399 protein-coding genes, 8 tRNA genes and 1 pseudogene (2 of these 408 cut by a window edge) are annotated in these 461,373 nt (G+C 41.8%); 148 read left to right on the forward strand and 260 right to left on the reverse strand.

The features are described 5' to 3' along the window. Positions 1-2,361 carry the 5' portion of a carboxypeptidase-like regulatory domain-containing protein gene (locus PHEP_RS15085; protein WP_015808848.1) on the reverse strand. Its footprint begins 108 nt before the window's first position, so the window shows 2,361 of its 2,469 coding nt (coding positions 1-2,361); the start codon lies at positions 2,359-2,361; the stop codon falls past the left edge of the window. Positions 2,362-2,495: 134 nt separating this feature from the next. Here PHEP_RS15085 and PHEP_RS15090 point away from each other — a divergent pair, with 134 nt between their 5' ends. Continuing rightward, positions 2,496-4,022: a glutamate racemase gene (locus tag PHEP_RS15090; RefSeq protein WP_015808849.1), complete on the forward strand. Its 1,527-nt coding sequence runs from the start codon at positions 2,496-2,498 to the stop codon at positions 4,020-4,022. 1 nt (position 4,023) lies between these two features. Here the strand turns inward: PHEP_RS15090 and PHEP_RS15095 are convergent, their stop codons facing one another. Further along, positions 4,024-5,496, reverse strand: a complete 1,473-nt coding sequence (locus PHEP_RS15095) for a M14 family zinc carboxypeptidase (protein WP_015808850.1) — start codon at positions 5,494-5,496, stop codon at positions 4,024-4,026. 98 nt (positions 5,497-5,594) lie between these two features. On the opposite strand from PHEP_RS15095, the gene PHEP_RS15100 reads away from it, so the two are divergent. Next, positions 5,595-6,929, forward strand: a complete 1,335-nt coding sequence (locus tag PHEP_RS15100) for a GntP family permease (protein ID WP_015808851.1) — start codon at positions 5,595-5,597, stop codon at positions 6,927-6,929. Then, positions 6,929-8,062 (forward strand): glycerate kinase, encoded by a 1,134-nt coding sequence (locus PHEP_RS15105; RefSeq protein WP_015808852.1) that lies wholly within the window; start codon positions 6,929-6,931, stop codon positions 8,060-8,062. The genes PHEP_RS15100 and PHEP_RS15105 overlap by 1 nt, the downstream gene beginning before the upstream one ends. 31 nt (positions 8,063-8,093) lie before the next feature. Here the strand turns inward: PHEP_RS15105 and PHEP_RS15110 are convergent. The 4 genes from PHEP_RS15110 to PHEP_RS15125 all read right to left on the reverse strand — a co-directional run bounded on the left by PHEP_RS15110 (position 8,094) and on the right by PHEP_RS15125 (position 9,052). Beyond that, positions 8,094-8,166 (reverse strand) — tRNA-Gly (locus tag PHEP_RS15110). 37 nt (positions 8,167-8,203) lie between these two features. After that, positions 8,204-8,288 (reverse strand) — tRNA-Leu (locus PHEP_RS15115). A 68-nt stretch (positions 8,289-8,356) separates the two neighbouring features. Further along, positions 8,357-8,429 (reverse strand) — tRNA-Gly (locus PHEP_RS15120). A gap of 131 nt (positions 8,430-8,560) precedes the next feature. After that, entirely contained in the window at positions 8,561-9,052 is a 492-nt protein-coding gene (locus PHEP_RS15125; RefSeq protein ID WP_015808853.1) for a regulatory protein RecX, read from the reverse strand. A gap of 403 nt (positions 9,053-9,455) precedes the next feature. Here PHEP_RS15125 and PHEP_RS15130 point away from each other — a divergent pair. Both PHEP_RS15130 and PHEP_RS15135 read left to right on the forward strand, forming a co-directional pair. Beyond that, positions 9,456-9,529, forward strand: a tRNA-Cys gene (locus PHEP_RS15130). A 191-nt stretch (positions 9,530-9,720) separates the two neighbouring features. Next, positions 9,721-11,232 carry a sulfatase family protein gene (locus PHEP_RS15135; protein ID WP_015808854.1) on the forward strand — a complete coding sequence of 504 codons (1,512 nt, stop codon included), beginning with the start codon at positions 9,721-9,723 and terminating at the stop codon, positions 11,230-11,232. A 157-nt stretch (positions 11,233-11,389) separates the two neighbouring features. Here the strand turns inward: PHEP_RS15135 and PHEP_RS15140 are convergent, their stop codons facing one another. From PHEP_RS15140 to PHEP_RS15190, 11 genes are all read right to left on the reverse strand, one after another. Next, a complete protein-coding gene (locus tag PHEP_RS15140; protein ID WP_015808855.1) occupies positions 11,390-11,821 on the reverse strand; it encodes a DUF2147 domain-containing protein in 432 nt (143 codons plus the stop codon). 53 nt (positions 11,822-11,874) lie between these two features. After that, complete coding sequence (locus PHEP_RS15145; RefSeq protein ID WP_015808856.1) at positions 11,875-12,438, reverse strand: DUF3347 domain-containing protein; 564 nt, start codon at positions 12,436-12,438, stop codon at positions 11,875-11,877. 29 nt (positions 12,439-12,467) lie between these two features. Continuing rightward, positions 12,468-13,688, reverse strand: a complete 1,221-nt coding sequence (locus PHEP_RS15150; protein WP_015808857.1) for an efflux RND transporter periplasmic adaptor subunit — start codon at positions 13,686-13,688, stop codon at positions 12,468-12,470. A gap of 2 nt (positions 13,689-13,690) precedes the next feature. Further along, on the reverse strand, positions 13,691-14,911 hold the full coding sequence (locus PHEP_RS15155) for an efflux RND transporter periplasmic adaptor subunit (protein ID WP_015808858.1): 1,221 nt from the start codon (positions 14,909-14,911) through the stop codon (positions 13,691-13,693). Then, positions 14,889-16,142, reverse strand: coding sequence for a TolC family protein (locus tag PHEP_RS15160; RefSeq protein WP_015808859.1), 1,254 nt, complete (start codon positions 16,140-16,142; stop codon positions 14,889-14,891). Before PHEP_RS15160 ends, PHEP_RS15155 begins: the two co-directional genes overlap by 23 nt. Further along, positions 16,129-18,066, reverse strand: coding sequence for an efflux RND transporter permease subunit (locus PHEP_RS15165; protein ID WP_015808860.1), 1,938 nt, complete (start codon positions 18,064-18,066; stop codon positions 16,129-16,131). The genes PHEP_RS15160 and PHEP_RS15165 overlap by 14 nt, the downstream gene beginning before the upstream one ends. Beyond that, positions 18,063-19,361: an efflux RND transporter permease subunit gene (locus PHEP_RS15170; protein WP_015808861.1), complete on the reverse strand. Its 1,299-nt coding sequence runs from the start codon at positions 19,359-19,361 to the stop codon at positions 18,063-18,065. Before PHEP_RS15170 ends, PHEP_RS15165 begins: the two co-directional genes overlap by 4 nt. A 37-nt stretch (positions 19,362-19,398) precedes the next feature. Then, positions 19,399-19,749, reverse strand: coding sequence for a heavy-metal-associated domain-containing protein (locus PHEP_RS15175; RefSeq protein WP_015808862.1), 351 nt, complete (start codon positions 19,747-19,749; stop codon positions 19,399-19,401). 98 nt (positions 19,750-19,847) lie between these two features. Next, complete coding sequence (locus tag PHEP_RS15180; protein ID WP_015808863.1) at positions 19,848-20,246, reverse strand: HYC_CC_PP family protein; 399 nt, start codon at positions 20,244-20,246, stop codon at positions 19,848-19,850. 98 nt (positions 20,247-20,344) lie between these two features. Beyond that, complete coding sequence (locus tag PHEP_RS15185; RefSeq protein WP_015808864.1) at positions 20,345-20,557, reverse strand: heavy-metal-associated domain-containing protein; 213 nt, start codon at positions 20,555-20,557, stop codon at positions 20,345-20,347. A 103-nt stretch (positions 20,558-20,660) separates the two neighbouring features. Beyond that, positions 20,661-22,883, reverse strand: coding sequence for a heavy metal translocating P-type ATPase (locus PHEP_RS15190; protein WP_015808865.1), 2,223 nt, complete (start codon positions 22,881-22,883; stop codon positions 20,661-20,663). A 152-nt stretch (positions 22,884-23,035) separates the two neighbouring features. On the opposite strand from PHEP_RS15190, the gene PHEP_RS15195 reads away from it, so the two are divergent. After that, the gene (locus PHEP_RS15195; RefSeq protein WP_015808866.1) at positions 23,036-23,803 is read left to right on the forward strand and encodes a methyltransferase domain-containing protein; all 768 of its coding nucleotides are present in this window, start codon (positions 23,036-23,038) and stop codon (positions 23,801-23,803) included. A gap of 138 nt (positions 23,804-23,941) precedes the next feature. On the opposite strand, the gene PHEP_RS22295 is transcribed toward PHEP_RS15195, so the two are convergent. Genes PHEP_RS22295 through PHEP_RS15205 form a run of 3 tightly spaced genes read right to left on the reverse strand, consistent with a single transcriptional unit; the run spans position 23,942 to position 25,381 of the window. Further along, positions 23,942-24,268 (reverse strand): LytR/AlgR family response regulator transcription factor, encoded by a 327-nt coding sequence (locus PHEP_RS22295; protein ID WP_202901250.1) that lies wholly within the window; start codon positions 24,266-24,268, stop codon positions 23,942-23,944. A gap of 17 nt (positions 24,269-24,285) precedes the next feature. Beyond that, a complete protein-coding gene (locus PHEP_RS22300; RefSeq protein ID WP_049772270.1) occupies positions 24,286-24,642 on the reverse strand; it encodes a LytR/AlgR family response regulator transcription factor in 357 nt (118 codons plus the stop codon). After that, entirely contained in the window at positions 24,629-25,381 is a 753-nt protein-coding gene (locus tag PHEP_RS15205) for a sensor histidine kinase (RefSeq protein ID WP_162141660.1), read from the reverse strand. Before PHEP_RS15205 ends, PHEP_RS22300 begins: the two co-directional genes overlap by 14 nt. A 479-nt stretch (positions 25,382-25,860) precedes the next feature. Between PHEP_RS15205 and PHEP_RS15215 the strand changes: the two genes are divergently transcribed. Further along, on the forward strand, positions 25,861-27,705 hold the full coding sequence (locus PHEP_RS15215) for a serine hydrolase domain-containing protein (RefSeq protein ID WP_015808868.1): 1,845 nt from the start codon (positions 25,861-25,863) through the stop codon (positions 27,703-27,705). 108 nt (positions 27,706-27,813) lie between these two features. Here the strand turns inward: PHEP_RS15215 and PHEP_RS15220 are convergent. The 4 genes from PHEP_RS15220 to PHEP_RS15235 form a co-directional block, all read right to left on the reverse strand. Next, positions 27,814-27,897, reverse strand: a tRNA-Leu gene (locus PHEP_RS15220). A gap of 21 nt (positions 27,898-27,918) precedes the next feature. Next, positions 27,919-28,683 carry an MBL fold metallo-hydrolase gene (locus PHEP_RS15225; RefSeq protein WP_015808869.1) on the reverse strand — a complete coding sequence of 255 codons (765 nt, stop codon included), beginning with the start codon at positions 28,681-28,683 and terminating at the stop codon, positions 27,919-27,921. 39 nt (positions 28,684-28,722) lie between these two features. After that, positions 28,723-29,373 (reverse strand): outer membrane lipoprotein periplasmic chaperone LolA1, encoded by a 651-nt coding sequence (gene lolA1, locus PHEP_RS15230; protein WP_036674697.1) that lies wholly within the window; start codon positions 29,371-29,373, stop codon positions 28,723-28,725. A 40-nt stretch (positions 29,374-29,413) separates the two neighbouring features. Next, a complete protein-coding gene (locus PHEP_RS15235) occupies positions 29,414-31,960 on the reverse strand; it encodes an FtsK/SpoIIIE family DNA translocase (RefSeq protein ID WP_015808871.1) in 2,547 nt (848 codons plus the stop codon). A gap of 204 nt (positions 31,961-32,164) precedes the next feature. Here PHEP_RS15235 and PHEP_RS15240 point away from each other — a divergent pair, with 204 nt between their 5' ends. After that, positions 32,165-32,809 (forward strand): ankyrin repeat domain-containing protein, encoded by a 645-nt coding sequence (locus PHEP_RS15240; RefSeq protein WP_015808872.1) that lies wholly within the window; start codon positions 32,165-32,167, stop codon positions 32,807-32,809. Here the strand turns inward: PHEP_RS15240 and PHEP_RS15245 are convergent, their stop codons facing one another. The 3 genes from PHEP_RS15245 to pyrF are packed head-to-tail and all read right to left on the reverse strand — an operon-like array spanning position 32,810 to position 35,197. Then, on the reverse strand, positions 32,810-33,031 hold the full coding sequence (locus PHEP_RS15245) for a PspC domain-containing protein (protein ID WP_015808873.1): 222 nt from the start codon (positions 33,029-33,031) through the stop codon (positions 32,810-32,812). A gap of 1 nt (position 33,032) precedes the next feature. Beyond that, the gene (locus PHEP_RS15250; protein ID WP_015808874.1) at positions 33,033-34,313 is read right to left on the reverse strand and encodes a DUF2851 family protein; all 1,281 of its coding nucleotides are present in this window, start codon (positions 34,311-34,313) and stop codon (positions 33,033-33,035) included. A 53-nt stretch (positions 34,314-34,366) separates the two neighbouring features. After that, entirely contained in the window at positions 34,367-35,197 is an 831-nt protein-coding gene (gene pyrF / locus PHEP_RS15255) for an orotidine-5'-phosphate decarboxylase (protein WP_015808875.1), read from the reverse strand. 303 nt (positions 35,198-35,500) lie between these two features. Between pyrF and rho the strand changes: the two genes are divergently transcribed. Beyond that, positions 35,501-37,348: a transcription termination factor Rho gene (gene rho / locus PHEP_RS15260; RefSeq protein ID WP_015808876.1), complete on the forward strand. Its 1,848-nt coding sequence runs from the start codon at positions 35,501-35,503 to the stop codon at positions 37,346-37,348. A 19-nt stretch (positions 37,349-37,367) separates the two neighbouring features. Next, entirely contained in the window at positions 37,368-38,051 is a 684-nt protein-coding gene (gene pssA, locus PHEP_RS15265) for a CDP-diacylglycerol--serine O-phosphatidyltransferase (protein ID WP_015808877.1), read from the forward strand. A 26-nt stretch (positions 38,052-38,077) separates the two neighbouring features. On the opposite strand, the gene PHEP_RS15270 is transcribed toward pssA, so the two are convergent. Beyond that, positions 38,078-38,458 (reverse strand): Hpt domain-containing protein, encoded by a 381-nt coding sequence (locus PHEP_RS15270; RefSeq protein WP_015808878.1) that lies wholly within the window; start codon positions 38,456-38,458, stop codon positions 38,078-38,080. 17 nt (positions 38,459-38,475) lie between these two features. Next, positions 38,476-38,970, reverse strand: coding sequence for a 2-amino-4-hydroxy-6-hydroxymethyldihydropteridine diphosphokinase (gene folK, locus PHEP_RS15275; RefSeq protein WP_015808879.1), 495 nt, complete (start codon positions 38,968-38,970; stop codon positions 38,476-38,478). A 57-nt stretch (positions 38,971-39,027) separates the two neighbouring features. On the opposite strand from folK, the gene sppA reads away from it, so the two are divergent. The 5 genes from sppA to PHEP_RS15300 are packed head-to-tail and all read left to right on the forward strand — an operon-like array spanning position 39,028 to position 44,653. Next, positions 39,028-40,800 (forward strand): signal peptide peptidase SppA, encoded by a 1,773-nt coding sequence (sppA, locus tag PHEP_RS15280; RefSeq protein WP_015808880.1) that lies wholly within the window; start codon positions 39,028-39,030, stop codon positions 40,798-40,800. A gap of 15 nt (positions 40,801-40,815) precedes the next feature. After that, positions 40,816-42,492, forward strand: a complete 1,677-nt coding sequence (locus PHEP_RS15285; RefSeq protein ID WP_015808881.1) for a DNA polymerase/3'-5' exonuclease PolX — start codon at positions 40,816-40,818, stop codon at positions 42,490-42,492. 19 nt (positions 42,493-42,511) lie between these two features. Beyond that, complete coding sequence (locus tag PHEP_RS15290) at positions 42,512-43,120, forward strand: DUF4254 domain-containing protein (RefSeq protein WP_015808882.1); 609 nt, start codon at positions 42,512-42,514, stop codon at positions 43,118-43,120. Then, positions 43,117-44,184 (forward strand): glycosyltransferase family 9 protein, encoded by a 1,068-nt coding sequence (locus tag PHEP_RS15295; RefSeq protein WP_015808883.1) that lies wholly within the window; start codon positions 43,117-43,119, stop codon positions 44,182-44,184. The genes PHEP_RS15290 and PHEP_RS15295 overlap by 4 nt, the downstream gene beginning before the upstream one ends. Then, positions 44,150-44,653, forward strand: a complete 504-nt coding sequence (locus PHEP_RS15300) for a SixA phosphatase family protein (protein ID WP_015808884.1) — start codon at positions 44,150-44,152, stop codon at positions 44,651-44,653. Before PHEP_RS15295 ends, PHEP_RS15300 begins: the two co-directional genes overlap by 35 nt. Here the strand turns inward: PHEP_RS15300 and PHEP_RS15305 are convergent. The 5 genes from PHEP_RS15305 to PHEP_RS15325 form a co-directional block, all read right to left on the reverse strand. Further along, positions 44,650-45,513, reverse strand: coding sequence for an AMP nucleosidase (locus tag PHEP_RS15305; protein ID WP_015808885.1), 864 nt, complete (start codon positions 45,511-45,513; stop codon positions 44,650-44,652). The genes PHEP_RS15300 and PHEP_RS15305 overlap by 4 nt on opposite strands. A 92-nt stretch (positions 45,514-45,605) precedes the next feature. After that, positions 45,606-46,847, reverse strand: coding sequence for an ATP-dependent Clp protease ATP-binding subunit ClpX (gene clpX / locus PHEP_RS15310; RefSeq protein WP_015808886.1), 1,242 nt, complete (start codon positions 46,845-46,847; stop codon positions 45,606-45,608). Between the two features lie 3 nt (positions 46,848-46,850). Continuing rightward, a complete protein-coding gene (gene clpP, locus PHEP_RS15315) occupies positions 46,851-47,543 on the reverse strand; it encodes an ATP-dependent Clp endopeptidase proteolytic subunit ClpP (RefSeq protein WP_015808887.1) in 693 nt (230 codons plus the stop codon). Positions 47,544-47,725: 182 nt separating this feature from the next. Then, positions 47,726-49,072, reverse strand: a complete 1,347-nt coding sequence (tig, locus tag PHEP_RS15320; RefSeq protein WP_015808888.1) for a trigger factor — start codon at positions 49,070-49,072, stop codon at positions 47,726-47,728. Between the two features lie 70 nt (positions 49,073-49,142). Continuing rightward, positions 49,143-49,224 (reverse strand) — tRNA-Leu (locus PHEP_RS15325). A gap of 394 nt (positions 49,225-49,618) precedes the next feature. On the opposite strand from PHEP_RS15325, the gene PHEP_RS15330 reads away from it, so the two are divergent. Then, positions 49,619-49,828, forward strand: coding sequence for a hypothetical protein (locus PHEP_RS15330; RefSeq protein WP_143715760.1), 210 nt, complete (start codon positions 49,619-49,621; stop codon positions 49,826-49,828). 11 nt (positions 49,829-49,839) lie between these two features. Here the strand turns inward: PHEP_RS15330 and PHEP_RS15335 are convergent, their stop codons facing one another. From PHEP_RS15335 to PHEP_RS15375, 9 genes are all read right to left on the reverse strand, one after another. Further along, complete coding sequence (locus tag PHEP_RS15335; protein ID WP_015808890.1) at positions 49,840-50,670, reverse strand: ABC transporter substrate-binding protein; 831 nt, start codon at positions 50,668-50,670, stop codon at positions 49,840-49,842. Between the two features lie 12 nt (positions 50,671-50,682). Then, positions 50,683-51,954 carry a glucose-1-phosphate adenylyltransferase gene (locus tag PHEP_RS15340; protein ID WP_143715761.1) on the reverse strand — a complete coding sequence of 424 codons (1,272 nt, stop codon included), beginning with the start codon at positions 51,952-51,954 and terminating at the stop codon, positions 50,683-50,685. A gap of 12 nt (positions 51,955-51,966) precedes the next feature. Then, positions 51,967-53,373, reverse strand: coding sequence for a glycogen synthase (locus tag PHEP_RS15345; RefSeq protein WP_015808892.1), 1,407 nt, complete (start codon positions 53,371-53,373; stop codon positions 51,967-51,969). A 95-nt stretch (positions 53,374-53,468) separates the two neighbouring features. Then, the gene (locus PHEP_RS15350; RefSeq protein ID WP_015808893.1) at positions 53,469-54,719 is read right to left on the reverse strand and encodes a sulfate adenylyltransferase subunit 1; all 1,251 of its coding nucleotides are present in this window, start codon (positions 54,717-54,719) and stop codon (positions 53,469-53,471) included. Continuing rightward, positions 54,719-55,624, reverse strand: a complete 906-nt coding sequence (cysD, locus tag PHEP_RS15355) for a sulfate adenylyltransferase subunit CysD (protein ID WP_015808894.1) — start codon at positions 55,622-55,624, stop codon at positions 54,719-54,721. The genes PHEP_RS15350 and cysD overlap by 1 nt, the downstream gene beginning before the upstream one ends. Positions 55,625-55,636: 12 nt before the next feature. Then, complete coding sequence (locus PHEP_RS15360) at positions 55,637-56,341, reverse strand: phosphoadenylyl-sulfate reductase (protein ID WP_015808895.1); 705 nt, start codon at positions 56,339-56,341, stop codon at positions 55,637-55,639. A gap of 2 nt (positions 56,342-56,343) precedes the next feature. Then, a complete protein-coding gene (locus tag PHEP_RS15365; protein ID WP_015808896.1) occupies positions 56,344-57,840 on the reverse strand; it encodes a TSUP family transporter in 1,497 nt (498 codons plus the stop codon). 5 nt (positions 57,841-57,845) lie between these two features. Beyond that, positions 57,846-58,637 (reverse strand): uroporphyrinogen-III C-methyltransferase, encoded by a 792-nt coding sequence (gene cobA / locus PHEP_RS15370; RefSeq protein ID WP_015808897.1) that lies wholly within the window; start codon positions 58,635-58,637, stop codon positions 57,846-57,848. Then, the gene (locus PHEP_RS15375; protein ID WP_015808898.1) at positions 58,634-60,727 is read right to left on the reverse strand and encodes a HEPN domain-containing protein; all 2,094 of its coding nucleotides are present in this window, start codon (positions 60,725-60,727) and stop codon (positions 58,634-58,636) included. The genes cobA and PHEP_RS15375 overlap by 4 nt, the downstream gene beginning before the upstream one ends. Before the next feature lie 697 nt (positions 60,728-61,424). Here PHEP_RS15375 and PHEP_RS15380 point away from each other — a divergent pair. The 3 genes from PHEP_RS15380 to PHEP_RS15390 all read left to right on the forward strand — a co-directional run bounded on the left by PHEP_RS15380 (position 61,425) and on the right by PHEP_RS15390 (position 63,902). Further along, a complete protein-coding gene (locus PHEP_RS15380) occupies positions 61,425-62,615 on the forward strand; it encodes a metallophosphoesterase (protein WP_015808899.1) in 1,191 nt (396 codons plus the stop codon). A 115-nt stretch (positions 62,616-62,730) separates the two neighbouring features. Continuing rightward, the gene (locus PHEP_RS15385; RefSeq protein ID WP_244862619.1) at positions 62,731-63,441 is read left to right on the forward strand and encodes a CDP-alcohol phosphatidyltransferase family protein; all 711 of its coding nucleotides are present in this window, start codon (positions 62,731-62,733) and stop codon (positions 63,439-63,441) included. Next, complete coding sequence (locus PHEP_RS15390; protein WP_015808901.1) at positions 63,441-63,902, forward strand: GtrA family protein; 462 nt, start codon at positions 63,441-63,443, stop codon at positions 63,900-63,902. Before PHEP_RS15385 ends, PHEP_RS15390 begins: the two co-directional genes overlap by 1 nt. On the opposite strand, the gene PHEP_RS15395 is transcribed toward PHEP_RS15390, so the two are convergent. The 6 genes from PHEP_RS15395 to PHEP_RS15420 all read right to left on the reverse strand — a co-directional run bounded on the left by PHEP_RS15395 (position 63,899) and on the right by PHEP_RS15420 (position 71,021). Then, positions 63,899-66,550: a TonB-dependent receptor gene (locus PHEP_RS15395; protein ID WP_015808902.1), complete on the reverse strand. Its 2,652-nt coding sequence runs from the start codon at positions 66,548-66,550 to the stop codon at positions 63,899-63,901. The genes PHEP_RS15390 and PHEP_RS15395 overlap by 4 nt on opposite strands. Before the next feature lie 6 nt (positions 66,551-66,556). Then, the gene (locus PHEP_RS15400; RefSeq protein ID WP_015808903.1) at positions 66,557-67,591 is read right to left on the reverse strand and encodes a FecR family protein; all 1,035 of its coding nucleotides are present in this window, start codon (positions 67,589-67,591) and stop codon (positions 66,557-66,559) included. Between the two features lie 55 nt (positions 67,592-67,646). Further along, positions 67,647-68,273 (reverse strand): RNA polymerase sigma-70 factor, encoded by a 627-nt coding sequence (locus PHEP_RS15405; protein WP_143715762.1) that lies wholly within the window; start codon positions 68,271-68,273, stop codon positions 67,647-67,649. A 102-nt stretch (positions 68,274-68,375) separates the two neighbouring features. Next, positions 68,376-68,885, reverse strand: coding sequence for an ExbD/TolR family protein (locus PHEP_RS15410; RefSeq protein ID WP_015808905.1), 510 nt, complete (start codon positions 68,883-68,885; stop codon positions 68,376-68,378). 87 nt (positions 68,886-68,972) lie between these two features. After that, complete coding sequence (locus PHEP_RS15415) at positions 68,973-69,845, reverse strand: hypothetical protein (protein ID WP_015808906.1); 873 nt, start codon at positions 69,843-69,845, stop codon at positions 68,973-68,975. A 6-nt stretch (positions 69,846-69,851) separates the two neighbouring features. Then, complete coding sequence (locus PHEP_RS15420) at positions 69,852-71,021, reverse strand: helix-turn-helix domain-containing protein (RefSeq protein ID WP_015808907.1); 1,170 nt, start codon at positions 71,019-71,021, stop codon at positions 69,852-69,854. Between the two features lie 97 nt (positions 71,022-71,118). Here PHEP_RS15420 and PHEP_RS15425 point away from each other — a divergent pair, with 97 nt between their 5' ends. Together PHEP_RS15425 and PHEP_RS15430 are read left to right on the forward strand one after the other, a co-directional pair. After that, complete coding sequence (locus PHEP_RS15425; RefSeq protein WP_015808908.1) at positions 71,119-71,871, forward strand: hypothetical protein; 753 nt, start codon at positions 71,119-71,121, stop codon at positions 71,869-71,871. Between the two features lie 21 nt (positions 71,872-71,892). Next, positions 71,893-72,426, forward strand: a complete 534-nt coding sequence (locus PHEP_RS15430) for an outer membrane beta-barrel protein (RefSeq protein ID WP_015808909.1) — start codon at positions 71,893-71,895, stop codon at positions 72,424-72,426. A gap of 57 nt (positions 72,427-72,483) precedes the next feature. On the opposite strand, the gene PHEP_RS15435 is transcribed toward PHEP_RS15430, so the two are convergent. Further along, on the reverse strand, positions 72,484-73,362 hold the full coding sequence (locus PHEP_RS15435; protein ID WP_015808910.1) for a serine hydrolase: 879 nt from the start codon (positions 73,360-73,362) through the stop codon (positions 72,484-72,486). Between the two features lie 131 nt (positions 73,363-73,493). Here PHEP_RS15435 and PHEP_RS15440 point away from each other — a divergent pair, with 131 nt between their 5' ends. Next, the gene (locus PHEP_RS15440) at positions 73,494-74,141 is read left to right on the forward strand and encodes an NAD-dependent epimerase/dehydratase family protein (protein ID WP_015808911.1); all 648 of its coding nucleotides are present in this window, start codon (positions 73,494-73,496) and stop codon (positions 74,139-74,141) included. Between the two features lie 16 nt (positions 74,142-74,157). Here PHEP_RS15440 and PHEP_RS15445 read toward each other — a convergent pair whose 3' ends face one another. The 13 genes and pseudogenes from PHEP_RS15445 to PHEP_RS15505 all read right to left on the reverse strand — a co-directional run bounded on the left by PHEP_RS15445 (position 74,158) and on the right by PHEP_RS15505 (position 94,657). Continuing rightward, positions 74,158-76,044 carry an ulvan lysase-like protein gene (locus tag PHEP_RS15445; protein WP_015808912.1) on the reverse strand — a complete coding sequence of 629 codons (1,887 nt, stop codon included), beginning with the start codon at positions 76,042-76,044 and terminating at the stop codon, positions 74,158-74,160. Positions 76,045-76,047: 3 nt separating this feature from the next. Then, positions 76,048-78,816 carry a tetratricopeptide repeat protein gene (locus tag PHEP_RS15450; RefSeq protein ID WP_036674180.1) on the reverse strand — a complete coding sequence of 923 codons (2,769 nt, stop codon included), beginning with the start codon at positions 78,814-78,816 and terminating at the stop codon, positions 76,048-76,050. A 2-nt stretch (positions 78,817-78,818) separates the two neighbouring features. Beyond that, positions 78,819-80,543 carry a glycoside hydrolase family 88/105 protein gene (locus tag PHEP_RS15455; RefSeq protein ID WP_015808914.1) on the reverse strand — a complete coding sequence of 575 codons (1,725 nt, stop codon included), beginning with the start codon at positions 80,541-80,543 and terminating at the stop codon, positions 78,819-78,821. Between the two features lie 15 nt (positions 80,544-80,558). After that, on the reverse strand, positions 80,559-81,323 hold the full coding sequence (locus PHEP_RS15460; protein WP_015808915.1) for a 6-phosphogluconolactonase: 765 nt from the start codon (positions 81,321-81,323) through the stop codon (positions 80,559-80,561). A 7-nt stretch (positions 81,324-81,330) separates the two neighbouring features. Next, a complete protein-coding gene (locus tag PHEP_RS15465) occupies positions 81,331-84,162 on the reverse strand; it encodes a TonB-dependent receptor (protein ID WP_015808916.1) in 2,832 nt (943 codons plus the stop codon). A 48-nt stretch (positions 84,163-84,210) separates the two neighbouring features. Beyond that, positions 84,211-85,458, reverse strand: coding sequence for a hypothetical protein (locus tag PHEP_RS15470; RefSeq protein ID WP_015808917.1), 1,248 nt, complete (start codon positions 85,456-85,458; stop codon positions 84,211-84,213). Further along, a complete protein-coding gene (locus tag PHEP_RS15475; RefSeq protein ID WP_015808918.1) occupies positions 85,445-87,976 on the reverse strand; it encodes a beta-N-acetylhexosaminidase in 2,532 nt (843 codons plus the stop codon). The genes PHEP_RS15470 and PHEP_RS15475 overlap by 14 nt, the downstream gene beginning before the upstream one ends. Then, a complete protein-coding gene (locus tag PHEP_RS15480) occupies positions 87,973-89,547 on the reverse strand; it encodes a glycoside hydrolase family 28 protein (protein ID WP_015808919.1) in 1,575 nt (524 codons plus the stop codon). Before PHEP_RS15480 ends, PHEP_RS15475 begins: the two co-directional genes overlap by 4 nt. After that, positions 89,540-90,832, reverse strand: coding sequence for a sugar MFS transporter (locus PHEP_RS15485; RefSeq protein WP_015808920.1), 1,293 nt, complete (start codon positions 90,830-90,832; stop codon positions 89,540-89,542). The genes PHEP_RS15480 and PHEP_RS15485 overlap by 8 nt, the downstream gene beginning before the upstream one ends. A 2-nt stretch (positions 90,833-90,834) precedes the next feature. Beyond that, a pseudogene (murQ, locus tag PHEP_RS15490) lies at positions 90,835-91,651 on the reverse strand (N-acetylmuramic acid 6-phosphate etherase). 37 nt (positions 91,652-91,688) lie between these two features. Beyond that, on the reverse strand, positions 91,689-92,981 hold the full coding sequence (locus tag PHEP_RS15495) for an MFS transporter (protein WP_015808921.1): 1,293 nt from the start codon (positions 92,979-92,981) through the stop codon (positions 91,689-91,691). Next, positions 92,978-93,778 (reverse strand): sugar phosphate isomerase/epimerase family protein, encoded by an 801-nt coding sequence (locus PHEP_RS15500; protein WP_036674184.1) that lies wholly within the window; start codon positions 93,776-93,778, stop codon positions 92,978-92,980. The genes PHEP_RS15495 and PHEP_RS15500 overlap by 4 nt, the downstream gene beginning before the upstream one ends. Positions 93,779-93,883: 105 nt before the next feature. After that, positions 93,884-94,657, reverse strand: coding sequence for a phytanoyl-CoA dioxygenase family protein (locus PHEP_RS15505; RefSeq protein WP_015808923.1), 774 nt, complete (start codon positions 94,655-94,657; stop codon positions 93,884-93,886). A gap of 178 nt (positions 94,658-94,835) precedes the next feature. Between PHEP_RS15505 and PHEP_RS15510 the strand changes: the two genes are divergently transcribed. Then, positions 94,836-95,717: an AraC family transcriptional regulator gene (locus PHEP_RS15510; protein ID WP_015808924.1), complete on the forward strand. Its 882-nt coding sequence runs from the start codon at positions 94,836-94,838 to the stop codon at positions 95,715-95,717. Positions 95,718-95,781: 64 nt separating this feature from the next. Continuing rightward, positions 95,782-96,795, forward strand: coding sequence for a GntR family transcriptional regulator (locus tag PHEP_RS15515; RefSeq protein ID WP_015808925.1), 1,014 nt, complete (start codon positions 95,782-95,784; stop codon positions 96,793-96,795). Positions 96,796-96,804: 9 nt separating this feature from the next. Here the strand turns inward: PHEP_RS15515 and PHEP_RS15520 are convergent, their stop codons facing one another. Beyond that, positions 96,805-97,122 (reverse strand): helix-turn-helix domain-containing protein, encoded by a 318-nt coding sequence (locus PHEP_RS15520; protein WP_015808926.1) that lies wholly within the window; start codon positions 97,120-97,122, stop codon positions 96,805-96,807. A gap of 245 nt (positions 97,123-97,367) precedes the next feature. Between PHEP_RS15520 and PHEP_RS15525 the strand changes: the two genes are divergently transcribed. Both PHEP_RS15525 and PHEP_RS15530 read left to right on the forward strand, forming a co-directional pair. After that, positions 97,368-97,709 carry an ArsR/SmtB family transcription factor gene (locus tag PHEP_RS15525; RefSeq protein WP_015808927.1) on the forward strand — a complete coding sequence of 114 codons (342 nt, stop codon included), beginning with the start codon at positions 97,368-97,370 and terminating at the stop codon, positions 97,707-97,709. Beyond that, a complete protein-coding gene (locus PHEP_RS15530) occupies positions 97,693-98,184 on the forward strand; it encodes an SRPBCC family protein (protein ID WP_202901251.1) in 492 nt (163 codons plus the stop codon). Before PHEP_RS15525 ends, PHEP_RS15530 begins: the two co-directional genes overlap by 17 nt. A 114-nt stretch (positions 98,185-98,298) precedes the next feature. Here the strand turns inward: PHEP_RS15530 and PHEP_RS15535 are convergent, their stop codons facing one another. Both PHEP_RS15535 and PHEP_RS15540 read right to left on the reverse strand, forming a co-directional pair. Then, positions 98,299-99,033 (reverse strand): LytR/AlgR family response regulator transcription factor, encoded by a 735-nt coding sequence (locus PHEP_RS15535; protein ID WP_015808929.1) that lies wholly within the window; start codon positions 99,031-99,033, stop codon positions 98,299-98,301. Next, positions 99,005-100,099, reverse strand: a complete 1,095-nt coding sequence (locus PHEP_RS15540; RefSeq protein ID WP_015808930.1) for a sensor histidine kinase — start codon at positions 100,097-100,099, stop codon at positions 99,005-99,007. The genes PHEP_RS15535 and PHEP_RS15540 overlap by 29 nt, the downstream gene beginning before the upstream one ends. Before the next feature lie 184 nt (positions 100,100-100,283). Here PHEP_RS15540 and PHEP_RS15545 point away from each other — a divergent pair, with 184 nt between their 5' ends. The 4 genes from PHEP_RS15545 to PHEP_RS15560 are packed head-to-tail and all read left to right on the forward strand — an operon-like array spanning position 100,284 to position 104,844. After that, positions 100,284-101,618, forward strand: a complete 1,335-nt coding sequence (locus PHEP_RS15545) for a TolC family protein (RefSeq protein ID WP_015808931.1) — start codon at positions 100,284-100,286, stop codon at positions 101,616-101,618. Between the two features lie 2 nt (positions 101,619-101,620). Beyond that, positions 101,621-102,871 (forward strand): efflux RND transporter periplasmic adaptor subunit, encoded by a 1,251-nt coding sequence (locus PHEP_RS15550; RefSeq protein WP_015808932.1) that lies wholly within the window; start codon positions 101,621-101,623, stop codon positions 102,869-102,871. Next, positions 102,868-103,614: an ABC transporter ATP-binding protein gene (locus PHEP_RS15555; protein ID WP_015808933.1), complete on the forward strand. Its 747-nt coding sequence runs from the start codon at positions 102,868-102,870 to the stop codon at positions 103,612-103,614. The genes PHEP_RS15550 and PHEP_RS15555 overlap by 4 nt, the downstream gene beginning before the upstream one ends. A gap of 9 nt (positions 103,615-103,623) precedes the next feature. After that, positions 103,624-104,844 (forward strand): ABC transporter permease, encoded by a 1,221-nt coding sequence (locus PHEP_RS15560; protein ID WP_015808934.1) that lies wholly within the window; start codon positions 103,624-103,626, stop codon positions 104,842-104,844. A gap of 5 nt (positions 104,845-104,849) precedes the next feature. Here the strand turns inward: PHEP_RS15560 and PHEP_RS15565 are convergent, their stop codons facing one another. Beyond that, positions 104,850-105,629, reverse strand: coding sequence for a DUF6515 family protein (locus PHEP_RS15565; protein ID WP_036674186.1), 780 nt, complete (start codon positions 105,627-105,629; stop codon positions 104,850-104,852). 138 nt (positions 105,630-105,767) lie between these two features. On the opposite strand from PHEP_RS15565, the gene PHEP_RS15570 reads away from it, so the two are divergent. The 6 genes from PHEP_RS15570 to PHEP_RS15595 all read left to right on the forward strand — a co-directional run bounded on the left by PHEP_RS15570 (position 105,768) and on the right by PHEP_RS15595 (position 111,202). After that, positions 105,768-106,544, forward strand: a complete 777-nt coding sequence (locus PHEP_RS15570; RefSeq protein ID WP_015808936.1) for an SDR family NAD(P)-dependent oxidoreductase — start codon at positions 105,768-105,770, stop codon at positions 106,542-106,544. A 258-nt stretch (positions 106,545-106,802) separates the two neighbouring features. Continuing rightward, positions 106,803-107,609: a phytanoyl-CoA dioxygenase family protein gene (locus PHEP_RS15575; protein ID WP_015808937.1), complete on the forward strand. Its 807-nt coding sequence runs from the start codon at positions 106,803-106,805 to the stop codon at positions 107,607-107,609. Between the two features lie 328 nt (positions 107,610-107,937). Continuing rightward, entirely contained in the window at positions 107,938-109,161 is a 1,224-nt protein-coding gene (locus tag PHEP_RS15580; RefSeq protein ID WP_015808938.1) for a sterol desaturase family protein, read from the forward strand. Between the two features lie 20 nt (positions 109,162-109,181). Next, on the forward strand, positions 109,182-109,841 hold the full coding sequence (locus PHEP_RS15585) for an HAD family hydrolase (RefSeq protein ID WP_015808939.1): 660 nt from the start codon (positions 109,182-109,184) through the stop codon (positions 109,839-109,841). A gap of 15 nt (positions 109,842-109,856) precedes the next feature. Further along, positions 109,857-110,120, forward strand: coding sequence for a hypothetical protein (locus PHEP_RS15590; protein WP_015808940.1), 264 nt, complete (start codon positions 109,857-109,859; stop codon positions 110,118-110,120). Further along, complete coding sequence (locus PHEP_RS15595; protein ID WP_015808941.1) at positions 110,117-111,202, forward strand: acyltransferase family protein; 1,086 nt, start codon at positions 110,117-110,119, stop codon at positions 111,200-111,202. Before PHEP_RS15590 ends, PHEP_RS15595 begins: the two co-directional genes overlap by 4 nt. Here PHEP_RS15595 and PHEP_RS15600 read toward each other — a convergent pair. Both PHEP_RS15600 and metE read right to left on the reverse strand, forming a co-directional pair. Then, positions 111,199-112,131: an NADP-dependent oxidoreductase gene (locus PHEP_RS15600; protein ID WP_015808942.1), complete on the reverse strand. Its 933-nt coding sequence runs from the start codon at positions 112,129-112,131 to the stop codon at positions 111,199-111,201. The two genes, PHEP_RS15595 and PHEP_RS15600, sit on opposite strands and share 4 nt — an antisense overlap. A gap of 74 nt (positions 112,132-112,205) precedes the next feature. Continuing rightward, complete coding sequence (gene metE / locus PHEP_RS15605) at positions 112,206-114,512, reverse strand: 5-methyltetrahydropteroyltriglutamate--homocysteine S-methyltransferase (protein ID WP_015808943.1); 2,307 nt, start codon at positions 114,510-114,512, stop codon at positions 112,206-112,208. Between the two features lie 221 nt (positions 114,513-114,733). On the opposite strand from metE, the gene PHEP_RS15610 reads away from it, so the two are divergent. Then, the gene (locus PHEP_RS15610) at positions 114,734-115,195 is read left to right on the forward strand and encodes an Lrp/AsnC family transcriptional regulator (protein WP_015808944.1); all 462 of its coding nucleotides are present in this window, start codon (positions 114,734-114,736) and stop codon (positions 115,193-115,195) included. Positions 115,196-115,302: 107 nt separating this feature from the next. Here the strand turns inward: PHEP_RS15610 and PHEP_RS15615 are convergent, their stop codons facing one another. After that, positions 115,303-116,172: a sugar phosphate isomerase/epimerase family protein gene (locus PHEP_RS15615; RefSeq protein ID WP_143715763.1), complete on the reverse strand. Its 870-nt coding sequence runs from the start codon at positions 116,170-116,172 to the stop codon at positions 115,303-115,305. A 78-nt stretch (positions 116,173-116,250) separates the two neighbouring features. Further along, a complete protein-coding gene (locus PHEP_RS15620) occupies positions 116,251-117,078 on the reverse strand; it encodes an RpnC/YadD family protein (RefSeq protein ID WP_015808946.1) in 828 nt (275 codons plus the stop codon). A gap of 336 nt (positions 117,079-117,414) precedes the next feature. Here PHEP_RS15620 and PHEP_RS15625 point away from each other — a divergent pair, with 336 nt between their 5' ends. From PHEP_RS15625 to PHEP_RS15635, 3 genes are all read left to right on the forward strand, one after another. Then, positions 117,415-117,741 carry a DUF1016 N-terminal domain-containing protein gene (locus PHEP_RS15625; RefSeq protein ID WP_049772272.1) on the forward strand — a complete coding sequence of 109 codons (327 nt, stop codon included), beginning with the start codon at positions 117,415-117,417 and terminating at the stop codon, positions 117,739-117,741. A 59-nt stretch (positions 117,742-117,800) separates the two neighbouring features. Continuing rightward, the gene (locus PHEP_RS15630) at positions 117,801-118,475 is read left to right on the forward strand and encodes a peptidylprolyl isomerase (RefSeq protein WP_015808947.1); all 675 of its coding nucleotides are present in this window, start codon (positions 117,801-117,803) and stop codon (positions 118,473-118,475) included. A 175-nt stretch (positions 118,476-118,650) separates the two neighbouring features. Continuing rightward, on the forward strand, positions 118,651-119,217 hold the full coding sequence (locus PHEP_RS15635) for an RNA polymerase sigma factor (protein ID WP_015808948.1): 567 nt from the start codon (positions 118,651-118,653) through the stop codon (positions 119,215-119,217). A gap of 13 nt (positions 119,218-119,230) precedes the next feature. On the opposite strand, the gene PHEP_RS15640 is transcribed toward PHEP_RS15635, so the two are convergent. From PHEP_RS15640 to PHEP_RS15660, 5 genes are read right to left on the reverse strand one after another with little or no spacing between them, the layout of a single operon-like run. Continuing rightward, complete coding sequence (locus PHEP_RS15640) at positions 119,231-119,542, reverse strand: UPF0175 family protein (protein WP_244862621.1); 312 nt, start codon at positions 119,540-119,542, stop codon at positions 119,231-119,233. Between the two features lie 37 nt (positions 119,543-119,579). Next, complete coding sequence (gene arsB / locus PHEP_RS15645) at positions 119,580-120,644, reverse strand: ACR3 family arsenite efflux transporter (RefSeq protein ID WP_015808950.1); 1,065 nt, start codon at positions 120,642-120,644, stop codon at positions 119,580-119,582. 1 nt (position 120,645) lies between these two features. Continuing rightward, on the reverse strand, positions 120,646-121,065 hold the full coding sequence (locus PHEP_RS15650; RefSeq protein WP_015808951.1) for an arsenate reductase ArsC: 420 nt from the start codon (positions 121,063-121,065) through the stop codon (positions 120,646-120,648). A gap of 28 nt (positions 121,066-121,093) precedes the next feature. Next, positions 121,094-121,663 (reverse strand): DUF6428 family protein, encoded by a 570-nt coding sequence (locus PHEP_RS15655; RefSeq protein ID WP_015808952.1) that lies wholly within the window; start codon positions 121,661-121,663, stop codon positions 121,094-121,096. A gap of 39 nt (positions 121,664-121,702) precedes the next feature. Continuing rightward, the gene (locus PHEP_RS15660) at positions 121,703-122,032 is read right to left on the reverse strand and encodes an ArsR/SmtB family transcription factor (RefSeq protein WP_015808953.1); all 330 of its coding nucleotides are present in this window, start codon (positions 122,030-122,032) and stop codon (positions 121,703-121,705) included. Positions 122,033-122,216: 184 nt separating this feature from the next. Here PHEP_RS15660 and PHEP_RS15665 point away from each other — a divergent pair, with 184 nt between their 5' ends. The 4 genes from PHEP_RS15665 (at position 122,217) to PHEP_RS15680 (ending at position 125,663) form a co-directional block, all read left to right on the forward strand. Next, a complete protein-coding gene (locus PHEP_RS15665; protein ID WP_015808954.1) occupies positions 122,217-123,386 on the forward strand; it encodes a FecR family protein in 1,170 nt (389 codons plus the stop codon). 290 nt (positions 123,387-123,676) lie between these two features. Beyond that, positions 123,677-124,342, forward strand: coding sequence for a DUF6266 family protein (locus PHEP_RS15670; RefSeq protein ID WP_015808955.1), 666 nt, complete (start codon positions 123,677-123,679; stop codon positions 124,340-124,342). Positions 124,343-124,384: 42 nt separating this feature from the next. Continuing rightward, positions 124,385-125,014 (forward strand): DUF6266 family protein, encoded by a 630-nt coding sequence (locus PHEP_RS21725; RefSeq protein WP_015808956.1) that lies wholly within the window; start codon positions 124,385-124,387, stop codon positions 125,012-125,014. Positions 125,015-125,024: 10 nt separating this feature from the next. Further along, positions 125,025-125,663 (forward strand): DUF6266 family protein, encoded by a 639-nt coding sequence (locus tag PHEP_RS15680; RefSeq protein WP_015808957.1) that lies wholly within the window; start codon positions 125,025-125,027, stop codon positions 125,661-125,663. Positions 125,664-125,708: 45 nt separating this feature from the next. Here the strand turns inward: PHEP_RS15680 and PHEP_RS15685 are convergent, their stop codons facing one another. Next, on the reverse strand, positions 125,709-126,611 hold the full coding sequence (locus PHEP_RS15685) for an NAD(P)/FAD-dependent oxidoreductase (protein ID WP_015808958.1): 903 nt from the start codon (positions 126,609-126,611) through the stop codon (positions 125,709-125,711). 50 nt (positions 126,612-126,661) lie between these two features. Further along, a complete protein-coding gene (locus tag PHEP_RS15690; RefSeq protein ID WP_036674188.1) occupies positions 126,662-127,243 on the reverse strand; it encodes a TetR/AcrR family transcriptional regulator in 582 nt (193 codons plus the stop codon). Between the two features lie 162 nt (positions 127,244-127,405). Here PHEP_RS15690 and PHEP_RS15695 point away from each other — a divergent pair, with 162 nt between their 5' ends. Then, on the forward strand, positions 127,406-127,966 hold the full coding sequence (locus PHEP_RS15695) for a Panacea domain-containing protein (RefSeq protein WP_015808960.1): 561 nt from the start codon (positions 127,406-127,408) through the stop codon (positions 127,964-127,966). 687 nt (positions 127,967-128,653) lie between these two features. Continuing rightward, positions 128,654-129,136 carry a lipocalin family protein gene (locus PHEP_RS15705; protein ID WP_015808962.1) on the forward strand — a complete coding sequence of 161 codons (483 nt, stop codon included), beginning with the start codon at positions 128,654-128,656 and terminating at the stop codon, positions 129,134-129,136. Here the strand turns inward: PHEP_RS15705 and PHEP_RS15710 are convergent. After that, positions 129,133-129,861 (reverse strand): LytR/AlgR family response regulator transcription factor, encoded by a 729-nt coding sequence (locus PHEP_RS15710; protein WP_015808963.1) that lies wholly within the window; start codon positions 129,859-129,861, stop codon positions 129,133-129,135. The genes PHEP_RS15705 and PHEP_RS15710 overlap by 4 nt on opposite strands. Positions 129,862-129,943: 82 nt before the next feature. Between PHEP_RS15710 and PHEP_RS15715 the strand changes: the two genes are divergently transcribed. The 3 genes from PHEP_RS15715 to metA all read left to right on the forward strand — a co-directional run bounded on the left by PHEP_RS15715 (position 129,944) and on the right by metA (position 133,033). Further along, the gene (locus tag PHEP_RS15715) at positions 129,944-130,996 is read left to right on the forward strand and encodes a sensor histidine kinase (RefSeq protein ID WP_015808964.1); all 1,053 of its coding nucleotides are present in this window, start codon (positions 129,944-129,946) and stop codon (positions 130,994-130,996) included. A 121-nt stretch (positions 130,997-131,117) separates the two neighbouring features. Beyond that, positions 131,118-131,930 carry a hypothetical protein gene (locus tag PHEP_RS15720; protein ID WP_015808965.1) on the forward strand — a complete coding sequence of 271 codons (813 nt, stop codon included), beginning with the start codon at positions 131,118-131,120 and terminating at the stop codon, positions 131,928-131,930. A 164-nt stretch (positions 131,931-132,094) separates the two neighbouring features. Beyond that, positions 132,095-133,033 carry a homoserine O-acetyltransferase MetA gene (gene metA, locus PHEP_RS15725; protein ID WP_015808966.1) on the forward strand — a complete coding sequence of 313 codons (939 nt, stop codon included), beginning with the start codon at positions 132,095-132,097 and terminating at the stop codon, positions 133,031-133,033. Positions 133,034-133,207: 174 nt separating this feature from the next. On the opposite strand, the gene PHEP_RS15730 is transcribed toward metA, so the two are convergent. The 6 genes from PHEP_RS15730 to PHEP_RS15755 form a co-directional block, all read right to left on the reverse strand. Further along, the gene (locus tag PHEP_RS15730; RefSeq protein ID WP_015808967.1) at positions 133,208-133,741 is read right to left on the reverse strand and encodes a hypothetical protein; all 534 of its coding nucleotides are present in this window, start codon (positions 133,739-133,741) and stop codon (positions 133,208-133,210) included. Positions 133,742-133,766: 25 nt separating this feature from the next. After that, positions 133,767-134,168 (reverse strand): DUF4345 domain-containing protein, encoded by a 402-nt coding sequence (locus PHEP_RS15735; protein WP_015808968.1) that lies wholly within the window; start codon positions 134,166-134,168, stop codon positions 133,767-133,769. 261 nt (positions 134,169-134,429) lie between these two features. Then, positions 134,430-135,599 (reverse strand): helix-turn-helix domain-containing protein, encoded by a 1,170-nt coding sequence (locus PHEP_RS15740; RefSeq protein WP_015808969.1) that lies wholly within the window; start codon positions 135,597-135,599, stop codon positions 134,430-134,432. A 437-nt stretch (positions 135,600-136,036) separates the two neighbouring features. Next, a complete protein-coding gene (locus PHEP_RS15745; protein WP_015808970.1) occupies positions 136,037-137,083 on the reverse strand; it encodes an alpha/beta hydrolase in 1,047 nt (348 codons plus the stop codon). A gap of 28 nt (positions 137,084-137,111) precedes the next feature. Then, positions 137,112-137,576, reverse strand: coding sequence for a cyclophilin-like fold protein (locus tag PHEP_RS15750; RefSeq protein ID WP_015808971.1), 465 nt, complete (start codon positions 137,574-137,576; stop codon positions 137,112-137,114). Then, positions 137,573-138,154: a DapH/DapD/GlmU-related protein gene (locus PHEP_RS15755; protein ID WP_015808972.1), complete on the reverse strand. Its 582-nt coding sequence runs from the start codon at positions 138,152-138,154 to the stop codon at positions 137,573-137,575. Before PHEP_RS15755 ends, PHEP_RS15750 begins: the two co-directional genes overlap by 4 nt. A 117-nt stretch (positions 138,155-138,271) precedes the next feature. Here PHEP_RS15755 and PHEP_RS15760 point away from each other — a divergent pair, with 117 nt between their 5' ends. After that, positions 138,272-139,087: a helix-turn-helix domain-containing protein gene (locus PHEP_RS15760; RefSeq protein ID WP_202901252.1), complete on the forward strand. Its 816-nt coding sequence runs from the start codon at positions 138,272-138,274 to the stop codon at positions 139,085-139,087. Positions 139,088-139,254: 167 nt separating this feature from the next. Here the strand turns inward: PHEP_RS15760 and PHEP_RS15765 are convergent. The 13 genes from PHEP_RS15765 to PHEP_RS15825 form a co-directional block, all read right to left on the reverse strand. Then, positions 139,255-139,334, reverse strand: a tRNA-Leu gene (locus PHEP_RS15765). Between the two features lie 45 nt (positions 139,335-139,379). Beyond that, positions 139,380-139,679, reverse strand: coding sequence for a DUF3817 domain-containing protein (locus tag PHEP_RS15770; RefSeq protein ID WP_015808974.1), 300 nt, complete (start codon positions 139,677-139,679; stop codon positions 139,380-139,382). A gap of 118 nt (positions 139,680-139,797) precedes the next feature. Further along, complete coding sequence (locus PHEP_RS15775) at positions 139,798-141,537, reverse strand: RagB/SusD family nutrient uptake outer membrane protein (RefSeq protein WP_015808975.1); 1,740 nt, start codon at positions 141,535-141,537, stop codon at positions 139,798-139,800. A gap of 11 nt (positions 141,538-141,548) precedes the next feature. After that, entirely contained in the window at positions 141,549-144,881 is a 3,333-nt protein-coding gene (locus PHEP_RS15780; RefSeq protein ID WP_162141661.1) for a TonB-dependent receptor, read from the reverse strand. 202 nt (positions 144,882-145,083) lie between these two features. After that, on the reverse strand, positions 145,084-146,223 hold the full coding sequence (locus tag PHEP_RS15785) for a FecR family protein (protein ID WP_015808977.1): 1,140 nt from the start codon (positions 146,221-146,223) through the stop codon (positions 145,084-145,086). A 112-nt stretch (positions 146,224-146,335) separates the two neighbouring features. Beyond that, on the reverse strand, positions 146,336-146,911 hold the full coding sequence (locus PHEP_RS15790; protein ID WP_015808978.1) for an RNA polymerase sigma factor: 576 nt from the start codon (positions 146,909-146,911) through the stop codon (positions 146,336-146,338). Positions 146,912-147,020: 109 nt separating this feature from the next. Next, positions 147,021-147,557 (reverse strand): Fe-S protein assembly co-chaperone HscB, encoded by a 537-nt coding sequence (gene hscB, locus PHEP_RS15795; protein WP_015808979.1) that lies wholly within the window; start codon positions 147,555-147,557, stop codon positions 147,021-147,023. Between the two features lie 3 nt (positions 147,558-147,560). Next, positions 147,561-148,895 carry an RIP metalloprotease RseP gene (rseP, locus tag PHEP_RS15800; RefSeq protein ID WP_015808980.1) on the reverse strand — a complete coding sequence of 445 codons (1,335 nt, stop codon included), beginning with the start codon at positions 148,893-148,895 and terminating at the stop codon, positions 147,561-147,563. Between the two features lie 36 nt (positions 148,896-148,931). After that, positions 148,932-150,083, reverse strand: coding sequence for a 1-deoxy-D-xylulose-5-phosphate reductoisomerase (locus PHEP_RS15805; RefSeq protein WP_015808981.1), 1,152 nt, complete (start codon positions 150,081-150,083; stop codon positions 148,932-148,934). Beyond that, positions 150,080-151,612 (reverse strand): GH3 auxin-responsive promoter family protein, encoded by a 1,533-nt coding sequence (locus tag PHEP_RS15810; protein ID WP_015808982.1) that lies wholly within the window; start codon positions 151,610-151,612, stop codon positions 150,080-150,082. Before PHEP_RS15810 ends, PHEP_RS15805 begins: the two co-directional genes overlap by 4 nt. Positions 151,613-151,618: 6 nt before the next feature. After that, a complete protein-coding gene (locus PHEP_RS15815; RefSeq protein ID WP_015808983.1) occupies positions 151,619-152,404 on the reverse strand; it encodes a hypothetical protein in 786 nt (261 codons plus the stop codon). Beyond that, positions 152,401-153,369, reverse strand: coding sequence for a glycosyltransferase family 2 protein (locus tag PHEP_RS15820; RefSeq protein ID WP_015808984.1), 969 nt, complete (start codon positions 153,367-153,369; stop codon positions 152,401-152,403). The genes PHEP_RS15815 and PHEP_RS15820 overlap by 4 nt, the downstream gene beginning before the upstream one ends. Positions 153,370-153,372: 3 nt before the next feature. Further along, positions 153,373-154,329, reverse strand: a complete 957-nt coding sequence (locus tag PHEP_RS15825; RefSeq protein WP_015808985.1) for a glycosyltransferase family 2 protein — start codon at positions 154,327-154,329, stop codon at positions 153,373-153,375. Between the two features lie 228 nt (positions 154,330-154,557). Here PHEP_RS15825 and PHEP_RS15830 point away from each other — a divergent pair, with 228 nt between their 5' ends. Next, on the forward strand, positions 154,558-156,675 hold the full coding sequence (locus PHEP_RS15830; RefSeq protein WP_015808986.1) for a hybrid sensor histidine kinase/response regulator: 2,118 nt from the start codon (positions 154,558-154,560) through the stop codon (positions 156,673-156,675). A gap of 51 nt (positions 156,676-156,726) precedes the next feature. Here the strand turns inward: PHEP_RS15830 and PHEP_RS15835 are convergent, their stop codons facing one another. The 5 genes from PHEP_RS15835 to PHEP_RS15855 are packed head-to-tail and all read right to left on the reverse strand — an operon-like array spanning position 156,727 to position 162,845. Next, positions 156,727-157,266, reverse strand: a complete 540-nt coding sequence (locus PHEP_RS15835; RefSeq protein WP_015808987.1) for a DUF4199 domain-containing protein — start codon at positions 157,264-157,266, stop codon at positions 156,727-156,729. A 12-nt stretch (positions 157,267-157,278) separates the two neighbouring features. Then, the gene (locus tag PHEP_RS15840; RefSeq protein ID WP_015808988.1) at positions 157,279-157,950 is read right to left on the reverse strand and encodes a hypothetical protein; all 672 of its coding nucleotides are present in this window, start codon (positions 157,948-157,950) and stop codon (positions 157,279-157,281) included. Further along, on the reverse strand, positions 157,943-159,202 hold the full coding sequence (locus tag PHEP_RS15845) for a dihydroorotase (protein WP_015808989.1): 1,260 nt from the start codon (positions 159,200-159,202) through the stop codon (positions 157,943-157,945). The genes PHEP_RS15840 and PHEP_RS15845 overlap by 8 nt, the downstream gene beginning before the upstream one ends. After that, positions 159,199-161,247, reverse strand: a complete 2,049-nt coding sequence (locus PHEP_RS15850) for a BatA domain-containing protein (RefSeq protein ID WP_015808990.1) — start codon at positions 161,245-161,247, stop codon at positions 159,199-159,201. The genes PHEP_RS15845 and PHEP_RS15850 overlap by 4 nt, the downstream gene beginning before the upstream one ends. A gap of 20 nt (positions 161,248-161,267) precedes the next feature. Continuing rightward, entirely contained in the window at positions 161,268-162,845 is a 1,578-nt protein-coding gene (locus tag PHEP_RS15855) for a L,D-transpeptidase family protein (RefSeq protein ID WP_238326485.1), read from the reverse strand. Positions 162,846-163,009: 164 nt separating this feature from the next. On the opposite strand from PHEP_RS15855, the gene PHEP_RS15860 reads away from it, so the two are divergent. The 12 genes from PHEP_RS15860 to PHEP_RS15915 all read left to right on the forward strand — a co-directional run bounded on the left by PHEP_RS15860 (position 163,010) and on the right by PHEP_RS15915 (position 172,245). Then, positions 163,010-163,195, forward strand: a complete 186-nt coding sequence (locus PHEP_RS15860) for a hypothetical protein (protein ID WP_015808992.1) — start codon at positions 163,010-163,012, stop codon at positions 163,193-163,195. Between the two features lie 68 nt (positions 163,196-163,263). Then, on the forward strand, positions 163,264-163,695 hold the full coding sequence (locus tag PHEP_RS15865) for a GNAT family N-acetyltransferase (protein ID WP_036674722.1): 432 nt from the start codon (positions 163,264-163,266) through the stop codon (positions 163,693-163,695). 5 nt (positions 163,696-163,700) lie between these two features. Beyond that, positions 163,701-163,925 (forward strand): hypothetical protein, encoded by a 225-nt coding sequence (locus PHEP_RS15870; RefSeq protein WP_015808994.1) that lies wholly within the window; start codon positions 163,701-163,703, stop codon positions 163,923-163,925. A gap of 228 nt (positions 163,926-164,153) precedes the next feature. Beyond that, positions 164,154-165,005, forward strand: a complete 852-nt coding sequence (hisG, locus tag PHEP_RS15875) for an ATP phosphoribosyltransferase (protein ID WP_015808995.1) — start codon at positions 164,154-164,156, stop codon at positions 165,003-165,005. Positions 165,006-165,124: 119 nt separating this feature from the next. Continuing rightward, positions 165,125-166,417, forward strand: a complete 1,293-nt coding sequence (gene hisD, locus PHEP_RS15880; RefSeq protein WP_015808996.1) for a histidinol dehydrogenase — start codon at positions 165,125-165,127, stop codon at positions 166,415-166,417. Between the two features lie 11 nt (positions 166,418-166,428). Next, entirely contained in the window at positions 166,429-167,496 is a 1,068-nt protein-coding gene (gene hisC / locus PHEP_RS15885; RefSeq protein ID WP_015808997.1) for a histidinol-phosphate transaminase, read from the forward strand. Between the two features lie 16 nt (positions 167,497-167,512). After that, the gene (gene hisB / locus PHEP_RS15890) at positions 167,513-168,646 is read left to right on the forward strand and encodes a bifunctional histidinol-phosphatase/imidazoleglycerol-phosphate dehydratase HisB (RefSeq protein ID WP_015808998.1); all 1,134 of its coding nucleotides are present in this window, start codon (positions 167,513-167,515) and stop codon (positions 168,644-168,646) included. Further along, a complete protein-coding gene (gene hisH, locus PHEP_RS15895; protein ID WP_015808999.1) occupies positions 168,646-169,239 on the forward strand; it encodes an imidazole glycerol phosphate synthase subunit HisH in 594 nt (197 codons plus the stop codon). The genes hisB and hisH overlap by 1 nt, the downstream gene beginning before the upstream one ends. Position 169,240: 1 nt before the next feature. Then, positions 169,241-169,990: a 1-(5-phosphoribosyl)-5-[(5-phosphoribosylamino)methylideneamino]imidazole-4-carboxamide isomerase gene (gene hisA / locus PHEP_RS15900; RefSeq protein WP_015809000.1), complete on the forward strand. Its 750-nt coding sequence runs from the start codon at positions 169,241-169,243 to the stop codon at positions 169,988-169,990. A gap of 4 nt (positions 169,991-169,994) precedes the next feature. Further along, positions 169,995-170,750, forward strand: coding sequence for an imidazole glycerol phosphate synthase subunit HisF (hisF, locus tag PHEP_RS15905; protein ID WP_015809001.1), 756 nt, complete (start codon positions 169,995-169,997; stop codon positions 170,748-170,750). Beyond that, the gene (gene hisIE, locus PHEP_RS15910; RefSeq protein WP_015809002.1) at positions 170,747-171,337 is read left to right on the forward strand and encodes a bifunctional phosphoribosyl-AMP cyclohydrolase/phosphoribosyl-ATP diphosphatase HisIE; all 591 of its coding nucleotides are present in this window, start codon (positions 170,747-170,749) and stop codon (positions 171,335-171,337) included. Before hisF ends, hisIE begins: the two co-directional genes overlap by 4 nt. A gap of 8 nt (positions 171,338-171,345) precedes the next feature. Then, positions 171,346-172,245: a WD40 repeat domain-containing protein gene (locus PHEP_RS15915; RefSeq protein ID WP_015809003.1), complete on the forward strand. Its 900-nt coding sequence runs from the start codon at positions 171,346-171,348 to the stop codon at positions 172,243-172,245. 3 nt (positions 172,246-172,248) lie between these two features. Here the strand turns inward: PHEP_RS15915 and PHEP_RS15920 are convergent, their stop codons facing one another. Further along, positions 172,249-178,188 carry an alpha-2-macroglobulin family protein gene (locus PHEP_RS15920; RefSeq protein WP_015809004.1) on the reverse strand — a complete coding sequence of 1,980 codons (5,940 nt, stop codon included), beginning with the start codon at positions 178,186-178,188 and terminating at the stop codon, positions 172,249-172,251. Positions 178,189-178,292: 104 nt separating this feature from the next. Further along, positions 178,293-179,075 (reverse strand): C40 family peptidase, encoded by a 783-nt coding sequence (locus tag PHEP_RS15925; protein WP_015809005.1) that lies wholly within the window; start codon positions 179,073-179,075, stop codon positions 178,293-178,295. A gap of 106 nt (positions 179,076-179,181) precedes the next feature. Between PHEP_RS15925 and PHEP_RS15930 the strand changes: the two genes are divergently transcribed. Continuing rightward, positions 179,182-179,637, forward strand: a complete 456-nt coding sequence (locus tag PHEP_RS15930; protein WP_015809006.1) for a universal stress protein — start codon at positions 179,182-179,184, stop codon at positions 179,635-179,637. 72 nt (positions 179,638-179,709) lie between these two features. On the opposite strand, the gene PHEP_RS15935 is transcribed toward PHEP_RS15930, so the two are convergent. Then, the gene (locus PHEP_RS15935; RefSeq protein ID WP_015809007.1) at positions 179,710-180,060 is read right to left on the reverse strand and encodes a 4Fe-4S dicluster domain-containing protein; all 351 of its coding nucleotides are present in this window, start codon (positions 180,058-180,060) and stop codon (positions 179,710-179,712) included. Positions 180,061-180,136: 76 nt separating this feature from the next. On the opposite strand from PHEP_RS15935, the gene PHEP_RS15940 reads away from it, so the two are divergent. The 7 genes from PHEP_RS15940 to PHEP_RS15970 all read left to right on the forward strand — a co-directional run bounded on the left by PHEP_RS15940 (position 180,137) and on the right by PHEP_RS15970 (position 186,876). Next, positions 180,137-181,156, forward strand: coding sequence for an acyl-CoA reductase (locus tag PHEP_RS15940; protein WP_015809008.1), 1,020 nt, complete (start codon positions 180,137-180,139; stop codon positions 181,154-181,156). A gap of 74 nt (positions 181,157-181,230) precedes the next feature. Next, a complete protein-coding gene (locus PHEP_RS15945; protein WP_015809009.1) occupies positions 181,231-183,114 on the forward strand; it encodes a T9SS type B sorting domain-containing protein in 1,884 nt (627 codons plus the stop codon). 47 nt (positions 183,115-183,161) lie between these two features. After that, entirely contained in the window at positions 183,162-183,365 is a 204-nt protein-coding gene (locus tag PHEP_RS15950; protein WP_015809010.1) for a hypothetical protein, read from the forward strand. 2 nt (positions 183,366-183,367) lie between these two features. Continuing rightward, the gene (locus PHEP_RS15955; RefSeq protein WP_015809011.1) at positions 183,368-184,051 is read left to right on the forward strand and encodes a cell division ATP-binding protein FtsE; all 684 of its coding nucleotides are present in this window, start codon (positions 183,368-183,370) and stop codon (positions 184,049-184,051) included. A 170-nt stretch (positions 184,052-184,221) separates the two neighbouring features. After that, positions 184,222-184,794 (forward strand): nucleotide exchange factor GrpE, encoded by a 573-nt coding sequence (locus PHEP_RS15960; protein ID WP_238326486.1) that lies wholly within the window; start codon positions 184,222-184,224, stop codon positions 184,792-184,794. 7 nt (positions 184,795-184,801) lie between these two features. Then, positions 184,802-185,959 carry a molecular chaperone DnaJ gene (dnaJ, locus tag PHEP_RS15965; protein ID WP_015809013.1) on the forward strand — a complete coding sequence of 386 codons (1,158 nt, stop codon included), beginning with the start codon at positions 184,802-184,804 and terminating at the stop codon, positions 185,957-185,959. Beyond that, entirely contained in the window at positions 185,959-186,876 is a 918-nt protein-coding gene (locus PHEP_RS15970; RefSeq protein ID WP_015809014.1) for a Ppx/GppA phosphatase family protein, read from the forward strand. The genes dnaJ and PHEP_RS15970 overlap by 1 nt, the downstream gene beginning before the upstream one ends. Here PHEP_RS15970 and PHEP_RS15975 read toward each other — a convergent pair. From PHEP_RS15975 to PHEP_RS16035, 13 genes are all read right to left on the reverse strand, one after another. After that, positions 186,862-187,431, reverse strand: a complete 570-nt coding sequence (locus tag PHEP_RS15975) for a Maf family nucleotide pyrophosphatase (RefSeq protein WP_015809015.1) — start codon at positions 187,429-187,431, stop codon at positions 186,862-186,864. The genes PHEP_RS15970 and PHEP_RS15975 overlap by 15 nt on opposite strands. Positions 187,432-187,522: 91 nt before the next feature. After that, complete coding sequence (locus tag PHEP_RS15980; RefSeq protein ID WP_015809016.1) at positions 187,523-187,930, reverse strand: hypothetical protein; 408 nt, start codon at positions 187,928-187,930, stop codon at positions 187,523-187,525. A 112-nt stretch (positions 187,931-188,042) separates the two neighbouring features. Further along, positions 188,043-188,597 (reverse strand): KdsC family phosphatase, encoded by a 555-nt coding sequence (locus PHEP_RS15985; protein WP_015809017.1) that lies wholly within the window; start codon positions 188,595-188,597, stop codon positions 188,043-188,045. Beyond that, on the reverse strand, positions 188,576-188,818 hold the full coding sequence (iscX, locus tag PHEP_RS15990; RefSeq protein ID WP_015809018.1) for a Fe-S cluster assembly protein IscX: 243 nt from the start codon (positions 188,816-188,818) through the stop codon (positions 188,576-188,578). The genes PHEP_RS15985 and iscX overlap by 22 nt, the downstream gene beginning before the upstream one ends. Before the next feature lie 26 nt (positions 188,819-188,844). Next, positions 188,845-189,177 (reverse strand): 2Fe-2S iron-sulfur cluster-binding protein, encoded by a 333-nt coding sequence (locus PHEP_RS15995; RefSeq protein WP_015809019.1) that lies wholly within the window; start codon positions 189,175-189,177, stop codon positions 188,845-188,847. Positions 189,178-189,219: 42 nt separating this feature from the next. Next, entirely contained in the window at positions 189,220-189,978 is a 759-nt protein-coding gene (locus tag PHEP_RS16000) for a Rossmann-like and DUF2520 domain-containing protein (RefSeq protein WP_015809020.1), read from the reverse strand. 38 nt (positions 189,979-190,016) lie between these two features. Further along, entirely contained in the window at positions 190,017-192,482 is a 2,466-nt protein-coding gene (locus PHEP_RS16005; RefSeq protein WP_015809021.1) for a heme lyase CcmF/NrfE family subunit, read from the reverse strand. 5 nt (positions 192,483-192,487) lie between these two features. Continuing rightward, positions 192,488-192,898, reverse strand: a complete 411-nt coding sequence (locus tag PHEP_RS16010; RefSeq protein ID WP_015809022.1) for a cytochrome c maturation protein CcmE domain-containing protein — start codon at positions 192,896-192,898, stop codon at positions 192,488-192,490. A 234-nt stretch (positions 192,899-193,132) separates the two neighbouring features. Next, positions 193,133-194,554, reverse strand: a complete 1,422-nt coding sequence (locus PHEP_RS16015; RefSeq protein ID WP_015809023.1) for a Glu/Leu/Phe/Val family dehydrogenase — start codon at positions 194,552-194,554, stop codon at positions 193,133-193,135. Between the two features lie 150 nt (positions 194,555-194,704). Then, positions 194,705-194,923: a CcmD family protein gene (locus tag PHEP_RS16020; RefSeq protein ID WP_015809024.1), complete on the reverse strand. Its 219-nt coding sequence runs from the start codon at positions 194,921-194,923 to the stop codon at positions 194,705-194,707. Between the two features lies 1 nt (position 194,924). Then, complete coding sequence (gene ccsA / locus PHEP_RS16025; RefSeq protein WP_015809025.1) at positions 194,925-195,584, reverse strand: cytochrome c biogenesis protein CcsA; 660 nt, start codon at positions 195,582-195,584, stop codon at positions 194,925-194,927. Positions 195,585-195,672: 88 nt separating this feature from the next. Further along, the gene (locus PHEP_RS16030) at positions 195,673-196,335 is read right to left on the reverse strand and encodes a heme exporter protein CcmB (protein ID WP_015809026.1); all 663 of its coding nucleotides are present in this window, start codon (positions 196,333-196,335) and stop codon (positions 195,673-195,675) included. 80 nt (positions 196,336-196,415) lie between these two features. Beyond that, positions 196,416-197,804, reverse strand: coding sequence for a polysaccharide lyase 6 family protein (locus PHEP_RS16035; protein ID WP_015809027.1), 1,389 nt, complete (start codon positions 197,802-197,804; stop codon positions 196,416-196,418). A gap of 83 nt (positions 197,805-197,887) precedes the next feature. Here PHEP_RS16035 and PHEP_RS16040 point away from each other — a divergent pair, with 83 nt between their 5' ends. Further along, entirely contained in the window at positions 197,888-198,403 is a 516-nt protein-coding gene (locus tag PHEP_RS16040) for a DUF421 domain-containing protein (protein WP_036674726.1), read from the forward strand. 8 nt (positions 198,404-198,411) lie between these two features. On the opposite strand, the gene PHEP_RS16045 is transcribed toward PHEP_RS16040, so the two are convergent. From PHEP_RS16045 to PHEP_RS16060, 4 genes are read right to left on the reverse strand one after another with little or no spacing between them, the layout of a single operon-like run. Continuing rightward, complete coding sequence (locus tag PHEP_RS16045) at positions 198,412-198,825, reverse strand: hypothetical protein (RefSeq protein WP_015809029.1); 414 nt, start codon at positions 198,823-198,825, stop codon at positions 198,412-198,414. Positions 198,826-198,827: 2 nt separating this feature from the next. Beyond that, on the reverse strand, positions 198,828-199,163 hold the full coding sequence (gene gldC, locus PHEP_RS16050; protein ID WP_015809030.1) for a gliding motility protein GldC: 336 nt from the start codon (positions 199,161-199,163) through the stop codon (positions 198,828-198,830). A gap of 5 nt (positions 199,164-199,168) precedes the next feature. After that, entirely contained in the window at positions 199,169-199,483 is a 315-nt protein-coding gene (locus tag PHEP_RS16055; RefSeq protein WP_015809031.1) for a hypothetical protein, read from the reverse strand. Next, a complete protein-coding gene (locus PHEP_RS16060; RefSeq protein WP_015809032.1) occupies positions 199,447-200,781 on the reverse strand; it encodes a DEAD/DEAH box helicase in 1,335 nt (444 codons plus the stop codon). The genes PHEP_RS16055 and PHEP_RS16060 overlap by 37 nt, the downstream gene beginning before the upstream one ends. Positions 200,782-200,883: 102 nt before the next feature. Between PHEP_RS16060 and PHEP_RS16065 the strand changes: the two genes are divergently transcribed. Genes PHEP_RS16065 through PHEP_RS16080 form a run of 4 tightly spaced genes read left to right on the forward strand, consistent with a single transcriptional unit; the run spans position 200,884 to position 206,143 of the window. Next, complete coding sequence (locus PHEP_RS16065; protein ID WP_015809033.1) at positions 200,884-202,218, forward strand: dihydroorotase; 1,335 nt, start codon at positions 200,884-200,886, stop codon at positions 202,216-202,218. After that, a complete protein-coding gene (locus PHEP_RS16070; RefSeq protein WP_015809034.1) occupies positions 202,218-203,303 on the forward strand; it encodes a DUF3810 domain-containing protein in 1,086 nt (361 codons plus the stop codon). The genes PHEP_RS16065 and PHEP_RS16070 overlap by 1 nt, the downstream gene beginning before the upstream one ends. Before the next feature lie 56 nt (positions 203,304-203,359). Further along, positions 203,360-205,246, forward strand: coding sequence for a Fe-S protein assembly chaperone HscA (gene hscA / locus PHEP_RS16075; RefSeq protein WP_015809035.1), 1,887 nt, complete (start codon positions 203,360-203,362; stop codon positions 205,244-205,246). A gap of 39 nt (positions 205,247-205,285) precedes the next feature. Then, positions 205,286-206,143 (forward strand): zinc dependent phospholipase C family protein, encoded by an 858-nt coding sequence (locus PHEP_RS16080; RefSeq protein ID WP_015809036.1) that lies wholly within the window; start codon positions 205,286-205,288, stop codon positions 206,141-206,143. Positions 206,144-206,151: 8 nt separating this feature from the next. Here the strand turns inward: PHEP_RS16080 and PHEP_RS16085 are convergent, their stop codons facing one another. The 6 genes from PHEP_RS16085 to PHEP_RS16110 form a co-directional block, all read right to left on the reverse strand. Further along, positions 206,152-206,844: a DedA family protein gene (locus PHEP_RS16085; RefSeq protein WP_015809037.1), complete on the reverse strand. Its 693-nt coding sequence runs from the start codon at positions 206,842-206,844 to the stop codon at positions 206,152-206,154. A 97-nt stretch (positions 206,845-206,941) separates the two neighbouring features. Beyond that, a complete protein-coding gene (locus PHEP_RS16090; RefSeq protein ID WP_015809038.1) occupies positions 206,942-207,631 on the reverse strand; it encodes a DUF4397 domain-containing protein in 690 nt (229 codons plus the stop codon). Between the two features lie 80 nt (positions 207,632-207,711). Then, a complete protein-coding gene (dnaN, locus tag PHEP_RS16095; RefSeq protein ID WP_015809039.1) occupies positions 207,712-208,836 on the reverse strand; it encodes a DNA polymerase III subunit beta in 1,125 nt (374 codons plus the stop codon). Between the two features lie 35 nt (positions 208,837-208,871). Next, a complete protein-coding gene (gene gldG, locus PHEP_RS16100) occupies positions 208,872-210,551 on the reverse strand; it encodes a gliding motility-associated ABC transporter substrate-binding protein GldG (protein ID WP_015809040.1) in 1,680 nt (559 codons plus the stop codon). After that, complete coding sequence (gldF, locus tag PHEP_RS16105; RefSeq protein WP_015809041.1) at positions 210,545-211,273, reverse strand: gliding motility-associated ABC transporter permease subunit GldF; 729 nt, start codon at positions 211,271-211,273, stop codon at positions 210,545-210,547. Before gldF ends, gldG begins: the two co-directional genes overlap by 7 nt. Positions 211,274-211,284: 11 nt before the next feature. After that, positions 211,285-211,803: a hypothetical protein gene (locus PHEP_RS16110; RefSeq protein WP_015809042.1), complete on the reverse strand. Its 519-nt coding sequence runs from the start codon at positions 211,801-211,803 to the stop codon at positions 211,285-211,287. Between the two features lie 240 nt (positions 211,804-212,043). Here PHEP_RS16110 and PHEP_RS16115 point away from each other — a divergent pair, with 240 nt between their 5' ends. Continuing rightward, positions 212,044-212,499, forward strand: a complete 456-nt coding sequence (locus PHEP_RS16115; protein WP_015809043.1) for a hypothetical protein — start codon at positions 212,044-212,046, stop codon at positions 212,497-212,499. Positions 212,500-212,618: 119 nt separating this feature from the next. Continuing rightward, positions 212,619-213,443 carry an alpha/beta fold hydrolase gene (locus PHEP_RS16120; RefSeq protein ID WP_015809044.1) on the forward strand — a complete coding sequence of 275 codons (825 nt, stop codon included), beginning with the start codon at positions 212,619-212,621 and terminating at the stop codon, positions 213,441-213,443. A 22-nt stretch (positions 213,444-213,465) separates the two neighbouring features. Here the strand turns inward: PHEP_RS16120 and PHEP_RS22445 are convergent, their stop codons facing one another. The 3 genes from PHEP_RS22445 to PHEP_RS16135 all read right to left on the reverse strand — a co-directional run bounded on the left by PHEP_RS22445 (position 213,466) and on the right by PHEP_RS16135 (position 216,134). Next, entirely contained in the window at positions 213,466-214,257 is a 792-nt protein-coding gene (locus PHEP_RS22445; protein WP_015809045.1) for a response regulator transcription factor, read from the reverse strand. Between the two features lie 9 nt (positions 214,258-214,266). After that, a complete protein-coding gene (locus tag PHEP_RS16130; RefSeq protein ID WP_015809046.1) occupies positions 214,267-215,223 on the reverse strand; it encodes a hypothetical protein in 957 nt (318 codons plus the stop codon). A gap of 119 nt (positions 215,224-215,342) precedes the next feature. Then, entirely contained in the window at positions 215,343-216,134 is a 792-nt protein-coding gene (locus PHEP_RS16135; RefSeq protein WP_015809047.1) for a response regulator transcription factor, read from the reverse strand. A gap of 270 nt (positions 216,135-216,404) precedes the next feature. On the opposite strand from PHEP_RS16135, the gene PHEP_RS16140 reads away from it, so the two are divergent. The 3 genes from PHEP_RS16140 to PHEP_RS16150 are packed head-to-tail and all read left to right on the forward strand — an operon-like array spanning position 216,405 to position 217,947. Next, on the forward strand, positions 216,405-216,677 hold the full coding sequence (locus PHEP_RS16140; RefSeq protein WP_015809048.1) for a hypothetical protein: 273 nt from the start codon (positions 216,405-216,407) through the stop codon (positions 216,675-216,677). A 32-nt stretch (positions 216,678-216,709) separates the two neighbouring features. Further along, positions 216,710-217,513 carry a DUF3575 domain-containing protein gene (locus PHEP_RS16145; protein WP_015809049.1) on the forward strand — a complete coding sequence of 268 codons (804 nt, stop codon included), beginning with the start codon at positions 216,710-216,712 and terminating at the stop codon, positions 217,511-217,513. Between the two features lie 17 nt (positions 217,514-217,530). Beyond that, on the forward strand, positions 217,531-217,947 hold the full coding sequence (locus PHEP_RS16150) for a hypothetical protein (protein WP_015809050.1): 417 nt from the start codon (positions 217,531-217,533) through the stop codon (positions 217,945-217,947). Positions 217,948-218,021: 74 nt separating this feature from the next. On the opposite strand, the gene PHEP_RS16155 is transcribed toward PHEP_RS16150, so the two are convergent. Continuing rightward, positions 218,022-218,537 (reverse strand): hypothetical protein, encoded by a 516-nt coding sequence (locus tag PHEP_RS16155; RefSeq protein WP_015809051.1) that lies wholly within the window; start codon positions 218,535-218,537, stop codon positions 218,022-218,024. Between the two features lie 152 nt (positions 218,538-218,689). After that, positions 218,690-219,397, reverse strand: a complete 708-nt coding sequence (locus tag PHEP_RS16160) for an ATP-binding cassette domain-containing protein (RefSeq protein WP_015809052.1) — start codon at positions 219,395-219,397, stop codon at positions 218,690-218,692. 104 nt (positions 219,398-219,501) lie between these two features. On the opposite strand from PHEP_RS16160, the gene PHEP_RS16165 reads away from it, so the two are divergent. Next, the gene (locus tag PHEP_RS16165; protein WP_015809053.1) at positions 219,502-220,989 is read left to right on the forward strand and encodes a glycine--tRNA ligase; all 1,488 of its coding nucleotides are present in this window, start codon (positions 219,502-219,504) and stop codon (positions 220,987-220,989) included. Between the two features lie 31 nt (positions 220,990-221,020). Here the strand turns inward: PHEP_RS16165 and PHEP_RS16170 are convergent, their stop codons facing one another. The 9 genes from PHEP_RS16170 to PHEP_RS16210 form a co-directional block, all read right to left on the reverse strand. After that, a complete protein-coding gene (locus PHEP_RS16170) occupies positions 221,021-222,976 on the reverse strand; it encodes a beta-N-acetylhexosaminidase (protein WP_015809054.1) in 1,956 nt (651 codons plus the stop codon). A gap of 6 nt (positions 222,977-222,982) precedes the next feature. Next, positions 222,983-224,194: an AGE family epimerase/isomerase gene (locus PHEP_RS16175; RefSeq protein WP_015809055.1), complete on the reverse strand. Its 1,212-nt coding sequence runs from the start codon at positions 224,192-224,194 to the stop codon at positions 222,983-222,985. Positions 224,195-224,197: 3 nt separating this feature from the next. Next, positions 224,198-226,267: a GDSL-type esterase/lipase family protein gene (locus PHEP_RS16180; RefSeq protein WP_015809056.1), complete on the reverse strand. Its 2,070-nt coding sequence runs from the start codon at positions 226,265-226,267 to the stop codon at positions 224,198-224,200. Positions 226,268-226,273: 6 nt separating this feature from the next. Further along, complete coding sequence (locus tag PHEP_RS16185) at positions 226,274-227,845, reverse strand: sialidase family protein (RefSeq protein ID WP_015809057.1); 1,572 nt, start codon at positions 227,843-227,845, stop codon at positions 226,274-226,276. A gap of 10 nt (positions 227,846-227,855) precedes the next feature. Then, a complete protein-coding gene (locus PHEP_RS16190; protein WP_015809058.1) occupies positions 227,856-229,106 on the reverse strand; it encodes an MFS transporter in 1,251 nt (416 codons plus the stop codon). Positions 229,107-229,127: 21 nt separating this feature from the next. Then, positions 229,128-230,249: a kelch repeat-containing protein gene (locus PHEP_RS16195; protein ID WP_162141662.1), complete on the reverse strand. Its 1,122-nt coding sequence runs from the start codon at positions 230,247-230,249 to the stop codon at positions 229,128-229,130. Between the two features lie 35 nt (positions 230,250-230,284). Further along, positions 230,285-231,223 (reverse strand): dihydrodipicolinate synthase family protein, encoded by a 939-nt coding sequence (locus PHEP_RS16200; protein ID WP_238326487.1) that lies wholly within the window; start codon positions 231,221-231,223, stop codon positions 230,285-230,287. 86 nt (positions 231,224-231,309) lie between these two features. Then, a complete protein-coding gene (nanU, locus tag PHEP_RS16205) occupies positions 231,310-232,878 on the reverse strand; it encodes a SusD family outer membrane lipoprotein NanU (protein ID WP_015809061.1) in 1,569 nt (522 codons plus the stop codon). 21 nt (positions 232,879-232,899) lie between these two features. Further along, entirely contained in the window at positions 232,900-236,199 is a 3,300-nt protein-coding gene (locus tag PHEP_RS16210; RefSeq protein WP_015809062.1) for a SusC/RagA family TonB-linked outer membrane protein, read from the reverse strand. 174 nt (positions 236,200-236,373) lie between these two features. Between PHEP_RS16210 and PHEP_RS16215 the strand changes: the two genes are divergently transcribed. After that, the gene (locus PHEP_RS16215) at positions 236,374-237,075 is read left to right on the forward strand and encodes a FadR/GntR family transcriptional regulator (RefSeq protein WP_015809063.1); all 702 of its coding nucleotides are present in this window, start codon (positions 236,374-236,376) and stop codon (positions 237,073-237,075) included. A 3-nt stretch (positions 237,076-237,078) separates the two neighbouring features. Here the strand turns inward: PHEP_RS16215 and PHEP_RS16220 are convergent, their stop codons facing one another. The 8 genes from PHEP_RS16220 to PHEP_RS16255 form a co-directional block, all read right to left on the reverse strand. After that, entirely contained in the window at positions 237,079-238,428 is a 1,350-nt protein-coding gene (locus PHEP_RS16220; protein ID WP_015809064.1) for a Gfo/Idh/MocA family protein, read from the reverse strand. A 291-nt stretch (positions 238,429-238,719) separates the two neighbouring features. After that, a complete protein-coding gene (locus PHEP_RS16225) occupies positions 238,720-240,876 on the reverse strand; it encodes a catalase (protein ID WP_015809065.1) in 2,157 nt (718 codons plus the stop codon). Positions 240,877-240,880: 4 nt separating this feature from the next. Beyond that, positions 240,881-241,372 (reverse strand): ankyrin repeat domain-containing protein, encoded by a 492-nt coding sequence (locus tag PHEP_RS16230; protein WP_015809066.1) that lies wholly within the window; start codon positions 241,370-241,372, stop codon positions 240,881-240,883. A 54-nt stretch (positions 241,373-241,426) separates the two neighbouring features. Further along, the gene (locus tag PHEP_RS16235; protein WP_015809067.1) at positions 241,427-242,173 is read right to left on the reverse strand and encodes a succinate dehydrogenase/fumarate reductase iron-sulfur subunit; all 747 of its coding nucleotides are present in this window, start codon (positions 242,171-242,173) and stop codon (positions 241,427-241,429) included. 11 nt (positions 242,174-242,184) lie between these two features. Beyond that, positions 242,185-244,101, reverse strand: a complete 1,917-nt coding sequence (locus tag PHEP_RS16240; protein WP_015809068.1) for a fumarate reductase/succinate dehydrogenase flavoprotein subunit — start codon at positions 244,099-244,101, stop codon at positions 242,185-242,187. A 1-nt stretch (position 244,102) separates the two neighbouring features. Beyond that, positions 244,103-244,777, reverse strand: a complete 675-nt coding sequence (locus PHEP_RS16245; protein ID WP_015809069.1) for a succinate dehydrogenase cytochrome b subunit — start codon at positions 244,775-244,777, stop codon at positions 244,103-244,105. A gap of 9 nt (positions 244,778-244,786) precedes the next feature. After that, entirely contained in the window at positions 244,787-246,217 is a 1,431-nt protein-coding gene (locus PHEP_RS16250) for an anion permease (RefSeq protein ID WP_036674200.1), read from the reverse strand. A 29-nt stretch (positions 246,218-246,246) separates the two neighbouring features. Beyond that, positions 246,247-247,356, reverse strand: coding sequence for a porin (locus PHEP_RS16255; RefSeq protein WP_015809071.1), 1,110 nt, complete (start codon positions 247,354-247,356; stop codon positions 246,247-246,249). A 413-nt stretch (positions 247,357-247,769) separates the two neighbouring features. Between PHEP_RS16255 and PHEP_RS16260 the strand changes: the two genes are divergently transcribed. The 8 genes from PHEP_RS16260 to PHEP_RS16295 all read left to right on the forward strand — a co-directional run bounded on the left by PHEP_RS16260 (position 247,770) and on the right by PHEP_RS16295 (position 255,104). Further along, positions 247,770-248,249, forward strand: coding sequence for an anthrone oxygenase family protein (locus tag PHEP_RS16260; RefSeq protein WP_015809072.1), 480 nt, complete (start codon positions 247,770-247,772; stop codon positions 248,247-248,249). A 73-nt stretch (positions 248,250-248,322) separates the two neighbouring features. Then, positions 248,323-248,664 (forward strand): hypothetical protein, encoded by a 342-nt coding sequence (locus tag PHEP_RS16265; protein WP_015809073.1) that lies wholly within the window; start codon positions 248,323-248,325, stop codon positions 248,662-248,664. Between the two features lie 60 nt (positions 248,665-248,724). Then, positions 248,725-249,411, forward strand: a complete 687-nt coding sequence (locus PHEP_RS16270; RefSeq protein ID WP_015809074.1) for a CAP domain-containing protein — start codon at positions 248,725-248,727, stop codon at positions 249,409-249,411. Between the two features lie 89 nt (positions 249,412-249,500). Then, on the forward strand, positions 249,501-251,429 hold the full coding sequence (locus tag PHEP_RS16275) for an LTA synthase family protein (protein ID WP_015809075.1): 1,929 nt from the start codon (positions 249,501-249,503) through the stop codon (positions 251,427-251,429). A 4-nt stretch (positions 251,430-251,433) separates the two neighbouring features. Beyond that, complete coding sequence (locus PHEP_RS16280; protein ID WP_015809076.1) at positions 251,434-251,925, forward strand: GtrA family protein; 492 nt, start codon at positions 251,434-251,436, stop codon at positions 251,923-251,925. Positions 251,926-252,002: 77 nt separating this feature from the next. After that, the gene (locus PHEP_RS16285) at positions 252,003-253,793 is read left to right on the forward strand and encodes an aromatic amino acid hydroxylase (RefSeq protein WP_036674730.1); all 1,791 of its coding nucleotides are present in this window, start codon (positions 252,003-252,005) and stop codon (positions 253,791-253,793) included. Next, entirely contained in the window at positions 253,794-254,495 is a 702-nt protein-coding gene (locus PHEP_RS16290) for an SDR family NAD(P)-dependent oxidoreductase (RefSeq protein WP_015809078.1), read from the forward strand. Between the two features lie 63 nt (positions 254,496-254,558). Next, complete coding sequence (locus PHEP_RS16295) at positions 254,559-255,104, forward strand: C40 family peptidase (protein WP_015809079.1); 546 nt, start codon at positions 254,559-254,561, stop codon at positions 255,102-255,104. 20 nt (positions 255,105-255,124) lie between these two features. On the opposite strand, the gene PHEP_RS16300 is transcribed toward PHEP_RS16295, so the two are convergent. From PHEP_RS16300 to PHEP_RS16310, 3 genes are all read right to left on the reverse strand, one after another. Next, positions 255,125-256,012 (reverse strand): flavin reductase family protein, encoded by an 888-nt coding sequence (locus PHEP_RS16300; protein WP_015809080.1) that lies wholly within the window; start codon positions 256,010-256,012, stop codon positions 255,125-255,127. Positions 256,013-256,015: 3 nt separating this feature from the next. Continuing rightward, entirely contained in the window at positions 256,016-257,014 is a 999-nt protein-coding gene (locus tag PHEP_RS16305; RefSeq protein WP_015809081.1) for a fumarylacetoacetate hydrolase family protein, read from the reverse strand. Positions 257,015-257,084: 70 nt separating this feature from the next. After that, positions 257,085-258,416, reverse strand: coding sequence for an anaerobic C4-dicarboxylate transporter family protein (locus PHEP_RS16310; RefSeq protein WP_015809082.1), 1,332 nt, complete (start codon positions 258,414-258,416; stop codon positions 257,085-257,087). 406 nt (positions 258,417-258,822) lie between these two features. On the opposite strand from PHEP_RS16310, the gene PHEP_RS16315 reads away from it, so the two are divergent. The 3 genes from PHEP_RS16315 (at position 258,823) to PHEP_RS16325 (ending at position 262,228) form a co-directional block, all read left to right on the forward strand. Continuing rightward, complete coding sequence (locus tag PHEP_RS16315; protein WP_015809083.1) at positions 258,823-259,980, forward strand: homogentisate 1,2-dioxygenase; 1,158 nt, start codon at positions 258,823-258,825, stop codon at positions 259,978-259,980. 71 nt (positions 259,981-260,051) lie between these two features. Beyond that, positions 260,052-261,182 (forward strand): 4-hydroxyphenylpyruvate dioxygenase, encoded by a 1,131-nt coding sequence (gene hppD, locus PHEP_RS16320; RefSeq protein WP_015809084.1) that lies wholly within the window; start codon positions 260,052-260,054, stop codon positions 261,180-261,182. A gap of 125 nt (positions 261,183-261,307) precedes the next feature. Then, on the forward strand, positions 261,308-262,228 hold the full coding sequence (locus PHEP_RS16325; RefSeq protein ID WP_015809085.1) for a YihY/virulence factor BrkB family protein: 921 nt from the start codon (positions 261,308-261,310) through the stop codon (positions 262,226-262,228). On the opposite strand, the gene PHEP_RS16330 is transcribed toward PHEP_RS16325, so the two are convergent. Together PHEP_RS16330 and PHEP_RS16335 are read right to left on the reverse strand one after the other, a co-directional pair. After that, positions 262,225-262,500, reverse strand: coding sequence for a hypothetical protein (locus tag PHEP_RS16330; protein WP_015809086.1), 276 nt, complete (start codon positions 262,498-262,500; stop codon positions 262,225-262,227). The two genes, PHEP_RS16325 and PHEP_RS16330, sit on opposite strands and share 4 nt — an antisense overlap. A gap of 111 nt (positions 262,501-262,611) precedes the next feature. Beyond that, on the reverse strand, positions 262,612-263,199 hold the full coding sequence (locus tag PHEP_RS16335) for a porin family protein (protein WP_015809087.1): 588 nt from the start codon (positions 263,197-263,199) through the stop codon (positions 262,612-262,614). Between the two features lie 228 nt (positions 263,200-263,427). Between PHEP_RS16335 and PHEP_RS16340 the strand changes: the two genes are divergently transcribed. After that, the gene (locus PHEP_RS16340; protein WP_015809088.1) at positions 263,428-265,194 is read left to right on the forward strand and encodes a sensor histidine kinase; all 1,767 of its coding nucleotides are present in this window, start codon (positions 263,428-263,430) and stop codon (positions 265,192-265,194) included. 30 nt (positions 265,195-265,224) lie between these two features. On the opposite strand, the gene PHEP_RS16345 is transcribed toward PHEP_RS16340, so the two are convergent. Further along, entirely contained in the window at positions 265,225-265,521 is a 297-nt protein-coding gene (locus PHEP_RS16345) for a hypothetical protein (RefSeq protein ID WP_015809089.1), read from the reverse strand. Positions 265,522-265,631: 110 nt separating this feature from the next. Here PHEP_RS16345 and PHEP_RS16350 point away from each other — a divergent pair, with 110 nt between their 5' ends. After that, positions 265,632-266,678 carry a tetratricopeptide repeat protein gene (locus PHEP_RS16350; protein WP_015809090.1) on the forward strand — a complete coding sequence of 349 codons (1,047 nt, stop codon included), beginning with the start codon at positions 265,632-265,634 and terminating at the stop codon, positions 266,676-266,678. On the opposite strand, the gene PHEP_RS16355 is transcribed toward PHEP_RS16350, so the two are convergent. The 3 genes from PHEP_RS16355 to PHEP_RS16365 are packed head-to-tail and all read right to left on the reverse strand — an operon-like array spanning position 266,679 to position 269,813. Beyond that, a complete protein-coding gene (locus PHEP_RS16355; RefSeq protein ID WP_015809091.1) occupies positions 266,679-267,263 on the reverse strand; it encodes a riboflavin synthase in 585 nt (194 codons plus the stop codon). Between the two features lie 11 nt (positions 267,264-267,274). Next, positions 267,275-268,765 carry an acetyl-CoA carboxylase biotin carboxylase subunit gene (accC, locus tag PHEP_RS16360; protein ID WP_015809092.1) on the reverse strand — a complete coding sequence of 497 codons (1,491 nt, stop codon included), beginning with the start codon at positions 268,763-268,765 and terminating at the stop codon, positions 267,275-267,277. A 13-nt stretch (positions 268,766-268,778) separates the two neighbouring features. Further along, the gene (locus PHEP_RS16365; RefSeq protein WP_015809093.1) at positions 268,779-269,813 is read right to left on the reverse strand and encodes a threonine aldolase family protein; all 1,035 of its coding nucleotides are present in this window, start codon (positions 269,811-269,813) and stop codon (positions 268,779-268,781) included. A 322-nt stretch (positions 269,814-270,135) separates the two neighbouring features. On the opposite strand from PHEP_RS16365, the gene PHEP_RS16370 reads away from it, so the two are divergent. Then, positions 270,136-270,996, forward strand: a complete 861-nt coding sequence (locus PHEP_RS16370) for an N-acetylglucosamine kinase (RefSeq protein WP_015809094.1) — start codon at positions 270,136-270,138, stop codon at positions 270,994-270,996. 89 nt (positions 270,997-271,085) lie between these two features. Here the strand turns inward: PHEP_RS16370 and PHEP_RS16375 are convergent, their stop codons facing one another. Next, positions 271,086-271,775, reverse strand: coding sequence for an NUDIX hydrolase (locus tag PHEP_RS16375; protein ID WP_015809095.1), 690 nt, complete (start codon positions 271,773-271,775; stop codon positions 271,086-271,088). Between the two features lie 117 nt (positions 271,776-271,892). On the opposite strand from PHEP_RS16375, the gene pfkA reads away from it, so the two are divergent. The 4 genes from pfkA to PHEP_RS16395 all read left to right on the forward strand — a co-directional run bounded on the left by pfkA (position 271,893) and on the right by PHEP_RS16395 (position 275,704). After that, positions 271,893-272,879 carry a 6-phosphofructokinase gene (gene pfkA, locus PHEP_RS16380; protein ID WP_015809096.1) on the forward strand — a complete coding sequence of 329 codons (987 nt, stop codon included), beginning with the start codon at positions 271,893-271,895 and terminating at the stop codon, positions 272,877-272,879. 1 nt (position 272,880) lies between these two features. Beyond that, a complete protein-coding gene (locus tag PHEP_RS16385; protein WP_015809097.1) occupies positions 272,881-273,723 on the forward strand; it encodes a hypothetical protein in 843 nt (280 codons plus the stop codon). Positions 273,724-273,732: 9 nt separating this feature from the next. Beyond that, entirely contained in the window at positions 273,733-274,734 is a 1,002-nt protein-coding gene (gene gap, locus PHEP_RS16390) for a type I glyceraldehyde-3-phosphate dehydrogenase (RefSeq protein WP_015809098.1), read from the forward strand. 166 nt (positions 274,735-274,900) lie between these two features. After that, entirely contained in the window at positions 274,901-275,704 is an 804-nt protein-coding gene (locus PHEP_RS16395) for a hypothetical protein (RefSeq protein ID WP_015809099.1), read from the forward strand. An 11-nt stretch (positions 275,705-275,715) separates the two neighbouring features. Here the strand turns inward: PHEP_RS16395 and PHEP_RS16400 are convergent, their stop codons facing one another. The 8 genes from PHEP_RS16400 to PHEP_RS16435 all read right to left on the reverse strand — a co-directional run bounded on the left by PHEP_RS16400 (position 275,716) and on the right by PHEP_RS16435 (position 281,641). Next, positions 275,716-276,378 carry a Pr6Pr family membrane protein gene (locus tag PHEP_RS16400; RefSeq protein ID WP_015809100.1) on the reverse strand — a complete coding sequence of 221 codons (663 nt, stop codon included), beginning with the start codon at positions 276,376-276,378 and terminating at the stop codon, positions 275,716-275,718. A gap of 116 nt (positions 276,379-276,494) precedes the next feature. Further along, positions 276,495-276,959 carry a QcrA and Rieske domain-containing protein gene (locus PHEP_RS16405; RefSeq protein ID WP_015809101.1) on the reverse strand — a complete coding sequence of 155 codons (465 nt, stop codon included), beginning with the start codon at positions 276,957-276,959 and terminating at the stop codon, positions 276,495-276,497. Between the two features lie 17 nt (positions 276,960-276,976). After that, the gene (locus PHEP_RS16410; protein WP_015809102.1) at positions 276,977-277,915 is read right to left on the reverse strand and encodes a DUF5777 family beta-barrel protein; all 939 of its coding nucleotides are present in this window, start codon (positions 277,913-277,915) and stop codon (positions 276,977-276,979) included. Positions 277,916-277,927: 12 nt separating this feature from the next. Continuing rightward, complete coding sequence (locus PHEP_RS16415; protein ID WP_015809103.1) at positions 277,928-278,488, reverse strand: YceI family protein; 561 nt, start codon at positions 278,486-278,488, stop codon at positions 277,928-277,930. Continuing rightward, positions 278,463-279,623 carry an outer membrane beta-barrel protein gene (locus PHEP_RS16420; protein WP_015809104.1) on the reverse strand — a complete coding sequence of 387 codons (1,161 nt, stop codon included), beginning with the start codon at positions 279,621-279,623 and terminating at the stop codon, positions 278,463-278,465. The genes PHEP_RS16415 and PHEP_RS16420 overlap by 26 nt, the downstream gene beginning before the upstream one ends. Positions 279,624-279,646: 23 nt before the next feature. Continuing rightward, positions 279,647-280,183, reverse strand: a complete 537-nt coding sequence (locus PHEP_RS16425) for an RNA polymerase sigma factor (protein WP_015809105.1) — start codon at positions 280,181-280,183, stop codon at positions 279,647-279,649. A gap of 136 nt (positions 280,184-280,319) precedes the next feature. Then, on the reverse strand, positions 280,320-281,075 hold the full coding sequence (locus PHEP_RS16430) for a tetratricopeptide repeat protein (RefSeq protein ID WP_015809106.1): 756 nt from the start codon (positions 281,073-281,075) through the stop codon (positions 280,320-280,322). Next, positions 281,072-281,641: an RNA polymerase sigma factor gene (locus tag PHEP_RS16435; protein ID WP_015809107.1), complete on the reverse strand. Its 570-nt coding sequence runs from the start codon at positions 281,639-281,641 to the stop codon at positions 281,072-281,074. The genes PHEP_RS16430 and PHEP_RS16435 overlap by 4 nt, the downstream gene beginning before the upstream one ends. A 177-nt stretch (positions 281,642-281,818) precedes the next feature. On the opposite strand from PHEP_RS16435, the gene PHEP_RS16440 reads away from it, so the two are divergent. The 3 genes from PHEP_RS16440 (at position 281,819) to PHEP_RS16450 (ending at position 287,821) form a co-directional block, all read left to right on the forward strand. Then, positions 281,819-282,808, forward strand: coding sequence for a hypothetical protein (locus PHEP_RS16440; protein WP_015809108.1), 990 nt, complete (start codon positions 281,819-281,821; stop codon positions 282,806-282,808). Between the two features lie 165 nt (positions 282,809-282,973). After that, positions 282,974-285,058 (forward strand): PKD domain-containing protein, encoded by a 2,085-nt coding sequence (locus PHEP_RS16445; RefSeq protein WP_015809109.1) that lies wholly within the window; start codon positions 282,974-282,976, stop codon positions 285,056-285,058. A 33-nt stretch (positions 285,059-285,091) separates the two neighbouring features. Next, positions 285,092-287,821 carry a CHAT domain-containing protein gene (locus PHEP_RS16450; protein WP_015809110.1) on the forward strand — a complete coding sequence of 910 codons (2,730 nt, stop codon included), beginning with the start codon at positions 285,092-285,094 and terminating at the stop codon, positions 287,819-287,821. Here PHEP_RS16450 and glgB read toward each other — a convergent pair. The 3 genes from glgB to PHEP_RS16465 all read right to left on the reverse strand — a co-directional run bounded on the left by glgB (position 287,805) and on the right by PHEP_RS16465 (position 295,269). Further along, positions 287,805-289,715, reverse strand: a complete 1,911-nt coding sequence (glgB, locus tag PHEP_RS16455) for a 1,4-alpha-glucan branching protein GlgB (protein ID WP_015809111.1) — start codon at positions 289,713-289,715, stop codon at positions 287,805-287,807. The two genes, PHEP_RS16450 and glgB, sit on opposite strands and share 17 nt — an antisense overlap. Further along, the gene (locus tag PHEP_RS16460; RefSeq protein ID WP_015809112.1) at positions 289,715-292,180 is read right to left on the reverse strand and encodes a glycoside hydrolase family 31 protein; all 2,466 of its coding nucleotides are present in this window, start codon (positions 292,178-292,180) and stop codon (positions 289,715-289,717) included. The genes glgB and PHEP_RS16460 overlap by 1 nt, the downstream gene beginning before the upstream one ends. 164 nt (positions 292,181-292,344) lie before the next feature. Then, a complete protein-coding gene (locus PHEP_RS16465) occupies positions 292,345-295,269 on the reverse strand; it encodes a TonB-dependent receptor (protein WP_036674205.1) in 2,925 nt (974 codons plus the stop codon). Between the two features lie 188 nt (positions 295,270-295,457). Between PHEP_RS16465 and PHEP_RS16470 the strand changes: the two genes are divergently transcribed. The 3 genes from PHEP_RS16470 to PHEP_RS16480 are packed head-to-tail and all read left to right on the forward strand — an operon-like array spanning position 295,458 to position 299,259. Then, positions 295,458-297,893 (forward strand): penicillin acylase family protein, encoded by a 2,436-nt coding sequence (locus tag PHEP_RS16470; protein ID WP_015809114.1) that lies wholly within the window; start codon positions 295,458-295,460, stop codon positions 297,891-297,893. 4 nt (positions 297,894-297,897) lie between these two features. Then, on the forward strand, positions 297,898-298,248 hold the full coding sequence (locus tag PHEP_RS16475) for a hypothetical protein (RefSeq protein WP_015809115.1): 351 nt from the start codon (positions 297,898-297,900) through the stop codon (positions 298,246-298,248). A 27-nt stretch (positions 298,249-298,275) separates the two neighbouring features. Beyond that, positions 298,276-299,259 carry a LuxE/PaaK family acyltransferase gene (locus PHEP_RS16480; RefSeq protein WP_015809116.1) on the forward strand — a complete coding sequence of 328 codons (984 nt, stop codon included), beginning with the start codon at positions 298,276-298,278 and terminating at the stop codon, positions 299,257-299,259. Between the two features lie 19 nt (positions 299,260-299,278). Here the strand turns inward: PHEP_RS16480 and PHEP_RS16485 are convergent, their stop codons facing one another. The 3 genes from PHEP_RS16485 to tyrS all read right to left on the reverse strand — a co-directional run bounded on the left by PHEP_RS16485 (position 299,279) and on the right by tyrS (position 301,596). Then, the gene (locus PHEP_RS16485) at positions 299,279-299,731 is read right to left on the reverse strand and encodes an RES family NAD+ phosphorylase (protein ID WP_015809117.1); all 453 of its coding nucleotides are present in this window, start codon (positions 299,729-299,731) and stop codon (positions 299,279-299,281) included. Next, positions 299,731-300,210, reverse strand: coding sequence for a type II RES/Xre toxin-antitoxin system antitoxin (gene parS, locus PHEP_RS16490; protein WP_143715766.1), 480 nt, complete (start codon positions 300,208-300,210; stop codon positions 299,731-299,733). The genes PHEP_RS16485 and parS overlap by 1 nt, the downstream gene beginning before the upstream one ends. Positions 300,211-300,309: 99 nt before the next feature. Further along, entirely contained in the window at positions 300,310-301,596 is a 1,287-nt protein-coding gene (gene tyrS, locus PHEP_RS16495; RefSeq protein WP_015809119.1) for a tyrosine--tRNA ligase, read from the reverse strand. A 103-nt stretch (positions 301,597-301,699) separates the two neighbouring features. Between tyrS and PHEP_RS16500 the strand changes: the two genes are divergently transcribed. Genes PHEP_RS16500 through dapA form a run of 3 tightly spaced genes read left to right on the forward strand, consistent with a single transcriptional unit; the run spans position 301,700 to position 305,331 of the window. Further along, positions 301,700-302,374, forward strand: coding sequence for an ACP phosphodiesterase (locus PHEP_RS16500; protein WP_015809120.1), 675 nt, complete (start codon positions 301,700-301,702; stop codon positions 302,372-302,374). Between the two features lie 52 nt (positions 302,375-302,426). Further along, entirely contained in the window at positions 302,427-304,439 is a 2,013-nt protein-coding gene (gene ligA / locus PHEP_RS16505) for an NAD-dependent DNA ligase LigA (RefSeq protein WP_015809121.1), read from the forward strand. Positions 304,440-304,449: 10 nt separating this feature from the next. After that, positions 304,450-305,331 carry a 4-hydroxy-tetrahydrodipicolinate synthase gene (gene dapA, locus PHEP_RS16510; protein WP_015809122.1) on the forward strand — a complete coding sequence of 294 codons (882 nt, stop codon included), beginning with the start codon at positions 304,450-304,452 and terminating at the stop codon, positions 305,329-305,331. A 52-nt stretch (positions 305,332-305,383) separates the two neighbouring features. Here dapA and PHEP_RS16515 read toward each other — a convergent pair whose 3' ends face one another. The 18 genes from PHEP_RS16515 to gap (PHEP_RS16600) form a co-directional block, all read right to left on the reverse strand. Beyond that, positions 305,384-305,560, reverse strand: coding sequence for a hypothetical protein (locus PHEP_RS16515; RefSeq protein WP_015809123.1), 177 nt, complete (start codon positions 305,558-305,560; stop codon positions 305,384-305,386). A gap of 259 nt (positions 305,561-305,819) precedes the next feature. Beyond that, positions 305,820-307,061, reverse strand: coding sequence for an aminotransferase class I/II-fold pyridoxal phosphate-dependent enzyme (locus PHEP_RS16520; RefSeq protein WP_015809124.1), 1,242 nt, complete (start codon positions 307,059-307,061; stop codon positions 305,820-305,822). Between the two features lie 164 nt (positions 307,062-307,225). Beyond that, positions 307,226-308,860, reverse strand: a complete 1,635-nt coding sequence (gene ftsZ / locus PHEP_RS16525; RefSeq protein ID WP_015809125.1) for a cell division protein FtsZ — start codon at positions 308,858-308,860, stop codon at positions 307,226-307,228. A gap of 129 nt (positions 308,861-308,989) precedes the next feature. After that, a complete protein-coding gene (gene ftsA / locus PHEP_RS16530) occupies positions 308,990-310,351 on the reverse strand; it encodes a cell division protein FtsA (protein WP_015809126.1) in 1,362 nt (453 codons plus the stop codon). A 27-nt stretch (positions 310,352-310,378) separates the two neighbouring features. Then, positions 310,379-311,323, reverse strand: coding sequence for a cell division protein FtsQ/DivIB (locus PHEP_RS16535; RefSeq protein ID WP_015809127.1), 945 nt, complete (start codon positions 311,321-311,323; stop codon positions 310,379-310,381). Further along, positions 311,316-312,671 carry a UDP-N-acetylmuramate--L-alanine ligase gene (murC, locus tag PHEP_RS16540; protein WP_015809128.1) on the reverse strand — a complete coding sequence of 452 codons (1,356 nt, stop codon included), beginning with the start codon at positions 312,669-312,671 and terminating at the stop codon, positions 311,316-311,318. Before murC ends, PHEP_RS16535 begins: the two co-directional genes overlap by 8 nt. Continuing rightward, positions 312,671-313,786 carry an undecaprenyldiphospho-muramoylpentapeptide beta-N-acetylglucosaminyltransferase gene (gene murG / locus PHEP_RS16545; protein WP_015809129.1) on the reverse strand — a complete coding sequence of 372 codons (1,116 nt, stop codon included), beginning with the start codon at positions 313,784-313,786 and terminating at the stop codon, positions 312,671-312,673. Before murG ends, murC begins: the two co-directional genes overlap by 1 nt. Positions 313,787-313,796: 10 nt before the next feature. Next, the gene (locus tag PHEP_RS16550; RefSeq protein WP_015809130.1) at positions 313,797-314,963 is read right to left on the reverse strand and encodes an FtsW/RodA/SpoVE family cell cycle protein; all 1,167 of its coding nucleotides are present in this window, start codon (positions 314,961-314,963) and stop codon (positions 313,797-313,799) included. 3 nt (positions 314,964-314,966) lie between these two features. Then, positions 314,967-316,310 (reverse strand): UDP-N-acetylmuramoyl-L-alanine--D-glutamate ligase, encoded by a 1,344-nt coding sequence (murD, locus tag PHEP_RS16555; protein WP_015809131.1) that lies wholly within the window; start codon positions 316,308-316,310, stop codon positions 314,967-314,969. Next, the gene (mraY, locus tag PHEP_RS16560; protein WP_015809132.1) at positions 316,310-317,557 is read right to left on the reverse strand and encodes a phospho-N-acetylmuramoyl-pentapeptide-transferase; all 1,248 of its coding nucleotides are present in this window, start codon (positions 317,555-317,557) and stop codon (positions 316,310-316,312) included. Before mraY ends, murD begins: the two co-directional genes overlap by 1 nt. Beyond that, positions 317,557-319,014 carry a UDP-N-acetylmuramoyl-L-alanyl-D-glutamate--2,6-diaminopimelate ligase gene (locus tag PHEP_RS16565; RefSeq protein ID WP_015809133.1) on the reverse strand — a complete coding sequence of 486 codons (1,458 nt, stop codon included), beginning with the start codon at positions 319,012-319,014 and terminating at the stop codon, positions 317,557-317,559. Before PHEP_RS16565 ends, mraY begins: the two co-directional genes overlap by 1 nt. Before the next feature lies 1 nt (position 319,015). Next, complete coding sequence (locus PHEP_RS16570; RefSeq protein ID WP_015809134.1) at positions 319,016-321,109, reverse strand: penicillin-binding protein; 2,094 nt, start codon at positions 321,107-321,109, stop codon at positions 319,016-319,018. Next, positions 321,099-321,518, reverse strand: coding sequence for an FtsL-like putative cell division protein (locus tag PHEP_RS16575; RefSeq protein WP_015809135.1), 420 nt, complete (start codon positions 321,516-321,518; stop codon positions 321,099-321,101). The genes PHEP_RS16570 and PHEP_RS16575 overlap by 11 nt, the downstream gene beginning before the upstream one ends. Next, positions 321,515-322,420, reverse strand: coding sequence for a 16S rRNA (cytosine(1402)-N(4))-methyltransferase RsmH (gene rsmH, locus PHEP_RS16580; protein WP_015809136.1), 906 nt, complete (start codon positions 322,418-322,420; stop codon positions 321,515-321,517). Before rsmH ends, PHEP_RS16575 begins: the two co-directional genes overlap by 4 nt. Next, positions 322,410-322,883 (reverse strand): division/cell wall cluster transcriptional repressor MraZ, encoded by a 474-nt coding sequence (gene mraZ, locus PHEP_RS16585; protein ID WP_015809137.1) that lies wholly within the window; start codon positions 322,881-322,883, stop codon positions 322,410-322,412. The genes rsmH and mraZ overlap by 11 nt, the downstream gene beginning before the upstream one ends. Positions 322,884-323,084: 201 nt before the next feature. Further along, the gene (locus PHEP_RS16590) at positions 323,085-324,278 is read right to left on the reverse strand and encodes a phosphoglycerate kinase (RefSeq protein ID WP_015809138.1); all 1,194 of its coding nucleotides are present in this window, start codon (positions 324,276-324,278) and stop codon (positions 323,085-323,087) included. A 45-nt stretch (positions 324,279-324,323) separates the two neighbouring features. After that, complete coding sequence (locus PHEP_RS16595; RefSeq protein WP_015809139.1) at positions 324,324-324,755, reverse strand: GNAT family N-acetyltransferase; 432 nt, start codon at positions 324,753-324,755, stop codon at positions 324,324-324,326. Further along, positions 324,748-325,743, reverse strand: a complete 996-nt coding sequence (gap, locus tag PHEP_RS16600; protein ID WP_015809140.1) for a type I glyceraldehyde-3-phosphate dehydrogenase — start codon at positions 325,741-325,743, stop codon at positions 324,748-324,750. The genes PHEP_RS16595 and gap (PHEP_RS16600) overlap by 8 nt, the downstream gene beginning before the upstream one ends. 122 nt (positions 325,744-325,865) lie before the next feature. Between gap (PHEP_RS16600) and xrtY the strand changes: the two genes are divergently transcribed. Continuing rightward, positions 325,866-326,429 (forward strand): exosortase Y, encoded by a 564-nt coding sequence (xrtY, locus tag PHEP_RS22495; RefSeq protein ID WP_015809141.1) that lies wholly within the window; start codon positions 325,866-325,868, stop codon positions 326,427-326,429. A 1-nt stretch (position 326,430) separates the two neighbouring features. On the opposite strand, the gene PHEP_RS16610 is transcribed toward xrtY, so the two are convergent. Continuing rightward, positions 326,431-328,011: a M1 family metallopeptidase gene (locus PHEP_RS16610; RefSeq protein ID WP_015809142.1), complete on the reverse strand. Its 1,581-nt coding sequence runs from the start codon at positions 328,009-328,011 to the stop codon at positions 326,431-326,433. A gap of 104 nt (positions 328,012-328,115) precedes the next feature. Continuing rightward, entirely contained in the window at positions 328,116-328,511 is a 396-nt protein-coding gene (locus PHEP_RS16615) for a response regulator (RefSeq protein ID WP_015809143.1), read from the reverse strand. Between the two features lie 220 nt (positions 328,512-328,731). On the opposite strand from PHEP_RS16615, the gene PHEP_RS16620 reads away from it, so the two are divergent. Beyond that, positions 328,732-328,935 (forward strand): hypothetical protein, encoded by a 204-nt coding sequence (locus PHEP_RS16620; protein ID WP_015809144.1) that lies wholly within the window; start codon positions 328,732-328,734, stop codon positions 328,933-328,935. Here the strand turns inward: PHEP_RS16620 and PHEP_RS16625 are convergent. The 3 genes from PHEP_RS16625 to PHEP_RS16635 all read right to left on the reverse strand — a co-directional run bounded on the left by PHEP_RS16625 (position 328,932) and on the right by PHEP_RS16635 (position 334,789). Beyond that, positions 328,932-330,842, reverse strand: coding sequence for an AAA domain-containing protein (locus tag PHEP_RS16625; RefSeq protein WP_015809145.1), 1,911 nt, complete (start codon positions 330,840-330,842; stop codon positions 328,932-328,934). The two genes, PHEP_RS16620 and PHEP_RS16625, sit on opposite strands and share 4 nt — an antisense overlap. 20 nt (positions 330,843-330,862) lie before the next feature. Continuing rightward, positions 330,863-333,667, reverse strand: coding sequence for an FAD-binding and (Fe-S)-binding domain-containing protein (locus tag PHEP_RS16630; RefSeq protein ID WP_015809146.1), 2,805 nt, complete (start codon positions 333,665-333,667; stop codon positions 330,863-330,865). A gap of 138 nt (positions 333,668-333,805) precedes the next feature. Continuing rightward, positions 333,806-334,789, reverse strand: coding sequence for a GlxA family transcriptional regulator (locus tag PHEP_RS16635; RefSeq protein WP_015809147.1), 984 nt, complete (start codon positions 334,787-334,789; stop codon positions 333,806-333,808). A gap of 304 nt (positions 334,790-335,093) precedes the next feature. Here PHEP_RS16635 and PHEP_RS16640 point away from each other — a divergent pair, with 304 nt between their 5' ends. Genes PHEP_RS16640 through PHEP_RS16650 form a run of 3 tightly spaced genes read left to right on the forward strand, consistent with a single transcriptional unit; the run spans position 335,094 to position 338,743 of the window. After that, positions 335,094-335,330, forward strand: coding sequence for a hypothetical protein (locus PHEP_RS16640; protein WP_015809148.1), 237 nt, complete (start codon positions 335,094-335,096; stop codon positions 335,328-335,330). Between the two features lie 59 nt (positions 335,331-335,389). Beyond that, positions 335,390-336,562 (forward strand): HlyD family secretion protein, encoded by a 1,173-nt coding sequence (locus tag PHEP_RS16645; RefSeq protein WP_015809149.1) that lies wholly within the window; start codon positions 335,390-335,392, stop codon positions 336,560-336,562. 15 nt (positions 336,563-336,577) lie between these two features. Continuing rightward, positions 336,578-338,743, forward strand: a complete 2,166-nt coding sequence (locus tag PHEP_RS16650; RefSeq protein ID WP_015809150.1) for a peptidase domain-containing ABC transporter — start codon at positions 336,578-336,580, stop codon at positions 338,741-338,743. A gap of 268 nt (positions 338,744-339,011) precedes the next feature. Here the strand turns inward: PHEP_RS16650 and PHEP_RS16655 are convergent, their stop codons facing one another. Continuing rightward, a complete protein-coding gene (locus PHEP_RS16655) occupies positions 339,012-339,575 on the reverse strand; it encodes a thioredoxin family protein (protein ID WP_015809151.1) in 564 nt (187 codons plus the stop codon). A gap of 80 nt (positions 339,576-339,655) precedes the next feature. Further along, on the reverse strand, positions 339,656-340,981 hold the full coding sequence (gene chrA, locus PHEP_RS16660; RefSeq protein WP_015809152.1) for a chromate efflux transporter: 1,326 nt from the start codon (positions 340,979-340,981) through the stop codon (positions 339,656-339,658). Positions 340,982-341,255: 274 nt separating this feature from the next. On the opposite strand from chrA, the gene PHEP_RS16665 reads away from it, so the two are divergent. Then, entirely contained in the window at positions 341,256-341,681 is a 426-nt protein-coding gene (locus tag PHEP_RS16665) for an SRPBCC family protein (protein ID WP_015809153.1), read from the forward strand. A gap of 3 nt (positions 341,682-341,684) precedes the next feature. On the opposite strand, the gene PHEP_RS16670 is transcribed toward PHEP_RS16665, so the two are convergent. The 20 genes from PHEP_RS16670 to PHEP_RS21730 all read right to left on the reverse strand — a co-directional run bounded on the left by PHEP_RS16670 (position 341,685) and on the right by PHEP_RS21730 (position 372,663). Continuing rightward, a complete protein-coding gene (locus tag PHEP_RS16670) occupies positions 341,685-342,530 on the reverse strand; it encodes a hypothetical protein (protein ID WP_015809154.1) in 846 nt (281 codons plus the stop codon). 3 nt (positions 342,531-342,533) lie between these two features. After that, positions 342,534-342,908 (reverse strand): GntR family transcriptional regulator, encoded by a 375-nt coding sequence (locus tag PHEP_RS16675; RefSeq protein ID WP_015809155.1) that lies wholly within the window; start codon positions 342,906-342,908, stop codon positions 342,534-342,536. Between the two features lie 17 nt (positions 342,909-342,925). Further along, complete coding sequence (locus tag PHEP_RS16680) at positions 342,926-343,750, reverse strand: hypothetical protein (RefSeq protein WP_015809156.1); 825 nt, start codon at positions 343,748-343,750, stop codon at positions 342,926-342,928. 11 nt (positions 343,751-343,761) lie between these two features. After that, positions 343,762-344,589 carry an ABC transporter ATP-binding protein gene (locus PHEP_RS16685; RefSeq protein ID WP_015809157.1) on the reverse strand — a complete coding sequence of 276 codons (828 nt, stop codon included), beginning with the start codon at positions 344,587-344,589 and terminating at the stop codon, positions 343,762-343,764. A gap of 114 nt (positions 344,590-344,703) precedes the next feature. Then, positions 344,704-345,747 (reverse strand): NAD(P)-dependent alcohol dehydrogenase, encoded by a 1,044-nt coding sequence (locus tag PHEP_RS16690; protein ID WP_015809158.1) that lies wholly within the window; start codon positions 345,745-345,747, stop codon positions 344,704-344,706. Positions 345,748-345,814: 67 nt separating this feature from the next. Then, entirely contained in the window at positions 345,815-346,432 is a 618-nt protein-coding gene (locus PHEP_RS16695; protein ID WP_015809159.1) for a GNAT family N-acetyltransferase, read from the reverse strand. A 27-nt stretch (positions 346,433-346,459) separates the two neighbouring features. Further along, the gene (locus tag PHEP_RS16700; protein ID WP_015809160.1) at positions 346,460-347,731 is read right to left on the reverse strand and encodes a glycoside hydrolase family 99 protein; all 1,272 of its coding nucleotides are present in this window, start codon (positions 347,729-347,731) and stop codon (positions 346,460-346,462) included. A 23-nt stretch (positions 347,732-347,754) separates the two neighbouring features. Further along, positions 347,755-349,011 carry a purple acid phosphatase family protein gene (locus PHEP_RS16705; RefSeq protein WP_015809161.1) on the reverse strand — a complete coding sequence of 419 codons (1,257 nt, stop codon included), beginning with the start codon at positions 349,009-349,011 and terminating at the stop codon, positions 347,755-347,757. 17 nt (positions 349,012-349,028) lie between these two features. Beyond that, a complete protein-coding gene (locus PHEP_RS16710; RefSeq protein WP_015809162.1) occupies positions 349,029-351,215 on the reverse strand; it encodes a GH92 family glycosyl hydrolase in 2,187 nt (728 codons plus the stop codon). Between the two features lie 57 nt (positions 351,216-351,272). Then, positions 351,273-352,919, reverse strand: coding sequence for an alkaline phosphatase PafA (pafA, locus tag PHEP_RS16715; RefSeq protein ID WP_015809163.1), 1,647 nt, complete (start codon positions 352,917-352,919; stop codon positions 351,273-351,275). A gap of 53 nt (positions 352,920-352,972) precedes the next feature. Continuing rightward, the gene (locus PHEP_RS16720; protein ID WP_015809164.1) at positions 352,973-354,040 is read right to left on the reverse strand and encodes a glycoside hydrolase family 99-like domain-containing protein; all 1,068 of its coding nucleotides are present in this window, start codon (positions 354,038-354,040) and stop codon (positions 352,973-352,975) included. Between the two features lie 14 nt (positions 354,041-354,054). After that, positions 354,055-355,665: a SusD/RagB family nutrient-binding outer membrane lipoprotein gene (locus PHEP_RS16725; RefSeq protein WP_015809165.1), complete on the reverse strand. Its 1,611-nt coding sequence runs from the start codon at positions 355,663-355,665 to the stop codon at positions 354,055-354,057. A 9-nt stretch (positions 355,666-355,674) separates the two neighbouring features. Further along, the gene (locus PHEP_RS16730; protein ID WP_015809166.1) at positions 355,675-358,806 is read right to left on the reverse strand and encodes a SusC/RagA family TonB-linked outer membrane protein; all 3,132 of its coding nucleotides are present in this window, start codon (positions 358,804-358,806) and stop codon (positions 355,675-355,677) included. A gap of 127 nt (positions 358,807-358,933) precedes the next feature. Continuing rightward, positions 358,934-360,073 carry a metallophosphoesterase family protein gene (locus tag PHEP_RS16735; protein WP_015809167.1) on the reverse strand — a complete coding sequence of 380 codons (1,140 nt, stop codon included), beginning with the start codon at positions 360,071-360,073 and terminating at the stop codon, positions 358,934-358,936. A 20-nt stretch (positions 360,074-360,093) separates the two neighbouring features. Further along, complete coding sequence (locus tag PHEP_RS16740) at positions 360,094-361,140, reverse strand: glycoside hydrolase family 99-like domain-containing protein (protein WP_015809168.1); 1,047 nt, start codon at positions 361,138-361,140, stop codon at positions 360,094-360,096. A gap of 11 nt (positions 361,141-361,151) precedes the next feature. Then, the gene (locus tag PHEP_RS16745) at positions 361,152-362,753 is read right to left on the reverse strand and encodes a SusD/RagB family nutrient-binding outer membrane lipoprotein (RefSeq protein ID WP_015809169.1); all 1,602 of its coding nucleotides are present in this window, start codon (positions 362,751-362,753) and stop codon (positions 361,152-361,154) included. 9 nt (positions 362,754-362,762) lie between these two features. After that, positions 362,763-365,864, reverse strand: a complete 3,102-nt coding sequence (locus PHEP_RS16750; RefSeq protein ID WP_015809170.1) for a SusC/RagA family TonB-linked outer membrane protein — start codon at positions 365,862-365,864, stop codon at positions 362,763-362,765. A 113-nt stretch (positions 365,865-365,977) separates the two neighbouring features. Then, positions 365,978-367,219, reverse strand: coding sequence for an L-fucose:H+ symporter permease (gene fucP, locus PHEP_RS16755; protein ID WP_015809171.1), 1,242 nt, complete (start codon positions 367,217-367,219; stop codon positions 365,978-365,980). A 99-nt stretch (positions 367,220-367,318) separates the two neighbouring features. Beyond that, positions 367,319-369,838: a Kelch repeat-containing protein gene (locus PHEP_RS16760; RefSeq protein WP_143715767.1), complete on the reverse strand. Its 2,520-nt coding sequence runs from the start codon at positions 369,836-369,838 to the stop codon at positions 367,319-367,321. 743 nt (positions 369,839-370,581) lie between these two features. After that, on the reverse strand, positions 370,582-372,663 hold the full coding sequence (locus PHEP_RS21730) for a PAS domain S-box protein (RefSeq protein WP_162141663.1): 2,082 nt from the start codon (positions 372,661-372,663) through the stop codon (positions 370,582-370,584). A gap of 725 nt (positions 372,664-373,388) precedes the next feature. Between PHEP_RS21730 and PHEP_RS16770 the strand changes: the two genes are divergently transcribed. From PHEP_RS16770 to PHEP_RS16785, 4 genes are read left to right on the forward strand one after another with little or no spacing between them, the layout of a single operon-like run. Next, on the forward strand, positions 373,389-376,499 hold the full coding sequence (locus PHEP_RS16770) for a SusC/RagA family TonB-linked outer membrane protein (protein ID WP_015809174.1): 3,111 nt from the start codon (positions 373,389-373,391) through the stop codon (positions 376,497-376,499). Positions 376,500-376,508: 9 nt separating this feature from the next. Continuing rightward, entirely contained in the window at positions 376,509-378,158 is a 1,650-nt protein-coding gene (locus PHEP_RS16775; RefSeq protein ID WP_015809175.1) for a RagB/SusD family nutrient uptake outer membrane protein, read from the forward strand. 11 nt (positions 378,159-378,169) lie between these two features. Then, the gene (locus tag PHEP_RS16780; RefSeq protein ID WP_015809176.1) at positions 378,170-379,615 is read left to right on the forward strand and encodes a sulfatase-like hydrolase/transferase; all 1,446 of its coding nucleotides are present in this window, start codon (positions 378,170-378,172) and stop codon (positions 379,613-379,615) included. A 10-nt stretch (positions 379,616-379,625) separates the two neighbouring features. After that, positions 379,626-381,149 (forward strand): sulfatase family protein, encoded by a 1,524-nt coding sequence (locus tag PHEP_RS16785; protein WP_015809177.1) that lies wholly within the window; start codon positions 379,626-379,628, stop codon positions 381,147-381,149. 103 nt (positions 381,150-381,252) lie between these two features. Here the strand turns inward: PHEP_RS16785 and PHEP_RS16790 are convergent, their stop codons facing one another. From PHEP_RS16790 to PHEP_RS16820, 6 genes are all read right to left on the reverse strand, one after another. Continuing rightward, positions 381,253-381,612, reverse strand: a complete 360-nt coding sequence (locus PHEP_RS16790; protein WP_015809178.1) for a DUF1801 domain-containing protein — start codon at positions 381,610-381,612, stop codon at positions 381,253-381,255. 506 nt (positions 381,613-382,118) lie between these two features. Then, on the reverse strand, positions 382,119-382,898 hold the full coding sequence (locus tag PHEP_RS16800) for a phytanoyl-CoA dioxygenase family protein (protein ID WP_015809180.1): 780 nt from the start codon (positions 382,896-382,898) through the stop codon (positions 382,119-382,121). A gap of 181 nt (positions 382,899-383,079) precedes the next feature. Continuing rightward, the gene (locus tag PHEP_RS16805; protein WP_015809181.1) at positions 383,080-384,258 is read right to left on the reverse strand and encodes a chromate transporter; all 1,179 of its coding nucleotides are present in this window, start codon (positions 384,256-384,258) and stop codon (positions 383,080-383,082) included. 81 nt (positions 384,259-384,339) lie between these two features. Further along, positions 384,340-385,197 (reverse strand): chromate resistance protein ChrB domain-containing protein, encoded by an 858-nt coding sequence (locus tag PHEP_RS16810; protein ID WP_015809182.1) that lies wholly within the window; start codon positions 385,195-385,197, stop codon positions 384,340-384,342. 110 nt (positions 385,198-385,307) lie between these two features. Then, entirely contained in the window at positions 385,308-386,321 is a 1,014-nt protein-coding gene (obgE, locus tag PHEP_RS16815; RefSeq protein WP_015809183.1) for a GTPase ObgE, read from the reverse strand. Positions 386,322-386,399: 78 nt separating this feature from the next. Further along, complete coding sequence (locus tag PHEP_RS16820) at positions 386,400-386,969, reverse strand: adenylate kinase (protein WP_015809184.1); 570 nt, start codon at positions 386,967-386,969, stop codon at positions 386,400-386,402. A 211-nt stretch (positions 386,970-387,180) separates the two neighbouring features. Here PHEP_RS16820 and PHEP_RS16825 point away from each other — a divergent pair, with 211 nt between their 5' ends. From PHEP_RS16825 to PHEP_RS16845, 5 genes are all read left to right on the forward strand, one after another. Continuing rightward, positions 387,181-387,759, forward strand: coding sequence for an RNA polymerase sigma factor (locus PHEP_RS16825; protein WP_015809185.1), 579 nt, complete (start codon positions 387,181-387,183; stop codon positions 387,757-387,759). A 77-nt stretch (positions 387,760-387,836) separates the two neighbouring features. After that, positions 387,837-388,964, forward strand: coding sequence for a FecR family protein (locus tag PHEP_RS16830; protein WP_015809186.1), 1,128 nt, complete (start codon positions 387,837-387,839; stop codon positions 388,962-388,964). Positions 388,965-389,103: 139 nt separating this feature from the next. Beyond that, complete coding sequence (locus tag PHEP_RS16835; protein ID WP_015809187.1) at positions 389,104-392,604, forward strand: SusC/RagA family TonB-linked outer membrane protein; 3,501 nt, start codon at positions 389,104-389,106, stop codon at positions 392,602-392,604. 17 nt (positions 392,605-392,621) lie between these two features. Next, positions 392,622-394,169 carry a SusD/RagB family nutrient-binding outer membrane lipoprotein gene (locus PHEP_RS16840; protein ID WP_015809188.1) on the forward strand — a complete coding sequence of 516 codons (1,548 nt, stop codon included), beginning with the start codon at positions 392,622-392,624 and terminating at the stop codon, positions 394,167-394,169. Positions 394,170-394,177: 8 nt separating this feature from the next. After that, a complete protein-coding gene (locus PHEP_RS16845) occupies positions 394,178-394,702 on the forward strand; it encodes a TlpA disulfide reductase family protein (RefSeq protein WP_015809189.1) in 525 nt (174 codons plus the stop codon). A 59-nt stretch (positions 394,703-394,761) separates the two neighbouring features. Here PHEP_RS16845 and PHEP_RS16850 read toward each other — a convergent pair whose 3' ends face one another. Continuing rightward, on the reverse strand, positions 394,762-395,844 hold the full coding sequence (locus tag PHEP_RS16850) for a calcium:cation antiporter (RefSeq protein ID WP_015809190.1): 1,083 nt from the start codon (positions 395,842-395,844) through the stop codon (positions 394,762-394,764). A gap of 122 nt (positions 395,845-395,966) precedes the next feature. Between PHEP_RS16850 and PHEP_RS16860 the strand changes: the two genes are divergently transcribed. Together PHEP_RS16860 and PHEP_RS16865 are read left to right on the forward strand one after the other, a co-directional pair. Further along, complete coding sequence (locus tag PHEP_RS16860) at positions 395,967-396,383, forward strand: hypothetical protein (RefSeq protein ID WP_015809191.1); 417 nt, start codon at positions 395,967-395,969, stop codon at positions 396,381-396,383. A 78-nt stretch (positions 396,384-396,461) separates the two neighbouring features. Beyond that, entirely contained in the window at positions 396,462-397,043 is a 582-nt protein-coding gene (locus PHEP_RS16865) for a YceI family protein (RefSeq protein WP_015809192.1), read from the forward strand. A 14-nt stretch (positions 397,044-397,057) separates the two neighbouring features. Here the strand turns inward: PHEP_RS16865 and PHEP_RS16870 are convergent, their stop codons facing one another. Then, entirely contained in the window at positions 397,058-398,599 is a 1,542-nt protein-coding gene (locus PHEP_RS16870) for a sulfatase (protein WP_015809193.1), read from the reverse strand. 252 nt (positions 398,600-398,851) lie between these two features. Between PHEP_RS16870 and PHEP_RS21735 the strand changes: the two genes are divergently transcribed. Beyond that, positions 398,852-400,126, forward strand: a complete 1,275-nt coding sequence (locus PHEP_RS21735) for a FecR family protein (protein WP_015809194.1) — start codon at positions 398,852-398,854, stop codon at positions 400,124-400,126. Positions 400,127-400,139: 13 nt separating this feature from the next. On the opposite strand, the gene PHEP_RS16880 is transcribed toward PHEP_RS21735, so the two are convergent. Further along, positions 400,140-402,611 carry a mechanosensitive ion channel domain-containing protein gene (locus tag PHEP_RS16880; protein ID WP_238326490.1) on the reverse strand — a complete coding sequence of 824 codons (2,472 nt, stop codon included), beginning with the start codon at positions 402,609-402,611 and terminating at the stop codon, positions 400,140-400,142. Positions 402,612-402,705: 94 nt separating this feature from the next. Here PHEP_RS16880 and PHEP_RS16885 point away from each other — a divergent pair, with 94 nt between their 5' ends. Beyond that, positions 402,706-403,998 carry an MFS transporter gene (locus PHEP_RS16885; RefSeq protein ID WP_015809196.1) on the forward strand — a complete coding sequence of 431 codons (1,293 nt, stop codon included), beginning with the start codon at positions 402,706-402,708 and terminating at the stop codon, positions 403,996-403,998. A 54-nt stretch (positions 403,999-404,052) separates the two neighbouring features. Continuing rightward, positions 404,053-405,279, forward strand: a complete 1,227-nt coding sequence (locus PHEP_RS16890; RefSeq protein WP_015809197.1) for a TCR/Tet family MFS transporter — start codon at positions 404,053-404,055, stop codon at positions 405,277-405,279. 34 nt (positions 405,280-405,313) lie between these two features. On the opposite strand, the gene PHEP_RS16895 is transcribed toward PHEP_RS16890, so the two are convergent. Genes PHEP_RS16895 through PHEP_RS16950 form a run of 12 tightly spaced genes read right to left on the reverse strand, consistent with a single transcriptional unit; the run spans position 405,314 to position 424,555 of the window. After that, positions 405,314-406,381, reverse strand: a complete 1,068-nt coding sequence (locus PHEP_RS16895) for a glycoside hydrolase family 43 protein (RefSeq protein ID WP_015809198.1) — start codon at positions 406,379-406,381, stop codon at positions 405,314-405,316. After that, entirely contained in the window at positions 406,378-407,217 is an 840-nt protein-coding gene (locus tag PHEP_RS16900) for an N-acetylglucosamine kinase (protein WP_015809199.1), read from the reverse strand. The genes PHEP_RS16895 and PHEP_RS16900 overlap by 4 nt, the downstream gene beginning before the upstream one ends. Before the next feature lie 11 nt (positions 407,218-407,228). Continuing rightward, positions 407,229-408,488 carry a sugar MFS transporter gene (locus PHEP_RS16905; protein ID WP_015809200.1) on the reverse strand — a complete coding sequence of 420 codons (1,260 nt, stop codon included), beginning with the start codon at positions 408,486-408,488 and terminating at the stop codon, positions 407,229-407,231. 1 nt (position 408,489) lies between these two features. Continuing rightward, positions 408,490-410,142, reverse strand: coding sequence for a hypothetical protein (locus PHEP_RS16910; protein WP_015809201.1), 1,653 nt, complete (start codon positions 410,140-410,142; stop codon positions 408,490-408,492). A gap of 10 nt (positions 410,143-410,152) precedes the next feature. Beyond that, the gene (locus PHEP_RS16915; RefSeq protein WP_015809202.1) at positions 410,153-411,994 is read right to left on the reverse strand and encodes a beta-N-acetylhexosaminidase; all 1,842 of its coding nucleotides are present in this window, start codon (positions 411,992-411,994) and stop codon (positions 410,153-410,155) included. 14 nt (positions 411,995-412,008) lie between these two features. Next, positions 412,009-412,827, reverse strand: coding sequence for an N-acetylmuramic acid 6-phosphate etherase (locus PHEP_RS16920; protein WP_036674213.1), 819 nt, complete (start codon positions 412,825-412,827; stop codon positions 412,009-412,011). A 19-nt stretch (positions 412,828-412,846) separates the two neighbouring features. Continuing rightward, on the reverse strand, positions 412,847-415,096 hold the full coding sequence (locus PHEP_RS16925) for an alpha-N-acetylglucosaminidase (RefSeq protein WP_015809204.1): 2,250 nt from the start codon (positions 415,094-415,096) through the stop codon (positions 412,847-412,849). Positions 415,097-415,102: 6 nt separating this feature from the next. Then, positions 415,103-417,340, reverse strand: a complete 2,238-nt coding sequence (locus tag PHEP_RS16930) for an alpha-N-acetylglucosaminidase (RefSeq protein WP_143715768.1) — start codon at positions 417,338-417,340, stop codon at positions 415,103-415,105. 23 nt (positions 417,341-417,363) lie between these two features. Beyond that, complete coding sequence (locus PHEP_RS16935; protein ID WP_015809206.1) at positions 417,364-418,437, reverse strand: family 43 glycosylhydrolase; 1,074 nt, start codon at positions 418,435-418,437, stop codon at positions 417,364-417,366. A 5-nt stretch (positions 418,438-418,442) separates the two neighbouring features. Beyond that, the gene (locus tag PHEP_RS16940) at positions 418,443-419,651 is read right to left on the reverse strand and encodes a BT_3987 domain-containing protein (protein WP_162141664.1); all 1,209 of its coding nucleotides are present in this window, start codon (positions 419,649-419,651) and stop codon (positions 418,443-418,445) included. A gap of 20 nt (positions 419,652-419,671) precedes the next feature. Next, a complete protein-coding gene (locus tag PHEP_RS16945; protein WP_015809208.1) occupies positions 419,672-421,474 on the reverse strand; it encodes a RagB/SusD family nutrient uptake outer membrane protein in 1,803 nt (600 codons plus the stop codon). Between the two features lie 24 nt (positions 421,475-421,498). Continuing rightward, positions 421,499-424,555, reverse strand: coding sequence for a SusC/RagA family TonB-linked outer membrane protein (locus PHEP_RS16950; protein ID WP_036674214.1), 3,057 nt, complete (start codon positions 424,553-424,555; stop codon positions 421,499-421,501). A 346-nt stretch (positions 424,556-424,901) separates the two neighbouring features. Between PHEP_RS16950 and PHEP_RS16955 the strand changes: the two genes are divergently transcribed. Next, complete coding sequence (locus tag PHEP_RS16955) at positions 424,902-425,651, forward strand: DeoR/GlpR family DNA-binding transcription regulator (RefSeq protein ID WP_015809210.1); 750 nt, start codon at positions 424,902-424,904, stop codon at positions 425,649-425,651. Positions 425,652-426,034: 383 nt separating this feature from the next. Here the strand turns inward: PHEP_RS16955 and PHEP_RS16960 are convergent, their stop codons facing one another. The 6 genes from PHEP_RS16960 to PHEP_RS16980 all read right to left on the reverse strand — a co-directional run bounded on the left by PHEP_RS16960 (position 426,035) and on the right by PHEP_RS16980 (position 430,294). Continuing rightward, positions 426,035-426,757: a LytR/AlgR family response regulator transcription factor gene (locus PHEP_RS16960; RefSeq protein WP_015809211.1), complete on the reverse strand. Its 723-nt coding sequence runs from the start codon at positions 426,755-426,757 to the stop codon at positions 426,035-426,037. 84 nt (positions 426,758-426,841) lie between these two features. Continuing rightward, the gene (locus tag PHEP_RS16965; RefSeq protein WP_015809212.1) at positions 426,842-427,873 is read right to left on the reverse strand and encodes an OmpA family protein; all 1,032 of its coding nucleotides are present in this window, start codon (positions 427,871-427,873) and stop codon (positions 426,842-426,844) included. A 205-nt stretch (positions 427,874-428,078) separates the two neighbouring features. Next, the gene (locus PHEP_RS16970; protein ID WP_015809213.1) at positions 428,079-428,762 is read right to left on the reverse strand and encodes a hypothetical protein; all 684 of its coding nucleotides are present in this window, start codon (positions 428,760-428,762) and stop codon (positions 428,079-428,081) included. Between the two features lie 31 nt (positions 428,763-428,793). Further along, on the reverse strand, positions 428,794-428,931 hold the full coding sequence (locus tag PHEP_RS22265) for a hypothetical protein (RefSeq protein ID WP_155975991.1): 138 nt from the start codon (positions 428,929-428,931) through the stop codon (positions 428,794-428,796). A 13-nt stretch (positions 428,932-428,944) separates the two neighbouring features. Next, positions 428,945-429,499: a hypothetical protein gene (locus PHEP_RS16975; RefSeq protein ID WP_015809214.1), complete on the reverse strand. Its 555-nt coding sequence runs from the start codon at positions 429,497-429,499 to the stop codon at positions 428,945-428,947. A gap of 45 nt (positions 429,500-429,544) precedes the next feature. After that, positions 429,545-430,294 carry a hypothetical protein gene (locus PHEP_RS16980; RefSeq protein ID WP_015809215.1) on the reverse strand — a complete coding sequence of 250 codons (750 nt, stop codon included), beginning with the start codon at positions 430,292-430,294 and terminating at the stop codon, positions 429,545-429,547. Positions 430,295-430,487: 193 nt separating this feature from the next. Here PHEP_RS16980 and PHEP_RS16985 point away from each other — a divergent pair, with 193 nt between their 5' ends. Continuing rightward, entirely contained in the window at positions 430,488-432,503 is a 2,016-nt protein-coding gene (locus PHEP_RS16985) for a tetratricopeptide repeat-containing sensor histidine kinase (protein ID WP_015809216.1), read from the forward strand. Between the two features lie 176 nt (positions 432,504-432,679). Here PHEP_RS16985 and PHEP_RS16990 read toward each other — a convergent pair. Together PHEP_RS16990 and PHEP_RS16995 are read right to left on the reverse strand one after the other, a co-directional pair. Beyond that, positions 432,680-432,753 (reverse strand) — tRNA-Arg (locus PHEP_RS16990). A gap of 307 nt (positions 432,754-433,060) precedes the next feature. Beyond that, entirely contained in the window at positions 433,061-433,972 is a 912-nt protein-coding gene (locus PHEP_RS16995; RefSeq protein WP_015809217.1) for an SDR family oxidoreductase, read from the reverse strand. 218 nt (positions 433,973-434,190) lie between these two features. Between PHEP_RS16995 and atpD the strand changes: the two genes are divergently transcribed. From atpD to PHEP_RS17075, 16 genes are all read left to right on the forward strand, one after another. Then, complete coding sequence (gene atpD, locus PHEP_RS17000; RefSeq protein ID WP_015809218.1) at positions 434,191-435,693, forward strand: F0F1 ATP synthase subunit beta; 1,503 nt, start codon at positions 434,191-434,193, stop codon at positions 435,691-435,693. 10 nt (positions 435,694-435,703) lie between these two features. Next, entirely contained in the window at positions 435,704-435,946 is a 243-nt protein-coding gene (gene atpC, locus PHEP_RS17005) for an ATP synthase F1 subunit epsilon (protein ID WP_015809219.1), read from the forward strand. Between the two features lie 522 nt (positions 435,947-436,468). Next, a complete protein-coding gene (locus PHEP_RS17010; protein ID WP_015809220.1) occupies positions 436,469-437,359 on the forward strand; it encodes a branched-chain amino acid transaminase in 891 nt (296 codons plus the stop codon). A gap of 17 nt (positions 437,360-437,376) precedes the next feature. After that, a complete protein-coding gene (gene ilvD / locus PHEP_RS17015; RefSeq protein ID WP_015809221.1) occupies positions 437,377-439,074 on the forward strand; it encodes a dihydroxy-acid dehydratase in 1,698 nt (565 codons plus the stop codon). A gap of 33 nt (positions 439,075-439,107) precedes the next feature. Then, complete coding sequence (gene ilvB, locus PHEP_RS17020; RefSeq protein WP_015809222.1) at positions 439,108-440,847, forward strand: biosynthetic-type acetolactate synthase large subunit; 1,740 nt, start codon at positions 439,108-439,110, stop codon at positions 440,845-440,847. Positions 440,848-440,854: 7 nt separating this feature from the next. After that, positions 440,855-441,472 carry an acetolactate synthase small subunit gene (ilvN, locus tag PHEP_RS17025; protein ID WP_015809223.1) on the forward strand — a complete coding sequence of 206 codons (618 nt, stop codon included), beginning with the start codon at positions 440,855-440,857 and terminating at the stop codon, positions 441,470-441,472. A 9-nt stretch (positions 441,473-441,481) separates the two neighbouring features. Continuing rightward, positions 441,482-441,949 carry a DinB family protein gene (locus PHEP_RS17030; RefSeq protein WP_015809224.1) on the forward strand — a complete coding sequence of 156 codons (468 nt, stop codon included), beginning with the start codon at positions 441,482-441,484 and terminating at the stop codon, positions 441,947-441,949. 30 nt (positions 441,950-441,979) lie between these two features. After that, positions 441,980-443,461 (forward strand): ketol-acid reductoisomerase, encoded by a 1,482-nt coding sequence (gene ilvC / locus PHEP_RS17035; protein WP_015809225.1) that lies wholly within the window; start codon positions 441,980-441,982, stop codon positions 443,459-443,461. A 7-nt stretch (positions 443,462-443,468) separates the two neighbouring features. After that, positions 443,469-444,962, forward strand: coding sequence for an ATP-binding cassette domain-containing protein (locus PHEP_RS17040; RefSeq protein ID WP_015809226.1), 1,494 nt, complete (start codon positions 443,469-443,471; stop codon positions 444,960-444,962). After that, positions 444,943-446,106, forward strand: coding sequence for a 2-isopropylmalate synthase (locus tag PHEP_RS17045; protein ID WP_015809227.1), 1,164 nt, complete (start codon positions 444,943-444,945; stop codon positions 446,104-446,106). The genes PHEP_RS17040 and PHEP_RS17045 overlap by 20 nt, the downstream gene beginning before the upstream one ends. Before the next feature lie 41 nt (positions 446,107-446,147). Next, positions 446,148-447,560: a 3-isopropylmalate dehydratase large subunit gene (gene leuC / locus PHEP_RS17050; protein ID WP_015809228.1), complete on the forward strand. Its 1,413-nt coding sequence runs from the start codon at positions 446,148-446,150 to the stop codon at positions 447,558-447,560. An 18-nt stretch (positions 447,561-447,578) separates the two neighbouring features. After that, positions 447,579-448,175, forward strand: coding sequence for a 3-isopropylmalate dehydratase small subunit (leuD, locus tag PHEP_RS17055; protein ID WP_015809229.1), 597 nt, complete (start codon positions 447,579-447,581; stop codon positions 448,173-448,175). A 17-nt stretch (positions 448,176-448,192) separates the two neighbouring features. Then, positions 448,193-449,710, forward strand: a complete 1,518-nt coding sequence (locus tag PHEP_RS17060; RefSeq protein WP_015809230.1) for an alpha-isopropylmalate synthase regulatory domain-containing protein — start codon at positions 448,193-448,195, stop codon at positions 449,708-449,710. A gap of 59 nt (positions 449,711-449,769) precedes the next feature. Continuing rightward, positions 449,770-450,828 (forward strand): 3-isopropylmalate dehydrogenase, encoded by a 1,059-nt coding sequence (gene leuB, locus PHEP_RS17065; protein ID WP_015809231.1) that lies wholly within the window; start codon positions 449,770-449,772, stop codon positions 450,826-450,828. A gap of 103 nt (positions 450,829-450,931) precedes the next feature. Next, positions 450,932-452,176, forward strand: a complete 1,245-nt coding sequence (gene ilvA / locus PHEP_RS17070; RefSeq protein ID WP_015809232.1) for a threonine ammonia-lyase IlvA — start codon at positions 450,932-450,934, stop codon at positions 452,174-452,176. A 115-nt stretch (positions 452,177-452,291) separates the two neighbouring features. Then, the gene (locus PHEP_RS17075) at positions 452,292-452,711 is read left to right on the forward strand and encodes a hypothetical protein (protein ID WP_036674759.1); all 420 of its coding nucleotides are present in this window, start codon (positions 452,292-452,294) and stop codon (positions 452,709-452,711) included. A gap of 121 nt (positions 452,712-452,832) precedes the next feature. Here the strand turns inward: PHEP_RS17075 and PHEP_RS17080 are convergent, their stop codons facing one another. The 11 genes from PHEP_RS17080 to PHEP_RS17125 all read right to left on the reverse strand — a co-directional run. Beyond that, a complete protein-coding gene (locus PHEP_RS17080) occupies positions 452,833-453,105 on the reverse strand; it encodes a hypothetical protein (RefSeq protein WP_015809234.1) in 273 nt (90 codons plus the stop codon). A gap of 129 nt (positions 453,106-453,234) precedes the next feature. Next, positions 453,235-454,014 (reverse strand): MerR family transcriptional regulator, encoded by a 780-nt coding sequence (locus PHEP_RS17085; protein ID WP_162141665.1) that lies wholly within the window; start codon positions 454,012-454,014, stop codon positions 453,235-453,237. Positions 454,015-454,062: 48 nt separating this feature from the next. Continuing rightward, a complete protein-coding gene (locus tag PHEP_RS17090) occupies positions 454,063-454,245 on the reverse strand; it encodes a VOC family protein (RefSeq protein WP_081436877.1) in 183 nt (60 codons plus the stop codon). A gap of 30 nt (positions 454,246-454,275) precedes the next feature. Continuing rightward, entirely contained in the window at positions 454,276-454,479 is a 204-nt protein-coding gene (locus PHEP_RS22100) for a hypothetical protein (protein WP_015809236.1), read from the reverse strand. Continuing rightward, complete coding sequence (locus PHEP_RS22270) at positions 454,476-454,640, reverse strand: hypothetical protein (RefSeq protein ID WP_162141666.1); 165 nt, start codon at positions 454,638-454,640, stop codon at positions 454,476-454,478. Before PHEP_RS22270 ends, PHEP_RS22100 begins: the two co-directional genes overlap by 4 nt. 104 nt (positions 454,641-454,744) lie before the next feature. Further along, positions 454,745-455,380 carry a PAS domain-containing protein gene (locus tag PHEP_RS17100; protein ID WP_015809238.1) on the reverse strand — a complete coding sequence of 212 codons (636 nt, stop codon included), beginning with the start codon at positions 455,378-455,380 and terminating at the stop codon, positions 454,745-454,747. A 147-nt stretch (positions 455,381-455,527) separates the two neighbouring features. Further along, positions 455,528-456,766 carry an L-fucose:H+ symporter permease gene (gene fucP / locus PHEP_RS17105; RefSeq protein WP_015809239.1) on the reverse strand — a complete coding sequence of 413 codons (1,239 nt, stop codon included), beginning with the start codon at positions 456,764-456,766 and terminating at the stop codon, positions 455,528-455,530. A gap of 45 nt (positions 456,767-456,811) precedes the next feature. Next, the gene (gene yiaK, locus PHEP_RS17110) at positions 456,812-457,795 is read right to left on the reverse strand and encodes a 3-dehydro-L-gulonate 2-dehydrogenase (RefSeq protein WP_015809240.1); all 984 of its coding nucleotides are present in this window, start codon (positions 457,793-457,795) and stop codon (positions 456,812-456,814) included. 22 nt (positions 457,796-457,817) lie between these two features. Beyond that, positions 457,818-458,126, reverse strand: coding sequence for a GNAT family N-acetyltransferase (locus tag PHEP_RS17115; RefSeq protein ID WP_015809241.1), 309 nt, complete (start codon positions 458,124-458,126; stop codon positions 457,818-457,820). A 63-nt stretch (positions 458,127-458,189) separates the two neighbouring features. Next, entirely contained in the window at positions 458,190-460,706 is a 2,517-nt protein-coding gene (locus PHEP_RS17120) for a DUF5686 and carboxypeptidase-like regulatory domain-containing protein (protein ID WP_238326491.1), read from the reverse strand. Between the two features lie 205 nt (positions 460,707-460,911). Next, on the reverse strand, positions 460,912-461,373 hold the 3' end of the coding sequence (locus PHEP_RS17125) for an ABC transporter ATP-binding protein (RefSeq protein WP_015809243.1). 531 nt of this gene lie beyond the right edge of the window; only the last 462 of its 993 coding nucleotides appear in the window; the start codon falls outside the window, past its right edge; it ends in the stop codon at positions 460,912-460,914.

Consider the following 461,373-nt stretch of genomic DNA (forward strand, 5'->3'; position numbering starts at 1 on the left):
GCTTGCATTCCCATCTTTATCAGTGATTACGTTGGGTTTCCAAAAAATAGTAGTGCGGTAATCTGCAGGATTTGATGTTTTACCCGGTTCGTATTTAGGCATATAAAATTGTCTTGCGGTATAATACCCTGTTGGACTATAAGGAAGTATGCCGGGAGCAGCACTTATATTCTGACTGTCCCGTCTGCCTTTTTTAGAAGTAAGTATTAACACACCACCATTAGTGCCGTATACAAATGACAATCCTATACTTGACAATACTTCGATACTCTCCAGATCATTCATCACAATATCACCAATCATATCAGTGCTGATCTCCATGCCATCTAAGATTATTTTCATAGGAGAAAGATTGTCAGAAGACTGGGCCTTATTCAAGTAAGGAATTTGTTGTCCCTCATCGTTTAATCTAAAATTCAGACCAGCCACTCTTCCTACCAATGCCTGACGCAAATCTTGTTTCGTTTCAAGCTGTTCTGCAGTAAAAACATAATCGGCATTTCCTGGTCCGTTAAAATTTGCCGATTCTGTTACCTTCTTTTTCTCAGCAACAATATTAACTGTCTCCAGGTTGATAGAATTGCCCAGCAATCCTAAACGTCTCAATTCACTAAAATAATTATCACTTTTGCTTAAATACCTTGATAGGGCTTCATTTTTATTAACCTGAATATCTCCTGTATTTCTATTTTTAGAAACCAACTGCAACGCTCTCTCATCCATTTTAATATCAACATTGTCTTTGCCTTTCTCCGTCTGTGCTTTTACAGCAAACTTAGTATTATCGCCAAAAAACATCTCCCTGAAAGCAAACCGACCATTTTCATCTGTAAGTGTATCAATCATAAAAAACTTACTGGAAGAAGAAAGCAGAGTAACTTTTCCACGGGCAACGGGCTTACCGCTATTTGTAGTGACCCGGCCACTAATTACCAAAAGTTTCTCCGGCTGATATTTAACAGGATTGATTTTATCCGCTAAAAAATCTTTCCAGACAAAACGCCGCCAACCTTGTGTCATCATTAGAAGATCTAAGTTATTTCTGGTTTCTTCATCATTGCTAAGAAAGTAGTAATTGGGTTTCTCTATATATCCGGCAAGATCAGCACTAAGTAACAGATCTGTAAAAATATTACTTTCGTTAAATTCATCGATACCAACCTTTGATATATTATTTACAGCCACTGAAAAACTACCAGGAGTAGGCTTACTCGCATATGAAACTTTAAAATTAGCCGCTATTTTGGCTGTACGCTTACTAGCACCCGGCAACTTTTCAAATTGAAGACCCAGCTCATCCGAAACATTATTAATAAAAATCAGTCTTTCAGCTGCAGGCCTGTTATCCGGCGTAAATAAAGTCAGCCTTAAAATCCCCGATCTGATCTTTTCCTTAGGGAAGCTGGTACTTATTACCTGTCGCTCTGAACTTGCTTTTGTAGAATAGATTACATTATTATTTTGTTGTGCAATAAGCTTAACATCACCTTTCCCCAGTAAAGAGCCACTAATCATTATTTTAACCGAAACTTTTGTACTATCTGAATTATTGACTGCTAGTACATAACCATCAGGTAATGCTGTTGGTAAAGGGATTTCTTTTTTGGAGCCATCAGCAAAAGTAGCTACAGCCACATAACCTTGTCCCGGAAGTGGATTTAGAATAAAACTTCCCATTCCCCTGTGCTTAGTTTTAATACTGCTCAGTTCAACCCCATTCTGATCTTTTATTGATAAAGATATATCTTTGCCCAGACCATCACTTCCCACTACTTTTACGCCTATTCTGGAAGGTATATTTTCAACAAGACTGCCTCCTTCAGGAAAAAACTGTACATCAACCTGGCCTGAAGCCGACTTAAGCGGAATTACTTTAATATTGTCTTTTTTATTGGCTATTTTTGCACTTGCTGACCTACCGATCTTAATGGTTTTATCATAAAAAAATTCCGACCCCACATTTTCCATCCAGCGGGTATATGCCCTGATTCTATAATTACCCTCTGAAAGCGAGTCTTTCAAATTAAAATCCCCCCAACCCATGCCAAAAGAAAGGGGTATAATCAACTGCTTTTTTACGGAATTTAACTCATCAATCAGATCAACATACAATGTATTGCTAATCTGAGACGGTTCTGAAGTCACCGTATTCAATACATAAGCTTTAAACCAAATATCTTCTCCTATAGCATAATAAGGTTTATCAAGGTGCAGGTATACTTTTTCCTGTTGGTTATTTTTATTATAATCTTCCAGTTTGGAAAGCAAGTCTGAAAAAGGATCCACATTTCTGATGAAGGCAGATGCAGCCAAAAAAATTAACAATCCAGCAATAACGACCAATACCTTCTTCTTTTTCATATATTAAGAGATTAACTAGATTTTTTTAAATTAATATTGTTCAAAATACAAATTCTAATTCATTTTATATAATAAAAACCACCGTCAATTATAAAACCTTCACAGGTATTAAAATTCTTTAATATATTTATATCATGAAGTTTAACAGAAATTTTCTATGCTGTATATCCGCAGTACTTGTGTTCAGTACAACCGAATCGCGTGCTCAAAATACAAAACCTGAAGCCATTGAAAATGCGATATTAAAAGACAAAAAGAATTTCTATTATATTGATTTTAAAAAATATAATGCGGCAGACCCAAGCCTTCCTATCGGAGTTTTTGATTCTGGCACAGGTGGTTTAACTATATTAAACACATTGGTTCAGTTTGACCAACACAACAACGCAACAAAATTTGCGGGGAAGGACAATATCCCCGATTTTGCAAAAGAAAAGTTTATTTATCTTGCTGACCAGGCCAATATGCCTTATGGCAATTACTATAGTGAAAAGAAAAATGATCTTTTAGTTGAACATATCATCAAAGATGCACAGTTTCTTTTATCTGATAAATACTATTTAAATAACACTACTAAAAACTACAGTTCAGACAAACAAAAAGTAAAAGCCATCGTTATTGCCTGTAACACTGCTACTGCTTATGGAAAGGAATATATTGAAGATTTCATAAAAACTACTGGCATTAATTTAAAGGTGATCGGTGTAATTGATGCCGGTGCACAAGGAACGCTTGATGTTTTCAAAAAGGATGAAAACGGTTCAATTGGTGTTTTTGCTACAGTTGGCACCATTGCCTCAAAAGGTTACGAAAATACAATTCTTGCCCTCAAAGATAAACTTGGGTATAAAGGAAATCTACAGGTATACAATCAGGGTGGTTACGGTCTTGCAGAGGCTGTAGATGAGGAACCTGACTTTATTAACCGCAAGGCCATCGCGCCAACCGCAAATTACCGCGGCCCAAAACTTGATAGTGGAGCTTATAAAATAGAAAGAACCTTACTCGATGTTTACAATTTTGATTTTAGTAACCATAAAATGTTATGCGATAGCAAAAGTGATGAATGCGGAAACATGCAGTTAAATGCTGCCGACAATTATGCCCGGTACCACCTGGTTTCTCTGATGGAGAAAATAAGGAACACTAAAGGTGCACAACCACTTAAAGCCCTTGTACTTGGCTGTACCCATTATCCTTTTTTAATCAGCGACATCCGAAAAATCCTTTCTGATCTTTACAACTTCCAGAAGAATGGTAATTTTATCTATCGCACGTTCATGAATAAGGACATACAGATCATTGATCCAGCGATAAATGTAGCCACGGAACTTTATACTTACTTAAACAAACAGCATCTTTTTAATCCTGCAGGAAATATGAATGCCAGTGAGTTCTTTATCAGTATACCCAATGCTGACAATAAAACCGTAATTACAGACAAAGAGGGCAGATTTACGTATAACTACAAATATGGAAGAAATGCAGGTGAAATACAGGAATATGTAAAAGTAGTGCCCTTCAGCAGAAATAATATTCCTGCCGAAACACTCGACCGCATCAAAACGGTGATCCCTTCAACTTATGAGTTGATAAAAAAGTTTCATACTGATAATTCGAAACTGCTTACTTTACCTGAAGCAGAAAAAATAAAACCGTAACTCAATATCCAAAGGTATTGTGTAATACTTTTGCCGGCTGGTCCAACTTCAGTAAAAAACCATTAATAATTGCAAAAACCGGCTTATCCTGTTTGGTAAGCAGAAAGTTAGCTGCTTGATTTAAACCAACCTGTCCAGACACGCTAGTACTATTCGTCAGATTCAGCAACCTGTTTTTTACCGGACCTGCGGGCGACTTTGCATCCGACCATTTTATAAACAAATAACCTTCCCTTATCAGTTGAACTTCAGATTCAGCGTTTAAATTCTCCCACTCTTTTTTTGTCAGTATTTTCAATTTACCAGGCGTATAATTCAAATCTCCGGCATCTGCCTCATCATAACCATATACCCTTTCTACATCGCCCAGTTCATCAATACTTCCCTGGTAACTAACTCCCCTGTAATCACTGTCCTTAACCTGCGTATGGTTTATACCCAAATTGGTTAAAAAGACACTACCCTGTTTGGTTATTTTTACATTTCGGATCAGCACGTTGTATAAAGACCTGTTGTTTTCCGGAATCTTTTCATATTGTACAACATCTTCTTTCAGATAAGACTGATCAGCTATGGAGTTCAGCGCACTTAAAAGAGCATAAAAATTCAGTTTACGGATGTATTCTTTTTCAGGGTCTCCAGGATAACCACCCGATTCGATCAGGATAGTTGCAATACCCATCCCTTGAAAAGTATCACCAAAACATCTTGGATCATAATCATCATTGTACTTTGCAACTTTATCAGGCATAAGCTTTTGCAGCACGTTATTCATCAGTAAAATTACCTGCCTGGCTTTTTTACGTACGTCATCCATATCTTTTGCATAATTAAAGGCAGGATCCAGAAAAGAAATTGTTGCCGTATTTTTACTACGTCCAGCCGAATACAGTGTACTCTGATCATGCAGGTTAAACCCAAAATCAGGTTTAATTTTTTTGGCTATGTCCATTAATATCCTTGCCTCCGGACTAACCAACATTCTTGCATCCCTGTTGATATCAATATCCAACGCATTCCTTCTTTTAAACATTTCAGCTCCATCCGGGTTCAGCATAGGCACAAAATGAAGTTCAAGCTGATCAAGCAGTTTATTTCTCAGCTCATCATTCTTATCATTGGCCTTTAAAAAATTAAAAAAGTCAAATAATGCTCTTGTGGCTGTGGTTTCATCACCATGCATTTGCGACCACAGCAATACCTTTATCTTTCCCCTTCCAGCTGTTAGGTGATAGACACTGCGTCCCTGTGCAGAACCGCCTGCAATTTCGATTTTAAAAAGACCCGATTTTTCCAGTTTTTGAAACAAAGGAACAAGATCACTATGTTTAAAAAAACGGTCTTTCAAGGCTGGCTCCCTGTAAATACCATATTGGTCCCACAAAAAAGACAGATCCTGACTAAAACCAGTTTGTATTAAACACAGCAGCAACAGGGTTAAAAATATCTTAGACCAAAAAAAATGCTTCATCATAACTATTTTAATAAAAATTGCCTGTACATGTCTGCTATAAATATAAAAGATTATAACAAAACATTACATTAGTAACAAGACAAAAACCAAATGATCTTATGCCACCAGAAACTTCTTTTATATATCTGCTGATCTGCCTGCTTGCCGGCATATCCATCATTGTATTGCTGACTACAAAATTTAAAGTACCGGCAGCATTTGCGTTAATAATAGGCTGCTTTCTTGTTGGCTTAGGCGCACACTTATCCTTAACAGATGTGGTAAATATCATGAAGGAAGGTTTTGGCAACATTATCAAATCACTCGGACTGATTATATTGTTGGGGACAACTTTAGGGATATTACTGGAATATACAGGCAGCACATCAGTTATGGCCAACTACATCTTAAAAAAACTTGGCGAAAAACGAACAGTATGGGGCATCAGCATTACAGGGTTTATTGTAGGCTTACCTATTTTTTGCGACTCTGGTTATATCGTATTGAGTGGTTTAAATAAGACATTGGCAAAACGCGCCGGCATATCCATTGTAATTATGTCAGTATCCCTGGCAACAGGCCTGTATTCTGTTCATTGTATGGTTCCACCCCATCCCGGAAGTGCCGCCGCCGCAGGTATAATTGGAGCAGATATTGGCAAATTGATATTGATTGGCAGCCTTGTAGCCATACCGGCTATGATGGTCGGAAATATATGGGCCCGGTATGCAGGTAAAAATCTCCCTCTACCTGTAGTTGAAGAAGAAACTCCAACGGATGTACGGTTGCATCAGCCATCTGTTATCCAGTCGTTCCTGCCTATTGTAGTTCCTATAGTCCTTATTGCCCTAAAATCTTTCGTTACTATAGAAGCCACCCCGGATAAAGCTTGGATGACCGCGATCCTTTCTTTTGGCGATCCTGTAATTGCCTTAATCATTGGCATTTTACTTACTTTCTTCTGCAAAAAATCGTGGAAAAGAGCAGAACTTGGCCACCTTTTACAGGATTCGGCCGAAAAAGCAGGTGGAATCCTGGTTATTATTGGTGCCGGCGGTGCATTTGGAGCCATACTTGCCGCCATCAAGATCGGCACCCACTTAAGCGAATCGCTAGCGTTGGATAGCATGGGGCTGTTCTTCCCATTTCTGCTCACTTTCGTCTTAAAAACAGCCCAGGGCTCATCAACAGTAGCCATTATCACTGCCGCTTCTATTGTCCTTCCCCTGCTGCAGGTATTAGGGTTGGATACTGAAACCGGCAAACTGCTCTGCGTACTGGCCATGGGTGCCGGATCTATGATGATCTCTCATGCCAATGATGCCTATTTCTGGGTTATTGCAAAGTTCTCCGGCTTAGACATGAAAACAATGCTCAGGGTTTATTCAGTGGCTACCGTCCTGATGGGGCTTACTTCATTTGCCATGGTTTATATTTTATCGAAGTTCTTATAATGATGCATATCCTGATTGCCCCAAATGCCTTCAAGAATAGTCTTACTGCCACAGATGCAGCAATAACTATCCAGAATGGATTACATTTAAGTAACCTTAACTGCACTACTTCCTGCTTTCCCATTGCAGATGGTGGGGATGGCACCGCCAGCCTGATCATTGAAAAGTGCGGAGGAAAGCGTATTGAAGTTACCGTACATGATGCGCTGGGAAGAGAAATCACTTCTTCATTTGGCTTAATAGATGATGAGCAGACGGCAGTGATCGAAATGGCAGAAGCCTCAGGTCTCAAACAGTTAAAAACAGCAGAATTAAATCCAATGAGGGCATCTTCCTCCGGCACTGGCGAATTGATTAAAGCTGCATTGGACAAAGGCGCAAATAAAATCATTATCGCCATGGGTGGCTCTGCAACTGTTGATGGCGGCTGTGGTATTTTGAATGCATTGGGGTTTACTTTTTTAGATCAGAATGGGAATCGCTTAAATCCTGTTCCTGAAGAGCTGATAAATATTAAACGTATAGATGTTTCCAGGGCCGATCCCAGGGCCATTGCTTGTGAAATTGTTATTCTTTGCGATGTTGACAATCCATTGTTGGGCAGCAATGGTGCCGCCGCCGTATTTGGTCCACAAAAGGGCGCCAATGAAGCAACAATAGCCCAGCTTGATCAGTTTCTGTCCAGCTTGGCCAAAATAGCAGATGAACAATTTAAAAGGCCTATAGCCAGCCTCACCTATAGCGGTACTGCCGGAGGCGCAGCAGCGGGGCTGTATGCCTTTTTAAAAGCGAAACTGGTAAATGGCATTGAATATTTCTTAACCTTAACCAATTTTGACAAGGAATTAAAAAAGGCCGACCTGCTGATTACCGGCGAGGGGAGCATAGACCTACAAACCCTTCAGGGAAAAGGCCCATTTGGTGTAGCAAAAAAAGCTTTTGAAAGTCATATTCCCGTTATTGGCCTTGCAGGAAAAGTCCCCCTTGAACCTGGAGCAGAATTGCTAAAGTATTTTAATGTATTAATGGCAATAGGAAATGAACCTGCTGACCTGACTGAAGCTATGAAGAACACCAGTAAAAACCTGGAACGGACGGCAACCAATATTGGTACATTACTGACATCAAAATAAAAAGCCTTCGATAATTATCGAAGGCTTTTTGAGCGAAAGACGAGATTCGAACTCGCGACCCCGACCTTGGCAAGGTCGTGCTCTACCAACTGAGCTACTTTCGCATTACCAGAGGCCACAATGTCCGCTGTGGCTTTTTTGTACTCAGAGCGGGAATCGAACCCGCACGACTTTTAAGGTCACAGGATTTTAAGTCCTGCGTGTCTACCAGTTCCACCATCTGAGCATAATCATTATCAAAACATTGATAGGATTAATTTTTATAAATGTCTTCCTGGTATTGAAAACATTTAGAGCGAAAGACGAGATTCGAACTCGCGACCCCGACCTTGGCAAGGTCGTGCTCTACCAACTGAGCTACTTTCGCATTACTTAACACCATCCGATGTTATCCCTTTTTAGGTCAGGGTTAAAATTATTCACCTTGTTTCCGTTTGGGATTGCAAATATAAATACTTTTAGTTTAACGTCAAGTTATTTTTCATAAAAATGAAGCCCTTAAGCTAAGTCATTGGCCTTCAACACCTCAAAAATCAAATCATTCTCAAAACCTCTGGCCAGCAGATAAGACACCAGCTTATATTTTCTTTTATAAGGGTCCTTTTCACTTATTGAAGGAAGCTTTTTTTCTGCCAGCATCAATATAGTCTTTAAATATTCATCATAATCTATAGCCTTAAGTGCATTCGAAATCATCTTATCGGGCACACGTTTCAATTTAAGTCCCTGCTTTATTTTCATCTTGCCCCAGTGCTTTATGTTAAACTTACCCGAAACGTAAGCCTTTGTAAAACGCTCTTCATTTAAAAAGTTGGTTTGTATCAGCTCCGATATCACTTCTTCCACCTCATTGCTCCAAAGCCCCCACTCATACAATTTATCTCGCAGTTCTTGCTGAGAGCGTTCTTGGTAAGCACAATAATGTTCAGCCTTAGCTAAAGCACTTTTCTTATCCGGTTTAACTGGTTTCTTTTCGGGCCTGTCCATCATAAGACGAAACTACTTAAAATCCAGATAGGATTTATCTGTAAATTTCTTAGCATGGTATCCTTTAGCCCCTACTTCTCATGCAAGCTCACTTTTAAAGTGCCCTGCAAAGGGGGGCCGACAACAATTGTATGCCATATCCGAGCTCTTACCGCAGTTACAAGTAACCCTTAATGCTCAAAACCTTGCATTTACCAATCAAAACCTTTCTGAATATCTGGGTATCACATTAAGAAATTTAAACAGGGCCTTAAAAGAAACTGAAAAATAAAGTCTGCTCATACAATCCTTTAGCGTCTTTTTAAACCTCTTTTACAATAAATAAAAAAATAATTAAAAAAAGTCTAGTAATTTAATAGACTTTATATATATTTGTATCATCAATCGGTGAAAAGATTGAAAATATAGTCATGTGGCCGAGTGGTTAGGTAAGGGTCTGCAAAACCTTTGACGGCGGTTCGAATCCGCCCTTGACGTCCACAGTACAATTTCTATATTGACTGCAATTAGATGTTTGGTTAGATCTAAGTTTTGTTTGAAAGCCAGGTTGGATGACCTGGCTTTTTATTTACAACACAACGCAAACGTTTGTGCAAAAATGGAGCAATTATAAAGCGCTTATATGATGTTCAATTGGTAATTTACAACATTATTTAACCATTCAATTCTATATGAAAAGAACAACAATTCTGATTTTAGCATTCCTTCTTTTTGGCACAACGATTCATCTATCAGCCCAAACGGCAAAACCAAATGTTATTTTTATTTATGCAGATGATTTGGGTTATGGCGACCTGAGCTGCTATGGTGCTACTAAAATAAATACTCCAAACCTTGACAAACTTGCAAAAAATGGCATCCGCTTTACCAACGGGCATTCTACTTCAGCCACCTGTACCCCATCCCGCTTCGCGGTTATGACAGGGCAATACCCATGGCGCCAAAAAGGAACAGAAATTTTACCTGGCGACGCGGCACTGATTGTTCCAACAAATACGACTACCCTGCCTAAAGTATTTAAAAAAGCTGGTTATCAAACCGCAGTTGTAGGTAAATGGCACCTCGGGTTGGGTAAACAAGTAGAAAAAAACTGGAATACTGAAGTAACACCCGGGCCAAATGAAGTGGGCTTCGATTATTCATTTATTTTTCCGGCAACAGCCGATAGGGTCCCAACTGTTTTTATGGAAAATCATAAAATACTGGCTTTGGATCAGACAGACCCCATCAGAGTAGATTATAAAAATCCGGTCGGCAACGATCCGACAGGAAAAGAGCATCCGGAATTGCTAAAACTCAAATCTTCAGCAGGACAGGGACACAACAATACCATTGTAAACAGTATTGGCAGGATTGGGTACATGGAGGGCGGTCACAAAGCCAGGTGGACAGATGAAGAGGTATCCACAACATTTCTGACCAAGGCCCGGGATTTTATAGAAAAGAATAAAAATCAACCGTTTTTCCTTTATTTTACACTAACCGAACCGCATGTGCCCCGTATGCCTGCCACCATGTTTAAAGGGAAAAGTGAACTTGGATTAAGGGGTGATGCGATATTGCAGCTGGACTGGACAGTAGGCCAGATCATGAAACAACTGGAATATCTGAAACTGGATAAAAATACCCTCATTATTTTTTCGAGTGATAACGGCCCGGTACTGGACGATGGCTATGAAGATGAGGCTGTAAAAAAAAGTGTCGGACATCAACCTTCCGGAATTTTCAGGGGCGGCAAATACAGTTCATTCGAAGCCGGAACAAGGGTTCCATGGATCATGAGTTGGCCAGGCACCATATTGCCAAAGGTATCTGAAGCTATGGTTTGCCAAATGGACTTACTCGCCTCTTTTTCCTACCTTTTAAACGTCCCACTGCCTGCTGATGAAACTACCGACAGCGAAAATGTCTTACCTGCGTTGCTAGGCAAATCCACAAAAGGCCGTACCACATTAATTACACAGGGAGGCCCACTGGCCATCATCAAAAACAACTGGAAATACATTGAACCAGGTAAGGGCATTGCTTACGATAAATTAACAGGTATAGAGATGGGTGTATCGGCAAGTGGTCAATTGTATAACCTGAACACCGATCCTGGAGAAACTGAAAATGTTCTCTACAAATACGCGAGCAAAGCAAAAGAGCTGGCTACACTGCTCAATGCTATAAAAGCTAAATAAGAAACGGGGATACAGCAATCCACCGTATCCCCGCTATCTAAATTAACGCTCTCAGTTATATAGACGATAAAATATTTAATTTATTGTACCCGATATCAAAAAATTATTTTTTGTAGTTCCTTATTTCCCATGAATTAACAACAAAACAAACAGTAAATTATTTTACACGTTTCCAGGTTTCCGACCTGCCGATCAGCGAGAAGCCAATATAGCCCCTCATGTTCAATATGTCATTCCCCTTCATAGTCATGTTACAACTATAGGTTTTACCTGATTTTGGATCGTAGATCTTGCCGTCAGTCCATTTCCCTTCATCAAAAACAAAGTTTTTCAAGATCTCAAGGCCAAGAATAGGTTGTTTCCTCTGGTTTTCATCCGGGTTCTTTACATCTGTTTTTACATTTCCCTTTTCATCCTTAGGTTCTTTTAACCATACAATTTTACCGAAGTATTTTTCACCTTTTTTGGTAATATCAACATGTGCTTCACCTGAAGAATTAATCCATTTGCCAATAATGGCATCTTTGTTCTGGGCAAAGCCTGTAAAGGAAATTGCCGTAAGCAGCAATAAAAAAATTAAGTGTTTCATAAGTATAAGTTAGTGTTTTCTAAAGATACTAAACGACACCTGTAATCAGAAAATTATTTTATGATCTCTTTTACTTCGCCGCAGGTCATCATGCTTTCGCCAAAATAGGGGTTTCTGATTTCTTTTTTATTACTTAACCAGCTAGCTCCTTTATCGTGCAGTGCCATAGGGCAGTACTCAACATATACTTCACCAGAATTTAAACCTGAAGCTTTAACACGTGCAATAAAATCATTGCTCAGATCCGAAAACACAGTCCTTTGTGCTTCAATATCTGCCCCAGTAGTTATTTTTGAGGCTAAGGTTACCAGCGCAGTTCCGCCAGTCAGTTCTTTTGCACCCAATTCAATGGCGCTAGCCGCCACCTTTGCTTCTGCCACATCCTCATTTACCAATGCGGTGCTCAGGTGTATATAATGCTGGTATACTGCATTCAGTTTATCATCTTTAATGCTGACACCTGCAGTAGCTTGTTCCGTAGGCGCTGTATGACCTTCACCCTGGGCATGGTTATGTCCGGCATGAGGATCTGCTTCAGCGGGTTTTTGAGTATTTCCACAGGCTGCAAATAAAGTTACTGCGGCCAAAATAATTGCGAAATTGATTACTGGTTTCATTTTCTTGTTTTTATAATTAATAATTAAGATTACATTTTTAACCCTTCAATGGGATTTTTTCCTTTTTTAAGGATATATTCACTATACAACAGGTAAGCACCCGTTACCACTACCTGGTCGCCATTTTTCAGGCCAGCAGAAATTTCTACCTGGTTATCGTTCTCCTGCCCGGTTTTCACCAACCTTGGCTCAAAGCTATCTTTCCCCTTTTTAATCCATACGTGCATCCCCTTCCCATCTCGTATTACTGCATCAACAGGTAAGGTGAGTGCCTTACTTTTATTTCCGGAAGGCAAAAAAACATTGGCCTGTAAGCCTGGTTGCCACTGGTTTCCAGGATTAGGGATGGAACCCCGGATTTGCATCAGCTGGGTACCCGAAGCCAGTGCAGGATTAATAAAACTAATGGTCATTTCCTGGGGCTGATCTTCCCAGCCAGTGATTACCACTTTAACTTTCTGGCCATCTTTCACATTTTTCGCCTCATCAGGATACACATCGGCTTCCACCCATAACTGTGCATAGCCTTCCAGTCGCAAAACCGGACTACCTTCGGTTACATATTGTCCCTCTGTTACCGACACTTCTGCTACTATCCCTCCTTCTGGCGCATAAAAAACCACAAATGGATCTTTTTTCCGGGTTTTAACCAGTTGCTTTACCTCTTGTTCCGATTGTCCGTACAGCAACAGTTTTTGTTTAGCCGAAGCCACAATCTGCCTTTCTATTTGATCACCCTGAAATTGCTTTTCCTGGGCAATAGCCATCAGATATTCTTGCTGAAGCGTAGCCAGTTGTTCAGAATAGAGCTTATACAAGGGTTGTCCCTTCTTTACCTTAACCCCTGTTTCCTGAACATAAAGCCGCTCTATCCGCCCTGCAATCCTACTGGAAATGTAACTGCTCTGTTCCGGGTTAACCACCAGACGGCCGTTTAACTGTTTAACCCCCGAAAGGCTATTTTCGCCAATCATAAGGATGCCAATATTGGCCAGGGCCTGGCGCTTTTCATCTACTTTTAAAGCCTTATCGTTGCTGTTCTTTTCAAACGGCACCAGGTCCATGCCACAGATCGGACAGGTCCCCATTTCATTTTTTACGACCTGTGGGTGCATGGGGCAGGTAAAAGTCTGTAACTTTTGGCCTCCTACCCCTGCTGCCGACTTTTTCCCCTCACTGCAGGCTGCAATGAATACCGATGGAAACAGCGCCATCAGGGCCATGTTTTTTAAGAATATTTTCCGTTCCATAGCTATTGTGATATTTTTATAAAGCTTTCACTGTCTACCAGATAAGCTGCATTTTTACTGATAGGCCAGTTACTGATATCGGTTTTAACCTGTACCATCCCTCCAATGGTGATCCCGGCATCAACCTGTTTAGGGATAAAAACATTGCCTTCTTTTTTAAATACGATTCTTTTATTTCCTAAAGATACCAGGGCTGATTCCGGCAGCCACCATGATTTTGGTAGCAATACAGGGATTCTTGCAGTCAGCAATTCGCCTACCCTGAAACTGGGCTTATGCAGGTACACCCGGGCAATGGTAAAATTATCTCCGTCTTTAAATACAGGTTGGATTAAGCCAATGGCTCCCGTCTCCATATTATTTTTTTCGTTGTTTTTATAAAATACAAACCGGTGCCCCTTTTTTAGCAATGCAGCCAATGCAGGCTTCAACGAAAATTCGGCCACCAGGCGATCAGCATTGTAAATAGTAAATAGTGATTGTCCCGCACTTACATATTGTCCTTCACGCAATAGCAGAGGGGTACTGGCCGGGGTTGATGGTCTACTAATGGTAGCACCAGTTGTTGAAGCGGCGCTACCCATTCCAGCCATCCTATCTGAAGATCCGTTACTTCCCCCAGTCGGGGATGGGGCAGCAACAACCGGAGCAGCATTTTTTTCCAGTATATAACCATTTGCATGGCTGTATACCGGAATGCGGTAATTTATCTTTCCTGTTTTCAGTAGCTGATTGACCGCAGCAGCATTCATTCCCAAAAGCATTAAGCGTTGTATAGCGCTATTTAACAGGGCCGGATCTTTTTCTGAGTTTTTCAAAAACAACAGTTCCTGCTGTGCTGCAGCGAGATCAGGCGAATAAACTTCCATAATCAACTGTCCCTTTTTAACCGGCTGATAATTGTATTTGATCAGTAAACGTTCTATCCTGCCACTTACCCTGCTGGCAATGCTTTTTTCATTACGGGTATCGTAATTTACCAGGCCCTGTACTTCCTCAGTAAATATCTTTGTACCATAATCGGCCTTAATTACAGGTAATTTGGCTACCACCTGCTCATTTGAAGGTTTTAACAAATGAGACAGGTTACTGTCTATTTTTACAATGGCAGGATCGTCAGCTGCATCATGCTTTACTTTTTTGCGGTTACAGGCACTTACCAGCAGAACAGCAACCAGTACCAAACACATCAGCAGGGGCTTAGCGATAAAGTTCTTTCTCATAATCTGCAATCATTAAATAAAGTTTCAGTTTCTCGTCAAGTACATTGGTCTGCATCATGGTCAGCGCTTCCCACGCGCCAATTACTTCCGGCAGCTCCATCTTATTTTCGCGATAGCTTAAAAAGCTAACATCCAGTGTTTTTTGCAAGGTCGGGATGATCTTGTTTTCCGTTGCTGCAATACGCTGTTCCATTGATTGGATCTCGAACTGCATACCATACAGCATGCCCTGGGTTTCCTGCAGCATCGCAGCTTTTTCCTTACCCATAGCCTGTATCTCATATTCCATGCCTTTCACTTCTGATTTATACATTTTGGATGACCAAGGCACTATCGGAATGCTCACCATGCCCATTACACTAAAGGCTTTAGGCATCATATTGGTTAAAGGCGACATGTGGTCGAACCTCAATTTAAAATCAGGTCTGCTCTGTTTTTTCATGGCCTCAATATTGAGCTGCATAGACTGTATACGGTAATCCATTTTTTTGATGTCGTTACGGGTCATTGCCAGGCTTGCCGTATCAATGGCCGCAGCTGGCACAAAGCTGGGCTGGTAAGCAGTATCAATAGTAAAACGGGTATTCCCCTGCACATTCATCAGGCTGTTTAACCAGGCACTTGCCCTTGCAATATCACCTTCCTGCATCCGGATCATATTCTGGTTCTCTTCCAGCTTTGCAGCAGTTTTGTACACACTGCCTAATTTCGACTGGTTATAGGGATACCTGATCTCCTCGATCTTCTTCATCATCTCCATAATCTTCTGGTTCTCTTGTAAAATCCTGATTTTCTGCAGCGCCACCAGCCAGCCAAAATACAGACGTTTGGCCTGGGTTTTATATTCGTTTAATGTTACGCCACGGGTTTCATTTTCCACCTTGCCCTTCGACTCAATATAACGCTTATTGGCATTCAGCTTAACCTGATTCGGTATGTCTTGTTCCAGCTGTACCATTACCGAACCTTTATCCCTGTCGTCCATCAACATCTGTCCCGGATATGGCGTCATAAACGTCCCCACACCCACCATGGGTGCCATCCAGGCTGTTGCAGCTTTTGCCGTATGCTTATAGCTTTCCGCTTTTAAGCCGTACGATTGCAGCAGCAGGTTATTTCTATCTATCCGCTGCAAAATGGTATCCAGCGAAAGTACAGGCTGTCGTTGCTGCGCTATTGTATAAAACGGCAGCAGCAATAAAATCCATAGTATTTTTTTAATGATGTACATCGTGCACCTCCAGTTTTCCATATTTCCTCAATTCATACTCTTTTGACATTAAAAAGATGAGCGGGGTAACCAGTAAAATGTGTGTTGAAGAAGTAAGCACCCCACCTATCATTGGCAAAACAATAGGCTGCATGACATCTACCCCTACACCGGTTGCCCAAAGCACAGGCACCAGGCCAAATAGTGATACACAAACCGTCATCAGCTTTGGCCTTAACCTTTTTGCAGCACCATGGATCACATATTCCCTCAGATCTTCTTTAGTAATCGTTTCACCCGAGTTACCTTTGAGTTTGATCAGCTGCTGCATGGCATCATTCAGATAAATTACCATCACAATCCCGGTTTCCACAGCAATCCCAAACAGGGCAATAAAACCAACCGCCACACCAACGGATAAGTTTACACCCCAGAAATAGATCATATATGCCCCGCCTATCAGGGCAAAAGGAACAGTGATCAGACTTAAAAAAGCTTCTCTCACAGAGTGGAAAGCAAAATACAGTGAGAAAAAGATGATCACCAGCACTACAGGTGCAATCCACATCAGCGTTTGTTTCCCTCTGATCAGATTTTCATACTGCCCACTCCACTCCAGAAAATAACCTTCAGGCAGTACCCCTTTTTCTTTATTCAGCTTTTCCATGGCATCCTGAACGGTACTACCCAAATCCCTGTCACGCACATTAAACATCACTGCACCACGCAAAATTGCATTATCAGAGCTGATCATCGGTGGGCCATCCTCAAATTTCACCTCTGCTACGGCAGACAAAGGAACTTCGCCAAAACTGGGCGAAGTTATAGGGATACGCTGAATGCGTTCTACGCTGTTTCGGTATTCCTGTGCCAGGCGCACACTGATAGAAAAACGCTGCCTGCCCTCAATGGTATTGCCAACGGTCGCACCACCCAAAGCACTCTCTACCACCTGGTTTACATCATCTGCATTTAAGCCATAACGCGCCAGCTCATCTCTTTTAATATTGATAGACAAGTATTTACCTCCGGTGATTGGCTCTACAAAAAGATCGCTTACCCCGGGTGTACCTTCCAGTGCAGTCTTTACCTTTTCAGATACTGCAGCTATGGTATCCAGGTTCTGGCCAAACACTTTGATCCCCACATCTGTACGGATACCTGTAGCCAGCATATTGATACGGTTAATGATGGGCTGTGTCCAGCCATTTACCACGCCGGGTATCTGCAATTTGGCATCCAGTTCTGTAACGATGTCTTTTTTGGTAATACCTTTGCGCCATTCACTTTTTGGTTTCAGTGTAATAATGGTTTCAATCATGCTGATAGGCGAGTTATCCGTAGCAGTATTTGCCCGGCCGGCCTTTCCCAATACCTTATCTACCTCGGGTACCGATTTAATGATCTTATCCTGCACCTGCAAAATCCGCTTTGCTTCAGCATTGGATACATCCGGCAAGGTTACCGGCATAAACAGGATACTCTGCTCATCCAGTGGCGGAATAAACTCTGTACCCAGGTTTTTAAGTAGTGGGATGGTAATCAATAAAGCAATGACATTTACAGCTATGGTTGTTTTTCTCCATTTCAATACTGTTCTGATGATGGGTTCGTAGATCTTTTCCAGAAACCGGTTTACCGGATTAGCACTGTCTGGTTTAAATTTCCCCTTCATAAAGAAAGAAATGAGTACCGGTGCCAGGGTAATCACCAGCAGGGCATCCACAATCATGACAAATGTTTTGGTATAAGCCAGCGGATGAAACAGTTTACCTTCCTGCCCGGTTAACATAAAAACCGGTAAAAAAGAGGTAATGATGATGACGGTTGCAAAGAACACGCCCCTTGAAACCTGCTTGCTGGATTTCGTGATCACCGCAAGACGGTCTTCTTCAGTAATCCAGTCGGGCGATTTCTTAAATATATTTTTAAACCAGGTTATCATAATGTTGTCGTTTTATTTTGGTCCTTTTCCCACAATTCATATCGCTCTGCCAGATGTTTATACGCATTTTCACTCATGATAATGCCATTGTCAACAATTACCCCGATGGCCAGCGCAATACCTGTGAGTGACATGATGTTCGACGAAATACCGAAAGCATTGAGCAGAATAAAACTGGCTGCTATAGTAATCGGGATCTGTATAATGATACTCAAAGCACTGCGCCAGTGGAACAAAAAGATAAATACAATGAGTGATACAACGATCATCTCCTCTATCAGCGTATTTTTAATAGAGGCTACCGATTCCTTAATCAGCTCACCTCTGTCGTACACAATATCAAACTTTACCCCTTTAGGCAGCCCTTTTGCCACCTCATTCATTTTTGCCTTTACACGGTCTATCACCTCGGCAGCATTTTCGCCATAGCGCATCACCACAATACCACCGGCCCGCTCCCCTTCCCCATCCTGGTCAAATATGCCCAGCCGGGTTTCACCGGTCATCTGTACCGTAGCCAGATCAGCGATCTTTATGGGTGTACCATTCTGGTTCTTAACCGGAATATTGGCTATTTCATCCAATGATTTAAGATAGCCAGAGGTTTTGATGATATAGCCCATATCGCTCATCTCAAACTTCCGTCCTCCCGATTCATTGTTATTACTCCTTACAGCAGCAATTACCTGAGGTACAGAAAGTTTATAATACAAAAGCTTATTGGGATCTATGCTGATCTGGTACTGTTTCTGAAAACCACCAAATGAAGCAATTTCACTTACACCAGGCACATTTTGCAGGGCAAATTTTACGTACCAGTCCTGTATGGCACGTTGTTCGCCCAAGTCCGTACCCGGAGCATCGAGGGTGTACCACAATACATGTCCTACACCTGTTCCATCAGGACCCAGCTGTGGAGCAACCCCTTCCGGCAATGTTTTTGAGATTGTACTGATCCGCTCCATCACCCGCTCACGGGCCCAGTATACATCTACATCATCTTCAAAGATGACATAGATAAAGCTCATCCCAAACATGGAAGATCCTCTGACATATTTGATTTTAGGGATACCCTGCAGGTTGGTAACCAGCGGATAAGTAACCTGGTCTTCTATCAGCTGTGGCGACCGCCCCATCCATTCGGTAAACACAATGACCTGGTTTTCCGAAAGATCGGGAATGGCATCTATCGGGTTCTTTTGTACAGAGAATAGCCCCCATATAAACAGGCCTGCCGACAGCACCAACACAATAAAGCGATTACGCATCGACCATTCTATAATTTTATGTACCATTTATAATAATGTTATATAAATAACCCTCTTTCTTTTGTTAATGTGTTTCTCCTGCTTTACCTGTACGGTCGTACTGGCAGCAGTCGTCAAGCTTTTCGTAAGCTTCTTTTGGCGCTTTAAACTTAGGGGTATCGTAACCTGCTGCTGCAACTTTCTGCTGGATCTGATCGTTACTGATTTTTGTAGAGTCGTAACTTACTGTCAGCACTTTTGTAGTTTTGTTCCAGTCTGCCGTACTTATACCATTTACTTTAAGTGCAGTTTCGATCTTTTTTTTGCACATACCACAGTTACCTGCTACTTTGATTTTTTCTGTTTTAGATTGTGCAAATACAGCACTGCCAAGGAAAGTCAACACGACTACCGAAAGAATTCTAAATAAGTTCATAAAGATTGTTTTTAAGAAAAATTGTAAATAAATTTTGAGATTATGGCAAACCATAATCAGGACACGAACGTGTCATGCATTAACAAAGAAAGAGGGTATTATATTCTGTAGGTACAGTTTTTTAGGTAAACAGGGATACGCTCTCCCTCAGGCGGAGCATTGCTTAATGCTTCCCTGGTAATTTTTACAGGTACGGGCGCCTGTTGAACAGCAAACAATTCAGGCAGGGTGACTGCTGTTGAAAGCTGATCAAATTTATAAACGGTCTGGCTTACTTTTTGGGATTTTTCAACCTTAACCTGTTGTTCAACATCTTTGCAGCAGGATTTCTTTTTAGCTGCCGATTTTGGCATTCCACAAAAATCGCAAACCTTGCGGGATTGTTTTTCCAGTCCCCAGCTTACCAGTTCTCCCATACAATAATGAAAGTGCACACTTGCTCCGCTGGATACACCCAGGTAAAAAATGGCAAGTATGGTAAGCAGTGTCCTTTTCATTATTCATCAAAGATTGAAAAAAGTACGGATATATTTTTATATAATTCCGTACTTTTTTTATATCGTATTATAAGTTCTATTTTCGTTATAAGCGCAACTTACGCTTCTTTTGCTACATAGCCTGCCTTTTTCAATGTATTTACCACGGTTTCGGCATCCAGGTTGTCACTTGCTTCAACAGTAAGGATCTTCTCCGGATTATCGGTATCAACTTCCCATTTGGCAATCTCCGGAATGTCGTTTAAAAAAGGGGTCACGGTTGCAATACATCCGCTGCATTTGATATTTGTTTTAAATTTTAGTGTTTCCATGATGTTTATTATTCTTAATTTATGTTATTGTTGTTGTTTGATATTCTTGTTAAGCACCATTTTTTTATCATTCCAGTAAGGTGCTCATCATCCTGAGTATAAATTATATCAGTTTTGCCAGCTTCAGCCGCAGGCTGTTTCCTACCACCGATACTGAACTAAGTGCCATTGCCGCACCGGCTATCATGGGGTTCAATAAGAACCCATTGATCGGATACAACAGTCCCGCAGCAATCGGAATGCCGATCAGGTTGTAAATAAATGCCCAGAATAAGTTCTGACGGATGGTTTTAACGGTAAGCTTTGATAAGCGTAAAGCTTTAGGTACCTGCTGCAGATCGGAAGATACCAATGTCATCTTAGCCACATCAATGGCAATATCCGAGCCTCTACCCATCGCAATCGAAACATCGGCCTGGGCCAATGCCTGGCTGTCGTTGATCCCATCCCCTATCATTGCGACTACTTTTCCTTTCGCCTGCAGCTCCTTTACGAAATCAGCTTTGTCCGATGGCAATACTTCGGCCTTAAAATGATCAATTCCCGACTGCCCGGCGACCGATGCCGCAGTTTGCTGGTTATCACCGGTAAGCATATATATTTCAATACCTGCGCCCTTTAAAGCTTTCACTGCTTTGGCTGAACCTGATTTGATCTGATCGGCAATAGCTACCATGGCCAGTACTTGTGTTGTATTGGTAAAATAAATGACCGTTTGTGCCAGCTGCTGCAGCTCATCAACTTTTGTCTGCAATGCTTCCGGCACCTGTATCTGCTGATCTTTTAAAATCTTATGGCTTCCTGCCCAGTATTTTTCTCCTTCAAATACTGCGCTAACACCTTTACCTGTCAGGCTTTCAAAATCAGTTACCGCAGACCCTTTTACACCATCTGTTTTCAGCTTACGCACAATGGCTTCGGCCAATGGATGTTCTGAAGCCTGTTCTAAAGCAATCAATACACTTTGCAACAGTTCTTTATCCTTTCCGTCTGCCCATTCCAAATGCGTTACTTCCGGCTTGCCTTCAGTAATGGTCCCTGTTTTATCTAAAATAATGGCATTTACTTTATGGCCCAGTTCCAGTGCTTCAGCATCTTTAATTAATATCCCGTGCTCTGCACCCTTGCCAATACCCACCATAATTGCCGTAGGTGTTGCCAGGCCCAACGCACAAGGGCAGGCAATAACCAATACGGTAACCATGGCAAGTAAGCCCTGTGTAAAAGCATGTTCGCCACCAAACAACAGCCATGCACCTAAGCTAATAATGGCAATTAAAATAACTATAGGTACAAATATGCCTGCAATTTTATCTACCAGCTTCTGTACGGGTGCTTTAGAACCCTGTGCATCCTGTACCAGTTTTATGATCTGGGCCAGCATGGTTTCACCACCTACTTTTTCTGCCTTAAATTTAAAACTACCTTTCTGATTAATGGTTCCGGAAAACACCTTATCGCCCACTTTTTTAGCTACTGCAACAGGTTCACCGGTAATCATGCTTTCATCAACATAAGAGCCTCCTTCATATACCTCGCCGTCTACAGGGATCTTTTCTCCCGCACGTACCAGTATCTGATCAGTAACATGTACATCGGCAACAGCAATTTCCTTTTCCCCGTCTTTTGTAATTACAATAACTGTTTTAGGCTGCAGGCCTATCAGCTTTTTAATCGCCGAAGAGGTATTTGATTTTGCCTTTTCTTCCAGCAGTTTTCCCAGCATGATGAATACAATTACCACTGCCGCAGCCTCAAAATATACATGTGGGTGTAAGCCCCTGCTGTGCCAGAATTCGGGATAGAAAGTGTTAAAAACGCTGAAAAGATAGGCAATACCGGTACTTAGGGCCACCAGGGTATCCATATTCGCTTTTCCGTATTTTGCCTGTTTCCAGGCATTAATAAAGAAATTTCTGCCAAAAATGAACAGCACCGGTGTGGTTAAGGCCAGCATATAATAATTACCATTAGGCATATCCATAAAGAACATACCGATGATCACCACAGGAATGGTAAGGATAAGCGACCAGACCATTCTTTTTTTAAGTGTGGTGTAATTGTTCTTTTGTGCCTCTTCCTGTAATGCTGCAGCACCTTCCTGCGCTACAATTAAATCGTAACCAATAGACTGAACTGCTTTTTGCATAGCATCCGGCTGTATCACATCAGGATGATAGCTCACCTGTACCGTTTGTGTAGCGTAATTAACAGCAGCTTTGTCTACCCCTTCCTGGGCGGCTATCATAGATTCAATACTAACGGCACAGGCTGCACAGGTCATTCCAAGCACCGGCATCGAAATTGTTTCTACATTCTTGTTCATGTCGTATTTATTTAACTATACAAAGATAGTTCACATGGCGTGCGATATTTTTACAGGATTATGCGAATAGTTTACATAATTCTGCCTGGCATCATTAAATTACCATAGATTCTTTTTACTTTGTATTTCATACTGCCTTTAAAAGCAAGATTATGCCCTGGAACCCGGAAGTATACAACAAGTTTAAGCAGGAACGTTTTGCGCCATTTTACGACTTGCTGGCATTGATAAATGTAAGGCCAGGTCTAAATGTAATTGACTTGGGTTGTGGAACAGGTGAACTGACCCGTCAGCTTACAGATCACTTGCCAACTGCACAAGTACTGGGCATTGATGCTTCTTCAGAAATGCTGAAAGAAGCCAAAACCTTTAAAACTAACCAATTGAATTTTGAGCAGCGCAGTATTGAACAGCAGATTAAAGAGGGTCTAAAATACGATCTTGTTTTCTCCAATGCAGCTTTACAATGGCTGGAAAATCATGAGACCCTGATACCAACCATTATAACTATGCTGCAGCCAGGTGGACAGCTGGTGGTTCAGGTTCCTTCCAATCAGGATCATTTTACACATCGGTTTATACGTACACTGGCCCAACAGGAACCATACTGCTCTGCATTGAACGGCTGGATAAGAAGTGTTCCTGTCCTAAACATCGAATCCTACGCAAACCTACTCTTTGATCATGGCGGTTCAGAAATTATTGTTTTTGAAAAAGTATACCCCCATATTTTGAAGGATACTGCGGCATTGTTCGACTGGGTTTCGGGCACCGCACTCATTCCATACCTGGAAAAGTTACCTGAAAAGTTAAAAACAGATTTTATAGCAACATACAAAACAGGATTAGCCCATAATTTCCAGGAAGCACCAGTATTTTATCCATTTAAACGCATTTTAATGGTGGCTACTTTTAATTAACTATTATGTCCAATCCGGAGGTTGAGTTATGCAAACCATGCAAAATCTGACGGGCATAACCGTACAGGATGTTAAAGTGTAGCTTTTAACGCAACGAAATAGACGGAGATACAGTATTTTATGACTTTTTCAATGAAATTAATCTATTGCCCCAATTTTTTTTAAAAAACCTTCCCTAAAACTCCCACCCAGCGGGATTACATGTTTATCAACATAAATGCTATTACCATCGATATGTTTAATTTTCTCTTTATTAATAATGAAAGAGCGGTGCACACGAATAAATTGTGCCGGCGGAAGTAACTTTTCAACTTCCGACAGGGCAAGCTTTGGTTTAAGTACCCTGGAATCTCCGAATAGATGGGTATAGTTCTTCTTAGCTTCAGCAAAAATTATTTCTTCCAATTTCACTTGATAGGTTATGCCTTCTGCTCTAACCAAAATATACCCAATATCGTTAGACATTTCTTGCTTTTCGGGCGTCAATCCATTTTTACTCTATCAACCGCCTGAATAAACCGGTCTAACGAAAATGGTTTAACAAGATAGTCGCAGGCCGCGAGATCGAAAGCTGCTACGGCAAACTTCCGGTATGCTGTAGTAAAAATAACCCGTGGCACATTTTTAATGGTTTTTAAGAAACCGATCCCATCTAGCAAAGGCATATTGATGTCAAGGAAAATAAGGTCAATTTTTCGGTTCATTAAACATTCACGTGCCTCGAAAGCATTTTCACATACCTCAACAACCTCAAGCACACTTAAATAGCTACAATAATCTATCAGCAGATTCCTGGCAATGGGCTCATCATCAACAATTAAACATTTAATAGGCTGCATTTACAGGAGTCTTTAATTTCACAAAATAACGGCTATCCTTCCCACCATGTTCCAGATGATAAGCTTTGCCGTACAACAAATCTAATCTTTTTATCGTTGTAGCCAGCCCAATACCGGAAGGTTTATCTTCTGAAATTTCTGACTGGGCTGTCATTGTATTCTCAATCTCAAAATGAAGAAAGTCCACATCGGTCCATAGTTTCAAAAATATATTTATTGGACCATAGACCGCGCTTTTGGCATGTTTAAACGCATTTTCAACAAAAACAATCAACACCATGGGTGCAATGTTGATGGTTGGATCATACGTTCCAATATTGACCTCCAGAACCAATCTACTCCCTATTCTTATCTTTTCCAGTGCAATAAAATTCTGGATACAATCTACTTCCTCCTTCAATTTAACAAATGGCTCATCCGAACTATATAAGGTGTAACTGAGTAAGTTAGAAAGCTTAAGCAGTAATTCCGGTACCTTCGTATGCTCTTCCCGCGACAAACCATACAGGTTATTTAACGTATTGAATAGGAAATGAGGACTAAGTTTACTGGTCAGTAAATTCAATTCTGTTTCTGCCTGATACTGAAGTATTCTGCTCTCATTAATTTGCTGTCGTGTCAGCATCCTGATGATCGCAATGATCGCACCTGCAAATAGATGAAGAATGACCAATAAGGTCGTAATGACCACGTATCCTGATACATCTGCCCCATCTTTATACCCAAGGAGATAAGCCATCCCAAATATACCTATCAAAGAAAAAAAGCTTGTTAGGAGACAAAAAAGTAGTACCAAAAACACCCATCTTATTTTCTTCGGAGACTGCTTTCCAAGCCACCTACCCGAATACAAACAAGCCACCATGAGCAGGTACACCAGAATTGCCTTTGGAGCCACCTGTTTATAATCCGGACTTTGTATTGTGATGACAGCTAGTATCAAAAACAAACCTGATAAAAACATCACATGTATCTTTATTCCCCGTTTAAAGATATTTGAGAATGTGTGTTTTCCTATTTCCATAGATCAAATATCCAACATTTAAATTAACTATTAGATCAACGAAGTTCAATGACCTTTAAAAAGTGATCAAAATAGTTATTCTGTGGACAAACGTTTCGTCCCATTTTTTTTATCGTCTGCATCCCCTTTGGTCATATCCGTCCCCGTCTTCTCTTGATATAAGCCAATTAATTGATATTCGGATAAAAACAGCAATGAAAACTTTCTTCACCCTATTGATCTGCGTACTGAGCTGTATAAGCTCAAGCAGCCAGCCCAGACTCAGGCCCAATTCCATAGCCCAACTAACAGATTCCATTCGGAACATTGTTCGTAAACGGAACATCCCCGGTCTTATGCTGGGTATCGTTACCAAAGATAGTGTACTGTTCTCAGGTGGTTTTGGCTATGCAGACCTGAAAAACAAGAGGGCTGTAAACAGCAAAACCTTGTTTCGTATGGGTTCCATTACCAAGTCGTTCGTAGCCATAGCGATACTAAAGTTAGTAGAGCAAGGCAAGCTAAATCTAACCGACCGGCTAAGATATCTTGCCCCAGAGGTCCCATTTACAAACAACTGGGAAAACACATACCCCGTAAGGTTGGTGAATCTACTCGAACATACCACAGGCTTTGATGATTTCAAATTCAATAAAATGTATACCCTTGAACGCCGGCAGTATAGCTCTGAAGAAATGATGTTAGAACAAAAGGCATCAATGGTCTGCCGCTGGAGACCTTCAGAGCGCTATACTTACAGCAATGTAAATTATGCTATCCTTGGCTATATCATTAGCAAGTTCAGTGGGACGGAATACGATCAATACCTAAAAGAAAGCATTCTACTCCCTCTAGGTATGACTGTATCCAATTTTAACACCTGGAGCAGGATGCCCTTTCTCGACACTAGGGAATATTCAAGTGCTTCAGGTCAGCTCAAAGAAGTGCCCTCAGTAACGTTATTGCCCGGTGCCGCAGCCTCCTTATGGTCTTCGGCAGATGAAATGAATATATTCCTGCAATCCCTGATCAACCTTGACAGTCGCTTACTATCAAAAAAAAACTTTGAACTTATGGAAAGTCCAACCAGTTCTATAGGAGCGACTGCCGGGTTAATGACGGGATATGCGTTGGGAAATGAAGATTTTGGGACAAACAGGGGGCATGATGGCACCATAGGCACCTGCAAATCCAGCTACAGATACAATAGGAAGTTGGGATATGGTTTCGTACTTTCATCGAATGCCAACGGTCTGGGAAGTATCGAAACCCTAATCAACCAGTACCTAATTGACAAATATTCCAACACTAAAAAATCAGAACCATTAACTAGCATCCCCTTAAATAAAAAAGAGCTTAGACCATACCTAGGTTATTACCAAAAAGAGGATCCTAGGTATAATTTACTGGCTTTTGCAGATCGACTGTTGCTGCTTAAGGTTGAGATCAAGAACGATACCTTACAATACAATATTTTAGGGCGAACGCACCAACTGATACAAACTGCTCCTTTGGTTTTCCGAGAAAGATGGGGGACACAGGCCGAGATCGCTTTTGCCATTAATGCCGAAGGTAAAAAAGTCATGATCGTCAATAAACATTACACCGAAAAAGTACCTCTATCAAAAGCATTCAGCTGGCTTATTATGATCATCCTGGCTCTGGTTTTTGGGTTATACGCTGTTTTTTCTGGGATAATTGCTATAGGTTATATCCTCATTAAAAGGCAAAAGCCGAAGTCACTACATTTTTTCATTCTACCCATGCTCAGCTTGGTTTTATTAAGTTGGGGCATTTATGCATTTATGCATATCTATAACAACAGTTACCTACTTTTTAAGCTTGGTGTACCCTCTGCAACATCAATTTCAATTTTTATGGGGTTAACCTTGTTTGGCATCTCTACCTTAATAAATGCCTTGGTACTTATTAAAAAATTAAAAACTATAACGAGCCGGTATAAACAAAGTATTCTTATCCTGACTGCCTTATCTTTACTGCTGATAGCTGGCATTTTGCTAGCAAATGGTTGGATAGGGCTTAGATTCTGGAAGTTATAATAAGGTTAATACCTATCTACTTCATAAATTCATGAAAAATTTTGAGAAAATGAAAAATAATTCAGCCTTTAACAATCAATATGTTAAAGGCTGAATTGTATCAAAGTGTACCCGAGAGCAGATTCGAACTGCCACGCCGTTGCCAGCGCCAGCCCCTCAAGCTGGTGCGTCTACCAATTTCGCCACCCGGGTATTGGTTCTGCAAATATATACTTATTCAGATAATATAGTCAAACCATCGTAAGCTAATTTTATATTAGCGGGTAAATCTTTTTCCACATGCTCATGAAGCCCTAAATTATGACTGATATGTGTAAAATAAGTAGTTTCAGCGTCTATCTTTTTTGCAAATGCAATAGCCTCGTCTAAGGTAAAATGAGAAATATGTGGTTCTTTCTGTAATGCGTTTACCACCAGGACACGCGTTCCTTTGATCTTTTCAACGGTAGCATCTGGTATGGTCTTGGCGTCGGTAATATAAGTGAAACCGCCTATCCTGAAGCCCAGGATAGGTAGCTTATAATGCATAATATCCAGAGTTATGATCTCATTTTCACCCACTTGAAAAGCTTCATCACCAATTGTATGCAAATCTATTTGCGGCAAGCCCGGGTAGTGGATTTCGGAAAATATATAAGAAAACTCTCTCCTCAACGCATGTTGCACCCTTTCAGTTGCGTAAATATCAATGTTCTTTTTTAGCAGATAATTGAATGGCCGGATATCATCTAAGCCAGCAATATGGTCTTTATGCTCATGGGTAAACAAAATGGCGTCCAGGTCTTTTACCCCTGCACGTAGCATCTGGTACCTGAAATCAGGTCCGCTATCAATTACAATAGTTTTATCTGCAGTCTCCAACAGTACAGATACCCTTAAGCGCTTATCCTTATGGTCTGCCGACTGACAAACTGCGCAGCTGCAGGTGATTACAGGAATGCCCTGAGATGTGCCCGTACCTAAAAATGTAATCTTCAAAATATATTTGTTGCAAGCATATAGATCAAAAATAACAAATTACCTCAAATCCACTACTTCAACGCCAGGATATTTCTTGCTGTCGAAAGTAAAAGTAGACTCAGGTACCTTTACATTAGGCACAAAAGTTCTTACGTTATAGGTATACCTGTTGCCATTTTTTTCCAGAATAAGAGCAGAAGCTATTTGCTTGGCTACCTTATCTATACTTAAACGGATCTTAAAATAGGGTTTATTGATATCTGTAGGTGTCAGGTCAATCATCTGATAAATCTTAGTACCTACCTTTTTATCTCCTGTATATATATACTTGAAGCCGCTCTCATAAATGGTGAAGATCTTTGCAGGGTTCAGGGCGTTGTTGCTGTTATCTGCATCCGTAACCTGAACTTCCTTTTCTTCTTTTAAATAAGTCCATAAAGTTTTACCATCACTGATCATTTCCTGCCCGCCAGTGCTTACCTTATATTTACTGGCGTTTGCTTTTACATACAAAGTACCTTGTTGGGTTTCTTTGGCATTGGCCTGCTGGCTCTCGATGATCAGCGTAAAATCAGTTTTGACAATATCATAAGAACGGTATTTTTTACTTACTGCATTCAGTATAGTCCGGGCCTGTGCATCAGTTTGTGCATGAGCAGCATAAGCTGTCCCCAATGTAAACAGCAGTAATGTAAATTTCTTGATCATTTTCATCGGCATATATATCTATATCATAAGATTACGAACGCTATTGCCCGTTATTCAGATCGTTCAAGAACTGTTCCAAAGCATAATCATCAGGAATCAGCACCTCTCTGGCCTTACTGCCTTCAAACGGTCCCACCACACCAGCAGCTTCCAGCTGATCGATGATACGGCCCGCCCTGTTATACCCCAGCTTCAGTTTTCTTTGAATCAGGGATGTTGAACCCTGCTGGTGCATAACAATCAGTCTTGCCGCATCCTCAAACATAGAATCACGGTCACTCAGGTCAAAATCAGCTTTAGCATTCTCTGCCGCCTCATCAATATATTCAGGCAGCTGATAAGCTTCAGGGTAGCCTCGCTGTGCACCGATAAACTCCGAAATCCGGTCTACCTCCGGTGTATCCACAAAAGCACACTGTAACCTGATCAGGTCATTTCCGGTAGACAAAAGCATATCACCACGACCAATCAGCTGGTCGGCACCACCACTATCCAGAATGGTACGGGAGTCGATTTTAGACAATACCCTGAAGGCCAGCCTGGCCGGGAAATTGGCCTTAATGGTACCGGTAATGATATTTACTGAAGGACGCTGGGTAGCAAGCACCAGATGGATTCCCACCGCACGGGCAAGCTGTGCCAAACGCGCAATTGGTGTTTCTACTTCTTTACCCGCCGTCATCATCAAATCGGCAAACTCATCCACTATCAGTACAATATAAGGTAAAAAGCGGTGCGAATTGTTCGGGTTTAGCTTGCGCTTAATAAATTTATCGTTATATTCTTTTAAATTCCTTACCTGCGCATCTTTTAACAGATCGTAACGCTGGTCCATTTCTATGCACAACGAGTTTAAGGTATTGATTACTTTTTTGGTATCGGTAATGATCGCATCAGCTTCCCCGGGCAATTTAGCAAGGAAATGACGCTCTATTTTATTGAATAAGGTAAGCTCTACCTTTTTTGGGTCTACCAAAACAAATTTAAGCTGCGAAGGGTGCTTTTTATACAAAAGGGAAACCAGGATAGAGTTGATACCTACAGATTTACCCTGACCAGTAGCTCCGGCAACTAGAAGGTGGGGCATTTTAGATAAATCACCGATATATACCTCGTTCGATATGGTTTTACCCATAGCAATAGGCAAATCCATGGTCGTTTGCTGGAACTTCTCTGTAGCCAGGATACTTCTCATAGAAACCATTTCAGGATGCATATTGGGCACCTCGATGCCAATGGTTCCCTTACCCGGCATCGGCGCAATGATCCTGATACCGAGGGCAGCCAGACTCAAAGCAATGTCATCTTCCAGGTTTTTGATCTTTGATATCCGCACTCCGGGAGCAGGAATAATCTCGTACAAAGTAACAGTTGGCCCAATCGTTGCCTTGATCTTGTCTATTTCAATATTATAGTGGTTCAGCGTTTCAACAATTTTGTTCTTGTTGGCTTCCAGTTCTTCAGCATTTACAGATATTTTATTAGAGCCGTAGTTCTCCAGCAGGTCCAGGTGCGGATATTTATAACTCGACAGATCAAGTGTAGGATCATAATTACCAAATTGTTCTACCAATTCTTCTGATTTTTTATCTTCTTCTGTCTTTTCAATAGTCAGCTCCGGTTCCGGCTTGGGAACAGTAGTTTCCAGTGCTGGCGAGAGCACTACCGGTAGGGGTGTCATTACATTTACTGCGGGGGTAAGCACAGGAATATCTTCTTCCTCAATTTCATTCTCTTCAAACCGGGATGGTGTAATTACGATATTCTGTTCTTGTTTACGCTGTTTCCCAAGCTTATCATTTAAGGTAAATTCAACAGGTTCCGATCGCAACTCACTTTCCATCTCAATATTTTCAGGTACATCAGGTACAGCTGCTACCTCTTTCTTTTTCCTTTCGGGAATTTTAAAATCTATGTTATAAGCAATGATCAGTACGGTTAAACCCAGAAAGGCAATCAGCCCACCTACCCCGGCAATACCTATTTGCGCCACCAGTAGTTTATTCGTCCAGTACCCAAATTCACCTTCTATGTAATGAGGCGTTTTAGAGAAAAATGCATGCGCAAAACCCAGTGTTAATGAAGTGAACAGTAAAAAGAAAAGACTGTAGCCCAATGTTTTTTCGATGGCAAATATTTTAACCTTAAACAGTAGGCGGTAACCAATTACAAAAAATACAAAAACAAACAGGAATGAAGCCAGGCCGAACCATTCGTAAATGAACTGGTGCGACAATAATGCACCTACCTTACCCAGCCAGTTTTGTACAACAGGAGGAATATTTACCTGCTGAAGTTCTTCATAAGTTTTAAACAGATTTTTCCAGCCTCCATTGGCATCTATAACATAACTGTAATCTTCCTGCCAGGTAAATAAATAGGACGTAAAGGCAATCAGAAAGTATAAGGACAGGACGATAAACAACAGCCCTATAATCTTAAATAACCTCCCATCCTGAAAATTAAGCCGGGGCAGGATTTCTGTTCTTTCCTTAAAGGGCCTCGTAGCAGATGATCTTGAGTTTTGCTTATCCCCTGATTCATTTTTAAATGAATTGGACTTAAATTGGTTTCCCCTTACCGACATCTTTCGTTACTAATATTAATAATTAACAAACTTAGATAAATTTGTTTTATATACAATTTGCATACCGCATATAAAACAAATTAATCGATCTAAGTTATCATAAATTCAGTCCTGAAAAAACTTTTATAACGATTAACTTTCATTGCACTCATTTGCCATTATTAAATAATTTACCCAATTTTAACCGAAATTTAACAATAAAAAATGGCTGATCTTGAGACATTAATCGAAACAGGCAACAAACCGGGGATCTTTGATCTGTTAACCCAAAACCCGGCCCTGGCCAGCAAAGATACCAGTCATGGCATCTCCCCTATTTTACTGGCCTGTTATTATAAAAAGCCGGAAATAGCTGCGCTGATAGCTAACTTCTCTACAAACATTAACATTTTTGAAGCCAGTGCACTGGGAAAAACACAGGAGGCCAGCTTGTTGACAGAAAAAGATCCCGACCTGGTAAACTCTTTTTCTAAGGATGGCTTTACGGCATTGGGTCTGGCTGCTTATTTTGGCAATGAAGAAATAGCCAGACTTTTAATAGCTAAAGGTGCCGATGTCAATATACCTGCAAACAATGGCTATAATGTTTTCCCCATCCATTCGGCTGTTGCTGCAAAAAATCAGAACCTTACAAAAATGCTGATCAATGCCGGTGCCCATGTAAATGTAACACAGCAGGCCGGTTTTACACCATTACATGCTGCTGCACAACTAGGTCATGTTGAACTCATTATAATATTACTGGAACATGGGGCAGAGGTAGACATACGCATGGAAGGTGGTAAACTGCCTGCAGATTTGGCCCGGGAAAAAGGTTTTGTGGAAATAGCTGAGATCCTCAGTATTTAATTAAACATCCCAGATCCGCATCCTTATCTTCTTAATATAATGACGCACATCCAGCACCAATGCTGCAAGCACATAAAATACAATGGGGAAGCCTACAGCCAAAAATGATGAATAAATAAAAAAAAGTCTTATTTTACTGATGGATATATTTAGTCGCTCTGCAAGATAAGTACATACACCAAAACTCTGTTTTTCAAAAAAGGTAATGATCCGCTGGAACATGTTATTTTTTTAAGATTTTAATTCCTATACCACAATTTAAACATTTTTTTTGAGTGCAGTAGCATTTATTTAATTGAAGTAATGCCTGCGACATCAAAGCATCTCCTACTTTCAGGCCGCTGCTTACATACTGGCCAACAATAGCATTACTTTCTGCCGGGAGGTTTTCGAGAAAATTCAGTGCCCTGTCTATGTATTCAGGCTGATCGGTATACTTGCCATATGAGAATAAGAACAAACAAACAGTATTGATAATGATGCTGTGAACAGATTTTACACCGGGCTGGACAACCACCTTTGTTGCCACTTTATTAAAGTGATAATGTGTTTGCCAGTAAACATCAACCGGTAGCTCAATAAAAAGCTTACACAGGTCCTTTAAATTTTCTGTTTCCAGTATCCTCGAAAAAAGGTGGCTGCTCTTAAGCATCAATGCAGCAAATTGTGCCAGTCTGATGGTTGGAAAATTCTGTGGCCGCATTCTTAAAAACTTCCATAGTTCAATATTTAATGGCATAAGCCGATATTTTTGCTGCAAAAAAGAATATTCTTTCTGCAGTTGCCTGGGATAGGTTTCCGTAAAGCCTGAGGTTAAAAATCCGGCCTGGCCAAACAACAATGCAGCAATCTGCAGGGCATTGTCCTTGTGCTTTAATAAAATAGGATAAGGCAGGGCATCAGCTAGTAACTCAAAAGGAACAGCATTTACCTTAAAACCAAAACTCTTGGCCATAAAATGGTAAAAAGTCAGCTCCCAATCGCCTCTGTTGTGCGCCAGTTTATGAAAAATTTCTTCCGATTTATGTTCAAATCGTTCAATAATTATCCTGGCTAAAAAACTATGGATAACTATCGGATCTATATTTTTAATGTGCTTTTCACAGGGGAACCTGTTCATACCAGCCATTAGTTCACGATAAATATTAAGCAGGTGCCTGGGGAAAAGGTCCTTTAAAACAAGAACAGGTATTAAACTGCCATTTGTCCGGTAAACAGGTTGATCATGCTGATAAACCACATGTAAAATAACTGCATTATATGCAGGATCTTTATCATGTCCATGCACAAACCAGTCAGACGATTTAAGGTGCAGTTCTACCTGACCGGCCCATCTCGTATTACCGATCATCAGTTTGGCCATACTAAAATCAGGCCCTGCATCTTTGTTTATAAGACCGGGCGTCAAAATCTCCAGTCTTTCCCCATCAGTGCAAAAAAGTCCGAAAGTGTTAAATAGCCTGAAACGCCATATAAAATGTAAAAAATGTTCAGAAAAATCCATTAGGTGAACTTAATCGGAAAATGACCAGTTCACCACAAAATAGATGAAGTATTTTAAATTAAACCGGCAGCTAATAATATTTGTTCCATCTCCTGCTGCAGTTTCAATGCTTCTGCTCTTGCCTTTTCAGCAAAATCCTCCCCATTCCCTGCATAGATAATCGACCTGGCCGAATTTACCAGTAAACCACAGCTGTCATTTAACCCGTAGGTACAAACATCGGCAAGGCTTCCTCCCTGTGCACCAACACCAGGTACCAGTAAAAAATTATCTGGCGCAAGCCTCCTGATATTTTTAAACTCTGCCCCACGGGTAGCACCTACTACATACATCAGCTGCTCACTGTCTGCCCATGCTGAAGAAATGCGGATCACCTCTTCATACAGCTTTCCTTCAGGCGTTTGGTGCAACTGAAAATCACTATGCCCAATATTTGAGGTTAAAGCCAGGAGGATCACCCATTTATCCTTATGGTTTAAAAATGGTCCAACAGAATCTTTGCCCATATAGGGCGCCACAGTAATGGCATCAAAACCCATCCCCGATTTCTCCTTGTTAAAAAATGCATCGGCATACATGGCCGACGTATTGCCAATATCACCTCTTTTTGCATCTGCAATAGTAAAGATATCTTTAGGAATATATTCCCAGGTCCTGATCAGCGTTTCCCAACCCTTCAGCCCCATCGATTCAAAAAAAGCAGTATTGGGCTTATAGGCAACACACAGATCTTTTGTCGCATCGATGAGCTGTTTATTAAATTCCAGTACCGGATTGTCATATTTTAGCAGGTGTCTTGGAATTTGTTCCATTACAGGATCAAGGCCAACACACAAAAAAGATTTCTTGGTTTTAATTTGCTCAAATAGTTGCTTCTTATTCATCTGGGGGTAAATTTTGGACACAAAGATGTTAATTTTCAAACTGATTTAAACCCCTTCACCGTACTTTTAATGTAAATTATTATAAACAATTTTAACTTTTTCTTGGAGATTAGATTTCAAATACATACAATTGCACCATAATTCTCTAAAGTTTATCTGACCATTCCAGAAAATCTCATAAAATTTTGTTTTATAACGCCTTTTATAATTGCATTTTTTGCGCTGTTCAGTTGATATCATACTTTGCTATCAATCATAAAAATTTAGAAAACAACACATTTAAAATTTCTCTACATCCATATAATGTTTAATAAAACAGAATTAAATGAAAAACTCACTGCTGAATTGCGTGAGATAGCAAAAAATCAGGGCATCCTAAATGCCGATGAATTGCGCAAGGCTGAACTGGTCGAAATCATTGCTCAAATAACCGAGCAGCAAGCCGAAGCAGAAGCTACTCCCAAAGAAGCTCCGGTAAAAGCTGTAAAAACAAAAGCTGTAAAGGAAAATGCAGCAAAAAACAGCCCTGTTAAGAACAGTGGGAACAAAGCGCCCGTCCAAAAAGAATTGCCTAATGATGAAAATACTTTAACAGCAGATTCTGCTAAAGCAACTCCGTTAAAAGAGCGCCCTGTAAAGGAACATTTAGCAAAAACTAGCGCAGCCAATAACCCGTCAAAAGATGCCCAGGGTGATAAACCGGCTAGAAAGAGAATCCGCATTGCACCAAAGGAGGCAGCTGAAGAAAATGTACAAAGGCCATTTAACCGGGCTTCTTTGTTTGAGCCCCATCCTGTAGCTGAAGCTTACAAACAGGAGACACTTTTTGAAGCACCTGTTGAAGTTGTAACTGAAGAAGCTCCGGCAGTAACACCAGCGGAAACAACAGTACCTTCTTTTCCAAACGAAACTAAAAACCCTGCACATCCGGCAAACCAGGACAATAAAAAACAGCGGCCACTGGAAAACAAACCTAAAAATCAAAACAGCAACGGCAACCATAAGCAAAACGAAAACAGCTACTCCAATCTTGATTTCGACAATACCATTACCAACGAAGGTGTTTTGGAAATTATGCCTGATGGATATGGCTTTTTAAGATCTGCCGACTACAATTACCTTTCTTCGCCGGATGATATTTATGTATCACAATCGCAGATCAAATTATTCGGTCTGAAAACAGGTGATACCGTAAAAGGAAGCATCCGGCCACCAAAAGAAGGTGAAAAATACTTTCCGCTGGTAAGGGTTGAAACCATCAATGGCCGTTTGCCCGCTGATGTGCGTGACCGTGTTCCTTTCGATTACCTTACCCCATTGTTCCCTACAGAAAGGTTAAATCTTTTTACAGAAACAAATAACTATTCCACCCGTATTATAGACCTGTTTACACCTATAGGTAAAGGACAACGTGGCTTAATTGTAGCCCAGCCTAAAACTGGTAAAACAAACCTGCTGAAAGAGGTAGCCAATGCCATTGCTAAAAACCATCCTGAAGTTTATCTGATCATTTTATTAATCGATGAGCGCCCGGAAGAGGTAACAGACATGGCCAGAAGTGTAAGGGCTGAAGTAATTGCCTCTACTTTTGATGAACCGGCAGAACGCCACGTTAAAATCGCCAATATTGTACTCGAAAAAGCCAAACGTCTGGTAGAATGTGGCCATGATGTAGTGATCCTGCTCGATTCCATTACCAGATTGGCCAGAGCTTACAATACAACGGCCCCTGCCTCAGGAAAAATCTTGTCAGGTGGTGTTGATGCAAATGCCCTTCACAAACCTAAGCGTTTCTTTGGTGCAGCACGTAACATCGAAAAAGGTGGCTCATTAACCATACTTGCTACTGCTTTAACAGATACAGGATCGAAAATGGATGAAGTGATCTTTGAAGAATTTAAAGGTACTGGTAATATGGAACTTCAGTTAGATCGTAAATTATCTAACAAACGTATTTTCCCTGCTATCGACATTACAGCTTCAAGTACACGCCGCGACGATCTGTTGCACGACAGAGATACTTTGCAGCGGGTATGGATCCTGCGCAACCACCTGGCAGACATGAACGCCCAGGAAGCTATGGAGTTTGTTCAGGCTCAAATAAAAGGCACCAAATCCAATGAAGAATTCTTAATTTCAATGAATAGCTAATTGAAAAGGATTCTTTTTCATGATCAAAAAACATATCCCAAATGCCATTACCTGTGCCAACCTGTTTTCAGGTTGCATAGGTATTGTCTACGCTTTTAACGGGGCTCTTGAAATAGCAGCCTATTTTGTCCTCCTTTCAGGAATATTTGATTTTTTTGATGGTTTTGCAGCAAGGTTGCTGCATGTAAAATCCAACATTGGAAAAGAGCTGGACTCTCTGGCCGATATGGTCAGTTTCGGCTTCCTTCCTGGGGTAGTAATGTTTCAATTGCTAAAAACAAGTGATTGTACTTTCCCATATTTGCCTTATCTTGGTTTTATCATCACCGTATTTTCTGCCCTCAGACTTGCTAAATTTAATATTGACAGCCGCCAGACCGAAGATTTCATTGGCCTGAATACACCAATGAATACCATCTTTATCGTGTCCTTACCCTTTATTCGTAAAGATTATCCTTTAATTGTTGGGTCTGCCCCTTTATTGTTCGGGCTTACCTTAATACTCAGCTGGTTGCTGGTTAGTGAAATAAAAATCTTCTCCCTCAAATTCAGTTCGGCCACCTGGGCAAAGAACAAAATAAAATACATTTTCCTGCTGCTCTCAGCAATACTGGTCATATTTCTTAATTTTTCTGCCGTACCGTTTATACTGCTGCTTTATATCGGACTGTCTTTTCTCCATTTCAGGAATACACCTATATAAAAATACTAAAAATCGGGTATAATGATTTAAAGCTGTTTTTCCAGCTCTGCTTTAGCCTCATCCAGTTGCGTATACAGATGTGCTACAAAAGCACTGATTTCCTCAAATGCCTGTGGCAGCTCCTCTATATTTTTAAGGTCTCTTGCATTGTTTTCCATCATTTGCATGTGTTCTTTGGCGTCTTCACGACCTACATAAGCAAAAGTGGGTTTTATTTTATGGGCACAGTTAGATGCTCTTGGCCAATCTTTATCTGCAATAGCCTGCCCAAGATCAGAGATATACAAAGGTGTTTGAAGCTTAAACATATCTATCATCTCTATGATAAATTCCGCGCTGTCCCCAGACATATCTCTTAAATAAGACAGATCCAGAGGATCATTATTTTTCTGTAAGTTTACCATCATAGACAAAAATAATGAATTTATACTTTTGATACTGACAAATTATCACTTAATCTTTCTAATATTTCCGATACAGTAAGCTTAAACACCGGATGAATGCTGTCAGGCGCGATTTCGGCCAGGGGCACCAAAACAAATTTTCTATGCTGCATCTGCGGATGCGGAATCTGCAATTGACTTCCATTATCCACAATTTTGTTGCCAAAAAGCACAATATCGATGTCTATCAACCTGGAACCCCACTTTTCATGTCTCACCCTACCCAGATCAAGTTCAATCTGCAAAACCATCTCAAGTACCTGAATTGGACTAAGCGCGGTATTAACGCCAACGGCAACATTCAAAAAAGCCGGCTGGTCTTCTTTCCCCCAGGCCGATGTTTCATAAAAGGCAGATGTTAAAAATACTTGCCCAATACGTTTGTCAATTTGCTCAATAGCCTCTTTTATCAATTCACTCCTATCTCCCAGGTTACTTCCAAGTAACAAATAAACATTTTCACTATCCAATTGCATATAAAGATCCGAGGCTTTTTTTTATTTACCTTTACAAATTAAATATTTACCTGGCAGATGAGAGAATTTTTTAAATATGTTTTTGCTACAGTGGTAGGCGTAGTCATTTCACTGGCCTTATTTTTAGTATTTTTTGTACTATTGATCATCGGAATTGTTAAAACATCCCTAAAGGAACAGAAAGTAAGTGTAAACAGCAATTCTGTACTTTTGCTTAACCTGGACCAAAGCATAACTGAACGCACCGCTGACGATCCTTTGTCAAGATTGCCCCTGGTTGGCTCAGATGAGGATAAAAGCATTGGTTTTAACGATGTGATCCGTGCGTTGCAAAAAGCCAAAACAGACGACAACATTAAATGTGTTTACATCAATGTAACCTCACCTCAGGCGGGTTTTGCTACCATGCGTGAAATCAGGGATGCACTGATTGATTTTAAAACAAGTAAAAAGAAAATCATAGCCTATAGTGAGGTTTACACACAGGGAGCCTATTACCTGGCTTCTGCAGCCGATAAGATTTATTTAAATCCCGAAGGTGCACTGGAGTTTAAAGGCCTGAAATCTGAGACCATGTTTTTTAAAGGTGCACTGGATAAACTTGGCATCGAAGCCCAGATTGTGAGGGTCGGTAATTATAAAAGTGCTGTAGAGCCTTTCTTTGCAGAAAAAATGAGCGACAAAAACCGCGAACAGGTTACGGCCTACCTGCATGGCCTATATGATACTTTTCTGGAAGGGATAGCCAAAAGCCGTAACATCAGCACCGAAACGCTTTACCAGATTGCAGATGATTATAAGATCAGGCAGCCTCAAGACGCTGTTGCCTATAAAATGGTGGATGAGCTGAAATATAAAGACCAGATTATTGATGAACTCAAAACATTAAGTGGAAAAGAGAAAAAAAATGATCTCACAACCATTTCTATTAATGACTATGCCAGAAATGTTGTTAAAGACCAGCCTACTTCCGCAAGCCAGAAAGTAGCCATAATTTACGCCAATGGCGACATCATGGGTGGCGATGGCTCCGATCACCAGATTGGTTCGGAACGGATCTCCAAAGCCATTCGGAAAGCCCGTCTTGATACCGATATCAAAGCTGTTGTTTTAAGGGTAAATTCACCAGGTGGCAGCGCTTTGGCCTCAGATGTGATCTGGAGAGAAATTGTACTCACCAAAAAGATAAAACCTGTTATCGCTTCATTTGGAGATGTAGCAGCCTCTGGAGGCTATTACATTGCATGCGCGGCCGACTCCATATTTGTACAACCCAACACCATAACCGGATCTATTGGCGTATTTGGTATTATTCCTAATTTCCAGAAATTATTTAATGATAAACTTGGAATCACCTTTGATGGTGTTAAAACCGGAAAATATGCAGATATCATGAGTGTGGACAGACCCATGACTGCAGGTGAAAGGCTGATTGTACAAAATGATGTAAACCGGGTATACGATAGTTTTATTACCCGTGTGGCAGATGGGCGTAAAAGAACAAAAGCTTACATAGACAGCATAGGTGGTGGCCGTGTTTGGGTTGGGACTGATGCAGTCAGAATTGGACTGGCCGACAGAACAGGTAACTTTAATGATGCCATAATTGCCGCAGCTAAAAAAGCTAAAATAAAAGATTACAGTATTGTGGAATATCCTGAAATGCGGGATCCCTTTAAATCACTGATGGACAACACAACAGATAAGATAAGAACTTATTATGCCAAACAAGAGCTTGGTGCGAGCTATCCTATCTATCAGCAAATAAAATCAGCTGTATCCAGATCAGGAATCCAGACCAGGATGCCTTTTGAAATTAAAATACAATAAAACTTCCTGATTAAAATGGAAAATAAAACCATTGCACGCACACTTCGGCTACTTTCTCAATTGATGGAACTACACAATGAGAACCCTTTTAAAATTAAATCTATTGCTAATGCTGCATTTAAAGTAGATAAATTACCGTACCCCGTTAAAGGGAAAACAATTGAAGAAATCTCCCAGATTGATGGTCTTGGAAAAAGTATCTCGGCAAAAGTCTGGGAATTGCTGGAAACAGGTTCAATGACCGAACTGGAGCAAATATTGGCCCAAACACCTACAGGAATTGTCGAAATGCTGGGCATTAAAGGCATAGGACCAAAAAAGATTGCTGTCATCTGGAAAGACCTGGCCATAGAGAATATTGGCGAGTTATATTATGCCTGTAATGAAAACAGGCTGATCGAAGCCAAAGGCTTCGGATTGAAAACACAGGAAGAGATCAAAAAGATCATAGAATTTAAAATGGCTGCCTCGGGCAAATTTCTATACGCCCAGACTGAAATCCTGGTAAACAAGCTATACGCCGACCTGGCTATATGGTTAAATACCATTAGCGGTGATCCCTTACTTGGTATAGCCGGAGCCTATCGCCGCTGCCTGGAAATCATAGAAGAAATTGAATTGCTCATCGGTGCCGAAACCCTGGAAGAAATACATACTAAAATAACCACCTTTGAGCCCCTGGTATTTGAACAGCAAACAGATGGAAATTATTTGGCAAACAGTCCTTTTGGCTTAAAAATAAAACTATATATAGTCCAAAAATCAGATTTTTACCTGAACTGGTTTAAGCTTACCGGTAATGAGCAACACGTAAATGAAGTACTGGCGCTGGCAGGATCAGATGCTTTTACATCGGAACAGGAAATCTACCAAAAAGCTGGTCTTGCTTACGTTGAACCTGAGCTGAGGGAAGGACTGAATGAAATCCAGCTGGCCAAAGAAAATAAACTCCCTATACTCCTTACTGATGCCGATCTGAAAGGCAGCCTGCACAACCACTCTACCTGGAGCGATGGCGTACATACCCTGGAGGAAATGGCTGTTTTTTGTAAGGACAACCTGAGACTGGAATACCTGGGCATCTGTGATCATTCCAGATCCGCCTTTTATGCAAACGGACTAAACGAGCAACGGGTATATGCTCAGCACCAGGAAATCGAAGCTTTAAATGCAAAACTTGCGCCCTTCCGTATTTTTAAGGGTATAGAAAGTGATATCCTGAACGATGGCTCTCTGGATTACAGTGATGAGATCCTCAAAACATTTGATTTTGTAGTAGCCTCTGTACACAGCAATCTCCGCATGGATGAACAGAAAGCCACAGCACGGTTAATTAAAGCCGTAGAAAACCCTTATACTACCATTTTAGGACACCCTACGGGCCGGCTATTGCTTAGCAGAAAGGGTTATCCTATTGATTATGCAAAAGTTATAGACGCCTGCGTGGCCAACAATGTAGTGATTGAGATTAATGCCAATCCATTACGTCTTGACCTCGATTGGCGTTGGCACCGTTATGCCCTGGAGAAAGGTGTATTGCTTTCCGTAAACCCGGATGCACATAGAAAAGAAGGGTTTCATGATATGCACTATGGGGTCTTGATCGGCAGAAAAGGTGGCTTAACTGCAAAACAGTGTTTAAATGCTTTATCCTTGCAAGATATTGCTCAATACTTCGGTAATAAAAAATAGTTATCCTTACCTTTGAGTTATGATTAGTAAGCTTTGCAACAGAATATTCGGAGAGGCAATCCATGATTATCACATCCATAACCATATAGATCAGCCTATAGAAAATCCATATCGCATCAGCTCTATTGAACACCTGCTTTATTTAAAATGTTGGATAGATACCGCTCAATGGCACATGGAAGACGTGGTCCGTAATCCGGAGATCGATCCGGTTGAAGGACTGCAATGGAAAAGACGCATTGATGCTTCTAATCAGGAAAGGACGGATGTAGTAGAATACATAGACAGCTACTTTTTGGAAGAATACAAAAATATAAAGCCAAATGCAGATGCAAAGATCAATTCTGAAAGTCCGGCATGGGTAATAGACCGCTTATCGATCCTTGCTTTAAAAGTATACCACATGACTGAAGAAACCGTCAGACCTGATGCTACCCAGGAACACCGGGACCTTTGTACGCAAAAGCTTAACATTCTGTTAAACCAAAGAGCCGATCTTTCCAATAGCTTAGATGAATTGATACAGGATATTGAAAACGGTACAAAGTATATGAAAGTATACAAACAAATGAAAATGTATAATGACCCCAATCTTAATCCTGTTCTTTACAACACTAACCATGAATGAGGGGCAAAAATAAAATACTGGTCATCCGTTTCTCGGCCATGGGAGATGTAGCCATGACCGCCCCTGTTTTAAAGGAATTTATGCGGGAATATCCGGATACGGAATTGCTGATGCTGAGCCGCAGCTTATTCCAGCCTTTCTTTAATGATATCCCCAATTTAAATTTTTATCCTTTCGAACCCAAACAACAGCACAAAGGCTTTTTGGGGCTCATTAAACTCTTTATAGCACTCCGAAAACAAAAAATAACTGCTGTTGCCGATCTGCACAATAACCTCAGAAGCAGAATAGTAAGCCTGCTCTTTTTTATTACAGGAGTAAAAACAGCCAGGATAGACAAGGGCAGAAAAGAGAAAGCAGAACTTACCCGCAGGGAACAAAAAATACTCAGACCCCTTAAGCTTACAATAATCCGTTATGCAGAAGTATTCAAAACTTTAGGTTTCCCTTTTGGACTGCAAAACAAATTAACTGAAAAAAGGCCTCAAACCTTAACCCCAGCTGACTTTCCCTTTATCTCTTTCCCAAAAACACAAAAATGGATCGGTGTAAGTCCCTTTGCCCAGCACCTGCAAAAAGTGTATCCTCTGCAAAAAACAGAGACCGTACTATTGGCACTGGCCAACTCAGGACACCAGCTTTTCATATTTGGTGGTTCTTCAGAAGAAGAACAGATAGCCATGGAATGGGAATGTAAACATAAAAACGTTACTTCAGTAGTCAGAAAAATCAAACTCGACGATGAGCTAAAGCTCATTTCAAACCTGGATGTGATGTTGAGTATGGACTCTTCCGGCATGCACCTTGCTGCTTTAAAAAATATCCCGGTTGTATCTGTATGGGGTGCCACCCATCCTTACATAGGTTTTTTAGGCTATGGCCAATCCATAAAGGATGCGGTACAAGCAGATCTCTATTGCAGGCCGTGCTCTGTTTATGGAAATGTTCCATGTTACCGCGGCGACTTTGCCTGTATGAACAATTTATCAGAATCGGTTGTTATAAATACTGTACTCAATAAACTCAGCAATGGCGAAAAAACTACTATTGGTCAGACACGGTAAATCAGAATGGGGGAATGCACATCTTGCAGACTTTGACAGACCACTAAACCCCAGGGGGCACAGAAATGCACCGGAAATGGCCGCAAGATTACTCCAAAAAGACCTGGTTCCGCACCTCATCGTAAGCAGTCCGGCTTTAAGGGCCATTACCACTGCCAAACATTTTGCACAAGCCTGGAAAAAATCAGCAGAACAAATAAAAGAAGAGGCTTCAATTTATGAAGCAAATGTCAAAACGCTCTTGAAAGTAATCAATAGGTTTAATAACAGGTATGACTATATTGCTATTTTCGGGCATAATCCAGGATTTACAGACCTCGCCAATTACCTCAGTGATACCGATATTTACAACATCCCTACCTGCGGTACTGTATTGATAGAATTCCCTTTCGACGAATGGGAACTGGTAAGCCACCATACCGGCAGGCTGCTCCAGTTCGATTATCCTAAAAGTCTTAACGAAGATTAAAAATGCAGGTGCTTAACTGTAAGCCCGTTATTGATCAGCTGCTTCAGGGAATCAATGCCTATCCTTAAATGTGTTTCCACATAAGTGGAAGTTACATTACTGTCGCTTTCCGTTGTTTTAACTCCTTCAGGGATCATCGGCTGATCTGAGACCAGTAATAACGCTCCTGTGGGTATCTTATTGGCAAAACCAGTGGTAAATATGGTAGCAGTTTCCATGTCCACAGCCATCGCCCTTAAAGTTTTCAGGTATTTTTTAAAAGCCTTATCGTGCTCCCAAACCCTGCGGTTAGTGGTATAACAGGTTCCAGTCCAGTAATCCCTCGAATGGTCACGTATTGTGGTTGATATTGCCTTTTGTAAAGCAAACGCAGGTAATGCAGGTACTTCAGCAGGTAAATAATCATTGGACGTCCCCTCACCTCTTATCGCCGCAATAGGCAGGATCAGGTCGCCTAGCTGGTTCTTCTTTTTCAATCCGCCACATTTACCCAAAAACAATACTGCCTTCGGGCTGATTGCCGTCAGCAAGTCCATCATGGTTGCAGCCATCGGGCTTCCCATACCAAAATTTATAATGGTAATCCCGTCAGCTGTTACACTTTGCATAGGTTTATCCAGCCCCATAACCGGTGCATTATCGTGCCATTCAGAAAACATCTGTACATACTTACTAAAATTAGTGAGCAGTATGTACTGGCCAAAATCTGCTAATGGCCTTCCTGTATATCTGGGCAGCCAGTTTTGTACAATATCAGCCTTTGATTTCAGGCCAGCCTTTACCGGCGATTCCACTTCTTTTATCTTCTTTACTTTTCCTCTCTTTTGTTCTTCTTTTTTTACATCTTTTTCTTCATTCATATCTATTCTCCTTTTATTATGCTTTGCAGCGAACCAGCTGATCGCCTAAAACAAGTTAAAAAAAAATCCCCGGTAAACCGGGGATTAAATTTCTAAGCAGCTTTTAACTTTTTAAAGTCGGCCTTCTCAAACTTTTCAACCGCATAATCGAGTGTAATGCTCAACTCCTTGACACTGGTATCAGAAGGGATCTCGAACATCGCATCCAGCATAATGGCCTCACAAATAGAGCGCAGGCCCCTTGCACCAAGCTTATATTCCATCGCTTTATCTACTATAAAGTCCAAAACTTCGTTATCAAATGTAAGTTTCACATTTTCCAGTTCAAACAATTTTACATACTGACGGAACAGCGAGTTTTTAGGCTCGGTCAGGATGTTGCGTAATGCCTGCTTATCCAATGGGTTCAGGTGGGTCAAAACCGGCACACGTCCAATCAGTTCCGGAATTAAACCAAACGATTTTAAATCCTGAGGCGTAATATATTTATAAAGGTTTTTAAGATCCAGTTCAGCGTCGTCCTTTTTAACCTTATAACCTACTGCCTGTGTACGCAGCCTGTTGGCAATTTTACGTTCTATGCCATCAAAAGCCCCGCCGCATATAAACAGAATGTTATTTGTATTTACCGGGATCATCTTCTGATCAGGATGTTTACGTCCGCCCTGTGGTGGAACGTTTACTACCGTACCTTCTAATATCTTCAGTAAAGCCTGCTGTACGCCTTCACCAGATACATCCCGGGTAATAGAAGGATTATCACTTTTACGTGCCACCTTATCTACCTCATCAATATATACAATGCCACGTTCTGCCGAAGCCACGTCATAATCAGCAGCCTGTAATAATCGGGTAAGAATGCTCTCCACATCTTCACCAACATACCCAGCCTCTGTAAGTACCGTTGCATCACATATACAGAAAGGTACATGTAATATCTTGGCAATAGTTTTAGCCAGTAAGGTTTTACCTGTACCCGTTTCACCTACCAACATGATATTGGATTTTTCAATCTCAACCTCATCACCCTTGTCTACTTTCTGACTTAACCTTTTATAGTGGTTATATACCGCCACTGCAAGCACCTTTTTAGCATCATCCTGACCAATTACATACTGGTCAATATGAGCTTTAATTTCCAGGGGCTTTAACAGCGTGATCGAAGTATCTAAAGCTTTCGATTTTTTACTCCCCAGCTCCTGTACCAGCAGCTGATTGGCCTGGGTTACACACTTATCGCAGATAAATGCATCCAGTCCTTCAATAAGCATTAGTGTATCCTGCTTACCTGAGCCGCAAAAAGAGCAACGGGATTCTTTGTTTTGTTTAGCCATTTTTTAGTCTTTGTTGCTAGCACCTAGCACTTCATCAATCATTCCGAAGCCTTTTGCTTCCTCAGCCTTCATCCAGTAATCACGGTCTGAAGCCTTTTCTACCCACTCATAGCTCTGTCCCGAATGGTTTGAAATAATATCGTATAATTCTTTTTTCAATTTAAGCATTTCCCTCAGGTTGATCTCCATATCAGAAGCTACCCCTTGTGCCCCGCCCGAAGGCTGGTGGATCATCACTCTTGAATGAGGCAATGCCGCACGTTTACCTTTAGCACCGGCAACCAGTAAAACGGCCCCCATTGATGCGGCCATACCTGTACAGATGGTAGCCACATCAGGTGCAATATACTGCATGGTATCATAAATACCCAGGCCTGCATATACTGATCCACCTGGTGAGTTGATGTAGATCTGGATGTCCCTGTTGTTGTCTGTCGACTGTAAAAATAGCAATTGGGCCTGGATGATATTCGCATTTCCATCATAAATGGCATCTCCTAAAAAGATGATACGGTCCATCATCAAACGGGAAAACACATCCATCTGAGCAACATTAAGCTGACGCTCCTCAATAATATAAGGTGTCATGGCTTTTGGTGAATTATTGGTAGCACCAATATAACGGTCTACATTTAAACCATTTATACGGTGATGTTTAACTGCGTATTTTCTAAATTCGTCTTTATCTATCTTCATGATCTCTAATTGTTATTTTAATCACTATCTATTTTCTTCACCAATAGTAATAAAACTAAATTGGTAATTTATTGTGGTATTGTAAAATTTGAATTCGTTTTTATATAAATAAGGCGGCCTTTTAAAAGGCCGCCTTATTCATTCATGTTATCCTGTTAAAACTCTGCAGTATTAAACTGCGCTTATTTCAATTCTGTAAATTTATTATAAGCTATTTCTTTTTGGTCCAAAGTAGCAACCGATTGAATGTAATCAAAAACTTTGATGGCTTTAACCTCATCAAAAATGCGGTTAGCATTGTCTTTTTCTTTCAGAAAAGTAGCCGTATACTGTGCCAGTTGGTCTTCAGGCATCGGACTTGGGCTATACATTCTGAATTGCGCATCCAACCGTTGTTTAGCCGTTTGAAACACATCTTCATACTTGATCTCGATGTTGTTGTCTTTGATCAGTTTATTCTCAATCAAAGTCCATTTCAGGTTCTTGGCAAAATCGTCATAACCTTCAGTCAGTTCCTCATCCGTTAATTTTTCGTTGGTTGCTTTTAGCCACTTACGTAAAAACTCATCCGGCAATTCCATTTTTACACTTTCAATCAGTTTGGTATAAATGTCGTTCTGCAATTTGCGGTCTGCATCCTGCTTAAACATACTTTCAATTTCCTCAGTGATCTTAGTTTTAAAACCAGCCTCATCTGTTACTACACCTGCACCAAACAATTTATCAAAGAACTCCTGGTTTAAATCAGCTTCCTCTAAACGGTTTACATTTTTAACCGTTACACGGAATTTAGACTGTAAATCTTTCGCATCCTCTTCGCTGATGTTTAACAATTTGGCAATTACCACCTCGTTTTTATCAAAAGCTTTTTGAACATCAAGTTCTACAACATCATCTTTCTTTAAACCAATCAAAGATTTTAATATCTTTTTATCAGTAACCTGATCCAAACGAATAGATCCGGTTGCAGTAATGCCACCTTCAAAAACTGAACCATCTGCCGAAAGTTGTGTTAATTCGGCATAAAGTACATCATCGTCTGCCGAAACTTCCGGATTTGTCATTTTGCCATAGCTTTTGCGGATATTTTTGATCCTTGCAGCCAGGGTTTCTTCATCGGCCTTAACTACATATTGTGTAAACTTATCCTTTGAAGTAATGGCAACTTCAATAGCCGGGGCAAGCCCCAGTTCGTAATCAAATTCAAATTCGTCTGTATAGTCCCATTTAAACTCTTTGGTATCGTCCATTACAGGTAAAGGCTGACCCAGAATTTCAACTTTATTATCAGTAAGGTGTTTATTTAAAGTCTCGCTTAACAAATTATTGATCTCTTCAACAAGAATACTTCTGCCATACATCTTTTTGATATGGGCGGCAGGAACCATTCCTTTACGGAAACCTGGAAGGTTTGCTTTCTTAGCCTGTTCTTTAATAGATTTATCAACCTTTTCAGTGTAATCCTCAGGCGCAATCTTAATTTTTACAACTGCATTTAAGTCGTTAATTTTTTCCTGTGTAATGTTCATCTTTCTGAATCAATATTTGTATTAATGTCTTTATATAAAAATTCCCCCGTGTTGCGGGGGAATTTTGCTGTGCGGAAGAAGGGACTCGAACCCCCACGCCGTGAAGCGCCAGATCCTAAGTCTGGTGCGGCTACCAATTACGCCACTTCCGCAGTTAGGATTTATTAAGGACTGCAAAGATAGAGATTCTTATCAAAAGTCAAAAGGGTTTTTAATTTATTTTTAGGCACTTTTGTTAATGCGCTGGTTTACAGCAAAAACTTTTTCAATCCTATTATATTGAGTTACAATTCCGTCTGACCGGCGTTTAACACGCCTCTAACAACCCCGGAATTGTCAGCAGATAACCAGATCACACAGTTGTTACCATGCAGAAAATCAAAAAAACCCCGTATATATAGCTAAAAACAGGAAATCAGGTTACATAATTTAATTATAACAATATTATACATATATTTTTGTTAATTATTTATATTTGACGTCATGGATGATGGCAAGTATTTAATAAGTACCAAGGGTATATTTGAAAATTATAACAATGAGGAAATGCGAACCCTGCTATGGGAGATGTATAAAGGCTGGTTTTTACATAATGCAACGGAGGTTGACAGTGACAGGATGATAGACATGCTTTTATTTTATGATGAATTAAGGGACTTAATTGCCCAGATCACCAAAAATGAGACTATCTCGGGTTTGAATCAACTTCAGCAGACTTCAGTTCCCGACCCAGCAAATACTTCTTCGCTGGGCTAAGTAAAACACACTTATAATTCGCTTCCCCTTCCGGGCCTGGCCGGCCCTGTAATTTCGGCCTGAAGCTGGAACAGGTATTGTACCGCTTTCACTAAACGGCTTCCGTACCAGGAAAACATCTCACCATCTACCAGCATTACCCTGGCTGCGGGCATTGCTTTCTTAATCTCTTCGAGATGTGTTTCCTTAAAAGGATAAGGTTCAGAAGAAAGAAACACCAGATCTGGCTTTAACAGCCCCAGGTTTTCCAGGTCAGTTTCAGGATACCTGTTTTGCTTAATCACATTCCGCAAACCATTCAGGGTTAGCAGATGATCTATAAAAGTATCCGGACCAGCCAGCATATAAGGTTCCCTCCAGATCAGGTAAGCTACAGATTTATCAATGCCGTGCTGTAATGCCAGGGTCTGCAGGTCATTGAATCCTGCACTGATCAGATGTACAAGATAAGCAGCTTCCGGCTCCCTGTTTACCAATGCTCCAATATGTGCAATGGCTGCTTTGGCATCTTCCAGCGTATATATATCACTCATCCAAACCGGAAACTCTTCCATTAAAGCCTCAATCTGCAACTGTTCATTTTCCTCTTTATTGCCGATGATAAGGTCTGGCTTCAGGTCCCGGATCAGATCCAGATTTAATTTTTTGGTTCCCCCAACCTTTATCTTTGATGCAAATTGTGCTATCGGATGGATACAAAATTTGGTAATGCCCACAACCTCAGTATCCAGTCCCAGATCAAACAGCAGTTCTGTCTGGGAAGGCACCAGCGAAATGATCCGTTTTGGCGGATAATCTACCTGTATTGTCCGACCTAATTGATCGGTGAAACTACGTTGCATAAAGCAATTACTTTAAATCACCGTTCCATTGGGTATCACTGCGCCTTTTTTTACCACCACAATTCCATCTTTAACTGTATATAAAGGATGGTCACCATCAGGTAAATGATCACCACCAATGATCTGTACATCATTACCTATCCTGCAGTTCTTATCTACCAGTGCATTAACAATTTTACACCTGTCGCCAATACCGATCAATGGCTTCTGTTTTGCGGTCTCCTCCTCAATCTCTGTAAGGGTCTGGTACCTGTCGCTACCCATTACATAAACATTTTCAATAACCGTACCTATCCCTATTCTGGAACGGATACCAATTACTGCATGTGAAATTTCTGCGGCCTGCAAAATACAACCCTCAGCAATTACAGCCTTATTTAAAGTAGTTCCCAATATTTTAGAGGGGGGCAGCATCCTGGCCCTGGTAAATATACTTTGGTGACTGTCGAACAGATTAAATTTAGGGATATCATCTGTAAGCCCAAGATTGGCTTCAAAAAATGAAGAAATGTTACCGATATCTGTCCAGTAACCTTCATACTGAAAACTCAATACCTTATTGTGTGCCATAGCCCTCGGAATAATCTCCTTACCAAAATCCTTTTCATCAGGATTATCGATCAGTATTTTTACCAGCAAATCCCTGTTAAAGATATAAATACCCATTGAAGCCAGGTAATCCCTACCCTCAGCATGCATCTCTTCACCTGTATCAGACGACCAGTCGGGCAATAAAGCAGCAGCAGGTTTCTCTATAAAAGAAGTAATAAAACTATCTTCGTTCACCTTTAATATACCAAAATCAGTGGCATCCTTGGCTGTTACCGGAATAGTAGCAATACTCACTTCAGCCCCTTTTTCAACATGGGCCTGAACCATTTTATTAAAGTCCATCTGGTACAGCTGGTCTCCTGACAAGATCAGCGCATATTCAAACTCATGATTTAACAAATGGTGCATGGTTTGCCTTACCGCATCAGCCGTTCCCTGAAACCAGGTTGGGTTCTCAGGCGTTTGTTCTGCGGCAAGAATATCTACAAATGCAGCACTGAAATGACTAAAATGGTAAGTATTTTTAATGTGTTTATTTAATGATGCCGAATTGAATTGTGTTAAAACGAACATCCTGTGTATCCCCGAATTCAGGCAGTTAGAAATTGGAATATCTACCAAACGGTATTTCCCTCCTATCGGTACCGCTGGTTTAGAGCGTGTTTGTGTTAATGGCGCCAGCCTTGAGCCCTGGCCACCGCCAAGGATCACTCCCAATACTTTGTCAGTCATGTTCATCCTAGTTTAAATTTGGTATAGATCAATATATTGCTGCGCTGCCCTATCCCATGAGTGGTCCAGCTGCATCATAAACTTACGTATTTCTTTTACTTTTTTTTCATCTGAGTACAACTCATAAGCCCGGCCAATGGCATGCCCTACATCCCAAACACTGGTCTGGTCATGACAGATACCAAAACCACCATCGCCAATATCAATCACGGTATCTTTCAATCCCCCTATTCTTCTTACAATTGGAATGGTGCCGTACCTTAAGGCATACATCTGGTTTAAACCGCACGGTTCTACCCTGCTAGGCATCAGCAAAAAGTCTGCCGCAGCATAGATCTGATGCGACAATTGCTCATTATACCCGATATAAACATTATAATTTCCCGGAAAAGCTTCCTTTAAATGTGATAAACGCCCTTCAACCTGTGGATCGCCCGAGCCCAGTACCAATACATTAATTTCTTTGTTATAGGTAAGCAGTGCATTGTAAAATATATCGGGCAACAGATCAGCTCCTTTTTCTCCTACTAACCTGCCGATAAAAGTAAACAGCGGCTTTTCCGGATCAAGGTTAAAAACAGCACAAAGTGCAGCTTTATTAATCTTTTTACCTGCATCAACAGTACGCAAAGTAAATTTCTTTTCCAACATCGGATCCGTCTGTGGATTCCAGACTTCATTGTCAATGCCATTTAAGATCCCGGCAGATTTACCCCTTTCCTGGGCCAGCAGATCTTCCAGCCCATTGGCTTTAAAACTGATCTCATCCAGATAGCTTGGTGAAACAGTAGTTACCCGCCAGGCACATTTTATCGCTGATGCCAAAGGGTTAATACTTCCTTTCCAGTCCAGCTGTCCCGATTTCCACAAATCAAAAGCAGGAATGTAATGTAGTTTATCCCAACCAAATTGTCCCTGGTACTGTGCATTGTGTATGGTTAGAACGGTAGGAATCTGGCTCAGGCTTCTGAACTGCAGACAGTAAGCCATCATAAAAGGTACCAGGCCGGTATGATGGTCATGACAATGCACTACATCAGGGCGATGTTCCCATTGTGCAATCCAGTCCAGCACTGCAATCTGGTAAGCCAGGAAACGTTCCGTATCGTCATGATAACCATATACCTGTGGCCTGTCCAGTAAACCAGCTATATGTACCAGGAACAGATCAAAACCCAGTTTATTTGTCTTCTCCCTAAAAATCCTTACTGTAAAATCACGAAAGCCAAGTTTACCCCAGCCATCATAAACCACCTCAAATTCATTCTCCTGCATAAATTTAGTCTGGTACGCAGGCATTACCACCTTAGCTACATGTCCAAGTTTATTCTGATACTTTGGCAGGGCGCCTACTACGTCGCCCAAACCACCAACTTTAGCAATTGGATAACATTCTGCACTAAGGTGTATGATCTCCATAATCTGAGGGTTTAAAATTACCTCAAAATAGGGATTAAGAAACGTAAAGCAAATATTTGACAGAAAATATTTTGCAAGACGCCCAGTAATAAAACCTAATCTGCTATAGCCCTGAACATCAACGCTGCAACCGTCAAATTGGTCCTGCTGTCTATCAATATAGCCGCACCATTGGCTTTGTTGTCACCATAAAAATCAAATGCAAGTTCATCAGCAGTCTTCAAAATCACCCTGCCTATGTCATTTAACCGAAATTCATAAGCCTGCTGTTTTTCCAGTGTATTGATGTCAACTTTGTACACAATTTCGCTGATCTTACACTTGGTAACCTTGCTGTTGTGCTGCAATAAATAGGTGATGTTCTCATCAAGCGGACGTGCATCCATCCAGCAAACATCTGCTTCTATCAGTCTGGAATTTTGCGGCAAATGGTCAGAATTCACCAAAACATCACCCCTGCTAATGTCAATATTGTCTTTCAGGTGAAGCGTTACCGACTGCCCGGCAAAAGCTACCACAGGTTGCTGGTCAAACAGCTCTATTCTTTCGATCACAGAACTGCTACCAGATGGCAATACCGTAACCTTATCATCCACCTTAAATTCGCCACTTAAAATCCTGCCTGCATACCCCCTGTAATCGTGCAGTTCCTCCGTTTGCGGCCTTACTACCCATTGTACCGGCATACGGGCCAGATCAGATTCAGCACCCGTTTCCACATCTACCGTTTCCAGGAAGTGCAATAAGCTACGGCCTTTGTACCAGGCCATGTTTTCAGACTCATTTACTACATTATCGCCTTTCAACGCACTTACAGGAATAAAATTCACATCCTTCAGGTTCAGTTCAGCAGCAAGGGCCTTGTATTTATCTGTAATGGCAGTAAATACAGTTTCGCTATAGCCTACCATATCCATCTTGTTTAAACAAACTACCACATGCTCAATACCTAATAACGAAACCAGGTAGGAATGACGGATCGTTTGTTCTACCACACCGTTTCTGGCATCAATTAAAATGATAGCCAGTTTAGCGGTAGAAGCACCGGTAACCATGTTACGGGTATATTGTATATGTCCTGGAGTATCTGCAATAATAAACTTACGCTTATCCGTCTGGAAATATTTATAAGCCACGTCAATGGTAATTCCCTGTTCACGTTCTGCCCTTAAGCCATCCGTTAAAATGGCCAGGTCAATTGTTCCGTCATCATTTTTGCGGTTACTTTGCTGTAAAGCTTCCAGCTGATCGGCAAGAATGGAGTCCGTATCGTATAACAACCGTCCAATAAGTGTGCTCTTACCATCATCAACACTACCCGCTGTAAAAAATTTAAGTATATTCATTAAAAGTATCCTCCCTTTTTGCGGTCTTCCATAGCAGCTTCCGAAACTTTATCGTCCATGCGGGCTCCGCGTTCACTAATTTTTGATGCACTGATCTCCATGATGATGTTGTCTATCTCATCTGCATCCGATTCCACTGCAGCAGTACAACTCATATCACCTACAGTACGGAACCTTACTTTTTTATGTTCCACAATATCCTCTTCATCCATATTTAAAAATGGCGAAGCAGCCATCAGCTGTCCGTTACGGGTAATCACATCCCTGTAATGTGCAAAATAGATAGAAGGCAGACCAATATTTTCCCTTTTGATATAGTTCCATACATCCAGTTCCGTCCAGTTACTGATCGGGAATACCCTTACATTTTCCCCTTTATGGATCTTACCGTTATAGATATTCCACAATTCCGGGCGCTGGCGCTTAGGGTCCCACTGTCCAAATTCATCCCTTACAGAGAAAATACGTTCCTTGGCCCTTGCCTTTTCCTCATCCCTTCTTGCCCCGCCAATACAGGCATCAAAACCATGCAAAGCAATAGTATCCAGCAAAGTAACTGTTTGCAAAGCATTCCTGCTTGCATTTTTGCCAGTCTGTTCCACTACCTTACCCTGGTCAATCGATTCCTGAACACTACCTACAATCAGTTTTTCACCTAAGCGGGCCACCATATTGTCACGGTAAATTATCGTTTCCTCAAAATTATGGCCGGTATCAATATGTACCAGTGGAAAAGGAAATTTACCAGGTCTGAAGGCTTTTTCTGCCAGTCTAACCAACGTAATAGAATCCTTACCACCAGAAAACAACAAGGCAGGCTTCTCAAATTGCCCTGCCACTTCACGTAAGATGTGAATGGCCTCGGCCTCTAATTCATCTAAATAATCTAAATTATATTTACTCATATGCTGTTGCAATTATTGAGTGGCATGCAAACCACATTCCTTTTTCGATTGATCTTCCCACCACCATCTTCCGGCCCTGAAATCCTCACCTTCGCGCACAGCCCTGGTACAAGGCGCACAACCTATGCTTGGAAAACCTTTATCGTGTAAAGTATTATAAACGATATTATTTTTTTTGATATATTCCTTCACTTCCGCTAAAGACCAGAAAAAGATAGGGTGAAATTTGATCAGCTGGTTTTGCTCATCCCATTCCAGGTTGGCCATATCGTGTCTGTTTAGCGATTGTTCGGACCTGATCCCGGTAACCCATAGATCGTTCCCTTTTAAAGCTCTCCTTAAAGGCTCCAATTTACGAATACCGCAGCATTCTTTTCTGTTTTCAACAGATTCGTAGAAACTGCTTGGTCCCTTTTTATCCACCATTTCCTGTAAAGCTTCTGCCTGTGGAAAATAAGCATGAATAGGCTTTTTGTAAATTTCTAAAGTACGGTTCCATACATAATAAGTTTCTGGAAACAGTCGGCCTGTTTCCAGTGTAAAAACCTCAATAGGAAGATCATTGGCAAAGATCATATGTGTAATCACCTGGTCCTCCCATCCAAAACTTGTAGAAAACACAATTTTACCAGGATACTCGGCAGTAAAGAACCTCAAGGCCTCAACCGGATCAAGATCCTTTATTTTTTCTGCTATTTCTATTAATTTTTCCTTCATGACTATACTAATTCGAGAATAAATTTGACGATGCTGCGCAGACTCACCAGAACCACCAGGATACCTACCGATACCATAATTGTTTTAGCAGAGATCCTGTTGGAAACCTTTGCCGCTATGGGCGAGGCCAGGGCACTTCCAATCACCAAACCTGCAACAGCCTCCCAATGTGCACCATTCAGCATGGTGATAAAAGTAAGTGAGCTCATCAGTGCTATAAAAAAGCGGGTGATTTTTACGGTACCTAAAGAGAAACGTGCATTTCTTCCACCCGCGATTAAGCTTGACAATACAATTGAACCCCAGCCACCACCACCAACAGCATCAATAAAACCACCAAAAAGCCCCAGCAAACCAATCTTTTTAATCTTATTTTTTCTGACTGCACTTTTACGGTTAGCCTGATAGGCTTTAGACAAAATTACAAAACCCAATATTAAAGTATACAAAGAAACTATTGGTTTGGTATAATGGCTGTAATGTTCCAGTGAGGACAACAGGTAAGCACCCGTTACTGCACCAATAATACCTGGTATCAGCAAGAGCTTAAACAGTTTCCAGTTCACATTTCCAAAACGGTAATGCATCCAGCCGGCAATGCCATTGCTTAAAATTTCTGACAAATGTACTCCCATACTTGCTGATGCAGGTGGCACACCCATCGCCAGCGAAAAGGAAGTAGAGGTTACACCATACGACATCCCTATGGCGCCATCTATCATCGCAAAGATGAAACCACCCAGCAAAAACCAGTAAAACATCGGGTTAATATTGGCTACAAAAGCCTGAAATTCGGGTTCCTTATGCCAAAAAGCTGCCACCACTATAGCAAAAGCAAATACGATGGCCAGCCATATCAGCCATTTCATTTTACCCAATTTAGGCTTTCCATCACTTACAACCACTCCTTCAACCGAAGCTTTTCCTTCAACCAGGGCCGATGTCACTTCATTTAGTTTTTTTACTTTTGCAGCAAAATCGCCATTCAATGTATTTCTAAGTGCCTGCATGTTTTGCAGGGTATCGTTCAATTCGCCTGGCAAGCCATTGTTTAGTACTTCTTTTAAACGTTTGGCCATAGTGGGCGATTTACCGTTTGTAGAAATGGCTATTTTTAAATCCCCTTTTTTAACAACCGAGCCAAGATAAAAATCGCAGAGTTCCGGCTTATCGGCAAAGTTGACCAGCAAATTGCGCTCACTGGCCTGTATCCTGATCTCCTGGTTCAGCAGTTCATTATTCGTAGCTGCAATTACCAGGTCTGCCCCGTTTAAATCTGCAGGTTCAAATGGTTTTTGCAATACATTTACTCCTTCATAACCATCAGCAAGTGTTTGCAATTGCGGTAAAACATCAATTCCAATAACAGTAACCTTTGCCTCCGGACTGTTATCCAGCAATGCAGAAAGTTTTTCTAAACCGATAGGACCAGCGCCTACCAATACGGTATGAATGGTATTCAGTTTGATGAAGACAGGAAATAACTGGTTGCCTTCCATCTGACTTATATCTCTTCTTTTAATGCCTGATAAAAATCCCTGATGGGCTGAAATGAAGGATGTAAAGAAACCACCTCACCAAAAACAAGTAAAGCTGGTGCTTTAATCCCCTTTTCTTCAACCAGTTCAACAATGGTATCCACTATGCCAACTGCAAGTTTTTCATTTTCAGTAGAACCACTTTGGATAGCAGCCACCGGCAGTTTATTTTTACCTTCATTCTGAAACAGTTTAACAATCTCTTTCAGTTTACCAAGTCCCATCAATACCACCACCGTAGCTTTAGACCTTGCGGCCTCATACAAGTCGTTAGAAATATGTCCGGAAGCCGTAGTACCTGTAACCACCCAAAAGCTTTCGCTCAGGCCTCTATGTGTAACAGGAATCTGCTGCAATCCAGGCACAGAAATAGAACTGGATAAACCAGGGATCACCGAAACCGGGATACTATAGCCGGCAGCATAATCCAATTCTTCATAGCCTCTGCCAAAAACAAAAGGGTCACCACCTTTAAGCCTGACAACATGGCCATAGTTCAGTGCATAATCTATCATCAATTTATTGATCGCATCCTGACCATACGAATGTTCACCAGATCTTTTGCCCACATATACCTTAATGGCATCTGCATTGGCATAATCCAGCACCCCCTCATTCACCAGTGCATCATACAATACCACATCAGCAGATTTAAGTGCATTGGCACCCTTTATAGTCAACAGTTCCGGATCACCGGGACCAGCGCCAACAAGGGTTATCCGCGGTTCTCTTTTATTTATCTTTTTTTCGATGATCATGACACTTTTTCCTCTCTTTGCGATTTAATACCTGTATAAAAATCTTCCAGCGACTTCAAATAGGCAGTTGCAAAAGCTTCCGTAGGTTCATTTTTGTTAATTTGTAATACCAGGTCATTAAATGATCCTTCCAGTTTTACTTCTCCTGTTTGTACGTAATGGTTATCAAACTCCCTGATCACGCCAATTTGGGTACTGCTGTTTACACCCTTATCCAGCAATAAAGCTTTAGCTGCACTTACATAAACCGCATAAGTATGGTAAATGGCATCAGCCCAGGCACCAGCCGAATAAGAAGCCTTTGCCCATTCCAGTTTCTCATCCGATTCCAGCAGCAAAGTGGCTACCAGGTCAATTACCACACCAGCACATTCACCCACACCAATGGCGGTTACAAAAGTTTCTTCGTGCCCCCAGTCTACAAATTCCTCATCTTTCAAATTGCTCAGGTCGGCCAGCGGTTTCAGCAGCTGGTAAAAATAATCTTTAGTCTGCCTGTCATAATAAGCGTGGAAACTTTCATTGTCCAGGCTATTGGCAGCAAAATCGTTCAATAAGTACCTCAATACATCGGTAGCGCGTTTAGAAGGGGCCTTAATTACCCTTTCAGCTACACGTCCTTCACCATCACCTACTGTACCACCACCCAGCATTACCTGCACTGCAGGCACCACTTTACCATTGGCTTTTACAGAACTTCCGTGGAAACCAATGTGCGCCAGTCCGTGCTGCCCGCATGAATTCATGCAACCACTTATTTTAATTTTAAGGTCTTTATCATAGATCAGTTCCGGATATTCTTCATAGATCACCTCCTCCAGGGCTACCGACAGCGACATGGAATTGGAAATACCCAGGTTACAGGTATCCGTTCCTGGGCAGGTGGTTACATCAGCAACACTATCAAAACCCGGCTTTGCAAAACCAAGTTCTTTTAACGCAACGTATAAACCTGGTAAAGCGGCTTCGCGGGCAAACTTTAACATTAGTCCCTGATTTTGTGTAACCCTGATCTCATCAGCCACATAAGGGCGGATAGCCTCAATTAATTTACGGGCATCTTCGGTAGGGATATCACCCTTGGTCACTTTAATATATACAGCGTAAAAACCTTCCTGTTTTTGTGGGGTTACGTTGGTGGCCCGCCAGTGCTTATAGTCGAGGCTCTCTTTTACCTCATCCAGAACCGGATAATCGATCAGTTCCGGCACAGCGGGCTGTGGCACCGCATCGCGGTCTATTTTGAAAGACTTAACTTTATTCGCAGTACGTTCTTCTTCAATTAACCTTAATACTTCTTCCAGTCCCAGTTTTTGCACCAGATATTTTAAACGGGCCTTATTGCGGTTGGTACGTTCTCCATAACGGTCAAACACCCTTAGCATCGCTTCAGCATAAGGAATAATCTGGTCTTCATGTAAAAAATCGTGTACCAGCTCGGCCAGAAAGGGCTGCGCTCCTAAACCACCACCTAACAATACCTTAAAGCCACGCTCACCTTTTTCGTTTATTTTAGGAATGAATCCAAGATCGTGGATATAACTAAAAGCAGTATCACGCTCATCAGATGAAAAAGAAAATTTAATTTTCCTGCCCATTTCCTGACAAATCGGGTTGCGCAAAAAGTAGCTGAAAAATGCATGCGCATAAGGCGAGACATCAAAAGGTTCATTCAAACTGATTCCGGCATCCGGCGAAGACGTTACGTTCCGTACCGTATTGCCACAGGCTTCACGGATCGTTACATCATCCTGTTCCAGTTCTTCCCAAAGCTCAGGTGTTCTGTCCAGGCTCACATAGTGGATCTGGATATCCTGACGGGTGGTCAGGTGCAGGTTCCTGCTCGCATATTTATCAGACACATCAGATATCCGCAGGATCTGTTTAAAAGTTACCTTACCAAAAGGCAACTTAATGCGGATCATTTGAACCCCCGGCTGTCTTTGCCCGTAAATTCCACGTGCCAGACGCAGACTTCTGAATTTTTCATCATGGATTTTACCTTCGCGAAATGCCCTGATCTTTTTTTCCAGATCAATGATGTCTTTTTCGACAATAGGATTCTCTAACTCTGTCCTAAAACTTTGCATACTAATTGGTCTTATTTAAAAAAAGCCTCTCTGTCCGGTTAAGACTGGAGAAGCTTCAATATCTTATCTCAACAGTCCATATTCTTACCTCAACATGCAGGGCACATTCAGGCAAATCGGGCTGTTGTTAGTCTTGTTCATAAAGCAAATATATAAAGTATACAGGAATAGTAGTACATACTTTTGTAAAAAACCTGTAATAAACTAATTTACAGCTATTTATTTTATCCTGCAAATATAGTACTTCTTAATTCTATATAAACTTATTCAGTACTGTTAAACTTTCCAGGTTCAATTTTAACCAAGTGTAGAAAAGGTATGTGTTCGGTATGCCTTTTGGATTGGCTAAGGGTTGGTAAACATCCCCTAAAGGGTTGGTTAAGGGTTGGCAGACGCTAAACTGAAGCAATGGTTAAGCATGTGTTTAGCAAATGTTAAGCAAGCCAGAACACAGCCCGAAGGGAGGGTATTAGTACATCAGGCTGTCTGGAATAAGTAAAAGGCACGCCATGCTTAGCCTTCTTAATTTGGAAAAAATATGCCTTCTGCAAGGAGACGTAGGAATTTTTGTCTCCTTCAAGACAAAAGGTTCCAGTCTCAGAGCAGAATGGCTTATTTTTATTTTCTTAATGTCATTTAATGTAACAAGCCAAACCCTTTGCCATCCAAGCTGTAATTTTATATTTAACATTGACAAATGAAACGAAAAATCAATCTGTTACCCATAGCCATTGTAGCCATATTATTTTTCATTTTAAACTGGTATGTATTATCAGGGTTGCTTATATATAGCCTTAACCCCCTTTTAAGCCTTGTTTTCTGGCTAACGGTATCCCTTATTACCCTATCTTTAATTGCGGCCATAAACAGGATCAATACCATGGGCATGGGTTTATTTTTCAAAATTGCCACGCATGCTTTCGTGATCTGGCTTACTGCAGCCCTGCTTTTTGCTATTGTACTTTTAACAGGCGATGTATACCGCCTGTTTTCGGGAACACCTAGAAATTTATACTGGGTTGAATTTGCGACAGCCATTTTTGCACTCACCGTATTGGTATTTTTGTATGGAATGATCAGGGGGAAATATGCTTACCGGGTAATCAAACATACTTTATTTTTTGACGATCTGCCACAAAGCTTTGACGGCTTTACCATCACCCAAATCTCTGATATACATGCAGGCAGTTTTCAAAACCCTAAAGCGGTACAAAAGGGCATCGATTTAATTAAGGCCCAGAAATCAGATCTTTTTGTTTTTACGGGCGACCTTGTGAATAATAAAGCAGAAGAAATTAAACCATGGATAGGCCATTTTTCGCAGATCAAAGCACCTTATGGCCAGTTTTCTGTATTAGGCAACCACGATTATGGCGATTACATTAAATGGGAAAATGAGCAGACAAAACGTGCCAATTTACAACAATTAAAAGCATACCATGCCGAACTGGGTTTCAGACTGCTACTGGATGAACATGTAGAATTGTATAAGCATGGCGAAAAGATCATTCTGGCCGGTGTAGAAAACTGGGGACTTGGCTTTGGCGAACGTGGTGATCTTAAAAAGGCCCTCACAAATGTTGACCCCTATGATTTTAAGGTGCTGCTTTCCCATGATCCTACCCATTGGGACTCGGAAGTAAAAAAATCACCTTCAAAGGTCCACCTAACTTTATCCGGCCATACCCATGGTATGCAGTTTGGCATTGAGGCCTTTGGCATAAAATGGAGTCCTGTCAAATATAGATATGCCCATTGGGCCGGTATTGCCAGTTACCAGGGCCGGTTCCTGAATATCAACAGGGGTTTCGGTTTTCTTGGTTTTTCGGGGCGCGTGGGCATCTGGCCAGAGATTACGGTCATAGAATTAAAAAAAAGCAGGACATAATTTTATCATAGAAAGGTTGTTTTCCAACAAAAAGGAATTTGAATTGTTTAAATTCTATACTTTTGCAAGGTATACTTAAAAGTATATTGATAAGCCATTAATGGAACAAAACAAATTGAGACAAGAAACTTTGATCGCATCTGCTGATACTGATGATTTAAAAAGAGTATTTCAGGATAGAAAAAGAACCAACATTTTAAATTCAGCAGAACAAAAGACGATCTCTTTTCTCGTTACCAGAGTTCCCAGCTACATTTCTTCAAATATGCTCACTTTTACAGGCACCTTTGGCTCTGTATTGGTTTTAATGGGTTTTATCCTGAGTACTTATCTGACACGGAATTATCTTTTACTGGGTGTAGCAGGTCTGGCCATCAATTGGTTTGGAGATTCATTGGATGGACGCATAGCTTATTACCGCAATATCCCCCGTAAATGGTATGGCTTTTCGCTGGATATCATTATGGACTGGGTAAGTACCGTGCTGATCGGTTTAGGCTATATGGTATATGCCCGCAACGAATATGAACTGATTGCCTTTATTTTTGTGGTTTTGTATGGCTGGGCAATGATCATTTCTCAGCTAAGGTATAAAATAACAGATATTTACAGTATAGATTCCGGACTGGTTGGCCCAACGGAAATCAGGGTAATTTTAGCTTTAATACTTATCCTGGAAGTGACATTTGGTCATTTGATAGAATATTTTGCAGGTGGGATCTGCATTGTCCTTTTCATCATCAACATTGTAGATACCAGAAAACTTTTAAAACTTGGAGACATCAGGGATAACCTGGAACGAAAGGCTAAAAAGAATGCAGCTTAATGAGTAAAAAGAAATCCGTTTTTGTATTTGCCAAGGCACAGGTTTCAGCATTTACAGGCGGGCTGATTGATTACGCTGTAATGATATTTTGTACAGAGCTGCTGCACATTCATTACACCATTTCTATTGTCATTGGCGGTATCATCGGTGCAGTATGGAACTTTAGCCTGAACAGGTACTGGACCTTTAAGGACAACCAGGCCAGCAACTCCCCGGTTGGTATGCAACTGGTCAAATTCATCTTTGTTGTGGCCGGCAGTATTGCCTTAAAATCATCAGGTACTTATTTATTTACCAGCTGGCTCCATATTGATTATAAGATCAGCCGGATCATGACAGATATCATCGTTTCACTCGGCTTCAATTATGTACTGCAAACCTATTGGGTGTTTAGAAAACATCCTGAGAAAGAACTGAAGGAGCTGGATGGCACAATCGCAGACAAAACCAATGCAGGTTAATTGCCAATCCTGTTTTTCTCCTCCTCGTTACTTTGTTCTATCTTCTTATTTTTGAATTTTTTACCGGAACTAAAACTATAGCTTAAAGACAAGCCGATAGTCCTTGTAGGCCTTTTTTGATAGGAACTGATCCTCGTATCCTTATAATTCGTATACTCCTGCTCTTTAAATGTATCAAAAATATCAGTTAGGGATAAGCGCATCCTCAGCTGGTTATCCAGCAGCTTTTTGGTAAAGCCCAGATCCAAGTAAAAAATATAGCCCATTTTTGAATTGGAAGTTACGTAAGGAGAAGAATAGTTGGCAAACATATCAAAATCAAAAAGATGCTTTAAGGTAATCGTATGCATAGACTTTGCATAAACGCTGTACTGGTCTACTTTAAAATTACTGATCTCGGTGGCCAGGTGAAACAGAACCACTGAATTATTGGTAGTCCACCATTTAAAAAGCTTAACGGGTGCATCCAGGGTGATGCCATAATCAGAACTGTTGTTAAAGTTTCTTGGCTGGTACTCTATCACGTTGTCGGCTATCGGATTTACAAACTGGGCAATGGTATTTTCGGTACGGCTGTAATAAACATCGGCCGAAAAGCCATTCCAGAAATTATAGCCTAACTCTATCTTATGGGTATATTCAGGCAGCAGATCGGGGTTTCCGGTCATCACTTCATAATCGTTAAGTTGCAAACGGTAAGGGTTCAGATAATTAAATTGCGGCCGTCTTAACCTTCTCGAATAGTTCAGATAAATTGCACTTCCGGTCTTTTCATTTAGCTTTTGCACCAGGAAGGCAGTTGGAAACCAGCCCAGGTATTTCCTCGAAAAAGTTTGGCCGGAAGTTATAGAATTTCCTTTCATATCAGTTTCTTCAGCCCTTAAACCCAGCTTAATACTTGTTTTATGAATGTTTTTTTCCAATGTAACATAAGCCATCAACAGGTGCTCATCGTAGATAAACTGATTGCTTGTACCTGTATTTTTTACCCATTCATCTGCAATAAAATCTTCGCTCAATATGGTATTGTCCCTTTTTGCTGATACATATTTAAGGCCTGTTTTTAACTCCAGCTTACTATTCAAAACCTTGGTATAATCTGCCTGCAGCGAATAAATATTGGTCAGGTTTGGCGTATTGTTCCTGTACCTCGAATTTCTTGAAGGATCGGTATACTGCGAAGTAAAATCGTTCAGCTCCGTTTTGCTGCTCTGCACATAATCGCCAATTACTTTAAACGTAGAGCCGGTACTGTCCAGCCGCAGCAGGTAGTTTAGTGTTGCCCCGGTATTTTTAGGCCTGCGCACCCAATCGGACAGCGCATTGCCGCTAATCAGTTCGGCAGGTTTGTTGAGCAGGATGCTTGTTTTAAAAGTCTGCAGCATTTCGCTCCCTGCACCCATTACCTGCAAACCGATCAACTGGTTTTTAGACAAGTCGTAAGCCAGCCCAAAACGGTACTGGTCCCTGCTGTTATCGTTATACCTGTCGGTTCTTCCGGCGTAAGTACTTTGATCCGGATAAACAATATCGGCCCTTCCACCAATGTAATTACTTTTATCTTTCACCAATGACACATTACCCTGTGCATATAGATTTTTTACTTTATAATCTGCCGAGACGCCACCTGCATAAAAAGGTCTGTTCCCATATTTATAAGCCGCGCCGATCTGACCTGCAAAGCCGTCCATTCTGGCCTTTTTTAAAACGATATGAACAATTCCCCCCGCCCCCGCCGCCTCAAACTCTGAAGGCGGATTTGAAATGATCTCTATTTTTTTAATGTCTTCAGACCTTAATGTCCGCAGGTATTGGGCCAGGTCCTCTTCAGACATGCGTTGCACTACGTCGTTGATCATTACCATTACCGACTGATTGCCCTTGATCTTTATGGCCCCTTCACTGTTTACCCATATACCTGGCGATTTCTGTAAGACCTCTAAACCGGTATTCCCATCTGCCAGTGCACTCCCCTCTACATTTACAATATAGCGGTCGGTTTTTCTTTCAATCAGCGGCCGGGCGGCTGTAATACTTACGGTATTCAGTGTATGCTGTTCTTCTTTTAACAAGAGATTTTTAAGCGCAACAGTATCAGGGTAAACAAAATCCACCGATAGTGGCTGATAACCTATAGAAGATATCTTAATTGTATATTTTACCTGTGTCTTAAAAGGATAACTTAGCTGAAAAACCCCATTATCATTGCTGATGCTGCCCCCAACATAGCTAAGCCCCTGCAACAATCCAACGGATGCAAAAGCCAGGACATTTTTTTTCTGATCGTTAATCCTTCCGGATAAGGTTATTTTATTTTCTGCCTCTTCAACTGGCAATCTCACTGTACGGTTACTGCCAATCACCAGCATACGTTCAGACATCATTTTATAAAAAAGCTGTTTTTCAGGTAAAATCTTATCTAACAGTTCTGCAACAGAAATTCTTTTTACATTCACTGTAACCAGCACGGTATCCGGTATCACCTCATTGCTGTACACAATGCTGTAAGTACATTCTTTTTCTATCTGCTCCAAAATTCTGGTCAGTGGCAGCTTATTTGCTGATATAGATATTTTACGGCTCTGTGCCTGCCCGCTAAAGTAACTGAACACCATCAGCATCATCGTCATTTGAATAAATCTCTTCATCTTCACTTATTTGAGAATGACCAGTTTATCACTGATGATGTAGGTAAAGGGATAGGAAAGTTTCAGGGCTTCAAGTGCTTCTTTCAGGCCTTCGGCAGCAAAAGCACCACTAAACCTTTTGTCCTTTAATTCTTCTTTCCTGATTTCTATTTTAACATCATATTTCTTTTCAAGACGAAGCACCAGGTCTTTTAATTTTTCCTTTTTAAACATCAGCGAGTCCTGTGTCCATTTAATTTCCTGCAGCTGTTTCTCTGCAGCCATGCTGATGACCTTAAATCCTGTACCAGCAGGGCTAAGCTGTGCTGCCGCTATCAGTTTTTCATTTGGCTTCAGCAAAACCCTGCTGTCTTTATCCAGGCTACTGGTAATTTCTATAAGTCCCCTAAGCAGGGAAATCTCTACATTATGTTTTTTCTGATCAGCATTTACATTAAAAGCAGTCCCTTTTACTTCAATATTGAGGTTACGGACATGTATAAAAAGAGGTATGGCCTTATTTTTAGCGACGTCAAAAAAAGCCTCCCCATCCAAAAATATTTCCCTTTTTTCCTTTCCAAAACCCTGGTTGTACCTGATGGATGAGCCCCGGTTTAAATATACTTTGGTACCATCGTCGAGTGTTTTAAATACCTTATCAGCCGTAGTATTTAAAGTATCGAACTTTAAAGGCTGTGTCCTGTTTAAAAAATGATAAGTTATAAAAGTACTACCCAGCAATACCAGAAAGATGGCAGCAATTTTTAGCAGGGATAAACCTGAAAAACCTCTCTTTATCACTTCCGAATGATTGTACTTTGGCACAAAACCCTGATTTTCTGCAAGGACAATCCTATCCCGGGTCTTTATTAATTTATCTACTGTATACACACTGTTTCTAGCGCTGACATTTTTGTTTTCAAAATATCGGGTCAATGCTGTAGCGGTCTGCTTAAAATCGGGTTCCTGTTCAATTGCCTCCTGTAATTTTACATCTTCTTCAGGAGATATTTCTCCGCTTAGTCTTTTGCTTAACAGCTTCAGAAAGTATTGTTTCATCATGATTCAATGGTCTTATGCCTTAAAGACACACTGGTTAAACAAACTACTTACTGCTTTATAAAAAAAATAAAAGTGGCAGGTTGGAGAATGCTTGTTTTTTGCTGATCTTTTTTTGAGGATGATAGCCCAGGTAAGGGCTTATCGCATCTGCCAGGTTTTTTACGGCCTTGTACATTTGGTTTTCAACCGTCCGTACAGAAATATTTAATATCCGGGCCACCTCCCTGCACTTCAGTCCATCTTCTTTGATCAGCCGGAAAATCATCCTGCGCTGCTCAGGTAAAGCAGCGATGGCCTCATCCAGTTTTCGGGTCAGCTCTTTTGTTTCCAGTTCCGGACTATGGTAATCACCAAACGGCAATATATCCGCTTTTTCTATCCCGTCAAACAAAGCCCTATTATTCTTTTTATCTCCACGAAGGTAGTTTAGTGAAGCATTTTTGACAGCGACATACAGGTAAACTTCCGGGTTTAAAATATCGTACAGGGCGTTTCGTCTGAGCCAGAGCTTCACAAATAGTTCTGAAGTGATTTCTTCCGCACATTCCTGCTGCTTTACGTATTGAACAGAAAAAGCAACCAGCCGATCATAATAAGCTAAAAAAAGTTCGTTAAAGGCTGTTTCCATTCCTTCGTGGATTTCTTTAAACAGCATCAATATTGATCGCTCCGGCTTCTGCATCGGTAATTTTGTCTCCTTTATAAAAACTTTGGTATCCTTGTTAAGGACACCAAAGTTTGAAGATATACTTATTCGGAGATAAATTTATACAGAATAAATATTTTAAAGGATCCGGTGTTCTTTCATAAACCTTTGCTCCTCGTCGGTAATATGATCATCATCTATGGCAGGGGCCGCTGTGATCTTTGCAATCTTCAGCTCATCCATTATATCTACAAAATTTTTATAATTGGCTCCTGCAGTTGGCTTTACAATAATAAAAAGCGTTTTTTTTGCATCGTTATTGTTGTTTAAAGCAACCAGGTCCCTGTTCCTAACAATCGATTTTCTGATTTGTGCAATGTCTTCAATATTGGGCCTGCTTTTACCAGCCTCACCCATATACCAGGCCACTTTATTGTCTTTTCCGAGCAAAATGGTCATAGTCCTGGAGGCCGGTACAGGCTGCTGGTAACCATCTTCTGGCTCATCTGGCTTGGCAATGTCCATCGCTATAGGCTTAGAAAGCGAGGTGGTCAGCATAAAAAAAGTAATGAGCAGGAAAGCAAGATCTACCATTGCGGTCAGATCTACTTTAGGAGCTGCTTTTCTGGAGGTGGTCAATTCTGCCATAATCTGTTTTTTAACATCGCCAAAGGCGAATAGGATTTAATAATTGATGATTTAAACAGATGATGCGGCTTGCATTAAATTTCCATATCATTTTAAAAGCTTATTTTTACTATTCAATAGAATCCGTAAAAAGCTCTGGTCAATGACACCCTCGTCAGACAACAATCCATGAAATTTGTCTGACTTCAATATTTTTTTAAGAGTAGTTTGGCTACCATTCAGGTATACCTTATTTTGTATCAGCCTGATACCATGACTATAATCAACCCAATCGTATTTATGCCCATTGTAGAGGGGCTGAATTGCTTTCCCATCTGGTTTATGCCAGCCGTAAATCACTACTCTTGGCGTTCCGTCACGGGATATGATCTGATTGGACAGCACTACATCCTTTTTGTTTCCTGCAATAAGTTTACCTGGCTTTGCTCCCATCCTTTCCAGTTGCTGATGCAGCAGCCTGTTGTGCTCTTCAAATACCGGAACAGTGATCATCTGCATAGAAGGCGGGATGGGTTCCGGACTTAGTTTAACATCAGCCGATTGATAAATGCGGTCAGACATTTTGCGGGTAGGAAGTGAACATTTAAGTTTATCTGCTATCCTTTGTGCTGCCGATACCGTTAAAGGGCAATAGAAATAATCGCTGTCCGAACCCACAACCAGGTAGTCTGGGGCTACAAAATATTTGATCAGGAATAATTTATCTTCAATGACAAGGCTGTCCGTAACTTGTAAAAAATTACGGTAAAATACTGGCACATTACCGCTTTCTACTTCTGCTAATATCCGCTGTTCACGGGCGGCAGGAGAAAGTGAAGCGTCGCGGATAGCAGTGGCAAATGCAGATCCGGATAAGGCATTTACAGGACGTTTTGGCAGTTTTAAATACTGGGCGTTGCCCGAAAAACCACTCAGCATCAGGAAAAAGAAAAGTACAGGGATCAGTTGTTTTATATTCATTTGTGATCAGGTTATGCTATTTTGGGTCACATAGCCTGTAGGTGTATGTCCGGTATGCTTTTTAAAAGCCCTGTAAAATGTAGTTTTTGACCCGAAACCACAGTTATAACCAATGCCTTCAATGGTGATGTTCAGTTCGTTGATATTCCTTAACTGCTTTTTGGCTTCTTCAATCCTGAATGAATTGATCAGATCAAAAAAGCTTTTATTGTAATAACGGTTAATGACTTCCGACAATACATGTGGCGATAGTTTTAATACATCGGCCATCTGTCTGAGCGACAGGTCTTCATCAAAAAGCAGCTTATTAGATACCAGGAATATCTCTATCGTATGCCCATACTCTTCTACCTGTGCAGGAGATAAGGCCGATTTCTGGTAGCGCTCTGTAACCGGCAGTGGCAGCTCCGGTTCGGAGGCTAGAGGCAGGTCTTCCGGCAGGGCCAACGGGGCAAATACCACAGAATAATTTAATGACTTGTATACAATGATAAAGTAAATGAAGGTACTGAAATAGGCTATGCTCAACTGGCTCACCTTGGTATCTGCAATGAGGATAGTTACCGGTGCAATGATACAGCTAAACACCATTAATATGACAATCAAATCTTTAAGCCAGCCCAGCTGCAGGCGTTTTACATTGGAATAAGAAGCTTTAATGCCAGCGGTATGCCGGTTTAGTACACGTATGGATGCAATAAGGTAAAAGAGCAGGTAAGCCGTCATCCCCATTAGCAGCAAAAGGTTAACGAGTGTATATTTTGTTTCGCCCCTGGTATCTGCATAATAATAATTATGCAATTCCCCTGCTTTTTTAGTAAGCATCAGAAAAATCAGGTTTATCACAGAAGGAATTAAAATAAGCCAGTGTGGTCTTGATTTTTTTAACAGTTCCCGTTCCCCCGTCATGGCCCTCACATAAAAATAAAATAAAGGGCCCAGTGCCGACAGGACAATCCCCATAACCGGATCCAGGTATGGAATTTCATTTAAGTACCCTTTTTGAAGCACAAGGTGCTGCACATGGATAAAAGAAAAACCCAGCAGGAACAAGGCAAGGATCTGGTCGGCAATGCTTCGGTTCTTTTTAAAGAACAGAAATAAACACAGCAACCAAAGGTGCAGGCAGCAAAATAATGACAGATAATAGGAATAGTCAAGGTTCTGGATTGCCATACTACAATACTATAGATAAAAAATAGGTTTCACCTTATAAAGTGGAACTTTTTGTCAACGGATTATCCGGTTGTTTGCTCAAACAAATAAAAAAAAAATGAAACACTATTACAAAAAACTACCGGCAATTTTATTCCTGTTCGTACTGTCGACGAACTTTTACGGATGTAAAAAAAGTAAAAAAGAAACACCTGGCTTTACCTGTACCAGCTGTAAAACAATACCTGATGCTAAGGTCGAGAACAACAGCCTCAGCAAAGGGGTGTACAAAGGGGTTGTTATGGGGTCGACAGGTGTAATCAGTATCGACATCATGAACAACGGGACTGGTATGCAGGCCACCATGGTGCTTGACGGGCTGACCATTAATTTTACCTCGACTGCGGTGTGGACTAACGGACAACCTTTGGTAGCTGATTTTACTGCTGTCAGCAACAGTAAGACCTACAGTTTCAGGTTCACAGTAGCGGCCAATGGCGGCTCACCTGCAGCAGGCTCCTTTAACATTCCCGACCATCCGTCCATCTTTTTCCAGTTGGTCAAAGAAACTTCAGACAATCTGATCAAATGTTACGAAGGCAGTACCGAAGGCGTTAAAAACTCAGGGGCAAAACAATCCGGCAGCTTAAATGTGATCGTTTCCAGCAAAACCAATACCTGGATTGGCCTGTCGAGAGATGCGGCTTCCAACAGCTCGACAGTTGTTTCCGGAACCATAACCGGCACAGTGATCAACTGCGATTGCGGTCCGGAAACTACCGTTAAGGGCACTTTTAGCAACGATGAGATCAAAGGAACCTATAAAGGATCGGACAATAGCGGCACCTGGAGTGCAAAAAGAACATTATAAACAATTAACCAAACAACCAAGATGATGAAACGACTTACATTAATGATCGTACTGGCCTTTACAGGCATTTTAAGTAGTAACGCACAAAACACCAGCACCGGAAGCTTCAGAAAATTCAGGATAGGCCTTGGCCTGGAAGGTGCTTTACCAGGTAAGGGCTTAAAAGATGGCTATAGCATTGGTGCCGGCTTAACCTTAAGGGCCCAATACAATGTTACACCAGAAATTGGCATCACCCTGGCTTCGGGTGCCATTGCCTTTATTCCTAAAGACATCAAAAATTCTGATGCCAAAGCTGCGCTGGACATTCCTGTAAAACTGGGTGGAAAATACATGATAACCCCTGTTTTTTATGCCATGGGCGAAATTGGCTTAAGCTCCCTCCGTGTGTTTTATACGGATGCTGAAGACAAGATACAAAGCACCAAAGGTTCCAGTTCTTTTACTTATGCACCTGGGGTTGGGTTGCAGCTGGGTGGTTTCGACATCGGCATCAGGTATGAAGCTTTTGAGAACGCCGGTTTTTTCGGAACCAGGATAGGATTTAATTTTTAAAGCTGAACTGATTTACTCCTTTTTAACACTTAAGTGTTAAAAAGGAGTATCAAAGGCTTATCGAAGCCCCGCAGGCTCATAATATTTCCATAATAGTGCCGATACCTTACGGATCAGCTGTTCGGCTTCATTATCGGGTGTCCAGCTCTGGTCTTTTATGTTTTTTGTACCTACATAAAACACATAATCACCATGCGGTGCATTTACCAGTACCACTTCAGAGCGGGATTCATTTACCGCACCACTTTTAGCCGCGGCCTGTACATAAGGCGGTATTTGTGCCAGGGCGTTTTCATCGTAATAGCCCTTGGTCATCAACCTGTACATTCTCTCACTGGCAGCTTTACTGATGATTTCACCTTTGCGGATCTTTACCAGCAAAGTAGCCATCTCACGTGGTGTGGTTTGCCCCCATCCGTATATTTTCCAGATCGCTTCCCGGCCCTTTGTACGGGAGTTTACACGTGTATCTTTAAAACCATATTGTTCCAGGACTTCGTTAATGCGCGCGCCCCCGCCAGCCAAACGCTGGTTCCATAAAGAGGTGGTATTGTCGCTGTAGGTCATCATTAAATTGGCCAGCACACTCAGTTCAGTTGCCGAGCTGTCCTTAAAGAACTGCATAATCCCTGAACCCCCATACTTGATAGAATCCCGGTACATTAAAGGCTGATGGTAACTGAGCTCCCCTTTTTCGATTTTATCGAACAATCCAATCAGGATGGGCACTTTAACAATACTGGCTGTAGGAAAAATACTGTCAGTATAGATACCGGCCTGTTTACCTGTTTTAAGGTTCATGGTATAAATACCTACCGTACCCTTAAAACCACTGATCAGGGTATTGAGTTCTTTTTCTAGTTTATGGTCTGTTTTGATTTGCTGGGCGAAAGCAAGCACCGGGAATAACAGTAAAGCAATAAGTATTTGTTTCATTTGGGCTAAAGCAGGGTTTAGGTTTTAAAATATTGATGGAAATATACGGTTAATAATAATTTTGTATCATCATTTATCGTATAAATAATGATACTTTAGTATACGGAATAACACATTTAAATCAATAGAAAATGAAAGTAATCTTAACCGGTGCAACAGGTATGGTAGGTGAAGGTGTTTTACTTGAATGCCTGGAAAACCCTGCAGTCAGCAAAGTCCTGATGGTAAACCGGAAGGCATCACCGGTAGCACACCCTAAGCTGGAAGAATTGATTGTGCCCGATTTTACGAAACCGGAACCATATGCCAGCAGCCTTAGCGGTTATGACGCCTGCTTTTACTGTGCAGGGATCAGTTCAATCGGGATGAACGAGGAACAGTATACCCATATCACTTACGATACTACACTGGCTTTTGCAAATAAACTGGCAGCCCTGAACCCTGGCATGGTATTCACTTTTGTTTCAGGAAGCAGTACCGACAGTTCTGAAAACGGTAAAGTTATGTGGGCCCGGGTAAAAGGAAAAACAGAAAATGCATTAATGAAACTCCCTTTTAAAGGAGCATATAATTTCAGACCCGGGTTCATGAAACCTTTTAAGGGCCAGAAAAACGTAAAGGCCATTTTAAAACCCATCATTTTAATATTCCCCCTTCTGTTTCCTAAGCAATGCTTAACCCTTAAACAGGTTGGCCAGGCGATGATCAATGCAGTACTGAAAGGGTATCCCAAACAGATACTGGAAATAGCAGACATCAGGGAATTGGCGGGAAACTAAGCGCTGAGATCATTTTTTACTTCACTATTGAAATCTCATACCTGATCTCCTGTTTAAAACTACCTGCAACAGGCTTCAGTTCCAGTTCCAAAGGATAAGCCTTTAAAGCCGGATAGGGTGCCCAGTAGTGTGCCGCGTCCCCTCCCATCTGGAGCACCGCATGCTCAGAAAGTAGCTTAAACCTGAACTTTCTGCTCCCTGCGTCAATTAAAACCGTACGGTCATCAACTTTTGTAAATACTGTGCCCTTATAATTGACAATCGGCTCAATGATCTTTATAACCGGCCGGGCATCATGATAAACCAGGTTTATGGTTTTTACCAGGGCCGTATCTGAAAACAGATAATTGATGGTATATCCAACCCCGGCAGCCAGCCAGTTTTTATCCTTTAGCTCACCTGCAACAGTAACTTCAAATTCATTGCTGCCAACCTGCCCCGCTTCCATCCTGCAGTCAAACTCAAAGAGGTTGGTAAAATACCCCAGGCTATCTGTAAATTCTATTCTTGGCGTTAAGGATTTGACACCTGGCGCTTCAGGAAAACTCATGGGCTCTGGCCTGGAATATGCTGTCACACTGGAAGCCGTTAAATAGCCATGGTCCTTTACCCATAAATTAGAAATGGTTCCGCCTGCCGGACGGTACATATATTTACTTTTTGCCCCGGCTTTATAATCCTTATAGCCGTAAGCTGTAATGGTTGCCATAAAATTTGCAGTGCGGACCTGGGTTATATTTACGGTTTTAAACTGTTTTAACCAGCCGGTCGCCTCGGTCGGCAAGCTTGCCAGCACCCGGTTCTGTTGTGTTTCCAGCTCGTAAGCCATGGCCAGGTTTTTGGCCTTTGTAAAGCTCGGATAAATGCATGGAGGATGGGCCATTACTTCCTCGTGTTGCGGGCCATAAGCAATAAGGCCATTGGGAAGGATATTTTTGCGCAGATATTGCAGGTTCTTTAAAGAAGCCATGCCATACCTGGGATCTTCATCGGCATACAAAGAGAACAAAACCTGACAGCCATCAGAAGTAGCACCACCATAAGTAGTCCACTTATTGGAACGGATACCCCAGGAATTGTCAAGCGAGCCATCCGGATAAATAAAATAAAGATGACTTTTGAGGGCATGTTTAACCGTATTATTTACTAAAGTATCACCGGTCAGCTTTGCATAAAAGCCCAGGCCCCATAAAGACATTTCCATGCTGTAACCCAGGTCGGCCCCCAGTTTACTGGTATAGTTACGCCCCCCCTCCCCATTTAAAAAGCCATCTTCATCCATTTTTGAAATGGTACGGTGTGCAAGTTCAGTTGCCTTTTTTATATACTTTTCATCCTTTAAAAAAAGACCTGCTTTGGCCAGTGTGGAACAGGTAGTGGCTACGTAATTGATGCTGGCAAACTCAGGTGTCATTACCCTGTATAAATAACCGGCAGCTTTTTGTATGGCCAGATGCCAGCTGGCCTTTTCCGTGGTGCTCAATTTTGCAGCGATATGATCATAAGCCAGCATCAGCATTAAAACCTGATCGGTAGTGGTGCCCGTCCATTCCTCGGGTGTTTCTTTCCAGCTGCCGTTTTGCTCCTGCTGTCTGATCAGCCAGTTTCCGGTACGTATTGCAGCTTCCAGATACTTAGTTTCGCCCGTAATTTTATAGCTAAGGGCAAAGGGATATACCGCTTCCGAAGCACGGGTATGCAATACCCCATCATAATCACATTTCAGTGCCCCAAAACCAGGATCCTTTTTATCTTTCAACTGATGGTCCAGCAACACATCAGCCAGCTTAATCAATGTAGAGGCATATTCCTGCTTAAGATTTACAGTCTGCGCATGGCTTACTGATGAAGTAAAACCTGCCAGCAGTAACACTAGAAATGCCCGTAGCTTATACACTTTCATGTTTTACCTGTTTAAATGATAAGACGCCGTATTGTTTAAGGTAGTGATTTCGGGCTGGTCTGTAAATATTTTAACAGAGAGTTCCGACACTGTTTTACCCGCAGGAAGCTTAAAGCTGACGGTTTTAAAGCGTGGGTTAAGATCGTTCGGTGCTTCAATATCAGCTATGGTATGCATGCCGATCTTCTCTCTTGCGTTCCAGAGCTCAACCCTGATGTTTCTGGCCTTCACATTTCCTACGTTATGGACTTTAACGGTAATTGTATCCTGGCTAACCAAAATATCGCGACTGGAAAGTGCGGGATCCGCAGCCTGATCTGTTTTCGGGCCTGCTTTTAGCTGCTCAATAAACACTGCCTGAAGTTTTTTAGAAGGCACCTGTAATTGTACCTGGTTTACCCTTTCTTTTAGGACAAGCATACGCTCGGTTCTATCCGCATCTATTTCTCCGTCGTCATTGCTATCAGTACCTGTTGTCAATCTGTATACACCGGGTTCCAGCAGCCAGGTTTGCATGGTTACAGTACGGGCAACCCCAAAGTTGTACAGAGAAATCCTGGCCGATACAGCATTACCGCCACGCACAAATATCCCCATATCCGGTCCGGTATTCTTCCAGGTAGCCACTGTTGAAGGGTACTCATAGCCCGAACCGAAATGTCCTGTATACATACCAAACAGCAGGTCGCTACCCGGCACATAGACCCGGTCAGTATATTTAACCTCGTTGGTTAAAAGGGGAAAGTTGTACCTCAACGAACCCAATACTTCCTCAAATCCACGATGGATATTTTTCATATCTTTACTGATGAGGTATTTGTTGTAAGGATTTCCATGCTCGGCAATAAGCTGGTCATATTTATTGCTGTGTCTTACCTGGCCGGCCATAGCAAATACATCGGCCATGGGGTTATCGGAGTCGCCTTTATCTACCCCTCCTTTCAGCAATACCTGTTTTACCCAGTCCAGCGAACCCTGTTCAGGTTTTTTTGGCAGCTTTTCTTGTTTTGCTGCCAGCATCAGGTCATAACAGAAATCAACAGGTTTCAGAAAAGCTGTATTTTTGGTGAGCCCATACATACCGATCAGTTGGGCATGCATTTCATTAATGTGGCCCAGGCTTTCCCATTTATAGTAATCGTAGGCCAGCCCTGGATCGTACCATTTGCCGGTATATGTCCCTATTCCATCACTAGCAAAAGCAATTGCTGCAGGCATAATTCCTGCAGGCTTGCCATTTGTGGCCCTTGCGGCATCCGCTACCCAGGCATTCCCCCATTCGCTGAACAATTTGATCAGGGTAGGGTTCCGGTTATACCAGGCTGCCCATAAACCCGGCAAAACTGCCCTGGCATTTAAAGGCACGTCTACGTTCATGGGGGCCTGTTCCAATACTGCTGTTGCAGAAAGGTAGCATGACTTAAAATGACGGTGACCGGATGGTGTAAGGCCTGTCCACACCTTTCCAAAATTCTGCATACTGATCAGGCAGCGCTCTATGTATTCCGGATCGCCATAACGGATCATAAACATGGAAGGATGAGTATCCCTGAACAGTTCCGCCGAATGTTCAACATCGTCTATCTTTTTGGCAAAGCCCCGTTCCAGGATACCGCTGTTCCAAACCCCATCTGCCAGGCGCATATAACCTTTTTTTGCAATGGCATCATCGGCGCCCAAAATTGCGGGCAGCCACCAGCGCAAAATTTCTACATCGTCCCCATATTTTCCGCCCAGTTCCCCATTGGCTTCCTGTTTTTCATTTACCCACCAGTAAATCACTTTTAGCATCCGCTGCATGGCCTCGTGCTGGTTAACAGCCCATTGCGGTGCAGCTTTCAGGTCCACGTTATTTGCAACTTCAAAAGGGATCTTTTCACCCAGGTACATTTTGATCAGGTCTGCATCCGGATATTTCGTTTTAAGTATGGTAAAATATTTTTTAGCCTCGGCGTCGTGGTAAGGGTCATAATCTTCCCGGTTCAGCCAGTAATGGATTTTTGCCAGCAGGTAAATGGCTTTATCGTAAAGGGGATCATTTTCTGAGGCTGCAATCTGTTCCAGCATATCTGCAGCAAGGTACATGCGAAAAGTAAAATTGATACCGGAAGTTTTAGCAGACCTTGACCATGCACCCAGGTCGTAATAATAAGCAGCCTTTAAGTATTTGGCTGCAAAATCCCCCCCTGTTTGCTTCGCTGCTGTAGTATCTTGCTCAAAGCCGGTAGCTGTGCTGATATTTTGCCGGCCTATAGGCCTGAATTCAATATTCTGCACCGCAATTAAAGTATTTGAACTGATTTTAACCACAGCTTTTCCGTTGCTGATGGTGATTTGCCTGTTTACACTTTTAATGGGGATGCGGTACCAGGGTGTAATCACACTATCAGCAATCAAACCTCCGTTAAAATAAACCGACTGATTTAAAGGATTTTCTTTATTGTTGCCCAGGGTAAGTGTTAAAAGATAAGTTCCATTGGGAACGTCTGCCCTGAAAATCAGACTGTCCTTACCCAAAACCCCATCCCGGTTAAGGTCGTTGTTCCATTTACCGGCAAGGGTATCAAAAGCACCGGTTGGCTTGTTTACCCAGCCATAACCGGCTTTTTCAGTGTACATGGCACCCGGATGAACGGCAGTATAGCCCGGGGCTACGGCAGAGCTGTCGGTTCCCATATCGTACAGATAACTGGCGTTACCGGAGTCTGCAGTACAGGCAGCAAAAGCAAGTGCAATTCCCGAAAAAAACACTATTATTCTTTTTAACTTCATCGTCATTGCAGCTTTGAAATTTCTATTCCCGCAGTGATGACAGCACCCATACCGCGCGGATCATTGTCTATCGTTTTTCTTTTCATATAAAACTCCTGATCGTAACCAATGTCGGTTCCCTGGCAAATGCCCTGCACCACACCGTTTTCATCAATCTTGGTTTTAACGGCTTGCCAACCTGCAATCGCATTCTTTTTATAGGCAGGGCTTAACCAGCCTTGTCTTACCCCCCTGGCCAATGCCAGGGTAAATAAGGCCGTACAGGAGGTTTCCTCATACGAATCGGCCCTGTCAAGTACCTGGTGCCAGAAACCGTTTTTATTCTGGTAACTTATCAGCACTTTCATCTGCTGTCTGAAATTCTGAAGTACCTGTTGATAAGCAGGATGGTTTTTGGGTAATTTTTCAAGCAGTTCAGCTGTTGCCCATACCACCCAGCCATTGGCCCGTCCCCAGTAAGCGGCCGAGCGTTGCTGGCTATGGTTAAACCAGGCATGTTTATACAGACCCGTTGCAGGGTCGAGCAGGTATTTCCTGAAGTTCAATACCTGTTTGGCAGCATCGTCGTAGTATTTAGCATCAGCTGTAATCTTTGCCATCTGCAGCAGGAAAGGTACGCTCATAAACAAATCGTCGGCCCAGACTGTTGATTCAACAGGTTCAGGGCGACAAAAAGTACCATCCTTTAACCTGAGCTGTTCTTTAGCTACATAAGCTCCTATGGGCATTACCAATTCTCTTACCTTGTCATCCTTTTCCCTTAAATATTGTTCTGCAAACGGCAAAACGGGTGCCCCGGTATCGTCCAGCATGGTGCGCCTGAATATGCGGTGGTAACTGCCGCGCCAGGCAAACAGATTGTTGTACTGATAATCGGAATAAGGCAGTTGCCGTAGGGTAAAATTAATATACTGCCTGGCAAAGGCACTGTATTTACCATTGTTGTCAAGCGCCATGATACTCCATACCATTGTACCATGCGAATAATGCCAGTCGGTATAAGGGTCGCGCTGGTAGGCCGCCGTGGCCGGCGTTTCCAGTTCAGGAATAAAGCGCTGCGAACTTTTAGCCCAGGTCAGCACCCTCCCCTTTTCCATTGTATAATCCGGCATGCCCTTTTCGGGCAGCCGGGTATTGCTAACTGGACCTAAAAGCATCCAGGCTGTATTTTGATTGTCCTCTTTAATTCCTGAGCTGAATTTTGCAGCAGCATCCAGGTCGCCCTCTTTTGTAGCCGGCATCAGAAATACGACAGGCAATGCATTTGCCCCGGGTGTATAACAGATCACTACTTCGTTATCACCCTTTTTTAAGCGTGCAGAAAAACTTTTATTGAAGGTAAAACGATTATAAGAAATCTCCTTGGGGATTTGAATAACCGGGTTCTCTTCATGGTATACCTGTTTTCTGTTTAACCAGATGCTGAGCTTGCCGGCATAACTTAAGCCAAAACTTACAGTGGTATCGCTGATGGCTGTAAGCTGGCTTTTCGCATATACCTGTTGTGCTGATGCAGGCTGTAAATTTCTGAAATCAATCACCTGCAGGCCCAGTACATCTTTCTGGGGAACCAGTGTAAAAGCAAAACGTGTATCAGCAATAACCTTATCTGCTACTTTTTTAGCTACAGACAGTGCATCATTGGACTGGGCGGATACAGCTAAAGAGGCGCCCGTTAAAATTAAAGTACCTGCTATGACAAAAAATAACCTGCTAAATAAGTTCATTGCTTTATTTAAATTTTAAAGGATTAATGATGCACTGTCCTGATCTAAAAATAGCGTTGCGTCGGAATGGGTCCTTAAGGATGTAGAAGGATATTTTGCAGTAATGGACTCATTGAGTGTATATTTTACCGCCTGTGCTTTATTTTTACCTGGCACCATACAAAAGATGTACTTCGACTGCAGCAAGGCCGGAATGGTCAAGGTATAAGCCAGGGAAGGCACCTCAGCTACCGTAGGGAAACAACCGTCATGTACCTGCTGTACTTTGCAGGGTTCGTCCAGATCGATGATCTTGACCAGTACCGGATCGTTAAAATCGGCCACATGCGGATCATTAAATGCCAGGTGTGTGTTTTCGCCTATGCCCATAAAGGTAATATCCGGGGGCATCTTTTCCAGTAAAGCTGCATAACGCCTGCTTTCTGCTTCAGTATCGTTACCATCTTCATTCAGGTAATACACCTTTTTAAGGGGCAGTTTTGAAAAGATCTTCTTGTTCAGAAAATTGCCGAAGCGCTGGGGATGTGTTACAGGCAAACCGGTATATTCATCCATATGAAAAGCATTTACGCGGTTCCAGGCAATGTCCTTTTCAACTGCAATGGCCTCAAGAAACTCATTCTGAGAAGCTGCAGCAGCAAAGATGATGTTTACCTCATCTTTGTGCTGCAACAATTCCCTGAGGCATTGCGCTGCCAAATCAGCAGCGCTTGTCCCCATTTCTCCCCTCGTATTGTAAACCTTAACTTTTAACTTGTCTTTTAAAAATTCTTTAATCATATCTTAATTAATAACGGTATTTTAATCCGGCACGGGCCGAAAAATCATAAAATGTATTGGTAAAAATTCTTGAACGCTCGCCAAAGTATTCTACCTGAGGCTGGTTGGTTAAGTTCACCCCCTCAGCATAAATGGTCAGCTTTTTGGTGATGCGGTAAGAAGCATTCACATCTAACTGGTAACGCGCAGCCCTGATTACATCAGTAGCATCATCTGTACCTAATGTTGAAGTATAAGCACCATTATAGTTCAGATTTCCCTGCAGTGTAAAACCTTTTAAAGTGTAAGAAACCGAACCATTGGCGGTATGATCTGCTTGTCCTGGTAAGCGAAGCTTAGTTCTGCCCAAAGCATCAGCTCTGGAATGGGTATAGGTATAGTTTGCATACAGGGAAATACCTTTCAGAATGCCAGGAAGAAAGGTAAGATTGGTTTGTGCGTTAACTTCTACACCAAATACTTTAGCCAGATCTCCATTGTAAGCTTTGAAATATTGGTAACCTTTATATGCAGCTGCATCAGGAAACTCAGTACCGGTTAAATTAATCACGCTATTGTACTGAAACTTATCAATGTGTTTATAAAATGCACCAACAGAAAGGATGCCCAGGTTACTTAAATATTGCTCAATAGACAGATCGTAATTGGTAGCAAATGCAGGTTTCAGATCCGGGTTACCATCAGTTAATGTTTGGGCCAGGATACTTACTACACGACTGGGTACCAGATCATTAAAATTAGGCCTGGAATAACCAAAAGATACAGCGCCACGTGCTACTGTATTTTTAGCCAGGTCATATTTACCCTGCAGGTTTGGTAAATATTTGGTATAGTTGTATTTAGAATTAACAGGCACAGAAGAAGTGAGAAACCCATCTTTATCCTGATTAACCAGTTTGGCGTCATAATCTACATCTGTTCTTTCTACCCTCAAACCACCTAACAGCATTAACCGCTTAAATTGAATACGATTCATCAGGTATCCGGCTACTACATTCTCCTGTGCATCATAGAAGTAAGCATCAATTGATATTTTCTTCTGGTCTGCATTCTGTGTAAAATAAGAAGGATTGTTGTAAAAAAAGTCTATAGTAGCATCCTTATCCACGTTCAAACCGAAATTGATGTTGTTATCCAGAAAATCTGCATCGAGTTCTGAATTTCCTTTAAAATTATTGAGGCTACCTACGCCAGCAGGCCCGCTATAGTTGGCAACAAATGTACTTGAGGGTCTGAAACGCTTGTTGCTCATCCTTTTTACTTTTGCACCCATTTTAAAATAAGCATCATTATCTCCTATTTTGTAGGGATAAGTAAGGTTTAAGCGTGCGACAACATTGCGGCCTTGTGTTTTAAAATCGTTCGCTTCAATGGTATTATAATTATATAAAGCTGCGTTATTTTTGGCATCAGTGGAACCTGTTGCCTGGATATAATCACCAGATATATCGGTAATCGTTAAAGGAACATTACCGGTAATATAATTAAAAGCCGCAGCACGCTGATCAAAATTAGAAGCCGTTAAAAATATTCCTCCATCTAGTTTAACCTTACTTAACATGGTTTCACCTTCCAAACTGAAATTGATATTGCTGTTTCGCATTTGTCTGTCCAGCACCTCATTGTAGCCCCTGCCTCTTGTGGTGGTATAAACACCATTGGCAAAAGTGGTATTGGCGGTTTGCATACGTGTACGTTTGCGGTAGCGGGTAGCATCGTTGTCCAGACTGTTAAAGGTTAAATTCGCCACAATGGAAGTAGTTGGGCTAAAGCTATAATCGATGGTGGTGGTTGCCCCCATACGGGTACGTTCATTTTCCAGATAAACGAGACGGATATCTGTAGGGAAATAGATGGAGTCCTTGTTACCAATAAAATCTTTTTTCTGCCAGGCCTGTGCATTGATCTCATCATAGCCATTGTTTGTTTTGTAATAACTACCAGATACCGTAACCCCCAGTTTACCGTTGGGCATATCATCCGTTGCACCATAACGACGGCCAAAGCTGATGTTGCCAATGCCGTTTGAATTGTTGCGCAGCTTGTTATAACCACCACCTAAGTCGACCGACAACTGTGGTTTTAAACTGATGGCAGTAGGTGTTTTTAAGTTAATTGCACCCGCAATGGCATCCCCATCCAGGTCAGGGGTCAGGGTTTTGATAACCTCCATAGAGGCCAGCACATTTGCCGGGATCAGGTCCAGCTGTGCATTACGCTGGCCAAGCTCCTGCGTACCCATAATCTGTTCGCCATTGATATTGATATTGGTATAGCCACCGGGTGTACCACGCAGCTGTACCGTTGAGCCTTCACCCTGCTCACGGCCGATTGTTACACCCGGAAGCCTTTGCAGCGATTCAGCTACGTTGAGATCAGGGAAACGTCCCATCAGATCGGCCGAGATCACCTGCTTGATGTTGTCGGCATTTCTTTGCTGGTTCAGGGCTTTCTGCTGTCCTTCTATTACCCCGGATACTGTAACACCCTTTAAAGCAACACTGCTGGCTACCAGCCGGATGTTTTGTACCAGTGTTTGTCCGGCTTTCAGTTCAACATTGGTTTCAACAGGGCTATATCCCATATAAAATACGGTAACTACATAATTGCCTGGCTGCAGATCGTTCAGTTGAAAATCACCAGTGGTACTACTGGAAACACCTTTATTTGTACCCTTGATCTTTACAGATGCTCCGGGCAATGCGCCTCCTTGCTCATCGATCACTTTACCCCTGATGTTGCCCACGGTTTGGGCATGTGCAGGAACACTTATCCCTGCGACGGAAATGATAACCGCTAATATCCACATGAGATATGATTTAAGAATAGATTTTTTCATGACAAGTTTTGTTTTGGGTTTGGTTATTGGTTGATATATTGGTTAGTTCTAGAATGATTTGAATTTATAGTAATCGCTCAAAAAGCGAAGTGCGAAACTGGTACCGATATCCCGGTTGACCAGCCATACCTTGCCCTTGGACCTGGTACGGGTCTCTATTACCTGGCCCCTCAGGTTTTTATCGGGGTGGTCTTCAGCAAAACGGTTGTGTACCAGCCAATAGGCGGATTTTTCGATATTGGCATCAAACTCCTTATAACCCTGCTTAGCAAGTTCCATCCATACAATACCGGAAAGGGCGACTTCAGAACCAGTTACTGAGCCCTTATCCGGTGCTTTACCATCTGTATAATTGTCGTAATACATGGTGCCATCCTTTTGCTGCGCTTTAGCATGTGTACGGGCAGTTTTGGCCGCAGCTTCCAGGTATTTTTTATCCTTGGTCAGCTTAAAAGCCTCGATGAGTGATTCGGCATACCAAAGGTTAAAGCGGGGATGAAAGGAATGTACATCTTTAAAATTGGGCATAAAGTCGGACCAGATCCCGTTTTCGTCCTGCAATTTCAGCAGACTGTTGCAAAGGTTGATAAAGGCCTCTTTAAAGGCTTTGTTCCCGGAAAATTCGTATGCATCTTTAAATAAAGAGCCCTCTGTGTTAGGACGGGAAACATCAAACAAAGTTTGTTCACCCACCTTTTTATCTTTCCAGAAGGGACTGTATTCCTTCTGTACTTCACCTGTTTTCAGGTCTACATTGTCATAACATATCCCCTTCTCCGCATCGTACATATGCTTTAACATCCATCCCGCAGCTTCTGTAGCCACTTTTGCATACTGTTTATCTTTGGTTACCCGGCTCAGTTCATAAATCCCCGGGGTACCGTCAGATATGGTAGCAAACACAATCACATCATCGCCGATAAAATCGCCATGGGTAGCACCAAGCATGCCCTTTAACTTAGGGTGGTCTTTAATCTGCAGGCTTATCCAGTAATTACCTGCTTTTTTAGCAGCATTTAACCAGGCTTCATTGCCCCTGATCTTGTAGCCCGCCAGCAAGGCATTGATGGCCTGACCAGTATGCCATGGCACTTCATAGGGGTACCATTTGCCTTCTGTGAGGTTATAGTCGCAACGTGATTTACCCTGCTCATCCAGGATCACGTTTACAATGCAACTGGCCGTTTGATCGATTGCAGTTACAATTTCTTCCTTTTTAACCTGGGAAAAGGAAAGGTTGGGAGCGCTAACACAAGTGACCAGGATTATACTGGCCAGGATCCTAATCTGCTTCATGACTGTTCTGGTTAGCATTGATGGTATATTTATGTTTATGATTGGTTACCGGTTCTGTAGTGTCTAATCTGAAAGTAAATGCTGCATTGGCATTGCTGCTTTTTACTTTTAACAGGATATAATTACTGCCCGCTTTTAAAGGCAGGCTGTAAGCTTTTTCTTTAGGCAGGGCCGGGTTGTTTTTTGCTGCCGCATTGCCTTCAGCAATCGGACTATTGTTACAAAAAAGTTCTACAGCTGAATCATTTCCGATCCATGCCTGTACCTGTCCGGCTGTTTCCGTGCTAATGGTACAAAAGGCGTAGACATAGGCATTGCTGCCCAGGTCTTTAAATTTATTGATGATACCGCCATTGTCGGTATTGTATTTCATCCAGCGAAACTGTTTACTGTTGTACTGTGCAAAATCACCAGGTTTGGGTGGATGGTTTGCTGATTGTTCTTCCGAATATAAAAATGGCGGGAATCCGCCCGACTTGCTTTTAAAAGGTCCGCTTAACAACCAGAAATTAAAATAATACTGATCACTTTCTACCACATTTAGTCCGACAGCAGCAGCCGCTGGCAAGGAATTAACTTTGCCAGGTCTTTCCAGGGAGAGCAGTTTATTTTCAAGGTCTGTTAATGCAGCAATACGTGTTTTATAGGGTTTTAAAGCATAATCAAGTGTATAAGGCTGATTTTCAGCGTTCCATTTATTACGGAAATCTATTTCCATAGCCTCGTACCTGTTTTTCAGCACTTTTAAGGAAACAATACGTTCGTTCATACCGTCAACCTGTTTTCCCTGCTGCTGCTGGTACCATTTTGCAAGTTCCGCAATCTGTATCCTGGTATCAAAAAGCAGTTTGTACCGGTCAACAATATATTTCAGCGTGGCCAGATCGGAAAGGTGGCGCTTAGGTTTTGCGTTCTGCAGCAGCTGTGCTGCTTCATTTACCAGTCTTAAACCTTCGGCTACGTCTTTGTTGTTCAGGATAAGTGTTTCGCCGTTTTGCGGTAAAATGTGCTGCCACCAGATTTCATGGGTCATGTTATAGGTAAGCGGCAGGTCCCTCAGCTCCATAAGTTTGCCAATGGCTTTTACATAAGCCCCGTTTGCAGTTCCATAGGCTGTCTTCTCATAACGCAGATCGAAGCCATCATTTAAAACTGATTTTACGTTCCAGCTCTTCTCTGCCGCCATATAAACGCCATACCAGTCTTCCGAAAACAGCTGGTCGCCACCCTCATCCCAAATGGTAGTATAAGCACCAATGGTTCCTTTTTCATAACCTTCTTTAATAAACCCATTGATATTGGCTTTGGCAATGGCCAGATCTGGGAACAGCCTGTTGGTATTTAAAATACCCGGACAAACCATAAAACTGAGGTTACGTTTTACAAAAGGATCTATCCATTTGCTGTAAGATTGTGGATCGCCATATTCCCAGGTCATGTAAACAATGTCTTTGGGCAGCATATCCAGGATTTCCTCATGCTGAAGGGCAATATCACCCCACATCATTAGTTTTTTCCCATTCTTTTTTACCACATCATACAAAAACTTAAGATGATCTGCATAAAATTTGGCTACCCCAACACTATCTGTATATTTTTTAGATTTGCCCTTGCCCAGGTCGAAAGTCTCGTCGCAGTTCACATTGAAATAAGGAGAGCTGAAGGCGCCGCACATCTCGGTGATCACACTTTCCAGGAATTGTCTGGCTTTGGGATCGAGGGGCGAGATCATGGTAGACGTTTCGCCCATCGACTGGTACTGTGGCAGGGATAAAATATTGTTAAAATGCCCGAAGGACTGGAAACTGCCAATCAGCTGCATGTGGTATTTTGCAGCGTAGGCATCCAGCTCTTTCACATCGGCAATGGTCAGCTTACCATCTGCCGGTGCAAAATCGGGATATGATTTTGTCTGGATAACATGCTCGATATAAAACGACAGACCATTTACTTTTAAAGCCGCCATCCTTTCAATCTGCTCTTTGATATAAGTAACTTTTGAAATAGGGCCGCGGCTGATGTCGTCAAACATCACCCTTTGCGGTAAAGATGGCCAGTCGGTAATCACCAGCTCTTTATTCCAGTCTGCATCCAGCAATTGTTTTAACGTTTGCAATCCGTAAAACAATCCTGTTTCGGTATTGGCCACCAGCAACTGGTCCTTATTGTTCAGGATCAGCACATACCCCTCTTTCCCAATCTGTTTTTTCCAGTCGGTCTTTAATTTAGTGGCATAGGGCCTAATCCTTGCATCCGTCTCTTTGTCGCGTCCGGTTAAACTTAAAGTTACAGCAGCTGCAGTTTTTTTACCTGTCAGCATATATTTTGTCACATCCGCCAAACGTTTCAGCATGGCCTGATCAATACCCCCTGCTTTAAGGGGTATATTTTTGATCGCTTTTATCGGAGCAGTTCCCTGCAGCACCTGTTGCGGATAGGGCACAACAGGGATATCGGCTGCAAACAGTTTAGTGTTCAGCAATAAGAGCAAGATCAATATATGAGTTCCCCTTATCATTTTTTTGTAGTTTGGTTGCTTACTGATTTAATTTTCGGGTGCTGGTTATTGCTTACCGAGACATTGCCTACAGCGCCTTCTTTCCAGATAAAATACTTTGCAGGTGTATATACAGTATTTGCGGTAACAAAGCCGTTCGCTACATTTTTCAGATAAACTGCAGTATTTGTATTGGCGGTACTGGCCATATTGAGCCCCCTAAGCTCAAAATCGCTTGTATTTTCAAGGGCTATGGCCGGACGTTCGTCATCACCGGTAAAAGAAAGCCTGATGTCATTTAAGCGGATTCCTTTTACATGTTTTACGTACAATCCGTAAGCCGGCAGTGGACCAAACATAGTGGCTTCTGGATAATGATCGGCCAGGGTTTCCAGTTTACGGAACATGGCATCGGCCTTTGCCCCGCCAGAGCTGGAAATAGAGATGTTGCTTAAAGAAACATTTTCTATGATGGCATTTTCAAGTCCGATGACTGAGCTGCCGGTAATATCGGCCCCTGTAGCCGTTACATTGGAGATATGGATGTTCCTGGCTACCCCAATTCCCGGATCAGCGGCATTATCGGTATGTTTTCTTGCCCTGTTGCCCAGGCGGATAAACAGCGGTACCTGCGGCCCGTCTATGACTACGTTACTGATACTGATATTTTCCATAATGCCCCCATCAACCATTTCCAGTGAAATGCCACTGTTGCCGGCCGGTTTACCATAAATGGTGGTCAGCTGTGCCGAAGGCTTGATGACGATATTGCTGATGGTAACGTTTCTGAAACCACCGGTAGATTCGGTACCGAACTTGAGTCCGTTACAGTGACTGCTAAACACGCAGTTGCTGATCACTATATTCTCTGAAATGAGTTTGGAAGTACTTTTTAAAGTCAGGCCATCATCGTCCGAATCGCCGTTTACATTGGTGATCCTTACATTTTTACAGCCATCAATATCGATCATATCGTTGTTTTTATTGGAATGGTTCCAAATAGAAATACCATCGATCACTACATCTTCACAACCCAGGTAATGTTGCATCCAGAAAGCAGAATTGCGCAGGTGTACCTGTTTAACGCTAACTTTCTTACAGGCTACAAACCAGATCAGGTAAGGTCTGTTCATATAGCGGTCTGGCTTTTTAATGGTATTGATCTCAAAACTTGCCCCCTGTCCGTCTATTGTTCCGGGACCTTCAATACCTATATTTTCGGCTTTATGCGCAAAGATCAGTGCCTGCTTTGCCCAGTTTTCGCCATAAAATGGAATGCTGACCTGCTGGTAAGGGTAATTGGCAGCACCTTTAACACCGGTTAAAGTACATCCGTCGGAAAGGTAAAGGGTTACATTACTTTTTAGCACTACAGTTGCACTCATGAAATGACCAGCAGGGAAGATTACCTTACCCCCACCCGATGCTGCACAGGCATCGATGCTTTTCTGAATGGCAGTGGTATTTACAGTAAGTCCATCGCCTTTGGCTCCATAAGTAGTGACCTCTACATCGGCCGCCCGGGTAAGGATTGAAATGCTGGTCAGTAGGATGAATAAATAATTCCGCATAATTAAGAATAGTTTAAGCATGATATACTTGTTTTTTAGTCCTGGAAATTTGGTAATACACATTAAAAAGATAGCAGGGGATGAGCAGCAGGTAGGCCAGCTGGTTATTGGAAATATGTGATAGCCAGCTGTAAACCAGCGGCAAAATAGCCCCTCCGGCAATACCCATAATGAGAATGGCCGAGCCCCGGTTCAGTAAGGCACCGCTAAGCCCCCTTAAGGCAAGTGGCCAGATGGCAGGCCATAACATGGCATTGGCAAAACCCAGCAGGGCAATGAAAGCGATTGAGGCCTGGCCAGGTACAAATACTGCGAGCAGTGTCAACAATACGCCCAGCAGGGAAGAATATAGAAAGGCCTTTTCCTGACTAATCAGTCTTGGAATAAATAGGGCCCCTAAAACATAGCCCGTAAGCATAGATGCGAGGGTATAGGAAGTCAGGCTTTTGGCCACGTCTAAACGTACGCCATGATAAATACCATAATTGCTGATGGTATCGCCGGCAATAACCTCTACCCCTACCGTTACAAATATAGCTGTGAAGCCCAGCATAAAAATGCCGTTATAGCTTTTGCCCCCATTGGCCAGTTCTTCTTGCTGATTTATGGCCAGATCGTCTTCCGAAGGGGCGATTTCGGGCAGATGGGCATATTTAATGCCAAAGGCTATTACACAAAGTACGATGGTTAAAACGATATAAGGCATGATCACATCCTGGGCCAGTTCGTCCAAACGCATAGTTTTTGCTGCCGGGGCCAGACTTTCCAGTTCCGCCAGCAGGCCATCCGAATTTTTCAGGATAATAGCGCCCAGGATCATCGGGGCCAGTATACCTGCAAATTTATTGCAGATACCCATAATGCTGATGCGCTGTGCTGCCCTCGCAGGATCGCCCAGTTTGGTAATGTATGGATTTACAGCAGTTTGCAGCAAAGTTGTTCCAGCTCCGACAACAAACAGGCCCAACAGGAAAAGCGGATAATAACGCATCATGGCTGCCGGCACAAACAAGAGACAACCCGCAGCCATAATGAGCAGTCCTACCTGCATCCCTTTGATGATGCCCGTAGCCTGCAATATTTTACTGGACGGCAGGGCCATAAACGTATAAGAAATATAAAAGGCAAAAGTAACCAGGTAGGCCTGCCACTCTTCCAGTTCACAGGCAATGCGCAGGTAAGGGATCAATGTTCCGTTTACCCAGGTTACAAAACCAAAAATGAAAAAGAAAAAACCAATGGTCATTACCTGTTTGATATAGGTACCACCTGTTGCCGGCTTGGCTATATTTACTGTTGCCTCCATAATTATATCCTTAATTTTTCTATTGCGTTTTTAACGTTCCCGTATTTCAAAAGACTGGCCTTTGCCTGTTCATAGTCTGTGATCCCCGTTTTCTCCATCAGCATTTTTACACCCCGGTCTACCAGTTTTTCATTGCTGATCTGCATGTTTACCATGCGGTTATCCAACACTTTTCCCAAACGGATCATTACACTGGTAGAGATCATGTTCAGAATAAGTTTCTGTGCAGTACCGCTTTTCATGCGGGTACTACCCGGTTACAAACTCCGGCCCCACTACAGCCTCTATGGGAAAGTCGGCATATCCCGCAATTGGTGAACCGGCATTGCACACCACACAGGCGGTAAGGATACCTTTCTGCCGGGCTGTTTTTAAAGCCCCCAGTACATAAGGTGTAGTGCCGCTTGCAGCTATCCCGATAAGGGTATCCTTATCGTTGATGTTATATTTTTCAAGGTCCAGCCAGCCTTGTTCCGGGCTGTCTTCTGCATCTTCAATTCCGAAACGTAAAGCTTCATCGCCCCCGGCCATTACGCCGATCACCACATCATCAGATACGCCGTAGGTAGGCGGACATTCGCTGGCATCGAGCACCCCAAGCCGGCCACTGGTACCGGCACCGATATAAAATAACCTGCCCCCCTGCTCCATCCTTTCTGCCATCGCATCAACCAGGCCCGCAATTGTTGGGATCAACCTGCGTACCGTAACTGCCACAGTAGCATCTTCATCATTGATGTGGTTCAATAGCTGTGGGGTCGACATCTTTTCCAGATGACGGTAAACAGATGGCATTTCAGTTGTTTTGATAAAACTCATTTTTTATATATCAACTATGTTAATTTTCTATTTCTGATTAAAGTTCAACCTTGTCCATTTTTGGTACCAGCAGGTGTATGACCAGCCATGCGACCAGGAAGGAACAACCGCAGACCAGGAAAATGATGTTATAACCAGCTACTATATTTCCGGCACCTTTATAAAAATCGAGGATAAAACCGATGAACATCGGAAACAATACCCCACCTATTGCACCTGCCATCCCCCCCAGGCCAACTACAGAGCTGACTGCTTTTTTAGGGAACATATCAGAAACAATGGTAAAGATATTGGCACTCCAGGCCTGGTTTGCAGCTACTGAAAGACTAATTAATGCTATTACAAACCACATATTGGTAGTATACCGGGTTGCTATGATCGGAATAACACATACCGCTGCCACCATTAATGCAACCTTGCGGGCCTTATATACCGGCCAGCCCTTTTTGATAAGCCAGGATGAAAGATATCCACCACCAATACTGCCAATCATGGTGCCGGTATAAACGATTACCAGCGGCAAACTTGGCTTTTTAAGGTCCAGATGAAAATGTGTAGCAAAATAAGATGGCAGCCAGAACAGGAAGAAATACCAGATCGGATCGGTAAAAAACTTACCGGCAATAAATGCCCAGGTTTGTTTAAGCCCCAACAATTTTTTCCAGGTTACGGTGCTGGTATCGTTATTTTCTGTAAGCGCATCCTCATCACTGTTGATGTAATCCAGTTCAGCAGCGCTCAGTTTTTTTTGTTTAACCGGTATTTCGTAAAAGGACATCCAGGCAGCCAGCCATATAAAACCTAAAGCCCCTGTAATGATAAAAGCCATTTGCCAGCCATAAACTGCCAGTATCCAGGGCACCAGTAGTGGCCCCACACAGGCTCCGATATTGGAACCCGAGTCAAAAATACCAACGGCAAGGGCTCTTTCTTTTTTAGGAAACCATTCGGCAACCGTTTTAACTCCTCCAGGATAATTACCGGATTCGCCCAAGCCTAATAAGCCCCGCATTACAACGAAACCAAAAGTTGACCGCACTGCTGCATGTAACATGGCAGCAATACTCCATACCGTTACAGATATGGTATAACCCAGCTTGGTGCCAATTTTATCAATTACCTTTCCATATAACAATTGCCCTATGGCATAAGTGGCTGTAAATGCCATCACAATATGGCTGTAATCTGTTTCCGTCCAGCTAAAAGTTTTCTCCAGCGTAGGCTTCAGTAAACCCAGAATTTGCCTGTCCAAATAGTTTATGGTTGTGGCTGCAAAGAGCATGAAGCAAATGAACCACCTGTAATTTCCAACTTTAGTTTCTTTTATCATGATTGGTTTAGCTGATATCTGGTTTTTAATAAGTTCATTATATACAGGTTGTTTTTCCATTGCTGATCAGGCGGCTGGCCAATGGGCATATATGGTAAAGGACCAAACTCCGGGGTGATGCAAAGGAATTCATCTTTACAGTTACGGATCACCTTATCCCAGCAGTTCAAATGAAAATCAAGTGCTTCTTTATATTCCGGCAATGAGGGATCAGCTACCTGCGGGCCTTGAGCAAAGCCTACCCTTGCATGAATATGTGCGGTATGCGCTATGGCCATATCAATTGCCTCGGGCTGATCCTGAAGCAAACTTTCAGCAACGGCGCACCAATGGGATACATCTAAGGTAAGCCGCAATGCAGGGTTTTCCTGCAGGTAAGGCATGGTAACATGTGCAGCATAGGCAAAACGACTGCGGTGCGTTTCGTGAAGCACCTGTACGCCGGTTTCCCGGGTAACCTTTTCTGCAATACCGAGCAGACTGCAGTTTTGTTCATGGCTAAAAAAATCTTTACCTGTATGCGAATTGATGAACAGCGGTTTTAAAGCGGCCAGCTTACGCAGCCTTTCTTCATACTGCTGCCTATGCAGTTCCATGTCTGCTGTTGTCGTTTCCCAATGCTGGGCAATAAACTTTAATCCATATTTATCCAGGCCATCCATAAATACATCCCTTTCCCCCTCTGCTGGCAGATCAGTTTCCACACCCTGATAACCGTGTGCAACGATCTTTGTAAAAAAATCATCCCATCCCCTCATTTTTTGTCCCCATGTTGTACAAAAGTAAAGTATCCTCATAAGCGCTGGTTCACATTCCTACAATAAACTGGTATATACTGGTACATAAATATAAACAACATATATATCAGTTCCAAACCCAAATTGCAATTCACATTTTTAACATTAATTTTTAAAGTCATCATTTTTTAATTTCCGCTCGCCTGCATTGTTCCTCCCATGGTCAAAACCTCGTTCACGCTCATATCTAATCATTTCAGCAGGCCTGAAATTCAGGATAAAAGCCCTGCGGCTCGTATTGGTTGAATTGCCCCTGCTGTAATGCAGTGTCCGGCCCTGATGAAAAGTACAGGAACCAGGTTTAAGCTCAACGTATATTCCTTCATCTTCGCTGGCATTACAGGTAAGCGCGCCTCCTTCTTTCCCTGCAAAACGGTGTGGCCGCACCTCTTTTAAATTGGAGCCAGGTACAAACCACATGCAACCATTGTCGACAGTAGCTTCATCTAATGCCAGCCAGCAGCTTACAGCACGCTTATCAGGTACATTTAACCAATAAGCTTCGTCCTGGTGCCATGGTGTATTGGTATTGGTATGCGGGGCCTTATTGATCAGCATATCAAAATCCATTTCAGCGTCTTCACCGATCAGTTCCTTACTAATCGCCAGTGCCCGCTGATGAAAGGGCATATCAACCAGTTCCTTCACAAAATCGCTTGGCCACATGATCTGTGTAATGTTCTCTTTGGTTTTATTTTTACCCAGGCCGTCACCAAGGTCTGAACGGTTTGCCCCCACATCTATTTTTTTTGTAAGGAAATCGTTATAAATGGTTTTATAACGTTCCACTTCATCCTGTGTAATGATATCTTCAACGGTCAGGTATCCATTATCCTTAAAAAAAGCTATCTGTTCTGCAGATAAATACGTTTTTCCCATAATTATATATTTTAAAATGTAGTGAAGCCCGCACATGAATTTGTACAGGGGGTCCATACGTATATATTTGGTTTTACAATTCAGCGCCTCGTGTTTGATTTGCTGGATTATTTTAATCAAATTTAACCCTTGAGCCCAAGCATAACTTTCAATTTAGTAGGAACATACAATTTTATACATGTCGGACTTTGATACCCGCTCCACCACAGAAAGGAGCATCATAACTTTCAATAAGTTTAACCTTGACGGAAAAGTCAGACTGGGCCGGTATTCCTATAAACATGTACATGGCGAGCTGGAAACCCATTCACATGATGGCATGATGGAAATCTGCTACTGCGATAAAGGCATGCAGGTATATGAGGTAAACGGGAAAGAATACCAGATCAGGGGGGGCGATGTTTTCATTACCTTCCCCAACGAACCGCATGGAACCGCCAAACACCCGGAAGAAAAAGGCACTTTATACTGGCTTATTGTCCAGATCCCGGAAAAAGAAAAATTTCTCCACTATGATAATGAAGAATCGGCTGTTTTTATAAAAGAGCTGCTGGGCATAAAAGAACGCCATTTTAAAGGAAGCGATGCTATGAAAAAAATGCTGGACCAGCTGTTTGCCCTGCATGAAGAGCCTGTACAGCAACCTTTATATAAACTTCATACCTTAAACCTGATCAGCAACTTTCTTTTAACAGTAATTGAATATTCACAAAAAAATCCAGTAAGGGCACAATCAGACCGGATCTCGGAAATTAAAAACTATATCCACAACAACATTTATGAAAGCCTGCCCATAGAACTGCTGGCGAAAGCGCTGTTTATGTCTGATTCCCATTTTAAAAGCTGGTTTAAAAAAGAATTTGGCATGCCGCCTGTAGATTATATTTTACGGACGAAGATTGAAGAAGCAAAAAAGCTGCTTTTATTAAAAGACAGCGAATCGGTGACAGCAATTGCCTTTAAACTCAACTTTTCTTCTTCCCAGTATTTTGCTACAGTCTTTAAAAAATATACAGGTGTAAGTCCGGCCGAATTTAAACAGCGCAACCTAAAAACTTAAACGTTATAATTTAATATAATTATGGTCTATTTTTGCGGATACCAAACCATGAAATAAGAGGAAGATGGACGACAATGACGCGATCATAAAAATTGACAATACCTTATCATTGCCATTGTACAAACAGATTGTGGCATCTGTTCACGATGCCATAACCAGCGGGGTATTGAAAAACGGGGATATGTTACCCTCTGTAAATTCCACAGCGGCGGCGCATTCTTTGGCAAGGGGCTCCATATTTAAGGCCTATAATGAATTGAAAACAGCCGGGATTATCGATTCTACTCCCGGAAAAGGATATTTTGTGACCAGTACAAATGTACAGGCAAAGAAAAATATTTTTTTGCTGCTCAGTACATTCAACCCTTACCGGGAAGTGTTGTACAATGCCTTTATCGGGCAGATCAAAAACCAGGCTACAGTAGATCTTTATTTTCACCATCACAACATCAGCGTTTTTGAAACACTGGTCCAAAACCATGCAGCCTACTACAATACTTTTGTGATCATGCCCGAGATCAACAAGAAAACGGAAGGCATTTTAAAACAACTTGACCCTAAAAAACTCTATATTCTTGATTCAGGACTGGATGAGTTTGGCAACATCTATCCCTCTGTATGCCAGAACTATGAAAAAGACATTTCGGATATCCTGAAATTACATTTTGAACAGCTCAAAAAATATAAACGGATGATCTTATTGTTTCCCGACAACATTAAAACTGAGGGTGTGGTAAATGGCTTTACTGCTGTATTTAAAAAAACAAATTTTCCGGCCATGGTAATCAGGGATACGCCTAATTATGAACCGCAGCAGTTTGACTGTTGCATTGTTATGGACGATATTGACCTGGTCAGACTGATGAGGACAGCCAGGAAGAACAAATGGAAACTGGGTAGCGATATCGGTATCCTTTCCTATAACGAAACTCCGCTCAAAAGCATCATTGCTGATGGGATTACGACCATTACCACAGATTTTGAACAGATGGGAAGATCGATGGCAGACATGATCATCAAAAACAAACCAAAGCGGATCGAAAATCCTTTTCTAATGATCGACAGAAAATCTTTTTAACAGTGCGGTTTATCGGGCTTCATACATTCCGATGAGCTTTGCCTGTAAGTTCATCATCTCTTTTTCAACATACTGTAGTTTTTCCTTTAACTTTTTATTTTCCTCTTTCAGCAGGTCGTCCCCATTATGGCCCGGCAAAAGTGTGCAGGGCTCTACCCCCAATACATCAGCTACCTGTATTAATCTGGTAATGTTGATGTCGGTAATTTCACATTCAATTTTACTATACGCAGGAACAGAAATATCTAACATACCTGCCATGTCTTTTTGTGCCCACTTTTTCTGGCGCCTGAGCATTTTTATCTTTTTACCAGTGCTATCATTCATTTCTTGGCGTATTATCTTTAGAGTTGGTTCGGTTTTCCCCGAAGATAATTATGTGAACTCAAGAAGCCGCTGTTCAATTTATTCATTTATACCCAATTTACCTCATCCATTTAATCCCATTTGATAGGGTATTGTTATCCTTTCAGCAGAAGATCGTAAAAATTCCAGCCAGTATATTTTATTTTCAAAAAAATTTGCGCAACCAAATAATTGCATTTATATTTGCAACCAAATAGTTGCATATAATGATTACAAGAAGAGACGTATTTCAGGCCATAGCCGATCCCATACGCAGGGATATCATCCTGAAAATTGCTGCAGAACCCTTAAACCTCAATGCCGTTGCCGAGAGCTTCGATATCAGCAGGCAGGCCATATCGAAGCATATACAAATCCTGACCGAATGCGGCCTGATAGAGATTACCCAAAAAGGAAGGGAGCGCTACTGCCAGGTAAAAATGGACAAACTGGATGAGGTGAGCGACTGGGTAGTAAAATCCAAAAAACTATGGGTAAACCGTTTCGAAAAACTGGACAATTACCTCAAAGAAATTCAAACCAAAGACAAAAATGATGGAACAATCTAAAAAAGAACTTTTCATTACGCATCTTTTTGATGCGCCCAGGGAAGTTGTATTCAGGGCCTGGACCGATCCTGAACAGCTAAAGCACTGGTATGCCCCGGACGGCTGTACCATAGAGTTTAAAACCATTGATGTACGGGAAACAGGTAGTTTCCATTCCTGCATCCACGATCCGGTTCATGGCCCCTGCTGGATTAAAGGTATTTACAAGGAGGTCATATTTCCTGAAAAACTGGTTTTTTCGATGATCCTCAGCAATGAAAAAGCTGAAGATGTACGCGCTATAGCAGCAGGAAAACCGGAAGAATGGCCTGAAGAAATATTAACTACCGTAACTTTTACCAGTATTGGCCAGCAGACCAAGCTTGCCATACACCAGACTGTAGATGAAGCGGAAGCTAAAAAGACCGGTGCTTACCAAAGCTGGATCAAAATGTTCAATAAACTGGCCGCACTTATTGATGTAAAAACTGATTAAAAAACAAAAACCGGGGCATCCATTAGGAACACCCCGGTTTTTGCTAAGCGTTGGCCTCTGAATATTTCTTAAAATTATCAAGGATAGCCTGCCATCCCCCCTACTGCATTATTTTTACAACCACTTACTCAAATACCCATTAAAAGCTTCCTTATACTGATCGCCAATACTGATGCTCAGCTCCCCAATGCTTACTGCATTTTTAGTTACCGATGTTATTTTTTCCAGTTGTACAATGTACGAGCGGTGCACACGCATAAATGTTTTCGGAGAAAGCTTTTGTTCCAGCGCCTTTAAACTGGTTAATGTTAAAACAGGTTTATCGGTATGCTCCAGGTATACTTTTACATAGTCTTTTAAGCCCTCAATATAAATAATGTCTTTTATGGCAACCCTTACCAGCTGATATTCAACTTTTAAAAATAAATATCCTTCCTGTTCTGCAGTACTTCCTGTCAGGGCAGCAGCCTGCTGCATTTCGGCATATGCCCTTGCCTTATCAGCTGCCTTTAAAAATTCTTCATAATCAAAGGGTTTCAACAGGTAATCCAATGCATCCACTTTATAGCCCTCAAGCGCATAATTGTTAAATGCAGTGGTAAATATTAACCTGGGCCTCCTGTTTCCAGATCTGCCATCAAGCATTCTGGCCAGCTGCAGACCAGTCAGATCAGGCATCTGGATATCCAGAAAGATGAGGTCTATGTCTTGTTCATTTAATGTTTCCAGTGCTTTTATACCACTCGAAAAACTTCCCTTTAATTTCAGGAAAGGTGTTTGTTCTATAAAACTACAGATCAAACCCAGCGCCAGTGGCTCATCATCTACTGCTATGCAATTCAGTATCATCAAGAACAAGGTTTAAGTGAACAATAAATTCAGCTGGTCCAGCGGTTTCATAAGCCGAAAAATTATGTCTGCCCGGGTATAACAATTCAAGTCTTCTTTTGGTGTTGCTCAGCCCTATTCCGCCATAGCCATCAGCAGTTTCTGCATAATTGTTAAATACGCGGTTCTTTATGGTCATGCTCAGCTCATTCCCCTTTAATTCAATAACAATAGCTATCACCGATGGTTCTGTAGTACTAACCCCATATTTAAACGCATTTTCTATATAGGGCAAAAACAGCATTGGGGCAATCGGGGGATCATACTTTAATACGGGCTCTTCAAAAACCACAGTAGTCAGCCCATTTAAGCGCAGTTTCATCAGTTCTATATAATCTACAATAAAAGAAATTTCCTTACTGATTGGGGTACTCCCCGTTTGGGTCTCATAAAGCAGGTAACGCATCATTCTTGAAAGTTTATGCAGTGCCTTACGCGACTTTTCAATATCAACATGGGTCAGGGCATAAATATTGTTCAGCGTATTGAAAAAGAAATGGGGATTGATCTGCGCCTTTAAAAAGGAAAGTTCGGAGGCTATCTTTTCCTTTTCCAATGCTTCCCGGCCCTGTTGATCGGCCTGCCATTTCCTGATCAGGGTTACACTGGTACTGATCCCGACCATAAACAAGGTCATCATCAGCAGGAAAACATCAATCCTGCCCGAGCGTTTCGGAGGCCTTTGAATACCAATTTCACTAAAAGCCCGATCCATCAGCCCGGGTAAATTCAAGGCATTGTCGACCATTTTTATCAGCGGCCCGGCCAGCACTGCGATAACAAGAATAACAAGGACATAAATAAGGATCTTGTTTTTCAGGAGCAACCGGGGCACAAACAACTGGCTGTTCATATAAAATACGATGATCAGCATGAGCAATACGCAGCTTTGTTTGACCCAGAACTCAAAGGGGACATGGATGTTCCAGGATAAAGGCTGATGAAAAAGGAGCACAAAAGCAAATAAAAGCCATGAAAACAGATGGAGTAAGACGGCTATATAGGAACGGTTTGTTACTGCAAACATTTACTTAAAATTAATGTTTTGTTAGATGTGTACAAGGTAACTAACCTTATGAGACAACTGCAAATCTTTCCGTCGATACTTAAGCGCTCCCGGTCGGTATATTTCCAATACTGGTCTATCTCATTTTTTTTAGCCGCCAAATTGCTGTTGATTTGATCAGTCAATCTAGATTTTATATACAGATATGTCAAGAATAGCCATGAAAATTCTGCTGCTTTTATGCTTTAGCGGATTTAGTCTGCCAGGCTTCAGCCAGGATACTGCATCAAAAGTTTTGCCGCCGGTCTGGGACCTTGCAGCATGTTTGCAATATGCTAAAGAGAACAACATTCAGATCAGGAGCCTGCAGCTGGACAAACAAAGTGCAGAACAGGATCAGCTGCTGGCCAAATCGGCCTTACTGCCGGACCTGTATGGCTCGGCTTCGCAGAACTTTAACCATTATAACCAGGCTACAGCTACCAATGGAAATGCGCTCAATTACTCCGGATCAGTAGGTTTAAATTCTTCATGGACACTCTATAGAGGTGGCTACCTTAAAACTGACATCAAACAAAAGGACTTATCTGTCCAGGCTGCCAATTTTAACATACTGCAGCAGGAAAACGACATTACTTTACAGATTACCCAGGCTTACCTGAACATTCTGGTAGATAAGGAAAGTATTATCTATAACCAGGACCTTGTAAAAACTTCCGAAGCCCAGCTTGACCAGGCCCAGCGCCAGTTTAAAGCAGGTTCGGTAGCACGTAAAGTTGTTGCACAGTTTGAGGCCCAGCTGGCGGGCGACAGGTATAACCTGAATGCAGCTGAAAATGCTGAGCGAAAAGATAAAATAACACTTAAACAATTGCTGCAACTTCCTGATTCAAAACGTTTCGACATTGTGAAACCCGATACCATACTTTCTGTAGAAAATATAACAGATCTAAACACAGTTCAGCAATATGCCCTTCAAAACCGCCCGGAAGTAAAAAATGCCGAATTGGGTGTACAGATCTCCGACCTGGGGCTCAGCAAGGCCAGAGCAGGTTATCTGCCTTCATTAACACTCGGTGCGGGTATCGGCAGCAGTTATGCCAGAGATCCGAATTACAATGTATTCAGGCAATTTGACAATAATTTTAACCAGCAGGTCGGCTTCACTTTATCGGTCCCGATTTTTACCAACCGGCAGAACAAGACCAATGTGGCCAAAGCGAAAATTGACATTGCCCAGGCAAAGCTGACTTTGGAAAACACAAAAACTACGCTGGCATTAAATACTGAAAGCGCCTATATCAATGCGCAGAATTCACAAAGCCAATACTTATCTGCTGCCGAACAGCTAAAATATAATCAGGAAGTATTCCGCATTGCCAATCAGGAATTAAAAATTGGTGCTGCAAATATTGTTGAGTTCTATCAGCAAAGAAACCTGTATGTACAGGCTATGCAATCTTATATACAGGCCAAATACAATGCGGCACTGGCTGCAAAAATCTATGAATTTTACCTCGGAACACCTATAAAATTGTAACCATGAAGTCTAGAAAAACCATTTTAATTATCGCATCAGTTATCGTTGTACTCGGACTGATATGGTATTTCTTTTTAAGGACAAAAGAACAACCGGTTGTACTTAGTCAGGAAAAGCCGACTATAGGGCCAATTTCTTCGAGTGTAACGGCTACCGGAACCGTGCAGCCCGTGGACACGGTTATTGTAGGTACCCAGGTTTCCGGAACCATTTCGGCACTGTATGCCGACTTCAATTCTACAGTTAAAAAAGGACAGTTGCTGGCCCAGCTTGACAAAACATTGATCCAGACAACGGTTGACCAGGCCAGGGCCAGTGTGGCACAGGCACAAAGTAACCAGGCTTACCAGCAGGCAAATTTTAACAGGCAAAAACAACTGTTTGAAACGGGTTCGATCAGCCGGGCAGACTACGACCAGGCATTAAATAACCTTCAGGTAGCTACTGCAAGCGTAAACAATGCCAGGGCCCAGTTAAGATCTGCCGAAAGGAACCTTTCTTTTACACAAATCTACTCGCCTATAGATGGCGTGGTACTGGGCAGGAGTGTAAGTATTGGTCAAACTGTGGCAGCAAGTTTTAATACGCCAACCATTTTCTCCATTGCTAAAGACATCACTAAAATGCAGGTACAGGCAAAAGTAGATGAGGCCGATATAGGGAACGTAGCCAAAGGACAACGTGCTACCTTTACCGTTGATGCTTTTATTGATGATACCTTTAACGGGACAGTGAAAGACATCCGTTTACAACCTTCTATATCCTCAAACGTAGTGACCTATGCTACCTTAATTGATGCACCAAATGACAACAAGAAATTAAAACCAGGGATGACGGCAAACATCATCATTTATACAAAAGAAGTGAATGATGCCTTACTGATCTCGGCCCAGGCCCTAAAGTTCAGGCCGGATTCGGCTTCATTGAAAAATTATGAGATTATTCCGCTCCCCCACAAAAAAAGAGGCGATAAAACGGGAAGCAACAAGCCCAGGAGAGATAAAACGGCAGGAAAAGCAAATGGAGAAACAGTCATGACCGAACCTTCATATGTATGGGTATTGGATGGACAGAAGCTTATCCAGAAAAAGATAAAAACAGGTTTAAACGACAATACCCATGTAGAAGTACTGGAGGGGCTTACACAAAATGATATTGTAATTAACGGAATGGAGGGGGGTGTAACCGCAGCGCCGGCCGCAGCAGCCACCAGTCCTTTTATGCCGCAAAGAAGAGGAGGAAGCAGACGATGAGTGGCAAGATCCTGGAAATACACGATGTAAAACGCGAGTTTATTATGGGGACTGAAACCGTCAGGGCTTTAAAAGGAGTTTCTTTTGATGTGGATTCGGGTGAGTTTTTAACCATCATGGGCAGCAGCGGATCGGGCAAAACCACTTTATTAAATATGCTGGGTTGCCTGGACAAGCCAACAGAAGGCACTTACCTGCTGGATGGGGTAAATGTGAAGGAACTGAGCAGAGATGAACTGGCCAAATTAAGGAACCATAAGATTGGGTTTGTGTTTCAGGCCTATAACTTACTGCCCCGCACCTCGGCCCTTGAAAATGTGGAACTTCCGCTGTTGTATAATCCTGAAATTGGGAATAAAGAGCGCAAAGAAAGGGCAATTGCTGCATTACAGGCTGTGAAACTGGATGGTAGGTTTGACCATATGCCCAACCAGCTGTCGGGCGGGCAACAACAGCGTGTGGCCATTGCCAGGGCCCTGGTCAATGAACCAGTGATGATTCTTGCAGATGAGGCCACAGGTAACCTGGATACCCGTACATCCTACGAGATCATGTCACTGATGCAGGAACTGAACCAGAATGGCAAGACCATTGTATTTGTTACCCATGAGCCAGATATTGCTGCTTTCAGCAGCAGGACCGTAATGCTAAAGGACGGCAGGGTACAAAAAGATTCCATCAATAACAACACCAGACTGGCAAAGGATGCACTTGCAGCTCTCCCTCAAACAGACGATTATTAAATTAAAGCCATGAAGTTCATCAACCTTATCAGATTAGCCATTAAAGCACTGCAACGCAATAAACTACGTGCATTACTCACCATGCTGGGAATTATTATAGGGGTAGCTTCGGTAATTACCATGATGTCTATCGGAGAGGGTTCCAAACAGAGCATTAATGCTTCCCTGGCAAGTATGGGCTCTAATATGATTACCATTATGCCTTACAGCAATGTACCAGGTGGCGCACGTATGATGGGCAACAGTTTTAAAACACTGACCCTTAAAGATGTAGAGGCATTGAAAAAGAATGCTGTTAATATTGCAGAAATTTCTCCGCTGGTCTCTTCAAGCGGACAATCGATAAGTGGCCCCAACAACTGGCCAACAAGCATCCAGGGTGTAAGCCCCGCATACCTTGACATCAGAAAACTTGTAGTGAAAGACGGTATAATATTTTCCGACCAGGACATCAGGTCTTCGGCTAAAGTATGCCTGCTTGGCAAAACAGTGATCGACAATCTGTTTCCCAATGGGGATGACCCGATCGGAAAGATCATCAGATTTGGCAAAATCCCTTTCCAGGTCATCGGCACCCTAGTACCAAAGGGCACCAGTAATTTCGGTCAGGATCAGGACGACATCATCATAGCCCCTTATACCACTGTACAGAAGAGGATTACTTCCTCTATTTACTTCAATCAGATTTACGCATCAGCCACCAGCGAAGCTGCCTCTGATGCCGCTGTAGCAGAAATAACCAGCATTTTAAAAGACACACATAGAATCAGGCCCGGTGAAGAAAATGATTTTCAGGTAAGGACACAGGCTGAACTGATGACCATGATGAACTCGACCAGCAGCATGATGACTGCCCTGTTAACCGCAGTTGCCAGTATTTCGCTGGTAATTGGCGGAATCGGTATCATGAACATCATGTATGTTTCTGTAACCGAAAGGACACGCGAAATTGGGTTGAGGATGTCGATCGGGGCCAGGGGCATTGATATTTTACTGCAATTTTTAATTGAAGCCATAGTAATCAGTGTTACAGGTGGCCTGATCGGGGTGCTGCTTGGCATTTCTGCTGCCATAGCTGTTCCCGCCTGGTTGAACTGGCCAACTGTAATTTCTGAATTTTCTATTGTGATCTCCTTCCTGGTCTGTGCTTTAACAGGTATATTTTTTGGTTATTACCCCGCACTTAAAGCATCCAAACTGGATCCGATTGAAGCGCTCAGGTATGAATAGATCGTTTAGTTCCCCAGGCCAATTACCTTATAGCTCACTTTCCCATCGGTAACAATTTTCTCGTAGTATACCCCATCTTCAGAAACGTAGTACTGTTCCCCTTTAATAAATACCTCGCGGTACCCATCAGGTAGCTGGTCTACTATGTCCCCAACCTGCGGACCGCTATTGCTGTCGGCTGCAATGTTATCGGTATTCAGCACCCCATCTTTTCCGGCAACCACATACACGGTTTTACCATTGGCATCCTGTACAGCATTGTAGTAAACGCCTTTATACTCATAAAAGGTTTGTCCGTTGATCACTACTTCTTTAGCATCTGAAGGAATGCTTGGCACCTGGGCACCTACCGGTGGCACTACTACTTTATAATTGTTGTCGTATTGCCTGTAAAACAAGCCCCCGGAATAATAAAACTGGTCTGCGCCAAAATAAAACGGATAATAACCATAAGGCAGAACATTGATGCTCAAACCCAGATATGGCCTGTAAAAGTTATAGTATCCATAATATGGCCTGCGGTAAGGCCTGAAGCCGGGTCGATATCCCGGACGCACAACCACTGGCGGCCGGCCAATATGTCCGTGTGAAGGAGTTGATGGTCTGGACGGCGTGCCCACACTTGGCCTGGGCGGCCTGGAACCAGTACTACCTCCTGCTGAAGGTCGGCCACCCCCACTCTGACCTCTTGAAGGCCTTTGGGCCAGCGCCTCATTCACCGTAAATGCGCTGATCAATACCATGCATCCGGCAATTATTGACAATTTAAAATTTGAAGTTTTCATTAGTACCAGGATTATTTTTCTACCATAACACTAAGACAACTGGCCAATGAAAAGGATTATTCAATTTCCTAAAACACATTAAAGCTTACAAATTGATGATAATTTATTGTTATTTTACCCGCCCTAAAAGGTTTTGATATGGAACAGTATGCCTTAATCACAGGTGCAAGTAAAGGTATTGGTAAATCCATGGCTATTGAGCTGGCCAGGTCCGGATATCAGCTCTTGTTGATCGCACGTTCCGAAACCGAACTGCGTATGCTCTCCAAATTGTTAAAAGAACAATTTCAGGTTAAAGTAAGTTATCTGGCTACCGACCTTTCTTTAACAGATTCAACCCAACTGGTGGCAGCCTGGTGCGCGCAGCAAACTGACCGGTTGTCGATACTGATCAACAATGCAGGCTTTGGTTTATGGGGCGATTTCGGGAACCTGGAACTCCATGAACAAATGGCTATGCTGAAATTAAATATCGATGCTGTCATTAGCCTGACTTATCATTTACTTCCCGTATTAAAACAACAGCAGCAAAGTTATATTTTAAATATTTCAAGTACTGCAGCCTATCAGGCGGTACCTACCCTGGCTTTATATGCCGCCAGCAAATCATTTGTCCTTTCGTATAGCCGGGCATTAAGGTATGAGCTTAAAAAAACAACAGTTTCGGTAAGTTGTCTTTGTCCGGGCCCTACCGACACCGGTTTTGCTAACCGCGCGGGCCTTGATGTCCTTGCAGATCTTGCCGAGAAATTTAACATGCAACCAGCAGTTGTAGCAAAGGCAGGATTAAAGGGAATGTTCAATAAGAAAGCTGAAATTATTCCCGGCTTCCTGAACAAACTGTCAGCTTATGGTGCCCAATATTTACCCAAGGCCCTTATTGAGCGGATTACAGCTGGTTTATACAAACGATAGAATTTATTTTCAAATAAATTTGTTTATAAAATTATTTTACTACTTTTGTAAAGTCTACTAAACAAGTAGACTTTATTTAAATGACTATAAACAACCCAATCCATACCGCATTTACCATGCGAATGTGTCTTCCAAAAGGCATAGGTTGTTGCTGTTGTTGTTAATCAGGATCTCATCTACTGATCAATTACCTTTAACATCTGCCTACCTCCGCAGATGAACTCATTTAAACATTTTTAATTTTAAAATTTCCAGATCATGGGCAATTCCTATATCAAATTTGCTTTGGGCAATACGATTACTACTGAACAAAAATATTTTTTCAATAAAAACGGTTTTATTCATTTCAAAAACTTTATCGAACCGGAAACTGTAAACGACATCATCAACGCCTCTTTAAAAGTACAAAAACAATGGCTTGAAGAACAGCGTGAGAAAGTAAATGGCATACCTATAAAATACGGTAAAGACCTGGACGGCTCGCCAATTGTACAGCGCTTTGCTTTTGTTAACCAACACCACCAGTTGTTTGCAGAACTGGCAAAAGACCCCCGTTTTGAGGTATTGCTGGACCTTATTGGTCCCGGCGCCAGGTTAGGTACCGAAGAAAAGGACGGAATGGTATTGAACCACTATGTAAACGGGCATGAAAGTAAATTTACACAGATGGGTTGGCATACAGATGGCCTGCGTGATATTTTTCATGGCCAGAAATTAAACCCGATGCTCAATGTTGGCATACACCTGAGCACACTAACACCAGAGCAGGGAGGTTTAAGGGTATTGCCTGGCACACATACACAGAGTTTATACCAGATGCTCTTCCGCAAAAAGTATTTTTTAGACAATAAGGCCGATGCAAATGAAATGGCAATTACACCCCAGGCGGGCGACCTGACCATACATGATGGCCGGCTCTGGCACCGTGTAGCACAATCGTCGGTTATTGGGGAAGAGAGCCGCAGAAGGGTGATCTATTTGCCAATTATTGCAGGTAAATATGAACCCAAGCACGAAAACAGCCCTACTGCCTTTTATCAGCGTTTTGCCGGATTAGTTAAATAAAGCTATGCTGATCGCACTAATTATAAGTTACCTGATCCGCTCGGGTAAGCTGGTTTTCCTGCAAAGAACTACACAACAGCTAAAGTTATTCGTAAAATTAAACACCAAAAGATTTTAAATAGCTGTTTAACAATAGGTTGAAATATAAACTACAAAAATAGTATACTTTATTTTTAAATACTACTAATTTAGTAGATTATATTTATATCTTAGCTAAAACTTTAGATCTTTTGGTATATATCTAAGTTTTGTTCATTAAGCCGGGCCGGATGGCCTGGCTTTAATTAACCATCTGTTGTTCAACACAGTGCATTACTGATAATTGTAAATGATGATCCAGCTTAACTATTTGGCTTTTGCCATTCCTGCTTTTTTTATTTTTCTTTTTTTAGAATATCAGCTTGCCATCAGGCTGAACAAGCTAAGTGTATTTAAGTATGAAGGTTCCATTTCCAATTTAAGTATTGGTATTGCCGAAAGGTTGCTCAATTTATTTATTTCTGCCAGTTTTTACAGCCTGTTTTACTGGGTATATAAAAACTATGCTTTATTTAACATTCCAAATACCTGGTGGGTATGGATATTGCTCATCCTTACCACCGATCTGGTCTGGTACTGGTATCACCGGCTGGGACATACCGTAAATTTTTTATGGGCCGCCCATATTGTACATCATCAAAGTGAAGAGTTTAACCTTACCGTATCTGCAAGGATTACTGTTTTTCAAGCCCTGATCAGAAATATTTTCTGGTGCTTCATCCCACTACTGGGTTTTCAGCCGGCAATGGTCATCAGCATCCTGATAGTCCATGGTGCCTATTCTTTTTTCACCCATACCCAATTGATCGGAAAACTACCTTGGTTGGAGCAAATATTGATTACCCCCTCATTGCATGGTGTCCATCATGCCAGCGATGAAAAATATTTAGACAAGAACTATGGCGATATTTTTGTATTCTGGGATAAATTGTTCGGAACTTTCCAGCAGGAAGAAGAGGCTCCCAGATATGGGCTTACACACCCAATAAAAAGCTATAGTTTTTTATGGCAGCATTTTCATTATTACCTGGAAATGGCCGAGGCCTGCAGGCGCGCTGTGGGTTTTAAAGCTAAAATGCGTATCCTGTTCGGCAGTCCGGCTGCAATGGACCAGGATATCCGTCCGGCGCTCGAAAAAAAGTACCTTCAGCATAAACCTGTTTCGGCATACCGCTTTAAATTCAAAACCTATTTAGATCTTCAGCTTACACTTTGTATCGCATTGCTCACTTTCATTACAGCAGCTTATGGCAATCTGGGTTCAGACGACAAATCATTTATCGTTTGTTTCATTTTACTTACCTTAATCAATTGCGGTGCATTAATGGAACAAAAAAAATGGATCTATTACCTGGAATGTATCAGGTTAATTGTGCTTTTGGCCTTTATTTTCTGGAAGCTGGATATTTTCGGACTGATTGTATTGCCGGCTGTTGCATTGATCGCCTTAGAAAGCACATTCAGGTTAAGCCATTTGTACCGCAGTTATGTGCTCAGGTATGAAAAGATATAAATTCATGCTACCTTTGCGGCATGAATAAAGAAGTTGCTGTCATTTTCGACATGGATGGTGTGATCTGCCATACCAATCCCTATCATTCCCTCGCTTTCCGTACATTTTTTTCAGGCCATAACCTTAACCCTACCGACGAGGAATTTGCACAGCATATGTACGGCAAAAGCAACAGCTACATTCTCAGTCATTTTTTTAAAAGACCTGTATCCGGAGATGAACTTTCGCAAATGGAACAGGAAAAAGAAGGCTTGTTCAGAAAAATTTATGAACCACATATAGAACCCATTGCAGGAATTGTAGCCTTCATAGCTGATTTAGCTCAGAATGGGGTAAAACTTGGTGTAGCAACCTCTGCCCCCTATGCCAATCTGGAGCTGATCCTTGGTAAGATCGACATCCGCGAACAGCTCGGCTCTATCCTGGCCAGCGAAGATGTTAAAAAACACAAACCCGATCCTGAAGTATACTTAAGTTCTGCCAAAAACCTGGGTGTTTTACCAGAAAACTGCCTCGTTTTTGAAGATTCCTTTTCCGGCGTTTCTGCCGCATTAAATGCGGGCATGAAAGTAGTTGGCGTACTCAGTTCACATTCCAAAGCAGAACTTCCCCCATGCAGCTTATACATCGAAGATTATACGGACCTGTCTTATGACAAGATCAGCAATCTGTTTAAATAGCTATACCTTTACGTTATGGAAAATGAAAACAGAAACCCTTATGTTCAATTTAACGGACAGATTTTGCAGGATTGGAAAGCCAATGGCGTAAGTTACATTAAACTTGTTGAACTGGATACAGACTTGCCCGTTAAGTTTTTTGAACTGATTCCCAATTCTGAAATTCCAGATGCCGGAGAAACCATCTACCATATTGATGCTGAAGACATCACCGAATTGCTTGAACCAATAAAAGGAGTAAAGTTTCTAGTGCATGAAATTTACCTGGAAGAAGAATGACCACAAAAGAACTAAACCCCGAAATTTTAAAAACCAAACAACATTTTGAGATCCTTGACGGATTAAGGGGTATAGCTGCCCTGGCCGTTGTGTTTTTCCATTTTATGGAAGTGGCTTATCTCCCTGAAAAGAACTTTATTGCACATGGTTTCCTGGCGGTCGACTTCTTTTTCTGCCTGTCGGGATTTGTGATTGCTTATGCCTATGACGACCGGATCGGAAAAATGGGAATCAAGGAATTTTTTAAGTCCAGGCTGATCAGGCTACACCCCCTGGTGATCTTCGGTTCGGTTTTAGGTTTACTGGCATTTCTGTTCGACCCTTTTGGCGGTAGCCCGGAACTCTATAGCACAGGAAAAATTTTCCTGATTTTTCTGTGTTCCATCCTGCTCATTCCCTACCCTGTAATTACCGAACGTTTTTTTAACCTGTTCGGCTTAAATGCCCCTGCCTGGTCCTTATTCTGGGAGTACATAGCCAATATTGTTTATGCCTTCATTCTTTGCAGGCTCAGCCGCCGCTATCTGCTGATACTCACCATACTTGCTGCAGTAATGCTTTGTTTTGTGAGCCATCGTGCCGGTGGTTCTTTAATGGGCGGATGGGCAGGCGAAAATTTCTGGGATGGGGGTGCAAGAATTTCCTATTCCTTTTTAGCGGGAATGCTCGTCTATCGCTCCAATTGGATCATTAAATCAAAACTGGGTTTTGCAGGCCTTTCGGTACTGTTGTTGCTCGCTTTTCTCCTGCCATTTAACCAATGGAACTGGTTAACTGAACCCATGGTGGTAATACTTTATTTCCCTTTACTGGTTGCCCTGGGTGCAGGTGCAAACCTTAAAGCAAGCCTTAAAAAATTGTGTGCATTCTTCGGAAAAATATCTTATCCGCTGTACATGACACATTATGCAGCCATATGGATGTTCTTCAACTACTACACCAGTCACAAACCCGGAACACCACAATTAACACTCGTTATTGCAGCGGGGATGATTCTTTTGCTTGGATTTGCCTATCTGGTGATGGTAGTTTATGATATTCCTGTCAGGAAATATTTAACGAGTAAAAGGAAACCAGCTTAAGCAATCCGGACCACTAATTTTCCGCGCACGCCATGGGCCTCTATCTCCTGGTGGGCCTGGACGATACTTTCCATTGGCCAAACTTTTTCAACCGATACTTTTAATTGGCCGGCTGCCAGCAAGTCCGAGATTTCCTGTAATTGTTCCTTTTTAGGCTCCATCATAAACCATATTAACGATACCCCACGCTCCTGTGCATACTGAATGGCCTTAGGATCGTCTTTTGTAGATGAGGGCAAACAGACAACTGTTCCGCCGGGCTTAACACACTGAATGGACCGGTACAAAATTTCGCCACCCATGGTATCTAATACTGCATCAAGATCTTTCACAACCTCTTCAAACCGCTCATTTTTATAATCAATTGCCTGATCTGCACCAAGACTTTTTATAAAACCGATATTCCTGCCTGAAGCTGTCCCGCTAACAACAGCACCCGCTATCCTGGCCAACTGTACAGCCAGATGGCCAACGCCACCGGCTGCAGACTGGACTAAAACATGCTGTCCGGACCTGATTTTAAGGTGCTCATGAATGGCCTGATAGGCCGTAAGTGCGGCCAAAGAAACTGCCGCAGCTTCTTCAAAAGTAATATTTTCCGGTTTTTTTACAATGAGGTCAGGGCTGGCAGCCACATACTCAGCATAAGTTTGAGCTGCGCAGCCAAAAACAGCGTCCCCTACCTTAAATCCCTGCACATTTTTACCGGTCAGCTCAATTACCCCACTTACATCCTTACCTAAAACTGCTGGCAGCTGAAGTGTTTTAGCAGATCTGTGTGCTCCGGATCTGATCTTTGTATCCACAGGATTAATCCCTGCAGCTTTTACCCTGATCAATACCTGATCGTCGCTGATCTGAGGTTTCTCTATTTCGGAAATCTCCAGTTTATCCGCAGCTCCAAACTCTTTTATAACAATTGCTTTCATAAATCTTCCTGTCTAATTTTTCCCTATGGCAAAATACTAAAAACTGCGGGCTTATTTCACCCGCAGTTCTGAAATCAGACAATTCCTTCTACGCCGATTTGCGCTCTTGCCTGTTTGGCAGCTGCCACCATGTTTTCCAGTGCAGCTTTGGTTTCCGGCCATTTACGTGTTTTAAGTCCGCAATCCGGGTTTACCCAAAGGTTACGCACAGGCAGCAAATCCGCTGCTTTTGCCAAAAGTGACGCCATTTCTTCTATACCTGGCACACGTGGTGAGTGGATATCGTATACCCCAGGACCTATTTCATTCGGATATTCAAAATGGGCAAAGGCTTGCAACAGTTCCATCTGAGAACGCGAAGTTTCAATGGTGATCACATCGGCATCCATAGCCGCGATATGCTCAATGATGTTATTGAACTCGCTATAGCACATGTGCGTATGGATCTGTGTTTTATCCTGTACGCCACTGGCAGTAATGCGGAAAGCTTTCACTGCCCAGTCCAGGTAATGCGGGTGCTTTGCCTTTCTCAATGGCAGTCCCTCACGGATAGCTGCCTCATCGATCTGGATAATCCCGATACCAGCTTCTTCCAAAGCTACAACCTCATCGCGGATGGCAAAAGCGATCTGGTTGGTAGTTATATCTCTAGGCTGATCGTCGCGCACAAATGACCATTGCAAAATTGTTACCGGACCGGTCAGCATACCTTTCATTGGTTTGTCAGTCTGGGCAGCAGCAAATTTGCTCCAGCGTACCGTCATGTCTGCCGGACGGCTCACATCACCATAAATAACAGGTGGTTTTACACAACGGCTGCCATAACTCTGCACCCATCCGTTTTTGGTAAACAGGAAACCATCCAGCTGCTCGCCGAAATATTCTACCATGTCATTGCGCTCAAACTCGCCATGTACCAGTACGTCCAGGCCAATTTCTTCCTGCCAACGGATGGCCTCAACAGTTGCCTGCGCTATCGCCTGATCATATTGTTCCTGGCTCAAGTCACCTTTTTTGAATTTCGCACGCAATTGACGGATATCATCAGTTTGGGGGAATGAACCGATGGTAGTTGTTGGGAATGCAGGAAAATTAAAACGCTCCTGGTGTAAGCGCTGGCGTACAGAAAATGCACTTTGACGGGTCGCATCAGCATCATTTATTGTCGCAATACGGTTTTTAACATCTTGTTTGTGCACCTTTTTTGAGCTACGCCTGCTTTCGATGGCGGCTTTGTTGGCTTCCAGTAAAGTCGTATTGCCTTCGGCAATCTGGCGGATTTCGTTTACTTCAGTCAATTTTTGTTTGGCAAATGCCATCCAGTTTTTGATCTCAGGATCAATTGCCGTTTCCAGATCCAGATCGATCGGGCTATGCAATAATGAGCAGGAAGGTGCGATGATCAGCCTGTCTGCTCCAAGTTTTTCAATAGCCTTATTGATCAGGCTTAAAGACTTTTCATAGTCGTTCTTCCAAACATTGCGTCCGTCTACTACACCCAAAGAAAGTTGCAGGCTGTCCGGAATCAGTGCAAGCACTTCATCCAGTTGCTCAGGTGCACGTACCAAATCTATATGAAGTGCAGTAACAGGAAGGCTTAGGGCCAGCCCGGTGTTGTCCAGCAAGGCTTCAAAATAGGTAGCAAGCAATATTTTAACACCACTTACACGATTGGATATAGCACGGTAAGCATAATCAAATGCTTCTTTCTCTTTTTTCGAAAGGTCGAGTACCAGGCAGGGCTCGTCCAGCTGGATCCATTTAGCGCCCTGTTGTCTAAGACGATTGATGATGTCCACATATACAGGCACCAATTTTTTAATCAGATCTATGCGTTCAAATCCCTGTTCCTTTTCTTTGCCTTGTAAAAGGTAGCTTACAGGACCTAAAAGTACTGGCTTGGCCTTTTCACCGAGCTGCAGCTTTGCCGTATTGTATTCGCTAAAAATGTTCTCATTAAAAATCCTGAACTCCTGATTAGCGGTAAATTCCGGCACGATATAATGGTAGTTGGTATCCAGCCATTTGGTCATTTCCATTGCGGTAATGTCCAGACCATCTTTCTGATAGCCACGGGCCATAGCAAAATAAAGGTCAATTTCATTATTGGTCTTTACCTTTGAAAGTACCGGCGAATATCGCTGAGGAATAACGCCCAACAGCAGGCTGGTATCCAATACCTGGTCGTAAAAGCTAAAATCATTACAAGGGATCAGGTCAATCCCTGCATCGAGTTGGGTCTGCCAGTTATCCTGCTTGATTTTACGGGCAATCCCGTTTAGTTCATCCTGACCAATTTTACCGGCCCAATACTGTTCACAGGCTTTTTTTAGTTGTCTTTGGTTACCAATTCGCGGGTAGCCGAGATTTTGTGTTAACATTTTTTAAAAGATTTAATTAGAACTTCAAATTGCTTTTTCGCGAAAGCATTACTGACAGTGGACATTATTCCGACGGACTAAATTCCTTACAAAGTTATATATGAAGATTATAAATCTTAACAAACTAAATAAATAAGCATAAATAACTTTTTTAATAATATAATAAAGCATAATATGCTTTTAAGTTGTTACTTTTACGATGATTAAGGAAAATTATGCTAATGGAAGAATTGGATGAAACAGATTTGTTGCTGCTGAAGATATTGGGCGACAATTCAAACTACACGGTTAAAGAGCTTGCCGCTAAGGTAAACCTCTCCACATCACCTGTTTTTGAGCGGATAAAAAGACTGGAAAGCACAGGCTATATCAAAAAGTATATAGCCATACTTGATGCTGAAAAATTTAACCAGGGATTTATTGTTTTTTGTAACATAAAACTCAAACAGCACGACAGAAAAATAGGTCATAAGTTTGTAGAAGATATTTTAAAGATCGATGAAGTAGTAGAGTGTTACAATATTTCCGGCGATTTTGACTTTATATTAAAGGTTTACGCAAAGGACATGAAGCACTACCAGGACTTCGTTTTCAACAAACTGGGATCGGTTAAAAGTATAGGAAGTACCCACAGTACTTTTGCCATGGCAGAGATTAAGAATTCCTATAACATTAATTTTTAAAAGGGTACACGATCGGCGGGGACAATCTTTAGACGTAGTTACCATATAGTTGCCTCATACTTGCTTCGATTGTGGGTATGTTAAATAGGCTACCTTATTACATTACATCATTCTTTGGCAACAAGATTCCGGAAATTTATAACGCTCTGGGCCACATCCTGACTATTGCTTTGCCAGTTGTACTCGTACTCTGCAGAAATAGCCCCTTTGAAATTTTGCCTTTTCAACTCAGCAATTACACCAGCTATATTGCCGACACCTTCTCCCCAGTGTACATCATGTCCAGCCTTTCCTTTGATGTTAAGGTCTTTCATATGGGAATGCAGCACATGGCCTTCCAGTTTCTTAAGACAATCAACCGGATCCAGCCCCGAACGTACCCAATGGCCTATATCAGCACATGCCCCAATACGTTTGCTCTGGCCTTTAATGGCATTCAATACAACATCAGGATTCCAATAATGCGAGGGATTGGGATGGTTGTGAATGGCCAGATTGATCAGATATTTGTCAGTCAATTTTGAAAGCAAGGGCATATATTGTTCATTTGGCTCAGATGTTATGGTTTCAATACCCATTGCTTTACAGAAATCAAATAGTTTAATCCATTCGTCCTCGCTTTTTGGGCTAACCACACCAAATGCTATAATTTTTACATGGTTTGCTTTCAGCATTTCCAAAACTGCTTTCCTTTTAGCCTCATCCATATCAGGCCCCATTTTCCCTTCAATACCCCCACCAATCTGCTGACCAGCAAATGCTTCCACATAGCTTAATTTACAGCTGTCAATTTTTTTTAAGGCTTGAGCAAAAGTATACAGCTTAAAGGTATAGGCCTGCGCACCGAGTTTCCAACTCAATTTAGCTTCCGGATTATTTTTAGACACCGAAGCCGTATTGCCTGATTTTATACTTTTACAATTGCTCAAAATCAATATTAAACTTATTCCTGTAAGGACTTTAATGCCTATTTTCATAATTTGGTTATACGATGCAAAATTAATTTCTGAAAAATAGCAATAATTTATTGCTATATACATTTTTCAAATTCCGGGCTATAGTGCCTGGATTTCTTCAATTGAAAGCTTAGTGATTTTAGCAATAAATTCTGTAGCTAATCCTTCTTTTTTAAGTTCAAGAGCAATTTCCAATGCTTCTTCATAACGACCTTTTTCAATACCTTTAATCTCGCCTTTAATTTCGCCTCTACGATATAAAATGTCTTTTTCTTCTTTAAATATTTTTCCTACCAATGCCATATCTTTAATTGCTTTTTTATTTAAATTACGTAATTGCAAAAGTATCCTTAGCTGTCTAAAATAACGCCCTTGTTCTAATGTAGAAGCATGGGTTTCTATTTCCTGAACAACCTGTGCCAATACACTTTCTGCGCTTTCTGATGCTAAATTACTTAAAATTGCCAGCATTTTCTCCTCAACCAAATCTGATTTTAAGAACAGTTTATAGTTTACAGCAGAGAGCTCTGTTAAGTTGTAGCGGAATCGGAAATCCTTAGTTGTGATAGAAGTGGCCATATTTGCTTTGGCAGGGCCAATGTAAATTACGAACTGTTTAACAGGCAACTTATGTTTTCTTTGCAACATGATGCTATACTCTGCCATACGAAAAGCCATTTCCGGATAATTATCCGTTTGGTATTCAACATGCAGCACATATCTGTTGCCTTTGTTATCCCTAACCTTCTTTAATAAATCTGTTTTTCTTTCTTTGGTAAATTGTACATCATCGGTAAGTTCTTCTACAGTATTGACGTTTAAATGAAGGACATGTTTAATTATACCAGGTAGGGTATTGTGCATGTTTTCCCTAAAAATCTTGTCGTATTTGCTTCCTTGTACAGGGTGGTTGATTTCTTCCGGCATTTTAAGTTATTGATAATACAAAGCTACGCAGGAGAAAGTTGTGAAACCTAACTTGGTCGAAATTCAGCTAAATTCACGGTTTTACATAAGTATTGCCTAATAAAATATGTTTGGAGCTTAAGTTGATTGTGGAGAACAGAATGTTGTTTGGCAGTCATAAATCGCTTTTACCTAGTGAGAATAATGTGGTTGGTATCAAATAAATCAATTAAGTTCACAATAGCGAGAACTCGGACCAATGGTTCGAGTTCTTTTTTTTTTATTGATTATCAACCAGATATAAATCTCCCACCAATGGTGGGAGATTTAGTTATTTAACATTTTAAAGTGATCAATTTGTATTGGGAAATTGGCAAGTCGATTACCGAAAAGCACAAAGATGGTTGGGGAAAATCGATAGTTCCAAAATTGTCTTTGGAATTGCAAAAAAAATTTCCCCGAATGCGTGGCTTTTCTTCTGCAAGTATCTGGCGGATGGCTCAGTTTTATTCTGAATATCAAGATGATATAAAAATCGCACCATTGGTGCGAGAAATTAGCTGGAGTAAGCATCGTATATTTTTAAGCAAGTGTAAAGACAACCAGCAGCGTGAATTCTACATCAAAGCCACCAAAACGGAGAAGGAGCTAGAGATGTTTGTGATCAGTGAGGTAGATGAGTAATGTTTTTCAGCAACATTAAAATAGTTGTCCAATAAATTTAAAATTTATATATTTTATCGATGAAAATACTTGTCAAATATTGGTTTATATTATTAATCTTCTCAGTCACTACCCAGAGTGCCGTTTCCCAGTCTAAAAATGACCGCTATGTCAAGATCACCACTCGTTATGGTGAGTGCATTGTAAGATTGTATAACGAAACTCCGATCCATAAAGATAATTTTCTGAAACTTGTAAAGGTTAAATACTTCGACAAAACGACCTTCAACAGGGTGATCAAGGAATTTGTAATACAAGGTGGTGATACCGATGCACAATATGTGAACAAAGAAACCCTGGGACCTTTGCAAAAGTGGCTACCAGCAGAGTTTCATGATTCTCTTTTTCATAAAAGAGGTGTATTGGCAATGGGGAGAGATGATAATCGGGAGAAGGCTTCTTTCAGTACACAGTTCTATATTGTAGACGGGAAAACATGGACAGATAAAGAGTTGGATGAGGTAGAAAAAAAAGCGCTATCTGGATATAAAATACCTGCAAGGCAAAGGGAGATTTACAAGACTATTGGCGGCACGCCTTTTTTAGACCACAACTATACGGTTTTTGGAGAGATCGTAAAGGGCAGTGAGCTAATAGATAAACTAGTGGCGGTAAAGATATCAAAAGATGACAGTCCTGCTGAGCCAATTGAGATGAAAATCACGGTGCTTAGAAAACCGGCCCCAAGAAATTAATGCAATCAGCATCATCCAGCTTAACGCTCTCTATTATATCATTTGACAGGTGTTTGAACCAGGTTTTGGATAGCTAAAACCCTGTGTGTAACCACTACACTAAGTGAATAATTACCGAATAATTTGTGTTTAGTTATTAAAATTATCGGTAAATTTACATCTATAAGGGAAACCGATGACAACTTATGGTTCATATACCGATCTGGAACTGGCAGCTTTGCTAAGAGGCGGGGATCAATATGCTTTTTCCGAAATATATGACAGGTATATGCCTTTGCTTTTGCGTCATGCAGTAGATATGCTACATGATGAGGATCAGGCGCAGGATGTAGTTCAGGATATTTTTCAGATGTTGTGGGAAAAGGCAGGCGAACTGGAAATACATACCTCTTTTTCTGCTTTTCTGTATAAGGCTACAAGGTTCAGGGTACTTAAGCAAATCAGGCACAGTAAAATTGCAAGCCAATATACCGAGCTGGTAAAAACCGAATTCGAAAAAGGGGTAGCCAGTACTGATGAGGCGATTGATGAAAAAGAGCTGGCCTTTAAAATTGAAAAGGGCCTGGCAAAGCTTCCGGCAAAAATGAGGGAAGTTTTTGAACTGAGCAGAATGCAGGATCTGTCGCATAAAGAGATTGCAAAGCAACTTCATTTATCAGACCATACGGTAAAGCGCCAGGTAAGTAATGCCCTTAAAATCATGCGTGAAAGTCTGAATAAAGGCCTTTCGTTATTTATTTAACTTTGATTTTCCTTTAATTAGAGATCCTGTCAAGCTCATCTTTTAAATCACTAGCGGAGTAATTGATAAAAGAAACACCATAATCGCCAAGTAACTCAGCAAAGGTACGCTTGGTTAATCTGGCCATATCAGCAGCCTGACCAAGAGAAAGTTTACCAGACTCATATAATTTAGCAGCAATGAACCTTACAGTGTCGTTTTGATACTCTGCTAAACTATCAGGAACTTCTAATGTTATAGTTGTCATTTTTGTAATTATATGTTTTTGTAAAGATACTAATTTTAGCACAAATTTATCATACCACCAAATTTGACGACGAGCCATAGTAAGATGTAAATTACGTCGCGGTGGCTCGGCAAGATCAGTTTGAAAAGTATTTTTTGCGGAACCAGAATGCGAGATTAACGAGTGCAATCAACGCTGGTACTTCTACCAGTGGGCCGATGACTCCTACGAATGCCTGACCTGAGTTGATTCCGAACACGCCGATAGCGACCGCAATCGCCAGTTCAAAGTTATTACCGGCAGCGGTAAAGGCAATCGAAGCACTTTGGGAGTAATCGGCACCCATTTTCTCTCCTGCAAAAAAGCTGATAAGGAACATCAGCGCAAAATAGATTACCAGAGGTATTGCAATCCGCACTACATCCATTGGTATTTGCACAATAAGCTCACCTTTCAGGCTGAACATGACCACAATGGTAAAGAGCAATGCAATCAGGGTGATTGGGGAAACGAAGGGAATAAACTTCTGCTGGAACCAGCTCTCACCTTTGAGTTTGATTAAAGCGAACCTGCTGACTACGCCAGCCGCAAAAGGAACACCAAGATACAGACCGACACTTTTAGCAATCTCTCCAATGGTAATGTTTACCTCCAGTCCCTTGATGCCAAACATCGGTGGCAATACAGTTATAAAAAGATAGGCATAAACGCTATAGAGCAATACCTGGAAGATGCTGTTCAAGGCAATAAGCCCGGCGGCATACTCTCTATTGCCTTCGGCAAGTTCATTCCAAACAACTACCATCGCAATACAACGGGCAAGGCCAATCAAGATCAGCCCAATCATATATTCTGGGTAATTGTGCAGAAAAGTAACTGCCAGAATAAACATCAGCACCGGCCCAACAACCCAGTTCAGGAAAAGAGAAGTACCCAGCACTTTAGTATTGCGAAAGACTTCACCCATCTTTTCATACCGAACTTTGGCAAGTGGCGGGTACATCATCAGTATCAGGCCAATAGCAAGCGGCACGTTGGTCGTGCCGCTCGAAAATGAGTTAATGAATCCTGCGGAGGACGGTACAAAGTAACCGATACCGACACCGGCAGCCATCGCCAGGAATATCCATAGTGTGAGATAACGATCCAAAAAGCTTAGCTTCTTGCGCTGATTTGCCGGAGCGCAGTGATTCAGTGACATGTTAGTTCTTCAGGTTTTCGTTAACAAAGTTCTGGGCATACTTTCGGATCATTTCGCGAACTTCCCTAAACTGTTCCATAACTTCCTCGTCGTTTCCTTTGGCTTTTGCCGGGTCAGGAAAATTGTAGTGCAGCTTAACAGCATTGGTTGGGAAGTAAGGGCAGCTTTCTTTTGCATTGTCACAAACGGTGATCACATAGTCAAACTCTATTCCTGTGTATTCATTCACATTGTTGGAAGTATGGCCGGATATATCAATACCGTCTCTTTTCATAATTTCGATGGCCTTTGGGTTTACGCCATGTGTTTCGATTCCTGCGCTGTAGATCTCGGCGGCATCACCTGCGAAGTGCCTCAGATATCCTTCTGCAATCTGACTGCGGCAACTGTTGCCGGTACATAATACGAGTACTCTTTTCATATTTGTAGTTAAAGTTTGGTGATTGGTATTAACAGCAGCCGGAGCCAGGTTCACACGTTTGTCCTTCAACCACCAGGTTTACCATCTGTAATTTTGGCTTTTCGCTCTTTGCAGCTGGTGCGCAACATTCTTCCCCTGAGTCGGTTGTTCCGCAACTTGCACCACGTCCGATGGCTTTGCACTGCGTGAAATCAGGGATCAGGTTTACGATTAAGTTATCTCCTTCGATGATGAATTCACCAGGGTACATCTGACGGGTATCAAACTGGGAGTTCCCAAACTCAATTTTTACTGTTCCAAGTGGATTAAGCGGTAATGATTTTTCCACGATTTTTACGATAGACAAGGCTTTACTGACCTGCATTGCTCTTTCACTGTCTTGTACTGATGGTTCCCAAAGCTGTACAATGATCTCCGTCCAGGTATTCATTTTTCCACCACAATCCACAGATACGATAGATGCCTGCTTGATTTCGGTGATGTGATAAGATGCATCTACCCATTTACCTTCTGCATACTGGAACTGTAAGGTTAGCTCCGGATGTTGTTCTAATGTGGCTTTAAAGGTTTGCCAGTTGGTCAGTTCTGTAGTTTCCATAATATTGCAATTTTACGATTGATATGAATAAAAAAAAGGTCAGCAGCAGGGCGTTTCACCTTTGTACGATCCTAAAAAGGTACCAAGCTGAGTTTCCAGTAATTTCCAGGTTTTAGGATTGATGCAGTAACAAACCGTGACCCCTTCAATGGTGCCCTGTATGATCCCTGCATTTTTCAGTTCTTTTAAGTGCTGGGAAATGGTGGCTTGAGCTAAGCCCAGTTCTTCTACCAGATCACTACAAATACAGGCATTCGCTGAAATGATCTGCTGTAGGATAGCAATTCGAGCGGGATGTGCCATTGCTTTTAGCAATGTGGATAGCTGGTTCTGCTCGTCGGTGAATATTTCTGATTTCGTAAGTCCCATAGTTCTATATCGCAATATTACGATATTTATTTCATTGCTGCAAGTTTTTGTGAAATATTCTTATTATAAAACCCGCCACTAAAAGATGTAAATCACATAAATTAACATTTTTTTAATAATTATCTAATACCAAAGGCATGTTTAAGGTTCTTATAGATGCAAGGCCCATACAGGGAAATGTAATATGGACAATAAAGAGGTAAATGAGTTATTAGACAGATATTTTTCGGGTAAATGTACACCCGAAGAAAAATCATTGGTTGAGCGTGCCTATAGCCATTTAAATAAACCTTACAATAAGGATATTACTGAGGAACAGTTTCAAAAAATGAAAGACGAGGTTTGGAACAACCTTAATCTAAATGCTGAGCCGGTTAGAAAAACCTTATGGCCAGGTATTGCAATTGCTGCCGCTGCGGTAGCAGCGATTGTGTTTGGGCTGTTCTTTTTTAAAGCGCCAGGTAAACCTGAACCTGGTTCAGGAGCTGCAAACTATACAAACGACATTGCCCCGGGTAAAAACACTGCTACCCTTACCCTTGCCAATGGTAAAACCATAATCCTGAGCGATGTTAAAACCGGGGTAATTGTTGATGCGGATAAACTAAGCTACAATGACGGCACTGCTGTAGAACACGGGGATCCAGGCGAAGGCCGGGATGAGGTGGTAATGAGCACCCCACGTGGCGGCATGTACCAGCTTACCTTGCCCGATGGCAGCCATGTCTGGCTAAATGCTGATACAAAAATTTCTTTCCCTTCACAATTTATTGGTAAGGAACGCAAAATATTGCTACTATACGGTGAGGCATATTTTGAGGCGGCTAAAAATAAAGAAAAGCCATTTGTTGTAGAAAGCGATGGGCAGCTGGTAACCGTACTGGGCACGCATTTTAACATTAGTGCCTATAAGGATGAAGGGGCAATTAAAACTACCTTGCTGGAGGGCGCTGTGCGCGTCTCGTTATCCCGGGGGAAGCGGAGCGAAAAGAACGGGGCCCTCTCCTATCGTAGACAGGGCGGACAGGACGGCGAAGCCGTTGTTCTTAAACCCAACCAACAATCCCTTGTTACGGAAAACCAAAGCATAAGCATTAAACCAGTAGATGTAGAACAGGTTGTGGCCTGGAAAAACAGCCAGTTTATGTTTGAAAGCGAAAATATCCAAACCATTATGAAGATGGTTGAACGCTGGTATAATGTAGATGTGGAATATATAGGGGAAATTACCGATGAAAAGTTTGGAGGTGGGGTATCCAGATTTGACAATGTTTCAAAGGTGTTAAAATCGTTGGAATCTACAGGTAAGGTCCATTTTAAAATTGAGGGCAGGAAAATTTATGTAAGCAAATAATGCGGATAAATAATTAAATAAACCAATACAATCAACTAATAATTAACCAAACTAAAACCAGAATGATGAGATTCTACTACAGAAATGATCCTTAGATGGGTGTAAAAAAACAACCAGAAGTGTTGCACCCCTGGTTGCTGTTTGATTCTGCCTATAATAAATTATTGACTGTTTTACTGCGGTTGTCATGGTCTTCGAAAACGTAAGACAACTGCTAAACCAAACTGAATACTAATGTATAAAATTTATACCAATAATTGGGATATACCTGATGGGTATCTCTATAAAATATGGCTTATTATGCGATTAACCACCGAATTCAAATTTGGGGAGCCTTTGGTGGTTTCCAGAAAAAAACCGGTGCGCTTGTAGGGCATTATGTCAATGGACAGAACGTGATTACAGCTATCCCCCACCCTTCACAAAATCCGCCTACAATTCCGCAGCTGAATGCAAGGGCCAAGTTTAAAACGGTAATCGACTTTCAGCGGCGATTGACCCCGCTGATCAGGATCGGTTACCAGAATGCGCATAAGGAGAAGCAGACTGCGTTTAATGCAGCTTTTGTGGACAATTATGCAAAAGCAGTAACGGGTGTAGCACCAAACTATACCATAGACTATGAAAAGTTTGCCTACAGCAAAGGGCAGCTGAGTAAGGCTTACGATGCAGAGATCCTTACTGCTGTTGCCGCCACCATTCAGTACAGCTGGCTGGCTACTTTGGCTACGGGTATTGGCGGGCCAACGGACATGGCTACACTGATGGTATACAATCCATTGAAAGACCAGTTTGTGGTATTGACCAATGCAGCGGCCCGGTCGGCACTGACCTACAGTTTGCTGGTACCAGGGGATTTTAGCGGTGATGATGTACACTGCTGGATATCGTTTGTAGCAGCCAATGGTAAAATGGCGAGTGATTCCTTTTATGTAGGGGAGTTTACGGTTGTGTAATTTTTGAGGGTGCCTGCGGGCACCCTTTTTAAAAAAAACGTTATGGGAATAATCAGACAAGGAATATTTGGTGGTTTTGAAGGCAGAACCGGGCCATTGGTTGGCCGTAAAGTGAAAGGCAAAAGTATAATAGCTGCATTTCCGCGTAAGAATACAAAACCAAGAACAGCAGCGCAAATAGATCAGCGGCTGAAGTTTGACCTGGTGATTGGCTTTTTGAAATGGTTAAAGTGCTTAATAGCTATAGGTTTTAAAGACCCTGATGGTAAAAAGAACAGCTTTAATACAGCAGTGAAGTACAATTTTAAACGCATTATTACGGGGACTTCGCCAAATTATAGTATAGATTACAGTAAGCTGGTTTTTAGTAGAGGTAGCCTGGCCGGGCCAAATAGTCCTTCGGTTAGTTTGGAAACCAATACTTTGATCATTAACTGGCAGCCGGATGTGCAGCAACGGTTTAACCAGCATACGGACAGGGCCAGCTTTTTGGTGTATTGCCCTGGAAAAATTGAGATTATAATACATACAAGCAGTACTGAAAGATCGGCTTTGGGCTACAGAATAGCCATACCGCAGAATTTTGAAGGTAATGAAATGTATGTGTTTATGAGTTTTAGCAGTGCAAATGGAAAAGTAGTAAGTGACAGTAAATTTTTAGGAACAATTTAAAAATAACAGCATGGCAATTTTAAAAAATGGAATAGCAGGTAATTACAGTGGTAAAATAGGAAACCTTGTATTTTACGAAATTAATGGCAAGCAGGTGGTACGTACCCTTGGTAAAACTGCCAAGCCAGCAACTGAGGCACAATTGAGTTGCAGACAGCAAATTGCTGTAATAAATTGCTTTTTAAAGCGGATTACGGAATTTGTGAATATTGGTTTTAAAATAAAAGCCCAAGCGACAAACAAAGGGGCTTATAATATGGCGGTTTCTTATAACAAAAAACAGGCATTAAAGGGGATTTACCCCAATATCGAAATGGATTATCCATCGGTATTGCTTACTCAGGGTAGTCTTACAGGTGTCATAAGCCCAGCGGTTGAACAGCTACCGGAAGGCATGAGATTTACCTGGCTCTGCCCTACTGAATTTGCCTGGCCCTTTGAAAATGATCAGGTGATGATGCTGGCCTATTTCCCCAATTTAAAAGAGGCCGTATTTAATTTATATGGGGCAAAAAGATCAGCCTGTGAAGATGTGCTGCAGCTACGGCCTGGTTTGCTTACCGAATATATGGAGGTTTATATCTCCTTTATAGCGGAAGACAGAAACAATATTGCGGATAGCACTTATCTGGGAAGTTTTAACCAGTAAAGGTTAGCAGTTAACCTGACAGCAAGAGAGATTTTGCACGCATAGTTATTTTCCGGAAATCAGATCGTGGTTTATAAAAGCACCGGCTTTTGTTCCGGCAGCGACAGCGGATGCGACAGAGCGCATGCCTGTGGTATTGTCGCCTGCAGCATATATACCTGGCACGGAGGTTCTTTGGAATTCATCTATTTGAATATATCCTTGTTCGTTAATTTCACACCCGAGATGCTCAGGAATCAGGCAGTGTTGTTCGAATAGAAGTTTTGCATAGATAGCATCGAGCTGAAAGGTACTTCCATCATTAAAACTCACGGACTGAATATAACCCTTGAGATGCTGGAACTTTCTGATCTTCTTTTCTACTATAAATATGTGCTTAAGTGCAAGCTGATCTGCCTGTGCTGCTGTAATGGTGGATGGGCCATTGGTGAAAATAGTTAGCTGGTCTGTCCAGTTGTAGAGCAGATGACTGAATTCAAAGGCGATGTCGCCATTGGCTAGTAAACCCGTTTTTTGCCCTTTATATTCGTACCCATGACAATATGGGCAATGTATAGCTGAGATTCCCCAGCAATCATCAAAGGATTCGATATTTGGCATCAGATCTTTTACTCCAGTTGCAAACAGCACTTTTTTTGCGGTAAGATCGTGATGGCCGGAGGTGGATACGAGAAACTGTGCTTTCTCTCTTTTTACTGCTGTAACCTGTGCATCCATGAACTGTGTTGTTGGGTATTGCAGGACTTGTTCCTTTCCAATTTCTGCAATAGCAGCGGGTGTTTTTCCATCTTGTGTAAGGAAATTGTGAGAATGAGGGGTGTGACGGTTGCAAGGCTTTCCACTGTCAATAACCAATACTTTTCTAATGGCTCTGCCGAGGGAGAGGGCCGCAGATAAACCGGCATAACTACCTCCGATGATGATGACGTCAAAGTTTTTAATGATCATATGTATAAATTTTAATGTCTCATAAATGAGACATGATTGTGCAAATTTTTTTATATCCCGATTCCTTTGCTGAAGGAATACCAGGCAAATTTTTTGACGCTGTTTCGGGCAATTGAGCCTGCAGATTCTGCCTGAACTGCTGCATTGATCACGCTGCTAAAAAGGGTTAATATCCATTCTACAGTGAGATGTCTGCTGATCTGTCCGTTTTCCTGCAGCAGAAATATGATGTTTTTATAGTTCTCATACATGGCATCGTATTCGGCACAGGCTTCATTTTCAGTGTTATGCTGATGCTCGTGCCTGCTGTGGATTTTATTAAAAAAGGAATACTTTGCACCACAGTTTATTCCGGCATACAGCATGTTTTCCAGCTGTACTAAAGGCACCGTGGAGCTGTTCATTGCCTCTGCCATCGATTTTCTGCATTTAAATTGCATATCTCTTTCGCAAAGCATGACCAGATCATTTCTGTCTTTAAAATAACGGTGTAATGTTCTTCGGGTGATCGCAGCTTTTTCCGCTACTTTTTCAAGAGGAGCAGAAAAGTCTTCGTTAAAGATCGCTATAGCTGCGTCTATGATTTTCTGTTGCGTATCTGTAGGATTCATTATGGCTGCAATATACGACATATTTCTCAAATATGAGACATACATTGTGAAAATAGACTTTGAAATGATAGAATAACTGAATGCAGCAGATTGGTAATTGGGAGGAATCCGAAATGAGAAATGCAAATTAGATTACTAAATAAATTAGTATTGCATTTAAGAAATATTTGCTAACTTTGTAACATGCAAGTATTTAATGTAGATAAAGAGAAAACACTCAACGCTGCCCTTCTTATTTTAAATAAGTTAGGCCAAGCGGACTACCATAAGATATTTAAGATCTTGTACTTCGCTGAACAACAGCACTTGAAAAATTATGGGCAGCCATTAACGGGAGACGTATACCAGGCTATGCCTTATGGGCCTGTTCCTTCTTTTTTGTATGATGTTTTTAAAGCTTCGGAGAATCAGGCTTCGCCATTTAGTGAAGCATTAGAATTATCAAAAGCATTTACCGTATCACGTAAAGATAAAATTCCTTATGTAAGCCCAACTCGGGAGGCGGACATTGATCAGTTAGCTGAAACAAATATAGAAGCCATTATGGCTTCTATTGAAGAAAATTATGCACTTACCTTCAAGGAGATAACTGATAAATCACACGACTCTGCCTGGGCAAAGGCAGAGCAGGCCACTGAAACTGAAATGTCTTATTTAGATATTGCGGAATCTGCTGAAGCTAGTCCGGAAATTTTGAAATATATTTCTCTTCAAGCTGAAAATCATAATCTTCGAATATCTTAATGTCTCTTTCGGATTGCTTTCCAGAACAATTTAGACAAGAATTCGCGGAGCGAAATTTGAAGATTGGCTCGGTAATACGTGTAATGGTAAATGACACGAACCCGCCGAAAGAAAAACGGTTTATTCTCGTTGGACAGTCATATGATAAATTAATTTTTGCCACGATTTTCATCAATTCAGAAATTAATCCGAATATATTCCCCACACAGGAATTGCGGGATCTTAATCTGGAACTTCTTGCTGATAGTCGTTCGTACCTCAGCCACGATTCATTCGCAGAAGTTCCAATATTCAACAACGTAATGCAGAATGGCTTCTTAACATAATCGGCAATGATCCGGAAAAAGTCATAGGCGAAGTTTGTGAAGAAGATTTAAAACACATCAGATCAAAAATAAAATCTGCCAGAACCATTTCGCCAGCAGTTAAAAAAACCTTTGGCCTATTTCTTTAATAGAAATTAAAAGATCTCTTTTCCTAATGGCCGGATTTAGTCCGATCAGTGGAGTTTCGAGTGTTTTATCTTATACCGATTATGGTATCCAGCTGCCGTTCAACTTGACTTAACAAGCATTTAGCTTTCCCAGAGGTCACCCATCGAATTTTCCGTTAAAAAATCAATAGTCGAAATATCTTTGGCAATACAAATTATTTAACTATTTATCTCATATTTTAAATTATTCTCAGATGAAACACAATGTTAATACTGTATTTTTTTACATGATAATAATGGCCGTTACCATACTTTACATATCCTGTACCCCTTCGGATGCAAATGGTATTAAACAGTCTGCTTCTTTCACAGGCAAATCATGGAAACTGCATAGTCTCTCTGTGGCACCAGCAATAGATTGGGATGTAGATGGAAAAAAGGAAACGGATATTTTGGCTAAGATGGAAGATTGTGAAAAAGACGATCTGCTGTTGTTGCGAAATAACAATACCATTGTGCGCAATGCCGGGAAACTGAAATGCGACCAGGACGATGAGCAGGAGAAGGAGACCGGGAGCTGGTCCTATGACAAAGCCAGTAAAAAACTAACAATAAAAGAAGATAACGATGCCCAGGTACTTAATGTTGTTGAATCCAGTGGCAACCGCTTCGTGGTAACGTATACCTGGAAAGCGACCAATGGCACCTCGCACCAAATGACCGCAGTATATAATTAAACAATAAAACTCTTAATAACAGGGAGGTAGCTCCTGCCTATATTAAATTCGAGCCCATTATCTAATACTAAGTAGGTTTTTCCAATATCCCGGTACAACTCCTGTACATAGTCTAAATTGATAATAACAGATCGGTGAATTCTTACAAATTTAGCCGGATCAAATTTTTGAGCAATCACACTTATTCCAAACGAACTTAAAAAAGACGTTTCTTCAGTATATATCCTGGTGTAATCGCCATCGGCTTTAAGGTACATGATATCATGAACAGAAATGTTTTTAAAGCGTTTTTGATGCTCTACCATGATCCGTTCAGGATAGCTATGCGGACTGGAAAATGTGCCCATGGCGAGTTGGGGAAGAGCGGCGGGTTTGCTCTTCAGGCGAGCCATGGTCTGATCAAAACGCTCCTTTGTATAGGGTTTCAGCAGGTAATCGATCACGTTGATTTCAAAAGCCCTGATCGCATATTTGTCAAATGCGGTAGTAAATATCACGTCGGGCACGTGATCAATTCTTTGCAAAACTTCGAAGCCGTTGGCCCCGGGCATTTGGATGTCGAGAAATATCAGGTCCGGTTCCAGCATATTGATAAACTTAACCGCTTCGATACCATTAGAACATTCGCCGGCAACAAAAAAATCAGCATATGGTTCTAAATACTGTTTAACTAATACTCTGCCGTGATCTTCATCATCTATCACCAAAACAGATTTCCTTGACATCTACCTTTGTTTTATGGATTTAAAATTATTAAGGCTAAGATACAACAGAATGATATAAATTAATAATCACTAAAATTGTATAATGAAACATCATCAGCCAGTACAACGTTCTGAACGTACCACTACACGAGAGATTGCGCTGTTCGTCTTCGTTTTGCTGGTCATGAGCATTTTGTATGGAACACCCCGGTTGTTTTCACAAGGGTTTAGCGCTGCTTTTCTTTTGGAAACAGGTGTAGATTGCCTGATGATGACTATTGCATGTCTTCCGATTTGGTGGCTGCACTTTCGTAAGCTGGTCCATCTGCCAATGAAAACGAGGTTTGCCCTGCATATTCTTACAGCTTTTCTTTATTATGGCATTTGGGCTGGCCTGTATTACTTATATAATCCTATGGTCGGATTACCAACAATGAACCGAAACCAGTTTTTCCAGAATATCGGTCCTAATTTGCTTTTTTATATTCAGGTTTTCAGCTCCTTACATATTGATCTGTTTTTTCGTGAACGTGAGGCGCAGCAACTTCGTGAACAGGAACTCAGGGAGCTGGCATTCAAAGGAGAAATCAATGCGTTAAAAGCACAGATCCAGCCCCATTTTCTATTTAATACCCTCAATAGCATCAGCGCATCTCTGCCTGGCGAGCAGGAACATAGCCGGGTGCTCATTGCCCGGCTGGCAGATACCTTTCGTTACGCGCTCCAGTCCACACAGCAGGACCTGGTTCCCTTGTCACAGGAATTGGACTTTATGCATACCTATCTTTCTTTAGAGCAAGGTAGATTTGGAAAAAGGCTGGCTTTTTCGATCGAAGGCACCGAAGGAACAGCTGAGATTTTAATTCCTCCAATGCTACTTCAGCCTTTTGTTGAAAATGCGATTAAACATGGCATTGAGCCATCAATAGAAGGGGGAAGCGTGATCATCAGCTGCATTCGGGAAAGTAAGAAAGTCGGGATCTATATTGAAAACACCGGAAGCCCGTATGTGGGAAACCCGGAGGATCTGTTTCTTGGTAAGGGTGTGGGTGTAAAGAATACCGCCAAAAGGCTGGAAAATCAATTTGCGGAGAAACTACAGGTTTCCATAAACGATAAAGGCGGACTGAGGATTCACTTTTGCATTCCAGGTTAGCAGAATTGCCCTGTTGGTTGTTAAAAGAGATTAGACTGGCTTTTTACACTTTTTATCGCCTGTTATTGCATTTGACAGAAAAAAAAACTGCCCGATGTTTTGCTGATATACATTTGCCAGCATGAAAAAAACAATTTTATATGGCAATATGGTGTTGCTTTTGCTGGTAGTAGCTGCTTTTACCTCATGCAGCAAGAAAAAAGAACTGCCCATTGAAGAAGAAGAACTTAATTTTACCAATATTGGTAGTGTTAGCAATTTGCCGGGTTTTGGTAAGAGTGATGATATGCCAGAAGGCATTCCATTTGAACTACCAAAAGGCTTAAGGTTTGTATCAAGACCTGATCATCCATTTGACCCTGATTTAAGTAAACTACATGGCAACATGAATACTTTTTATGTTGATGTAAATATAGAGAGAGATAGTAGCTGGAAAGAGAGCAAACTGCTAACATTCCCCCCTGGTTTGGTAATGCTTAATATTGCACCTAGTAGGATTCAAAATGGGATGTTAATGGGTAGGGTAAGAATTAATTTGCCACCTAATGGAAGAGGACCTGGTGGTAAAAAGGACACTATAACTGTATATTTAGGTGTTGCATGCATGAATTCTTCTAAAGGTTTACCCTGGGAGGATAATCAAGAACCAGATACCCGTAATTATGTTATTGGAAAGGGTACTCATGTCCCGTATGTAGTTACCAGCAATGCCGAAGTTTTAAAGTTTTTGTCATTATTAGAGGATAAACCCCACTTAAATCTTACAAGGCATCAAAATCCTTTGGATGTTTATGATCCTGATTATGTAGAACCCGAATGGATGAAACCCTACAACACCATACAAACCATGTTCTGGAAAATAACCGATGGTAACGGTCTGGAAGAAGCAGATATCAGGGAACTCCTAAAGGCTATTGAAAATAAAAAGAGGTAACGCTCCGATAAACCTGGTCTCCGTTTTATAACTACGTAAACATCACTACCAGGGATGGCTCTTTCAGAATTGCCATATGATAGTCACAGATGCCCCCTTAGTTTAGAATTTCAATGGTATTATTCTTATTTTTGGCGATTATATAAGAATAAGGGGGATGATAAATGCCAGTTAAGATTCCGAATAATTTGCCAGCGATTGAGCTTTTAAAGAAGGAAAATATATTTGTTATGAGTGATCTGAGGGCAGATACTCAGGATATTCGCCCAATGCGTGTGCTTATCCTTAACCTGATGCCTCTTAAAATATCTGCTGAAACAGATTTTGTACGTTTATTATCCAACAATCCTTTACAGGTTGAAGTTGAATTTTTAAGACTCGATTCCCACACTTCTAAAAATATATCTGAAGAACATCTGGAAATGTTTTATAAAGGTTTTGGCGAAATAAAGGGAAACTTTTATGATGGTTTGATCATTACCGGCGCTCCTGTAGAAATGCTGGAGTTTGAGGAAGTAAGCTATTGGAATGAGATCACTCAAATCTTTGACTGGGCCAGAAAACACGTTACCTCAACGCTCTATATTTGCTGGGCGGCCCAGGCTGCGCTCTATCATTTTTATGGGGTAGAAAAAAAGCCATTAAAGGAAAAATTATCCGGGGTTTTCAAGCATACTGCCAATGAAAAGGGACATTCCCTGTTGAGAGGCTTTGACGACGAGTTCTTTATTCCCCATAGCAGACATACCACAATATTGAAATCGGATTTGACTGATAAGGAAGATCTTCGTATCCTGTCAGAATCTTCGGATGCAGGGGTAGCCATTGTATTTTCCCGGGGCGGGCGTGAATTTTATCTTACTGGTCACTCAGAATACGCTCCGCTAACCCTTCACGAGGAATATGTAAGAGACCGGAATAAAGGTCTTGATGTACCTGTACCGAAAAACTATTACCGGGATAATGATCCAGAGAATGCGCCATTGGTATGTTGGACAAGCCATGCGAATTTACTCTTCAATAATTGGCTCAATTACTTTGTTTACCAGGAAACACCTTATAATCTGGAGGACGTGGGTAAATTGGGAGAGATTGTTCAATAAAAAAGCCCTGCAACAACGAAATGGCATCCATACCACTAAATACTCCTGATTTAGAATAAATAGCTTAGTAAAAACTTTTCTATTTTACTAAGCTATAAACTTCTTGTAGTATGATATAAAGGGGTTAAAAAGTACAGGCTCTTTTTATCGATGAACTGACTTCATCAATTAGACTTATTTATTTGATCCATATGTGAGTGTTTTACTATGAGATTGGTCTACTGCAACTACCACATTTTCATTCGTTTCCACCTTGCCATTAATTTCAGCTTTGTAGCTGGCAGTTATCGGGCCACCCTCTAAATTAGAGATACTAATGTTCAATCCCCCAAAATCAAATGGTTTTACGGTTTCGAACACATAAGTTTTTGTGGTGCCTATAAAACTTTTCTCGTCTATTATTATACTGTTTTGATTACCCTGCGAAGTGCCATTCATTTTCCAAACAGGTGCTCCGTATTGGCTTGCATCATGGTTTCCGGCACTTACCTGAAAATCTACCTGATCGTTTTGATCAGCTCCTGTTACTGTAACGGTCATTTTCATTGAAATTTTATTCCCGTTATCCGGGTTATCGCCAGATTTCTTTTTGCATGATGCTAAAGACAAAACACCTAGTGATATGACCATAACTGTTAATAAAGATTTTTTTGAGATTGATTTCATAATTGTTTTTTTAAGATTTGTTATTATTTGATTGTTTTTCATGTGTAGTAGAAGTATTGCTAACCTATTATCTAAAGCGTCTGTAAAACAGCAATAATACTAAAGCCAAAATGCCTAAAGTAGACTCTATGACCAACCATTGCGAACCAAATTCGCCCAAAGGCCCATCAACCAAGATTGTTATCAATCTAGAGATAGAATAGGCTAACCAAAACAGTGAAAGAAAAATGAGCGCCTTTTTTACATCCTTTAACAAAAGGTGAACTAGAGAAAAGCAAATAACTAAACCAACGCCACCATATATACCTCTTATGGAACTTATGGCATCTGTATTAGGTAATCGCGTAGCTACCAAATCCATAGTTCCCTGCGGATTATAAATTGATAAAACACTAACATAAGCGATACTCAAGATTGAAAAACCGATATAAATTTGACTACTTATTTTGGTGATTTTCTGTGTATTCATTATTGATTTAATTACTGGTTCTTTTTAAAAAGTCCTGTACTTTCATTCGTGCAAATGATGTCTAAACCACTAGGAGTGCCAGAAGCCAGGGTACATTATTAACAATCATTGTAGAAGTCATTGTGGCAAATAAAATAAGTTTTGTTTCATGGTTTATTATTTAAAACTCCAGTGTTTTGAATGCAAAAATGAAACATTGAGAAATGCCAATCGCCCCACGAGGCTTCGTGGCACCTCTTATTGAATAAGAAAACGGAGGACCTACAACGCCTTGTGGTATATTAGCTCGGTTGGTTTTCTGAAAAAATCTGAAGGAGATTTACCCGTGAATTTGCGAAAATTGCGATTGAATGAAGATTTAGAATTGAAGCCACAATCAAAAGCTATCGATAGCAGTGTATAGTTTTGGTTTTTTTCATCAGCAATCATTTTTACACATTCATCTACCCTAAGTGAATTGATATAGTCGTAAAAGCTCTTGTTAAACTTAGAATTGATCACTTGCGATAGCACAGCATCTTTTAGCTTTAAGGCTTCGGCTAACTTACTTAGTGTAAGTTCCACATTTTTATATAGTTTTTCTTGTGCCATTATCGTGTTAAGATGCTGGAAAATACGTTCAGCTTCGGCATCCGTAAGTGAAGACCAGTCGTATTTTATTTTATTGGGCATTAATGCCACGTTAGCGGGCTCTTCTGAAAGGTTTTCTTTTTGAGTAGAAAAGTTGGGATGCTCAGCAGCAGAGCGGGATGAGGCATTGGCGGTTTTGAATATTTGCTGTTGGCGTACACCCAAAAAACCGATGAAGCAGATGTACAACGAGGCACTGAAATAGATACTCTCTGCTGTAGGATAAAAAATAACAAAGACCCAAATTCCAGCGATGCCTGCAATCAGGTAACGCAGCCAATTCAAGCTGATTTTATCTGTAGTTGAAAATTCTTCGCTTATTTTTTTCTTATATCGATGCAGTAGAATAATTGCGGCTGATACATAAATAATTCCCGAAATGATTATGCAAATATTGGTGATGATTTCAATGGTTTTATAGTAAGGCGAGGAAAAGCCCTGGTCATAAAGCAATAGCTTTTGTTCTGGGTTTTGTAGCAAAAAAGACATCCATAAAAGATAGGCAAAAACAACAGGTAAAAAATGAAGTAGCTTTTTCTTGCTAAATTTTACTGGTGTGGTTAGATGAAGGATATATAGATACAAAAAAGGCCCATGCACAAGTGCTAATAAATCTCCCCAGCCTATTAAATTGGGGAATTGGCTATAGTTTCCTGAAACCTGTAAATATAAACCGGCTAAGTGAAGCGTTGCTACTAGCTGCCAAATCATGAGTAGTTTATCTGCAGTTATTTTGTTAGGCTTAACTGCCAATAGTACGAACAAGTATAAAGAAATTGCAATGCTGGCGAAGTATAACATGCTGTTATTTTGTATGGATGGCTAGATGTTATTGATCAACCCAAAAATATGAAATATATTCAAGTTCTTGACCATTGGTTGCAAACAGTAGCTTTGGTAGTAGTTCATGCTTACATGGACACCGTCCAGCTTATCTACCCACATTAACAGCAACTTAAGGCATAAAAAAAACGGAGTAAAAATTTCTGAAAACTTTTACTCCGTTGATGTACCGATCAGCAGGAATACTTTGAACATTTAAATCGCTTTTTATTGCTTCTTGAGCCCATAATTGAAGATTTGGAGAGGAAAAAATTAATTTAAGAAGTAATATATTTTAAGCCTTCTCAAGACTGGAGACACCTTGAGAAGAATTTATTCCTTCCATTATGCGATGAGGCTGTGTTTTCGCCAAACCTGATAATTGAATTGATAAAATTATGTAGACGATGTTATAACTATTTAAGATTTTGTTTAAAAAACAACTCCAACTTATCAAAAGGAATCATATCCACTTTATCATACAAATCTACGTGAACAGTATTTGGAAGAATAACCAGTTCTTTCGGTTCATTTGCAACTTTAAAAATATCTTCACTAAAATATCTTGAATGTGCATTTTCTCCTGCGATCAATAGCATTGGTCTGGGCGAAATTTCTTTCACGTAACTTAAAATAGGCATATTCATAAACGATATTGGATTAGTCACCAACCAGGCTCCGTTTGAGTTGACAGAATTGACGTGAAAACCACGTGGCGTTCTGTAATAATCAAAATACTCCTTTACAAATTGAGGTTCATCGCCTTTCAATGTTTCCGGTAAATTACGTGGACCGTCAGCGGGTTTTCCGTTTTCGGCATCTTTCCAACGTTGCTGCCCCAAATCTTCTAATGTTTTGGTGCGTTGCCCTGACGTTACGGAATCGTTATATCCTTTTGACATCACCCTTGTCATATCATACAAACTTGTGGTTGCGACAGCTTTCACACGTTTGTCAATGGCAGTTGCGTTTAAAGCAAAACCTCCAAAGCCACAAATGCCGATGACGCCGATTTTGTTTCTATTTACGTTTTTTGCTAATCCTAAAAAGTCAACTGCAGCACTGAAATCTTCTGTATTGATTTCTGGCGAAGAAACATTTCTTGGTTCACCACCGCTTTCGCCGGTGTAAGAAGGGTCAAATGCAACGACGGCAAAACCTCTTTCTGCCATGATGTTTGCATATAAACCAGATGATTGCTGTTTCACTGCACCAAATGGGCCACTAATAGCCAATGCAGCTAATTTTTCATTTCCTGCATTTTTTGGAAGGTATAAATCGCCACTTAACGTAATCCCATAACGGTTTTTAAAGGTCACTTTTTGTCGTGTTACTTTATCGCTGAGTTGGAATGTATAATGTTCTTTTGATGTATTCATTTCTATAGATTTAGTTTTTTTTTGAGCGAAAGCTTGCGTGATCAAAAGCGTCGCTGCGATCGATATTAGTGTTATGTTTTTCATTTTATTTGAGATTATTTTTTATTATGATTTAATTATTTTCAAACTTCAGGACTACATTACCTGTACCCAACGATATAGCAAGTCCTGTAGGGTTGTCAACGTATCCAAGTTTTGTGTAGCTGTATGAAGTGTTGAAATTTTTATAAAAAAGCACCAAAACATTGTTTCCGTAAAGCATTAGATCGCCAACTTTTATATTACCTCCAACTGAAGCATTTGTAGGCAGTGGGCTAGGAAAATCATAGTATTTTTCATTGCCATTCAGTTCAGTCATATTTATAGTAAGCGGTAGCCTTGCTTTAAACGCAGTTGCAGTTGGGTTATCATACAGCGTTGCTGTAAAAACTGATGAGCCAATTGTAATTTTCATTTTGGTTGTATTTGTACTTAATGGTGAACCCGGATTGTCTGCCTTTGCAGAATTTTCATCCTTGGAACAGGCGCTAAAGTGGATGCCAATCATCAGCGCCAAGATTAAAGCTTTCATTTTCATAACCGATCATTGTTAGGGTCGACACTTTTAATAAACTTTGCAGGAATTCCGCCCACCACAGCTTGATCCGGAACATCTTTGGAAACTACTGCTCCTGCCGCAACTACGGCATTCTCACCAATGGTGACGCCGGGCAAAATAGTCACACCCGCACCAATCCAAGCATTTTTCTTGATGTGAATACGTCCGGGAACAAGTGAATGCCTTTGGTTGGGAGAGAGCGGGTGACCTTCGGATAATAGATTAACTCTAGGTGCGATTAACACATTGTCCTCAATGGTAATTCCTCCAAGGTCCAGAAAAACACAATCAAAGTTTATGAAAACATTCTTACCTATTTTGGTGTTCTTCCCATAGTTGATATGAAAAGGAGTAAATACATCAACGCTTTCATCAATGTCTTCACCCGTTATTTGGCCAAGTAAGTTCCTGATTTCTGCAGGGTTAGTTGAGTTATTCAGCTGAACGAGGATTTTCTTTGTGATAAATGATTCCTCGCGCATTCTGTATGCTTCCGGGTCGTTTGGTAAAATGGTTTCTCCTTTACTTAACCGATGAAAAATATCTATTGTCTCCATTGCTTTGCTATTTATACTGCAAAGTTATAAGTATTAAAAGAGCGTTATGTTACATTTATAGCGCAATTAATTTCAAATATTACCTATTTTTTGAGCGATTTCTTATATTGTATGAATATGTCAGAAAATCAAAAGGTTATACTATATAAAACGGGATCAACTGCTCAATTTCCGGAAGATTTCCAAACACGGTTTCACACGCATATTTATTGTCAAAGTGGAAGCATAAAATTTGTTTTCAATGGGAAGCATTACCATTGTAAAAAGGGAGAATTTATCTTTTGGCTCGCAGGTCTTGATGTGGCGGACTTATCATTTTCAATGAATTTTAAAGCAACACTCTTGTTTGTGGACAGTGATTTATTGAACGCAAATTTACCAAGTGCGAATGCGAGTATAGACAGCTATATACACTCCAAAGAAAATCCGATTTTGCACCCGGAAAAAAAGGACAAAGAGAGAATTTTAAAAAATTTTCAGTTGCTGTATGATAAATCCCGGGAAACAGACCACCGATTCTTTGAGGAAGGGCTGAAACTACAAATGCAGCTATTTATTTTAGAAATGTGGCACATTTTTGAAGATGAACTCGATAGACGAAAACGTAGTATGCAAAGCGGAACATTGTACGAACGGTTTATGCAGCTAGTACAGGAACATTGCATAAGAGAACGCGAAGTAAGGTTTTACAGCGATAAGCTGAACATCACACCTAAATATCTCAATTATATTTGCAAAGCCAACACCCGGATTACCGCTTCAGAATGGATACAGCGATATGCGAAAGAACGGATAGTACTTTTGTTAAAAAACAAAAATCTGAATATTTCTGAAATTGCCGATGAAATGAATTTTTCAAGCCGTTCGTTCTTTACCCGCTATGTAAAAAAATGCTTAGGCGTTACCCCGAAGGAATATCGGGAGCGAGTATGAAAATTTGTTCTAACATAATCTCCTAGTCCCCCGTAATCACAAAAGCCTTCAACAGGAATACTTTGAACAAGGCTGAGATAGCATAGAGGGCCGATTTAACATTAAAAATCCGTACTTTGCCTTGTTCAAAGTACGGATTATACCCTAAGCATGCATACTTAGAACAGTACCCAGCGCCGGAGTCGAACCGGCACGGTTTCCCACAGGTGTTTGAGACCAGCGCGTCTACCAATTCCGCCAGCTGGGCATTTGCTTGATTAGCGGGTTGCAAATGTATAAATTGAATAACTAATTACCAAGATTTATTTGAATTATCTTCTTTAAGCTTTTTATCTACCCAGAAAGGAGCAAAAGGAAGTAGCGAAGCTACACCAATTAACGCCGATTTCTTAAAACTCCATTTGTATTCCATCCAGGCCATAATTAACAGTACCACATACATCATAAACAGCACACCATGCGCCCAGCCTGTATATTTAACTGCCAGAGGCATTTCTGCCCAATATTTTAAAGGCATGGCAATAAATACCAGCAATACATAAGAAATTCCTTCGGCTACGGCAACTTTTCTAAAAATAGATAATGTATTCATACAATTGATTTGATGCCGAAAATACCTCAAATAAACATTGTAAAAAAGGCCAAAGGCGCTTTTTTACAATGTTTTAACAAGTTTAAACCTGGAAAAACCATGGTTAACTGCCGGAAATTTACCAGCCTAAATTTGGAACAAGACTTGGGTTCCTGTCTCTTTCAACTCCAGGAATTGGCCACAAATAATGTCTATCCTCAAATTTGGCTGTATAAAGCTTATTGCCTAAGGCATCCTTTACATCCTTGTTCATTAAACCTTTTGCCAGTTTCCACCTGATGAGGTCGTAATACCTTAAACCCTCTGCAGGAAACTCTACTGCACGTTCCTGCATGATCCGCTTAAATACAGCATCGTGGTCTCTTGCTTCAAGCCAGGCCGGTCCGCTGTTGATACCAGGCATATTGGTAGATGGTCTTTTACGTACCATATTGATGTATTTTACTGCATCATTTATATTTCCGGCCTCATTGTAACATTCGGCCAGCATCAGCAATACATCGGCATATCTGATGATCGGAAAATTAATAGGCACATGGTCCCTATTGTTCGGTGGTAATTTGCCGCCCATATCTCCTTCAGGTACAAATTTCCTGAACAGGTACAGATAATTGCTTTTATACCTGTTGATGACGATAAAGCCGTTTACAGTAGCCACGTTTGGATTGTAAACAAACTCCGTCATCTTATTGGCATTACCTATAAAGCCAAGGTAATTGGTATAAGGCAAAATAATGGTCTGCTTCATCCTCGGGTCCCTGTCTTCGTACATGGCCAGCAATTTGGCCTTGTTTTTAGGATAAGCTGCTACGGTCTTAAAATCAGCAGATAAGGTAGCCTTCAATGTTTCTTCCCTAACGGTATTGCTGCCATTGTAACCTGGAATATAATTGTCCCAGTTAAAAGGATGGCCATCTTTGGTCTCATAGCTGTCCACCAGCTCAACAGAAGGCATCACATTATTCCAGCTGGTTCCTAAAGTTGCATTGGAGCCCATATAATGGGCATAAGGCATACCAGCAAGAAAGCCCACTTCAGAATAGGTTTGGATGGCAAAGATCATTTCACTGCTCTCATCTCCCCCTGGTAGAAACAAGCCTGCATAGTCTGGATACAACTGGTATCCATAACCTTTACCACTCGGATCAAGCACAATTTCTTCAAAATCCTTAGCGGCCAGATCGTATTGTTTATTGTATAAATAAACCTTTCCCCTGAGGGCATAAGCTGCACCTTTAGTGGCCCTGCCATTCTCGGCCGGGGCCTGTTTGGCAGGAAGTACATTAATGGCATCTGTTAAATCCTTTAAAATAAAGTTCCTGGTTTCCTGAGCAGTTGCTCTTGGCTTTTTAAGCTCCATGTAATCTTTGTCGTAATCGGTAGTTTCATCATACAAAGGGACGCCGTCAAAATGGGTGAGCAGGAAATTATAAAATAAAGCGCGCAGAAACTTCGCCTCTGCCGTGATCTGCGATTTCAATGCATCATCGAGTGAAGATGCAGCAATGCTTCTGATTGCTTTGTTGGCTCTGGCAACGCCCTCGTAACTGTTAGACCACCTGTCTGTTACATAGCCGGTACGGGAAGACCAGGAGCCGTTACTGATTTCTCCATACCCGGCATCATCATAGCCAATGCCGATATCGGAAAGGCAATCCATACCAAAAAACTTATTGTAAGTCTGACTTAAATTCAGGGCTGCATAAACTGCTGCAATCCCCTGACGGGCCTGTGCAGGGGTTTTCCAGAACAGATCGGTATTCAATTTATCCTGAGGAGCCACATCCAGCTTATAACAGCCAGGCAATACTGCTGTCAGGCCAAGTAAAATTGCCAGTAGATATATATTCTTTTTCATCTGTTTTATTATTAAAAAGTTAAATTCATTCCAAAAACAGCTTGTTTTACGTTCGGATAAGCCATGCCGGAAACTTCCGGATCTAAACCTTTATACTTGGTAAAGGTGAAATAATTTTCAAGTGTGGCATAAAAACGGATCTTTGAAGCTTTGAGTTTTGACAATACATTAGATTGTAATGAATAGCCCAATTGAATATTCCTGATCTTCAGGAAAGACATATCCTGTACCCAAAAGTCGCTGGAGCGGGTATTTCTGTTGTCGTTTAGCAGCAACCTTGGATAGGTAGCCGTTGTAGTGCGCCCAGGATACCATCTTCCATCTGCTATTTCCTGATTTATGATGCGGGACCACCTCAGCACGGGGTTGTAATAATCATTTTGAAAATAGGTTTTTATTCCGCCTACTCCATCAATCATTGCTGAAAAATCGAAGCCTTTATAATTGGCCCCTAAAGTGAAGCTATAGAAAAACTGCGGATTAGACCCTTTTCCTACATTGGCCCTGTCGTTATCATCTACAATTCCATCGCCGTTTACATCTTTAAACAGGAAATCTCCAAGTTCGGGTTTTCCATACGGAAAAGCATTGAGCCTTCTCTTCTTGGTTGGATCTGTTTCAGGATCATTCGGATCAAAGGGGGCATTGGCAATTCTGTCTGCTACCCATTGTACATCCTCTGGCGTCTGTATGATTCTATCTACCAGTAAAACGTATTGGGTATTGATAGGTAATCCTTCCTTAATCATTGAAGTTCCCGAAAGCGAATATTCACTTCCTTTAAATTTGAGTACCTTATTTGCATTAAAGGTGAAATTAGTACCTACAAAATAACCTACTTCGCCAATTTTATCTTTCCAGTTTAAGCCCAGCTCTATTCCCCTGTTTTGTACTTCGGCACTGTTTTGCGGCGGTATAGAAATGGTACCATTAACCAATGGGGCAGGCAAGCTGATCAATATGTTTTTGGTGAGTTTATTGTAGGCATCCAGATTACCCGACAAACGGTTGCTAAAAAGACTAAAATCAAGTCCCAAATTGGTTACATAGGTAGATTCCCAGGATAAACCGAGGTTAGGGAACCTGGTTTGATAAAAACCATTTACCGGCGCATTGTTAAAAGAATACAGGACAGACGACAACACAGAAATAGACTCGTAATCGCCCACTGCATTGTTACCTAAAGCACCATATGAGGCCCTGAATTTTAAATCATTTAACCAGGTTGATTTCAGCGATTTCATAAATTCCTCTTCGGAAATTCTCCATCCTACAGAAGCTGAAGGAAAATTTCCCCAGCGGTTGGCCTGCGTAAACCTGGAAGATCCATCTCTTCTGATGTTCAGTTCCAATAGGTATTTGGAATCCCAGGCCATATTCAACCTTGCAAAATAGGAATGCATGGCCCAGTCTCCATCCAATGTACCTGTTGCTGTAGCCACGCCGGTAGCCCCGTTAAGTTGCGTAAGGTTCTCATCGATAAGCCCTTGTTTGGTTACCGCCAGGTTTTCAGCAAGATACCTTTCCTGACTTCCGCCAACCATTAATTTCATGTTCAGCTTATCCAACGTTTTTTCATAGGATGCATCAAAATCCATAAAGTTCCTGACATTATTGATGTCCTGTTTCTGAACATATAAAGCTACCGCACCAGGTACCAGAATGGTATTGGTCTGGAAATTCCAGCGGTCGTTTTGCGTGGGAATTGTAGTAATTTTATTGTCAAACAAGTTATAGTTATAAGAGGCATTGACGTTAAGCCCCTCCATAGGATTTACGTTTACATAAAACCGGCTGACCAGGGTATTCGTTTTATTAGTCCCTTTAACCTGGTTCACATAAAAAATAGGCGACAGCGCGACAGAGTTTTCTTCCGAATTATTGGTTCCGCCATATCTGCCATCCGGATGTCTTGGAACTACGGTTGGTACGGCAAGAATGGAGTTGATGAACATACCTTCCAATTGCTGACTTCCCCTATCCTTTGTAGAATAAGTTCCGTTTAAATTCATACCTACTTTTAACCAGCTTGTAGCCTGTAGCTGGGTATTAGACCGGAGGCTGTACCGCTGAAAGCCGGTATTTTCTATCATTCCAGGATTATTGGCATAATTGAATGACATAAATGAAGTGAGCTTATCTGTACCACCCGATACCGAAACATTATGGTTTACGGCTGTTACGTCTCTGAACAGGCCATCTGCCCAATTGGTATTTGGCCAAAGCAGTGGATCGCCACCTGCATTGTCACGCCATTTCTGGATGTTTGCTTCGGTAAATACCGGTGCTACAGCCGAATTTTTTGCAGCTTCATTCAGCAGTTCCATATACCGTACACTGTTGTCTACCAATGGCATCAGGTGTCCTACTGACTGCATGGTGGCATAACCATCATAACTGATGGAAAATTTACCTTTTACACCTTGCTTGGTGGTAATCAACAATACACCATTAGCTGCCCGGGAGCCATAAATTGCAGCTGAAGAAGCATCTTTCAATACCGAAACAGAAGAAATGTCCTGAGGTGAGACTCTCGAAATGTCGCCTTCCACTCCATCAATGATCACCAAAGGGGCAGAATTGTTCAGTGTTCCCTGGCCTCTGATGAGTAGTGAGGCATTGCCACCCGGATCTGCATTTCCTGATTTCACGTACAAGCCTGGTGCAAGTCCGGTAAGTAAAGAAGAAACATTGGTAATTGGCCTGGAATCGGCAACTTTAGCAATGTCAATGGAAGCTACTGCACCGGTCAGGTTTACTTTTTTCTGCGTGCCGTAACCTACCACCACCACCTCGCTCAAATCAGCAGATTCTGCTTTAAGCTCCACATTAACAACATTGCGGCTGGCAACAGCTACTTCCTGGGTAGCCATGCCCATATAGCTAAAAACAAGCACCGCATTGTCTTTATCAATGCTGATGGAATACTTCCCGTCGCTGTTGGTTACTGCCCGTTTGCCGGTACCTTTTACTTCGATATTTACACCAGGTATGGAAGTTCCCTTTTCATCTGTTACGATACCGGTAATGGTACGCTGCTGGATATTGACCAGGACAGGACTGTTGTTCTCTTTTTTTACGATCACCGTATTGCCATTTAGTACATAGCTCAGGCCCTGCCCTTCAAAACAGAGTGCCAAAATTTCTTTCAGTCCTTTTTGCTTTACGCTAATACTAACAGGATGGGCATTTTTTAGCTGGCTTTCTGTAAAAAGAAAATCGACATCTGTTTGCTCTTTGAGTAGCCTAAACACTTCTTTAAGCGATTTTTGCGTTACATTGAGACTGGCCCTTTGGGCCAATGCGTGATTGGCATTTGCAGAAAAAGCAAATACCAAACTCATTAATAACATTAGCTTTAACATCATAAGCTGTTTTAAATAGCGCTGCCAGAAAGCTGGGGCGCTTACCCTAAAATTTTCATACATTTGTATATGGTTTAAAAAAATGAATAACGACGTTTATTAAGCCTAAAAATGTTCTCAGAACATTTTCAGAAGCCTGATGTGCAGCAACACAAAAGGCTTTTGTTTTTTAAGTAAGCTTCTAATACATAATGGTAACGCTCCTTTCTTTTCTTACAATTTTCACATTAACCAATTGTTCTATATAGGCCAATAACTCATCTATGCTTTTCTCCCTTGAAAAGGTACCCCCCAATTTATCCTGATTCTTAGGCTTTCCGATGATCTTATAATCAATGTCGTACCAACGGGAAATTTCATTCATCACTTCTTCCAGGCTCAGGTAGTCGAAAGAAAAATATCCTTTTTTCCAGGAAATAGCGTTATTTACATCTACCTTAAGTTTCTTCATCTCGGTTTCCGATTTTCGGTAAGCCTGTTCTCCGGGAACCAGGTTCATATACCTGTTGCCCTGGTGACTGACCTCTACACTACCTTCAATTAAAGTTGTTGCAGTTTCTGCACCTTTATAGGCAGAAATATTAAACTCCGTACCGGTAACGCGAATATCCATACCCTCACTTTCTACCACAAAGGGCAGGTTCACATTTTTTGCAACATCAAAATAAGCTTCACCAACAATCCTCACCCTTCTTTCCTTACCTGTAAACCGGTTAGGATAAAACAGTTTGGTTTCTGAATTTAACCAAACATTGGTCCCATCTGAAAGTGTAATCTGGTACTGTCCGCCCCTTGGAATAGAAAGTGTATTTTCTACTATTTTAGCAGAAGAGAGGTTATTCCCAGCATTATACTGAATGAGTCCGCCCGCTATTTTACTGATTTTTACATCGCCTGAATGCCCCAGTATACCTGCTGCCTGATCGTCCAGATCAATCACTTCTCCGCTTCCCAGTTGCAGAGTAGCTGCCTTTGTACCTGGTTTTACAGCCTTAACAGAAGTCTGCAGCACTTTATTTTCTTTGTGCCCCGGCAAAAACCACCAGCCAATTGCCAAAGTAAGGAGCAACGCAGCCGCAGCAGTTAGCTGGTAAACCGGCATCAGCCATTTCTGCTTAAGGGGTTTGGCAGCACCGATCTTATCCTCTATCTTATCAAAGATCTCTTTCCGGACTTCTTTTTTATGTACTTCATCCTTCCAGTTCCAGCCACTTTGCCTGGAACGTTCATCCAGCCACTGTTCAACCCAGGCAGTCTCTTCCCGACTGCTTGTGCCATTCAAATATTTCTCTATGAGTGCATTTATGCTCTCCTTATTCATATTGATCTTCTTTAATGAGACAATCTTTCCATTTCTTGTCTAACGGAACGTAATTTCATTAAAGAGTCTTTTTATGGAGTTTGGGGGTATACCTTTTTTAAAAAAAATATTTTTACTGAAATAAAAAGCAAAAGATAAACAATACATGGAATTTGGAAAGCCCGAGGCGCAAGTGCCTTAAAGAATAATTGATCTGTTTTTTAACAGTCTGGTCGCTCACCTCCATCAAAGCAGCAATTTCGCGGTTAGACAAACCTTCCTCCCTACTTTTTTTATAGGTTTCCCTCATTCTTTCAGGCATTTTATCAATTTCCTGATTTACAAATATTGCCAGCTCATTTTTGATGAGCTGATCTAATGCATTCGGTTCATGATCTTTTAGAAAAGTTATAAAACCATCTATCAGTTCGGTTTTGTGTGCGTGGTTACGAATATGACGGAGTGCTTTACGGCCAGCAATGGTTAAAGCATAAGCTTTAAAGGAATGGACGTGCCCCAGCTTCCCTTTCAGGTTCCAGATGGTTAAAAAAGTATCCTGAATAATGTCTTTTGCTTCGCTTTCATTATGGATAATCCGCTGAACATAAAGGAAAAGTGTTTCCCAGTATTTTTCATACAGGACTGTAAAGGCCTGGTAGTTTCCGGCGTTCAATTCCTCAAGTATTTTTTTTTCGTCAAGGCTGGTCATATCATTCCATTTGATAGCATGGGTACGTTACCGAATCGTAAGAATAAATATAACATTAAGTTTATAACTTAACCAAAATTTAAACAAAAAAACATATTGACATTCAAACTTAATGATCTGCCGCTGCTTTAGCGATGCTTTCCCAGATACGGATTAAATATTTATTCCGGTAATACAGGTCTTTGATTAGGCCAAGTACCCGCTCCTGTTCCTCAGCATCCAGTGTTTCAAAAGCAACGGTCTGCTTTAAAATGTCGTCAGCAATGGCCTTTTCAACCAGGTCGACTTCTTTGGTTAAGGAAGCCAGCTTAAGGGGGTCGGGATCAAACTGCAGGTCCATAAGCGTTTCATTGACCTCCATCATTTCCATTAAAAAACTTTGCGGCAGGATATAGTTCTCGCCCTCCTTTAAAAGCCCTTTTAACTCCAGTATATACTGCAGGCGTTTTTGCGGATCGCTCAATACCTGATAAGCTTTATTGTTGATGGTACTCAGTTCCAATACCTCTGCCTGCTTTTCTTCACTTTCATTGATGTAGAAATCCGGATGGTATTTTTTGCTCAACGCATAGAATTGCTGTTTTACAACAGTTACATCTGGATTAAAGCTCAGTGGCAGGCCATAAAAGCTAAAATAGTCTGTCATGCACTAATGCTTAAAGAAAGCTTTAAAGATATCATTCCCGAGCACAAATACCATCAGCGACAGCAGCATTACAAAACCTACAATCTGTGCACGCTCCATAAATTTATCGCCCAGGGGTTTTCCTTTGATCATTTCGATGATCAGGAACACCACATGTCCCCCATCTAAAGCCGGGATAGGCAATAAATTCATAAATGCCAGTGCAATAGATATAAAGCCTGTAGAAGCCCAGAACCTAGCCCATATCCACTCACCACCATAAACTTTACGTGCAATCTCTACCGGGCCTGAAAAAGCCTTGTTGGGTTTGATTTTCCCTGTAACTACCTTCCATATCCCTTTTGCATTGTCGCTAAAAGTTTTCCATGCCTGATCAATACCTACCGGTAAAGCCGCAAAAAAACCATATTTGAGCGTTTCTTCTTTGATCTCATTGGCATTAAAGAAAAGGCCCATTTTTCCTGCAGTATCCAACGCTACATTCACATCCAGCAATTGCCCGCTTCTGTTTATTTTAAAATCTACTGTCTTGCCTTTATATTTTGTGAGCTCTTCCTTAACATCTTCATCATATTTTACAGGTTTGCTGTGTACAGATACAATCCTGTCGCCAGCTTTTAAGCCGGCCTTATCAGCTGGCAAGCCCGGGGGCACGCTGTCGATAGTTGCAGTAAGCAACGGTTTACGGCTGATAAATGCCTCAATACCTAAGTCAGAAACTTTGTTCAATATGTTGTCGGGCACTTTAATATCAATGGTTTTATTGCCACGCACTACCGTAAGGTTGGTATTGCCCAGTAAAACTTTTGAACTGATCAGCTCTTCAAAACGAATTACTTTATTGCCATTTACAGCAATTACCCGATCTCCTTTTTGCAGACCGATCTCTTTACCTATACTGCCAGGGTTTATCCCGCTCACAACAGAACTATTGGCAATATAAGTTTCGCCATATTTAAAGGTCAGCATCCAGAAAATAAAAATACCAACCACTATATTTACAAATACACCACCAAGCATTACAATGAGGCGCTGCCAGGCAGGTTTTGATCTAAACTCCCAGGGTTGTGCCGGCTGTTGCATCTGCTCGGTATCCATAGATTCGTCTATCATCCCTGCGATCTTCACATAGCCACCCAATGGCAGCCAGCCAATGCCATATTCACAATCGCCCTTTTTAAAGCTAAACAGCTTAACACCCCATGCATCAAAGAACAGGTAGAATTTCTCTACTTTAATCCCAAAGGCACGTGCCGCCAAAAAATGTCCCAACTCATGTAAAATTACCAATATTGATAATCCCAGAAGTAACTGGGCCGCCATAATCAATCCACTCATATTTTTATTTTAATGTTCTGTTTAGATGCTAAAATTCTATTTTGTTACTAATTGGTCTGCTAATATACGGGTATACTGATCTGTTTCTAAATAATTATTCAGGCTGGGGCTCTCAATAAAACCAATATTATCCATACAGGCCTCAATTACATCACTCATTTGTAAAAACCCTATCCTGTCCTGTAAAAATGCACCCACTACCACTTCATTGGCCGCATTAATAATGCAGGGCATATTCCCTCCCTTCCGCAGCGCAGTATAAGCCAGGTCCAGGTTTCTGAATGTCTTTGAGTCTGCCTGGTAAAAGTTCAGTTCAGGATAATCAATAAAGTTAAAACGCTTAAAATTGCTGCTTATTCTGTCGGGATAAGCAAGCGCATAATGGATTGGCAGTTTCATATCAGGTAAACCCATCTGTGCCTTCATCGATCCATCGTTAAACTGTACCAGTGAATGCACAATAGATTGGGGGTGTACAATCACATCAATCTGATCTGCTTCCAGTCCAAACAGCCATTTGGCTTCTATCACTTCCAGTCCCTTGTTCATCAGCGAAGCTGAATCAATTGTAATCTTTGCACCCATTACCCAGTTGGGATGTTTTAGTGCTTCGGCCTTGGTAACCCCCATTAAAAAAGAATGATCTTTCCCTCTGAATGGCCCCCCGGAAGCGGTAAGATATATTTTTTCGACCGTATGGTTATTTTCGCCAACCAGGCATTGGAAGATAGCGGAATGCTCCGAATCTACGGGCACAATCTTCACTCCTTTTTCTTTTGCCAGACGTGTAATCAGGTCGCCCGCCACTACCAAAGTCTCTTTGTTGGCTAATGCGATATCCTTTCCTGCATTGATGGCTTCAATTGTAGGTCTTAAACCTACTGATCCTACGAGAGCGGTAAGCACCAGGTGTACCTCATCTAATGCTGCAGCTTCGCAAAGTGCTTCCTCACCAGCCAGCACTTTAATACCTGTACCAGAAAGTGCAGCTTTTACTTTTGCATATTTGCTTTCATCAGTAATTACCACCAGTACCGGATTAAACTTTAAGGCCTGCTCAATCAATAAATCAGTGTTGGACTGGGCAGTAAGTGCCAAAACTTTGTACAGGTCAGGATTACTCCCGATTACTTCTAAAGCCTGTGTACCTACAGAACCCGTAGCACCTAAAATGGATATATTTTTCAATTAATTCTCCTCTGTTCTTCGTCTTCAGGACGAGTTATAAAACTACTTAAGTCATCCGCAATCTTCCTGTCATTGGCCAGACGCGGAACTTTATTTTGTCCACCTAGCTTTCCCTGCACCTTCATATAGCGCACAAAAGCATCTTTTTGCAAAGACCGGATGATCAAAGGTTGCAATATTTTCCCTTCAATCAGGTCAAAATAATAAATATTCTTTTTCTGAAGGGCTTCGTCTACCTTTTTACTAAAGGCGGCCATGTCTTCAGGGAAGCTGGCAAACTCTACAAACCACTCATGATAAGGAAGTTCTCCTTTAGGGGTATTTACCTGGGGGGCAACTGTAAATTCGGTAATGCCTACTCCCTCTTCATTGGCAACTGAAAGTAAGGCATGCTCTACTTCCTCACCAATCACATGCTCACCAAAAGCCGAGATAAAATGTTTGATCCTGCCTGTTACCACAATTTTATAAGGATCTTTTGATACAAATTTCACAGTATCGCCAATCACATAGCCCCAAAGACCGGCATTTGTATTCAAGATCAGTACATAATTTACACCTATTTCTACCCCGGCAAGGCTTAAACGGCTGGGATGGTCATTATAAAACTCATCTGCAGGGATAAATTCGTAGAACATGCCTGCATCTGCCAGCAGCAGCAGGCCTTTATCGTCCTGCTTGTCCTGATAAGCAATAAAACCTTCCGATGCCGGATAAGTTTCAATAGCATCAATTTTACGTCCGATGCTTGCTTCAATTTTGGCACGATAAGGCTCAAAATTTACCCCACCATAAACAAACAGTTCAAAATTCGGAAAAATGTCTTTGATCTTTTTACCACCGGAGCGCGCAGCCAGCCGGTCAAAATACATCTGTACCCATGGCGGAATTCCGGAGATCAGGGTCATATCCTGATGGATCGTTTCCCCCACTATGGCATCCACCTTTTCCTCCCAGTCCTCGATGCAATTGGTCTGATAAGAAGGAAGGCGGTTTTTCTGCAAATAAGCAGGAACAAGATTGGCCACAATACCCGACAAGCGGCCTACATTTATACCATTCTTTTTGGTCATTACAGGGCTACCCTGTAAAAAGATCATCTTGCCATCAATAAACCGCACATTTCCGGTTTCATGCACATAGGTCAACAACGCATTTCGCGCTGCTTTAATGTGTTCCGGCATAGATTCTTTTGAAATGGGGATGTATTTTATACCCGATGTTGTTCCGGATGTTTTGGCAAAATACTGTGGTTTGCCCTTCCACATCACATCCTTTTCTCCGGCAACTACCCTGTCTATATAAGGCCTCAGTTCTTCATAATCCCTTATGGGAACCTGCTTTTTAAAATCTGCATAATCCTTTATCCCAGCAAATTTATGGTCTTTGCCAAAAGCAGTGTTTTTTGCAGCACCAACAATTTTAAGAAGGGTATCCTCTTGTGCTTTTATAGCGTTTTTTTTCCATCTGTTGATGCCTTTAATTACAAAGGCAGCAAATGGCTTGCTCAATGCAGCTTTTAATCCCATAATATATTAAACTATATTATGAATAATGTCAGGCTCGCCTTCTCCTTTATATTCACTCATCATTTTCCTGTAAGCAATGGTTAAGGCCACACTGGATAACGGAACAATGATAAAAGAACTCAAAACATTAATAAAGAAAGCTATAACCGGCCATTTCAGGTAACTAAAAAACAAGTACAACACATGAAAGCCACCCAATACCAGCAACAGCAACAAGATCTTGGTAAAATTTCCTTTAGTGGTTGCCAGACTAAATTTAATGGATAAAAATGGGGGGAGGTTTTTATCAATGATAAAAAAAGGAAAAAAGGAAATTCTGATCCAGGTAATGAATATAGCGATAATCCCTACAGAAATTGCAATGTTTGTGATGATCTCCATTCTGATGCCTGTATAAATAAAAGGAAACGCGATCAGGATCACAATTGAATAAACCCCTATAATACACAGCATAAAATATAACATGGCCACCAAAAAACGGATGATCTGTCTCCTGGTAGGAATGGTATTTACAATGCTCACATTAAATTCATCATCCAGCAGGTGGAAAATGTATTTAAAAAGAGAAAGGTTGATGGTAAAATAGAACATGACAAAAAAGAAGGCCATCAACACACTTAGCCCCTTATTCACATCCTTCAGAAAAAATGCCATTAAACCCGATGCATTGGAAGTAATGAACATCAAAAAGCAAAGCGTTGCGATAGAAAAGTAATTTCTTTTGGTTACTGCCCATGCCTTGCCAATTGTTTCATTTACAGCAAATGTACTTTCCTTTAAAAACTCAATCATTGTTGTCTAAATACTACTCTTTTAATAAAATCCTGCATAAAACCTAAGCCATAAGCTGTTAGTTGTATAAACGCAGCAATAATACTCAAAAATGCAACCTTTAACGATTTATTAACCTGCCAGGAGTGAAAAAATATCAACATCAGGTAGATTAACAATATAAAGTTACATAAATACGCTAAAGGCCAATAAAATATATTCATCAATAGGGTAAATATTACGCCACAGGTAAAAACAGCGGGAAAAAAATGGACCAGCTTCAGCTCTGCCGGAAAATGTTTATAAATATTTATCCTTGCCCTGCCAAAAAAATGGAGTTGCTTATAGAACTGTACAAAGCTGGTGCGTCTTTTATGATACACCCTGGCCCCCGGTATCAATCCTATTTTAAAACCATTTTCATGGATCCTGATGCTGTATTCGATATCCTCACCCAAGCGGGTCAGTATAAATCCGCCTACCTTTTCCCATACCTCTCGTGATACGCCCATGTTAAAACTACGGGGGTGGAACTGACCGATATGTTTTTTATTGCCACGGATCCCTCCAGTTGTGAAAGGTGAAGTCATAGCATAACTGATAGCCTTTTGTACAGGTGTAAAGCTATCATGCGCCGCATCGGGCCCGCCATAAGCATCCAGCTGATGTTCATATAAATAGTCCCGCACCACTTCCAGGTAATTTTCCGGAATAAGGCAATCTGAATCAAAAACAACAAAAAAATCGCCTTTAGCTCTTTCGAAACCATAATTTCGGGTGAAGCCCTGCCCTTCGTTGGGCTTAAAGAAATATCTTAGGTCCAGTTTATTGGCATATTTCGCGACAACAGCCCTGGCATCATTTACAGAACCATCTTCTATTACCAAAACCTCAAACTGGGTATAGGTTTGATGGACCAGGGTGTTTAACAGTTCATCTATTTCCTGCGGACGGTTATAAAGAGGTATAATGATCGAAAAAAACATGGGTTAGCCGATCTCCTTTTCAACCAGGTAATGGTTTCGCTCAGGGGCACTTCTGGAAACCAGTTCTGCCACAAAACCTGTTAAAAACAATTGGGAACCCAATATTATTGCAACCAGTGCGATATAAAACAAGGGCTGGTCTGTGACATCCCGTTTTAGCGGGATCCCATTTGAAATGTGGTATAATTTCACGCCAATCAACCAGATGGCGAGAAATGTGCCGATCAAAAAGCTCAGCACCCCCATTGTGCCAAAAAAATGCATTGGGCGTTTTCCAAATTTACCTACAAAAAATATCGACAAAAGGTCCAACAGCCCATTGATAAACCGGCTCATGCCAAATTTGGTTACCCCATATTTGCGTGATCTGTGCTCTACAACCTGCTCTCCGATTTTGGTAAAACCGGCCCATTTTGCAATAACAGGTATGTAGCGGTGCATCTCACCATATACTTCTATATTTTTTACAACTTCCTTCCGGTAGGCTTTTAATCCGCAGTTAAAATCGTGCAGGTTGTGAATGCCCGACATTCTCCGGGTTGCCGCATTGTATATTTTAGTAGGAATGGTTTTACTCAGCGGATCGTACCGTTTTTTCTTCCAGCCGGATACCAGGTCAAATTTTTCTTCCTTTATCCTGCGATACAATTCCGGAATCTCATCCGGACTGTCCTGCAGGTCCGCATCCATAGTGATCACTACATCACCCCGGGCAGCTTCAAAAGCCACATTAAGGCCGGCAGACTTACCGTAGTTCCTTCTAAATTTAATGGCTCTTACCGCATCGTATTCCTTTTTCAGTGCTTCAATAACGGCCCATGATGAATCTGTACTTCCATCATCCACAAAAAGAATTTCATAAGAAAAGTTATTTTCCTGCATTACCTTGGCTATCCACGCGGTTAACTCGGGCAAAGACTCCTCTTCATTGTATAGGGGGATGGTAACAGAAATATCCATGTGTGCTTGTAAACGCTAAAAACCAAATGCAAACTTAGAGAAATTGTTCAAGCATTCTATTTTTTTGATGAAAAATGTCAACGGTCACGTTTGGTACAAGTAGCAAATACCATCACCATATTCAGCAATCTTAATGATTTCTTCCAGTATTATCAACGCCTGCTATCCTAACCGGCTTTTATACCTTATTTGCCATACCAGCTTATTTTTCCTATTTTTACAGCCCAAATGAAGCCGAATTACACCAGACTCCTGGCCAGGAAGATCATCCTGACATTCCTCACCATAGTGATTGTTCTTGCTATAGCTGCTCTTTTTGTACGCAACAACATTACGAGGCAACTGGCTGAAACTGCTGAGCTGGCTGCAAACATTAACCTGCAACTGAATCCGGAAGAAACATTACAGTTGCTACATCAGGCAGAAGACGATTTTCAGCAATCCCTTACCCACATTAATGGGCCAAAAACTTCCGATTATAAGTTTAAACTCGGCCTTGTATTTAATAAAATTGATACTTTATTAAAAATACATGCAGATACCAGTCAGCTAAGTGATGTACAAGCCATTCAGGTTAGACAATGGTACCAAAAAAAAATACAGTTATCTGACCGGCTGGTGGGCCTTAAACGTAATTTCGATTCTCTGTTAACTGCGTATGCGGAGTTCAATACCCGTGCCGACGAAAAAAATGCACCCATTATTACCAATAGGATAAAAACCAGCGAGAAAAAGGTTAAAGCCAATACAGATACCGTTAGCAAAGTGGTGCCGGTAGAACGAAAAGGATTGTTTGGCCGGCTAAAAGATGCCATTTCCAATAAAAACAATGATGGAAAAATATTGGAGATTAGTCACAACAACAGCACCAACACTATAGAAAACACCTTAAAAGAAATTATAGCTGTACAAAAAACGGAAAATGTTAAAAAACTGAAGCAACTGCAGGCCCATTACCTTAAGCTGCTGAGCATGCAGCGTGAACTGATCACCTTAAATGCGCACATCAGTAATGAACTGGAACGTATTGTGACTGATCTGAAGGAAATTAATTACAATATGGCCAGCGACCTCAAAACCATGGCCCTTAAAAATTATCAGCAGACCAGCACTTTGCTCAATAAATTTTACTTAGCCGCGCTATGCCTGATCATTCTGTTTGCCATACTCCTTATTTTATTTATCACTCAGCTCAACAGGGCTGAACTGCTACTACGTGGTGAAAATGAAAGGGCTGTAAAAATTGCCCAGCAAAAAATGGACCTGCTACTCAATATGAGCCATGAAATCCGTAACCCACTTACAGCTATAAAGGGTTTTCTATACATCTTTGGCAAAACCAACCTGTCCGAACGACAGACAGAGATGCTCGAATCCATCAAAAGTTCTTCTGATATGCTCCTGCGCACATTGAACGACACCCTGGATGCAGGTAAAATGGAAAACAGCGACCTGAAGATAGAATGCGATCCTTTCAATCCGGATTATATCATCAACCAGGTGATGGAAAGCATGAGCTATAGTGCTGCAAAAAAGCAACTTGGCTTTCAGTATCATTTTAAAGGTAACAAAGAAGCTCTGGTACTTGGCGATAGTTTCCGACTTAAACAAATATTGGTCAACCTGCTTAGCAATGCCATAAAATATACGAACAAAGGTGGAATTACCTTAAATGCTGAACTCCTTACCGGAGAAACCACTATGCTGCAGGTTGATGTAACAGATACCGGTGAAGGTATCAGTGCAGAACAGCAGGTAAACCTGTTTTCCAAATATTATCAGACCAGTTCTTCTAAAGAACAGATAGGAACCGGCCTAGGTTTATTTATCTGTAAACAGCTGGTAGAAATGCAGGGTGGCAAAATCAGCGTAAAAAGCATTTCAGGCACGGGAACCACATTTAGTTTTTTTATTCCATACAAGAAAAATGAAATCGCTGCAGACCGGCAGGTGCAAGATCCGATATCCCTGCTTAACGGGCTTAATATCCTTGCCGTTGATGACAATGAGCTGAACCTAATGTTCCTTAAAGTAATGATGGCCAAATGGAATGTTAAATTTCAACAGGCTTCGAATGGCAGAGCAGCATTGGAAATCATCAACAAACACCCCGTCGACCTGGTACTTACAGATCTTCAGATGCCAGAATTGGATGGCAAACAGCTTTTATCGGCTATCCGTGCATTAGCTAAACCATTAAACCAGCTGCCGGTCATTGTGATCAGCGGAACTTCTGAACCTGCTGATGAGCAGTTACTTTTAAAACAGGGGTTTTCAGGGCTGGTGGGTAAACCTTTCATCGAAACGGAATTAATTGCCCAACTGGTTAAGGCCTTAAAAACATAAAAAAGCCCCCTTTCGAAACAGAAAGAAGGCTTCCATAATAATTTGCATTATTTATCGTACCGGTACCTCATTTTTAATAATGACAGCACCGATGAGGCTGGTTATCAAACCCATTATGGTATAGGTAATGGCTGCACCAAAACCAATAAAAAATACCATATACGACTTCATCATCTCTACTCCTCTTAATTTTTCTGTATCCCCACCTGCAGCTGTCCGGGCACTTTCTATCAAACGCTCATAAGCAGCAGGATCAAGAACTTTATAATAAAACATCAGTACTACAGCAATAAATAAACCGGCATAAGCAGCAACTTTAAAACCAGCAGAAAATGCAGTTTTAAAGGAAATATAATTTCCTAATTCCTTTTTATAATTGGTTTGCACATATATAATGGCCAGAATAAACGGAAGATAAGAAGCTACAGAGTAAACGAGTTTATTTGCGACAGAACTGTCCGGATTGTTCTGGTCAATTCCAGCCGCTTTAAATATATAGATCAGTATCAGAAAGTAAATTGCATAAGCCAGTGCACTTTTAAAAGCCAGCGCATTGGGCGTTTTTGCCGTTTCAACATTTTTTTCTTGCATTTCGGTAAGTATTTAATTCACATTAAATGCTGCAATCAGCGTATATACAGCTACATCAAATTCCTTGTTTGCACTGTACGTTTCCAGATCCTTGATAATCCTGTCATTCGCCCTTGGCTGATGAAAGAAAACCATAAAAGGTACAAACAGTTCTTCCATTTCTTCAGCCAGCTCTATCATACCGGCATGACTGCATATATCTTCCACACTGCTCTCTACCAGCTGCTGATTGCTGATCAGGTCTTCATAAATATGGAATTCGTCCTGAAACTCATCTTCTTCCACCAATAAAAATTCTTTCAGAAAATCATCCAGCTCCGGCGTAATTTTTTCATCGTGGCACTCATTGATATACAGCAGCAGGTTGAGCAATTCTGTGCCCCTGTCTATCGTTTCTTCTTCTATATCTGCCCACTCTTCTGAATCCAGGTAATCTTCTTCCAGTTTCTTTACATCGCTGGCAAAGAAATTGATCATCAACAGATCAAAGAATACCTCTCTAAGTTCTTCAAATGCAGGATGCTCATCAAAGGCTCCATCAAACTCTTCTACCTTTTGCAAAAAGCCAAGGTCTTTACTGAACACCTCTATCAGGCGTTCTTCCAGCTGTATCGGATCTTTTCCGGCAGCAGCACCAAACTTATCCAACGACGCGATCAGCGCTGTTTTTACATGATTATCCATACACTTGTAATTGTTTGTTATTGTATACCAGTTTTACTTTACCGGTTAATTTCTTATTCATCAGTGGTGAATTTGCCGATTTGGAAAAATTACTATCAGCATTGTACAGCCATTCTTCAGCAGGATTGTACAAAGTAAAATTGGCTGCTGCACCTTCCTCAATCACGGGCACAGCAAGCCCAAGTAGTTTACGGGGGTTTACTGCTAATTTAGCCGCTATCTGCACGGCATCCAGTCCGGCTTTCAATAACAGTGGCAGTACTGTTTGCAAAGCGATGATACCATAAGCAGCAATCTCAAATTCCACATTTTTAAATTCAATTTCATACGGACGGTGTTGCGAGCTTACCGCATCAATAGTACCATCCTTTAAGCCCGCAAGCAAAGCCTTTACATCCGCTTTTCCGCGCAAAGGCGGTTTCACCTTATAATTGCTGTCAAAATCGCCCAGCAGCTCCTCGGTAAATACCAATTGGTGCGCAGCTACGTCACAGGTTATTTTCAGCCCCTCTTTTTTAGCCTTTCTGACCAACAGTACCGATCCGGCAGTAGATATGTTACTGATGTGTACCGGAGCATCATGGTAGCCTGCCAAAAATATATCCCTGCTGATGTGCATTTCTTCGGCCAGCGCTGGTAAACCTTTCATCCCCAGCAATACACTGTTCCTGCTCTCATTGATCTGCGATTTGCCAGCTATCGACTTGTTTTCAGGATATACCATCAGCAGGCCATCAAAGCCCTTGGCATACTGCAAGGCGCGGCTCATAAAGCCATCGTCCGTTATTGGCCTGCTCCCATCAGAAAATGCAACAGCTCCTGCCAGCTTCATATCATACAGTTCGGCCAGTTCCTTTCCTTCAAGGTCATGGCTTACAGCTCCTATCGGAAATATATCTACCAGGTTATTTTTCGCTTTGTTCACAATATAAGCTACTTCGGCTTTCGAGTGTATCACGGGTTTAGTTTGCGGTAAAACAGCCAGCCCCGTAAAGCCTCCTGCCTTTGCTGTTTCGGTTGCTGTGGCAATATCCTCTCTGGTTTCAAATCCCGGATCGCCTATCGCACAATTCAGGTCAAAAAAGCCCGGGGAAAGGATACACCCTTTTCCATCAATTACCTCTTCACCTTTTACGGTCAGTTTACTGCCAATTGCAGTAATCCTGCCTTGTTCTAAACGCACATCAGCTATCTGCTGATTAAACTTACTGTTGGGATCGACAATGGTTACGCCTGAGATGAGAAGATTCATGTTGTTTGTGTATTTTTTATAGGATTAAAAAATCTGATCAATAATATTTCAGTAGCTAGGAAAACAACGGCCAAAATTAGGCAAAGTTTCCATAACTCAGTAGGGTTATTTTTTAAAGCGATGTGCATAGATAGCGTATCTTTTTTTGAATTGTAAAAGGCAATATCCTGTTTGCTAAACAAAGCTTTCAATTCATTTTCAGTGGCATAATGCATATCCGATTCCGATCTGTTGTCGTTAAAAGCCACAACAGACAAAACAGTATCTGCCTGTTGTAAATTATAAAATCCAGATTTTTTTATCTGGTCGGCCACAAACAACAATGTTTTTCCAGGTGTCTGCCTGATCTCGGGGATCACCTCAGACTGAGCTGAAACCAATTTGAGCGACTGGTTGGCAGCCAGGTTTATTTTGTCATTCTCCAGCACTTCACTTTTCCCTACGGTATAATAAAAGGGCTGCTCCCTGCTACCTGAAAAGGCTATCTTAAACATCAAAGGCACAAATACCGGGTGTCTGGCCAGATTACCATCTTTACTGCTTAAAGAACTGGCAGCTAAAAACACTTTGCCTGCTCCTACATTATACTTTGCTATCAGAAATTTATTCAATGGCAGCTTCAATATATGCTCTTTATTGCTGGAACTCTGGTCTGCAAAACTAAAATAACGATTTACCTGGGGAAGGTCTATGTTTGCCGGAATTTCATCAAATACATCTTTAAACAGTGAATTTTCCGACTCAATAGTACTTGCAATTGCAGGGCCCGCATTTATTTGCTGAATTGCGGGTAAAGATAAACCAGTAAGGAAAGGATTATATACAGCAGCACTGGCTTCGAGATCAGGGAATATGAGCAATGAGCCTCCATTCTGGACATAGAGCTTTAGCTGCTGTGCCAAACCTGATGAGGGCTCTTTTAAACCATTCAGTACAATCAGGCTATACTCCGGAAAAGCAGAGTACCTGATGTTAGACTCTGGCATCTCTGTAAGTTTGAAATAAGCATCGGTAGCAAAAACCGACTTAATAGCCCTTTCAGCCAGGTCACCGTTAATACTCAGTATCTTCAGCTCAGCTGTTACCTTAAACGTAAAATTCAGCTCGTCATCAAAGGTTAGCGGAAAATCTTTAATACTCAGCACCCCCTTTTGCCATCCTGGCCCTATTCCACTAAATGAGAGTGTATCTTTTATAGTCTTGCCAGCGGCTATTTTAACACTGCTGATGGCCTTTTGCTGGTTATTGATGCGCAGTTTTACAGGTATGTCTGCTGCATCCTCATCTCCATAATTGTGCAGCTGCACAACAAACTGTTCGGCCTGATTGGGCAAATGAACAGGCGACAGGCTCCATACACTATCTACGGAAATATTGGGCAGGCTATTGGCATTTAATTTTATGAAGGAAAAACTCAGTGCAGGATTGGTTTGTATACGCTGTATGCCTACAAAGCCCTTTTGAAAATCTGACAACAAATAAGCCACTTCATTTCTGTTGGCCGAAACATCTGTTTGTAACCTGTTGATCACCTGCTGCAGCGATCTTCCGGTTGCGGATATTTTGATATCGTCCAGCATACTTATCAATTCTTCCCGGTTTACAGGCCGCTGGTGCCGTCCCTCAAAATCATTGGTCAGCAGCTTAAACTGGTCCGTCATCCCATAAGCTCCCGCTAGCTCTTTTGCTTTACGTTTTGCTTCTTCCAGCAGGTTACCTTCTTTATTCAGGGTTTCCATGCTGTAAGAATTGTCGATATAAATGCTGACCAGATTAGGGCCTGCAATTTGAGTTTTTTCGCCCGGGGAAGGTATAAAAGGTCTGGCAAAGGCCAATACCAGGAAAACAACCGCCAACACCCTGCTGCATAGAACCAACAGGTGTTTCAGTTTCTCTTTTGAGGAATTTTGTTCCTGCACTGCCCTCAGGAACTGTACATTACTAAAATAGAGCTTTTTAAATTTCCTAAAATTGAACAAGTGAATGACAATAGGAACAGCTATTGCCAGCAGGGCAAAAAGAAAACCTGGATATAGGAAATTCATTAAAAAACAAAGTTAGCAATTTACATGAATTTCTTCATAGCTGCATACAAAGTTTCATCCAGACCATAAACATCAGGCCTGAATTGTATGGTCCCGTTTTGCGACCAGGCCGTAATGTAATTGATGATCAACGGTACAGGTTTTTTCGTGCCAAACCATTTGGGCTTTAACTGAAAAATATTTAGAGTATCTGCTTTTTTAGCCAGTTTTTTCCGATATAATTCCATTTTTGTTGTATCAACAGGTGGCAGGTTCACTTCCATCCTCAACTGATCGTACTGATACTTATCCTTAACCAGCATTTCGGCAAATTCCAATGGTTTTTCTACCCTCACACAGCCATGGCTAATGGCCCTGTTGTTACGCGCAAAGGCACTTTTATTATTGGTATCGTGCAGGTAAATACTAGATCCATTATCAAATATGAATTTAAACTTACCCAGGGCATTGCCTTCGCCAGAACCTTGCTTAAACTGGAAAGGTAATTTTTCCCTTGGATATTTGTTCCACTGTATCGTATCCGGATCGGTAACCAGTTGTCCCTTATAATAAACCTTAATGTTGTTATTGGATAAATAATAAGGATCTCTGATGGCCTGCCAGTAAATTTCACTTCTGGCAATGCTCACAGGGATATTCCATATCGGGTTTACCTGAATGGAATTAAGTTTACTGTATAAAATTGGTGTTTCATGATTTTTAGGCTTATCATCAAGATTTCCTGATTTCAGGTACAACTTTATTTTTTCTGCGTAATCTTTTTCACGGGCTCCACCAACACAAACCTTCATATGGCTCAGTGTATCCTGTCCGCTAAACCAGGTTAAGGTAAAATCAGGAATGTTCACTTCAACATGTTCTTCGCCAAGATCGGGCAATTTCCACCTCAATCTTTCCATATTTACCATTACTGTTTTAAAGGCCTGTGTATCCTTTTCTCCTTTTTGAGCATAACTGAGCATGGCGTGCTGAAGCACCTTGTACTGCTCAGAAGCTGGCTGAATGTCACGCAATAGTTTTTCCAGGTTGCCGGTTGCCAGTACTGCAGTCATACTTGCACTGTCGGGTCTTTTAACAGGCACATAATACCTTGACAACAATTTACGGGGGTTTAATGCCCCATAATAAATGATATTGTTATATCTGATCAGGCTTTCGGCAGCGTTCAGCTCAAGATCGGCCACCACAGGATAAACTTCTGAAATGGATTTAAATTTATTGGCCGAAAGTTGCTCCAGTAGTGCCTTAAGTTTCTTATACCCGAACGCTTCCGGATTAAAACCATGCTGTTCACTTCTGCTGATATAATTCTTAAGTGTATCCAACGCACCGTTAACAAAATATTTAGTTACCAGTCCGGGTTCGCTGTGGATACTCTTGTAATAGGCTCTAATCAACTTTGGATTGGAGAAATTACTTCCCAGTGAATCAAGATGTCTGTTAAAGATGACATTGTACTCAACTGTATCAAATTGCTTATAGAGCTTATTGTCGAAATGTTCTGCAAGTTTAAGCCCTATCTCCGGGGTATCTTTAAACCAGCTGCAGGCATGCAACATTAAACAAACAGGAATAATCAGGAATAGGGATTTCTTCAAAATAGCAGTATGGTACAATTAGCTTAATTTAATTTATGATAGAAGGGGCTGAACAAAAGAAGTGCCAATAAAAATGACTGTTCTTTCCTCTTAACAACATTACTCCGGTTTTGGGCAAACTATTTTTCATTTCATGTGTTTAGCTAAAAAATAAAAAACAAACAATGGGATTATTTAAAACAGCATTAATTGGTGCCGCAGTATACGGCATCATTAAATATGTAACCAAAAAGGACATTAATGGACGTTCTATAGCCGATGACATCCGTGATAAGGCACCTGAATGGATGGAAAAAGCTAAAAATCTAAAAGACGAGCTTAAAGTTGAGCTGGAAAAGCAGCGATATTAGGGCCATAAAATTGTATTTCATATTTCCAGGCTTCTTCTTAAATTGCAAGGCAAAGAATTAAAATGAATATGGCCATAAGAAAGGCAAAAGTGGAAGATGCGGTAATGATCAAAAATCTACTGGAACAGCTGGACTATCCTACTGCAGGTACTTTTGTAGCCGATAAGCTAGCTAAAATGCTTAGCCATACAGATCATGAGTTACTGGTATATGAATTAAACAATAAAGTTGTAGCTTTTATATCCGTCCATTTTATACCACAGATAGCCTTGGCTGGTGATTTTGCCATGATCAGTTATTTTGCTGTTGATGCAACTGTAAGAAGTAAGGGAATAGGAAAAACAATGGAAGCGTATGCTGAAGTATTGGCAAGGTCTAGAAATTGTGACCGCATGCAGTTGCACAGTAGTGCCAGAAGGGTTGCTGCGCATAAATTTTATGAGCGTCAGGGTTACAAGGAATCACCAAAGTACTTTAGTAAAAAATTATATTACAACTGAAAATTATGACAGAATCAATTAAAATAAACACCAGGGTTTGGAGGTTTATAAAGGATAAGGACTCTTTTATTACCGAAGAATTTATGCGGGCTATGGGGATGAAAGAAAAAGAAGCCCTGGATATTTTACAACATTTACATGACCAAGGTTACATTACTTTAAAATGGATTGAAAAAAAAGCAAAACTTTGTTTTGTGAAGACCCTGCCGTATAATGGTGATGTAAATTAAAAATATTGGGAAATTTATACCATTTTACAGATTCTATTTATATCTTTGCAACCTCATCAAGATGCTAGCCATTATTGATAAAAGGACTTTAATAAGATTATGAACTTAATTTTGAACCATCACTTACATTTGCACCATCGCCAATTGGCGATGTATATGTAATGTTTTGTACTTCAAAACTTGTTTCCGACCTTATTTTCTTGTTCAATCAATAATTCTAAAAGCAAATTGAAAACTCTAAAAATAGCTATCCAGAAATCGGGTAGATTAAACGAAAAATCAGTAGAAATTCTTAAAAATTGTGGTTTATCATTCGAAAACTACAAAAGCTCCCTTATATCAACAGTTACTAACTTCCCTTTGGAAATTCTTTTTCTGAGAGATGATGATATTCCTGAATATGTACAGGATGGCATTGCCGACCTTGGTATTGTTGGTGAAAACGTAATTGTTGAAGCCGGTGCCGAAGTAACTTACCTGCAAAAATTGGGCTTTGGTAAATGTACCCTAAAAATTGCCATCCCTAACGAAAGCAACATTACAGGGATTGCCCAGTTAAGTGGCAAAGCCATCGCTACCTCCTACCCAGTGATCCTGGAAAAATACCTGAAAGACAATAACGTTGATGCGGAAGTCCGCACCATTTCTGGTTCCGTTGAAATTGGTCCTGGTCTGGGCCTGAGCGATGCCATCTGTGATATTGTTTCAACTGGCGGAACATTGAAAAGCAATGGGCTGAAACCTTTCTCGGAGGTGATGAAATCTGAAGCCGTTCTGATCGGTAAAGCAGGGTCGGACCTGCTGCCCGAAGTGCAGGAGCTGCTGCAAAGGATCCGCTCGGTACTGCGCGCTAAAGAGACCAAATATGTGGTACTTAACGTAGCCAGGTCTAACCTCAAAAAAGTAGTGGACCTGCTGCCAGGTGTTAAGAGCCCGACTGTTGTTCCACTGTTTGATGAAGACTGGGTAGCCGTACACTCGGTAATTGCAGAATATGATTTCTGGGAAAAGATCAATAGTCTGAAAGCTGCCGGGGCCGAAGGAATTGTAGTGATGCCAATTGAAAAAATCATCGCCTAGGCCATAGTTTTAACAAAAAAATGTCTGTTTTACCATTAACTATTAGTTAATACTAAATCATAAAACATTGAAACCCAAATTTATTTGAGCTTCATCAAAACTAAAGATATAAGAACGCGATGAAAATCTACAGTTATAAAGATTTAACTAAACAAGAAGTTGAAGAAATCTGTTTGCGACAACTGGAAGACGATGTAAACATACAGGAAAGGGTAAAATCCATCGTGGAAAGGGTAAAGATGGAGGGCGATAAGGCCTTGTTTGATTATGCACTTTCTTTTGACCAGATCCGGCTTGAAGAGCTTTTTATTGATCAGCAGGAGATCATGACCATTGCGGCTACTATTCCTGCTGAGGCTAAAGCTGCCATTGATACCGCTTACCAAAACATCAAAACCTTCCACGCTTCACAACTGCTGCAGGAAGATAAAGTAGAAACCATGCCCGGCGTAACCTGCTGGCGCGAAACCAGGGCTATTGAACGGGTTGGCCTGTATATCCCTGGTGGAACTGCAGTTTTACCAAGTACTTTCCTGATGCTGGGTATCCCGGCAGTACTGGCAGGCTGTAAAGAAATCGTGGTTTGTTCTCCACCTCAGAAAGATGGCAAAACCAATTGTTACCTGGCCTATGTAGCCACGTTACTGGGTATAGAAAGGATTTACCTGGTGGGTGGGGCGCAGGCTGTAGCGGCAATGGCTTACGGAACAGCAAGCGTGCCCAAGGTAGACAAGGTATTTGGACCCGGCAACAGGTATGTGACCCAGGCCAAGCAACTGATACAGGGAAATACCATGACTGCAATAGACATGCCTGCAGGCCCATCGGAGGTTTTGGTGCTTGCTGATGAGACTGCCATTCCGTCATACATTGCTTCTGATCTTTTAGCTCAGGCAGAACACGGCATTGATTCTCAGACTATTTTGGTTGCCACCTCAAGTAAAATCATAGATGAAACAATGGAGCAACTGGCGCTGCAACTGCAAGTACTTCCCAGGGCAGCGTTTGCGACAAAAGCCATCGAAAACTCCTATTCCGTGCTGGTGAATGACCTGGAAGAGGGCATGAAATTCAGTAATGTATATGCACCGGAACACCTTATCCTTGCTACCGATAACTGTGAGCGGCTGATCCCGCTGATCAGCAATGCCGGATCAGTATTTTTAGGAAATTTAACGCCTGAAAGTGCCGGGGATTACGCTTCGGGAACCAACCATACCCTGCCTACCAGTGGTTATGCCAGGGCCTATTCGGGGGTATCGATGGATTCATTTATGAAGAAGATCACTTTCCAGCACATTACGACGCAGGGTTTGCGGCATATAGGAAATACCGTTGAAGTACTTGCTGCTGCTGAGGGGCTGGATGCCCACAAAAATGCAGTGAGCATTCGTTTAAAATCATTAGATTAATATTAATTGACATGGATATTAATAAATTACAAAGAGAAAACATCAGAAACCTTCGCCCCTACTCTACCGCCAGGGACGAATATAAAGGGCAGGCCAGCATATTTCTGGATGCCAATGAGAACAGTTATGGCTCTCCACGCTCTCCACGTTCTCCGGAAACAGCCTTAACGAAAGACTATAACCGCTATCCTGATCCGCTGCAGCTGGACCTGAAAGAGGCCATCAGCAAGATTAAAGGGGTGCCTATTGAAAATACTTTTTTAGGTAATGGTAGTGATGAAGCTATAGACCTCTTGTTCAGGGCTTTTTGCGAACCTGGACAGGACAATGTGGTCATCCTTCCGCCAACCTATGGCATGTATGAGGTTTCGGCAGGTATCAACAATGTGGCGATACGCAAAGTGAACCTGTTACCCAGCTTTCAGCTGGACCTGGATGGCATTGCCGAGGCCATTGATGAACATACCAAGCTGATTTTCATTTGTTCGCCAAATAACCCTACCGGAAATTCGATCGTCCGTACCGATATTGAAACCGTACTGGCCAATTTTAATGGACTGGTTGTGATTGATGAGGCCTATATCAATTATGCCAAACAGCGCACTTTTATCAAAGAGCTGACCGAGTACCCTAACCTGGTGGTGCTGCAAACTTTCTCTAAAGCATGGGGACTGGCTGCACTGCGTTTAGGAATGGCCTTTGCTTCCCGCCCGGTGATTGATGTGTTGAACAAAGTGAAACCGCCATATAACATCAACCAGGCCACGCAAGACATTGCACTGGATGCACTGAAAAACATTGAGCAGGTAAACGAATGGATAAAGGTAACCGTTGCAGAAAGGGAAAGTCTGGGGAATGCCTTGGCCGCACTGCCCATGGTCAAAAAAGTATATCCTTCGGACGCAAATTTCATACTAATTGAAGTAGATGACGCGTTGAATACCTACAATTCATTGGTAGAACATGGAATCATCATCAGGGATCGCTCTAAGGTTACGCTCTGTGAAGGTTGCCTGAGGATTACGATCGGAACTGTAGAAGAAAATAAAATATTGTTAGAAACGCTTAAAACGCTTTAACCAGTCCTTCCCAAATATGAAGAAAGTATTATTTATAGACAGGGACGGCACCCTGATCACCGAACCGGAAGATGAACAGATCGACTCTTTTGCCAAACTGGAGTTTTATCCCAGATCGCTCTATTATTTATCGAAGATAGCAAAAGAGCTGGATTACGACCTGGTGATGGTAACCAACCAGGATGGATTGGGCACAGCTTCGCATCCTGAAGAAAACTTCTGGCCGGTGCACAACTTCATTATGAAAACCTTTGAAAATGAAGGTGTCATTTTTAACGAGGTGATCATCGACAAAACCTTTGCCCATGAAAATGCGCCTACACGCAAGCCGAATACAGGTTTACTGCAACATTTTTTAGCAGAGGGCTATGATCTGGCGAATTCATTTGTGATAGGCGACCGCATCAATGATGTGATTCTGGCTAAAAACCTGGGTGCAAAAGCCATCTGGCTGCGCAACAACGACCTGCTTGGTGCCAATGAAGTATTGGAAAAAGCGGACACGCTGGAGAACATCATCGCTCTGCAAACACAGGACTGGGTAGATATTTACACCTTTTTAAGGGCAGGCAGCCGGACCGTACATCATGAGCGCAATACCAATGAAACGAAGATCAGCATTGACATTGACCTGGATGGTACCGGAAAGGCAGTGATCCGTACCGGACTGAATTTTTTTGACCACATGCTGGACCAGATTGCCCGTCACGGCAGCATTGACCTACGCATTAAAACCGATGGCGACCTGCATATTGACGAGCACCATACCATTGAGGATACGGGCATTGCCTTAGGGGAGGCTTTCGCAAAAGCCATTGGCAACAAACTTGGGCTGGAACGCTATGGCTTTTGTTTGCCCATGGATGATTGCCTGGCACAGGCAGCCATTGATTTTGGTGGCCGTGCCTGGATAGTATGGGATGCAGAATTTAAGCGGGAAAAGGTAGGCGATATGCCTACAGAAATGTTTTATCATTTCTTTAAATCCTTTAGCGATGCGGCCAGATGCAACCTGAACATCAAAGCAGAAGGAGATAATGAACATCATAAAATTGAAGCTATATTTAAAGCCTTTGCCAAGGCGATTAAAGTCGCAATTAAACGCGACCCGGATAAATTAGTCTTACCAAGTACCAAAGGGTTATTGTAATGATTGGAATTGTAAATTATGGCGCCGGTAACATCTTTTCGCTAACTTCAGCATTAGACCGGCTGACCCTGCCCTATGGTATGGTAAACACCGAGGCCGATCTGGATAAATATACCCATATCATTATCCCTGGGGTCGGGCACGCGGGTACTGCCATGAAAAAACTGGAGCAAACTGGACTGGTTGCACCTATAAAGGCTTTAAAAAAGCCTGTACTGGGTATTTGCGTGGGTATGCAATTGTTAACCGAGCATTCTGAAGAAGGTGATGCTGTTTTAATGGACATTGTGCCGGTAAAAACGAGGTTATTTGATAAGAATCAAGGGATTAAGATTCCGCATATGGGCTGGAACAACATCAGTCCGAAAAACAATTTGCTCTTTGAAGGTGTTGAAGAAGGGACACAATTTTACTTTGTGCATTCGTACTTTATTGAATATAACGCTACTTTTGACATCGCGACTGCAAATTACGGAATACCCTTTTCTGCAGCTGTGCAAAAAGATAATTTCTATGGCGTGCAATTTCATCCGGAGAAATCTGGTGCCGCCGGGGAGCGTTTATTAAAGAATTTTTCAAACTTAAAACAGTAAAATGTACATTATTCCTGCAATTGATATTTTAGATGGAAAGGTAGTCCGCTTAACAGAAGGTGATTATAACCAGAAAACAGTATACGATGTTTCCATCGCTGAAATGATAGAGACCTACCGGTCTAATGGTACAGAGTTTATACATATCATTGATTTAAATGGTGCTAAAGGAGATTTCAGCAACCAGAAAGCCTTGTTTGAAGTGATCAAAAAAACCGATATGCGGGTACAGTATGGCGGTGGAATCCGAACCATTAAACAGGTAACGGATTTGCTGGATGCCGGTATCCACCGTGTAATTGTTGGCACACAGGCGATCACCAATCCTGATTTTTTACAGGAGCTGAGCAAGGAAGTAGGCAAAAAATACGACTATGCCAATCGCATTGTAATCGCCATTGATGTATTGGACGAGGTCATCAAATACTCGGGATGGATGGAAAGCTCGCCAATTAAACTGATGGACTATGTTGACAAATGCCTGCAATTGGGCTTTTTCAGGTTCCTGTGTACCGATATCAACAAAGATGGCAAACTTGGCGGAGCAGCGGTAGAACTCTATAAAAAACTATTGGAACACTCTCCTTTCATTAAACTGATTGCTTCCGGTGGTGTAAGCTCTATGAAGGATATTGAAGAACTCGACAAATATGACATCCGTTCGGTAGTGGTTGGAAAGGCTATTTACGAGAACAGAATTACCATAGACCAGATCAAGGAGTGGAATTTAAAACAAATGACTTCCCTGTAAGCTGATGTTAAGTAAACGTATCATTCCATGCCTGGATGTAAAAGACGGACGGACGGTTAAGGGGGTAAATTTTGTAGACTTAAAAGATGCCGGAGATCCGGTTGAACTGGCCTGGCAATATGCCCAACAGGGTGCCGATGAACTTGTTTTTTTAGACATTACAGCTACCCATGAACGCCGGGGCACCACAATAGAGATGGTAAAATCAGTTGCGCGTCAGCTAAACATTCCCTTTACCATTGGCGGAGGCATTACAACTGTAGCCGATGCAGAAGCTTTACTAAATGCAGGGGCCGATAAGATCAGCATCAACTCTGCAGCAGTACGAAACCCTTTGTTAATTGAAGAACTGGCAAAAGCTTTTGGGGTACAGTTTGTAGTGGTTGCCGTAGATACCAAACTTATAGAAGGCCGCAATATGGTGCATTTAAACGGTGGCAGGCTGCTCACCGAACTGGAAACGGAAAACTGGATATTGAGGGCTGAAGGTTTGGGTGCGGGCGAGATCTTACTGACCTCGATGGACCATGATGGTACAAAGAATGGCTTTGATTGTTTATTGCTGGATAAGGTAGCCCGTTCTATCAACATACCCGTCATTGCCTCAGGTGGTGCAGGAAAAATGGAACATTTTACGGAAGTATTTTTAGAAACGGGTGTAGATGCGGCCCTGGCAGCTTCGGTTTTCCACTTTGGTGAAATCCCGATTCCGGATCTGAAAAAAGAATTAAAAAAACACAACATACCGGTAAGGTTATGAATATAGATTTCGAAAAAACACAGGGTTTAGTACCTGTAATAATACAGGATGTACAAACCCTGGAAGTGTTAATGCTGGGGTACATGAACCTGGAAGCCTGGGAAAAAACACTTGCAGAAGGCAAGGTAACCTTCTTTTCGCGTAGCAAAAACAGGCTTTGGACCAAAGGTGAAGAAAGCGGTAACTTCCTTTTTGTAAAGGAAACACATATCGACTGTGACAACGATACAATATTGATTAAAGCATCGCCTGTTGGCCCTACCTGTCACACCGGCTCCCGCAGCTGCTTTAAAACCAATTATAACCAGAACTTTATTTTTGAACTGGAGCAGATCATCAAAGACAGGTATGACCACCCTTCAGAGGAATCTTATGTGAATAAGCTGCGCAGCAAAGGCCTCAATAAAATTGCCCAGAAAGTTGGTGAAGAAGGGGTAGAAACTGTAATTGCTGCATTGAACGAAACAGATGCCGATTTTGTAAATGAAAGTTCCGACCTGGTATTTCACCTGCTGGTATTGCTGAAGGAAAAAGGCAAAACCCTTGCCGATATTGGATTAAACCTGGAAGGCAGACATAAAAAGTAAGTGTATCAATGATCACCCACCTCCACACCCTTAGCGGGCATCAAAACCCTATCTATGCCTTGGCCAATGCGGCTGAGGAAAATGCATTTTATAGTGCAGGGAATGACAAAGGTGTGGTAGAATGGTCGCTGACCAGCATGGGTTTTGTAAAAGTACTGGCACCGGTACAAAGCTCGGTATATGCCCTGCACCGGCACAGCAACTTCCTGTTTATTGCACAAAGAAGTGGAGTGATCCTGGTATTTGATCTGCTGCTGGAAAAGACCATTGCAATGCTAAATCACCATCAAAAGGGTGTTTTTGATATCAAGACCATTGGCCATAAAAATGAGTTGCTCAGCACCGGAGAAGATGGAACAGTTGCCGTATGGTCGTTAAAAGACCTTTCTTTACTGTATCACTTCCAGGTGATACAAAACACTGTGCGGGTAATTGCCATCAGTAATGATGAAAAAGAAGTGGCCCTGGGCTGCAAGGATGGTATGATCAGGATTTACAATTCGGAAGATTACGGACTCATTACAGAACTGGAAGCACATACTTTACCTATAACTTCACTTCAGTACGATCCAACCTCGACTTACCTTATCTCGGGCAGCAGAGATGCACAGTTAAAGGTTTGGCACCTGCCCGACTACAGTCCCGGACCTGCGATCCCTGCCCACATGTTCGGGATTTACAGCATTGCTTTCCACCCTTCTGCACCCTTTTTCGCCACCTGTAGTCAGGATAAAAGCATCAAGCTTTGGGACAGCAAAAACTTTAAGCTTTACAAGATATTAAGCCTTGAAAAGAATACACCCGGGCATTTCCACTCCATTAACAAGCTGATCTGGAGCAATGATGGCCGCTACCTGATCTCTACCGGCGATGACCGGCAGGTGATGGTTTGGGAATTTAATCCTTAAATCCTACTTCACAATAATCCGTTTCATGCCTTCCCTTCCATAAAATACCGGGAAATACATCATTTCTGCCTTAGCGGGGTTTAAATTATAATTGCCCGAATACCTGGGCATCAGTTGTACTGCAAAACGATATTTCCCTTTTTTCAGCTTGGTACAGAAAACGGATGTTTTGTGCTTAAAGTATTCCCGATGCGTTTCAACACCCCAAAAACTTTGCATTTTTTGCTCATAAGAACATCCTGCCGGGATTGGTATCTCTATCATTACATAATCTGCGTCGGCACGTACCTCAACTTCAACCTGCAATGTAGCCAGCGTTCCTGCTTTTAGTTTGCCAACTTCAGCTCCCTGCTGCTCAAACCATGACTTCACACCAAAATCTTTACTTGCCTTTTTGGGTTGCGGATTGTTGAACTGCTGATATGCCGTGAAATAAACTGGTGCATCACCCTTTTTCCCCAGGGTTAAAGCCTCGGGTGCCACTACCCTGCTGAATGGAAAACTGGTAATAGTTTCTGTTTGGTTAAAGACAATGGAAGCAGGTTCCAGCTTTTTACCGGGGCTTCTCATCAGTTCCGGCAATATGGCTTCCAGGATTAAAGAAGACTCATAAGTATTGCGCCATTGCCCGTCCCTTCTCTGCTCCAGAAAGTAACGCTGGATACGGTCCAGTTCGTCCCTATATCCACCATTGGCTTTCAGGATCTGGTAAGCCAGCAGGGTATTCTGAATGCTGTTGTCCCAAAATTGATTCCCCTCTTCTCCCCAGTAACTGTTGCCAAATATGGTCTCATTTTTTAAACCCAACAGCCATTTTATATCTACGGCCATACCAGCCAGTTGTTTCAATTGCATCAGTTGCAGCTTTTCATTTAAGGATTGTTTACCCAAAGGCGGAATATCTGAATTGGCCTTTCTTTCTTTTGAATGCTTTGCTTCTAATGCAGCCCTTTCTTTTTCAATAGTTGTTATCCAGTCCTTCAAATCATGTTTTTCATTTAAAAGATGGAGCAGTTTTACCCCATAAACCTGATCAAAATGAATACCGACCGCCATTTTATTAAGCAGGTAACGATAAAGCTTGTTTTTATCCAGCACAACGGCATAGCCCTGTTTTTGTGCTTCAAGCAAACTTTCTGCAACATGCAAGCTAATCCAGAGTTCTTCACCGCTGTTTTGCCACCAACCCCAGGTACCTTCAGGACTTTTGTTGTCCTGCAGCTTTTTAATCAGGTATTTGATGTTCTTTTCTTCTTTAAAATCTTCGCCAAGATATTTTCTTACTGACTTTTCAAGTAACAGGGCTTTCAGTTTAGAGGCCATCTGTTCATTGCACAGGTATTCGTACCTGCGCAGCTTCTCCATCTCATCCAGCAGTGTCGGGAATAAGGAAGCCTCGGCCCTTAAAGTAACTTTACCCAAGGTAGCATCAAATTTATAAGTAATGGAAGTATCGCGGGTCAGTGCATTAAAGAAACCTTTGGTTTCGGTAACGCCGGTCTGGAACAAAGGGATTTTACGGATCTCTCCGTCAAAATAGCCATTCTCCTGTTTCATTATATACTCGAAAGTCAGGCTGTCGGCTACATTGATGTGGTCTGCCTGTACTTTTAAACCTGCGCCTTTGGCTACAATAGCTACCGTATCAATCTTTGCATTTCTAAAGGTAAGCCTGCTGTTCAACAGTTCTGCACCATTATAACTGAATTTGCGGGTTACATTTTCATCCGTATTGCTGTAATTCATCAGTTTACCAATCACATTGATGCTGTCGCCCGCAAGGGCAAATAATGGCGAAACAAAATTGGCACTTAAAACTTTAAAAGATTTGATAGCTGTTTCGGCAATGCCACCTTGTTTACGGCCGTTCATGGCAATCAGTTTGGTGGTCCAGTTCGTAATGTCGTCCGGGAATTTAACGGTAAAACTTGCTTTTCCCTCAGCATCTGTAAACAATTGAGGCTGCCAGATGGCATAATCGGAAAAATTGGTACGCATGGTTTGCTGCTGCTGCACCAGTTCGCCAGCCGCATTTGCAACGGTAAGGCCACCTTTGGTTTTGATAATGATAACTCCATTTGCAGCCCGGGCACCATAAATGGCTGTCGCAGAGGCATCCTTAAGTACATTCATGGCCTCAATTGTCGACGGATCAAGACTGTTCACATCACCATCAAATGGTAAACCATCTATCAGGATCATTGGCTTTTTGTCGGCAGGCAATGAGCTTGTACCCCTGATCATAACCTGCTGCTCCGCACCCGGAACTGCGACACCAGCCACCCTACCCGAAAGTCTGCCGGCCAGGGCACCCGATAAAGCAACCTCCCTTAGTGTGCTGACTGCGCCCGTTAAATTCTGTTTTTTCTGTACCCCATAACCTACCACTACAACTTCTTCCAAAGCAGAAGTGGCTGCATCCAGTTTAATGTCGCCTACATCAGTATTCACAACGTTGACCTCTCTTGTATCATAACCTATCATAGAGACCAGCACTTTTCCTTTTTTAGGGCTTTTAAGTACAAAGCGGCCTTCAACGTCTGTACGGGTCATATAATTTGCCCCTTTTATTTTCACTACCGCCCCCTGAACTGGTCGCTTATCACCGGCATCAATTACCCTGCCGCTCATTTTACCGGTCAGGATCGACTCATCAAAATATTGCCCATTGATATCTTCCAGTATTTTTTGCTGTACATTTTCGGGTCTTTTACTGTTCCGGCCAATGTTTACAGATTTTATGTGCTGGTCTATTTTTTTGCTCAGGTCATCCGCCTTAAGTATTTTCATGTCCTTCCACTCAAAATAATTGATACCGCCGGCATGGATGACCACCCCTTCTGCAACAAAATAACGGTTGTCCTTAAACAGATAAATGATGCGGTATTTACCGCTTTCCAGTGCATTAAAATAGCCTGTATTGCCAGGATAAATTTGTAAAAAATCGGGCTGATCAGATTTATAAATGATGATATTTTTTAAGTAAGGCATCGCTTTTGAAATACTGGTATCCAGTTTCATTACCAAACGGCCAAAATCTTTATTATTTCCATAACTGTAGCCGTTATTAAATAGTGGTATGGTACTGCTGCGCAGGTCAAGGTAAGCATTCCAGAGGCTGTCTATCTCACCTTTTTTTAAGGGATATTCCTTATAATCAGTGGTTCCTGTAGTTGTATTCAGGGAGGTATTAAAACCATAAGGGCTGGTGTACGATTTTTGTTTGAGCAATCCGGGTAAAAAGGTATAAGTATAACCCGGTTCCTTTAAAAAATTCTGATTAAGTCCGCCCGATTTAAACTCGAGCAGATTTTCGGCAAATGGGCCCACGAGTAAAGTATTCCCCTGATTTACCGGTGTCAGACCTTCCTGCCAGCGCTGCTGCATGCCTGCATTTGCAGAAACATCCGGAAGGTTCAGCAAATGTTCGGTATTACCTGCAGTAAGGATCGCTTTTTCACCACCAAAATTATTCTCAATACGCAGCATGTAATCGGTCAGAAATGCAGCTTCCTGACTGGTCATGGTATAAGGGGCCGTGCTTACCTTTGCCTTGGTATTTTGCAAATCGGCAGCCACACTTAAAATTGTCTTTTTACCTTTCGGCAGTTCAAAATCGTCCAGACTAACCGTGTACCAGGCTGTACGCATACGGATATTATGCCTGCCCGGAGTAACGCTGAATGCATAACGCTGCAATTGACTGGCCTGACTAAAATATACCGGACGATCGTCAATGTACAGCACATGCACCGGCTCAATGTTCCCGTTTCTGATTACAAAGGGGGCCACAATAGCACTATCAGAGCCATCACCATTTTCCATTATGGCATACAGGTCTTTCGTCCGACTAAACTTATAATATTCAATCGTGTCTAGGTTCAGCTCCCGCCCCCATTTTTCCCAATCAAGGGGCAGCTGGCCCGATAAACTCAGGTCTTCAGCCGCAAATTTCTGGTTTAACTTACGGGCAAAAAAACTTTTTCCAAAGTAGGGCAGGTTCACCCTGTAGCCATTCTTAAACTTTGAGGTATAGGCGTAGGCCGTAACGTCTGTTGCCGCAACGGGTAGGTTGTTCTGGTCGGTAACTTTGACCTGCATGTTTACCGTTTGGCCTGGATACACCACTTCTGGGGCCAAAAGTTTAACATTTAAAATATGAGGTCTGTAAAAAGCGCTGGTTTCGGTACTTTGCTCTTCTTCATCCCAGATGTAATTCAATTTTACATGCGCTGCCTTTACCGAACTGTGTTTGATCAGGGTATCCAAACGGGTGGTATAACCTTTTAACAATACCTTATTACCTGAAAAAATGCTGTACCAGAAAGGCACCTTATGTTCATTGCTTACAGATACAGCTAGAGAATCTTTGCTTTGCACAGCACTCACACTGATTGCGGGTTTCAAATGCTCCAGATAAATGGTCTGCCGGTATCCATCAGCCATTTTAACAGCATAGTCGCTGCCCCTGTAATTCATTTTTATAGTTGCCGGAAGCATTATTTTTATAGAATCGGTAGCCTCACCATAAGGATAATCCATAGAAATGACCGCCTCTTGCCTGACCGATTTGCCCTTAACCAGATAATCCAGACGCAGGCTGTCCTTTTGAAATTCAAATTTAATGCTGCGGTCCTTAACCAAACATTTTAATGATTTACTGGCCGTACGCCGTTCATTGTTACTGTTTAAAAAGGTAAAATGGGCAGAAAAGCTAAGGTCCGCCTTTGGAAAAATACTGTCCGGCAACATCAACCTGGTTTCACCAACAGGGTCAAGCACCACATTGGTTTTCCACAAAGTATCCTTTACAAAGACCTTTCGGTCATAAAAAACTGAAGCATTATTGGTCCTCACTACCACTTCTACCCGACCATCCGGAACAGCAAGCTCATTTTCATCCCTGGCTTTCATAAACAGGGTAACCGGACTTCCCGGACTATGTTCTTCTCTGTCGCTCCTCACCATAAAATTAACCGACTTCAGTTCATAATCTTCATAACGGAAATTGCCCTGGTAAACCATTTTCCATTCCTTTCCCTGCTGTTCTTTCAAAACGATACGGTAGTTTCTGTCCAGTTTAAGTTGCAAACTGTCAGTCAGTGCAAAACTGTACGTATATCCTCCATCGCGATAAGGCTTTAAAGTGGTCAGTAGTATTCCCTCTCCTTTAAAATCTTTATCAAGTATAACCCTTAAAGGTTTATTCTGAATGCTTTTGCCTGTGGCTGTAACCAGGTAGGTTTTAAACTTAACCGAATCCAAAGGTTTATACATAGGTTTGTTAAACACCATATAACCTGTATATTTTGGTTTTTCTACCTTACCATACTGGTTACGGCTATATCGTTTAGGGTTAAAGAGTTTTTTAAAGAAAGAAGGATTATTGTACGAACGGTATGGTCTTTCTTTTTCTTCTTCATCGTAAGTAAAATAATTGCTTACGCCATTATATTTAACAGTAATTACCGCAAGTTTTGCCACCGATCCGGTGCTATACAAACCCGCCTGCTCATTAAATTTAATGCTCCTGCCCCTTCCTACCCTAACCGTAGCATCTTTAATTAGGTTGCCCTTCAAATCAGTAAGGCTAAACTGAAAATCTTTTCTGTTATTGATGAACTGGAGATTTACATTATTTTCCGGTCCAAGCCGGTAAAACAGTTCGTTTTTAACTGCCCTTACATAAAGGTAATTACCATAAGGAAGCTTCCGGGTGTAGGGTTTATTGTTCGCATTGTAAAAAGTATCAACAAGCGTATGAAAAAAGCTATCGTTTATAATGCTTTTCGTTTTAGAAGCTATATTAAAAGCTTCCTGATCCGTCAGTTTGTAAATAAAAGTATAGGGGCCAGATTGGGAGCTGACAGTTAATCTTTTCTGTGCGAAGCTAAAGTTAAAGGCCAGCGCAACAATCAGAATTGAGCGTAAAAGATGCTTCATATCATTGTATTTATAATATGGATGCAACAAAGCAGCAATTCCATAAAAATAAATACAATTTAACCTATCTGATAATTATTTCCAAATAATTTAAATGACAACACTTAAATAAAGCGTTTAATGATTCTGAGCTTGTGGGTATACCTGCCCAGTTCGGCACTGTAAATCCCTTCACTATCCATGGCATCTATTTTAACTTTACCCGAGGCATGTATAATCTCATTTGCATTGAGCAGGATACCAACATGAATAATCCTGCCTTCCGTATTGTCAAAAAATGCAACGTCACCAGGCTGTACTTCCGGTAAAAAATCTACGGTTGAGCCTTGTTCGGCCTGCTGCCAGGCATCTCTTTTTAGTTTAATACCGTTTAATTTAAATACGGTCTGCACAAAACCGGAACAGTCTATCCCAAACAAGGTTCTTCCACCCCATTGATAAGGTACATTTTGAAAAAACAGGGCTGTAGCACTTATACGCTCAGTTGAAGCCTGGGCATCCGGACCCTGGGGCAAAAAGGAAACATTAAATTTATCTTTTCCCAGATAACAACAACCATTTTCATAAGCAGGCAATACACTACCTGGTGAAAGGTAGTATTTACCCCCGTCTGCAGCAGTGATTACATTTAAAGGTTGTGCCGGAACCAATGTATCGTAGTAATGACGCGCAGCGTATTGCTCCGCACTTAAACTACCCAGCTGTTTAAAATCTACCCAGCCTTCATAACCATCATAAGCATTCCTTATAAAAAGCCATTTGTCTGTTTGTTCAAGTATTTCCACCTGATCGCCAAATAACAATTGTGAGGCTATCTCCGCCTTGTCAGATGGTTCGGCCCTTAAAGCTGCCACTGCTACCCTGCAAATCCCGTATTGTTGTTCCATATTTAAAAATCAATGCTATAAAATTAAACTTTTATAGGGTTAATTTGTTATTTTTATAGTAGATAATTTATTTTTCTGCTTTAGTTTAACCCTTAATTTAGCCATCATGAACCTCAAAAAGATTTTAATTGCTGTTGATAACAGTACATGCTCAGAAAAAGCCGCCAAAACAGGTTATGAAGTAGCAAAAACCTTTGGAGCAGAGGTTGCACTGGTCAACATTATAGAACCTATACCAGCTAATATTAATCCCGATCTGACACTTGCACCGGTTTTTTTAGAGGCTTACGACAACAGTGAAGAGAATAGCCACGTTTTGCTAAAAGAAATAGAAACGAAATTTGGACAGGGTATCCCAACCACTTATCTGAGTGTAATCGACAGTGCTGCACATGGCATCATTAAACAGTCGGACGAATGGGGATCTGACCTTATTGTGATCGGTACCTATGGCCGTACTGGTATTTACCATTTCCTGATGGGTAGTGTGGCAGAACACGTAGCCAGGAAGTCAGCCTGCCCGGTATTAATTATACCAAATAAATATGAAGAAAAAGCCTGAGCTTTTGCAGCAGAAACAATATAATAAGAAAGGCGCCTTAAGGCGCCTTTCTTATTATTATCGTAAATCAGCTTATCCTTCCTGGTGTAACCAGGCTTTTTTAGCTAATAGTTCTTCTTCTGTTTCACGCACGTCTTCATCATCCACACAACAATCTACCGGACATACCGCTGCGCATTGGGGCTCATCATGAAAACCCTTGCATTCTGTACATTTATCGGAAACGATATAATAAACTTCATCAGATACTGCTTCCTGAGCAGACTCTGCATCCATTTCCTTACCTCCAAAATCAATAATACCGTTTAAATTGGTACCATCAGAAAATCTCCAGGCTGTGCCTGCATCATAAATTGCATTATTTGGGCATTCAGGCTCACATGCTCCGCAGTTAATGCATTCGTCTGTTATTTTAATAGCCATGTCTTCGTCTATATCTATTGCTAAGTTTAACTTTGCAACAGCAAATATAACACATAAAATTAAAAATTCCCGGAATATGCCAATCCTTAATAGCGAAAAACTAATTATTGCATTAAAAAAACTTAGCGACTTTATGATTGATCCCGATCAGGAGTTCAAAAATCTCATCCAATCGGCCGCAAACAGCAATGCATGGTTTACCACAGCCGAAGTAGAAAGGGCATTGAAAGCTTTACACAAAATGCTAAACCAGGAAGACCTTGAAGTATGGTTTAAGGACATTAAAGTAAATAACACACCTAAAAAAGTGGGATTAATATTGGCAGGAAATATCCCGCTGGTTGGTTTTCACGATGTGATTTCAGTACTGTCTACAGGAAACATTGCTTTAATTAAGCTTTCCTCTTCGGATGATAAGCTGTTACCTGCATTGTTGAAACATCTGGTTGCCATTGAACCCCTGCTTACTGAGCGTATTGTTTATGTAGAGCGACTGAAAGATTTTGATGCCGTAATTGCTACCGGCAGCAACAATACTTCAAGGTATTTTGATTTTTATTTTGGTAAAGGCCCCAACATCATCAGAAAAAACAGGAACAGTATCGCCATAATTGATGGAAAAGAAAGCCGCGAACAATTGGCGCAGCTGGGGCACGATATATTCGATTATTTTGGTTTAGGTTGCAGAAATGTATCAAAGCTCTATATCCCTGAAGGATATGACATTAAACACTTTTTCGAGCCTATCGAACCCTTCAAGGAAATCATCAATCATTTCAAATACAACAACAATTACGATTACAATAAATCTATTTACCTGGTCAACCTGAAAGCCCATTTCGACAATGGCTTTTTGTTGCTGACTGAAGGTGAAAGCCTCTCCTCGCCACTCGCCGTTTTATATTTTGAATATTATAACAACATCAGCGAACTGGAAGAAAAGTTAAGAAAAGAAACAGCACATATTCAGTGTATAGTAAGTAACCTGCCTTTAAAACTGGATACACCTGTATTGGGATTTGGACAAAGCCAAAACCCTAAGTTATGGGATTATGCAGATAATGTGAATACCGTAGCTTTTTTAAACACAATTTAATTAAATAGCCTTAACTTAAGTCTTTCATCAAAATAGTGAGCCATACAGCCAGACTTTTCTTTTGTTTATTACCTGTGTTAACATGGATCGTCAATAGCAGCATCGCACAGACCTGTGTGGGTTCTTTAGGTGATCCTGTTGTAAATAACGACTTTGGCCGGGGAGCTGCAAACTATGGCCCTGCTTTAATCAACAGTACCACTTATAATTTTGTAGGTACCGGTACCCCTAGTGATGGAAGTTACACCATTACAAAAACAACGGCAGGCATGCATGTAGGAAACTGGCACCAGATCCGCAACCATACACCTAATGATCCCGATGGTTATATGATGATTGTGAATGCAAATGATGTTCCGGGTGTATTTTATGAGGCTGAAGTACCGGTAGACCTTTGTCCGAACACGACATACGAATTTGCGGCATGGGTAATTAATCTGCTTACCTACAGTGGCAAAAAACCGAACCTTACATTTTCCATACTTAGCCTCAACAACCAGCCGCTGGCCACACCTTATAATACCGGCGACATCACAGAGGGCAGCGCTACAGACTGGAAACAATATGGATTTTTATTTAGTACTACAGGAAATGTGAACCGGGTAAAAATCAGGATTACCAATAACGGACCTGGCGGAAACGGGAACGATATTGCTTTAGATGACATCACCTTCAGGGCTTGCGGACCCAAATTAACCCCATCGGTCAATCTCGCAAGTTTAACCACGCAGCATCTATGTGAAGGTGAAAGCAAAGATTACAGTTTTAAGGTTGAAGTAGAGGGCTCAACTACACTTCAGTACCAATGGCAGTTAAATACAGGGAACGGATGGAATGACATCCCCAATGAAACGGGTACAGCCCTCAGTGTTAAGTTTGTCCAGGCCCTAAAGGGAACCTATCAATATCGCCTCGCCGCAGCCGAACCGGTCAACTTCAATACGGCCTCCTGCCGAACTTTGTCATTGCCCATCACAGTTCAGGTAAACCCACTACCTGTCCCTGTTTTACCCAACGTGGCCACTTTTTGTGTTGGCGATCAGATTGCATTGAATTTAACTGCTGTTCCAGGGGCTACTTATTTATGGACAGGGCCAAACAGTTATCATTCTACTGAGCCATCGCCGGTTATCAATGATGCCGCTCTACAAATGCAGGGCCTTTATAAGGTAACCATAACCTCTCCTGCCAATTGTACTGCAGAGGGTCAGACCTTAATACAAATCGTACCCCGCCCTGTTGCTGTTGTTTTGCCTGTTGCCCCTATATGCCAGGGTAATGCCGTACAACTGAATGCTTCCGGCGGAACCAGCTACAGCTGGTCGCCATCTACCGGCCTGTCCGATGCAAATGCAGCCAATCCGATGGCCACCCCTAAGCTCACTACAACTTATACCGTTACAGTTTCCAATGGGGCTTGTGAAGCCAGCGCAGCTGTTACCCTTATTGTAAATGAAAATGCAACTGCTTATGCCGGTGCCGACAAAAAAATCCTTGAGGGACAGCAGACTACTTTAGATGGAGTTGTGGGCGATAATTCAAATTTTTTCTGGTCGCCCGCCGAAGGCCTGGATGATCCTTATAAGCTCATCCCGATAGCCGCTCCAACCAGGGATATTACCTACACGCTCAATGCCATTTCCAAATTCGGCTGCAGCAGTGCTGCTGACCAGGTATTGGTAAAAGTATATAAAACGGTAATTGTACCCAATTCCTTTAGCCCCAACGGAGATGGTATCAACGACCTCTGGAACATTACTGCAATTGAAACCTATGCCAATTCAAATGTAAAAATAATGAACCGGTACGGTCGTCTCCTTTTCGAGAGTTCCGGCTATGAAAAACCCTGGAACGGGAAATACAAAAATGAAGACCTGCCATCAGGCGTTTATTATTATGTTATTCATTTAAATCCGGAACTTAAACCCCTTACCGGTTCATTAATGCTGATCAGATAAATAGGCCAGATACCTTAAATCTCATTTTGAAATACTATTTTTGAACGATGTATGTTATTAAAGTAAAAGGCATTGCCAAGATTCCGGATTATGTACAATTGAGGGATGATAAATTTACCTTATTGGCATACTTTAGGGTAGACAGGCCAGACAAATCCTTGGAAAAACTGGGGCTGGGCGACAAACTGCCTTATATTATGAATTTTGTAAATAATTTGCCTTTCGGACAAATTGCTAAATTAGATATCTGAACATGACAGGAAGCACAGTTATAAATTTAAAGAATGTAGATGTATTTCAGCAAAAACATCTCGTTTTGTCGAACGTTAATTTGAATATTGACAAAGGGGAGTTTGTTTTTTTAATCGGACAAACGGGTTCCGGAAAAAGCAGCTTGCTCAAGATCATTTACGGTGATCTGCATATTGGCAACGGTGAGGGACAGATTGCGGGCTTTGACCTGAAAAAACTAGGCAATAAAGAAGTACCCTTTTTACGTAGAAAACTAGGCATTGTGTTCCAGGACTTTCAATTACTGACGGACAGGACTGTTGAAAAGAATCTGGAGTTTGTGCTTAAAGCAACCGGCTGGACCGATAAAAACCTCATCACCGAACGGATCAAGGATGTACTGGAAAAGGTTGGCCTGCGCTCCAAGATCAAAAAAATGCCCCACGAACTTTCCGGTGGCGAACAGCAACGTGTAGTAATTGCCCGTGCCCTGCTCAACAATCCGGAGATCATCCTTGCCGATGAGCCTACAGGAAACCTGGATCCTGATACTTCAGAAGAAATTGTAATGCTGTTAAAGCAGATCAGTCAGAGCGGAACAGCCGTTTTAATGGCCACTCACGATTACCACATCATCCGTACATTCCCTTCCCGCATCATCAAATGCGAAAGTGGGATTGTCCATGAAGATGCACAGATTGTTTAGTCCCGTTTTCTGACAAAATTTTCTTAATCAGCCATTCCAGGTAGTCTTTTCATTTTAAAACTGACAGCATGACTGATAATTTCCTATTGGCAAAGCTTTTGAGTTTATAACCAAAATTCTACTATACTATGTTTAGCAAGAAGAAAAAACACGATAATCAAGATACAACTATGCAAAATCAGGACCCTGCAGCACCTAATGCTGAAGATCTGTTGATAAATGTTACAGAAGAAACGCAAAACGAAGGCGCTGAAACAGCTGCCCAAGCTACTGACGAAAATACAGTCGAAATTTCCGCAGAAGAAAAACTGCAACAGGAAAATGCTGCTTTGAATGATAAATATCTGCGTTTATTTGCAGAATTTGACAATTACAAACGCCGTACGCAAAAAGAACGCATAGAATTGCTGCAAACTGCAGGTAAGGATGTGATCATTTCTTTATTACCTGTACTGGATGATTTTGACCGTGCCAATAAAGCCATGGAAACTGCTACTGATGTAAATTCGGTAAAAGAAGGTGTTAATCTGGTACATAGCAAATTAAAAGGCATACTGGCCCAGAAAGGACTGAAAGAAATAGAAAGTATCGATACCGCTTTTGATACGGATAACCACGAAGCCATTACTAAAATACCTGCTCCAAATGAGGAAATGAAGGGGAAAGTAATAGATGAATTAGAAAAAGGATATACCTTAAACGACAAAGTGATCCGCTTTGCCAAAGTAGTAGTAGGTAGTTAATATTTTTATGAGCAAAAGAGATTATTATGATGTGCTTGGTGTATCCAGAAACACATCTGCAGACGAGATTAAAAAGGCTTATCGTAAACTGGCCATTAAGTATCACCCGGATAAAAACCCGAATGATAAAGCAGCTGAAGAAAAATTCAAAGAAGCAGCTGAGGCTTACGAAGTCCTGAGTAATCCTGAGAAAAAACAGCGTTACGACCATTATGGTCATGCAGGTGTTGGTGGTGCTTCAGGCGGCGGATATGGCGGTGGCGGAATGAATATGGAAGATATATTCAGTCAGTTCGGAGATATTTTTGGAGGTGGCGGCAGCCCTTTCGAAAGCTTTTTCGGTGGCCAGCAGTCCCGTGGTGGCCGTCGTGTGGCCAAAGGCAGTAATCTGCGCATCAAGGTAAAACTTACACTCGAAGAAATTGCCAATGGCACCGAGAAAAAGATAAAGGTAAACAAACAGATCGTTTGTAAAACCTGCGACGGTACAGGGGCTAAAGACCGCTCATCGGTAAGTACCTGTAAAACCTGTGGTGGAAGTGGTGCGGTACGCCGCGTAACCAATACCATATTGGGACAAATGCAAACCACCTCTACCTGCCCTACCTGTAATGGAAGCGGATCGCAGATCACTGCTAAATGCGGATCATGCCATGGTGAAGGTGTGGTAAGAGGTGAAGAAACCATTACCATCAACATTCCTGCAGGTGTAAGCGATGGCATGCAGCTGAGCATGAGCGGAAAAGGAAATGCAGCCCCTAACGGTGGTATCCCGGGCGATCTGATCATACTGATTGAAGAGATCCCTCATGAAACACTGAAACGTGAAGGGAACAATGTAGTATATGACCTGCATGTATCTATTGTAGATGCAGCTTTGGGCTACAGCGCTGAAGTACCGACCATCGATGGCAAGGCGAAGATTAAAATTGAGCCCGGTACCCAGAGCGGAAAACTGTTACGTTTAAAAGGAAAAGGTATTCCTGAGATCAATTCCTATCACCGTGGCGATGAGATCATCCACGTAAACATCTGGACACCCAAAGCCTTAAGCGCAGAAGAAAGGGCCATTTTAGAAAGGCTGAGGGAATCGCCAAATTTTAAACCCCAGCCAGGAAAAAATGACAAAAGCTTCTTCGAGAAGATGAAAGAATATTTTGAATAATGATTGCAGCTGTAATTGACCTGGGTACCAATACTTTCCATCTTGTTATTGCTAAAATTACAGCTGATGGAATCCAGGTCATTTATAAAACCAACCTGCCGGTAAAGCTGGGTGAAGGCAGGATCAACGATAACATCATCATTCCTGAAGCTTATGCGCGTGGACTACAGGCACTGCAAGGCTTTAACCGGGAGATAGAAAAATATCAGGTGGATGTGGTAAAAGCCATCGCTACTTCAGCCATCCGTAGCGCGGCCAATGGCAGCAACTTTGTCAATTCCGCTAAATCTGATGCCGGAATTGACATTGAAGTGATTACAGGTGATAAAGAAGCAGAATATATTTTTAAAGGTGTAAAAGCAACAGGGGCAATTAAGGGCACCTGCCTGATTATGGATATAGGTGGTGGAAGCACTGAATTCATTATTTGCAACCCGGATGGATTACACTGGAAAAAAAGTTATGACATTGGCGCAGCACGGTTAATGCAGGCCTACTTTCATTCAGATCCGATCAGCGATAAAGATCAATCGGCTATCCGGGATCATTTAGATAAAGAACTGGGTACTTTAAAAACAGCCTGTAACACTTACCGGCCAACGCAGCTGATCGGATCTGCAGGGGCATTCGAAACCTTTGCAGGAATGCTGGATCAGCAACTGGACTTAAACAAAATCAGCACTGCAGACATTGACCTGCAGAACTACCATACCCTTTCTAAAAACCTGATTGCTTCCACACATGCAGAAAGGGAGCAAATGCCCGACCTGATTAGCTTAAGGGTAGACATGATTGTCATTGCTGCCATTATAACAGATTATGTGCTGGAGGCCAGTGGCATCAACAGCATCAGCCTGTCTACTTATGATTTAAAAATGGGTGTACTGCAGGCAATTAGCGAGTCAGAAACCAGCTAAGGCCTTATACAGTTTTTCTGTAGGCAACCCCATTACATTGGTATAAGACCCCACCAGTTTTTCTACAGCAATCAGGCCGATCCAGTCCTGTATCCCATAAGCCCCGGCTTTGTCTAAAGGATGATAATGTTCTATATAATACCTGATCTGCGCCGAGTTGAGTACGTTAAAGAAAACATCTGTTTTATCGTAAAAAGATTGGGTTTTGCCTGCATAGCTTAAACTTACGCCTGTATATACCTGGTGAACCGTCCCTGAAAGTTTCGTCAGCATCTCTGCTGCATGCCCTTCATCCTCAGGCTTACCCAGTATTTCATGCTGTAGCGCCACTATCGTATCTGCTGTAACCACAATACTATCTACACTATCGGCTTCAAATGCAGCAGCTTTCTTTTCAGCAATATAAACGGCAATTTCTGCAGGTGAAAGACCATCAGGATAACTTTCATCAACATCCTTTAACATCACCTTAAAATTAAGGTTCATGGCGTTCATTAAGTCCTGTCTGCGCGGCGATTTTGAAGCGAGGATAAGTGGGTGTTTTTGCTGATACATATTTTTAATACAGTATAATTGCTTTATCTGCTGCTAAAATAATAAAAGCGACACAAGGCCGCTTTTATTATTTTAGATATTTTAAAAATCATTACTGACCGCCGGCACCGGCAGGTCCTTTTCCACTCATTCTTTTTTTCATGTTCTCAGCTCTTTCTGTTTTCCAATCAGCAAAAGCTTTTTTCTGATCGTCATTCAACAAAGCATTGATTTTTACATCATTTTCTTCGTTAACGGCTTTCATTTTGGCCATCATTGCATCCCTGTCACCTTTACCTTCTTCACGCGCTTTTTTCATAGTAGCGGCCTGATCTAAAAAGATTGCTGTTACTTTCGCCTTCTGGTCTTCCGATAGGTTTAACTTTTTGGTCAGCTGCTCTGCACTTTTCTGTGCTCTTTCTTCAGGCGATAGCATTTTACGGTCGCCCCCGCCTTGTTGTGCCTGTGCAAATGTTACTACACTAAATAACAATCCGCAAATCATCAATAATTTTTTCATTGTCTATATTTTTATGGTTATGAGTTATGTGAAACTCAATGGTTAGAGACCATAACCCTGCAATAGGTTTAACCTCTAAATGTAACATAATTGTTGCAAATAGAAAATCGGTTTATTTACCGGAATCAGCGGCAGAAGGATTTTCATCAAACCACTTGTATTGTACCCTGAGTACTTTTTCTACAATATCCCTTACAGCAGTTTTACCACCGGTATAAGGAGAAATGTATTGGGAGATGGCCTTGATTTCCGGAACAGCATCTGAGGGGCAGGTGGGCAAACCTACAAGCTGCATAATTTTAAGATCAGGGATATCATCCCCCATATATAGAATTTCGGGAGCCGTTAGATTGTATTTGGCCAGCAATTTTTTGTACGCAGCCACTTTATCGGAAACACCTAAAAAAATGTCAGTTATGCCAAGCCCTTCAAAGCGCTTTTGCATGGTTATGCCTTTGCCACCTGATATAATACAAACCCGGTACCCCCGTTTAACGGCCAGCTGAAGCGCATAACCATCCTTGATGTTAAAGGTCCGTAAAAACTCGCCCGAATCAGACGCGATGATATCACCGTTAGTCAATACGCCATCAACATCAAAGATGAAGGTTGTGATCTGCTTTAGCTGTTCCAGAAACATGGGTGCTACTTCTGGTTGTCTCTCCATTCGTAAACCCAGGCCGACTGGATCTGCTCCAGGTGTCCTTCATTACTTTCTTCACGCGTACCTTTAAAGTTAGGTAGCGACAATACCCAGTCTAACAATTCGGTAAACCTGATGCGGTATATTTTGGCTTCGTTAAAATCATCACCAAATTTTTCATAAAGTTCCTGAGCAATATCCTCATGGTCGTTCCAGTAAATTGGCAGGGCAAACTTGTCTTGCATGTTATATTTTATTTAATCTTTTATAATTAATGGCCTAGGAATTCAGACTGGTCAGGAATGGTCACTTCAATGTCTCCACTGATCACCACACACTGGCAGCCTAAACGCGAGCTGATCTTCGGGCGTACTGCCCTGTCAATAAAGTCCTCTTCTTTATCAGAGATCTCCTGTATATCGTCCATACCCCTGGTTACATATACATGGCAGGTACTGCAACCGCATACACCGCCACAATTGTGCTGCAGCTCTATGCCATGGTCAAGGCAAACATCTAAAACCGATTCCCCTCCGGCAATCGGTAGTTCAATTGTTTCTTTTCCCTGTTCTTCAAAATTTATCTTTAATTTAAAAATACTCATAATCTGGTTCAAAAATAAGCACCAAAAACCGCAATTACATGATTATCGCGTTTTTTTAATGCTATTACTTAAAATTTTATAGATTTCCAGCAAATGGGGCAACTTTTGCAGTAATTCTTCATGCTTTAGTATCGTTTGTTTGTCGTTCCTTGCTGCCGGCCCGGTCTGCACATCTTCCGGCAGTGCATTTTGCGCCTTCACAGCAGTTTCCATAATCAATGGTCGCAATATCTCAAAGTCGAGCCCTTGCTTTTCAACAATCTGCTGGCTCAACCTGTACATGTGGTTTACAAAATTACAGGCAAAAACCCCTGCCAAATGCAGTATCTTACGTTTTTCACTGTTTACCTCATAAATTAGCGGACTTAACTTAACCGCAATTAAGCGCAATGCACTCAGGTTTTCGGCACTATTTGCTTCCAGGCATAAGGGCACGTGAATAAAATCTATCGGTTCTTCTTTAGAGAAAGTTTGCAAAGGATAAAAAACGCCATAATTTTTAATACCCGATAATACATTCATATCGGTAGCACCCGAAGTATGGACTACCAGGCCATTTACGGCTTTAAGAGCCCTAACTAACTTTGCAATGGCATCGTCTTTTACTGCAATCAGGTACAGATCGGCATTCAGGTCTATATCCTCCAGATCAGCAATGGCCTGTGCACCTGTTTCAAAGGCCAAAGCAGCTGCATTCGCGGGATCTTTGCTCCATACCTGAACAATATCAGCTTCATTTTCTTTAAAGGCATTGGCCATGTGCGTGCCAACATTACCTGAACCTATACAAACAATCTTCATTGGGATAGCGGTTTAAATGGATTACTTTGTCAAAGCAATTATACTGCTCCAACTTCTTTTTGTCTTCTAAATATAGAAATTAAGAATCCAATAACCATTACAATTGTACCCACCCAATACAGATTGATATAAGGGAATTCAATAGATTTAAATACGACCCAGTCTTTAGCCTGTTGTGGTTTTTCGTAAACCTGCAGTTCAACTTTCTTTTGTTCGGGCAATACTTTGGTAAATCTCAGCCTTAAACCCAGGTCATCTATATTCCGTGCAAAATCAAAAGTATTGTTTCCTTTAATCAGGAAAATAGGCTCTGTTTTATAAATTTTGCCATTCAAATTAACCTCCAGGGGCAAACCAACAGCAAGATCGCCAGGTGTAAGTACCAGGCTCTTTGCTTTAGGCTGATTGTTTAGCGCACCCACGGTAATTATGCCGCTACTGGTATGCAAGGTATCGCCCGTAGCTACATTTACAATTCTTGGCGCTTTGTAATTTTCTTCCTCACGGTGTCCCTCATGGTCTTCATGGCTCTCTTTTTTATCAGGTGCACTGGTAATGTGTGTATAAATATCAAAGGTCAGATAATGTTTGGTATCCGGAGAAGCAATCAAGCCCATTTTTTCGTTCACCTGCACATGTGGGTTCAACTCAAAATCTTCTTTAATTTTTCCGGTCTTTTCATCAATCACTTTAAAATTAAGTTTATAAAAAGTATTTGGTGCTATGGTTGTATCACTGGTATAAGTAACCGTATAACGCCCCATCTTTTTAGGCTCATTTTTATAAAGCACAATATTTTCACCCGGTTTCTCTACCTTCTCAAAATCCTTAACGGGTATAAAGTTCGCGGCATTCAGTGATATCGGCTTGTTGGTTGCCGCGGCAACCAGTGCGCCCAGCAGCAATAAAGCAAAACCGATGTGTGCTACCGCAGCCCCTGCCAGCTTACGCTTTCCACCAAATGCCTGTCCCAATATCCTGGCATTCGATAAAACAGCAAATATACAACTAAAGGTGAGCAGGATATACATCAGGTTCTGATACACATTGGTGATGTAAACGAAAGCGGCAGTAATTACAATAGCAAATACAACTGAGGCAATTAAGCTGCTGTAAAATTTACGGGTATCCGTTCTTTTATATTTCAGAAACTGTGAAAAGCCCGATATAATGGTAACCAGGATAGCAAATGGGGCCTGCCATTGGTTATAATATTTTATGGCATCTATTGGCGGCGCAAATTTAGTTCCAAAAGCCTGGTTAAATACCGGTACTGAAGTAGAGAAGATTACCTGTATACAGGCTACAGTAATCACCAGTGCACCAATAAACATCCAGAATTCTCTTGAATAAGTTTCTTCATCTTTATTGGTAATGGGCAGTTCTTTCCAGCGCAGCACCAGCAATACTACCGGAATGCCCAGAAATACTACATTGTATAAAATCAGGTGCCAGAACATGCCCAGATCGGTAAATGAGTGTACAGAAGTCTCGCCCAGCACACCACTACGCGTTAGGAAAGAGGCGTATAGTACCAGTACAAAGCTGATAAAGATGAGTACAATAGCCGTAAAAAAGGCATGACCGGTATTTTTAAAGGCAATCATCACGTGCACCCCGGCAATCAGGGTTAGCCATGGAATGATAGACGCATTCTCTACCGGGTCCCAGGCCCAGAAACCACCAAAATTCAGGGCTTCATAAGCCCAGAAAGAACCCATAATAATCCCTGTTCCCAATATCATGACCGCAAAAAGTGCCCATGGCATTGCGGGTTTTACCCATTCTTTATACCTTTTTTCCCATAATCCGGTAACAGCGTAGGCAAATGGGACAACCATGCTGGCAAAGCCCAGAAACAGGGTTGGCGGATGGATCACCATCCAGTAATTTTGCAACAGTGGGTTCAGCCCCCTGCCATCTGTAATAAACTTAAGGTAGTTTTTATAATTTTCAGGATCAGCAAAAATCGGTGCCATTTCCTTTAAATTCAATGCATCTCTGAGCAGGATAAAAGGAGAACTACCAATGCGTTCACCAAGTATCTCGACACCAAGTAGCATAGAGGTTAAAAATACCTGCGAAAATGCGACTACCGTCATTACCCCATTCTCCCACGATTTTGCTTTCCAGATCAGGATGGTTCCCAGCAACGATTGCCAGAATGCCCAAAGCCAGAAACTGCCCTCCTGCCCTTCCCAAAAGGCTGATACAATATAATATACAGGAAGTTCTTTCGACGAATGCGAATAAACGTAATAGTACTCGTTGTAGTGATTTAGAATGAGATAAAAAAGTGTTGCACCAATACCAATGATACTAACCCAGTTGAGTAAGAAGGATATACGACCTATCCGAGTCCAGGATTGATCACCGATCTCTTTATTCCGTGCTGCAAAGAAATACGACATAGCTGAGAGCAAAGAAGCGGCAAATGCCAGAACAATAAAAAACTGGCCGATCTTACCGGGAAGGAGGTTCTCTCCAATAAATTGTATATCCATTAAAATTAATTGTATTTTTCTACTTTACCATCCTTATTGACCTCTACCAGGTCATTGTTATACTTAGAGGGGCACTTCATCAATATCTTGGAGGCGTAAAAAGTATCCTGGTCCATTTTACCAATCAATACCAATTTTTCTGAACGTTCAAAATCCTGTGGTTTGGTTCCGGCATATACCACTTTATTTACCTTGCCATTCTGGTCTTTCATGAAAAATTCAAAACGGTTGGCATCCTTAAGCGCATCATAATGCATTCCTTTTTCTTTTTCCCAGTATCCCATTACATGGAATTCTCTCGGATCTTTAGAAGCTTCTGTAAAGGTAGAATAGGTATTGGTATCTGCGCTGAGACTCACTAAGAAACCTACACATAACGCAATAGTAATTAAACCAATAATTGCACTTTTTTTCATCGTTCTTTATATTTTTCTTCAATGGTAATGATACAGTCATGATATCATGATGTGCTCACGGATATAATAAAGTTTTAATAGAAACACCACAAAGATAAAAAATATAAGTACCTAAAACCCTTTGTCCATATTCAAAACGGTTTGATGACAGTTTATTGATAGTTCTCTGACAAAAGCACAAAAAAATCCGCAGCACTTGCTACAGTACTGCGGATCTGATCAGTTATTTAAGTATTATGGCCAAACACCCAGGTTCATATAGGATACAGCGATCTTATCAATTGAACCAACAAAAGCGGCTGTTCTTAAAGTTTTAACACCAGCCTTGCTCAATAAGGTTTCCCTGATCTCATGGTAGGAATGGATCATGGTATCTTCCAAACCGGAATTCACCAGTTCCAGTTCCGAAGCGCCTTTCACAATCATTAAACGGTGTTCGGCAGGGATACTTTTACCAGTCAGGCTTTCCAGTGTGTTGATCAGGTTCCTGTTGGAATTCTCGGCATAGCGGTTTTCCATCCGTCCAAAAGCTACATGCGAAAGGTTTTTCAACCATTCAAAATAAGAAACGGTAACACCACCGGCATTGCAATACATATCAGGGATAATGATACCTCTCATTTCTGTAAAGATTTCCTCGGCCTCCGGTGTGGTTGGCCCGTTGGCCCCTTCAGCAATAATTTTTGCTTTAATGTTTCTGATATTCTCTACGGTCAGCTGGTTTTCCAGTGCTGCAGGCACCAAAATATCACATGGTTGCTCCAGGCCCTCCATAGAATTTTTAAATTCCACTGCGCCAGGGAAACCCAAAATTGAACCGGTTAATTTACGGTGTGCAAATACCTCGTCAATATTAAACCCATTTTCATTGTAAATAGCCCCTTCAAACTCACAAAGGCCAACTATAGTAGCCCCAAACTCGGCAAGGAACTTGGCCGAGTGGTATCCTACATTACCCAAACCTTGTACGATAACTCTTTTGTCGCCCAAACCGGCTTTCAAGCCAATTTTAGCCATATCTTCGGCTACACTTACACATTCACGTATGGCATAAGCCACACCACGGCCGGTAGCCTCTTTACGGCCACGGATACCATGTAAAGCAATCGGCTTACCGGTAACACAACCCAAAGCATCAAGCTGACCAGGGTTCATGGTCATATAAGTATCGGCAATCCAGCTCATTTCACGTTCTCCTGTTCCATAATCTGGTGCAGGAACATCAATCCCAGGGCCTATAAAGTTCTTTTTAATTAATTCGGTCGTATAACGGCGGGTAATGTTTTCCAGTTCACCAATGGTGTAGTTTTTAGGATTGATACAGATCCCCCCCTTTGCACCGCCAAATGGTACATTTACAATCGCACATTTGTACGTCATCAAAGCTGCAAGTGCCATCACCTCATCCTCATTTACCATATCACTGTAACGGATACCCCCTTTTGTAGGGTTCATGTGCTGTGAGTGTTCTACCCTCCAGGCATCAATTACCTCGAATCCATTTCCCCTGCGAATCGGGAACTGGAAACGGTATACACTGTTACAAGCTTTAATTTGAGTTAATAAACCTTCCGGATGGGCGGTAAACTGCGCGGCACTGTCGAAATTCTTGCAGACATCTGCAAAGAAATTTTTCTCATTTGCTGTATTAGCCATTATTTGTTTTTTTATGAATTTGAAATAAGTTCTCAGTTATACATGCAAAATTGCACTAAAAAAAACGATTAATACAAATAGATAATTACTTAGTGTATGCCTAACACTACCTCAGATTACAGGCAAAAACAGGCATTAAACGATTTAAAATTAGTTTTTAGCAGAAGATTTCTCCTCTATTTTTTTTAATCTTTTATCCAGGGAGAACAGATAGATCAGCAAGCCAATAAGAATGATGAGGATACAAAAAACAACAACATATATCTTTCCATTGCTGCGTAAAGTATCAGCCATCTCCACTTCATTGGATTGGGCAAATAATTCCACTGAAGTTAACAATAGTGTTAAGGCAAATATGAGCTTCTTCATTTTATGAGTTTTGTTTATTTTCTATTGTTCTGATCCTAAATCTGATGGTATAGATCCAGTAACCGATTATTGACCAGCCAATAAATGCAGGATACAAAACAACCCGCATGCGACTGTCCAGATCGTAACTGTTAAACCCGGGGTTCCCTCCGTTTCCCGGATGCAATGAATCAGACAAACGCGGCAATACCATAATCAGAACTACCATCATTGGAAAAGCAAAAATATTGTATATGGCTGAAATTTTTGCGCGTTTCTGCTGTTCATCAATGGAATTTCTCAATACCAGGTAAGCAAAGTACAAAAGTATCGCTATAGCTGTAAAATTTTGCTTTACATCAAAGCTCCAGAACTGTCCCCAGGTAAATCTGGCCCAGAAAGCACCGGTAACCAGGCCAAGTATACTAAAAACGATGCCTACATTTACACTTTCTACAGCACGCAGATCATCAGATTCATTTTCACTCAATAAATACTTTATACTGTAATAAACAGAAATAGAAAACAAGGTAAGCATGGCAAACCACATAGGTACATGAAAATACAGGTTACGTATGGTCTCATTTAATATGGCTAAACGGGGTACACCCAAAAGTAGTCCGGCAATGGTAGTATATAAAACTAATACTGACCCTAATATCTTCCACCAAAGTTTGTTCATTATACAGGCTTAATCGGAACAAAGGTAATAAAGCCATGGGGCTTTTTTATCATAAACATGTAAATGCAAAAAACAAGTTCCAATTACTTTAATCGCGCCACAGGTAAGGGAAAAGCAACAGGCTCACTGCAGTAACCAATGCATTGATCAGCAGCAATATTCCAACTTCGTCCCAGCTTACACTCCTGTCCAGCCCATCAATTGCATTCTTTGTGAGCCTGACCAACACGATTAATACCGGAATGATGACAGGAAAACTAAGAATTGCCATCAGCATCCCACCGTTTCCGGCTTTAGATGCAATTGCAGATATCATGGTAAATATAGTAGAGAAACTTAAACTGCCCAGCAGCGTAGCAAGAATATACAGTCCCGGATCCTCCGGTGTATAATTGAATACCAAAATATAAAATCCAAGCGCAATTAAAGTCAGCACCGACATCAGCAAAACATTGTATACCGTTTTGGAAATGATCAGTGCAATCGGGCTTGCAATGGTATAAATGTATAGCTGTCTGCCCCGGCTTTCCTGCAAAAAGCTTTTTGAAACCGCATTTATAGAGGCAAAAAGCATAATGATCCAGAACAGTGCATTCCAGGTAAGCTTGCTGTCAATGCTTACAAAAGAAAGAAAACAAACAAACACCGTAGATACGACATATAACAATACCCCGTTTAATGCATATTTGGAACGCCATTCCAGCAGCAGTTCTTTTTTTATCAAATGTTTTACCTGGCTTAGTAAATTCATGCAGCGGCAAAGATAATTTAAATCAAAACAAAAAAGCAGGAATAATCATTCCTGCTTCCGTTTTTTAGTAATCCTGGTTGCTATTTCAGGTCTGCAGTATGCCCAACCATAGCTGGTGTTAAAATTTTTGCTTTAACTGGCACTGTTGATGGCTGATCGGCCCCAACCTGTAAAGGCATTTTACAAGGCTGTCCATCCATATCAAAGGCAATTGCCGGATAATTACCTGTAGCCTTTAAAGTCTGACTTGCGGCAGAAAGGTGGTAAGTACCTGTTGCATCACGCTGCAGCTTAGGGTCAATTGTCCTGTAAGCACCTTCCGGGATATTGCCCGGCCCCTTAACATTAAAAATCACATTACCTTCCCATTTAGAATTAACATATGGCCCCCTGATCACAGCTGCTTCATCGCCCCCCTGTATTAGGTTATTGGCAATGGTAACAGCGGTTGCCCCCAGGCCTATCGGGCTTCTCGGATTTAAAGTGATGTTACTTTTGTTATTGATCAGTGTGTTGAAGACAATTAAAACCCTGTCTGGCCTGTCGTGGGAAGTTAAAGGTGCCCCATCAGCTACCTCTGCCCCACCGTTGCCAATGTTAATGGCCGAATTGCAGTTTTCGAAATAATTGCTGTAAATGATATGGTCATCGCCAAAAATCCTGATACCGGGTGTATTGTTAAAATAATTGCCATATACCTGGTTAAAATTTCCATGGCGCAGGGTAAGCTGTGCCTTGCAATCGCGAATGGTATTGTAACGTACGGTTATGGCCGACGATTTAACGGATAAAAGTTCGTTCTCGCCCTCGCAGTTTTCAAATAAATTATATTCAAAAATGCTGTTGCTGGAAGAAAGACTAAATCCACTAAGACCAAATTGTACAGCCTCGGCACCATTGCCCCGCTGCTGCGAAAAATTATGAAAGTAATTGTGGTGGATCCACAAACGCTCCGCAATCTGTTTACCTGTACCCCTCACCCCAATAAATTTCCCTAAAGCATTTTTATTTTGAAAGGTGTTGTGATCAATCTGCTGGTCGCTGCCAAAAACGGTCAGGTAATTTCCCTCTCCGGTAGTTTCAAAAATATTCCTGGTCCAGCGGCAAAAACTGGAACCCTCGCCGGTTTCGGCCTTGCCGGACAAATGGGTAAATTTAAAACCACGTATGACAATATAAGCCGATGGGCCTGCTATTTTTATCCCCCCTGCACCCGTAATTTCTGCTCCGCCAATGCTTTCTGCTGCAATGGTAATGGGCTTCGCTGCTGTACCCTTTTTTCTCACAACAATATCGTTTGTACTGGTATAAACACCATTTTTAAGCAGGATTACGTCACCTGCTGCCGATTTATCTATAGCCGCCTGCAATTCCGGCAAAGAAGAAACAGTAATTGTACCTGCAAAGCCAGCAGTAGCAATACCAAAGGTAAACAGACATAGTATAAAAGTAAAGATTCGCTTCATCATTTAAATAAGGTTATAATATTTGATGAAGTTAGCTGTTCTTTATTTATTTATTGTCAGCTAAATATTCCTATTATTGTATGATTATGGCAGAATATTTAGACATTATCGTACGGAGCCTGGCAGTATATGTTTTCATGCTTCTTGCCATCCGCTTAACCGGAAAGAAAGAGCTTTCACAGCTGAACACCACAGATGTAGTATTGATTTTACTCATCAGTAATGCAGTCCAGAATGCTATGGTAGGCAACAATACCAGTCTGGCAGGCGGACTGGTAGCAGCCGCCGTGTTGTTTACACTAAACTTTATCCTAAAAAAGGTAATGTTCAAAAGCAGGTGGTTCAGAAATCTGCTTACAGAAAAACCTGAAATCCTGATCCATAATGGCAACCTGGATTTTGCAATGCTCAGTAAACTGGGAATTACAAATGAAGAATTACGTGAGGCCATCCGCGAGCATGGCGTAGAGAAATACAAAGATGTAAAACTTGCCATTATGGAAGCAGATGGCAACATCAGCATCATCAGTGGCGATGAAAACCTGAAGCAGAGCCAGTATAAACGCAAAAGGAAACACAAATCGCTGGGCGACCTGAACTGATCTTTTAATTAAGCGATCATATCGCCCTGCGCTATAATTACCGCCTTCGGTTTTCTCACCGTGATCAGGATAAATGTCCCGGCAAGAATTACAAACCAGCCCCATTTATATTTAACCAGACCAGCAGCAAAGTTCACTGCCTTTTTAAAATGTAAAAACCCGAAAGAATCGTGTGCTTTAAAATACACTCCGGCAAGGGTTATAGCTACCAATAGAATTCCGGCCCAGCCGGCAAATTTAACCAGACCAGCCTTAGTGGTAAATGCACCGATCAAACCCATAAGCACCATAACATAAAAAGTAATCGCCAGTGTTTGGTCAAGGTCAAAATAATTCCAGTTGCCCAAAATCGGAACGCGTACCAGCGGGCACATTCCACCAATAGCCATGATCGCCGCCCCTATAATTCCCTGTGTCCTCATCACTAGCCCTTGGTATTGATCCCCATTTTATCCGCAAAATGCGCACAATAATCACGCAGGTCTTCCACAATCAGATTTTCACCTGTAGCCCTTAAAAAACTGTCGCCCATAGTTTGCAGGGTCTCATAAAAAAACCTCTTCATTTCATCAACAGGCATATCTTTGGTCCACAAGTCAATCCGCATAGAATTTTTATAGTTATGGTCCCACAGCGCCAGCATCATAGATTTTACAGGCACCTGCTCCTGTGTCTCGGCATCTGTAGATTCCCAAAGGATATTATCGGGTACATTGTTATCGTCTAACTGAACTGTAATTTTTATTTCTGCTTGTTTCATCTGTTTTAATATATACTGATTTTAATAACGACAATCAAAAGAACGGTAATGACTACAAAAAAACACTCCAATATCCATATTTTTTTAAGCTCCGGCACAAACTTCCTGAAAATCTGATCCGACACGAAACAGATAATGGCAATCAAAAAACTAAAGCCCACAAGTATGCCCGAAATATCAATATACATGGCCGTACCCCTAGGTTTCTTTTCCTCCAGCAGCAACCACACTGCAATCACCAGAAAAACTGCCGAAACAATATTTAACGGTGTCAGCCTCAGCTTTACATTCTTTTCTTTTTGAACTTCTTTTTCTTCCATGCAGGTGTTTTGTCCCTGTTTTTTTCTCTTGCAGCTGCAGCTATAGCGGCAGCATGTTTTTTCTCGTGAAACGCACCTTTAAAATCCGGATCATCCTTACGTTTCTGGTCGTCAATTGCACGGGCAATGGCCTGCTTTTCATCATAAGGTGTTTCTTCCACAAAAACTTCAGGGGGCAAAGGTACAACAGGAATCTGTTGTCTGATCAGTTTTTCTATTTTCTGAATGTAATATTTCTCGGCCGGACTGCAAAAAGTAAGGGCATCGCCTTTAGCATACGCCCTGCCCGTACGGCCAATGCGGTGTACATAATCTTCAATGATGATCGGTACGTCAAAGTTGATCACGTGGCTAACCTCCGAAACATCAATCCCCCTCGAAGCTACATCCGTTGCCACCAATACCCTGATATTGCCTTCCTTAAAATTATTGATAGAGTTGATGCGCGTGTTCTGTCCCTTATTGGCATGAATTACCCTTACCGCATCCTCCCCAAAACGGCGTGTAATAAAACTATAAATATTATCGGCCACAGTTTTGGTCTTGCAAAAAATGATCAGGCGCTTAAATTCCTCATCATTTTTCATCAGGTGCTGCAACAGGTTGATTTTGGTCTTAAAGTTGGGTACCTCATACAATGTTTGGGTAACAGTTGCTGCCGGGGTGGCTTGTTCTGCTACCTCTATAATGGTGGGGTTCTTTAAAAAATCGCCCGCTATCTTCTGCACCAGGTTACTCATGGTAGCCGAGAAAAGCAGGTTTTGCCTTTTACGGGGCACCACTTCCAAAATGCGGTGTATGGAACCAATAAAGCCCATATCCATCATTTTATCGGCCTCGTCCAATACCAGGAATTTTAAATACTGTGTGTTGATGTGCCCCGCCAGATAAATATCCAGGAACCTGCCCGGCGTAGCAATGATAATATCTACGCCAGCTTTGATCTGCTCGATTTGTGTTTTAGGGCCTATACCGCCAAATATCACTACCGAACGCAGATCGGTATAAGCAGCAAACATTTTCACATGCTCCGCAATCTGCATGGCCAGCTCCCTTGTCGGGGCCAGGATCAGCGCACGTGCGGCATCGCCCTGTGCATATTTCAGCTGCATCAAAATGGGCAATACATAAGCGGCTGTTTTACCGGTACCGGTTTGGGCAATGCCAAAAATATCCTGTCCGGACAATACGGGTGCAATTGCTTTTTCCTGTATGGGTGTAGCCTCGGTAAACCCGGCATCAGCTACAGCATTTAAGATCTGTCGGTTAAGGTTAAAGTCCTCGAATTTCTTGGCCATTTTGCAAAAATAGACAAAATTTATTTAGTGCTGCCGCCCCGCAGGGTTTATTAATTTATGCCAAAGAAGATTTTTGGATAAGTTTTTTCTAATTTTGAGCGCATGAACACCATTCTTATAAAAGGAGCCTCTGTAGTAAACGAAGGCCAGATTGTTGTAGCCGATGTACTACTTAAAAACGGCTTTATTGAAAAAATAGCCCCAAACATTGATATTGCGGCCCATCAGGAGATCAATGCTGAAGGCCTGCACCTTTTTCCGGGAATGATAGACGACCAGGTGCATTTTCGTGAGCCGGGCCTAACCCATAAAGCAGATATTTTTTCGGAAAGCATGGCCGCTGTTGCCGGCGGGATTACTTCTTTCATGGAAATGCCAAATACAGTACCCAATACACTTACACAGAAACTGCTGGCCGATAAATATGCCATTGCCTCAGAAATGTCGCTGGCCAATTACTCCTTTTTCATGGGTGCATCTAACGACAATCTGGACGAAGTATTAAAAACAGACCCTAAAAACGTTTGCGGCATTAAGGTATTTATGGGTTCTTCTACAGGCAATATGCTGGTAGACAATGAAAAGGTACTGGAAAACATCTTCAAAGAAGCGCCCATGCTGGTGGCTACGCATTGCGAAGATGAGCAGACTATCCGGCATAACCTTGCCGTTTATAAAGAAAAATACGGAGAAAATATCACCATAGCTATGCACCCGCTGATCCGGAGTGCCGAAGCCTGTTATAAATCCTCTTCAATGGCTGTAGAACTGGCCAAAAAGTACCATACACGTCTCCATATCCTGCACATTTCTACGGCAAGGGAAGTTGCACTATTTGACAATAAAACACCACTTGCAGATAAAAAAATAACCGCTGAAGCCTGTGTACATCATTTATGGTTCGACGATCATGATTATGCGGTTAAAGGAAACTGGATCAAATGGAACCCCGCTGTTAAAAGCGCTGCAGATAAAGCAGGTATCCTGAAAGGGGTACTGGACGGCCATATCGATATCATTGCTACTGATCATGCCCCACATACCATTGAAGAAAAGGAACAGCCTTATTTACAGGCGCCCTCTGGTGGCCCACTGGTTCAGCATGCACTGCCCGCACTGTTCGAAATGTATCACCAGGGTAAAATATCGCTGGTACAGATTGCCGAAAAAACAGCACACAATGTGGCAGTATGTTTCAATATCGATAAAAGGGGCTTTATCAGGGAAGGCTACTGGGCCGACCTGGTACTGGTAAACCTGAACGATCCTTTTACCGTAACCAAAATGAACGTGCTGTACAAATGTGGCTGGTCGCCTTTTGAAGGGCAAACCTTCAGAGCCGAAGTTACCCATACCTTTGTATCCGGCAACCTTGCTTATCAGAAAGGGAAATTCACTACCCAGGAAACCGGCAAACGACTGGCCTTTAACCGCTGATGAATAAGGCCCATAAACACACACTTAAAAAGTTTATACTGCTCTTTGCCCTATCGGCAATGGTGTATGTTTTTGGGTTTTTCCCCCGGCTGGTAGAACCCCTGTATTCAGAAGGATTTTACAGCCTGACCTCAGTCATACAGCGATTTATAAGCGGGATATTCCCATTCGCCCTCGGCGATTTTTTGTACCTGCTGCTCATCTTGTATACAGCCCGTTCCTTATACCGTTTTTATAAAAAAATAATACAGAAACGTTTACAGCAAAGCGACAGGTTGCATGTCCCTTTACAGGTACTTAACTTTACACTTGTATTATACCTGCTTTTTAAAGGCTTATGGGGCCTAAATTATTCACGCATCCCTATAGCAAGGCAGCTGGGCATAAGCAACGAAAAATACAACACCGAAGAGCTGGTATTACTGGGTAAATACTTTATTGCGCGGTTAAATAACCTTCAACACCTCAAAAGGGCCGCTTATACCACTGCTCAACTGGAAGCTGAAGCCAAACAGGCTTATGATAAAATGCGCCGGAAAAATGCTTTTTTCAACTACCGCTCTCCGGCGGTAAAACCGGTATTGAACAGTTGGGTGGTGACTAAAATAGGCATAGAGGGCTATTACAACCCGCTTTCTGGCGAAGCCAACATCAACATGCGCCTGCCCGAAACCTCACTTCCTTTTGTAAGTTGCCATGAAATTGCCCACCAGCTGGGTGTAGCCCGCGAAGATGAGGCCAACCTGGTAGGGTATCTGGTTGCCATCAACAGTGAAAATCCGGATTTCCGTTATTCTGCAGCCTATAACATGCTCAAAAGTATCCTCTTCGAGATCAGGATCAAATCAGCAGAAGATTATGAAGCCCTGTATAAGACGATTAATCCGCTAACCTTAAAAGACATTCAGAACGACAGGGATTTCTGGCAGAAATATAACAGCGATATGTACATGTATTTTGGACTGGCTTTCGACCGTTTTCTGAAACTCAACAACCAGCCAAAAGGTACTGATAGTTACCAGGATATTGTTTTATGGCTGTACAACCTGCATAAAAGAGAGCTTCATAAAATGCAGCAACTCTAAAACATTGCAACAATCCAACAAAAAAGCCCCAAAACAATTGTTAAATTTGCCCCACTATGGCAAAGATATCCATTAACCTGGCAACAGGCTCACTGCAAAAAGAAGAAATTATTGTTGGCATCGATCTGGGCACCACCAATAGCCTGGTAGCTTTTATCAATCCGGATAAAAACCCTGTGGTCATCAATGATACCGGGAAGGGCCTCCTGGTTCCTTCTGTGGTACATTTTAACCAGCAGGGCGACGCACTTGTAGGTAATGAGGCCAAAGCATTCCTGACTACCGATCCGGAAAATACTATATTCTCCGTAAAACGTTTACTGGGCCGCTCTTATAAAGATGTAGCCAGCCATAAGGATACCTTTTCCTATAAAATTATTGATGACGAGAACGACTCGCTGGTGAAAATCAAAGCGGCCGACCGCTTTTATACGCCAATAGAATTATCGGCCGAGATTTTAAAGGAACTGAAAGCCCGCGCAGAACATGCCTTAAAAACTCCGGTAAACAGGGCTGTAATTACGGTACCCGCTTATTTTAACGACAGTCAGCGCCAGGCCACCCGCGACGCCGGCCGTTTGGCAGGCCTTGATGTTCTGAGAATTGTGAATGAACCCACCGCTGCCAGTCTGGCTTATGGCCTGGGCCTCGACCCCGGCCAGCAAAAAACAATTGCCGTATATGATTTGGGTGGCGGAACTTTTGATGTCTCTATACTCTCTATACAAAACGGGATTTTTGAAGTATTGTCTACCAACGGAAATACCTTCTTGGGTGGCGACGATTTTGATCGTGCCATTGTACATTACTGGATAGAAAAAAATAAACTGAATACAGAAGAACTGGCAACAAATGCTGCTTTGATGCAGGGCTTAAGGTTGAAAGCCGAAGAAGCGAAAAAAGCTTTGACCACACAAAACCTGTATAATGAAAAGCTCGCCAAAAGCCAGCCTGCCGAACTGAACACGGAAGAAATCTGGTGCAGTATTGACAGGCAAACATTTGAACAGCTTATTGCTCCTAAGGTTGCCGAAACCATCAATTCCTGTAAACAGGCACTGAGCGATGCCAAACTCACTATAGCAGAAATTGATGAAGTGGTATTGGTTGGGGGCTCTACCCGTACACCCTATGTAAAAAAACAGGTAGCAGCTTTCTTTAACAGGCAGCCACAGGACCAGATCAACCCCGATGAGGTAGTTGCACTTGGCGCAGCCATACAGGCTGATATCCTGGCCGGAAACCGTTCCGACATCCTCTTACTGGACGTTACCCCGCTGTCTCTGGGCATAGAAACGATGGGCGGCCTAATGGACGTCATCATCCCCAGAAATGCCAAAATACCTACCAAGGCCGGCCGTCAGTATACCACATCGGTCGACGGACAGGTAAACATGAAAATCTCTGTTTTCCAGGGTGAACGTGATCTGGTACAGGAAAACAGGAAATTAGCCGAATTTGACCTGAAAGGTATCCCCGCCATGCCGGCAGGTTTGCCAAAGGTAGATATCAATTTCCTGCTCAATGCAGATGGCATACTTACGGTACAGGCTATAGAACTCCGCTCGGGCGTAAAGCAGGAAATAGACATTAAACCGAGTTACGGACTAACAGATGATGCCGTAGAAAAAATGCTGGTAGACAGCATTACCCATGCCAAAAGTGATGTAGAACAACGTATGCTCATCGAAGCCCGCAGCGAAGGGGAACAACTGGTATATACTGCCGAACGTTTTATCGAAAAACATGCCGTACACCTTACAGCTGAAGAAATTTCCACAACAAAAACATATATCAGTGCTTTGCAGGCTGCCCTGGGTAAGGCCGAAAAAGATGATATCCTTAAAAAAGCAGATGAACTGAACGAATTTACACGTCCTTTTGCCGAACGGGTAATGGATGCTGCCGTTTCTTCGGCCATGAAAGGAAAAAGTATCGAATAAATAACCAGCGAATAAACTATTGTATATAGGTTTACAATAATGAAAAGGACATTTCTTATTGCGGGCCTGCTGGTGCTTTTTATACTATGTAGTTCCTGGGGCTTTTATGCGCATATCCGCATCAACAGGCTGGCGGTTTTTACACTTCCGGCAGGCTTAAACCGTTTTTATAAGGCCAACATCAGCTACCTGAGCGACCATGCCGTTGACCCTGATAAAAGGCGATATGCAGATACTGCAGAGGCCGCAAGGCATTACCTCGATGTAGAATTGTATGAAGCACATATAGACAGTATTCCAAGAAAATGGGAGGAAGCTGTTAAAAGATATGGGCTGGTCCGGCTAAACCAGAATGGCATTTTACCCTGGCAAATCCAGAAAAGTTACTATAAACTGGTACATGCCCTTAGAGACCGCGACTCGCTTAAAATACTTATTTATTCTGCCTATTTAGGGCATTACCTGGCCGATGCACATGTACCTTTACACACCACGCAAAACCACAATGGCCAACTCAGTAATCAGTTGGGCATACATGCCTTCTGGGAAAGCCGTTTACCTGAACTGTTTGCAAAAAAATATAATTATGTGGTTGGACAGGCAATATACATCGAAAACCCTTTAAAAGAGGCCTGGAAAATCATTACCCATACGCATAAAATGGTAGATACCGTACTTACCTTCGAAGCCAGGCTCAATGCCCGTTTTCCGGCACACCGGAAATACAGCTTTTCGGAAAGGAACAACCAGGTTGGCAGACAGTACTCCCTGGCCTATTCAAAAGCATTTCATGATGGGATGAACCACATGGTAGAACGACAAATGCGCGCAGCTATACATAGTATAGGTTCCTACTGGTATTCGGCATGGGTTGATGCCGGACAGCCATTACTGTAAAGTCTGGATCAATAGACCTGCTCTTCTTCTTTTACAGTATTTTCAGCAAGCGGTAAAGCCTTTTTCTTAAACTTTGATTTTAGGGCAGCAAATATAGCCGGAAAGAAAGTGACTACTGCAATGACCACAATTACGATATCAAAATTCTTTTTAACCACAGGTATCTGCCCCAATAAATAGCCGGCCATAAGCAAACTGGAAATCCAGGCTACTCCACCGATTACATTAAACAAGGTAAACCTGCCAAAAGGCATTTTTGCAATTCCCGCAACAAAAGGGGCTATGGTTCTGAAAATTGGTAAAAAACGACTGAATATAATGGCCTTGCCACCATGTTTTTCAAAAAACTCGTGCGACTGCTTGTAGTATTCGAGTTTAAGGATCTTATTGTTCTCTTTAAATACTTTAACGCCAAAAAAGCTGCCGAGTTTATAATTTAAGGAATTACCCAGAATGGCAGCCACAATCAGCAATAACATCATTACCCATATACTCAATCCGGTATTTTCTCCGGCAATGAGTGCCCCCATCGCAAACAGCAGGGAATCACCTGGTAAAAATGGTGTAACAACGAAACCGGTTTCGGCAAAAATGATGAGAAAAAGAATGGCGTATGTCCAGTTCTGGTAATCTCTGATGATCTCTTCCAGGTGCTTGTCAATGTGCAGCAGGAAGTCAACTAAAAAGCTAAAAAACTCCATTCTCGTAAATTAAGCCCAAAAATAAAAATATCATGGCAATAACCATGATATTTTTAAGAATAGAATTGTCATAATTACTTATAACAGATTTGTAAAATTAGTTTTGCAGGATAACATGTCCTCTCAGTTCAGTAGCAGAACTTCCGTCAACCCAGATGGTATAATTTTTACCGGCCTGAAGCGCACCATCAACAACAGGCGCGGTTACTACACCAGCAGCTGATAGGGTAAATTTAGTACCTGGATCAACCTGTATATAATTCGAAAGACTCGCATAGCCTACAGATGGGATCAGATTTGCCCCGCCTGTAACAGCTACTGCAATATTATTTGCTAAAAAGCCATTGATGTTGACAAACCTTACTTTAGCTTTTCCTGAAACAGTAGTTAAATCATCTGCAAACACACCTAAAGCAATCGTTCCATCAGCTGTTTTATAATAAAGGGCGGTCAGGTAAGTTCCGATCTGTACGCCTCCCTGTGCACTGGCGTTCGCCGTGGTAGCACCGGCATCAGCAGATGCAAACGTATTTGTACCAGAAGTAAAAACAAGGTAATCGGAGTTGTTCCCGTAACTTACGGCAGTTGTTGTTTTTTTAGCATTATTTACATACAAATCCTGCGATGCGGATCCTTCTACAGCGTTTACATACCTCACCCTCGCTTCCCCAACCGGTTCTGGTGTAGGGTCACTTTTTTTACAGGAAGCTATTGAAATCATTAAACCGGCACCAGCAATCACAAAGGCTACCCAGGCCTTCGATGATAATAAAAATTTTCTCTTCATATCTTTATTTTTTTTAAATCGATCAAAAACAAAATGGCTCGGTCAAAAACCAAGCCATTTATCGTTATTTTGTTTATAAATTAATTGTAATTGTTTAACATAACCGGCATCACCAGCATCAGGACGTCCTCGTTCTCATCATTGGTCTGAGGGATCAGCAAGCCGGCCCGGTTTGGTGTAGATAGCTCTAATGTCACCTCTTCGCCGCTTAAATTGCTCAGCATCTCTATTAAAAACTTAGCATTAAAGCCAATTTCCAGATCTTCACCCTCATACTGGCAACTCAAACGCTCATGTGCTTCATTGGCAAAATCAAGGTCTTCAGAAGAGATATTTAATTCGCTGCCATTGATCTTTAACCTCACCTGATGCGTGGTTTTGTTTGCAAAAATAACCACCCTGCGTAGGGTATTCAGGAACAAAGCCCTGTCTATAACCAGTTTATTTGGATTGTTGGCAGGAATAACCGCCTCATAATCAGGATAGCGCTCGTCAATCAAACGGCAAACCAGATTAATGTTCTCAAATTTAAAGAAAGCGCTGGTTGCATTGTAATCTACAGATACGTTGATGTCAGTAGAAGGCAAAGCCGCCTTTAGCAGGGTTAGGGCTTTTTTAGGCAAAATAAAAGAAGAACTTTTATCTGCTTTACTGTCCATACGCCTGTATCTTACCAACTTGTGTGCGTCTGTAGCTACAAAAGTGATGTGCTGATCAGAAAGCTGACAAAAAACACCCGTCATAGCCGGCCGAAGTTCATCGCTGCTGACAGCAAAAATTGTTTTGGTAATGGCCTCAGTTAAAACAGAAGCTGGCAGGTTTACAGATGAAGCATTTTCAACAACCGGGATTTTAGGAAAATCATCCCCGTTCTCTCCGCTCAATTTGTATTTACCGTCGCCCGCGCTGATCTCGATAGAGAAAGTACTATCGTCAATATTGAAAGAAATTGGCTGATCGGGCAGTGTTTTTAAGGTGTCAAGTAATATTCTTGCAGGAACCGCAACTTTACCTCCTTCTTTGGATTCTACAGGCAAAGAAGTGGTCATGCTGGTTTGCAGATCGGTAGCAGATATCGTTAAATTTCCATCTTTAATCTCAAACAGGAAATTTTCCAGTATAGGCAAAACAGTACTGCTGCTTGATGCACCATTAACTGTTTGCAAATGTTTTAAAAGCGTTGATGTGGATACAATAAATCTCATAGTTATGATCTAGTCAGTTCTCAAAAATATAAAAATTACCTTGCATACTTATGTTTACGGTAATAATGTTGAAAAATTGCGAACGATATTAACAATAGTAAAGGTCCAATTAAATTAATCAGCTGCCATTGCAGCTTTTCGGCACGCAAACGCCCCTTATCCAATAACCTGATTTTAACCTCTTTATTGCGCAGGGCGATCAGATTGTCGGCATTACACAAATAATCGGCAACATTTAACAACAACGCTTTATTTCCGTAACTCTTTTCGGTATAACGGTCAAAACCCAATGGAAAAACAGAGCCATCCCTGCTGCTTACCTGGTTCTTAAAAACATCACCATCACCAATCACAATCATTTTACTGGCTTTGCCAACAGGAGGAAGCCCATAATTTTCAATGATCCCCGCCGGTACAGGTCTGTTTAAAAATACAGAAGGAAAATTCCCTTCCAACAGTACTGCAACAGCTTTTGGAGAACTTGCATACTCACGGGGGTCGGGTTGCTCGGCCACCATCTGGAGCGACAGCAATTTGGGTGCATTAAAAACTTTATTAAATGGCGAGGTATGCAGAATGATCTTTTTGCTGATGCCTTTTACCGATATCGTATCTACCGTACTTACAAATTCTGCTTTTACATCATCTATGTTTTTTACGATGGCACTGGCCGTATCAGGCATCAGTAAAGGATAATAGACCCATGGAGCCAGCTGGATCTGCCCTTGTCCTCCGCCCATTGCCAGGGGGATCTCTGTGCAGTTGGCATCAGCAACCAGGTTATAATTTACCCTGGCACCATACATAAACAACATATCGTCCAGGTTTAGCTTGCGGTTAAAGGCCAGCTGCTCCCCGGCACCTTTTAAGCTATCCAGGTTGGCCCCCACCTGATCTATACACCATACCACACTGCCGCCCTTCATTACAAAATAATTGAGCTTATATTTCTGTACTTCTGTAAATTCTTTTTGAGGTTTGGCTATAACCAGCGTATTCAGTTTATCCAATCCATTTTTATCAATCAGGTCAAGGTTTACCCTACCCACTTCATAGCTATCTGAAAGGCTTTTGATAGCATCCTGCAGCTCCGGATCGGACAATTCGCCATTGCCTTCGGTAAAACCTATCCGGGGATGTTCGCCGGTCAGCACCTTTTGAATGGCCGAAGTGAATACATATTCCAGGTTCTGTATGGAATGATTGATACTTTCTTCATAACTGCCACTGGGATTGAGGTTTTGGAGCAGTCTGACCGGAAAGCGCTTATCACCACTGCTGACCATGGCCATCGGAAAAATAACCTTCTGCGCAAAACCATTGTCATTTTTAATGTTCAGATTGGTAGGCTCTATACCTACCTGATACAGGTTGTTGATGGCTGTATCCTGTTCCGCTGCTGATAAGCCGTCAATCGGATCGGCAAATACAATTTTGATGTCTGTTCCGGCGTATGCCCTGTAATCGGTCAGCAGATCTTTTGCAGCACGCTGCAATCTTTTAAAAGCAGCCGGAAGTTCTCCGTCCAGAAAAACGGTAATCAGGATGGGCTTACTGGCATCTTTCAAGATCGATGTTGTTTTAGGGTTCAGCGTAAAGCGCTTTTCTTTGGTAAAATCTATTCTGGTATATACAAACTGCGAAACGATGTTGAGCAACAGGAGCAGCAATACAAAAATAACTGCTCTGCTCTGGTATTTTTTAAGTTTTACCATTTCCGCCCTCCTATCACTAACCTTGCCGCCCCTAAAAACACAAGTATAAAACTGATAAAGTATACCAGGTCCCGGGTATCCAGCACCCCCCTGCTTATGGACTGATAATGTTCATTTACACTCAATGACTGAAATACATTTTCAAAATAACTCAGGCTAAACAACTGGCTTAGGGCATCAAAACCAATATAGGCTATAAAACACAAAAATGCAGCTACAGCAAAAGCGATCACCTGATTTTTGGTAATGGAAGAAGCAAAAATACCAATCCCTGTAAATGCAGCCCCCAGCAGCAATAAACCAATGTACGAACCAATGACTGCCCCGGCATCGATGTTTCCTTTGGGCAAGGCCAATTGCGATACTGTAAAATAATAGATTAGTGTAGGAATAAGGGCAAACAACAGCAATATCAGGCAGGCAAAATACTTGGCAAGCACAATTTGCCAGTCGGTTACGGGCCTGGTAGCCAGCAAAACATAAGTACCTTCCCTTCTTTCTTCGGCAAAGGAGCGCATGGTAACCGCAGGAATTAAGAACATAAATAAGAAAGGTGCCAGGCTAAAAAAACCGGTCAGCTCTGCATAGCCATATTCCAGTACAGAGGTATCAGGAAAGAACCAAAGCAGTAAACCCGAGACCAGCAAAAAAATACCAATCGTAATATAAGCCATCAGCGAATTCAGCAAGCTGAACAATTCCCGTTTAAAAACTGCGTACATGCACCTGTTCCTTAAAAATTATAACCTGCCCTTAAACCAGGAAAAGACAAAGTGCCGGTACTTCTGGACCAGCTTTCGTAACGCAGCCCAATATCTATAGTCCCTGTCCCGGATACCGGGAATTCTGCGCCCAGACCTGGAGCGTAGGTAAAGGAGGTTCCCGAACCATAGCCATTGGCCGTAGAAATGGATATCCCCAATTCGCCGGCAACATAAACATGCGGTATGATGAAATACCTTGCACCAGCTTTTATAGGTACAAAACCCTGTTTATATTTAATATTGGAGAAAACAGCCGGCCCCTGGAACCTGATGTAGCCAACATTACCGGTAATGATCAGGTTTTTGGCAACCGGTTTCTGATAAAGCAGTGAAACACCAATTCCATAGTCGGCGATGTCTTTAAAATTCCCTACCGGAAAGGCTGCTTCCAGGCCAAGTCCAATTTTTGATTCGTTGCCATTTGTTTGTGCCAGGCTGTAATTCCATGTAAAAAAGCATGCAATAGCTATTGATAATATTTTCTTCACACGTGATTATTTTGAATGATGCAATATTATAAAATATAGCTAGCATAACAAAAATTAGGATATTAGTTTCTTCAAGTCCATATCAAGATAAAGCAAGAGAGGACATCATGAGTGTAAGGGAAAATGACAAGAATTAACTATTTCAGCGATTAGAATGGATAAATACCTTTGCCCAATAGCTTTTAAATTATGAAACGCCGTTGCATCTTTCTATTATGGGTTCTGATCACTTTCTGTTTTATGAACTGCAAAAAAGAAAGTGATCCCGATTATTTTTACAACAATCTTCCCGGGAAGTGGGCTTATTATAAAATTGGTGACATTGACGGCCCCCTGGAATTTTACCCGCACGCAGCCGGCTGCAGTAAAGATTGGATTGAATTTACCTGGCCATTTTGGGTACAGGAATATATATTTGACCAGGCTTGCAACAGACTGTATGAGAATAAACTGGGTAAAGGTGTTGCCGGCCAATGGCAGATTACCGAAGGAGACATGCTTACCAGACAGTATGGGGACGGTGGTTTAGGCAGGGGGCCAGGTATTCACTACGGCAATGCGTATACTGATAAAAATGGCAATCTACGTTTTGCTGATCCCGATTATTATCAGATCATAGAACTGAATAAAAACATGTTGAAGCTGCACCGTATGGGTGAGGGAAAAATACAGGTGATTATTTTTCAGAAGATGTAACCGGAGTTGAAATGAATAATATTAAAAAAGCTTATATGAATAAAGATTTTTTTGATTAACATTGATATATATACTTCGATAGTTAAACCGGCAAAAACCAACCTATTCTCTCCTGACCAATGACACAAAAATTCATAACGATTGCCAATTGTAAACTAGCCTATCTTGAAAAAAACAGCACTGCTCAAAACACCATCTTTTTTATCCATGGAAACTCGGTTTCTTCCCGTTCCTGGAAGGCACAGTTGAGCAGTGAAAGGTTACAGGGATACAGGTTAATTGCTATAGATTTACCTGCACATGGTGATTCTGGAGCTTCAGCTGATCCGGGTGCAGATTACAGCATACCAGGTTTGGGGGCAATTGTGGCTGCTGCCATTAAAGTCTTAGCTGCAGATCGTCCTTACATTTTGGTTGCTTTATCGCTGGGAACGAATATAATGGCTGAATCTCTGGCCTTCGGTCTCCATCCTGCGGGAATTGTACTTGCAGGAAGCTGCCTTATCGGAGAAAAATATACGCTCGACAGTTTTGTTTATCCTGATACAAATGTTGCAGTAGTTTTTACAGAACAAGCTCCGCAAAACGAAGTCAGGTTATATGCTTCACAGGTGATGAGCAACAGTGATGCATCGGTAGTGGAAGAATTTGTGACAGATTATTATCAGGTAAAGTTGCCCTTCAGATCATCATTGAGCGGCAGTATCCAGGAACAAAAATACAACGATCAGATTGCATTGATCCATGCAGTTGACAAACCTGCATTGGTCATTTTTGGAAAAGACGAACAGGTTATAAATCCCGATTATTTAGATGATGCACCATTTAAACTATGGCAGAACACCGTTTTTAAGATTCCCGGAGCCAGCCACCTGGTACAGTCCGATCGCCCGGAAGAATTCAATAAATTACTGGCTGATTATGCAGCCGAGACTTTCATTTAATTTTTCGGGCAACCGGAAGATTTTATATCAATCCATTTTTGATGCAGAAGCTAACCAGGGCAACGGCATTAGGGGTATTTGTTTTATCCTGCATGCTCCTTCGGTGATTGATTACCGTATGTTCACTGATAAACAACTTGTCTGCAATCAGTTTACTGCTCAGTCCTTCAGCCATCCACAATAAAACTTCTTTTTCACGCTTAGACAATAGTTTATCCTCTTCATTTAAATGATAAACTTTTTTATAGATGGTTTGATGGGCAGCAGTACCATTGATGTTAATTTCATCTACAGTCTGAACAATGGGCAATTCATTACCAAAATTATTGATGTTGATCAGCATGCCCATACTGAACATTGGATTTCCTGATTTATCAGATAAAAAGCAACTTCGCTGCAAGAGTTTTTCAGATGCTCCATTCCTGTTTTCTACACACCAGTTATAAGAAAATACATAATTTTTATGATTTTCTGGTGGTATATTTTGCAGGATATTTAATCTGTCAGGAAAAATTTCTTTATTGAAAAGCTGTAGATGATCCCGCTGATAGATCTCGAGGGTATGGCTGACCCCTTCTTTTAAAAAACACTCCGATTTATATCCTGCGAAGTTTTCCGACATATTAATGTACAACCCTGTTCTGTAATCCAACAGGTAAACAAAAGGCACGCTATGGCGGAAAAAAGATTGTGCAAATCCATTGGCATTTATAAAATCATCAAAACCAGTAAGCTGAAATTCTTCCGAATCATAAACATTGCTTTTGACAGATTCCAGATAGCTTAGCCAGGTTTGCTTGTTTTTTCCTTTCATTGTCAAAGTTTATTTATACTCAAATGTCCAGTCGTAAGCCTTATTTATAGTTTGGACTACCGGGGTATTACTACCAGGAGCAGTGACATAGCTTTTATAAATGTTTTCTTCTTTAATTGCTACAGGGTAATCATCATTTGCATAGGTGATGCTAAACTTTCGTGTACTGGTCAGGTCGGGAGCACCAAGATCACTGGTGAATGTAGTGATGCCGATGTTTAAAGGATGATTTTTATCAGTGGAAAAGGACAGCAGTCCGGAAATGGCAATAAACTGGTTGTAAAAAGGATTTTTCCTGGTGTCGTACTGGTTATATGCAATCTCTTCAACTGCCCGCCCCGCTTCAGTATAAGTACTTCGCTTGGCTATATTCCCTGCAGCATTATACTGGAAGCGATATATGTTCATTATCCGATAGGTTTCTTTGTTCAGGTTATCATAGCCCGAAACAATAAAAGATTGTTGTTCCAGCAGCTGCTTCTGCTCATTATAACGGAAAGAATCATAAGCACCTGGCCTGAAAATAAGACTGCCATCTGGCGGTCCCTGCCGGCGTGTAAAACTTGTGGCTTTACTGAGCAGGCCTTGCGTGTCATAGGTATATTCAACATACTGGGTCAATTCCAAAACGAGTGTGCTGAGGTTAAAACGGTACAAATTACGCTTACTGAGCAAACCTGCCCCGTTATATTCATAACTGTCGTACTGTCCATTGCTTTGCGCAACAACACCAGCTGGCAATTCAATTAAATTGCTGGTAACTTTTATCAGCCTGCTGCTGGCATCATACAAAAAAATAAATTCGCTCTTTCCGGGCACCGATGGTGTAGCACCAAGCTCTTTCTGGGTTATTCTGTTAACCAGACGTTCATTTACCGGGGTTTCATCTTCCGGAGAAGTTGACTTTTTACAGCCCGACAGGGCGATTAGACCACATAAAAAAGCGTATCCAAATGACCTCATCATATTTTAATTAATTTTATATCCTGTTATTCCTGATAATAAAATTACCAGTAAAACAGTATACAGCATATAGTAATTTCTTGTCATTTTTCTATTCCTTTCCGGATAGGTTTAACTCGTATTTATATGATCGATTTTTTTAGCGCAAAGCTTATCAAAGCAGTGGCATTGGGCGTATTGGTCTTATCCTGCATATTGCGGCGGTGACTGATGATGGTATGCTCACTAACAAACATTTTTTCTGCTATCATTTTACTGCTCAAGCCTTCAGCCATCCACAGCAATACTTCTTTTTCACGTTTAGAAAAAAACCTGTCTTCCTCATTTATAAAATATGCCTTTTTATAAATGGTTTCGCAGCTGCTTAACCCCTCGGGATCAATTTTATCAATGGTTTGGAAAACAGTGTTTTTATCATTGTAATGGGTTATATTGATCAGTATTCCCATGCTATATATGAGGTTGCCCACCTCATCAGATAAAAAGGAATTGCGTTGCAAATAATGTTCGTCTTCACCTTTCCTGTTTTTAACTGCGGTATTATATGAAAACACATAATCTTTATGCGTTGATGTGGGGATGCTTTTCAAAAACTCCAGTCTGTCCGGAAATATTTCCTGGTTGAACAGCCTCAAATGGTCACGTTGGTGTATTTGTAAGGTATGATTGATGCCTTCATTTAAAAAACATCCGGATTCATACCCTGCAAAGTTTTCAGACATGTTGACATATAAACCAGTTCTGTAATTTAACAAATAAACAAAGGGTATGCTGTGCTGAAAAAATGAATGCGCAAAACTATTGGCCTTTATAAAGTTATCAAAATCAGCCAAATTTAATTGTTCGGATTCGCAGAGCTTACCATGCATGATGTCCAGATAATCAAGCCAGGTTGGCCTGTTTTTAATTCTCATAGCGTGTTAATTCGATGTATAGCAGAATGTTAGGGAGACACTAACGAATATACACAGCTTAAATTAATAATACAACATAAAAAACAGCATTACCAAATAAAAAAAGTATAATTCATCAAAAATATTTAGCAATAGATTTTTAAGCACCCCACTAATATTGACATTTATGAAACAAACATAAAATGGCAAGAAATAGCTATTGATCACCGATTAACCAAATTATAGTTTTGCTAGCAATTCACACATAATTTACTACTTAAAATAAAATCGATGAAAAAAAAGTTAAACTATTTATCAGTATTTTTTTTAGCATGTCTGCTATCCAGCTGCGCTACCATATTTGGGGGCAAGGTAACCAGCGCACAGCGCACTAAACCAAAAGAAGGAGAACCGGCACGTAAGGTCAGACCTGTTGCCGTTATTGCAGATGCACTAATCTTTTGGCCTGGCCTTATTGTAGATTTTGCTACCGGGGCAATTTATAAACCAGCACCTAAATCAGAATCAGAACCTAAAGTTGAAGCGGCTTCAGTTAAAAAATAATCTGGCATTTGCATAAATAATTACTCAAAACCATGTTTACTCACACTAAAAAAACACCATTCATTATTGGTTTAGGCCTAACCCTATTGTGCCTGTACCCTGTTATTACAAATGCCCAGTCAAGTCCTACTGAACCAGCCCCTGTATCCTACAGAAAAAACCTGGTTAAACTGAACTTTGGCGGGTTGGCACTTAAAAGTTATAATTTCAGCTTTGAACGACTCTTATCCAAAAAAATCAGCTTTGTCGCGGGTTACAATACCATGTCTGAAAACAAACTTTCAGATTTACCACTCATCAAAAAAGCTTCAGAAAAATTGCTGGATGAAGAAGATGACATTAAAAATGATTTTGACAAAATTACAGCTGCCAACAAGGCATATACGGCAGAATTTCGTTTTTATACAGGGAGCCATCCTGGTGCGAGGGGTTTTTACGTTGCCTTATACGGCAGGTACAACGATACAAAGATCAATTATGCTTATGATTATGAAACCAATTCCAAAACTTATCATTTACCTGTAAAATCAAAAATTACGGGCTTTGGCGGAGGTTTGCTGCTGGGTACACAGTTTATTATTGCCAAACGTGTGGCACTTGACTTCTATTTTGGTGGTCATTATGGGAAGTCGAAAGGAAATGCTGATGCATTGGCTGATTTAAGTACCATGACCCCAGAGGAGAAGGCAGACCTTAAAAATGAACTGGAATCAAAAGTTGAAATAAGCGGCAAGCAATATTTAACAGCAACAGTTACCAATGATGGCGTAAATGCTAAGGCCGTTGGGCCATTGATTGGTTTGAGAGGTGGATTAAGTCTGGGAATAGCATTTTAACAATTAAACATATATATATGAGAAGCGCTTTAACAATACTGATTGCATTAATTACAATCAGCACAATCAGTTCCTGCAAGAAAGATGAAAAAGCCAATAGTCTTATTGTCGGGAAATGGTTTTTTGAAAAAATAGACTACGTTGAATTTGAGAATGGACAAAAGACCACCTCTACTGAAACAGGAGGTGCTGGTGATTTTTTCCAGTTTGACGCAGATGGAAAGTTTTCGGGAAGTACCTGGTCAAATAAGATTGAAGTAAGTACCTGGGAGCTCATCAACAATAAAATGCTCAAAGTAAAACCGAGCAGTGAGATTGACTGGCCTGAAGCCGGCATGGAGATAAAGACCCTAACCAACAGCAGCCTGGTTTTGTATGAAAAGACAATAGAGGGCAATAATTATTATGAAACTACGGTTTACTTAAAGAAATAGGGGAATAAGGTAGGGGAAGTAAAAAGCCCTTCCTGAATGATCGGGAAGGGCTTTTTATAGCATTCTGTTCTTAATTACAGACCAATGTTGTAAGCTAATCTTAAACCAATGAAGCCACTGGTTGTTGAGTTAGCTGACCAGCCTTCGTAACGTGCGCCCAGTTCAATAGAACCTTTGTCAGCTACAGGGAAGTCAACACCAATACCTGGTGTATAAACAAAAGCTGTTGAGCTACCGCTTTTGGTACCAAATGCAGCACCTAATTCAGCAGCACCAAAGAAGTTATCACCAAAATAATACCTTGCACCAGCTTTAACCGGAATAGCGCCATAATTTACTTTTCCAATGATAGGCAGATCTTTAGACTGGAAATTAGTAAAACCTGCACTACCAGTTACCAATAGATTCGCAGCAACAGGGTGCTGATATTGCAATGAACCTCCATAACCAAAATTGTATGAATCACCAAAATCACCCATTGGGAAAGCGAATTCAGCACCTACACTTAATTTAGGGGCTTTAGTTTGTGCATTTACACTAGAAAATGCAAATAAACCTGCAACTGCTGTTAGTAGTAATAATTTTTTCATTTTTTTACTATTTAATTTTTAATTTGATTTATCCGTTTGACGCAAAAAGACTGCCAAGAGTTACATAAACTTATAAACATTTTAACACTTTTGTGTCAAAAAAGCTGTTTAAATAGCAAAAACCAACAAAATCAGGCAGTTGACCTTTTTCCTCAGGAAGTCAGTTTTTTAAATATTTCTTCAAGGGAGGTGGTATTGTGCTTATTTTTTAATTCTACTATTGAAGCATTGGCCACAATAGTACCTTTATGGATAATGATCACATCGTCGCAAACAGCCTCTACTTCCTGCATAATGTGCGTAGAAAGGATCACTGTTTTATCTTTACCCAGGTTCCTGATCAGCTCACGGATATCGCTGAGCTGATTCGGATCCAGTCCGGAAGTGGGTTCGTCAAGGATCAGCACCTCGGGATCGTGAATGATGGCTTGTGCCAGGCCCACCCTTTGTTTGTACCCTTTGGACAACATGGCAATCTTTTTATGCTGCTCAGCAGTAAGGCCTACCCGTCGAACCGTCTCTTCTACTTTTAGTGCTGCATTTTTTAGCTGATAGGTATGGGCTACAAACAAAAGAAACTCCTTTACATACATGTCCATATATAAAGGCGTGTTTTCAGGTAAATACCCCATAATCCGTCTCAGTTCAATACTTTGGGTCTGTGTATCATAGCCACATAAGCTGGCCGTTCCGGAACTGGGTGCTGTATAACCGGTAAGCATGCGCATTGTAGTGGATTTACCTGCACCATTAGGGCCTAAAAAGCCAAGTATTCTGCCGGGTCTGGCTTCAAAGCTGATTCCGTTAACCGCCTTTTGTTTACCGAAATATTTGACCAATGCGCTTACCTTAATACTCAATTTCTTCTATTTTTAGATGTAATAAAAAGATCAGGTTCAAAAGTAGGAAAAACAAGGTCTTATTCCTGGAAACCATTAAATATTTTATCTAAGTTTGCATCATTATGGCAAAGAATACTAACGACGAGCAATTTAAAAATGTAATATCACACGCTAAGGAATATGGTTTTGTATTTCAAAGCAGCGAAATATATGACGGACTAAGTGCTGTATACGATTATGGACAGCTTGGTGCCGAATTAAAAAACAACCTGAAAACCTACTGGTGGAAAGCCATGGTGCAGCTGCACGAAAATATTGTAGGCATCGACTCTGCCATATTTATGCACCCTAAAGTATGGAAAGCCAGTGGCCACGTAGATGGTTTTAACGATCCGATGATCGACAATAAAGATTCTAAAAAACGTTACCGTGCCGATCAGTTACTAGAAGATAAAATAGCCCGTTACGAAAAAGACGGCAAGACAGATAAAGCTGCGAAACTGCAGGCTGAAATGGACGATGCCTTGAAGGCGGAAGACTTGCAGCAACTTAAAACCCTGATTGAACAGCACGAGATTGCCTGTCCTGTTAGTGGTACAAAAAACTGGACAGAAGTGCGGCAGTTTAACCTGATGTTCAGCACCCAGTTTGGTGCCATGGCAGAGGGTTCTGAAGAAGTATACCTGCGTCCGGAAACAGCACAGGGTATTTTTGTGAACTTCCTGAATGTACAAAAATCTGGACGCATGAAAATTCCTTTCGGAATTGCACAGATTGGAAAAGCTTTTAGAAATGAAGTGATTGCCAGACAGTTCATCATGCGTATGCGCGAGTTTGAACAGATGGAGATGCAGTTCTTTGTGCGTCCGGGTGAAGACAAAAAATGGTTTGCCTATTGGAAAGAGGCCCGCCTGAAATGGCACCTGGCATTGGGCACACCTGCCGAAAAATACCGTTACCACGACCATGTGAAACTGGCACATTATGCCAATGCCGCTACTGATATTGAGTTTGAATTTCCTTTTGGCTTTAAGGAAGTAGAAGGCATCCATAGCCGCACAGATTTCGACCTTTCGCAGCATCAGGAATATTCGGGCAAAAAAATGCAGTACTTCGATAATGACCTGGATGAGACTGGTAAGCCTTATGGTAATTACGTGCCTTACGTAATAGAAACTTCTATCGGCTTAGACCGTATGTTCCTGCTGACCCTGATCAATGCTTTTGAAGAACAGGACCTGAGTGAAGGTGATAAACAAGACAGCAGAACCCTGCTGCGTTTACATCCCTGCCTGGCTCCTTATAAAGTGGCAATTTTCCCGTTAACCAAGAAAGACGGGCTGCCTGAAAAAGCAAGGGCGATCATGGATAACCTAAAACTTGATTTCAATTGCATTTATGAAGAAAAAGACGCTATTGGCAAACGTTATCGCCGTCAGGATGCCATTGGCACGCCTTTCTGTGTAACGGTAGACCATCAGACACTGGAAGACGATACGGTAACCATCCGTCACCGCGATACCATGGAACAGCAGCGCATTGAAATTAAACACCTGGATGAGCTGATTGCAAGTAAAACCAGCTGGAAGACCTTGTTTTGTAAAGATTAAAAATGACCATTCTTTCCGGAGAAGGTAATTTTTATATTGGCACAAAAGTAAACATCCATTTCTGAGGGTTTTTCCAGTCGGTTCCTTTAAATGAGCCGATTGGCAATTTTACAACTACCTTGTTCCACCCCTTCTTTAATTGGATCTTTGCAGGCTTACGGTACTCATATCCTTCATCCATTAATGGTTGCTCCATATCACCTTTTAACCCTGCCTGTTTCCAGGCGGGGGCCAGGATGGGCTGGCTGTTCACAAACACCTGGCTGCTCCGGTCGTCCCAGGTTGCGGCTTTTGGCGAATCTGAGGCGTAAGAACGGGAAAAGTTATTGAAGCCGATCCAAAAATCCCGATTTTCATCCTTATCGCTCCAAATGCGGGTTATGGCATACCAGGTGGTATTTTCTTCCGGGTTATCCAGCAAACCTTTCACCAGGGGTGTCCACCAATGCCGTAAAATTAGTGTTCCGCCAACTGCGTTTAAATTGGCAGGTTCGTTTTGTACATTAAAATTTTGGTTTTCCACTTCAAAAACTTTGGTTAATACACCCTCATTTTTAAAAGGACCGTAAAGCTTCCATTGCAAATCAGTTTGTTTTACATAAGGGAAGGGCAGTCTGGCAAAGTATAAGGCTTTGTGTTGGAGCAGCCTTTTTTCGAATTCCACAAAGGCCTTTGCTGCCTTTGTATCCCCAGCACCAATATTAGCTATCCATCCGTTTGTCCCCCCTCCTCTCCAGCTTCTTTCGGCAAAAGCAAGCATGGCGGGATAAACAGGGTTTTGTATCAATACATCTTCAGGCTTGTTTACTCTTCTATCTGGCCAGGTACAAATGACACCACCCAATGCAACATCACTGCCATTATCCAGATTACAGATCTTTCTGTTAAAGATACTGACCACACTTTCCAAAGGATCCATATGATTTAAGTAAAGGTGCCTCGAATCTATATATCTGATGTTTTTATTGCTACTTACTTTAGTAGCCCCTTCCATCCACAACTGCCTGATGGTACTTTCAGCAAAGTTTCCTCCAGGCTCCCATCCTATTACCTTTTTTCCCAAACTTTCTATCAGGCGGGTTACTTCAGGTAAAAAGTTTTTATTGCCGATCTTAACCTCATCAGCCCCGATATGAAGATAAGGTACATCGTAAGTGCTGCAGAATTCTCTGATGATATTTTTTACGATGACCAGTCCACTATCGCTTTGCATGTCTGTTTTCATCGCTCTTTTAAAGGCTGCACTATGGCCAGGCATATCTATTTCTGGTACCAGGGTAATATACCTGTCCTTACAGTAACTGATCAGTTCTTTCAGATCAGCCTCTGTATAAAAACTTCCTTTGTTCCGCAACATGGTTTCAGGGTTGGTCAGTTGTGGATACAACTTACTTTCCAGTCGCCAGGCTATGTCTTCGGTAAAATGAAAATGAAATACATTCAGTTTATACCTGGCCATAACATCAATCTGTTGTTTTAACAAAGCCACAGGCATAAAGTTCCGGCCGGCATCTATCATATAGCCCCTCCAGGAAAATGCCGGCCAATCGGTAATTTGGCAGGCATTTACATGATGGCTTTTATCCGTCAAAAGCTTTAAGGTTTCTATCCCATAATGTATGCCTCTGTCAGATTGCGAGGTTACAGTTATCTTCTTTGTAGTTACCGCTAAATCATAAGCCTCATTTGAATTTATCGCTACCTTTACTTTACCCAATTGCAATATGATGGCATCAGTTCCCCTGTAGTTTTTTATAGGCACATTAAACCCTAAATTTTTCAGGCATAATTGTAACCACGATGCTTCTTTAGCTAAACTTTTATCTTTAACAATAATTGCCTTACAGTCTTTAAGGTTAAACTGTCCGGTATTAAACTGCAGTTTTTGTGGCAAGGGGATGATATTGCTGTAGCTCTTTGAAGGCAATTGCGCTTTTACCACAACAGTGTAAAGCAAGAAAAGTACAAGCAGTTTTTTAATCCTCATCTTTACTTATTGAGCCGTATAGGAAGCAGATTGCTGCAGATATTCATTTAACAAAGTCATGCAATACCATTCCTGTCTTGGCAAATGAAAAGGGCCTTTAAACAAATTTCCTTTTGCAGTTTGGGCCAGGGTCCCGTCTTTATGCAGATAACCAAACCACTCTCCGTTTGCTGCGTCGTGAAAATGCTGGTAAGCATACTCGTGTACCAGTTTGTGCCATTGTGCATATTTCTCCTCTCCTGTTATGGTATAAGCCAGTAGCGTTGCGATTATGACTTCATTATGGGGCCACCAGAATTTCATATCCTGCCAGTACTCCTGCACAGGCTTGTTGTACACATCCCGGAAATATAAAATCCCGCCGTGCTCTTTGTCCCAGCCGCGGTCCCACATGTAATCCAGCATTTTGCAGCCGAGTTTAATTAACCTGGGATCATTGTTCCTGTATTTTGCTTCGTGAAGGATAAACCAGGCCCCTTCAATCGCATGTCCGGGGTTTAAGGTACGGCCATCGATGTGGTCAATGATACTACCATCGGGAGCAACCTGTTCCATTACACACCTGATGTCATCCTTCACAAAATAGGTTTCAATTTCATTGATCCATTTATCGATCCATTCATCACAACGCGGATCACCTATCGTTTCACGGAGTTGCTGTGCCGTATTCATCATGATCATGGGCACCCCAATCCCTTTAGCGGGCCTGGTACCGGTATATTTTGGAGGTAATAATCCCGGATTGGTGGAATATTCAATACATTTGCCAAAGAGGTAACGGGCTTGTTTAGCTGCAGCCTCATCCCCGCTGGCTTTGGCATACGCTGCATTGGCAATTACCGCAAAGGTTTCCGAAAAATAATAGCGGCGCTTACGGATGGGCTGTCCATCGCGGGTAACATGGAAAAACATCTGCCCGTCGGTATCAAAACAATGCCGGTTCAAAAAATCTATTCCGGATTTCGCACCGTCCAGCCATTCCTGCTTTTGTTCAACAGTATTGTATAAAGTTGACAGCAACCAGGCGGCACGCCCTTGTATCCATACAGCTTTATCGTCGTCTATCAGGCTTCCGTCCTGGTCACGCATAAGTAAATACCCTCCAAATTCCCTATCTATAGATCTTGGGAACCAAAATGGCACAGTATCATCCAATAATTGTTTTTGATAAAACCCTTGAAGGTCTTTTAATTTTTCTAATGTATATTCTATAACCATTATTTAAAGTATCGCTAGTGAAAAAGTAGATGCAGGCAGGTTTACTTCGTTTACGAGATTAGCGTGGGTAAAGGGCTGCCAGCCATACACCACACCTTTAATTTTTTTATTTGGAGGAATGGGAATGATCATTTTGTCATTCACGATCCGTCCCTTTGATTTAATATGAATGCCTTGGTCTGTTACCAGTTCAAACCCTTCCGGATCCTGTTGATTTGCGGTAAAGAGTTTAGCTGAATCAAAAGAAATCACTACCTCATTTCCTTTAATGGTTGCCCTTAGCGCTTTTGGTCCTTCAGCTGTTATATTTTTGTGATAGGTATGCTTTAAGGCCAACAATGCCAGCCGGTCTCCTACTTCTTTTTTCCTTTTGGGATGTACATTCAATGAGTCACCAAGATCAGAGCTCACAGCCATCCAGATATTTTTAATTGCTTTTTGAAGTTCACGTTGTGCATCTCTAAAATAAGGCCATGAAGGTCTGTTAAGACCAGATAACTGCACAAAATAGAACGGAAAATCATAGCCCCACTTTTGCCGCCAGCTTTGTACCAACACAGGGAATGTGTGTTTATATAGATCTACATTTTGCACATTGCTTTCACCCTGGTACCATATGACTCCACTTATTGGAAATTCAATTAGCTTGGATATGCCGGCCTCATAGTTATACACCGGTTCGTAAGGATGGCGTTGTTTAGGATTGGTTGCTTGTTTAAGATTAACGTCCGCCCTGCCTCTTGCCCATTCCTGTATAAAATCAGACTTGCGCCAATCGGCGAGCACATCAACCAGCTGCTCATCATGCTCCATCGTATACCTGTCAATCCATGACTCAATTGTTGAGCCGCCCACTGCCAACTGGATTAAGCCAACAGGCACACCGGATTCGGCAGTCAATTTTTTACCAAAGTAGTATCCGACAGCAGAAAATTCTGCAGCAGTTCCTGCATTAGTTGGCGTCCAATTTCCTGAGAAATATTTAAGCCGATTTACTTGTTCTAAAGTTTTATTATCCCATGGAGCATTGTTTGTTTCTGCATACTGTGTAAACTTAAACAACCTCATATTGTTCGGTTTAATGTCTGCCAATTCTGACTTACCTGTTTCTGATGCACTTAGGGTAAAAGCCATGTTTGACTGCCCTGAGCATAACCAAACATCACCAATAAGAATATCAGTTAAAGAAATGGTTTTACTACCTGCCTTTAGGTTTAACGTGTAAGGCCCCCCATGTTGCATAGCAGGAAATTCAACTTTCCATTTGCCACGGCTATCCGGAATTGCAATAAGGCTTTTATGATTAAATACAACTGTAACTTTATCATCAGCATTTGCTATACCATATATCTTTACAGGCTTATTGCGCTGAAACACCATATGGTCTGTAAAAATTTCAGGAAGTTTAAGCCCGCCGTAATTACCGGTAAGATCTTCATACACAGTTTGTGCAATAATAGCTGCACCTTCCTTATCAGGATGCAAATTATCTGCAAACAGATCAGGCCTGTTATATAATGGTGATGTCAGATCAATTAACCTTGCGTTATTTACTTTGGCAATAGCAACAATTCGTTCTTGAATTTGCCAATACCAATCTCTTGTGCCTGATTTAAATCTGGGATGCCCATTAAATATCGGCGTAAGCCTGCACACATAAAGTTTGACATTAGGGTTCTGCTTTTTAAGTGTATCCAGCAACCATGCGTAATCGGGTTCAAAGTCATCTTTAAAATCAGGCCAATTTCGTGGATCTGTATCATTTAACCCAAGATGCACGATGGCAACGTCAGGTTTAAATGATACAGCATCTTCAAATTGCCTGGTTTTACAATAAGGTCTGTGACCTTTTTTCAAAAGTGTAGCTCCGCTTAATCCAAAATTTTTCACATGGTATTCCGGCCCCAGTAACCCTTGCAAAACTGACGGATAGGATTCTTTTTCGGGATTGACTAAACCGGCTCCGAACGTAACTGAATTTCCGATACATGCTACTTTTATAGATTGGCCAAAGGAGCTGAATCCAAATTGTAACAGAAAAACAAGAAGCAGGGCAGATTTCTTATTCCACATAGTTAATTATTTAATGATATCCTTTACGGGAATTTTAACAAACAGCAAAGTCCTGATGCCTTCATATAGCAAACCCAGGGTCTGGTCATCTATTTTAGTAAGTACGGAATAGCCGTAAGATTTACGTTCATCAAGGTGCAATAGATTTACAGGTTGCCAGGACTCTCCTAAATCCAGACTAGCTTTAATGGTAGTATGTGCCCTGGGAGGCGTTGAAATATTCAAATTGCTGAAAAACAGGACATCCTTTGATACGCGCTTAAATTTTACATTGACTTTTATTAAACTGGCCATACAAACCGGGTCGGGTAAGGCACTATAGGACGTTGCATGTTCGATCCAGCTTTGTCCCATATCTTTTGTGGTAGCTACGCTCCTGAACCCACCCCTGTTGTCCCGCATGTTCAGCATTAAAGTTCCCGGGTTTGTTTCTACAAGCTGGGCCTCTGTGGTATTTGACTTTGCACCAAGCCCTGCTTTCCAGCTTTTACCATGGTCATCGCTATAGATTAAGGTGGAATGCGGCATTTTTGCGGCATCCCAGTATTGTGCCGGGAAAACAATTTTCCCGTCTGCCATGGCAATTCCATTACCCGGACCAGGGAAAAACAAGCGCCATTCCGGATTTTTAACCTGGTTAGTGATGCTGTAGGGTTTGGTCCAGGTTAATCCGTCATCCTTACTGCTGGTAACCAGGAACTGCCCGGTTTCTTCAGGACTTAAACCGGGTCCTGAGCCTGCAATAGAGCGGTTACCTTTACTCCATAGGGCTGAAACCCATATGGTTTTAGTGACAGGGTCAAATAAGATTGAAGGATCGCCGGAACCACTGTTATCTGCCGGTCCACCCATATCCATAATATTTTTCATGGTATCCCAGGTTTTACCTCCGTCGGTACTTCTACTCATTCCTACGTCAATATTGCCCGGCAGGTCTTTGTCATTGTCATAACGGATATCGTAAACGGAAATTAAAGTTCCTTTGTCTGTGGTGATCATACCGGGGATGCGGTAAGTGTGTACATTTTCGTCATTGGGTTTGCGCAGGGCGATGCCCAGGTATCTTGAACTGATCTGGTGTTGTGCCACTTTATAGATCAGGCCTGATGCGTTGGTCAATTGATCAGCTCTGATCCGCAGCTGATGATCAATATCAGCATTGTCTTTTAAGGTTACACTTAGCCATAAGCTGTGTTTTCCTGGTGTTAAAGTCGTGCCAAGCGTAATGCTAAACTGATTTGTTGAGGGTATTGTACTCCCCAGCAATTTATTTTTTGAAAGTTCCTGCTGATCATCTCCCTGGTAAAGCTCCAGCTTTGCGATATCTTGTAATCCTGCTGTTTCTATACTGCCTTTAAATTGCTGGAATGTTATCGCCTCAGTACCTTCTGGGATGTCAATTTCCAGACGCAGATACGGATTGACTTCCAGTCTTTTAAAGATAGGATTAATGGTTGGTTCGGCTTTAATGCTTATGCCGCCCCTATCCCGGGCTTTGTAAATTTTATCTGAACAAGCTAATGCAGCTGCTATAAAGATGAACAGGATAAAATGGTTAAATATTTTTCTGTTATTCATTTTCTTTAAATTAATGTGTTGAACTGGCGTCGACAAAGTCATTCATTTTGGGACGAAGGAAATAAAGCTGGATAATTAAGGCAACCAGGACAATGCCCGCCAGCATAGCAAAATCTTTTCCAAGGTGACCTGCATCAGATGATTTTCCGAGCAGATTGGTAATATAGGCCCCGGAAAACACACCGGTCATGTTCATCAGTCCATAAGCTGTGGCCCTGTACTTTGCAGAAACAAACTGACACAGGATGGGCATATTGTTGGCATCGAACATACCAAAGCCTACACCAAAACATACCGCAGCACCTACCACATGTAAAAGCGAATGTCCAAAACCCAGCAACAGCAGGGACGGAATGGTTAGGGCCAGGCCTATTGCACTGGTATAAATCCGCCCCTTGATGTTTTTCTGGACCCATTTGTCTGATAAAATACCTCCGGTGATCACGCCTAAAAAAGAAGATGCGGCTATGGTAATGGTAGAAAGCGGTCCGGCAGTAGCCATAGGAATGTTTAAATTCTCGGCAAATAAGGTAGGCAACCAGTTTTTTGCCGCCCATCCAGGTAAGCTGGGTACAGCGAAATAAAACAGGATGATCCAGAAAGATATATTGGTAAACAATAAGCCCAATCCCTTAAGTACAGAAGGCTTTACCACAAAGCTATCCGTATTTAAAAGGTCTTGATCAGATCCCTTTTTTTCGCGGAGAAAAACGATCAGGACAATGGCATAAACAACACCTACAATGCCAAAAGAATGAAAGGTAGCCTGCCAGGAGAACTGATCGGCAATGGTGGCGCCGAAACCGCCCAGGGCCTGCCCCATATACAATCCGGTCATGTGAATACCAATGGCGAGCGACCTGGTTTTTGGGGAGTGAAAATCGGCAATTAAAGACAGGCCAGCCGGAATATACAAGGCCTCGCTCACGCCCATTAAAGCCCGCAGCCAATAGAGCTGGTTAAAAGTAGTAGCATAGCCCATCAGGTACGTAACAACCGACCACACGAACAGACTGCCTACAATCAGCCATTTCCGGTTAAACTTATCGGCAATTATGCCCGAAACGGGGCTCATGAAACCGTAAATCCACAAAAAGATAGCCATCAGGTGCCCAAAATTGGTGGCCGATTGTAATTCTGCGATATCGGCCTGCATGGCCGGTTTCATGGTAGACAGCATTTGCCGGTCCATATAGTTCAGTAATGCTACCACCCAAAGCAATCCTACAACAACCCAGGCATATCTTTTAGTATTCATCATCTCTTTTTCTTTCTAATAAAATTACTCAATTCTGCCTGATCTGATAGCCGCTGTACGAACACCAGGTTTTACCTCTCCACTGGAAAGGATAATATTTCCATCCCAGCGTGTTGCAGTTGTGGTTACCTGGGCTGCAAAAGGTATCTCACCAATTTTAGTCCAGGTGTTTTCCAATGCATGGTACAACAACATCCCTCTATAAAAACCTTTGTGATGGATGCTCAATTTGTTCTTTGTCTCAATCAGTCTGGATTTTTCTTCTTCCGTCTTGGCCTGAGCTATTTGCAGGATATATTGTTCTATTTGATGGAATACTTTCCCGTCATCACCACCCGTGATTAAAATGAAATGATCATCAATGGCAACACCTGCTCCTGCAGAAAAATTCATGGTATTTTTTCCATCGCTAATCACTGCGCAGGATTTCCAGGACTTTTTGTACGGGTTGTAGAAAAAAGTACTATTCCGCAGCTCGCTGATGCCTGATGCAGTTTTTGATCTTCCACCAATTACATAAATACCAGCATTTTGTGCCACTACAACGGCATTGGCCAAAGCAACCGGGAGCTCAGGTAAAGTCAGCCATTTGGGATGATCATCGTCCAAGTCCAGACTAAAAAAAGAAGCCGAAGATTCCTGTTTGCCGTCTCCCCCGACTGCATATACAACATTTCCCATACTCGTTAGGGAAATATTGGTAAGTGCAACCGGCAGGTCCGGCAATTGTTTTATCAGTACCTGGTTCATAACTGCATCCCAATTTAAAAGATAGGCTTTACTGGACAATCCCTTGTCATTTTCTCCGCCCGCATAAACAATTCCGACAGGAGTTGAAGTATTGCCACAGTAGGCAATTGGTTCTGTTAAATGGGCCACATTATTCTTGTTCCAGACAAAGTTCTTTCCGGCGCGCTGGAGTACATGAATTTCTTTCGAATATTGCTTTTTCCCACCATCCCATGGCTTTTTATCCGGAAAATTTGCTCCTCCAGCCACAATCAACACGTGATTATCAACGGCATTAACTGCTCCTGCAAAACCTAAAGAAGGTTTCCCATTCCTATCCTCCAGCCGGGCGATCTCGGCCCACTCCACACGGGTAACTTCAGTTCTTTGCGCAAAAACAGGGTTTGTAATTAACATGATATAAAAGAATAGCAAGGGTCTGTACATTTTATTTATTGTGAAGTGCTGACGCCAGCAGCAACTGATTTAAAGTTTTGAAAACCCAAGGCTTCTACGTCTTTTTTAAACAGTTCAAACTGGGATACATTCATATTTTTTACCGGCAGTCTGAATTCGCCACAATCCAGGTTTACCAGTTTCATGTATCCCTTACCTACAGAGATACCGCCGTATTTACCTAAAAGCCTGATCATATCAATGGCCTTTTGCTGCAGTGTACGTGCTTTTGGTAGGTCGTTGGCATCAAATGCCGCTATCAGGTCGTAATAAAGCGGGGCTGCATAGTTAAAGGTACTGCCTACAGCTCCTCTGGCACCCAATACCAATGCGGAAAGCATATTCTCATCACGTCCCCAAAGCATATCATATTTACCGTTCTTAAAGCTCATACAGGTCTGAAAATCCATAAAATCTTCATGGGTATATTTTATGCCGGCAAAGTTGTTAATTTTATCATCAACAGCCTTCAGCAGATCATACATGGCGTAGTTACCACCTGTTAAAACAGGAATATGGTAGTAATAAAATGGCATATCCGGTACTACCGCAGCAATTTCAGCGCAGGTAAGTGCCAGCATTTCTACATTGGCCGGCTTAAAGTAAAACGGAGCGGTAAAGGATATCGCATGCAGGCCGATCTGCCTGGAATACAAGGCCAGCTCTTTACAATCAGCTATGCTTGTTCCCCCTAATAACATCATTACCTTAAAATCCTGGTCTGCTGATGTACATTCTGCCCATTTAGCAGCTACTTTCTTTTTCTCGGCATTGGTCATAGATACACCTTCGCCGGTAGAACCGCAAATGAAGGCTCCTGTAACGCGGTTAGATTTTAAAAACTGATAATAAGCCGGTATTAAGGCCAGGTTTATTTCGCCATTTTCATCCATTGGCGTAAATGGCGCGGCAATGAGCCCTTCTAATTTTTGCATCGTCATAATTGTATAAATAATACGTATTTCCAGATTAAGGTTCAGCGGCAGCAGCTGGGCCGCCACCTGAACCGAAAAATTTATGGTTAAAATTGTGGATAACCGTCTGTTTGTGTTAAAGCGCGGTTATTGGTTAATGTTGTTCTGTCAACAGGCCACAGCAATTTGTAAGCATCTGAAGCAGGCAAACTGGTATTGGCAAAAACAAAGCTATCGCCCATTCTTCTCAGATCATACCAGCGTTTGCCTTCCCCAATAAACTCCAATAAACGTTCCTTTAAAATTGTATTTTTTATGTCGTTATCGCCCGCCTGGTTTGGAAAGCCCTGCACCGCTAAACTATAGTTGGCACCAAAGGCCCTGGCCCTAACTTCATTGATTTCCGCAGCCGGACTTTCGCCCAATATTTCCTTGGCTTCTGCCATTAAAAGTAACAGGTCAGCATAACGATAAATTGGATAGTCGTTGGTGTATCTTCTGACACCTGCATCCTGTTGTCCCTGATATTTTTTGAGGAAACAACCTGCAATTTTATAGGTTCCCGGGCCTAGCAGTGAATATGCTGCTTGTATAGAGGCATCCCTTCGCGTATCTTTCTCATTGAATTTTCTGTAGGTTGCGATTTTAACTGGTGCACGAAGCAATCCTCCGTAATTCTCAGAAGTAACATTGAACTTGCGGTTGGCCAGGGAATCATAAAAATTGGCAATCAGACCCGACTGCGGGGTAAATGAAGCGGGAATAAAACTCATCTCTGCTTCATTCAGCTGGTACCTGCAAACCATGATCATTTCCTTGTTTCCTTTGGTTGTACCGAAGAGATCGGCATAAGGTGTGTTTGCAACATTAGAAGAGGTGGTAAGCAATCCCAATGCAGGAACATTGGTCTTGATGTCATTCAAAGCTGCCTTAGCTACATTGGCATCAGCAATTCCACCTGCCCTGTGTGCAGTCCATAAATACACCTCTGCTTTAAGCATCAGCGTTGCTGATTTTGACCAATATGCTTTATTGCGCCTGATGGTGTAGTCGGCACCAAAATTTTCAATTGATTTATCAATATCCTGCTTAACAAATGTGATTACTTCAGTTGCCGGGGAGGCCGCTTTTGCAAGATTGAAAAGGTCCAGATTGCCGGCATCAATGAAATCTGACTGGATGACTGTTTTGCCCCAGCTTTGGTAAAGCTGAAAATAGTAGTAGGCACGCATGCCATAGGCTATACCCAGATAATATTTCTTTGTAGCCTCCGGGACAATATTTCCAGTGTTCAGTTTATTGATTAGCAGGTTAAGCTGATTGATATTGGTATAGAATGTTCCATAAGTACTTACCCCCGGGATGTCAAGATTTAAGGAGTGCAGCCACATACGTTCCAATCCTTGTGAAGCTTCGCCTGTAAAAGACGCTGTAGCTCCGGGATCATTACCATAAATATCTGAACGCAGTTCGCCAAGGAACATCAGGTTTCCATTATGACCACGAAACCTGCTATGTATACCAGAAACAAAGGCATCATACTGATCTATGCTTTTCCAATAACTGTCATCACTCAAGGTACTGATGGGTGTTAATGCCAGATCTTTTTTACAGGAAGCCAGGGCTGCTGCAAGCAATAGTAACATTGCGATAAAGTTGTTATAATTCTTTTTCATGATTCTTTAGCCTTTATAATGTTAAAATGAAACTTCCAGACCGAATACAAATGTTCTGGGAGTTGGATATGCACCCAGATATATTCCGGTGATGTTGTTGTTCGCGTCGGTAGGTGCCTCTGGTGCAGGACCGCTAAATTTGCTAAGGTAAAACAAATTGCTTCCGGTGGCATAAACCCTTGTGCTGGCAAGGAATTTACTTTTTGCAATGAGTGTTTTAGGCAATGTATAAGAAAGTGTAACTTCCCTCAGGGCCAGGTAATTTCCCTTTTCATAAAGCCTGGAGTTGTTACCGTTAACTACTGCCGCAGCATTGTTTGCCCTGGTGTAGTTTTGTTTTGATCCCACAACCTGGTCGGCGAAATACACTTTTGGAATATCAGCATCCGGATTTTGAGGTGACCACGATTGCTTCATCAGCTCAATATAATTGAAGGTACCCTGATAGTTACCTAGCGTCCTTGCTACCAGATCGTTGTAAATGGTATGACCGGTCGCAAATTCAAATCGGGTATATAATGAAATCCCTTTATAGGCTGCATTTGCATTGAAACCTCCTGTCCATTTAGGCACCATATTACCCAGATAAACCTGATCTCTGGAATCAATGATGTTATCTCCATTTACATCTTCCCAGTTCACATCTCCAGGCGTAATACGTCCGTTCGTTCCGGCTGGTAAATTAGGACCTGTAATTCCAGCTATTAAATCTGTCCTGTTGCCTGCAATTCTCGAAACCTCATCTGCATCTCTGAAAATGGACACTTGTTTGAATCCATAAATATCGCCCAGAGGTTTACCTTCCTGTATACCTCCAACCCAGATGACCTGGCCTGTGGCCGGATCAAATACCTGAAGACCGCCTTGTCTGTTATTTTCATTACCGTTAAAAGGTAATTTAAGTACTTTGCTTTTTACAAAGCTGGCATTTGCACCAAGATTAAGGGTAAAGCCTCCGGACGTATTCAGCACCTTAGCATTTACGGCCATTTCATACCCCTTGTTTTGTAAGGTACCCAGATTTGTTTTTAGTGGCGGATACCCGATATAAGCCGGCAAATCAAGATTTGTCAACAGGTCGGAAGTTTTACGGTTGTAATAATCAAACAATAGTGTTATCCGGTCATTTAACAAACCCATGTCCAGCCCCAGGTCAATAGTTGCACTTTTTTCCCATCGTAAATCTGCATTAGGAAGATTCGCATGGTTAAATCCTCCTACTCCATCGTAATTTGCCGGTGAACTATATACACCCTGAACATCATACCTACCCAAACCGGCAATATTTCCGTTCACTCCGTAGCTGATCCTCGGCTTTAAAGTAGAGATGTAATTCTTTATGCCCGAATGCTGAAAGAACGCTTCCTTGTGCACATTCCAGCCAGCAGAAACACCTGGAAAATATCCCCATTGGTTTCCCTGCGGCAAACTGGAAACACCATCAGCCCTGAAAACCGCGGTAAATAAGTACCGCTGGTCATAGTCATAGGCCAACCGGCTGATGACAGAATTGATGCGGAACTCAGACCTGTCACTATAGTTAGCCCTTGCACCTGCAACAGTTACAGGAAAAACGGTAGAGGCATTAATGGTCGTTATTTCATCTGTTGGTGCGTTTTGTCCGTATAACTGCGCGTTTAACATTTTGTTGATGAATGTTTCAGCACCTGCCATAGCAGTCAGATTGTGTTTCCCGAATTCTTTGCTGTAATTCAAGATACCGTTAAACTGGGTTTGAAATTCCCTTCTCCTGAGATTGATGGCATCCCTGGTACTGCTGCTGATGGTCTGGGGATTTGCAAAAATATTGGTATACAATTGCGTTGATTTCTGGAACGATTGGTCCAGACGGTCAAATAGATAAGCATTTCCCGTACCTTTAAAATACAATCCTGGTAACAGGTCCCATTTTACAGAGCCGTTTACCACTACTTTGTTCACTTCGTTTGTCCTGTTTAATCTGCCCAACCAGTATAAAGGGTTTCCATCATTTACTCCATTTCCCGGATTGGGTTGCGTTTTTCCTTCATCAAGCCAAGGATTGAATGTAGGCCAGATGGCCAGACTCCTATATATGGAATTTACCTCCGATCCGATTACCCCAATCTGTGAAGAAGTTGAAAGCGTAACCCCGCCTGCTACTTCAACACTTGGTTTTACCTTATAAGAACCATTAATGTCGCCGGTATAACGTTTGTACTTTGAACCTACAATTACCCCGTCTTCGTTATATGCATCGAAGGCAGCAAAATATTTTCCCTTTTCATTTCCTCCACTTGCATTCACATAGTGGTCTTTGGTATACGTATTTCTGAACACCACATTCTCTACTTCGCCTCCGTGGTCTTTAAACATGATCTGTCCCCCGTAAGGGTCATCTACAATATCCCAGCCGGCAGGCAGCTGAGTAGTTCCAGCTACATAAGACCGGATATCAAAACTGGCCAGGTCTGCCGCACCGGTTAACAAACCCAATCCTCTTGATCCATTTACCTGGGCAAGAGTTCTGCCAGCATTAAGATATCCAAGACGTGTATAATAGATATAATCTTTTGCACCCATGTATTGATAACCTGCTCTCCTCTGGTTGTAACCACCAGTAAATTTGTAAGAAAGTTGGGCAACTCCTGCTTTACCGGTTTTGGTTGTAATTAAAATTACACCATTATTGGCCCTGGCTCCATAAATGGCCGTAGCAGAAGCATCCTTTAATACTTCCATGGATTCAACGTTCTCGGAAGAAATATCATTGTAATCACGGATCACACCATCAACAATAACAAGTGGTCCACCCGGACTGTTGATACTTGCCCCCCCACGCAGTGTAATTGCAGGACCTGCCCCAGGCTGTCCACTTCTGGTAGCCACCTGCACACCAGGGATTGAGCCCTGTAAAGCAGTACCTAGATTGGCTCTTGGCGCATTGGCAAGCACTTCCTTATCCAATTTTGAAATTGAACTCGTAACGTTGCGACGGTTTTGCGTACCATAACCTACCACAACCACCTCATCAAGATTGGCTGATGTAGATTTTAACACCACTTTTAGACTTATATTATTCCCTACCTTAATTTCCTGGGTCAAATAACCCACATAAGTAAATACAAGAATGTCATTCGCATTGGCATCGATACTAAACTTGCCGTTCATGTCGGTTTGCGTTCCGGCTTTGGTTCCTTTTACCACAACACTTACTGCCGGGATTGAAAGTCCATCATCTTCGCCGGAAACTGTTCCGGTTACTCTTTTGTTTTGTGCATACGCCCCGGTTGAAAGCAGGAACAACATCAAAACAATTGTTTTTAAATAGAATTGTTTCATTTTAGAGTTTTGGTTAGATTTAGTATTATGTATAACATAATAAGTCTAAGGTACTAACTTTTATTTCTATTATGCAAGAAATATTTTACATTTATTTTTGATCTAATCATATTTATAGCCTTATATTTGTTTTTTAAATAATTTAGACACACAAATATATTATCATACATAATAATGGAAAGTATTGCCGAATCATTTCAACCAGTAGACACCAGTTCACTGGTTGATAAAGTAGAAGCTAACCTGGTGCAGTTGTTGCGTGACAGAAAATTAAAAGTTGGTGATATCATTCCTACAGAATTGGACTTATCCAAAACCCTTGGGGTAAGCAGGACGGTTGCCCGCGAAGCCATTCTGAGATTAAGGATGATGGGACTGATCGAAACCAAGAAGAAAAAAGGATCGGTAATTACCAGCCCTGATATTTTCGGGATCATGAGCAAAAGTATGAACCCACATATCCTTGATCAGGATACTTTAAAAGGCATATTTGAGATCAGGCTGGCCCTTGAAATTGGAATGGCTGATTTTCTTTTCCAGCGCATTAAGCCTGAAGATATTGAAGAACTTAAAGAAATCATAAAAAACGAGCCCGACACTTCACAAGACTATATCTTTCATATTGACCATGAAATCGTGTTTCATGGAAAACTTTATGAAATTACCGGAAATGAAACGCTCAAAACATTTCAGAAAATGCTTTTACCGGTGTTTGATTATGTTCATAATAGTGGTTTACTCAAAAAACAGACACAGATCCATAAATTTGTTTCGCATAAAGGATTGGTTGACATCCTGGAAAACGGTTCTCCTGAACTGTTCAGGAATGCCATGCGCAATCACCTGGAAAACCATTTTGCCAGGTTGTTTGAATAACATCTAAAATCCGCTATCGTCTAGGGCAAACAGCTGCTTCCTGTCCTTCCATTTCCCCTTTGTAAAATCCGGAAATTGTTGGGGCATATTGCCCTCTTTTAAAGATTTTGTAGATAGCGGTGCAATTACGCTCATGGTTACCGAATCATATACATCAATTGGTGTTTGCCGCTTTTGCTTTACTGCCTGTATAAAACCGTTAAATACGAACCAGTCCATCCCACCATGCCCGGCACCAACAGCTTCCTTTTCGTATTTTTTCCATAGCGGGTGGTCATATTTTTCAAACCATGTATTCACAGGTTCCCAGGCATCATTATTTTTCGCCTGCTTTTCAATATAAATAGATTTGTTCACGTCCATCCAGATCCCCTCCGTTCCCTGTACCCTAAAACCAATGGAGTAAGGTCTGGGCAGATGGGTATCATGACTTAACAAAACCGTCTCCCCATTTGCACAATTGATCATCGTTGTGGTTACATCGCCATTTTTGTAATTCAGTTTAGCATTGGGATGCCCGGGCGACAGCTCTTCAACATAAGCGGCCAGCCCCCTGGCCTTGGAGCTGAAGGAAACCAGGTTGGTAAAGCGGTTACCATGATTGATGTTTGCATAGTGCATGATCGGGCCAGCCCCATGTGTAGGATACAGGTCGCCATCCTGGTCAATATTAAACTGGGTTCTCCATTGCGCTTCGCTCAGGGCTTTTGGCCCATATTCCACGCCTCCACCATAATATTTTTTCCCGTCATTAAACAATACATTTCTCAGGTTATGCTGGTAGCCACCTTCCAGATGTACCAGTTCGCCGAACAGTCCCTGCCTTACCATATTTAGTGCCGCCATCACATCCCTTCTGTAACATACATTTTCCAGAGTCATATAAGGCATCCCTGTTTTTTCCGAAGTGTTCACAATGTCCCAATGGTCTGAAACAGTTAAACCTGCAATCACCTCGCAGCCCACATATTTACCGGCTTTCATGGCATCTACAGCCTGTTCTTTATGAAATTGCCATGGCGTAGCAATAATTACTGCATCAACATCCTTACGGTCCAGCAGCTTTTTATAAGCATCTGTTCCACCGGTATATTCTGTAGGCGCCGGCTTTCCTTTTTTACTTAAAAATGCCCTGCAAATTTTCAATGAACTTTCCTGAGTATCGCAAACCGCAACAATTTCTACATCATCCCTAAGCGCTCCTTCAGCGATGTGGCTCATTCCCCTGGCACCAACGCCTATGTAACCTAAGCGTACTTTGCCTGTTGATGAGGCAAAAAGACTTCCCGCAGGAAGGATGGTAAATCCAGCAGTGGCCAATGCACCGTTTTTAATAAATTCTCTACGTTTCATTTTAATGATTTAGTTTTTCCCTGATTGATCGGTACTCCCATTTTCAGGTTTTAGTTCTTCTAAAATCGGAGTTTCAATTGAAAACCTAAAACAAATAGTATCAACAGGATTTTATTCATACCTATTTTAATGTAACTGTATAAATGGTCAATACCATAAATACAAGCACAATATAAGCATAATGTTATACATAATAATATTTATCCAAAAATATTATTAGCCTTCCTGCCTTACCATAACGTGCTGATTGCGCTTGCAAATGGCACAGCATAAAAAAATTCACTATTCAGATCAGGCCGGAACTTTATCTTTTTTCTCTCTTTGCCAAAAACGGTGCTGGGCGATTGCCTTAATAAAAGCATCAGGTGCAGCTTCTGTCAGTATACCTGCCTTTGCATCTGCATTGCCATTTTTCAATTTCGCACCTACATAGCTTTGGTTGATCAGTTCAGCGCCTTTACCTGTGGCTGCTATGGCTTTGCAATGTCTATAAGCCTCATTAATAAAATGAACAGCATCAGGTTCAGCCAATAGGGCATCAATGCTTTTCCCTCCACCTGGTACATACACAGCATCAAATACTACTGATGTACCTGTCAGGAAACTCATGTCAATTTTGATTTCTTTACCAGCCGAATCTTTTAATGTGCCATTTTTAGGCGCAACCACTTTAACAACAGCACCAGCAGCAAGAAGTGCCTTTTTCATATTTTCAAAGTCTGTCGACTCAACACCGTTGGCAGCCAGGAAAGCAACTTGTCTGGTCTTAATACTGTCTTTTGGCGCATTGGCCATACTCAGGGCCGGCGATTTTTCAATTTCTGATTTTACTTTAACCGGTTTATAATCTGCCGGATTGGCATCTGCACCAAGGACATGGTTAACAGGCTCCTGCGGTTTACCCGCTTTTAAACCTAAACTATCCGCTACGGTGTTTGCAAGAGGAACACTGATTAGAGTAAGGAGGTTAACCATTCTTTGCCGGATTTCAACCCGTTCTACTTTACCCAATTCAAACTTTAATGCATCAGCAATATGGTTTTGTTCCGGCTCAGACTGACTGTTAAAGAACAAGGTAGCCTGACTAAAGAAATCCATAAAGCTTTTACTCCGTGCCCGTACTTTATGCGCATCCACACGTTCTTCATAAGAAGAAAATCCACCCTCGGCTATTGTTGCCTGGGCAGGGCTTCCGCCAGCTACAGAATTTGGATGATAACTGCTCTTCCCTACATTGATTTGCTGACGCATATGTCCATCACGCTGATTATTATGTACCGTATTCACTGAACGGTTAATGGGGATTTCATGAAAATTAGGACTGCCCAAACGGGACAATTGTGTATCCGTATAAGAGAATAAACGGCCCTGCAATAAAGGATCATTGCTGAAATCTATACCCGGAACCAGATGACCAGGGTGGAAGGCAACCTGTTCTACCTCGGCAAAGAAATTATCCGGATTGCGGTCCAGCACCATTTTACCAATTCTCTGAACAGGCACCAACTCTTCAGGGATCAGTTTAGTCGGATCCAGTAAATCGAAGCTAAACTTATGCTCATCTTCCTGTGCAACAATCTGAACGCCGAATTCCCATTCCGGGAAAGCACCGCTTTCTATGGCGTCATGCAAATCCCTACGGTGAAAATCAGGGTCTTTACCAGATATTTTTAAGGCTTCATCCCAGGCAACAGCGTGCATTCCAAGTATCGGTTTCCAATGGAACTTGACAAAGCTGGATTTCCCTTCAGCATTAATAAACCTAAATGTATGGACACCAAAACCCTCCATCATACGAAGACTTCTCGGAATTGCCCTGTCCGACATGGCCCACATGATCATATGCATAGATTCAGGACTGAGTGAAATAAAATCCCAAAAAGAATCATGGGCTGTAGCAGCCTGAGGTATTTCGTTATCAGGTTCGGGTTTAGCCGCGTGGATCAGATCTGGAAATTTTATAGCATCCTGGATAAAGAAAACCGGCATGTTATTACCTACCAGATCGTAATTGCCTTCCTGTGTATAAAATTTGACAGAAAACCCACGAACATCTCTTGCCAGATCAGTCGAACCTCTGAACCCGGCAACAGTAGAAAAGCGGACAAACACCGGTGTCTTCACAGAAGGGTCCTGCAGAAAGCCAGCCTTGGTATACTTACCCATAGATTCATAAACCTGGAAATAACCATGGGCACCTGAACCCCTTGCGTGTACAATTCTTTCCGGAATTCTTTCGTGGTCAAAATGCGTTATCTTTTCTCTCAGGATAAAATCTTCCAGTAAAGAGGGGCCCCGTTCTCCGGCCTTCAGCGAATTCGTGTCATCATTAATTTTAAGACCCTGATTGGTGGTCATCAATTCGCCCTGATCGGAAATGGTATCCGGCGCAAGATCTTTCTGTTTTAAATTGACTGCGTTTTCAGCATTTGGCTTTTTCTTTTCCATTGTCTTACTGATTTATAGGTTGATGTTGTTTTAAAAGTTGAAGTCCCTGTTCATTACCTTGTTGTACGGCAATGTCCAATACATCCATTCCCCGATTGTCTTTTATCGTCAGGTCTGCACCATGTTGAAGGAGCAATGCAATCAGTTCATTGCGCCCAAACATTACAGCAAACATTAAAGCAGTCCCGCCATTTCCATTCAACAGATTTACATTAGCCTGATGAGCAATAAGCAACTCCGCAATATCTGCATAGCCTTTAAAACAAACCCCCATAAGTGCGGTATTGCCGCCAGTATCTATGCCGTTAACATCTGCCCCTGATCGAAGGAGTAGCCTGGCTGCTTCCGTTTGATGATTGTAACAAGCGATGATTAAAGGTGTATAACCTTTATCATCTCTCAGTTCAAGGTTGGTGTTCAGGTCTATTATTTCCTGCAATAATAGTAAATCACCTGTCCTTGAAGCATGAATTAAAGCCGATATGATGTGATCCATAGTGCTAAGAACATCTGTAGCGGGAAATTGTTTATTTGAAAATCAATTAGAATTTTAATCTTTTAAAATTTTACTGATCCCGTATTCCCAGTTCATCCTGGCAATATTCAATACCGAGATACTTTGCGGACATTCCACCTCGCAGGCCTCGGTATTGCTGCAATGTCCAAAATCTTCAGCATCCATTTGCTGCACCATAGACAAGGCCCTTTTTCTGGATTCTACCTTACCCTGTGGCAATTTGGCCAGATGGGCTATTTTAGCCCCTGTAAACAAAGCAGCACTCGAGTTTTTGCAGGTAGCCACACAGGCCCCGCAGCCAATACAGGCCGCAGCATCAAAAGCCGATTCGGCCTGTTCATGGCTAACCGGAATGCCATTTGCTTCTGGTGCCTGACCAGTATTTACAGATACAAAACCTCCGGCCATAATGATCCTGTCGAATGCCGAACGGTCTACCCTAAGGTCTCTTTTCACCGGAAAAGCCTTGGCCCTAAAGGGCTCAACGTAAATGGTATCCCCATCTTTAAACTCCCGCATATGCAACTGGCAGGTGGTGAGGTGTGCCACCGGACCATGCGCACGGCCATTGATCATCATACCACATTGCCCGCATATTCCCTCCCGGCAGTCGTGATCAAATTCTACCGGCCGCTCGCCCGCCAGCACCAGTTTTTCGTTCAGTGTGTCCATCATTTCCAGGAACGACATATGAGGAATTACCTCATCAAGCTCATAATCAACCAGTTTACCGATACTACCAGCATCTGTTTGTCTCCAAATCTTCAGATATATCTTCATAACCTCATTGCTTATTTGTAACTTCTTACGGCCAGTTCAACATTTTCAAATTTTAAGGGTTCAGGAACCAGCAATTCTTCCTGGCCTTCACCCCTATATTGCCAGGCAGATACAAAACAAAACTGTTCATCGTTCCTTAAAGCTTCTCCTTCGGGGCTCTGGTATTCTTCCCTGAAATGTGCTCCGCAGGATTCCTCCCTGGTCAGTGCATCATAGCACATCAGTTCTGCAATTTCCAGATAGTCACTCACCCTCCCCGCCTTTTCCAGTTCAGCATTCATCTCATCCTCCTCACCAGATACCTTCAGATTGTGGTAAAAATCATCCCGCAATTTGCGGATGTCATGAATTGCTTTTAACAAACCTTCCCGGCTCCGCGACAGGCCGCAATAATCATATAGCAGCTTGCCCAGAATTTTATGGTAGTGATCTGCCGTTTTATCGCCTTTAATTTCCAGTAACCGGGATAAATGTGCCCTTACCTCCACCTCTGCATCTACAAATTCCTGCCTGTTCAGGTCAAGACGCGGTACCTTAATTTCTCCGGAAAGATAATTGGATACCGTGTAGGGTGCCACAAAATATCCATCAACACAAGCCTGCAGCAAAGAATTTGCCCCCAGGCGGTTGGCCCCATGGTCCGCAAAATTGGCTTCCCCCAATGCAAACAGGCCAGGTATAGTGGTCATCAGTTCATAATCTACCCATAGGCCGCCCATAGAGAAATGTGCTGCCGGCGAGATCATCATTGGTTCCGTATACGCATCGGTAGCCGTAATTTTACGGTACATATCAAACAGGTTGCCATATTTCTCTTTGATCTTTTGTTTCCCCTGCTCCCTTATTGCCTTAGAAAAATCGAGGTACACAGCATTCTTTTGCGGCCCTACCCCAAAACCGGCATCTATACGTTCTTTGGCTGCACGTGAAGAAATGTCGCGGGGTGCCAGGTTCCCGAATGCCGGATAGCGCCGTTCCAGGTAATAGTCACGTTCTTCCTCAGGGATATCATTTGGGTTTCTGCTTTCTTCTGTTTTTAATGGCACCCAGATGCGTCCGTCGTTCCTTAGCGATTCTGACATCAGCGTAAGTTTACTCTGGTAACTGCCCGATTGCGGCAGAGAGGTTGGATGTACCTGGGTCCAGCTTGGACAGGCCATAAAAGCTCCTTTTTTATGCGCCCGCCAGATGGCAGATGCATTGCAGCCCATAGCCAGGGTAGACAGGTAATAGATCTTTCCAAAGCCCCCTGTAGCCAGAATTACGGCATGGGCCGTATGTCTTTCTATTTCACCGGTATCCAGGTTTCGTACAATTACCCCCCTGGCCTTGCCCGCTACCACAACCAATTCCATCATTTCATGACGGGTATGCAGTTTCACATTTTTGGCAGCCACCTGCCGCATCAGCGCCTGATAAGCCCCCAGCAACAGTTGTTGCCCCGTTTGTCCCCTGGCGTAAAAGGTACGGCTTACCTGTACCCCTCCAAAAGAACGGTTATTTAAATAGCCTCCATACTCCCGGCCAAAAGGCACGCCCTGTGCTACTGCCTGGTCAATCAGCTGTGCCGAGCATTCTGCCAGACGGTATACATTTGCTTCCCTGGACCTGAAATCGCCACCTTTAATCGTATCGTAAAACATGCGGTAGGTACTGTCGCCATCGTTCTTATAGTTCTTGGCTGCGTTTACCCCACCTTGTGCGGCCACAGAATGTGCCCTTCTGGCCGAATCCTGAAAACAGAAAGAAGTGATGTTATACCCCATCTCTGCCAGCGATGCCGCCGCCGCACTACCGGCAAGTCCGGTACCTACCACTATCACATCCAGTTTTTTCCGGTTGGCCGGGTTTACCAGCTTCGCATGGTCTTTATAAAAACTCCATTTATCCTTTAATGGCCCCGGTGGTATTTTAGCATTCAGTTCCATGTTATGTATGTTGGGTTAAGTAAATGTAAATGGGTATAATGGCAAAGCCGAAGGTGATGATATAGCTGTACCAGGTTCCAAAAACCCTGATCCACCGCACATATCTGGGATGGTAAACACCCAGACTGCGGGCGGCACTAAAAAAACCGTGCAGCAGGTGAAAACCAAGCGCAAACATGGCCAGTACATAAAAAAGCACATACCACCAATCGCGGTAAACCCCAACAACAATCGTATACAGATCCTTATGCCCATACTCGTCGACAGGCAACCCGCCAAACTTGTACTGGTACCAGAAATCTTTAAAATGAAATACCAGGAAAATAAGGATCAGCGTACCCAGTATCCCCATATTGCGCGAATACCATTTGCTGGAAATGCGCCGCTGGTCGTGCAGGTACTTCCCCGCTACCCTTTTATTTTTAAGGGTAATGAGCAGGGCATCCAGACAATGAATAACTATAGAAGCATACAATACATAAGAAATGACCTTAATGAAAATATTGCCCGATAAAAGTTGAGAATAACTGTTAAAACTTTCTTTTGCCTGTTCTGCAGGCAATAACAACTGCAAATTTCCCAGCAGGTGTATAACCAGGAAAAAGCACAGGAACAATCCTGTGAGCGCCATCAGCGTTTTACGCATCAGTGTAGATAAGGTGCCTTTCTGATCCATTTTTTTCAATTAATATATGCCGATAACTTTCCACCACATACCGCCAATACCCATCCAGATCACCAGGAAAACAATACTTAATATAAAACCCCGCGACCACCATTCTTTTACTTCCACAAAGGTACTTCCAAAAAATACCGGTGCCGGCCCATGCCCGTAATGGGTTAAAGTTCCATAAATCCCACCACAAAAACCCAGCGAAAGGGCCAATAACATTGGCGGGATGCCAACAGAAATACCTACGCCCAATAGAGCGGCATACATAGAAGCTACATGCGCAGTTGCGCTGGCAAACATATAGTGGCTGTAAAAATAGACCAGTATAATGATCGGGAAAGCCATTGTCCAGTTCATGTGGCCTATTTTAGCTTTTACCAATTCACTAAACCAGGGTATTAAGCCCAGTTGGTTCAATGCACTACCCATCATTACCAAAGCCGAGAACCAGACGATGGTATCCCAGGCCCCCTTTTCACTTTTCACATCTTCCCAGGTCAGCACCTGCGAAAGCAGCAAAAACACCAGGCCTATAAAAGCAGTGGTAGTGGCATCAATTTTAAATATATCTCCGGTGATCCATAAAAAGAGCAACACAAAAAAAGCAAGCAGCATCAGCCATTCATTTCGCGTTACAGCACCCATCTCCTTTAACTTTTCGGAGGCCATTTTTGTCGCGCCTTTTGTTCTTTTTAATTCAGGGGGGTAGATTTTATAGAGCAGGTAAGGCACAGCGATAAGTGAAACGAGGCCCGGTACTATAGCCGCCCACATCCACGACATCCAGGTAATGTGAATGCCCAGATCGGCCGCAAACTTCTGGCACATAGGGTTACTTGCCGTTGCAGTAAGGAACATGGAAGAGGTAACGAGGTTGATGTTATAGCAGCTGAGCGACAGGTAAGCCCCCAGTTTGCGGTGCGTTTCCGGCTGTTCAGGAACAGAGCCAAAATTAAGGGCCATAGATTTCATGATGGGATAAATGATGCCTCCACCCCGCGCTGTATTGCTGGGAATTGCAGGGGCCAGTACCAGATCTGCCAGGCCCAATCCGTAACCCAGTCCCAATGAACTGTGCCCAAATACCCTGATAAAAAGATAGGCAATCCTGCTACCCAGCCCGGTTTTTATGAAACCGCGGGCAATAAAAAAAGAAATCCCTATCAGCCAGATTACTTTGTCACCAAAACTACTTAAAGCCAGCGAAATAGATTTACCGGGATTTCCGGGGGCCAATACCCCGGTTAAGGCCACAACTGCAATAGCGATCATAGACATGGTGCCCATGGATGCTGCTTTGAGGATAATGCCCAGAATGGTGGCCAGAAAGATGGCCAGCAAATGCCAGGCTTCGGGTTTAACTCCTTCAGGAACCGGTAAAAACCAGATCAGCAACCCGAAAGCCAGGGTTACCAGCATCATTTTGTAATTGATCTCTTTCATCACGTTGTTGCATTTGTTAGCGTTTAGTATTAAAACCGGGCCTGCACCTGGCATATAATTCTGTTGGTATTGTATTGCGTAGTATTGGGAATATTATTTTCATAACGGTCCATCAGCAGACCCATTTGCACACGGATGGCATAAGCTTCTGCAAAAGAAGCACTGACCATAGGAATATAGCTTTGCCTTGCATTACCGTTCTGTTTAAAATCAGCATCCAGATATTCGTACCTTAAAGCAAACTCCAGGCTTTTAAGTCTTGTATTTTTAAAACCATACCCAACATTAGGTTGCAGATAAATGCCCCGCATGGCAAAGTGGCTGACAGGAATAACCGGATCTGTCTGATCAAAATAGGCAACACTGTTGATCCCCTGTTTATATTCCGAAACAAATTCCACATTCCACCTTTCATTCAATTGCTTTTTGTAGTCGATATCGGCACCATAAGCCCATATTTTCTGTCCCATATTTTTACCTGCACCAGCACTTAAACCCAGGAAGGTACTTTTACCAAGCCCAAATACGAGACGTGCCGGAACAATCTTTCCATCGTCATTGTCGCCGGTCTGGTTTCTGTTATTGCCATTATAAACACCTATATAATACTTTAAGGGGATACTGCTATTTTTGATCTCTCCAAAATAGCTGGCACCGATCTGGAAACTCTGCCAGCTGTTTGACCCAAAAAGATAATACTGGTTGGAATAATCTATGGAGCGGACAAAATCAACCGGATAATTGTCTTCCTGCCCAAACTGTGGCCTGAACTGTCCGAACTGAAAATTTACATAGTCATTTACGCTATACTTTATATAGGCATTTTCGAGTACTTTGTTTTGTGGATTTCCTATAAAGTCGCCAAAATTGACCAGCATAACCGCATTGATACGATCATTGATTGCCGCACTCAGCTGCAGTCTGGCCCTTTTTACAGAAAAGGAGTTGTGTGAAAAATGCTCCGTACCGGTATGGTGCCTTCCGGTAATGTCTACATCGTCATCGAGTGAATAATTAAACTGTGTTTGCAGCATGCCCGAGAAATTGATCTTACTCTTTTCAGAAAGGGCGACATTTATGCCCTGGGCATTTGTTAAAAAAGGAAGAAAAAGCAACAGATAGAGATAGCGTTGTTTCATGAATACGTTGTTAACAACAGTTAAACAAATCTTTACTATATTTTGTTTTTAGTTATACTGTTGTTTTACCAAATCCACACACGCATAGTCTTATTTCAACGCACATGATGCACCGTTTGATATGACCATCATTTATGATGTTTGTTAATATTTAAATATCAATAACCGCAAGGATTAACGACTTGTTTTGTACTGAAGATATAATGGGCAAGTATTGGGTATGCCTTGATTAAGCCTGGAGGTATACCAAGGCTTAACCAACCCTTGCCTAATGGTTACTCAAGGCTTATTCAACATTTAACGCAAACAATGTCTTATCCCTTTCTGCGGCCCACTGTATTGGTTCTATTGAAAATGTAACAATACAGGATCAAACCTGGTCTAATCCTGTGTGAACAAATAAATTCAAGGTCATGAAGAATACTATACTATTTTTATCCATACTTACAACTGCCCTGATGGCTGGGCTCTTTTATAGCTGGTCAATTTCAGTTATGCGCGGTCTGAAGACATTGCCCGACAGGGAATTTATCCTGTCGATGCAGGCCATGAACCGTGCCATTCAGAATCCTCTCTTTTTTATATGTTTTTTTGGTGCGGCAATATTTTTACTGATCAGTTGTTATCAGCAATTTGGCCCTTCATTAAATCGGGAGTATTATCTTTTGATAGCAGCAACCCTGATCTATTTAATTGGCGTACCAGGCCTTACAATTTTTGGTAATGTTCCGTTAAACAACATGCTGGACAGCTTTGATGTAAATGGTTCAAGTGTGGATTCACTTTCGAAAATGAGGTTGGGATTTGAGGCGAAATGGAATTATTTAAACAACATGAGAAGCATCGCTGCAATCCTGTCTACCTGTTTACTGCTTTTTGCGAAAATAGGATAGAGATGCTGATCGTAGAATAATTTGACAAACTCACATTATTTTACAAATTTGCAGCGAGTAAACTAACCAAATCATGACGATCAATTTTGAATGCCTTTACTTTCTTGATAGTGAGCAGCTCTGTATTATCGAAATTAAAATAAACAATCTTCCTGCTGATGCCCCTAAAAAGGACAAATTCAAATGGCTATTGATCAATAAAAAGACTTTAAGTATAAAAACACTACAATTCCGATCTATGGATTCATCTCATGAAATTGAGGAGCGTTTTTTTGATTTGGGTTATTTAAAATTTGATGCACAAAAAGGCGTGTACATCTCAAAAGAACCAACTACACAATATCAGCTTGAAAATACAGATGGCCAGCCCATACCGGATGTAATTAAAGAAGCAGTAAGCCTTTATTTAATTTGACAGGTATGCACGAATTTGGCAAAATCATCTGAATGGCGTAAGTTTTGTACTGTCCATTTCATGAAGTTTTTATCAATTGTCCTTATCTCATTTTTTTCCGTATTCATTCCTGTTTCCATAAAAGCCCAGCGCGCTGATGCCTGGACCAAGGACGAATTAAAAATGGCCAATACTGCCGGAAATGCACCTTACCTAAGCGGCGAAGAAAAAGACATCGTCATTTACATGAACCTGGTACGCATGGATGGTGAACGTTTTTTTAATACTTTTTTACAGGACTTTATTGATGATTATAATGAACAAATGAAACAGTACAGCAATTATGAAAGGTTAAAGGTTAACAGGAACGACAGTTATTACAAAAGTTTAAAGAACGACCTGAAGAACATTAAGCTACTACCTGCCTTTTGGCCGGATGAAGCCCTGAGCTGGGTGGCAAAACAGCACGCCAGGGATTTAAACAAGAACAATTTTGCTGCACACAACTCTAGTGATGGCCGGACAATGAAAGACAGGATCGGTAAAATGTACCCTAAAAAATCAAATGGCGAAAACCTGGCCTTTGGTTTTTCGACCGGACTGGGCAATGTTTGCATGTTGCTGTTAGATAAGGGCGTACCCGACCTGGGGCACAGAAAACTGATTTTGAATACCTCCTATCAGTTAAATACAATTGGGGTAAGCATACAACCACATAAAACTTATCGTTATTGTGCAGTGATTGATTTTGTATCCCTACCCCATTAAATTTTAAGCTTGCCGAAATCCCGCCGATGAATTTTATTTAAACAAATCATTGCCAAATTACTTAAATTGGCGCCCTCAAACACAAACAATTGAAAAGAGAAAATCCAATAACCTTAAACCTGTATGTGGCCCTGGCCTACAGGTTCCTGATTTTACTGGTTTTATATACTTTATGCAGATTGGGCTTCTTCTTTTTTAACCATAGCCTGTTCCAGCACATTACCTTACCCAAATACCTGTACATGCTATGGGGCGGACTAAAGTTTGACGTTTCGGCACTCATCTATATCAATGCCATCTTCCTTTTAATGCAGCTGGTACCTGCCCCTTTTAAGTACAAAGATGGCTATCAGCGCTTTTGCAAATGGCTTTTTATCATTAGCAACAGCATTGGCATTATGGCCAACTTTGCCGATTTTGCCTACTATAAATATACACTTAAAAGAACTACAGCAACTGTTTTTAGCCAGTTTAGCCATGAACAGAACAAGTTTAAACTGTTTATAGATTTTTTAACAGATTACTGGTACCTGTTTCTGCTTTATGCCCTGTTTATATGGGGCTTTGTAAAGCTTTACCAGCTGGTAGGTGTTAAAAAAGTAAAAACTTTTAAATGGCCTGCATACCTGTTGCAAACCGTATTGCTGTTTGCTATTGCACTGGTTTGCCTTACAGGTGTACGTGGTGGCTGGGGCTATGGCACCAGGCCCATTACGCTGAGCAATGCAGGAGAATTTGTGGATACACCAGATCAGATGAGCCTGGTGCTGAACACACCTTTCTGTATATTCAGGACTTTAAAAGTGTCTAAACTAAAGCCTGTAAACTATTACGATGAGCAGACATTGAACAGCATTTACAATCCCATACACCTGCCCAAAGATACGGTTGCCTTTAAAAAGCTGAATGTCGTTTTCCTGATCATAGAAAGTTTGGGTAAGGAACATATAGGCGGCTTAAATAAAGACCTGATGGGTGGAAAGTACAAAGGTTTTACCCCTTTTATTGATTCGCTGATTGAACAGAGCTATACCTTTACCCATACTTATGCCAATGGCCGTAAATCTATAGATGCGCTACCTTCTGTGATTTCAGGTATTCCTTCTATCCGTGAGCCTTTTGTACTTTCGGTATACTCAGGGAATAAGACCACCAGCATTGCCAAGCTTTTAGGTGATAAGGGGTATGAAACTGCCTTTTTTCATGGGGCACCAAATGGTTCGATGGGTTTTTCCTCTTATACCCATCTTGCAGGAATCAAACATTATTTCGGACAGAACGAATATAAAAAAACAGGAGATTATGACGGTACCTGGGGCATTTGGGACAATCCTTTTATGCAATATATGGCCCAAACCATGAATACGCTGAAGCAACCTTTTTTCTCAGCATTTTTCTCGCTTTCTTCTCATCATCCTTTCAAGCTGCCCGATGAATATGCAGGTAAATTCCCTAAAGGTCATTTGCCTGTACAGGAAGTACTGGGCTATACAGACATGGCACTGCGTAATTTTTTCAGAACGGCATCTGCTATGCCCTGGTATAAAAACACACTGTTTGTATTGTGTGCGGATCATGCCACAGTATCTTACTTCCCTGAATATCAAACCACTCCCGGATATTTTTCTATTCCGATTGTTTTTTATTATCCTGGCGGGGATTTAAAAGGGAAAGCGGATAAAAACGTACAACAGATAGATATTATGCCCACTGTTTTGAATTATCTGCATTATGACAAACCTTATTTTGCGCTTGGCTTTGATGCTTTTGACAAAAGACAGGATAATTTTGTGGTAAACAATAACGATGGTACCTTTAGCTTTTACCAGGGCGATTATTTACTGATCAATGATGGCAAGATCAACCTTTCATTATACAATTTAAAAACCGACCGTCTTACTCAAAACAACATATTAGATAAAGAACCGTTAATTGCACAACAAATGGAAAAATACCTGAAAGCTTTTGTGCAACAGTACAACAACCGGATGATTGAAAACAAATTAACGGCGAATTAGAGCAATGCGAAAGGCCTTATTAAAAATAATAGATTTCTTTTACCCTCCTTTTTCACGCTGGCTGCCTTTACATACTTTCAGGTACATTGTGTCTGGAGGCACTACGGCAACGTCGGGAATTATCTGCTATTACATTGCTTACAACTGGATTTTGCACCAAAGAAACATCCATGTTGATTTCCCTTTTGTACCTAAACTGATTACCGCCCACTCGGCAGCGCTCATCATCAGCACCCTGGTCAGTTTTTTGATTGGTTTTACGCTAAACAAATACCTGGTCTTTACCAAATCTAACTTAAAAGGGAGGATACAGATGTTCAGATACGCCGCGGTATTAGGCATCAATTTTGGACTTAACCTGGCCATGTTAAAATACATGGTAGAGGGACTGCACTTTTATCCCTCGCTATCGCAGGCTTTCATTACCGTAACTCTATCTCTATGCAGTTATTTTCTGCAAAAGCATTTTACGTTCAGGGTTAAAAAACATCCATAACCAAATCTCCTGTTAAGTTTACAGCGTTATTTTATATTTGCGTAACTTTACCATCACTATATTAATGAATGGATGCAATGAATGATTTTAATGACTTTAACAATAAGCAGGTAGCTAATCTGCCAAGGCATTTACGACAATTTATTGTAGAACAGCATTACGAAAAGTATACGCCGGTAGACCAGGCCGTATGGCGTTATGTGATGCGCCAGAATTACAGCTATTTAAAGCATGTTGCTTTTTATCCTTATATCAAAGGCCTGCAGCGCGCGGGACTGAGTATTGAATATATCCCTGACCTGCAAACAATGAACGACAACCTGGGCAAGATTGGCTGGGGTGCAGTTACCGTGGATGGTTTTATACCGCCTGCAGCCTTTATGGAGTACCAGGCTTACCGGGTACTGGTTATTGCAGCAGATATCCGTCAGATCAATCATATTGAATATACTCCTGCACCAGATATTATCCACGAATCGGCAGGTCATGCCCCAATTATTGCCGACGCGGACTATAACAATTACCTGAGCTATTTTGGTTCTATAGGTGCCAAGGCCATGTTCTCATCAAAAGATTTTGAGCTTTATGAGGCCATCAGGAACCTTTCGATCTTAAAAGAGGCTGTGGATGCCAATGAAGAAGAGATCGCAAAGGCAGAACGCCTGTTACAGCAGATCTCGGAAAATATGGGTGAACCATCGGAAATGGCTTTATTGAGCCGCCTGCATTGGTGGACAGTTGAATATGGCCTGATCGGCACACTGGAAGATCCAAAGATCTATGGTGCCGGTTTGCTTTCTTCGATCGGTGAAAGTTCGAGCTGTATGAAACCTGAGGTGCAGAAACTATGGTATAACATTGATACCATTAACTACAGTTACGACATTACCAAACCCCAGCCCCAGTTGTTTGTAACTGAAACGTTCCAGAACCTGATTGACGTACTTGAAGTTTTTGCCGATACCATGGCCTTCAGGAAAGGTGGCACCGAAAGTATTGTAAAGGCTATTGAATGTAAAAACCCGGCAACTGCAGTTTACAGTTCAGGCTTGCAGGTTACCGGCGTGTTTACAGATATGGGACTGGATGGCAATGATGCGCTTACTTTTATCAGAACAACCGGGCCTTCTGCTTTGGCGATTGGTAATAAGCAACTGGAAGGACATGGTAAACATTTCCATAAAGATGGTTTTTCATCTCCTGTGGGTAAACTGAAGGGTATTGCTACGCCGCTGGAAGACATGGACATGCTCCAATTGCTGAATTGTGGGATCAAACCGCTTAACCTGGCTATCCTGGAGTTTGAAAGTGGCATTACGGTAAAGGGTACAGTCAGGACCATCCATCAGCAAAATGAAAAAACTTTTCTGATTACCTTTGACAATTGTACCGTTAAGGAGCGTAACGGGAATATACTTTTTCAGCCAGACTGGGGCATGTATGACATGGCTGTTGGCGAAAAGATCGTTTCCGTTTACAATGGTGCAGCTGATAAGGATGCTTATGAAGAAATTACCCATATCAGTAATAAACAAACCCACAAAGTGGCTTACGACGAGAAGACCCAAAAACTGCATGCCATTTATAAAGCGGTACGACAGATAAGGGAAAGCGGAACAGGATATGAACAATTGCCAGTCCTTTTTGGGGCATTAAAAAATGAACACCGCTACGACTGGCTGTCGGCGATGGAAATTCTGGAGATCTTATACCATAAACAGCTTTATCCTGAACTGGAAAAAGAGCTGCGTATTTACCTGGAACTTAAATCGGCCAGTGAAAGCGAACACACAAAACTGATTAATGACGGTTTACATGTTATTGCAAACCCGGTTACCAAATTGATTACAGAAGAAGAAGCACATTAAATGAATATTGTATTGACAGGCGCCAGCAGCGGAATAGGTTTTGAAGCTGCTTTAGAATTTACGTTAAATAAAGATAATAAGGTAGTTTGTATTGCGAGGTCGGCCGATAAGCTGCGTAAACTGCTGGAAATAGCCAAAGGCATTACGCCCGACTGTACCCTGCTGCCTGTAGAATTTGACATTGTGAATGACGATTATGCTGCACTGGTACCTTTTTTAACTGAGAAACTGGGGCATATAGATATACTAATCAACAATGCAGGGGCACTGGTAAATAAACCTTTTTCTGAAACCACAGCAGCAGACCTGGCAAATATGTTTGAGAGCAATGTGTTGGGGCATTTTAACATGATCAAGAACCTGTTGCCATTGATGGGAAGCGACAGCCATATTGTGAACATTGGCAGCATGGGTGGTTTCCAGGGCAGTGTAAAGTTTCCGGGTCTATCGGCCTATTCGGCCAGTAAGGCGGCCCTGCATGCCTTAACGGAATGCCTGGCTTTTGAACTGGTTGATACCGGGATTAAGGTAAACTGTCTGGCCTTGGGTTCTGCCCAGACGGAGATGCTGGAACTGGCCTTTCCTGGCTATCAATCGCCGGTAATGGCCTTTGAAATGGGCAAATATGTTGCCGACTTTGCCCGTACCGCACATAAGTTTTTCAACGGAAAAATCCTTCCAGTGGCAGTAACAACGCCATAATCAAGAAGTTATCAACATTTCTTAGGCTTAAAATATAAATTTAATACCTTTAGCCTGATTCATATGAAGAGATACCTGATTGTATTTAGTTTTCTTTTGTTAAGTTTCTCTGCGGCAAAGTCGCAGACCACCGTGCCTTTACAATACCAGGAACTGGTGAAAAACCTGATGAAACAGAGCACTGCAAATCCCATTTCCAATACGCAAAAAATGGAATCTCCCAACCGTTTGCTGGAATTTGCCAAATCTATGCTGGGCATCAGGTACAGGGCTGCCTCAAGCAATCCCAACAGGGGTTTCGACTGTTCGGGCTTTGTAAACTATGTGTTCAGTAATTTTGGGTTTAAAGTACCACGTTCATCCAGGGATTTCGCAACAAGTGGTGAGGCTAAAAAGCTGGAAGATGCCAGAATTGGGGATGTAATTGTATTTACAGGTACCAACAGCCGTTCAAGAACGCCTGGACATGTAGGCATTATCTATGCCATAGATGGTGATCAGGTTAAGTTTATCCATTCTTCATCAGGAGGTGCCAAAGGCGTTACCATTTCCAGTCTGGATGAAGGTTTTTACAAAAAACGCTTCTTAAAGGTCATCAGTATTCTTTAGTCCTGTTTTATGAAGGTGGCTTATAATAGAACCACTTTTAATGCATCGTTTACATTTCCTTTGTTTAACCATTGCTGTGCAAGCTGCTGCAGTTCACGTTCCCGGTTACTGGCGTCGCCAATAGTAGCATCCATAATTTCCTTTACTTCCGGAAGGTTTCTTACCGCATCAATTTCCTCATCGGTTGGCAGTTGCTCTATGTTACCCAGCATCCCCAGGTCATTACCGGTCAGTACCCTTGAATTTCTTACCGCCTTGGGCAGGGCATCTACCCCTATTCCTAAGGTTGTTAAGGGTTTGGCAACTTTAAACAGGCTCTCTGGTGTAACACGGCAATACCAGTCGCCCCCAAGCCGCGCCACAAGATCTATCTTAGCCTGGTCTATTTTCCCGGTTTCATCCAGGATATCTTCTTTAATGTGGATCAGTTTTACTTCTGCCAGGATCAGGTTTCCCGCACCCGGGTTTTCACCCAGATGGATCACCTCTTTAACCATACACTCCATTTGCACCGGGGCTTCAGCAACCCTGGGGGGTTTAACCAGCTGAGAAGGGAGCATGGTAAAACCCGCCTTTTCAAATTCATTTACACCTTTTGCATACTCTGTGCTGGCCAGACTGGTTTGCTGTACCATAGCATAGTTTACGATGTTGATGACACATTCTTTAACTTCAAGGATGTTCTCTAAAGTATGTTTAGTAGTATTGTCGCGCACCCTTCTGGCGGGTGAAAAAACACAGAGAGGCGGATTGGTACTGAACATGTTAAAGAAGCTAAAGGGGCTCAGATTGATGTTCCCTTTTGCATCTATGGTAGTCGCAAAACAGATGGGCCGGGGCGCAACGGCATACTGCATATAATTTTGCAGCTGCGCCGGACTAAGATCTGATGTTTTTATGGTGAGCATTTTTTATTTTTTTTTCAGGGCCAGGATAGAAAAATCAGTATCTGCTTTTTTGATGATATTGATCAGTCGCCCCAAACCCGTGATTTCCATTTCAACTTCATCACCATCCTGCAACCATTGTGGTTTGAAATTGGGATCGTTTAGCAAACCCGTTCCGTTGAGCTCAAGAAAACAGCCCGTACCTACGGTACCTGAGCCTATTACATCACCAGGTAAAATATCTGCTCCATAAGCACAGCGTTCAATGATCTCGGCGAAAGTCCAGTCCATATCTGCCATACTGCCTGCAGATACTCCTACTCCATTCACAGTACATGTCATTTTTAGGTCGTACGCATTTCCGGTATGACCAGGCTTGGCACTTGTTTTATAGGGTTCCAGCTCATCCGGGGTAACCAGCCATGGGCCAATTACGGTAGAAAAATCTTTTCCTTTGGCTGGCCCCAGGTTTAACAGCATTTCCTCCATTTGCAGGGTCCTGGCACTCATATCATTCATCACCATATAACCGGCAATATAATTGTCGGCTTCTGCCGCAGTGATGTTGCGTCCCTTTTTACCAATCACAACTGCTACCTCCAGCTCAAAATCAAGCTTCTGAAAATGATCTGGCATGCATTCAATTTCTCCGGGTCCCTGGATGGCATTGTGGTTGGTAAAATAAAAAATAGGGTATTGGTCAAACTCAGCAATCATCTCCACCTTACGGTTCCGGCGTGCAGCGGCGACATGCTGTCGGAAGGCATAACCATCGCGGCAGGAGGTCGGATGTGGTACCGGGGCCAGCAGTTCGAAAAAAACCTCTTCTTTCGCTTCTATTTCAGCAGCCTTGATCTGGGCATCCACTTTTTTAGCGCGTTCCATCAGTACTTCTCCACCCTCTAAAAAAGCTTTCATTTCATCGGGCAACTGCTTATCACAAGAGTTTAAGTTATAAATGTGTCCGTTTATAAACACACCGAGGTGTTCTCTGTTTTCTGTTTTATAGGATACCAGCTTCATAGCTTACGAATTTTAAGTTTTGATCAAAGCTATATAAAATTAAACAAACACCCTATACCAATTGCTGATGTTACAACAGAACAGCAGCAAGGAGAAAGCCGGTTGCAATGGTTACAATAACTGCTGTTAAGCCTGGTGGGGTAAAAGAATGGTTAATCAGAAAACGGCCTATCTTTGTAGTGCCGGTTCTGTCGAAGCCCATTGCTGCTACCAGTGTAGGATAGCTTGGGATCACAAAGTCGCCATTAACGGCCGGAAACATGGCAATAAGGGCCGGAGCTGGAATACCAAGAGAGATGCCCAGTGGCATGAGTGCCCTTACAGTAGCAGCCTGACTGAACAAAAGGATGGACATGACAAAGAGTGCAATGGCAAATGTCCATGGATGAACAGTTACAAAATCGCTTAGATGGCTTTCAAAAAAGGGCATATGGGCTTGCAAATAGGTATCGCTCATCCAGGCTACACCAAATATACACACTACGGCTTCGCCTCCGGAACGGAAAATTGTAGATTGGGATACTTTGGCAGCCGGAGTTTTGGTCACCAGAATAATGGCAGCCGCCGCAGTAAGCATAAGCAGTTCTATCATTTCGACCATACGCAGGGGTTGCATTTTACCATCTGTAAGGAAAGAGGGACGAAGTGAAGGAATTGCAGCAAACAATACGACACTAATTACCGCCAGGAGAAAAACATAGACTGATCTTTTAGCAGCAGTGCTGAAAATTTTTTCCTTTGTGTGATCAGCAGGATCGCCATCCAGTAGTCTCACAAATTCAGGGTCTTTTAATCTTTCCAGGAATTCAGGGTCTTTCATCAGCTCTTTTCCCTGACGGCTGGCTACCAGTGCCCCGGCCAGTACACCAATGATGGTTGCGGGAATGGCTACGATAAGAATGTCTGTTAGTTCGTAACCTTTGGGCGCAATTAAGGAAGTTAAAGCAACTGTTGCAGCAGAAATGGGACTGGCGGTAATGGCCAGATGGGCAGCAATAACAGAAATACTAAGTGGGCGCTCTGGCCTTACCCTCTTTTTAGTAGCAACTTCTGCAATGATGGGCAGCAAGGAGTAAATGATGTGCGCAGTACCTGCAACAAGGGTAAAAGAATAGGTAACCAAGGGGCCCAGCCAGGTAATGTGGTTGGGATTTCTGCGCAGGATCTTCTCGGCAATGCTTACCATATAGTCCATACCCCCTGCGGCCTGCAAGGCCGCTGCTGCGGTAACAACCGACAAAATGATCAGCATCACATCTATTGGCGGGGTAGTTGGCTTAAGGCCAAATCCAAGTGCAAATATCAGCAGCCCTACAGCCCCCATTACACCCAGACCTATTCCTTTCATACGTGCACCCACCAATATCAGCAGAATTAAAACTGCAAGCTGTATCCAAACCATTTACTTTTAAATTTATTTACCAAACCTTAAATATATAAATATATATTACCTTGATACATAAAATAAATAGTTATACTTAAATTCAGTTTCCTGCATTTCCGCTGTGCCAATTTTTTTGGGGGACCTGACATTTTAAAGCTGATGGTATAATATGTAGCCAGGGGTTTGGTGGTTGTTAGATTTAATACTTAATTTAGCAGACGTAAAAGAAAATGATAACTAACTGTCTCACATATCAGAATCGAATAGCCGCACAAGCCCTGGCCGCATTCAGGTATGCCATGCTTTCCAAAATCATTTTTGCGCAATATTCCTTCTAGCCTATCCCTTTAGTGCTTTTTGATAAAACGTTTTCAGTGTTTTATCGTTATAAATATTATTCTAACCAATTAACTGACTTATTGCAATGCCTATCTATCATACATTAGGGACTATCCCTGCCAAACGTCATACTGTTTTCCGTAAGCCCGATGGGAACCTTTACGCTGAAGAACTTGTTTCTACAGAGGGCTTTTCCAGTTTATACTCGCTGGTGTACCATTGCCACCCTCCTACCATTGTTAAAGCCTTAGGGGAACCTTATTCAGTTGAACCTAAAATTGCCAGGGAGAAACATTTGAAACATACCAGTCTGCTTGGCTTTAACATTAAACCGGAAGATGATTACCTGAAGAGCCGCAAGCCTGTACTGGTAAACAGCGATCTGCACATTTCGCTGGCTGCACCGAAAAAATCCATGACGGATTATTTTTATAAGAACAGCCAGGCCGATGAAGTCATATTTATCCATGAAGGTACGGGGACATTAAAGACAGGTTTTGGCAAAATCCGCTTTGGCTATGGCGATTACGTGATTGTACCCAGGGGCACCATTTACCAAATTGAATTTGATGATGAAAAAAACAGGTTATTTATTGTAGAGAGTTTTAGCCCGATCCGTTCGCCCAAGCGCTACCGCAATGAATACGGACAGCTGATGGAGCATTCTCCTTATTGCGAGCGTGACATCAGACGGCCATCTGATCTGGAAACCATAGATGCTTATGGCGATTTTAAGGTGTTGATAAAAAAACAGGGCCTGATTTATCCTTATATATACGGTACACATCCTTTTGATTTTGTGGGTTGGGATGGCTTTCATTATCCTTATGCCTTTTCTATTCATGATTTTGAACCGATCACAGGAAGGTTGCATCAGCCTCCCCCTGTGCACCAGACTTTTGAAGGACACAATTTTGTGATCTGTTCTTTTGTTCCCCGCAAATACGATTATCATCCTTTATCGATACCAGCCCCCTATAACCATAGTAATGTAGACAGTGATGAGGTGCTGTATTATGTGGACGGTGATTTTATGAGCAGGAAAAGTGTGGTAAAAGGACAGATTACGCTGCATCCGGGAGGTATTCCCCATGGGCCGCACCCGGGCACAGTTGAGAAATCAATAGGCAAGGAAAGTACGGAGGAACTGGCTGTGATGATAGATCCCTTCAGGCCCCTGATGCTGACAGAAGATGCGTTGGCAATAGAGGATGAGGATTACCACAAAAGCTGGCTGGAGTAAAAAATACTGATTTTTTTGGTTAAGCAGGGAGCAAGTAAAAAGAACTAACTATTATTTTAATAAAAACTAAGATGTCAACACAAACATTTGCAGAAAAAATTGCCAGAGCGCAGGATTTTCTTCCAATAAATGGAACGGATTATATAGAATTTTATGTGGGCAATGCCAAACAGGCTGCACATTATTACAAAACGGCCTTTGGCTTCCAGTCGCTTGCCTATGCAGGGCCTGAAACAGGTGTACGCGACAGGGCCTCGTATGTATTACAGCAGGGAAAGATCAGACTGGTGCTCACTACAGCTTTAAAATCGGAGGGCCCGATTGCGGAGCATGTTAAACGGCACGGCGATGGCGTAAAAATACTGGCCCTTTGGGTAGATGATGCTTACAGTGCTTTTGAAGAGACCACCAAAAGGGGCGCAAGGCCTTACCTGGAGCCGGTAACCCACACAGATGACCATGGTGAGGTCCGTATGTCGGGCATCTACACCTATGGCGAGACCGTACATATATTTGTTGAACGCAAAAATTATAGGGGCAGCTTTATGCCAGGGTATGTAGACTGGAAAAGCAATTATAACCCTGCAGATACAGGTTTATTGTATATAGACCATTGCGTGGGCAATGTAGGCTGGAACAGGATGAACGAAACAGTGAAGTGGTATGAGGATGTGATGGGTTTCGTAAACATCCTTTCTTTTGATGATAAACAGATCAATACGGAATATTCTGCACTAATGAGCAAAGTGATGAGCAATGGAAATGGGTATTCTAAGTTTCCGATCAATGAGCCGGCTGAAGGGAAGAAGAAATCGCAGATTGAAGAATATCTGGAATTTTACGAAGGCGAAGGGGTGCAACACATTGCTGTGGCAACAAAAGATATCCTGACCACAGTAAGGGACTTAAAAGCTCGAGGGGTTGAGTTTTTGAGTGCACCCCCTGAAGCCTATTACAATATGATGCCTGAACGTGTGGGCGAGATTGATGAAGAAATGGCACAGCTAAAAGAACTGGGCATTTTGGTAGATTGTGATGAGGAAGGTTATCTGCTGCAGATCTTTACCAAACCTGTTGAAGACAGACCGACCTTATTTTTTGAGATTATACAGCGCAAAGGTGCACAATCTTTTGGGGCAGGGAATTTTAAAGCCCTATTTGAGTCTTTAGAACGCGAACAGGAACTAAGGGGGAATTTATAGGCGACTTATTTATCTATTAAAAAATGAAGAGGGAATCCAGATCCGGATTCCCTCTTTTTTATACAAGGTAATGTCAGGTATTAAAAAAAATAGTTATTTTCGGGCTTCAAGGCTATAAGCGGGGAATGGAAATCAACTTACTTCAAAGAACAAAGCTTTTTTTTATCAGGTTTAGTGCTGCTTTCAGGCTATTCCAGAAAAATGACCCCCTGCGTTTGGCCGGTGCTACTGCTTTTTTCACAAATTTTGCATTACCCCCGATTTTACTGATCCTGATCAGGCTGTTTGGTTTTTTTATGGACAGGAAAACACTGGCTGCACGCCTGTTTGAACGGCTGGCCAATATATTGGATGATGACAGTACAGGGCAAATCAGACAAACACTCAGAAACATCAGAGGGATTGATCACCAGTGGTATGCCACACTGATCAGCTTTGTTTTTTTCCTGTTTGTAGCTACCACCCTTTTCAATGTAATCAAGAACTCCATGGACCAGATCTGGTCTATTGGCAAAAAAGAACATGTAGGCTTTATGTTTACCATGAAATTAAGGGCAAGATCAATGGTGATCATCCTGCTGGCAGGCCTCCTGTTCCTTGTCGGATTTTTAACCGACAGCATACAAGCTTTTATTGGGGCTTATATCAATACTGCAGCACCCACATTTGGCAAGTTCTTTTTATCGGTACTGAACCAGCTGTTGTTTATAGCCATTGTGATGGTATGGTTTACTGTACTGTTCCGTTTTTTGACCAATGGCAGACCAACATGGAAAGCTGCTTTGCGTGGTGGCATACTTACAGCAGTACTGTTCACCTTTGGCAAGTATATTCTAAGGATATTGTTGCCGTTAAGCGGTATCGGAAATGTTTACGGCACATCAGGATCTATTGTACTGATCATGCTGTTCGTATTTTATTCTTCATTTATATTTTACTTCGGCGCCTGTTATGTGAAGGTGCTGAGTGATGACAAAGAAACACCGATACGACCTATTAAAGGGGCGTATAATTATGAAATAAAAGAAGTAATAAAAGGAACTTAATCGCTTATGGCCACCTGTTCAAAGCCCTGCATTTCGAATACAGCCAGCTTGTTGAGCAGGTTGTAGTGCAAAGTGCCAAAGAAATTAACAATGCCATCCTTATTTTTTCCTTCAATACAAATACTTTCTTTTATCACTTCCTGGTGTTTTAAATACTGGTCGGAAAGAATAATTTCTTCGTCCTGAACTCTGACATCCGCAGCATCTATTGAAAACTGTTTAAGGAGCTCCAAAAAGCTCTTTCCATTTAAAAGCAACTCTTTAATATTCATAGCCGTATTGAATTAAGTTAGGGAGAAATATCAGATCAATTATGAAGCCAAAAAAAAGGGCAAACCCTTTAGATTTACCCTTTTACACAAAATGTGGAAAAATTCTATTTGCTAGAACAGTCTGTAAGCCAGTCCGAAAGTAAAAAGGCTCAATTTAGTATCGTTATAGCCATCTTTTCCAATTTTGGAAAGTCCGGTTTCATATCTGAGATCAAGACCTAATTTTCCGACATCTACACCTGCACCAAACTGCCATGCAAAATTCTGTCCTTTAAAATTGCCTTTAAATACACTTCCAGCGGCCTGCCCGAATGACTGCTCATCATCTAGGATAAAAGAAACCACAGGCCCCGTGTTTAACCTCAGGCCAACTCCTGCGGCACCCAATTTTGTTCCTACCAGTACAGGTACATCAAGACTGGTAAATTTCACTTTGTTTTCCTGCCCGCTGGCATCTTTTAATGTTGTATTTTTTCCGCTTAAATAGAGCTCAGGTTGTAAATGAATTCCTGCAGCGCCGATACGGGTCCATATACCTGCATAATAACCGGCCCGGTTGTCGCTGCTAAAAGTATTATCGGTACTGAGTTTAGAAAGGTTGGCTCCTGCCTTCAGCCCCAGCTGGAAACTAGGCAATACCTGACTAAATGCTGCCAGGTTTAAAGAGATAAACAATGCGGATAAGATTATTTTTTTCATTTGTTTTATGATTAGTTTAAGTATGATAGTCCAAGCAACAATAAGGCCATTAAGTTTTCATTAAACGACCATATCATTATATAGTTTCACCTAATGATAATTTTTTCATTGAATGACACGTAAAACTAACAATATTTTCAATTGAAAACTAAATTACGTAGTTTTATCCTTACATCACTAATAATGCTTCGTATACTTTTAACGGAATTAATCATCATACCTATTTGAATGGATTTTACATTTAATTCCTACGCCAGTATCTTAATCTTTTGCGGCATTATCACACTTCTGTTTTCTTACAATTTATTTGGGAAAAAGGGAGAAGCGGTAAAGCTTTTTGGCTATATGATGCTCTCTAATGCCATATGGTCTTTAGGTTACGGCTTTGAACTGGCCAGCAGCACGTTAAGCCAGATGAAGTTTTTCATCAACGTAGAGTACCTGGGAATTACTACCTTGCCAATGAACTGGTTTTTGTTTTGCTTGCAACTGGCAGGAAAGGATTGCTGGTACAAGAAAAAAATAAACCTGGTCATGTTACTGGCATTTTCCTTACTTACCATTGTACTGGTATGGACAAATGACTATCACCACCTGCAGTACCGCAGCCTGAATGTAGATCATTCAGGACCATTTCCAATGGTTATGATTACACCGGGTATCTGGTACAGGGTATTTACCGTATATTTTTATTTGCTGCTGGGACTGGGGAGTTACCTGATCCTTGTAAAATTCAGGAAAGCAGATCCGATTTACAGAAGGCAGAATTATACTATCTTTTTCGCGGCATTGATTCCATGGATGACTAACCTGGCCTACCTGTTGGGCATACGCCCACTTGAAAACCTGGACCTGACCCCCTTTGCATTTATTGTTGCTATCTTTTTAATTGCCATCGCCATTTACCGTTTTAAACTGTTCGACATTTTACCAGTGGCAAGGGAAAAAGTCCTTGATCTGATCCAGGACGGCTACCTGGTTTTAGATGGGCAGAACAGGGTGATCGATTATAACCTGGCTGTAAAAAAATACCTGCCCAATGAACTGAAAGATAAAATTATCGGCATGCAGGTTGATCAGTTATTTCCCGGTCAAGAGGATTTACTCCGGTTCATCACTGCCCATAGTTCAGGAAAAATAGAAATGAAAGTACAGCTGGACAAAGTGATGTTTGATCTGGAAGCAAACATTATGTACCTGAATGAAAATCAGCTAAACAATGAGGCAACTGTTGTAAAAATACAGGACCTGACAGCAATACGCGAAGAGGCTTTAAGATCTAAACTACAAACGGAAGAGCTTAAAAAGTTAAATCAGCTGAAGGACAAAATCTTTTCTATTATTGCCCACGACCTAAGGGGACCACTTGTAAACCTGTCTGAAGTACTTAAAATGGTAAATACGGGTATGATCTCATTGGATGAATTCAAGAACTTATCCCCTAAACTGAGCCGGGACATTTTATATACTACAGATCTTTTGGAGAACATTTTGCATTGGTCCAGAAGCCAGTTAAAGGGCTATGGCATTAATAAAACATTCTTTGAACTGAGAAGCATGATCCTGAATGAGGTGAATTATCATTTACCCTCGGCAGCTATCAAAAAAATTAACATTGTGCATGATGTATTTCCCGGCATGATCGTATATGCAGATATGATCATGATACAAATTGTGGTAAGAAATATTTTAAATAATTCTATTAAATTTTGCAGGGAAGCATGCGAGATCCACATCGGCGCAGTGTACCAACCAGACCATAGAATGATGATCTGTATTGAAGACAACGGCCATGGTATGCCACCAGAGATACTGGCTTCACTTTTTACAGGTACAGGCAGTTCTACAAGAGGAACCATGAATGAAAAAGGGACTGGCCTGGGGCTGGTAATCTGTAAAGATTTTATGGAGCGGAACAATGGGGAAATCATTGTAGAAAGCGAAATCGGTAAAGGCACTAAGTTTTATTTGTACCTGCCTGTTGACGAAGGATAAATAAAAAAGCCCCTTTCGGGGCTTTTTTATTTATCCTGTTGCTCCATTAATGGCCTGCTGTTCTTTTAAAGCATCTACATTATTTTTACTGCCAAAATTCTGGGTTTTATCTGCAAAATAGTCCAATATACTTACTATTGTATCCAGGTTATCTGCAACACGCTGATGCATATCAGAAAGATCTTTCTCCAATCTTTTATCACCCAATTCTATATTGTCAACTTCAATTTTCCCTATCTTCTGAATAATTGCCTGCTGTGAGTGCTGTAAGTCGCCCAGCTCTCTCACAATCTTCTCCATTAATTCAAACTTTTTCAAAGTATCCATATGCTCTATATTAAAATTAACATTCTATTTATTATCTAATCAACCAATTACCTTGCCAATATGTTTTTATAATTTGGTAGTATATCCGGTTTTTGCTAATTTCCCCCGGTATGAAGCAGCTATTCCTTTTGATTTTTACAGGTATTATTTTTCAGTTTGCCCAGGCTCAGACATCAGAAAAGCTGGACCAGGAAAAATTACTTCAATATTATGAGGCACAACAATATCATGAAGCGGTACAATACCTGCAGTCTGTATATAAAGACAGTACCGATGTTAAAAAGCTGAAACAACTTGCCTATGCAAATTTGATGTCTGGAAGGCTTTCTGAGGCAGAAAAACACTACCTGAACCTATACAGACAATTGCCTGAAGATGCGGGTGTATTGCTGGCATTAGGCACCATTAGTGCAAACTATGGTCTGAATGCAAAAGCAAAAGCTTATTTTTTAGCTGTATTAAATACTGACAGTACTAATTTCAAAGCTTACAAACAGCTTGCTAAACTGGAAAATGATTTGTCCAGCACTGAAAAAATGACCTATTTACTGAAAGCAAACCATCTGGATACACTCGATGCTGAAGTATGTGCTGATCTTTCAATGGCCTATTTCAGAAATAATCAATTTAACAAAGCTGATGAAATCTTAAAGAATGCATTGAGCGCAGACAGTGCAAATTTACTGCTGTTAAATGCAAAGATGCCCATCAGTTTGACTTTCAAAGCATACAGTGAAGCCATAGCTATAGGAAAAAAAATATTGGCTACACAAAAAGTGCCTTCAGAACAATTGTTGCTTCAAATGGCCCAAAGCTATCGTGGTCTGCGTGATTATAAAAATGCTGCCGTGTATTTGAAGCAGGCTATAAAAGAAGGAATATCTACCAAGACAGCTTCTTATTATGGCCTGTTGGGAGATACTTATGAAAACATGAACCAAAATAAAGAGGCACTTGAAGTATATAAAAGAGGTCTTTTGTTTGAAAATAATGGGAGCCTTTATTACAACATTGCTTTAATATATGAGAACAAGCTAAACGATAAAAAAAATGCCATAAGCTATTATTCTCAGTATTTAAACAGCATAAAGGAACCTGAAAAACAAAAGCGGCATATCGCCTACATTAAAAATAAAATTGAAGAATTAAAAAGGTGATCACCTGTTGACCAACCGGGCCACATACTTACCGATAATGTCAAACTCTACATTTACGGCATCACCAACTTCGACTTCCTGTAAATTGGTATGTTCAAAGGTATAGGGAATTATAAATACTGAAAATTCATCAGCTGCAGAGCCAACCACAGTTAAACTGATGCCATTGAGGCATACCGAACCTTTTTCAACGGTAACATTGCCATTAGCGGCATCGTATTTAAAACGGTATTCCCAACTGCCATCCAGTTTTTCTCTTTTGATACAGGTAGCTGTCTGGTCTACATGCCCCTGAACTATATGTCCGTCCAGCCGGCCATTCATTTGCATGCAACGCTCCAGGTTAACCTTATTTCCTATTTTGAGGTACTGCATATTGGATTTTTCCAGTGTCTCCTGTATGGCTGTTACCGTATGGGTATCATCTGTTAAGGCCACTACAGTTAAACAGACTCCGTTATGGGCTACACTCTGGTCTATTTTTAGCTGGTTACTGATGGCAGATTGTATGGTAAAATGAAGATTGGTACCTTCAGTTTTAATATTTTTAACTACTCCTAATGTTTCTATTATTCCCGTAAACATATATCAATTCACTATTTATTTAACCTGTTTCTTCTCCAGTTGAGGGCATTGGCCTGGCCTTCCTGTAACGGTTGCGGTGCTGCAAGTGGCTGCTGTTTGAAAAAAAATGCTCCCATCATAGCTGCCAATAAAGCTTCGTCTTCATTTTGCACTTTCGGGCTATTGGCCTTAAAGTATTTAGCTACAAAATGCGTATCGAATTTACCAGACTTAAAGGCTTCATGCTGCATCACAAATTTACCAAAACCAAGTGTGGTTTGAATACCCGTGATCTGGTATTCACCAATGGCACGGACCATCCGTTCAATGGCTTCTTCCCGGTCTTTACCATAGGTAATGAGTTTGGCAATCATCGGGTCGTAATAAATCGGGATTTCCATTCCCTGCTCAAACCCGTCATCTACCCTTACGCCATTGCCCTTAGGAGTTTTATAGGTCTGCAACACACCTATATCCGGCAGGAAATTATTTTCAGGATCTTCAGCATATACCCTCAGTTCTATGGCATGCCCGTTAATGTGCAGATCTTCCTGCTTATAGCTTAGTTTTTCTCCCCTGGCAATTTTTATCTGCTCTTTTACAAGGTCTAAACCCGTAATCATTTCAGTTACCGGGTGTTCTACCTGCAAGCGGGTATTCATTTCCAGGAAGAAAAAGTCCAGATTTTCATCCAGGATAAACTCCACTGTACCAGCACCTACATAATTTACTGAACGGGCCACATCAACTGCACATTTGCCCATCTTTTCCCTTATTTCAGCTGTTAAAATGCTTGACGGTGCTTCTTCAATTACTTTTTGGTGTCTGCGCTGAACAGAACACTCCCTTTCAAAGAGGTGTACAATATTTCCATGGGTATCGCCCAGCACCTGTATTTCTATGTGTCGCGGAGAGGAAACATAACGTTCGATAAACACGGAACCATCTCCAAAAGCAGACAGGGCCTCACTTACGGCCAGTTGCATCTGCTCTTCAAATTCAGCAGCTTTTTCCACAATACGCATTCCTTTTCCCCCACCTCCGGCAGCAGCTTTGATCAGGATAGGGAAACCTACTTCTATTGCTCTTCGTTTAGCTTCTTCAACATCCGTAATGGCTTCTTCAGTACCAGGAACCATGGGAATCTGGTATTTCAATGCCGCAGCTTTTGCAGAAAGTTTATTGCCCATGATTTCCATGGCTTCCGGTGTCGGACCTATTAATGTCAGACCAGCTGCTTTTACCAGCCGCGCAAAAGCAGCGTTTTCTGATAAAAAGCCATAGCCCGGATGAATGGCTTCTGCCCCGGTAATTTTACAGGCTTCAATAATTTTTTCTCCGATGAGGTAAGATTGATTTGAGGGTGCCGGACCAATGCATACTGCCTCATCCGCATAGCGCACATGCAGCGATTGCCTGTCAGCCTCAGAATATACAGCAACCGTTTTGATGCCCATTTCTTTTGCAGAACGCATGATACGCAAAGCAATTTCCCCCCTATTGGCGATAAGAACTTTCTTCATTTATGCCTCGATGTTATTTATTAGCTGATACATGCAAATGTATTATGTTTTCTACAGCCCTGTCTATCATTTCGGAAGAAATGTTTAAATGTGTCACCATTCTTACGGTTTTTGGTCCTGTTACATTACAGGCAATGCCTTTTTCGGCCAGCTGATGCACCAGATGGGCGGGTTTTAGTCCTTCTGCTACTTCAAACACCACAATATTGGTTTCAACAGGCAATACCGAAGCTACATAATTTACATTGTTCAGCGCATCAGCCAAGGCCTTTGCATGTTTGTGATCGGTTGAGAGTCTGGCTATATTATGATCCAGCGCATAAATACCTGCGGCTGCTAAAAACCCTGCCTGACGCATTCCGCCACCAAATGCCTTACGGATATTGACTGCCTTTTTTATGGTTTCTTTTGAGCCCAGCAATACAGAACCTACCGGGGCACCAAGGCCTTTTGACAGGCATACAGAAATCCCGTCAAAATATTGTCCATAGTCTTTTGCATGATCTCCGGTTGCTGTCAGGGCATTGAATATTCTTGCCCCGTCCAGGTGAAGTTTTAGCCCCTTTATGTTACATAAAGTATGGATGGGCTCTATCTGCGATAAACTGTAACAGGCTCCCCCACCTTTGTTAACTGTATTTTCGAGTACAACCAGGCTGGAATGCGGGTAATGTACATTCTCATCATTGATCTCAGGTTCAATAAGTTCGGGTGTCAGTATTCCCCTTTCCCCATTTAGCAACCTTACGGATGCAAGAGAGTGATAAGCAATCCCCCCTCTTTCATAACGGTACACATGGGCAGTCTGGTCGCAGATAACCTCATCCATAGGATTGGTAAAGCACTTGATGGCAATCTGGTTGGTCATTGTTCCCGAAGGGCAAAACAAACCAGCTTCCATATTAAACATAGCAGCCAGTTTATGCTCCAGGGCCTTTACGGTTTCATCCTCACCAAATACATCATCTCCCACTTTTGCGCTCATCATGGCATCCAGCATGCCCTGATCAGGCGTTGTAACAGTATCACTTCGAAGGTCTACATTCATTGGGTTGTTCTTTGATACAAAATTACTCAAGCTGTTTTATATTCCCAGCTTTTATGTCCTAAAACTTAACAATAAAAACGTTAAAAAACAAGGGTTATTTGTGCCGGGAATTTTAAATTTGGATTTTAAAATAACAAACGTAATTTAGCTTAGTGTTTATTTGACAATATCCTAAGCTAAAAAACCTAAAAAAACACGTTTAAAAAGCAATTAAGCGCAGAAAAACGATTACCTAACCAAAATCAAAAAAATAAATTTATGAGTAAAACTTATACGAAAGTGACGCGATTATTTACTTTTATCCAGAAAAAAACGAATTAAGATGATAGTTATTGCAGACGGCGGTTCGACCAAGACCAATTGGTGTTTAATTAATGAAGCTGGTAGAAAAATTCTTTTCAATACAGAGGGCTATAATCCATATTTTTCCAAAACTGAATATATAATAGAGTCGCTAAGAAAATCTCTTCCCGACCATTTAGAAACTGAAAAACTGACAGAAGTAAATTATTATGGCGCTGGCTGTTCTACAGAGACCAACCGCAAAATAGTTTCAGATGCCATGCAAGAGGTTTTCCCTAATGCAAAAATAAATATTGGTCACGATTTAATGGCCTCTTGCCGCGCTTTATTAGGTGATGAGCCTGGTTTTGCAGCAATATTAGGTACAGGTACCAATTCATGCTTATACGATGGTAAAGACATTACGTTAAATATAGACTCATTAGGTTACTTTTTGGGTGATGAAGGCAGTGGCTGTTTTATCGGAAAAAAGATCCTGGGCGATTACATGAAGGGTTATATGCCTAAGGGTTTAAGAGAAACATTTTATGATAACTTTGCACTAACAAACGAGGATATTTTTGATCACATTTATAACAAGCCACTTCCTAACCGTTTTTGTGCTGGTTTTAGCAAGTTTTTGTACGACTTTAAAGACAACTACGAAGACTATACCTTTAATACGATCGACTATGCTTTTACTGCATTTTTCGACAACCTGGTTATACATTACCCTAATTACAAAGACTATAAATTAAATTGTGTGGGATCTGTAGGTTACAGTTTCAGGGATGTACTGAGCGTAGTGGCCGACAGATATGAGATGGGCATCGGCAAAATCATCCGTTCTCCTATAGATGATCTTGTAGATTATCACCTGCACATAGCCACAAAAAAATAGCTTAAAGCAGGTTTATAAAAAAATCCCAAAAGCTGGCTTTTGGGATTTTTTTATTCAGGTAAAACTCAGTTTAACAAGCGTTTCCAATATTAAAATGAAATTTCCTTGCCAAATAACTTTGCGTATTTTCTTTTATCAAATTTATAGAGGGTTGCAGCCCGGAAAGACACCCCATATTGCTTTTCGTTGAGGTCTCTCAGCACACCAAAACTTAGCATCTTTTTCCGGAAGTTCCTTTTATCCAGCTTTTTGTTCAGAATCACTTCATAAACATTCTGGAGCTGGGTAAGGGTAAATTTTTCCGGCAGGAGTTCGAAAGCTATGGGTTGGTGTTTAATCCTCCTTTTTATCTTTTCCATTCCTTTTTCAAAGATCTGCTGATGATCGAAGGCCAGCCTTGGCAAGTCTTTTACATTTCTCCAATACGCCTGTTTGGCATAATTGCTGATCGGTTTTACAATCTTATCACCACCTAACCTCAACAATGCGTAGTAAGCTATACTGACAACCCTACCCTGGGGATGCCTGTTTACATCGCCGAAGGTATAATATTGCTCCATATAAATGTCACTAAGGCCAGTAAGCTCGTGCAGAATCCTGGTGGCACTCTGGTCCAGACTCTCATCTTCTTCAACCAGGTTACCCGGCAAGGCCCACCAATCCTTAAAAGGTTCTTCGTTTCTTTCAATTAAAAGAATTTTCAATTCTCCTTCGTCAAATCCGAACAGCACACAATCAATCGAGAAAGTGGAATTAAATTTTGGTAAGACTTCTTTCAAAACATTAAATTTTTAAATATTAAAGCAAATAAATATACTTGTTTCCTATTAACATAGGAAAATAAAAAATAAATTACTTAGTGTAAAAAATACACGCTATATTCGTAAATATAAATCATGAAACCAAATATCAAAAATATCGCCGTATTAACATCTGGAGGAGATGCTCCCGGAATGAACGCGTGCATCAGAGCAGTAGTCCGAACCGGAATATACAATGGTATAAATATGTTTGGAGTTTTGCAAGGATATCAGGGATTAATCAGCAATAATATTAATCCGATGGATGCAAGATCCGTTAGCAACATCATTCATCTTGGCGGTACCATTTTAAAAACAGCACGTTGTCTGGAATTTAAGACTGATGAGGGTATGGCACTTGCTTATGAAAACATGAAGGCGCGTGACATAGACGGACTGGTGGTGATTGGCGGGGACGGAACTTTTACCGGTGCCAAACGTTTTGGCGAGAAATTTGGCATCAGGGTAATGGGGGTTCCGGGTACCATTGACAATGACCTTTACGGTTCTGACTTTACGTTAGGATACGATACGGCCATCAATACCGTTATTGAAGCAATAGATAAAATAAGAGATACTGCTGATTCGCACGATCGTTTGTTCTTTATTGAAGTAATGGGTAGGGATTCGGGCTGTATTGCTTTAAGAAGTGCCATTTCAAGTGGAGCTGAAGCCGTATTGCTGCCTGAAAAAGAAACCAGTTTAAATGAACTGATCAGCATGCTGGAAACAGGTGCATCTACAAAAAAAACATCGAGTATTGTAATCGTATCTGAAGGACATAAAGATGGCGGAGCCTATGAAGTGGCAAAAAAAGTTAAGGAAAGATTTAACCATTATGACACAAAAGTCACTATCTTAGGCCACCTTCAACGCGGGGGCAGTCCAAGTAGTTTCGACAGGATTCTGGGTAGCAGACTGGGATTTGCAGCCGTTAATGAATTGCTAAAAGGGAACACCATGGAAATGGTTGGCCTGAGGGGCAATGAAGTTAAAACCACCAGCATCGAAGAAGCCCTTACCAGGCATACTTTTAAACTGGAAAGTGATTTATTGGAAATGACTAAAGTTTTATCGATATAATATGATAGCAGTAGTATACAGCGGATCGAAGACAGCTTTCTGGAAGATTGCCAGGGACGGGAAGACGATTGCCGAATGCAGTATGCCGGGCATAAACCCTTGCTTTAATGATCAAAAAACCATTCTTCAATACCTGAATAAAAAGGCAACACTGATCAATCATGCAGAAAGCATCAAAAAGATCTACGTTTTTGCCGCTGGTGCTTCGTCTGATGAACGCAGGGATGAACTGGCCGAAACATTGGGCATGTTTTTCAGGTACAGCAAGATCAGCGTTAAGGACGACCTGTATGGTGCTGCGCTGTCTGCCTGCTTTAATAGCAGTGGCATTGTAGGAATTTTAGGCAGCGGAGCCAATTGTGCTTATTTTGATGGTAAAAAACCTGAAAAGAACAATTACGGCCTGGGCTATGTTTTTGGAGACGAGGGCTCTGCCAATTATTTGGGTAAAGTGATTCTAAAACGTTTTTTACAGAAAAAACTTCCGGCAGACCTGTTAAAAGAATTTGAACTTAAATACAACCTGGACAGACCACAGATACTTGAAAGAATATATAAAAAACCGATGGCACAGCAGTTTTTGAGTTCTTTCTTTGATTTTTTTCTGGAAAACAGGGAACACAAATATCTGCTTGAAATTATTGATCATGCTTTTGAACTTTATTTTCAGACTTATTTATTGCCAACTATTAAACTTCATCCTGGAAAAGAAATACATTTTGTAGGTCTTGTTGCTGGAAATTTTCAGGATCAGTTACGGGCCACTGCTAAAAAACATGGCCTTGAGATTACATCAATTACGAAAGAACCTATATATAATTTACTAAACTACTATTCAAATTAATAATTTAAGATGAGCAAAATTGGAATTAACGGCTTTGGCCGTATCGGCAGACTGGTTTTTAGGGCTGCTTTAAAAAGAGGATTAGACATAGTCGCAATTAATGACCTGGTTGAGCCTGATTACATGGCTTATATGTTAAAATACGATTCTACACATGGTCGTTTTGATGGAACAATTGCTGTTGAAAACGGACATCTTGTAGTGAATGGAAAAACGATACGCATTACAGCAGAAAGAGATCCCGCAAATTTGAAATGGAATGAAGTGGGTGTGGAAACTGTAATCGAATCTACCGGTTTATTTTTAACCCGTGCTGATGCTGAAAAACATATCGCTGCCGGTGCGAAGAGAGTGGTATTCTCTGCTCCTGCAAAGGACGCCGACATCCCTACTTATGTAATGGGTGTAAACCATCATAAATTAACTGCTGATCAAACTATTGTTTCAAACGCATCTTGTACCACTAACTGTTTGGCACCTATTGCTAAGGTATTAAATGATAACTTCGGTATTGTTGAAGGCCTGATGAGCACAATTCATGCGGTTACTGCAACTCAAAAAACAGTAGACGGTCCTTCTGCGAAAGACTGGAGAGGTGGCCGCGGTGGTTTTTCTAACATCATCCCTTCTTCAACTGGTGCTGCTAAAGCAGTAGGTATGGTTTTACCGGAACTAAAAGGTAAATTAACCGGTATGTCGTTCCGCGTTCCTGTTGCTGATGTTTCTGTGGTAGATTTAACTGCACGTTTAGAAAAACCAGCTACTTATGAGCAAATCAAAGCAGCTATGAAAGCCGCTTCTGAAGGTGAACTTAAGGGTGTTCTTGCTTATACCGATGAAGAAGTTGTTTCTTCTGATTTCATCGGAGATGACCACGCTTCAATATTTGATGCAAAAGCAGGTATTTCATTGAATGATAACTTCGTAAAAGTAGTTTCATGGTATGATAACGAATGGGGCTATTCTTCTGCATTAGCTAAATTCGTAGAGTACTACGGAAACTTAAAGTAAAACCCGTTCATACAGGTTTATATTTGGTTAGAAAAAGGACGCCTCTGGATGGAGCGTCCTTTTCTTTGTTATATAACCTTTGAATGCTTTACTTCTGCCAGATAATACTTGGATATTTCTCAGCAAAGTTTATTTTTGCAGGTAGTTTAAAAAACAAGTTGACCTTATGAAACAAATATTATACGCACTCGGACTATCTGTCTTATTATTCAGCTGTAAGCAAAACCAGAAAAACGCCGTAATCTATTCTCCAAGAACATTAGCAGCCAACGAGAAGTTCAATGCAGCTCAACCTTCTGCAGACAGTGTTTTTACGATCTACAAACACAATTCGGAAAAAGATGCACCAATTAGTGGAACTGAAGCATTTGGCATAAAATTCAAAGATACTGTAGTGAGCATTCAGGTTAACAAAGCAGATTCCAGTGCTGCAGATAAATTTTCATATGTACAGCCTGTAAATACACAACAAACAACATTCTTAGTCCAACTGGCCAATCACCCTGATTTGGCAACGGCTTTTTATCTGATTGCTTTTAAAGATGATAAACTTAATGTGATTAGCCTGAACCGGCCTTCAACAGGGAAACAGGATGGTAAATTCACCACTGGTCTGAACAAGATAGGAAGAGGTGGTTACCTGATCAACAATGATTTTTTTATTACCAATGTCAATGCCCAGGTATATTTAATAAAAAGACAAAATCCGGAAGAAAGGATTCAGGGGGAGTTTATTCTTAACTCACCAGATAAATCTACCCTCGTTTTTCTTCAACCTTCATCCCTGTATGAAGTTCATTATGAGAGTGATGAAGTGTTTACACAACCCCTTTCAAAACCTGCACCAGCTACTGCCGACCTGTCTGGTTGGATTAAGGATAACTTTAACTGGGAAAAAAATAAAAAAGGCATCACTTTCCTGAAGTTTAGCGATAGCAACAGAATTGTAGACATTAAAGAATTCGGCTAAGCATTGATTGCTCAGTAACGTAGATATTTATTCTTTTTCTTATGGTTTTGAATCAGCTTTCCACTGCCTATCAGCAACAGCGAGAGCGTAAGAAACACAATTAACAGGTAAAAGCTATTCAACAGCACTTTATTGTAGCCCAGCTTACTGACGTCAATAAAAGGATAAGGATAAAACCCCGAATAAGCGCCATGTAGCAGGATGAACAGCAAATACAAGAAGGGATAGATGAGCCAGAGCAGGCTGGCAGACCAATTTAAAGTATTTTTAGGGACAAATAACAGCCAGTAGGCAATAAACAGGATGGGTATAACTGCGTGAAGCAGTTCGTCAACAAAAAACTGTAAACCCTGGGGCTGCCATGTAAAACGCAGGATCAGATTGTAAACAATCCCCACAACACTGATGTAAACAGTAACCGCAGCCAGGGTATCTGGCCTGGTCAAAAAACCATGACCTTCTTTGTTAAAGCTTAACAGTAATTTGCTAAGACAAAGGGCTGCAATGATATTGGTTAATATGGTAAAAAAACTAAAATACCGTACAACAGATTCCATCAAGGGGATGGCATTATTTACAATAATCAGGTACAACTGTGCCAACAAAGCAAACCAACCAAGTAAAACCCCTGTAATTAAAAATACTTTACTGGCCTTTAAATGCTTTCCTTCCATAGCTTATCTGTAGTTACCAGCATTGAATATAGTTATTTGAAACCAATGATTCCAAAATAGAATTCATAAAATCACCGCATACTATTATAAAGTATACGGTGATACCCTCAGCCTTATTACACTATGGTTGCAGTTAGTTTGGTTCCGCTTATTGCTGTGGCGTAAATTTTAAGTGTCCTTGTATTACCTGTAGTACCCTGAGGGCCCTGAAGAACAGTTCCATTCGTACTGTATTCAGAAAAGTGCAGCTGACATTGTATTTTATTGTCGCTTTGCTTCCATACCAGACTTCCCCCCTGATGCGGACAAATAGATTCCGTTGCTACAAATGATGCAGGAGCACTACCAGCTGCAATCCTAAAAAAGAGTACGCCATTTGCCGTAGCCTGATCGCCAATAGCCATTAACTGTGTAGCCAGATCAACAGTAGCTGTATTGCCATTTCCACCACCACCTCCCGGAGGGGTTCCTGGGTCTGGAGTACCAGTATCACCTTTTCCACCACAACCGGAGATGCAGGATCCGGTGCATAACAATGCCATTCCAAGTCCTAAGGACTTGATAAATTCTTCACGTTCCATAATTTTAATTTTTAGGTTTAGTAAATTTTAGATGTTTTGTCGGGGTCTTTATTTTTTGATTTAAACAGGGTAAAATTTCTGGAAATGGTGAAGCCAAAGCGGATCCCTCCATCCTTCCATGATTTTTTTGTATTTGAAATAAAGTTGTTTTCCAGGATATACTCGGAATTCATAAAATTAAGGGAGAAGATATGTCCGCCGGTTTCAATTTCCAGCCCCACACCAAGGGGATTATAATAAACCTGGGATAGATCATTTGGGCGCGACAAACCATTGACAAGTGTATAATCAGCAATAAAAGACAACCTTCTGGTCAACTTCATCCTGCCTGCAAATCCAAGTGAGAAAAGGTTTTGGGGATCTCTGCTTTCAGCTGTATTTTTCCTCATCAGCAAGGCAGGCATTACTTCCAGAGAAAATCTTGACGAAAACTTCCTGGAAATGATGGACTGCAAAAAGTAAGAGAATCTATTTGAATAAGTTGTAAACTCCGTTTGTGAAAATGGTTCTCTGGCTATCCAGCCCATCTGTGCAAAAAGGGTAAGGTTAACCGGCATTTTACCATCTGTTCTTTGTTTAAGCAATTTATATTTGCCTGAAAAATTATAGAGCTCATCCTGCTTACTTCTTCCTATACCAACAGTCAGGTCATCAGTTATGCCATAATCAAAACCAATAAACAGATCAGACGCTACATCAAGTCCATATAAGGTATGTGCACTGCCAAATTTGCCGCCAATATCTCCAAAATGATGGCGTATGCGCATGTCCAGATCATGCTTCTTCTGAGTTTCGCTGGAGTGTGACAAGACTACGCGGGTAGACTTAAATACAGCTTCAACTTCTGGCTTTATCAAACCGCTATTCAGCACATTCAACAAAGAGTCTGCCTGCTGGGCATGAGCAGCCATCAAGCTAAAAAAAAGAGGAATTGTTAATAAACTGATCTTTTTCATGTTTATTCTGGATTATTTGATCTGGTTTAGCTTACCATCCAGGGTTATACTGATTACTTCAGCAACTTTGGTCATGATAAGTGTTGGTATTTTTATTTTATGATCAGCACATGGTACTTTAAATGCGGTTAAGATCCTGATCTCTCCATTTTCAATACTCACTTTCCCGGTTATAGCACGTATCTTATCTACCCCATGCATACTAAGTGTACCATTTACAGTAACACTATATGTCCCATCTTTGGTGAAATCAATACCCTGATCTATGGTACCCTTAAATTTTGCAAGTGGGTATTGGTCACTTTCCATATAGTTTTCGTTAAAATGCTCCTGCATTAATCTCCTGTCAAATTCAAATGTCCTGATTGGAACCTGTACCACAATTTCCCTGGTTTTGGCTATCAGTACTGCAGTGCCCCTCACACTTACAGCCCTGATGTCTTCTACAGGAGTAGTAGAAAACAGCGTGATTTTTACATCTTTCCCTATATAGCTTTGCCCGGCAGCATTGAACTGTAACAGCAACAATAAACTGCCAAAAAAAAAGTTAGTTATTTTTATTGCCCAGGTCATAACGTAGTTTTAATGAAATGCCACTTGATTTTAGGTTTACTTTCCCTTCACCAACACCGGTTAGAGGTATTTTAACATAAGGTTCGAGCCCAAGTTTTAATCCTTTCTTTTTTAGCTTAACGTAATAAGTAGCCGAAAGATCAGCCACACCAAAATAATGCTGATTCCGATTTTTATATTCCTGAAACCTGTCAGCAATACCCGATCCGGCATTGTACCTGTAGGTATAATCTTCTTTAAGCATAAAATAACTCGACATACCAACATTCAGGTCAATACTTTTTTCTGCATCCTCCAACACCGTATAAGAAGCCTGTAGTGGAATTTCCAGCACCGCACAAGAGGCATCTACTTTGGAAATGATATCTTTTGCCCTTATGCTTTTAAATTTATACTCATAATTCTCTGCCGCATAATCCTTCATACTGTACTTCAGCCCGGTTTGAAGGCTAATGCGTTTGGCAATACCTACGCTAAAGCCAAAACCTGCACTAAAACCGGTTTTTCCACCCAACACCGCACCCGAAGAATTGAATTCGGGACCGGCACTAAACGATAAGCTAACCGGAAATGGTTTGCGGAGGCCCTGCTTTTGTTTTTTATTTACAGCCACAACCGAAGGCGGTAATACATGAGTGCCGGGTAAGCTTAGCTGGGCGGAATCCGGATTTCCTATTCCTGCTAAGGCTGTATTTATACTATCTTTTTTGCTGTATAAAGGTTGGTCTTCATTTTTTTGATTCCCCAAGCTATCCGAAAAATCGATTACAATATCCTTTTTAAAAAAAGACTGATCTACATAAACAGATTTAGGCCCCTGATTTTTTATTCGAACTTTGTTTTGCGGTACCCTGGCAGTCTCAGTTGCTTTACCTGACCGTACATGTTCTTGTTTACTTCGTCCGGCAATTTTAGTTTTTGGTTTTTCCTGTAATCCCCGATCAAACATCAGATAGCCCCCCAAAAAAACTAAAAGTAATAAGCATACAGCACCGGCTTTTCTAAAAAACACCACACGGCCTCTCCTTCTCAGCTTTTGCTCCATCTTATCCCATGCCGCTTCCTCAAACCGGAGCTCGGCATCAAATACCTTTTTTCTAAAGGTGGCATCAAACTCCTTATCGTTCAATTCCATAATGGTGTTTCATTTATTATTTTTTAATCGCGATGTTGTTTCAGCATCTTTTTTAACTGTTCTCTTGCTTTAAATAAATTTGATTTAGAAGTACCCACAGAAATAGAAAGCATAGATGAAATCTCTTCGTGTGTATATCCATCAATGGCAAACAGGTTAAAAACTGTCCGATAGGCTACAGATAGCCTTTGTACCAGTTTAATCAGCTCTTCATAATGGATATGTGAAAGAATACTCTCCTTATCCTCCATTTCGTGCCTTGCATTTAGCTCTTCCATTTCAATACGCTTTATTTGCTTCCTGTAGTGATCTATAGAGGTATTGATCATAATTGTACTTAACCAGGCTTTAAATGACCTCTTTTCCTCATAACGGTGAATATGAATAAAGACCCGCATAAACCCGTCATTTACAAGTTCTATAGCCTCATCCTTATCTTTTGCGTAACGGATACACATTCGCATAGCATAACTATAAAAAAGCTGGTAAAGTCCTTTCTGGGATTTCCTGTCTTTTTTCTTACAACCGGCTATTAACTCCTGAATGATAAATTCGTCCACGTAATTTTTTAATTCATCTATACCTACTGTTACGTAGATTGGCCTGCATGGGTTGCCTGCTCTTTTGAATTTAATATAAAAATGTATAAATCCGGGTTTTAAACATCCGGATGTCCATACTTTAAATGGATTTTTTTTAACGTATTTTTTTGATCAGCTCCTGTGCTTTTTCGTAAACAGGGCTTCCCTGAGGGATTTTTTCCAGCCATTCCAGCGCCTGGGCATGATTATTTTGTTTAAGATAGCTTAAGCCTATATAATAGGCAGCCTCGTATTTAAATACAGATTTACCGGCATACAATCCTATCAATATCCTTCTTGCCTCATCTGCTTTATTTGTTTCTATCAGGGTTATCCCATAATAATAGGCTACTAATGAATTAGCCGTATCAGCTAAATATTCTTTTTCCAGAATTTTACCAGCAGCGTCAAAATCACCGGCATTGTAAAGATCAGCTGCTTTTTCAATATTATTTTTATTACCATCACCACGTTCTACTACCGACATTTCCTTACTTATTCCATAACGTTCATATAAATCAGTGTTCCAGGGCGCCCACACAAATAGACCAACAATCAGTATTGCAGCCACACTTATCCACTTCATATAACTGCTTAATGAAATTACTTTTGCATCTTTTGCAGTGTCAGGAATAGCCCCCTGTTTAAAATACTGTTTGCCGAAAGAAGTTAGTGTGGCTTCAACATCCTTATCTTCCTGAGAAGGGGCAATCTTCATTTTTAAGGTCTGATGAACATTTTTATACGCATCCAGCAAATCCTGCAGTTCCTGATCCGACTGAAGTAAAGTTTCAAACTGCTGTTTTTCCTGAGGCTCCATATCACCTTCAAGGTAACGGGCAACAGTTAATAATTTCTCCTCGTACATCATTCTTCCGTTTTATTTGATTGAACCATTTTTATCAGAGATGCCATGCATTCAGACTTCTTTTTTCTCAGGTAACCATAGGTAACACCAAGTGCTTCGGCTACTTTTTCCTGTGCCTCGCCCTTCATGCTCCATGAAATGATTTCTTTGCAGCGTTCACCTAATTTTTCAAAGGCGTTGAAAAATAATTTGGATTGCGCTTCCTGATTTTCCAGTTCATCTGCATTTGCAAAAGTATCTTCTCCGATATGTAATAAATCCTCTTCCTGATTTGTTACCGGTAGAATTGATCTTTTTTTTATTTCATTTAACCATTTACGTTTGCAGATCAATAAAATGTAAGGTTCAAACGGGCAGGTCAGTTCAAGCGATTTGTATTTGGCCTGCCGGTAAACATCCATCAGGGCTTCCTGGAAAACATCTGCTGCATCGTCTTCGCTGCCATTATTAAAAACGATCCATGACTTTATTTTTCCGGCACAACGCTTATAGATCTCGTTAATTATTACCGTATCATTATTTACCAGGCCGGTAACGTAACGCTGATCTGAATGTATGTGTTTAGCCATTAGCGAATGATATCATGAAGCATATAGGCACTAATTTAAAACTTCTTTTGATAGTGCAGTAAAAAAAATTGAACCAGGGGGGTAACAATTTTTAACTGCCCTTGATATCTAATCGAATCATCCAATGGCGAACGCTGAAAAGCCTTAACAGAGTAAGCAATTTTAAAATTAAACATTATGAAAACATTTAACTTAACATCAGCATTATTTATCGCATTGATCTCTTTAAACTTTGCGTGTAAAAAACAAAATTCAGGTGACGAGAATGGAGGGACGGTAAATACTGCAAAAGAGTTTACCGCTAAATATGGTGCCCAGAAACAAGTCAAAGAAATCAACGCCTCATCCCTCCCTCAAACCGTTACATTTTTAGATGGAACAAAAGTAACTTTCCCTGTTGGCTCATTAACCAAAGGAGGTGTTGCTGTTACCGGAAATGTCAGCGTTGAAGCCTACGAAGTACTCAAAAGAAGTACAGTTATTTTTTCAGGGGCAAATACCAATCATTCCTCAGGTGCACCACTTGCATCAGACGGTTTTATCTTTATTGATGTAAAATCGAACGGTGTTAGTGTAGACCAGAACCTTGCTGTACCTGTGCAAATAGCTATACCTGCAAAAAGAGATGGTGCCACTCAACTGTGGATTGGTGTAGATCAGCAGGACAAACCCCTGGTAGCTGCAGCAGAAAATCAAATGGCCTGGGCAGCACCAAGAAAAGCCAATGGTCAGGTTCCTAATGATGTAACTGCCACCCAGAATACATTTACCTTTAATTTTGGAAGCCTCGGCTGGATCAATTGTGATGTATTCTATAACTATACAAATCCTAAAACCACCGTAAGGGTAGAAGTATTAAACAACCCCGGTTCAATGGCAAGCTTCTATTCTTACACCGGAGAAACTTATGTATATTTCTGTGCAAAAGGCAGTAATGTAGTAGCCCAACTTTATACTCCAGATGGACCGAATAAAGTAAAAAGCTATGACAACATGATGCCTGTTGGCTCTGAAGGACGTATGTTTTCCTTTTCTATTAAAAATGGTAAATTTTATTACGCGGCACAGGAGATCACTATAAGTGCCAATCAAAATATAACACTTAGCCTCACTGAAACTACTGAGGCTGCAATACAGGCTGCCATAAACAGCCTTAACAGTTATTAGCATCCCAATCAATACACACAATGAAGATAAGGCCCTTATTGGGCTTTATCTTTTTTCTGTTTTAATCTAAACCTACCAGGATTATACAAAAATAGCTCTGCCCAAAGCTTTTAACTATAAAGCGGCATTGATTTATTAATTATATTATTAAATTTATTAGCAAATATGAAAAAATTGTTACACGCTATTTTATTATTTACGGTAATCATTTTGCTGCAAATATTTGCGCCTGCCAGCCTTTGTGCACAGGTTAAACAACCTCAGGTTGCTACAACCGTTCAGGCCGCAATTGTACCGTCAGATACCGTGCCGGCCATTATTAACCATAAAATAGAAAATGGTGTAGTCACTTTTAGTTCTGTTCTACGCCCCTTACGTCAGATTGCCGGCGCACCAGAACCCTTTTATACTTATTTCTGGGAGTTTGGTGACGGGCAGTTCTCTTTTGAAAAGGAACCTCAGCACAGTTATCCGGATACCTTAAAATATGATGTCCGTTTATTTGCCACCAACAGTTATGACGATGGCAAACGACCGCCAACAAGGCCTAAACCCTTAAAACCTGGCAGCAACAGGCCTGTTCTGGCCGCAGTTAAAACATCAGCTGCACCCAACTTTTTTAAATCGGGCGGGGCAATTGAACTCAAAACTAATTGTATGCCCAAACCTGGCGATGACATGATGCTGGTTTTTGGCTACCGCAATAAAATGGAGAATGGCCTGGCAAACCTGGGTGGTACGGTCTCCATTTTATTTAACGATAAAGAATTTAATAAGGATAATTTTGAACTGGCTGAAACCCGTACCTATAACCAGGAAAAAAAGACTTTCCTGGAAAAACATGGGGCCGTAGCTGCCCGAAAGGTAAGTACTGAGCATCCTTTTTATGCGTCGATTAATGGTCCGGAATACACTCGGCCAGCTGTCGTTTTTGATCCTGAAGGTACGGCATTGATCAGGGAAAAAACAGCTGCGTACAGGAAAATCGAAAGCTGGAAGTTTGAGAACCTGAAAGCAGGAGAAGAAAAATTCATGTTCATGCAGTTTAAAACTACCCCGGAGATGATCAAAGACACCAATGCCGTTGTAAAACTGACGGGCATGTTTATTCCCGATAACCCATTGGCGGTAACAGAGTTTTTCACGCTTGAACTACAAATCGTAGCCTCTCATGACCCTAATAAAATGATGCTCAGGAACAGCAGGATGAACTTTCGCTTTACAGGAAAGAATAAAAAACTGACCTATAAAGTACGGTTCCAAAATACGGGCAAGGGTCCTGCTAAGCAGATTGATGTGGGCGTAGCCATTGCAGAAGTATTAAATAAAGGCTCAGTAGAAATTACCGACTCAAAACCCAAACTTGTCTTGTGCAATACCGCCTATGCCAATCAAAGCTGTCTGGATACAGTTGGCACAGCAGATAGTTTGCACTTTATATTCAGGAACATCTATCTGCCTGGCCTACAGCAGAAAGGGGTTAACGATGCAGATTCTACTATGGGTTTTATTGAATACAGGATTGGTTTTAAGGAAAAACCAAAAAAACTGCCTTTTAAAAGTGGAGCTGCCATTGTATTTGATAAAAATGAACCAATTTATACCAATAGAGCTACAGGCAAATACAAAATGGGTCTGTCTCCAGGTATTATTGCAGGCTATGGTTTTCCATTTAAAAATGGCAATACACCATTTTCCGGGCAAAACAACATCACTTTTGGGGCAAGCCTTGCACCCTACGCACCACACAGGTACTACTGGCAGGTAGAATTGTACGGCAGCTCATATGCAGAAAAAGAATACCTGATTAAAAGAGCCCAGGGCAATGACAGACTGGTTCCTGTTATTATAGATGGTAAGCAACAGGAAGGTACACTTAAATATGCAGACAGCATGCTGCGCAGTAAAGTAATCACCATCAACATTGTTCCGCTCCAAATGAGATATAATTTCAATAAGTACATCGGTGCTGGAATTGGTACACTGGTCTCATTTAATATTGATGAACAATATACCCCTTCCAAAACAGCCTTATATACAATTGTAAATGCTGCGGGTGTAAGGCAGGAGGTTACCCTTAAGCAGGCATTTAACAAAGTGAGCAATAGCTTCAATGATTTCCAGAATACCTTGTTTACAGACATACAGGTAGGAAAAGTACATGTTGGTCCTGCAATAGGCTTCAGGTATTTACATACTTTTCAGGGATCCGACAACAGACTAATTACTTATTTAACATGGAAATTTTAGCCAAAAAGCGTATTTTAGCTAAAATGGCATTTAATGAGAATAGCTAAATCCTGGTTTTGTACGCTTCTTATTTATCTAGCATTTTTTGGTTTTGTAGTGGCACAACCTGCAGAAAACATACCCCAATATCTCCGTAAAACGCTCGATTCTTTAAAAACAAAAGATAATCTCTCGGAATGGATCTATACCAGGATTGATTATTGTTATCACAACCCCAGTCAAAGTCTGCCTTTTTTAATGCGCACAGAACGGGATAGCTGGCGTAAACCGCAATATACTCCTGAAAAAGAAGCCTGGTTAATGCTCCTCAGTAACCTGGGCTATAACCAGATGTATTCCGGAAATATCCTTCAATCCATATCTTATTATGAACTGGCTTATAATTATTATATAAACCATAAACTGAATGTGGAGGGTATAGCCGAATATGTCTTGAAACCCTGGGCAAACAATTGTACCCGTTTGGGCGATTACGAAAAGGCGCTTTTCATTCAGCAAAAAACGCTCGACTATGCAAACAAAGAGCGCAATGATTCGTTAGCTGTGGCTGTTTATAATAACATGGCCATCTCTTACCGTTCTTTAGGCGATTTTAAAAATGCAGAGGACTGTATTCTACTTGGCAAAAAAAAAGCCGGCTATACAGCTGTTGAGCTAATTTTATTAGACAATACACTGGCTGATATTTATAATGATAAAGAAGAACTGGAGCTTGCCGAAAAAGTGATCGGCAAGAATATTGCCCGGCAAGAGAGCCGTAAGCAAGATTTCGAAACTGCTTACTGGCTGATGAGCAGTTACATTACCGCAGGTAACATCCAGTTCAGGAAAAATAATTTCAGTTTGGCCTGGAAGTATTATAAACTGGCCTTAAGCATTAATGATCAATATTATAAGGGGAACCGCCTAAGGGAAAAGGCTTATACCTATACCCAGATGGGTAAGATTAAGCTGGAACAAAAACAGGCGGCTGAAGCCATACATTACTTTAACCAAACTTTAAGCTCCTTTGGCCTGATAGACAACAGTCTGCAAATCCCACTAAAAAAAATATTTGGGGATAATCGTCTGGTAGATGTTTTTTACCAAAAATCGCTGGCACTTAACTTACTGGGAAAAGAAAAGGAAGCGCTGGAAAACATCCGCCTCGCTCTGCTTGCTGCAGATAAGATCCGCTTTGAACTTGCAGATGTAAAAACCAAACAACGCTTTCAGGCCGAGACCAAACAGATGGCAGAAAAAGCAATCGCCATTGCTTTTGATTTGCTTCAAAAAACAAAACAGCATAACTATGCAGTAGCAATTGTTGACATCATTGAGCAAGCCAAAGCCCGTACCCTGTTGGACGATATCAGAAGAAGCCAGCAGCAGTTAACGCTTTCAACAAATGACACCCTATTTCAACAAAAAGCAAAGCTTGAACAGGCTATCGCCTACAATGAGAGGGAACTGTTACAAAGTAAGGGGGATATTAAAGAAGCAGAACAACGCTATGCTGTATTAAAGTTTAAACTGGAAGCGCTGGAAAAGGATTTAACCAAACGTTATCCATCCATGATCATAAATAAAGATAGTCCAGGATTTGGGCGTACCGCTGAACCGTTAAGCCAATTGCCTGCACATGCTCATTTCATTGCGTTCTTTTTAGGCACACAAAATCTTTATGTGGTAGAAATTTACGGCAACAGGGTAAAACACATTAAACAGGTCCGGGCAGCCCCGGCAATAAAAAAAACGATCTTCAATTTTGTAAGTACTTATTACCATAGTGGCCCCTCAGCAATGATGAATCAGCCAGAGGCCTTCTTTTTGGCTTCAAATCAGATTTACAGAGCTTTACTTGGTGATCTTAAATTTAACAAAAATGATAAACTGATCATTATACCCGATGAAATTATTGGTTATTTATCCTTTGACGGCCTGATTACGGATAAAAATTACGAACCATCCATAGCAAACTGGCCCTACCTTATTAGAAGCCAGTCCTTGTCCTATGCTTTTTCTATCCAGACCTGGATAAACCAGGCAGCAAAAAAAACTATCCAAACCCCTAATTTTTCGGGTTTGTTTATTACCCATCAAAATAAAAACAAGCAATTTATCCCTGCTGTAGCCAAAGAAGCTGAGGCTATAGAGAAAATTATCGGCGGAAGTTTCATGAAAGATAAAGAGGCAGGTGTAAAAGATTTTTTTAATGCATTTGATAAAGCAAATGTATTGCATATAAGCACACATGCTTACCTTTCCGGACTGCAAAAAGAACCCACCTTGTCCTTTAATGACAACGAAGTGTTTCTATTTGAACTATCTGCCAGAAAAACGGCTCCCGACCTGATCGTATTAAGTGCATGCAGAACAGCAGATGGTATAATGAATGCAAGTGAGGGCATTATTAGTTTGAGCAGAGGATTTGCAGCAATAGGTACCGGGGGCACTATTGCAGGACTATGGAACGTAAACGACAAGGCAGCATCAGAAATTACGGCAACCTGTTACAGCAACATGTTGCAGGGACAGGAAATCAGCACGGCATTACACCATGCCAAACTAAGCTGGCTGCAAAATAAAGAAAGACAGGCACAGGAATACCTGCCCTATTACTGGGACCCACTTATTTATATGGGCTACGATAAAAAAGTAACATTAAAGCCTGCCCAAAGCATGCTGCAGACCTACGGACTGCCCGCCACCCTCTTACTGGCCGCTGCATCCGGTATTTATCACCTTTTAAAGATCAGAAAAAAAACTAAACGCCTTGTTTAAGTATGGTAACCGCCAGGGGTGGAACATTCAATACAACCGAGTAGTCCCTGTTGTGGCAACCTACTTTTTCAGGAAGTATCAGTTTATTGTTCAGCTTTCCACTGCCAAAAAACTCTTTGGCATCTGTATTAAATATTTCCTTCCATTTGGCTCTGAATGGTAGGCCAACTCTATAATTTTCTCTGTAAACAGGTGTCAGGTTCAAAATTACAATTAAGGTATCTTTTGCCTTTTTGCCTTTTCTGATGTAGATGTAAATAGAATGCCTGGCATCATCCGCATTGATCCATTCAAAACCTTCAGCAGAAAAGCTATGCTCAAATAGGGCCGGCTCAGAAACATATAATTTATTGATTGCCCTTACGGTTTTTTGCATACCAATATGAGGTGCGTGTTCCAGTAAGTGCCAGTCCAGCGAACTTTTAAAATCCCATTCATGGGTCTGCGCAAATTCATTCCCCATAAACAAGAGCTTTGTACCAGGTTGGGTAAACATATAGGCATACAATACCCTTAAATTGGCAAACTTCTGCCACTCATCGCCAGGCATTTTATAAATCATGGATGACTTGCCGTGTACCACTTCATCATGAGAAAACGGAAGCATAAAGTTTTCTGTAAAAGCGTATGTAATGCTGAAAGTAAGCTGATAATGATGGTACCTTCTGTTGATCGGATCATTTTTGAAATATTTCAGCGTATCGTTCATCCAGCCCATCATCCATTTCATCCCAAAACCAAGGCCACCATTGTGTACCGGATGTGTTACGAGGGGGTAAGTACTGCTTTCTTCGGCAATGGTATGTACCCCTTCGTAATTACCATATACCGCAATGTTAAGGTCTTTTAAAAACTGGATAGCCCCCAGGTTTTCACTGCCCCCATATTCATTTTTGGCAGCATCCTCTGTTTTGCGGGAAAAGTCGAAATAAAGCATAGAAGCTACGGCATCAACCCTTAACCCATCTATATGGAATTTATCCAGCCAGTACAGTGCATTGCTGATTAAGAATGAACGCACTTCGTTCCTGTCGTAATTAAAAATATAGGATTTCCAGTCGGGATGAAAACCTTTGCGCATATCCGAATGTTCGTACAAATGCGTACCATCAAAATGGTAAAGGCCATTCGAATCACCTGGAAAATGAGAAGGCACCCAATCCATAATTACAGCAATGTTATTTCTATGCAGTTCATTGATCAGGTACATCAGTTCCTGAGGAGTACCATGCCGCGAACTTGCTGCAAAATATCCGGTAATCTGGTATCCCCAGGATGGGAAGTAGGGATATTCCATTAAAGGCATGAACTCGACATGCGTAAAACCCATATCCAGCACATAAGGAACAAGGCTATTGGCAATTTCCATATAGGTCAGCACCCGATCAGGTTCACTCGGATCACGCTGCCAGGATCCCAGATGTACCTCATAAACCGACATGGGCTTGTTCAGTGCATTTAATTTAGGGCGCTTATTTAACCAGGCTTTATCTTTCCATTTGTAATCATTGTCCCAAACAATAGAAGCTGTTTTTGGCGGATGTTCCCATCTTTTGGCATAAGGATCGCCTTTTTCTACTTCCAGCCCGTCAAAACCTTTTACTAAAAACTTATAAAGCTCACCCTTGCCTATACCAGGGATAAAACCTTCCCATATGCCAGATGAATCCAGGCGTTTGTTTAAAGCATGGGCCGACCGGTTCCATTGGTTAAAATCGCCAATTACATGTACAGCCTGGGCATTGGGCGCCCAAACCGCAAAGTAAGTACCCGCTACCCCCTCAACATGGATCAGCTGCGCTCCAAATTTCTCATACAACCTAAAGTGCTTCCCTGAAACAAATAAAGAAATATCAAAATCACTGAATAAGCTATGGACAAGCACTGCTCTCATTAGTTATATATTTTTATACTGGTAAAATTTTTATTTGATCTGAAATGCAGACAACTATTTTCATCCAACTGATAGTCAACAACATCTTTATCATCTACGGTAATCTTATTTACATTAAAAGGCAAGCCAATGATGTTGTACTCGTACCATTCATAATTTGGCGTATACAATCCATCAACACTTTGTTCTATCGTAAGCTGATACTCCGTACCTTTAACACTAAACTTTTTCTCTGAATAAATGTCCTGCTCATACGCAAAAGTATCTCCATGATCTTCGAAAAGGAATGAATTTACTTCATAATCTGCGTAATATACATTTAATAATACTTCATCAACATTCTTTTCACCAACATATTGCATTACCGGATATTCGGGTATTACAGCACCAGCCCTTACAAATAGCGGCATTTGTGCCAAAGGTGCTTTAATGTTATGTTCGCTTTCACCATTTAAAACCTCGTGGGTCCAGAAATTATACCATTTACCCTTGGGCAGGTATACCATCCGCGATACAGCCCCCTGTTCCAACACCGGACATACCAGGATCTTATCGCCAAAAGTAAATTCATCCTGGCGGTAGCTGTTGCTGCTATTTTCCTGCTCCAGCATAACCAATGGCCGTAGTATAGGAAAACCATAGCGATGGTGTTCCCAGAAAACCGAGTACAGGTAAGGCATTAACCTGTACCTGAGCTCAATATAAGTTCTGTTAATACTTGTATAGGGCTCACCAAAGCTCCATGGCTCACGTTCTGCTGTATCTCCTGCAGAGTGGGCCCGCATAAATGGCGAGAAGGTACCTAACTGTATCCAGCGTGTAAACAATTCTCCATCTGGCTCACCACTAAAACCACCAATGTCCGTTCCGCAAAATGGCACCCCCGAAATAGACATGCGCTGACACTGAATATTACCAATTTTAAGGTGCTCCCATGTAGCCACATTATCGCCCGTCCACACGCAGCCATACCGCTGCATGCCCGAATACCCGGCACGGGTAATGGTAAAAGGGCGTTTATTGCGCATTAACTTTTTAAGTCCGTCGTAAGTAGAACGCACCATCTGCATGCCATAAACATTATGAGCCTTGCGGTGCGACCCTCTATACCCATCATAATTGTGCCTGACATCATTAGGAAAAGTGCCAGAGCCAAATACAGCAGGCTCGTTCATGTCGTTCCAAACTCCTGCAACACCTATATCAACCAGTTCTTTATACAGTTTACCCCACCATTCGCGAACGGTTGGATTGGTAAAATCCGGAAACTGGCACCTGCCCGGCCAAACATGGCCTTCCATAAAATAATCATCACTTCTGCGACAGAAATAGTTATTGGCTTTCCCTTCTTTGAATACCCAGTAATTATCATCTACCTTAATTCCCGGATCTATCATTACAACTGTTTTGAAACCATCATTTGCCAGTTCTTTGATCATTCTTTTAGGGTCTGGAAAATGGTTTTTGTTCCAGGTAAAACAACGGTAACCGTCCATATAATCTATGTCGAGATAAATGGCATCACATGGAATGTTTCTTGACCTGAAGCCATCTGCAATCTCTTTTACTTTCTGCTCAGGATAATAACTCCATCTGCATTGGTGATAACCTAAGGCCCATTTTGGCGGCATAGGATGTGTTCCTGTCAGGCTCTGGTATCTTTTTACTACATCCATCAAGTGCGGGCCATGTATGTAATAATACTGAAGTTCACCCCCATCGGCCCAGAAACTGGTCTTGGCGCTGTCTTCTTTTCCAAAATCGAAATAAGAACGGAAAGTGTTGTCGAAAAATATTCCATAAGCCGCTCCCTGGTGAACACCTGTATAAAAAGGAATGGTACGGTACAAAGGATCCTGGTCCCAGCCAAAAGAATAAGCATCAGTGTTCCAGTTCTGGAAATGACGCCCACGCAGGTTCATGTTTCCCGATTTATCGCCCAGTCCATAAAAATTCTCATCAGGAAGGCACTTCTTGGTCGCATATACATAATAACCGCCAAATTCAATATTTTCTTCCCAGTGCATCGGCGATTCATCCTCGCTCATGACCATCTGGTTCTGATTGTCGGTAAAGGAAATGTGAAAATCACTTTTTCTAACTTTACAGGTAATGGTGTTGGTAGAAACTGAATAACACGCTTCCTGTTCCTCCATTTTAAATGTAGTCACCTTTTGGTCTACCACCGGTACTGCATAGGAAAAATCATCCAGAAAAACACCATGTGGTGCCAGTCTTACCCTGATGATCTCATCGCTAACTACCCTGATTTCTACACGTGCGTCACCGTCGGAAAAATAAAACTTGTTACTTTCTGTATATACCTGTTCTACGGTGCTCAGGTATTTTTTTACAATTGGTTTCGGGCCCGAAACAGGATTATTTAAATGCTGAACAATTTCTTCAACCACTTCCCCGGTACTTATATCGCTTATTTCTTTGTTTTGTTTGTCTAATTCTTCCATGAAAACCCCCTTATGTAGAAACACGACAGATTTACTTCGTGTACTTTGTACAACTAAGGTGTTAAAATTTCTATTAAAACCAAAGGATTATTATAAGATAAAATTGGGGCCGTAAAAAAGCCCCGACATTACTGCCAGGGCTTATCCTGTTTAAAATAAATGTTTTAAGGATTAAACGTATAGGATACATAATAAAGTGCACCTATTGCAGGGTTACCAAAAGAGGTAACGTAATATTTATTTAAAATGTTTGACCCCCCAATCTTGATCATCGAATTGACCGAAGGAACCTTTAGATTAACCTGGGCATCAAATGTAGAAAAAGCCGGCACATCGCCTACTACAAAAGAGGAGAACCAGTGATATTTACCCTGCCAGCGGTACTGAACATTGAAACCCACATTTTTAATGATCTCCCTGTTCGCAAGACCCAGGTTATAACGTATTTTAGGTGTATTAAAGTCATTGTCATAATCGGCCGGCAAATCACCGATCTGGTTATAGGAAACGTTTCCGCTCAAAGTATATTTATTCAACAAATAATCCAGCCCTAATGCTGCCCCATAAGTATTTACATTACCTGCTGCATTTACCGGCACACCATAACTTGTACCGCCCCTGAACAGTGTAATGGCAGTGATAAAATCTTTATAGGTATTGTAATATCCATAAGCATCTATCAGCAATTGTTTACTGATCAAGCCTTTATATCCCAATTCGTAAGATTGTACACTTTCAGGACGCAGCCCTTTGGCATCAAATGTATAGGGTACCAATAAACTTGGATCACCTGTATTGGTTGGGCTTGATGCTACAGAAGCCAGGTAAGCTGTATAATCTTTCCTTAAAACACCTTTATCGGCATACAGATTATATTTGTTCAAACTTCTTGGCAAACCACCAATAAGCCGTGTAGCTCCGCCAAGTACAGAAAGATCGATATATTGGTTTTGGGTAGTCGGATTGCGGTATCCTGTCTGATAAGAAGCACGGATGTTGTTGTTTTCGGCTACAGTGAGCACCCCTGTAATCCTTGGCGTAAACCTGCCTTCAAAATTTGTGCTCTTGTCATACCGCCCGGCAAAAGTCAGTTTAAACTTATCCTTAAATAGTTTCTTACCCAGCTGGGCAAAAGCTCCGTATTCATTGATGTTCAGGTCTTCGTTAAGGTCGTCAAAAATAGTTCCACCTGAACGCAGCTGATACAGCCTTGACGAAGCGCCAATCTGCAGTTCAACTACATTATTTAATGCATTGCTGAAGTTATACATCCCTTCATAATGATACAAATTGGTCTTATCGTCAAACCTTGCCCCATATACACTCTTTGAAGGATCAGTGAGATTGATATTGGTAGCACTGATGTTCGTATTCATGATTTGATTTTTGACATTTTCAAAGGCAACAGTTCCGGGCAAAAGACGTCCCCGTCCTGTGCTGTTTGCAGCTGTCCTGGCCGTTCCATGTGCCGCATCTACCGATTGGCCGCCCAACCGTGCACCTATAAAACTACCAATATAAGCCGGAAACCAGGTATTGTTGGGGCTTGCTACTTCATTAATAGACACACCCAAAACGGAAGAGATATAAGAATCACCAGATCGTTCCTGTGTGGTATAACCTCTTAAAAAGAAATCTTCACCTTTTAGTTCCAGTTTATACTGACCAATACTAAAGTTGCGCAAAGAATAGCGGTCGGCACCTGTATATACAGAAGTTCCACTTCCCCATGTTAGTTGCGCTATTGCTTCTATCGTACTGGTTATCTTATAATTAAATGAACCTGAAGCTTTTAAAGATTTTGTATTGTAATCTACCAGATCTGCTTCATTATAACCATCTCTGGAAATAGATTGGTTAGGTAATAATGCAGGGTAGGTAAGGCCGTAATAAAAAGGGAGATATTGATTGATAACTGCGGGACGAAGTGCAGCAGGCACATTGGTATTGATAAAATTTAAATAAACAGGATAACTTGATCCTGCGGGAACATTACCCAACGCAAGCCTCGGGTCGAATTGGTTGCCCGATGCCTGTAATATTCCAGCCCGGATTGCAGGCTCTATGCTTCCCTGTACCAGGTTGCGCATATTCTGGCTCACTTCATCGCCATAAACGTTGATACCATCATAGTTCGGGTCTGAATTTCTGTCTCCTGGTTTTAAAACATTATTTACCCGGTCAAAATTCCGGGAATCATTTCCGAACCAGTCTTTTGCCTGCAGATAAGAAAAGGTAGCTTTAAAACCAAAGCGGTTGTTCCAGGCTTTGGCCACACGCACGTCAAGCTGGTTAAACTGCTGTACTGCAGAATTGTCGTCATTTACATGGTTTACCCCAGTTTTGAACTGGAAACTCGCGCCCGGATACTTAAAGGGGTTCTTTGAAGTCATTAACAATGTACCATTGATTCCCCCGGCACCATATAAAGCAGAGGAAGCACCAGGCAGCAATTCCACATTGTCTATATCCAATTCCGACAAACCAATAATATTGCCCACAGAGAAATTTAATCCGGGTGCCTGGTTGTCCATTCCATCAACAAACTGATTAAAGCGGGTATTGCCGTTAGAGTTGAACCCACGGGTATTGATAGATTTAAAAGTTAAACTTTGCGTACTCGCTTCTACCCCTTTTAAACTGGTAAGTGCATCGTAAAAAGAAGCGCTGGGCAGTTCCTTAATTGCCGCAGCACCAATTCTTTCAATGGTTACGGGTGATTCCAGGATGCGTTCAGGAGTTCTCGAAGCTGAAATAACAACCTCCTGTCCCAAAATTGCCGTAGGTTCCAGTTCGGCAATCAAATCAGATGTATTACCGGTAATCTCCTGCTCTATTGATGCATAACCCAGGAAAGAAATAACGAGGACAAATGGGGGTTTCTGACTTGTACTAAACGAATATCTGCCATTTGCACCGGTAGCAGTGCCGCTGGTAGTGCCTTTTACTGTGATTCCAACACCTGGTATTGGTTGTTTAGTCTGCTTATCGGTAACCAAGCCACTAACCACGACACTTTGGGCATATACCGTAAATCCGGTAATAGCTAGCAAAAGTGTAAAAATCGCTTTTGTAAACATTTTCCTCATACGTTATTATATTTAGTTTGATTTTAACATAAACTTAATAAATTTTTTGATATTAACAAATTCTATTCGGTTAAATATTTCATTCACAAAATCTAATTTTCGTTGCATTTCAATTAAGTTTTGTGTTAAATTGCCATAGCAATAATTACAGCTGTTAAATTTATAAGACAATATACTTTCAACGAGTTATGATAAATAAAATAAAGGCTTTCATTTGCGTTTTAATCCCAATAGTGCTGGCTTATACACTTAATACAAAATTTGGAGACCTGCCACCCATTTTAAAATTTCTGAATCCCTTTACCGGTTTCTGGCAAAATGCCGAACGTACTGCGGTTAAAGCCCAAAATAAAATTGTCCTGAAAGGTGCGTATCAAAATGTTGATATCGCCTTTGACGATCGGATGATCCCCCATATTTTTGCTCAAAATGACCATGATGTATATTTTGCACAAGGCTACGTTACGGCCATGCACCGTTTATGGCAAATGGATTTTCAAACCCGTTTTGCCGCGGGCCGAATATCGGAAGTTGTGGGTAAAAAAGCAATAGAACTGGATAAATACCAGCGCCGGATGGGAATGGTTTATGGTGCTGAAAACTCCTTAGAGGGAATGATGGCCGACCCACAATCAAAAGAAATGATCCTGGCTTATACTGCGGGTATCAATGCCTATATACATTCTTTGTCCAGATCCCAGTTGCCTATTGAATATAAGATACTTGATTTTAAGCCGGAAGACTGGACACCCATTAAATGTGCCTTGCTTTTAAAGCAAATGTCGGCCGTTCTGGCCATGGGATCCGATGAATTTTATATGACCAACATCAGAAAGAAATTTGGCACAGATGTAGTAAAAGATCTTTTTCCAGATTATCCCTTCAAAGAAGATCCGATTATACCTGTTGGCACAAAATGGGATTTTACACCCCTGCCAATACCCCCAGCACCTGCCTTGTTTAACGAAGCAGTAACGGCAACAATAAAAACCAGGCAAAAAGAAGAAGGTATAGGCAGCAACAACTGGGCACTTTCGGGTGAAAAAACCGCTTCGGGTTATCCGATTCTTGAAAATGACCCTCACCTGGATTTAACCCTTCCTTCCATTTGGTACCAGATTCAGCTACATGCCCCCGGCTTAAATGCTTACGGTGTGTCCCTTCCCGGTGCGCCGGGCATCATTATTGGCTTTAATAAGGATATCGCCTGGGGGGTAACCAATGTAGCCGCTGATGTGCTGGATTTTTACCAGGTTAAATTCAAAGACGATACGCATAAAAATTACTGGTACAACAACCAATGGAAGAATACCAGCAGCCGACTCGAAAAAATTGTAGTCAGGAACGATAAAAATATTATTGATACGGTAATTTATACGCACCATGGTCCGGTAGTATATTTACAGAAAACAGATTTCCCCAAAGCAAAAAATATTCCTGTAGGCAACGCACTTCGCTGGATTGCCCATGAAAAATCAAATGAACTCAAAACTTTTTACTTGCTGAACAGGGGGAAAAATTATGCCGATTACCGCAAAGCACTTACCTTTTATACTGCACCGGCACAGAATTTTATCTTTGCTTCGGCCGAAAATGATATTGCCATTACTGCAAATGGCAAATTTCCGCTTAAATGGAAAGACCAGGGTAAGTTTATACTGGATGGCTCAGACCCTAAAAACGACTGGCAGGGATGGATTCCTTCTTCACAGAACCCTACCGTTAAAAACCCGCCGAGAAATTTTGTAAGCTCGGCCAACCAGAGTTCTACAGACCCAAGCTATCCTTATTATATCAACTGGGAGTTTAGTCCGTATGAACGCGGCAAACGCATTAACGACCGTTTAACAGCCATGAATAAAGCTACGGCCGACAGTATCATCAATATGCAAACGGATAGTTACAGCATTCATGCCCAGAATATCCTGCCTGCAATCCTGGTCATGGTTGACAAGAACAAACTCAACGCTACACAAAAAGAAGCACTTAGCATAGTTACTTCCTGGAATAAATTTTACGATGCAAAGTCACTGGCAGCAAGTGTGTTCGATCTGTGGACCAAACGTCTGCAGTTCAATATCTGGGATGATGAGTTTACCGTCAGCAATATCCCAATGCGGTACCCATCACGCGACAGGACCGTACAGCTCATCCTGAACGAGCCCAATTCTAAATGGATCGATAACATCAATACTCCTGTAAAAGAAACCTTGTCAGACTTAGTTAACGAAGCCTTCAGATACAGCTGCGACAGCCTGGAAAGAAAATATGGTCCAATAGGCAAATCCTGGGAGTGGGGTAACTTTAAGCATACCAATGTACCGCATCTGGCCAAAATACCGGGTTTCGGATCAAAAGTTTTGGTAACAGGGGGTGGAAAAATGACCATTAATGCATTAAGTGAAAGCAATGGCCCCTCATGGAGAATGGTAATTGAATTGGGTAAAACCCCAAAAGGACATGGTGTATTTCCAGGTGGACAATCAGGCAACCCTGGCAGCCCTTTCTATGATAACATGATCGATACCTGGGCAAACGGAAAATTGTACGACCTGTTCTTTATGCAGTCGCACGACGACCCTACTGCCAAAATAATTTCTCAGTTAAAAATATCAAAAAAATAGCGACATGGTTTTTATAGTAATCGTTATACTTTCTTTTTTGCTCCAAATGGTCTTACCCTGGTGGGTCATTGTTGTCATCTCGTTTGCTACCTGCGGTTTAATAGGCAAAACAGGTAAAATATCCTTATGGGCACCATTTTTTGCCATTTTGTTACTGTGGACAGGGATGGCACTTTTTAAAAGCCTGCCCAACAACAATTTGCTTGCAGGCCGTATTGCCGAAATGTTCGGTGTACAGTCCTGGCTTCTCATCCTGCTCCTTAGTTCACTACTTGGTGCTTTTACTGCCGGAGTCAGTGGCTATTGCGGCTACCATTTCAGGAAAGCCGTACTGATAAAGAAAACGAATTCTTAATTAAAAATTGTTGCGTATTTTTGTGGCGTGACTGATCTGACCCAACAAATTTTTTCTATCAGCAATACGCAGGAGTTTGAAAAAGCCAGCCTTGCCGTATTTAAGCACCAGGCCGAAAACTGTCAGGTATACAAAGCGTATATTGGAAACCTGAGAATAGATCCCTCAGGAGTTAGCACAACTGCACAAATACCTTACCTGCCCATCAGCTTTTTCAAAACACACGAAGTACTGAGTTCAACCGATCAGCCCGAAATTACATTCAGCAGCTCGGGCACTACAGGGATGGTTCAAAGCAAGCACCTGGTAACCCAGGTCAATCTTTACGAACAAAGCTTCAATAAAGCTTTTAAACAGTTTTATGGCGATATTGACAACACCTGCCTCCTTGCCCTTTTGCCCTCCTACCTTGAGCGGGATGGTTCATCGCTCATATATATGGTTGATGCCCTGTTAAAACAAAGCATGCACGGCGACAGTGGTTATTTCCTGCACAATCATTCTGAACTGTACCATAAGCTTCAGGAATTAAAATCAAGTCATCAAAAAACAATACTTATAGGGGTTACCTACGCCCTGCTCGATTTTGTTGAAGAATACAAGGTTGATTTTCCAGAATTGATTGTTATGGAAACAGGTGGCATGAAAGGGAAAAGAAAGGAAATGGTGCGTGAAGAATTACATCAGTTCCTGCAAAAGGGTTTTGGTGTTAATGCTATTCATAGCGAATACGGTATGACGGAGCTCCTTTCTCAGGCTTACTCCTATGGAAAGGGTATCTTTAACTGCCCCCCATGGATGAAAATCTACCTGCGCGACACCAATGATCCATTGAGTTTAGTTAGCAATAACAAAACAGGCGGCATCAATATAATAGATCTGGCCAATCTCCACTCCTGCTCATTTATCGCGACTCAGGACCTCGGACGTTTGCTTACTGATGGTTCATTTGAGGTCCTGGGCCGTTTTGACGACGCCGACATCAGAGGTTGTAACCTGCTTGTTAATTAGCACATAACCCACTGGTTAGCTAGTGTAAACGTTTATCGAATAAAAAGGGTTTACTATCGATGATCTTAACTTTGAGGGAGAGCGGATGGTTAACATTTAAAATATAATTGTATTCATCTTCTACAATTGCAGAGGGAACTTTTAACAACAAAGCCTCATTTGCCTTAGCAAAAGCATCGCCCCGCTTTTTCAATAAGGATGGGGAGGGGTAACTGTTCCAGTTTTTAGGCAACAACTCTTTTTCTATGGTTTGAATACTGCTTGCCGGAACATCAAAAATGGTAACACAAAAAGTTTCTGGGTCCTGTACTGTAGTTAAATGGGCCAGTACTTCCAGTGCAGCCAATGCCCTGCTGCTGGCAAGGTACAACACCGGAATACCTACACTGTTCCAGCGGCCACCAAATAATTTTGCTCCGGTGCCACTTACATCCAAAGCTCTTTTACAAAGCGAAATACGGTAAAGCAACATTAGCTAAAAACACCGTACTCTATACGGCCAAGGGTTTGCAAAATCAGTTCAAAGCCTATAGAAGTATCCAGCAGGTTTAAGGGAGCCTCACCGTTTAAGGTATAATTAGGGGTTTTCATCCAGTCGTTAAAGTTATCAATGGTACCAAAAACTTCAGTACCACGCTGGTATAACCTGGCCAGCTCTATGGCCTTTTCTGCATGTTCTGTTTTGATTAAAGTAGCAGGGGTATAACGTTGTAAAGTTCGTTCTGAAATGTGCATGATACCCGCTACCTCCTGTATGGTAAGCGATATTTGCTTTGCTAAACTTAACAACGCTTTTTTAGAAACGCCTTTACGTGCAAGGTTTAGCAAATCAAAATCTGTTGATGTGGCATAGCTGCTGCCCAATAAACCCACCAGTGAGGTTGGGTTCAAAGCCCCATAAGCTACTGCCGGTTCGGCAAGTTCAGTACGTGTTTCTGCTTTCTTTTTCATACCCATCAGACATTATATACAAATATAATACTTTTTGTCCGATAATCAAAGTTATCCTGCTCTTTTACCCAGCAGCAACCGAAAATGGTTAAGCGCACTTTAATTTGCAGTCAACAGGTAATAATTCTTCTTACCCTTCTGAACAACAATGAACTGTCCGTTTAAAAGATCAGTTGCACTCAACTGATCCGTCGGGTCTTTTAATTTTTCCTTATTTATGGATACGCCACCACCTTGTATCAGTTTCTTGGCTTCTCCTTTAGAGGCAAATACACTTGATTTTTCAGCCAGTAGTGTAGCTGCATCTATACCTTGCTCCAGTTCATCCTTTGAAATGGCAAATTGGGGAATCCCTTCAAATATCTCAAATACCTGTGCAACAGATAGGGTTTTAAAAAACTCCAGTGAGCCATTGCCAAACAAAAAATCTGAGGTTTTCAATGCTGTTTCCAGTGCTTCTTCAGAATGCGTTCTGATGGTGATATCTTCGGCAAGCGCCTTTTGCAGTATGCGCAGATGTGGAGCAGCATTGTGCTCATTTTCCAGCGTCTCTATCTCCTCTTTTGTTTTTAACGTAAAAATCCTGATCCATTTTTTTGTATCATCATCTGATGCGTTTAACCAGAATTGGTAAAACTTATAGGGTGATGTTTTTTCTGCATCCAGCCATACTGCACCACTCTCGGTTTTACCAAATTTTGTCCCATCTGCTTTTTTAATCAGGTGGGTGGTAATGGCATAAGCTGTTCCGGCATCTTTTCTTCTGATCAGTTCAGTTCCGGTAACGATATTGCCCCACTGATCGGAACCACCCATCTGGACCAGACAATTGTGATGTTTCCATAAATAATAAAAGTCATAACCCTGGATCAATTGGTAGCAAAACTCTGTAAATGACAAACCTGAATCTCCCTCAAGACGCCTTTTAACACTATCCTTTGCCATCATATAGTTTACCGTGATGTGTTTGCCGATATCCCGGATAAAATCAAACAGGCCCATATCTTTAAACCAATCGGCATTATTGATCATTACAGCTCCGTTGCCGGCAGCTTCAAATTTCAAAAATCTTGAAAGCTGACGTTTCATGCCTGCCAGGTTATGTTCAACCATATCTTCTGTTTGCAGGTTCCTTTCGGCTGATTTACCTGAGGGATCGCCTACCATTCCTGTTGCCCCTCCCACCAGTGCATAAGGCTTATGCCCCGCACGCTGAAAATGGATAAGTGTCATGATCTGCGTAAGATGCCCTACATGCAATGAGTCGGCAGTAGGATCGAAACCAATATACCCCGCAGTCATTCCTTCATTCAATTTTTCTTCAGTACCAGGCATCATATCCTGCAACATGCCTCTCCAGCGTAGCTCTTCTACAAAATTGGTCATCTTAATCTAATTTGTGCGCAAATATAGGAAAAGCTGGGCTATCCTTAAATTTGAGCGGTGGTTAAAAATGGCTTTTCGAACAAAAATTCGCTAATTTAGCCTTATGAACTTCCTATCCCATTTTTATTTTGAGCGAAATAATCCAGATGAAAATATGGTATTGGGAGTTGTACTGCCAGATTTCATAAAAAATGCACAAAAAGATTACAATCTATATCCGCTCAAGGTTAAACATCTTTTTAATGCGCAGGCACAGCAAATTTCTATGCTAAAAGGCTGGGAAAGACATATTGAGGTAGACCGGATTTTTCATTCCTCACATTTTTTTCAGTACTATACCAATAGCCTCAAACAGCTGATTGTTCCAATCTGCGAAGATAGCCCTGTTAAACCCTTCTTTTTGGCACATATAGGTCTTGAACTGATTTTAGATCACCTGTTAACTGTAAATGGGGTCATCAGCATTAATAGTTTTTATGAGCAGCTGGGCAAAGCCGACCAATCTGCTTTGGATGACTTTCTTCGTGCCTGTTCTTTAGATGATACAACAGTATTTTTTAAGTTCCTGAATAATTTCATCTCCAGCAGATATTTATTCAGTTACCAAAAAATTGAAAACATTTCTTATGCACTAAACCGGATCTGCATGCGCCTGTGGAATAACCCATTTACTGAGGCACAGCTGGCCCGGTTAACCCAGCAGCTGGAAATATTTAAACAAAGTATTCAGACCGATTACCTTTCTGTTTATAGTGATATTGAAAAGGAATTATCCTAAAAAATTCCCCTAAATCTAAATCAGCTGCTCAGCTAATTTGTATCTTCGCAATATGTCAGGATCTGAAGTAAAAACCAATATGGATGCCTTGGTTAAGGAGCTTAACCAGCACAGTTACAATTATTATGTTTTGGCAATGCCCACCATTGCAGATTACACTTTTGATAAAAAACTGGAAGAACTTGCACAACTGGAGCTTGCATACCCCGAGTTTGCAGATCCCAATTCGCCTACCCGGAAAGTTGGCGGCGACATTACGAAAATTTTCACCACGGTTCCGCACAAATGGCCAATGCTATCACTTGGCAATACTTACAATGAACAGGACCTCCGCGACTTTGATGAACGCATCAAAAAAGCCATAGGTGAAAGTTTCGAATATGTTTGTGAACTTAAGTTCGACGGACTTTCCATCAGCCTTACCTACGATGGATCAAAACTGGTTAGAGCAGTAACACGCGGAGATGGTGCCAAAGGCGACGATGTGACCGCCAATGTAAAAACCATAAATACTATTCCACATCAGTTAAAAGAAGGAGATGTACCCCCTCTATTTGAAATCAGGGGTGAAATTTTTATGCACCGTGCTGCCTTTGAAAGGTTAAATAAGGAACGCGAGGAACTTGGCGAGGTCCAATATGCCAATCCCAGGAACTTTGCGGCCGGAACCGTTAAGATGCAGGACTCTAAGGAAGTGGCCAAACGTCCCCTGGATTGTTTCCTTTATTCACTAAATACAGACAAAAATTATTTTAAAACTCATTGGGAAAGCTTACAGGCACTAAAGAGGTGGGGATTTAATGTTTGTGAACATACCAAACTGACCAATAGCATTGAAGATGTACGCTCATTTATAAAACACTGGGAGAACGAACGTTTCAAATTATCTTATGACATAGACGGAATTGTAATTAAGGTAAACAGCTATGCACAGCAACAGGAACTGGGCTTTACGGCCAAATCTCCACGCTGGGCCATTTCCTATAAATACAAAGCACAGGAAGTCGAAACCATTTTGGATAAGGTAACCTACCAGGTGGGCCGGACTGGTGCCGTTACCCCTGTTGCCAACCTGAAACCTGTACAACTTGCCGGAACAACCGTAAAAAGGGCAACATTGCACAATGCCAATGAAATAGAAAGGCTGGACTTACACGAGGGGGACAGCGTCTTTGTTGAAAAAGGCGGAGAGATCATCCCAAAAATCATGAACGTAAACCTGGATAAACGCAAGGCCGGGGCACTTAAGATTATATATCCTACCGTATGTCCGGAATGCGCTACGCCCCTGATCAGAAAAGAAGGTGAAGTGGCTTTTTACTGTCCGAATGATGAGGCCTGTCCGCCACAGATCATTGGAAAAATCCAGCACTTCATCAGCAGAAAGGCCATGAACATTGATGGCCTCGGCGACGAGACCATCGAAACCTTTTATCAGCGCGGATTAATTGCCCACATCAGTGACCTCTATACCTTACATGAAAAAGCAGAGGAACTGAAAACGCTGGAACGTTTTGGTGAGAAATCTATTGAAAATATGCTGCATGGAATTGAGCTTTCTAAGCAAATGCCCTTTGAGAAAGTATTATTTGGCCTTGGAATAAGGTATGTAGGTGAAACAGTGGCTAAAAAACTAGCTTATGGTGTAAAAAATGTTGACAAGCTTGCTTCAGCAAGCCTGGAAGAATTGACAGCAATAGATGAAATTGGCCAGCGTATAGCGGAAAGTATTATTGAATATTTTGGCAAAGCAGAACATTTACATCAAATAAACCTTCTAAAATCATACAATTTAAAATTTGAAGTCGCAGAAAATGAAATTACACTGCAAAGTGATAAATTAACTGGAAAAACATTCGTAATTTCGGGCGTTTTTGAGAATTATAGCAGAGAAGAACTCAAAGACATGATTGAAAGTAATGGTGGTAAGATTTTAAGCGGGATCTCTGCAAAACTTAATTATCTTGTTGCCGGAGATAACATGGGGCCATCTAAACTCGAAAAAGCGAAAAAGTTAAATGTCCCGCTTATTTCGCAGGAGGATTTATTAGAGCTATTGAAGTAAAGAATAAAAAATGAACAAATTTCACGGAACGGGAGTAGCATTGGTTACGCCTTTTAACGCAGATGGAACGGTAGACTATGATGGGCTAAACAGGCTCATCAATCATTTAATTGACGGAAAGGTAGAGTATCTGGTATCATTAGGTACTACAGGAGAAGCCTCAACTTTGAATAAAGAAGAAAAGAAGAAGATATGGGAATTTACTGCTGAAGTGAATAACGGAAGGCTTCCCCTTGTTGCAGGGATAGGTGGAAATGATACCGCAGAAGTGATAAACAGTATTAAAATCTTTGAAACAAATGGCTATGATGCCATTTTATCAGCCAGTCCATATTACAATAAACCTACCCAGGAAGGCATATATCAACATTATAAAGCAATAAGTGAAAGCAGCCAGCTACCTGTACTATTGTATAACGTACCAGGACGCACAGCCAGCAATGTAAGTCCGGAAACGACATGCAGACTGGCAGCAGACTGTAAAAATATCATTGGCACTAAAGAGGCTTCAGGTAGTTTTGATCAGTTTAACCAGATCATGCGCGACAAACCTGCTGATTTTTTATTGATCTCCGGTGATGATCCTGTAGCCATGCCTATGATCTCGTTGGGTGCTGTTGGTGTAATTTCTGTTATCGGAAATGCTTTGCCAAAACAGTTATCCGACATGATCAGGCTATCGCTTAAAGGTGATTACACTGCCGCATTACCTAAGCATCTGGATTTAATTGAATTTACAAGAATGATGTTTGCAGAAGGGAATCCGGCAGGTGTAAAAGCTGCATTAAAACAGTTGGGCGTGTGTGACGATTATGTACGACTGCCCCTGGTAGGGGTTTCTGATGGACTTAGAAAAGCCATTACAGCAGAAACAACCAGAATTACAGCATAAAAAAAACGCTCCGGGTTACCGGGGCGTTTTTTCATCAAAACAATTTAGCCGGTTAGCCTTTGTTTTTCGTGTCCTGAATCTCCAGACGGATAGATTGGGCAAGGTTTTTAAGGTCTTGCATACCTTTACGTACACGGGTTCCTGCGGCACTGTTTGCCTTGTTGTAGAATTTGTCTGCATCTGCTTCCAAGGCAGCAACAAGTTCCTTTACTTCATTAAATTTTTTCATCGTTAATTTACTCCTTTTAGTTTTTTAAGGTTTTGATTAATACTCTGTTACTAAAGTAAGATGTTTATTTTAATAAAAGAATTTTTACATTAACAAATAAATAGGCAAAAACCGTGTTTTTTTCCACATTATGCGGGTTTATAAACACTCAACCTTAATTTTAATATCACATCTTACTGATTTACAGTAGATTAAAAAACAACAAAAACAAAAAACGCCCTTTAAAAGCTATAAAGGGCATTTTTTGTTTTTATAAATATTATGCTATAGAGAACTGATTTTCTTTATAATAGCCGCTTTTCAGTTTATCTGAAACCTCGCTAAACGCATCCAGCGTACGCTGAACATCTTCCAGTGTATGAACGGCAGTTGGAATCAACCTCAGTTCAATCAAACCTTTAGGAATAACCGGATACACCACAATAGAACAGAATATCCCGTAGTTTTCACGAAGATCCATAGTTAAAGCTGTAGCCTCCAGCAATTCACCTTTCAGAAAAACCGGAGTAACCATAGTATTTGTAACCCCAAGATCAAAACCACGTGCTCTTAATCCTTTTTGAAGTGTAGTAGCCACATTCCATAATTTCTCTCTCAACTCAGGATTGTTTTTAAGCAGCTCCAGGCGTTTTAACAATCCTATAACCATAGGCATTGGCAATGCCTTGGCAAAGGTCTGAGAACGCATGTTGTACCTGAAAAAATTAGTCATTTCTTCTGTAGAGGCTACAAAGGCACCAATACCGGCCATTGATTTCGCAAAAGTGCCGAAATAAACGTCAACCCCATCAATACAATTCTGAGCTTCATGTGTACCGGCACCTGTAGGTCCCATTGTACCAAATCCATGCGCATCATCGATCAACAAACGAAAATTAAATTCCTGCTTTAAATCAACCAGTTCTTTTAACCTACCCTGTGCTCCAGACATACCAAATACACCTTCGGTAATCACTAATATTCCGCCACCACTTTGTTCAACAAGTTTCGTAGCTCTTTCCAGCTGCTTACGGGCACTGTCAATATCATTGTGCTTATACACAAAACGCTTGCCCATATGCAAACGCAAACCATCTATAATGCAGGCATGAGATTCCGCATCATATACAATAACATCATTTCTGTCAACCAGGCTATCAATGATGGAAACCATACCCTGGTAGCCATAATTTAATAAAAATGCATCCGGCTTACCTACAAATGCAGCAAGCTCCTGTTCCAGTTGTTCGTGGTACTTAGAGTTCCCCGACATCATTCTGGCTCCCATAGGATAGGCCATACCAAAATCGGCAGCCCCCTGGGCATCTGCTTTTCTAACCTCTGGATGGTTTGCTAAACCTAAATAATTGTTCAAACTCCATACCAGGTGCTCCTTGCCACGAAAGTTCATGTGGGGAGCTATATCGCCTTCTAATTTAGGAAATGAGAAATATCCATGAGACCATTTGTGATGTTGTCCTATCGGCCCCATGTGTTTTGCTATCTTTTCAAAAATATCCAATGTTATATGTATTTTAAGTTATTATTTTTTTGCAAAGTTAGTTTTAATATACCTGATATACAATAATCAGCGATTGCTGACCAGTAGTTGTAAAGCTGGTATATTGACACCAAAAAGCCTTAACAGGTTATTGTTAAGGCTTTTTATTTTATAATGATGATAAATTAATCAACATTATCGTGCAGGAAAGAGTTATTTGGTCTGATCTCGGTTGCCCCATCTTCATCGTTACTTAAAGTGAATCGGGAAACCTGTGATTCAGATGAATGCTGAACCTGCTGTAACTGCATTTGCTTACGTTTATAAGCAGGTTCATTCTCTAACTCCTGTAAACCATTACTGGTTCGCAGCTTCATGCTCAGGTCTTTCAACCTTAAAATTCTTTCTTTTGATTTTTTTAACTGATCTTCTATCGATTCATCGCTTTTATCATCATCAGCACCTGCCTCAATGATATCTTCTTTTTGTGGAACGGTATCATTGTTAAATACCGTTGCAGGTGTTTCAAATACAAAATCTGTTTCCGCAACCTTAATCTCGAATTCAAAACCGGCATCCTGTTGTGTTTCATCCAAAGGAGTTTCTTCCTGGATCAGCGCATGTTTTACAATTACATTTTCCGGCTCTTCAACACTGCGGTTCCTGTTCACATTGAACAGATCGCCAAAGAGGTCTGATTGTTTTGTTCCTTCCTTAGCTTTTAATACAGGCTCACTGGAAAAAGCAGGTACTTTAGGCTCAATAAAAGAATTAACTGGTTCAACCGGTCTAACCAAAGGGGCTTCCTCAGGTGTAAGCAAAGAAATCTTTTTAATATTCTTTTTCTCTTCATCACGCTGTTCAGTAGTTTGGAAACCGGTAGCAATGATCGTAACCGATAATTTATCTTCCAGACTTTCATCAATACAGTTACCCCAGATCAGATCTGCAGAAAGCCCCGCCTTGTCCTGGATATAATCTGTAATGATGGTCACTTCATCCATCGTTACCTCACGTAAACCCGAACTGATATTTAATAAAATATATCTGGCCCCCTCAATCTCACTATCTTTTAACAGTGGAGATGCCAGCGCACCTTCAACAGCATTTAAAGCCCTGTTCTCTCCATCGCAGGCAAAACTGCCCATGATAGATACCCCACTGTCTTTCATTACTGTACGTACATCTTTAAAATCCACGTTGATGTATCCTGGCACAGTGATGATCTCGGCTATACCTTTTGCTGCAGTGGTTAAAATGTCATCTGCCTGTGAAAAAGCAGAGCCCAAAGTAAGGTTACCAAAAATCTCACGTAACCGGTCGTTAGAAATAACGAGGTAAGAGTCTACATATTTTTTCAGTTCATCCAAACCATCATTGGCCTGCATCTTACGCCTTTTACCCTCAAAAGCAAATGGGGTAGTTACAATAGCAACAGTTAAAATGTCAAGTTCCTTAGCTGCTTTGGCAATAATCGGGCTGGCACCTGTTCCGGTACCACCACCCATACCAGCAGTGATGAACAACATTTTTGTAGTGCTGCCAAGCATTTGCTTGATGTCATCTATATTTTCAATCGCAGAATTCTTTCCTACTTCGGGTATCGAGCCCGCACCCATTCCTTCGGTAAGGCTTGCACCCAATTGTACCTTATTAGGAATAGGACTAAATTCCAAAGCCTGGGCATCTGTATTACAAATAATAAAGTCTACACCAGTAATTCCTTGACGGTACATATGGTTTACCGCATTACCACCACCGCCACCAACACCAATTACCTTGATGATTGATGACTTATCTTTTAACATTTCGAACTGCATATCTTTATGAATCAGTTATTTAAAAATTCGTTTTACCTGTTCATCTCTCTATGTAATATTAACACTTTTTTAACAGGCGTTTTCCACAAATGTTGAGAATGTGGAAAAATCATTCATTGTGGAAAAATATCAGGGTTTTATATAATCTTCGTCACTTACATTCATATCGTCTTTGATAAAATCTTTTGTTTTTGCAAGAAGTTTATCAAACAAGCCACCACCAGAACGTTTCGTTTTCTCTTTGGCATCCCTTGGTTTTTCTACAAAAACCCCTGGCTGCTTCATTTCTTCCAGCAGTTCTTCAGCTTTTTGTATCCCTTTGATCAGCAAGCCAATACTGGTGGCATACATCGGACTTTTCAGATCGTCATAAATGGTTTTTGGCATGTCATCATATTTAGACAGGTGCTCGTTCGGATATCCTACACGGCAGTCTAGCCCTGTTACATACTCCACCAACTGCGACAAGTGTTTCAATAAAGCACCACCCCCGGTAATCACCACACCACCAATCAGTTTTTTCTCATAACCTGACGATTTGATTTCATAATACACATGCTCAATGATCTCTTCCATACGGGCCTGGATGACATAAGCAAGGTTTTTAACCGAAATCTCTTTAGGCTCCCGGCCTCTTAGACCAGGAACACAGATAATCTCATTCTCTTTGTTCTCTTCAGCCAGCGCCGATCCAAAACGGGTTTTCAACAGTTCGGCCTGGTTTCTCATCACAGAACAGCCTTCCCTTATGTCTTCTGTAACACTATTCCCGCCAAAAGGAATAACTGCAGTATGACGGATGATACCTTCATGGAAAATAGCAATATCAGTGGTACCACCACCAATATCAACCAGCGCTATTCCGGCTTCTTTTTCTTCGTCGCTCAACACCGATTCTGAAGAAGCCAGTGGCTCTAATATCAATTCCTGAGTTTGTAACCCCGCATTGGTTACACACCTCATGATATTTTTTACTGCCGTAACCTGACCGGAGATGATGTGGAAATTTGCTTCCAGACGTACTCCAGCCATACCAATAGGATCTTTAACTCCCGGTTCGTTGTCAATTGTGAATTCCTGCGGCAATACATGGATAATCTCTTCTCCCGGTGACATCACCAGTTTAAACATATCGTCAATTAATTTATCGATATCCTTTTTGCTGATCTCCGTATTCAGCTCTCGGCGGGTAAGGATCCCTCTGTGCTGCAAACTCTTGATATGCTGTCCGGCAATACCTACATTCACAACGCGGATTTCGACATTAGATTGTCCGCTTGCCAGTTCAACCGCTTGCGCTATGCCCTGTACTGTTTTCTGAATATTAGAAACAACCCCACGGGTAACCCCTGCCGATTCTGCTTTCCCTATTCCTAATACTTCTATTTTCGCGTGCTGTGTTCTGCGACCAACGATCACGCAGATCTTAGTAGTACCGATGTCTAATCCGACTACTATTGGAGACTGAATGGTAGATTTTTCTTTGCCCATAACTATATCGATTTGTTGAGTTTATTATTAATTGTTTTTCCTGGTATCTGTTTTAATCTTTTCTTTTTTACCTTCCGTATTTCCTTCATCCTGCATTTCCTGGGCAATTTGCCTGCGCACTGCCGAATCAATGGCTACCTGATATTGCTTAGCTGTATCTATACGATCTTTGATCACCTTACCTGTTAAAGAATCTATTTTGTTCTTTTCGCACACAATCTGGTTCGTATATTTTACATTAATGGTCTTATAAGTATCCCAGCCAACTTTTGGCATCGCTTTCTTATAAAAAACCAATAAGTTTCTCATCTTGGTCTCCAGCGAATCGGCACTACCCAGAATAATGCGCTGATTTCCTACCCTCGGCACCAGCTCTATATCCTGTTTGTCATTTACATACAACTGTTCAATCTGTGCGTCCCAAAGTGTATCCTGTTTAATGAATAAAGCCACTTTATACAAATCACCGGCCAGTTTCGTAACCAATGTATCTACCTTACCACTAAAATGTTCAGGGATATTGCCATTGGCCACCAGCACATTTGCTGTAAAATTTGGAGAAACCGGCATTTTAAGTCCGTATTTATCCACATAATAATCCTGACCATTTGTGTTGATCAGCCTTAAAACAGGTTGGCGTTGCCTAACCTTAATTTGGATCACACCATTCATATCGGCATATACCGTTGCATAAGCAATATATGGGTTTGCAATGATATCTTTTTCAATTTGTTGCAGGTTAATATTGCTCAGGTGCCGACCTACCAATTTGCCTTGACTTTGTTTTAAAATGGCATCGATTTCTTCACGTTCTATAAAGTTATCCGCACCGGGAATTAGTATTTTAACATCAGTACAAACTACTGTTTTCTTTTTTCCATCCACAAAACTCATGAGCACAACAAGACCGGCCAGACAAATTATCCAGGCAAAACATTTAAAAACCGATTTCCAGTTAATCCTTTTAAACATCTCTCAAAATGGCTTTAAGTGGTTGTATCAATGTGTCTATATCTCCTGCACCTACTGTTAAAAGTAATTCAGGTTTTGTATTTTTTATCTCTTCTATTACTAAATCTTTTCCACATATCCTCTTGCTTTTCAAGGACATCTTATCCAGCAAAAACTGCGAATTTATGCCTGGTAAAGGCAATTCCCTGGCCGGATATATTTCCAGTAGCAGCAGTTCATCTACAGTGCTTAAAACTTTTGCAAATTCAGCTGCAAAGTCGCGTGTGCGTGTAAAAAGATGCGGCTGAAAGATGACCGTTAACTTTTTATCAGGATACAATTGTCGTACCGCATCAAAGCAAGCCCTTAATTCTTCTGGATGATGGGCATAATCATCAATATAAATGTGATCCGGCGTATTCACTATGTATTCGAATCTTCTTTTAACCCCTGTAAAAGAAGCTATTGCCGCTTTTATCTTATGGTGGTCAATACCCAGTTTAAGCGCTACAGCAATTGCGGCTACTGCATTCTCAACATTATGTTTGCCTGGCAGCATGAGTTGTATATCGCTGATCCTCAGATCAGTATCAACATAATCAAACACAAACTTCGAACCTTCTACCCTGATGTTTTGTCCCTTAATCTGTGAATCCTGTCCAACACTGTAACTGAGCCCGGCTGTCAAAGGAAGCCCCTTACGCACAAACAATGTGCCCTGTGGCTTTAACTGCTTTGCAAACAGACCAAAAGATTCATGCAGATGAGCAGCATCGCCATAAATATCCAGGTGATCTGCATCCATTGAAGTAATCACAGCCAGATCAGGGTGAAGTGTCAGGAAAGAACGGTCGTATTCATCGGCCTCAACTACAACGACGTTATTGTTTCCAATAATAAAATTGCTGTTATAATTACTGGCAATCCCACCCAAAAAAGCTGTACATCCATATCCGCTATCTATTAAAACATGGGCTACAATAGATGAAGTAGTGGTTTTTCCATGTGTACCTGCCACAGCTATACAAAACTGTCCTTTACTGATGATGCCTAAAACCTCAGAACGCTTCTTTAAAATAAAACCATTGTCTTTAAAGTAATTTAATATTTCGGAATTCTTTGGTATTGCTGGTGTATAAACAATCAGTGTATCGCTGTTATTTGCTAAAAAGCACACAGGCAATACAGCAGCATCATCAAGATAAGACACCAAAATGCCTTCCTGTTCCAAAGCAACAGTCAAATTTGTACGTGTTTTGTCGTAACCACAAACTACACACCCTCTTTTTGCAAAATACCTGGCAATGGCACTCATGCCAATCCCACCAATTCCCACAAAATAAACGCGCTGTATATGATTCAGTTCCATCAGTTCTTCCCCTCCTTTCCGGCAAGTAACATCACTTGCTTTGCAATACTGTCATCAGCATCTGGCAGGGCCATTTTGCCAATATTTTCTGCATACATTTTACTCCGCTCTTTATCATTAAGCAAATTCAAGGCTTCCGTTACCAGCGTATCCTCGGCCGACCGGTCGGCAATTAAAAGTGCAGCATTGTTTTTTACCAGTGCCATTGCATTTTTTGTCTGATGGTCTTCGGCCACATTAGGTGATGGCACCAGTATAACCGGCTTTTTGATCAGACACAATTCTGCGATAGTCCCGGCTCCCGCCCTTGAAACAATTACATCAGCAGCAGCGTAAGCCAGGTCCATTTTGTTCAAAAATTCAAGTATGCGGACATTAGGATGAAAATCTAAACCCAGTCGTTCTACAATACCTTTGTAATAAGATTTACCAGTCTGCCAGATCAGCTGAACATCTGCATCCAATATTTCAAGAATATGTTTTTCAATGCTCTTGTTTAAAGTTCCGGCGCCTAGGCTACCACCTGTAACCAGTATCGTTTTCTTCAAAGGATCCAGTTTCAGCAGCTCCGCACCGGCATAGTGCTTGTTTAAAATGTCCACCACATCCTTCCGTACAGGGTTACCTGTTTTCAGCAGGTTTGCCGCGGGAAAAAATTGTTCCATTCCGTCAAATGCCACACAAACCTTAGCTGCATTTTTACCAAGCCACTTATTGGTCATGCCGGCATAGGAGTTTTGTTCCTGTATCAGGTAAGGGATTTTTTTTACCGATGCAGCAAATAAAATTGGCCCTGATGCATATCCACCAACACCAACTACTACATCGGGTTTAAAATCAGCGATCAACTGCAGGGCTTTACGTATACTACCCATTAATTTAAATGGCAGACTTAAATTTTTGGTAATAGAGCCTCTTTGTATACCACTGATATTTAAACCGATAATTTTATAACCGGCAGCCGGAACCTTTTCCATTTCCATCCTGCCTGCAGCGCCAACAAATAAAATTTCACATCCAGGCTCCATGCGCTTTAGCGCATTGGCTATAGATATGGCCGGGAATATGTGCCCGCCGGTACCACCACCTGAAATAATTATCCTTGCTGGTCTCATTATTTTATATTTATGCCATTGCAGGTATTTCACCTACAATCACTTTTTTACTTCCTTTCTCCTCCACATCCCTGCTTACACTTAATATAATGCCAAATGCAATACTGGTAAACAATATTGATGTTCCACCCATACTTACCAGGGGCAACGGAACACCTGTAACCGGACCTAAACCAACAGCAACAGCCATATTGGCAAATGCCTGAATGGTTAAACTAAAGCTCAGCCCTGCCGCAAGCAATGCCCCAAAGGCTTTCGGGCTTTGGGTTACAATCCTTACACAACGGTACAATAGCACCAGGTACAGAACAATCATCATTACTGCACCAATTACACCGTACTCTTCCACAATAATGGAAAAAATAAAATCCGAATAAGGGTGCGGAAGAAAGTTCCTCTGTGTACTGTTTCCGGGACCTTTTCCAAAAAAACCACCTGTTGCCAGTGCAATTTTGGATTGATCGGCCTGGTAGGTCTTGTCTGAATGTTGCTGCTCCGGATGTAAAAACGATTTGATCCTTGATTCGTAAGTGGCAGCCCTTGGGCCCAGAAACACAATGAACAATAACAAGACAGAACCACCTGCACAAACCATCAGGATCTGCTTAATACTGATCCTTCCAATGATCAGCAGCAAAATACTTACCCCAAAAAGCATCAGTGCGGTAGACAGGTTTGCCCATGCAATGAGTGCAAACACTACACATACCGAGCCCATTATAGGGATAAAAGCCTTTTTTACATCTTTAATATTTTCCTGCTTCCTGGTCAGCATCCTGGCTAGAAAAGTAATCAAGGCCAGTTTAGCCAAATCGGATGTTTGAAAAGTCAATCCTATAACCGGAATTTTCACCCAGCGTGAGGCGTCGTTAATGTGCTCTCCAAACGCCGCAGTATAAAACAGCAGCGGAATGGTAATAATCATCAGGATCTTTGAAATCCCGGCATAATATTTATAATCCAGCAAATGGGCAATGTAGATCATACCAATACCCAGAATAACGAAAATAACATGTTTATACAATAAATACCGCTCTACCGTAACCCCTTTTTTATAGGCAATAGCACCAGTAGCACTGTACACTGTAAGGATGGAGATCATGGACAAGAGGATAATGATCAGCCAGATCCAGCGGTCTCCTTTTGTTTTATCTAAAATTGTATTTATTGCAATCATAACCTATAATTCTTTAACTGCCGCCTTAAACTGGTTGCCCCTGTCCTCATAATTCTTAAACAGGTCAAAACTTGCACAAGCAGGTGACAACAGCACTGTATTTCCTTTTTTGGCCAGATGATAGGCCACCTGAACTGCCTCATGAGCAGAAAACGTGTTTACAATAATTTCTACATCATCTTCAAAAGCCTCATGGATCCGCTTATTGTCTTTACCTAAACATACAATTGCCTTAACCTTCTGACGGACCATATCCTTCAACATATCATAATCGTTTCCTTTATCTACCCCACCCATAATCAGGATCACATCAGTCCCTACACTTTCCAGCGCATACCAGGTAGAATTTACGTTTGTTGCCTTTGAATCGTTGATATAATCAACACCGGAAATCCTCGCAACATGCTCCAGCCTGTGTTCAATATTTTTAAAATCCCCCATACTCTCGCGTATAGCGGTATTTCTGATATCTAATACCTTAGCTACTATGCCCGATGCCATAGAGTTATAAATATTGTGCTTTCCCTGCAGGGCTAATTCTGTAATAGACATGGTTAATTGATCGTTTAGGTTTATATTGATGTGTATGTTGTTGCTTTCCAGATAGGCTCCCTTTTCGATTTTTTTCCGGATGGAAAAAGGATATGTTTTTGAATCCACCTTAACATTTTTCAACGCTTTTAAAGTTTCTTCGTCATCAGCACAGTAAATAAAAATATCTTCACTGGTCTGATTTTGCGTAATGCGCATTTTTGATGCAGCATAATTACCCAATTTATAGTCGTACCTGTCTAAATGATCGGGTGTTATGTTTAACAGCACAGCAATATCCGCTTTGAAATCATACATATCATCCAGCATAAAGCTAGATATCTCCAGTACATACCAGTCAAAATCAGCACTAGCCACCTGCGCGGCAAAGCTATGCCCGATATTCCCTGCAAGCCCTACGTTTAAACCTGCATTTTTCAGAATATGGTAAGTTAACATGGTAGTAGTGGTCTTACCATTAGACCCCGTAATGCATATAGTTTTTGCTTTCGTATACCGTTTTGCAAATTCAATTTCAGAAAGCACCGGAATATTCCGGGATCTTATCTCTTTAATGATACCGGCTGTATCAGGTATACCGGGACTTTTAATCACTTCAACCGCTTTCAGGATCTCGGCTGCCGTATGCGTGTTTTCTTCAAATACAATGTTAAGTGCCTCAAGCTTTTCCTTGTATTGTGAAGGAATTGTACCAAAATCTGACACGAATACATCATAACCATGCTTCTGTGCCAGCATTGCTGCACCTACCCCGCTTTCTCCCGCTCCCAGAATTGCTATCCTTTTCTTTTCCATTAGCGTAGTTTTAAAGTGATAATGGTTATAATGGCCAACAAAATCCCGATAATCCAGAAGCGCGTAACAATTTTAGCTTCGTGATATCCCTTTTTCTGATAGTGGTGATGCAAGGGCGACATTAAGAATATCCTTCGTCCTTCACCAAATTTTTTCCTGGTATACTTGAAATAAGATACCTGCATAATTACCGATACCAGCTCAATCAGGAACAAACCACATAAGATCGGGATCAAAAGCTCCTTACGGATCATAATGGCAAAAGAAGCAATGATGCCTCCAATGGCTAAACTTCCGGTATCGCCCATAAACACCTGCGCAGGATAGGAGTTGTACCAAAGGAAGCCAACACAGGCCCCAACAAACGCACCTGCAAAGATCATGAGCTCTCCCGAATTGGGGATGTACATGATATTGAGGTAATCAGCAATCACTGTATTACCAGAAACATAGGCCAATAAACCCAGTGTAATACCAATAATAGCAGACGTACCTGTTGCCAGCCCATCTATACCATCGGTAATATTAGCCCCATTTGAAACCGCAGTAATGATAAATACAGTAAAGGCAAGGAATACCATAAATGCATATTTCTCATACCCCGGACCTAAAAACTTAAGCACTTTGGCATAGTCAAACTCATTGTTCTTATAAAAAGGAACATTCGTTAAGGTTGATTTCACATCCTGTGTATAATAAAAGTTCTCTCCTTTTTGCCTCAATACCATAGGAGCTGCCGCTTTAGAAACACTGGTTTCATCCACTGTTTGCCGTACCACAATATTGGGGTTGAAATACATTGTCCAGCCTATGATCAGCGCCAGACCTACCTGGCCAACTATCTTAAACCTGCCTGCTAAACCTTCTTTGTTCTTTTTAAAAACCTTAATGTAATCATCAACAAAACCAATTACCCCCATCCATATTGTAGTCACGATCATCAGTATCACATAAACATTGGTTAAGTTAGCCAATAGTAATGTTGGCACCAGAATACCCAGCAGGATGATGATCCCACCCATTGTTGGGGTACCTTGTTTTTGCATCTGCCCTTCCAGCCCCAGGTTCCTGACAGTTTCGCCAACCTGCATTTTTTGCAGGTAATTGATCAGTCTCCGGCCGTAAACTGTGGTAATGATAAGGGATATAATGATGGCTAATGATGTGCGGAAAGTGATGTACTGAAACAACCTCAGTCCGGGAAAATCATAATGTTGATTCAGATATTCAAATAAATAGTATAACATTAGCTGATTAAGTTTAGTTGTTCGGTTAATATTTCCTTATCATCAAAATGATACCTCACCCCATTTATTTCCTGGTATTTCTCATGTCCTTTTCCTGCCAGCAATATAATATCACCTGGTCTGGCCAAATGACATGCTGTTTTAATCGCCTCTTTTCTGTCTACTATGCTTAAAGTTTTACGCTTGTTTGTTGGCGAAACACCTTTTTCCATTTCCTCCACTATCGTTTGCGGGTTTTCCGTTCTTGGATTGTCAGAAGTGAGGATCACCTTATCACTCCAGTCGCAGGCTACCTGGGCCATAATGGGACGCTTGGTCTTATCCCTGTCACCACCACAACCTATAATGGTAATTACCTGCTCCGTTCCTTTTCTGATATCCTGTATTGTACTCAGCACATTCTGAACTGCATCAGGCGTATGTGCATAATCAACTATTCCAATAATATGCTGACTGGAAGTAATGTAATCAAAACGGCCTTCTGCCCCGGTTAAATTACTCAATAAAGTCAGCACATCCAGCTTCTCCTGACCAAGCAATACCGCTGTACCATAAACAGCCAATAAGTTATAGGCGTTAAAAGATCCTACCAGTTTAAAGAAAACATCTGCATCATCTATATCCAGGTGCAAACCTTTAAAACTATTCTCGATCACCTTGGCCTTAAAATCAGCAAGCTGCTTCAGGGCATAGGTCTTTTTAGCAGCTCTTGTATTCTGCAGCATGACCATACCATTCTTATCGTCCAGATTGGTCAGTGCAAAAGCCGATGCCGGCAAGGCATCAAAAAATGCTTTCTTGGCTTTTATATACTGATCAAAGGTTTTGTGAAAATCCAGATGATCATGGGTGATGTTAGAAAATACCCCACCAGCAAAGCTCAAACCTTCTATTCTATGTTGAACGACAGCATGGGAACTCACTTCCATAAAACAATAATCACAACCTGCATCCACCATATCCTGTAAAAGCGCATTTAAAGCCAGCGGATCAGGTGTAGTATGTGTTGCAGGAATAACCTCATCATTGATGTGGTTTTCAACAGTTGAGATCAGACCAACTTTATAGCCCAATGCCCTGAAAAGTTTAAAAAGCAATGTGGCAATAGTTGTTTTACCATTTGTACCTGTAATGCCAGTCAGCTGCAGTTTTTCAGAAGGGTTTCCATAAAAATTAGCAGCCATCCTACCCAATGCTACAGCACTGTTCGCTACCTGGATATAGGTAACATCAGGAGCAATTTCAGCTGGTAATACCTCGCAAATAACTACCCCGGCACCTGCGCTAACTGTAGCAGCAATATAGGTATGTCCATCAGCTAATGTACCCTTTATGGCAAAAAATGCAGCATCTTTTATAACCTGTCGGGAATCAAATACCAAAGCACTTACCTTCCTGTTGGTTACACCAATCTGGTCAGTTATAGTTACACCATATAAAATATCCTGCAGCTGCATGTTATTGTAAATCAATTTGTACCAACAATCCTTTTCCTATTTTATTCCCGGCAGGAATAGATTGGCTAATCACCTTTCCGCTTCCCTTTACCCTGGCTTTTAATCCTGCATTTCCCAAAAGGTATAAGGCATCTTTTAAGCCCATTCCATTCACATTTGGCATCAGCCCTTTAATCGTGTTGTATTCCTCATAAGCTACCCCATTATTGGTATCGATACCATTGGATCTGGCCGCATATAGCGCTTTAACACCTAAAGCATTGTAAACCCGCTTAACCGATTTACTCTCTCCTGCTTTAGCTTCCGGATTGGTGGTATTACCCACCAAACGCTCCGGAATGTTGTTATACATCTCCATATCGCTGGCATAAATACGGTCGGCAATTTCTTTAAATACCGGTCCGGCAACCGTTGCCCCATAATAGCCGTTCTTTGGTCCGTTAATAGATACTATAATTGAATATTTCGGTTTATCTGCCGGAAAATACCCACAAAAAGAGGCCTGATAGCTCTTATTCCGCTTATATCCACCATTGCCATCCGCCACCTGTGCCGTACCAGTCTTACCGGCTACCCTGTATAATGGCGAACCCATCAACTTACCTGTACCCTTTGTTACCACCGATTCCAACATAGCCTGTAATTTTTTAATGGTTTTTTCAGAGCATATACGATCAGCAATTACCCTGGCATGGAATTGTTCGATTGGATTTCCCAAACGCCTGATCTCTTTCACAAAAATCGGTGCAATATATTTCCCATCATTGGCTACAGCATTGTAAAATGCCAGCATCTGCAACGGTGTAATCTGCATCTCATAACCATACGCCATTTGCGGCAGGGTCATGTTCTTGTTCCAGCTTTTAAATGAAGGATTTTTTATCACCGGCCTGGCCTCTCCTGGTATCTGTAAGTCCAGCTTTTCATTCATGTGAATTTTATACAGATGGTCTGTAAACTGCGAGGGATTATCCTGATAGTGCGCATTAACCAGTTTGGCAACCGCGGTATTTGCCGATTGCTCAAAAGCTTTCATTACTGTAACCGTTCCTATGCCACCATGTGAATCTTTAATGGTATGTCCCGGAATCCTGTAAGTTCCGTCACCCGTTGCCACCAATGTATTGGTATCTACTTTTTTATCTTCCAGCAAAGCCATATAAGAAGCCAGTTTAAATGTAGAACCGGGATCCTGACTTCCACCAATGGCATAATTAAATTTTTCCTCATATACGCCTTTGCTAACCCTTGTATAATTGGCAACCGCGCGTACTTCACCAGAACCTACTTCCATCAGAATTACTGTTCCATGATCTGCATCACTTAATTTCAACTGTTTTTCCAATGCACTCTGAACAAGATCCTGCATATTGATGTCAATGGTCGATATGATATCAGCACCTTCTTTAGGTGCCACTTCAGCCTCATCATTAACAGGCATCCAAACACCCCCGGCAATACGCTGCACCAATCTTTTACCGCTCTCGCCGTTAATATATTCCTTATAAGCACCCTCTAGCCCCACACCATTCGCTACATTCTCATTTTTATAACCAATGGTCCTTGCTGCAAGAAATTTAAACGGCCTGATCCTTTTATTTTGCTGTACAGCAATTAACCCACCGGTATATTTACCTACATTATATAAAGGAAAAGTTCTTACCACCTTCAATTCCTGATAGCCAACTTTTCGCTTGATCAACAGATAACGTGCACTATCACGTCTGGCAGAACGCAGGTAACGGGAATATTCTTTAGGTGTTTTATCTTTAAAAAATTGCGACAGCCTGAGCCCAAGTGAATCCACTTTCTCATTAAATAGATCATTATCCTGTATTCCGCCGGCAAGCATATCCATCCTCAACTCATATTCAGGAATTGAGGTTGCCAGCAAACTTCCATCCACAGAATAAATATTGCCGCGTGCAGCCTCAATATTGATATACTTTGTAGAGAGACTATCGGCCATGGCACGCCATTTATGTCCCTCCACAAATTGTACATCGCATAGTCTGACCAGTACTGCCACGGCAAGCAGTACAATCAGCCCGAAAGCCAGATAAACACGTAGTAATATGTTGTCTCTAATATTCATTACTGTTTATTACAATTTTTTTAGGTGGTTCCGTTAATTCTTTAATTCCCAGTGTATCCACTTTTTTCGCTACTTCAGTTAACTTACTTTTAAACATCAGGTCGGCCTTGAGCGACTTATACTCCCAGCTCAGCTCTTTCACTTCCTTATTTAACTTATCAATATTCCTTACATTCTTAACTGCTGTATGGCTGTTCGCGATATACAGCATACACAAAACCGATAGAAATATTAAAAACGGCAACATCTCCGTTGCAGCTTCCTTACTCACCACCCCCTCAGTAAATAATTTCCTGAAAAAGGCATTGCTGTTTTCAGGCTCTTTTCTCTTGAGCCGGGGCTGTTCCTCCCGTTCAAGATCCTCCTCTTCCGGCTCTTCCTCTATCCTTGTTCTAAACTGGTTATTCATAGCCTTTCCCCCACTCTTAATTTAGCACTTCGCGCCCGGCTATTTCTTTCCAGCTCTTCCGCATCTGCAACAATCGCCTTCCTGGTAACCGCCTTAAAAGGCTTTTGCTCATTGCCAAAAAAATCTTTATCCACCTCTCCCCGAAACTTACCTTTTGCAATAAAGTTCTTTACCGGCCTGTCCTCCAGCGAATGATATGACATTACCACCAAACGCCCCCCAGGCTTAATCACATCAGCAGTCTGGCTCAAAAAATTCTCCAGCACCTCCATCTCTGCATTCACCTCAATACGCAGGGCCTGAAAAACCTGCGCCATATATTTATGCTCTTTACCTTTAGGGATATGAGCAGCAGCAACCGCCTTAAAATCAGCAAGCGTTAAAACAGGTCTTTCCACCCTACCCGTCACAATGGCCCTGGCCAATGATTTCGCATTTTTTACCTCACCATAAATACCAAAAATTTTATGCAATTGATCTTCTGTATAAGTATTCAAAACTTCCGCAGCAGTCAGCTTTCCCTGTTTATCCATCCGCATATCCAGCGCAGCATCAAACCTGGTCGAAAAACCACGTTCCGGTTCATTAAACTGATGCGAAGAAACACCAAGATCAGCCAGAATGCCATCCACAGCTTTAAAGCCCAGCAACCTCAGGTTATTTTTAAGGAAGGCAAAATTCTGATCCACAAAGTGAAAACGGGGATCATCAATTTCATTTCTCCGCGCATCGGGATCCTGATCAAATGCGATCAGCACACCTTTATCACCCAATTTTTTAAGTATCTCTATTGAATGCCCTCCACCACCAAAAGTAACATCAACATACACCCCTTCAGGTCTGATATTTAAACCATCTATACATGCTGCCAACAAAACAGGAACGTGATAATTATTTTCCATCTTCCCCCCTGTTTTTATTGCCCATTACTTCCTGAGCAAGAAATGCAAAATTCTCAGGCTCTTTATCAAATAAAGCTTCATAGGCTTTTTTAGACCACACCTCAACCTTATCAAACTGACAGGCTAAAACCAGGTCATCACTAATTTCAATCCCCACAGATTCCAATAAAGATTTTGGTAAATTCACCCTTCCGGCAGCATCAAGCGTCAAAGACGTCGCACCGCGGGTAAAATATCTGATAAATTCTCTCGTTTTTGGCTCATATTGGTTCAACTTACTCAGCTCTTCGACCATGCCTTCCCACACATTTTTTGGATAAAGCACCAGATGCTTCTCAAAACCACGGTTAATGACAAGCCCCTCAGCCTCAACATTAGGCAATTGTTTTTTCAGATTCGAAGGGACCATCAAGCGGCCTTTCGCATCCAATTTACAATCAAATTCTCCTAATAGTTGAACCATTTTTATATGTATACTTTTTATGTAGTGTAAAAATAGATATTTCTACCACTTTTTACCACATTCTACCACAAAAAATTATCAACATATTTCATACCAACATTTTTCGGCCTTTAAATCATTAAAAACGCAGAAAATACGGTGGTAAACAAAAACAGGCGTTTCGAAAAAACGAAACGCCTGTCCTGAAAATCATGCTATAGGCTAATCGTTAATTGCCTTAACACCAGGCAGCTCCTTACCTTCCATATATTCCAGCAAAGCCCCACCACCGGTAGAAACATAACTTACCTTATCTTCCAAATTGAATTTTGCAATTGCAGCGGCAGAATCACCCCCGCCAATTAAAGAGAAAGCACCGTTATTTTGCGTTGCAGCAACTACTGCATCAGCAATGGCACGCGTTCCCTGCTCAAAATTAGCCATTTCAAATACCCCCATTGGCCCATTCCACAATAACGTTTTAGAATTGGCAATTACATCAGAAAACAATTTAACGGTTTTTGGGCCTATGTCCAGTCCCATCCAGTCGGCCGGAATTTTACCTGTATCTACCGTTCCTTTACTGGCCTCATTGTCAAACTTATCTGCAATAACAGTATCCAGAGGTAAATATAAATTAACACCTTTAGCCTTAGCTTTTTCCATTAGTTCCAGGCATAGCGCCATTCTATCTTCTTCCAGTAACGAAGTTCCGATCTCACCACCCTTGGCCTTTGCAAAGGTATAAGCCATTCCGCCACCAATAATCAGGTTATCAACCTTCTCCAGTAAACTCTCTATCAATAAAATCTTATCCGACACCTTAGCCCCGCCCATAATGGCTGTAAAAGGCTTCTCGGCACCATGATTTACCTTTTCTGCATTTTTCAACTCCTCCGCCATCAAATAACCAAAGTACTTATCTTTAGGGAAAAACTCAGCTACGATAGCAGTAGATGCATGTGCGCGATGGGCTGTACCAAAAGCATCATTTACATATACGTCGCCCAATTTGGACAATTTTTCCGCAAAAGCCCTGTCACCTTTTTCCTCTTCTTTATAAAAACGTAAGTTCTCTAACAACAAAACCTGTCCTGGCACCAGATTTTTAGCCTTTTCAACTGCATCTGGGCCAATACAATCATCGGCAAATTTTACTTCCAGATCAAGCATCCTCGAAAGGTCACCTAAAATATGTTTTAAAGAGTACTTATCTTCCGGCCCGCCTTTTGGCCTGCCCAGGTGCGACATCAGAATTACTGCTCCACCATCATTCAATATCTTATTAATAGTTGGCAATGCAGCACGCATTCTTTTATCATCGGTAATGTTAAAATCACTATCCAGTGGCACATTAAAATCTACCCTGATTAAAGCCTTTTTATCATTGAAATTGCATTGATCTATTGTTCTCATCTTTAAATTTTGTTTTATTCTAATGGTTTGATTACGTGCTTATTATTACTGAATAATTTTAATCATTTTAAAATGCGGACCTATTCCTGTGACTTCAAATTCTTCAGAAATAAATTCAAAACCCAGTTTCTTATAAAATCCCACTGCCAAGCTCCTTGCATCGCACCAAATATAAGAAGCATTAACAGATCTTAACTTATTAATTGCAAATTTTATCAGTTCAGCGCCGTACCCTTTACCCATAAATGCTGGATCTGTAGCCATACCACGCAACCTGAAACCTCCTACACCCTGTTCAGCACAATCTTCAGGATAAAAAGTTGCGATACATACCAGGCTTGTCCCAGCAAAATACCCAAGGTGAAAACCACCTTCTACTTCATCTGCAGGAAAAACACATTGCTCCAACGGGGCATCCTTTCTCAACACCTTACTTCTTAAGGGAAGTGTATCCGTTGCTGCAATATACTTAATCATTGTGCACAGCTATCTTTTCTACCAGATCAACCAAACGGGCCGAATAGCCAGACTCATTGTCGTACCAGCCTACTACTTTTACCAGGTCGCCCACTATAGAGGTCAGCTGTGCATCAAAAATACAGGAATGCGGGTTATCAAGTATATCAACCGATACAATCGGATCTTCTGTGTATTCTAAAATTGCATGCATTTCATTTTCCGAAGCCTTTTTAAAAGCAGCATTAATGGCTTCCCTGGTCGCATCAGTTTTTAAGATACAGGTAAAATCTGTTAACGAGCCATTCAACACCGGTACCCTGATGCCGGCACCACCAAGCTTTCCCTCCAGTTGAGGAAAAATATTGGTAATGGCTTTTGCTGCACCAGTACTGGTAGGTATAATAGATGCAGAAGCAGCCCTTGCCCTGCGTAAATCTTTATGTGGCGAATCGTGCAGGTTCTGATCACCCGTCATAGAATGTACAGTAGTTATATAACCATCCAGGATACCCCAGTTGTCGTCTAGTATTTTTACCATAGGCGCAACATTGTTTGTCGTACAGGAAGCATTGGACAGTACAGGTGAATTCAGATCTATGTCATTATCATTTACCCCCAGCACAACCATAGGTACATCCTTATCCGCAGACGGTGCGGATATCAATACCTGCTTTGCACCTGCTTTTAAATGCAGTTCGGCACCAAGCCTGTCTGTAAACTTACCGGTAGCTTCCAATACCAGATCTATCTCCAGTTCTGCCCAGGGCAGCTCTTCAGGTTTCACTTTACCATATACCTTAATTTTCCTGCCATTAATGATCAAGGCATCTTCTTCATAACTTACTTCACCTTTAAACCCCCGGTGAACCGTATCATACTTAAAAAGGTGCGCCAGGGTGGCAGGGTCACCAAGATCGTTAATGGCAACTACATTTACATTTCGCTCCAATGCCTTACGTAAAAAAACACGCCCTATTCTTCCAAAACCATTAATTGCTAATTTCATTTTGCCCGTATAAATATTGGGGCAAAAGTACCTATATTCTTTAAGGTAATGGTAGTACAAACGGTCATAATGTGATCAAATCATAAACTTATTTATACATTTGATGACCAGGGCAACAGCTTATGTTCAACATCAGTCAGCATACTACACCTTCATTCCGCTTTCTTATCAATTTAGCCCTCTTGTTCTGTATTTTTTACGGCTTCAATTTAGGTTATATCGGCCTCACTACCCCCGGCGGATTGTACAGCCCGTTATTAGATCAGCATCTTAATTACATTAAAGCCTGGCGACATCTATGTTTATTTTCAACAGCCAAAGTGCTCGAACTAACCGGATATATGACCTATACAACAGAAACCACTTTAAAAGTACAGGGCCATGCAGGTTTCAGACTTGTCTATTCCTGTCTGGGTTACGGCATAATGAGTTTCTTTGCTGCGTTCACACTCGCTTTCCCCAAACCACTCCGTTCCAGACTTATTTTTTTGTTTACCGGCCTTATCGCAATTCAACTCTTAAATACACTAAGATTCATCTACATCGCTTTATTCTATAAACCAAAGCCCGTATTGTTCTTTGCCGATCATCATGATATTTTCAATTACACCTTATACAGTCTGCTTTTAGTAATGATATACTGCTGGCTCAATACAGGCAACAAGCAGGGGCATAACCCCATTTAATTTATTCAAACTTTCCTTCTTTGTTCAGCAGTTGAAAGTACCGGTCTAAATTTGTGCCTAATGATTCTTCAAAGGCAGCTTTCAGATCAGCAGGTTGTGGATGTTTGCCAGTCCATAATTTAAAATAATGTTGAAAAGCAGCATCCAGTTTTTCCCTGCCTACTGCATTTTCCAGTATATACAACCATAAAGCAGTCTTCAGGTATGAAGCTGTACTGTATTCATCGGAAGACTTAAACTGATCTGATGGCAAGTCGATGGCAGATTGCATGGGTATACCACTCAATGCGCCATAAATCGCATTTAAAAACTTATCAACAGGTAAGGCCTGCACCTCTATAGGTATCGCATTACCAAAAATAGAATTAGACCGGTATTTTTCCGCTTCATACCTGAACTGGAAATAAGTATTCAGGCCTTCATCCTGCCAGGCATGCTGCCGTTCGTTACTTCCCAGCATACTCATAAACCAGTTGTGCCCAACTTCATGTGCAATCACCGCGTCAAGCGATTCTTTTTTGGCATCCGGACTGGTGATCAATGTAATGGTCGGATATTCCATACCGCCACTCGAATTGTTTTTTGGCCCTTCCACTACCTGCACCACCGGGTATTCATACTCCCCTATCCATTTGCTGTAACGCTTTACCGCATCCTTTGCATATTCAATACTGTAATTCCAAAGTGTACTGTCCTTATTGTGGTAATAAGTAAACGCATCAACTACTTTACCCGAAGCCAGGCGCGCTGTATCGTACTGTATCACAAAATCTTTATCGGCAAACCAGGCAAAATCCGGCACATTGTTCATCTTATAATTCAGCTTTTTAAGCCCCTTGCTATTCTTCGGAATATATAACACTGGCTTCGCCGTTCTGTTGGCCACATTCTTTGCGCCCACACTTTTATAGGCTGCAAGCTCATCCGCATTTTGCAAAACTCCCGTAGCACCTACTACATATTCGGCCGGAACGGTAATGTTTACATTAAATGATGCATAGTCACTGTAGTACTCTCCCATATCAAGATAAGGAAACTCATGCCAGCCATTTTTATCAAAAACAGCAGGCTTGGGGTACCACTGACAAACCATAAACTCTCCGTCTGCAAAACCCGATCTGGAGAAATACGATGGCAGCTTTACTTTAAAATCTGTAGTGATCTTCACGGAATCCCCGGGCTTTAAGGGCGAAGCCAGTTTTACCTTAATAATGTCTATATATTTCGGATTTGGATGTGCCGCTGTAGCAGCAACCTTGCCATTCACTTTAAAATTCAAACCCTCTATGCTCCCATAAGTGTATTTATCTAATTTTCCAGCTCTTGCCGTATCGCTTTTCAATTGCTCAAACAAAGCTGTATTTTCATTTTTATAAGCATTTGGCCAGATGTGAAACCAGATAAAATCAAGACTGGAAGGCGAATTATTTTTGTATACAATGGTTTCAAAACCTTTAAGTGATTTTTCCTGATCATTCAGGGTCACGTCAATATTGTAATTTACATGCTGTTGCCAGTATTTTTCCTGTGCAAATACAACAGAACTGAAAATGATAAGTACAAGAGTTAAATATTTCTTCATTGGTATACATTAAGTTTGGAAAGATAATAATTTATCATGGTCCAAAATCATTGTAACCATAAATTTGAATAAAGACTGCAAATACTGTTTTATGAAATAAAAAATTAAGCCAGGGGCGAGCTCAATTCAAAAACCCTATCGGGGTTTTCCAGACAATCGTTAATCTGATCCAGTAAGGCATCAAGTTCAAAGGGCTTTGAGATAAAAGCGTTACATCCATAGCTGCCAAGTGACAGCATAACCTGCGGATAGGCAGAAAAAATAATTACCGGAATTTTACGCGTTTCAGGGTTCCTTTTCATTTGTGCACAAACCTCTCCGCCGTTTATCCCTGGCAACAAATAATCCAGCAAAACCACATCAGGCTTAAAGCTTTCAATCAGTGGAAATATATCTTCAACCTGCTGATGACAACTTACCTGATAACCTTCATAACCAAACAATTCTTCGAGCATCTCTACTAAACCACTGTCATTTTCAACAATCAATATATTCTTCATAATTATCTTTTTTGTTTTCCGCTTTTTCACAGTCCTGGCTTGCCTTACAACGAAAATCAAAGGGCATTATTTTAGATTTACAGGATTACATTTGAATTGTTACAGTAGTTTGACCTTTTAACTCTTTATCCGGAATACCAAAACAATTGTGACCGGCAAGTGTTTCAACATTAATCTTTGTTCATGACAAATCATTAAAATTAAACACAAATATATACCAATGAAAAAACCGAAAACAAATCCCGAAAATGCAACGATCATAAAAAAACACAACCATCCAGACGGATTGGATAAATGGAATGACCGTCTGGACCATAACCTCGAAACCGAACATGAAGGTGATGAAACCGCTGATGAACAAGCCCGGGATTACTCAGAAAAATATGGTAGCGGAGACCAATCTGACGAGACTAAAGAAGCTTAGTCTGCATCAGCAAATTCCCATGCACTCCGGTAAGCATCAATGCTTTCTGCATAAGCAATAAAATCCGAATAAAAAGGCAATCTGGATAAAGTTGCACTGTCTCCTATAACCACCAGCTTTTTACGGGCCCTGGTCATAGCTACATTCATCCTGCGGATATCCGATAAAAAGCCAATCACTCCCTCATTGTTACTTCTGGTCATCCCGATGTAGACAATGTCCCGCTCCTGGCCTTGAAAGCTGTCTATTGTATTGACTGAAATTTTTTCAATATACAGCTGCAAAACGGGATGGTTCAACAACAGATCCTTTAATATATAGATTTGTTGTTTATAGGGCGAAATCACTCCTATTGAAGGAAAATTTTCAGCAACATACACCTCAGCCAGCTTCAGCACCAACTGTGTTAAGTGTTTCAGTAAAAATACAGCTTCTTCAGAATTATAAATACTTGTTCCTTCCCTTTGTTCTTCAAATCCACAGCCGGCAGTATCAATAAAGTTTAATGCAGTATCTCCCGGAAATAGCAAATGCCCGGCAACAGCCGCATGCGCCTTTAATTTTCCTTCGTAAAAGACCTTCGAAGAATAGGCCATAATCTGCGTATGCATCCTGTACTGTTCTTCCAGCAAAACAACTGCATTTGGATGCAAAGCAATACATTTTTCAAGCAAAGTGGTGCTTAAACCTGCTTTCGCAGCGTCATTAGACTTAATGGTGGGCGGCAATTGACAATGGTCGCCTGCCAGAATCACCTTTTGCGCCTTCAATATTGGTATCCAGCATGCAGGTTCCAATGCCTGTCCGGCTTCATCAATTACTACGGTATCAAATTTCCTATCTTTAATAGTATAATGATTTGCGCCTACTAAAGTTGCTGTAACTACCTGCGCTTTCCCTATCAGATCTTCTATTATATATTGTTCGGCACCGGCTACAGCTTTCATCAGCTTATGCGCCTCGTCAAAAAGTGCCTTACGCTGTTCCTTTTCTGCCCTCCCAAAATTTCTTTTGTATTTATGGGCCATCTTTTTGTACTCCGCAGCCTGCTTTTTCAAATCCTTAACCTCTTTTATGCTGGCATGAGCTGACATTTTACTATCCAAAGTTAAAGAGAACAATTTTTCTGATACCCTTACCGGATTACCAATCCGTAAAACATTCAATCCCTCGTCAGCTAACTTTTCACTTAATAAATCTACCGCTGTATTACTCGGTGCAACTACCAAAATCTGCCTTCCATGCTGTTTAATCATTGTCTTAACAGCCTGCACAAGTGTAGTGGTCTTACCTGTTCCCGGCGGACCATGTACAATAGCGAGTTGCTGTGCAGCAACAATATGGTACACAGCAAGTTGCTGCACTTTATTTAATTTAGCGACTGGATAATGAACAACATCTTCTGCAAACGAAGGCTTATCTATCCCCGTCAATATCTTTATTAAATGGTGATTGTCAGCCTGCTCATTCTGTACTGAAGCACGTTTAACAGCTGCCTGCATTTCATCATAACTGTGATCATCAAACAGTACATCAATGCCTAATTTACCGTTCCTTGCCCAATCTGGCAGTTCATCCGTACACAAAGTGATCTTTAAACGACTTCCTCCCTGATAAGCAATCAGCCCCTCAACCTTATCATTTTTAGGATCGTGATTAGAAAACAGTACCGCTGGCATGCCAAACCGAAGCTGATGTTGCAAATCATGGTGCGTAGTCCGTTCAACCTCAACAGTTAAATAGTCACCCCTGCTCATTTCCGAACCTCGGATAGCAATAGGATACCAGGTTAACCCAAGTGCTCTGCGTTCTGCAACAGAAAGGGTTTCCTTCTGTTTGATATATGCTTGTAAGTCCTCTTCACGCTCCGTTTTAAGCAGATCAAGCAGTTTCTTAAAGTAAGGCATCCACAAATATTTTCAGCAGATCAGCTACACTCATCCACCAGATATAAAATCGATTCATAGTTTTTTCCCACAGCATCCGACATGGCCATTTCACAGGTTTTAGCCGTGGAATAATAACCTGAATAGTCTCTTTTCTTTACCTCCCCTGCTTCTGGAGCCGTTGCCGAAGCCGTAAGTTCAGGAAACAAAAAGCCTCTGTCGCCAGCCATCCCACAGCAACCCACATTTAAGGGAACATCAACCTGCTCTGCAAAATGATCGGCCAGTTTAAACAACTTGCCTTCAAGACCCATCTTTTTCAAGGTACATACCGGGTGCAGAACAATCCTGTCCTTTTTGCGTACCTCTGGTAGTTTTGCCATTACAAAATCATGCAGGTAATCGATACTGTCGATAATATTCAGCTGATCAAAATAAGCTTTATGCTTTTCAGTAAGTACCTCACGGCAATGTTGCAATGTATGTGTACAGGAACTTACATCCAGCACCACCGGAAATTTGCCCCCGGCAGTCCATTTCCATAACTTCTCAATTGTTTCATTAACCGTATACTTATAGGCATCACTGTATCCTTTTGAAGAGAATAACTGTCCGCAGCACATTCCATTAATGTCATCAGGTAGCAATACCTTAATACCAGCCTTTGCAGATACACCCATAAAGGTTTGTGCTACACTTTTTTTGTTATCCTTTGCACCACCCATCATCCTGTTGATACAGGTAGGAAAATAAACAATAGACCCTTCCCTATCTCCTTCAATCTTTCCTGCAGGTGCCTGTATCTGGTTACTCCATAGGGGCATTGCAGGAATGATTTTTTTCACACCACTTGTAATATTATGCATGGTCGACGGGCCAAAAATGCTGTTCATGCCGTTGCCCGCCTTTACTGCCAGTCCCACTGTAAAAGCAGTGGCCCCAAAATTTTTCGCAACTGTTAATGCCAGTTTATTGGCCGTATCGCTATGGTTTTCACGTCTCAATCTTTTAACCAGATCGCCAGTATTGATATCAACAGGACAGGCTGTGGCACATAAACCGTCCACAGCACAGGTATCCAGTCCGTCGTACTGGTATTCCTTTACCAGTTTATCAAAAGTGTTTTTATCACCTTTAGCCTTTAAACCGGCCAGCTCGCGTCTCACTACAATCCTTTGCCTTGGGGTGAGCGTAATGTTACGGCTCGGACATTTATGTTCACAGTACCCACATTCAATACAACGGTCTACCTCCTCTTCTACCGAAGGCAGAGGCTTCAAATGCTCAATATGTGCCTTTTTATTTTCGTTGATGATCACTCCAGGATTCAGCAGGTTTGCCGGATCGATCACCTGTTTCAGCCTTTTCATGATCTGGTAAGCCTGTGTACCCCATTCGGTTTCAATAAAGGGAGCCATGTTACGGCCCGTCCCATGTTCTGCTTTTAAGGTACCATTATAAGTCTCCACCACCAGCTTCACCACATCCTGCATAAACAGGTCGTAACGTTCAATTTCAGCCGCAGTGTGAAAGGCCTGGGTAACCACAAAGTGGATGTTCCCATCCTTGGCATGACCAAAGATGATCGCCTCATGATAGCTATACTTTTTAAACAGTTGCTGCAAGTCTAAAATCGCATCCCCCAGTTGGGCGACAGGAAAGGCGATATCTTCTAAAATCACGGTTGTACCACTGGCTCTTACTGCACCAACCGCAGGGAACATCCCTTTGCGCAGTTTCCAGTAAAAGGCCTGCTGTTTCATATCCTCTGTAAACAAAGGGGTTTCCAACATAGACAAAGAAGTAGCCGAAGCTAAAAATACATTGGTCTTGGCATGGAGCTCATCCATACTGTTGGCCTGAAATTCTACCAGTAAGGCGGCAGCTGTTTCCGTTAAGGTCTTTAACCGTTCAGGAACACCCTTTAAGTTGTCTATCGACCGTAGTGAGGCCCTGTCCATCAGCTCTACCGCTTCAGCACCTGCAACCGTTAAAGGAATAATGGCCTGACAGGCTGCATAAATATCCGGAAAATATAAAAAGGCAGTTGTTTTATAAGGATAGTCCGGAACCGTCTCCATTACAGCTTCCGCAATAAAACCCAAGGTACCTTCTGCACCAATTAAAAGGTGTGCAAACACATCCAGTGGATGCTGATGATCAATGAACGCATTCAGTGAATAACCAACCGTATTTTTGGTCTGGTATTTCCTTCGGATCAGGTCGTACAGCACTTCATTACCTGCAATTTCTTCCTGCAGTTCTTTTATAGCGGTATAGATCTGGCTACATTCCTGCTCAAAACGAATATAATCGGTTTCTTTTTCAGTGGTAAAGGTATTTCCATCAGGCAAAATAAAGCGGATATGCCTGGTGGTATGGTAAGAGTTCAGTTTTACCCCGCAGCACATGCCACTGGAATTGTTGGAAAGGATACCACCAATCATAGCCGCGTCAATGCTGGAAGGGTCAGGACCTATCTTCCGTTTGTGTTTTTTCAGATAAGCATTCACCATACTGCCAGTAATCCCTGGTTGAACCCTTACCAGTTCGCCCGATGCCTCAATACCCATTTTATTCCAGTACTGGCTCAGATCTACCAGGATCCCATCAGTAATGGCCTGGCCGGACAAACTCGTTCCCCCTGTCCGGAAAGTTATCGGGATCTGGTGCTGATGAGAAAACTTAAACAGTGAAATGATCTCCGATTCGGCAACCGGTTGTACAACGGCTTTAGGCCGTAAATAGTAAAAACCTGCGTCCGATGCATAAGCAACCAGATCTATCAAACGTACTTTAATGCGCTCTTCAGGTAAAATACCTCTTAAAAGTCTCCCTATATCCATTTAAAAATACCAATATTTTATCCAGGCTTATCTACCTGTTTTCAACATGCTCAATTTTCAAACAAAGAAACCATTAAAAAGTCACAATTTTGTGTATTATCTTATTGAAATTTTATCGTTTACATCTAAATTACACACTTAAAACTGTACCACTTCGCGACTATATTTGTTCCTGTACTGCACCGGCGATAGTCCGGTAACTTTTCTAAAAGTGGTACGAAAAGCCTTTGTATCTGTATAGCCTACCTTATACATTACTTCATTCACGTTCTCTCTGGAGCTTTCCAGACTCATTTTTGCGGCTTCAATTTTAACCCTTTGCATGTACTCCGCAATGGTATTTGATGTAGCCTTTTTAAACCGCCGTTCCAGGTTACGCCTGCCCAATGCAAACATCATCGCCAGCTGATCTACCGTAATCTTTTCCTGGAAATTCTTTTCAATATAGGTTTGTGCCCTCCTTACAGGCTCATCATCATGCTCCTTCTGGCCTTCAAAAATGATAAAGGGCGACTGGCTCCCTCTGTCAAATTCTATTTCCAGTATTTTTGAACACAAAATAGCTATATCCCTGCCTGCATACTTTTCTACCAGGTACAGCATCAGGTTCAGAAAAGAATAAGCGCCCCCGCTTGAATAAATGCCGTTTTCGTCTGTAATGATCTTATCTGCTACCAGGTTCACATCCGGAAACATCTTCCTGAAAGCATTGGCAGCCATCCAGTGTGTGGCACATTTTTTTCCTTTCAGCAAGCCAGTAGAGGCCAGTAAAAATGCACCAACACATAAACTGGCCACTTCAGCGCCAGCCTTGTACTGCGCAGTAATCCAGGGTAAAAACTCCTGGTTCAATACCAGCGCCTTCATCATATCGCCGTTAGGGGCCGGAATAATCACCAGATCAGTCTTATCCACTTCCTTAAGCAGAACATGAGGTTTAACTGTAAATAAGCCATCATACAATTCAGTCTCGGTACTAATACCTACCAGCTGGATTTTAAACAAAGGGGGCTTACCCATATTGGTCAGGTGCTCGTTTACATGGCTAAACACTTTATAAGGACCAACTATGCTGCTTAAAACGGCCTGCCCTCTGGGTACAAGAATCGAAATGTGTTTCATACCCAAAGTTAAACCTTAATACTGTCGCAATCAACCCCTTATATTGCCGGATTCACACCCTGTATATCCTTTTCAAAATTTGGGATTCTCATTTTAAAGCAGTTTATGACAGAGATAAAACCAACTCAGACAGGTCAAACCTGATAAAACCCCAGCATACCCCCTTAGCACATGAAATGAACAAACTGAACAGCCCCAGCAAAGCGTGCTTTTATTAATTTCGTTACCATGTTTGGCCAAACATAGGCGTATCCTGAAAAGCCTTAGATGAGTAAGGATTGAAATCTAAAACATATTCCCTATTATGAAAAAATTAGAATTGAACAACCTTGGTGTTCAGGAAATGAACACAGTGGAAATGACAAAAGTTGAAGGCGGCGGTTTATTAGACGGCCTGGGCCTGCTTAATGGCTTAGGTTTAGGCAATTTAACCGGTGGCCTGGCACCAGTAACAGGAGCAGTTAAAAGTGTGCTGAACGACACTTTTTCTTTCCTTACCAAACAATTAGGCACTGTTCTGGGCTTAGTTAACGGTCTGTAAGAACTTAATCATAACCGTTATCCTTGTCAGGGATAACGGTTACGCTTATCAGCCAATATATGTCCATATCCACTTACACCACAGAAGCCATTTCCAATACCGCATTAGCTTACCGTTCCAGGATCAACAGATCAACCCAAATCATTTACCTGATTACCGTTCTTACTATCCTGATTACCCTTGCGCTCCTCCCTTTCATCAAAACATCCATCAGTGTAAAAAGTGCCGGAATACTACAATCATCAATTGAAAAAACAGAACTTACTGTACCTGCCAACGGACGTGTGATCACCCTTAAATTACAGGACAACCAAAAAATTAAACAGGGCGAAACTTTATTGGTCATTGATGCCGCACTGGCCAAACAACAGGGCAATATTGTACAAAACCGCCAGGCCCAGTTATCAGCCTTTCTGCAGGACATCCATCTACTGCTCGTTTACATCAACAGAAACGGCTACAGTTACCCACCCCTGCAAACGGGGCAATACACGGCTTCCTGGCAACAGTTTGCCCAGGAACTGGAAAGTGCCAGAATAGCCAAAACACAAGCCGAAAACACTTTTAGCCGATACAACAGGCTCTTTCAGAACAAGGCCATCACCGAATCTGAATACGAACATTATAAATTTGAACTGCAACAAGCCGAATCAGCCCTTAAAATGATCTGCAGCAAATACAGATCGCAATGGCAAACAGAAGCCAGCTCCCTGCGCAACGAACTGCAACAGCTAAGCGGCCAGCAGGTAGAACTGAACGAACAAAAAAAATTATACACTTTAAAAGCCCCGGTAGATGGCTCCGTTCAGAACCTGACGGGCATAAAAGAAGGAGCTTATGTGTTTGCAAACCAAAAAATAGGTGAAATCTCTCCCAATGCAGATCTTACAGCATTTTGTTACGTTAAACCATCAGATATAGGGCTGATTAAAGTGGGCCAGGAGGTACGCTTCCAGATTGATGCTTACAATTATAATCAATGGGGACTGGCCAAAGGTACAGTACTCGACATCTCGGATGATATCATAGTCATCAACAACGATCAGCCGGTATTTAAAGTAAAATGCGCACTCAGCCAAAACCACCTGCTGTTAAAAAATGGCTATAAAGGGTATTTAAAAAAAGGAATGAGCTTTACCGCACGTTTCACAGTAACAGAACGCAGCTTGTACCAGTTGCTGTATGATAAAATAGATGACTGGGTAAACCCCAACCTGAATGCTAAGCTATAAAGAGAAACATAGGTCATGAGCATCAAAGTAAAACAACGCGACATCACAGATTGCGGCGCAGCCTGCCTGGCCTCTGTTGCGGCACATTACAAATTAGACCTGCCCGTTGCACGCATCCGGCAGCTGGCCGGAACTGATAAAAAAGGCACTACCGTTTTGGGCATAGTAGAAGCAGCCCAAAAGCTGGGATTTGAAGCCAAGGGTGTTAAAGGACCTTTCGAAAGCCTCTTCAAAATACCCACACCCGCTATTGCCCATATCCTTGTAGGTACCATACTGCAGCACTATGTAGTCATTTATAAGGTAAACAAAAAATTTATTGAGGTGATGGACCCAATAGACGGGCAGCTGCAGCGCAAAAGCCATGAAGAATTTAAAGGCGAATGGACAGGTGCGCTTGTACTGCTGCTACCTGCAGAAGAATTCCAGGCAGGAAATGAAAAAATATCCATACAGGGTCGCTTCTGGAACCTCATCAAGCCACATAAGAACATTTTGATACAAGCCCTGTTTGGCGCTATTGTATATACCATACTGGGGCTTTCTACCTCGGTCTTTGTACAAAAACTTGTCGATTTTGTCCTGGTAGACAGCAACCGGAACCTACTGAACATGATGGGTATAGCCATGCTCCTCATCCTGCTGGTACAACTCTTTATCGGCACTGCAAAAACCATTTTTACGTTAAAAACCGGACAAATGATTGATGCCCAGCTCATCCTTAGCTATTATAAACACCTGCTTAAACTTCCCCAGCAGTTTTTTGATACCATGCGTGTAGGCGAGATCATTTCGCGCATCAATGATGCGGTAAAGATCAGGACCTTTTTAAATGATGTCAGCATCAATTTCCTGGTCAACCTGTTCATCGTTTTTTTCTCTTTTGTGATGATGTTCACGTATTATTGGAAACTGGCTCTTATCATGCTTTCCGTAATCCCGGTATACCTGGTGGTCTATGTACTAACCAATAAGCTTAATAAAAAAGCACAAAGGAAACTGATGGAAGACTCCGCCGAGCTGGAATCACAATTGGTAGAAAGTTTAAATGCCATAGGCACCATCAAACGCTTCGGACTGGAGAACCACGCCAATGAAAAAACAGAGAGCCGGTTTGTAAAACTGTTGCATACAGGTTACAGTTCCAACCTCAACTCCGTATTTTCAGGCACCTCTGCTGAACTCATCTCCCGCCTGCTTACCATTGTGCTACTCTGGATAGGTGCCGGTTTTGTACTCGACAACATGCTTACTCCTGGCGAACTGCTCTCCTTTTACACACTGATCGGTTATTTTACAGGCCCTATATCTGCGCTCATAGGCATGAACAAAACCTTACAGGATGCCATTATTGCATCAGACAGGTTATTCGAGATCATGGATCTGGAACGCGAAAACGATGAAAACCAGATTGAACTGAGCCCGGAACAAATAGGTGACATCCGCTTTGAGCAGGTATCTTTCCGTTATGGAACCAGGATAAATGTATTTGAAGATCTCAATTTAAGCATCCCAAAAGGTAAGTTTACAGCCATTGTTGGCGAAAGTGGTTCGGGCAAATCCACGCTAATGGCCATCCTTCAAAATATTTACCCCATACAAAAAGGTAACATCAGCATCGGGAAATATGATTTGAAGTATATCCGCACAGCATCATTACGACAAATCATAGCTGTAGTACCGCAAAAAATAGATCTTTTTGCAGGTAATGTGGTCGATAATATTGCCATAGGTGATCATGAACCCGATATGCAGCGTATCCTTGATATTGCAGAGCAATTGGGTATCCTCGATTTTATAGAAACCCTGCCCAGGGGATTTCAAACCTATCTGGGCGAGAACGGCACCACTCTTTCAGGCGGACAAAGGCAACGCATTGCCATTGCCAGGGCCTTATACCGGCAACCTGAAATCCTGATCCTCGACGAGGCCACCTCATCCCTCGATTCTGCTTCCGAACAATATGTTCAGAAGGCAATCAACCTGTTAAAGACCTGTAATAAAACTGTAATTGTAATTGCCCACCGTTTGAGTACCTTAAACCACGCCGATAAGATTATAGTGCTCGACAAAGGTAAAGTACTCGAGGAAGGTACACATAAGGAATTGTTGTACAAAGCAGATTCTGCATATGCTAATCTCTGGAAACTACAAATGCCACAATTGCTGGTTAAAAACTGAGAATTGTTTCAATTATGACGAAGAATAACCATTCACATAAAAATTCCGGCAGTTGGCGTAATATATACACAGGTTAGCGTAATAGAATTGGCTTAACCCTTCCTTTTAAATACGTTTACAGAATAGGATTCATTTCCCCTCCTATAAAGACTTGACAATGGACTTTTTCAAGCACCTCATGTATTTCAAGCATTCCTTGTATACACAAAACCCTTAAATTACCTCTATGCCCTGCAAACGCGGGGCATTCCTTTTTTCAGCTTTAATGTTATCCGGTTACCTTACCCAGAACCTCCAGCAATTCCCGCTGAAAACTTTTACCTTTATCCTGGTTGTACCACTTTTGGAGTTCTGTTTTAATCGTTCCAAAATCGGCATGCGCTGCTGTTAAATTATTGTATATAGCCTGGCACTCCAGGGGTCTTGGACCCCAGGTCAGCAAATCATTTCCCGCTTCGTCCCTGATGATCAGTTTAGGAATGGCCTTACTACCATTTGTCAGGTATTGCTCAATTAAGAAAGGTTCACTATCTCTCAACTGATAAGAAACACTGATTAAATTGTTGAGTTGTGTTAGTTTATGAATAAACGGAACTGTATGAGCGGCGTCCCCGCACCAAGGTTCAGTAATAACAATCCATTGCCGGGCATTCCTTATGGCAGCTATCGTTTCTGCCAGAACAGCATCCACTACTCCTGTCTTTAACCAGCGTTGCTGGCGTGTCCAGTTCAATTTGGTATAATCCAGATAGTCTATATTGTTGTAGGGTGCAGCGGCGTTTGGATCTGATAAAATCTCCTGAAAATAATCCTGATATTGTTGAAAGTCCATAAACTCAAATTTAAAATATAAGCATACAAATCTGGCTATAACTTCTGTTCTTTTGGTCTACAGAATGCCATAAAAATAAACTAAGCAAGCCAATAATAACACAAGCCGTAACACATACTCATTAATATCAGATATACTACGTTAAGCCTAAACCTGAACAGCAAAGCCACTGATACCAACATCCAGGCCAGTGCAACCAAATCCAATTTATCTAATACAAAGCCATCAGGAAACAGCACTTCCTTACCCAAAAAAAGCGTCAGATTAAGAATCACTCCTACAACAGCTGCTGTTACAAAACCTAGTACATCCTTAACAACTGCATTACCCCTGCTTCTTTCCAGCACAGCCCCCCCTACAAAAATAAAAAGGAACGAAGGCAGGAAGGTATAGAAAGCAGTGGCTACAAGCCCAATACTTCCCATTAGCAAAGATCCAGAAAAATGATTGTATCCAGCCATAAAGCCCACATAACACACTACAATAATCAGCGGCCCGGGTGTAGTTTCGGCCAGTGCAAAACCATCCACCATCTGCGATTTGCTTAACCAGTTGAACCTCGAAACACTAAACTGTGCTACATAAGGTAAAACAGTATATGATCCGCCAATTGTAAACAGCGCCGTCTGGGTAAAGAACAATACCAATCCCCTCCAGAAAGAAAAATCAGGACTCCATATGTAAAAAGCAGTTAGCGGCACTATCCAGAACAGCACAAACAGCCCGGTTTGTTTAATCAGCAATTTGGCGCTAAAATCTTTTCCCAAGCCCGGCGAATTCTTATTGATATAATAGTCGCCCTCATCCAGATGATCATCAACCTGTTCAGCAGCAGCCTTGTACATTAAACCTGGCCATATTGCTCTGAACAACAAAGCAAAAATAATGGCACCCAGAATAATATAGGGCATAGGCACATTAAAAAAGAAAATACAGGCAAAAGCCAATGCCGCCAAAATATAATGCAGAGAAATGTGCAGGGCCTTTCGGCCAACATTCCATACCGCATGAAGGATAATGGCCACAACAGCCGGTTTTAAACCAGCAAAAATAGCATTCATCCATAACTGGTTACCATAAGTTACATAAACCAGGCTCAGCCCCAATAAGATAAACATCGATGGAAGAATAAAAAAGATACCGGCCAGTATTCCGCCCTTTTTTCCATGTAACTGCCAGCCAATATAAATGGCCAGTTGCTGCGCTTCAGGTCCGGGTAAAAGCATACACAAACTCAATGCATGGAAAAACCTGCTGCCAGAAATCCATTTCTTCTTCTCAACCAGGAAATCATGCATAATGTGCACATGCCCAAGCGTACCGCCAAAACTGATCCAGCCCAGTTTAAACCAGAATTTTAGGGCTTCTTTAAAAGATGGTTTGACTACGGAAATATCTTTATTCATTCAGGGGTTATATCAGGTTTAACCTATCCTTATCTTAACCCATAACCACGGCTATCCGGGAAGAAAAATGCAATTCAACTGAGTATTTAAACCTCCCCAAAGATACGAAAAACAGTCCGGCAAAACTACCACAATCTCACATTGCGGCCGCGAAATCCCCTAAAACAAACTTACAGGCAACAACCCTGATAAATGAATGCTAAAAAATAAAAACAGTTTTGTAAAACATTGGTTTTATTGTAAATAACTCCTGATAAACAAAAATCATATATACATGAAAGCTGATCCATTTTTAATAGAACGAACTTTTAATGCTCCGGTAGGCAAAGTATGGGAAGCCATAACAGATACCCAAAAAATGAAACAATGGTATTTTGATATTGAGGCCTTTAAACCCGAACCAGGTTTTAAATTTCAGTTTCTGGCTGGCGACGATAAGAAAAAGTACCTGCATATATGTAAAGTGACAGAAGTAGAGGAAGGCAAAAAATTAACCTATTCCTGGAGCTATGATAATTATCAGGGACAGTCATGGGTTTGCTTTGAATTGTTTGGTGCCGGTACAGGTACGCGCATAAAACTAACCCATACCGGTCTCGACAGCTTCCCTAAAGATGACCCGGCATTTTCAAAGGAAAGCTTTGCCGCCGGCTGGACGCAGATCATTGGCATAAATCTGAAAAAATTTGTAGAACAATAAGGGCTATCGGTACATCTGGTTGATATTGACAGCCGGCATCTCAACGCTGGTCGAATCAGAAAACCTGCCGGCACATTGGTCAATCTTCATATTGTATACTTTAACTTTCGCTTTTCCAAGTGTGTTCAATGTCAGGTGTTTAATCACCTTATCCGTTTTTTCGCCATATCCTCCGTTCAGTTCAATTTCGGAAGTTCCTGCAGCATAAATGGAAAGCTGATCAAATGAACTCATATCACTTTTAACATTGGTATTTTTAAGGTTTAAAATAACTGATTTAGTACCCGTCTCCCTGAAGCTGATCTGCTGAACATCGGCAGTACGGATGTTAAGCTTTCCGATCTTTGTATCCGGATCAAAATGGGCTGAGCCGGTATGGCTCAGGTTCAAGGCTAAAGAGTCTGTATTTGCATTTAAGTTTATCCCTTTCCCGTTCAGTACATTTAGTTCTTTAATATCAGGACCGTAAACAGCAATCCGGGTATAATTGTCATGCTTCTTACCCGTAGCTTTTACCACAATCTGCAACTGACCATTTCCGTCAACCAGAGCCGTAATCAATCCTTTCATATCGTCAGGAAACTTAACCCCCGATTTTTCATCCTTTACCAGTTTAACCACCAGGTGCAGCTGATTTCCACCATCAATGGTAACCGATTTAAAAGGACTATTCACTGGTATAGAAGCAACATTTTCAGGAATAACACCAAAAGTATCCATTGCTCCTTTTTGCATTGCCGACTGGTCATCTTTTTCATAATATACCCCAGATACAATGGCTATACCTAATATAGGGATCAGCAAGAGTGCCAATGCGAAAGCGATCAATAATTTATTACTTGTCTTCATTTTTTAAGGATTAAAAGTTTCTTTGATAAAAGCGATATATCGTGTCTGCAATTCATCAAAATCTATATTCAACAAATAAAGATTTCTAAAAAAAATGGGTAGTTCATCATCAACAAACTGGGTTTTACGATAGTTTTTCACATGGGCAAGGGCATCCTCCGCCACAAAAAAACCAATGCCTCTTTTGTTACTGATGATATTTTTACTTTGCAGCAATTCATAGGTCCGCATTACCGTGTTGGGGTTCACCTCGAGTTCTACGGCCAGCTCCCTTACCGAAGGGAGCTTCTGATCAGTATTCCACTTTTGCAATAAAATGTGTTCACAAACGTATTCTGCTATTTGAAGGTATATCGCCTTATTGTCTCTAAATTCCATATCGATACCAATTAAAATTAAACCTCTTTTTCTTTAAGGCGCACATAGGCTATTCCCCAAAATATAAACGTAAATACCAGCAGCAATAATAAAAGCATCCATTCAATCGTGTCTTTACCTGGGTTATTAAAAAAAGATCCGGAATCCCCAACATGCCTTCTGTTCCTGGTTAAATATTCGCCCGTATTTACAATGATAAATGTCCATATACCTGCAAAAACCATTACCGAAAGGGCTGTCTTGATGTAATGGAACTTGTTAAAATAAACTGAACCCAATAAAAATATGCTGGTAAAGAAAAATGGAAAAACATATAAAGGCAGAAATCGATTTATCTTATTGTGCGCAAAGAAATAAGCCAGGTTGTCCTTTACAACGGTTACTGTACCATGGGCGTCCGTATAGGATGAAGTTTCAACAGAATGGGATATATTTCGCAATTTTGTAATAAAGATCAAATCCGTAAGGCAAAAAAGCACAGTAAAACTAATTGTAGTAAGTACTCCTGTAAAAAATACTCCGGCAACAAATTTTTCAAAGGTAGAAGCAGGAATCAGCAGATCGATAATGGTTTTGGATTTTTGCCCCAGGTGCGCAAAATAATTGCTGGCTACAGCAGTAATAAACAAAAATCCGAAGATCATAAATAGCGGTTCCCTGAAAACAAGATTTCTGGACGACACCGGACTGAGCCCCATAAACACCCTCCAGAAAGCAATCAGATAGCCCAGCAGGATCACCCCAAAAGCAACGGACAGCGTAACGAGGTAGATTTTCCCGAATTCCAGCCATTTTCTTTTAAGCAATAGCCCAAAACGCTCTATATTAAATGTATTGTTCATGTTTATCTGATTTAGTTAAAAGCTATTTTTATTTTAGTTTTCTCTGCCAGTACTGCATTAAAAAGGAGCTCCATATCCAGCTTACTCTCTTCTTTATGGTAATTTGGCATCAGGGCATTGTACCCCGAAAGCGAAGGTTCGGCATAGATCACCGTTTCATCCAGTTCTTTGATCCGTTTAAAACAAAGTTTATCAGTAATTTCTTCTACCGATGCCTTTAAAGCAATACTGCTTTCATCAAGCATGATCACTGTATCGATCAGGTTGTCCAGATCCCTAACCTGATGCGTAGAAATAATAATGCAGCGGTCTTCCGTAAGTGCGGCGGCCATAATTTTACGAAACTGCGCTTTAGAGGGGATGTCGAGACCATTGGTGGGTTCATCCATAATGATCAGTTGTGCCTGTGTAGCCAGGCCAAAAGCAATGATCAGCTTTTTCTTTTGTCCGTAACTCATATTAACGAGTTTCTGGGCTACAGGAATGTCAAATTCGGCCAGCAGTTCTTTAAAATAGCTATGGTTAAAATTGGGATAAAAGGCTGCATTCGCTTTTACATAAGCATCAATCTTTACCGATGGCAGATCAAACTCTTCAGGGATAAAACAGACCTGCTTCAGCAAAGCCGGTTGCCGTTTAGCAGGGTCAAAACCCATCACATCAATTTTTCCGCTCAGGGCATATACCAGGCCGGCCATATTTTTCAATAAACTGGATTTGCCTGCACCATTTTTGCCCAGCAATCCGTAAATATGACCGGCACTTAGCTGCATGCTTAGTTTTTTGAAGAGCAGCTGTTGTTTGTTATATCCAAAATCCAGATCGGTAATCTTTATCATATACTACTGTATTAGTTAAATAATACACTAAAGTATAAGGTAATAATGAGACCTCCAAATTATTTGGATAAAATTTTTAATGATATTTGTTTTAAGCGTTTTCTTTTACCAGCTTTATAAGGTGGCCATATCAATTACAAAACGATAACGCACGTCACCTTTTACCATACGGTCGTAGGCGGATTGAATGTCTTTGATATCAATCATTTCAATATCGGAAACAATATTGTGTTCAGCACAGAAATCCAGCATTTCCTGAGTTTCGGCAATACCTCCAATACCTGATCCTGCTAAGCTTTTACGTCCACCAAGTAAACTAAATGCTGCTACTTGTGCCGGCTCCGGCGGAACGCCAACACAGATCATTGTGCCATTTGTTCTCAGCAAAGAAAGGTAAAGGTTAAAATCATGTGGTGCAGATACCGTATCCAGAATGAAGTCGAACGAACCTCTCGCTGCTTTTAACTGAGCTGCATCTGTAGTAACCACAAAATTGTGGGCGCCCAGTTTTTTTGCATCAGCTTCTTTTGCAGGTGATGTACTCAATACAGTTACTTCTGCACCAAAGGCTACACCAAATTTAACAGCCATGTGCCCCAAACCACCCAGGCCCAATACGGCAAGTTTATGACCTTTGCCTACTTTCCAGTACCGTAACGGTGAATAGGTGGTAATGCCTGCACAAAGCAGCGGTGCTACCGCAGCCAGATCCAGTTTATCAGAAATATGCAGTACAAATTCTTCTCTAACTACAATCGTATTGGAATATCCACCATAGGTAGGCATAGAGCCATCACGCTCCATTCCGTTATAGGTCTGGGTATTACCCTCCAGGCAATACTGCTCCAGGTCCTGCTTGCAATTCTCGCAAACCTGACAAGAATCAACCATACAGCCTGTACCGGCCAGGTCGCCTACCTTAAATTTAGTTACATGATCGCCTACCTTAACTACACGGCCTACAATCTCATGTCCGGGTACCATTGGAAATATTCCCGGAAACCAGTCGTTTTTAATCTGGTGCAGATCAGAATGGCAAACGCCACAATACAATATATCAAACTGCACATCATGGGCGCCTACCTCACGACGGTTAAAAGTCCAGGGTGCCAATGGTGTATTTTCATCCTGTGCTGCGTATCCTTTAGTCTCTATCATCTTTATAAAATTTATAATTGTCTATACAAATGTAAATGATAAAGAAGAAATCTGTATAACGGTCAGGTCATGATTTTAACCTGCTTACCAGTTTATTTTTAACTGCAGGCCATTCAGCCGAAATGATAGAGAAACGTGCCGTATCCCTTATCGTATGGTCCACACCAAGCCGTTCTGCACGTAAAACACCTTCAAATTTCCCACCGATGCGCTCAATTGCTGCGCGCGACCGTTCGTTACGTACATCTGTTTGAAAACAGACCCGCAATGCTTTCCAGTTTTCAAAGGCATTGGTCAGCAACAACAGTTTACATTCTGTATTTACCGGTGTTCTTATCGCAGCTTCGGTTAACCAGGTATGCCCTATTTCACAAACGTCGGGCGTTTCTTTTCCATAAAACACAGCATTTTCGGGCCATGCCCAATGTTGTATGTTCCAGTACCTTGTCGATCCTTTTACTTTTCCATCTGCTATACCTACAATAGCATAGGGCAACATCGTGCCTGCTTCCTTTCCGGCAAGTGCAACTTCAATATATTTGTGCATTGCTGCTATCCCCTGCGGAACAAATGTCCACTTAAACAAGGATGGGTTGTATGCCGCAGCTTCAGCAAGGCCTGCGGCATGGGCATATGCCAGGGGTTCCAGCTTAACATGATTGCCAATTAATACAGTATGTTCCATACCTGTAAATTTAGGAAAGTTCCGCTATCAATAGGTTCTATATGGCATAGGTTTTTGAAAGGGAATTTCCTTTTTCAACATACCGGCAGCCTGCCCCGTTAACCATAAATAATGATCCGACGGTATCTCTTTTTCGTAAGGGACAAATTTACTGGCTCCAACAGGGGTATCGTGCCCAACTTTAAAAATAGCAGTTGCCTCATCTATTTCATCAAACATGGCCACATAAATCATCTCACATCCAATTTCTAAAGCACCCGATAATTGCTTCCAAAAAAAACTCCCTTTATTCCTTGGAATGGCGTCAAAGGGATCATTGGGGCGCATATTTTTCCAGCTGAAACCTGGATAAACTACAGGTACATAGTCCAGTTTATTTTGCTTACACCAGGCCATATCTGTTTTAATACGTTCCTGAAATTGCGGATAGGTCTCTTCATTATACCTACCTACAAACCAGGGATGCACAATATCTGCTCTCTTTATCGTCTGGTGGAGTTGGGGATCACTTTGCGTATCAAACTTTAATTCTCTCCACCAGGTAGGTACACCAAGAAGTAAGGAACAACTTCCATATACCGGGTCGCTTTTAAAAAATGTAATTAACTTATCTATTTCAGACAGTCCATATTTTCTTCCATCATTAAAGCCAACACCCCATATGGCCACTAAAGGCTTATTATTGTGAAATAAATAATTGTCATTTAAATCTTTATTGTTTAATTTATACGTATCCACTAAACTTTTCCAATCGGCAATCACCTTTGTATAATCTGATGCATTCATCCCGGATAAATCATACATTACAGCTAAAGCCCTGTCGTATTTTTTAGCTGCATTTACTGCAGATTGAAATACTTTCTGATAATGTTTGTTTCCTTTTTCATCTTTTAACGTCGTCACAAAGCGCTGCATGAAAACCCCATCTATACCATAGTCCCTCATCCATCTAAAATGCAGGTCCACAGTACTCTCATCATATGAACTAAAAACATACGCAGCTCCCCCGTTGGCATATGTAAAAGATGTTTTATACTTTGCAGTGTAGTCTGTAACATCTGGCCACATATCAATTTTACAGTTACCCGGTTCAAACCTGTTGTCCCTGTTTTTATAATGGTTCCAACCCCTGTCTGCTCCGTCACCATCGGCATTAAACCAACCCTGATAACCTGCCATCACCAAACCTTTATAGCTCATGTATTTACGGGTTTTAGATTGGTTTTGTTTACCAACAGAACGGCAATTCATACTCAATAACAATGCAGGGCATAAAAACGCCAATAATATTTTCTTCATACTAACTTTCTAATAAATGAAACTTATTTTATGATTTTAAAGTGATCAATCATTAACCCTTCGGTATTAAACACCTCATAACTGAGCTGATTATTTTCTATGGTCATTACGGCATAGGTATACATCTTTTCACTGGGTGTAAATACCATAGAAGGCATATCTGTACCACCAATCCCCTGCAAAGAACCTCCGGCCGATCCATTGGTAATGTAAACTGTCCCCTCAGGCTTTTGATAGATATGTTTATCTGCCGATTTAAAAATCTGGTCGTTCTTAATGGCAGTATGGCGTTCGTACACATGACGATGTCCGGTTAAGCAAAGGTCTATGCTATATTTATCAATAAGAGGGGTCACATTTTTTTGCCATTGTGGTACTAAACTCACCCCATAGGCGTACATGGGATAATGTGCATACAGAATAATCCATTCAATTCTTTTATTTTTTCTGGCCTTTGTAAGGTCATCATTTAGCCAGTTATATTCCGGAGAACCCTTTTCATATAACAACTTATCTACTTTGGCCGCTCCTTGTGCATATCCAGAATTGATAGCTACAAAATGGATGTTCCCATAGTCATAAGAATAATTGATATAATCTCCCGGAAGATTAAATAAATCATAATAGATCGGAAAAGGTTTTTGGAAAGAGGTGTCCTGGTTTGCGTTTACCACGTCATGATTACCGGTTACAGGCATAAACGGTATCTGTGCATTAAGTGGCTGTGTAGTATTTAGAAAAGCATCCCAACTTTTAACTACAGATCCATTTTCTACAACATCACCCATGTGCGCAATTAAATTGAATTTATGTTGCGCCATTTTCTGAACTATTTTGCTGGTTTCTTCAAAATCAAGGTTACCCTTGTTATTTTGGGTATCGCCCCAAACCCCAACTACATATTTACCTCTTTTACCGATTTTAGGTGCGGTTTTAAAAGAATAAACAGCACTCCAGCCCTCCAAATCAGAACCACACTGGTAGTAATAAGTCGTCCCGTCCCGTAAATTACTTAACTCAGCCTTATAAATATAGGCGCCTTTTAAACCACTTTTTGCATTTACCAAAGCAGTGGCCAGGTTGTTCAGCTGATCACTTTTAAGCCCATATCTAACCATTTTATTATTTGGCATTTTGCTGTTCCAGGTAATGGCCATGGTATGGCTGGTATTTGTTTCGTGTTGCCCTGTCCAGCTCAGGTGTATATTTTTAGGCTGTGCAAAAGCACCGGCAGAAAAAAATACGCTCAGCATAATTAAGATCAATCCAGATGGTTTCATATCTTCTTATTAAGTTCTTACTTTGTTTTACCCCATTGTTTATTTGGTGTTTCCCCCATTACCAATTCTAAATTCCCACCTTTCAGGATATCAGCATGATTAAACGAGTGCTTATCCCAATTTACACCATTTAACTTTGCACTTTGAATATATTTTGCTGTAGATGAATTGTTCCTGGCTACAACGGTAAATGTTTTACCATTTTTAAGCTTCAAACTTATTTTATTAAACACGGGGCTGCCAATATGGTAAACAGGTATACCAGGTGTAACCGGATAAAAGCCCATCATAGAAAACACCACAAAGGCACTCATTCCTCCCCCGTCTTCATCTCCCGGAATACTAAATAAATTGTCTGTGAACCAGGTATCCATTAACATGCGTATACGTTTCTGGGTTTTCCAGGGAGAGCCCAGGTCATTATAAAGATAAGGGATATGGAAGCTTGGTTCATTTCCCATTACAAACTGGCCAACTAAACCAGTTGCATCAGGAAACGTATTCCAAAGTACATATTTACTTCTGCCAAGATCTTCTCTAAAAAGATTATCTAATTTATTTTCTGCAGCTTGTTTGCCGCCCATCAATTTAAACAAACCCTCCAGATCATGCTTTACGTCCCAGTTATAGGTATAAGCATTATTTTCAGTAAAATATTCTCTTCCACCCTGACCGCCTGAAAATTTAGGATCAAATGGTTCTATCCATTGCCCTTTATCGTCCTTGGGCCACATAAAACCTTTACTTTCACGAAAAACATTTTTATAGTTCTCAGCCTTGGCCAAAAACAGTTTACTATCTGCAGCTTTACCAAGCGTACCTGCCAGCTTTGAAATGCACCAGTCATCATAGCTTTGCTGTAAAGTAACCGCAACAGATTGTCTTTTTTCAAAATCATGAACTTCATTTACGCTTTCTTTTTCGCCCGGTCTTAAAGCTGGGAAATACCCTTTTTCGGCATAAAAAGAATCAAGGCCTATTGCCGGACCATTTCTCCAGGGTAAAAGTGTTGCTTCTAAAGAATTTTTCTTCAAACCTGCATAAGCTTTTTCCACATTAAAATTACGTATTCCCTTAAACCAGGCATCGGTAATCCATGCTGCTGCATGATTTCCGGTCATACATGGATTGTCGCCAAAAACCAATGCAAAAGAAGGCATCCAACCAGATTGTTCGTACATATTCACATAGGATGAAATCATATCAGCCTGCCTATCCGGATTCAGGATCATATGCAAAGGCTGATGGGCCAGGTAAGAATCCCATATCCAGTTGTCTACATAAAAAGGTCTCGAATCTGAATGGACTTTGTGATCATATGCACTATAATAACGGCCATACTCATTGATGTTGACCATACGTTCATAAGTACGGTACAAGGCCGTATAAAAAGAGCGTTTGTAGGCAAGTGTCCCTCCTTCTACCGTAATCTGGTTTAAAGCCTCTTCCCATACCTGTTTAGCTGTTGATTTAACTTTTTCAAAACCCCAGTTTGGGATTTCTTTCTCTAAATTAATCTTTGCCTGTTCTACGCTGATATATGAAATGCCATAGCGAAACTCAACACCATGAGAATTGCCCACTTTAAGAAAAAGGTTCTTATTCCCGGTTCCATCTTTATATTTTGATTCAGTAACATCTGCATTTAACTCCCCATAGAAATAAGCTTTCATGCCCTGAAAATCTTCTGAGCCACTAAGGATCCGCTTACCGGAAACTTTCAATTCTCCTGTTTCATTTACAACACCCAATCTTAGCCAATTGGCAGATGCTGATGGAAATTTAAACCTGTAATATCCGCTCCTTTCCGAAGGAGAAAATTCTACCTTTATACCCGATTCTTCTAAAACAGCCGTATAGTAATGTGGTGCTGTTTTTTCCAGATCGTAAGTAAAACGCTGCTTCCAGCTTTTCTCATTCACTACTCCATTATATGGCATAAGGGCAAATACATTCCCAATCCGGTGAGAATACATATTGAGGGGGAAATAACTGATCTGATCATCAAGCTGATCTTTGCGTACCGGATAAACCCTGACCATGCTATTGGGCAGGTGCATTGTTGGCCTTGTAGGCTCAAGGATATGCCCTACCGCCCCAATGGTCGGATCAACGTATTGCAGATTACTGGTTACTTCCTGCGCTTTCAGCCTGCTTTGTGAAAGCAACAGACATAAGAGCATTAACTTTATACTATTCTTCATAAACTATGATGTGGTTTTATTTTAAATCAAAGCGCGTTGCTATTTCATCAGGCAAACTCAATTGTCTTTTTTCAATACTTCGTTAATGGCATAACCAATACAGCCGTTCGGCATTTGGATCCTAAGCAATGCAGCCAGTGTAGCAGAAATATCTGTCATATTTGTTTGTCTGTTTGTACGTCCCTGACTGATGCCCCAGCCCATCCAAACCAGGGGAATGTGGGAGTCATAAGGGTTCCACGCACTGTGCGAGGTACCGGTACGTCCTGTTGAAAAAACTGCGGGATCCAGGATAAGCTGTATCCCCCCTGAGCGATGTGCATTATGCCCATTTATAATCCTTCTTTTTATTTCCTCAGGCACGCTGGCATCCCCCACTTTATCCAGATCTACAACAAAAGCGATTTCTTTCTGAGTTTTTAAATAGGCAACGCACACTTTTCTGATGGCCTCTTCATTAAGCTTATTGGATTTGATCACATTATAGTTAAAATGGACCTGGGCATTCATCATACTCAATACAATGTCTTTCACTTTAAAAACATCTTCCAGGGCCTGGTTCATTTCGCGTTGCACCTTACTGCCAGACCAGTTGGAAGAAGGTAATTTATTATCGTTACTAAACTTAACATTATGGGCAGCTCCATGATCAGCACTTAAAAACAAGGTATAATTCCCTTTCCCTACCTTAGCATCCAAATACGTCAAAAATTCAGCAATGTCTTTGTCCAATCTTAAATAGGTATCTTCAGTCTCTATGGCATTTACGCCAAATTTATGCCCTACATAATCAGGTGGCGAAATGCTTATGGCCAGCATATCGGTAAATTCACCCTGTCCCAAATACTCATTGTCTATAGTTGCTTTTGCCAGGTCCAGGGTAAATGTGCTTCCATAAGGGGTAGAACGGAGTATGTCATACCCTTTACTCATCATCTGAGAAGTTTTTATAGGAAATGTAGGTGTATTTTGTCCATCAAATAAACCTTCATAAGGGGTGTCATCTTTAGTACTCTGTGTATAAGTTTTAATGTCATACAAGGTATTCCAATCCTCGCTTAGGTATTTTGCAGGTAGTTTCTTTTCATTAAACTTTTTCAGCCAGGCAGGCAGATCATTCATATAATAGGTGCTTGTAATCCAGTTTCCTGATCCTGAATCAAACCAATAGGCTGCATCGGCACTGTGGCCAGCAGGTAAAATACCGCCCCTGTCTTTCAATGCAATACCAATTACTTTAGATTTAAAATTTGTAGCCAGTTTCAATTCATCTCCAATGGTATTGGCCAGTAAATTTCTTGGCGACATCTTGCCGGACTTAGATTTACTACCCACGGTTTCGACCGTTGAATCGCCTGCGCAGTAAACGGTTTTACCTGTAGCATTGATGATAAAGTCATTACCCGCAATACCATGTATTGCAGGAACCGAGCCAGTATAAATGGTACTATGGCCTATACCAGTTACGGTAGGTACATAGTCGATAAAAGTATTTTCACATGAAAACCCTTCGTTAAGCAAGCGCTTGAACCCATTTTGCTGATAGCGCTCGTAATATCTATACAAATAATCCCAACGCATCTGGTCTACTACCAGCCCCACTACCAGCTTAGGGCGGGGCAATTTATTTGAACTTTTATTTTGAGCTATACTGGATAAGGAACTGACAAAAAATATCCACAATAATAATTTCCTGATTCGCATGTGATTTGGTTAAGTAAAAAATTTAGTTGAAATGTTTAGTTGTTCAAGGTGCATTACTGCACCTTGAATTCTCTTCTGGTAATCCCCAGAAACTGTTTGTTAAACTTTTTAGAAGGTTCAAGCGCTGTCCCTTTAGAAAAATCATTCCAGGAATTGATAATTACCATCTGATTTGTGCCCATATTACGTTTGGCCACATTGGTATAATCCACATAATTTTTTTCTGTTCTCTCTATAATCCGCTGTGTTGCAGCACTAGGTTCATTATAACCCGGAAATATGCAGGGCACATATTCCACATTTAGTTTATCCAGTGAAGTTTTCCAGTTTTGCCAGCTCAGGTCAACATAACTGTAAAATCCATACCACCTGTCATAATCTGGCGTATTCCAGGTATTCAAAACAATTGCATCCATAGCTGCAAGGGCAGTCTGATCAAAATTAACCGGGGCCGTCCATCCTGTCGATAATTCTCCGATAAAATAAGGATTAATGCCCAATGCAGTAAATTCTGTTCTTAACGATGCCATGACCATTTTATAATCTATACTGGTCAGGGCTGATGATGAAAGATTAAGTGGGGTAATTAAGATTACAGGACGTCCACCAATTTTATAATAGTAATCCTTGCTGATATGCTGCGTAACCAAGGTTTTAAACTCATTAACCATAGTCTGCAGCTTTGTACCTGTTAATGGGGCGGCATTTGTAGCATTAAGATGTGCAGTATTGAAACCAATAACCATCTTTACGTTCTGATTCGTTCTTCTTGATGCAAATGCACTTAACAGCGAATTATCTGTAGCCGCTGCATTCCATTTAAAGATCAGGTAATCTACGCCTGCCTCGTCTGCCCAGTTAAGTTGCTGAGGGAATACAGCAGCATCTGTAACTGCATTATAAGATTTGCCCCCAACCGGCACCACCAATGAGGTATCTGAATGCGCTTTATTCCAATCCGTTGCTGTATAATTAAAATAATATGCACCTACCTTAGCATCTGATGTAAGTTTAATTGCCGGAATGTCATAGATATACTTATCCTTATCTATTAACACAGGATCTTTTTTACATGATGCCAATACAATTATGCATAATGCAATATTTATAATTTTTTTCATAATCTTCTATTTAATTATTGGGGCAAAAATGGATTTTTCTTAACTGGAAGGGCAAACCACAATTTAGTTTTTAATGCATCTGCAGCACCTAACCAAGGTATGGCTCTATTAATTTCAGCAGTATTCACCTGGTATTCAATACCAGGGTAATTTAACCGTTGCGGGATATAGGCATAGCCTACAGTTCCCCCTTCGCCACCATCAGGGTTAAAATGCGGAGGAAACTCTAAAACCTGGCTTCTTCTGATCAGTGTCCATGCATCCATTGCATTGTAAAAACCCGCCAGCCAATTCTGCATCACAATTTGTTTGTACGGATCTATCCTGGTAATTGCACTGGTAGTCAGCCCAAGGTAATCTGCAAATTCTGCCTTCCTCCCTGTAGTATCTACTACCGAATTCAGTTTAATACCTGGTTGGTTTAAATAATTGGTAATGGCCTGCAGTGGAATACCATACTTGGTCATCGAAGCTGTAACCCCTTCATTATAATACTGTTCGGCGGTTTTAATCCCTCCCCAGCCTTTTAATTTGGCTTCAGCTTTTAAAAAGCAGGTTTCTTCATAAGAAAGAAATACATATTCGGCATCAGGCTTGGTAAAGTAACTCCCAATCTGCGAATAATCCAGCTGTCCCAACGGAGAATGCGGATTACCCCCGGGTATATTAACCCCTAATGGCAATTGAGTGCTTTTTGGCTGCCCCCAATATCTACCCGAATAAGGGCCCTGGGCTGCTGGTTTGGCATATACCGGTAGTCTTGGGTCCTGATAAGGCAGCATGTATTGAACCAAAGATTCACTGATCACATTTAAACTTGAAGCATTCGCGCCAGCCTGCAAAACATTATACTCATATAAATAACTCCAGATTCCGGAGGTTGTACCCCAGAAAGCCCTCGCGGTTTCTGTAGCAGCGACAATGGTATTCGATTCGTTAGACAGCAGCTCGGCAATCACCTCTTTCGCCCTGGATTCTGATACATTCGATATTTGTATCGCAAGTCGCAGCCTCAACGCGTTTGCAAATTTCTTCCATTTCAACAAATCACCACCAAACACCGCATCAGCATTCCCCTTATAGGTATCTCCCTGAAGGTCTATAGCAGCCGAAGCATCTTTTAAGTCATTCAGCAGTGCTATATAAATATCTTCCTCTTTGTCGTAAGCAACGTAAGCATCTCCATTTAGTGCTTTCGTTTTAGGAACACTACCCCATACAGCTACAATATTAGAATAGATATAGGCCTCAAAAATTTTGGCAATGGCCACCCGGTTTTGATACCCCGGATCATCCGCATAATTAACCTGGATCTGGTGTACAGGCTGAAGACAGGAAATATAAGCACTACTCCAGTAACTATTTACAGCCGAGGCGAACGTATAATACCTTTGAAGTTGGCCACCTCCAACAGATACATAATTGGAATAATGTGACAGGGCCTCACGACGCATCTGTCCACCAAAAAGGTTCATCGTATTCAGCACCGAAGTATTCAGTAGGTATTCCGGATCTACATTTTCAGGATTGTTGGTATTGATATTGGCTTTTTCCAACTCCTTTTTGCAGGATATAAGTACTATCGCAAAAGATAGTATGCATAATAATTTATATATATATTTCATGAGTATAGTTTAAAAAGTCAACCTTAGATCTAATCCATAAGTAGTAAAAGGTGGTAAAGAACCATATTCTATACCTTGTCCATTCCCCGAGGTTACACTTGATTCAGGGTCAATGCCTTTGGGTGCCTTTTTATAAATAGTCCATAAATTTCTGCCTGACAAAGAAATCCGGGCATTAGAAACTTTTAGTTTTTTAAAGAATGGGCTGGTAAGGTTATAACTGATTACGGTCTCTCTTAATTTCACAAAAGAAGCATCAAAGATTTGGAGCTCATCCAGATTAGAAAACCCGTTTGACTGGGGGGTAATATACTTATTGTTGGGAGTACCGTCTTCAAAATAAGCATCCTTATAAATAAAACCAGCCGTTAAGTTAGCTGCACTTTCACCGTAAATATAGCTGTGTAAATAATAATCCTCACGCCCTTCAAGTGTGTTGCTGATAGCACCTGAAATATATGACCGCCTATACGTACCAGAATAAAAACTACCACCTTTACGTATATCTATCAAAAAGCTCAAACCAAAATTTTGATAACGCAGGGAATTCCCAAATCCTCCGGTCCAGTCTGGCATAGCATTACCTAAAACCAAATTACCTTGTGCTATCGGAAGTCCACTTGCTGCCACCAGTTTGCGACCCTGTTCATCACGCTGCCAGCCAGCTCCTCTTATTACACTATAAGGTTGGTCTACCTCCGCAAAAACCAGTAATCTGCCAAACCAGGAGTTTAGCTGAAAACTATTCACACCATCAACTAAGCTTTTTACCTTCGAATTGTTCTGTCCATAATTTGCAAACATGTTCCACTCCAGTTTTTTGCTTTTTAATGGGGTTCCAGACAAGGTAAACTCAGTTCCCCAATTCTGAATTTCACCGGCATTATAATATTTTCTATTGTAGCCGCTTGTTGGAGTTATCTGAGCTGTCAGGATCTGATTGGTAGTTGATGTTTTATAATGGGTTGCTCCAAACGTCAACCTGTCTTTTAAAAATCTAAGATCTATACCAAATTCCAAAGAGGCTGTCTTTTCAGGTTTCAAATCTGGGTTAAAAAACGTTGAGGCCAGTGCAGCATAGGCCTGACCATTATAAATCCCATTAAAAGAATAAGTAGGGGCAAGTTGATAAGGACTGGTATCATTACCCACAATGGCATACGAAGCCCTTACTTTTCCAAATGACAATATACTTTTTGGAATATCTTTAAATGCATCAGTAAAAACAAAGGAACCCCCAATTGATGGATAGAAATAAGAATTATTCGCCTTAGGCAACGTTGACGACCAGTCATTTCTTGCCGTTACATCCATAAAAAGATAGCTGTTATATCCAAAAGACATAGAACCATATACCGAATTGATGATCTTTTTTGAGGCAAACTGCGTTACGGCAGGAAATTCTCCCGTGTTGGAAAGATTGATCAATCCTGCCTGGATAAGCGAATTGATGCGCTGTTCATTCTTTTTATTTGAGGTTTGAAAACGTCCGGTCCCTACAAATGAATTTACAGAAAGCTTTCCAAACTTATTATTTGCAAACAAAACCAGGTCGGCATTTGTACTTTGCAGGCTATTGTTTATGGTACTCATACTACCATTAGGACTGCTTTGCGCCCCTTTATTGTTAAAGGTATAACCATCCACCCAATACATTTCGGTTCCCACCTTTGCGGTTAGCCTTAACCATCCGTTTATTCTGGCATTCACATTAAACGCGCCTAAAAGTTGATTTTTGGTGTCTTCATTGGGATTTTCATTGATGGCCCAATAGGGATTAAGGAAATCCGTATGGGTATTGATCTCATTACCGTACTGGTCTTTATAATTTTTAAATTCCGACAACTGGTCATCACGAACCATATAGGCATATTGATAAACCGGGTTTTTGGAACTTCCGTTCATATATTGTCTGTTCGTTACTTTATTATTAATAAAAGTAACCTTAGAATCCATATCAAGCCATTTTGTAAATTTATTGAGCACCCTGATATTGGCGTTGTGTCTGATGTTATCGTTGATGTTCTTTACTACACTTCCACCGGTATAATTGGTATAAGAAAACCTGTAATTATTTTCTGCATTGCCCCCATCTATGGCCAAAGAATTGGTAAGCATTGCCGCGGTGCTATAAAAATCCCTTACGTTATCTGGTTGCGCCAGATATGCCTTTGGCGAACCATTTACACTGATAACCGGCTGACCCAAAAATGGTGCTCCCCAACTCCTGTTAAATACATTTAAGCTGGGTATTCTATCCGGGTTACTGGTAGATCCGGAGCCATCAAGTTTAAAACTATTTCCTGCACCAAACATATTCTGATAGTCAGGAAATTCAGTGATCCGCTGAAATGTTGAATTGGAGTTAAACGTTACCTTAAACTTTGTTCCGGCAGATTTTTTAGTGGTGATCAGAATTGCCCCGTTAGCCGCCCTCGACCCATACAATGCAGCAGCATTTGGTCCTTTCAGCACTTCTATATTTTCAATATCCTCAGGGTTAATGTTCCCTGCAATATTGCCATAATCCAAATTGTTATTTCCAGATGTGGTTACCTTGGTATCTCCGGTCTCGTTATCCACCGGTATCCCATCAATAACAAATAAAGGCTGATTATTCCCAGTGATCGAGTTGTTACCCCGGATAATTATTCTTGCAGACCCTGTATTACTGGAAGCAGGTGTAACCTGAACTCCTGCAATCCTCCCCGAAAGTGAAGAAACAATATTTGTAGTGGGTGCCTGGGTCAATGTAGATACATCCATACTTTGTCTGGAATAACTCAAAGCTTTGGCTTCCCTTTTTATGCCTAAAGCCGTCACCACCACACTTTGCAGTTCCCTGCTTTCTTCAGAGAGCTGAACATTTACAACCGTACGTCCGTTTATTGTCTCCGTCTGGGACGTCATTCCAATATAAGAGAAAGTCAATTGCTTAGTATTGTTAGCAACTTTTATGGAATAATCACCAGTTGAAGTGGTTACCGCATTAAATCTTTGCCCATCTGTCATTGCGCTTACCCCAACTCCAGGTATGGGTTCCCCTCTTACATCCGTAACTTTTCCCGTAATCTGCTGCTGGGCGCATACATACATAGGAAAAAGAAAAAATAGCATTAATAAGTACTTGTTTGCTTTCATACAATTTCGTTTAATTGGTTATTTGGAAGGTTAGGTTTGTTGGTTAGAGCGAAGAAAGGATTAAATCATTAATAAAACATTAATAAAGCCTTAATATGGCATCCGATGCCATGTTAAGGCTATTAATCTACGATTTTGCATCAAGCAACGCCGTTAGGCTCACAGTTGCCCAGGCATTACTATCCACATTTTTATAGATCATCATCTCCACCTCGTTTTTCTCAGATATATGCATAGTAGCGTATCCACAAAAATCTGCAAACTCGAAATGTTCGATAAAAGGACGTTCATTTTCAATGTTATCTTTTCGTTCCTGAATGGTATCCGGTGAAAATTTTGGCTCCAGGCCCAAAAGACCAGCATCATAAGCATCCAAGCCTTTTAGGTGATTTTTAACCATTGCATTTGGTGCATCGATCACGCTTCCGATAGCCACCTGAACAAACTTACCCTTAGTGGTTTTACGGCTCAAAATACTGGTTTTATGTAAGTGTGCGGTAAGCACTATAGCACGATGCTCGCCGAGTAAATTAAGCAGTTCTTCTCTTTTATCTTTCTGGTTTGGTTTCGCAAAAATATGCCAGTTGGCGCGTGCGCTATAAGGAACCACGGGTTGATGGACACTAAAAAATAAACGTTCTTCTTTACATTCCGGGAGTATTTTTTTAAGCCATTCCAGGCTTTCATCTGCGGTATAACAATCAAAAATAATAAAACGTGTATTTTTATGTACAAACGTATAATTCGCAGTACTCAGAGCCTGCTTTAATTCCTTTTGTTGCCAGTCCAGCACAGTTTTTTTATAAACTTCTCTCGCACCTTCGCCAGTAATGTCATGATTGCCCTTCACCACAAAAAATGGGCGCTTCAAATCCATATCTGCTACATACGAAATAAACTCCTGTGTTTGTTGTTGTGCAAGTTTTTCAGACCCGCACAAACCCTCTACAAAATCGCCTAGCTGCAACCACAAATCGGCATTTACCGTTTTTGCCTTATCCTTTGCCACACGCATCAACAAAGGAAAATTATCCCTTGTAATACGCGAATAATTTTGGATCTGAACAATATCATTTGGATATTTTAGTTTCAAATAATCCATGTCATGGTGTTCCAGTTTATCGAAATGGATGTCACCCAGCAACATAAAGTTAAAACCATTGCCCCTGCTCGGGATAAAATTAAATGCTGATGCTCCCAACGGCAGTGCCGCAGCAACCATACTTAAGGAAGCAATAAATTTTCTTCTGTTAACAGTAGTTTTCATGAGCTTATTTTTTAATGGTGTTAATTAATCTTAAATTGTTTTCTGGTCATTTGCAAAAAAATATTGCCATAGGTTTCAGTTGGTTCAATGGCAGTGCCCAACTGGAAATTATTCCAGGAATTGATCAATACAATGCGTTTACTGCTCATATTGCGCTTGGCAACATTCGTAAAATCAGTATAAAATTCCGGCGTATAGCCAATGTCATACATTTTGCTGGCAGGTGTCATTGCCTTATCGTTATATCCCGGAGCAATACATGGCACAAAATCAACCTTCCAGGTTTTGGTAGAATCAGTCCAGTTTTTCCAGTTCATATCAACAAACGAATTAAAAAACACCGATCTGTCATAAACATCCGTTGTCCAGTTATTTGCATTTACACCATCCATTGCTTTTATAGCAGGTGCATAGCGTACCGGAGGTAACCAGCCCAGGGTAATTTCTCCGATGACATATAAATTCACGCCTGCATCAGTCATCGCTTGTTTTAAAGCCGGAATCACAGTTGCATAATTGATACTTGATCCTGCAGAAGAAGACAAATTCAACGGCGTAATCATAACCACAGGCCTGCCATCTACCTTATAGTAGTAATCTTTATCAAAATGACTACTGGCCAGCGTCTTAAATTCGTTAATCATGGTGGTCAGCTTGGCCCCGGTTAAAGGTGAAGCATTGGTGGCGCTTAAGTGGGCAGTATTAAAATTGATCACCATTTTCACATTATTGTTCCGGCCCTGCAAAAATGCATTCAAGATCGGGTTTCCCGCAGCACCATTCCAGTTAAAGATAAAAAAGTCAAGTCCGGCCTCATCGGCCCATTTGCGGTGCTGGTCCATAATCAAAGGGTCCAGTGCATTATATTCACCTTTCACTGGTTTGAAAGTATATTTTTTAGCCCAGTCTGCCGTAGTGTAATTGGAGTAATAAGCACCAACCACTACATTTTCAGTAAGAGGTACCGGATCAATTTTATAATTAAAGTTTGGGGGCAGGTGCTCATTGTTCTTTTTACAGGAAACGAAAGCTGTTAAAAGTATAAGTATATAAAGATATGATTTCATCACAATCTGGTTTAAAATGGTAAAAAAGGATTTTTCTTAACGGGCAACGCAAACCATAACTTCGTGTTAAGGTTATCGGCACCGCCCAGCCAGCCAATGGCTTTATTTACTTCTCCAATATTGGTCTGCAATTCATCTGAGGGATATGGCAAACGGTTAGGCACATAGGCGTAAGTACCATCATAGGTAGCAAATTGCGGCTGAAATTCAAGCAACCTGGTCCTTCTGATCAGTGTCCAGGCATCTACGCCCTGCCCCGGGATGGCCAGCCAATGTTGCATCACAATCTGACGCAAATTATCACCTGCAGGAATATAACTGGAACAGATCTGCAACCAGTCTTTAAATTGGGCGCTCCTGCCAACGGTATCAGATGCCGTACTCCACTTAATGCCGGGTGTATTTTTATAATTGCTTGCCTGTGTTACAGTAAGGCCATACCTGTTAAAAGAAGCATCTATACCTTCATAATAATACTGCGAAGCATTTGGGTTGCCCCACCATCCCTTTAACGCAGCTTCCGCCTTTAAAAAACAAGCTTCAGCATATGAAAGGAACACATATTCCGCATCGGGCTTTAAAAACCGCTCACCTATAGCCGAATAGTCATCTTGTTTTAAGCCGGTATGCGGATTGGTTAAACCGTTAGCATAAGTTGATCCCCCTCCATAAGAGATGTTCTGTCCAAAGTAAGTTCCGGTTTGCGGGCCTTGTTTCGCCGGCTGTGCATATATAGTTAACCGTGCATCGTTGTAAGGCGCCATGTGGTAAACCAGCGACTCATTGGTAACCGGAATAGTGGCCTTGTTGGCAGTATAATTGTATACCGCCCTGTCGTAAAGCGGACTCCAGGTATCACTGGTTGTGCCCCAGTTTGCCGCAGCCGTTTCAGTCTGGGCCTTCATCGTATACTGTTCCGTTTGAAAAACTTCTTCTACTACCCTTTTGGCTAACACAGGATCGCCATTGGGCGCATCGTTAGAAATCCGGATGGCCAGTCTTAACCTCAGTGTATTTGCAAATTTCTTCCATTTTAAAAGGTCACCGCCAAAAATCTTATCTGCATTTACAGTATATTTATCACCGGTAAGGCTTAATGAATCCGTTAAATTTTTAAGATCAGCCAATACGTTCACATATACATCCTGTTCTTTGGTATAAGGAACACTTGGCGTACCCAGCAAGGCACCTTCCGTAGGAACACTTCCCCATATCACCACTGCATTGGATAGGATATAATTTTTCCATATGCGCGCAATCATCACCCTGTTGGTATAAGCAGGATCATTTTTATAATTTACAATAATCTGGTTTACAGGTTGGGCGGCTTGTACATAAACTGCGCGCCAATAAGTATTGTCCTCGTTCAGGTCGTAGTTGTAGCGCTGAAAATTACCCTGAAAGCCAGAGAAATGGTGTGTATAGTTAAAAAATACCACACGGTTCATATTGCCGCCAAACAGGTTCATTGTTTCAAAAATGGAAGTGGTCAGTAAAAAATCCGGTTGCACTTTCACAGGTTTGTTCGGATCTGTATTGATTTCTTCAAAATTTTTGGTACAAGACAATAAGCCAAACGCTATAAGCGCTATAATTATAATTTGTTGTTTCATGATCTGCAGTTAAAAAGTAAGTCTGATATTCAATCCATAAATTGCATTCGGAGGCAACGCACCATTCTCAATTCCCTGTCCGTTACCAGAGGTAGACATTGCTTCAGGATCCAGGCCACGTGGGGTTCTTCTATAAAGAATAGCCAGGTTCCTGCCGGATAAAGAGAACCTTGCCGTTTTAACCGGCATTTTCGACAACAGCTTAACAGGTAATGTATAACCGACCGTAACTTCTCTTAGCTTTACATAAGACGCATCGTAGATCACAAATTCTGCATAATTCGGCCTTGCATATTCGTAGTTCTGAGGGGTAACGAACTTCGTATTTTTAGTCCCATCCGCAAAATAGGCATCCCATATTGCACCACCACTTAACTCTGTATTGTTCTCCCCAAAAATCACGGTATGTTTATAATAATCATCGCGTCCGTATAAGGTTTCCGCTAAAACACCGTTCGTCAGCATTCGCGAAATACTACCAGAATACATTACCCCACCCATTTTAACATCTACCAGGAAACCGAGGTCCAGATTTTTAAACTTAAAAGTATTGTAAATGCCACCAATCCAATCCGGTGAAGCCGTTCCAAAGGCCATGTCATTATCCTTAACCAATAAGGATCCCCCATCCTCGATCAACATCCTGCCCTGGGCATCGCGGGCCACTCCCAAACCCCGCAAATAGGCATATGGTTTTCCCACTTCAGCATATACATACAGGTAACTCGAATTGTTATTCAGCTGGAAACGATCAATCCCCTCTATCAGCTCTACTACCTTCGAATTGTTCGCCGCATAATTAAGCTGGGTTGTCCATGAAAAGTTCTTCCCGGCAATAACCTTTGCATTTCCGCTCAGTTCATAACCCCAGTTCTTTATTTTTCCGGCATTATAAATTCGCTTTAAATAACCGCTTGAAGATGGAAGCTGAGCTGTTACAATCTGGTTAGTAGTAGCAGCATTGTAATAGGTGCCATCGATTGAAACCCTATTTTTAAACAACCTTACATCCATTCCTAACTCAAAAGACGTTGTCCTTTCGGGCTTAAGATCTGCGTTGTTCATTGTAGTGGCCAGTGAAGCCAGGGTGGCCCCATTTAAAAAACCATTAAATGAGTAAGTCTGGTCTAATCTATACGGATCGGTATCATTTCCTACGATGGCATAAGATGCGCGCAATTTGGCAAAACTAAGGATGTCGCTCTTCAAACCTAATATTTCATTCACAATCAATGAGCCGCCAACGGAGGGATAGAAGTAAGAATTATTAGCCCTCGGCAATGTAGATGACCAATCGTTTCTACCTGTTACATCAACAAAAGCATACCCTCTGTAACCTAAAGAAACAGAACCAAAAACAGAGTTTAAACGTTTATCACGTTGCTGTTGCGTAACCGTTGGAAACTCTTTGGCGTTGGATAAATTAATTAAGCCAGGCTGCAATAAAGAATTGATCCTTTGTTCCCTTCTTTCAAACCAAGAGCTAAAACTACTGGCACCCAGCATGGTACTCACCGAAAATTTATTAAAGGTCTTATTGGCTACAAGCGTACCTTCCAGGTTAAAATTTTGCTGCTTGGTATTAAAGGTACGCATAAAACCATCAGGGTTGCTGGCCACAATAGAACCAATATTATTAAATTCAAAACCATCCCACCACAGCACGTCGGCACCTAAGCGTCCATTAAAAACCAGCCAATTGGTGAAATTCACTTTAGGGTTCAAAGATGCAATTATACGGTCTTTAACGTCCCGGTTGGGGTTCTCATTAATTACCCAAAAAGGATTGCTGAAATTACGATGCGTCCCTATTTCCATTCCGGTTAGTGGGTCTTTATAGGGCATGAGTTCGGCAAGATCAGTACTCCTGCCCATATGCGTATACAGGTTTGTTGGATTCCGGCCATTCGCATTCGAATACTGTCTGTTGTCAACCGCATCTCTTACGTAACTGATTTTACTGTCCAGGCTCACCTTTTTACTAAAAGTATTTTGCAGGCGTACGTCTCCGGTTTGCTTATTGCTCAGGTTAAATCCATCCACTACACTGGATCCGGCATAATTGGTATAGGAAATCCTGTAAATACTACTTGTATTCCCACCTTCTACGGCGATATTATTGGTCAGCAATGAAGCAGACTGATAAAAATCCCGAATGTTATCCGGCTGTGGCAGGTAGGGTTTGATTTCACCATTTAAAGCAACATAAGGCTGCCCCATCATAGGCGACCCCCAACTGCGATAATTAACCATGGCTTCAGGCAAGCGATGTGTATTGTCAATGTAAAATGAAGTCCCTACTCCGTAAGCATTTTGGTATTCTGGAAATTCGGTTAATCTCTGCATCATTAAACTCGAATTAAGCGACACCTTAAATTTAGTAGTGCCTTTTTTTGTAGTAATCAAAATTACCCCATTAGCTGCCCTTGAGCCATAAAGTGCCGAAGCATTCGGACCTTTAAGCACTTCTATATTTTCAATATCTTCAGTATTGATATCAGCAGCATTATTTCCATAATCGATGTTGCCATCCCCTGCCGTATTGTCTATCGGCATCCCGTCTACCACAAAAAGTGGCTGGTTGTTTCCGGTCAGTGAACTGTTACCCCTGATAACAACCCTGGCCGAACCTGTATTAAAACCAGGTGGTACAATCTGTAAGCCTGCAATTTTTCCAGATAAGGTACTCAACAAGTTCGGGCTTTTAGCTTCCGTCATCGTGTTTACATCTACCCCTTGCCTGCTATAGCTCAAGGCTTTTATTTCACGTTTGATACCTAGGGCTGTTACTACTACATTTTGCAGTTCCTTGCTGTCTTCAGCCAGCTGTACGTTTATGGTGTTACGGCCCTTTATGAGCTCCGTAACTGGCATCATACCCATATACGTATAGGTTAATTCTTTGGTGCCACCAGAAACACGTAAATCATAATCACCATTTGAATTGGTAATTGCATTAAATTTTTGTCCGTCATCTGCTTTTGCAGTGACACTAACTCCAGGTAAAGGTTCTCCCCTTACATCCACAACTTTTCCCACAATCTGCTGCTGTGCACAGACCCACATTGGAAAAAGAAAAAATACCAGTAATAAGTACGCTCTTGCTTTCATACAATTTAGTTTAATTTTGGTTATTTGGAAGGTTAGGCTTAGTGAGGGCGAAGGAAAGGCAAAAGGATTAACAGATGATTAATAAAGCATTAATAAGCCTGTTGCAATCAATATTAATGCTTTACTTTATAAAATTTATAAGCAAAAAGGAAAATTATCACATAGCAGATAATGGGTGCATAATAAGCATTTGCAATCCCTGCATTGTCAGCAATAACTCCCATTACAAAAGGAAAAAATGCACCGCCTACAACCCCCATCGATAAAAACGAAGCTGCCTGTTGAGTACGGGCACCTAAATTCTTCAGCCCCAGGCTAAATATGGTTGGAAACATGATGCTAAAAAAGAAGTTGATCATGAGCAAAGCAATGAAGGATACCAATCCAAAATTTTGCGCTACTATGATGCACATCAGGATATTGCCCAATGCAAATGCTGCCAATAATTTATGAGGTGCAATGATGCGCATTAAAAAGGTCCCGATAAAACGCCCGGCAAGCATCATCCCCATAAAAACTACCATAAAATGTCCGGCTTTTTCGTCACTAAAGCCCATTTTTTCATGTCCGTAATTGATAAAAAAGGCCCAGGTTCCGGCTTGTGCAGCAACATTAAAAAACTGTGCAGCAACAGCCCATACAAAATGTTTATGGTCAATTAGTTTTCTATCAGGCGCCACGTCAACATTCACGGCGTCAGCATCAGCTTCAGAAATCACATGTGGATCGGTTGTAGGCGGAACCTTAACAAATGAAAAAAATACTGCCACAAGCAAGATCACCATTCCTATAACCGCATACAATAGCTTAACGGAGGTTAAGTCAGTACTTCCTTCAATGTGCTTGCCAAATAAAAAGTAACTGCCAATTGCAGGTCCAAGCATGGCACCTACCGCATTAAAAGACTGTGCAAAATTAATGCGCTGGTCGCTGGTACGCTGATCTCCCAGCGAAGCAACAAAAGGATGTGCAACCGTTTCCAGGGTAGACAGGCCACAACCAACAATAAACAAGGCAATACCAAAAAAAGCAAAAGAAGAGATGTTAGCGGCAGGTATAAACAGAAAAGCGCCTAAAGAAAAAAGGGAAAGTCCTAAAAGTACCCCCTTTTTATAACCAAAACGTTTCATAAATAATCCGGCAGGTATGCCCATTACTGCATAGGCACCAAAAACAGCAAATTGTACAAAGGCAGATTGGGACCTGGAAAGGTTCATCGTAAGTTGGAAATGTTTATTCAGCACATCGGCCATGGTAATGGCAATACCCCAGAACATAAACAGAGATGTAACGAATACCAGGGTAACAAGAAATTTCCGCTCCGTAAAAGGAGCTTTGGTTTTTAATTGGTTCATATTTGGTTTGTAAGGTTATTGGTTCATCGATCAAATGACCGGGGGATAAAGTTCATTTTTGAACTTAACAAAACCTTAATAAATGATTAATAGCTTGGCCTATACAGAAGGTTCTGTACTCAATACCGTATTAAAGCTTTTATCAAAGTCGTCATTGTACAATAACCGGTACTCTTTGCAAAAACTTTCGTAGGTATTTTTAGATTGGGAATGTTTACCCATATAAGCCAAAGCCTTGCACTTAATCGTCATGGCCTCTTCGTTTACCGAATCAAAGTAAAAAATATAGTTGGCCAATTCAATTAACAATTCCGGATCATCGGCAATCGAAACAGAATGGGTAAAATGCAGGTAAGTATCGATAATCTCATTAGATATCTCAGCTTTAAAATGGTCCATCCATTCATAATTGGCATTTGGTAAAAACGAACCACGCTTTATAAGTGCCGCCAATGCTAAAATTTTCTCTTTATTTAACTTCTTTTTCTCTTTGATGATGCTGAAATAGTGATAATAATCAACATAAGTATTTTCGAAATCACAATTAAATCTCCAATATCCCGTTTCTTTGGACACCGAACAGTTGTCTATCTTCTCCAATATGTTTTTGAGTTTCGCAATGTTAACAGACCTGTTGTTCCGCGCACTTTCTTCTGATTTATCGAACCAAAGCAATTCCTTTAATTTTTCGGAGCTTATACCCCGCTCCCACCTAATGGTATACAGCAAAATAACCAAAAAAAGCTCCTTAATCAATGGTGTAAATTGCCTGGTTATTTCCTGACCGTCTTTATCAAATACCTGCATATCCCCAAAAAGAAATATACCCGATTTGGATTCAGGGCTTAGATCTTTCAAAACCACTGGCAATACAGGCTGTTCTGCCGGCTTCTGCTGTTGCTTCCTGCTGTAAATAAAGAATCCGGCTATTCCCAATAAAAGCAATAGCCCAACAATCATATAACCATAATTCATCTCCGATGGAAGTACAACTTCGGCATTTACCCCAATTGGCGGACTATTTAACGCATAAATCTCCACCTTTGTCCGGTTGTTTTCGTCCCAGAACAAAGTAACAGCTATAAACCTTTTGCTTTCAGCACAATAAAAAAGGTCGGCAAATGAATTGATGTCATGAAACGTGTAAGGAATCAGGCTTCCCATCAGCTTAAATTCCGGCTTGGTCAAAGATCCTTCAATCAGCTGCAGATGAGACTTAAACTTATGTTTTGGAAATATCAGTCCATAATAGGTTCCCTCTTTTTCGTTAATCACCAGTGAATTGGCAAATACAAAATGTTCTTCTTTTACCGGCAGTTCATAAATTTTCTTTATGGTTCTTTTCTTAACATCAAAATATAGCAGGTCGTATAAATTCCTGGGGTTTAACAGCTGCTGTCCGGTAGAGCTGCCATAGCCGCCCAAAATGTAGGCACCATTGCCAGTGCTACCCAGCGCAGCCAGATATCTTGGTATAATGGCATCACCAGAAACATCTACTTTTTCCCATTTTCTGGCAGGAAAGTGATACCGCTGAATAACATTTTTGTAAAAGAAGTGACCATATCCACCTACCATGTATAAAGATGTATCCCCTACCGAATAAAACTTATTGAATTGCCAGAAATCGGTAATTGGTGTATTTAAATCAAAATTTGAGGACCAGCTTTTGCTTTCCGGATTAAAAGCACTCACAATTTTCTGATCCATGTAAAAGTTTAACAGCTGGTTATGCTGGGGATCAAAAACGGATTGGTTCCCCCTTAACATATTCTGCTTGCCCGAAAGGTAAGCAATGTGGTCAACTCGGCCTGATCTCACTTCATAGCTCAATAACGAATCCGCCGCAACAACATGCACAATCTCATTTTTTGCATCAAATGCTACACTTGCAGCACCATCAACAACAGCAGACTGCAGAAGTTCCCATTCATAATGCAGCTTTTTTATCCATCTGGGTTTTACCACCGCTCCATTTTTGCCATGCAACATTTCCCTGGCAACAATTCCATCATATTCATCAAGCTGCCAGCTAAACTTTTCGGTCCCATCTTCAGCAATATGTATATTCCTGATCTTCATTGGTGGCACATCAGTTGTTTTAAAACCCTGGTATTCATTGGCACCAAACAGGATTTTAAAACAATCATTTTTTTTCACCATTAAACTGGTCTCGGAAGAAAAACTGCCATAAGATACCCGAAGTATTTTTCTGGCGTAGTCAAACTTAAATTTAATGGTATTCCAGGAGCTAAAAAGTACGTTTTGTGGAATATTAAATGCAATTTTTGAAAATCTGTCTCCCATAATGAGCCGGAAGTGATTTTTTTCGTGAGGATCTTTATCGTAAATGAGGTCGATATTTTCATTATTGCTGTCAACAAACCTTACAATATAACCAAAGTAATCCTTTCTTGCGGGCAGAAACGTTAAATCAAAACTAAGCTCAAAATCATTGTCAAAACATAAGGTTTTTCCCGGACTTAAATCCAGCCCTGTTCTTTGATCCTGAACAACTTCGTGACTATAAAAAGCAAGGCCATAAGACTGCGAAAAGCTGGCATTGCACCAAAAAATAAAGAAAACAGAGAGCCCCCACAGTAAATATTTGATTTTCATGATCAGCATTACGAATATAATACATATATGCTTAGCTTAACATAAATATGTAAATTTTCACTCGCAAATGCATTTAAAACCTCTCTAATTTAATTTTTAGCATTAATATATCTATTTGCTTTATGAATTCCTCAAACTTAACCTACAAGGTTTAACAAATCGTTAAAAAAACATTAACAGTTAATTCAGCATCAAACTAAATGTTCCCCAACATAAACACTGGTGCTCACGGCATCCCCTTCCATACTTACGTAATGCATCCATGCATGTATAGCTCAAAAACCTGAAACATTTAAAACAGACACCTGCTGTATTTACGGAGCCCCAATACTTGTCACCCTGCTATTAGCTGCTCAATACCTCAGTCGTAGCTTGTTCGTAAAAAGTACCCTTTGTATGAGCCAGGTGTGCGCAAGCTACGAGCAAAGTGCGCCCGAGGACGAAGGTAGGCCCTGATTTGTTTTTTTAAGTCTTATCAGTATCTGGTACTCCTGAATTGGCTTAACATCCGTTAAGTTGTCAAATTAAAAATAATTATTACTACAACCATAATACGCTGATTTTCGTATATTAGCATTGAGAGCGTTAATTTAAGCGGGGATAACCATCACAGGTCTATTCCCGCTTTTTTATTTATCTGCAAATCCTGTTATGCATATTTCTAAACTAAACCTGGTTACAGATCAAAAAGAGATCATAGATAGCCACCATTGTAACTGCGGTAAATAACACAGCAAGATTGGTTAATCACCAACCTCTGGCTTCCTGATTCCTTCAAGGGGCAAACTAAAATAAAACTGCGAACCCTTCCCAATTTCACTCTCTACCCAAATTTTGCCGTCGTGGCGATGAACAATCTCAGCGCTTAAATAAAGTCCAATCCCGAACCCGGAGGCCTGACTGATGGGATCACTTTCGACGCGATAATAACGGTCGAATACGTGCCCGCAATCAGCTTCACTAATCCCCAATCCCCGGTCGCTCACCCGAATACACACATATGAATCCTGTTTATAGCAATCTATGGTAACCTCGGAGCCTTTGGGAGAATATTTGATCGCATTGCCTAAAAGGTTACTGAGTACAGAATCTATTTTTTCCCGGTCCGCCATGACTACAGCATCTTCACATTCCCGGATGTTGATGATGTGGTTAATGCCGGTAAGATTGATTTCAGCAACTACCTCTTTGATCAGTTCGCAGATGTTAAAGACTTGCCTGTTGATCTGAATCTTACCAGACTCCAATCTGGAGATATTCAGAAAGCCGCTGATCATCTTATTCATTTTTTTCACCTGCAGATTCGCGCGGTCCAGTAGCTGGGATACCAGAACATCTTCACTTTCAGCAAACTTCCGCTGCAGCATTTGTAAGATTGCGCTCATAGAGGTAAGCGGCGTTTTTATTTCGTGACTGACCATAGCGATAAAGTCATTCTTGCGGATATCATTCTGCTTGCGTTCTGAGATATCCCGGGCTATCTTGGAGAAGCCAGTAATATTCCCGTGGCTGTCCTTGATGGGCGATATCGTAAGAGAAACATCAATCAGCCGGCCATCTTTGGTTTGCCTTTTCGTCTCAAAGTGCTCTACGCGCTCTCCTGCTTTTAACCGCGTGAGGATCATCGGCTCTTCATCCTGGCGGTCAGCTGGTATAAGCTTATAGATAGTTTCCCCTATTATCTCAGTCGAAGTATAACCAAACATGCGTTCCGCAGAATCATTCCAGCTGGTGATTACACTTTCCAGGGTCTTACTTATAATAGCATCATTTGATGTGGCTACAATCGCTGCTAGCCTGGCACTTTTTTCTTCTACCTGTTTGAGCTCAGTGATATCCAGTACAGTACCTAAAAACCGTGAAGCTTTTCCAGCCTGAAACTGGACCGTACCCTGCGCCTTTACCCAACGAACCTCCTTATTATCAAAACGAATGATCCGGTGCGTGATTTCATATCGGCCCGAAAACTTAGACTGAAGGCTGGAATTTATTCTGGAAGCTACAAATTGACGGTCTTCCGGAAATATGTGTCGCGTATAGGTTTCAAAATCCACAGGCTGATCGCCATCAAGGCCGAATATCATCCGGCATTCTTTGGACCATTGAAGTTCCCCCGTGGCCGGAATATAATCCCAGGTACCCAGACCTGTCGATTCTACAGCCATACGGAAGCGTGATTCTCCGGCTGTCAGCTCCCTGTTGATTTGCTCCAGATTTTGCTGGATTTGGATTAGCTCCTCGTTTGTAGCCTCCATCTCTTCATTAACAGCCGCCTGCTCCTCTACGGCCTGCCGAAGTTCATCCGTTCGTTTGGCTACACGCCCCTCCAGCTGCTCGTTCAACAGGGTTAGCTGACGCTGGGTCTCCCGTAACTCGACATTGGTGGCAAGAAGTTCAGCATTGAGCGCGCTGACCTGTTCGGTCGTTTCCAGATTTTCCAGATGACTTTGATGTAGAGCGCGTTCGGCCAGTATTTTGTCTGTCACATTGGTAGCCAACTGGATGATATAAGAAATATTACCCTCACTGTCCAGCACAGGTGAATGGCAGGGGTCCCAGTACCGCCGGATAAATTTGCCCGGGTTTTCCATATCGGGGACATCATATCGCTGTATTGGCATTTGATCTGGTTTTTTAGTGCGAAGTACCACCTGAAGTGATGCATTTATATTCTGAACACCATCCGCATCTGGCAGATCTGGGTTGTCCGGAAAAGCCTCAAAAATATGTTTGCCTTTAATTGCATCCCGCGTCGTTTTTGTGGCCTGCAGGTATAAATCGCTTGCTGTCAAGATATACAGATCAGGAGAGAGAATTAAATACATATTAGGCGCCGTTTCAAGCGCCGAAAGCGTGTCCTTGGAGGGTTTGTTGATTTCAGCCATATGTTGCCATATTTACTATATATTTTTGCAAGGCAATTCTTATGCCGAATCTGCTACAGGTTCTTGATTTATGCCCTGGCCAAAAGGATCCTATCCACCTTCGTATAAAAGTTCCGCCGTATAATCCGGGGCATAAGGTGTATAATAAGATTTACGAGTCTTCATGGAAGAAAAGACAAAACTAGAAGTCTTTGGCTTGCCAGTACATTTGCTGCACAACGCAAGCAGGTTGCTTCGGAAAAAGGTACCCAATCTCCGAAGCAACCTGCTCGTAATCTGCCCTTATCCTGCTTTCAACCCTATAGTTTATCTTTTAAAAACATTGTCCTGCTTGTAAATCCCTTTTAATCCATTCTATTTGTCCCCCAGCCCCGTCAGGAGCAGTTACAAGAATACAATGAACTCATTCTGAAATTAAATCTATAAATTCCATAGATTTAATTGACAATAACTATTTAGTTTATATATTTGCACAATACAATAAACAAATTCAGTAATTCCCGCTATCCCATTTAATCATCAACATTCTTCAGAAAGGAGGATTTATTTAATAAACTATACGAAAAGAGGTTGCTCAAAAAGAACAACCTCAGGCAAATAATTCAAACGGGCTTTCAATTGGCGTTGCTGCCCGTAAAAATCACTAATTAAACCATTATAAAAGTATGCAAAATTTTATTAAACCAAGGCAGTTCCTAACTGCCAGGTTTGTACCGCTGTATGTATTTTTTCTGCTCTCTTTCTCTTTAAACACATCAGCACAAGTTACTACACAACCACTCATCAATTCTACACTCAATGGTACCGTCAAAGATGCAAAAACGGGCGAAACACTACCCGGAGCACTGATCAAGATAGAAGGGACCTCTCATCAGGTAACGGCAGACCATGCCGGAAAATTCCGTTTCGTTACAGGTCAGAAATTTCCATATACCCTGATTGTAAACTATGTTGGCTATGACCAGGTAAAACTGTTTGTTGATGGGAGCCCTGTAGAAATACGGTTAACCGCTACACAAAACCAGCTCGGTGAAGTTGTAGTGGTTGGATATGGCACCCAGAAAAAACAAGATGTAATTGGCTCTATTTCACAAATTTCGGCAAACAAAATCAATAACCGGCAAACCCCACAGCTTTCGAATGCATTAACAGGGCAGCTATCCGGCGTAACAGTAATTCAAAGGTCAGGCAAGCCTGGTGCCGGTAGCGGCGATATTAATATCCGTGGTGTAGGTTCCTTTGGTGCAGCAACTACACCGCTGATTATTGTAGATGGAATACCTGCAAGTAATTTCAATGAAATTGACCCTAATGATGTAGCCTCAGTTTCTGTATTAAAAGATGCATCCTCTGCAGCAATATATGGTGCACGTGCAGCAAACGGTGTAGTGCTCATCACTACAAAAAATGGGAAAGCCGGTAAAACCCGGATAAGCTACAATGCATATGCAGGTTTCCAAAAAGCAACAGCTTATCCGGAATTTGTCAATTCCTGGGAATTCGCCGAACTCTATAATGAGGCTTCAGGTTCGCAGTCCTACACACCTGCAGACATTCAGAAGTACAGAGATGGCAGTAATCCGGATTTGTTTCCAAATACCAATTTTATTGACGCCGTACTTAGTAAAAATGGCATTCAAACCGCCCATAACATTACTGCAAGCGGTGGAACCGAAAAAAACCAGTTCAATATATCGGGCGGCTATTTATTCCAGGATGGACTGGTGGTTAAAAATTACTACAATAAATACAACCTACGCTTAAACCTGGTTAACGAATTGAGCCCTAAACTTACGCTTACAACACGTATATCTGCCATCAATTCGGATGCCAATGAGCCCGGTACACCGGCAACCTTAGATGCCAATGGAGTATTGGGTATCATCAGTTCAACTGTAAGGTACCCTGCCATTTATGCCGGAAAACTATCTGACGGAACTTATGGACTGGGCGTTGTACAAAAGGGCACGCCAATTTCATTCCTTGAAACTGAATCGTTTACAAAAACCAAAAATCAAAACCTAAGTGCAAACCTCAGGTTGGATTATCAGGCTGTTCCTGAACTAAAGCTATCCATTTTGGGTGCTTATAACCAACTTACAAACAACCAGAAGGATTTTTCTGCATCCCAGGTGCTTAATCCAACACTTACACTGGGGCCCAATCAGCTCAGCATTTCTACTGGAAACACCCAGTATAAAACCCTTCAATTGCTGGCAGACTATACAAAAACCATCAATAAACATGCATTTGGTCTGTTAGCAGGCGCATCTTATGAGGATAACCATACCGAATCTCTCGATGCTTCCAGAGATAAACTTCCCGGAAATGATTTAACCGAAATTAATGTTGGGGCACAGGACAATCAGAAAAATGCAGGAACAGCTTCCGAATGGGCAATACAATCGGTATTTGGTCGTCTGAAATATAATTTTGACCAGCGCTACCTTTTTGAAGGAACAATCAGGTATGATGGTTCATCAAGATTCCCAACCACCAGCAAATACGCCTTTTTTCCATCTGCAGCGATAGGCTGGCGTATTTCACAGGAAAAATTTATCAAGGATAAGATCTCCTGGCTTAACGACCTTAAACTTCGTGCTTCTTATGGAATACTTGGTAACCAGAACATTGCCAACTATCCTTACCAGAATACGCTGAATACAGGGGTTAACTATTCATTTGGTGGCGTAATTTCCTCTGGTGTAGCCTTAACGCAATTAACGGACCCAAACTTGCATTGGGAATCGACCAGAACGGCTGATATAGGCATTGATGTAAGTTTGTTTAAAGGAAAACTAAATGCGGGTGCTACTTATTTTGACCGCAATACTTATGACATCCTTTATAGCCCGGCATCCAGCGTATCTACCATCCTGGGCTTCGATCTTTCTCAGCAAAACACAGGAAAGCTTGTGAATAAAGGACTTGAATTTACGCTTGACCACATCAACACTGTTGGGGCATTTACTTATAACATCAATGCCAATCTTACCATTATCAATAACAAAGTTAAAGATCTGGGGGTTGGAAACATTCGTCAGCCAAATGGTTTAACCGGCAATGGGAGTTCTTTGTTTATCGGCCACCCTTTAGAACTATATTACGGGTATATCGCCGACGGGCTTTTTGTTGATGCGGCCGATGTAGGTACCTGGCCAAACATGACAGCAATAAATCCATCGGCCAAACCGGGTGATATCCGGTATAAGGATATCAGTGGTCCGGATGGTGTACCGGACGGGAAGGTTGATGCCACTTATGACCGGGCTGTACTGGGCAGCAGGATCCCGAAATATTCCTATGGGATAAACCTCGGTGCTGCCTATAAAGGATTTGATTTTAATGTGTTGTTTCAAGGAATAGCAGGTGTTAAAGGAACACTGGATTCTTACGCCGGCTATGCCTTCAATAACTTCGGCAACGTGCAAACCTGGCAAAAAGATGAACGCTGGACGGCCGACAATCCCAGGAGAGATGCAGGATATCCACGACTGGAAATCATTTCCAATTCTGGAACACCGAATACCCTTACCTCTTCTTTCTGGATCATTAACACTTCTTACATCAAAATTAAAAGTGCGCAGCTTGGCTATACCTTACCAGGCCCGGTATCTGCAAAAGCAGGGTTGTCAAAAGCCAGAATATACCTCAGTGGAGAGAACTTCCTGAACTGGAACAATTATAGAAAAGGCTGGGATCCGGAAATCAATACGGGCGGAAGCTATTATCCAATCCTGGCAACCTATACTGTTGGTCTGAATGTAACTTTTTAAACTACCAAAATGAAGAACCTCAATTACAATATCAAACACAGTTTTACATTGCTCGTTGCAATACTTTTACTTGCACAAGGATGCAAGAAAGCCCTGGAAAAATCTCCGCTGGATAAATTTGACAGTGCCAACTTCTGGACAAGTGAATCCAATACCCAGCTGGCCTTAACAGGTGTTTACCGTGGAAACATTAAAATCAATGGCACTGAAGTGCTGGCCAGCGACTGGTGGTCTTATGCAGGGCTATTATTTACCGAATTTTCTACAGACAATGCCTACGACAGAAGGGGCGATAATTCCTCCTATAATAAATTGTCAAATGGTACACTAACTGCAAATCTGGATGTCTTTAAAAGTTATTGGTCCAGTAGTTACGCCAAAGTGGCCAGAGCCAACTATTTTCTGGAAAACGTAGATAAAGCACCGATAGATCCAACCCGAAAAAAACGCTACATTGCCGAAGTCCGGTTTATCAGGGCCTGTCAGTATTTTTACACAGCTCAGTACTGGGGTGCAGCACCACTTGTTACCAAAACTTTGACGGCACAAGAGGCCAATACCGTTACAAAGGCCAGCAAAGCAGAAATTGTTAAATTCGTTATTGATGAGCTAAAAGCTGCTATAGCTGACCTGCCACGGCATAAGGATATCCCCAAGGCTGAACTTGGAAGGGCGAGCAGACAGGCTGCGCTGGCATTTTTAGGCCGTTTATACCTTGCTGAACAAAAATACAGCGATGCAGCTGCTGCATATAAAGAAATCATAGATTATGGGGATAACATTATCGACCCTGATTATGCAGGGCTATTCCAAACCTCCAACGAAAATAGTAATGAGATCATTTTCAGTACCCAATTCATAGAAAATCTTAGCGCTAATGCGATGAACCAGCATTTCTTTCCAGCAGTTGCCGCAGGCTGGCACATCTTCTGCCCTTTGGGGAGCATTGTTGAAACCTATGAATTTAAGGATGGTACGCCCTTTTCTTATACAGATCCGAGATATAATGCCGCCGATATTGGAAAAGACAGGGATCCGCGTTTAAAATATAGTGTATTGTATAACCTCAATACCTTTAAAAATCTGAAATATGTTACCCATCCCGATTCTGCCACTTCTCCAGACCAGTTAGGTGCAGGTAAACAAACCACGCAAACCGGTTATGGCCTCAAAAAGTTCTGCGATGAAAGTTTCTCTGGAAGCCTGACCAATTATGGCGGTAATTTGCCCATAATCCGCTATGCAGAAGTATTGTTAAGTTACCTGGAAGCAAAGCTTGAAGCCGGAGACCCTATTGACCAAATCCTGCTTGATGCCACCATTAATAAAGTAAGGTCAAGAGCCACTGTAAACCTGCCCCCGGTTACAGTTACAAATACTACCGATCTGCGTACAAAATTACGTAGAGAACGTCGTGTAGAGCTGGCATTTGAGGGCATCAGGTATTGGGACCTGATCAGGTGGAAGATCGGAAACACTGTTTTAAACGGCGACTTTTATGGAGCGCCATTTCCGGGAGCAGTTAAGACGAGAAAAAAAGGAAATATTACAGATCCATACAGCAGGTGGTATGTCACTTCAAAAGCATTCAGGGTAACCGACCACGTTTGGCCTATACCGCAAAGCGAAGTAAATATAAATCCCGGACTGGCCAATTAAAAACTCAAAACATGAACAGATTATTGCTGATTTCAGTATTCTTATTATTAAGTCAACGGCTTGCTGCACAAAACGTAATTCTGATCTATGCAGATGACCTGGGCTACGCTGAACTTGGAAGCTATGGGCAAAAAAAGATCAAAACCCCGCACCTTGACCAACTGGCGGCTCAGGGATTACGGCTAACCCAATTTTATACGGGTACACCTGTATGCGCTCCATCCAGGGCCAACCTGATGACAGGCCTCCATGCTGGTCATGCGCAGATCAGAGACAATTACGGGCTCCTTCCCTACCAGGAAAACGTAAATGAACCGGGCTCCTTTCCGCTAAAAGCAGGCACAGCTACTTTAGGTTCTCTATTTAAAACAGCAGGATATGCTACAGCTGCAATTGGAAAGTGGGGACTAGGGAATCATGACAACTCTGGAGACCCGCAGAAGTTAGGATTTGATTACTTTTATGGTTACTATGACCAGCGGCAGGCACATAACTATTATCCTACCCACCTCTGGGAAAATGGCAAATGGGATACTTTGAGAAACCATCCCATGGAAGTTCATCCAAAAGATAAAACAGTTTCGGAGTCCGGGGCCTATCGTGGCAAAGACTACGCCATTGATAAAATGACGGAAAAAGCAGTTCGTTTCATTCAATCCAATAAAGACCGGCCTTTCTTTCTTTATTTCCCTATCACCCTGCCACACGGTGTTTTGCAGGAGCCAACAAGTGGAATTGATGCTTATGTAAAACTATTTAATGAAAAGCCTTCAGGCAAAGACCCGATCACACCATACCCTAAAGCCTCATATGCGGCTATGGTCTCCTATATGGACCAGCAGGTCGGTGTAATCCAGAATCTGTTAAAAGAGCTTCGGCTGGATCAGAATACCATTGTTATTTTTACCAGTGACAACGGGACAGCCGCAAATGTTGACCGTGACTTTTTCAATAGTACAGGAGGTTTAAGGGGCGTTAAACAAGATGTTTATGAAGGGGGCATAAGAGAACCCTTTATCATCAAATGGCCGGGTAAAATAGCCCAGGGAAAAACCAGCGATTACCCTGTTGTTACCTATGACCTGATGGCAACTTTTGCCGATCTGCTCCAGGTAAAAGCACCTAAAAACGATGGAATTTCAGTACTTGATTTGTTTAAGGGCAGCCTACCTGTTGCTAAGCGTGGATTTTTATATTGGGAATACCCTTCAAAAGGTGGACAGCTGGCCATCAGAATAGGGAACCTTAAGGGTGTAAAAACCAATATCCAGAAAAATAAGGCTGCTGCCTGGCAAATATACGACCTTTCAAAAGATCCGGGAGAGTCCAATGATATTGCATCCAGTCATCCGGAGTTGCCCCATGCATTTGATGCTATTGTAAAAAAAGAACATACCTCGCCATTACGTCCCGAATGGGATATTTTTAAATCAAAAAAGGAATCAACTGAAAATTAAATACCAGGACATGAAAACAAATATCAACAAAGTACCCGGCAGCATGATGCTGCTCATTGCAATAACACTGGCATTTTCATCAAACGCCCAAACAACAAAGACCAGTAAACCAAATATTGTGATCATCTATGCAGACGATTTGGGATATGGCGATATCAGTGCCTATGGTGGCGACGTGAAAACACCTAACATAGACCGGCTGGCTAGCCAGGGCCTGAGCTTTACGAATGGGCATTCCACATCAGCAACCTGCACACCTTCGCGCTATTCCCTGCTTACCGGTAAATATGCCTGGAGAAAACAGGGCACCGGCGTTGCACCTGGCAATGCTCCGCTTATTCTAGATCCCGAAAAAAATACCATAGCAGATGTATTGGGTAAAGCCGGTTATAAAAGTGCTGTGGTTGGTAAATGGCATTTAGGCCTTGGCCCAAAAGAGGGGGCAGATTGGAATGGTGACATCAAACCAGGGCCTCTGGAGCTGGGTTTCAACTATTCCTATATTTTACCGGCAACAGGCGATCGTGTTCCATGCGTTTATGTAGAGAACCATAGAATTGTTAACCTTGATCCCAAAGATCCCGTTCACGTTTCTTATCTGGCTCCTATAGCAAATGAACCAACCGGACTCAATAATCCGGAACTATTACGTGTTCAATCTTCGCATGGACACAATCAGGCCATAGTAAATGGAATTGGCCGCATTGGCTACATGACCGGAGGAAAATCAGCATTATGGACAGACGAGGACATTGCCGCTGTATTGGCTTTAAAAGCAAGCAAATTTATTGAAAACAATAAAAATCAGCCTTTTTTCCTATACCTGGCCACTCATGACATCCATGTACCAAGGGTACCAAACTCAAAGTTCCTTGGTAAAAGTGGACTTGGTGTGCGTGGCGATGCGATACTCCAGTTGGACTGGACCGTAGGGCAGGTTACAAAAACATTGGATAGCCTTGGTTTAAGCAAAAATACCCTTGTGATATTTAGCAGCGATAACGGGCCGGTTCTGGATGATGGTTACGTAGATGAGGCCATAGAAAAACTAGGCACGCATAAACCTGCAGGGCCACTTAGAGGGGGTAAATACAGTTTGTTTGATGGTGGAACCCGTGTGCCACTGATTGTGAAATGGCCTGCAGCGATCGCCGCAGGTAGCAGCTCTGATGCCCTGATTAGTCAGGTCGATTTCTTTGCCTCACTGGCCGCATTAACCGGCCAAAAACCAGGCGCCGGAGATGCCCCAGATAGTCAGAACGTCATTAATGCCTTAACCGGAAAATCCAAATCAGGGAGGTCATGGCTTATCGCACATGCAGGTACACTGTCTATTACAAAAGGTGACTGGAAATATATTGAACCCGCGAAAGGAAATGCAGCAGCATCAAGACACAAAGAACTCGGAAAATCTGCTGTTGCTCAATTATATAACCTTAAAAACGATCTCGCTGAAACCAGGAACCTTGCAGATGAAAATCCGGAATTGGTAAAAACACTGGCAGCCGAACTGGAAAAAGTTAAGTCGCTATAGCCTCTATTCTAATTTCTACCCCTATTTTTGAGTGGTTTCTATCCAGCCTTCAAAAATAGGGGTCCGGTAGCGTTGGCCTTAAATCTAATTTACCTTAGCAATTTTAACTTTTATCCATCAGTTGCATCCACTGCCTCACTATTGTTTGCAGGTCATCACTTTTTGCTTCTACTTCTGCCATACTTCTAAATTTAGCATAGGCTTTGCCTTTTGAGGCGGGTTCAAGTACCTCTCCGGCTCCCAGCCCCTCCGCTTTATGGAACACCAACACTGCAGCATCTTTAACGCGTGGGCCAAAAGTGGCCATATCTCCTTTGTAATAGAAACTCGGACCGCCCCATTTCACATCTTCTGTAATTTCAGGACTTGCTTTCATAATTACATCGCGCAGTGCAGCCATTTCTTTTTTTAACGGGTGATCCAGTTTTTCCAGGAACTCGTCTACTTTCTTTTTGTTGCTCATCGTAATTTGTTTAATGTTGCTGAAAACAAATATCCTGTTTTTTCACCTCCCGACACAGGGGCAGAAACGACAATTAATGGGTTGATTACGACTTTTTATAGAACTTTTGGTAGGCGGTATCCCTGTATTTACCCCAGGGGCGTGGCAAATACCGGCCGCCCAGCTTCCATCGGAGTCCTTGCTGCCTACAGCATCAGTATGGTTAATAGATATTATTTAATCCTCTTTACAATTTATTTTCTCAACACTGGTAGGCCAGGAACCAACTTCTTCACTAAACACTAAGTCGTGTGCTTCCTGAAGTGTTTTGTCGCATACAGTTCTTGTTTTTTCAGATCCTGTTTTTTTAATAGTACATTTCCAGCAGCCTACTTTATCACTTTTGGTACAGGAATTCAACGTATAAACAATGAGAATCAGAGTAAAGCGCAAAAAATTTGTTGTCATCGCAGTAAATTTGCACGAATATAAGAATCATCGGCAGGAAAGCGAAGAAATTGCAAAAGCTAATAACCTAGCGCTACCCTGATGGCTTCCTCAACAGGGCTGAACGGTCCTAAGCCTTCAATATTAAAATCGCTTCTGAGCAACAGCGGCGGCTGCGCCATAAACTTAGGTTCTATACCACGATGCCGCTGTGCGGCATGAACCAGAAATGGGTGACAGAGATATACTGTTCCGGCCCTTCCCGTGGCCAGAGCTTCTTCTCTGTTGGGCAACTCTGATGTTCTGCTTGCCAATTCCATAAAAGATAAGCCCTCCTCACCCTCGGGCTCCAGCAATCCGGCAACATCCAGATGTGAACCTTTTAGCAGTCTGGTCGGGGCATCCCGCTCACCGACGTCCGAAAATAGAAACAGCATCAGCAAGCCCCGGCCTTTCGACTGTACATTAATGCGTGCTGCAAAATAGTCGTTTGGATCGGCCCCGGCAAAACCAGCATCAACATGCCAGCCTGTGTCTCCTGAATCAATTACTGATGGGAAACGAACCGGAAAAGCACCCATGCTCATGCAGGGAATCCATTTGCCTTTACCAACCAGTTGATCGAATGCGCTATGAAGTACATCAGTATTGGCAGCCTTAACGAAGGGTTGTTGGGTATACATACCCAGCCAAATGACCGGATGCGTCCATGTACTGCTATCGTTTGGATCAGCTGGAATGTCTTTCCATAGGATATGTCTTGCTTCGCTGGCAAGATCAATAGAAAAAGCATTGTCAACGCGAACAAAGCCCTCTGTAATAAATGATTGTATTTGTTGTGAATTTAAGATGTTGTGCATAATATTTAATATAAAGTTCAGACAATATCATAGCCAATACCCCCTTCGGGACATTAACTATATGACTTAAAACTTATATTATAACATTACGGTCATTCTCATATACCAAAGATATTGTTTTTCATTTTATATTTACAATAGCGTATGCAGGTAATTTTTGGAAAATAACATTGGTATCATTTTAGAAACCCTTGATCAGTATACCAATAATTGCAGCCAGCAGAATTAGCTGAGGCTCTTTTATCTTTTTGATATAAATCAGGGCCAGCATAGACAAAATTGCTATCATCAATGTAGGAAGATCCACTATAGCGCGCAGGGCAATAATGATTACTGCACCAACCAATGCGCCGATTACTACCGCGGTAATGCCATCAACAAAGGCTTTGATGCTTTGGTTTTTAGCAATCTTTTTAAAAGATGGCGCAAAGGAAACAGTAAAGATATAGCAAGGAAGAAATGTGGCCAGTGCAGCAATACAAGCACCCGGAAAACCGGCAACCAGATAACCAATAAAAGCAACAGTAATGACCACCGGGCCTGGAGAAACCATGGCCACCGCTACAGCGTCCACGAACTGTTTTTCGTTGAGCCAGCCAAACTCATTAACTACACCGCCGTGAAGGAAAGGAACAATCGCCAACCCGCTGCCAAATACAAAAGTACCTGCCTTAAGAAAGAACCACCAGATTTCCTCTACTGTTTTGCCTTTATACTCCCAAAAACCTATACCCATTAATAGTACTGAAGGAACTGTGGAAGGTTTTTTTATCCATTTAGGCGGAGCCTTAACCATCATATAAATCAATCCACAGGCAACAAATAACAAAATGCTTTCCTGTTGGGTAATCACTGTAACCACTATACCCGCCAGATAAAACAACCATAATAACCAATTGGATTTTATGGCATCCGGTTTTAAGCTGCTCACAGATTTCAGGGTTAATTTATAGGCGCTGATGGCAATAATCCCAATAACTGCGGCACTAACTCCATAAAATACCGCTTGCATACCCGGTAAGCCGCTGTAAAGTTTATAAGCCATTCCAAGAAGTACAACCATGATAAAGGAAGGGATAACAAAAGCAAGTCCAGCAAGAGTAGCGCCAATCAGTCCGTAATGGACAAAACCAATATATATGCCTAGCTGCGCTGCCAGTGGGCCAGGTGCCAGCTGCGCCAAGGCCACGCCCTCCTTATACTCTTCTTCTGTAATCCATTTTTTATTCTCTACCAAATCACGGTACATATAACCCACTAATGCAACGGGACCACCAAATCCCCAGGTGCCTAATTTTAAAAAATATGTGGTAAGCTCCGTTCTGGAATATGCGGGCTTTACGGTTAGTTCTTTTTCCATAGGAGAACGAAGCTGGTTTTATAAATTATAGTTTGCATAACACAAGACTACGGACCTTATGGAGGATTAAATAGAATGATTTTAACTATTAGGACGTATTTTACCTTTTGAAATATTCTTTTTGTAAACAGAAGGTGTTTTTCCAGTTTCCAACTTAAAAATACGTGCGAAATGGCTTTGGTCTGAAAAGCCTGTCAGATAGGCTATTTCTGATAAACTGTATGCACTGGTTTCCATATAGGTTTTTGCTTTATTTATCCGTAGTTTTCGAATGTACTCGCCAAAGGAAAGATTATCAAAATATTTAGAGAATTCTCTTGACACGTAGGCTGGGTTGACATTTAGTTCATTAGAGATATCTGTAAGGCTTAGGGCAAGGTTAGTATCAATCTGATCTTGAATGATGGTTTTTAACTCCGTTGCCCAGGCAGGTATTTTACCTGTACTTCCTTTTTTGAGGAACTTTTGGTAAACATCAACTAATATTTGTTCAACCGGACTCTCTGTATGTTTTACATTTTGTAGGTGTCTGGCCCAGGTATATAAGGCATCGTAAATAACTGTTCCAGCCTGTAGTAACTCTACATCATCTTTGATGTTGTAAGCCATGCCGGCAGCAATTGCCCATAACCCGGCACACTGGCCGGATAAGTGATGCTGGTCAGTGTCTGCACCTCGTACAATTGGAGCCATTATAGCTATTGCCGGATCATTTATTTTGTACTTTTTAATCAGTACATCAAAAGTACATTGATCTTTTTGATGTGTAAATTCAACACCGGGAACATCAAAGGGAATAGCATTCAATGCTGCAGCTTTTTCAATTACCTGATCAAACGGAACGTAAAAGAAATGAGCATCTTCATCAATAAAATTTTTGATTAGCCAGGGGCATGCAATGCGGTCTATTTTTGGTCTTTCTCTGGTAATCCAATTCATTGTTCAAAATTAATGGAATTAACCCTACTGTCCTAACGGACATTTAAACCATTATTCACACCGCAACAAGACCAAGCCTTATAATTGGGGATAAATCAGGAATTAAAAACTCATTGTAACGCGTATTCTGAGTTGATACTTTCCCAAAGCATGTCTTTCAATTGAACAAGTCCCTTTTGTGCAACAGAAGATATAAATATGGAAGGGATATTTTTTGGCAGCTCCTTTTTCATCTCTTCCATCAGCTCCTCATCCAGCATATCAGATTTGGTGATGGCCAGCAGGTGTGGTTTCTGCATCAGTTCAGCATTGTAGTCTTTAAGCTCTGACTTTAAGATCTCGTATTCTTCGGCAATGCTTCTGTGCGTATCGGCAGGTACCATGAACAGCAATACCGAATTCCGTTCTATGTGTCGTAAAAAACGATATCCTAAGCCCTTCCCTTTGGAAGCACCTTCTATAATACCCGGAATATCGGCCATTACAAAAGATTTGCTGTCGCGGTAAGATACTATGCCCAGGTTTGGCACCAATGTGGTAAAAGGATAATCAGCAATTTCGGGCTTAGCTGCAGAAAGTACAGACAACAAAGTAGATTTACCAGCATTCGGGAAGCCTACCAGTCCTACATCTGCCAGTACTTTAAGCTCCAGCACAATCCACTCTTCCTTACCCGCTTCGCCTGGCTGGGCAAAACGGGGAGTTTGCAAGGTAGGTGTTTTGAAATGCCAGTTGCCCAGGCCGCCACGCCCACCCGGGGTAAGGATCTTTGTTTCCCCATCTTCGGTAATTTCAAATATCGTATGGCCGGTCTCGGCATCTTTAGCGATGGTACCCAGGGGTACATCCAGGATCTCATCTTTACCCGATTTACCGGTAGAAGTACCACTTGATCCTGGCAAACCATCGGGTGCGATGATGTGTTTGCGGTATTTTAAATGCAGCAGCGTCCAGAACTGCGAGTTGCCCCGCAAGATAATGTGCCCGCCACGACCGCCATCTCCCCCGTCCGGGCCACCGGTTGCCGTACGTATATCACGATGCAAATGTGCAGAACCTGCCCCCCCTTTACCGGAACGGCAGCATATTTTAACATAATCTACAAAATTTGAACCCTGCGACATAATCTTCTCTGTTTTTTTATAAAATAACAATAGCGGGCAGCATTAAGTTCTGTCCCGCTATCGGTAATGTTTGTTGTACTAGTATTTATCTATTACCGCACTTAAATCAGCAAAGATATCATCGATCTTGCCGATGCCGTTTACCTTGCTCAGTTTCTGCTGTGCTTCATAGTAGGGCAAAACATGGATGGTTTTGCTAAAATATTCTTCTATACGTTTTTGCAGTTTATCGGCCTGGTCATCTACACGACCCGTTTCCAGCTGACGTTGTGCGATGCGTTTGGTCAGTTCTTCCTGGTCTACATCCAATGCAATTACACCGGCAATTGAACTGCCTTTGCTTTCCAGAAATTCATCCAGGGCCTGTGCCTGTGGCACCGTGCGCGGGAAACCATCAAATATAAATCCCTTGGCTCCAGGATTTTTGTCCACTTCTTCTTCCAGCATAGCGATGGTAATTTCATCAGGAACCAGTTGTCCTTCAGCAATCAAAGCACTTACCCTTTGTCCAAGCGGACTCTGGTTTTTAATGTGTGCCCTGAAAAGGTCGCCTGTAGAAATGTGGATCAATTGATATTTTTCAATCAATTTTTCAGATTGGGTGCCTTTGCCTGCACCCGGTGGGCCAAAGAGAACAAAATTCAGCATTTGGGTTGTCTTTAAAGTTAAAAAGTCTTCCGCTACATGCAAGAAGACAGGCCATTATAACACTCGCATTTTCAATTCATTAACCTACTGAAAAAGAAAAAATGGAGGCTAGTTTTGAGCTTGCAAATATATAATTATTAATTTACTATATTTATTTTTTTGCAAAATCCCTCAAATAATATCTACCTTCGCCATAGATAATATATACAATATGTCAGGATACAACAGTATAAGTGATCACGAACTAATTGCCCAGCTAAAAAGGGGCAACCGCGATGCTTTTACTGAAATATATGACAGGTATTTCTGGCAGCTTCACGCGCATGCTTACAAATGGATGCGGAACCGTGAAGAAACCAGGGACATTATCCACGAACTCTTTTTAACGCTTTGGGAAAAACGAGAAACCTTATCTTTTGAGCATGGTCTGCTCAGTTACCTTTCGGCCGCTGTAAGGAACCGCATTTTTAATTTACTGGCACATAAACGTATAGAATCAAAATATCTCAGCTCGCTTGATGATTTCATCAATGAAGGGATCTGCATCACCGATCACCTGATCAGGGAGAAACAACTTACCTCACTCATTGAAAATGAAATTTCCGGTATGCCGGCCAAAATGCGCGAGGTATTTGAACTGAGCCGGAAAGAGAATTTAAGCCATAAAGAAATTGCGGAACAACTGGATATTTCAGAACTCACCGTTCGCAAACATGTGCAGCACGCCTTGAAGATCCTGCGTTTCAAACTGGGCTTTTATCTTCTTATGACTGTTTTAACTGCCTTCTGATTTTTTTTCAATTTATTTACCCCCTCTGTACTTTTCAGCTGTATCTCTATATATAAGGGTTAAAATGCCCGAATGATATGGAAGAGAAAAAGGCACAGACACTGTTAAGAAAATACCTGGCCGGTGATTGTACAGAAGCCGAAAAAGCATTGCTGGAATCCTGGTACCTGCAACGGGAGCTAAATGATTTTCCTGATCTGGGTACAAAAGAGCGCCTGCAGGATAAGCAGCAACTTTTTGCTATGCTCGAAAAAACGCATCATCCTAAAAAGCATAACCTGTACTGGCTTAAACTGACCGCTGCCGCTGCCCTTGCTGCTGTTATTTTCGGTTTGTGGTTCTATACCTCACAGCAAACAACCATAAATTCCAATGCCCGGGCCGTAAATAAAAATGATATTGCCCCAGGTGGCAACAAAGCGGTGCTTACCCTGGCCAATGGCGAGGTAATTGACCTGAGCAGTGACAAAAACGGCATTGTTATCCAGGCCGGCCAGCTGGCTTATAGCGATGGAACTGAAATTAAGACCAATGGTTCAAACGCTTCAGAAGAACCTGCACAGCTCAATACCATTGCTACTCCTGTAGGCGGACAGTACCAGGTTATTTTGCAGGACGGCACAAAAGTTTGGCTAAATGCAGCTTCATCCCTTCGTTACCCCAGCCGTTTTAACAGCAAAGAACGTAATGTAGAGATCAGCGGGGAAGCATATTTCGATGTAACACATGATGAGAAAAGACCTTTTAAAGTGCGTAGCAAAGGACAGCAGGTAGAAGTATTGGGTACGGCTTTTAACATTATGGCCTACGATAATGAGGATATGGTTAAGACCACCCTATTGAGGGGTGCTGTACGGGTAGCTGGGTTAGGCCCGCTAAAAACTAAAATTGTGACGCTCCTGCCTGGCCAGCAATCACTTTTAACAACACAACAGATCAGCGTGAACAACAATCCGGATCTGGAAGAGGTGGTTTCCTGGAAAAATGGCTATTTCAAGTTTAATGAAGACATTAAGAATATCATGAATAAAATTGCCCGCTGGTATAATATTGAGGTGGTTTACCGCCCGGGTGTAGATCTTAGCCAGACCTTTTCGGGTGAGGTTTCCAAATCAAGAAATGTTTCGGTACTCCTGAAAGTTATGGAGCTGACCGGTAATGTGCATTTTAAAATAGAAGAAAGGAGGATCATCGTTATGCCCTGATTTTTACCATAAAGATGAGCCTTAAAAAGAAGCCGGGAATGATTGGACCCATCCCCGGCATGTAAGGGCTCTATATATCCGCTCCAAAGCGGAATTAAGTATTGAATTTACCATTATCAACACCCAAACAATCAAATGTATGATTTTTTACCTAAACGTTAAACGTGGTGGAAACCACAGTATTAAACGAAAACTCATCATGCGGATCAACTTATCCATATTTTTCATCTTACTGGCCATGATACAGGTATCTGCCAGAGAGGTTTTCGCACAAAAAATTACGCTGGACAGAACCAACAGCAGTTTAAACCAGTTGATAAAAGATATCCGTTCGCAAAGCGGATACGATTTCTTTTATAACAATGCCGTTATTGTAAAAGCCAGACCGGTTTCTATCCATGTCAAAAATGTATCACTGGATGAAGCCCTGCAGAAATGCTTTGCCAACCAGTCCCTTACTTACCGGATCACTGACAAAATGGTGGTAATCATGGAAAAAGAAAACCATGAAGCTGCACCTGCCGTTCAGCAAAGTGTTACCGGAAAAGTGGTAGACAGCCTGGGCATGCCACTTCCTGGTGCCACCATCAGGGTTAAAGGCAGCAGCAGGGTTACCCTTACTGATGCTAAAGGGGTGTTTGTTTTAAAAGACATTGCCGATAATGCATTGCTGGAAATTTCTTACCTGGGTTTTGTAAGCCGCGAAATCAAAGCTTCTCCTAATATGGGCAACATTGTATTACGTGCTTCACAGTCGGGATTAAACGAGATCGTTGTAACAGCCATGGGCATTTCCAGAGAAAAGAAGGCATTGGGATATGCCGTGCAGGATGTAAAATCTGAAGAACTAACTACCCGTCCGACCAATGCACTGAGTGCCATTTCCGGAAAAGTTGCCGGTTTACAGGTCATCTCCTCTGGTGGAAATATGGGCGGTTCCACCCGTGTATTGCTGCGTGGTATCAATTCCATTATGGGCAATAACCAGCCCCTGTATGTAATTGACGGAACACCAATTGACAATTCAGACATCAATACTACCTCTACCATAGATGGAAGCGCCGGTAAGGATGTAGGAAACCTGATCCAGGACCTGAACCCGGATGATATAGAAAATATTTCTGTATTGAAAGGCCCATCTGCTGCTGCCATATACGGATCCAGGGCCGCAAATGGTGTAATCCTGGTAACCACTAAAAAAGGGAGCAAAAAAGAAAAATTCGACATTACCCTGAATACAGGTGTTGATTTGGAAAATGTTGTACGCTTGCCTGCCAGACAGCACCTGTATGGTCAGGGTTATGCCACAACCTTTGCCAAGGCCACAATTGCAGGTAAAGAATATAACATTGTAGATTATGCTTCGGATGAAAGCTGGGGTCCAAAACTGGACGGCACGCCGGTATTGCACTGGTATAACCTGGATCCTGAATATCCCGCCGATTACCTGAACCCGCAGCCATGGGTATACCCGGAACATGATGTGAACTACTTTTTCCGTACCGGAATAGCGAATACCAATAACATTGCCATTAGCGGGGCCAGCGACAAGACTACCTATCGCTTATCCTATACCAATAAAAATGTACGGGGCACCGTGCCAAATTCCAGTTTAGGCCGTAATGCCGTCAACTTTTCGGGTTCAACCCAACTGGGCATCGTAAATGTGTTCAGCAACCTGAATTACATTAAAAATACTTCGCTGGGCAGGCCATGGACCGGCGCTTCTAACCGGAACATTATGCTCGAGGCCTTCCAATGGGGTGGTGTGCAGGTAGATTATAAAAAACTAAGTGAATACAAAAGGCCATCAGATGGCACACCCCGCGCCTGGAACAGGAGCAGTTACCTGAATACACCTGCAGGCAAGGCTACCCGCTTTATCGATAATCCATACTGGTCGGCCTATGAAAGCTATCTGGAAGAGAATCGCGACAGGCTTTACGGAAACATCGGCTTTACAGTAGATGCCAATAACTGGCTTAAACTAACCGGTAAAGTACATGCCGACATCTATACTTTTGAGTACCAGGACCGCATAGCGGTATATTCACGTTCGCAATCGCAGTATCAGGAATACAATAACCACTTTAATGAATTTAACTATGAGTTTTTGGCTACAGCCAAAAAAAACTGGGATGATTTCTCATTGTCGGGAAATGTTGGCGGAAACATCAGGGACCAGAAACGCAGGGTAATTGACGGATTGACCCAGGGCGGACTCATTGTACCGCTGTTCTATAATCTTAAAAATGCACCTAACGTTTTGAACAACAATAATTTTTACCACAGACAGGTTTATTCGTTGTATGGCAGCTTCTCGGCCGGATGGAAAGGCATGCTGTACCTGGACGGAACTTTGCGCAACGACTGGTCTTCTACCCTTCCGGTGAACAACAATTCTTTCATTTACCCTTCTGTGACCGGAAGTTTTGTGATCAGCGAACTGGCAGGTATTAAAAAACAGGAATGGCTTGATTTTGCAAAAGTGCGCCTGGGCTGGGCACAGGTTGGTAATGATACCGATCCTTATCAGCTTTATCCGGTTTTTGAAGCACAGCAATCATTCAATTCCAATCCTTCTTACCGCCTTCCCGGCACCTTAAATAACCCTGACCTGAAACCGGAGATCACCTCTTCTGTAGAAGCCGGATTAAATGTACAGCTGTTTAAAAACCGCCTGGGTTTTGATATCACCTATTACAACAACAACAGCCGCAACCAGATCCTGCCGGTTCCGGTATCTGCAGCCTTTGGTTACGATAAAAAAGTACTCAATGCAGGTAAAATAAATAACAAAGGACTTGAAGTTACCTTAAATGGTACACCCGTTAAAAGCACTAATTTTGAGTGGAACAGTACCATCAACTGGTCGCGAAACAGAAATAAGGTAGTTTCGCTGGACAGGGGTGTAAATACCCTGGAACTGAGCAATCTGCTGGTAACCCTTGTGGCCCAGGAAGGCAAGCCTTACGGACAGATCATGGGTTACGATTTTGTATATGCCCCCGACGGACAGCGTGTGGTACAGGCAGATGGCACTTATCTTAAAACCTCGCAGCTGGTACCATTGGGCAGTGTACTGCCCGATTACCTGTTTGGTTTTCAAAATACCTTCCGCTATAAAAAATTGCGCATGGGCTTCCTGATCGATGGCCGGATGGGTGGCAGCTTCTTCTCCCAAACCTATAAAGTAGGGATGTATTCGGGAGTTTTAGACCGTACTGCTGCAAATGGCATCAGGGAAACCGGCACTGTTGTAGACGGAGTTAAGGCCAATGTGGTCTTCCATCCGGACGGGACTTATACTGTAAGCAATACCAGCAAAAATGAAACCCGTATTTCGGCTTTAAACTGGGCAAGAAATGAGTACAATGGCCCAACCACTTTTAGTGTGTTCGATGCCTCCTATATCAAATTAAGGGAAGTTACCTTGGGCTATAATTTCGACCTTAAAAAGACCGGGACCATTCGTTCTGTAGGGCTTACGCTATATGGAAGAAACCTTTGGAACATTTACACCAAAAGCAAATACATTGATCCGGAATTTACAAACAGCAGCGGTAATGTACAGGGTATCGAAGGTGGTAACATCCCGGTTCCGGTTACTTATGGTTTAAATGTAAGTGTTAAGTTTTAATCCAAAATTTTATTCAGATGAATTTTTTTAACAAAATAACTGCCATTGCACTGTTCTCGCTTACTGCCTTTCTTTCCTGCAGTGACGATAAGCTGGCAGACATCAACATAGATCCGAACAGGCCAGCCAATGTGCCTACCCCAACACTGATCTTATCGGCCGAGAAACAGATCATGGACAACATCAGGAACCTTGATTTTTCTCTGAACGGTGCCATGCTGTTTGCACAGTATTACAGTCAGAACATTTACACAGACCAGAGCCGTTACGATGTACCGCGGAATTATTCTGACCGTTACTGGGCTGATGGATTTAAGGCCCTGAACAACCTCAACGAGATCATCAAGCTGAATACCAATCCGGCTACCAAAGGCTTTGCCTCGGCCGGAACGGTTGCCGGTACCAATGCCAACCAGATTGCGGTATGCAGGGTATTAAAAGCTTTTACATTTCATTCGCTAAGCGATGTGTTTGGCGACATCCCTTATCAGTCTTACGCCGGCAAGGATCCTTCTTTTGAAGCTTTGCAACAGAACCCTGATAATTATACCCCTAAATATGCCAGCCAGGAAAAGATCTATACCGATCTGCTCCAGGAACTGGACCAGGCTGCCGATACTTTATGGAAATATTCGACAGCCAATACTTTTGGTGTTTCGGATGTGATCTATAAAGGGAACAATGAACATTGGGCAAGGTTTGCCAACTCTTTGCGTCTGCGTTTGGCAACAAGGATCAGGACCAAATTACCGGCGCTTTCACAGCAGCATTTTACAGATGCGCTGGCGCAGGGCGTATTTACTTCAAACCTGCACACTGCTGCCTTTAAATACAGCATTGCCGCGCCAAATGAGGCCCCGCTTTTCAGGGCCACAGTTACGGCCAACCGCAAGGATTTTGCCGTATCACATATCCTCATCAATTCTTTAAAAGGAGAACTGGGGCCTTTTACAACTGTCGATCCGCGTTTACCGGTCTATGCACTGCCCAATAAGAACAACCAGTATATTGGCCAGCCTTATGGCCTGCCACTTGAAGCGGCGGGTATCAACGAGCCAACAGACATCAGCTTGCCCGGTGCTTTGGTAAATGCAGCCGATTTTAGCGAAGTGCTTCAGGAATATGCTGAAGTAGCTTTTTTAATTTCGGAATACCAGAACTGGAGCGACAGCGAGTACAAAAAGGGTGTTGTGGCTTCGTTGACACGCTGGGGCATAGCCGAACCGGCAGCACAAACCTATGCCAATAACCTGCCTGCTGCCACTAAAGAAAGGGTGCTTACCCAAAAATACTTTGCACTCTATACCCAGGGGCTTGAAGCCTGGTCGGAAATCCGCCGTACTGGTTTCCCTTTGTTCCTGGTAAAACCAAACGATGTGGTGTGGACCAGGGTAACGCCTGCAGGCACTTCAGTATATACATTTAAGCCTATTTTTGGCAACGGGATCCCTAAACGCCTTTATTATCCTGTAAAAGAACAAAGTGTAAATAAAACCAATTACCAGCAGGCACTGGCTTCGCAGGGCGATGATGTGATCACTACTGCACTTTGGTGGAACAAATAAATACAGCTATGAAAAAAATAGTAATTTCCCTTTTTTGCCTGTTGCCCTTACTGGCAACCGCTCAGCAAAGTAAACCCGATGAACGCGGCTATATTGTAAAGGTGGGCGACAAGGCGCCCGACGATTTTAAGCTGGTATTGCATACCGGCGAAACCACTAGCCTTTCCAAATTAAAGGGCAAGGTGGTTGTACTGCAATTTACCGCCAGCTGGTGTGTGGTATGCCGGGAAGAAATGCCCCACCTGGAGCAGCAGGTATGGCAGGCCTATAAAAATAAAGGGCTGATGCTGATTGGTGTTGACCGTGATGAACCGCTGAAAGTGGTACAGAAATTTGCGAAAGACATGAAAATCAGCTACCCCCTGGCACTGGACCCGGGCGCAGCTATTTTTGGCCGCTTTGCAGATAAAAAGAGTGGGGTAACCCGTAATGTGGTGATAGACCAGCAGGGTAAGATTGTTTACCTGACCCGTTTATATGATGAACAGGAGTTTAAAGGTATGCTTGCCGCCATTGATAAGTTAATGAAGTAAGCGCTGTACACCAAACATAAAAAAGGCTAAGGATAACTTAGCCTTTTTTTATCAACAGATTATGGGGCGATGATGGTAAAGAGGTACACCATAAATATCACCAGCAGCACTACCCCCTGTAAAATATTGGTACGGCCTGTTGCCAGCGAGAGCATAATGGTAAACTGTGCCAGCAATAACAATACGGTAGCCTTCATGTCAATCCCCAGGGTGATGGTCATGCCTGTAACTATAGATACCATGGCTACTGCAGGTATGGTTAAGCCGATACTGGCCAGGGCAGAGCCCAGGGCCAGGTTAAGACTAGTCTGTAAACGGTTCTTTTTAGCCGCCCGGTAAGCGGCAAGCCCTTCGGGCAATAACACCACCGCAGCAATGATTACACCGACCAACGACTTGGGCGCACCAAAATTGACAACTGCATTTTCTATGTCGGGTGCTAAAGCTTTGGCCAGCAACACCACAATACCCAGACAAAGCAACAATAAAAACGTACTCACTAAAGCAACTTTAGCGGTAGGTGGTTCGGCATGTGTTTCTTCATTTCCGTCTGCATCAGGTGGTAAAAAGAAATCGCGGTGCCTGATGGTCTGTACCATTACAAAGGCACCATACAGCACCAGACATACTATGGCCACAAAAACGAGCTGGGTAGAAGTATATTCAGGGCCTGCTTTACTGGTGGTATAATTGGGCAGAATGAGTGTAAGTACCAGGATGGCCGTAAGGGTAACCAATGCTGCACTTACACCAGGCAGGCTAAACACCTGCTCTTTAAACCTGGCCCCACCTACCAGCAGGCAAAGCCCAATAATACCGGTTAAAATGATCATTACCGCAGCCAGCACCGTATCCCTTGCAAGGGCAGCCGTATCGGGCCCACCCGTCAGCATCAAAGAAACAATCAGAGCCACCTCTATAATGGTAATGGCCAATGCCAGCAAAAGCGTACCAAACGGCTCCCCTACCCGGTGTGCTACCACTTCTGCATGGTGTACCGCAGCCAGCACCGCAGCGATCAGCACTGCTGCCAGAAAAAAAGTATAACCGATACCCAGGTTCAGCGACACCCCAAAATAAGCCAGCCAGGCGATTACCGGGGCTATAATTGTCCATAAAGGCAATGGTATTTTTTTATTCATCAAATTTGCTTTAAGTAAAATACTGGACAGCTTCAGGTTCCTCAATTATTATGCTAAAAACAACAATTAAGCTGTAGCGTTTTGTAATTGTTACACGTTTTAAGATTAAAAACCAAATCAGCATGTATAAATATGTTTTAATCCTGTTTTGCGCTGCAATGCTTGTGGCCTGCGATAAAAAAGAGCCATCAGATTGTGGGAGATTGATCTGTACCCAGGAATTCCGGATGATCCTTTTTAATTTTACCGACAAAGATGGGAGAGGTGTTCCCGTTAAAAATTACAGTGCCATAAACCAGCGTACGGGCGAGGTCATTAAAACAACCGGTGGTGCAACTATCGATTTAAGCACGGGTACCTTTATTGTTATTGACGATTCTTCTTTAAAACAACTGTCTGCTGAAGGCGATGACATCAAGGTTACAGCTACTTATGAGGCAACGGGACAAACCAAATCGGCCATCTTAAAAGTTTCAGGCGGAAAATGTGCCTGCCACATCCAAAAAATTTCAGGCCCTGAAACTATCGCTTTTGATTAACAAAGCGTTTATTTTCATTTCTTATCATAGATCAATAATTTAACAGCGATAAGCACGTCTATTTGCATAAAAAAAGTTATGAAAAAAATATTCGTTTTGCTTGCAGTATTGAGTACTGCCCTTTTTGCTTTCAAAGCTGTTGCACCATCAACCTGGACGGCTGATCCGGCGCATTCTAAATTAGGCTTTGTGATTACCCACCTACTGATTACTGATGTAGAGGGATCTTTTAAAAACTTCGAATCAACCATCACTTCTTCAAAACCCGACTTTTCTGATGCAGTAATTGAATTGAGTGCGGATGTAAATTCGGTAAATACCGATAACGACAAAAGAGATGAGCACTTGAGAAGTGCCGATTTTTTTGATGCAGCTAAATTTCCTAAGCTGACCTTCAAAAGCACATCCGTAAAAAAAGTTGCCGGAAACAAATATAAAGTAAACGGGAACCTGACATTTCACGGGGTAACCAAACCGATTACTTTAGATGCGGTTTTAAGAGGGGTAACCACCAATCCAATGTCTAAAAAACCTACTGCAGGATTTAAAGTTAGCGGAACAATTAAAAGAAGCGATTTTGGATTTGGTGCCAAATTCGGTAATGCTATGCTTAGCGACGAGGTAACCTTAAACGCAAATACAGAATTTGTACAAAATTAAAGTACATATATAAACTATTGTACTTCATCAGGGAACGGAATCACTTTTCCACTTGCTTTTTCACGTGGAAGCTGTGCATTCCGTTCTTTAAGTGTTTTGCCCAATACCAGGGCCAGTTTTTTTACCATTCCCGGATATTTACCAGCCAGGTTATTTGCCTCCCGGATATCCTGGGCCAGATCATACAGTTCAAACTCCCGGTTCCGCATATTGTATAACAGCTTCCAGTTCCCTAAACGAAGCGCAGTAAAATAATTGATACCCAGTTTTTCATTCGCGGTCAGGTTAATCCATTTGTTGGGATAATGAAATACCAAAGGACGGTCCGGCGCTTTTAAATGAGGGTTTTTGAGGTATTTCACAAAACTTTGCCCATCCGTTTTTTGGAGTATCTTAGCTGGCTTAACCCCTGCCATTTCCAATATGGAAGGGAAAAAATCTTCAATGATCACCGGATTTTTATAAACTGAACCTGCGCTGGTTACACCTGGCCATCTTACAATCATGGGTTCCCTTATCCCACCTTCATATACCGAGCCTTTGCCCGACCTGAGGGGGTAGTTGTGTGTATTTAGGGCACCTCCCCTTTGGTGATGGTCTAGCCCTCCGTTATCGCTCATAAAAATAATGATGGTATTTTTGTCCACACCTTTCTTTTTTAAATAATCCATAATATCACCAAGGCTTTTGTCCATACCTTCAACCAGACTCGCATATCTGGCCTCGGTACTGTCAAGCCCCGCATCATAATACTTTTGTACAAAGCGCGGATCGGCCATTATAGGGGTATGAACAGCATAATGGGCCATATTCAGATAAAAAGGCTCCTTTCTGGCTATTGGTGTTTCCATTGTTTTCAGGGCTTCCTGTGTAAGGGCTTCTGAAAGAAAAGTACCTGTTTTAAAATACGCCTCTAAATCGGGTACCGCCTGTACCTGTGTCTTACCAGGCATATTGCCATAATTTTGCTCCGATAAATAGCTTTGCGGATGTCCGCCCGAATGCCCGGCAATGTTAACCATAAACCCTAAGTTGTAAGGGCTTGCACCTGGGGTACCTATTGCAGCCCAATGGGCCTTGCCAATATGAATGGTATAATAACCGGCATCTTTTAACAATTGTGGAAAGGGTGTTGCAAAAACTGTGCGCTCCGTTTCTGCATTATTGCTTAAACCGTTCATGTTCCATTCCAGGGGCTCAAACTGCTCATCCTTTTCATCAGCATCATTATTTTTAAGGGGTGATGTCCAATTGGTCACATGGCTCCTGGAGGCATTCATGCCTGTCATAAAACTCACTCTGGAAGGGGTGCAGACCGGTTGCGCATAAGCATCTGTAAATTTCATTCCTGCCTGTGCCAGCCGCTCCATATTGGGTGTATGGTAACGCTTGTTCAGGGGCATAATGCTGTCATAAAAAGGCACTGAAGTATCCATCCAGCCCATATCATCAACCATAAAAACAATGATGTTCGGGCGGATTGGTTTTTGATTTTGTGCAAAAAGAGTGGTTTTGACGGTCAGTAAGGCTATTATCAGAAGTTTATATTTTTTCATTGTGAATTGCTCATTGCGGAATATATAAAATTTCTGCGATATAGGCTGTATCCTTGGCCACCCGTTCAACCATTCACCTCGCAGCCGTTTTAATGCCTGAACATCGATTTTAAAAAAAAATACTCCGAACTGTAAAAAACTATTTAAATTACAATTGGTTATCCATGTTACGCTTATAAAACTAAAATTGTATACTTTTGGTGTGTAAGCTGGAGAATGATTTAATTATTAACTGTATAAAACCGTAACATTTTGAAGTTATACGCTCATCAATCCGTTGCCGAAGCACTGACCATCCTGAACAATGAAGGTCAGGATTGCCTACCTGTGTACGATGATGATGCAATCATTGGAAAAATCACGTATGCAGAGCTGAGGATTTTTGCAAATCATGATGAAAAACCGGGAAGTATATCCGCAGCCAAGCTTCATTTTGATCTGAGAACTGTCTTGCCGGCAATCAGGGCAATGCAAACAGCACAATACAAAAAAGAACAAAAACAGCTTAAAGTCAGAAAATGGACTACGCGCTTAAGTTCGGCAGCAGTAATCGCAGTTGTCCTGTTCGGCTTTGCCTGGTTGCTTTTTGAGCCCATCAATATGCCTTTTACAGATCAGGAAGAAGTATTGACTCCCGATTCCAACCATATTACCCTGACCTTTACGAATGGTGAAAAAATCGCACTGAACAGTGAGAAAGATGGTGTGGTGATTCATGCATCCCAATTATATTATAATGATGGATCTGCGTTATTACAGGAAGAGATAAGCCCAGACGTTTTGGCCAAAGGGATCATGGTGCTCAAGACACCTAAAAGTGGCATATACCAGGTAAGTCTTCCTGATGGCACGAAAGTTTGGCTCAACAGTTCAAGCCAGCTCAGTTTTCCTTCAACTTTTAAAGGAAATGACCAGCGCGCTGTTCAGTTAACCGGGGAAGCTTACTTCGAAGTTGCAAAAAGTGAAACACCAAAACATTTACCCTTCATTGTGACAACTGATAAACAAGAAATAAAAGTTTTGGGTACCCACTTTAACGTTAATGCCTACCCGAACAATCTGGATATAAAAACCACTCTGCTGGAAGGCAGGGTACAGGTGATGCCATTGTTATACGGTAAGCCACTGGCAAATGCCGATCCCGCTGTAACAGATCCCCTCCAGGTGATGGGTACCCGCAATGAGGCTGGTAATTTAAATTTAAACCGGGCTGTAATCCTGCAACCCAATCAGCAGGCCATTTTAACAGATCAACACATCACCGTTAAACCGGTGGACGGACAACTGGCCATTGCCTGGACGAAAAGGGATTTCACGTTCAGGAACATGCCGCTTGAGGACATCATGAATGTAGTGGCTGTCTGGTATGATGTGGATATTGTTTATCAGCAACAAACCATTGGAGCTGTACTTTTAGGTGGCTCAATCCAGCGGTCCGATAAATTAGCCGATGTACTGGCAACCCTATCACTAGCCTCTAACATGCACTTTAAAGTAGAAGGCAAACGGATTATTGTAAGACAATAAATAGCTGGCAACGCTAAAGTGCCCTGCCGGTTTCGTCATTCTTATCAGGAAAGTGGTGATAAACCTCCTGCTGTGGAAATGGAATCACTATACCCTTGGTCTTAAAGGCATTACTGATCGCTACGATCAGTGCACTTCTTGTTGCATAAGCTTCCGCCAGATGCTTTGTCCAGAAATAAATTTTTACATCAATGGTACTGCTGCTAAACTGTTCATACTGAACAACCGGAGCCGGATTTTTACTTACCCGCTGCTCTGCATTCAACAATTCAGTAAGTAATTGCCGGCATTGCTCAAGATCTGCATCATAAGCAATCCCAATCTGTATCGATATCCGTTTCCGGTTTCCACCCAGCGACCAGTTGGTCAGATGGGAATTTAACAGGTCGCCATTGGGCATCACTACATTGGCACCATCCCAGGTAGCAATTACACTGCTTCTGAAGCCTATCGATTTTACAATGCCGCCCTGACCGTCAACATCTACAATGTCGCCCACATTAACCGGTTTTTCAAAAGCAATGATCAGCCCGCTAACGAGGTTATTGACCAGCGTTTGCAGACCAAAACCTATACCCACACCTAAGGCACCAAGCACAATGGTGATCCTGTCTACCGGAATGCCAGCAGCTGCAACAGCTAAAAACAAGCCTATCGCCAGAATGGAAATACGGACCAGCAACAACCAGCTGCCAAGTCCCTGCTTTTCCTCCTGATCATTTTTGCCGGTGCTGAAGTGCTGATCGGAAGCAAAAAAGGATACGATTTTTGATACAATGACCGAAATGGTCATAATAACAATGAACAACACCAGGGTATTGATGCTGAAAGTATAATTACCGATGGTACGCTCACGCCCAAAAAAATCCTTAAAGGGGTCTACAATATAATCGAAACCAGCAAAATTACGACCAAATAACACAACCCAGCCTACAATAAGCAGCAAATAAAACAGTATCGGGGCCTTTGTCCCAACCTTTTTAAAATTGAGGTAAAACAGCTTTTTGTCCTGATGCGTATAAACGCTGAAAGCCAGGAAAAGTCCCTCATTAATCAACCGGATGGTCCACAAAAAGAGGATGGCAATCACTACATTCAGAAAACCACTGATGAGCAAAGTTTTAGACAGGTTATACCTTCCAAGCACATTGGCCAGTGTTGAACCAATTTCCAGCAAAACCATAAAGCCAATGGCAACAAGTATCAGTTTCTCCTTCAGTTCCTGTTTACGGCCTTTCAGCAATACAAGGATTCCAGCAATAGTCCCTGTTACCGATATGATCAACATAAACCACCTCTCGGTACGTGAAGCCTGAAGCACCATATTGTCAAAGGCGGCGACCAGAAAAAGCAGGAGCATCATCAGCCAAACCCTCATCCAGTACCGGGTGATAAATTTATTAAATATCAGCGTAAGACTAACCGAGGCTATTGTCCAGAAAACTACGTTTAAAATGAAGGGCGATGAGACAAACATAAACTGAAACAGGTTGACCACGATAATCAGGGCCGAGAGCAGCGGATACCGGAGTACCAGCTGCCCTTCCAGATCCGGTGTTAGCAGCCCATTCTCTCTATATATATTCTTTAACGAACGCAAATAAAAGAAAGAGGCAAAAACAAGTAAGAGAAGGACAACCAGCTTACCAGTATTGTTTTGGACATAAAATATCAGGGTAAGCAAGCCTTTTGCCTCTGCCTGCCGGAGGATTTCCTTAAATGACCGGTAATGCCCCGGTGACTCCCAAATATTGTTAAATTCTCTTTTGAAAGTATTTCCTGCCATATCTTTTTGATACAACTGTATTTCTTCCAGGGCCGTCTGCAGTCTAAAAACCAGCATATTTACCTGGTTAAGTAAGCTCTGCACATTATTTCCAGCCTGTTTCAATGCACTGTCTACCGGATGGACCTCATGGGCAAGCACAGCAATCTGTCCTATGTATTTGCTGAGTACCACAGAATCTGTCGAAAACTTAAACAGGTCTGGCGCACTCAGCAGTGAGTCCAGCTGGTACCGGAAGCTGCTCAATTGTTGCTGGTGAAAGTCAAGCTTTGTTTTTCTGGCGCCCGCTTTACTCAGTAACTCAGTTAAAATTTTGGACGTGGCAGTAAGGTTCCTAAAGGTCTGGGCGGTTCCCTTATTCGTCAGCACACCATCTCCTGCCATGGTAAAGTCTCTTTCAATCCTGGCCAGCTGCTCTTTTGTACCCAGTGTATCAATCCCCGTACTTAGGTAGACCTTGGCTATATGCATGGCCTTTTTGATCTCATCGATAATCCTGTTTTGTGCTATAGCCGCCTTGTCGGCAGCAAAATCATCTGCACTACTTTTTGCCGATACTTTGGCGAAGGCCTGCATCCTGCGCACAAAACTGCCTCCTGTATCCTTAACAGCAACTGTTTTACCAGTTGAATCTTTTTGCTGTGCAGACAATGAAATACAGGCAAACAGGCAAACCAATAAAGAGGCAATAGATTTCATAGTGATAAATGTTTTGATGAAGTTAAGCATCTTTCAGTAAAATTATTTCCGGAATATTCCTGATGTCTTAAAAAGATCAATTATCTTTAATTCAATGAAAGAGCTGAGCTCAGGCAGAAGGCTAAAAGCCATCTTTGGAGGTTCGATAGGTAACCTGGTAGAATGGTACGACTGGTATGCCTATTCGGCATTTGCCATTTATTTTTCAGCTTCGTTTTTTCCGGAGGGAAATCCAACCGTACAGTTATTGAATACGGCCGGCATATTTGCATTGGGTTTTTTAATGCGCCCCCTGGGTGGTTATATCTTTGGCCGCATTGCCGACCGTATTGGCCGTAAGCAATCCATGACCCTTTCTGTACTGCTGATGTCGCTGGGCTCTTTACTAATTGCCCTAACCCCTACCTACCAGACTATTGGTGTAATGGCACCAGTACTGTTACTGACTGCCAGGCTGCTACAAGGTTTAAGTGTTGGCGGCGAATATGGAGTATCGGCTACCTATCTGAGTGAAATGGCGACTAAAAACCATAGGGGCTTTTATTCCAGCTTTCAATATGTAACTTTAATAGGTGGCCAGCTCCTTGCCCTGGCCATCCAGCTGGTATTGCAAAAATTGCTGCTTTCAGATACACAATTGCACGAATGGGGCTGGCGCATCCCTTTTGTTTTTGGGGCCATACTTTCTATCGTAGCCCTTTATCTCAGGAAAAACCTGGACGAGACCAAAGCTTTTGAAAACCAAAAAGAAAATCAATCGGGTAAAAAGGGAACCATAAAAGAACTGCTAAAACACCCTAAAGCAGTAGTTACAGTAATTGGACTTACTTTAGGAGGTACACTGGCCTTCTATACCTATACCACGTATATGCAAAAATTCCTGGTCAATACAGTGCAGATGAGCAAAGAACAATCAACCCTCATGTCCTTTTTTACCTTATTCATTTTCGCCTGTTTACAGCCCCTTTTTGGTGCTTTATCTGACAGAATTGGCCGTCGCCCACTCCTCATCGGTTTTGGTATACTGGGTACCATCTGTACCGTTCCCTTACTCAGTACGTTAAGCCATACCACATCACAGTGGCAGGCCTTTTTTCTTTTAATGGCTGCCTTGATTATTGTAAGCGGTTATACCAGTATCAATGCCGTAGTAAAAGCAGAGCTGTTCCCCGCAGAAGTAAGGGCACTTGGCGTTGGGCTTCCCTATGCTTTAACTGTGGCTGTATTTGGTGGCTCGGCCGAGTACATTGCACTCTGGTTAAAAGAACGGCAATATGAATCGTATTACTACTGGTACATTACCTGTTGTATTTTTATTTCCTTAATGGTTTATGTTTTTATGAAAGATACCAAGGAACATTCTAAACTGAACCAGGAAGACAATTAATGCTTGCAAAATGTAACAGATAATTTACTATTTTAGCCTGCCAATATCACAACCATGCATACATCCAAAAAAGCCGCCATCAGCTTTATATTCATTACATTACTGATTGACGTAATGGGATGGGGATTGATTATCCCTGTAATGGCAGATCTTATTGCCCAGCTAAAAGGCATTTCAATTAATCAGGCCAGTACTTATGGTGCCCTGTTGCTTTCTGTTTTCGCCGTTACACAATTCCTTTTCTCGCCTGTAATGGGCAACCTGAGCGATAGGTATGGCCGCCGTCCGATTTTGTTATTTTCTTTACTAGGCTTCGGGATCGATTACATTATCCTGGCCCTGGCCCCCACTTATGGATGGCTATTTTTAGGTCGCATTATAGCCGGGATTACCGGTGCCAGCTTTACCACGGCTACAGCTTACATTGCCGATGTCAGTACAGATGAAACTTCTAAGGCCAAGAATTTCGGTCTGATAGGTGCTGCCTTTGGTCTGGGTTTTGTACTTGGCCCGGCCCTTGGTGCTTTTTTAGCTACCTGGGGTATCAGGGCTCCTTTTTATGCAGCCGCGGCACTTTGTTTGCTCAACTGTATCTATGGTTATTTTTTCCTGCCCGAATCCTTAAGTAAAGAACACCGCAGGGAATTTGACTGGAAACGCGCCAACCCTTTTGGTTCTTTAAAATTTTTAACCAATAATCCAAAAATCGGTAGCCTGGCCCTGGGCTTTTTCCTGATCTACCTGGGCAGCCAGGCCGTACAGAGCAACTGGAATTTTTTCACCATTTACCGCTTCAACTGGAGCGAAAAAATGGTAGGCATTTCACTTGCAGTTGTAGGTGTGATGGTTGGTGCCGTTCAGGGGGGGCTTACCAGGATTGTTGTTCCTAAGATCGGGAATGAAAAGAGCATTTACCTGGGTCTATCGCTTTACACCTTAGGACTGGTCCTTTTCGCTTTTGCTACCCAGGGCTGGATGATGTTTGCCTTCCTGGTACCTTATTGTTTAGGTGGCATATGTGGCCCCTCACTGCAATCTGCCATTTCAGGACATGCGCCCGCTAACCAGCAGGGAGAGCTACAGGGTGCATTAACCAGTTTGATGAGCCTTACAGCCATCATTGGCCCGCTGATCATGAACAATTCATTTGCTTATTTTACAAGCAGTAAAGCACCGTTTTACTTTCCAGGTATCCATTTCTTAATTGGGGGTGTTTGCATGCTGATCAGTATCTTTATCACTTATAAAGTATTGAGCAGGGAAAGAAATCCTCAGGTATAGAAAGTGCAAACGGACACTGGTACTTCTAAAAAAGTTACTCTCCGGATGGTACCTGAATGGCCACACCTGCCGGGATAGGTGTACCGAAATTTGGGCTCCCATCCGGGTTCCAGCTAAACTTTTGTAAGCGCATGTCCCGCGACCAACCTGGTTCTGTAGTTTTCTTGGCATGATAAAAGATCCACCATTCTTTGTTATCCGGAGATTGCGTGAAACTAGCATGTCCAGGACCAAAGACTTGTTCTGTTCCCTGAAACACAGGTCCCGTTTTTTCCCAGCTCTTCGCATCAAGCAATACTTTGGCCTCTTTTTTAAGTCTTAACAAGCCAAGGCGGTACTCTGGTGTCCAGGATTCGCGGGTGGAATACACAATAAAAACCTGTCCTTTACGAAGCAGAAACTGAGGGCCCTCGTTCAAGTTCAGTGGACCGCCTGTTTCCCATTGCTGGTCAGGACTGGAAATTTTTACCCTTTCTGAACTGATTGTCCAGGGATTGCTCATCCTGGCCAGATACAGGTGTTGAACTGTTTTATCGGTAGCCGCATTCTTTTCCCAACCAGACCATACAGCATAGAGTTTCCCTCTGATTTCTGCTACATTAACATCTATGGCCCAGATATTTCCGGTTTGATCTTTTGGGTCTGCACCGGTGCTTAACAGGCCTTTATCTATATATTTTCCCTGCGGGTCATCTGTTACTGATTCGAGTACGCCTGAACGCTGATAGATATACGGAGGGCCAGATTGGCCTGCCGCATAATAGATGTACCATTTGTTGTTGAAATAGTGGAGCTCTGGCGCCCAGATTTGATTGCTGTTCCAGCCTTTTCGAGGTGCATTCCACACGATAACTGCCTTGCCCAGCTTGCTCAGTTTATCCGATTTACTTACAGAAATACCTCTACCAGCGATCCCTCCGGTGCTCTGACAAACGTAATAATGGTTTTTGTGCCTGATCACCCAGGGATCTGCGCCCTGCCCTACTGGATTTACGAAGGTCCGCGCTTCGTTTTTTTCCTGGGCCTGCGTTGCTGTATGCCCTAAAATTAAACAGAACAATACAAGAAAAGAAAAACTGCTGGTTGTTATGGTTGGATTCATTTGTGATAGTTGGCTAGTTCGCGGATCAGTGAAGATAAAATACATCCCGGTTTCATTTTAAAGTCATCCAGTACTTCCCGCAATTGGGTTTGAAAATGATAGGCTACTGAACCGATGCAATTAAATTGATATTGACGGTAGTCGGGATAACAGGAAACGAGTTGTGAAAAAAATTCGGTAAATGCGGTACGCAGCAAATTATTGCTATAGGCGGCATCTACTTCATCAGATTTTAGGAACCTGGTGAAACCTGCACAAAACCTGTTGGCCTGGGGGCTGGTATAAATTCTGTTGATGATTGCTGCAGCATTGAGGCCATATTGCGCCTCAAATACACGTTTAACCGATTGTGGCATTTTATCGCGTAAATAATCAACGAGGATTTTCTTTCCTATAGCTGCGCCACTCCCCTCGTCTCCCAGAATGAATCCGAGTGAATCTATGTTGTGGGTGATATTTTTGCCATCGTAAATACAGGTATTGGTACCGGTGCCCAATATGGCAGCAAATCCGGCATTGTGGTTAAGCAAGCCTCTTGCCGCGGCAAGTAGGTCCATTTCGGCTTCGATGGTTTCACATTGTGGAAAAGCCTCGCGCAGGATGCTTTCTATAACGGCTGTCTGTTCGTCTTGACAACCAGCTCCATAAAAATGCAGAGCTTTGATGTCTGTGTGTTGCAGGTACGCCGGTAAATTGTTTCGGATGGAATTCAGAATGGATGCGGGTTCGGAAAAAAAAGGATTGTATCCTTCAGTCATAAAATAACGTTCTTCTCCTTCGGGGTCTATTAAGCACCAGTCTGTCTTGGTCGACCCGCTGTCGGCAATTAAAATCATGTGTTGATCAGTTAAATTTTTAGTTTTCCTATCTGATGACCGGACACTGCATAATAGCCAATGGCTATATAACAGGGAATAACCATCCAATAGGCCTGTTGTGGGTTGAAATGGTCGGTGAGGTATCCGTACAACAGCGGAAGCAATGCTGCTCCGGAAATGGCCATCACCAACAGAGAAGAGCCTGTTTTAGTAAATTTACCCAGTCCTGCAATAGCTAGTGGCCAGATGGAAGGCCACATGAGCGAATTGGCCAGACCGAGCAGGGCGATAAACACCACGGAAGTTATGCCTGCGGTGAAGATAGCTGCCAGGGCAAACACAATCCCTAGCACAGCAGAGGTTTTAAGTGCTGTTTCCTGGCTAAAATAACGGGGTATGCAGACAATACCGATGAGGTAACCGACGAGCATACTGATGAGTGTAAAAGAACTGAAAAACTTTGAAGCGCTGAGTGGAATACCATGGAAGGTGCCATAGCCTATAATGCTGTTTCCGGCAATTACTTCTACCCCGGTATATAAAAACAGGATGAATACACCCAGTATAAGGTGAGGAAATTGCAGAATTGAGGTTTTAGCCGTGCGGCCATCTCCGTCCAGATCAGCCTCTAATTCGTCCTCATCAATTTCAGGCAGGGCCGAAAACCTGATAAGAATGGCCATTATCACCAATAGACCTGTAATAATCAGGTAAGGTATGATGACTTTATCGGCAAGCGCATTGAGCTCCAGGTTCTTTTGCACGGGGTTTAAGTGGTTCAACTTTTCTTTTAGCGCATCTGCATCATTTAAGATCACCGCACCCAAAATTATGGGTGCAAGGGCGCCTGCGATGCCATTACAGATTCCCATGAAACTGATGCGCCTTGCCGCACTTTCTTTAGGACCAAGTATGGCTACGTAAGGATTGGAAGCCGTCTGCAAAATAGTCAACCCGGCACCCTGAACAAACAAACCCAGTAAGAATAATGGATAGAAGCGGTTCATGGCAGCAGGCATAAACAATAATGAACCTATGGCTACGAGTAGCAAACCAATGGATAGACTGTTTTTAAAGCCTGTAATTTTTAATAGCCATCCGGAGGGGATACCCATTAGAAAATAGGAAATGTAGAAGGCAAATGCAACCAGATAGGATTGAAAGTTATTCAATTCGCAGGCCAGCTGTAAATATGGGATCAATACAGAACTTAACCAGGTAACAAAACCAAATATGAAAAAGAGTATGCCAATGATGACGAGTGGGTTTAATCCGGCTTTATTTGCCATGTTAATAATTTTTGGATTTAATGCGGTCTATAATTGTTTCGTACAGGTTTAAAGGGAACACAGCGGGCTGTCCATACCAGAAAAAAGAGTCTTTACCTTCGTATACTCCGGCATTGATGTGTTTGGAGGTGGGAAGGTAACTGGAAACATCATTGCAATAACCAGCCACACTGACCAGCTTTCCGGGCCACAATTTTTTGATCCCGATACTGTAGTCGGTTACCGTTTCCCTTGAAATACCTACCAGTTTCCAGTTGCCAATATTGAAAGTCTGCATGTAGACCGGCATGGTTTGCGGCATTTTATCTTGGCTGTCCAGCTTAGCCATCAAATTGGCCCATCGCACATTCTTTTCTGCATATACATCATTCGGTGAGTTGCCATTTTCCTTTCCAAAAGCCAGGATTTGTTCCCTGCTCCATCTGTTGACCGGAAAATTAACTGAATCCAGGTGAAAGTCGATCTTCCCGCTCAACTGCTGCATCGGCTGTTGGAGAATGGTTTTAACATCTGCTGCGAGGTCGCTTCCCGTTTTGTTGTGGTTTGCTTGTACTGGATTAATATCGCCACCGCATCCCTGGATAAAGATGGCTTCTTTAATACCTGCCTCCTTTTCCAATACTTTTCTGGCTTCACCCGGATAATTGGCACTGAGGGTAAAACCCTCTTCACCCAAATTGCTGAATACAGGGTGACAGCCGGTGAGGAATACTATCGATTTGGTATGGTCGGCAGTATTTTCTATCTGAAGCACGTCTAGGGCATTGTCATAAGGTGCATCTGGCCCTTTCAGGGTCCGGTTATGGCCTATTGCTGTACTTCCCCTGCCGAAAGAAAGCAAAGATGACCTTCTGTTTTTGAGGGCCTGACTTATTGCTTTTAAGACTGCTGGTCTGACCACACCGTTCAGGTACAAAGTATCCGGCAATTGATGGCTGCCCCATGTGGTCCAATCCTGGGTGGAAGGTGCAAAATGGGTATGGGAGGCATTGATGAGTACTGCCTCCGGCCGGATGTTGTGCTTTTTGTAAACCTCTTGTTTGATTGACGTAATAAAACTGGTATTAAAGCCGCAAAGGTCAGTGCCGACCATGACCACCGATTGATCTCCTTCGCCAATGGCTACCGCCTTAACGGTTAAGTCGCCCTCGGTTTGCTGTACCGCGCGATATATTTTATTGTCTTTACCCAGACCATAGAGCTGGTTTTTATGTACCGTGATCGCTTTTAAATGAACCCTGTAAAACACATTATTAAAATTTGCAAAGCGGATCCATTCTGCAGTCGGGTCTGAAGCATCCAGGCGATACAGTTCATCTTCGGCGGTCAGCGCCATCAACCGTTCTTTATAGCTGATCACACTAAGGGTTCCCGGAGGAAAGCGATTGGCATCAACCAGGCTTTTCCACTTGTTGCCCAGCTTTTTAGCTTTAAAATGTGAAAGTGATAAAGCAGATTCCTGCCATTTAATGTTAAACCGCCCTCCCCTGGGCAGCCCATATCCTGCCAGTGCGAGCGAAAATGGTGAACTTTTGGGTTCCAGGCTCGCTGCGGCAGTCCCTGCCTGATAGACGGTTTGGGATTGTACGGATATGGAGGAGCCCAATAGCGTGCCGCTTAGCAGCAGAAAGGATAAAATGCGCACTTTCTTCATGAAAATAGGTTTATTGATAACTGAATAATGTGGTTGTGCTGATACTCCTTTTGCCAGAAGGCGCCACAACAACTGATTTCATCTGGCGTTTCTCGCCTTTGTGCAAGATAATGTCAATTGGCTTTTCGTACAGGTAATCTGTTTCCCGGGCATCCTGGCCCTCAAAATTATAATAAATTTTTCCCCCTTCAACAGAAGGCTTCAACGTAACCTTAAAATTACGACCGTTCAAGGTGGTGTCGGTTATCCCAATTGGTCCGGGAACCCGGTACAGGATCTTTGAGCGGTCGAGTACAGCCAGATGTCTGGGCAGCCTGCTTTCAAAAAAATCTATGGCATTTTTACGTTCCAGCGGTGTCCAGGCGATTTCTGCCAAGGCCATTAATCGCGGATAAAGCATGTATTCTACCTTACGGTAAGTATCCATATGTTCCGTCCAGATGGGCGCTTCTACACCGATGATGTGTTTCTTTTGCGCAGCGGTAAGGGATGAAGGTGTAGGATCGTAAGCATATATGCGCTCAGCAGGGTTAAATCCCCATCCGATCGCCAGGGGTTCTAATGGCCTTGGCCCTTGTAAAAAATCGAAGTATACATGTGACATTGGTGCCATCACTACATCGTGGTTTTCCTGCGCTGCTTTGATGCCTTCTTCTATGCTGCGCCAGGCCATCACTGTAGCATTTGGCGCCAATCCACCTTCACGGATCTCATCCCAACCTATAATTTGTCTGCCCTTGCTGTTTACGAAACGCTCGATGCGTTTTACAAAATAACTTTGCAACTCAAATTCGTTCTTTAATTTTTCATCTTTGATCCGTTTCTGGCAATACCGGCATTTTTCCCAGCGTTTTTTCGGACATTCATCGCCGCCGATGTGGATATACCTGGAAGGGAATAATGCCATCACTTCGGTAAGCACATCTTCCAGCACCTGGAAAGTCTGCTCTTTGCCTGCGCAATAAACATCTTCAAATATCCCCCAACTTTGTGCCACTTTAAAAGGACCGGGTTGATCACCACAGGCAAGTTCGGGGTAAGCGGCCAGGGCCGCCAGAGAATGCCCTGGCAGTTCAATCTCGGGGATTACTGTAACTTGCCTTTCGCGGGCATAAGCTACAATTTCTTTGATCTCCTGCTGGGTGTAAAAACCCCCATAAGGCAGGTGATCCTGGCCATTGAGTGAATCTGCATAATGACTGATCTGCGTACTTTCCCGAAAAGCACCCACAGTAGTCAACTTTGGATATTTTTTAATCTCTATCCGCCAGCCATGGTCTTCGGTCAGGTGCCAATGGTAGACATTCATTTTATATTTTGCCAGCATATCAATCTGGCTTTTGATAAAGGAGACAGGATAAATGTGGTACCCCACATCCTGCATGATTCCCCGGAAAGCATACCTGGGCTGGTCCTTAATCTCGGCACCTGTGACCATTAGTCCGTTCCCGGTATTTTCTATCATTTGCAGGAGCGTTTGCAGTCCATAGAATAACCCAGCTTCATCACCCCTGATCTCAACCCCCCGAGTATTTGACAATAAGGTGTACGCCTCTGCTGCCATTTCCTGTGTTTTAACAAAGGAAATCACTGCGTTGCTGAGCTTCGTCACGCCTGGTTTAAAGGAAAGCTGCAGCCCATAATTCTTCTTCAGGTAATCTTGTAAGAGGGTCGCAGTCTTTTTACCAGCTTGGTCTGTATAGCCCAGCTTTGTTTGTGGAGAAAGCCTGAAACTGCCGCCACTAAGCTTAACTGCTGCAGGTGCCGGAATTACTTTTAACAAGCCGGTCTGACTTTGCGAACAGACCGACAGCGGAACCGATAGGATTAAAAAAAGGAAATACCTCAACATGATCAGTTTTTGCTTTAAATAGATTTACTAGACAAATTTTCCATAGCCTCTTTTACCGAACCATATTTTAACAAGCCCTGTTTAGCTTCTTCATAGTCGGTAAGGCCAATTTTGTCCATCAGCATCAAAACAGCGCGGTCCAGGATCTTATCGTTGATCAACTTTACGTTGACCATGCTGTTGCCCTCTACACGTCCAAGACGGATCATGGTGGTGGTGGAAATCATGTCGAAGATCATCTTCTGCGCGGTACCGCATTTCATGCGTGTACTCCCCGTAATAAATTCAGGACCGGTGATCACTTCTACCGGAAAATCCGCCTGCGCGGCAATTCCAGAATCAGGGTTACTGACGATACAGCCTGTAGTGATTTGGTTTGCCCTGCATTTCTTTAAGCCTTCCAATACAAAAGGAGTACTGCCGCTTGCTGAAATGCCGATCACGATATCCATAGGCGACACCTGTGCTTCGCTCAGTTTTGTCCAAGCCTCGTTTACGTCGTCTTCGCACTCTTCAAGCGCTTCTGCCAGCTGAGCTACTCCACCGGCCAAAACCACATTGACCCTTCCTTTTTCTATGCCGTAAGTTGTAGGCAGTTCAATCACATCCAAGACAGATAATCTGCCCCCGCTTCCAGCACCGATATAAAACATCCGGCCACCAGCGGCTAGCTTTGCGATGATCTGCTCAATCAACACATTAATTTGAGGTAAGGCAACCTTTATTGCGGCCGCTACCTTCGCATCTTCCTGGTTGATGTATTGCGTAAGCTCCTCAACTGATTTGGTTTCCAGGTGATCATATAACGATGCTTGTTCTGTAATTCTAGTCATTTGCATTTTATTATTGGTTTTACTTTTTTAAATCAGGATTTGCGGTATAAGCGTTTTTAATTTTATCAATGTATTTTTTATGAAGTTGTATAGAGACCGTTACCGGGTTGCCCTGTGGCTTGTCTGTATATTGTTCACGTCCATTTACCCAGTTCCATTCCCAATCTTTCATCCGTGTTTCAAACGCTTCCTGATCAAATGATTTCCCTTGCTCCAGTGCTGTGCTGGTCTCGGCGATAAATGTTTGCCATCTTTTGCCGTAAAAACCATTGAACAACCCTGCCCATTGCTTGTTGGCATATTCGTGCAGCGATGCGTCTTTACCACCCCAAAGGGTGATCAAGTCGCGGGCATTTTTTTCATATAAGCGACTTTCTGATTCATTGGTTGCCCATTTTTTGGCATCATTTAACCATTTGCCCAACAGGAAATCTTTACGGGTACCCATTAGCTTGTCCATGTCTGCTATCAACGTTAAAAACTCTGCGGTATGTGCCCTGTAGGCAGTCAGGTTCTTATTCCTGAAATCCCTGGCGAACAGGCGCTGAAGCACTGTCGCGTAATTTGCGAGTACCTGGCGACCTACAGTAACGAGGTCAAATTGATAACAGTCGTTGTTTTTAAAGCGGTTTGATGCATTCAGCAAATATGTCCAGGCTGGAACCAGTTTATCCCCATCGTAAGGCAAGTCTGTACCAGTCCAGTCCGCATGTTTCTCATGTGTAGGTCTGGCCGAGATGATAGTTTCATAGCTTCCTTCTTTTGCATATACCGTCTGGTGTAGGATCTGCCAGGCTTTTTCTGTTTGCGGGTCACGCTGGCCATACCGGCGTTGCGCATAGTTGACCAACCATGATTTGACGTCGATAACCTGATCGTTCCATACATGCTCCAGCATCAGCGAGTAAACTACTGGATTTTGTTCGATACCCTCGGGCACCAATCCAATGCCCGATAAGCGACCCCTATTCGGGTCATGCACCATTTCTGCAGGTTCTCTGCCTATATAGTTAAGGTCGCCATAGAGCGGATTCCTACCACCAAAATTATGCAGCATACACCAAATCCATTTCTTGCCCCAGAAAGCCTCTGTTTTTGTCCAGATGGGTTGTTCATCCGCAAATAGATCCAGCATGATCAGGTTGTCATCAGGTACACCACTCAAGTAGTTTTTAACTACTTCCGGTTTCCAGAAGTCACGCTTATCCCAGAACATCCAGCCCTGCATTACCCAGATGGCCTCCGGATCCGCTTTAGCCATCCCTTTATACACGGCAGTGCCTATTTTTCTGACATATGCCGTGTCTGTATAAGGCAGGTACATTTCGTTAAAGGTATCCGCACCGTATAAATGATCTGTATTGCCAAAGGCTTTGTCTTGCTCTGCCATAAACTTATCGGCTATTTGTTGAAACAAGGGATCGTCAGGGTGAAGTACATAAGTGTCTGCAAACCTACCTTCCCAGTTCAGCCTATCTACCCTGGCATTCGGAAAACGTGCTTTAAATGTAGGTGGAACATGTCCACTGAAGGCAGGCAAAATAGGTTTCATCCCCAGTTCGCGCTCTCTGGCCAGGATTTTCTTTTGCAATTGTTCATGGCTTTCCATCCAGCTTTTAGGCAATGGGCCGTTCAATCCATCGATGTTACCGGCCCAGAACCACATGAAATAAGCCGGACCGGTAAAGAAAGCATCCATATCACGATCGCCAAAGCCCATGCCCCGGTATACGCGGTCCCATAGCGCATTCTGTCCTGTCATGGCCAGCGGCATGTTTACCCCGTTAAGGGCCATGAAGTCGATTTCCCACTCCCAACGTTGCCAATCCCACCAGGAAGAGGTATAGTTGAATGTACAATAATTGAAATAGTGCCTGTATTCGTGCGGGGTAACTTTACGCACTTTACCCGGCACCATTGGAAATGGTTTGGGTATGTTTAAGTTGGTGCCATTCCAGCTGATGTCGCAGTGCGCATAGTTTTTCAGCCAGTAGTTTAAGGCACTGGCTACAGAAATACCGGTGTTTCCTCTCAATACAATTTGATTTCCCCGGCTTTCCAGCTCAAAAATGTCTTTGCCATTGGCTGCTGGTAAATATTCTATAACAAACCGGTCTGCATGGTTAGGAAGAATCCGTTTGATCAGGTCGTAACTTGCTTTTTCATTTAATTTATTGTCAGTACTAGCATGCGCCAGTGTATGAGTAAAGGTAAGGGAGAGCAGAATAAAGATGGATAAAATTAGCTGCTTAAAATTTGGTCGCTTCATGTGTAATTATTTAGTGTTAGTGTAGACAGTTGGAAATGCATTGTTCATTTTGTGATTATACTTGGCGTATAACGCTTTAGCCACTGTAACCGGGTTTCCTGTAGGTTTATCGGTATAAGCTTCATTTGCATTTACCCATTTCCATTCCCAGTCTTTTATGGTATTTTCAAACTTAATCTGATCAATTTCTTTTCCAGCACTGGCCTGCAGCCGTACTTCGTCAAAAAATTGCTGCCAGCGTGGTTTATAAAAGCCTTTCATCATACCGGCCCATTCTTTACAGGCGTATTCATGAATATTACAATCTTTGTCTAACCACAAAGTGATCAGGTCGCGGGCATTGCGTTCGAATAATTTTTTCTCTGCCGGATTATCGCCCAACGCTTTGGCGTTGTTGATCCATTTACCTAACAGAAAGTCTGATCTGGTACCCAGCAACTGATCGATATCGTCGATCAATTCCAAGAACTGAGCGCTCTTTTTGTTGAAGGTGGCCATATCCTTTTGTTTATACGAGCTGGCAAAATCCTGTTGCAGTACGTTGGCATAATTGGCAAGGACCTGTCGTGTAACATCTACCAGGTCATACTGAAATCCATCGCTTGATTTTAATTCGTCTGATGCAGTCAGCAGATACGACCAGGCCTTCATCAGTTCCTTACTGGAATATGGAATAGCTGTATAGGTCCAGACTGTTGCTGCGTCGAAGGTTGGTCTGCCCGTAATGATGGTATTGGTACCCCACCACGGCTGGTGACTGTAAACCGTATTTTTTAATACTTCCCAGGCTTTCTCAGCATTGCTGTTCCTCTTCCCATAACGGCGTTGCGCATAACCCTTTAACCAATTGTCTAAATCAATTGGTTTATCGTTCCATATGTGCTCCAGCATTAGCGAATAGATAGCTGGGTTTTGTTCAATGCCCTCCATGGTCAACCCAATCCCGGACATTTTACCTCTTTGGTCGTTTTTTAATGCAGCTGCCGGATCATTCCCGATTCTGGACATATCGCCGAACATGCTGAGGCGCCCGCCGAAATTGTGCAGCATGCACCAGATCCACTTTTCGCCGTAAAAAGCATCTGTTCTGCTCCATACCGGATTTAATTCACTATTCAAATCCAGTACAATCAATTTATCCTGTGGTACGGCACTAAACAAGGCTTTCATTTGAGTAGGCTGCCAGAAGTTGGGCCGGTCTAAAAACATCCAGCCTTGCATGATCCATACCGCCTGGGTGTCTACAGCGGCCATAGATTCATAAATCTTTTTGGCCATTCCGTTGAGGTAAGTAGAATCGTTACTTACCGGGGTCATTTCATTAAAGGTATCTGCGGAATACAAATGATCCGTTCCGAAAGTGTTGATTAACGCTGTGAGGAATTTTCTGCCGATTTCTTTAAACATCGGTGTTTCTGGGTTGAGTACATAAGCTGGCGACACGTTAATGCCCCATTGCTGGGTGTTCACTTTTATATCCGGAAATTTATCTTTAAAAGAAGGAGGCACATGCCCGGTAAAAGAAGGCAGTATGGGTGTCATTCCCAGCGCACGCTCCCTGGCCAGAATCTTCTTCTGGAGAGCTTCCTGCTTAGCCATAAAGTTTTTAGACATCGGGCCTCCCCAGGCATCCAGATTGCCCATCCAAAACCAGTTGGTATACGCGGGTCCGCTAAAAAAAGCATCCATATCTTTATCGTTGAAGCCCATGCTACGATATACTTTATCCCAAATTGAATTTTGACCGGTCAGCGCTAATGGCATATTCACACCATTTAAAGCCATGAAATCAATTTCCCATTGCCAACGTTCCCAGTCCCACCAGGTCGCTGTATAGTTAAATGTGCAATAGTTAAAATAATGACGGTATTCATAGGGCGTCACCTTTCTTATTTTTTTGCTGACCATTGGAAAAGGTTTTGGAATATTGAGGTTGGTGCCATTCCAGGTGATTTCGCAATGGGCATAATTCTTGAGCCAATAGTTGAGCGCACTGGCAACAGCAACGCCATTGTTTCCACGAAGGACGATTTTACCAGCTTTGCTTTCCAACTCAAACACATCGCTGTCGTTTTCTTTAGGAACGTAGGCCACTTCAAATTTATGGGCGTAGGCAGGAAGGATTCTTTTGATCAGTTCATAGGCTGCTTCTTTATTTAATACATTTTGAGTGGTTTGCGCAATGAGGCTGATTCCTGTCCCTATCAGCATCAAGGCTAGTAAATAATACTTTAGTCGTCTCATATTTCATTTGTGTGTGTGTATTTTTATAATTCAGGGCCAGCCTGGATGTCGCCGCTCGGAACCCCATTGGCGATTACAGGCCATCCCTCTACCCAACTGAGCTTATCGAGCATCAGCATTCTTCTGCTTGCACCGCTGGATACCTTAGGGTTCATTTTATCTATAGCATGGTAGAAGAGCCAGTCCGTCCCGTTTTTGTCGGTAATGATTTTAGCATTGTGTCCCGGACCTGCAAACTTGGAATTGCCCTGCAAGATCAGCGTACCATTTCCTCGCTGCACAATGTTTTTACCTGCTTGATCCAAGTAAGGGCCAAGCAGATTTTCTGATCGTGCGACCCTGACGTTATAAGTGCTGGCAGCCCCATCGCAGCAGCTGCCTTTTGAGCCAAAAAAATAATAGTAGTTGCCTCTTTTGTGAATCATTACGGCTTCAAAATCCCCGGCAGCAATATTTGTTTTTTGATTGATGTCTTTTACGGCGTAGCCATCTGCAGTTAGCTCTACTGCATACGTTCCCTGAACGGTTTGTGAGCTATAACTACCGAAAAATAGATACTTTTTGCCATTTTCTTCGTAGTAATGCGGATCAATCGAGACAGGCACCCCTATCTCCTCACTAAAAAAAAGTTTTCCTTTGTCTACAAATGGCCCTGCAGGTGAATTGGCCACAGCCAGCCCAATGGCAGGATTGCGGTCTGCCCAAAGCGAGAAAGAATAGTACATATGGTACAGGTTGTTTACCCGCACCACATCTACTGCCCATAAACCGCCTTCGGCTTTCCATACAGGTTTTGCCGTGAAAGCATTTCCAACCAGGGACCATCTCACCAGATCGAGTGAACGTACAACCGGTACGAGCCTGTTTCCCTTTCCATCGCCCCAATCATCTTCTGTTCCATAACCATAATACCAGCCATCTGTACCTTTTATGATGCTTGGATCTGCAAGTATTGGTTCAAATACAGGGTTTCTGTATTGTACTGGGTTGGCGCTGGGACCAGTTCCAGTTGGTTGCGGTTCCTGCGGCACATTTTTTTTGCCGCAGGTTACCATTAAAAGCCAGATCAAAGCCAGGAAAAACGGTATGGTTTTCATCTTTGCTATTTCTTTAAGGGCCAGAAACCGATTGGGTTGAAGCGGTAGCGCCATAAGTCGCCGTTGCTATCCAGCGCTAACAGGTCGTCACCAGATGCGAATACATTTACATACATATCCCAGCCATTACCCACTTTTCTTCTGGAGCCAAATACACCGCTGTCTGATAAAGGGATCTGGTACATATCTCCACCTGGCTCAATCGCGATCAGGGAATTTTGGTAAGCGAAAACCTGTTTGTAATCGTTCCATTTGGTACCGATTTTTTTAATTCTGCCAAAATCAAAGTTGCCGGCAACATCCAGGGGATACATGGTCATATCGCCAGCGCCGTCTACGCCAAGTAAAAGCCCTTTGAACGGAATGATTTTAGTAAATATCCCCCAGCCCTGACCGATCGATTTACTGCCGCCGAAAGCTCCCGATTTGCTTATGGCATATTGGCTGATGTCCTGTCCGCCGCTTGCCCATCTGGCAATCAGCCGGTCGCCACCGAAATAAAAGATCATATTGAAAATGTTCCATCCCACACCAATTTGTGCTGGTGTACCAAAGGTGCCGTTTACATTTACCGGATAAAGCAATAAGTTGCCATCAGCATTTTTTATGATCAGCTTTCCATCAAAATCAAGCATGATGTTTCCAACGCCTGCAGTACCCAAGGCAAGCGTTTTTTCACGCGGCACCTCGCCCGGTGCATAAGAACCCGCAATCAGGTAATAAGTGGTGGCCAGACTTTCGTTCAGCGTTCCTTCTCCGGTTTGCTTAGTCACGGTAACAGGCAAGAGATAAGTTTCAAAAGGATTTAAAAAGCCTTTTGTTTTGATCGACAGGTTTAACCTGCCTGTTGACTGCCCACCAGCCGGAATAACGGAAGTAAGGGCCTCGAGCACATAACTACCCTGAGGCATAAGCTGATAATTGGTACTGTTTTGCTGATTGTAAGCCGTAACTTTTTCCGGCATGACAGTAAAACCTACTGTAATGTTACCGGTTGCTGGTTTGGGGCCCCCAAGAAATGCACTATATACAAAGGAGGTGTCCTTATCGACAATACTTACAGAACGGACTTCAACCGGGTTGGCAGCTTGCGGCATATATACCTTTTTCAACTGCTCTGCTTTAGGAAGATCCAGATCAACTTTGACGTCTTTACTACATGCTGCCAGCATCATTAAAATGCCTATCGACGCAGCTAATTTAATTTTTTTCATGTTGTTGGTTTTATGAGTAGCTACCATCCTGGATTTTGTATAATATTTGGTGCCTTATCCACTTCACCCTGCGGCAATGGGAACAGGTAATGTTTTGGACCCTGGAAAACCCTTGTTTCGACCAGTGTCCTGATGTAATAACTTTCATCTGTCAGAGAACTTCCGGCGGTTATGTTCATCCCATATACCGGTTTGCTGTCTGTAGTTGCTGCGATTTTCCAACGGTGTGTATCGAAATACCGGTGTGTTTCATAGGCCAGTTCAATCCTCCGTTCATGACGGATCCTGGCGCGCATGTCATCTTTTAACAGGCCTGCTGGCAGTGATGGCATCCCGGCGCGGTTTCGTATGGCGTTCATATAGGTGTATACATCGGCGACAGGCCCTTTAGATTCGTTCAGGGCTTCGGCATAGTTGAGATAAATTTCACCCAGACGGTAATAGATCCACGTTTTCAATGAAAATTTCCCTTGAGATATAATTACAGATGGGTCTGCAAATTTTTTCAACAGATAACCGGTTGTATTGTAGTCACGGCCTGCCGTATTTTTGCCATCTGCACCCGATGTCCAGAACTGCAACTGTCTGTTGACAAATACTGAACCATTGAAATTAACGGTAGCGTAAAACCTCGGATCGCGGTTGATGTACATATTTCTTACACCGGCAGCCCATCTGTTCGGACTTGATGTTGTGCTGAACCCTGTTTCTACATAGCCTGATGTGCTATTGATGATTGGTGCACCGTTGGCATTGTAACCGGTAATCGGGGTTTCGCCGTTGGCCATTTCATAAGCATCTACCTGGCCCTGGGTTGGGTTCCATCCATTCCATCCCCCTAAGCTTCCGGGAAAGGAGCATTTTTCCATCCAGCCATCTCTACCTGAATTGCGTGCAAACAGCACTTCGGAGTTGTTATTTTCGATAAATAGCTGCTGATAATTCTTTACCGGATCAGTTGGATAAGCGCGAAAGAGCTTATAACCGGCTTCTTCACATTTGTCTATGCATTCTTTTGCTGCAACTGCTGCCCGCTCCCATTTGGCATCCTCATACTGCAGGGGAAAAAGTTGTGTGCCGGCATTGTCTTTAAAGTTGGCATAGTCCGGGTTTCCGTTCCAAAGCGGACTGGCGTTATAAAGCAATACTCTGGACTTCATTGCCAGGGCAGCGGCACCAGTTGGGCGACCAAGTTCACGTAAATCTGATCGGGTCATGGGCAACACTGCGGCTGCAGCATCACATTGACTTACCACAAACTCTATGCATTCTTGTAAGGGTTTGCGTCGGATTGAATTGAAGTCTTCATCTACACTCAACGCCTTATCCAAAATGGGAACTGCCCCATAGATCCGCATTAACTGGAAATGATAAAATGCCCGAAGGTATATGGCCTCAGCTATCCAGATGTTTTTTTGTTGCTGTGTAAAATCAGCATCCACCGGCGTTAGTTCAATGTATTTCAGAAATACATTTGCCTTTCTAATACCTTCATACATATTTTTCCAGATCTGTCCGGCCACATTAAAGCTATTCCAGGATCCTTTGTTCATTAATTTTCCAAACTTTTCCGGCCAGGGGATATTGAGCTCATCCGAGGCTACGACAAAAGGGTTGATGTCTGCCATGTCAGTGAAATAAATTTCGTTGGGCAAGCCAGCATAGATATCTGTCAAAAATGATTCTGCATAGTTTCGTTTTTGAAAGGCTTCCTCAATGGTAATGTCTTCTTCCGGTGTTTTTTCCAGAAAATCTTTGCGGCAGGAGGTTACCGTTAAAATTGACAGCATCAATAGCGTGCTGAATATATATTTGTAGTTCATGCTAATTGCTTTAATGGTGATAAATTATTTGAAGTCAATTTGTAGTCCGGCGTTAAAAGATCGCTGCAAAGGATAGCCACCAGTACCATCATTTGATTCCGGATCGATGATCTTAATGTGGTCCCAGGTATATAAATTGACTGCGTTTATGAATAACCTCATATTTGATACGCCAATTTTATTGTTGAAGCGTTTTGGTAAGGAGTAACCGATCTCCGCATTACGTAACCTCAGGTAATCGCCATTGCGCATGTACAAGGTTGAATTGACAAAATTGTTTGGGTTGTTACCCTCATCAATTGCAGGATATAGTGCGTTGTTCCTGTTTTCTGGAGTCCAACGATTGTCGTAATACTCGGTCAGCACATTGTTTACCCCTGCGCCATCAAAGAATGGCCACATGGAAGTTCCGCTCAACATCAGACTTGTTTGTGCTGCGCCTGTAAAATATACACTGGCATCGAAGCCTTTGTAAGCCACAGTACCACCAAAGCCAAAGGTCATTTGCGGCAACCGCGCATAGCCGATTGGGATCCGATCGTTTGCATCAATTAGTCCATCACCATCAATGTCTTTATATTTAACATCTCCTACCCTTGGCCTGGAAAATGTTTGCCTTGGGCTGGTTTCAATTTCGTCCAGACTGGAGAAGAAGCCATCTGCTACAAAACCCAGGGGCTGTAGTAAAGGGAGGCCTTTGCCAGATAAGTAAGCATATTTCCGGCTGGGTTCATCGTTTTCGACGATGGTATTTCTGGCCCAGGTAAAGTTTGTTCTGAGAGAATAAAAAAGGCCTTTGCTGGTTGTATTTTTGATTTCCAATAAACCATCAATACCCTTATTTTTGATCCGGCCGAGGTTGCCATAAGGAATAGACCAGGGAAAGAAACCTGCAAAATCAGGTACTGTACCTCTTCTAAGTAAGATGTCTTTTCTATCTTCATTAAAAGCATCAATTTGCAGGGTAATTCTGTCTTTAAATAAACCCAGATCTATACCAATGTTGTTTTTGGTGGCCCTTTCCCAGGTTACATTCGGATTTCCAATCGCCTCTTCTTCCATTCCGTTAAACAATTGCTGATCGGCTCCGAAAAGATAAGACTGTCCGTTGGTCCGGATTGTGCTCAGGAATAAGAAACGTTGGGAAATATTGTCATTTCCTACTAAACCTCTTGAAGCTCTTATTTTCAGGTTACTTACAAAATTCACTTTCCAGAACTTTTCATTAGAGACTACCCAGCCTGCAGAAGCAGCAGGAAAAAATCCATATTTCTTACCGTCAGGGAAGTTTTCTGAACCGTTATAACCAAAATTGAATTCTACCAAATAACGATTGTCATAATTATAGGTGGTTCTACCGGAAAGGCCTCTTCTGCGATAGGGCAGGTTTGCAACAGAAGTACCGGCAGACAGATCGACGTAATCACGCTCATTTAGCAGGAGCATGGAAGTTACGCTATGTTTACCGAACGATCGCTCGTAATTGATCTGCGCTTCGGTATATATGGCGCGGTTGCTGTATCCCCCCACACCATAACCAAGCGGTTGTTCTTCCTGAAAAGGAGTGCTGTAAAGGTCTTTACCGCTTATCGGATCTTTACCGAGATAACGTTTCACAAGAAAAGCTTTTCTTCTGGGATTATCCGTTTGCGTGTAACGATCATAGGCAAACAATGCCCTGAGTGAAAGTCCTTTCGTTGTAAAAGAGGACAAGTCCCATTTCATGGCGAAAGTACCTTGCAGGTTGAGGCGGTCCTGAGTTGTATAGCCTGACTGGGTTGCCCTGGCCCAAGGATTCCATCCTAAATAAGTTGCTGCGCCGCCAGGCGTGCCGTCTGGGTTGGTTACCGGATAAGCGATGGGCGAAATGACTTTTAGTGCATTGAAAATATCTGGCGCAGACCATCCCGGATAATTACCTTTGTGGATGATACCACCAATTCCCAATTGCATATACAAACTTTTTGAGAGGTTGATGTCCACGTTACTGCGAAAATTATACCGTTTTATGTTTGCGTTGGTATTGTAGGGATTGTTATTGTCTTGTTTATAGATTCCGTCCTGCAAAGTAAAACCTACGTTGGTATAGTATTTAATGACATCACTACCTCCTGTTACGCTGAGGTTTTGAATGGTTTGCCAGGTATCTTTTTTTAATACGGCATCGGTCCAGTTGGAATTCGGATACAGGTAAGGATCTGATCCATCTTTGAATTTCCGTATTTCCTCATCACTCCAGGTTGGTGAATTTCCGGAGTTGATGCGCGCCTCATTCATTAACGAAGCATATTGCCCGGCATTGATGTACTCCGGTAAACGCATGGCATGAAGTGCTGCCGCCTCTGACCTGAAGGTGACAGCCGGCTTACCCACTGAACCACGTTTGGTAGTCAACAAAATTACACCGTTAGCTCCCCTTACGCCGTAAACTGCAGTTGCAGAGGCATCTTTGAGGATAGTGAAGCTTTCAATCTCTTGCGCATTGATCTGGTTCATATCACGTTCTACACCGTCTATCAGCACCAATGGCGCATTTTGACCAAACGTAGAAAGGCCGCGGATGTAGATGGCAGCCGCATCATATCCAGGCTCTCCGGTAGCCTGCCTGGTAATAATACCGGGGAGCTTACCTGCTATCGCATTAGATAAGGAGGGAGTGGATACTTTCTGCATTTCAGATACGGAAATGGTACTGATCGCGCCTGTTACAGAAACCTTTTTCTGCGTTCCGTAACCAACAATGGCAACTTCGTCCAGGTTTTCTTTAGACCTTGGAGTCATTTGGATGGTGACAAATCCGGTAACGCCAGCACTGATCGTCTGGGTTTTGTAGCCGATATAAGAGAACTGTATGGAATCCTTTTCACTTTTAACACTCAGGGTAAAATCCCCTTCTGCATTTGTAATGGCTCCACCAGTTCCGCCTTTAATTTTAACGGATACACCGATTAGTGGCAGTTTATTCTCATCGATTACTTTACCTGTTATCAGCTTAGCGCGCGCTTCCTGGTAAAAGAAGTCTTCTGCTTTTGCCTCAGTAATCATCAATAGCAAAAACATAATTTGTAAAATTCTATACATATAGCTTGGTTAGTTGGTTTCCATCAAAAACGCAAATCGGCATTGAAAAGCAATACAATTGAGTCTATTCTATATCGAATTGCTTTTTTTTGCTAATTTTATGCGTTTACATCACAAATATAACCGCAAAAAGTTAGCATACAACATTTTTTTAAAAAAAATGTAAATCTTTAAAACCTGTAGTATGGCATCATATAACATATATGAAACCATTATTCCGCCTTAGCCTCATCACAACACGTTAAAACCGCAAAAACGCAAAAAAAAAATGAAAAGTGGTGCAGTGGAAAATGGATAATCAAAAAATATATTAACTTTACCTTAAATCTAAAACCCTTACATAAAGATGCGTAAAGACGAAAGGCACAAACTAATCATGCGAGAGATTAACCTTCACAATAAGGTTTTGTCAACTGATCTGAGCGCATTATTGAATATCTCAGATGATACGGTTAGACGGGACCTGAAAGAACTTGCAGAGGGTGGAAAATTATTGAAAGTTCATGGAGGTGCCGCAAGTAAATCCTTTGTAGCCCCCTTCAATACGTTAAATGAAGTGTATGCAATAAATGAAAAAAGGGCAATTGCAGAAAAAACATTAAAAATTATAAAGAATGATATGGTCATTCTTACCGAGGGCGGCACCACGATACTTGAATTTGCTAAAATGATTCCTGAAAGTTTGAAGGTAACTTTTTTTACGATAAGCCCACAAGTAGCCATCACTTTATCTGACCATCACAACCTGGAGGTGATTACTATTGGCGGCAAACTCAACAAAAACGCAAACCTGCATATCGGAGCAAGTGTAATTAACCAGCTGGTGGATATTAAGGTAGACCTGTGTTTATTAGGCGCAAATGCATTTTCGGCGGAAGAAGGACTTACAGATATGGATTGGGATATTGTACAGGTGAAAAAAGCGATTATCAGAGCTTCAAAAAGAACCGCTGTACTAAGCATTTCGGAGAAATTGAATACTGCACAGCGAATTAGGATCTGCGATCCGAATCATATTAATTATCTCATTACTGAATTACCCGCCGAAAGTCCGTTGTTAAAAAATTACAAAAATGATTACTTGAACTTACTTTAACCGTTCAGTTTAAAACATAGCATCTCTTTTGGTCCAGCTTCTTCATTGGCAGCCATTTATTAATGATTATTAGCTATTTTCATTAAATTTTGTGCTCTACTTGTGTTAAAGTTACTGATTCGACACCCCTTAACTCACCCTTCCTGTAATAAGAATCACTTTTAATAGTTTAGGTCATAAAAACAACACAACAAAATAACTATCAACACTTTAAGAAAAATAACTTTCAAATAACCAAAAAAACACTAAGATTTTAGAGTTCAAAAATCAGCCAATCCGTAAAAACTGCAACAATCTGACTATCTGGCGAAGGAATAAAAAGAACGTATTCAGAACTACAGTTTATAGAAAAGTCGGCGTTTTAATGCTAAATGGAGAAGGATCTAAAACAACTTTTCCATCAATAGGTCTTTTCTCGATGCAGAGACCTCGATCTCGGCCCCATCATTCATTTCCAGCGTTCCGCCATCTCCTTTTCTATATTTCACAACATGGTCCAGATTAACAATAACTGATCGGTTAATACGTAAAAAAGATCCGCCCTGCAAAACGCTTTCATATTCCTTAAGTGTTTTGGAAACGATGATCTTCTTACGGTCCTGCAGATAAAAGGTACTGTAATTACTCATGGCTTCAACCCGCATAATACTGGCTTTATTTACAAAATAAACGCCCTCGGCTGTTGATAGGGCAAGTCTGTTGGGTGCTGAATTTTGATCCGTTAGCGGAATGTGTTTCGTATAATCGGCAACCCTTTTCTTTAGTCTGAAAATGGCAGTATGCAATTCATCTTCATCTATTGGTTTAACCAGGTAATCTACAGCACTTAAACGAAGGGCTTCTAATGTGAATGTATCATAAGCTGTAGTAAAGATGACCTGAAAATTGAAAGAGCCTAATTTCTCCAGGAACTGAAAGCCATTTAGTCCTGGCATTTCAACATCTAAAAAAAGAACGTCCGGGTTTAATTCTACAATTTTAGAAAGCGCTTTAAAAGGATCGTTAAAAATGGCCTCTATCTGTAAATCGTCTCCAAACACCTCCAGCTTACGGGTCAGCAGATTACTTCCCCGCACCTCATCATCCAATATGACCGCTTTTAGCATAACTGATGTTTTTAATCTTATAAATTTCGTTTATTAATGTTTGGTAAACAAATCTCTACTAATGTTTACTGTTTCATTTTAAAACTATTGGGCTGGGAAAGGTGGAATCACTCCCCCATCCGGCTGACCCTGTGCGGCGTTCGTCAGGTCTACTTCATTACAATCATTACCTGGTTGCGCATATTTGAAAATGAACCTTGAGCCGTCGATGCCCTGTTTTTCTGTAAGATATTGAATGACACTTTCTACCCTCCTCCAGCTTAACTGCCGATCTGTAAGGCTACTACTGCAATATCCTGTAACCACCACCTTACAGCCGGAACTACCTCTTAAAGTTTGCGCCACGGAGGATAAAATTGTCTCTTCGCTGGTGGCTAGCTTTGTGGATTGCGATTTAAAAGATACGCCTGGAAGTATGAGGTTACAAGCGGGTTGGGGTGGTTGGGCATCCTGTTCTTTTGCAACAAATAATGCTTCGTCTTTTTCAAGCAGCATAACCGGTACGACGACGCCATTCCAGCCTGGAACCGTTACTCCCAAAAATTTGTCATTATTTGTTTTAAAGCCAATGTTTGTAAGTTTATAATAAGGACTGGGGTCACCTGGCCAATTTATAATCTCTGTACCCCCATCGGTGGTAAAGCTAAACATTGTATTGCCCGTCTTAAAGGACAAGTTTGCAAATGAAAAAGCCTCTGATTTTTTAGCCATTATGGCATAAGCCAACTGGTTGCCTGCACCATTGTAACGGAAATCGTAAGACTTTAGCTTTAACTTTCCTTCAGCATCTTTTTCAAGGGTAAAGGTGTACATTGATTTTCCATCTCCATTGTAATCAATAGTAATTACCGAATTTTTGATAACCACTTCCCTGGCCCTGAAATAACCCTGTAAATGTGCATTGGCCTTGATTACATTGCCCTCCTGGGTAAAATACAGCACGATTAATTTATTTCCACCTGTTGTATGTTCCCCAACAAGGTAATAATCCAGCAGTTCGCTGGCTGCAATTTGTTCTGCATCATCCGCTGGTACCGCTGCCTTTTTTTTACAGCCTGTATACAGGAGCAATAATAGTATCGGAAACAGTTTGCAGATGCGTTTTAAATTTTTCATAGCGATTAATTTTATTGTAATGTTAAAATGCTAAAGTAGTGGGTTTGCCTGTATTGGCCACAGCAATACCATTGTTTAGCAAAGTGGCCTACAGGATTAACTGATCAGCAGGATCATCGATATCACTGTCATTGTTTTCCTTAAATATTCCATTTCTTTATAATTTTTCTTGACGGACTTTTTATGGTGTTTTGTTTTGGATTTCTTATTGCTTTGTAAAGCTGCCAGAAGAAATGATACCGTCATTGAAGCGTGCAACCTCCAACTTGCCATTTATTATTACAAAAAATGTAAGCATACCATTGGCACCTGTATTGCTCGATGCAGCCATGTTGTTGATAAGCGTATAGTCTTTATTGATTATAGGATCGCCCAAACTGCTTTCGCCATATTGTGTGGCATTAAACTTAAATTTAGTCATGATGAGCAGATTACTGGCTGTACTGGCAAAAGATCCGTTAAACTGCGATCCGCTAAATTGGTTTTCGGCAGGTTTTTTTTGTAAGAGATAGCTGGTAAATTTTACATCGAATTTTTGGGGTGTGTACGACGTGATGTTTTCTTTGTTGATTGTGAAATTTATAACCTGATCGCTTCCCAGGTTTATTTTTAACAGCCCTTTTTCTAGGGTATAGTTGCCCTGTATGGGGGTGGTTCCATCATATCCAGCATAAATTACTGCTTTTGCATTTTCTGCAAACGTGATAAGGTATGGAAAGTAAAATGTTTTGCCAGAATAATTTCCCTCAAATTTGCCTACTATGCTGTAACTTTTAATATCAATGGTCTCGTTGTTATTTTCTCCTTTTTTATCTTTTTTACAGCCTGTAAATACTACCAATAATAGCACAGGAAGCAGTTTGTAAATGTTTTTTAAATTTTTCATCATAATTCCGGTTTAATTTTCAGAAGGTGTGCCACTATAAACACCCGTTAATTTGCCATTTTCGGCTAGCAGATTTGCTATCCACATCTGATTTCTCCTTTTTGCAGGCCGTAAAGCTTAAAAGCAACACAAAAATGCCTGCAGTTGCTGCATTTATTTTTATTGTTTTCATCCGTCCCTAAATTTTAATTATCTGCCCGAATGAACTTCCATAAAAATTTGTCTGTGTTTTCGGCCGCCTCGAAACGGATCTCGGTTGGTGTATTAGGACTGAACACAAAACTTCGAAGTGCATCACCGTTATAGAAATTGCTTTTTATGTACCAGCATTTCGGTCTCTGCGCTGCTATAATTTTATATGATATTCCAGCATTACTCCTGCCACCTATAACCGGTGTATGATCTTTCACAGTATAAGGTTGCAGGTACAGGTTATCAGATCCATCCAGGGATATGGTATAGGTTGTTCCTTTGGTCGTTTTGCGTGCAGTCACCTGCCATTTTTGAGTGCCACTTTTTGTAAAAGGACGCAAAAAGACATTTTCGGCAATTGAGGGGTTTAACGGGGTCAAAGCTTTTCCTTCAGTATTTACAATAAAATAAACCCCTGTTGGCAGTGGAATGGAATTGTCAATCGCATTGGCCGTTGCACTCCCACCTTGTGTCGCCTGTTGCAGCTGTGCACAGGCAGATAGTGTGAATATGGACAGGGCCAGAGTAAAAAGTTGAATTGTTTTCATGGTATTTGATTTTAGTATAAGGGATTGGTATTTGATTTGAGCTTACTACTGCAGCCAGGACACCATTTTAGTATACATTTTGTCCGTCCAGTTACCACCGCAATGGGTCTTGCAACTTGCATCTGTTACCCCTTCACTTTTAGATTTGACAGGGGAATTTGCTGGAATCTGATCATACAAACTCTTGCCATAATATGGCCCCTCATTGTCGCCGGTACAATTAATCGAATAAATGGGGATTTTAAAATTCTGCGCATTCCATTCCCCGCTTCCACCACAGGCTGCTAAAACGCCTTTGCAATAGCTCAGGGTATTATAAATAGATATGTTGGTAAACAAGATGTTGGAGGCATAAGAGTAACCACCAACGACAGATTTACTCTTGTCTACGCCATATTTCCCAGCTATGGCAACAATACATTTATCATAATCTTCCCCAATCATTTGGGCACTGGTATTCCAGCTTTCTGTTGTCGCATCACCTGGCGTCTTCCGGTACTGTACGATCGCGGCTAAATAGCCGTTCTGTGCGGCTTTTTTACAGATATCGTTTTCGGTAGCATCATCAAGGCTCCCTGGGCTAGGGTTGTTTTCATTATTGCCGCTTCCCATAACCAGGATCCCCTTGAAAGTTGTCAGCGTTATATTGGTGAAAATTTTGTAGGTAATACCATTACTGGTTTCAGTTACCTGTTTAATGTCTCCTGATACGACTTCATCAGGCCCCTTTTTATCTTTTTTGCCGCAGGCGAGCAACAAAAGAAGACAGCTAAGTGCAATGTGTTTTGAGTTCATAAGGACGATTTCAATTTTAACAATCTGGTTGATTTTAGGTTAAATGTGCGGCTAAAATCAGGCGGTTTTTTTCGAAATGAGTGCACAGGCAGTCTGGATGAGTGAACACCCATTTCGATCTAGCCTAGCTTGCTAATATTCAGGAGAATATTCTGTTATTTTGAAATGTTTTAATGACTAACCCCAATAGTTAATGAAGTTACTGATCAAAATATCCATTATCATTCCTTTCTTGCTGGCAGTTTCAGATGTAAGTGCCCAGAAATATGGGCTGGCAGCCATCGACTCAATGAAAGCACTGTTAAAAACACAAAAAACCGTAGACTCAGGCCAGGTTAAGATCGTTCACCGCATTTCAGCTGCCTATAGAAACATAGATACCGATTCGGCAATGCAGTATGCTGTCAGGGGCTTAGCCATGGCAAAAAAGGTGAACTGGCCCAAAGGGATCGCTGCATTTTATGACAACATAGGTAGCCTTTACAGCAACAATGGAGGTTATGAAAAAGCAATCCAGTATTATAATGCCTCATTATCAATCAACAAAAGCATAGGGAATAAGCGGGCCCAAACAGGAAACATCATCAATATCGGCTCCGTTTATCAGCGTCAGGGTGACGATGCCAGGGCACTGGAGTATGGTTTTAAAGCCCTGAAAATGGCCCGGGCCATCAATGAACAGGAATACACCGCACTATTGTACGGGAATATTTCAGATGTTTATCTATCACAGGAAAACTTTACCATGGCGCGGGCTTACAGCCTTAAAGCCTACCAGGCCTATAAACAGCTGAATGACCTCTCGGGGCTGGCAAGAGCTGAAGACCGGATCGGTTCGGTATACCTGGCCACAAAAAAACTAAAGGAAGCTGAGCAGTATTTGCAGCAGAGTTTACAGCACTATAAAGAACTGGACGATAAAATGGGACAGGCAAAATCCCTTTCCCATATCGCATTGTTGCACGAAGACGATGCTGCCCAAAAGCTGAAATTCCTGATGGAAGCGCAGCAGCTATTTGATCAGACCACCCCCCTGCACCCCAACTCCATTACCAACCTGGGCAACATAGGCACCACCTACAACAGGGTTTTCTTTAAGACCAAAGACCGGAACACTGCTCAAAAAGCAGCGCAGTATTTAGAAAAAGCCGTGGCTGCCAGTAAACAGGTTGGGGACCGGGACAACCTGGGTTATTTTTCTACTGAACTGGCGCATCTGCAGGAAAATAACGGGCAATACGAAGATGCGCTCCGGAATTACAAAAGATCGAGGCAAATTACCGATTCCATGTATTCGCAGGAAAGCAAAAATAAGATTGCCTCACTGGAGGCGCAATATGTATTTCAGAAAAAAGAAGAATCCTATCGACAGGAGCAGCAATTGGCAAAACTGAAAATGAGGCAGGTTTACCTATACGGGGCATTGGCCTTCATACTGGTCAGTTCAATTTTGGTCTATTTCCTGAACCGCTCCCACATCAGGCACCTGCGTTTAAAAAATGAGCTGCAAAGGAAACAGGCGGAAGAAAAAAACAAAGAGCTGATAAACAGAAATAAACTATCAGAAAGCGAACTAAAGGCCATCAGGGCACAAATGAATCCACATTTCATATTTAACGTACTGAATTCGATCGAATCCTATATCGTTGAAAATGATTCAAAAACGGCAAGTAGGCTGGTACAGAAATTTGCCGCCCTGAGCAGGCTGATCCTGGAAAACTCTACCCAGAGCATGGTCTCTGCCGACAGGGAATGGAAAGCACTTCAGCTGTACGCAGAACTGGAGGTGATGCGTTTCAACAAGCAATTTAGCTGCTCCTTTCATGCCGATCCATCCATTGATCTTTCCAGCCTATTGTTACCACCTATGCTGGTGCAGCCATTAATTGAAAATGCCATACATCATGGCATGCGTAATTCAACTGCCCCAAATAATGCGATCGCGGTAAACCTGGAACAAACTGAAGGTGCCCTGCTCTTTACGGTAGCAGACAATGGCATTGGCATGGATGAAGCAGAAAAATTCAAAACCTTTTCGGCCATCAAAAGTAAATCCATAGGTATCTCTTCGATAAAGGAACGGATAGAGATTTTTAATGTAATGAACCAGGGACATCCTGCCCTATTCGAATTGCGCAATAAACAAACAGCCGAAGGAAGGGGGACTATAGCAAAATTGACACTGCCGAAAATCGTTAAAAAAGATTGAAAAATACCTCATCTTCATTTTTAGAAAACCTAAATCCAAATAAACATCAACATACCAATGAAAAAGATATGCAATCAAATCGTCCTATGTTGGTTGTGAGCGGGTATGAATTCAGCGGAAGTTAGGGCATAAAAAAAGCGGAGTAAAATCTAAAGAAGATTTTTACTCCGCAAAGGTGCACTTGTAGGGATTCGAACCCCAAACCTTCTCATCCGTAGTGAGATGCTCTATCCAATTGAGCTACAAATGCAATTCCCGTTTCGTTAACGGACTGCAAAAGTAATGCTTGAAATTGAATTTAGCAATTTTTTTATCAAATTATTCCTGAAATAATCCTCAGCAGATAAATTAAATTGCAAACGCTTTCTTAATCGCATCAGAATCAGGAGATATTGCCGGAGTACCGCTAAAACCACCAGATTGATTTTTTCCTTTGGCCGTCTTTAAATACAAGTCCTTCACAAATTAGCTCATTCTTCACACCTGGTTCACATCTCCTTCACACCAAACCCACAAACAGGTACCTTTTTGTGAAGAAAGTGTGTAGAATGTGTGAACTATGTGAGGCGAAGGCCCAACTGATGGTCAACTATTGCCAGGCCTTCTTCAAAACTATGTGGGCTATAGCCAAGATCGTTGATGGTCTTATCTAATATAAAACCAGTTTTAACAGGTCTTTTAGCTGCCTGGTTTAAACTTTCAGAACTGATTTCAGTAATCAGGCTTTTATTGAGCCCCCAATAATCAGCCACCCGGGCTACCAGTTCAGAAATACGCATCATATCTTTCCCTGAAGCATTATACACACCACGGGCATCTTTCTCTACTGCCAGCAGGCAGCAATCTGCCAGGTCTTCTGCCAAGGTAGGCATCCGCCACTGGTCGTTTACCACATTGATCGGGCTTCCTTTTTCCAGCGCAGTTTTTGCCCAAAGCACAATATTGGTCCTGCTCATGTCGCTCACAATACCATATACTATAATGGTACGGAGAATGGCCCAGCGGCAGGTAGAACTTTTGATCACTTCTTCTGCTTCCAGCTTGGTAATCCCGTAATAACTTAAAGGATTGGGTGCGGCCAGTTCATCATAGGGGCCATGGGCACCATCAAATATAAAGTCGGTAGACAAGTGTACCAGTTGGATATTGTGCAGTTCGCACAGCGATACCAGGGTTTTAACGGCTTCTACATTTAACTGGTAAGCAAGCTCCTTTTCTGCTTCACAAGTATCCACATTGGTCATTGCTGCCGTATGGATGATCGCATCAGGCTGATACTTTTCCACAACTGCTTTTACATTTTCCGGATCAAGAATATCCATTTCGGCGTAAGTATACCCTTCGGTAACAGGAAAACGATTGCCCCCCTTTGCTGTCGCAATTAAGCCAAATTGGTTGGTAACCAACAGACGTTCTGTAATTTTCTGGCCTAAAAGCCCGTTGCTTCCTGTAACTAATACTGTTCTCATCCGGATCTAATTTCTTAATTAACAGACATTCCGGTCCTGGAAACCGAATAATTTATGCTGCTTTTATACTTGCTAAAATACCATTTTAAAAACTGTTGAAAAACTTTTTATTTATATATGCAATTCTTGTATAAAAATTTTAACTTTGCAAACCAAATTGTAGGCTTATAAAAGGGCCTTTAACAAATTGATATTTATAATTTTACCCAAAACAATATATGCCTAACATTGGAAAAATAGCGCAGATTATAGGACCGGTAGTTGACGTGAGTTTTGCTGACGATGCTCATTTACCTCAAATTTTCTCTGCATTAGAGATTGAAAAAGAAAACGGACAGAAGATCGTTTTAGAAGTTCAACAACATCTTGGTGAAGACCGCGTACGTGCAATTGCAATGGACTCGACCGATGGTTTAGTTCGTGGAATGAAAGCACTGGACACTGGTGCCCCTATCAAAATGCCGGTTGGCGACCAGATTAAAGGTCGCTTATTCAATGTTGTTGGTGAAGCTATTGACGGGATCAATGCAGTCGACAAAACTGGTGGTCGTCCTATTCACAACACTCCTCCGAGATTTGAGGATCTTTCAACCGAAACTGAAGTACTGTTTACCGGTATTAAAGTAATCGACTTATTAGAGCCTTATGCCAAAGGTGGTAAAATTGGTTTGTTCGGTGGTGCGGGTGTAGGTAAAACCGTATTGATCATGGAGCTGGTAAACAACATTGCGAAAGCTTATGCTGGTTTATCGGTATTTGCCGGTGTGGGTGAGCGTACACGTGAAGGTAACGACCTTTTACGTGAGTTTATCGAATCTGGTGTAATCAACTATGGTGATGAGTTCCTTCATTCTATGGAAAAAGGCGGATGGGATTTGAAAACGGTTGATACAGATAAATTAAAAGAATCTAAAGCAACATTGGTATTTGGTCAGATGAACGAGCCTCCAGGTGCACGTGCACGTGTGGCCTTATCAGGATTGACCGTTGCTGAATATTTCCGTGATGGTGATGGTGAAGGCGCAGGAAAAGATATCCTTTTCTTCGTTGACAACATCTTCCGTTTCACCCAGGCAGGTTCTGAGGTATCGGCCCTATTGGGACGTATGCCTTCGGCCGTAGGTTACCAGCCAACACTGGCAACAGAGATGGGTCTGATGCAGGAGCGTATCACTTCAACAAAGCGCGGTTCCATTACATCTGTACAGGCCGTTTATGTACCTGCGGATGATTTAACTGACCCCGCTCCGGCTACAACATTTGCCCACTTGGATGCAACTACTGTATTGTCACGTAAAATTGCCGAGCTAGGTATCTATCCTGCAGTGGATCCACTGGATTCTACTTCAAGGATCCTTTCTCCTGCTATTTTGGGTGATGAGCATTACAATACTGCCCAACGCGTAAAAGAAACTTTACAACGTTATAAAGAATTGCAGGATATCATCGCCATCTTAGGTATGGACGAGTTATCTGAAGAAGATAAACTGGTTGTATCCCGCGCACGTCGCGTTCAGCGTTTCTTGTCTCAGCCTTTCCACGTAGCCGAACAATTTACAGGATTAAAAGGTGTATTGGTTGACATTAAAGATACCATCAAAGGATTTAACATGATCATGGATGGTGAAGTTGATGAATATCCTGAAGCTGCATTTAACCTTGTAGGTAGCATCGAAGAAGCTATTGAAAAAGGTAAGAAATTATTAGCTGAAGCGAACTAGGATTAGCACTATGACATTAGAAATATTAACACCAGACAAAAAAGTTTTTGAAGGCGAAGTAACTGCAGTTACTGTACCGGGAACAATGGGCTCTTTTCAGATTTTGAAAGACCATGCCCCTATTATTTCAACTTTAGAAGATGGACCGGTAATTATTAAAAGCAAAACCGGCGAAGATACCTTTATTATTAAAGGTGGTGTCGTTGAGGTTTTAAAAAACAAAATTATTGTTTTGGCCGAGGGGGTTGCTTAATATTTAATCATACAATATGGAGAAGCCCTTTGAACATTCAAAGGGCTTTTTTTATGGGCAAAAAAAAATGCTTTTAATCAAATTTTTGGAAGGACTGGTGCATTTTAGGAAGAAAATAGCAAAAATTACAATGCTCGCATAACATGCATACCGAATACCGAAATCATAATTGGTATACTAACGTCCAATTAAGATACCAAAAACACAGGAATTAAAAAATAAAATACCGATTAAATAAAAAAATAAAGAATTATATTTTTTTTCAATTATTTTCATTAAGCTATTGATAGTTTAAACTGCAAGCCCTAAATTGGATTTATAAATTAACAAGAGATAAATAATAAAATGAACCGTTCACTTACAACCTTATTTAATGTCATTATTAATGGTATTCTCCTGCTGATTATTCAGAAGGATAAGGCGCTGTAAATGAATATTTAATAAAAAAATATCGCAAGCGCCCCCCAAAAGTGGCGCTTTTTTAATGAAACATTTAACAGAAAAAACATACCTATAACCAAAATGCAATATTTCAATTCAAATACAGTGCTTTATTTAAACGGAAAGTTTGAGAAAGCAGCTGACACGACTGCCGATATATACGGACAGTCATTACATTATGGCTATGCTGTATTTGAAGGAATCAGGGCATACAGCACCCATAATGGCACCAGGATTTTTAAGGTAAAGGAACATTATGAACGCTTAAAACGTTCGGCAGAACTGGTAAACATGCCCTTTCACTGGAACATAAACGATCTGATCAAGCAAACTTATAAATTACTTGAACTAAACAATTTAAAGAACGCTTATATCAGGCCCTTGATCTATTGTGCACCAAATATGTCGCTTGTTGCGGGTACAAAAACATCCATCATGATCTGTGCCTGGGAATGGGGAGCTTACCTTGGACACGAACAATTAAAAGTTTGTATCTCAAGTTATGAAAGGCCCAATCCTAAGTCAACCGCTATTGAAGCCAAAGTAAGCGGCAATTATGTAAACTCTATACTGGCCACTACCGAGGCAAAAAATAAAGGTTTTGATGAAGCTTTATTGCTGGATATGAACCAGAACATTGCCGAAGGGCCGGGCGCAAATATCTTTATTGAAAAGAACGGCAGGCTGTACACTCCGCCACCGGGACATATTTTACCAGGCATTACCCGTGCCACCATTATTGAGCTGTGCCAGATCCTGGATATAGAACTTATTGAAAAGCATTTAACGGTTAAGGATATCAAACATGCCGACAGTGCCTTTTTCTGCGGTACGGCCTCCGAAATCGCCGGGATAGCATCGGTAGACGAGTATACCTTTCCGGTCAAATGGGTAGATAGCCTGGGCGCTACCCTGCAGCGCACTTACAAGTGCCTTGTTTTAGAGAAACAAAACTATGAAGTAATTATATAAACATACCAAATCAGTATATGTCACAAACACCTGAAATTAACCGATACAGCAAAACATTTACTCAAGATCCTACACAGCCGGCTGCACAGGCCATGTTGTATGGAATTGGACTGACCGCAGCAGATATGGACAAAGCCCAGGTGGGCATTGCCAGCATGGGCTATGATGGAAACACCTGCAACATGCACCTGAATGATCTGGCCAAAATTGTAAAAGAAGGTGTCTGGAAAAATGATATGGTGGGATTAACCTTCAGCACCATTGGCGTAAGTGACGGTATGTCGAACGGAACAGATGGCATGCGTTACTCCCTGGTTTCAAGAGATGTAATTGCCGATTCTATTGAAACTATCTGCGGTGGGCAGTATTATGATGGTTTGATCACCATTCCTGGCTGTGATAAAAATATGCCAGGTTCTGTTATGGCCATGGGCCGTTTAAACCGCCCTTCTATTATGGTATATGGCGGCAGTATCCATTCGGGTAAATGGAAGGGACAATCATTAAACATTGTATCTGCTTTTGAAGCATTGGGCCAGAAACTTGCCGGCAATTTAGAAGAAGAGGATTTTCAGGGTGTAATTAAAAATGCATGTCCGGGTGCTGGTGCCTGTGGTGGTATGTATACCGCAAATACCATGGCTTCGGCTATTGAGGCTTTAGGAATGAGTTTGCCTTACAGCTCTTCCCACCCGGCCACAAGTGATGAAAAAAAGAACGAATGCCTGGAAGCAGGTAAATACATCCGTATCCTGCTGGAAAGAAATATCCTGCCTTCGGATATCATGACCGAGAAAGCATTTCGCAATGCAATCGTAATTGTGATGGTACTGGGCGGATCTACAAATGCAGTACTGCACCTGATTGCCATTGCCAGATCTGTAGGTATAGACCTGAAACTGGATGATTTCCAGCACATCAGCGACAGCACCCCGGTACTGGGCGACTTAAAACCAAGCGGAACTTACCTGATGGAAGATCTGCATGAAATAGGTGGTGTACCTGCGGTAATGAAATATTTGTTAAAAGTGGGTTTAATTGATGGCGACTGTATAACTGTAACCGGAAAAACCATTGCTGAAAATGTTGCTGATGCGGCAGACCTGGATTTTGAAACCCAAAAGATTATTTTCCCTATAGAAAACCCTATTAAAGAAACCGGCCACTTACAAATGTTATATGGCAACCTGGCTACCAAAGGGGCTGTTGCAAAGATCAGTGGTAAGGAAGGAGAGAGATTTACTGGCCCGGCACGCGTATTTGACGGAGAGAAATCGCTGATGGCAGGTATACAGAGCGGACGCCTGAAAAGTGGGGATGTAGTAGTGATCAGACAGGTTGGCCCTAAAGGCGCCCCTGGAATGCCAGAGATGTTGAAACCTACTTCATTGATTATTGGCGCAGGTTTGGGTAAATCAGTAGCCCTGATTACTGACGGTCGTTTTTCTGGTGGTACACATGGTTTTGTGGTAGGCCACATCACTCCTGAAGCATGGGATGGCGGAAACATTGCCCTGGTACATGACGATGACATCATTACTATAGATGCAGTAAACAATTCTATAGATGTACACCTGACTGATGAGCAGCTGGCAACCCGCCGCGCGGTATGGAAACAACTTCCGCCACCCGTCACCAAAGGTGTGCTTTACAAATACCTGAAACAAGTAAGCAATGCCAGTGAAGGCTGCGTTACTGATGCCTATACAGATTAAAGAAATTAAAACCCATTACCTAAAAATAAAACAATGGATACAGCACAAGAGGTAACAAACACCTTAACTGAACCCAAAAAAACAACTAACGTTTCTGGTTCAGTAGCTTTATTGGAAGGATTAATAGCCGAAGGTACAGATACCATTTTTGGCTACCCTGGTGGTGCGATCATGCCTATTTATGACGCCCTATACGATTATAACGATAAATTAAAACATATACTGGTACGCCATGAGCAGGGGGCAACCCATGCAGCCCAGGGCTATGCCAGAACGTCGGGCAAGGTTGGTGTTGCATTTGCAACCAGCGGCCCGGGTGCCACCAACCTGGTTACCGGTCTGGCCGATGCACAGATTGACAGCACACCTATGGTATGTATTACCGGTCAGGTATTTGCGCACCTGCTGGGTACGGATGCTTTCCAGGAAACAGATGTGATCAACATTACCACACCGGTTACCAAATGGAACTACCAGGTAACCGATGCCTCAGAAATTCCGGCTGTACTGGCAAAAGCATTTTACATTGCCCGCAGCGGCAGGCCCGGCCCGGTACTGATAGACATTACCAAAAATGCACAGCTGCAAATGTTCGACTATGAGGGTTATACCCCTTGTGAACACATCCGTAGCTACCGCCCTAAACCAGTGGTAAGAAAAGAATACATTGAACAGGCCGCTGCAATGATCAACACTGCGAAAAAGCCTTTCATTTTATTCGGACAAGGCGTATTGCTGGGCAGTGCGGAGCAGGAGTTTAAAGCTTTTGTAGAAAAAAGTGGTATCCCTGCAGCATGGACCATTATGGGTGCCGGTGCAATCCCTACTGATCATCCCCTAAATGTAGGGATGCTGGGTATGCATGGTAACTATGGCCCTAACGTTCAGACTAATGCCTGCGATGTGCTGATTGCCATTGGAATGCGTTTTGATGACCGGGTAACCGGGCGTTTAGACAAATATGCGAAACAGGCCAAAGTAATCCACCTGGATATTGATCCGGCTGAGATAGACAAAAACGTAAAAGCTGATGTGCCGGTATGGGGTGATTGTAAAGAAACGCTGCCCCTGCTTACCGAATTGATCGAAGAGAAAAAACATACCGATTGGCTGGCTGAGTTTAGGGCTTATGACAAAATTGAACAGGATACTTTAATCCAAAAGGAATTGAACCCTACAGAAGGTGAAATGACTATGGGTGAGGTGATCCATCAGTTAAATGTACTGACCAAGGGAGAAGCTGTAATTGTAACTGATGTGGGCCAGCACCAGATGGTGGCCTGCCGCTATGCCAAGTTTAACAATAGCAGGAGCAATATTACCAGTGGTGGCCTGGGCACTATGGGTTTTGGCTTACCGGCAGCAATAGGGGCCAAATTTGGCACACCTGATAAAACGGTAGTTGCCGTAATTGGTGATGGTGGCTTCCAGATGACTTTACAGGAGTTGGGTACCATTATGCAGACTGAGGTAAATGTAAAGATCCTGATCCTGAACAACAGGTTCCTGGGTATGGTTCGCCAGTGGCAGCAACTGTTCCATGAAAAGCGATATTCATTTGTGAACATCACCAGTCCTGATTTTGTAAAGCTTGCCGATTCTTATTATATCGCCGGCAAAAGAATTGATGAGCGTGCGCAATTAACGGGCGCCCTGGAAGAAATGCTGAACCATCCGGGCTCATTCCTTTTGGAAGTAATGGTAGCACAGGAACACAATGTATTCCCAATGGTACCACAAGGTATGAGTGTAGCCGAAATCAGACTTAAATAATTAGATCATGAGCAATTCCAACGAAATAGAATTAAACGGAAAACAGGAGTTTACGATCACTGCCTATACTGAAAACAGAATCGGCATATTGAACCGTATCGCCATCATCTTTTCCAGAAGAAAGATAAATATTGAGAGTTTAAACACCTCTCCTTCCGAGATTGAACACATTCACCGCTTCAATATCCTGATCCATGAGACAGAAGAAGTGGTGCGTAAACTTTGCCGTCAGATTGAAAAACAGGTAGAGGTACTGAAAGTATACTACAATACGAACGAGGACATCATCTGGCAGGAAATGGCGCTTTATAAGGTACCTACGGATACCATTGCAGAACGCGCCCCGGTAGAACGGCTGCTGCGCGAATTTGGCGCCCGTGCGGTAGTGATCCGTAAAGATTATACCGTATTTGAAACTACCGGCCACAGGGAAGAAACCGATAAACTGATTGAAGTTTTACAGCCTTACGGACTGATTGAATTTGTAAGAAGTGCAAGGGTTGCCATTATTAAGGACAGCGAAGGCTTTAACCGCAAACTGAGGGAATTTGAACGCAGGGAACCGGGAGAAGAAGTCATAGAAAACGAGTTCCTGGATAAGGAAAAGAACGTATTTACTATGTAATCCGGCAGAATGGAATACCTTTTAAACATCACCAGGCAAACACGCGAAAACTTCATCCGGTTGATCGAAAACTCAACTGTTGAAGAACTGAACGAAATTCCGGCAGGTTTTAACAACAACATCATCTGGAACTTCGCGCATATCGTTGCCAGTCAGCAAGGTTTATGCTACAGGCTGGCCAATGTTCCGCTTGTGGTTGAAAAGCAGTACATACTGCCTTATACAAAAGGAACCAGGCCTGAAAAATTTATAGGTGCTGAAGAGATAAATACCATCAAGGAATTGATGCGCAGTACCATTACCCAGCTGGAGCAAGACCTGGACAGCGATAAGTTTACAGCGTACCACACTTTTAAAACCGATTACGGTGTAGAAATAAAGAGTACGCAGGAAGCTGTTCAATTTTTTGTAGTGCATGATGCACTGCATTATGGAATTGCTTCGGCCATTAAAAAAGTAATCAATAACAATAAATAAAAGAACCTTAATTCTAAAACAATAAAAAAGATGTCAAATTACTTTAACACATTACCTCTTAGAGAACAATTAAACCAACTGGGCGTATGCGATTTTATGGACAGCGCCGAATTTCTGGACGGTGTAAATGTACTGAAAGGAAAAAAACTGGTAATTGTAGGCTGCGGCGCACAAGGTTTAAACCAGGGTTTAAATTTAAGAGATAGTGGTTTAGATGTTTCTTATGCTTTGCGTAAGGAAGCTATTGAAGGCAAAAGAGATTCATGGAAAAATGCTACAGAAAACAATTTTACTGTAGGTACTTATGAAGAGCTGATCCCTAATGCTGATGTAGTGATTAACCTTACTCCTGACAAACAACACACCGCTGTAGTGAATGCCGTAATGCCTTTGATGAAAAAAGGGGCTACTTTATTGTACTCGCACGGCTTTAATATTGTAGAAGAAGGCATGCAGATCCGTAAAGACATTACGGTAATCATGGTGGCGCCTAAATGCCCTGGCAGTGAGGTAAGAGCAGAATATGTAAGGGGTTTTGGCGTACCTACCTTAATTGCAGTGCACCCGGAGAACGATCCTGAAGGAAAAGGCCTGGCACAGGCAAAAGCTTACTGTGTTGGAACTGGTGGCCACAGGGCCGGCGTTTTAAGATCGTCTTTTGTTGCCGAAGTAAAATCTGATTTAATGGGCGAGCAAACTATCCTTTGCGGCTTATTGCAAACAGGTTCTATCCTTTCTTTCGATAAAATGATTGAAAAAGGAATTGATGCAGGTTATGCTTCCAAACTGGTTCAATATGGTGTTGAAGTAATTACTGAAGCCCTGAAACATGGTGGTGTTACCGGCATGCTGGACAGATTGAGCAACCCTGCTAAAATTAAAGCTTTTGAAATTTCTGAAGAACTGAAAAACATCATGCGCCCATTGTTCCAGAAACATCAGGATGACATCATGAGCGGTGAATTTAGCAGCACGATGATGGCAGACTGGGCAAATGGCGATAAGAACTTATTGAAATGGCGCGCAGAAACCGGCGAAACTGCTTTTGAAAAAACCCCTGCCGCTGATGTGAAGATTGCGGAACAGGAATATTTTGACAATTACACCTTAATGGTTGCTTTTGTTAGAGCTGGTGTTGAACTTGCTTTTGAAACAATGGTTCAGGCTGGTATTAAACCAGAATCGGCCTACTATGAGTCGCTGCACGAAACTCCGCTGATCGCCAATACCATTGCCCGTAAAAAATTATTTGAAATGAACCGTGTGATCTCTGATACGGCAGAATACGGCTGTTATTTGTTTGATCAGGCTTGTAAACCTTTACTGGCGGATTTTATGAAAAAAGTAGATACTGACCTTGTTGGTAAAAATTTTAACGAAGGCAAAGACGGTGGTGTAGACAACAGAACCCTGATTGCCGTAAACGAAGCATTGCGTACACACGAAGTTGAAGTAATAGGTACCAAACTGAGAAAAGCAATGACTGCAATGAAATCTATAAAAACTGCTTAATAAAATCATGTCACAACCCGTCGTCGTCCATATCAAAAACCTAAACTTAAAGTACCGGCATACACCGGTGCTGAAGGATTTGTGCTGGACCATAAAGCGCCATGAGAACTGGCTGCTTTGCGGCGCAAGCGGTACGGGTAAAACATCATTGGCAAAGGCCATTGCCGGCTTAACACACAGCTACGGGAATATTGAATGCCATTTCAATCCCCACAGCAGTTTACCGGCAATGGTTTATTATGTGGCCAACTGGTTCCAGTTTAAGGACCTGGAAGGCCAGTCTAACTTTTATTATCAGCAGCGTTACAATAAACAGGCCGTAGAAACCGTCGCTACAGTACAGGCAGAACTGGAGAGTTTCGGGAAACAATATGGCCTGAATTTAGATGATGCTGAACCCATTTTAACTGCATTAGGCTTTGCGGCTTTGAAACCGGCTACCCTGATCCAGTTATCGAGTGGTGAACACAAAAAACTGCAATTGGTTAAAGCCTTATGGTTAAGGCCGCAGTTACTGATCTTAGACCTGCCTTACAATGGTTTGGATGCAGCTTCGCGCGGCAACCTGAACAGCTTACTTGAAGAAATTACCGAAGCCGGCACCCAACTGATCCTGATCAGCAATGAAGCAGAACTGCCTGCCTGTATAGACCGCATTGCGGAAATACGGGAGGGCCGGCTGGTTGAAATTGATGCTGATGAACGCAGCCATGCCGAATTTGAACTAAGCGGGCGACCGGTTCCGGCATTTTTGCATGAAAGCCTGAATGCGGTACAGACTGCAAGCCTGATCAAAATGATTGATGTCAACATCAGTTATGGCGAAAAACAGGTATTAAAAAACATCAACTGGGAAGTTAAGGCCGGAGAAAAATGGCTGTTGCAAGGTCATAATGGCTCAGGCAAATCTACCCTGCTGAGTTTAATCTGTGGCGACCACCCCCAGGCCTATGCCAATAATTTCCACCTGTTTGGAAACAAAAGGGGAAGCGGGGAAAGCATCTGGGAAATTAAAGAACGTATTGGACTGATATCGCCCGAACTGCACTGGTATTTCGACCCTTCAGCAACGGTATGGCAAAGTATTGTTTCGGGCTTTTATGACAGTTCGGGTTTGTTTTGCGATCCTGGTTATACCAAAAAAGCCCAGGCAGATGAACTGATTGGCTATTTTGGTTTGGAGGAGTACAAAGATACCCTGATGAATGAATTGCCCCTGGGCAAACAACGACTGGCCCTGCTGGGCAGAACGATCATCAAAAACCCCGAACTGCTGATATTGGATGAACCCTGCCAGGGTTTAGACCAGCAACAGACCCAACAATTTAACAGAATGGTAGATGAACTGTGCGGAAATGGCACTACGCTGATTTACGTTGGCCATTTTGAATCGCAGCTGCCTGCCTGTCTGGAGAAAAGAATTTTATTAGAAAACGGAGCAGTAAAATCCGTAGAAATCATATTAGAAAACACTTACGATTATGTTACACGATCCGAATAGAGTTTATGTGTTTGACACCACCTTACGTGATGGTGAACAAGTGCCTGGTTGCCAATTGACAACCCCAGAAAAAATAGAAATTGCCAAAGAGCTGGAAGCACTTGGTGTGGACATTATTGAAGCAGGTTTTCCTATTTCAAGTCCCGGCGATTTCCAAAGTGTTGTAGAGCTTTCCAAAGCCGTATCCGAACCCATTATCTGTGCGCTCACCCGTGCCAATAAAGGTGATATCGATTCGGCCGTTGCAGCATTGAAATATGCCAAACGCCCGAGGATCCATACCGGTATCGGCTCGTCGGATATGCACATTAAACACAAATTTAACAGTACCCGTGAGGAAATCCTTGAACGGGCTGTTGAAGCAGTTAAATATGCCAAACAATTTGTAGAAGACATTGAGTTTTATGCTGAAGATGCCGGGCGTGCGGATATTCAGTTCCTTGCCCAAATGGTAGAAGCCGTGATTGGCGCCGGCGCTACAGTGGTAAACATACCAGATACGAATGGCTATTGCCTGCCCGACCAATATGGCAGCAAGATCAAATTTTTGAAAGAAAACGTTAAAAATATTGACCAGGCCATTATTTCTGTACATTGCCACAATGATCTGGGCCTGGCTACAGCAAATTCTATAGCAGGCTTACAAAATGGCGCCCGCCAGATTGAGGGTACCATCAATGGTATTGGCGAACGTGCAGGCAATACTTCTATCGAAGAAGTCGTCATGATCCTGAAAACCCATCAGGTATTGGGGCTGCATACCCATATCAACAGCAAGAACTTTTATGAACTGAGCCGCATGGTAAGCTCGCAGATGCGCATGCCGGTACAGCCAAATAAAGCCATAGTGGGCAGCAATGCTTTTGCACACAGCTCTGGTATACACCAGGATGGTTTCCTTAAAAACCGTGAAAACTATGAGATCATCCGTCCGGAAGATGTAGGTTTCCCAGATGCCAGTATTGTACTTACTGCACGTAGCGGAAGACATGCCTTAAAGTTCCATCTGGAGCGTTTGGGCTTTAACTTAAGCAAGGAGGAACTCGGTGAAGCCTATCACCGCTTCCTTACTGTTGCGGATAGTAAACTGGATATTAATGACCAGGACCTGCTGTTGATGATGGATAAAAGCCAGTTGGCGTAATTAAATTTTGCAATAAAGAATTGATAATAAAATAGAAAAAAATGAGCAAGACATTATTTGATAAGGTGTGGGACACTCACGTGGTACGTAAGATTGAAGGTGGCCCGGATGTGCTTTTTATTGACCGCCATCTGATTCACGAAGTGACCAGCCCTGTGGCCTTTTTAGGTTTAAAAAGCAGGGGAATAAAAGTGTTATATCCGGAGCGTACTTTTGCAACGGCAGATCACAATACACCTACCATTAACCAGCATTTACCGGTTGCAGATCCGCTTTCTGCCAATCAGTTAAAAGCACTGGAGTCAAACTCCAATGAATATGGCATCAGCCACTGGGGATTGGGCCATCAAAAAAATGGCATAGTGCACGTTGTAGGCCCTGAATATGGCATTACGCAACCAGGTGCTACCATTGTATGCGGTGATTCGCATACCTCTACCCATGGTGCTTTTGGTGCCATTGCTTTTGGTATCGGTACTTCAGAGGTAGAAATGGTGCTTTCTACGCAGTGCATCATGCAGCCTAAGCCTAAAAAAATGCGCATCAACGTGAATGGCAAACTGGGCTTAGGTGTTACACCTAAAGATGTAGCCCTGTTCATCATCTCTCAGCTAAGTACTTCCGGTGCTACAGGATATTTTGTAGAGTATGCAGGTGATGTTTTTGAGAACATGACCATGGAAGGGCGCATGACCGTTTGTAATTTAAGTATTGAAATGGGTGCCCGTGGTGGTATGATTGCCCCGGATGAAACCACTATCAATTACGTAAAAGGCCGCGAATTTAGTCCGAAAGGCGAAGCATGGGATAAAGCACTGGCTTATTACAAAACCTTAAAAACGGATGCCGATGCGGTATTTGATAAAGAGCTGACCTTTGATGGTTCGAAAATTGAACCCATGATCACTTACGGTACGAACCCAGGTATGGGAATGGGTATTTCTCAGGATATACCTGATGCTGCCCAAGTTGAAGGTGGTGCAGAGACTTATGCCAAATCGTTAAATTATATGGGTTTCTCTGAAGGGGACCATATGATTGGTAAAAAAGTAGATTTCGTTTTTGTGGGTAGCTGTACCAATGGCCGCATTGAAGATTTCAGGGCATTTACTTCTATTGTAAAAGGCAAACACAAAGCAGATGATGTTACCGTTTGGTTGGTTCCTGGTTCTCATATTGTGGAAGCACAGATTAAAGAAGAAGGCTTACTGGACATTTTAACTGAGGCAGGCTTTACGCTGCGCCAGCCAGGTTGCTCGGCTTGTTTGGCAATGAACGACGACAAGATCCCTGCCGGAAAGTATGCAGTAAGTACATCAAACAGAAACTTTGAAGGCAGACAAGGCCCTGGTTCAAGAACCATGCTGGCCAGTCCGCTGGTTGCTGCAGCTGCTGCGGTTACCGGTGTGGTTACAGACCCGAGAACCCTGATTGAGAACGAAGAACTTGTTTAACACAAAAAAGATTTAAAAATGGCTTACGATAAATTTAATGTATTAAGAAGCACCGCGGTTCCGCTTCCGATAGAAAATATAGATACCGATCAGCTGATCCCCGCACGTTTTTTAAAAGCAACGGAACGTGTTGGGTTTGGCGACAACCTTTTCCGCGACTGGAGGTACAATCCAGACAATACCCCGAAAAAAGACTTTGTGCTGAACAACCCTGTTTACAGCGGCAAAATATTGGTTGGCGGTAAGAACTTTGGTTCAGGATCATCCAGGGAACACGCAGCCTGGGCAGTATACGACTATGGTTTCAGATGTGTAATATCCAGTTTTTTTGCTGACATTTTTAAGAATAACTGTCTGAATATTGGGGTATTGCCTGTGCAGGTAAGTGCTGAATTTGCAGATAAAATTTTTACGGCAATTCATGCCGATCCGAACACGGAACTGGAAGTGAACTTGCCTGAGCAGACCGTTACCCTGCTGGCTACAGGTGAAAAAGAAACTTTCGAGATCAGTCCCTATAAAAAAGACAACATGATGAATGGCTTTGACGACATCGATTATCTGCAAAGCATCAAACCGGAAATAGAGGAATTTGCTTTACATCTTCCACTTTAACAAGCAACACCAGTTACATGGAAAGAAGGAAAATAGAGATTATGGACACTACACTCCGCGATGGCGAACAAACATCGGGAGTGTCTTTTTCCATTTCTGAAAAATTGACGATCACCCAGTTGTTATTGGAAGAACTCCAGGTAGACCGGGTTGAGATTGCCTCTGCACGTGTATCTGACGGAGAATTTCAGGCTGTAAAGTCCATTTTAAACTGGGCAGAAACAAACGGATATTCAGATCGCATAGAAGTCCTTTCCTTTGTAGACAATGGGGTATCTATCGACTGGATGATCAGTGCAGGTGTAAAAGTGCAGAACCTGCTGACCAAAGGCTCCTTAAACCACCTCACACATCAGCTTAAAAAAACACCTGAACAGCATTTCGCAGAAATCAAACAGGTAATTGACCTGGCTGCAAAGCATGGTATTGCCACCAATGTTTACCTGGAAGACTGGAGCAACGGCATGCGTAACTCTCCGGATTATGTGTACCAGTATCTGGACTTTTTATCGGGACAAAACATCAGAAGGATACTGTTGCCGGATACGCTGGGTATTTTAACACCTGGAGAAACCACTGGTTTTATCTCGGCACTGCTGACCAAATACCCGGATATCCATTTTGATTTTCATGCCCATAACGACTACGACCTGGGTACGGCCAATGTACTGGAAGCCGTAAAAGCCGGTATTGGTGGTCTGCATTTAACGGTGAATGGTATGGGTGAAAGGGCTGGAAATGCCGCCATGGCAAGTGCTGTAGCGGTAATTAAAGATTTTGCCCCGGAAGTAGAGATTAAGATCAGAGAGTCGTCCATCTATAAGGTAAGCAAACTGGTAGAAACCTTTTCAGGGGTCCGCATCCCTTCTAACAAGCCAATTGTGGGCGACAATGTGTTTACACAAACGGCAGGTATCCATGCGGATGGCGACAATAAAAACAACCTGTATTTTAATGACCTGTTACCTGAGCGCTTTGGCAGAAAACGCCAGTACGCACTGGGAAAAACATCGGGAAAAGCTAATATTGAGAAGAACCTGCAGGAACTGGGCTTAAAGTTAAATGATGCCGACCTGAAGAAAGTTACGCAACGTGTGATTGAACTGGGCGACAAAAAGGAGACGGTAACCAAGGAGGACCTGCCTTATATCATTTCTGATGTACTGGACAGTAGTTTATATGAAGAAAAGGTGGCTGTGCAATCTTATGTGCTGACCAATGCCATGGGCCTGCGCCCTTCTGCAACGATATCTGTATGGATTGAAGGTGAGAAATTTGAAGAACACGCCCAGGGTGACGGACAGTTTGATGCTTTTATGAATGCGCTGACCAAAGTGTATAACAAGAAAAAAAGGACCTTGCCCAAGCTGGTAGACTATGCCGTACGGATAGCCCCCGGCAGTAACTCTGATGCCCTTTGCGAAACGATCATTACATGGGAAACTGAAGCAAAAATATTCATTACCAGGGGACTGGATTCAGACCAGACGGTTTGTGCCATTAAAGCCACCCAGAAAATGCTGAACATCATTTAAGGATGTACCTTAGCCAAAAAACTACTAAAAACAATTTTTAAACCACAATTACAAAATATATGAAACTGAATATTGCTCTGCTAGCAGGAGATGGAATTGGCCCGGAGGTAATTGACCAGGCTGTTAAAGTATCAAATGCGGTAGCAAAGAAATTTAACCACGAAATTGTATGGACATCAGGTATTACAGGAGCAGCGGCTATAGATGCAGTTGGCGAACCTTATCCGGATGCTACACATGAGATCTGCATGGCTGCCGATGCCGTATTGTTTGGTGCAATTGGTCACCCGCGTTTTGACAATGACCCTAAAGCTACCGTTCGCCCCGAGCAGGGATTGCTGAAAATGCGTCAGAAACTGGGCTTATTTGCAAACGTACGCCCAACTTTTACTTTCCCTTCCTTAATTGACAACTCGCCTTTAAAAAGAGAGCGCATTGAAGGTACCGACCTGATCATTCTGCGCGAATTAACAGGGGGTATCTATTTTGGCGAAAGAGGCAGAAAGGACGATGGCAATACCGCTTTTGATACTTGTACCTATACCAGGGCCGAGATTCAGCGTCTGGCAAAATTAGGTTTCGAAATGGCGATGACCCGCAGTAAAAAACTATGCTGCGTAGATAAAGCAAACGTTCTGGAGTCTTCACGTTTATGGAGAGAAACGGTACAGGATATGGAAAAAGATTATCCTGAGGTTGAGGTAAGCTATGAATTTGTGGACGCCGTAGCCATGCGTTTGGTTCAATGGCCAAGCTCATATGATGTATTGATCACAGAAAACCTGTTTGGCGATATTTTAACCGACGAGGCTTCTGTAATTTCAGGTTCTATGGGACTAATGCCTTCGGCATCTATCGGTGTACATACTTCTTTATTTGAGCCCATCCATGGTTCTTACCCTCAGGCTGCAGGTAAAGACATTGCCAACCCATTGGCTACCGTACTTTCGGCTGCCATGATGTTTGAAGATGCTTTTGGTTTAAAAGAAGAGGCGGAACTGATCAGGGCCGTTGTAAACAAATCTTTAGCTGAAGGTATGGTTACTGAAGACCTTTCAGGAAAAAACAAAGCTTACAAAACAAGTGAAGTTGGCGACTGGCTGGCTGCTAATATTTAATACATTCCCGTCATCTCTCCTATCATCGAGATGAGGGGACATACAAAAAAACAAATTAAAACCGTCATCTGTTCTCCGGGTGACGGTTCTTATTTTTCCTAAAATGACTGACTTTAGCCCACTCGATTCCGAAGCTGCTTCAAAACGGCTGAACAACATCGTAAAACGTACGCCCCTCATTTATAACGCCAAATTATCTGAAAAATATGAAGCAGAAATTTACCTGAAGCGTGAAGACCTGCAGGTAGTACGCTCGTACAAATTGCGAGGGGCCTATAACATGATCAGCCAGCTGAGCACAGCGCAGCTGAACAGGGGAATTGTATGTGCAAGTGCCGGAAACCATGCTCAGGGCGTTGCTTTTTCCTGTGATAAACTGGGTACTAAGGGTGTCATTTTTATGCCCGAAATTACACCGCGGCAAAAAGTAAAGCAAACAGAGATGTTTGGCAATGGCCAGGTAGAACTGGTATTGGTTGGTGATACTTTTGATGATTGCCTTAGGGAAGCCCTGGCCTATACCGCAGCCCATAACATGACCTTTATCCCTCCTTTCGACAATTACAGTATCATTGAGGGTCAGGGCACAGTTGGTGTGGAAATACTGCAGGACCTGCCCGGTGCCGATGTGGTTATTATGCCCGTAGGTGGTGGCGGGCTTGCTGCCGGTGCCGGCACTTATCTTAAAAGCAAAAATCCGCACATTGTATTGCTGGGTGCAGAGCCTGAAGGTGCCCCCTCCATGTCTGAAGCCCTTACACAGGGCGCGCCGGTTACCTTAGCAGCCATTGAACGTTTTGTGGACGGTGCGGCAGTAAAACGCGTTGGCGAGCTGACTTATGAACTGTGTGCCAGGGTGCTGGATGATATGCAGCTGGTTGCCGAAGGAAAGGTTTGTACCACGATATTAAAATTATACAATGAGGATGCCATTGTAGTGGAGCCTGCAGGTGCTTTATCGGTAGCCGCACTGGATGCTTATGCAGATAAAATCAAAGGCAAAAAGGTAGTGTGTGTCATCAGTGGCGGCAACAACGATATTGAACGCATGCAGGAGATCAAAGAGAAATCTTTGCTGTACGAAGGGCTGAAACATTACTTCATTGTCCGTTTTCCGCAAAGGCCGGGTGCACTGAAGTTATTTGTGAACAATGTGCTGGGCCCGCATGATGACATTACCCGCTTCGAGTTCATCAAAAAAACAAACCGGGAAAACGGCCCGGCACTGGTTGGTATAGAGCTGGCCAATAAAGCTGATTATAATGCCCTGGTACAGCGTATGAAGGAATTTAAGTTTGAAATTATTGAACTGAACAACGACCAGACCTTGTTTGAATACCTGGTTTAGATGGGTTTTAGGTAGCAGGATTTCTCATAACATTTTGATTACAGGAAGCGTATAAGAAATGGCTGAGGTTTTTGTGGCAATAAATTTGCTACAGCTAACAAAAACACACAAACACATGAAAAAGCTTATACTATTACTGTTATGCACGGCTACACTGGGTCTGGCTTCGTGCAAGAAGGATACGATTATCCAGGATACGCCAAATAGAACTTATAATTTTACGATACAACCCAATCAGTGGGTATTGAGTGCCGATGGATATAATTATACCTATGAATGGAGAAATTCTATTATTGACGAGATAACTGTTGATGATGAAGGAGTTTTAGTTTATGCTTCCCATCCGGTAAATTCCAGCAGCTATATCCAACTCCCTTACACCTATGATGCAAATGCTTACAGCTATGAGCTTTTTGTTGGGGGCATAGCCATTGACATACAAACATCTGACAATCAAGATACTAATCCAGTAAAACCAACAAAACCTATTTTAGTTAAAGTGGTTGTTATTCCTTCTAAATATGCTGGTAATTAATCTACATTACTAAGAATATAAAAATGCCGGTACGCTTATAGTATACCGGCATTTTTTTTCAACCAATAGTTCATCCACACCTGTGTGTAGCTTTGTCGTGTTTCAGAATTATCCTGTCCAATCAGTTTGAGATCTTTTTATTGTCCTTTCCTGTTTTGAAGGTTTCATAAAATTCTCCTTTTATCCATTGTATTTTATTAATATCGTACATGGACGGGGCAATGATATAGTTTCCTGTTTCGGTATCCAGAATTACAACAACATGGTCATTTACTTCTGTCCTGAATTTACCCTTATTCTGGTCTGATGTGCTTTTAAAGCTGATGACAGTAAACATTAAGCCTGCGGCCAGAAAACCCATTAAAAGGGATTTTGCATCTAGTGTGATTTTCATATTCTTAAGATTTTTGCGTGTAAAATCAAGATACAAAGATTAGATAGAACCATTGCTTTTCTTTCAGTAACAATTCTATGTGAGTACGCATTTGCCATCCTGAAATTGGAATTTCACAAGAACGCTTCCCTATTTAAGTGACGATTCGGAATAAAATGCCATCGCTTTGCTGATAAAAGTCCTGAAACCTGGATCTGATGAACCCATCTCACTGGTAAATCTTTCGTCTGACAGGTAAAGTTCTCCCAACCCTTTGTATGTCTGGGCCTGTTTATCAGCGGCAAGGTGGGTACCCCAAAGTTTCCTGGTATTCAGGTAGTGCTGCTCAACCAGCTCCTGAACGCTATGGCTGGAAGGGTCTTGATGTTTCAACAAGTATAAGGCTTTGCCAAGTTCTTTTTGCCTGGCTACTAGTACCTGCATCTCTTCTTTGTTTAAGCTTTTCAAATGATTTTCTGCATGGGTTACGGCTTCTTCGCCGTAATTAAGGATGGCCTGGCTTCTGTAGGCTTGGGCTTCATCCCGGTTTAGTCCTTCATATAGGTCTTCCAGGTTTAACATGGTTTTATGTTTTAGTGAATGTATAGTGTTTTCCAGCGTTTTCATCAGCATTGCCAATCTTGCTTTTTTTGCCTTTAGCATCGCCTTATGACTCTCCAATGCTTGCATCAGGTCAAAATTTGAATTGTCCAGGATAGAGCGGATTTCTTTGAGCGAAAAGTCAAGCTCCCTATAAAACAAGATTTGTTGCAACCGTAACAATTCCGGTTCTTTGTAAAGGCGATACCGGGTCAAAGTTCTTTCAGCAGGTTTAAGTAAACCCATCTGGTCATAAAGGTGCAGGGTCTTTACAGTTACACCGGCCAATTTTGCCAGTTGTTTTACCGAATAGATGCTTAACTTTTTCATTTTGTTCATATTGATGAGGCAAAGATAGGCTATGACCTTGGGTAAGGGTCAAGAACTATTTTCAAAAAAATTTTCCGGTAAAAAGTTTCCGGGTAATCCAACACGCTCATATCCCGAAGGTACAATTTGCCAGGAAAAGCCAAATTTATCATCGAGCCAGCCGCAGTGGTCATACCTGCCCCCTGCACCCAGCTTTTCCCAATAAGGGTCAATCTCTTCCTGTGTCTGGATTCTACTACAAAGAAATTGGCAGGTGTAGGTTTATATACAAACCATCGCTAAAAGACAATGCTTCGGGCTGAATGGTTTCATGCTACCTTTTGCTGAGATAAAAAGTAAAGTTGGTGATCCATTGGCAAACAAGGGCAATGAAAAAGGAGTACTGTTTTCACAATGTTCTATAACCAGGATCCTGTCTACGTATCCGGCAAGCGCTACACCAGGTTTAAAGTTGTATACTTTCATAACAGCCGTACACAAATATCTATATTACAGACAATAAAACCTAAGCCCGTAAATGACTTTTCTTTAAGCAGCGTATAGCGCAGAGAGTTCTGAACGGTACCGTTGGCGGCCATCAAAAACGTGCCTGCCTTTCCGGTAAACTGAGTACCGTCACTGTTCATGGGATAAATGGTTAACAAATTATTATAAATGTGACAAAAAGCTTTGTTTGATTTACCGGGCCGCATGAAGAGTTTCATAGAAACAGGGGGCTAGAAAACCACACTTACACCAGATGGTTTTCAATCCTGGTCATCTGGACTTCCAACTCATTTACAGCCCTTTGCATCATTAACAGCTCTTGTTTTGTAGTTTTGTAGCCATTAATTTTAAAGATATTCATCAGCCCCATAATGTTTGTAACAGGGGCCCGAAAATGATGTGAATGGATATAAGCGATACTCTCCAATGAATAATACTGGGCAACAATCTTATTTTCGTTGGCTACTTTCTCGGTAATGTCAACGGCATTGTACGACATGCCTAAAATATTTCCGTCACAATCCCATGCAGGTTCATAATTCAGGAACCATAAAATCCTTTCACCCCCATATTTAAACTCCTGTTCCATACGGACGGGTATGCCATCAAGTGCCTTGACATAGTTTTCCATAAAACTGGCTACCTGATCTTTATGTATTAACCTGGATGCTTTTGTCCCAACCTTTATATTGATTTTACAATGCTTCTTTATAAAATTTACGGCTGCCCTGTTATAATCAATCACCCTTAGATCCGTATCTATCAGCAAATGGATCACGCTTGAACTCTCAAAAAATGAACGCAGTTTATTTTTTGAGCTTTTCGCTTCGTTCTTTAAATCTGTTATTTCCTGAAGCGCATTATTTATATCCCTTTGCATAGTAGCCTATTAGTCTAACAACCTATTGTACAACGGATATAAGCAGTATATGTTTGATTTAAATTTTACAAGTGAACCAAGGCAGATTAAACAGCTGCCACAATGTCCAGCCAGGGCATTAAGCAACCCGGATATTTCATTGTATAATTAGTGTTTTACTTTATAGAATTTATAGCCAAAAAGGAAAATCACTATGTAACAGATGATCGGGGCATAATAAGCATAGGCAATTCCTGCACTATCTGCAAGCGCTCCCATGATAAAAGGAAAAAATGCTCCCCCAACCACACCCATTGATAAGAACGAGGCGGCTTGTTGTGTACGGGCGCCCAGATTTTTAAGCCCAAGGCTGAATATCGTTGGGAACATGATACTGAAAAAGAAATTGATCATCAGTAAAGCAATGAAAGATGGCCAGCCCAGGCTTTGTGCTACGATGATACACATCAGGATATTACCCAATGCAAATGAAGCCAGCAATTTGTTTGGTGCAATTATCCGCATCAAAAAGGTACCGATAAAACGACCGGCAAGCATCATTCCCATAAATACAACCATAAAGTGACCGGCTTTTTCATCACTAAAGCCCATTTTTTCATGTCCGTAATTGATGAAAAAAGCCCATGTTCCGGCCTGCGCGGCTACGTTGAAGAACTGAGCGGCAACCGCCCAGACGAAATGTTTATGATCAAACAGTTTTTTATCCGGGGCAACATCGATATTTACCGCATCAGCGTCTGCTGCAACGGCATGGGGATCTGTTGTAGCTGGCACTCTTACAAACGAAAAAGAGACAGCAACCAACAAAATTACCAGGCCAATTACAGCATAAAGTACCTTAACAGAAGTAAGATCTGTACTACCCTGCACATGCTTGCCAAACAAAAAGTAACTTCCTATTGCCGGGCCCAGCATTGCACCAACTGCATTAAAGGACTGGGCAAAATTAATGCGCTGATCGCTCGTACGCTGGTCGCCCAGCGAAGCCACAAATGGATGTGCAACGGTTTCAAGGGTTGATAATCCACATCCTACAATAAACAATGCGACACCGAAAAAAGCAAAGGAGGAAATATTGGCTGCCGGAATAAAGAGAAAGGCTCCAGTGGCAAAAAGTGATAATCCTAAAAGTACTCCTTTTTTATAACCAAAACGCTTCATAAATAAACCGGCTGGTATACCCATTACTGCATAAGCACCAAAAACTGCAAACTGCACAAAGGCGGATTGTGATTTGGAAAGGCTCATGGTTTGCTGAAAATGTTTGTTCAGTACGTCGGCCATTGTAATGGCAATGCCCCAGAACATAAAAAGGGAAGTGACAAATACCAGGGTAACCAGGAATTTCTTGTCGGTAAAGGCAGCTTTGGTTGTTGATTCGCTCATTTTATTTTTATCAGGTTTATTTGGTTGATATGTTACTTGGCTGCACTAAAAATTTTTTACCTGCATCCAGATCTCTTCATTTACAGGTATCCCCTTTTCTTCATTTTCCAATCGGGTCTGTAAGGTGCGCTCACCCGGATAGCTTACCTGTCCGCCCGCTTTAACGGCCTCACTATTTTTTGTATAAGCAAGCACCTCTGCAATCAGCGCATCATGCATGTCTGGCTGCCGGATGGCAATAAAACATTGGGACACTCCTGTTTCATCGGCCTGAGCCGATATTTTTCCGGTTGAATTGCCGCCACTAAGCGCTACGGCCAATAAATCCAGCACCAAAGACAGGCCGGAACCTTTCCAGAAACCAATTGGCAGGGCCAGTTTTGTTTTACGGATTACTGCAGGATCTGTACTTAAATTTCCCTGTTCATCATATCCTCCGGGAAAGGGTAAGGCTTCGTTCTTTAATTCATATTCCTGCATTTTACCATAGGAAAATTGCGACATGGCCATATCGAGCACCACATGCCCTTCTTTCCTTGGTATTGCGATTACGAGGGGATTATTGCCCAACACCGGATCTTTACCACCCCAGGCAGGCATATTGGCGGTAGCATTGGTAAAACATATACCTATGCAACCAGCATCTGCAGCCTGCCAGCCATAAGTTCCACCACGCATCCAATGGTTGGTATTTTTGATGGCCACGCAACCAATTCCATTTATTTTTGCCAGTTCGACAGCGCGGGCCATGCAATGGCTGGCATTTGACATACCTGGTGCAAAATTCCCGTCCCAACGCTCTATTGCTCCATTTCTTTCCAGTAAGGCAGGCAAGGCATTTGCCTTTATCAGCCCTTTTTGCACCAGCTTTACAAAAACAGGAAACCTGTTTAATCCATGAGAATAAACACCATCCCTGCTGTTGGCGGCAAATACCAGGGCACAGCTATCGGCAGTTTCCGGCGGAAATGATAATTTTAACAATACTCTTTTAAATTCGGCCTTAAGCTCCTGAAATGGTATACGCATATCGATAAAATGAAGATTTGGCTTAAAAAGGTCTTGCACTATCGTCCAGAATCCTATCCCATTCCGGATGTCTTTTAAGATAGGCTGCCACCAGGGGGCACAAAGGGATAAGCTTATAACCGTTCTCTTCAATATACGACAAGGTTTTTTCTATTACGGCAGTAGCAGCTCCTTTACCCTGCAATTCGGTAGGCGACTCGGTATGGATTAGCCAGATCTTTTGCCCATGTTCTTTATAATCAATAAATGTGGTATAGTCGCCAACCTTCAGTTCAAAGCGTTTATCTACCGAATTTTTTACCAGTGGCAGGTTTACATATTCTTCATTCATAAGAAATTATTTAAGGTGCTGATTCCAGACCCTAATTTACCTGAATAATATGTAAGAACTTAATTAAAAATCAAATTTAACCCTGGCCCGGATTCCCCATGAAGAAACGTTTGGATGGTCCAGGTAACTGAAACGTTTTACGGCATCAACTCTTAACACCTTAAAGATATTTCCTATACCAACACTACCCTCCATGTACGGGCCATTGTCCAGTGCGTTGGTAATCTGCATACCATCGCTATTGCGTACAAACTGCATGGCATCTGTATTTTTGGCGGGGTTATTTTCATTGCGCAGGCCGCCATATAAAGCTTTAAAGGACATCACTTCCCTTAACTTTAAATGTTGCAGCAAAGGGATTTTATTAAAGAAGAAACCATTAAAATTCTGGTCTATATTGATACTTGCATAATGGTCACTTACAAACTCCAGAAAGTTCATCAGGTTATACGATTGCAACTGGTAAGCATAAGTCTGATTGGCGCGGTGGATAGACAACAGCGGAAAAGGTAGTTTGCCCACATCATATCCTCCTTCAACTGTTACATCGGTATAGCCCAATTGCGATAAATAAAAACGCTTATCGATACTACCCATAAAATTGTGGTAGTTATACTCACCGCCTAAAACACCTTTCAGGCCTGCAGTATAACGCAGGTTAAATATCGGATACTTATCAACCAGTGGCGTGCGGTAAACCTTACCCTGGTAAAATTTTTCGTGCGGCGCATACCTTAAGTTCACACTGATCTCGGATGTATTGATCTGGTTGGTTCTTGAAAACAGTGTTTGCGCCGAGTTGTTAAAATATAAAGAACCTGCTGGTGTCTGGCTCCATTTACGTAAGCCAAGGCTATAGGAGAAGTGATTTTCAAATTCATGGACATAATCAAGCCTGTAAAAATCATTGTACAGCATCATGTTGTTCTCCCCCCTTTTAAAGGAAAGCAAAAAGTTATCTTCCTGTACAAACTGCAGCTCCTGTCCAGGAATTTTGGTATCCCGCTGGAAACTGGCGCGCACATAGTTTTGAGGGAAAGCATAAATTGACTTGTTGTTTAAGGAATAGGTCCCGCTCAGGAAATACTTCCATTTCAGATCCTCAAAGCCATAGGCTGCGTAAGTTTCAAAATAATAGCGCTTGCTTAAAGCAGTTGTGGTACGGCCACCTAAACGCAAACGAAAGCCCTCAACACTGTTAAAACTATAAAAGGTATTTACCGGCCCCATTTCAAAAGGACCAAAATCTTTATATCCCGCAAAAAACAGTGTTACAATATCCATAGTTCGTTTAAACGATGGAATGCTTTGCAGGGTATCGAGATTACGGTACACTTTAGCACTGGTGGTGCTCAGCGCTTCAGGACGGTTACTGGTCCAGAACTGCTCAGATTTCTTTTTCGCATCCGGTACCACAACCAGGGCAGCCGAGCCTTTGTATACGCTATCGGCTATCGGCTCATTTATTTTGTAATCTTTATAGGTAACGGTCCTTTCGCCTGTAAAACCAGCCCCGCTTTTCTTGGTGATGCCAAAATCAACAATCAGGTTGCTCTTACTTAAGTGGTAACGGTTGTCCGCATTCTGTTCAAATTCAAGTTTGGCCTCTAATGCCCGAACAAAATTCAGGTTAATGTTTTTATTTACGGTTAAAAAAGCATTCTGGACGGCATAATTTCCATCCATGGTTACATACAGCTTACCTTCAAACAAAAGGTCCATCTTGTTTCTGGGTGTAAAGGAAAGTTCAATCAGCTGGGGCTGTTGTGTACGGATGGTATCGGTAATAAAAAATTTGTAAAAACCAGGTGCGCCATCAGCAATCGGGCTTAGCAGCAGATTGCTTACTACAGAGATATTGTTGTCATAAATATCAATATCCTGGTACATCCTGTCGAAATAAGAACTTAAACCCTGGTTGTCTATAAAACGCTCATCGAAGTTCACCTGCTTATCGGCTATGACCACAGTTTTTAACTTCTCCGGATTTTTGCGAAAATAGTTATCAGAAAGCTTTTCCTGCTGAAACACCGGAAGCATATTTTTGCCACCTATTTTTGTAGAATCCTGTTCCTGAAAAAGGAACTGATAATTGCGGAATATTCTTTTGTTCTTAAATTTCTCTGAAAGGTTGCTCATAGAGAACAACATTCTTTCATATTTCTGATAAGCGACGTAATCATAGCTTTCCATGCGGTTTTTCGGTTTATTGGCAATTACCTTACGGATCAGTTCAACTGCAGGGTTCTCTTTATTGCGGTAAGGGGGCTTCTTGCCACCTTTGATCACTACCTCGTTCATCTGCATGGCTTCATTTTGCAGCTGTACATTAATGGTTTGGGCCTGCCCCGGCTTAATGGTTTTAACCTGGGTTTTATAACCTATATAACTGAATTTAAGCTGGGTATAATTGCCACTAATGGTAATATTATACTTTCCATCGGCATCTGTGCGCCCTCCTTTTCCACTTCCGGTAATGATAAAAGATGCATAAGGAATGGTTTCTTTAGTGCTGGCGTCTGTAACCGTTCCGCTAACAGCCGTTTGCTGTGCATAAGATTGAAAACCAGGTATAACCATAGCTAACAAAATAATAAACCTGACTGTTATTGAACGAAGAAACATGTATACCAATTAATATTGTGCTGCCTAAAAAAAATTAAGCACAGCAAAGTTAATACTCAACTTCTGAATATCCGCGTAAAAAAGTCAGGGTAAAGCCAATAATTAAATGTTATGACACGAAAATGAAAAAACTGAATATAGGCGATTGATTTTTATGGATTTACAGGGCTAGAAACTGACTGATATTAGCTTGTACATGGTCGTTTTTTTTATGCTCTCCCCGATTCAGCTGAAGGGCCCTGATTTTTACGCCGTTTCTTTCAAGCAGCAATTCTTCGTAAAAACCCTTGTAATAAACATCTTTCACTTCAAATCTCCTGCTGTTCCAGGAGCTCTTCAATTCTACCCATTCCGGATAAAACACGGCATGCCCATCAGGGATATCCAATCCCAATATTGAAGCATCTGTGGCATCCAGTACCACAGCATTGCCCAACAGCCGGGCTGTATAAATGTGATCGGGATGGTTATAAACCTGGCTGGGCTGACCTGATTGTAACAAAGCTCCGTCTTTTAAAATAAGCAACTCATCTGCCAGAAAGAGGCCATCTGCCGGATCATGGGATACCATAATTACCGTAACACCTGTTTCTGCAGCTACCCGCTTAATGTCGGCACGCAA

It is taken from the genome of Pedobacter heparinus DSM 2366 (genome assembly GCF_000023825.1).
Taxonomy (GTDB): Bacteria; Bacteroidota; Bacteroidia; order Sphingobacteriales; family Sphingobacteriaceae; genus Pedobacter; species Pedobacter heparinus.

Bases quoted from the DNA above. Each gene is read 5' to 3' on its own strand.
- obgE (WP_015809183.1), bottom strand. From the start codon at position 386,321: ATGTCGCAGGGTTCAAATTTTGTAGATTATGTTAAAATATGCTGCCGT.
- gldG (WP_015809040.1), bottom strand. From the start codon at position 210,551: ATGGTAAAACTTAAAAAATACCAGAGCAGAGCAGTTATTTTTGTATTG.
- PHEP_RS15290 (WP_015808882.1), top strand. From the start codon at position 42,512: ATGATTAGTAAGCTTTGCAACAGAATATTCGGAGAGGCAATCCATGAT.
- PHEP_RS16880 (WP_238326490.1), bottom strand. From the start codon at position 402,611: ATGAAATCTATTGCCTCTTTATTGGTTTGCCTGTTTGCCTGTATTTCA.
- atpD (WP_015809218.1), top strand. From the start codon at position 434,191: ATGCCTAACATTGGAAAAATAGCGCAGATTATAGGACCGGTAGTTGAC.
- PHEP_RS16785 (WP_015809177.1), top strand. From the start codon at position 379,626: ATGAAAACAAATATCAACAAAGTACCCGGCAGCATGATGCTGCTCATT.
- PHEP_RS16080 (WP_015809036.1), top strand. From the start codon at position 205,286: ATGAAAAGGACATTTCTTATTGCGGGCCTGCTGGTGCTTTTTATACTA.
- PHEP_RS16270 (WP_015809074.1), top strand. From the start codon at position 248,725: ATGAAGTTTTTATCAATTGTCCTTATCTCATTTTTTTCCGTATTCATT.
- hisF (WP_015809001.1), top strand. From the start codon at position 169,995: ATGTTAAGTAAACGTATCATTCCATGCCTGGATGTAAAAGACGGACGG.
- gldF (WP_015809041.1), bottom strand. From the start codon at position 211,273: ATGTACGCAGTTTTTAAACGGGAATTGTTCAGCTTGCTGAATTCGCTG.
- PHEP_RS16145 (WP_015809049.1), top strand. From the start codon at position 216,710: ATGTTTACTCACACTAAAAAAACACCATTCATTATTGGTTTAGGCCTA.
- PHEP_RS17040 (WP_015809226.1), top strand. From the start codon at position 443,469: ATGTCACAACCCGTCGTCGTCCATATCAAAAACCTAAACTTAAAGTAC.
- PHEP_RS16330 (WP_015809086.1), bottom strand. From the start codon at position 262,500: ATGAATATTAAAGAGTTGCTTTTAAATGGAAAGAGCTTTTTGGAGCTC.
- PHEP_RS16860 (WP_015809191.1), top strand. From the start codon at position 395,967: ATGTATAAATATGTTTTAATCCTGTTTTGCGCTGCAATGCTTGTGGCC.
- PHEP_RS15190 (WP_015808865.1), bottom strand. From the start codon at position 22,883: ATGAACAAGAATGTAGAAACAATTTCGATGCCGGTGCTTGGAATGACC.
- PHEP_RS15650 (WP_015808951.1), bottom strand. From the start codon at position 121,065: ATGAAAAGAGTACTCGTATTATGTACCGGCAACAGTTGCCGCAGTCAG.
- PHEP_RS15535 (WP_015808929.1), bottom strand. From the start codon at position 99,033: ATGATACTGAATTGCATAGCAGTAGATGATGAGCCACTGGCGCTGGGT.
- PHEP_RS21725 (WP_015808956.1), top strand. From the start codon at position 124,385: ATGGGAATAATCAGACAAGGAATATTTGGTGGTTTTGAAGGCAGAACC.
- PHEP_RS15395 (WP_015808902.1), bottom strand. From the start codon at position 66,550: ATGAAGAGATTTATTCAAATGACGATGATGCTGATGGTGTTCAGTTAC.
- PHEP_RS15125 (WP_015808853.1), bottom strand. From the start codon at position 9,052: ATGATGGACAGGCCCGAAAAGAAACCAGTTAAACCGGATAAGAAAAGT.
- PHEP_RS15175 (WP_015808862.1), bottom strand. From the start codon at position 19,749: ATGAACTTATTTAGAATTCTTTCGGTAGTCGTGTTGACTTTCCTTGGC.
- PHEP_RS16900 (WP_015809199.1), bottom strand. From the start codon at position 407,217: ATGATTTTAATTGCCGACAGCGGGTCGACCAAGACAGACTGGTGCTTA.
- PHEP_RS16200 (WP_238326487.1), bottom strand. From the start codon at position 231,223: ATGCAAAAATTAGAAGGGCTCATTGCCGCGCCATTTACGCCAATGGAT.
- PHEP_RS15515 (WP_015808925.1), top strand. From the start codon at position 95,782: ATGGACGACAATGACGCGATCATAAAAATTGACAATACCTTATCATTG.
- murG (WP_015809129.1), bottom strand. From the start codon at position 313,786: ATGAGACCAGCAAGGATAATTATTTCAGGTGGTGGTACCGGCGGGCAC.
- PHEP_RS16195 (WP_162141662.1), bottom strand. From the start codon at position 230,249: ATGTTAATTACAAACCCTGTTTTTGCGCAAAGAACTGAAGTTACCCGT.
- PHEP_RS22100 (WP_015809236.1), bottom strand. From the start codon at position 454,479: ATGAAAGTATACAACTTTAAACCTGGTGTAGCGCTTGCCGGATACGTA.
- PHEP_RS15860 (WP_015808992.1), top strand. From the start codon at position 163,010: ATGGGATTATTTAAAACAGCATTAATTGGTGCCGCAGTATACGGCATC.
- metA (WP_015808966.1), top strand. From the start codon at position 132,095: ATGCCAGTTAAGATTCCGAATAATTTGCCAGCGATTGAGCTTTTAAAG.
- PHEP_RS16735 (WP_015809167.1), bottom strand. From the start codon at position 360,073: ATGAAAACTACTGTTAACAGAAGAAAATTTATTGCTTCCTTAAGTATG.
- hscA (WP_015809035.1), top strand. From the start codon at position 203,360: ATGGCAAAGATATCCATTAACCTGGCAACAGGCTCACTGCAAAAAGAA.
- leuD (WP_015809229.1), top strand. From the start codon at position 447,579: ATGGCTTACGATAAATTTAATGTATTAAGAAGCACCGCGGTTCCGCTT.
- PHEP_RS16825 (WP_015809185.1), top strand. From the start codon at position 387,181: ATGTCAGGATACAACAGTATAAGTGATCACGAACTAATTGCCCAGCTA.
- PHEP_RS15150 (WP_015808857.1), bottom strand. From the start codon at position 13,688: ATGGAACGGAAAATATTCTTAAAAAACATGGCCCTGATGGCGCTGTTT.
- PHEP_RS16370 (WP_015809094.1), top strand. From the start codon at position 270,136: ATGATAGTTATTGCAGACGGCGGTTCGACCAAGACCAATTGGTGTTTA.
- PHEP_RS16590 (WP_015809138.1), bottom strand. From the start codon at position 324,278: ATGAGAACAATAGATCAATGCAATTTCAATGATAAAAAGGCTTTAATC.
- sppA (WP_015808880.1), top strand. From the start codon at position 39,028: ATGAGAGAATTTTTTAAATATGTTTTTGCTACAGTGGTAGGCGTAGTC.
- PHEP_RS15550 (WP_015808932.1), top strand. From the start codon at position 101,621: ATGAAGTCTAGAAAAACCATTTTAATTATCGCATCAGTTATCGTTGTA.
- PHEP_RS16750 (WP_015809170.1), bottom strand. From the start codon at position 365,864: ATGAAAGCAAGAGCGTACTTATTACTGGTATTTTTTCTTTTTCCAATG.
- PHEP_RS16965 (WP_015809212.1), bottom strand. From the start codon at position 427,873: ATGAAAAATTTAAAACGCATCTGCAAACTGTTTCCGATACTATTATTG.
- PHEP_RS15545 (WP_015808931.1), top strand. From the start codon at position 100,284: ATGTCAAGAATAGCCATGAAAATTCTGCTGCTTTTATGCTTTAGCGGA.
- ilvA (WP_015809232.1), top strand. From the start codon at position 450,932: ATGACTGACTTTAGCCCACTCGATTCCGAAGCTGCTTCAAAACGGCTG.
- PHEP_RS15540 (WP_015808930.1), bottom strand. From the start codon at position 100,099: ATGTTTGCAGTAACAAACCGTTCCTATATAGCCGTCTTACTCCATCTG.
- PHEP_RS15250 (WP_015808874.1), bottom strand. From the start codon at position 34,313: ATGGATTTTTCTGAACATTTTTTACATTTTATATGGCGTTTCAGGCTA.
- PHEP_RS15465 (WP_015808916.1), bottom strand. From the start codon at position 84,162: ATGAAAAAATCTATTCTTAAATCATATCTCATGTGGATATTAGCGGTT.
- PHEP_RS16310 (WP_015809082.1), bottom strand. From the start codon at position 258,416: ATGGTTTGGATACAGCTTGCAGTTTTAATTCTGCTGATATTGGTGGGT.
- hscB (WP_015808979.1), bottom strand. From the start codon at position 147,557: ATGACAGACTATTTTAGCTTTTATGGCCTGCCACTGAGCTTTAATCCA.
- PHEP_RS15425 (WP_015808908.1), top strand. From the start codon at position 71,119: ATGAAACACTATTACAAAAAACTACCGGCAATTTTATTCCTGTTCGTA.
- PHEP_RS15590 (WP_015808940.1), top strand. From the start codon at position 109,857: ATGGAAAATGAAAACAGAAACCCTTATGTTCAATTTAACGGACAGATT.
- PHEP_RS15235 (WP_015808871.1), bottom strand. From the start codon at position 31,960: ATGTCGGTAAGGGGAAACCAATTTAAGTCCAATTCATTTAAAAATGAA.
- PHEP_RS16385 (WP_015809097.1), top strand. From the start codon at position 272,881: ATGATAGCAGTAGTATACAGCGGATCGAAGACAGCTTTCTGGAAGATT.
- PHEP_RS15560 (WP_015808934.1), top strand. From the start codon at position 103,624: ATGAAGTTCATCAACCTTATCAGATTAGCCATTAAAGCACTGCAACGC.
- PHEP_RS16515 (WP_015809123.1), bottom strand. From the start codon at position 305,560: ATGAAAAAATTTAATGAAGTAAAGGAACTTGTTGCTGCCTTGGAAGCA.
- PHEP_RS16030 (WP_015809026.1), bottom strand. From the start codon at position 196,335: ATGAATTTACTAAGCCAGGTAAAACATTTGATAAAAAAAGAACTGCTG.
- PHEP_RS15240 (WP_015808872.1), top strand. From the start codon at position 32,165: ATGGCTGATCTTGAGACATTAATCGAAACAGGCAACAAACCGGGGATC.
- PHEP_RS15815 (WP_015808983.1), bottom strand. From the start codon at position 152,404: ATGATTGAGTTTTTAAAGGAAAGTACATTTGCTGTAAATGAAACAATT.
- PHEP_RS16235 (WP_015809067.1), bottom strand. From the start codon at position 242,173: ATGAAGATATATCTGAAGATTTGGAGACAAACAGATGCTGGTAGTATC.
- PHEP_RS16470 (WP_015809114.1), top strand. From the start codon at position 295,458: ATGATAAATAAAATAAAGGCTTTCATTTGCGTTTTAATCCCAATAGTG.
- hppD (WP_015809084.1), top strand. From the start codon at position 260,052: ATGTCAACACAAACATTTGCAGAAAAAATTGCCAGAGCGCAGGATTTT.
- PHEP_RS16295 (WP_015809079.1), top strand. From the start codon at position 254,559: ATGAAGAGATACCTGATTGTATTTAGTTTTCTTTTGTTAAGTTTCTCT.
- PHEP_RS15170 (WP_015808861.1), bottom strand. From the start codon at position 19,361: ATGGTACATAAAATTATAGAATGGTCGATGCGTAATCGCTTTATTGTG.
- PHEP_RS16265 (WP_015809073.1), top strand. From the start codon at position 248,323: ATGACGATCAATTTTGAATGCCTTTACTTTCTTGATAGTGAGCAGCTC.
- ligA (WP_015809121.1), top strand. From the start codon at position 302,427: ATGTCAGGATCTGAAGTAAAAACCAATATGGATGCCTTGGTTAAGGAG.
- clpX (WP_015808886.1), bottom strand. From the start codon at position 46,847: ATGGCTAAACAAAACAAAGAATCCCGTTGCTCTTTTTGCGGCTCAGGT.
- PHEP_RS15930 (WP_015809006.1), top strand. From the start codon at position 179,182: ATGAACCTCAAAAAGATTTTAATTGCTGTTGATAACAGTACATGCTCA.
- PHEP_RS15670 (WP_015808955.1), top strand. From the start codon at position 123,677: ATGGCTTATTATGCGATTAACCACCGAATTCAAATTTGGGGAGCCTTT.
- leuB (WP_015809231.1), top strand. From the start codon at position 449,770: ATGAAACTGAATATTGCTCTGCTAGCAGGAGATGGAATTGGCCCGGAG.
- mraZ (WP_015809137.1), bottom strand. From the start codon at position 322,883: ATGGTTCAACTATTAGGAGAATTTGATTGTAAATTGGATGCGAAAGGC.
- PHEP_RS15180 (WP_015808863.1), bottom strand. From the start codon at position 20,246: ATGAAAAGGACACTGCTTACCATACTTGCCATTTTTTACCTGGGTGTA.
- PHEP_RS16685 (WP_015809157.1), bottom strand. From the start codon at position 344,589: ATGATAAAGATTACCGATCTGGATTTTGGATATAACAAACAACAGCTG.
- PHEP_RS15135 (WP_015808854.1), top strand. From the start codon at position 9,721: ATGAAAAGAACAACAATTCTGATTTTAGCATTCCTTCTTTTTGGCACA.
- PHEP_RS15580 (WP_015808938.1), top strand. From the start codon at position 107,938: ATGATGATCCAGCTTAACTATTTGGCTTTTGCCATTCCTGCTTTTTTT.
- PHEP_RS16285 (WP_036674730.1), top strand. From the start codon at position 252,003: ATGAATGATTTTAATGACTTTAACAATAAGCAGGTAGCTAATCTGCCA.
- folK (WP_015808879.1), bottom strand. From the start codon at position 38,970: ATGCAATTGGATAGTGAAAATGTTTATTTGTTACTTGGAAGTAACCTG.
- PHEP_RS16315 (WP_015809083.1), top strand. From the start codon at position 258,823: ATGCCTATCTATCATACATTAGGGACTATCCCTGCCAAACGTCATACT.
- PHEP_RS15985 (WP_015809017.1), bottom strand. From the start codon at position 188,597: ATGGAGAGACAACCAGAAGTAGCACCCATGTTTCTGGAACAGCTAAAG.
- PHEP_RS16890 (WP_015809197.1), top strand. From the start codon at position 404,053: ATGCATACATCCAAAAAAGCCGCCATCAGCTTTATATTCATTACATTA.
- PHEP_RS16070 (WP_015809034.1), top strand. From the start codon at position 202,218: ATGAATAAGGCCCATAAACACACACTTAAAAAGTTTATACTGCTCTTT.
- gldC (WP_015809030.1), bottom strand. From the start codon at position 199,163: ATGAAACAAGCAGAAATAAAAATTACAGTTCAGTTAGACGATAACAAT.
- rsmH (WP_015809136.1), bottom strand. From the start codon at position 322,420: ATGGAAAATAATTATCACGTTCCTGTTTTGTTGGCAGCATGTATAGAT.
- PHEP_RS15610 (WP_015808944.1), top strand. From the start codon at position 114,734: ATGGAAGAATTGGATGAAACAGATTTGTTGCTGCTGAAGATATTGGGC.
- PHEP_RS16225 (WP_015809065.1), bottom strand. From the start codon at position 240,876: ATGGAAAAGAAAAAGCCAAATGCTGAAAACGCAGTCAATTTAAAACAG.
- PHEP_RS16810 (WP_015809182.1), bottom strand. From the start codon at position 385,197: ATGAATTGGATTACCAGAGAAAGACCAAAAATAGACCGCATTGCATGC.
- PHEP_RS15160 (WP_015808859.1), bottom strand. From the start codon at position 16,142: ATGTACATCATTAAAAAAATACTATGGATTTTATTGCTGCTGCCGTTT.
- PHEP_RS16670 (WP_015809154.1), bottom strand. From the start codon at position 342,530: ATGAAGACAAGTAATAAATTATTGATCGCTTTCGCATTGGCACTCTTG.
- PHEP_RS15090 (WP_015808849.1), top strand. From the start codon at position 2,496: ATGAAGTTTAACAGAAATTTTCTATGCTGTATATCCGCAGTACTTGTG.
- PHEP_RS16365 (WP_015809093.1), bottom strand. From the start codon at position 269,813: ATGAATGTAGACCTTCGAAGTGATACTGTTACAACGCCTGATCAGGGC.
- PHEP_RS16055 (WP_015809031.1), bottom strand. From the start codon at position 199,483: ATGGAAGAAAAAGAAGTTCAAAAAGAAAAGAATGTAAAGCTGAGGCTG.
- PHEP_RS17120 (WP_238326491.1), bottom strand. From the start codon at position 460,706: ATGGTTATACCTGGTTTTCAATCTTATGCACAGCAAACGGCTGTTAGC.
- PHEP_RS15460 (WP_015808915.1), bottom strand. From the start codon at position 81,323: ATGATTAAAGAATTTTTAAAAGACAAGTTAAAAGTTAAGGTTTACAAT.
- PHEP_RS21730 (WP_162141663.1), bottom strand. From the start codon at position 372,663: ATGTATTTAATTCTCTCTCCTGATCTGTATATCTTGACAGCAAGCGAT.
- PHEP_RS15350 (WP_015808893.1), bottom strand. From the start codon at position 54,719: ATGAATATACTTAAATTTTTTACAGCGGGTAGTGTTGATGATGGTAAG.
- hisIE (WP_015809002.1), top strand. From the start codon at position 170,747: ATGAATATAGATTTCGAAAAAACACAGGGTTTAGTACCTGTAATAATA.
- PHEP_RS15705 (WP_015808962.1), top strand. From the start codon at position 128,654: ATGAAACACAATGTTAATACTGTATTTTTTTACATGATAATAATGGCC.
- PHEP_RS16005 (WP_015809021.1), bottom strand. From the start codon at position 192,482: ATGGATATACAATTTATTGGAGAGAACCTCCTTCCCGGTAAGATCGGC.
- PHEP_RS16240 (WP_015809068.1), bottom strand. From the start codon at position 244,101: ATGGAACTGAATGCTAAAATACCACCGGGGCCATTAAAGGATAAATGG.
- PHEP_RS16060 (WP_015809032.1), bottom strand. From the start codon at position 200,781: ATGGCCAAGAAATTCGAGGACTTTAACCTTAACCGACAGATCTTAAAT.
- PHEP_RS15690 (WP_036674188.1), bottom strand. From the start codon at position 127,243: ATGTCGTATATTGCAGCCATAATGAATCCTACAGATACGCAACAGAAA.
- dnaJ (WP_015809013.1), top strand. From the start codon at position 184,802: ATGAGCAAAAGAGATTATTATGATGTGCTTGGTGTATCCAGAAACACA.
- PHEP_RS15400 (WP_015808903.1), bottom strand. From the start codon at position 67,591: ATGATGAAACAATACTTTCTGAAGCTGTTAAGCAAAAGACTAAGCGGA.
- PHEP_RS15975 (WP_015809015.1), bottom strand. From the start codon at position 187,431: ATGTATCAGCAAAAACACCCACTTATCCTCGCTTCAAAATCGCCGCGC.
- PHEP_RS15335 (WP_015808890.1), bottom strand. From the start codon at position 50,670: ATGCAACGTAGTTTCACCGATCAATTAGGTCGGACAATACAGGTAGAT.
- PHEP_RS16570 (WP_015809134.1), bottom strand. From the start codon at position 321,109: ATGAATATTAGAGACAACATATTACTACGTGTTTATCTGGCTTTCGGG.
- PHEP_RS16960 (WP_015809211.1), bottom strand. From the start codon at position 426,757: ATGCTAAAAGCGGTCATATTGGATGATGAGGTGCGGGGAAGTAATCTG.
- PHEP_RS15205 (WP_162141660.1), bottom strand. From the start codon at position 25,381: ATGGCTTATCTCCTTGGGTATAAAGATGGGGCAGATGTATCAGGATAC.
- PHEP_RS15850 (WP_015808990.1), bottom strand. From the start codon at position 161,247: ATGAATTTCCTATATCCAGGTTTTCTTTTTGCCCTGCTGGCAATAGCT.
- PHEP_RS16165 (WP_015809053.1), top strand. From the start codon at position 219,502: ATGGCAAAGAATACTAACGACGAGCAATTTAAAAATGTAATATCACAC.
- PHEP_RS15570 (WP_015808936.1), top strand. From the start codon at position 105,768: ATGGAACAGTATGCCTTAATCACAGGTGCAAGTAAAGGTATTGGTAAA.
- PHEP_RS15500 (WP_036674184.1), bottom strand. From the start codon at position 93,778: ATGAGGATACTTTACTTTTGTACAACATGGGGACAAAAAATGAGGGGA.
- PHEP_RS16835 (WP_015809187.1), top strand. From the start codon at position 389,104: ATGATTTTTTACCTAAACGTTAAACGTGGTGGAAACCACAGTATTAAA.
- PHEP_RS15660 (WP_015808953.1), bottom strand. From the start codon at position 122,032: ATGGGACTTACGAAATCAGAAATATTCACCGACGAGCAGAACCAGCTA.
- ftsZ (WP_015809125.1), bottom strand. From the start codon at position 308,860: ATGCAGTTCGAAATGTTAAAAGATAAGTCATCAATCATCAAGGTAATT.
- PHEP_RS15715 (WP_015808964.1), top strand. From the start codon at position 129,944: ATGAAACATCATCAGCCAGTACAACGTTCTGAACGTACCACTACACGA.
- dnaN (WP_015809039.1), bottom strand. From the start codon at position 208,836: ATGAGATTTATTGTATCCACATCAACGCTTTTAAAACATTTGCAAACA.
- pfkA (WP_015809096.1), top strand. From the start codon at position 271,893: ATGAAACCAAATATCAAAAATATCGCCGTATTAACATCTGGAGGAGAT.
- PHEP_RS15735 (WP_015808968.1), bottom strand. From the start codon at position 134,168: ATGAATACACAGAAAATCACCAAAATAAGTAGTCAAATTTATATCGGT.
- pssA (WP_015808877.1), top strand. From the start codon at position 37,368: ATGATCAAAAAACATATCCCAAATGCCATTACCTGTGCCAACCTGTTT.
- PHEP_RS16215 (WP_015809063.1), top strand. From the start codon at position 236,374: ATGGAAAGTATTGCCGAATCATTTCAACCAGTAGACACCAGTTCACTG.
- PHEP_RS15870 (WP_015808994.1), top strand. From the start codon at position 163,701: ATGACAGAATCAATTAAAATAAACACCAGGGTTTGGAGGTTTATAAAG.
- PHEP_RS15695 (WP_015808960.1), top strand. From the start codon at position 127,406: ATGCAAGTATTTAATGTAGATAAAGAGAAAACACTCAACGCTGCCCTT.
- ilvC (WP_015809225.1), top strand. From the start codon at position 441,980: ATGTCAAATTACTTTAACACATTACCTCTTAGAGAACAATTAAACCAA.
- PHEP_RS15655 (WP_015808952.1), bottom strand. From the start codon at position 121,663: ATGGAAACTACAGAACTGACCAACTGGCAAACCTTTAAAGCCACATTA.
- hisB (WP_015808998.1), top strand. From the start codon at position 167,513: ATGAAGAAAGTATTATTTATAGACAGGGACGGCACCCTGATCACCGAA.
- PHEP_RS15405 (WP_143715762.1), bottom strand. From the start codon at position 68,273: ATGCAGAAGCCGGAGCGATCAATATTGATGCTGTTTAAAGAAATCCAC.
- PHEP_RS16180 (WP_015809056.1), bottom strand. From the start codon at position 226,267: ATGTGGAATAAGAAATCTGCCCTGCTTCTTGTTTTTCTGTTACAATTT.
- tig (WP_015808888.1), bottom strand. From the start codon at position 49,072: ATGAACATTACACAGGAAAAAATTAACGACTTAAATGCAGTTGTAAAA.
- PHEP_RS16820 (WP_015809184.1), bottom strand. From the start codon at position 386,969: ATGCTGAATTTTGTTCTCTTTGGCCCACCGGGTGCAGGCAAAGGCACC.
- PHEP_RS16935 (WP_015809206.1), bottom strand. From the start codon at position 418,437: ATGAAAACCATACCGTTTTTCCTGGCTTTGATCTGGCTTTTAATGGTA.
- PHEP_RS16475 (WP_015809115.1), top strand. From the start codon at position 297,898: ATGGTTTTTATAGTAATCGTTATACTTTCTTTTTTGCTCCAAATGGTC.
- PHEP_RS15140 (WP_015808855.1), bottom strand. From the start codon at position 11,821: ATGAAACACTTAATTTTTTTATTGCTGCTTACGGCAATTTCCTTTACA.
- cobA (WP_015808897.1), bottom strand. From the start codon at position 58,637: ATGATCATCGAAAAAAAGATAAATAAAAGAGAACCGCGGATAACCCTT.
- PHEP_RS16885 (WP_015809196.1), top strand. From the start codon at position 402,706: ATGAAAGAGCTGAGCTCAGGCAGAAGGCTAAAAGCCATCTTTGGAGGT.
- PHEP_RS16840 (WP_015809188.1), top strand. From the start codon at position 392,622: ATGAATTTTTTTAACAAAATAACTGCCATTGCACTGTTCTCGCTTACT.
- accC (WP_015809092.1), bottom strand. From the start codon at position 268,765: ATGAAGAAAGTTCTTATCGCCAATAGGGGGGAAATTGCTTTGCGTATC.
- PHEP_RS16190 (WP_015809058.1), bottom strand. From the start codon at position 229,106: ATGATGAATACTAAAAGATATGCCTGGGTTGTTGTAGGATTGCTTTGG.
- PHEP_RS16010 (WP_015809022.1), bottom strand. From the start codon at position 192,898: ATGAAAAAAAGTGCAATTATTGGTTTAATTACTATTGCGTTATGTGTA.
- PHEP_RS15435 (WP_015808910.1), bottom strand. From the start codon at position 73,362: ATGAAACAAATACTTATTGCTTTACTGTTATTCCCGGTGCTTGCTTTC.
- PHEP_RS17075 (WP_036674759.1), top strand. From the start codon at position 452,292: ATGAAAAAGCTTATACTATTACTGTTATGCACGGCTACACTGGGTCTG.
- PHEP_RS15495 (WP_015808921.1), bottom strand. From the start codon at position 92,981: ATGATAAAAGAAACTAAAGTTGGAAATTACAGGTGGTTCATTTGCTTC.
- PHEP_RS16615 (WP_015809143.1), bottom strand. From the start codon at position 328,511: ATGAAGAATATATTGATTGTTGAAAATGACAGTGGTTTAGTAGAGATG.
- PHEP_RS16260 (WP_015809072.1), top strand. From the start codon at position 247,770: ATGAAGAATACTATACTATTTTTATCCATACTTACAACTGCCCTGATG.
- PHEP_RS16250 (WP_036674200.1), bottom strand. From the start codon at position 246,217: ATGAAAGAGATCAATTACAAAATGATGCTGGTAACCCTGGCTTTCGGG.
- fucP (WP_015809171.1), bottom strand. From the start codon at position 367,219: ATGAACCAATTAAAAACCAAAGCTCCTTTTACGGAGCGGAAATTTCTT.
- PHEP_RS16940 (WP_162141664.1), bottom strand. From the start codon at position 419,651: ATGAAAAAAATTAAATTAGCTGCGTCGATAGGCATTTTAATGATGCTG.
- PHEP_RS15925 (WP_015809005.1), bottom strand. From the start codon at position 179,075: ATGGAACAACAATACGGGATTTGCAGGGTAGCAGTGGCAGCTTTAAGG.
- PHEP_RS16085 (WP_015809037.1), bottom strand. From the start codon at position 206,844: ATGGAGTTTTTTAGCTTTTTAGTTGACTTCCTGCTGCACATTGACAAG.
- PHEP_RS16850 (WP_015809190.1), bottom strand. From the start codon at position 395,844: ATGAATAAAAAAATACCATTGCCTTTATGGACAATTATAGCCCCGGTA.
- PHEP_RS15455 (WP_015808914.1), bottom strand. From the start codon at position 80,543: ATGAACTTATTTAGCAGGTTATTTTTTGTCATAGCAGGTACTTTAATT.
- PHEP_RS15845 (WP_015808989.1), bottom strand. From the start codon at position 159,202: ATGAATCTTCTCATCTCAGGCGTAACCATTGTCGATCCCAACAGTAAG.
- fucP (WP_015809239.1), bottom strand. From the start codon at position 456,766: ATGAGCGAATCAACAACCAAAGCTGCCTTTACCGACAAGAAATTCCTG.
- PHEP_RS16780 (WP_015809176.1), top strand. From the start codon at position 378,170: ATGAACAGATTATTGCTGATTTCAGTATTCTTATTATTAAGTCAACGG.
- rho (WP_015808876.1), top strand. From the start codon at position 35,501: ATGTTTAATAAAACAGAATTAAATGAAAAACTCACTGCTGAATTGCGT.
- PHEP_RS17080 (WP_015809234.1), bottom strand. From the start codon at position 453,105: ATGAAAATCACACTAGATGCAAAATCCCTTTTAATGGGTTTTCTGGCC.
- PHEP_RS16635 (WP_015809147.1), bottom strand. From the start codon at position 334,789: ATGAAACACATTTCGATTCTTGTACCCAGAGGGCAGGCCGTTTTAAGC.
- PHEP_RS16440 (WP_015809108.1), top strand. From the start codon at position 281,819: ATGAAAACATTTAACTTAACATCAGCATTATTTATCGCATTGATCTCT.
- PHEP_RS15360 (WP_015808895.1), bottom strand. From the start codon at position 56,341: ATGAAGGAAAAATTAATAGAAATAGCAGAAAAAATAAAGGATCTTGAT.
- PHEP_RS16725 (WP_015809165.1), bottom strand. From the start codon at position 355,665: ATGAAATATATATATAAATTATTATGCATACTATCTTTTGCGATAGTA.
- PHEP_RS16955 (WP_015809210.1), top strand. From the start codon at position 424,902: ATGCGTAAAGACGAAAGGCACAAACTAATCATGCGAGAGATTAACCTT.
- PHEP_RS15440 (WP_015808911.1), top strand. From the start codon at position 73,494: ATGAAAGTAATCTTAACCGGTGCAACAGGTATGGTAGGTGAAGGTGTT.
- PHEP_RS15745 (WP_015808970.1), bottom strand. From the start codon at position 137,083: ATGAAAAACATAACACTAATATCGATCGCAGCGACGCTTTTGATCACG.
- ftsA (WP_015809126.1), bottom strand. From the start codon at position 310,351: ATGGGCAAAGAAAAATCTACCATTCAGTCTCCAATAGTAGTCGGATTA.
- PHEP_RS16790 (WP_015809178.1), bottom strand. From the start codon at position 381,612: ATGAGCAACAAAAAGAAAGTAGACGAGTTCCTGGAAAAACTGGATCAC.
- PHEP_RS16065 (WP_015809033.1), top strand. From the start codon at position 200,884: ATGAACACCATTCTTATAAAAGGAGCCTCTGTAGTAAACGAAGGCCAG.
- PHEP_RS15470 (WP_015808917.1), bottom strand. From the start codon at position 85,458: ATGAAGCAGATTAGGATCCTGGCCAGTATAATCCTGGTCACTTGTGTT.
- PHEP_RS15520 (WP_015808926.1), bottom strand. From the start codon at position 97,122: ATGAATGATAGCACTGGTAAAAAGATAAAAATGCTCAGGCGCCAGAAA.
- gap (WP_015809098.1), top strand. From the start codon at position 273,733: ATGAGCAAAATTGGAATTAACGGCTTTGGCCGTATCGGCAGACTGGTT.
- PHEP_RS16130 (WP_015809046.1), bottom strand. From the start codon at position 215,223: ATGATGAGGTCATTTGGATACGCTTTTTTATGTGGTCTAATCGCCCTG.
- PHEP_RS16170 (WP_015809054.1), bottom strand. From the start codon at position 222,976: ATGAGGATTAAAAAACTGCTTGTACTTTTCTTGCTTTACACTGTTGTG.
- PHEP_RS15940 (WP_015809008.1), top strand. From the start codon at position 180,137: ATGCCAATCCTTAATAGCGAAAAACTAATTATTGCATTAAAAAAACTT.
- PHEP_RS16925 (WP_015809204.1), bottom strand. From the start codon at position 415,096: ATGAAGCGACCAAATTTTAAGCAGCTAATTTTATCCATCTTTATTCTG.
- PHEP_RS15410 (WP_015808905.1), bottom strand. From the start codon at position 68,885: ATGGCAGAATTGACCACCTCCAGAAAAGCAGCTCCTAAAGTAGATCTG.
- PHEP_RS16705 (WP_015809161.1), bottom strand. From the start codon at position 349,011: ATGAAACCATCTGGATTGATCTTAATTATGCTGAGCGTATTTTTTTCT.
- PHEP_RS16450 (WP_015809110.1), top strand. From the start codon at position 285,092: ATGAGAATAGCTAAATCCTGGTTTTGTACGCTTCTTATTTATCTAGCA.
- PHEP_RS15295 (WP_015808883.1), top strand. From the start codon at position 43,117: ATGAGGGGCAAAAATAAAATACTGGTCATCCGTTTCTCGGCCATGGGA.
- PHEP_RS16185 (WP_015809057.1), bottom strand. From the start codon at position 227,845: ATGAATAACAGAAAAATATTTAACCATTTTATCCTGTTCATCTTTATA.
- PHEP_RS17060 (WP_015809230.1), top strand. From the start codon at position 448,193: ATGGAAAGAAGGAAAATAGAGATTATGGACACTACACTCCGCGATGGC.
- iscX (WP_015809018.1), bottom strand. From the start codon at position 188,818: ATGCAAGACAAGTTTGCCCTGCCAATTTACTGGAACGACCATGAGGAT.
- PHEP_RS15155 (WP_015808858.1), bottom strand. From the start codon at position 14,911: ATGAGAAAGAACTTTATCGCTAAGCCCCTGCTGATGTGTTTGGTACTG.
- PHEP_RS15740 (WP_015808969.1), bottom strand. From the start codon at position 135,599: ATGTTATACTTCGCCAGCATTGCAATTTCTTTATACTTGTTCGTACTA.
- PHEP_RS15620 (WP_015808946.1), bottom strand. From the start codon at position 117,078: ATGCCGGAAGAAATCAACCACCCTGTACAAGGAAGCAAATACGACAAG.
- PHEP_RS16445 (WP_015809109.1), top strand. From the start codon at position 282,974: ATGAAAAAATTGTTACACGCTATTTTATTATTTACGGTAATCATTTTG.
- PHEP_RS15525 (WP_015808927.1), top strand. From the start codon at position 97,368: ATGATTACAAGAAGAGACGTATTTCAGGCCATAGCCGATCCCATACGC.
- PHEP_RS16720 (WP_015809164.1), bottom strand. From the start codon at position 354,040: ATGAAAAAAATTATAAATATTGCATTATGCATAATTGTATTGGCATCA.
- PHEP_RS15095 (WP_015808850.1), bottom strand. From the start codon at position 5,496: ATGATGAAGCATTTTTTTTGGTCTAAGATATTTTTAACCCTGTTGCTG.
- PHEP_RS15630 (WP_015808947.1), top strand. From the start codon at position 117,801: ATGAAAATACTTGTCAAATATTGGTTTATATTATTAATCTTCTCAGTC.
- PHEP_RS15820 (WP_015808984.1), bottom strand. From the start codon at position 153,369: ATGTTTTTTTCGATCATTATACCTCTTTATAACCGTCCGCAGGAAATA.
- PHEP_RS16255 (WP_015809071.1), bottom strand. From the start codon at position 247,356: ATGAAACAACGCTATCTCTATCTGTTGCTTTTTCTTCCTTTTTTAACA.
- xrtY (WP_015809141.1), top strand. From the start codon at position 325,866: ATGTTCAACATCAGTCAGCATACTACACCTTCATTCCGCTTTCTTATC.
- PHEP_RS15785 (WP_015808977.1), bottom strand. From the start codon at position 146,223: ATGAATAAGGAGAGCATAAATGCACTCATAGAGAAATATTTGAATGGC.
- PHEP_RS16400 (WP_015809100.1), bottom strand. From the start codon at position 276,378: ATGGAAGGAAAGCATTTAAAGGCCAGTAAAGTATTTTTAATTACAGGG.
- PHEP_RS15825 (WP_015808985.1), bottom strand. From the start codon at position 154,329: ATGGATATTTCTGTTACCATCCCCCTATACAATGAAGAGGAGTCTTTG.
- PHEP_RS16930 (WP_143715768.1), bottom strand. From the start codon at position 417,340: ATGAGACGACTAAAGTATTATTTACTAGCCTTGATGCTGATAGGGACA.
- hisA (WP_015809000.1), top strand. From the start codon at position 169,241: ATGTACATTATTCCTGCAATTGATATTTTAGATGGAAAGGTAGTCCGC.
- PHEP_RS16405 (WP_015809101.1), bottom strand. From the start codon at position 276,959: ATGGAACGTGAAGAATTTATCAAGTCCTTAGGACTTGGAATGGCATTG.
- PHEP_RS15430 (WP_015808909.1), top strand. From the start codon at position 71,893: ATGATGAAACGACTTACATTAATGATCGTACTGGCCTTTACAGGCATT.
- PHEP_RS16665 (WP_015809153.1), top strand. From the start codon at position 341,256: ATGAAAGCTGATCCATTTTTAATAGAACGAACTTTTAATGCTCCGGTA.
- PHEP_RS15640 (WP_244862621.1), bottom strand. From the start codon at position 119,542: ATGGCTCGTCGTCAAATTTGGTGGTATGATAAATTTGTGCTAAAATTA.
- PHEP_RS15330 (WP_143715760.1), top strand. From the start codon at position 49,619: ATGCGAACCCTGCTATGGGAGATGTATAAAGGCTGGTTTTTACATAAT.
- PHEP_RS15920 (WP_015809004.1), bottom strand. From the start codon at position 178,188: ATGAAGCATCTTTTACGCTCAATTCTGATTGTTGCGCTGGCCTTTAAC.
- hisC (WP_015808997.1), top strand. From the start codon at position 166,429: ATGGATATTAATAAATTACAAAGAGAAAACATCAGAAACCTTCGCCCC.
- nanU (WP_015809061.1), bottom strand. From the start codon at position 232,878: ATGAAAAAGAATTATAACAACTTTATCGCAATGTTACTATTGCTTGCA.
- PHEP_RS17045 (WP_015809227.1), top strand. From the start codon at position 444,943: ATGTTACACGATCCGAATAGAGTTTATGTGTTTGACACCACCTTACGT.
- PHEP_RS22300 (WP_049772270.1), bottom strand. From the start codon at position 24,642: ATGCAGCCTATTAAATGTTTAATTGTTGATGATGAGCCCATTGCCAGG.
- PHEP_RS16700 (WP_015809160.1), bottom strand. From the start codon at position 347,731: ATGAAGAAAATATTATTGGCGTTTTTATGCCCTGCATTGTTATTGAGT.
- PHEP_RS15415 (WP_015808906.1), bottom strand. From the start codon at position 69,845: ATGAATATAAAACAACTGATCCCTGTACTTTTCTTTTTCCTGATGCTG.
- PHEP_RS16870 (WP_015809193.1), bottom strand. From the start codon at position 398,599: ATGAAAAAATATAAACTTCTGATAATAGCCTTACTGACCGTCAAAACC.
- PHEP_RS15555 (WP_015808933.1), top strand. From the start codon at position 102,868: ATGAGTGGCAAGATCCTGGAAATACACGATGTAAAACGCGAGTTTATT.
- PHEP_RS16000 (WP_015809020.1), bottom strand. From the start codon at position 189,978: ATGAAGATTGTTTGTATAGGTTCAGGTAATGTTGGCACGCACATGGCC.
- PHEP_RS15955 (WP_015809011.1), top strand. From the start codon at position 183,368: ATGACAGGAAGCACAGTTATAAATTTAAAGAATGTAGATGTATTTCAG.
- PHEP_RS16610 (WP_015809142.1), bottom strand. From the start codon at position 328,011: ATGAAGAAATATTTAACTCTTGTACTTATCATTTTCAGTTCTGTTGTA.
- PHEP_RS15760 (WP_202901252.1), top strand. From the start codon at position 138,272: ATGTCAGAAAATCAAAAGGTTATACTATATAAAACGGGATCAACTGCT.
- PHEP_RS16895 (WP_015809198.1), bottom strand. From the start codon at position 406,381: ATGAATCCAACCATAACAACCAGCAGTTTTTCTTTTCTTGTATTGTTC.
- PHEP_RS16975 (WP_015809214.1), bottom strand. From the start codon at position 429,499: ATGAAAACAATTCAACTTTTTACTCTGGCCCTGTCCATATTCACACTA.
- PHEP_RS15970 (WP_015809014.1), top strand. From the start codon at position 185,959: ATGATTGCAGCTGTAATTGACCTGGGTACCAATACTTTCCATCTTGTT.
- PHEP_RS15365 (WP_015808896.1), bottom strand. From the start codon at position 57,840: ATGGAAGGCAACCAGTTATTTCCTGTCTTCATCAAACTGAATACCATT.
- PHEP_RS15530 (WP_202901251.1), top strand. From the start codon at position 97,693: ATGATGGAACAATCTAAAAAAGAACTTTTCATTACGCATCTTTTTGAT.
- PHEP_RS16045 (WP_015809029.1), bottom strand. From the start codon at position 198,825: ATGAGGACACAGGGAATTATAGGGGCGGCGATCATGGCTATTGGTGGA.
- PHEP_RS15145 (WP_015808856.1), bottom strand. From the start codon at position 12,438: ATGAAACCAGTAATCAATTTCGCAATTATTTTGGCCGCAGTAACTTTA.
- PHEP_RS15165 (WP_015808860.1), bottom strand. From the start codon at position 18,066: ATGATAACCTGGTTTAAAAATATATTTAAGAAATCGCCCGACTGGATT.
- PHEP_RS16905 (WP_015809200.1), bottom strand. From the start codon at position 408,488: ATGGCAAATAAAGCCGGATTAAACCCACTCGTCATCATTGGCATACTC.
- PHEP_RS15575 (WP_015808937.1), top strand. From the start codon at position 106,803: ATGGGCAATTCCTATATCAAATTTGCTTTGGGCAATACGATTACTACT.
- PHEP_RS15100 (WP_015808851.1), top strand. From the start codon at position 5,595: ATGCCACCAGAAACTTCTTTTATATATCTGCTGATCTGCCTGCTTGCC.
- PHEP_RS16800 (WP_015809180.1), bottom strand. From the start codon at position 382,898: ATGCACAACATCTTAAATTCACAACAAATACAATCATTTATTACAGAG.
- PHEP_RS16500 (WP_015809120.1), top strand. From the start codon at position 301,700: ATGAACTTCCTATCCCATTTTTATTTTGAGCGAAATAATCCAGATGAA.
- PHEP_RS15810 (WP_015808982.1), bottom strand. From the start codon at position 151,612: ATGGGATTAAAAGCTGCATTGAGCAAGCCATTTGCTGCCTTTGTAATT.
- PHEP_RS16020 (WP_015809024.1), bottom strand. From the start codon at position 194,923: ATGAAGAAGCTCATATTTGCCTTAACACTATTGTTAACTTCAGTGGAA.
- PHEP_RS16575 (WP_015809135.1), bottom strand. From the start codon at position 321,518: ATGAATAACCAGTTTAGAACAAGGATAGAGGAAGAGCCGGAAGAGGAG.
- murD (WP_015809131.1), bottom strand. From the start codon at position 316,310: ATGGAAAAGAAAAGGATAGCAATTCTGGGAGCGGGAGAAAGCGGGGTA.
- PHEP_RS15505 (WP_015808923.1), bottom strand. From the start codon at position 94,657: ATGGGAAAAACGTATTTATCTGCAGAACAGATAGCTTTTTTTAAGGAT.
- PHEP_RS16015 (WP_015809023.1), bottom strand. From the start codon at position 194,554: ATGGCTAATACAGCAAATGAGAAAAATTTCTTTGCAGATGTCTGCAAG.
- PHEP_RS16435 (WP_015809107.1), bottom strand. From the start codon at position 281,641: ATGGCTAAACACATACATTCAGATCAGCGTTACGTTACCGGCCTGGTA.
- PHEP_RS16680 (WP_015809156.1), bottom strand. From the start codon at position 343,750: ATGAACAATACATTTAATATAGAGCGTTTTGGGCTATTGCTTAAAAGA.
- PHEP_RS17115 (WP_015809241.1), bottom strand. From the start codon at position 458,126: ATGAATGAAGAATATGTAAACCTGCCACTGGTAAAAAATTCGGTAGAT.
- atpC (WP_015809219.1), top strand. From the start codon at position 435,704: ATGACATTAGAAATATTAACACCAGACAAAAAAGTTTTTGAAGGCGAA.
- PHEP_RS15750 (WP_015808971.1), bottom strand. From the start codon at position 137,576: ATGAAAATGAAAGCTTTAATCTTGGCGCTGATGATTGGCATCCACTTT.
- PHEP_RS17030 (WP_015809224.1), top strand. From the start codon at position 441,482: ATGGAATACCTTTTAAACATCACCAGGCAAACACGCGAAAACTTCATC.
- PHEP_RS15480 (WP_015808919.1), bottom strand. From the start codon at position 89,547: ATGCTTAAACTATTCTTAATTATGCGGAATTATTTATTCATCCTACTG.
- PHEP_RS16775 (WP_015809175.1), top strand. From the start codon at position 376,509: ATGAAGAACCTCAATTACAATATCAAACACAGTTTTACATTGCTCGTT.
- PHEP_RS16140 (WP_015809048.1), top strand. From the start codon at position 216,405: ATGAAAAAAAAGTTAAACTATTTATCAGTATTTTTTTTAGCATGTCTG.
- rseP (WP_015808980.1), bottom strand. From the start codon at position 148,895: ATGAGTGGATTGATTATGGCGGCCCAGTTACTTCTGGGATTATCAATA.
- PHEP_RS15770 (WP_015808974.1), bottom strand. From the start codon at position 139,679: ATGAATACATTATCTATTTTTAGAAAAGTTGCCGTAGCCGAAGGAATT.
- PHEP_RS15215 (WP_015808868.1), top strand. From the start codon at position 25,861: ATGAAAACTTTCTTCACCCTATTGATCTGCGTACTGAGCTGTATAAGC.
- PHEP_RS16300 (WP_015809080.1), bottom strand. From the start codon at position 256,012: ATGCTCACCATAAAAACATCAGATCTTAGTCCGGCGCAGCTGCAAAAT.
- PHEP_RS16335 (WP_015809087.1), bottom strand. From the start codon at position 263,199: ATGAAAAAAATAATCTTATCCGCATTGTTTATCTCTTTAAACCTGGCA.
- PHEP_RS16230 (WP_015809066.1), bottom strand. From the start codon at position 241,372: ATGGATCACATCATATCGGCTTTAATTCATGCTTCAAGGACAGGTGAT.
- PHEP_RS16135 (WP_015809047.1), bottom strand. From the start codon at position 216,134: ATGAGAATTAAAAACAGGCCAACCTGGCTTGATTATCTGGACATCATG.
- PHEP_RS16565 (WP_015809133.1), bottom strand. From the start codon at position 319,014: ATGCAGCTGCAGGATATTTTATATGGTGTAACTATAACTGACCAGATT.
- PHEP_RS15840 (WP_015808988.1), bottom strand. From the start codon at position 157,950: ATGGATAATCATGTAAAAACAGCGCTGATCGCGTCGTTGGATAAGTTT.
- PHEP_RS15980 (WP_015809016.1), bottom strand. From the start codon at position 187,930: ATGAAAAAATTATTGATGATTTGCGGATTGTTATTTAGTGTAGTAACA.
- gap (WP_015809140.1), bottom strand. From the start codon at position 325,743: ATGAAATTAGCAATTAATGGTTTTGGAAGAATAGGGCGTGTTTTTTTA.
- PHEP_RS15680 (WP_015808957.1), top strand. From the start codon at position 125,025: ATGGCAATTTTAAAAAATGGAATAGCAGGTAATTACAGTGGTAAAATA.
- PHEP_RS15995 (WP_015809019.1), bottom strand. From the start codon at position 189,177: ATGAGTATTTTTAAATTAAAGATAAATTTTGAAGAACAGGGAAAAGAA.
- PHEP_RS16245 (WP_015809069.1), bottom strand. From the start codon at position 244,777: ATGGATCAGAAAGGCACCTTATCTACACTGATGCGTAAAACGCTGATG.
- PHEP_RS15830 (WP_015808986.1), top strand. From the start codon at position 154,558: ATGAAGCCGAATTACACCAGACTCCTGGCCAGGAAGATCATCCTGACA.
- PHEP_RS15340 (WP_143715761.1), bottom strand. From the start codon at position 51,954: ATGACTGACAAAGTATTGGGAGTGATCCTTGGCGGTGGCCAGGGCTCA.
- PHEP_RS15420 (WP_015808907.1), bottom strand. From the start codon at position 71,021: ATGGCAATCCAGAACCTTGACTATTCCTATTATCTGTCATTATTTTGC.
- yiaK (WP_015809240.1), bottom strand. From the start codon at position 457,795: ATGCGTATACCATTTCAGGAGCTTAAGGCCGAATTTAAAAGAGTATTG.
- PHEP_RS15600 (WP_015808942.1), bottom strand. From the start codon at position 112,131: ATGAAAGCAATTGTTATAAAAGAGTTTGGAGCTGCGGATAAACTGGAG.
- PHEP_RS16770 (WP_015809174.1), top strand. From the start codon at position 373,389: ATGCAAAATTTTATTAAACCAAGGCAGTTCCTAACTGCCAGGTTTGTA.
- PHEP_RS15565 (WP_036674186.1), bottom strand. From the start codon at position 105,629: ATGAAAACTTCAAATTTTAAATTGTCAATAATTGCCGGATGCATGGTA.
- ilvD (WP_015809221.1), top strand. From the start codon at position 437,377: ATGTCACAAACACCTGAAATTAACCGATACAGCAAAACATTTACTCAA.
- PHEP_RS15380 (WP_015808899.1), top strand. From the start codon at position 61,425: ATGAAACGAAAAATCAATCTGTTACCCATAGCCATTGTAGCCATATTA.
- PHEP_RS16740 (WP_015809168.1), bottom strand. From the start codon at position 361,140: ATGAAATCATATCTTTATATACTTATACTTTTAACAGCTTTCGTTTCC.
- mraY (WP_015809132.1), bottom strand. From the start codon at position 317,557: ATGTTATACTATTTATTTGAATATCTGAATCAACATTATGATTTTCCC.
- PHEP_RS17085 (WP_162141665.1), bottom strand. From the start codon at position 454,014: ATGAAAAAGTTAAGCATCTATTCGGTAAAACAACTGGCAAAATTGGCC.
- PHEP_RS16115 (WP_015809043.1), top strand. From the start codon at position 212,044: ATGAACTGCAAAAAAGAAAGTGATCCCGATTATTTTTACAACAATCTT.
- PHEP_RS15790 (WP_015808978.1), bottom strand. From the start codon at position 146,911: ATGACCAGCCTTGACGAAAAAAAAATACTTGAGGAATTGAACGCCGGA.
- PHEP_RS16710 (WP_015809162.1), bottom strand. From the start codon at position 351,215: ATGAAGAATAGTATAAAGTTAATGCTCTTATGTCTGTTGCTTTCACAA.
- hisH (WP_015808999.1), top strand. From the start codon at position 168,646: ATGATTGGAATTGTAAATTATGGCGCCGGTAACATCTTTTCGCTAACT.
- PHEP_RS15245 (WP_015808873.1), bottom strand. From the start codon at position 33,031: ATGTTCCAGCGGATCATTACCTTTTTTGAAAAACAGAGTTTTGGTGTA.
- PHEP_RS15595 (WP_015808941.1), top strand. From the start codon at position 110,117: ATGACCACAAAAGAACTAAACCCCGAAATTTTAAAAACCAAACAACAT.
- PHEP_RS15775 (WP_015808975.1), bottom strand. From the start codon at position 141,537: ATGAAAAAGAATATATATCTACTGGCAATTTTACTTGGCCTGACAGCA.
- PHEP_RS15475 (WP_015808918.1), bottom strand. From the start codon at position 87,976: ATGATAAGGGGAACTCATATATTGATCTTGCTCTTATTGCTGAACACT.
- PHEP_RS15485 (WP_015808920.1), bottom strand. From the start codon at position 90,832: ATGGAGGCAACAGTAAATATAGCCAAGCCGGCAACAGGTGGTACCTAT.
- PHEP_RS17010 (WP_015809220.1), top strand. From the start codon at position 436,469: ATGCAATATTTCAATTCAAATACAGTGCTTTATTTAAACGGAAAGTTT.
- PHEP_RS15635 (WP_015808948.1), top strand. From the start codon at position 118,651: ATGACAACTTATGGTTCATATACCGATCTGGAACTGGCAGCTTTGCTA.
- chrA (WP_015809152.1), bottom strand. From the start codon at position 340,981: ATGAATAAAGATATTTCCGTAGTCAAACCATCTTTTAAAGAAGCCCTA.
- glgB (WP_015809111.1), bottom strand. From the start codon at position 289,715: ATGAGAGCAGTGCTTGTCCATAGCTTATTCAGTGATTTTGATATTTCT.
- PHEP_RS16465 (WP_036674205.1), bottom strand. From the start codon at position 295,269: ATGAGGAAAATGTTTACAAAAGCGATTTTTACACTTTTGCTAGCTATT.
- PHEP_RS16630 (WP_015809146.1), bottom strand. From the start codon at position 333,667: ATGGATATAGGGAGACTTTTAAGAGGTATTTTACCTGAAGAGCGCATT.
- PHEP_RS16340 (WP_015809088.1), top strand. From the start codon at position 263,428: ATGGATTTTACATTTAATTCCTACGCCAGTATCTTAATCTTTTGCGGC.
- PHEP_RS16620 (WP_015809144.1), top strand. From the start codon at position 328,732: ATGAAAAAACCGAAAACAAATCCCGAAAATGCAACGATCATAAAAAAA.
- PHEP_RS16280 (WP_015809076.1), top strand. From the start codon at position 251,434: ATGCGAAAGGCCTTATTAAAAATAATAGATTTCTTTTACCCTCCTTTT.
- PHEP_RS15865 (WP_036674722.1), top strand. From the start codon at position 163,264: ATGGCCATAAGAAAGGCAAAAGTGGAAGATGCGGTAATGATCAAAAAT.
- PHEP_RS15720 (WP_015808965.1), top strand. From the start codon at position 131,118: ATGAAAAAAACAATTTTATATGGCAATATGGTGTTGCTTTTGCTGGTA.
- PHEP_RS16290 (WP_015809078.1), top strand. From the start codon at position 253,794: ATGAATATTGTATTGACAGGCGCCAGCAGCGGAATAGGTTTTGAAGCT.
- PHEP_RS16805 (WP_015809181.1), bottom strand. From the start codon at position 384,258: ATGGAAAAAGAACTAACCGTAAAGCCCGCATATTCCAGAACGGAGCTT.
- ilvN (WP_015809223.1), top strand. From the start codon at position 440,855: ATGAGCAATTCCAACGAAATAGAATTAAACGGAAAACAGGAGTTTACG.
- PHEP_RS22445 (WP_015809045.1), bottom strand. From the start codon at position 214,257: ATGAAAGGAAAAAACAAGCAAACCTGGCTAAGCTATCTGGAATCTGTC.
- PHEP_RS15755 (WP_015808972.1), bottom strand. From the start codon at position 138,154: ATGGAGACAATAGATATTTTTCATCGGTTAAGTAAAGGAGAAACCATT.
- PHEP_RS16395 (WP_015809099.1), top strand. From the start codon at position 274,901: ATGAAACAAATATTATACGCACTCGGACTATCTGTCTTATTATTCAGC.
- PHEP_RS22295 (WP_202901250.1), bottom strand. From the start codon at position 24,268: ATGTCTAACGATATTGGGTATATTTTGGTTAGAGCAGAAGGCATAACC.
- PHEP_RS16550 (WP_015809130.1), bottom strand. From the start codon at position 314,963: ATGATTGCAATAAATACAATTTTAGATAAAACAAAAGGAGACCGCTGG.
- PHEP_RS15345 (WP_015808892.1), bottom strand. From the start codon at position 53,373: ATGGAGATCATACACCTTAGTGCAGAATGTTATCCAATTGCTAAAGTT.
- PHEP_RS16355 (WP_015809091.1), bottom strand. From the start codon at position 267,263: ATGTTTACGGGAATAATAGAAACATTAGGAGTAGTTAAAAATATTAAA.
- PHEP_RS15730 (WP_015808967.1), bottom strand. From the start codon at position 133,741: ATGAAAAACAATCAAATAATAACAAATCTTAAAAAAACAATTATGAAA.
- PHEP_RS16995 (WP_015809217.1), bottom strand. From the start codon at position 433,972: ATGAGAACAGTATTAGTTACAGGAAGCAACGGGCTTTTAGGCCAGAAA.
- PHEP_RS15710 (WP_015808963.1), bottom strand. From the start codon at position 129,861: ATGTCAAGGAAATCTGTTTTGGTGATAGATGATGAAGATCACGGCAGA.
- PHEP_RS15615 (WP_143715763.1), bottom strand. From the start codon at position 116,172: ATGAAAATAGGCATTAAAGTCCTTACAGGAATAAGTTTAATATTGATT.
- arsB (WP_015808950.1), bottom strand. From the start codon at position 120,644: ATGTCACTGAATCACTGCGCTCCGGCAAATCAGCGCAAGAAGCTAAGC.
- PHEP_RS16345 (WP_015809089.1), bottom strand. From the start codon at position 265,521: ATGGATACTTTGAAAAAGTTTGAATTAATGGAGAAGATTGTGAGAGAG.
- PHEP_RS16460 (WP_015809112.1), bottom strand. From the start codon at position 292,180: ATGGAAGAATTAGACAAACAAAACAAAGAAATAAGCGATATAAGTACC.
- PHEP_RS17100 (WP_015809238.1), bottom strand. From the start codon at position 455,380: ATGCAAAGGGATATAAATAATGCGCTTCAGGAAATAACAGATTTAAAG.
- PHEP_RS16745 (WP_015809169.1), bottom strand. From the start codon at position 362,753: ATGAAACAACAAATTATAATTATAGCGCTTATAGCGTTTGGCTTATTG.
- PHEP_RS15445 (WP_015808912.1), bottom strand. From the start codon at position 76,044: ATGAAAGTGTATAAGCTACGGGCATTTCTAGTGTTACTGCTGGCAGGT.
- metE (WP_015808943.1), bottom strand. From the start codon at position 114,512: ATGTTAACACAAAATCTCGGCTACCCGCGAATTGGTAACCAAAGACAA.
- PHEP_RS16035 (WP_015809027.1), bottom strand. From the start codon at position 197,804: ATGATGAAGCGAATCTTTACTTTTATACTATGTCTGTTTACCTTTGGT.
- PHEP_RS15195 (WP_015808866.1), top strand. From the start codon at position 23,036: ATGCCCTGGAACCCGGAAGTATACAACAAGTTTAAGCAGGAACGTTTT.
- PHEP_RS15105 (WP_015808852.1), top strand. From the start codon at position 6,929: ATGATGCATATCCTGATTGCCCCAAATGCCTTCAAGAATAGTCTTACT.
- PHEP_RS15185 (WP_015808864.1), bottom strand. From the start codon at position 20,557: ATGGAAACACTAAAATTTAAAACAAATATCAAATGCAGCGGATGTATT.
- PHEP_RS16415 (WP_015809103.1), bottom strand. From the start codon at position 278,488: ATGACCTGGGCAATAAAAATAACTAACTTTTTTTTTGGCAGTTTATTG.
- PHEP_RS15585 (WP_015808939.1), top strand. From the start codon at position 109,182: ATGAATAAAGAAGTTGCTGTCATTTTCGACATGGATGGTGTGATCTGC.
- PHEP_RS16090 (WP_015809038.1), bottom strand. From the start codon at position 207,631: ATGAAGAGAAAATTTTTATTATCATCGAAGGCCTGGGTAGCCTTTGTG.
- PHEP_RS15300 (WP_015808884.1), top strand. From the start codon at position 44,150: ATGGCGAAAAAACTACTATTGGTCAGACACGGTAAATCAGAATGGGGG.
- PHEP_RS16655 (WP_015809151.1), bottom strand. From the start codon at position 339,575: ATGGACTTTCAACAATATCAGGATTATTTTCAGGAGATTTTATCAGAT.
- PHEP_RS16640 (WP_015809148.1), top strand. From the start codon at position 335,094: ATGAAAAAATTAGAATTGAACAACCTTGGTGTTCAGGAAATGAACACA.
- PHEP_RS15950 (WP_015809010.1), top strand. From the start codon at position 183,162: ATGTATGTTATTAAAGTAAAAGGCATTGCCAAGATTCCGGATTATGTA.
- PHEP_RS15685 (WP_015808958.1), bottom strand. From the start codon at position 126,611: ATGATCATTAAAAACTTTGACGTCATCATCATCGGAGGTAGTTATGCC.
- PHEP_RS16155 (WP_015809051.1), bottom strand. From the start codon at position 218,537: ATGAAAAAATTATTACTACTAACAGCAGTTGCAGGTTTATTTGCATTT.
- PHEP_RS16535 (WP_015809127.1), bottom strand. From the start codon at position 311,323: ATGTTTAAAAGGATTAACTGGAAATCGGTTTTTAAATGTTTTGCCTGG.
- PHEP_RS16420 (WP_015809104.1), bottom strand. From the start codon at position 279,623: ATGGAATTGAACGATAAGGAGTTTGATGCCACCTTTAGAAAAAAGGTA.
- PHEP_RS16945 (WP_015809208.1), bottom strand. From the start codon at position 421,474: ATGAACTACAAATATATATTCAGCACGCTATTGATGCTGTCAATTTTA.
- PHEP_RS15935 (WP_015809007.1), bottom strand. From the start codon at position 180,060: ATGGCTATTAAAATAACAGACGAATGCATTAACTGCGGAGCATGTGAG.
- PHEP_RS22265 (WP_155975991.1), bottom strand. From the start codon at position 428,931: ATGAAAACAATAAAAATAAATGCAGCAACTGCAGGCATTTTTGTGTTG.
- PHEP_RS15780 (WP_162141661.1), bottom strand. From the start codon at position 144,881: ATGAGTTTGGTATTTGCTTTTTCTGCAAATGCCAATCACGCATTGGCC.
- PHEP_RS16350 (WP_015809090.1), top strand. From the start codon at position 265,632: ATGAAGCAGCTATTCCTTTTGATTTTTACAGGTATTATTTTTCAGTTT.
- PHEP_RS16970 (WP_015809213.1), bottom strand. From the start codon at position 428,762: ATGATGAAAAATTTAAAAAACATTTACAAACTGCTTCCTGTGCTATTA.
- PHEP_RS16410 (WP_015809102.1), bottom strand. From the start codon at position 277,915: ATGAAAAAGATCAGTTTATTAACAATTCCTCTTTTTTTTAGCTTGATG.
- PHEP_RS15915 (WP_015809003.1), top strand. From the start codon at position 171,346: ATGATCACCCACCTCCACACCCTTAGCGGGCATCAAAACCCTATCTAT.
- ccsA (WP_015809025.1), bottom strand. From the start codon at position 195,584: ATGAACAAACTTTGGTGGAAGATATTAGGGTCAGTATTAGTTTTATAT.
- PHEP_RS15270 (WP_015808878.1), bottom strand. From the start codon at position 38,458: ATGATGGTAAACTTACAGAAAAATAATGATCCTCTGGATCTGTCTTAT.
- PHEP_RS16120 (WP_015809044.1), top strand. From the start codon at position 212,619: ATGACACAAAAATTCATAACGATTGCCAATTGTAAACTAGCCTATCTT.
- PHEP_RS16920 (WP_036674213.1), bottom strand. From the start codon at position 412,827: ATGACTAGAATTACAGAACAAGCATCGTTATATGATCACCTGGAAACC.
- parS (WP_143715766.1), bottom strand. From the start codon at position 300,210: ATGAAAAAGAAAGCAGAAACACGTACTGAACTTGCCGAACCGGCAGTA.
- PHEP_RS15510 (WP_015808924.1), top strand. From the start codon at position 94,836: ATGTCGGACTTTGATACCCGCTCCACCACAGAAAGGAGCATCATAACT.
- PHEP_RS16675 (WP_015809155.1), bottom strand. From the start codon at position 342,908: ATGGAATTTAGAGACAATAAGGCGATATACCTTCAAATAGCAGAATAC.
- PHEP_RS16150 (WP_015809050.1), top strand. From the start codon at position 217,531: ATGAGAAGCGCTTTAACAATACTGATTGCATTAATTACAATCAGCACA.
- PHEP_RS16910 (WP_015809201.1), bottom strand. From the start codon at position 410,142: ATGAAGAAAGTGCGCATTTTATCCTTTCTGCTGCTAAGCGGCACGCTA.
- PHEP_RS16865 (WP_015809192.1), top strand. From the start codon at position 396,462: ATGAAAAAAATATTCGTTTTGCTTGCAGTATTGAGTACTGCCCTTTTT.
- PHEP_RS15390 (WP_015808901.1), top strand. From the start codon at position 63,441: ATGAGTAAAAAGAAATCCGTTTTTGTATTTGCCAAGGCACAGGTTTCA.
- PHEP_RS16695 (WP_015809159.1), bottom strand. From the start codon at position 346,432: ATGGAACATACTGTATTAATTGGCAATCATGTTAAGCTGGAACCCCTG.
- dapA (WP_015809122.1), top strand. From the start codon at position 304,450: ATGAACAAATTTCACGGAACGGGAGTAGCATTGGTTACGCCTTTTAAC.
- PHEP_RS15285 (WP_015808881.1), top strand. From the start codon at position 40,816: ATGGAAAATAAAACCATTGCACGCACACTTCGGCTACTTTCTCAATTG.
- cysD (WP_015808894.1), bottom strand. From the start codon at position 55,624: ATGAGTAAATATAATTTAGATTATTTAGATGAATTAGAGGCCGAGGCC.
- PHEP_RS16040 (WP_036674726.1), top strand. From the start codon at position 197,888: ATGGCAGAATATTTAGACATTATCGTACGGAGCCTGGCAGTATATGTT.
- lolA1 (WP_036674697.1), bottom strand. From the start codon at position 29,373: ATGATCAAGAAATTTACATTACTGCTGTTTACATTGGGGACAGCTTAT.
- PHEP_RS15960 (WP_238326486.1), top strand. From the start codon at position 184,222: ATGCAAAATCAGGACCCTGCAGCACCTAATGCTGAAGATCTGTTGATA.
- PHEP_RS15450 (WP_036674180.1), bottom strand. From the start codon at position 78,816: ATGAAGTTAAAAAGAATAATAGTGTTTTTTTCGGGAATTGCACTTGCT.
- PHEP_RS15375 (WP_015808898.1), bottom strand. From the start codon at position 60,727: ATGCAAAGTTTTAGGACAGAGTTAGAGAATCCTATTGTCGAAAAAGAC.
- PHEP_RS16625 (WP_015809145.1), bottom strand. From the start codon at position 330,842: ATGCCTTACTTTAAGAAACTGCTTGATCTGCTTAAAACGGAGCGTGAA.
- PHEP_RS16210 (WP_015809062.1), bottom strand. From the start codon at position 236,199: ATGAAACAATTCTATTTAAAAACAATTGTTTTGATGTTGTTCCTGCTT.
- tyrS (WP_015809119.1), bottom strand. From the start codon at position 301,596: ATGACCAATTTTGTAGAAGAGCTACGCTGGAGAGGCATGTTGCAGGAT.
- ilvB (WP_015809222.1), top strand. From the start codon at position 439,108: ATGGATACAGCACAAGAGGTAACAAACACCTTAACTGAACCCAAAAAA.
- murC (WP_015809128.1), bottom strand. From the start codon at position 312,671: ATGGAACTGAATCATATACAGCGCGTTTATTTTGTGGGAATTGGTGGG.
- PHEP_RS16485 (WP_015809117.1), bottom strand. From the start codon at position 299,731: ATGTTGCTTTACCGTATTTCGCTTTGTAAAAGAGCTTTGGATGTAAGT.
- PHEP_RS15665 (WP_015808954.1), top strand. From the start codon at position 122,217: ATGGACAATAAAGAGGTAAATGAGTTATTAGACAGATATTTTTCGGGT.
- PHEP_RS22270 (WP_162141666.1), bottom strand. From the start codon at position 454,640: ATGAACAGTGACGGTACTCAGTTTACCGGAAAGGCAGGCACGTTTTTG.
- PHEP_RS16985 (WP_015809216.1), top strand. From the start codon at position 430,488: ATGAAGTTACTGATCAAAATATCCATTATCATTCCTTTCTTGCTGGCA.
- pafA (WP_015809163.1), bottom strand. From the start codon at position 352,919: ATGCGAATCAGGAAATTATTATTGTGGATATTTTTTGTCAGTTCCTTA.
- PHEP_RS16950 (WP_036674214.1), bottom strand. From the start codon at position 424,555: ATGTATAGAATTTTACAAATTATGTTTTTGCTATTGATGATTACTGAG.
- PHEP_RS15305 (WP_015808885.1), bottom strand. From the start codon at position 45,513: ATGAATGAAGAAAAAGATGTAAAAAAAGAAGAACAAAAGAGAGGAAAA.
- PHEP_RS16175 (WP_015809055.1), bottom strand. From the start codon at position 224,194: ATGGTTATAGAATATACATTAGAAAAATTAAAAGACCTTCAAGGGTTT.
- PHEP_RS16645 (WP_015809149.1), top strand. From the start codon at position 335,390: ATGTCCATATCCACTTACACCACAGAAGCCATTTCCAATACCGCATTA.
- PHEP_RS16830 (WP_015809186.1), top strand. From the start codon at position 387,837: ATGGAAGAGAAAAAGGCACAGACACTGTTAAGAAAATACCTGGCCGGT.
- PHEP_RS16595 (WP_015809139.1), bottom strand. From the start codon at position 324,755: ATGATTAAGTATATTGCAGCAACGGATACACTTCCCTTAAGAAGTAAG.
- pyrF (WP_015808875.1), bottom strand. From the start codon at position 35,197: ATGAATAAGAAGCAACTATTTGAGCAAATTAAAACCAAGAAATCTTTT.
- PHEP_RS16305 (WP_015809081.1), bottom strand. From the start codon at position 257,014: ATGAAGCTGGTATCCTATAAAACAGAAAACAGAGAACACCTCGGTGTG.
- PHEP_RS16760 (WP_143715767.1), bottom strand. From the start codon at position 369,838: ATGAAAATCAAATATTTACTGTGGGGGCTCTCTGTTTTCTTTATTTTT.
- PHEP_RS16915 (WP_015809202.1), bottom strand. From the start codon at position 411,994: ATGTTGAGGTATTTCCTTTTTTTAATCCTATCGGTTCCGCTGTCGGTC.
- PHEP_RS16730 (WP_015809166.1), bottom strand. From the start codon at position 358,806: ATGAAAGCAAACAAGTACTTATTAATGCTATTTTTTCTTTTTCCTATG.
- PHEP_RS16325 (WP_015809085.1), top strand. From the start codon at position 261,308: ATGGAAATCAACTTACTTCAAAGAACAAAGCTTTTTTTTATCAGGTTT.
- PHEP_RS16430 (WP_015809106.1), bottom strand. From the start codon at position 281,075: ATGATGTACGAGGAGAAATTATTAACTGTTGCCCGTTACCTTGAAGGT.
- PHEP_RS16980 (WP_015809215.1), bottom strand. From the start codon at position 430,294: ATGAACTCAAAACACATTGCACTTAGCTGTCTTCTTTTGTTGCTCGCC.
- clpP (WP_015808887.1), bottom strand. From the start codon at position 47,543: ATGAAGATAGATAAAGACGAATTTAGAAAATACGCAGTTAAACATCAC.
- PHEP_RS16690 (WP_015809158.1), bottom strand. From the start codon at position 345,747: ATGATAGAGACTAAAGGATACGCAGCACAGGATGAAAATACACCATTG.
- PHEP_RS16845 (WP_015809189.1), top strand. From the start codon at position 394,178: ATGAAAAAAATAGTAATTTCCCTTTTTTGCCTGTTGCCCTTACTGGCA.
- hisD (WP_015808996.1), top strand. From the start codon at position 165,125: ATGAAAATCTACAGTTATAAAGATTTAACTAAACAAGAAGTTGAAGAA.
- PHEP_RS15835 (WP_015808987.1), bottom strand. From the start codon at position 157,266: ATGCAAGAAAAAAATGTTGAAACGGCAAAAACGCCCAATGCGCTGGCT.
- PHEP_RS16650 (WP_015809150.1), top strand. From the start codon at position 336,578: ATGAGCATCAAAGTAAAACAACGCGACATCACAGATTGCGGCGCAGCC.
- PHEP_RS16220 (WP_015809064.1), bottom strand. From the start codon at position 238,428: ATGAAACGTAGAGAATTTATTAAAAACGGTGCATTGGCCACTGCTGGA.
- leuC (WP_015809228.1), top strand. From the start codon at position 446,148: ATGAGCAAGACATTATTTGATAAGGTGTGGGACACTCACGTGGTACGT.